This is a genomic window from Roseibium limicola, from assembly GCF_017313085.1.
In the GTDB taxonomy this organism is placed as follows: Bacteria; Pseudomonadota; Alphaproteobacteria; order Rhizobiales; family Stappiaceae; genus Roseibium; species Roseibium limicola.
The window spans coordinates 345,606-806,978 of record NZ_JAFLNF010000002.1; the positions used below are offsets into that span (position 1 = coordinate 345,606).

Here is a 461,373-nt window from a genome sequence, read left to right on the forward strand (position 1 = left end):
TGTGAACTCGGGTAAATCGACCCGCGAGCACAACATCGAAGACACCGCGCTGCAGACCAACCTGGAGGCGTCTGAAGAAGTCGCTCGCCAGCTGCGTCTGCGCGATCTGGCCGGTCTTGTCGTGATCGATTTCATCGACATGGAAGAGAACAAGAACAACCGCAATGTCGAGCGCAAGCTGAAGGAATGCCTGAAGAGCGACCGCGCTCGTATCCAGGTTGGCAGGATCTCGCATTTTGGCCTGATGGAAATGTCGCGTCAGCGCATCCGGACCGGCGTTCTGGAAAGCTCCACCACGCCTTGCCCGCATTGCTATGGCACCGGCATGATCCGTTCGGTGGAATCGGTTGCCCTGCATGTTCTGCGCTCTCTGGAAGACAATCTCCTGAAGGGCGCCACGCACAACCTGATCATCCGCACGTCAACGGAAGTTGCGCTCTACATCCTCAACCAGAAGCGGTCGAACCTGTTCGATCTGGAAACCCGCTTCGCAATCGAGGTCTCAGTTCAGGCTGACGAGATGGTCAACGGCCAGCTCTACGTCCTTGAACGCGCCGAATTGGTTGATCGCGAACGCAATCCTCAGCCAGTCGCACCGATTGTTCAGCCCGATACCGTCGAAATTGACGAGATCGAGGACGAAGTCGAATTGGAAGACAACCTTCCAGGCGGCGAAGAGCACGAAGACGAAGAAGTAGAGCAGACGGCCGAAACCGAAGAGAACTCTTCGCGTGGAGATCGTCGTCGCCGTCGTCGCCGCAAGCGTCGGCGCGGTGGTCAGGACAACCAGCAGGATGATGATCAGAACGGTCAGTCAGGTGATTCTGCCCAAAACGATGCGCAGGCGAACAAGCACGCCCAGAACGCCGACAGTTCTGACGAGGACACCGACAGCGGTGAAGACGAACAGTCCAACGACACTGACAGCAACAACGATGGCGAGCCGCGCCGCAAGCGTCGACGGGGACGTCGGGGTGGCCGTCGCAGCCGCCGCGGTGGTCCTGACGACAACGAATCGGAAAACAACGGCGATCAGTCTTTCGACAACGCTTCCGATGGGGATCAGGCGCAGCCTGTAGAACAAGTCGTGGCCCAGGCCGAGACCACTGCAGAAGAAACCCCGGCTGTCGCTGTGGACGAAACGCCAGCACCGACTGAAACCGAAGCAACAGCGCCTGTTGCTACCGAACCGGTTGCTGATGTCGCTGCTGAAGAAGCTGCTCCGATAGCGGAAGAATCGTCTGCTGCTACGGAAGCTCCCGCAGCTCGGGTGGAAGAGGCTCCTGTCGATACGCCGAAAGTCGAGGGAACTCCGGCACCGGCTGAAGAGACCCCAGAGCCCGAATCTGCACCGGAAAAGCCAGCCGCTCCGGTTGAGCCTGTGGTGACCCGCGAAGTGGGGGGCGATGCAGAAGAAACCGATGCGAACCGCCCGAAACGCGGTGGCTGGTGGCAGCGCCGCTCCTTCTTTTAAGGCGCATTGAGAGACACGAAAAAGGCGGCCAATTGGCCGCCTTTTTTATTGGAACAGCTAAAATACAAAAACTATTTCAACCAGTTCCCCAGATTCTCCAATGCAAGCGCCATGTTCTCATGCGTGCCAGCGAATGAGAATCGGGTGTGGCGGTCTCCGTTGGTCTGATCGAAGTCTGCCCCCGGCGTCGCGGCAACACCCGCCTCCGCCAGCATGGCCTTGGTGAATGCCAGCGAGTCGTTGGAAAAGCGACTGGTGTCGGCATAGATGTAAAAAGCCCCATCCACCGGTAGGAGGCGGTCAAAGCCAATCACCGGCAGGCCACTCAACAAAAGCTCGCGGTTCCGCGCGTAGCCGGCTTTCACCTGCTCAAGCTCATCCGTTGCATCGAGGGCCGCCTGAGCGGCAATCTGCGACAACTCCGGTGCCGAGATATAAAGGCTCTGCGCCAGCTTCTCGACGGGCCGCACCAACTCGTCCGGCAACACCATCCAGCCAATGCGCCACCCCGTCATGCAGAAGTACTTGGAGAAGGAGTTGATGACGATGGCCCGGTTCGACGTCCGCAGCGCGGTTTCCTGCGTCCCCTGATAGACCAGACCGTGATAAATCTCGTCGGAGACGAACCAGATGTCTTCAGCATCGCAATAACTCACCAAAGCCTGCAGCGCCTCGGGAGTCATCATCGTTCCAGTTGGATTGGCCGGGCTGGCGACCAGAACCCCGTGCACCGGTCCCGACTTGCGCGCTTCCTCCAGATGCTCGGGCGTCAGGCACCAGCGGCTTTCCACCCCCACTTCGATCTCTACCGGCACGAGACCCAGGGCCTTCAGAATATTCCGGTAGGCCGGATACCCAGGTGATGTCAGAACGATCCGGTCTCCGGGATTGAAGGCCGCCAGGAAAATCAGGTTGAACCCTGCCGACGACCCGGCAGTCACGGCAATCCGATCCGCGGGCACTTCGACGTTATAGGTCTCCTTGTAATGCTCCGCCAGGCGAGCGCGCAGGCCCGGCAGACCAAGCGCCTCTGTGTAGCCGATACGCCCGACCTCCAACGCCTTAATGGCTGCCTGTCGCGCCAGCAGCGGGGCTGGCGCGCCCGGTTGGCCGACCTCCATGTGAATGATCTCACGGCCTTGGGCTTCCAGTCTCCCGGCCTCTCCCAGAACCTCCATGGCAAGAAACGGATCCACCATACTCCGCGCCGACACACGCCCCGTTTTCTTCGTTCCGGTCGTTTCGTTCACGCTGAATTCCTCGTCATGCAATTGCCTTTGTCTCCTCTTAGCATCGCTCAAAAGTTATTGCACAGATGGCAACTTGACCTTTTCCCGGTCAGTCTTCTACCGTCACGGGATGATCGCACCTCTGGGAGAGAAACACTTGCGTTCCAATTCCACTGCGCACCGGTCATCCGGGGCCGCCGAACTGGCCCTTGCGGCACCGCTCCAACGCTTTGGCATGCTGGGAAAAGCCTGGCAAACAGGCCTGAAGAAGACCTTTGCCAGCTTGCTCTCAGCCACATTGCTCGTGCCTTTCACTCTGCCCCTGACGGGCAACGAGGCCCAGGCACAGCGCGGCCGAATCCCGCTGGTGCGAGACGCAGAAACTGAAGACCTTCTGAAGGACTATGCCGCCCCGATCTTCAAGGTCGCCGGCATCGGCAATTCCCCCGCAGAAATCATTCTGGTCAACGACAAGAGCTTCAACGCCTTTGTTCCCGATAGCCGCCGCATGTTCATCAACATAGGCGTGATTCTGGAAGCCGAGGATCCTGGCGAAGTGATTGGCGTGATCGCCCATGAAACCGGCCACATTGCCGGGCGCCATCTGGTCCGCCTGCGGCAGGCTGCCGCCAATGCCCAGATCATGTCGGTCATCGGCATGGTGCTGGGCGCAGGGGCTGCCGTTGCCGGTGCCGCTTCAGGCTCCGGCCAGGCAGCTCAGGCAGCCGGTGTGGCTGCCCTCGGCTCGCCTCAGCTGGGTCAGCGTTCGCTTTTGTCCTATCAACGCGGCGAGGAAGCCTCTGCCGACCGGGCGGCGCTGCGCTATCTCAACGCCACCAAGCAAAGCGCCAAGGGCATGCTGACGGTCTTCGAACGCTTTGCCGAGCAGCAGGTCTTTTCCGCCCGGTTTGCCGACCCTTATGCAGTGTCGCACCCAATGGCCAACGAGCGCTACCGCAACCTGGCTGTCGATGCGCAGAAGAGCGCCTACTACGACAAGCCGACGTCAGCTGCCCTCAAGGCCCGGCACGATATGGTGCGGGCCAAGCTGATGGCCTTTGCCAGTCACCCCAATGAGGTCGCCCGCAAGTACCCCCGCTCAGACACCAGCATGCCGGCACAATATGCCCGCGCTGTTGCGGCGATGAAGGCCCGGTCACGCAAGGCCGTCGACATGATCGATGCACTGATCCGCAATCAGCCGAGCAATCCGCACTTTCAGGAACTCAAAGGGCAGGCCTTCATGGAAATGGGCCGCCCCAAGCAGGCTGTCCAACCGTTCCGGCGCGCAGTCGCGCTGCATCCCAATGAAGGCCAGTTTCTCATCTGGCTTGGCTATGCGCTCGTGGCGTCGAATGACAATGGTGCGTTGCCAGAAGCAGAAAGAATGCTCAAGGCGGGCCTGCAGCGGGATCCGAACTCCGGCATCGGCTATAGCCAGCTTGCCATTGCCCACGCCCGCCAGGGTGACACGGCACAAGCCGATGTGGCGACCGCAAAGGGCCTTATGGTGCAGGGCGACTTCGACGCTGCCAAGCGCTACGCCAAACGAGCTCAACAGAATTTGAAGCGCGGCACCCCTGCCTGGCTTCAAGCAGATGATATTGTGTCCTATAGACCACCTCAGTCCTTGCAGCGCCGTCGCTGATACGCGCGCTCACCCAATCACGCCCTCTCACCGGCCAATCAGCGCCGGTAGTGTCGGCACAGGAGCCTTTAATGTCCGATTTCCTGCCCCTGATCCCTCGCCATTTCAAGGCGACGCTCACGGCGACTGCCTTCGCAGTTGGTCTGTTCACCGCAAGCGTTGCTCCGTCCTCCGCTGAGGAGTTGAACCGGGAGCAAGTTGAAACCATCGTAAAGGAATACCTTCTCAACAATCCGGAGGTCATCCGTGATGCCATGAGCGAGTTGGAGCGCCGTGAACAGCTGGCCGAGCAACAAGCCCGCGAAAGCGCTTTGACGGACAGCGCCGACGCCCTGTTCAACTCCAAGCATCAAGTCGTCCTCGGCAACCCGCAAGGCGACGTCACACTGGTTGAGTTTTTTGACTACAACTGTGGCTACTGCAAGCGCGCCTATTCCGATATGGCACGTCTTATCGAGGAAGATTCCAACCTGCGGGTCGTCCTGAAAGAATTCCCCGTTCTGGGCCAAGGGTCTGCAGAAGCAGCTCAAATTGCCGTTGCCGTCAACGAACTGGCACCGGAAAAATACGCTGACTTCCATCAGGCATTGCTGCTGCAGCGCGGCCAGGCGAATCATGCCAGCGCGCTGAAAGCCGCCACGGATCTGGGCCTGAGCGAAGAGGATATCGGCAAGGTTGTCACCGGCCCGATCCCACGCGCGACCATCGAAGAAGTCTACGGCCTCGCTGACCGTCTCGGTCTGACGGGAACTCCCTCTTATGTGGTTGGAAACCAGGTGGTTCCCGGCGCTATCGGCTATGATGCGCTGAAGACGCAGATCGCGGAAATGCGAAATTAAGGGCAAACGGCCTGTTTGCGGCGAAAAACGCCTTATCGGCAACCGGTTCGGGCTTTTACTTGCCTCAATCAGTGCCTATAAGGGCCAATCAAGGTCCCGGCTCATGTTGGGGCCCCACTTGTTCAAGCTCACTTGGTACGAGCAAACGATGGGCGCTATGGAGATGCCAACGCACGAGGCTCGTGACCTGACGGTTGTACCGCCGTCGTCCGCCTCTCAAGGAAGTTTCTACTCCATTCGCGGGACGCAACCAGGCGCCCAATCCACTCCCAGCGCAGCCAATAGCGCTCCCTAATTCTCAGGCGATTTACGAAAGCTCAGCCCTATGTCGAAAGATAAGAAGTTTGATACGGACCTGATCCGCGACCTCGCGCTGCTTCTCGATGAGACCAATCTGACCGAGATCGAACTGGAACAGAACGATTTCCGGATCCGCGTAGCACGCCAGTTCTCCGTTGAAGCTCCGGTACAGGTTGCCGCTCCTGCGGCCCCGGCTGCGCCAGCCGCACCGTCAGCCCCGGCCGCAGCGCCCGCAGCCGCTCCGCAGGCGTCTGGCTCCGCCATCACCTCTCCGATGGTCGGCACCGCCTACATGTCAGCTGAGCCAGGTGCCAAGCCCTACGTTCAGGTCGGGGACAAGGTGTCTGAAGGCCAGACGATCTTGATCATCGAAGCCATGAAGACCATGAACCATATCCCGGCAACCAAGACCGGCACGGTTAAGCAGATCCTCGTGGAAGACGCCCAGCCGGTGGAATTCGGCGAGCCGCTCATCATCGTCGAATAAGGACCGGATGCCCATGTTTTCCAAGATCCTCATTGCCAACCGCGGTGAGATTGCTTTGCGCATCCTGCGCGCCTGCAAAGAGCTCGGCATTTCCACAGTGGCGGTTCACTCCACTGCCGATGCCAACGCCATGCATGTGCGCCTGGCAGACGAAAGCGTCTGTATCGGCCCCCCGGCCGCTCGCGACAGCTATCTCAATATTCCGCAAATCCTGGCCGCCTGTGAAATCACTGGCGCCGATGCGGTTCACCCCGGCTATGGCTTCCTTTCCGAGAACGCCCGCTTTGCGGAAATTCTGGAAGCGCATAACATCGTCTTCATCGGCCCTACCTCTGATCACATCAAGATCATGGGCGACAAGATCCAGGCCAAGCAAACCGCCAAAGACCTGGGCATTCCGGTCGTTCCGGGCTCAGATGGTGCCGTGACACCAGCCGACGATGCGCACGCAATTGCAGCGAAAATCGGCTATCCGGTTCTGGTCAAGGCTGCGTCGGGCGGCGGCGGCCGTGGCATGAAGGTCGCGAAGACCGAAGCGGATCTGGACAATGCCATGTCCACCGCGCGCTCCGAAGCCAAGGCAGCCTTCGGCGACGATGCGCTCTACATGGAAAAGTATCTCGGCAAGCCGCGCCATATCGAGATCCAAGTTCTTGGTGACGGCAAAGGCAATGCCGTCCATCTGGGCGAACGTGACTGCTCCTTGCAGCGTCGCCACCAGAAGGTTCTCGAAGAAGCCCCTTCCCCGTGCCTCAACACCGAGCAGCGCGAGAAGATCGGTGAGATTGTCGCCAATGCCATGCGCAAGCTGAAGTATCGCGGCGTCGGAACGGTCGAGTTCCTGTATGAGAACGGTGAATTCTTTTTCATCGAAATGAACACCCGTCTTCAGGTCGAACATCCGGTTACCGAAATGATCACCGGCATCGATCTGGTCAACGAGCAGATCCGCATCGCCGCTGGTGGCTCTCTGGAAATGACCCAGGAAGACATCCGCTTCGAAGGCCATGCCATCGAATGCCGGATCAATGCGGAAGATCCGCGCACCTTCATGCCGTCGCCGGGCACAATCACCTATTATCATCCGCCTGGCGGCCTTGGTGTGCGCGTCGACAGTGGTGTCTATCAGGGCTACAAGATCCCGCCCTATTACGACAGCCTGATCGGCAAGCTCATCGTGCACGGGCGCAATCGCGTCGAATGCCTGATGCGTCTGCGTCGTTGCCTGGATGAATTCGTTGTCGATGAAATCAAGTGTACCATTCCGCTGTTCCGCGATCTGGTCGACAATCAGGACATCGCCAACGGTCAGTATGACATCCATTGGCTTGAAAACTATCTGGCGGAAGCGCCGGAAAGCTGACGCCTGGAAAGGCCAAGAACGACAAGCGCCATGGCCGAACACAGCGACGACATTGTCCTGGAAATAACCCCGCAGGTTTTGCTTAAAGCCTATGCCTGCGGGCTCTTCCCGATGGCGGAATCTGCAGAAGATGCCGGGCTGTTCTGGCTGGAGCCGGAACATCGCGGCCTTCTGCCTCTGCACAACTTCCATCTGCCCAAACGCCTCAGGCGGACCCTGCGATCCGACAAGTTCGAGATTCGCATCTCGACGGATTTCAACGCGGTCATAGATGGTTGTGCAGGCGGAGGCCCAGACCGGCCCAAAACCTGGATCAACCGGGAGATCCGCCGCCTCTACAGCGAGCTGTTCGACCTCGGCTATTGCCACACGGTCGAGGCCTGGCTCGACAATGAGCTTGTCGGCGGTCTTTACGGCGTCTCGCTCAACGGGGCATTCTTTGGTGAAAGCATGTTCACCCGTGCGACTGACGCCTCAAAGGTCTGCTTTGCCCACCTGGTCGCTCGTCTGATTGCCGGCGGCTACAGTCTGCTCGACACCCAATTCGTCACCTCGCATCTCGCCCGCTTTGGCACTCTGGAAGTCAATCGGGATGCCTATAATGACGAATTGGCCAAGGCCCTCGCGCTTGATGGCAACTTCTACAATTTGAACGTCGAAGCGCGCGGCCAGGATGTTCTGGATATTCTCGACGCTGTCGACACCGCGTCCAGCTGAATAGACCCAAAAAAACCTCAGGTTACAGACATAAAAGACCCGCGACCTCCGAAGGGAGATGCGCGGGTCTTTCCGTTTTCTGAAACTCTTACGGCTTGGGAACCGGCACCCCGACTTCGCCGGTTTCAACTTCACCGGCCAGTGGATCAAGGCCGTCTTCGGCGCCTTCCCTGACCGGCGGTCCGTCATAGCCATCGGGCGGCGGGACCGAAGAGGCCATCTTGCAGTCCGTCAACCAGACATCATAGACCGCGTGTTCGACCGCATGCAGACCGGGACTTGCAGCATACATCCAGCCGGAAAAGATCCGCCGGACTTCGTTGTTCAAGGTGATCTCGTCAACCTGAACGAAGGCCGTGGTTTCGGGGTTTTCCGTCGCCGGGCGAGTGTGGCAAACTTGCGGCGTCAGCTGCAGCGCCCCAAACTGGACGGTCTCACCCATATAGACATCAAAGGATGTGATACGGGCGGTGATCTTGTCGAGCCCGGAGAAAACCGCGACCGGGTTCTCAATCAGGCCTGGATCAGCTGCAGCATCACTTGACGGGTTTGCCTGTGCGTCGTTGTTCTGCTGGCTCAGGTTCGGGTCCTGTCCGCCCTGCAACGGCTCATCAAGCGGCGGTAGAGGCTCTAGATCCTGCGCAGGGTCAACCGACTGCCATTGAGCCAGAGCCCCCCCTGTAACGGCGACAAGAAGACCGAGAGCACATGCTCCGGCCAGCGCCTGCTGCCCAACACCTGGAAACTTCAACACCTGCCGCATCCGGTTTCTCTTTGTCCGATTCCTGTCTGTGGATCCGAGCGGTAGCATCGGAATAAGGCCCGGAAAAGACAAGTATCTTTTCCGGGCCTCTGATCTTGCACGTAGCAGTCCTTAACCGAGTTCCGCCAGTGTCCGGAAGGCCACTTCAACCTTTTCCAGTCGTTCGGCAAACTCGGCCATCTTCTCGCGCTCGCCGTCGACCACCTCATCCGGGGCCTTTGCAACGAACTTCGGATTGTTGAGCTTCTTCTCGATCCGCGAGATCTCGCCCTTGAGCTTGTCCATCTCCTTGGAAAGACGCGCCCGCTCTGCATCCAGATCTACCAGACCGGCCAACGGCAGGCAGACAGTCGCCTCACCGACAATAATCTGTGCGGAGCCCTTGGGAGCAGCATCCCCCAGCTCGATGCTTTCCGCCCGCGCCAGGCGTTCAATCGCCCCGCGGTGGGTGTCGAGACGAGCCTGGGTATCAGCGCTTGCGCCAATAATTACCACGGGCACTTTCGCACCGGCAGGTACGTTCATTTCCGAACGCACTGAACGGATCTGCGAGATCAGCTCGACCAGCCAGTTGATTTCACCCGCAGCCGCAGCGTCCTCCAATCCACCCGTCGGCCAGGCCGTGTGCATCAGAAGCTTGTCGGCTTTAACACCACCATCTCCCAGACGCTCCCACAGCTCTTCCGTCAGGAACGGCATGAACGGGTGCAGAATTTTCAGGATCTCATCCATAGACCAGGCCGCAGCAGCCCGAATCTCGATCTTGGTGGCTTCATCTTCACCGTTGAAGATCGGCTTGGCCAGTTCCAGAAACCAGTCGCAATAGTTGTTCCAGACAAACCGGTAAGCCGCATTTGCCGCATCATTAAAGCGATAGGTTTCCAGCGCCTTCGTCACTTCATCCGCACAGCGGACAGTCTCGGTGACAATCCAACGCGCCAGTGTGTGCTGAGTGGTCGATGGATCAAAACCCTCGACCCGGGCACAACCATTCATTTCTGCAAAGCGTGCAGCATTCCACAGCTTGGTTGCAAAGTTGCGGTAGCCAGCCACGCGCGAGGTTGCCAGCTTGATGTCGCGCCCCTGTGCTGCCATGGCAGCCAGCGTGAAGCGCAGGGCATCGGCCCCGTATTCTTCCACCAGCGAGAGCGGATCAATGACGTTGCCCTTGGACTTCGACATTTTCTGGCCGCGCTCGTCACGCACGAGGGCATGAATGTAGATGTCCTTGAACGGCTCAACCTTCATGAAGTGCTTGGACATCATCATCATCCGCGCAACCCAGAAGAAAATGATGTCGAAACCCGTGATCAGAACCGTGGTGGGGAAGTAGGTTTCCAGTTCCTTGGTTTGATCCGGCCACCCCATGGTGGAGAATGGCCAAAGCGCAGACGAGAACCATGTATCAAGCACGTCTTCGTCACGCTTCAGCTCGACACTCTTGCCATAATGATCCAACGCCAGCTTCTCGGCTTCGGCAACGTCATGGGCAACGAAGATCTCTCCGTCCGGACCGAACCAGGCCGGGATCTGATGACCCCACCAGAGCTGACGCGAAATGCACCAAGGCTCGATGTTTTCCATCCAGTCGAAGTAGGTCTTCTCCCAGTTTTTCGGAACGAAGCGTGTGCGGTCTTCTTTCACCGACGCAATGGCAGGTTCTGCCAGGGTCTTTGCATCGGCAAACCACTGGTCGGTCAGCATCGGCTCGATGACGACCTGGCTGCGGTCGCCAAATGGCTGCATGATCTTCTTGTTCTCGACGAAAGGCTGCTCGGTGCCTTCTTCGTCAGTCACAGTGACCGCAAGACCTTCGGCATTGATCGCTGCAATGATCTTTTCGCGCGCTTCATACCGGTCGAGGCCGCGATAGTCATCCGGAACCAGATTGATTGCATCGACATCGGCTTCGCTGGGAAGCTCACCGCTATCGACGATCTTCTTGGCCATTTCGGCGCATTCAGCATAGGCCGGGCCGTCGGATCGCATTGAAGCGACCAGATCCATCAGCCGGTAGAGCGGAATGTTGTTGCGGCGGGCAACCTGATAGTCGTTGAAGTCATGTGCGCCGGTGATTTTCACCGCACCAGAGCCGAAATCCTTGTCCGGATATTCATCCGTGATGATCGGGATCAGACGGCGATGCTCCTTCGGCCCAACCGGGATCTCGCAAAGCTGGCCGACGATCGACTGATAGCGCTCATCATCAGGATGAACGGCAACCGCGCCATCGCCCAGCATGGTTTCCGGACGCGTTGTCGCGATGGCGATATAATCCCGCGTTTCGCGCAGAATGACAGTGCCGTCTTCGTCCTTCTCGACATATTCATATGTAACGCCGCCTGCCAGCGGATACTTGAAATGCCACATGTGGCCGTCGACTTCCTTGTTCTCCACTTCGAGATCGGAAATCGCGGTTTCAAACTTGGGGTCCCAGTTGACCAACCGCTTGCCGCGGTAGATCAAGCCATCGCGGTAGAGCTGGACAAACACCTGGCGCACAGATTCCGACAGACCTTCGTCCATGGTGAAGCGCTCACGGCTCCAGTCACAGGATGTCCCGAGACGCTTGAGCTGGTTGAAGATTATCCCGCCGGATTCCTTCTTCCAGTCCCAGATTTTCTGAACAAAGGCTTCACGGCCGAGTTCACGGCGACCAGGTTCCTTGTTTGCAGCAAGTTGCCGCTCAACGACCATCTGGGTCGCAATGCCCGCATGATCCATGCCCGGTTGCCAGAGGACGTTCTTACCCCGCATGCGCTCGAAGCGAACCAGAATATCCTGCAGCGTGTTGTTAAGCGCGTGTCCCATATGCAGCGAACCGGTTACGTTCGGTGGCGGGATCACGATGGAATAGGCGTCCTGCCCCTCCCTCGCGCCTGCTCCGGCCTTGAAGGCCTCCGCCTTTTCCCAGGTTTCATAAATGCGCGGCTCAACGCTTGCCGCATCGTATGTCTTGTCAAGCATATGGGGTACTCGAAGATGAATGTTCGTGCCGCCGTGTAAATCGGATGCGGCAAGGTGAGTCAACAAAAGAAGCCGGAAAGCCTTGCTACAAGCGCGCTATCGACAGCCTCAAACGAAAACGCCGCCCTGAAAGGCGGCGCCATGGGCCCGGTGGCCCGAACCGTATCACCCTTATCGGCGCCGGGTGACCCGATCGATTTCCTTCTTTACCAGTTCTTCCACCATACCCGGCAGGTTCTGATCAAGCCAGCCTTTGAGCATTGGACGCAGCATTTCGCGCACCAGCTCTTCCATCGTCTGCGGCTGGTTGCCGACAAACAGATTAGAGAGATTGTCAAAGGCAGCGTGAACCGCATCGTTGGTGTTGTCAGAGGTCAGCGGGTCGTCATTGTCCACATCTGGCAGATCGTCAGGAACAGGAGACGTCTGCACCGACGCCTGAGGCCGTGAGGCAGCCTTGGCCGCAGGCTTTGCGGCGGTAGGTGTAGGGGCAGGTTCAGGAGCCGGTTCTTCTGGCAGATCAAAACTCGAGAAATCGAGATCGTCCTCAGCTTCAGCAGGCGACGGTGTTCCCTCGACAAAGGCGATGTCCTCATCACCGACCATTTCGATATCGACCGAGTCCACTGCGCCATCGTCTTCCAGGATGGCAAAATCTTCTGTCAGCTCCAGAACGTCGTCATCGCTTTCCGCTTCGGCGACTTCCGCCATCGCGGCGGCCATATCGTCGTCAGCGGACTGTTCGTCTTCAACTCCGCCTATATCGGAATCATCCATGTCGAAGAGCTTGTCCAGGTCGTCCTGGTTCATCTCGGATGCGTCGCCCATATCGCTAGCCGCCTCGCTTTCGGTGCTTTCCGTCGAACCGGCGCTGCTCTCTGGAGCGCCTTCTGCAGTTTGCTCATCCTCGTCGGAGATGATCCGGCGGATGGAGGCCAATATTTCCTCCATGGACGGTTCGTCCGCCTGATTAGCTTGCGCCATGACATCCCCCGTACTGATCGGCAACGCTTAGAGAATCACTTCGCACAAGCGTGAATGATTCGTTAACCAGGATTATAGAGGCGCATAGACGCAAGGGAAAAGGCAAGCAGATGGATCCACTTGTCTTTTCCCCGGCAACCTTGCATAGGCGAAGGGTATTCACAGGTCGCTAACGACCAGCGCAAAACACTGTTTGCGGTGAAGAGAGGTTTACTCGCGCTGAAGCGCGTCCTCTCAACGACCGTCCGGCGTGCGCAGTCCGAACCATTTATCGCGGACTTTCGCGTAATTGGCCTTCGGATCATAACGGCGCACATTGAGGTTCAGGTTGTCGACATCGAGCTTACCAACTGCAGCCAGAAGCTGATAACCGCTAACGATGCGGTTGCGCTGCGCAGTCACCAGATTGACCCGTTGATTGACCAGCTCCCGTTGGGCATCAAGCACATCCAAGGTGGTCCGCTGACCGACGCGCTGCTCTTCAAGCACGCCATCCAAAGCCAGCTGCTGCGCTTCAACAGCCGCCTGAGCCGCACTGATCGAAGCTTCCGCAGCTTGATAATTGCCCCAGGCCGAAATCACGTTGGCCCGAACACGATCCCGCGTGACATCAAGCTGCAAACGGGTTTGGCCGAGTTCCTGTTTGACCTGCCTAACAGCAGAATATTCAGCACCACCTTGGTAGATCGGAATGGATACCCGGCCGTAAATGGCAGCCGATGTGCTGCGATCAACATTGGCCGAAGGCTGCCAGTTCTGCGTGAGGGAGCCCTCGACGGAAACCGTCGGCAGCAAGGCCCCCTCGGCTGTTTTCACCGCGTAAATCCCAGCATCGACCATGTGCTGCGCCTGCCGGATCAGAGGCTGCAGCTTGTCACTGGCCGCGATGGCAGCATCCAATGTTTCTGGGACAAGAATCCCGACGGAAGTGCTTGCGGTCAGATTATTGGCTTCGATACCGACGATCTGGCGATAGATCGCCCGACTGGCATTGAGGTTGGCAAGAGACGCATTCAGACTGGCCTGTGCTTCAGAGCGCCGGGCATCGGCCTGGGACACATCCGTACGCGTGCCTTCCCCAACATCAAACCGGTCACGCGCTGCACGAACCTGCTCAACAAGGAAGTTCGTGTCGCTTCGCGAAAGAGAAACCAGAGCAGTATCGCGGATCACATCAACATAGGCCTGTGCTGCGGCCAGGAGGACATCCTGTTCAGTCGCGCTCAAGCTTTCCCGCTGCGCCAATACAACCGCTTCGGCCTGCTTGGTTGAATTCACCGTGCGAAAACCACGAAACAGAGCCTGGGTGAGTGTCAGCGAAAGTGAAGAATTGTTGCGATAGCTGTCGAAATTGTCGGTGCGCGAACGGACACTCCCGATGCTGGCAGTTGCGCTGACGGTTGGGCGCCAACCAGACAGGGCTTGAGGCACATTCTCATCAACGCCGCGCAATTGGGCGCGCGCCGCATTCAACGAGGGATTATTGCTGTAGGCGAGACCGAGAGCCTCCTGAATGCTTTCTGCCTGAACAGGGCTAAAGGCCACAGTCGTCAAGAGAGCCGCAATTCCAAAGGAAAATGCCTTCGATTTCATTCTTTTACGCATTACTTACCCCTGCCATGTCATCCGCAACGCGGCCAACCACGTGTAAACTGGACAGTACCGCCACGCAATGACACACACACTAATAGATTACTAATTCCCGACCTGCGACCATTGAGCAACAGTTATTTGACAACCTTTGCTGCGAGACTTCTCTGGACCAATGATTTCAAAATTGGAATTCAGCGGGCCGATCAAACCCCGGCAGCGGACCGACGGAAGCGTTGAAGGCAAACCGACCGGAAGCCTTGCCACCAGCTTTTTGATAAAGCTGCACGGTACCTGCTCCACCCAGGCCTTCGACAACAACCAGACGCCCCCCATCCTTGAGCTGGGACATCAAGGGAGCGGGAAGCTCCTCGACGGCACCATCAACGAAGATCACATCGTACGGGCCTTCGCTTGCAAGTCCCTCAGACAACTTGCCCTCGACGACAGAGGCATTCTCGATGCCAAGCTCGACAATCGCTTCAGACGCCTGACGCGCCAGTGCCTCGTCTTCCTCGACAGCCACCACCGAAGCCGCCAAGTGCGACAACACTACGGTCGAGTAGCCAGACCCTGCGCCAATAACCAAAACCACGTCGTCAGGCCTGACAGCTGCCAACTGGACCATTTTCCCCATCACGTGAGGTTTGATCAGAACGCGCAAGCCGGAAGCATCAATTGCGATCTCCCGATCGATATAGGCAACAGCAGCCTTTGAAGCGGGAACAAACCGCTCGCGTGGCACAGCTTCCACCGCATCCAGAACACGATGATCGGTCACGTCATTGGTGCGCAGCTGGCAATCCACCATCTTGCGGCGGGACTGGGCAAAATCAGTCATTGGACCCTCTTTTCCGAATTCGGCCTCTCTGACCCGGTTCCTTACAAAGGACAGCGCCTTGTGACAAGCGCTTGATTGCCGCACGAGACACGCCTGGCACGCTTTACCCGCCGCACAGGAACAGGTCAAAACCGGCACGCAATGAATATGACGCTACGACATCGGAACATTAACGCAAACGCAGTCTGCAACCAGCAAATTTCATCCACACCTTAAGGCTAATTCGACAAATAGACCATTGAGGTTTTCGGAAGGCTCTGGTAATCACCACCGCCATTGGTTGACGTGATAATCACCACCACGTCAGCGTTTAGATTGAAGGCCTCTTGGCGGAGTGGTGACGCAGCGGATTGCAAATCCGTGTACGCCGGTTCGATTCCGGCAGAGGCCTCCATTTTCTTCTCTGAATTGCAGCAGCCGCGACTTGCACGCGAGAGTGCGACGCGCGTCGACCATGGCGCGAAGCAAACCAGAGGTCTTCCCCCGCCGCTCCGCTACGGCCCCTCAGGGAAGCTCGGCTCCGGCAACAGACCAGGGCTCCTGAACACCTTCCTCGACCCAGGTTTTCACGGCTGGATGCGCCATCACCGCCTCCATATAGGCCTTGCTGCGCCCCTTGACCGGTAAGCCGTAGGTCGAAATCCGGAAGACCACCGGTGCATACATGGCATCTGCGGCCGAGAAATCACCAAACAGGTAAGGTCCAGAGCTGGCCTCAAGGCACATTGTCCAGATCGCTTCAATCCTTGCGATGTCTGCCAGCACTTCTTGTCCGACGGAGAGCGTTTCCGGCGCCCGCCGCAGGTTCATAGGACAGGCAGACCGTAGCGCAGAAAACCCTGTGGCCATTTCAGTGGAAACAGCACGGGCATAAGCGCGCTCAGTCACTTTCCTCGGCCATATTTCCGCGTCCGGAAACAGCTCCGCGACATACTCGATAATCGCGAGGCTTTCCCAGACTTCCAGCTGCCCGTCTTTCAGACATGGAACCTTGCCAGAGTTGGAGACCGCCTTGATGTTGGGGTTTCCAGCCTCGAAATCAAAGGGGATCAGCTCTTCGCGAAACGGAACCCCAGCCGCCTTCAAGGCCACCCAGGCCCGCATGGACCAGGACGAATAATTCTTGTTTCCGATGTAAAGCAGCAGATCGGTCATGCGTGCATTCCTCCCACAGTGATCCCCTTTGGGATCGTCCACCTGACGAAAAAAACGGAGATCGGTGCCGGATCGCCACACCTTGTCCAGGCAGAGCCTGTAACCCTAGGCCATCCCCCCTCCAAAAACCAATGAACAGCCATCACGTCTCCATCACGCTTGCTGATGGTTGGTGTCACCACTCCGGCATCTGTCAGAACTGCCATAACGCTCTGCGTGGTGGCTCGCCTTCAACTGCAGGCAGACAAACAAACTCGCCCCAGCGTCCTGTTGCGCCTATACACGCGCCCTGCTCCTGCTTTATGTCTCAGCTATGCGAAATGTAGGGAACTGAAGCATGCGTCACGGTGGGGATTTGGGCGAAGCGATCGAAGCTTTCGGCGGGAAGACTGAGGAATGGCTCGACCTATCGACCGGCATCAACCCTCACGCCTACCCATATGACGCACTCCTCACAGCCGAGGACTGGGCCCGGCTGCCGTCGGCTTCCCGACAGACTGACCTGCTGCAGGCAGCACGCACTGCCTATGCAGTGCCGAAGCCCCTGTCCCTTGTGGCTGCTCCCGGCACCCAGGTCCTGATCTCCCTACTGCCCGATTGCCTGCCTGCCGGTCATGTTCACATTCTGGGCCCGACCTACGCCAGCCATGCCCATGCCTGGACCCGGGCCGGGCATGATCTGACAGAAGCAAATACGTTCGAGGGCCTTCTGCAGGGTTTGAAGACCTCGCCAGGGCATGTCGTGCTCGTCAATCCGAACAACCCGGATGGCCGCAAGTTCAAGCCCGCGGCGGTGCTGGCGTTGGCTCAACACCTCCGGACCACCGGTCATGTGCTGATCATCGACGAAGCCTTCTCCGACTGCCTGCCTGAACTCAGCCTGCTTCCCCACCTGACACGAGAACATAATGTCCTCGTGTTACGTTCATTCGGCAAATTCTACGGGTTGGCCGGGCTGCGGCTAGGCTTCCTCGCAGGACCTGCCAACTTCTGCGGTGCCCTGGTGATGAAACTCGACAGCTGGGCCATCAGTGGTCCAGCTGTGGCTATTGGCACGAAGGCTCTCTCCGACACGAGCTGGCGCCAGGCCATGCAGGTCCAGCTGTCGAAAGAGATGGACAGCCTGATGTCGGTCCTGAGCAGCAATGGCCTCGACATCATCGGCCATACGCCGCTCTTCGTTCTGACAGAAACTGCCAATGCCACCGCCCTGCACCAGGCGCTGGCGCGCCAACGGATCTGGACCCGTCGTTTCGACCACTCCCCAACCCGGTTAAGGTTTGGACTGCCAAATTCTATGGACGGCCTTCTCAGGCTGGCAAGAACGCTTGCAGGCCTCCTACCGCTTCCCTGAACCACCTTAGCGACCCTGTTTTTGCGATCTGGAACTGATGCTGATCTGGTCTGACACCTTGCTGCTTCTTCTTGCCGCCCTCGTCCTGGACGCTGTCGTCGGTGATCCGGATTGGCTTTGGCGTAAACTTCCCCACCCTGTCGTGTGGATCGGCAAACTGATCGAGACGCTGGACCGACGGTGGAACCTCAAGACCCACAAGAGCGCACAGCGAAAGAAAGCCGGCCTTATCCTTCTGCTGGTCATGCTGGTCGGCAGTCTGGTCGTCGGCTCAGCTCTGCATCAACTGGCAGCCTCCCTGCCCTACGGCGAGCTGATCATTGTTCTGGCCGCAGCAATCCTACTCGCGCAAAACAGCCTCTACCGCCATGTAGCAGCGGTCCGCAACGCCCTGCGGGACGATGGCCTGGCCGGGGGGCGCAATGCAGTCTCGATGATTGTCGGGCGCGATCCTGAAAAGCTGGACACAGCGGGCGTGTCGCGCGCCGCCATTGAGTCAGCGGCGGAAAACCTGTCGGACGGCATCGTCGCTCCGGTCTTCTGGTTTGCTGTGCTTGGGCTGCCTGGCCTGATCGCCTATAAGGCAGTCAACACCGCCGACAGCATGATCGGCCACAAGACCGCCAACTATCTGGACTTCGGCTGGGCCGCCGCGAGGTTTGACGACCTTATAAACCTGCCGGCCTCACGCCTGACCGGGCTGATGATCGCAGTTGCGGCGCCGCTGGTTGGCGGCTCGCCACGGGCTGCTCTCCGGACCGTCCAACACGATGCGAAACGCCACAGGTCTCCCAATGCCGGATGGCCGGAAGCAGCGATGGCCGGCAGTCTGGGCATCGCGCTCGCTGGCCCCCGCGTCTACGCAGATTATGAAGTCCGTGACCCCTACATGAACCCGCAAGGACGCAAGAATGCCACTGCGAGCGATGTCAGCAAGGCATTGACCCTGTTGCGGGGCGTTTTCGCGCTTCAATTTCTGGCAGTGGCCGGATTGACCTTGGTTTTCATGACTTAAGGGGCAAAGAGCAGCTGACCCATTGCTTAGAAGTCGAAGATCGTTTCCGTCCTGCTCTTGGCGATTTGAAACAGCTGCTCAGCATCCATGCAAGTCTCGAGGTGAGCTGCCAATTCGTCCAGAACCTGATCGATCTGGACATTATACGCCAAACTGCTTTCTCCCCCCAACTCTGCCAGGAAAGCCTTGCGCAAAGGATCCGCTCCGAACAGCCCGTGCACATAAGTGCCGCTGACGAGGCCATCCGCAGAAACAGCTCCCTCCGCCCGCTCGCCTTGCAGTCGGACGAAAGGACGCTGCGTATCCGGACCAGCTGTTCGTCCAATATGGATTTCGTAACCCGTGAGGGCCGCGCTGCTGGCCACATGCTGGCCGGCGACGACCGTAAGCGCTTTCTCCGGCGTGAGAACCGTATCTACATCGAGGAACCCCAGACCACGCACGCTCCCAGAAGCCCCTTCGATACCGTCTGGATCAGAAACGGTTTGCCCCAGCATCTGGTAGCCGCCACAGACCCCCAGAATGCGTCCGCCGCGTCGATGATGCGCCTTCAGATCAATGTCCCAGCCCTGCTCGTGGAAAAAGGCGAGATCGGCCATGGTCGACTTCGATCCGGGCAGAAGGACCAGGTCCGCATCCCCCGGCAAGGCCTGCCCCGCATGGATCAACTCCAGGGTGACCCCGTCTTCAAGACGCAGGGGGTCCAGATCATCGAAATTGGCAATGCGCGAGGGAACCGGCACGATAATTTTCACCGGCCCGTTGCCACGCCCGTTTGCGAGTCCGAGCGCATCCTCGGCCGGCAACTTCCAGGCATCAGTAAACCATGGCACCACCCCGAGACCACGCCAGCCGGTTCGTGATTCAATCTCCAGCATGCCGTCTTCAAACAGGCTCGGGTCGCCGCGAAAACGATTGATGAAAAAGCCCTCAATGCGGATCCGCTCGGCAGCTTCAAGAACAGTATGGGTACCGACAAGTGAGGCAATAACTCCGCCACGGTCGATGTCGCCGCAGAGGATCACCGGTAGGTTGACCGCTTCGGCAAACCCCATATTGGCAATATCGCCAGACCGCAGATTGATCTCCGCCGGACTTCCGGCCCCTTCGACCAGCACCAGATCGCAATCGGATTCAATTTCTGAGAAACTCTCAATAACCCTCGGAAGCAATTCAGCTTTGTGCTGACCATACTCCCGCGCCTTCATCGTCCCAAAACGCTTGCCCTGCACGATAACCTGCGAACCTGTCTCACTTTCCGGCTTGAGCAGGATCGGGTTCATGTGAATCGACAGAGGTTGCCGAGCCGCCATGGCCTGTAATGCCTGCGCCCGACCGATTTCCCCACCATCCACCGTGACAGCCGCGTTGTTCGACATGTTCTGCGGCTTGAACGGCATGACCTTGAGGCCGCGATTGGCAAACAGCCGGCACAGCCCGGCCACGATCAAGCTCTTGCCAACATTCGAGCCGGTGCCCTGGATCATCAGGGCGGGAGTTTTTGCCAACGTCATCATTTGGTGCTTTCGGTCACATCAAGGCCCGTCTCCAGTCCCAGGGGCAGAAATTCCTTTGGGACTGGCAAGCGCGCCAGATGCAACTCCAACATCAGTCGGATCGTCGGGCGCACGGCAAACAGAACCGAGCCAACGACGAACAACCACGTTCCGGCGTAGGTCAGGCTCTCATAGAAAAAGAAAACGCTGCCGATAATGAACATGACGGCAGCAAGGAACTCCACCAGCGTGCGCGCCAGTTCATAGCGGCGCACGACCTCAGTATGGGTATGACTGGCCGTGCGCAGCCGTTGATTAAAGGGCTTCATGAATTAAGTCCAACTTCGGAAGGTGACAGAATGGGAAGCAGTGCTCTTAGAATTCAATGCCTTCCTGTGGCTTCACACCAGAGCGGAAAGGATGCTTTATCTGGGTCATGTCCGTCACCAGATCAGCAATCTCGATCAGCTCTTCCTTGGCGTTGCGCCCGGTGATGACCACATGGACATCTTCCGGCTTTTCATCGCGCAGGAACGCGACGATTTCCTCGATGGGGATGTAATCATAGCGCAGCACAATATTCAGTTCGTCGCATAGCACCAGTCGGTGTTCGCCGCTCGTGATCATCTCTTTGGCAGCCTCCCAGGCCTGACGGGCTGCTGCAATGTCTCGCTGGCGATCCTGGGTTTCCCAAGTAAAGCCCTCACCCATGCGTTTGACGGTGACCAGATCGGAGAAGCGATCCAGCGCCATGCGCTCGCCGGTTTCCAGCCGTCCCTTGACGAACTGCACGACGCCAACGGAATGACCATGACCGAGCGAGCGGAACACCATGCCGAAGCCGGCGGTGGACTTGCCCTTGCCCTTGCCTGTGTGGACGATAAGCAGACCCTTTTCGATGGTCTTGGTCGCCATGATCTTGTCGCGAGCGGCTTTCTTCTTGCGCATTTTCTCTGCATGACGGGCGTCGAGTTCTTCCTCGGACAGGTCCTGGGTCTTGTCGCTCACGGGGTTTCCTTTCGGTCTGATGCGCTCAAGCTGTCCAGCAGAGCATGCGTACTGTTCTTGCGCGGCGTCCATAGGCCCCGCGTCAGGGCCTCGGCAAAGCGCGCCAGAATCTCATGATAGGCGGCGGGATTCGCCTCCTGCAAAAACTCTCTCACCTCACTGCGCTCGATATAGGCTTCGAACAGCTGGTCAAAGTGATGATCGCCAACGGCCCGTGTGGTTGCCGAAAAGGCGAAGAGATAATCAAGCGTCGCGGCAATCTCGAAGGCGCCCTTATAGCCATGACGCATAACCCCGGCGATCCACTTCGGATTGGCGGCACGTCCACGCACCACCCGGCCGATTTCTTCCGACAGCGATCGGACCACCGGCCGCTCGGGCCGCGAGTGGTCATTGTGGTAGATCTTCGGTGCTTCCCCCTTCAGGGTTTCGACCGTGGCCGCCAGCCCACCTTCAAACTGATAATAGTCATCGCTGTCGAGCAGATCATGTTCCCGGTTGTCCTGATTGTGCAACACCGCGTCCACGGCACTCAAGCGGCTTTCCAGTTCACCACGAGCCCCGACACCTTCGGCGCCATTGCCATAGGCATAGCCCCCCCATTGCAGAAAACTCTCGGCAAAATCGGCGCGCTCATCCCAGATACCCTCGTCAATCAGCGCCTGCAGACCTGCGCCGTAAGCACCAGGCTTTGAGCCGAAGACCCGAAATCCGGCGCGCCTACGTGACTCTGCGTCTTCATACCCTTGAGCAAGATACTTCTCACGATCCTTGAGGACCCGCGCTGCAAGTGGGTTCGCCTCCTCCGGCTCATTCAAGTCTGCCACCGCCCGCACGGCACTGTCGAACAGGTCGATTTGATGCGGGAAAGCATCGCGGAAGAAACCCGAAACCCGAAGCGTCACATCGATGCGGGGTCGCCCCAGCTGCGACAGGCTGATGGTCTCAAAGCCGGTGACCCGGCCCGATCCGGCCTGCCAGACCGGACGCGCGCCGATCAGGGCCATTGCCTGGGCAATGTCATCGCCACCAGTGCGCATGTTGGCCGTCCCCCAACAGGTCAGGACAAGGGCCGTCGGCCACTCGCCTTCTTCCTGAAAATAACGTTCCGCGACCAGATCGGCAGACTGTTGCCCTAATCGCCAGGCAGTTTCCGTTGGCACCGCACGCACATCGACGGAATAGAAATTACGACCTGTCGGCAGAACATCCGGGCGGCCTCGGCTTGGCGCACCAGACGGCCCCGGCGCCACAAAGCCACCGGCCAATGCCGTGAGGACGGCTTCAGTCTCCGCCGGGCCGGATCCGATCACGGCAGGCCGAAGAACCTCATTGATTTGGCTCACCACCGCTCGCGTCGCATCCCAGCCCTCAGGCAATGGAGTACGGCCCGCAACGAGCTTCTGCGCCAACAGCTCAATCCGCTCAACCGTATCGCCATTGGAGCGCCAAGGGGCATCGGACTGCTCAAGCAGAAGCTGCGGCTTTTCACCCATCCAACTCGCTGAAAAATCACAATCGAGAGGGTCGAAAACAACGGCAGAACCACCTCCGCCAATCTCGTCATCGCCCAAGGAGGGCGCCGCTGCGTTCGCCACGACAGGCGTAGAAGAAGAATTCATATCCCGAGCAATCGCCCGCTGCAGGCTCTCCTGCTCCGCAGCACTGCCACGCGGCACACGCGCCAAAGCAACAAGCAGGTCCGTCAGAAGGTTTCCACTGGGGCTTTCGCCCAGAATATGCAGTCCGTCACGGATCTGCAGCTCTTTCAGATCACAAAGATGCGCATCGAGACGCGCCAGTCGGGTCGCTTCATCCATTTCTGGTGTGATGCCGATGTCCTGATCCAATCCGTGACGAGAGGCAACATCGAGGATATCGCGTGTCAAAGCTTTCAACCGGCGCGGATCGACACCGCTGGCCAGATAATACTCATCCAGCAACGCTTCCAGTTCTTCGCCCACCCCATGAGATTCTGCCCGCGTCAGCGGAGGCGTCAGATGGTCGACGATGACCGCAGCCGTTCGCCGTTTGGCCTGCGCCCCCTCTCCCGGATCATTGACAATGAATGGGTAGATGTTCGGCATCGGTCCAAGCACGGCTTCCGGCATGCACGCTTCGGAAAGTGCCAACGCTTTGCCCGGCAGCCATTCCAGATTTCCGTGCTTGCCCAGATGCACCACCGCATGGGCGCCGAATTGCTCCCGCAACCAGACGTAAAACGCGAAATAATGATGCGGCGGCACCAGGTTCGGATCGTGATAGGTTTCCTTGGGATCGATGTTATAGCCGCGCGCAGGCTGGATCCCGACCACCTGATTGTCGAACCTGTGCAATGCCAACCGGAAACCCCCGTCAACCACATGCGGATCCTGGGCCGGAGCGCCCCAGCGCTCAACAACCTGGCGTCGAACCGCTCCGGGCAACTTGCCGAATTCGGCTGCGTACAAATCAAGCGATAGAGACTGATAACTGTCGCGCTCACTGCGCCCGTCCAGAGCATTCGTGACGCCAGCGCTCAAACGGTCCATCAGCTCTTTGGAGGAGGCTGGCGCTTCGCCGATATCATATCCTGCCCGTCCCATCGCTTGCAGCAACCGGGCACAGGATTCCGGCGTATCCAACCCAACGCCATTCGCCAACCGGCCATCCTTGTTGGGATAATTTGCCAGGATCAACGCGCTGCGCTTGGCCTCTGGAGCAATACGGCCCAGCTGTGCCCAGTTGGCCGCAAGTTGCGCGACAAAGCGGATCCGATCGGGCACCGGCGTGAAGCGCACCGGCGTCGACTGGGTTGCCGGGTCGAAGCTGCCTTCTTCCTTGAACGAGACGGCACGGGTCGTCAGCCGGCCATCGAGTTCTGGCAGCACCACATGCATCGCAAGATCGCGGATAGACAGGCCTTGATCGCTCTCCTGCCAGCCCTCAGAAGAGGAAGAAGAGAAGATCACCTGCAGCACTGGCTTTTGCCATTGATCGAGCGGCGTCGGCTGGTGGGCGACACCTGCCTTGGAGACAGCAAAGGCCGTGGCATTGAGAACAACGTCCGGCTGCGCGCCTTCTAACAGGCTTTCCAGCACCGCAATGCTTTCCGCTTCCTTCAATGAGGACACATAAAGCGGCACCGCATTGACACCTGCCTGATCCAGCGCCTGCACGAGGGCTTCGACCGGCTCGGTCTGCGCGCCCTGAACCAAAGCCCGGTAAAACACCAGAGCAGCAACCGGTCGATCGACAGCAGGCCAACTTGCCTTCAGATCATGCAGCCCACTACCCTTCACGTCAGGCGCATAGAGCCCCGCCCGCGGCAAGGGCAGCGGCGACAGCGGCTCTTCTCCGCGCCCCAGAAGATGCGCACAGAAGCTCAGAAAGTTGCGATAATTTTCGGTGCCGCCCTCGACGCAATAGCGCCACAGACGACGCACCACAGCGGTAGGCTCGGTCGAGCGTTCCGCAAGCGCCTCGTCCCAGGTGTCGTCACCGGGCAGAAACACCAGCCGCAGTCCGTTTGCTCGTGCTTCCTCCTCAAACCGCTCGACGCCATAGCGCCAGTAATCAACGCCACCAAGCAACCGGACGATCACCAATGTGGACCCGGCAACCGTCTTTTCTGCATACATGTCGACGGAATAGGGGTGGCTGAGCGCGAGCGTGCTGGCGAGCCGTAGCTCAGGCGCTTTACCACCAAGCGACGCCCGGGCAGCCGCAAAGGCACCCAGCTCGGTGTCTGCCGCAGACAAAAAGAGCACCTCGGCCGGATCCTGCCCCAGGTCGACAGCCTCCTCGCCGTTGTCAATCGCCCGCGTCTGGCTTGCCAGAATATGCAATGAAGTCCCCTTGCGCCAAAGTCCACTGTCGTCCGGCCAGCCCGGCCCGAGGTTGTGCCCTCAGATCATCCGCGCCAAAACGGGCTGCCTTTTATGGCGCCAACATGGTGGTTGTTATTCGGCAGCCTGAACCTGTTTGGAGAGGAGCGCCTTTACGCCTTCCAGATCCAACCCCTTCAGACCAATGACCACAAGGTGTCCCGCCTTCTCGGCACCAACCGCAAACCAGGTCTCGACCCGTGGCCCAACAGCCTGAACCATGGCTGGCGCCTTCTTGCCGTCGATGACCACCGGTCCCTTGATACGCAAAACACCGGTCTTACCCATCGCTTGCAGAACAAGAGCCTCGGCATCTTTCAGGCTGGCGAAACTCGCCACCGGAATGACGTGGCTTTCAAAATCATCATGATGATGATGATCATGGTGGTGATGATCATCGTGCGCCTCATGATCATCGTGGTGGCTGCGGTCATCATCATGATGGTGATGATGATGCTCGTGGCGGCCGGTCATATCATCTTCCGCTGCCGACTGGCGACCAAGCAGAACTTCAATTGGCAAGGAGCCTTTTTCGGCTGCCACGATGGCAACACCCGCACGCAGGTCTGCAGAAATCTTCGTCTGTACTTTGGCCAAATCTTCCGGCGACACCAGATCGGCCTTGTTCAGAACAAGCAGGTCTGCACAGCGCAGCTGATCCTGAAACAGTTCCTCCACCGGACTATCATGGTCCAGAGCATCATCTGCAGCGCGCTGGGCGTCCAGAGCGGCTTCATCCAGAGCAATGCGCCCTTCCGCCAATGCAGCCGCATCCAGAACCGTGACCACACCGTCGACGGTCACCCTGGATTTGACACTCGGCCAAGAGAAGGCACGGACAAGCGGCTGTGGCAGTGCGAGACCGGAGGTTTCAATGACAATGTGTTCCGGCGGGATTTCGCGGGACAGCAGCATTTCCATGGTCGGCAGGAAGTCCTCGGCCACGGTACAGCAGATGCAGCCATTGGTCAGTTCAACCACCTCATCCGCAGCACACTCCGGGTCGGCGCAGCCGTTGACCAATGACCCATCAAAGCCCATGTCGCCGAATTCATTGACAATCAACGCAATGCGCTTGCCCTGGGCGTTCTGCAACAGCGAACGGATAAGCGTTGTCTTTCCGGCCCCAAGAAACCCGGTGATGATGGTTGCCGGAATTTTTCCGGCGGAATGCGCAGAAGTGGTCATGACAATTGATCCATATAAGAAGAGGGTTTCAGCTGAAGCGGCAGTCCGGCAGCAACAAAGATGACCTTGTCGCAGACCTCGGCCATGCGTTGGTTGAGACGGCCCTGAGCATCGCGAAAGCTGCGCGACAGCGCATCTGCAGGCACAAGACCCATGCCAATTTCATTGGAGACAAAGATGACGCGTCCCTGGAGAGCGCCAGCGGTGGCATACAGGCAGTCAATCTCTGCCGGAAGATCGCGCTCATGGAAGACCAGGTTGTTCAGCCACAGTGTCAGGCAGTCGACCAAAATGATTGAATCTGCCGCAGCCATATCCTCAAGGGCGCTGGAAAGATCGAGCTGCTCCTCGACCGTTTGCCAATCGCGACCACGGGTCTGCAGATGCAGAGCGATCCGCTCTTCGGTTTCCGTGTCGATCCTTGGACTTGTCGCCAGATAGATCTTGCGCAGGCCGCTGTCGCGGGCGAGCTTCTCCGCAAAGGCGCTCTTGCCGGACCGCGCGCCGCCTAGCACAAGCGATGCACCGCTCATAGACTGGCCTGCCAGCAGAAAGCGGCAGCAAAGATGCTGGGCCGAATGCCGGTCCCAATGATAAAATCCAAAACAACCTCCTGGCCGTCCACCCGACAGCACGTTCAACATGGGTTTCCTGTCGGGCCGGTCTCCTGGCTCGCGGTTCGAACGGTGTTTCTGAGTGCCTTCCCGCTGGCGATGCGTGGCTGCGATGCAGACATGCGCCAACAGTGACGTGTGGTTCAGAAACCCCTCACCGCTTACAGTTGCGGGGGCAGCTCCGGCTTTCAATGCGCGTCTTGATCTAAAGATGACATTGGGACCGGATTCCCGTTTCAGCCTGCCGCCGAATTTACACGCGACGTCAGACACCTGACATCCAAGGTTCTACTCGGGTTGGGCAGATGCGGCAACCATCTGCTTGCATCGTACGGCACGGGGGCTCGGCGGAAGGCGCCCGCCATGGCAAGACCTTGCCACTTGTATCTCGTGGCGGCACTTTGAGGGACCGCATTTCAATCCCGTCTGGTCAGCATAAGCTTATGATTTAAAGGCGATTATCCACATCGAGAAGGGCTTTTCCAAAGTTTCTTTTAAAAATCGGCAGTCGGGACTTGGCAAACGGGCAAAGCGTTTGATATACGCATGTCCATCGCCGGGGCCGGTCACCTACCGACCTCGACATGGTGATCCCCGATAGCTCAGTTGGTAGAGCATTCGACTGTTAATCGAATTGTCGCAGGTTCGAGCCCTGCTCGGGGAGCCATCATCTTCAGGCTCCGCCCCTTTTTCTCAGGCAAGAGCTTTTGTCCAAAGAGCATGCCTCTTTAGACTGATAATCCCCGATAGCTCAGTTGGTAGAGCATTCGACTGTTAATCGAATTGTCGCAGGTTCGAGCCCTGCTCGGGGAGCCATCACCTCTTGGTTTCTTTCAGCTACAAACTCATAAGCCGCTAACGGAACAGCGTGTTTCGCGCGTTGGGCTTGCTGAACTCAATAATTTTGAGACACATCCAAGCCTTTTTTGCGCAGCACACGAGCTCTAAACGAAAGTAATGGTGCCGGTGGCACTTGCGATTTCAGACGGGGCCAAATCAATCACAATCCCTTGTCGATACTTGAACTTGCACTCAGCAAAAACACCCGGATCTTCTGATCCGTCAGACGCAGATGCGAGTTCTTGCACCAGCTTCCGTGTACGGCACCCCTACCCAGAAACACATGCCAAATTACGCATAACCACTGATTTCGTTAGGGAAGTTTCGAACGACAAGCAAAAAAACTGTCTCAAACAAGAACGGTAAGCATACCCCTGTTGCTTTTACCAAGTTGCCAGAATCACCGGTTTCGGACCACGATGATTCATGACTTGGGTGCCAACCTTGCATAATTGTTCTCCCCAACGGGGTTGTTCAACTCAAGTCGAACTAGGCAGGAAAACCGCCTTCGGGCTGTGAGAATTCCGAACAAGGAATCCATGTCCCGATCAGGTGGCGCACAAAATTCAACGTGCCTGCGAATGATGCCGGGATGCCCATTTGGGTAAATGCATGTGGCCCCATCCTAAAGCAGTGGCCCGGCAATGCACCGAGTAAATAAAGCGCGAGGCCCACCTCGCGCTTTATTTGTATCTGCACTGATGTTCAGAATTCAGCTTGCTTCAGTGCCCGGCAACTTGGGGAAGGACAAAAGGCATCTCTCGGCCCGGTGTTTCACCTACAGGCAGAACACACTCATAGAGACTTGAGACAAGGTCGCTGGTGATTACCTGCTGTACCGAGCCTTCTGCTCGCGCCTCACCCTGCTTCAATGCCAGAACGTGATCTGCGAACATCGCCGTTAGGTTAAGATCGTGCATCACGGCAACGACGCCGCCCCCGCCTTCAGCAAACGATCTGGCAAACCGCATCACCCAGAGTTGGTGCTTGATATCCAGACTGGAAACAGGCTCATCCAGAAACAGCCACCGTGGGCCCTCGGGGCCGACAGGCGCACCGACCTGACACAGAACCCGCGCAAGCTGCACCCGCTGCTGCTCGCCCCCCGAAAGTTGCTGGTAGGAGCGCCCACTGAAGCCATTCAGATCCACCGCCGCCAAGGCATCTTCCACCGAATAGGATCCGCCCTCATTGCCGCGCACCCGACGCCCCAGCGAGACGACCTCGTGAACCGTCAATGGAAAGGCAACAGACGTGTGTTGCGGCAGGACGGCTCGGCAGAGCGACAACTCACGTCGGTTTTCTTCACTCACCAGCCGCCCGGCAAGTCGGATCGAGCCATGATAGCCAAGCTCTCCGATGATCGCCTTCAGAAGCGTGCTCTTGCCCGATCCATTGGGTCCGATAATCGCGCTGAACCTGCCAGCTTCGGCCTTAAACCCGACCTGGCGTAGGATCTCCTTGCGGCCGATCACTACGCAAACCCCCTCGACGTCCAGTCTAGATGCCGAAATTGGATGAGGACCGCCGGGAATATTCGTCGAAGAAGCCATGTTAGACACCTGCCATCAGTCCCTTGCGACGCAAGAGAATCCAGAGGAAGAACGGCGCCCCGACCAAAGCCGTGACGATACCAATCGGCAATTCTGCCGGCGCCACGATCACACGGGCAATCGCGTCCGCCAAGAGCAGCAAGGACGCGCCCAACAGCACACAGCCAGGCAGCAGATAGCGATGATCTGGCCCGATCACCAACCGCAATAGATGCGGCACCACAATCCCCACGAAGCCGATCCCACCGCTGACAGCCACACATGCGCCGGTGGCCAGGGCAACACAGATGATGGACAGGGTTTTCAGGCGCTCGACGTGGATACCCATGTGGCCAGCCGCAGCCTCGCCAAGAAACAGGCTGTTTAGTCCTGGAGCCATGAGCAGCGCGCCAAGACTTGCAACCCCCACAAACGGAAGGGCAGCTGCAACCTTGCCCCAGGTCGCTCCCGCGAGCGAACCCAACTGCCAGAAATTCAGATCGCGCAATTGCTGGTCATCTGCCAGAAAGATCAACACACCCACCATGGCCAAAGCGAGCGCCGACAAGGCGATACCGGCCAGTAGAAGTGTTGCGACAGACGTCTGCCCCTCCGTCCGCCCAAGGGAATAGAGACAGAAGGTCGTCGCAAGGCTGCCAACAAAGGCAGCAACCGGAAGGGCATAGATCCCCAGGTGGAGCGTTACTGGCGCCAGCACACTACTGCCCAGGACAATCATCGCAGCCGCCCCGAGACTGGCGCCAGCAGAAACCCCAACGACCCCAGGGTCTGCAAGAGGATTTCGAAAAAGCCCCTGCATCACCGCCCCGGCGATGGCCAGACCGCCGCCAACGATGACCCCTAGCACCATGCGCGGCAGCCGAATGACCTCGATCACCAGTTGGTCCCGTGCACTCAGCTCATGTTGCCCCGCAACCGCTTGCAGATACTCCCAGAGGCGGATGTCCACCGCCCCACTGGTCATGGACAACCAGATACAGACCAGAAGGAAACCGCAAAGCAGCAGCAAAACCAGAAGCGCCCGATTACGCCGGTCCCCCTCCACGCCTGTCCGGCTCCAACGCACACGCAGCGAAACATCGGCAACACTCATTTTGCAGAACCGGCTCCGACGAGTTCGGACACTTCGGCGCTCAGCTCCGTTACGGCACTTGCTGTGCGAGGTCCGAATCCAAGCAGGTAGAGACCGTTCATCGCGATGATACGCTCATTCTTGCCGGCAGGCGTCGCGCCCAGGGCGGGATGGGTCAAAACGGTATCCTTGCGGGCGGAATGATCGCCTGCGCCACTCATCATCAGGATCACATCCGGGGCTGCTTCCGTCACCGCTTCATTGCTCAGCGGCTTGTAGCCGGAGAAGCCTGACACCGCGTTGGTCAGATGCGCCATTTTTAGGACACCGTCAGCCGCTGTGCCTTCGCCAGAGGCAAGCACGTTGCCGCCCTGCAGTGACAAGACGAAAAGCACCTTAGTGTCGCCAGGCCGCGCCGCAGCTTCCGCTTCGGCGGCAGCAAGCTCCTGCTTCAGCTGTTCGATCAGTACGTCAGCCTTGTCCTGTGCCCCCATCGCTTGCCCGACCACTTCGATCTTGTCGAGAATGCCTTGAGCGCTGTAGGCCTCAGGCACCAAAACGATCGGAACTCCGGCTTCTGCCAGCACCGTCATGGTTTCCGGCGGCCCACTTCCTTCAAGCGCCACGATTGCATCCATCCCCGTTGACAACACGCCTTCCGGGCTAAGCGCGCGGATGTAGCCAACATCAGGAAGCGCCAAGGCTTGCTGCGGATAGAGACTGGTGGAATCGCGGGCAACAAGCCGGTCTTCCAATCCAAGCGCATAGATGATTTCGGTCACAGAGCCGCCGATCGCAACGACCTTGTGTGCCTGTGACACGTCCGCCACTGTTTGTGCGGGCGCTGCAGAAGATTGAGCAAGAGCAGGCGCTTCGGCGGCAAAAGCCAGCCCGAGAACCAGAACCGCGGTCGATGCCGCATGCGTGAAGGCAGTTTTCATCATGGTGTCCCAATGGCCACGAATAAAGCGTACGCCAACAAAATTTAGCGCCGAACATTATCCGGAATGATAGAATTAAACGATGGCTAAACATCGGAAAAAACACGCGAAAACGGCCAGAGATTACCTCTCGCCTCCTCCGCGTCACCGGTGTCATGGCTGGCTCGTCGATCAGAGCTTTACTTGACTATAACATTCATATTTTATAATTGTCACGCGCACAGCGGTGGAAAATCAATTTCGCCCAACACATCAGGTGTCTAGCCAGCGGCGTTTGCAGGGGATCAACTCCGGTTTAGCCTGCGTTGCAGCCAGAAAAAGGGAAGTATTCTAATGCCAAATTCCATTCGCCAGACCCTGGCCCGAGCGTTTGCTCCCAACCGCCATATGGGCTTCGCATTTGCCCTTTCGCTGACCTACGCGCTCGCCGCGCCCAGTATGGTACATGCGCAAGAAGAGGCCGGTTTGTCGCTGGAATTGAACCGTGCAGCCCAGACCAAGACAGGCTGCATGCTGACCTTCGTCGCCACAAACAAAGCCAAGGCAAGCCTGAACGGCGTGGCCTATGAGCTCGTCTTGTTCAACAAGGACGGCCTGGTGGAGCAGATGACAGCTTTCGATTTTGGAGCTCTTCCGAATGGCAAGACAGTCGTTCGCCAGTTCGAGCTGCCCAATCGCCAGTGCGAAAGCCTGGGTCAGATCCTGATCAATGGCGCATCGCGCTGTGATGTCGCTGATCCGCAGCCTGGCCTGGAAGATATCTGCATAAGCGCACTTCAGCCGAAAACCCGTGCGGACATCGACTTCCTGAAATAATGCTGTCGGAACTTGCGTCTCGGGTGCCAGTGCAATCTTGCGAATGCACAGACCTGTCGCAAAAACGGTAGCAACATATCACCCCTGGCCCCCGGCGCGCTTTTCTGACCTCCTGCGCCAAGGGTTGGGGGTGCCTCAAGCGGATTTTCCTGCAAGCCAGCGACAGTCCGCCCTTACCAATTCAGAAGTCAGGTCACATCAAGACAGAATGGTGAATCCGCCGCCGCCGGCATAGGCCGCATCGCAGGCCTTCATCGCCACCTGAAAAGCTTCTTGAGCTGTCGACATATCGTCTGTCAGGCGAACCACGCCGATTGAAATCGGATTCGTCCCATCCTCGGTTTTGCACTCTTGAATGGAACGCAGCTCAGTCAAAGTGCGACGCGAGACAGCCTTCACCACGCGCCGGCTGTTCTGTACCTGTGGGAAAATCACCAGAAACTCACCACTGTCCAGCCGCGCGACCTTGTCCATCCCCCGGACTTTTCCAAGGATATTCTGGGTGACAGCCCGGAGCATCCTGCGATCCTTCGCAGAGTGTTCGACCGCGGCTGAGGCCTTTGTCCGACCAACCCGCACAATAGACAGAACCCCGTGGCCCTCGGTCTCGTGGATCGTCCGAAGCGTTTCATCAAGCGAACGCATGGCCCAGGCCTGATCATGCAGTCCTGTTTCATCATCCAGCCCAGCATTGCCTGCCGATGTGCTGCCATCATCGTCGCCCGCCAAAAGAACGCTGTGGGTTCCAATCCAGCCGCCACCGGGCAAGGGCGAGTGATTTGACTTCAGAATCCGCCCATTGGCCATACGGAACCGCGAGTGAACCACCTCGCCCCGGTTCAACCGAGCAATCAGCCCATCCACATGTGCCTTCACATCGCCCTGGAAATTGCCGCGTGCCTTCGCCACTTCAATCAGGTCAAACAGCGAGATCCCGCGCCGGGCTTCGCCATGCTGCTTGTTGAAATATTCGACATACTTGTCGTTCCAGGTCTGAAGTCGCCCTTCCCGGTCGAACACGCTGACGGCAAGATTGATGTTCTCGAAAGTATGCTCAAGCTCTTCGCTTTTCTCGCGCGCCAGCTTTTCCTTCGCCTGCAGCTCCTCTGCCGCATTTCGGCTCTCGGTGATATCTTCAACGAACGTCAGAATATTACCGCCGGGAAGGGCTCTGCCAGAGACACGGAAGATGGTTCCATCGGCGAACTTCCGCTCGAACGGTGCACCGTCGATAAGCCGCAGTCTCTCGGTTGACCGCGCAACCTCCTCCGCGAGGTTTTCCTCTCCCGAGCCCATATGCTTGAACGCATTATGCAGCATGTCGGAAAGCGAAACGGTCTCGCCGACCTCGCCGTCCTGAAAATGCAGAAGCTTCATCCATTTGCTGTTGAAATAGGTCACCTCCATATCGGCGGTGATCAGAGCAACAGCCGCTGGGAAATAGTCAAAGATCGCCTTCAGAACGGAGGCTTTTTCCTTGAGTTCGGTAACGTCAGCAAAAAAATCGGCTCGGTAACTGGAAGGAGTGATCTGGCTGGTGGACTGAATCCATCGGCCGTCGCTCAACCTCTCCAGACGCGTAGGCTCGCCCATGAAAAAACCATTGCGCCACTCTTCAATCCATGAGTCGCGCGCCGGTGTGGCGCTTGGCGCGTCAGGAAACTGCCCTGACACGAGTGCATCTGTCATGAGTTGATGGAACGTCTGGCCGCGACATTTCTTGATCCCTACTCCGGAGAGAACCCCAAAGCGGTAAGCCGCGTTGGCCATGTAAAGTTTGTCGTCCTGATCGTAGATCGCAAAACCTGAGGGAACAGCTTCAAACACCTCGTTCAACATGTCCTCGGTGTGCTTCTGCTGGGTGACATCATTGATTGAAATGACGACGCCAACAAGCTCGCCGCTCTCATCGTTGATCAACGGTTCTGAATGGCATTTCAGCCACTTGCGCTGACGACTGACACCAATCCGTGACAGAGAATTCCACTTCATGCTCTCACGACCAGAGAGGAGCCTTTCAACCAGCTCGTCTCCCCCGATGGCGCTCAGGCCATCTTCTTCGGCAAGCGAGTAATCCGGGGCGAATTCAGTCGCAATGCTGGCAAGATGGCTCAATCCCTCGTAGAGGGTTTCAACCTCAAGTATCGTTTCCGCCGCTGCATTGTACCATCGCAGAACCCCCTCCCGGTCCGCCACCAGAATGCCTTCGGTCAAGGCATCCAGCGTCGAACGATAGAGCCGCTCGGCCGTGGCAACCTCAGACTCCATCTGTACCTGGGAAGTGATATCGGTCACTGCTCCAACCAGGCGCGGGCGCTTCCGACCAGGCTCGAAGATCGGCTGACAAACCGAATAAACCCAGACATCGCGTCCCATCGCAGTGGTAATCTGCAATTTCAGCTCCCAACCGGAGCCGCTGCGTAAGGCTTCTTTAAAAGCAGATTCCAGTAAAGGCTGACAGTCTGGATTACACAGCTGAAACCACTCCTGCAGCTTCAGCGTCGTCCCTTCCGGCAAGTCGTGAATACGGCAAGTCTGCGGAGTCCAACGAACTTCCCGCGTCTCGCCGTCAATCTCCCACCCCCCCATGCCCGCTAGTTCATTGAACTGGTTGAAGAAGTCCCTGAGATCAACCTCCTGCTCCAACTGCTGTTCGAGTCCACTCACTTGAGTGGAATGCTCCAGCAACGTGACAGCTGCAGCGAGGAGTGAAGTCAAGGCATTCCGCGCGCCATGCTCTTCCGGGGGCGTGTCGCCGATCAGCAGAAGCATTCCAGAAAGCACTGGTGCACCAAGCACCCAAACCACCAGCGGTTCCAGATCATCATTCATCAGAGGAAGAGAGATCTCGATCAAGTCTCTGGGGTCAGAGCTTGCAGGCTCCAGCTGGTCCTGCAGCCAGATCGCCAAATTCTGATCGACGTCCAGCTCAGGCGCAGCGCCTGCCTTCCCCAGACATTCCAGCCGCTCGTTTTGCAGAAGATAAAAGCCGGCGAACCGACCTCCCGTCAAAGCAACAGTCGGGGCCAGGAGATTTGACAGACCATCTGGTGAACTAATCTGCCCAGCAGCATCAAGTGGCAGATCCGGATAACCGGGAAGTTTGGGATCGGCAAAAGCCACGGTCACGGAACACGCCTTATGCTTGAGTTGATCGACGCATAGGGTAACTCGACAAGTCCTAACCAGTAGTTTTCAATATAAACAAAATAAATATGTAAATACTATCAAATATAAAATTTACAGTGTTAGAAAATACAATATAAATTCACATTTTTGGCCGCACGCTCTTGCTCCAACATCCGCAAAAGCGCCTTCAAGAACATAAGGCCTAACAAAACGTTTCCAGGATAACGCCGAATTGTGTTCGATGTTACACTCTTTCTTCCAAAATCCGCGATAGAATTGTGTTTCAATAATGGCGATACTATGTCGTCGAGTGCCCCGGAATGACCTAAAGGAAAAACAGTAAATTTGAGATTTTACTCTGAAGGGGGGAACAGGAGCCCGCCTTCCGCGTTTAGTTAACAACGGGGCCCAACAGGAAGCGTAGGAGCTTCAGGAGGCGGAATGATGCTTTGGACAAAACCCAATACTGCTGGCCACACGCCGGACATCACTGCCGAGCGCTTTGCATTGGCTGAGCGAGCCAAAAGCCTCACGGCGCAGGCCGCCCTCACTACGCTTCTTGCACTGTCTTCTCTCGGCCTTGCCGAGACCGTCAGGGCGGAAAACCGCCTTGAGCTCCCGGAAGAGACCATCCTCCTCGAAGACGACCGACTTGCCGTCACCGTCGCCTCCGCTTCACAGCAGGAGCTGGACCCGCTCGACAGCGAATATAATATCTGGGTTGGTCAGATTGACATCAACGACCGATCCGCCATCTGGGTCGAGTTGATCGATGGCTATGGTGAGGTCATTTACGACAGCGAAGTCGGGCCGAATGAAACACACCTTCTCCCCGACGGTCGGGCGATTGTTGTCCGCTCTGTCGATCCAGCAACTCGAATTGCCAAAATTGATGAAAGTCGACTGGTATCTGACGCTGCCATGATGGTAACCCGACGTGTCATCGAGGACGAGACTGTCGGCGCCACCTCGGTGGAATTCATCGAGGCCAAGCCACAAGCTTCCGCACCAGAGACAGATCACAGCCCGATGATGCAGTTGGCAACCTTCGGTGGCGCTGCATGGCACCTGGTCACAAATTGGTTTGGTGGCGCTGTACAGCAGGTTCAGGTCGCCTGGAATTGGCTGATCGATACCCTTCACGCCTGATGCTCCAAATCCCCCGCGATCATCGGCCAAGAGGCCGGGCGCCAGCTGCGCCCGGCCTCTTTCCTGTTGTGAGACCAGACCCGCAAACTTCGCGTGAAACAATCATGCGAAACGGCAATATTTCAAAAAATTCAAAGCCTTTTGGAACTTTAAGTGATCTGCGACCGTAGCTGAGACGTAATTTGAACCAATCCTGCGGAGGCATTCTCCAAAGGTCGTCCATAATAACGATAAGGGCACAAAATGCGGATTGCGGTCATCGGCTCCGGTATCTCGGGAAACAGCGCAGCATCAGTCCTGAGCGAGAAACACGACGTCATTCTCTATGAAAAGCGAGAGCGTACAGGTGGTCATAGCGCCACTGTCGACATCGATTACGATGGCACGCCGATTTCCGTCGACACCGGCTTTATCGTCTACAATGAACTCAACTACCCCAACCTGACGAAGATGTTCGCGCACCTTGGCGTGGAGACAGAAGAAAGCGATATGAGCTTTGCCTTGTCTGCAGACAACCGGCGCCATGAATGGTCGGGACAGTCACTGAATACGGTCTTTGCCCAGCGCCGCAATCTGATGAGCCCGAGTTTCCTGATGATGCTTCGGCAGATCTTCCGCTTCAATAAGGAAAGCGTGCGCGATCTCGACGCCGGCCTGCTGCGCGGCCTGTCGCTCGGCAACTACCTCAACGCCAACCGATATGGCCGGACCTTCACCGACCGCTATCTGCTTCCTATGGGAGCGGCGATCTGGTCAACGCCCCTCGCCGACATGGCAGACTATCCTGCGGAAAACTTTGTCTCCTTTTTCAAGAACCACCGCTTGGTGAATTTTGACCGCCCCATTTGGCGCACCGTTTCCGGCGGAAGCCGGCAGTATGTCGGCAAGCTTCTCGCTCCCCTGGGAGACAACATTCGCCATGGGGCGATGGTCACAGGCGTCGAGCGCTTTCCGGACAGGGTCGTGGTGACTGACGTGAACGGTGGTTCCGACACCTTCGACCACGTAGTCATCGCCGGGCACTCCGATCAGGCCCTTGCCATGCTGACCACACCCAGTCAGGACGAACATGCAATCCTTTCGGCCATCCGCTACCGGCCAAACACGGTCTATCTGCACCGGGATCTCTCGCTGATGCCGCGCAATCGCAAGGTCTGGGCCTCCTGGAACTATCTTGCTGGTCAGGACGCCTTCACTCAGGCCCAGGTCACCGTCAGCTACTGGATGAACCGCCTCCAGAACATTCCCGAGGACAAGCCGCTGTTCGTTACCCTGAACCCGGTTGAGGCGCCGTCGGAAGAGCTCACCTTCGGACGCTTTGTCTATGACCACCCGCAATTCAATCAAGCTGCCATTGACGCGCAGACCGCACTGGATACCATTCAGGGTCGTCAGCGGACATGGTTCTGCGGGGCGTGGACCGGGCATGGCTTCCATGAGGACGGCTTGAAGTCCGGTTTGGCCGTTGCCCGGGCGCTGGGCTGTGAGGCCCCATGGGAGCAGTCTCGGGACAAGGAACTCGCTCTCCAGGCCGCCGAGTAGGATGAGAGGACAATCCTCATGTCAGGTCGCTCCCCAACCAGAATGAGTGCTAACGATTCGTCGCCCGCAGCCGCCGCCAGCCTGTATGTTGGCCCGGTCATGCACCAACGCATGAAGCCGAAGCAAAACCGTTTCTCTTACTCCGTCTTCTCCCTGCTGATCGATCTCGACCGTCTCGACGAGGCGGATGGCCAGTCGCGGCTGTTCTCCATCGAACGTTTCAATCTCGTCAGCTTTTACCAGAAGGACCACGGCCCCCGGGACGGCGCAAACCTTCGCGCCTATGTGGACCAGGCTCTGGGTGACAAAGGCGTGTCCCGACCTCACCAGGTTCTCCTTCTCGCCTATCCGCGCGTTTGCGGGCATGCCTTCAATCCACTGGCTGTCTACTTCGCTTATGACAAAGACCACACGCTGACCGGCGTCATCTACGAAGTGCGCAACACCTTTGGCGATCTCCACTCCTATGTGTTGCCAGTCACCAAAGACCAACTGAACGATGCCGGCCTGCGGCAGGAGCAGGACAAGCAGTTCTATGTCTCACCCTTCGTCGACATGGAACAACACTACAGCTTTCGACTGATGCCGCCGGGCAAGGCGGTCAGGGTCCGCATTCTTGAAGAAGACGCCGAAGGCCCTCTCCTCGCAGCCATGTTTCATGGCACCCGGACCGCGCTGACCAGCGCCAATCTGGCCCGGCTCTGTGCGCACATCCCGTTCCTGGGCCTGAAGGTCGTCGCAGCCATTCATTGGCAGGCCTTTAAAATTTGGCGCATGGGTGTACGATTTCACAAGAAGCCGGAAGCGGCGGTCCCGACTGGAGAGGACAGGACCGTCACACAAACATCGAGAGCTGCTTGAAACCAAAGCCAGATCTCGCCGTATCTTAATGTAAGCGCCCAGGCGCCTTCTCGTTTCTATGAAAAGCATTTCGGGGGAATTGCCATGTCCGACGGTATCCGCGTTTCCAAGTCCAGTTTGAAGCAAGCCTGCTCGGGCCTTCCCCGCTTCGCTCAGCTGGGTTTTCGAATTCTCACAGGTCTTCAGTATGGTTCCCTGCGTGTTACAACGCCGGACGAGCGCGTTTTCATCTTCGAGGGCAATGAACCAGGCCCCCAGGGTGAGGTAGAGGTCACCGACTGGCGCTTTGCCAAGATGGTTGTTCAGGGCGGAGACGTCGGTGTGGGGGAAGCCTTCATTGCCGGCTATTGGTCTTCTCCCGATATCACCACCTTCCTGGAACTATTTTGCATCAACCGCGAGGCAGCGAGTGAGGTGCTGAACGGCAAACCCATTGCACGCTTTCTCCTGTCCCTGCGCCATTGGCTCAATGCCAACACGAAGTCGGGCTCGAGGCGGAACATTTCGGCCCACTACGATCTGGGAAACGCCTTCTACAAGGAATGGCTGGATCCCTCGATGACCTATTCCTCCGCCATCTTCGACCCCAGCGTGAACGACCTGGAGAGCGCCCAGCGACTCAAGTACACGTCGTTGGCACGCGAAACCGACATTCAAGCCGGACATGAGGTCTTGGAGATCGGGTGTGGATGGGGCGGCTTTGCCGAATTCGTCGGAAAGGAAATTGGCGCCAAGGTGCGTGCCCTGACCATTTCGCGCGAACAATACGACTATGCGCGGGAAAGGATCCATAACGCCGGTCTTTCAGAGAAGGTCGACGTCGTCTTTCAGGACTACCGGGACGAGACGGGAAAATTCGACCGTATCGCTTCTATCGAAATGTTCGAGGCGGTTGGAGAGCGCTATTGGCCCACCTATTTCGGCCAACTCGCAAATTGCTTGAAGTCCGGCGGCAAGGCCGGTTTGCAGATCATCACCATTCAGGACCGGATGTTTGAAGACTACCGCCGCTCTGGCGATTTTATTCAACGCCACGTCTTTCCGGGCGGCATGCTGCCCCCCCCTGGCAAGCTGAATGATATCAGCAAGTCCCTGGGGCTCGATCTGGCGAACCAGAAAATCTTTGGCCAGGACTACGCCCGAACGCTGGAAGAATGGCGCGCCCGGTTCCGTGAAGCCTGGCCACGCATTGTGCCGCTTGGATTCGACGAGCGGTTCAAGCGCCTTTGGGAGTTCTATCTCCACTACTGCGAGGCAGGCTTCCGCTCTGGCAACATCGATGTGCGTCAGATGGTCTACGTCAAGACGGCCTAGTCGCGCCCGACCTTTGGTTTCTTGTCCCATCCTGTGCTTTTGGCAATCAGTCGGAAGTACCAGGAGTGGGGCAGAATTCGCATCACCTTGAGCTGACGTACAAAGCCTCTCGGGAAGAATATCTCGAAGGCCTTCTTGTCCTTGAGACCACGGGCAATTTCTTCCGCCGCTTCTTCAGGCTGGATCAGCTGCGGCATATCGAAAGGGTTGTCGGCCGTTGCAGGTGTATCCACAAAGCCTGGATTGATAACCTGTATGCGAATGTTGGCCCGGTCCAAATCAAACTTCAGCGCCTCCGCCATATTGATCAGCCCTGCCTTGGTCGCTCCATAGGCCGCAGACGTGGGCAAGCCTCTGTATCCGGCAACAGAGGCGACAATGGCGATCTGTCCCCGTCCACGAGCCTTCATCGCGTCGATGCTCGGCAAAAGAACATTGACGGTACCGCTGAGGTTTACATCGAAGCTTTTCTGCCATTCATCCGGATTTCCAGACAATCCGTCCTGGGGGAAATAGACGCCCGCATTCGGCACCAGTAATGCCAGCGGACCGGCTTCGGTCTCGATCCTGAGCGCCAGCTCACGCATCGCGTCCCGATCGGTTACATCTCCCGGGTAGGCGTGAATTTTCCCTCGGGTCGACATCCCAAGGATTTCGAGCTTGCGCAGCTTTTCAACCGACCGTGCTGTTGCTGCAATCGTCCACCCCTCATCGGCAAGCCGCAAGGCCAGCGCCCTGCCAATGCCACTGCTGGCGCCGGTGATCCAGGCAATTCCAGTGTCCGGGGTCGCAACGAATTCGCAAGTCATACCAGTCTCCTTAAGCGTTCCCTCTGTCATACGCAGATCGGGAGCACTCCGGATTGGTATTGGTCTCAAGCTTCAGCGGTTTTCAGGATCAGGCCAGCATGCTCAGCGCATGAAAGGCGCAAACAGGCGGCCAATAGGCCCGGTGAGCCGCAGACTGCCCTCGGTCACGGTAAAGCAGATGCAGTCTTCGCCCTCATCGGCAATTGGCTTGTGATCGATCTCATGATCGGCGAAGGCAATGTCACCTGTTTCAAAGTGACCATCATCATCGCTGTAGCCCCCCTTGAGAATGAGCGTCAGCTCGGTTCCCGAGTGAGTATGCGATGGCATGGCCTTGCCCGCACGTACCCAGAGAAGGGACGTCATGCAGCCATCAAACTCACCAAGCTTGCATTCCTTCACACCCGGAAGCAGCGTTTTCCAGGGCAGGTCCGACTTTCCAGGCATTTTCCCCTGCTCCAGCAATGGACGCAGAGACAGCGGCACCCAGTCGTCTCCGGTTTGTGCTGAGACACGAATGTTCTCAATTTTCTCAGGCTCGAGAGAGAATATAGACGCCAAAAGGCCTTCCCGGTCAGACAAGGCGACAGGGGGACTTTCATCGACCCCCAAACCGGCAAGCGCCTCCAGACTGGAGACGTAATCCCGATGGGTATCTTTCAGCTCCAGATGGGCGCCAACCAATGCTTGAGCAGGCGACGCGAGCGTGCCCGCAGCATATCCTGCCAGCAGTTCATCCAGGCCAGTGACGTTCTTTTCCATGCAGACGCTCATAACGCTTCCGTATTCGGAAATAACAATGCTGTTTCCTCATACGGCGCTTTCGGGGCAGCGGATCACTCGGAGGGTCTAAAGCAGGAACCCCTGTTCCAATAACCCGGCCAGAAAATAGAACGAAACGGCCCGAGATTTCAACTCACGCGAACCTCAGGCAGTTGCGTCCCTTTTCGCAGCGCGATATGGCACCTACATGCTATATCAACAATCCACCGCGACCTTGCACATTGAAGCAGGAACTTTCTGAAATGACCGCCAGCACTTCCGTCGTCGACGCAATCGGCAACACCCCGCTTATCCGCCTGAACGGCCTTTCAGAGGAAACCGGCTGCGAAATCTTCGGCAAGGCGGAGTTCATGAACCCAGGGCAGTCGGTCAAGGACCGCCCTGCCCGGCAGATGATCCTCGAAGCGGAAGCCCGTGGTGATCTGAAGCCCGGCGGCGTGATCGTCGAGGGGACAGCCGGCAACACCGGCATCGGTCTGGCGCTGGTTGCAAGCGCGCGCGGCTATCGCACCGTAATCGTGATTCCCGAGACCCAGACACAGGAAAAGAAGGACATGCTTCGCATGTGCGGCGCGGAGCTGATTGAAGTTCCCGCCAAGCCCTTCAAGGACCCTAACAACTATCAGCATGTCGCCCGTCGTCTGGCCGAACACTTGGCCAAGAGCGAGCCGAATGGCGCCATCTTTGCTGACCAGTGGAACAATCTGGACAACCGCAAGGCGCATTACACCACCACGGGTCCGGAAATCCTGGATCAGACAGACGGCCAGATCGACGGCTTTATTTGCGCAGTCGGGTCCGGCGGCACGCTTGCTGGTGTCTCTAGCTTCTTGCGCGAGAACAAACCGGCCATCAAGATCGGCTGTGCCGATCCGTTTGGTGCTGGCATGTTTCATCTGTTCAAGGACGGCGAAGCCAAGGCGACAGACGGCGGTTCGATTGCCGAAGGCATTGGCCTTGGACGCTCCACGCCTATCGTTGCCGACATCAAGGTCGACTTCCCCTATTCCATCCCGGATGAAGAAGCCCTGCCGCTGGTCTTTGATCTGGCGGAAAAGGAAGGCCTGCTTCTGGGGGGCTCTTCCGCCATCAATCTGGCAGGCGCCCGCCGGATGGCAAAAGATCTCGGACCGGGCCACACCATCGTGACCATTCTGTGCGATCATGGAACCCGCAGCCAGTCCAAGCTTTATAACATCGACTTCCTGCGTTCCAAGAACCTACCTGTTCCGGGTTGGCTGGAGCGCTCCACAAACTTGACCGCGCCTTTCGTGTGAGCCGGGGTCTACCGCAAAAGGGGACCCCATGGAGCCTGCCGGCGACGGTCAAGCGATTATCCAGACTGCCCAGACGATTGCGTCCGACACACTGGGCCTGGAGACAATCGCAGCAAATATCGGTCTTTTCGCCGCTGTCGCAGTCGTGTTTTACGCGGCTGCGGCAGTCTGCGCCGTTCGGGAAATCTTGAAAAGTCGAACCCCGCAAGGCTCCATCGCCTGGCTTCTGTCACTGTTTTTCCTGCCTTATCTGACCGTTCCGGCCTATTTGATCTTCGGCTGGCGGTCGTTTGAATCCTATTCCCGCATCCGCCACAAACTGGGCCGTGACAACCGCTCGCAGCGGGCGCGCAATCTCAGGCTTACCGACGAGGTGGAAACCCGCGCCTGGCCGGTCCTCTCGGCAGTGGCCGGACTGCCTTTTCTGGCTGGCAATAAATGTGATCTCCTGATCAATGGCGAACAAACCTTTCCCTCCCTCTGGAAAGGGTTGGAGGATGCCGAGCACACAATCCTCGTGCAGTATTTCACCGTGGAGGACGACAAGACCGGCAACGAGTTGGCCCGGCGGCTGATCGACAAGGCGAAGTCCGGCGTTCTGGTCTACTTCCTATACGATGACATCGGCTCATCCAACCTGAAGCGCAGTTATCTCACCCGGCTCAGTGACGCTGGCGTGCATGTCTCGGGCTTCAATCAACGGCACAAGTTTCTCCGCATGCTCGGCCCCATGCGGCTGAACTACCGCAATCACCGCAAGGTGGTGGTAACGGATTTTCAGCACGCCTGGGTCGGTGGCCTGAATGTTGCTGACGCCTACCAGGGCTATTCCAAGACCTACGGATATTGGCGCGACACCCACGTGAAGGTGTCCGGTCCCGCGGCTCTGGCCTGCGCGCTCTCATTTGCCGAGGATTGGAAGTGGGCGCATGGCGGCGATATCGAGTTGGCAAAACTCGATGCAATCACCAAGCCGGGCGACGAGCCTGTGCTGGTGATGCCGACAGGCCCGGCGGAAGAACTTGAGGAATGCGCGATTGCATTTGCCGAGGCCGCCGCCCGTGCAACCAAGCGCTTGTGGATTTCCACGCCCTATTTCGTCCCCTCACTCGACATGCAAACTGCCCTTTATGCCGCTTCAATGCGCGGCGTGGACGTGCGCATTCTGTTGCCGACTCGGGCCGATCACCGCGTTGTCTGGCTGGCAAGCCATGCTCATGCCGACGATATGGTGGACAGAGGCGTGAAGGTCTATCGCTATCCGAAGGGCTTCCTACACCAGAAAATCGTGCTGGTGGACGACGAATTGGCTTCTGTTGGAACGGTCAATTTCGACAATCGCTCCTTCTCCATCAATTTCGAAATTACCCTGTGGTTCACCCATCAGCGGATGGTCAAAAAAGTCGCCGACATGCTGGCGAACGATTTTTCGGTCTCCGATCCAATCGAACCATCTTCCCTGAAAAAAAGATCCTTCGCTTTTCGGGTGGTGGCGCGAGGGGCAAAACTGTTATCACCGGTTCTCTGAACACTCCCAGACCGCAGATTGCGCGGCCTTGTTGCACCGGATGCCGACCATGACTTTCTTGCCCGACCTTTCCGTTCTTGCTGCCTTCACACTGGCCATCGCGGTCCTGACGATCACGCCAGGCCCTGATATGACCCTCTTCATGGGAAAAACCCTGACGCAAGGTCGAAAGGCAGGAGCCGCTGCCGTGCTGGGCGCGACCTCCGGCATTGTCGTGCATTCGCTTTTTGCCGCCTTGGGCATTTCTGCTCTTCTGGCAACATCTGCCACTGCCTTCGCCGTGCTCAAATATGTCGGTGCGGCCTATTTGATCTATCTCGCGGTTCAAGCTGTTCGTAAAGGCTCCGCGCTGACCCTCGAAACGGCAAAAATCAAACAGGAATCCATGAGCCGTATCTGGCTGCAGGGGCTGACGATCAATCTGCTGAACCCGAAGATCGTACTGTTTTTCGTGACGTTTCTTCCGCAGTTTATTTCTGCAACTGATCCGCATGCCCCCGGCAAGCTGATGTTCCTCGGTTTCTTCTTCATTCTGCTCGCCACGCCAGTCTGCCTGCTGATGGTCTATTTTGCCTCGCAGTTCGCCGGGTTCATGAGAGGGTCCCCCCGTGCCATGAAGGCCTTTGATTGGACCTTCGCCGGTGTCATGGGAGCCTTTGCCCTGAAACTGCTCGCAGCCCGCGCTGCAAGCTCCTGAGAAGACTGCAGGAATAGTCGAAACCGCCTTGGCAGCGGCTTGACCGGCACTCGTCATTGGATACTCTCCCGGTCAAAGTTCAATGAAGGGAGCCTGTCATGTCCACACCGCTGTTTCGCGAAAATGCCTACCTGAAGTCCTGCGACGCGACGGTGCTGAAGGTGACGGAGCGCGGCGGCGTTGTTCTGGATCAGACCGTGTTTTATGCCACCGGCGGCGGGCAGCCGGGCGATTCAGGCAAGTTTATTCTCGACGATGGCAGTGAAATCACCATCGCCACCGCGGTCTATGGCGAGGACAAGACCCAGATCGTCCATGTTGCGGCAGAGGGTCAAACGCTCCCCACCGCCGGCAGCAAGGTCACTGCAGTGCTCGACTGGGAGCGCCGCCTCAAGTTGATGCGCGTTCACACCGCCTTGCATCTGCTCTCCGTCGCGCTGCCCTATCCCGTTACAGGCGGACAGATCGGCGAAGGCGACGGCCGGCTCGACTTCGACATGGGCGACGCACCGCTGGACAAGGAGGCGGTCGCCGAAAAGCTCAACGCTCTCGCAGCCGGCAACCACGACATCACCACTGAATGGATCACAGACGCTGAGCTGGACGCCAACCCCGGTCTCGTCAAGACCATGTCCGTCAAGCCACCACGCGGCTCCGGAAAAGTGCGCCTTGTACGCATCGGCGGTGACGTTGATCTACAGCCCTGCGGCGGAACCCATGTGGCCAACACCTCCGAGATTGGCGTGCTTGAACTGGGCAAGTCGGAGAAGAAGGGCAAGCAGAACCGTCGGGTTCGGATCAAACTGGCCTGAAGATGATTTCGCCCTTGCGATGTAACAACCGGAGAACAGCCGATGAAGTTAGAGGGAAGCTGCCAGTGCGGCGCCATCCACTTTTCGCTTGAGAGCAAAACGCCCGTTCCCTACATGCGCTGCTACTGCTCGATCTGCCGCAAGACCGGCGGCGGAGGCGGCTGCGCCATCAACCTGGGTGGGGAAGCAGACACGCTGGTGTGCGACGATCCACATGCCGCCAAGGCCTCCTATCATGCCAAGATGGACGACGGCGAAAGCCAGGCAGAGCGGCATTTTTGCAGCCGCTGCGGCACATCGCTCTGGCTGTGGGATCCACGCTGGCCGGAGCTGATCCACCCTTTGGCCTCTGCCATCGACACAAGATTGCTGACACCGCCGGAAACCGTGCACATCATGCTGGCCTCCAAGCCCGACTGGGTGGTTGTTCCCTCGGGCCCCGGCCACCTGCATTTTGATGCATACCCCGAGCTATCCATAGCGGACTGGCACAAATCAAAAGACCTTTACGACCCCAAGGACTGAGACGCCAACATGACGAAGAGCCCCCTCGTATCCACAGACTGGCTTGCCCAGAACCTCTCCAATCCGGACCTGCTTGTCGTCGATGGCTCCTGGTATCTGCCGCAGATGAACCGTGACGCGAAGGCCGAGTACGAGGCAGCGCATATTCCCGGTGCCATTCGCTTTGACATCGACGAGATCAGCGATCCCTCCAGCGGATTGCCGCATACCTTGCCCCAGCCGCATGTCTTTGCCTCCAAGATGCGCAAGCTCGGCATCGGCGATGGTCAGGTCATCGTTGTCTACGATGGACAAGGCTTCTTCTCCGCTCCGCGCGTCTGGTGGATGTTCAAGGTGATGGGGGTCACAGAGGTCTTCATTCTCGATGGCGGCATGAAAAAATGGACTGCTGAGAACCGCTCTACACAGGATGGCACACCACCCATCCGCCCGGAACGGCATTTCACCGCCCGTCTCGACAATGCGGCTCTGGCAGACAGAGACGATGTCACGGCCACCATTGCCAAGAGCGGCGCCAAGGGTAACGCCCAGATCATCGACGCCCGCGCTGCCAGTCGTTTCACCGGAGAGCAGCCAGAACCACGTGAAGGCATGCGCTCCGGTCACATGCCCGGCGCCTTCAACCTGCCGTTCAACCTGCTCACCAACGAGGACGGCACCTTCAAATCTCCCGCAGACTTAGCCAAAGCCTTTGAGACAGCAGGCATCGACGTGCAGAAACCGGTGATCACCAGCTGCGGTTCAGGCGTCACCGCAGCAGTCCTCACGCTTGGCCTCACGATTCTCGGTGCGCGGCAAACTCGGCTGTATGATGGTTCATGGGCTGAATGGGGCGCACGCCAAGACACCGAGATCGTCACCGGAACCGAATAATTCAGCTCGACGTTGAAAGGATCTTTTGAACCGAACGGCTTCTCGGACATTTGCTCATTACGACGCCAAAAGGCGCCCTAGGAGGAAATGTTTATGTCCCGGATCAAAAAGCACCGTAGCAGCCGATCACTGAGAGCGCTCATGAGAGCGCTAACCGCCACCACAGTTTTGACTGCCGCTCCTCTTGCTCTGACAGGCCCCCTTACCCTGGCCCAGGCGCAAGAGGTGGTCGATTGCGCAGCAACCCCTGCGGCAGAGGCCTGTGCCAATGTAACCCCGCCACAGGAAGCGCCAGCGCCAGCTGCAGAGCAGCCAGCTGAGCAGCCTGAAGCCGCTCCCGCCAAGGCGCCAGCAGCTGAAGCCCCCGCTGCGGCAGCAGAACAATCTGCTCCGGCGGAAGAGGCGGCACCTGCAACCGAGCCGGAAACCCCTCCTGCTCCAGAAGCGCCTGAGCCAGCTGCAGAACAAACGCCAGCCCCAACTGCCGAACCATCAACTGAGGCACCGGCAGCAGAAGCAGCCCAAGAACCGGCTCCAGCTGCAGCACTCCCCCCTGCAACCGAGCAGACAGAAACTGCGCCAGCAGAAAAGCCGAAAGCGGAAGCCGCCGAAGAAGCCGATGTCGCTCCGGCTGCCAAGCCGACAGAGCAGAACGCTCAACGCAAGGCCGAACCAGCGCCAGCGGCCAAACCGGAAGCTGATGCTGCTGCAAAGCCTGCAGAAAAGCCGCGCCGCGAAGCCAAACCGGAAGCTGCCGCGCAACCCAAAGCCGATGCACAGCCTGCCGCCCAAACCCCTGCGGCTCCGGCGCCGGCTGCCTCGTCAAATGACCAGGCAGCAGAGCGCAAGGCTGAACCAGCGAATGACAACGCGAGTGAGACCTCTACGGATCGTGCCCGCCAGCAGCAGGCAAATGACAATCGCGATGACAGCCGCCGGGGAGATAACCGGGACGGTAAACGCCGTGCAGACAATGATGACCGCCGAAAGGACGGGCGCGACAGCCGTGACGACGACCGTCGCCGGAATGACCGTGATGGAAAGCGAGACAAGGACCAGGGCAATACACTGGAATTCACGCTTCCCATCCCCAACATGGATGCGCGTATCGTCATTGGAACCGGTGCAAACGCTCGAGTGGAGCACGACGACAATCGCCGTCTAGAAACCCGCGACAGCCGGCGCACCGTCGAACGGCTGAAGAATGGCAACAAGCGCACCGTGATCGATCGTCCAAATGGGTCGCAGGTCATCACAGAGACCGATCGTGACGGCAACATCATTCGCCGGCTGCGCGTGCGTCCGAACGGCGACCGTTTCGTGTTGATCGACAACACGCAGATCAAACGCCGGGAACGCCGCAACGACCGTGTCGAACTTCCGCCGCTTCGGATGGAGGTCCCGCGCGAGCGTTACATTGTCGATGACCGTCGCCCCAATCGGCAATCCTACGAACGCGCTCTGACGGCGGCCCCTGTCGAGCAGGTGGAACGCGCCTATAGCCTGAATGAAATTCGCGACAACGAGCGGCTGCGTGCCAAGTTACGTCGGATTGATCTGGCCGTGAATTTTGCCACTGGCTCCGCCGGCATTCCTGAAAGCCAATACGACACGCTGGAACGTCTTGGTGATGCGATTGCAGCTCGTCTGGAGCAAAATCCGGACGATGTCTTCCTGATTGAAGGCCACACGGATGCTGTCGGAGACGATATCTCCAACCTGCGTCTGTCGGATGCACGAGCGGAGTCGGTGGCGCTTGCTCTGACGGATTATTTCAACATTCCGCCGGAAAACATTGTCATTCAGGGCTACGGCGAGCAGTATCTGAAGGTCCAGACCCAGGCGGCTTCAGTCGAAAACCGCCGTGTTTCGATCCGACGGATCACCCCCTTGCTGCGAGGTGAAAGCAACCAGTAAGGCAAAGGTCACACAGACCTGACGATAGGAAGGGCCGGTTTCACACCGGCCCTTTTCGTTGGGAAAATCGCTCAGGCGCCGAACTGATCATTGGAATACAGGTCGAGCGACCAGTTTAAAAACAGCGGCAATGGTGTCCAAACCCCTGTCGTCACCCCGGCAGACCGCAACATCGCCGCAGTCCAGGTGTTACAGCCCATCAGCACGTTGAACCCACCCACGGCCGGGTAGAACACGTCATGCGCACCATAAGGAGGCACTTCCAAGGGTTTTGGCTCCAAAGCCGAAAGCCCCCGGAAGCTCTTGCGGATTTCAACCAGAAGCCTGTTGAACCCTGGCCCATCCAGCCTGATTTCCCGAACAGATGGCTGCGTTGGACGGATCACCCCGGCGCGTTCCACATGCATGACCGAGCGATCAAGTGTCAGGGAAGATAAAACCGGCCCCAGCTTGACGTCGGTCCATGTCGGTGTCTGCGTGTAAAACGCCTCTCCGCCCCAGCCAACGACCAGCCACTCCACTCCGGGGTAATCCAGTCCCAGCCCATTGTCGGAAACAAAGCCGAACGTCTGCAGCACCGCATCTGTCATCGGCAGGGCGATATCCGTATGGATTGGATTCGACAGCAGCAGGATTGTCTGCCCTTCTGTCCTCTCGCCCCCAAGAGACGCCCCAGGCCTGACACCCGCCAACGAAAAAGGCCTCGGAACAATCGTCCCGAGGCCCAATGCTGTTGCGATCACGAGGATCGTTCCAATCGTGCCCCATGCCAGCCGGCGGATAAATCCGAAAGCCTTGCGCATGAAACCGCTTTCCTTAGTGATGCAGAATCTGGCTAAGGAAGAGCTGAGTGCGCTCATGCTGAGGATTGGTGAAGAACTCTTCCGGCTCGTTCTGCTCCACGATCTGGCCTGCGTCCATGAAGATCACCCGGTTGGCGACCTTGCGAGCAAAGCCCATTTCGTGGGTCACGCAGAGCATCGTCATGCCTTCTTCGGCAAGACCGACCATCACGTCGAGCACTTCCTTGATCATTTCCGGATCGAGCGCCGAAGTCGGCTCATCGAACAACATGATCTTCGGGCTCATGCAGAGCGAGCGGGCAATCGCCACACGCTGCTGTTGACCACCGGAAAGCTGACCCGGGTATTTCAGGGCCTGCTCGGGGATCTTGACCCGCTCCAGATAATGCATGGCAACTTCTTCAGCCTGCTTCTTCGGCATCTTGCGAACCCAGATCGGCGCCAGGGTGCAGTTTTCCAGGATTGTCAGATGCGGAAACAGATTGAAGTGCTGGAAGCACATGCCGACTTCACGACGGATCTCATCGATCTTTTTCAGGTCGTTTGTCAGCTCATTGCCATCCACGATGATCTGACCGGCCTGGTGTTCTTCCAAACGGTTGATGCAGCGGATCATGGTGGACTTGCCGGAACCCGACGGTCCACAGATGACGATACGCTCGCCATTCATGACCTTCAGGTTGATGTCACGCAGCACGTGGAAATCCCCGTACCACTTGTTCATTTGTTTGATTTCGACAGCCACTTCGGTGTCAGAAATCGTCATCCGCGAGCGATCGGGCGTCAGCTCTTCAGCGGTATTGGACATGGGTTTCACTCCATAATGACTTGAGAGGAGGAGGAAGCGAACTGATCCGCTCCCCCTTCGGGCTGACAGCCCCTATCGTTTGTGACCGGTATGCAGCTTGTTCTCGATGAAGATCGAGTACCGCGACATGCTGAAACAGAAGACCCAGAACACGAGAGCTGCGAACAGATAGCCCGTATGTCCCTGAACCGGCGTCGACCAGGTCGGATCCGAGAAGGACGACTGAATCTGACCCAGAAGATCGAACATGCCGACGATCAGCACCAGCGTCGTGTCCTTGAACAGACCGATGAAGGTGTTGACGATGCCAGGAATGACCAGCTTCAGCGCTTGCGGCAGGATGATGAGATACATCATCGGCCAGAACCGCAAACCAAGTGCCATCGCGCCTTCATACTGTCCCTTCGGGATAGCCTGAAGACCACCGCGCACCACTTCCGCCATATAGGCAGCGGAGAAGAGCGTCACACCAACAAGCACGCGCAGCAGCTTGTCGAAGGTCACACCCTCAGGCAAGAACAACGGCAACATCACCGAGGACATGAACAGCACGGTGATCAGTGGAACACCCCGCCAGAACTCGATGAAGACCACAGACACGAACTTGATGATCGGCATTTTCGACCGGCGACCAAGGGCGAACGCCACCCCCAGCGGCAGAGAGGCCGTGATGCCGGTCACCGCGATGACCAGGGTCACCAGCAGCCCACCCCATTGCGCCGTTTCGACAATTGGCAAAATTTCCTCATCACCGATCACCAGACCGGTCAGCAGAAAATAGGCAACGATCGGGAAGACAACCAGCAACAGGAGCGCGTTGGTCCCTTTGAAGGGAACTGCCGGAATCATCATTGGCACCAGCAGCAAGGCGAACAACGCATAGACCACATTGACACGCCAGATCTCTTCGGTCGGATAACGGCCGTAGATGAACTGGGGCAGATAATCGCCCACATAAGCCCAGCAGGCACCAATGTGGCCCCCATCCTGAGCCAGACAGGCAGTCCGGTCCTCTCCCACCCAGACAGCGTCGATCAAAGCGAACTGAATGAGTGGTGCCAGCAAGGAATAAGCAATCAGGATCCCGACGACCGTCAGAATCGTATTGCCAATGGAGGAGAAAAGGTTCAAGCGCATCCAACCGATAACGCCAGAGGTAGAGACGGGCGCAGGAAGCTGCGGCGCCTCTACAGTGCGAACCTGGAACACTTCAGCATTTGCCATGAGACGCTCCTATCGCTCTACGAGCGCCATGCGCTGATTGTACCAATTCATGAAGCTCGACGTCAGCAGGCTCAGGGACAGATAGACTGCCATCCAGATACCGATGATCTCGATTGCCTGACCGGTCTGGTTGAGCACCGTTCCCCCAACGGACACCAGGTCCGGGAAGGCGATGGCCACGGCAAGCGAAGAGTTCTTCGTCAGGTTCAGATACTGGCTGGTCAGCGGCGGAATGATCACCCGCATGGCCTGGGGAATGACAACAAGACGCAGCGTATGGCCTGGACGGATACCAAGCGCGGAGGCTGCTTCCGTTTGCCCATGGCTGACGGCCTGAATGCCCGCACGCACGATCTCGGCAATAAACGAAGCCGTATAGATCGCCAGCGCAAGAGTCAGTGCCAGAAACTCGGGAATCACGTTGAAACCGGTACCGAGCTCGAAACCACGGCTGAACACAGGCCCTGTTTCATTGAATATCGGAAGATCGAAGTGCATTGGCATGCCTGTCAGCAGATAGGCAAGCATTGGCAACCCGATCAGCAGACCAAGTGACGACCAGAAAACCGGGAACTGCCGCCCGGTTGCTTCCTGTCGCTTCCTTGCCCACCGACTAAGAACGACCATACCGATGATCGCAGCAATAACCGCATATCCGATCGCGCCGGAACCTGGCTCGAAGACCGGTTTTGGACCGCGAAGACCGGCGATGTTCAAATGGAAGGTGTCGAACAGAAAAGACCACTTGTCCCGCTTGCCTGGCACAGCGCGCAGCACGGCGAAATACCAAAAGAAGATCTGCAGCAGCAGTGGAATGTTTCGAACCAGCTCAATGTAGCAATAGGCGATCTTGGAGATCACCCAATTGTTGGAGAGCCGTGCAATCCCGACGACAAAACCGATGATTGTCGCAAGAAAGATACCGATGACTGCGACAAGCAGTGTGTTGAAAAAACCGACCAGCAGGGCTTGCCCGTAACTGGAGGTCTCCGAATAGTCTACCAACGCCTGAATGATACCGAAGCCGGCGGTGTTTTCCATAAATCCGAAGCCGGATGCAATGTTCTGACGTTCCAGATTGGCCATCGTATTGGAAACGATCTGCCAACCCAAGAAGACGAGAACCAGCACCAGGAGAACCTGGTAAAACAAGCCGCGCACTTGCGGGTCATTCATGAGCGAAGCACGCGCCGGCTTGACAGCCGCATCCTGCGTTTCGCTTGACATATACCCTTACCCCAAGTTGCCCGCCGTCCTGATCAACCCCTTGATGGACATTGGCGGAAATCCACATGCAGTCCTCTCAAGTCCCGAATTGAGAAGAATCGCAGAAGATCAAGATTTCTTTGAACGTTTTTGGTGACCTCGACAGCAGGCTTCTGGCTTGTTTACGCCGTTTTACATCTGCGCCGAATGGTACTCCCGGGACCAGAAGCCCCGGGAGTCAAAGGTCGTCGTCTCACGACGGATCACTAAATGAAATTAGCGAACCGGCGGAGCGTAGAGGAATCCGCCCTGGGACCACAGAGCGTTTACGCCGCGTGCGATGCCGAGCGGAGTGTCCGGGCCGACGTTGGCGTCGAAGGACTCACCGTAGTTACCAACAGCCTTGACGATGCTGTAACCGAAGTCGTTGGACAGGCCGATCGGCTCGCCGTACGCACCTTCAACGCCGAGGAGGCGTTTGATGGACGGGTTGTCGGAAGACTTCATGTCGTCGACGTTGGCCATTGTCACGCCGAGCTCTTCAGCGTTGATCATGACATTGAGGGTCCACTTGGCAATGTTGAACCATTCATCATCACCCTGACGGACGACTGGACCGAGCGGCTCCTTGGAGATGATTTCCGGCAGAACCATGTGGTCGCCTGGGTTGGTCAGTTTCAGACGCTGAGCGTAGAGACCGGACGCATCCGTGGTGTAAACATCACAACGACCAGCGTCGTATGCCTGTACAACTTCATCAGCCTTTTCGAAGGCGACGATTTCGTACGGCATGTTGTTGGCGCGGAAGTAGTCGGCAACGTTCAGTTCAGTGGTTGTACCGGTGTTGGTACAAACAGACGCACCGGACATTTCCAAAGCGGACGTAACGCCAAGGTCCTTGCGGACCATGAAGCCCTGGCCATCGTAGTAGTTCACGCCAGCAAAGTTCAGACCAAGCTGAGTGTCGCGTGTCATCGTCCAAGTCGTGTTACGCGACAGAACGTCGATTTCGCCAGAGCTCAGAGCGGTGAAACGCTCTTTGGCGGACAGCGGTGTGAACTTGACAGCGGAGCCGTCGCCGAACACAGCAGCAGCCATCGCCTTACAGAAATCAACGTCGATACCGGACCAAGTTCCCTCGGCGTCGGGATTCGAGAAGCCTGGCAGGCCCTGGCTCACACCACACTGGATGAAGCCTTTGGCCTTAACGTCCTCAAGGGTCGTTGCGTGAGCGGCCGTCGCGGCGACTCCCATTGCAGCGCCGAGAACAAGCGGAAGGATTTTTATAGACATGGATATGCAGCCTTTTTTTACCCATACTTTTTTACTTTTTTGTCAGGCTGCGAGAGATGTTGAAAATGGCAAGAAACCTCTCACCTCTTTCAAACGATTAGCAAGTTGATACACATGTGAAACACATGCCCCCAACTAATCGCCCTCCGAGCATCTATCAACACGCCCAACACCTGCATTCGATGGCATTTGACGCATGTGGTCAAGAGGCAGCAGTCTCCAGACCATTAAAAACCCCAACCCGAATCTCAGAATGGTTAGCTTCGGAATGCACAGAAGGTGAACATGACTAAAAACAAGTCCTCAGACGCTGAAAAAACAATCACACCGGGGGCAGATACACTTCTGACGCATGGGGCCAATACCCCCAGCGATTTCTACGGATTCGTGAATCCGCCAGTGGTCCACGCCTCCACAGTGCTATTCCCCAATGTAAAATCCATGGGGGACGGTTCCCAAAAATACACGTATGGCCGCCGCGGCACCCCCACCAGCGACGCCTTGGAGAGTGCCATCTCCAAGCTTGAAGGCGCCGCAGGAACGAAGCTCGCGACATCCGGTCTGAACGCCATCGCCCTCGCCTTGCTCAGCTGCCTGAAGGCTGGCGACCATGTTCTCATTGCCGACACCTGTTATGGTCCGACGCGAGAATTTGCTGACAATCTGCTGCCGCGCTACGGCATTTCCGTCAGCTACTTCGACCCGATGGTCGGCGCCGAGATCGCTGATCAGTTCCTCGACACCACCAAAGCTGTGTTTCTGGAATCCCCCGGCTCACTGACCATGGAGCTGATCGATCTGGACCCGGTGATAGCCGCAGCCAAAGCCAAGGGCGCCAAGGTTCTGATGGACAACACCTGGGCGACACCGCTGCACTATCAGCCGCTCAAACACGGTGTGGATTACTCCATCCATGCAGCGACCAAATACATCGTCGGCCACTCAGACGTGATGATCGGCACGGTTGCCGCCAATGCTAAAAGCTATCCGGATCTGGAAAAGACCCACGGCTGGCTCGGCCTGCATGTCGCACCGGACGACATCTATCTGGCCCTGCGTGGTCTCAGGACACTGTCGGTGCGGCTGGAACGCCATGAACGCAATGCGCTTGCCGTCGCCCAATGGCTGCAGGAGCGCCCGCAAGTTGACGATGTGCTCTATCCCGCCCTCCCTGGCAGCAAGAGCCACAATCTTTGGAAGTCCTGCTTCACCGGCGCCAGCGGTCTCTTTACTTTCGCCTTTGGTCCGGATGTTACCAATGCGCAGAGGACACTGTTCCTCGACCGTCTGGAGCTCTTCGGACTTGGCTTCTCGTGGGGTGGCTTTGAGAGCCTGGCGATCCCGGTCAACCTCAAAGACATCCGCACAGCCTCAAACAACCATCCTCAGGGCCGCTTGATGGTGCGCCTCCACGTTGGTCTGGAAGACCCGCAGGATCTGATCGCAGATCTGCAGAACGGCTTTGCCGCGGCTTTCGAAGGCTAAAAGACGCGCACTGCGGAAGTTGCATGAAAAAAGGCCGGATGGTCGCCCCATCCGGCCTTTTGAATTGTAGCGCTCGGAGCCAACTAGATTGTCGGGTCTCGTCGCTTTTCCTTGAAGATCAGCCAAAGGTTGCGGAAATAGATCACCAGTCCCAGCCCCTGCCCGAGGATGAGGATCGGCTCCTTGCGGATCAACCCGTAAACCAGAAGCATGACGCCCCCGGCAATGGAGAAGAACCAGAAGGCAATCGGCACGATCGACTTGCCGACCTTTTCCGAGGCCAACCACTGCACCACAAACCGCATCATGAACATGGCCTGGGCAAGCAAGCCGAAGATCAGCCAGAAATCGAAATTCTGGATGAAGACCGTGTAGATATAATCGATCACGAAATCCATGGGATGTCCGTTCGTTTCCTTGCTGAGAAAGCTCTCACTTATCGCCAGGCCTAGTCGGCCAGCGAAGAGACCTGTGGCAGATTCTTGCGCCGGCGCAGCAGCCACCACACCCCGATCAGATCCAGCGCACCGATCATCGCCCGGTCGAAAATACCGTATTTCGACTGACCATGACGCCGTTGGCGATCCAGAACGTCCACATGGGTGACGCCAAAGCCCTCGCGGATGACGAGTGCCGGCAAGAACCGGTGCCAGCCATCAAAATACGGAAGCTGCAGAAACACCTCCCGCTTCAACACCTTCAGTCCACATCCGCTGTCGCGGGTGTTATCCTTGAGGATGGCCCCACGCAGCTTGTTGGCAAACCGTGACGCGAGCCGCTTGGCCTGGCTGGCCTTGCGCCCAACGCGCTGCCCGGCACCGAGTGCCACCGTGGGACCAGCTGCAGCCAGCGCATCAAGCAGCTGAGGAATATAGGCCGGGTTGTTCTCGCCATCGCCGTCGATGGTTGCAACGACCGCGCCGCGTGCATTCAAGACGCCTGTGCGCACCGCACAACTTTGGCCGCAGGCCGTGGCATGACGGAACGGCCGCAGCCAGGCGTGGCTATCACGGTAGTTCTGCAGAACCCTGTCGGTTCCATCCGATGACCCGTCGTCGATGACGATGACCTCAAAACGCCGGCCAGTCAGGGCCGTTTCTATCTCGTCCAGCAAGATAGGCAGGTTTTCCGCCTCATCCTTTGCTGGCACGACAACTGTGACCTCAAGCTCGTTCTGCACGGCCTGGGAGGGAGTATTGATCATTTGAGTGTGCTTTCGTCCTGCGCCTGCAAAGCCGGCTCTGTGACCGGCTCCGAGCGATCTGCCCTCAAACCTGCCGCAGGGTTCACTGCCCTGCGTCCGCTGAATAGCGATCTCAGAGCACGAAATCCAGCCTTTGCGGAAATCTGGGATAATATCGGTTCAATGGCCCCGGCTTCTGAAAACCTGAAGCCGATCCTCCGCCGCGCCAGAAAGCGAGCGGTAAAATAGGTGAATGCGACCCCCAGCAGCATCCCTGCGACCACGTCTGAGGGGTAGTGTGCTCCAACCATGATCCGACTGAAAGCCGCCCAGAAAGCGACTGCCGCAATCAGCCATCGCCAGGCCGGGAAGATCAGCGCAAGGGCTGCTGCAATCGCCCCGACTGTTGTCGAATGACCGGAAGGAAAGCTGGTATAGGCACCGTGGAAAATGAAAGGGTCAAAGGCGACAGGCCCGACCTCATCATAAAGTTTCGGTCTGGCGCGACCAAAACACCACTTCAGGACAATTGCCAGGATCCCGGATGCGGCCACCGTGAAGAACAGAAACCCGGCATAGGTCCAGACTGTTGCTACCACCATCCGCGAGCGAAACGACCACTTACCGACATCGCACGCCAGAAGCCCGAGACACACAAGACCACTGGTCCAGAGAATCCAGTGCGATTTGCCGACATCCGTAAAGGCGGAAAAAGTCGCGCGGTAGGCGCCCGGCAAGGTCTCCAGCCACGGGTGGATCGGGATATCGAAGAGAACAATAGCCAACCCCACCGTCAGCAGAGCCACGGCAAAGATATCCTGCGGCCGGCGCCCCGGCAGCAACGGCTGATGTGCGCTCGGTGTTCTAAACCGGCGACCGGAGACAATCCGGCACACCTGAATGAAATTGGCCTTCATGCGTCGGCCGGCGCAGGTAAGCTTTTGCCTGAGAGAGGTCAGGGCCACTGTCCTTGCATCCAATTAGTTCATGGTCGGCGTGTCTTCGACAGGCAACGCTTCGGGATCGCCAGAAACCGGTTCAGGCAGGCCGTAAAGTCCGATGTCCAGCCGATCGCCACCATTGATGTTGAGGCCCTGTACCCTGTCAAGCAACACCGGCACAAGACCGTTTTTCCCGGCTTCCTGCAGAAACCGCTCCTCAAACTGGCTTTCTACAGCAGACAGGCGGCATGCTCGCGCAGTTCCAGCTTCTCCATCGGGCCTGGTTGCTGCGAGAAAATCAGCGTTTTCCTTCGGGCCAATCAATTGTGTATCGGTCCCTTGCAGAAAAATGAAACTTGGCTCGTTGAACCCGCTGGAAGCAACCTGAGGTGAGGCACAGGAAGACGCTTCAGAGATGGCCGTTACCAGTCTTGGTGACACCCAGATGGTCTGCAGGGCAGGCCCGACGAAGCCCCAAAAACCAATGGCGACAAGCAGCGAGGAGCCAACGGCCGCCGGGATGGCTGCCAACGGTGTATCCAGGCGAAGTTTACGCGCGGCCATCACGGCCAGAACCGCCGCCAATCCGATGATGACCACGCCGGGTGGGGACGGCCAGTCCCCCAGATAGGCCGGCCCGCCCAGAGATGCCGCCAGCAGCGCCAGCGCAGGTAGAGCCAGCAACACCATGGCAACCCACTTGAGACCACGCCCGGCAAGCGATCCGGCACGGCTTCCCGCTCCGTCGATCAGGGCCGCGGCAACCGGCACGACGAGCGCCGGCAGTAAAGGTATGGTGTAATGGGGCAGTTTGGTCGCGACCAGTTCAAACACCACCCAGGAGGGGATGAACCAGGCAACACAATACCGAACCAACGGGCTGCTTTTCTCGCGCCAGATCGTTCCGGCTGAGAGCAATGCGAAGGCAGGAAGCGGCCAGAACACCGCAAACATCACCGCCAAATGGGTGAACGGCGGAGCTCCATGGCCTTCTTGTCCCTGCCCGACCTTTCCAAGAAGGTCTTTGCCGATGGCTTCTTGAAAGAACGACCCATCGGTGGCCACCGTAATCGCGATGAACCAGGGCAGAACGATCACGGCAAGCCAGAGGACGCCAAAGAGCGGCATGGCACGCTTGAACCAGGCAGCTTTGCGGTCAAGCAACATCAACGCCAGCACCGTCAGGCCAACCACCATCGGCGCCACAGGCCCCTTGACCAGAACACCGAGACCGAGAGCGGTCCAGAAGAGAAAAGCCAGACCAAAATAGGAACGGTTGTCAGGTTTTAGCCAGAGCCGCGCCAACGCCCCCTGCGCCAGAACAATTGCCGCAAACAGGGCTGCATCAGTCTTGGCCAACCGGGCCTCGACACCGACGATGATGGCTACAGCCACGAACAGCCCGGCCACCAGAGCAACGGACGGACTGGCAAAGGCTCGCGCAAACCAGTAGGTCAACTGAACCACCAGTAAGGCAGCAATCAAAGAAGGCAGACGGTAAACCCATATAGGGGCCGTCGCGTCATGGCCCGTCAGTTTGGCAGCAGCCACCTGTGCCCAATAGATGCCGACAGGCTTCTTGTGCCGCGCCTGATCCTGAAACCGGATATCGATATAATCACCGCTTTCCAGCATCTGCTTGGAAGCCTGGCTGAACCTTGGCTCATCCCGATCCAACGGTGGAACAGTCCATTGGCCAGGAGCAAAGATTAGCAACGACAGGAGCAGCAGCAACAGCGGCGCGGAAAAGTCGTGAGCGAACAGCCGCATCCACCAGGGTTTCAGTGTAGTGCTCTCGCTGGAGCCACTAAAGCCGTTTTTCGCATCCGCGTTTGCGGCCTGCTCTGCGCTGGAATGACCCATGGGCACTTTCTGAGTTTCAGCTGCAGAATCGCTCGATCGGGAAGCCCCGGCATCGAGATCTGCTGGCGTGTCTGCGCCGGTCACTGTCTTTTTCCTTCGCCAAACGTTCACACAGCACGCGTAAACAACGTGTTTGCTGCTTCCCTCTACATGACCAGATGGAAAAGGGAAACAGCTGCTTGCTCTCCGTTCCTGCTGGGCTATCGTCGCAAGCTCCACCCTTCCTGATCATTGATCCTTGTTTTATCCGGTTCCCATGACACTTCTTGCACAAATTACGGACCTGCATCTGCGTCCGAGTGGCCTCACCTGCTACCGCGTCAGCGACACCAACATGCGCGCCGAACGTGCTGTACAGGCCCTCCTCGCACTCTCGCCTCGACCTGACGCCGTGCTCGTCAGTGGCGACCTGACCGACAAGGACGATCCGCGCGAATACGCCCAGGTCCGTCGCATCCTCGGAAAATTGCCGATGCCGGTTTACGTCATTCCCGGCAACCACGATGGATCCGACACCATGCGCCGCGAACTCGCCGAGTTTCCATGTGTTGGGGCCTCCTCAGGTTCAAAACTCTATTACACCGCCGAGATCGGCGACCTGCGTCTGATCGCCCTCGACACCCACGTTCCAGGACAGCCCCACGGTGAGCTTGGCGAGGAGCAGCTGGCCTGGCTATCAGATGAATTGAGCGCCTCTGACAAACCGACAGTGGTTGCCCTGCATCATCCGCCCATCCCCACAGGTCTCGGCCACATGGACCGAATCGGGTTGAAGGACACCGCCGCGCTGCAGAAGGTCCTGCGGCCTCATGGCCATATCGAGCGCATTGTCTGCGGCCATGTACATCGCCCGATCACCGCCAGTTTTGCAGGTAAGACGCTGACTATTGCTCCGAGCACCGCGCATCAGGTCGTTCTCGACCTTGACGGAAACGGTTCAGGATACTTCAACTTCGAGCCAGCCGCCTATTACCTCCATGCCTATATCGATGGCTTCGGTCTGGTGACCCACACTGCTTATGTGGAAAACTTTGAAGGGCCCTTCCCGTTTTGGGCCGACGAAGGCGTAAGCTGGCCAGGTTGAGACCGGCCACTTTCAGGAACGAAGAATGACTGCGATGGAACAGACCTTGAAAGCCCCCCCTGCGGCAGCTGGCCGCTCGGTCTTGTGCATGCGCGCACCGGTTATGGCGCTGTTGGCCAGCCTCCTGCTTTTGGCAGGCTGCGGTGCTCTTCCCGGCCGCGGCGAGCTGGAGGACGCCCCGACCTTCAGGTCTGTTCCAGTGGACGGCAATCAGGTTCTGGAAGAGCTCAATGGCTACCGCGCCCGCCATAACCTGCCTGCTCTCTCCTACGATCCGGTTTTGACACAGGTTTCGGCCGAAATGACCCGTCGCATCGCCGAACGCGACAGCATGGACACCTGGGCGCACAGCAGCTTTGGACTGGGGCAGCGTCTTGAAGCAGCCCGCTACGAAAATTATGCCGCAGCAGAGAATCTGGGAGCCGGCTACGCCGATTTGTCTGCCGCCTTTGCCGGCTGGCAGGGCTCAGCCGGGCACAACAAGAACCTTCTCAATCCTTATGTGACCAGAGTCGGCGTTGCCTCGATGGACAGATCAAATGGAAAGTGGCGCCACTTTTGGGTGATGACCCTGGCACGTCCCCGTTCTGACGGTCGCCCAACCCTCGCTCCCGGCTACGACTGACGCTGGTATTCACGTTCAGCAATCGTCGCAAAAAGAAAAAAGGCGGATCCGCAGATCCGCCTGAAAGTTATTTCCAGAGACCCCATAAGGGGAAACCGGCAATCGCCAGTGAGAACGCCCCTCCAAAAGTGGAGTATTATTCTCATATTTTAGGTACCCCATCTGGATCATCAAAGTCAACCAGTCCACGCGGCATTTTCTAAAGGACCATCGACACGCGCCACACAGTCTCGGTGCGACCACCCGAGACATCTGCACGAGATCAATTAGTTGTATCGTTATTAATTTCTATAATAAATTGCATCACATTTCCTGCGCGACAGACGGACGAAAATTTATCCGTTTCAGGGCGATTAGGATAACCCGACGTCGCGGACCCAAACTTAATTCATGGTAAATGGGATTTTTTCCGGAGTATTTGCGCTGCACCACAAAATTTTTTGAGACAAAATGCAACGCAATGCTTCAGAAGTGTTCAAAGGTGAGTAACCTGCTCTAGAATAGTTTTGCAAAATGGGCGATAGTTCTGACAAGTAAGGAAACATGGCACAGACAACGCGCGCGGCTCAAACGATCTTGCTCTCATCGTCTGCACCTTGTTTCCAGGCACTATGGTCGTCCATCTCCTCTCGCCCTTGCGTGAAGAGAGACAGCGCACCTGAACCTCGGTGACGTGCCATGGCGCCTAAAAACACAAAGCTTAGCCTGCCACCATCAATCTGCAGTGCAGGAAATGAGCGGCTTTTCGACACGTGTTCGGATTGAGAAAATCTCAGTCTGACAAGGATCCTGGATCGAGGAAAAGGCCTGGCTTTCAAACGTAGTTGAAACCAGCCGGACCACCCTCGAAATGACAAAATGGAATTTCCAATGTCCAAAGTTGATACGACTCAAGCTGAAGGCACGCGGGACGAAACCGGACTGAAGCAGGAAGCAGCAGAGCTCAAGGCCGAAGCGCAATCGACCGATATGCACGACGCGATCACCGAAGCAGAAAGCCTGCGACGGATGATCACCTTCACCAAGCGCGAAGCAGAGCGCAAGGACCGCACGTTCTGCGCCTACCTTCTGGATCTTGCGCTCAATGCGCTCGACGAGGATTCCGAGGAAATGAACTCCGCCTTGCGGGCCCGCATCATTCCGGCTCCTTTGGCGTCCACGTCCACTGAAAAGGGCGACGTTTCGAAGTGAACTTCAGCAGCCAGTCATGCTGAGCTGCTCAGACCCACCGGTTCGTCGGGTTCGCTGAGCAACATCAGGTCACTCGCCTGGCCCCAGGCGCAGCCGTCCACTTCCTGACAGGGTCACAGGACTGGATTATGGTGCCTGAACTGAAATAGTTGAGCCAGTCATTGCGGTCCACAGGACGCCAACTGATCAGCGCAAGGACAGGCAGAGTGGCATGTGCGCCTAACCAAGGCGGTCAGACAGCCAGCAAACAGGGCCCTCGCAACCGAGGCCTGACGCCATGCTCTCAGCGCCCCTACAGCAGCACCCTCAGCACACGCTTCAAAGCCACCATCAAGAGCAAGTTCAGAGCCAGCACGGGCGGCACAACACCTGAGAGCTGCACTTCCGCGACACCTTCCGGTGTCCGGTCTCACGACAAACGATATGAACTAGGCTTCAAAACAGGGATTGAAAAATGAGTTGCCCTTCGAGACCTAAAGCCTGAATCAGACACACTTAAATAGTTGAATTTAATAGAAAAAATATGGCGACCCCGGCAGGATTCGAACCTGCGACCATTCGCTTAGAAGGCGAGCGCTCTATCCAGCTGAGCTACGGGGCCATATTAAACATCGCATCCGGTCAGCCTGCCGGGGCTGAAAGCCGGATCCGGAAAGTTCAACCGGTCAGTGAGTCCAGGGAGAGACCCGGTTGAACTTGAAATTATCGGAGTAGGAAGCACCACGAACCACGCGCTCCTGGGTTTCTTCAACCCGGTGCGCGATCCCGTTGCGGCGTGCATAGGCAACAGCCTCTTCTTTCGTCTCGAAGGCCAACCTCACCTGAGACTTCATGTCGGAAGACGATGTGTAACCCATCAAAGGCTCCACAGAGCGCGCCGCTTCCGGTTCAAAATCCAGAATCCAGCGCTGCGTCTTGGCCTTGCCCGACTGCATCGCAGTTTTCGTGGGCCGATAGATCCGCGCAACCATGGTCCAAATCCCTAAAGCTCGGTCCTTCACTGCCATGCTCTCATGGCAATCTTCCATGAAAGCTTTTTCCTGTCTTTACCCGATATGTCAACCATCGATCACAGCCTCGCTGTCCTTGACCGGGCTTTTGAACATTAACCACGACGCGAAAAAGAGAGTGTCGCGGCTTTGCAACCAGAGATAAATCATGACATTCAATCTTGATGGCACGATAACCTGCTGCCACTGCCAAACAAGCGCCCGGGCAGACAAGTGTCGCAAGCCACCTTTCTGAAAGCAGGTCGGCTCGTATCCATCACTGTTTTGTCTGGCGACTGACGTTTCCGCTTTTTTTAAAGCACAGAATCGGACACCAGTTTTCGGAATGATCCTGGGTTGCCTGACGTCCGTTTGTCACCCTGTCCACGCACCACCGTGCCGAGGTGACTTTCACTGGAGTACACTATGTCGATGCCCCCCCATTTTCCGGCCTCCGCCTACCAGCATGAGCACTCTCAACCTGCGGCGGATCCTGCTCGTCTGCTGCTTGAACAGGTCGAAGAAAACAACCTGCGAGAAATGTGGGACATGGTTCTGATGCTGGATTATGAAGTTGCTAACGTTTATGAGCTCGACCGCGAGACTCAGGAAGAATTCTGCAGCATAATTACATTGCTTCTGAAGGCCTTCACCAAATAGAAAGCCCACCTCGTCAAAATCTGCTTGATGAGAATGGCATGGGCGGGCCTACGGATGAATGACAGGCACTCCCTGGATCAGATCCAGCCGCGTGCCCGTTCACGAGACTACCGTAGGAAGGAAGATCGTATTGTCGGTGAGCAGCAAAACAGTCTTCACAGAACTGGGCACCAAGGCTATCGACAAGGGCCTTGCTGATCCGCAGTTGTCGGCTTTCTACAACAGCATGATGTCCACATCCGGCGTGGTCTCCGAGAAGCTGCGCGAGCACATGCCCTATCTCAGTCTGTGCTCCGACAAGCTTGAGGGCTTCGGTCCTCCGCCGATTTTCTATGTAGGACGACGCTGCAGCCAGCGCACACTTTTCGGTGATGACTGGGCGACCCAGAACAAGGTTGAGCTGCGCACACCTGACGAGGAGCTGGAACGCGCTTCGGCTGAGGCCTATCAGTCAGCTCTGGCAGGGCTGCCCTACTATGGCTATGCGCGCACCACAGTGCTGTTGGGCGACAAGCCGGTGGATATCGCATATGAGCGACTGATCATCTCTCTGCGGCCATCACCGCAGTCTGACCGCCGCTTCTGCGCCTATTTCGGCGTCATTCAGGACCTTCAGAAACGATAGTCTTGGCGAGGATCTGCAAGTCATTGCGATTTGAATAGACCAGCCAGTCATCGGGGCGAATATGCTCCGGCGGCGTGATCCAATGCGTGCCGCGCGGTGCAAAACGGCGATAGCCAACGCGGATGCCGAAGCCCTTCATCGCATTGCGGGCGGCCATCAGCCCGTAGAGATAGTCCGGCGACCACTTCAGCACCGAAATCAGGAAACCAAGCTGCGTCAGGGCTTCTGCAAGTCCCTGACCACGAGCGTCTTTTCGCAGCCAGAGATTGCCGTGATAGACGATCCTTCCCCGCATGGAAAACGCGTCATGGGCATGATTGTCGCCCAGTTCCACATGTGACACCGGGTCAGAGAACATCCGCCGCTGCTGCTGCTGCCAGAGCTGCCCGAGACTACGGTCCCTGAGGTCTTCAAGCTTGGCAGCCTGGACACTGACCGGCTCCCCATCCTTGCCCCAGGCGCCGATCCAGAAGGCAGAAGTGCCGTGGAGGTCAAAAAAGCGGCTGGAGAAATCCTCCATGAGATAGCGATCTTCCGTCGCCCGTACGGTATCTTCAAACAGCGAGAAGTCACTGCTCTCGCGCAGGCTCAGTCCGGCTCTGTGGATCTGTCTGTGAAGAGCGGCAATAGCCCGCACGACTTCAAGTGTATCCTCCCCTAATGGATCGCTCTGCATGCCCCAACCCGAATCTTTAATTGATCAAACCTGATTTTGAGCAATTTTGGAGCGAAGGAAAAGCCCATACACGCTCGTTTAACCATTTAATAAAAAAGAAGAATTCTGTTTGCATTGCAAAAATTGCGTATGCATTCCCACAATCTAGAAGCGCAGTCCCCGCTACCACGCACCACAAAGCACTGTCGCCCTTGCGTCAATTTTCAAGGTGAAGTGCAGGCAGCCATCCCTGCGCACAAGAGATCAGCCAGCGTTTGAAGCGATGGCGCTACTTCCAACACTCCGACACAAGTCAGGCTGCACCTTTCCGACCAACAGCAAGAGACATCCGGAAATTGAACGAAAAAACGCCCCGAGCGCGACGACGCTCAAGGCTGAACTCTCAATGTACTTTGGGAAAAGTCAGATGCACTCAAGTGCTTGAATAATGGTCGGGGCAGCAAGATTCGAACTTGCGACCCTCTGGTCCCAAACCAGATGCGCTACCAGGCTGCGCTATGCCCCGATCCGTTATTTCAGCGGTGTAACCTTGTTGCCGCCCTCCGTCAAGGGCCTTGATTTCACGCTAAAAACCAAAGCAAGGGCATCAAAAAACCCAGCGTAAATCTATGTATTTCAAGGATTCTTCGGCACATTCATGGCCTCCGACACCAGTCGATCGCCTTCGGTTATCCCCAATTCCTCGCTCGTACCGGCCAACAATTCCAGAACATAGAGCGCATCGCCGTTGGATGGGACGATGTTTTCTGAAAATGGTACCGTGTGATCGGCGATCCGAATGATTTCGCCGTCCTCGTCAACGAAGATGATATCGAGTGAAAGCGGCGTATCCTTCATCCAGAAATAACGCTGACCTGCGGCCTCGAAGATGAAGAGCATGCCCTGATCGACTGCCATATCCTCGCGATGCATCAACCCCCTCGCCCGCTCGCTGTCTGTCCGAGCCACTTCGACCTGAAACGCGTGAACCATCTCGGGCGTATGAATGGAAAGCGCCACCCTCTCCGCTGTCTGAGCGCTGGCGACCGTTGCCGACACCAACAGAAGCGCCGCGGCAATGGCCGATCTGGCCACACCAGAGATGCCAGAAATTTCAGAGATTTTTTGAACACCGGGAAAAGACGTCATAAGGGTCAAACTGCTCTCCTTAAAACTTGAGTGAGGCGCGCGGACTGTCCGTTCTGTCGCGCAGCCTAAATGTCTCTGCGATTCTTATCAGATTTATGTGGCGCCAACCGAACAAGAAACAAGCACTGACCCACCATCTTTCCAAGCCGCCCCCCCCTGGCAATGCAACCAGCTGTAGGCACAATTCCACTGGTCGCAAAGCAGCCGCGAGAAGCCAGGCAGAAGGCACAAGCCCAGGGGCAGATACAAAAAAGGGCCGTCACCGGCCCAAAATCGCGCAATAGTTTGTTGCTGGCGAGCCCCCGGGGCGGAGAGCTGCCAAACAGCAGTACCCCCTGCACCGTTCGCTCTCAATGAGAGGAAGGAATATGCGTTCCCGCACCAATCGGTCGGATCTCCGCCGCCATACGCCCCTTGGGGCCATTGCCAAAGCGTACCATCACATCTTGACCTGGGCGTAGCTCCGTAATGCCGAAGCGACGCAACGTCTCCATGTGAATGAAAATATCCTCAGTGCCTTCGCCCTGCGTGAGAAAGCCGAAGCCCTTCACCCGGTTGAACCACTTGACCGTTGCTGTCTCGAAGCCCGTTTCCGGCACGACCTGCACATGGGTGCGAGAAGGTGGCAACTGTGAGGGATGTACAGCAGTTGATTCGTCCATGGAGAGAATACGGAATGCCTGAAGCCCTCGTGGTCTGTCCAGAACTTCACAGACGACTCGCGCGCCTTCATAGGCGGTCTGAAAACCATCTCGCCGGAGACACGTTACATGGAGGAGAATGTCACCTCCACCATTGTCAGGCACGATGAAGCCATAGCCTTTGGCAACATCAAACCATTTAATCGAACCCGCAATCTCGATCACATCAACGGCAACATCGTCCGCCGCTTCGATCATGCGGGGATCTGTAAGGGTTTTTGCCCCCATAGCCGATTGCCCCGTGTCTTGTCCGCATCTCCCAACCTGGAGACGCTCCCAAAGGGAAAAATCGCGACTCAGGCTGATTCCTAACAAAAGGATAACACCCGACATCGATGCGAGAAGAGAAATTGTCCGACAAACCACAAGGGATTTAACGCGCTAGGTCATTTTCTCACTGCCAGACACGCCAAGGGTCTCCGCAATAGGCGTGCGCAGACAAAAACTTGCATGCTGATCCAGAGGAGTCTGTTCACGGTTGAGAATGATCAACTCCGCCCCTGTTTGGACAGCAATTGCCGGTAATTGTGCTGCAGGATGCACCACAAGCGAAGAGCCAACCACCAAAAAGACCGAACTGCGACGCGCAGCTTCCGCAGCCTGCTGCAGGGGCTCCTCCGGCATGGCCTGTCCAAAACTGACGACCGCTGCCTTCAACAGGCCACCACACTCAGTACACACAGGCGTCCCGCCATTCTCCAACATCAGCGCGATCGACTCCAGCTCTTCCCTCCGTGAACAGACAAGGCATGTCGCATAGGTCGAGTTGCCGTGCAGCTCGACCAGCGCCTCCTCTGGCACACCGGAACGTTGGTGCATATTGTCGACGTTCTGAGTGATCAGCCGCCGCAGGCTTCCTGCTCGTGCCATGTCTGCTAACGCCAGATGCCCGGCATTGGGCTCTGCTGCATCAAAGATTGCCTTCATTTCAAATCGTCGCCGCCAGTCCTCCCTGCGCTTTGCCGGGTCGTGAACGAACTCATCGAACTGAATCGGCTTGATCTGGCTCCACAGTCCTCCGGGCGAGCGGAAATCCGGAATGCCGCTTGCTGTCGAGATACCCGCCCCGGTCATCACCACGAGATCTGCTCCAGCCTCGGCAAAAACATCATCCAGAACCGCTCGGGCACTGGTCAGATCCATTATCTCTGTCATATGCTTAAGCTCTCCTGACAGGGGAAACGGGTCAAAGAAGCGGTCTCGCCTCTGGCAATTTCCACAGCTTCCCCCACATGAGGCAGAGCTACAGATGCGGTCTCTGCCCATTTGAATAATATTAAGAACATCCCAACCGAGAGGAACCGTCCATGCGATATCTTCACACGATGGTGCGTGTCGCCAATATTGATGACTCCCTGGATTTCTATTGCAACAAGATGGGAATGCAGGAAGTCCGCCGAATGGATCACGAGGGTGGACGCTTCACCCTGATCTTCCTGGCAGGCTCCGAAGATGTAGCAAGCGGCAAGGCGGTCAGTGCACCGTTGCTGGAGCTGACCTACAACTGGGATCCGGAAGAATATTCCGGCGGCCGCAACTTCGGCCACCTCGCCTACGAAGTGGATAACATCTACGAATTCTGTGCCAACATTCAGGAGAAGGGCGTCACCATCAACCGCCCGCCACGCGATGGTCGCATGGCCTTCATCAAATCCCCGGATGGAATCTCCTTTGAAATCCTGCAAAAGGGCGATGCTTTGGCTCCGGCCGAACCTTGGCTGTCGATGGAAAACACCGGTTCCTGGTAACATCACACCACCCCTGATTAAGGGCCGAAATAGCTGGGGAGGCCGAGCGCCTCCCCTTTTTGACGCGCCCAAATTCGTCAAATCCCTCATGGGCTTGCTTGAGAGTTTTACACAGGCCACTCTGGGTTTGGAAATTTGTCACAAAAGGCTCTTGCAGGCTTTGCGAATTCTGCCTATAAGCCTCTCCACCGACGCAGACAGCGTCGACCGCGCGCCCATCGTCTAGCGGTCTAGGACGCCGCCCTTTCACGGCGGAAACACGGGTTCGATTCCCGTTGGGCGTACCACTTCTCTCGATCCTCGAGATCAGGCCTTTGTGCCAGAGAGAAGCGCTTCTCTGAAGCTTTGCAGTTTGACCTACTGCACACCTCCCCCAACATCCTTTGACACACCTACATTCGGTGAATTTGACCGGATCCCCTCTCCTCGCTTAAGTCTTGGTCCTCCAATTTCAGGATCATCCGGCGCTTTCCTGCCGGTCCCCAGCGACGAGTTCTCTTTCATGCCCGATTACAGCATCCGCTCTGCCACCGAAGACGACCTGACAATTCTGCTTTCCTGGGCCGCAGACGAAGGCTGGAACCCAGGTCTCGACGACAGAAGTGCTTTTCAGGCAGCTGACCCTTCCGGCTTTTATGTGGGCTGTATCGGTGGCACGCCGGTGACCTGCATATCCGCCGTCAAATACGGAACCGATTTCGGCTTCATCGGCTTTTACATCTGCCATCCAGACCACCGCGGCAATGGATATGGCTGGAAGTTGTGGCAACACGCAATGGCATCCCTGGACGAACGCACTGTCGGTCTGGACGGTGTGGTCGAGCAACAGGCCAACTATAAAGCATCCGGCTTTGAGTTCGCCCATCGCACCATCCGCCAGAGTGGCATCTCGATGGTCGACACTCCAATGGATCCCCGCCTGACAACCATCGGTCAGGGTTTGTTCCCGTCCATTCGGGACTATGATCTTCAAATCTTCCGCTTTCCCCGTGTCGACTTTCTGAAAAGCTGGCTCGATCCAATGGCTTCCAGCCGACGTGGGTTTGCCTTGGTCGATGACGGCGAGGTCAAGGGCTATGGCACACTTCGCCAATGCGCAGAAGGCTTCAAGATCGGTCCGCTCTTCGCCGACACAGCCGATATCGCCGATACACTGTTTCGCGCCCTCGCAGGCCAGGTCAAAGGCCAGGTCGTTTTTCTCGACACGCCTGAGCCCAATACCCACGCCGAGGAGCTGGCGGAGCGCTACGAGTTGTCCCCGGAGTTCGAGACAGCCCGTATGTACAAGGGCAAGAACCCGAATCTGCCCCTGGACCACATTTATGGCGTCACGAGTTTTGAACTGGGCTGATCTTTTTCACGCCGAAGCTGACCCAACCAAGGTCGACTATCCTCAGGCAGTCGCCATCTCATAGGCCAGAACAGCCGCTGCCAAGTCTTCCAGAGCCGCGCCGACGGATTTGAACAGGGTGACATCATTCTCACTCTGACGCCCCCTGGCCTGTCCCCGAGCCAGCTCAAACAGGTCCCCCGCGATGTCTTCGACCTTCAAGACACCGGAGGCAATCGGCTGAACGATGTCGCCGCCCTCCTTGGTAGCGCCGGCACGCGTGTCGACAAACACCTTCGCCATGCGGATCGCCTCATCATCACTTTCGCGCATGGTCGGCTTAAAGGCCCCGACGAGATCAATATGTACGCCCGGCTGCAGCCATGCGCCCTTGATCAGCGGCTCAACAGACAAAGTCGCGGCACTGACGATATCCGCAACGCGGACAGCCGATTCGAGATCATTCGTTCCGCTGACCTCTATGCCGTGGATTTGCGCAGCCCTATCGGCCATCGCCTCGGCCTTTGCCTTGCTGCGGCCCCAAATGGTAACCTTTGAAATCGGTCGAATGGCCTTATGTGCAGCGATGAGGTTTTCCGCGACGCGGCCAGTGCCGGCGATCACCAGATGCGACGCATCCTGGCGCGCAAGGTAGTTTGCTGCCAAGGCGGATGCGGCAGCCGTGCGTCGGGCCGTCAGCTCTCCCCCATCGATCAGCGCCAGCATCTCTCCGGTCTTGCCAGAGGACAGCAGCACCTGCGCGGAAATCGCCGGCAGGCCACGATCAGAATTTCCCGGCACCACATTGACGATCTTGACCGCAGAATACCTGCCGGGCAGCCAGGCAGGCATCAACAGCAACGTCGCAGGCGTTTCTCCGGGAACCTCCATGTCGTGATGATGGCGCACCGGCATTTCGCACCCTGTTCGGAACATCTCATCAAGCGCTACAATCAGCCGATCGAACGGCAGGGCATCCCGTGTCTGGCTTTGCGACAATTGCAGCATGGGGCGGTCTCCTCTTGAATTATCAATATGATGACTAGCACAAAAGGTGATGCTCACAACACATCGGTCGAAACAGGCAAAGCTTGCTTCTCTCGTTCAAGCCGGCGAGACACATAAAAAAACCGGCCCCCTTGAAGGAGGCCGGCTTCCAGACACTTTCGATGGTCCCTGGCTTAAATCGCCAGGTAATCCTGACGCAGCTCGGCGTTGTCGAGCACTTCCTGAGCAGAGCCGTCAAAAACCACCTCGCCCATGTCCAGGATCACTGCACGATCAGCCAGGTTCAGGGCCGCGATGGCGTTCTGCTCGACGATGATCGTCGTGATGCCGAGTTCCTTGACGCCCTGCAGGATGCGTTCAATTTCCTGAACGATCACAGGCGCCAGCCCTTCGTAGGGCTCATCCAGCAAAAGCAGCTTGATGTCACGCGCCAGAATTCGCGCAAGGGCCAGCATCTGCTGCTCCCCACCAGACATTGTCGTGCCTTCCTGGTTTCGCCGTTCGGCCAGACGTGGGAAGTGCTCGTAAATGCGCTCGATGGACCAGCCTTTCGGCTCGGCAATCTGCGACAGTTCAAGGTTTTCCTGGACCGTCAGTCCCTGAATAATGCGCCGATCTTCCGGTACCAGTCCGACACCGAGGCGCGCAGCCTGATAGCTTTTCATCTCATGCAGAGGCTGATGGTCGAGCCAGATCTCACCTCGGGTCAGATGCGGATTATCCATCCTTGCGATCGTCCGCAAGGTCGATGTCTTGCCCGCACCGTTTCGGCCGAGCAAGGCCATGATCTCGCCTTCACGGACGTCGAAATTCACACCCTGAACGATGTAGCTTTCGCCGTAATAGGCATGCAGATCCCAGGCAGAAAAGAAGGCCGGAGCTCCGCCCTTGGCCTTGACTGGCTGAAACTTCGGTGCGGTCTTGCCAGTGAGGGCATCTTTCGTGTCGCTCATAGATGCGCTCCTCCGAGGTAGGCTTCTTGTACGCGCGGGTCACCCTTGATGGCTTGAGGCGTGCCCTCTGCAATCACCGTACCCTGGGCCAGAACGGAGATCTTGTCTGCAAGCGAAAACACGACATGCATGTCATGTTCGATCACCACTTTGGTGATCCCACGCTCCTCCCCGATCCTTTGCAGGAGGTCGATGGTGTTGTTGGTATCAGCTCGTGACATACCGGCGGTCGGCTCATCAAGCAGCAGAAGCTTGGGGTCTTGAACCAGACACATAGCTAGCTCAAGACGTCGCTTGTCACCGCGTGACAGCGATCCGGCGATAATGTCCTTCTTCGAAGCAAGACCGAGATCTTCAAGCATGTGAAGCGCCTTGTCCCGCACTTCCGCGTCCGCATCGAGGCGCCGCCAGAACTGCAGCGAGAATTCCCCGTCGCGGCGTGCCATCGTCGGGATCATGACGTTTTCCAGAATGGTCAGCTCGCCGAAGATTTCGGGCGTCTGAAACACCCGAGACACGCCAGTCTGGTTGATTTCATGGGCCTTCAGACCAATCAGAGACGTCGTGCCGTTGAAGGTCACAGACCCCGTATCCGGAATAAGCCGACCAACGAAACAGTTCAGCAGTGTCGATTTGCCGGCGCCATTGGGGCCGATGATGGCGTGGACGGTTCCCGCTTCCACGCTTAGGTTCACATCGTGAAGGGCTTTCAAGCCGCCAAAGGCCTTGTTTACCCCTTCAACCTTGAGAATTTCCATATCTCTTGTCCTTATTCGGCCGGGGCTGTTTGGTGCTGGTGCTTTTTACGCGACCCACCTTTGACCATGCTTGTGATGCGTCCAACGCCTTCCATGATGCCACCAGGAAGCAGGATCACGATGATCATGAAGAGAACGCCAAGGGTCAGGTGCCAGCCTTCGCCGACGAACAGTCCTGAAATCGAGACAACCGGGCCCTGGAGGGCCTCCGGCAGGAAGCTGAAGATGTCCTGCAGGATATGCTCGTTGAACGCCGAGAAGATGTTCTCGAAATACTTGATGATTCCAGCTCCAAGGATCGGCCCGAGAAGCGTTCCGACACCACCGAGAATGGTCATCAGCACAACTTCACCAGACGCCGTCCACTGCATGCGCTCTGCACCAGCAAGCGGATCGGTGATGCACAGCAGCGCACCGGCCAGCCCGGCATACATGCCGGAGATGACAAACACGGCCAGTGTGTAGGGACGCGGGTTCAAACCGGTGTAGTTCATCCGGTTCTGGTTGGATTTCACGGCCCGCAGCATGGTGCCGAAGGGCGAACGGAAAATCCTCTGAGCCACCAGAAAACCGAGAATGAGGAACGTCGCGCAGAAGTAGAAGCCCGGATACCCCGACATCTCGATGCCAAAGAGTGTCGAGACCAGTGGCCCGCCGCTCTGAGCAGCCGTGTCGAAGATCCGTGGATCGGACTGAAGAACACGCAAACCTGTCTCACCATTGGTAATCGGTGTCAGCACCGAGTAAGCCAGATTGTAGGACATCTGAGCGAAGGCCAGCGTCAGGATCGAGAAGTAGATGCCTGAGCGACGTAGGGAGACGTAACCGATCAACCAGGCAAACAGACCTGAGGTTACGATGGCCATGGCCGCAGCCGGAACCGGGTTCATGCCAAGCAGCTTGAAACCCCAGACCGCCGTGTAGGAACCAACACCGAGAAATGCAGCGTGGCCAAAGGAGAGATACCCGGTCAGACCAAACAACAGATTGAACCCGGTGGCAAACAGGCCATAGATCGCAAACTTCTGCAGCAGATCAGGATATGCAGCTCCGATCGGCGCCAGCCAGATTGGCATGGTCAAGACCGCCGCCGCGAAGATGACGAAAACGGCAAGGTCGCGTGTAGGAGTAGGATTGGACGTCATAGTATTAGCTCTCCATCACGCCTTTGCGGCCCAGAAGCCCGCGCGGTCGCACGAGAAGGATGACCACAGCCACAAGGTAAATGATGATTTGATCGATACCGGGAAGGATCGCCTTGACCTCGTTCATCGAGGCAAAGGACTGCAGAATGCCGAGCAGAAAGCCAGCCGCAACAGCCCCCGGGAGGGAGCCCATGCCCCCAACCACCACGACGACGAAGGACAGCACCAGGAAGTCCATGCCGATGTGATAATCCGGCGGAAGGATTGGCGTGTACATGACCCCGGCCACCCCAGCGACGACCGCCGCAATGGCGAAGACGATGGTGAAACGTCGTTCGATGTTGATGCCCAGCAAGCCGACGGTTTCCCGATCGGCCATACCGGCACGAACCACCATGCCGAAGGTCGTGAATTGCAGGAAGGCAAAGACGGCAGCAATGACCAGCCCGGCGAAACCGAGATAAACCATGCGCCAGAAGGGATAAACAATCACCCCGGGGTCAAAACCCAGGAACGCCCCGACGTCCGCGGCACCACTGACGGCGCTCGGGGCGAGTTGGGGGATTGGGTTTGCGCCGTAGATCGACTTGATGATTTCCTGCAGCACAATCGCCAAACCGAAAGTCACCAGAATCTGATCCGCATGCGGCCGATTGTAGAAATGCTTGATCAGCCCGCGTTCCATGGCAAACCCAATGATCAGCATCACCGGAATCGCCAGCAGGATCGACATCGGAACCGAATAATTCAGAACCCAGGCGCCGAAATCGCCGAGATAAGCTTCCACATAGGGCGTGCGCACTTCCATGGGCGTGCCCCAAGCCGTGGTCTTGGTCGGATCGAGCACGACCTTTTCCAAGCTTAGAAACTTGTTGAAGGTGACGGCACAGAAAGCGCCGAGCATGAACAGCGCGCCATGGGCGAAATTGACGACCCCAAGAGTGCCGAAAATCAAGGTAAGGCCAAGAGCAATGAGCGCATAGGCGCCCCCTTTGTCGAGACCATTGAGAAGTTGAAGAAGAATTACGTCCATTATCGTTGCCGCGGTTGTCGGCCCCTGCTGAAGATCATCTCGCGATGATCGGGCCTGCCCTAGTCGGATGCGATGAAAATCGGGAGATGACCCTCATCAGGCTTGGCATGTTCTGGAAAACGGTTGTTCGGAGCCAACTGGCTCCGAACACCTGCTTGTATGAACCAACTGCGATCAGACGCCGTTGTTGTAGGCACCCAGCTCACCACCGAGCATGTCGGCCGGATATTCGACCTGTGCGCGCGGAGTAACTTCGACCACTTCCAGAAGATCGAATTGCGAGGACGGGTTTTCCTTACCCTTCACAACCAGCACATCCTTGAAGCACTGGTGATCGCCAGCGCGGTACAGGGTAGGTCCGTTGCCCAAGCCGTCGAACTCGAAGTCTTCCAGAGCCGCGCCTAGTGCGCTCGGCATGAAGGTTCCGGCCCGCTCTGCAGCATCCGCATAAAGCAAGGTCTGACAGTAACAGGTATGAGCGGCCTGACTTGGCGGGAAGCCGTACTTCTGACCGAAGGACTTGACGAAAGCCTGTGAGCCTTCATCCGTCAGAGACCAGTTCCAGGCGGTGGAACCGAAGATGCCCTTGATGGCATCGCCCGCACCCTGCGCCATCAGACGCGAGAACAGCGGCACGACAATTTCGAACTGCTTGCCATTGACCTGCTTGTCGCGAAGACCAAACTGAACGGCCTGCGTCAGCGAGTTCACCATGTCCTTGCCGTAATGGTTCAGCACCAGAACGTCAGCGCCAGAGTTCAGAACCGGTGTCAGGTACTGGGAGAAATCACCAGCGCCAACCGGCGTGCGAACTGCAGCAACCGTGTCCCAGCCGAACGGCTCGGTGTATTTCTGGATCGAGCCTTCCTGCGACCAACCCCAAGTGTAATCCGCAGTCAGGTGGTAAACCTTGCGGCCTTCACCCATAGCGTTTTTCAGCACGGGAGCCAGGGCAGCACCTGTCATTTCCGTGTTGAAGAAATGACGGAAGCCGTTGGCCCGGCGATCCTTGCCCGTGGTGTCGTTGGAGTGGGTCAGACCCGCCATGAAGATGACGCCAGCTTCCTGGCATAGAGACTGAACAGCAATCGCAACCCCGGAGGATGAACCACCCGTGATCATGATCGCACCGTCTTTTTCAATCATCCGCTTGGCGGATGCACGAGCAGCATCAGATTTTGTCTGCGTGTCGCCCGTTACGAATTCGACCTTCTTGCCAAGTACGCCGTTGCCCTTGAGCGCCTTCGACGTGAAGGTGTTGAGCATGCCGCCGTCACCTTCACCGTTGATATGCTCAACAGCCAGCTGATAGGCGCGCAGCTCATCCGCGCCTTCGTCGGCATAAGGACCGGACTGAGGAACGTTGAAGCCGAGGGTTACAGTCGAGCCGGTCGGCTCATTGAGGTAACCAGCGGACCATGCACTGCTGGTGAAGATCGTGGGGGTTGCCAGAGCAACGCCGCCTGCGGCTCCAGCGCGCAGAATGGAACGACGGCTCAGCGGTTTGCGAATTAACGTCATGCTTTCCTCCCGAAAGGCTAAAGGCGCCTTGATGAAACGGCTGCGCCTCCTCGCGCAGCAGGCTGCCGATCCGGCGGACGCCCCGGTCAATTCCGGAACGCCTCCTCCGCCGAAGCGCGAGCCTGACCTGGATCCTAGGGAAAGGACGAACTTCTTCGCAATACGACTATCGGATTGTTTTCAGACAAGAATAGTGGCCTGAACCCCATGATTATCTGCTTTAAAATCTGCATGCCGCACTGTCATCGCATCGCAACATCGGCCTAATTGCTTATCATTGCGCGGCTTTTCTCTCAGCTCTTCGCATCGCAGCAAGGGAAGCTGACAAGAGATCACTCAAGCTTCCGCGAGCGGATATTTCGATGTGCTTTCATCCATGTATGGTCCGAAATAGGCGGCCAGCAGGTCCTGAAACGTCCTTGGACCCAAGGCGACATGAGAAAGACGCCGTCAAAGCCGGTCTGACACACAGGGGGTGTTGCTGTGATTCTTGCACGGATGCGGCCGATTGCCTGCCATGCTAGAGAAAAGAAAAATTACGACCAGCGCCCGACCGGGCGGGAGGAATACCGACAATGCCCGACATCATTTCCAACCTCGCAGAGCTCGAAGCTCACTACGGCACACCGGGTGCTGCGTCGCTCGTCAAGGTGAGCAAGGAACTCACTGAAGAGTATCGGCAATTGATCGCTGCATCACCATTTTGCGCACTCGCGACAAGCGGCCCTGACGGTCTTGACTGTTCACCACGCGGCGACGCTGGAACCTGCCTTGAAATCGAGAGCAACACGACCCTGCTGATGCCTGATCGGCGCGGCAACAATCGCATCGATTCCCTGCGCAACATCATCCACGATCCGCGTATCGCACTCATGCTGCTGATCCCCGGCTCCGGTACCTGCGTCCGCATCAATGGCAAAGCCGAGATTTCCGTTGAGCCTAAGCTTCTGAACAAGCTCAGCCAGGAGGGAAAGCAGCCCCGCAGCGTGATCCGCATTCACATCGACGAGATCTACTTTCAGTGTGCCCGCGCGGTCATGCGTGCTGCTCTTTGGGATGAGAATGCCCGGACAGACCCCGAAACCCTCCCGACACCGGGAGAGATATTGGCGTCTCTGTCCGCCGGTGAAGTGGGCGGCGAAACATACGACAAGGAATGGCCAGAGCGCGCTGCATCCAGCATGTGGTGAGCCCACACACGTTGGCGATCAGGCAGTGAGCGCGGCAATGGCACTGACAGACTTGAGGTTTCTCGCCGTCGTCGGCACCCCGAGCAATCGGTCGATCCGGGACACCAACCGGGATCGGCCGATGCCATCAGGAGCACGCAGGTAAAACGCTCGATCTCCCAGATGAATCTGTTCGGTCGCGGCTCTCACCTTCTCTATCGGCTCAACAACATCAGAAGCGGGAATCCCCTCTGCAAAGAAGAAGACATGCACCAGGTTCTCATCAGCCTCCCCGGCCTGGAAAGGGCATGCGTTCAAAACATCAACAAACGCATCGGCAGAAAGAACGAGGATTTGAACAGCGAAACCGAACTCCCGCTCAAAAGCCTCTGAGAGCGTCGTTCCGATCCGTTCAGGGTTATGCTGAGAGCTGGCAAAGACAGCATTGCCGCTCTGGATATAAGTTTTAACGTCTGTGAATTCCAGCCGCTCGAACAGCCCACGTAACGCCTTCATCGGTACCTTGCGATGACCACCAACGTTGATCCCACGAAACAACGCAACCCAAATCGGCATGCTCTTTACCTCCTTCAGCAAAGCCGCCAGTGCCACAGACGGCTCGCAAAATTTGTCAATCAAAGCGATTTTGCACCAGTCGATGCTTCAGTACGCTTTGAAAGCGCCCCCAAGTTCCCATATGACTTGTGGACACACTCAGAACCAGGATCCATCATGACCGCAAACCCGCTTCTTGCCGACTGGACCACACCTTACGAGTTGCCGCCCTTCGGCGATATCTCACCGGACCACTTCCGGGAAGCCTTCGACAAGGGTATGGCGGACGGACGACAGGAAATCGATGCGATCGCCGACAATCCGGAAGCACCCTCGTTTGACAATACGATTGCCGAAATGGAGCGCAGCGGCGACTTGATCAGCCGGACTGCCCGCACCTTCTACAATCTGAGTGGTGCCCATACCAATCCTGATCTCCAGGCACTCGAGCGAGAAATGGCGCCCAAGCTTGCCAAGCACAGCTCCGAGACTTTCCAAAATGCCAAACTTTATGAGCGCATCGCCGACCTCTGGGCAAACAGAGACGGCCTTGGCCTTGATCAGGAAGAGGCCCGCGTTCTGGAACGCTACCATTCCATGTTCCAGCGGGCTGGCGCAGGCTTGGAGCCGGATCAGAAGGCGCGTATGGGAGAAATTTCACAGCGCCTTGCCACCCTTGGAACCCGGTTCTCGCAGAATGTCCTGAAAGACGAAGCCGATTACCAGCTCGTGCTTGAGACGGACGCAGACATCGCCGGACTGCCTGACTTCTTGCTGTCTGCAGCAGCAGAGGCGGCGACTGCACGCGGGCTCGAAGGCAAGTACGTCATCACCCTGTCTCGATCTTCCATTGAGCCGTTTCTGCAATTCTCAACCAACCGCGCGCGACGGGAAGAAGCATTCAAAGCCTGGACCGCACGCGGTGAGAACCCTGGCGAAACCGACAACCGCGCTCTGATCGCCGAGACAGTTGCCCTGCGTCAGGAGCGGGCCAAGCTGCTGGGGTTCGACAGTTTCGCCGCCTTCAAGCTGGACGACACCATGGCCAAGACACCCGAGGCGGTGCGTGAACTGCTGATGCGCGTCTGGGAACCGGCAGTCGCCCGCGCCAACGAAGAGGCTGACAAACTGCAAGCACTGGCGCACACAGAAGGCGACAACGGCGATCTGCAACCCTGGGATTGGCGATTTTATTCGGAAAAACTGCGGAAGGCAGAATTCGATCTCGATGATGCCGAGCTGAAGCCCTATCTTCAGCTGGACCAGGTCATTGCAGCTGCCTTTCACACAGCCAACCGACTGTTCGGACTAAGCTTTGAGGAAAAACAGGATCTGCCGATCTATCATCCGGATGTTCGGGTCTTTGAGGTTAAAAATGGCCAGGGTAAGCACTTAGGGCTGTTCATGGGCGACTATTTTGCGCGGCCATCAAAGCGCTCTGGCGCCTGGATGAGCGCCTTCCGCTCCCAGCATCGCTGCAAGGGTGAAGTCTCGCCCATCATCGTCAATGTGATGAACTTCTCGAAGGGAAAGAGCGGTGAAGCCTCGCTTCTCACCTTCGATGACGCACGCACCCTCTTCCACGAGTTCGGCCACGCGCTCCATGGCCTCTTGTCGAATGTGACCTACCCAATGATCTCGGGAACGTCCGTCGCGCGCGATTTTGTCGAGCTTCCCTCGCAACTTTACGAACACTGGTTGTCGGAGCCGGAAATTCTGTCCAATTTCGCTGTGCATTACAAAACCGGAAAACCGATGCCGGAGAGTCTCCTGAACAAGGTAAAAGCTGCCGAGAACTTCAATCAGGGCTTTGCCACGGTCGAATACACTGCCTGTGCCTTGATCGACCAGGATATCCACACACTCGACGATCCGGAAGGACTGGATGTCAGCGCCTTCGAACAAGAACGGTTGAAAGCCCTTGGCATGCCAAAGCCAATCGTCATGCGTCACCGCCTTCCGCATTTTGCCCATGCCTTCGCCGGCGACGGTTACTCGGCTGGCTATTACAGCTACATGTGGTCGGAAGTGATGGATGCAGATGCCTTCGCCGCTTTCAAGGAAACCGGAGATGTCTTCGATCCGCAGACAGCGCACAAGCTTCTGACCCATATTTATTCGGCTGGCGGGCTGCCCGACCCGGCAGAAACCTACCGTGCCTTCCGGGGGCGCGATCCAAAGATTAACGCGCTGCTGGAAAGCCGTGGCCTCGCGGCCTGAGTTGCATAAAGTTGGTCTCCGCGGCACTGAACGTCAGCCCTCTGACATCAGCGTCGCGGAGGTCCCGCTCGACATAGAAACAACCGTCGGGGCCGATACTAAACAACCAAGCTGGCCGTCTGCTGACACTGGCTGACCTTGATCCTCTGTCTTGAAACGAATGCCATGCCTTTGATCCCGACCTCCACGCCGTCTCATCCGACCGTCTTTCTGCTGCGTGCAGGACTCTTCCTGGGTGGAATTTCAGGGATGGGCGGTGTGATGCTGATGGCCGCTGCAGCTCACGTCGACACGACCGGACTGATGAACCAAGCTGGCGAAATGCTGATGTTCCATGCTCCGGCTTTGGCAGCAATGGGACTTCTCGCGCAGCTTCGCAGGGCGCCCATTGCAGCCCTGGCATTGACTGTGATGAGCATCGGACTGGCACTCTTCTGTGGCGATCTCGTGATGCGCGCCATGGCAGACCACCGGCTTTTTCCGATGGCCGCGCCTTCCGGCGGCATGGCATTGATCATTTCCTGGGCGCTGTTTGCGCTCGCAGGACTGTTTTGCCGACAACGCAGTTGAGACACAAGTTGAGCCAGGAAACGCACATCAAGACGGTCCCGAAGCGCGAACACTCTCAAATTTGGCTATAACTTAAAACATCACGGATTTCGGGGATATTGCATACGATGGCGATGAACGACGCGGCCCGTCTGACCACCGGCCAACCGAGCTATACTCCCCCCTACCCCTACCGGCACCCCGCCTCGCCCTCGATCATCGAGCTCTTGGGACTTGCGAGGAAAAATTTTCTCTCCATCTGGACGGAGCGTGATTTCACCCGACGCCTGGTGTCTCAACAGGTCCTGGCGCGCAAGCTGTTCCTTTGCAACATGCCGGATGTTGTTCAAGAGGCTTTCCAGGCCAATCACAAAGGATTGCAACGCAAGAGCCCGCAAATGCGCCATGCCTTGGCGCCGCTGCTGGGCGACGGACTGTTCATCAGCGATCAGGAGGTCTGGCGCAAGCGCCGCAAGATTGTCGCCCCGATCATTCATGGATCGCGCGTGCCCGGCTTTGCACCGATCATGGTGGAAACTATCGTCGAAAAGTCGCAGGAATGGGACGCCCTCGGCGAGGGTGCAGAAGTCGATGCCTTGTTGGACATGGCGCATCTGACTGCGGAGATCATCTGCCGCACCATTTTTGGCCGCACCCTCGGCAAGACCTACGCGGCAGATGTGGTTCAAGGCTTCACCGAATATCAAAAGCATATCGATCAGGTAGATGTGATGGCTATGCTTGGTCTGCCTGACTGGATCCCACGCTTTCAGGGCAGCAAAGTCCGCAAGGCCACAACTCAAATCCTGTCAGTTCTAGATGAAATCATCGACAGCTATCAGGCGCAGAAGGATCAGGGCGAAACTTCGGTAATCGGTGGTCTTCTCGAAGCCCGCGACGAAGATGGCAAGCCCTTGAGCCGCGCTGCCATTCGCTCCGAAGCCGCGGTGATCTTCATGGCTGGCCATGAGACGACAGCCAACACCCTGGCCTGGGCCTGGTTCCTGTTGTCACAGGCCCCGCACATTCGTGAAAAGCTTCACGCTGAACTGGACAGCGTTCTTGAAGGGCGTACCCCGGAATTCAAGGACGTCGCACAGTTGCCCTATACCAAAGCTGTGATTGAAGAGACACTAAGGCTTTATCCGCCTGTCCCCCTCCTGGCTCGCGAAGCTATCGAGGACGTGAACATCGGAGGCCGCCGCGTCCCGAAGGGATCGCTGCTACTTGTGGTGCCATGGCTACTCCACCGCAATCCGCTGCTCTGGGAGAGACCGGACGTCTTCGATCCCGGTCGTTTCCTGATCAAGGAAGGTCGCCCGAACAAATACGGCTATGTACCGTTCTCTATCGGACCACGCATTTGTGCCGGGCTCCAATTCGGACTGGTGGAATCCGTGCTTAGTCTTGCAACACTAGCCAGTCGGTTCGAGTTGAACCTGAAGCCTGGCACGGACGTGCAGCCCGTTTCCCGGCTTACTCTTCGGCCCGGAGAAACCCTTCCGATGCTTATTAGCCCGCGTCGTCGTGGATGAACCGATGGAGAACCGCGCCCCCCAATCCGACACTGCACGAGCGCCTTCCCAGCTGCAGAAACGCCGCACACACGACTTGCGCCTCTCAGACATTCCGTTTTCCGAGACATACCCGGCCGAGCCTCCGGTCCCTCCGATTGCGGAGATTTTCAGCTCGGACAAAGGCAAGCAGCACACAGCCCGGCTCTTCTGGATCAGTCATACGCTGCAGGGGCTGGCCAACACAGCCCTGTATCAGGTCCTGGCATCCCTGCGGCCAAGCATTGCCTCAACCATCGGCTCGCTGATTGCAGATCCCACCCGCTGGCGTTACCGCGACAGAATTTTTGCCCGACGCATCCGAGAAAACATCAGCAAGCTGCGTGCCTATGCTCATGAGCGCCGACTGACCGACACTGGGGTGGGCCACGATTTCTGCCCCTCAAACGACGATGAGGCCCACAAGAGCTGGTGGAGAAACATCAGCCGAACCCTGGCCGAATTTTCAGTCGTCAATCGATTGATATGGGATCGAAGTATCCGGGTCGTCGGCGAAGAGAACCTGATGAGCGCCCGAGCAAGTGGTCGCCCACTGGTTTTCACCTCGGTACATCTCGCCACCTGGGAAGTCGTGATCGCCGCCACGCACATCGGACCGCACGGACCTTCTATCGGACCATTTCAGCCGGAGCCGAACCGCTTCTCCAACCGGATTGTGTATCTTCAGCGGAAAGCGCGAAACCAGTATCTGTTCCCTCCGGGTCGCAAATCCGCCTTTCGCCTCAGCCGTCTGTTGCAGGCAGGAGCCGCGTCGATCATCATCTTTATCGACGAGGTTCGCCAGCATCAGATCCATTTTCCGTTCTTCGGGAGACCGGCCCCGAGCGCAGGCAACGGCGTTGTTGCCATCAAGCTGGCCAATAGTGCTGGCGGCTTGATCGTGCCGATCTATTTGCGCAGGACCAAAGGGGTTCGCTTCGAACTTGTCATCCTGCCAGCACTGTATCCTGACGCCCAGAGCTCCGGTCGTGAGACAGCCACCCTCGAAGGTGCTCAGACCGCGCAGCAAATTTACGACATCGCGGAAACCCTCACACGTTTGAACGACCTCTATGAGCCAATCATCCTTGAAAACGTCGAGCAGTGGTACATGCTGAGTGAGCTCAGACTATAGTAGGTCGACAACACCAAAAGTAAGCAGTAAACCTATTGCGATAAATAACATAGTAAGTATTTATTACGTATTTATCTTGTTGGAAATCATATTTTTTAAATACATCAAATAGTATACGTAAGCCATCGCCTTACAAACTGCCTTATACCATGGATATGAGCAGAGGTTAGAAGATGATTCTACCTAGTGTCAGGTTCCCGATTTTTCAGGAGGTTTGCTTGGCACCGGCAATGCTGGAAAATTTAAAAGAGCACAAGGCGGCGTCCCGAAAGCAGTACTTGCTTGCAAACGGGGTTCACCATTCGCTTATCGTGGGTATCGTGCTGACGATTGCAACCATGACCGGCCTGCTTTACTGGGCAGCCGAGCGCCAGAACAGGTCCCATGCCGACTTCACGTTGAAGCTGGTTAACGGCAATCTGAGTGCCATGAAACTGCGTATGGCCGATACCATAAGCGAAGTCATCAACTCGCCTCAGGTCCTCAGCAACCTCCGCAGCAACGATACGGAATGGCTTAACGGTGACCTGCGCGACAAACTCCTCAACTCGCCCGTAATTGACCTTGCCGGGATCGACATTGGCCACGATCAGCCGCGCGCACTTTGGTATGTGGATGGCGAGGGAAAGACAACGGGAACAGGTGATGATCTTCAACTATTCTGGGATCTCCGCCGAACATTGACCTCCGAGGTCAAATCCTTGTCCGGAATCTATACCGATTTCATCGAGTGGAGAGGGGCCGTCTTCATCATAGGCGCGGCTTATTTCAGCCAGCAGAACCTTGGTGGAGCGTTGGCGGCTGCCACTCCCATTTTCGTCCTCGGTCAGGAATTGAACAAGCGATCCTTGAAGTACCTCGAGGAGGAGCTGACGCTGAAAAACCTGACCTTCGCTCCTGTGCGGGACCCGGGCGCCAAATTGGCGGTGATCAGAGGTACGGGCGCGCTGATTAAATCTTCACTCGACCAGCCTCTGGCCTATCTGCATTGGCAGCCAGAGCGCCCTGGCGACGAATTCATCCATCGGGCAGCTATTCCTGTACTGATCGTCTTTCTCACCTTGAGTGCCGTCGGCCTCTGCGCCGCGCGCTTCGCAAAGCGCAGCTCCAGTCGACTGCTGGACCAGGAAAAATATGCATTCTGGCTCGCCCGCCATGACACTGTCACACGCCTGCCAAATCGCGAATCCCTGCTGGACCGCATGACTTCTTCAACTGTCCGCAGTGAATGCCAGGCCGGCCACGCCGCCATGATGCTGATCGATATCGCCGGATTGCGAGACATAAACAATGCGGTTGGTCAGGCAGGAGGCAACGAACTCATTCGCCAGGTCGCCGAGCGCCTGCAGCAAACATTGCCCCCGAATACCTATCTCGCGAGAACTGGCGGAGACGAGTTTGATGTACTTGTCCTTTCCAACTATCCAGATGATGACATCCGCTCTTGTGCGGAGATGGTGCAAAATGTTTTTTCGCCCGATTACACCGTGAGCGGACATATATTTCAGGTTCGCGCCGCAATCGGTTACGCCAGTTCCCACACCGACAAGTGCGGCATCACCGAATTGAAAAGGCGCTGCGATCTGGCCGTAATGGAAGCTAAACGCGTGCGCACCGGATCCCCGCTCCATTACAACCCGGATCTCGACACGATTCTCAACAACCACCGGGATCTGGAGGTTCCTCTCCGCCAGGCCATTGCCGATGGCGAAATTACCGTAGTCTACCAGCCAATCGTGTGTTCCAGGACTCGACGTCTTCTCCGGGTCGAAGCGCTTGCGCGCTGGTCTCCGGCGCATCTGGGACACCCGGTCAGTCCAGAGATCTTCATCTCACTGGCTGAGCAGGCAGGGCTGATTTCCGCGCTCGGCCAGAGCGTTCTCATAAAGGTTTGCCGCGACATGCAGATGTGGCCGGACCTTAAGGTCAGCGTCAACGCCTCCCCAAGGGAGTTGAGTGACCCACGGTTTGTCGCCCGTCTTATTCGCACCTGCCGCGACCACAATATCTTGCCGCAGCGTCTCGCCATCGAACTGACAGAAGGCGTACTCGTCACCCAGCCGGAAGTCAGTCGCATGCGCCTCAACGCGTTGCGAGCTGCTGGTTTTCGCGTATTCCTGGATGACTTCGGCGACGGGTTCTCATCGATCGGCTACCTGCGCAGACTTCCCTTCGATACATTGAAGATTGATCGAAGCTTCATTCGCGACATCACCAACAGCGAAGAAGCGCAAGCACTGATCGTATCCATCACCGGCCTGGCGAAGGCTCTTCATCTGAACGTGGTGGCGGAAGGTGTGGAAACCGAAGAACAGGCAAGCCTGCTGCAACTGACCGACGTCGAAAGCTATCAGGGTTTCCTCTTTGGCCACCCGATGACGTTTTTGGAGCTTCTTGCGCGCTATGGAGACGGTGTGGATGCCGAAAACCCCAAAGAGATTCGTCCTGACGAGCCCGAGACCGAGGCACTAAAGGCTACAGGCAGCGAAGGTGCCCGCACCTGACGTCGATGTTTGCCAAGCGAACCTCCAAGGCTCTTGCCTTTGAAGATGTCTGGACTGCCCGTGTGCGGAACCACAACGCGTCCCACCCGTTAGGTCCAGTATACTCATCCATGCTGCGAGACAGGACCAGGGCTAAAAAACCCGCCCCCTCCCGACCAGCGTCGTCTCGTCTTTCCATGGAACCACCGTCTGTGATTAAAATCGCCTCCTACAACATTCAAAAGGCCATCGGGATCGACGGGCGACGTCGTCCGGAGCGCACGATGAAAGTGTTAAAGGAACTCGACTGTCACGTCCTTGCTTTGCAGGAGGCGGACCGACGTTTCGGCGCGCGAACATCACCGCTTCAATCCGATCAGCTTGCCGACCTGAGCGGATACCGCCCGGTTCCGCTTTCACCCCACAACGGTGGTCTCGGCTGGCATGGCAACGCAATATTGGTGCGCCCTGACGTGGAAGTCGAGCATTACGCCTGCATCGACCTTCCCCGCCTGGAGCCACGTGGCGCGGTCATGGCACAATTGGTGATCAACGGACACCGCATAAGGGTTGCCGCTACCCATTTGAGCCTTGTCGGGCGGTATCGCCAACGACAGATCGAAAGACTGATGCAGATCCTTCATCCCGATGAAGATGCCCCGCCGACGGTTCTGGTTGGCGACCTGAATGAGTGGCGCGACGACGGCCGGCCGCTCAAGGCGTTTTCACCTCATTATACCATCACGACGCCGGGCAAGAGCTTTCCATCTCCGTTTCCCGTGGCAAGTCTGGACCGGATCATGACCAGCTGCGACCTGCGGGTTCTGAAGGCTGGTGTGCATAAGTCTGCGACTGCGCGTGTCGCGTCAGATCATCTCCCGGTCTGGGCGAACCTTCAGATTGAAGAGCGCTCAAACGCTTCCGCTTGACGGCTTTCAAAACTGCACTGACCTCCACCAAACGTTCGTACAGGTCTCGCCCCTCTCCGGGAAGATGACAAGGGCTTGCGCCAGCAACCTCAAAACACCTGTACCCTCTCGCCAAAGACTGTGATATTCTCTCAGTTGACAGAATGGGCGAGAGAAAAGTATAAAAATGCAGGATTTTACAGGAAGCTTTCGGCTTGCTGGACGTCTTATCGCGGCGGCCGATCCTGCGCTCGTCGAAATCGTCCTGCTGTCGATACAAGTCACCCTAAGCGCCCTCGTCGTTTCTGCATTGATCGGCCTCCCCCTTGGCGCAACCTTGGCAATCAGCCGGTTTCCCGGACGGCACGGCCTGGTGATCCTGTGCAACGCCTTGATGGGACTTCCCCCCGTGGTCGTCGGGTTGCTCGTCTATATGATGCTGTCCAATGCAGGCCCCCTGGGCGTGTTGCAGTTGCTTTACACCCCGACAGCCATGGTGATCGCCCAGACGGTACTCATCACACCGATTCTGATCGCCCTGACCCGTCAGGTCATTGCTGACCTCAATCACGAATATGCAGAGACGTTTCACTCTCTCGGCGTTCCCGCGCACACCGCCATTGCCGCGCTCCTCTGGGATGGGCGCTTTTCACTGCTGACAGTCCTGCTTGCCGGCTTCGGTCGTGCAATTGCAGAAGTTGGCGCAGTGATGATCGTCGGCGGTAACATCAACCATGTCACACGGGTCATGACCACTGCCATTGCCCTGGAGACCTCAAAGGGTGAGCTTGCACTGGCTTTGGCGCTGGGGCTCATTCTGCTCGCGATTGCGCTGGGTGTGAACGCCTTGACCTCGATGATCAATGCCCCGGACGGAAAGCGCTCCCATGTCAGAAGTGCTTGATTTCACGCCCCCAAGGCGCCCTTCACGCAACGCGCACCGGCTTGCGGCTTCGCCCATGCCGCTGCAGGTGCGAGGCTTGTCGCTTGAACTTGAGGGCAAAAGGTTGCTCGATCAGGTCGATCTCACCCTCCTGGACAATGGCATCACCGTCATTCTCGGGCCAAACGGCGCGGGTAAGACGTTGCTGCTCAAATGTCTGCATGGGCTCTGCCAACCGACGTCCGGCACTGTCTTGTGGCATGTTGACGGACTGGAGCGCCCCCCCGTTCTGGAGGTTCGCAAGGCTCAGGCCCTTGTCCAGCAAAAACCGGTTCTGCTACGGCGTTCCGTTCTGGCCAATCTGAAGTTCGCAGCCAAGTTGCGTTACTCCCCCATTCCACAGGGACTGCTGGAGAACGCACTCGCCCTGGCTCGCCTCGATCACCTGGCCTCCCACGCAGCACGCACCCTGTCTGGTGGCGAACAGCAGCGATTGGCCCTTGCCCGCGCCCTGATCCTCAAGCCCAAAGTCCTGTTTCTGGACGAGCCAGCTGCCAATCTTGATCCGGCATCCACTGTCCTGATCGAAGAAGCGATCCGCGCCGCACAGTCGGCTGGCACCAAGATCGTCCTGATCACCCACGGCCTGTCCCAGGCCCGTCGACTGGCAGACAACATTGTCTTCCTGCATCGAGGGCGCATTCTGGAGCATTCACCAGCCGACAAGTTCTTCAGCGAGCCGGCCACCGTCGAAGCCGAAGCCTATGTTCGCGGGGAGATCGTTCTTTAGTCACTCCCGACTGCAGCACGCGAAATTGTAGCCGGGACACCACCAAAAACACCTCACAACAACCGCCTTAGGGAGATCAACCTTATGAACTTTTTCAATCGTCTTTTGACTGCCGCCACCCTCGGCGCCGGCCTTGCGACTGCGGGTATTGCCGTCCCTCAGTCCCTTGCTGCCGATCAGTTCATCGTCGTTCAATCCACCACATCGACGCAGAACTCCGGCCTTCTGGATGCCATCCTGCCGCAGTTTTCTGAAACCTCCGGCATTGAAGTCCGGGTTGTGGCTGTCGGCACCGGTCAGGCGCTGAAGAATGCCGCCAACGGTGATGGCGATGTACTGCTGGTTCACGCCAAGCCGGCCGAAGAAAAGTTCATCGCAGACGGCAACGGCGTTGAGCGTTTCGACGTCATGTACAACGACTTTGTTATCGTCGGGCCGGAAGCCGATCCCGCTGGCATCAAGGGCATGAATGACGCCAAGGCTGCCCTGACCAAGATCGCCGAGAGCAAGGCTTCCTTCGCATCGCGCGGCGATGACAGCGGCACCCACAAGAAGGAAAAGGCACTGTGGCAGATGGCCGGCATCACTCCAACCGATGCGTCCGGGTCGTGGTACCGGGAAACAGGGTCTGGCATGGGCGCTACACTCAATGTTGCTGCCGGTATGGATGCCTACACGATAACCGACCGGGCCACCTGGCTAGCCTTTGAAAACAAGGCCAATCTGAAGGTCCTCACCGAAGGCGACGACAATCTTTTCAACCAGTATGGCGTCATTCTGGTCAATCCGGAAAAGCACCCGAACGTCAAAACCGAAGCTGGCCAGGCCTTCATCGATTGGCTCACCGGCGAAAACGGACAGAAGGCGATCGCCGCCTACAAGGTTGGTGGCGAACAGCTGTTCTTCCCCAACGCCCAGTCAAGCGCTTCCAACTAAGCGTCACGCAGGCTTGAAACGTAAAAGCGCCGCAGGGATCCCTGCGGCGCTTTTTTATTTTCTCTGCCAGATTCGAAGCGAGGTGACGTCAGCCCATGACCACACTGAGCACGGAATAAAGCACGGCGGACAAAACCGCGGAGGCGGGAACCGTGATGATCCAGGCAGCAACGATGGTTGAGAAATGCGCCCGTCGGACCAATTTGCGGCGAACCATCTCCTCGCGGTTGCGGTCTGGTCGGGACGGCTTCGGAGCCCGTCCCGTCTTTTGCATCATGTAAGCCTGGCGGCGTTTGGAATTGGCCGTGTACCACTCACGGAAGAACCCGACACCGAACACGGCACCTACCGCAATATGGGTAGATGATACCGGCAGCCCGAGCCCGGAAGCGACAATGACGGTCAAAGCCGCAGACAACGCCACACAGAAAGCCCGCATCGGGTTCAGCTTGGTGATCTGCCCCCCGACCATGGTTATGAGCTTCGGGCCGAAAAGCAGCAATCCGAAAGAGATGCCAAGCGCGCCTACCGCCATGACCCACAGCGGGATCTGCACGTCGCGCGCAACATCCCCCAGCCCTGCCGTATGCACGATCGCAGCCAGCGGACCAACCGCATTGGCAACGTCATTGGCCCCATGGGCAAAGGAGAGCAAAGTTGCCGAGGCAATCAGTGGCAGCTTGAAGAGCTTGCGGAGGGATTGGTTCTTGTTCTCCAGACCACGCGCCTGATAGGCGACCAGTGGACGGGCGATCAGATAGGCCAGGACAGCCACGACCAGCCCGATGATCATCGACATTTCCATGTCGATCTTGATGATCTTTTTCAGGCCCTTGGTCGCCAGATACGCAGAAAAGGCACCTGCCATCACAGCGACAAAAACCGGCACCCAGCGTTTGGCCGCAGCGATCTTGTCTACGCGATAGATGATGAGAACCTTGATTTGATACAGGAAAAAGGCAGCAATGATGCCGCCTAGCACGGGCGAGATAACCCAGCTGGCTGCGATTTGCGCCATAGTTCCCCAACTCACCGCAGCAAAGCCCGCAGCCGCAATGCCGGCCCCCATCACCCCGCCAACGATGGCATGTGTTGTGGAAACCGGAGCCCCGACCCAGGTCGCCAGATTGATCCATAGTGCCGAGGACATCAGCGCTGCCATCATCGCAACGGTGAAGACGGACGGATCGGCCACGGAAGCGGGATCGATGATCCCCTTGGAGATCGTGCTGACAACGTCGCCCCCCGCCAGCAAGGCCCCTGCACTCTCGGCTATGGCGGCAATCACCAGTGCCGTCATCATCGTCATCGCGCGCGACCCGACAGCCGGCCCGACGTTGTTTGCAACATCATTGGCGCCAATGTTCAATGCCATGTAGGCACCGATCACGGCGGCGACCACAATGACGAAAGCGCCCGGAGTTCCCGAGAAGATGGCCGTTGCAGCAAGGCCGCTGAAAACGATGAAGATTAGGCCGATGCCCGGCGCAACCAGTCTTTGGCTGAGATTTCCTGTCGCTTCCTCAACAAAACTGAACTTGTCCAGATCCTTGTCGAGAGTCGGCTTGCGATATTGATCCATGGCATCCAGCTCAGTTCGTTGTCGTGGCCGTCATACAACTGTCACACACGAGGAACCCCTCGCTTAACGAACCGACGGAAAAATGCAATGAGTAGGACTACGCTGAAGCCCTTTGCGCCTGCATTTCCTCTGAAAATCGGCTCAAAATAGGCTTTGCAGCGTCTTCTTCAATCAGATCAAGCGCCTCGCCGACGCTCAGCCAGCGGATCTCACGCTCGCCTGCTTCGGGGAAATTTTCCGTCATTTCGACAGCCTCGATGACATAAACCAGCACACTGGTGTCGACTTTCAAACCACCCCCAAAGCCCTTGTGCGACTGAAAGCTGTCAAACGGCTGCTTGTCGGTGACACGTCCAATCACTCCGGCTTCCTCGAAGGCTTCGATCAAGGCTGTACGGTGCCCCTTTTTCTTCATCATCGGCCAGCCCTTCGGCAAGATCCACCGACGGGTGTCTCGCGTCGTCAGCAACAGAACCTGCAGCTCATCGTCCATCCAGCGATAGCAAAGCGCCCCGATCTGCAGCCGATCAGGGATCGTGAAGAGGCTTTTGAATACGCGTTTCAGCTGACGTCCCTTTTTCTTCAGTGTTGGAAGGTCTTTCAAAAGAGACCTTCTGACGTTTTGCCACCAGGCATCCACCATGGTTTGCAACCTTGACAGCTACGCGACAATCTTCCCTAACGGAAGATATTGCCATTAGTCTTCCACAAGGACCTGAACGTGATCGGCTTTCCAAGCGCCCGGCCAGACTTCCGCGTCGCCGGATCTCAGCTCCCGAATGATAGTGACCGGCACGGTGGCGAAAAGCACCGGGCTTTCGCCTGCACATCCATCAGTCGTAGGGGTCTTGGAGCCAACTCCCGTAAAGCCAAGGGGTTCCTCGCACGGCACAAAAAGCGCCGCTCCGGAGACATTGGTGTGCATCTGCGTTGTACCGACGGAGGCACCAACAGCGCCGCACACACCGACCGCACACATCAGCTCGACCGCTCGTGCTTTGGCGCAATCGAAAACCCGGTGATAGCCCGACAGCTTCTCCGTCATCGAAGGGATAAGCAACAGCTCAATCTTATGTTCAGCCAGCATTACCGACAGCGCCGGCATTTCGACATCAAGGCAGATCAGTATGGCCGTCTTGATCCCTTCCCACTCGAACACGCGAATCGCTGGTCCCGGAACGAGATTCCAGGTGGTTTCATCCATTTCACCCGGAGTAAGGCTTAACTTGTCGTGCCGGATTTCCCGCCCGTCAGCTGCATAAAACACTGCCGTGTTGGTCAAGCCGCCTTCACAGACGATCGGCATGGAGCCAAGCAACAGGGAAACGCCAGTCTCTTCCGGCACAGGCTGCAGAAGAGCCCGAACCTCTTCGCCAACGCTCGCAAGAAACGCCATCTCTTCGGTCGGTTTCAGGCCTTCAGGTTTGAACGCCAGGCACGCCTCGATTGCAAACTCAGGCAGGACCAGCAGCTTTCCGCCCTCTTCCTTCACCTCCAGCATCTTGGATTTAACGTGGTTGGCAAACGCTTCCGCGGACCGGGGTGAAAAACCCAGGTTCATCGCCCACAGGGCAATTGGCACATCTGACATGGCTGGTATCTCGCTAAAAGAATGAAAGGAGCTGCGCAGTGGAATGACTGCGTCTGGAACCTCTGAGATTAGCGAAATGCGGAAAAGATAAAAGGGCTTAGCGACTTTGAAATGGTCAATCAGCCGCCTAAAATTCACTCATGTCAGGAAAACGAACCCGTCTTGAGCCAGACGATGGCCAGACTGAAAAAGGCTGCGCCAAGTACAAGTGGCACGGCGGCAATCGACCCTGCACTCTCCAGCGAGCTCACCCTGGCGCTTGAACGAACCTGACGCAAGCCGATCAAAGCTTTGTCGGTGTGTTCGTCCAGCTCCGCGAAAAGTGCCTTGAGCTCATCCTGAGCAGCCATATCGTTCCCCTCCGGTGATTCCTTCACCGAAGGCAAGGCTAGAAAAAACGCGTTTCGATATGGTTAATGCCTGTTAATTCCAACAGGGCCACTGAGCTCTCACTCAGACTTCTCGTCTCAAATTCGTACTTTTTGCGGGTCGGCAACATCCAGAATGCGCAGCTGCGCCTTGGGCTGGCCCTGCCAAGTGTCAATGGACAAGGTGCCGGCCACATGCAGACTGCGGCCCCGGTTGTCCAGCAGCATCTTGCCATGCGGCTTGTCTTCCGCCTTGAAACAGATGGCTTTCAAGGTTGAGCCATCGCCCGCGCCGAGGGTTACCCTCACATGGCCATTCCCAACCACATCGGCAAACTTGACCCGATGCGAGGGAAACACGAAGACCGGCTCCGCATGACCAGCGCCATAAGGCCCGGCCTTCTCCAGCAGTTGCAGAAAATCCACAGTGGCGCCCGTCGCCGTCAAGGCGCCATCAACCTTCAATTCCCGTTTGGACGAAGCCTCCTCAACGTCTGCGGCCAGTGTCTCGTTGAAGAAAGCCGTCAACTCTTCAAGCTTGGCACGTTCCACTGTAAGGCCTGCGGCCATCGCATGGCCGCCGCCCTTGATCAGAAGCTTCATGTCGACAGCCCGACGCACCACTTTGCCCAGATCTACGCCTTGAATGGAACGTCCAGATCCGGTTCCCTTGCCGTCTGCATCAAAGGCAATGGCAAAGGCCGGACGGCGATAGGCTTCTTTCAGCCGAGAGGCAATCAGGCCGACGATGCCAGGATGCCAATCTTCCGAACCAGTCAAAAGCACTGCTGGGTCGTCCTGATCGATGGAGACAAAGGCCTGCGCATCCGCCTGCAGCAACATCGTGGCTTCCATCGTCTGACGCTCCTGATTGAGCATGTCGAGACGTTCAGCGATGCCCCGGGCTTCATCCGGTTGGGCGCATGTCAACAGACGTGCACCGAGAGCTGCATCACCGATGCGACCTCCCGCATTGATGCGGGGCCCTAGAAGAAAACCAAGATGATAAGGCGCTGGCGGTCCATTCACCCGTGCCACATCAGCCAGCGCGGAAAGCCCCGGATTGGCCCGTCGCGACATTACATCCAGCCCGCGCATAACATAGGCCCGGTTCAACCCGATCAGCGGAACCACATCGCAGACCGTGCCAAGCGCCACCATATCAAGAAGGCTCATCAGGTCCGGCTGCTGGCGATTTTGAAAGACACCACGACGGCGCAGCTCGCGGTTCAGACCCACGAGGAACAGAAAGGTCACACCTACAGCCGCCAGATGCCCCTGCCCCGACAGATCATCCTGTCGATTTGGATTGACCAGAGACTGCACATGCGGAAGCTCTTCGCCAACCTGGTGATGATCGATGACCACCACGTCCAAACCGATGTGTTTTGCCGTCTCGAAGGCCTCGAAGGAGGTACTTCCGCAATCGACAGTAATGAGAAGTCGCGCCCCCCCTTCGTATAGAGACTCGATGGCCGGGCCGTTGGGGCCATAGCCTTCAATGATGCGATCCGGAATGTGGATCACCGGGGCAAGACCGACCCAACGCAGGTAAGTGGCAAGAACGGCGGAGGACGTCGCTCCGTCCACATCATAGTCGCCAAAGATGGCAACTGACGTGCCCGCCTGAACAGCATCGGCGATACGCACCACGGCCGCATCCATCGCAACCAGGCTGGAGGGGTCGGGCATCAAGGTTTTCAGCGACGGATTGAGAAAGTCCGCCGCCTGCTCAGCCACAACACCACGCGCCGCCATTACCCGCGCCAGCACATCCGGCAGACCGTCACGCTGCGCAATGGTCATGGCAGCCAGAGCCTGCGCCTCAGTGAGACGCTCTCGCCATGCGTTGTCATTGGCGGATCGGGCCACACCCAAAACCAGCCGACCCGCCTCCGCGGAGGATATGGGGAAAATCATGAGGTCCTCGAGACGGGAGCGCTTGGGAAGCGTCGCATTCGCTATAGTGTCCTCAAACGTACACGAGCACGACGGAGCAATGTCCGACGCGTCTTTCCTCGAAACTCAATCCAGGTGAAACTTGTCCAGCTGGCTATGCTTGGCCTTGATATAGCGCACCGTCCCGGTCGACGAACGCATCACCAACGTGTGGGTCGTGATGTCGGTCCGCCCGAACTTCACGCCCTGAAGCAGGTTGCCGTCCGTCACCCCTGTGGCTGCAAACAACACATCAGGACCGGCCATGTCTTCCAGCGTGTACTTCTTCTTGATGTCCTCAATGCCCATGCGATAGGCACGTTCCACCTGCTCCTCGCGGGTGATCACCAGACGCGTCTGCATCTGGCCACCAATGCACCGCAGCGCAGCCGCTGCCAGAACGCCTTCGGGGGCACCGCCGATACCAACATAGAGGTCAATCCCGGTTTCTTCCGGATCCGTGCAGTGAATGACGCCTGCCACATCCCCGTCGCCGATCAGTCGGATCGCCGCGCCGGTGGCACGAATATCCTCGATCAGTCGCGCATGACGCGGGCGGTCCAAGACACATGCGGTGATCTCGCGAACCTTGACGCCCTTCTCCTTGGCAATCGCAGCAATGTTTGCAGCAATCGGCGCGTCGAGATCGATCAGGCCAGCGGGATAACCCGGCCCAATCGCGATCTTGTCCATGTAGCTGTCCGGCGCATTCAGCAGGTCACCTTCAGGCGCAAGGGCGATAACGGCCAGAGAGTTCGGCAAGTTCTTGGCGCAAACAGTGGTGCCTTCCAGCGGGTCCAGCGCGATATCCACCTTTGGCCCATTCTTGTTGCCCACCGCCTCACCAATGTAGAGCATCGGTGCTTCGTCGCGCTCGCCTTCACCGATCACCACGGTACCGTCGATCGGCAAACGATTGAGCTCTCGGCGCATGGCATCCACAGCGGCCTGATCGGCAGCCATTTCGTCGCCGTGTCCGCGCAAACGAGCAGCCGATACCGCTGCTCTCTCCGCCACACGCACCAATTCCAGTGTCAGGATACGATCCAGAACGCTGGAAGCAGCTACATCATTCTTCGCCATAAACGTCTCCACACTCTTTGGGCCCGCTCCCGCCAGACCCAAAGGCTTAACTCAGTCGTTCGATTCGGATCATCTGCGGAACACCAGAAATAACACCCGTTTCGGCAATCTCGTCCAGCGCTTCCCGCACGGCGACTTCAGTCGTTTCATGGGTAATCAGAATAACCGACTTCGCATCTGCTCGGTCGGCGTCTCCGCGGTGACGCTGCACGATGGATTGCAGCGAGATATCCTTGTTCCCCATCGCCTTGGCGATTTCAGCAAAGGCTCCCGCCCGGTCCTGCACGGTGAAGCGGATATAATACCCACCTTCATGCAGACGCATGCGGGCGCGCGTATAATCTGCAAGATCCTTGGCCGGCATCCCCAGAACTGGCGTGACATCACCACGCGCAAGATCGGCGATATCGCTGACAACAGAAGAAGCGGTCGCATCGCCACCTGCACCGGGTCCGACCAGAACCAGTCCACCGACAAAATCACCATCGACCGCGACGGCATTCAGCACGCCGTCCACCTGGGCAATCGCCGACTGCTTCGGTACCATTGTCGGATGAACACGCTGTTCGATTCCGGTGTCTGTCTTCTGGGCCACACCCAGCAGCTTGATCCGGTACCCCAGCTCATCGGCGGCCTGAATGTCAGCCGTGGTGATGGACGTGATGCCTTCAAGATAGATATCGTCAGCGGAGATCTTCGTGCCAAAGGCCAGACTCGTCAGAACAGCCAACTTGTGGGCCGTGTCATTGCCTTCAATGTCGAATGTCGGATCGGCTTCTGCATATCCAAGTCGCTGGGCGTCGGCCAGACAATCCTCAAACGAGATACCTTCCTTCTCCATCCGGGTCAGGATGTAGTTGCAGGTACCGTTCATGATTCCGTAGATCCGCGTCACCGCGTTACCTGAAAGGCTTTCACGCAGCGTCTTGACGATCGGAATGCCGCCGGCAATCGCAGCCTCGTAGTTCAGGCACACACCATTGTCTTCCGCCAGCTCCGCCAGATCCACACCGTGCTTGGCGAGCAGCGCCTTGTTGGCGGTGACCACATGCTTTCCAGCAGACAAAGCGGCACGCACGCTGCTTTCTGCAGGGCCATTGTCGCCGCCGATCAGCTCAACGAAAACGTCGATCTCGTCGGATTGGGCCAGCTCAATCGGGTCCGTGAAGAACGTCAGACCGCTGAGATCAATTCCACGGTCGCGAGTGCGATCACGCGCACTGACAGCTGTCACCTCGACTGCACGACCGTTCTTGCGCGCCAACGCATCCCCATGCTCCCCCAGGAGCCGGATCACGGATGCGCCAACGGTACCCAGTCCCGCAACCCCAAGTCTCAAAGCATTTGCCATCTAAATTATTCCGATTGGTATTCTTGTCTTAGCGGGAGGCCTCGATCGGCACCACGTTGTGCAATGTTTCGTGCGCTGTTTCAAGGAAACGGCGCACGTTGCGCCCCGCCTGCCGAAGCCGCTGCTCGTTCTCCACCAGACCAATGCGGACGAAGTCGTCGCCGTACTCGCCAAATCCAATGCCCGGAGCTACAGCAACTTCCGCTTTTTCCAGCAAAAGCTTGGAAAATTCCAGACTGCCAAGGCTGCGGAATTTCTCCGGGATTGGCGCCCAGACAAACATGCTGGCTTCCGGCGCAGGAATATCCCATCCCGCACGGCTGAAGGATTCGATCACCACATCACGGCGTTTCTTGTAGATCGCCCGCGTTTCACGAATGCAATCGTCAGGCCCGTTGAGAGCCGCAGCGGCAGCTACCTGGATAGGCGTGAAGGCACCATAATCGAGATAGGACTTAACGCGAGCGAGGGCTGCTATCAGCCGTTCGTTGCCAACCGCAAATCCCATGCGCCAACCCGGCATTGAAAAGGTCTTGGACAGCGAAGTGAATTCCGCCGTCACTTCCATCGCACCCGGCACCTGCAGTACCGATGGCGGTGGGGTGTCGCCAAAGTAGATCTCGGAATAGGCAAGATCGGACAGAATAAAGATCTCATGCTTGCGCGCGAAGGCAACCACGTCCCGATAGAACTCGATATCGGCACAATAGGCAGTCGGGTTCGCCGGATAGCACAGGATGACCGCCAATGGCTTCGGCACAGAGTGAACCACTGCGCGTTCCAGCGCGTGGAAGAACTCCGGTCCCGGCTCGGCTGGAATTGAACGAATGGCAGCACCGGCCATCAGAAAGCCGAATGTGTGGATCGGATAACTCGGATTGGGGCTCAACACCACATCCCCAGGCGCGGTAATCGCCTGAGCCATGTTGGCGAAGCCCTCCTTGGATCCCAGCGTCGCCACGACCTGTGTCTCCGGGTTCAACTTAACGCCGAAGCGCCGGTCGTAATAGGCAGCCTGCGCCTTGCGCAGCCCCTGAATACCCTTCGAAGCCGAATAACGGTGCGAACGCGGGTCCTGAACCACTTCCGTCAGCTTGTCGACGATGTGCTTCGGTGTCGGCAGGTCCGGATTGCCCATGCCGAGATCAATGATATCCGCGCCCGCCGCTCGCGCCTTGGCTTTCAGTCGATTGACTTGCTCGAAGACATAAGGTGGCAGCCGCCGGGTCTTATGAAACTCTTCCATGGCGCGGGTCCTTCGCGATCCTGTTCCCGTTAAACACTTTGATGAAGCTCTGGCCCGTGGGGCGGGCAGTTAGAGCCAGCCCTTCAAGTCCGATGAAGGGCGTTGGTTGGCCTTTTAGCAGCAGGCATCGCCCACTGCACCCACCTTTGGAAATTTGGACAGGTATATTTTTGGCTTAGTCGGTCGCCAGACTTCCTGCCTCGATGTCTGCCAGCGCATCGGCACGTTCTGAAGCAGCCAACCGACGCAACGCATCCACACTGAGGCTTTGTTGCGACACGCCGCGCGTTCCATTGGCCAATCCCAATGCCTTCAGATAGGCAATAGTCGCCTCCTTCTGCGCCTCGGCTGACGTGACGACCGCGCCTGGCCTGAGAGAAACACTGCTAGCTCCGGAGGACGACAGAACTTTTGATCCAGGATCTGTCTGACCTTCATCGCGCGACGCCAGAGCCAGCGGTGTGTCAACATCATCCCCGCTTGCAATCACTGCGGTACTTGCTGAAGACGCATCGGCGACCGATGTGGACGCAGATGCATTCGGCTTCGAGACCACATCCAGAAGCGTAACATCAGGCCCGAGTGCACAGCCCCCCAGAGGCACAACGAACAATCCGAGAAACTGCAAAACCCTTAGTCTTTTCAAGGCAATTGATTCCAATGAGTATCAAATTGTTTAGATGCACTCTAATGACTGACGTGCGTTCGGAAAAGCCGCCACAGACCCGGACAATGCAATTATTCGACAGCATCTCACTTTTATCGCAGAACCCGGCCTGAATCCACCAAACCACGACGTGGTTTTCGCGCCACGGAAAATGCTTTCCTGCGCGTCTTGACAGGGCTTTCGCCAGATTTTGACAAATCCGCATTGCGTTTGCGCCCGAACCTGAGTGACACTTGTTCAAGTGCACAAACGGTACGGTCACTCTGGCCCTCCGGATTAATAAAGACGTTTGGAGGAAAGCCTGAGGCCATGGCTGACGAACGCCAAAACCAACTAATCAAATACATCGTCGACAATCCGGAAACCTTTGCGCAGAATCTTGCAAAGGCGCTTGAGCATGCCGGAAAGGCTCTGGCCGCCTACATTGGCCCACGCGAAAACGGTGACGTCAAATCCAACATTGCAACGGATGAGCTCACGTCGGTAGTCAAAACCCTTGCTCAGGTTGGTGATTATTGGGTCTCCGATCCGCAGCGCGCCATGGAAGCCCAAAACCGCCTTTGGGGCGGATACATCGACCTTTGGAATTCCTCCCTGAAGCGGATGATGGGTGAAGAAAATACGCCCGCAGTCGCCCCTGGCATGCGCGACAAGCGCTTCAAGGATCCGGACTGGGACGAAAATCAGTATTTCGATTTTCTCAAGCAGTTGTATCTGATCACCAGCACCTGGGCTAACGATATGGTGCGCGAGGCCGATGGGGTGGACGACCACACACGCCACAAGGCCGAGTTCTACATGGAGCAGATCACCAACGCGATCTCCCCGTCGAATTTTCTCCTTACCAATCCGGAATTGCTCCGGCTGACGGTGGAAAGCAACGGCCAGAATCTCGTGAAGGGCATGCAGCACCTGGCCGAAGACATTCAGGCTGGCCACGGTGACCTGAAGATCCGCCATACGGACATGACCAAGTTCGCACTCGGCAAGAACATGGCCCTGACCCCCGGCAAGGTGATTGCTCAGAACGACGTCTGCCAGGTCATTCAATACGATCCGGCCACCGACGAAGTTTTGAAACGCCCCTTGATGATCGTCCCGCCATGGATCAACAAATTCTATATTCTCGATCTCAACGAGGAAAAATCCTTCATAAAATGGGCGGTGGATCAGGGCCACACGGTGTTCGTCATATCTTGGGTAAACCCTGGCCCGAAGCAGGCTCAGAAGAGTTTCGAGCACTATATGAAGGAAGGCATTCTCAACACGCTGGATGTCATCAAGCGGACAACGAGACAAGAAGAAGTCAACGCAATCGGCTATTGCGTCGGCGGCACCCTGCTGTCCGTCACTCTCGCTTATATGGCCGCCAAGAAGGACGAGCGGATCAAGACGGCCACCTTTTTCACGACCCAGGTGGATTTCACCCACGCGGGCGACCTGAAGGTCTTCGTCGATGAGGAACAGCTCTCGATCCTGGAAAAGCAGATGGAGGCCACCGGCTTTCTCGATGGCTCCAAAATGGCCTCGGCCTTCAACATGCTGCGCCCGAACGAGCTGATCTGGCCGTATGTGATCAAGAATTACATGAAGGGTGAAGACCCCTTCCCCTTTGACCTGCTTTACTGGAATGCCGATAGCACGCGCATGCCAGCGGCAAATCACGTGTTCTATCTGCGCAATTGCTACCTTGATAACACGCTCGCCCGAGGCGAGATGAAGATGGACGGAGAGCGCCTGGATCTGGAAGACGTCACCATCCCGATCTACAATCTGGCGACCAAGGAAGACCATATTGCTCCACCGCAGTCCGTCTTCCTCGGCTCCACCTGCTTCGGCGGACCGGTGGAATTCGTCCTTTCCGGATCAGGTCACATCGCCGGCGTGGTCAACCCACCCTCAAGGAACAAGTATCAGTTCTGGACCGGCCGGCCACCACGCGGCACCTACGAAAACTGGTTGCACAAGGTGGAGGAACATCCAGGATCATGGTGGCCTCACTGGGATCAATGGATTCGCAAGCAGGACGACACCCGCGCCAAGGCGCGCAAACCCGGGGCCTATAGAGTGAAGATCCTCGAAGAGGCACCTGGATCCTACGTAAAAGAAAAGATCTAGCCGTCACCCGATAGCTATCGGCATTCAGAGCGTCAAAATCATTCACCCCGATAGGCTTGCGCACACGCATCCTTCGGGGTGAACCGCATTAAATGGTTGCCGGCATGTCTGCGTTTTGTATGCGGCCGGGAAAGGGTCTGGAAACCGGCTCTGCAATAACTCTGACGGCCTATAGGTTTTCCGCTATAATGCCGCATCGTAATTTTCCAGATGAGAGGTTTCATGCGTCAGGCACAGCCAAGGCTTCCGGCAGGACCCGGCCCAGCCCCGATGTCAGCCGGTAAGATTGGTGTACTTGGCATGGACAACGCAACCTGGCGGCGGCATGCCTCGCCTTGGAGCGTCTATACCAGAATGGCAACGCTGCCCCTGCTCGTTGCAGCCATCTGGAGCCACTCGACGCTTGGACTTGGTCCATCGCTGGCTTTGACCTTGGGCGTGATGATCTGGCTGTGGACCAACCCGCGACTTTTCCCTGCCCCCAAGAATACCAACACTTGGGCTTCCCGCGCCACTTTTGGTGAGCGGATCTGGCTCAATCGCGCCAAGGTTCCGATCCCCTCAAGTGAAGAGACCACGGCGATCGTGCTGTCGCTTGTGACCGGCGTTGGTTTTATGGCGACGATTTTTGGCGCCGTCTTCAACGATCTGCTGATAACCCTGCCAGGCCTGCTGATCACATACACCGGAAAACTGGTGTTTCTGCAGCGTATGGTCGGGCTCTATGAAACGATGCGCGATGCCCATCCGCTTTATCGGTTCTGGACGACCTATCCTGACAACGACAACCGTCGCCAGGACATTGCGTCCGCCAATTGAACCTCGCCAGCCTTACGATTGGTCGCTCGCTGCTGTAGCCTGTTTCTTTTCTGCCAGTAGCCCGAAGTAATGCTGAGCCACGCTCGCACCAGCAATCGAGGTGATATCCGCATGATCATATGCCGGAGCGACTTCCACCACGTCTCCGCCAACGAAGTTCACCTCCCCGAGTCGGCGCAAGATCATCAGCGCTTCGCGTGATGTCAGGCCGCCGGAGACGGGCGTTCCGGTACCAGGCGCGAAGGCTGGATCCAGGCAATCAATGTCGAAAGTCATATAGGCCTTGGCATCGCCAACCCTGTCCTTGATCAGCTCCACCGCACCTGGAATACCGATCAGCTCCATGTCTTCGCCGTAAAGGATCTCCAGACCACAATCATCCGGTGCATGGGTCCGGATGCCAATCTGAATCGACTTGTCCGGATCAATCAGTCCCTCTCGGACCGCCCTGCCAACAAAGGTGCCATGGTCGATACGGTCGCCCTGATCATCCCAGGTATCCTGATGCGCATCGAACTGCACCAGCGCCAGAGGGCCGTGTTTGGCAACATGCGCCTTTAGCAGCGGATAGGTCACGAAGTGGTCCCCGCCGATGGAAAAAAGATGCACCCCGGCGTCAAGAATCTCACGCGCTTGCGCCTCGATACATCCGGGAATGTCAGCGTTTTTACCATAGTCGAACGCGCAGTCGCCGTAGTCCACAACGGACAACTGCTCGAAAGGGTCGGCCAGGAACGGGTATTGCGGATCCCCATCAAAAATTGCCGATGCGCGACGCACGCCCTGGGGTCCGAAGCGCGCACCCGGTCGGTTGGAAACCGAAGCGTCGAACGGAATGCCCCAGACCGCTGCATCGACCCCCGTCAGATCACGGCTGTAGCGGCGACGCATGAAGGAGAGAACACCGCTGTAGGTCGGTTCATGGGCACCACCGGTGATGGAGGATCCAAAAACAGCATTGTCGGTAGGGCGAGGACGATTGACGTTCATGAAACGTTGCCTTCGTGAAACACGCCGTCGACCGGCGGAAAAGAGGAACCCAACAGGTAGCCAAACCCGGCTGCCGGCTCAAGGGGAACCGCACCGCGCGCGGGAACTTTGCACGTCTTGCCGCCTGAAACTGATCTGAATTGGTCAACCTTGCGTAAAATCAAAGCTTAAAGCAATGTTCAAGAGGCCCCCATGAACCGAAGACATTTTATCGTTGGTACCGGATTACTGGCCTCTGCCGCAGGAATGGCCATGTCTGGTAACAGCGCAACCGCGAGTGCTGTAGGCATCCGTGAAGGGCGATTGCTGCAGATCGACGGCAGGACTGTTCACGCGGTGCAAGAAGGCTCTGGTCCCGATGTCATTCTCATTCATGGTGCCAGCGGCAATCTGCGAGACATGACGTTTTCACTCGCCCCTCGCCTCGCTCGCACCTTCCGGGTAACTGCTTTCGATCGCCCCGGCCTTGGGTTTTCCGAACCACTTCACAGAGAAGCCGAAACGCCCATTGAACAGGCGCAACATCTGGCAAAGGCCGCAAGTCAGCTCGGGATCAGCAAAGCCGTTATTGTCGGCCACAGTTACGGCGGCGCGGTCGCTTTGGCCTGGGGCCTGGAACGACCAGATCAGGCAGCCGCCCTGGTTTCCCTGGCAGGCGCTGCAATGCCCTGGCCCGGTGACCTCGGCGCCTGGTACGGCTTTGCCGGCAGCACGATAGGCGGGGGCCTGTTGGTTCCCGTCTTGTCGCGCCTGACACCGGACAGCTTTGTCGACAACGCTGTGAAGGACGTGTTCGCGCCCGACGCTGTGCCCGATGGCTATGCCGCGTTTCTTGGACGCGATCTGGCACTGAACTCGAAAATCCTAGTGAAAAATGCACGACAGGTCGGCTCCCTCAAGCCGCAGCTGGCAGAAATGCAGGTGAGATATCCAGCTCTCGATATGCCACTGGAAATCGTGCATGGCATCGAGGATGACACGGTGCCTCTCGATGTGCACTCGATCCCGCTATCGAAAGCAGCTCCCCACGCCCGCTTGCTCAAGCTGCCCGGCCATGGGCACATGATCCACCATGCAGCTGAAGACGATGTGGCAGCAGCTATCACCAGCGCCGCAGGACGTGCCGGACTTCGAGGCTGATTGCCTTTCTGCACGACGATCCTCAACCTGCATGAGGACTAAGTGGTAATGGGAAGATACCAGTCGTCCCAACGCGACAGGTGCGGCAGAACACGCCGATAGCCATTCGATGTCAGCAACGCGTGAAGCCCTTCCCGCGTGGCGGTAAAATTGTGCTCAACCGTGATGCAATTGAACCGATAGGTCTGAAAGTCAAAGGCCGACAGGATCTCCAGTTCACTGCCTTCCGTATCAACGGACAAATAATCAATCTGAGCAGGGGCTTCAAATTTCCGAAGAAGATCCAGAAGCGAGATCGTGTTGACCGGATAGGTCTGAGCATTTCGACGCTGTTTGGCATGCGCATCGCTGCCGGAGAACTCCGAGAGCGTGGAAAGCTCCCCCCAGTTCGCCATGGTGAATTCCAAGGTTTCTCCGGTGGCTTTCCACACGCAGTCGGTCTCAATGTGGCAGCGACGGTTCTTCCGCAAGTCTTCGTGCCAGACCTTTGCCGGTTCGGCCACAATGCCATTCCATTGGAATGCAGTTTCCAGAACGTAGGAGTTGGAAAGTTTCCGGCCGTTCGTCGCACCGAACTCGACAAAATATCCGCCCCGTTTGAAATCATTGACCAGCAGCGCGAACACGTCCTGCTGAAGCTGTGCCGTGCTGGCAATATCGGTATGGCGGCTCAAAGCCAAGTCTAGAAGTGCCGCGCCATCATCGATGACGCCATCCTTCTCCAGTTGCGATTGCCGCGTGTCAATGCAGATGTTCAGCGGAGTCAATCGCTTGTTGAGCGACTTCAAAAGTCGTTTGCCTATCCTGGATGCCATTATTGCCTTTCACTATCGCTCAAATTATTTGAAGGCTTCCGGCATCAAAGCGCCGGAAGGTGGGCGACCGCAGAAACGCAATGGGTCGACGCCCATGCGCAGCACTCAAATCAGGTGCGCCCAAGTCAGATCCGGAGGCATGGCAAGTCCAGCCCATTAGAGAAGATGGCCCCATTCAAACCAATGGACAAACGAAAAAGGGCCCGCCGAAGCGAGCCCTTTTCCAATCCGATTTCCGAACAGTTCGGCGAAGCGATTAACGCTTGGAGAACTGGAAGGAACGACGTGCCTTGGCACGGCCGAACTTTTTACGTTCAACAACACGGCTATCGCGTGTGATGAAGCCATTCTTCTTCAGGATGGCGCGCAGATCCGGCTCGTAATATGTCAGAGCCTTGGAGATGCCGTGACGAACAGCACCAGCCTGGCCGGACAAACCACCACCAACAACGGTCGCAACAATGTCAAACTGGCCATCACGCTCGGTCAGGACGATCGGCTGACGCAGGATCATCTGCAGAACCGGACGAGCAAAATACTCGGTGTAGTCCTTGCCGTTGACGGTGATCTTGCCGGAGCCCGGCTTGATCCAAACGCGAGCAATCGCGTCTTTCCGCTTGCCGGTTGCATATGCACGGCCCTGTGCGTCCAGCTTCTGGACATGCACCGGAGCTGCCGGAGCTGCGTCAACCACGCCGCCCAGTTCTTCCAGGGAGTTCAGATCAGCCATTAGTCAGCCCTCTTCGCATTTTTCTCGTTGAGGCTCTTGACGTCGACCAGTTCAGGGGTCTGAGCTTCATGCGGATGTTCGGAACCTGAATAGATGCGCAGGTTCTTCAGCTGCTGGTTGGACAGCGGGCCGCCCGGCATCATACGCTGAACGGCCTTTTCGAGGACGCGCTCAGGGAAACGGCCTTCGAGGATCGCACGTGCTGTACGCTCCTTGATGCCGCCCGGATGACCGGTGTGCCAGTAGTACTTCTTGTTTTCGTACTTCTTACCGGTCAGAACCACTTTGTCGGCATTGATCACGATGATGTTGTCACCGGTGTCGACATGGGGCGTGTAGGTCGGCAGATGCTTGCCACGCAGATGGTTGGCGATGTAGGCGGCCAGGCGGCCGACAACCATGCCTTCAGCGTCGATCAAGATCCACTTTTTTACGACCTCAGCCGGCTTGGCAGAGAAGGTCTTCATAAGATCGATCCATAATTGGGGTCGTTAAACAAAAAAGCCCGAGAGCTGCCGGAAGACCGGCGCTGACGGACTCTCATTCGTCGGCGCAGCTTATACGTCAGGTCTGATAGCCGGTCAAGCACGTTCATTCGTTTGATGCATCAAAAAACCAAGCAAAAACAGCAGCTTATAAAAACGGTATCATATTACCGCTATTTTAGGCCCTTTAAATCACCTTGGAGGCAGAGAATAGGTCGCTGTAGCGTGAGCGCAGAGATCATCTTCCCCAACCGAACGAATTCCGCACTCGACAACAGCCAGTCGTTTTCCGAGTTTCAACAGGCTGCACGTCGCCAGAAGGTCTCCCTCAGCCGGCTTCTTGAGGAAGTTGATATTGAGGTTGGTTGTCACCGCCAGGGCAACCGGCCCCACGTGGGCGAGAATGGCAGTATAGGCAGCAAGATCTGCAAGCGTCATCATTGCCGGTCCGGACACAGTTCCTCCAGGGCGCAGGTGCATCTTTCCCACCCGCAATCGCATCACCGCTTGACCGTCAGAGACCTCCTCGACTGAAAACGCTTCTCCCAGTGCATTTATTTGCGGAAATTCGACCCGCAAAAACTCCCGAATCTCTTCGACTGTCATCACCGTCTGCATATTTCCTCCCAGGCAGCCAGAAATACTCAAAAGACTTACGTAAACGGAAGGTGGAGCAATAACAAGAGATCTGCTTGACCTCGACAGCAAGAATAACGCCCGCGGCCGAGGCCCTCGCCTCGCCGCGCTTTCACCGATATAAACCCAAACAACAGCGCCATCGCCGAAGACAGGCTCGCAAGCGGCCACGAAAAAGATTGCCGAAAGGAAACACCATGTCCGACCTCGCCCAAACCAACGTCAGCAAGCCCCTTCTCGGAACTCTGCTGCACGAAGGCGTCTATCGCATCGTGATGCAACGCCCAGAGAAAATGAACGCACTCTCCCGCGACATGATGAGCGCCCTTTCGGCAGAGCTCAGCCATGCTGCAGAAGATCCGGAAGTCCGCGTCATTCTTCTGGGTGCTGAAGGCAAAGTGTTTTGCGCAGGTCATGATCTGAAGGAACTGACCCTTGCGCGCGGAGACACAGACGGCGGCAAAGCCACCTATCAGGCGATCATGCGCCAGTGCTCTGACTTGATGCAGCAGATCGTGCGTTTGCCCAAGCCGGTGATTGCCGTGGTCACCGGCGTCGCGACCGCAGCAGGCTGCCAGCTTGTCGCTTCTTGCGATCTGGCCATGGCGACTGATACGGCGACGTTCTGCACGCCCGGGGTCAACATCGGCCTCTTCTGCTCAACACCAATGGTTGCCCTGTCACGCAACGCAAGCCCGAAGCAGGCCATGGAAATGCTGCTGACCGGCGAATCCATCGACGCTTCGACCGCCAAGGACTTCGGCTTGATCAACCGCATCATCCCCCGCGACTATCTGGATCAGGTGGTGCAGAAATACGCTGAAGCCATTGCTTCCAAATCAGCGCATACACTCAAGGTCGGCAAGGAAGCTTTCTACCGCCAGCTGGAAATGCCTCTGGATCAGGCTTATGACTTTGCCGCTGATGTCATGGTGGAAAACATGATGGCCAAGGACGCGGAAGAGGGCATCAGTGCCTTCTTGCAGAAGCGCAAGCCGGAATGGAGCGACAGCTAAGGCCAATCGGCACGCGCCGCCGGAGGCTTCAGGGATCGAGGAAGAACTGCTGCCGCCGTTGCTGCCAGATCTTTTCCCCGATCATGCAGTCATAAGCCGGTCTGGCAGTGTATTGTACTGTCATGACCGGCCTGCCCTCAGATCGGGCATCCGGCATGAGCCCACCGATCTCCAGCACCAGCTTGCGCCGTACGGCTTCAGGAAACTGCTCCCAATCCGTGACCGGCACAACGAAGCTTGCCGGACCGCCCACCACACAGGCACGGTAATAAGCGTCCAACTCGGGAATGCTGAAACTTGAATAGAAGCCGTCGGAGGTGAGCAAAGGCAAACCATTGATGGCAATTCCCGCCTTGATGGCCTCGTCACGCGCCAATGTCACCGGCACGCCTTCATTGTTGGGACCATCACCGGAAATATCAATGACCCGGCGATCCGCCTGAAAAGGCAAGGCGTCCAGCAATCCTGAGCCATGCCGGATGGCACCGGAGATAGACGTCCTGCTGGCGGCCACGCTGCGCCCCGAGCCCAGTCTGTCTGCAAAGGCCTGAGCATCTCCGGCTGTCTCAATCAGGCTCCAGCCAATGATTTCTCGCGCATGACCACTGCCTGCCCATTCAAAGAACGTTAGAGCGATCCGACCATGGGCACCGAATTGAATTGCCTTGATGACTGCAGGGTCCGCAATCGCCGCAGCATAGCCGCGGCGCTGGATCAAGAGCTCCTCCGGTGACATGGAGCGGGATACATCCACCGCGAGCACCAAGGCAACATCGACAGGAATTGGCTCTGCTGAAAGATCATCAGCCCGAACGGGACTGAACAGCACCGAGACAACAGAGAGGCTTGCCAGGATCGCCAGCTTCAGAGAACCAAAGGAACCGCATCGCACCATCATGCGCACGAGAGTATCGCAAACGACTTTCTCCGTCAGCTATCAGGCTCTTTCAGTTAAGTGTGACTTCGGTAACAGTGCCGTGATCACGAGAGCGAACCGATGGGCCGAAAGCCGTCCTTGCAAGTCGCCACGCTTCGCGATTGGATATGCTCAGCCCTGCCAATGCGATGGATCCCATGAACCACGACAGCTATCCAGACTCCTATATCAAGGCCATCCTCGACGAGGTGAAGACCGTCGCCATGGTTGGTGCCAGCGGCAACACCGTGCGTCCTTCGTATTTCGTCCTGAAATATATGCTGTCGAAAGGCTATGAAGTCTGGCCGATCAATCCAGGTCATGCCGGCAAGGAAATCCTTGGTCAACTGACCTATGCCAGTCTGAACGATCTGCCTCAGCCCCCGGACATGGTTGATATTTTTCGAAATTCCGATGCTGCCGCAAAGGTCGTCGACGACATACTCGCCTCCAGTCGCCTGCCGAAAGTGATCTGGATGCAGCTCACGGTGCGCAACGAGGCCGCAGCCCAACGCGCCGAAGATGCGGGCATCAAGGTCGTCATGGATCGCTGCCCCAAGATCGAATATGGCCGACTGTCCGGTGAAATCGGCTGGGTCGGCGTCAATTCTCGCACCCTTTCCTCCAAGCGCCCGGCGCTCAAGTCCGGCTACCAGCACCGCGGACTGAAATCCGGTCATTGAGGGTCAGCGCGCTGCCCGGCAACAGGGAATTCCTCAAAGGGGTACACCTAACGCTCCCGACGCTCTTTACGCCCCGTCGCCCATCCGACAGTATGCGCAAAACAATCAGGGAGGAGGCTCACAATGAGCGAAAATATTCCAGGCTTTGCCACGCTGGCTATTCATGCAGGTGCCCAGCCGGATCCCGCGACCGGGGCCCGCGTCACGCCGATCTACCAGACCACATCCTTCGTCTTTGACGATGTGGACCACGCGGCGTCACTGTTCGGGCTCCAGGCCTTCGGTAACATCTACACGCGAATCACCAATCCGACGACCGCGGTGCTGGAAGAGCGCGTCGCAGCGCTTGAAGGCGGCACCGCAGCACTCGCGGTTGCCTCCGGTCATTCCGCCCAGCTGCTTGCCTTCCACACGCTGATGCAGCCGGGTGACAACATTGTCGCCGCCAACAAGCTCTATGGCGGATCGATCAACCAGCTCAACCACTCGTTCAAAAGCTTCGGCTGGGGCGTGAAATGGGTTGATCCGACCGACATGACCTCCATCGAAGAGGCGATTGACGAAAATACCAAGGCCATCTTCATCGAGAGCCTGGCCAATCCAGGTGGTGTCGTAACCGACGTTGCCAAGATTTCGGCCATTGCCCGCAAGCACGCTGTGCCGCTGGTCGTCGACAACACAATGGCAACGCCGTATCTCTATCGCCCGATCGAGCATGGGGCAGACATTGTCCTGCACTCCCTGACCAAGTTCATGGGCGGCCACGGCAACTCCATGGGTGGCGTCATCGTCGATGGCGGCAGTTTCGATTGGTCGGCCAGTGGTCGTTATCCGCTGCTCTCCACACCACGTCCGGAATATGACGGCATTGTCCTGCATGAGACCTTCGGCAATTTCGCCTTTGCCATCGCGTGTCGGGTGCTCGGTCTTCGGGATCTTGGCCCGGCAATTTCGCCGATGAACGCCTTCATGATTCTCACCGGCATCGAAACCCTGCCGCTCCGCATGCAGCGGCACTGCGACAATGCTCTTGCCGTTGCTCAGTACCTGAAAGGCCACGACAAAATCGCCTGGGTGTCCTATGCGGGACTGGAAGGCGATGCCTATCATGAACTGCAGCAGACCTACATGCCCAAGGGTGGCGGTGCCGTCTTCACCTTCGGTCTGAAGGGTGGCTATGACGCCGGCGTTTCGCTCGTCTCCAACGTCCAGCTGTTCTCGCATCTGGCCAACATTGGCGACACCCGCAGCCTGATCATCCATCCGGCATCGACCACGCACCGTCAGCTGACAGACGAGCAAAAGACCGCCGCCGGTGCAGGTCCGGATGTCGTGCGTCTTTCGGTTGGTCTGGAAGATGCAGTGGATATCATCGCGGATCTGGAACAGGCGCTCGCGGCGCACTGAGCCGGCGAAAATTTACGCATCGAACGACGAAAGGCCCGCAAGCGCGGGCCTTTTTTCTTGGGACAGATGGCTGCCAATTTTTCAGCGCACGAGCACACTAATTCCTGCTAGAGACCAAGCTTGCCACGCGTGCGCATGCCGCTCCTGTCAGGCGACATTCTCCGCCATAAGGTCCTCACGCCCCCGAAACCGCGCGGTCGATTCGTCCACGACATAAGACAGGCAAGCCGGGTAAGGAGCGCGCGCCAGCTCAGCGACGGCGGTGATTACCTTGTCGGCCTTGGCATCACTCATCAGCACAGACAGATTTAGTCGCGTCCACCCGGGTTTCATCATTTCATCGCCCGCCAGTATGGCCTTACGCAACCTGTCGGATTCTATGTCCCCGATCCCCAACAGCCGATGCGCGTAAGGCCCAGCACAGGCACAGCCTCCCCGTGCCTGAACACCAAAAAGATCAGACAGCATCCGTGTCACCAACTGAGGGTGCAAAAAGCCTTCGCCGCGCGGATCCCGGATGCGGAACGAGAAAATCGGCAGGCTGTCCTTCGTCTCAGGGTCGCCCAAAATTTCCAGACCCGACACTGATGTCCAAGCCCGGAGCGCCTTAAACTTCAATTCTTCATGCCTGCGATCGAGGAACACCTGCCCGAGCGCCTCCTTGACCAGAAACACCAGAGCAGCGCGGATGTCGCCAACCACATTTGGCGTTCCCGCTTCCTCCCGTACTTCGACCCGCTCAGAATAATCGTGCCGCGATGGAGAGACGAAGCGAACCGTGCCTCCCCCCGGCAGGCTTGGACAGTCAACGAGCACAACCGCCCGCTTCACGATCAATATGCCCGACGCCCCAGGACCACCTGGAAACTTGTGCGGGGAAACCACCACCGCATCCAGCCCGCCCCCGCAGGACATGTCGATGGGGAGATACGGCCCGCCTCCGGCAAAGTCCCAGACACTCAGGGCCCCATGCGTCTTGAGCAGCTGATTGACCCTGGCAACATCCGTTTTCAGGCCGGTCACGTTCGACAGGGCCGAGAACGCCCCGGTGATCTGCCTCCCAGGCGTTGCGGCGCTGAGATGACGCTGCAAGTCGTGAAGATCAGGTCCGCCACCTGGGGCTTCGCCAATCTCGATCACCTGTGCCGCACTTTCGCGCCAGGGCAGTATGTTGGAATGATGCTCATAAGGACCGATCAACACCAGCGGCGGTTCAGCCTCGGCCCGACGCTTGAGGTCGAGAAGATGCACCAGCCGATTGAGACCCGCCGTCGCCCCGCTCCCGCAGAAAATTGTCGCATAGCCCTCCCCCGCTCCACAGAGCCGCGAGATTTCCGCTCGCGCCGCACCGCGCAACCGGGTCATGAAAGATCCGCAGTAAGAAGCTTCGGTGTGGCTGTTGGCGTAAAACGGCAACACCTGCTCGAGAACAAAGCGCTCGACCTGCATCAACGCCCGTCCCGAGGCCACATAGTCGGCATAGATCATTTCCCGAGTGCCGAAACCTCCGTCGATCTGCTGCCCCTCCCCGATAACCCCGGCCGCGAGCCTGTCAACCAGCCCCTCACCAGAAAGCGATGCCCTGAAGGCAGACAAGAGGGCTTGCGGGCTCGCCGTGGTCATTCGATCTCTCCAATAGGACTGAAGAGATCATATGACATTCAAAATGAGAAGTTCTTCACATAATTTATGGAAACAAGGACACATCTTGTGTCATACAAACGGCATGTCTTACAAAATCGATACGTTTGATCGCAAAATTCTGAAAGTCCTGCAGCAGGAAGCAAGCCTCTCCCAACGCGAGATCGCCGAGCGGGTCGGCCTGTCGCAGAACGCCTGCTGGCGGCGTTTGAAGGTGCTGGAAGAATCTGGCGTGATCAAGGGTCACACGGTCCGGCTGGATCCGGAAGAATTGGGGCTCGGACTGACGGTCTTCATCATGGTGCGCACCCGTCACCACGCACGGGAGTGGCTGGATCTGTTCCGCAAGGAAGTCACGGCAATCCCAAACGTCATCGACTTCTTTCGACTTGCCGGTGACTATGACTACATGCTGAAAATCATGGCTGAAGACATGAATGCATTCGACCGGATTTACCAGAAGCTGATCGACAAGGTGGAGTTGGAGACCGTCACCTCTTACATCACCATGGAAGCCATTGCCGACAATCGGGATCTGCCACTCTAGACAAGCGGTAAGCCCTGCAAATCAGGCTCAGTCGTCGAGATCCATCTCCGACCCCAAAGCTTCGACCAGCGACTGTTTTGAGAAAGGCTTGCTCAGCAGCGGCACGTCTTCAAAGTTGTTCTTGTCCATCAGAGACGTATCATCGTAACCGCTGGCAAAGATGAACGGCACCTGCATTTTCAGCAGCAATTCAGCCACCGGGAAGCTGGTTTCCTTGCCAAGATTGATATCCAGGATTGCCAGGTCGAACTCATTTGCCTCGATCGCATTGAGAGCCGAGCTGACATTGTTCGCCAGGATGATTTCCTTGAAGCCGATTTCCCGCAGCATATCTTCGCCATCCATGGCGATGATCACATTGTCTTCCACCAGCAGGACCTTGGACTTTCGCGCCCCTACAGAAATGACTTTCGGCGACGGCAGGTCCTCTATGGACAGTTTCGGTGATTCGCTGGCATCTCCAAGCTCGCAATAGGCTGCGGGCAGCTTGAAAGAGGCGCGAACGCCTTCTGCAGGGTAGTTGATTTGCGATTCACCCTGGAGCTCATGCGGAACAGAATGCTCAATGATGGTGGATCCAAACCCACGGCGTCTCGGCGGAGTTACAGCGGGTCCATTGCTTTCGAGCCACGCGATCGAGACGGCCCCATCGGTTTCCAGCACCCACGATATCCGAAGCTTGCCTTCAGGCACCGACAAGGCCCCGTACTTTGCCGCATTGGTGACCATCTCGTGCATCACCAGGGCGACGGTGGAGAACGCCTGCGGTGCCAGCATGACGTTGACGCCGACAAGCTCCACCTGAAGATCAAGGGTGTCCGAATAAGCCCGGACCTCATTTTCCAGAAGATCGCGCAGAGCACCCGGTGCCCAATTCGCCTGGGTTATCTGGTCGTGCGCCCGTGCCAGCGCCTTGATACGACCGTTGACCGTACTCGTAAAATGATCCAGGTCGCGGGCGTTGTGCCGCGACTGGGAGATAACCCCCTGGATCAATGTGAGGATATTGCGGACCCGGTGGTTCAGCTCTGCAATCAGTGTGTCCTGACGCTGATTGGCCTGCTGATGCAGCCGATCGTTGGCATCGACGGATCTGAGAATGACCTCCAGCAGCGTGGTCCGGATAATTTCGGTGATCTTGAGATCCGACTTGCTCCAGTGCTCAGCCTGACCAGTGACGTTCTCTTTCCATGCTTCGAAGCTTTTGCGCGGCGTCAGTCTGGCTCCATTCGGACCATATTCAACCGACTTTTCCGGGTTGCCCCCCCAGGTCACCGACTGAACAACTTCACCGCGGAAGAACAGCAGGTAGTCGCGGGGACGGCGCGAAACGGGGATGGCCAGAACGCCTGGAATTCTAAGCGTAAAATCGCTTTCCCCCAGCAAAGAAGAAAGCTTGTGACTTGAGAATACCTTGCTGGCTGCTGATCGGTTGAGCAGCTTGCGCAACGAGGTGACTTCCTCGGAGCTCGCCGAGAGACCGATGCTTGCATAATTTTCATCAATCAGAATACCGACGCCATCACAGCCGACCACATCCATGAAGGGTTCCAGATAGCCCTTCAGGTTGTCAAACACAGACCCCTCCACGCTGATCCCGGCCATGATCCGATCGTGGAGCTCACGTGCCTGAGCCTCGACCGCAAGCAATTCGTCTTGCTCGCGCTTGGCCACCTCGCGGGAGAACATCTGCGAAAACAGCTCAGCAGCCGTTCGTCGGTCAAAGCGGATCAGCTTGGGCTCATAATGATGGCAGGCAAACAGGCCCCACAATTTCCCGTCGACAATGATGGAGATAGACAGCGACGCCTGCACCCCCATGTTGCGCAGGTACTCCAGGTGGATTTCGGAAACCGAGCGAGAGACACTCAATGATAGATCCAGCGGCCTGCCGTCATAGCGAAACTCAGGAACAAGCTTGGAAACCTCGCCGTTCACATCGGCAATGATACGAAAGTGATTGCGTAGATACAGCGCCCGCGCCTGCGGCGGAATATCATATGCCGGGTAGCGGAGCCCCAGAAAGCTGTCGACCTGCGGCGCACGCGCCTCCGCAACCACTTCGCCAGACCCATCCGGCAAAAACCGATAGACCATGACCCGGTCAAAATCGGTCACAAACCGAACCTGTCGCGCGGCCTGCTGCAAAAACTTCGAAAAAGTCCCGCCTTCCACGAGCCTGTTCATCATGGATCGAACGACCGACATGGCCTCCATGCGGCCTGACGCATCCGACAGTTCGATTTCGATGATGATCAGGTCTTCTGATTTGTGCAGCGCTATATCGAAGCTGCGGCCGTCGCCAAACACGTCAACGCCGAACAGCCGTTCACTGGCGTCAGTGAACTGCAGCCATTGCAGACGCGATCGGATCTCGTGCAGACAATCGCTGGCGAAGAGATCCGCAGCCGGCATACCAAGCAGATCATCAACTGTTTGATCGACGAATTTCGGGACATTCTCGCTGACATGCGACAACAGCCAATCATTGGAAAAAGCAAACAGGCATCCGAAAGCCTGGACTCCCCCGAGCTGGTGGATAGGCTCGCGTTCACAACTTTCCAAATCAACAGTCTGCATTAAACTCGACTACCCTGACGCTTCCTTCAGATACCCATTGTATCCGATCAACCTGGGGGACGGTCAAAGGCGTGGTGCCGACATCTATTGCTTCAAAACTGCAGCTTAACGATGCAGTTCACAAGACAACGGAAAAACGAACCGCCCCTTTGGTCCGATATCCGCTCGTCCCGACGTCATAGAATATCGCCTGAGGTCAACCGGGTTTCAAATTAATTATCGTCTGAGCGCCTCTTAGCCTGTAGAAAATAATCCAAAAGCACGTAAAAGTTGAGATTCCAACCCTAACAATATGAAATATATAAGAGAAAATACGTACCACCCGGCAATCTAAGGCCGATGCGCACATCAATATTGCGACAAAAACGCCTGAAACGCTTTCTCGGCCCCGCGAACCATTCCGTTGCGATCCTGCAAAGACTGATCTGCCTCCGTTAGCGCAATGACAAAGTCGGGCCAAAACCTGCAGGTGGCTGATTCGGACAAAAATGCCGAGGCACGGGTATGATCAGATGCGCGAACCAGCATGCGAGCCCCGAGGCGTGATCCCTCGATCACATACAGGCCGCCCCAAATTTCCGCCTGACTATCGAAGGAAAACCCTGCCTGAACAGCTTCGTTGGCAGTAGTATCGCCAATTCCCAGACCGTTGAGATCGTTTTCAAGCAAGTCTGTACGTTTGCGGCTTTCCCAATCGCTCAGAACTGTGGCCGCGTCGGCCCGGTCCAGCGCCGCTTCAATTTGCGAGAAGCCCTTATGGAAAAAGGCTATAAGCGATGCAACACCAACCGTTGTCTCAAGGTCGTTATGCTCCGCCTGAACGTCAACAAGATCATGCAGAGCACGTGTCGCCCGGGAGAGATGGAAGCGGATGTCATCATCCGAAGCGCAATGTTTCGTCATGGAGCATATCCCGAAGCCGATGTGGCAAGCGTCTAGGGAGTTGACAGCCTTGTAGCTGCCGGAGGCAAGAGCCAACAATAAAGCCTACACCCCAGCATCAGCAAGAGTGTCTGAAACGACTGGGAACAGTCTGCCTCACGCCAGCCACTGCGAGTTCACTCTTCAACTCAAAGTCAGCGCAGTTTCCTTGACCGTTTCCATCGCCACAAAGGTAGAGGTGGAAGACACATGTGGCAGCGAGGAAATCTTTTCACTCATGACACGGCGGTATTCGGCAATATCGCGAGTACGAACCTTCAACAGATAGTCGTATCCACCGGCAATCATGTGGCACTCTTCGATCTCGGGCACCTTGACGACGGCTGCGTTAAAAGCCCGCAAGGCTGCCTCCCGAGTATCAAGCAGACGCGTCTCGACAAAAGCCACATGACTACAGCCAAGTTTCGATGGTGAAAGCGAAGCCCTATAGTTCAAAATGACGCCTTCCGTTTCAAGCCGCCGAACCCGCGCCAGCACCGGTGTTTTGGACAGTCCGACTTGCTCTGCCAGACTGGTCATGGAAACTCTGCCGTCTACCGCCAGAATATTCAGAATCGCCTGGTCGATACGATCCAGTTCCACGGCTTCACTTGAACTGTCATTGGGCATTATTTTGGTCGCTTAAACTTTAATAATCTTATTTTCAGACGAACCGCTTGGTTCAACCGAGATATGATAGCGAAAATGCTATTGGAGGCAATGATGCTTGCAGCTCACGATCAGCTCGACCTAATCGAGAACCTAAAACTTCAGGATGAAACAACCCTCCTTCGCCGTCTGGCACAGGAAGCTGATCTGGGCCCTGACGACCGAAATCGGATCGTCACTGCTGCCGCCGACCTGGTGCGCAGAATCCGGACCAACGACAGCCTCGGGCTGATGGAAGTGTTCCTCGCCGAGTACGGTCTGTCGACTGAGGAAGGCATCGCCCTGATGTGCCTTGCCGAAGCGCTGCTGCGTGTTCCCGATGCACAGACGGTCGATGATCTGATTGAAGACAAGATCGTTCCCTACAACTGGTTCAGGCATCATGGTCACTCAAAGTCGGCTCTGGTCAATACCTCCACGATCGGATTGGCTCTGACCAGCAAGGTTTTGAACGGGCAAAAACCGGGTCTCGGCGGAATTGTACGTGGTGCTGTCAAACGTCTGGGCGAACCGGTCATCCGCACCGCCGTCGCGCAAGGCATGCGGGAAATGGGTCGCCAGTTCGTTCTTGGCGAAACAATCAAGAAGGCAATGGAACGTGCCGCGCGGCAGGAAGCCAAGGGCTTCACCTATTCCTACGACATGCTCGGCGAAGCCGCCATGACGGCCAAGGACGCCGCTGCCTACCTCGGCAGCTACGCCACCACAATCAAATCGCTCACGCCAGCTTGCAAAAAGCCTGACATGCGCGACAATCCCGGCGTCTCCGTCAAACTGTCGGCGCTTCACCCGCGCTACGAAGTGGCAAAGGAAGAGCGCGTTCTCTCCGAATTGGTACCGGTCCTGCGGGATCTGGCAGTCCAGGCCAAGGCCGCCAACATGAACCTCACCATCGATGCCGAGGAAGCCGATCGGCTGGTGCTGTCGTTGCAGGTAATCGAGCGCGTTCTGGAAGATGAGGCTCTGGCTGGATGGAACGGCTTCGGCGTCGTCGTCCAGGCTTATTCGCGTCGCGCTGGTGCGGTCATCGACTGGCTGCATCACACCGCCCAGCGTCTGGATCGCCAGATTACGGTGCGGCTCGTTAAGGGCGCATACTGGGATGCGGAGATCAAGCACTCCCAGGTCGAAGGCCTGCCGGACTTCCCCGTCTTCACTCGCAAGCCGTTCTCCGATGTCAGCTACATCGCAAACGCCCGCAAACTGCTGAGCATGACTGACCGGATCTACCCGCAATTTGCCACGCACAACGCCCACACAATGGCCGCAGTTCTGGAAATGGCAACCGGTGTAGACAAGCATAGCTTCGAATTCCAGCGCCTCCATGGTATGGGCGAAAAGCTGCACGAGATGGTGATGAAGGAGAACGGAACGCGTTGCCGCATCTACGCCCCCGTCGGCGCCCACCGCGACCTCCTCGCCTATCTGGTGCGCCGCCTGCTTGAGAATGGAGCCAACTCCTCCTTCGTCAATCAGATCGTTGACGAGCGCATTCCACCTGAGAAAGTCGTCTCCTGCCCCTTCGACGATGCAGAAGCCCTGGACTTCCAGCCCAACCCGATCCTGGTCACTGGGCCTAACCTGTTCGGCAAGGCGCGACGCAATTCGAAAGGCCTTGACCTCAAGAGCCGGACCGAGTTGGCCCGACTGGATCAACAGCGCCACCTCGAAACGCCTCTGACCGTCCAGTCGCTGATCGATGGGAACGTCTCCACCGACGAGGAAATCCCCGCGGTCAATCCGGCCAACGGCGAAATCATCGGCAAGATCTACACGGCAACACCGGCGGACATCGAGACGGCGCTCGCCGCCGCACATCCCTGGGCTGTGCCGGTTTCCGAGCGCGCTGATATTCTTCTGGCCGCCGCTGACCTTTACGAGGAAGCCGCCGCAACCTTCTTCTCGCTGCTGGCAACGGAAGCCGGAAAGACCATTGCCGATTGCGTCGGCGAGCTGCGGGAAGCCGTCGACTTCCTCAGATATTATGCCCGCAACGCGGTCGTAACCAACCCGATCGCCCCCATGGGCATCTTCACCTGCATCAGCCCCTGGAACTTTCCCCTGGCGATCTTCACAGGCCAGATCGCGGCCGCATTGGCCACGGGGAATGGCGTTCTTGCCAAACCGGCTGAACAGACCCCACTGATTGCCGCCCACGCGGTCAAGCTGCTGCATCGTGCCGGGGTTCCACTCAATGCGTTGCAGTTGGTCATTGGCGCAGGTCCCAAAGTTGGCGCTGCCCTGACCAGCGACCCACGTGTTGCCGGGGTCTCCTTCACCGGATCCACCGCAACAGCCAAGCGTATCCGCAAGGCGATGGCAGAACACATGGCACCAGATGCCCCGCTGATTGCCGAAACCGGCGGAATCAACGCCATGATCGTCGACAGCACTGCCCTGCCCGAACAGGCCGCACGTGATGTGACGGCCTCCGCCTTTCAGTCCGCTGGACAACGCTGTTCAGCCCTGCGCTGCCTCTATGTGCAGGAAGACATCGCCCCCGCCTTCCTCGAAATGCTGAAAGGCGTGATGGACGAGCAGCTGCTCGGAGATCCCTGGCATCTGGAGACCGACATCGGCCCGGTGATCGATGCCGCCGCCAAGAAAACCATCGATGACCACATTGCCAAAGCCGCAGCAGAAGGTCGGCTTCTGAAGCAGGTCAATGTTCCCTCCCGCGGTACATTCGTCGGTCCGGCCCTGATCCGCATCAACGGCATCGAGGATCTGCAGCAGGAAATCTTCGGTCCAGTTCTGCACGTTGCCACCTACAAGGCGGACGATCTGGACAAGGTCATCGCCAACATCAACGGCAGCGGCTATGGCCTGACCTTCGGTCTCCACACACGCATCACCTCACGCGTTGAAACCGTTAGCGCACAGGTTGATGTCGGCAACGTCTACGTCAACCGCAACCAGATCGGCGCAATTGTGGGCAGTCAGCCCTTCGGTGGCGAAGGACTTTCAGGCACGGGGCCCAAAGCCGGTGGGCCGCATTACCTGTCCCGCTTCCACTCTCATCCGCTGGAGGCCTCGCTGGCCGCCACCACCGATGACGTGACACAGCCCGTCGATCTTGCTGAACTGCAGGCATTGATCCTCGCCTCCAACACGGATCGGTCTGCGGTCACGGAGGAACTGCCGGGGCCAACAGGTGAAACCAACCGCTTGTCCCGCATTCCCCGCCCACCGATCCTCTGTCTTGGACCAGGCGATGCCGCAGCCAACCGTCAACGTGACATTGTCGCCGCGATGGGAGGGAACGCGGTTGCCGCCGGTCAATCGCCAAAGCCCGAGGACCTCGCAAAACTTTCCGGGTACACCGGTCTGATCTGGTGGGGCGATGCAGAGACCGCACGGGCCTATGCGCGCGCCCTGTCGGAGCTCGACGGACCTATCTTGCCTCTCATCGGCGGCATGCCGGATGTCGGCCACGTCTTCTATGAAAGACATGTCTGCATCGACACAACGGCAGCCGGAGGCAATGCAGCCCTTCTGGCCCAGTCAGCCCAGATTGCCGGAAAGGCCTGATCGACGGCCTGAGCCTAGCAACTACGACCGCCGCTTCTCACTCGTGGAAGCGGCGGTCGTTTACCTTTTGCGACCAAAAATGCCCACGGTCCCGAGCAAACTCTAAAACTTGACTGGTAGTTTCCGCTTTTTTCCGCTAGAGCGCAGGAACCAAGAGAGCAACTGCCCGCATGCCGAGCAGCTGTCGTGTTCAACCCTGCGCCCCGATCAGTCATCGCTCATGACCTTTCATCCCAACATGGACAGCCGAATTCAGGGTGTAACCCTGTTGGAGGATCTATGCTGCAGAGCCTGGCCTGGCTTGATCGCAGATGTCTGGAGCGTTGACTGCGCGATGGACGCAGCCGGCCAATATGTTTCCCGAGCACCACGCCTTTTCGTTCTGCTGGAGAGTTCCAAAGATCTCACTGTTCGTCTTCAGACCGCTTCCGATGCGGAGGAGGCTCATGTGATGACTGCGGAAAATCCGATCTGCTTCATTCCAGCGGAATTGCCTGTCTGGTCTCGCATCACCCCGGCAGGGCGGATGCGGCACCTGGACCTGCATCTGGACAGCGCTGCACTGTCCGAGCGCTTTGGTGGGCGCCTTGATCGTGAAGCTCTGGCAACCGCTGACTTTCACATCACAGACCCCCGCCTGCTGCAACTGTCCCGCCTGATCGCGGAAGAGACCATAAATCCGAGTGGACTCGATGATCTCTACGGCGAAAGTCTGGTCACCAGCCTGATCACTGTTTTGGCCAAGATCCAACCAGCCGATGATGCAGCTCGTGGCAAGCTGCCTCCGCGCCATCTACGCAAGGTGATGGATTACATCGCCACAAACTACGCCCGAAATATTGCCTTGAAGGAACTCGCGGATCTTGTCGGGCTGTCCCCCTCCTACTTTTCGGAGGCCTTCAAGCGGTCCACCGGCCTGCCCCCACATCGCTGGCAAATGGCCAAGCGGGTGGAAGAGGCAAAGCGGATGCTGAAGGAGAAAGACATGAGCCCTACAGAGGCGGCAATCGCTGCCGGCTTTTCTGATCAGGCGCATTTCACCCGTGTTTTCCGTCGCTTCGAGGGCACCACGCCAGCTGCCTGGAGACGCTCGAAATCCTAGCTGTGAGGTGGGGTAAAGGCCAAAACATCCGGGTTTTGTTCAAGGAACCGGAATTTCAAACAATCGCGAAACATTAACATGAGTTAATCACTCCGAATTACCAACAGCTGCGACAAGGCTGTACCTTCCCCAGTCGCAGCTATTCTCCAAAAAAATCGGGGCTAATGACTATGACAAGGGGCATCTTTGCTGCCGTGCTGATGGGCAGCACCGCGCTCACCGCTTCCACTGCCTGGGGGCAAAGTGCGAATGTGGCGCTCGAGCAGGTAACGGTTGACACGCTCAACCAGACCACTGCAACCGGCGAAGTCGAAGGCTATGTGGCCGACGCAACGCTGACCGGCAGCAAGACAGCAACACCGCTGAACGAAGTGCCGCAGTCCGTTTCCGTCATCGGCGAAGAAGAATTTACCGACCGCGGAGCAACCAAGGCCGATGAAGCCCTGCGCTACACCGCCGGCGTCTTCACCCAACCCTTCGGTTATGACAGCGACACCAATTGGATCTTCATCCGTGGTTTCCAGGCAACCGCAGATGGCGCCTATCTGGATGGCCTGCAGAACTACAGCTACGCTTTCGGCGGCCTCTTCGTGGACAGCTTCCTGCTCGAGCGGATCGAAGTTCTGAAGGGAGCCTCCTCGGTCCTCTATGGCGGCTCCAATCCGGGCGGTATTGTCAACTACGTCTCCAAAAAGCCAACAGGCGAGCGCATTCGCTACGTCGAGACCGGCATCAATGACGCTGGCACAGGCTACTTCGGCTTCGACATTGGCGACAGCTACAAGGACGAGTTCGACTTCCGCGTGCTTGGCAGGTTGCAGGGCGGCGATGGCTACTCGGATTTTGAAGACGGCGTTCGCGGCACCATCAGCCCGAGCCTGACACTGCATCTGAACGATGCCACCAAGCTGACGTTGCTCGCCAATTTCACCGGCATTGATGAAACCCACAACGGCGGCGCCTTCCTGCCCTACGAGGGTACCGTTGTTGACGCCTCTTTCGGCCGTATTGACCGCGACGCCAACTTCACCGAGCCGGGACTGGACTACTACAAGCGTGACCAGGCTTCCATCGGCTACGAGTTCGAGCATGAGTTCAACGCCGACTGGACCTTCCGCCAGAATGCCCGTTACACTCATGCGGATGTTTCCGAGCACAGCATTTACGGCAACGGCTACGAAGCCGGATCCAGCACACGTCTGAGCCGCATCAACTTCGAGCATGATTCCGAAGTCAGCACTTTCCTCGTCGACAACCAGATTGAAGGCAAGGTCCTGACTGGCCCGATCGAGCACCGCGTGTTGGGTGGCATCGACTACAAATACTACAATCTGAACCAGGTTCAGGCTTCCGCCCTGTTCGGCACCACCACGTCGATCGATGTGGTCAACCCGGTCTACGGCGCTACGCAGACCTTGCCGGTCAGCTACACCAACCAGGACCTGTTCCAGAAACAGCTCGGCTTCTACGCTCAGGATCAGTTGCGCTTCGGTGACGGCTGGATTGTCACCCTGAATGGGCGCCATGACAGTGTCTGGACCAACACCCAGGATGGACCGACGTTCTACTCCCCGACCCAGGACAACCGGAACGAAAGCTTCGACAGTGCCTTCTCCGGTCGTGCAGGTCTGGCCTATGAGTTCAACAATGGTCTGACGCCTTACGCCAGCATTGCAAGCTTCTTCAACCCGCAGATCGGCACAACCCAGTTCGGCAACATGTTCGAACCGGAAACCGGCACCCAGTATGAAGTCGGAATCAAATACCAGCCGACATTCATGGATGCCTTGCTGACGGTCTCCGCATTCGACCTCACCCGTCAGAATGTCCTGACCACGGATCCAACCAACGCCTTCGCGCAAATCCAGACCGGTGAGATCCGCTCGCGCGGGATCGAGATCGAAGCCAAAGGCAAGATCACCCAGAACCTGATGGCAACTGCCGCCTTCACAGCCTACGACCTTGAAATCACCAAGGACACCAACGCTGCGATCGTCGGAAACACGCCTTACATTGTTCCGGAAATCATGGGCTCTGTCTGGCTTGAGTACGGTTTTGATGAAGCCATCTTCAACGGTGCGCTCGACGGTCTCTCGGTTGGCGCAGGTCTACGTTATGTCGGTGAAAGCTGGGCAGACCAGGCAAACACCCTCAAGGTTCCGGATGTCACCCTGGTCGACGCGCATGTCGGCTACGGCAAGGACAACTGGGGTGTCGACCTGAACGTCAACAACGTGTTTGACGAGACCTATGTCGCGTCCTGCCAGACCTCCACCGCTTGCGCTTATGGCGAAGGCCGTGTGATCAAGCTGAAGCTGCACGCAACCTGGTAAGACCCAGGGGGAAAGAACAAGGGACGACCATGACCTCAGCCAACGGCAACGCTGCCGGACAGCCAAAGGACACGCCCCTGTTCCACCTGCAGGGCATTCGGTTTCAACGTCAGGGGCGGGACATCATCCCGCCCTTGGATCTTTCTCTTCAGCGCGGCAAGGTCTACGGCCTGATCGGGCTGAACGGCTCCGGCAAGTCGACGCTGCTCAATCTGCTGGCCCGCCAGCTTGCTCCCTCCTCCGGCTCCCTGCTGTTTGAAGGCAAGTCGCTGGAAGGATACGGCGATAAAGAGCTTGCCCGTCGACTGGCTTACATGCCGCAATTCACCCCACCAGCTGATGGCATGACCGTGACGGACCTCGTCGCGCTTGGACGGTTCGCCTGGCACGGCACTTTGGGGCGCTTTTCAAAGTCCGACGACGAAATGGTTCACTCCGCCCTTGCGGCAACCGGCTTGCTGACTTACGCGTCTCGCCCGGTTGACAGCCTTTCTGGTGGCGAACGCCAGCGCGCCTGGCTGGCCATGATGGTGGCGCAGGACACCGGCTGTCTTCTCCTCGATGAACCGACGTCCGCCCTCGATATTCCCCACCAGGTCGAAATGCTGCAGCTCGTCCGCCGCCTGTCTCGCGAACGGGGCTTGAGCGCGATTGTCGTGCTGCATGACATCAACATGGCAGCGCGTCTGGCCGATCAGCTTATCGCTCTGGAACAAGGCCGAGTAATTGCTGCCGGCCCACCGGAGGACGTGATGCGCGAGGATGTTCTCGCCCGCATCTACGGTCTGGATATGGGCATCTTCAATCATCCCGACACCGGCGCGCCCATCGGCTTTGTCAAATGAGACACCCTGTAGCGCCCCTCAGCCGCAGAAGAATACTGCAAGCCATGGCCGCAAGCTTGCCGCTTGGCCTGTGGTCCTCCGCTGGCCTTGCTGCCGACAGGCCAAAGCGTATCGCTGTTGTTGACTGGGCACTTCTGGAAACAGTTTTGGCGCTTGGCCTGACGCCTTTGGCTGCCACCGAGTTGCGGCAATACCGCCGCCTGTCTCTTGGCAAGACCTTGCCACAATCGACGGTCGATCTTGGACTGCGTGGCGCACCCAACTACGAACTCCTTCTGACTTCCAACCCCGACCTCATCCTGATTTCCCAGTTTTATGAGGGCATGCGCGGTCTGTTGGAGAAAATTGCCCCAGTAGCCTCCGTCACAACCTATGAGCCCGGCAGCCCAGCGCTGACACTCGCCAAGAAGGCAACGCAAAGCCTCGGCGAGATCCTTTTTCTGGAAACCGAAGCCGAGAAGCTGGTGGCGGCAACAGATAAAACCCTGCAAGCCTACCGTGAGCAGCTAAATTCCCTCGGCGGTCGTCCGGTCTATGCCATCAATCTGGGTGACAGCCGCCATTTCCGGGCGTTTGGTTCCGACAGTCTCATCGGCGGGGTGGTCGCAGGCCTCGGACTGCAAAATGCCTGGGATGGCCAGACCAGTTATTCCGCTTCCGCACCCGTTCCTCTAACCGCGCTTGCCAAGCATCCGGAGGCAGCACTTGTCATCGTCGGACCTGTCGCCAGTGATATCGTTGAGGGTATCCAGAGAAGCCGCCTTTGGTCGGCATTGCCGATGGTCCGTGAGAACCGAACGGTCTGGCTGGGCGCTCACAATCATTTCGGCGCATTGCCGACTGCCATTGCAATTGCAAGTGAAATGGCACAGGGCCTGAAAAGGCTGGCCCATGGCTAACCTCGCTTCAACCTCACCCACGACGACACCAACCGTTCCCCGCCCCCCTCTGTCAGGACTAGGCATTTTGCCCGTTTCGCTTTTGGGTCTGGCACTGCTGTTTGCTACGGTACGTGTGATGTTGGGCTCGCCGGCCTCACCGGAACAATGCGACCTCGCCTGTCGACTGGACACTGTTGCATTTTCCTATTCGCTGCTTCCGCGCATTCTCATGGGCTTCCTCGCAGGCGGAGCTCTCGGCCTGTCCGGCGTTCTGCTGCAACGTGTTCTACGCAACCCTCTTGCTGAACCAGCCACGCTGGGCATCACGGCCGGGGCGCAATTCGCCCTCGCCCTTGCCACTTTGCATGTCCCTGTCTTGCTGGTGTTTGGCCGTGAGGGCGCAGCCCTGCTCGGGGGCCTGATCGCCGTTTCCCTGCTGCTCGCTCTGACCTGGCGTCGTGGGCTCGACCCGATCGCCGTTGTTCTCGCCGGCATGATGATTTCACTGATGTCCGCAGCCGCCACAGCCACATTGATCATCTTCAACGGCGACTATGTCTTTTCGCTCTTCGTCTGGGGTGGTGGATCTTTGGTCCAGCAGGATTGGTACCCGGCACAGGTGATCGCCGCAGTCTTCGTTCTGACTGCCATGGCTTCCGCTTTGCTTCTGCGACCGCTGGCCATTCTCGGCCTTGATGACAAAAGCGCCCGCAGTCTCGGTTTGGCAGTGACGTCCATGCGGCTCGGCGTCCTCGGGCTCGCCACGCTCCTGGCCTCAATCGTCACCGCCCACTTGGGGATCATCGCCTTTATCGGCCTCGCTGGACCGGCCTTTGCAAGGCTAGGCGCCCAGCGCACTATGGGCCAGCATATTGCGGCCGCGCTGGTGATTTCTGCGGCCCTTCTGTCGCTGACCGACAGCATTCTGGCGCTGACCATCGGGCTCGACTACGACCGGGTGCCCGCCGGTGCTGTCACCGCTTTGCTTGGTGGGCCCTTGCTTCTGTGGCTTCTGCCCCGTCTCTCCATGCTGCAACCAGGTGAAAAACCGACAAGTGCCGCGCAAGCCGCCCCGGCCATCCATGCCCCCGGAAAGATCTTACTTGGGTTGGCCATTGGCCTGGCCCTGATCTGCGTCATCGGTCTGTGTGTCGGAAGAGGCCCCGATGGCTGGCATTTCAGCCTTGGTTCTCAGCTTGCCGACATGCTGCCGTGGCGCCTTCCGCGTTTGATTGCAGCACTGAGTGCCGGCGCCCTTTTGGCCGGGGCCGGATTGATCCTGCAAAAGCTGACCGGAAATGCGCTCGCCAGTCCTGAAGTTCTCGGCATTGGCGCATCCAGCGGCGTCGGTCTCTGTCTGCTTCTACTGGTTGCTCCCTTTGCCTCCCCACCGCTGAAACTGCTCTGCGCCAGCGTTGGCGCATTCATCGGGCTCGGCGTGATCCTGCTGCTGTCCCGACGCAATGGTTTTAACCGAGAGCGATTGCTCCTGGCCGGCGTCGCAATCGGAGCCTTTGCCAGCGCCATCCTGTCTGCCGTCATCGCGATGGGAACACCGGTCTCCTTTCAGCTCGTCGTCTGGCTCAGTGGAGCAACCAATGACATCACCCTTTCCGGTGCCCTCGCCATCGCAGCCGGAGTTGTCGTTCTGGTCCCGCCGCTGATACTTGTCGCCCGATGGCTGGATCTGCTCTCACTGGGCGACATGACCGCCCGCGCAGCCGGACTATCGTTGGCACCGGCTCGTGGCGTCCTGATCGTACTGGCAGCCTTGATGAGCGCACTGGCGACACTGACAGTCGGCCCGTTGAGCTTTCTCGGCCTTGTGGCACCTCATCTGGCGCGTCTGCTCGGGCTCTCCCGCGGTCGTGGCCATATTCTCGCCAGTCTGGCGCTTGGCGCAGCCCTGCTTGGTCTATCCGACTGGCTCGCCCGTATGCTGGCCTTTCCCTACCAGTTGCCATTGGGCCTGTTCGCCAGCCTGTTGAGTGGGCCATACTTGATATGGCTTTTGTGCAACGGAAGAGGGAATTCGCGTTAGCCGCAATCGACCGCTCGCCACCGCAGCCCTATAAGCAATTCACCTTACCCAACCCAGTTCAGGACCTCATGCTCAAGCGTTTCGCCGCCTATTACGCGCCCTATAAGAACCTGTTCTATCTGGACTTCGGCTGTGCCGTTCTCGCCGGGTTGCTGGAACTCACGTTCCCGGTGGCGGTAAAGGTCTTTGTCGATGACTTTTTGCCTTCGGGGAACTGGCAGTTCATCGTGTTGGCAGCGATAGGCCTGCTGGTGCTGTATCTGGCAAACACCGCCCTGACGGCAATTGTCGTCTATTGGGGCCACATGCTTGGCATCAACATTGAAACCGACATGCGCCGCAAGGCATTCCAGCATCTGCAGAAGCTCTCCTTCCGCTTCTACGACAATCAAAAGACCGGGCATCTGCTTGCACGCGTCACCAAGGATCTGGAAGAAATCGGCGAAGTGGCCCATCACGGTCCGGAGGACCTGTTCATTGCGGTCATGACTTTTATCGGCGCGTTCATGCTGATGCTTTGGGTCAACGTGCATCTGGCCCTTCTGACCGCTCTGATCGTACCGGCCGTCGCCTTTGTCACCAGCCGCTATGGCAGCCGCATGACAACCAACTGGCGCGCCCTTTATGCTCGCGTTGGCGACTTCAATGTCCGGGTAGAGGAAAATGTCGGCGGCATGCGACTGGTTCAGGCCTTTGCCAATGAGGAGCACGAACGCGAACTCTTCGCGCTCGACAACGCCAACTACCGCAAGACCAAGCTTGAAGCCTACAAGATCATGGCCGCCTCCACCTCGCTCAACTACATGAGCATGCGTCTGGTGCAGCTGGTCATCATGTTGGCCGGCAGTTATCTCGTCATTATAGAACATCTGACGTACGGCGGCTTCGTCGGCTTCCTGTTGCTGGTAACCGTGTTCTTCCGGCCCATCGAAAAGATCAACTCAGTCATCGAGACCTACCCGAAGGGTATCGCCGGTTTCCGCCGCTATCTCGACCTGATGGAAACCCAGCCAGACATCGCAGACCGGCCCGATGCACAAGCCGTCTCGCATCTGACCGGCGCAATCAGATACGACAACGTCGGCTTCGGCTATTCCGAGTCGCGAACCGTTCTTAATGGCGTCGACCTGACGATCCAGCCGGGCGAGACAGTGGCCTTCGTCGGCCCATCTGGCGCTGGCAAGACAACCTTCTGCTCGCTCCTGCCGCGCTTCTATGAAGTCTCCGACGGTGCCATCAGCATCGACGGCATCGACATTCGCGACATGACCATGTCGTCCCTGCGCCGACAGATAGGCATCGTTCAACAGGACGTCTTCCTTTTTGGCGGTTCACTGCGTGAAAACGTTGCCTATGGCCGGATTGGCGCCAGTGATGAGGAGATCCTGCAGGCCATAGAAAGTGCCCGTCTGACCTCCGTCTTGCAGGAAATGCCCGAAGGTCTGGACACAGTCATCGGCGAGCGAGGGGTGAAACTCTCCGGCGGTCAGAAACAACGCATGGCCATCGCGCGTATCTTCCTGAAAGACCCGTCAATCCTGATCCTGGATGAGGCCACCTCCGCACTGGACACCCAAACCGAACGGGAAATTCAGGCAAGTCTGGATGACCTGTCCCGCGAACGGACAACATTGATCATCGCCCATCGTCTGGCGACCATCAAAAAGGCAGACCGGATCGTCGTGGTGGATCAGGGCCAGATTCTCGAACAAGGCTCCCATTCGGAGCTGCTGGCAAAGAATGGCCGCTATCGCCAGATGCATGACGTGCAGTTTCTCCATCTGACACCGGAAGCCGCGCAGTAGGACAGCACGACACTGACATGAAAACCGCTCCTTCCACGAGCGGTTTTCACTGCCTGCCCCCGTAGAACTTCAACTCCTCAACCCTTGGCGTCAACGTCTAAGAACCGTCTGTAAACCGGTCTGAAAAATAACTAGACGACCGGTCTATTTCCAAGTTACACCGCCGCCATGAAGCAGGACCAGAAATCAGAGGCGACCCGACGGAAAATCCTCCAGGCAGGACAATCGCTCGTGCTTGCAAAGGGGTATTCAGCCGTCGGCCTGAAGCAGATCCTTGACGCAAGCGGCGTCCCCAAGGGATCCTTCTATTATTACTTCAGCTCCAAAGAAGCATTTGGCTGCGCAATGCTGGAGGCCTATCTCCATGACTACCTTACCGCCTTTGACAGGGTGACAGCGCAGGGGAGCCCTGCCCGCCCCGCAAGTGAACGGATGATGGCCTATTTCGCCGCCGCGATCCCTGAGGATCTGTCTGTCTCCATGGCCAACCGTTGCCTTGTGGTGAAGCTCTCTGCAGAGATCAGCGACCTGTCAGAGGACATGCGCGCCATCCTTGTTACAGGCGTCGACACCCTGCTCGCCAGACTGAAGGATCTTCTGAACCAGGGCACTGCGGATGGATCCATTAAGCTGGAGCTATCGCCGCAAGAAACGGCCCCATTGCTCTACGGACAATGGGTTGGCGCAGCCATCCTTGCCAAATTGTCTCGGAGCCCGGCACCGCTGAGAGCCGTTTTAGCTGACACGCGCCGACGCTACATGCTTCCACTAACTGCCGTTGGCTAGGCTCTCCGACCTGACTGACGATCGAAGAGCTGGGCCAGCCAACCTCCTCCCTAAAGGACAAAATCCATGAAAACCATTGCCTATGTCACATTCGGCGAGCCCGAAGCCGTTCTCTATGTCTCAGACACTGACAAGCCGTCTGCCGCTGCCGGTGAAGTCCTTCTGCGTATGGTCCTGTCCCCCATCCACAACCATGACCTTTGGACCACGCGCGGGAAATACGGCTATAAGCCCGACCTTCCCGCTCAGGGCGGCACGGAAGCCTTGGGAATTGTCGAGGCTGTCGGTGAAGGCGTCGACACCGAGTTGATCGGCAAGCGCGTTGTCGCAGCTGGCGTTCAAGCTTCGTGGAGCGCGTATTTCACCGCCAAGGCTGAAGCCATCGTCCCGCTGCCGGATCAGATCTCCGATGAGGTCGGCTGCCAGCTCATCGCCATGCCGTTCTCCGCACTGGCGCTGCTAGAGTTCCTCGATGTCCAGAAAGGCGACTGGGTCATCCAGACCGCCTCCAACGGAACAGTTGGCAAGGTTTTCGCAGATCTTGCCAAAGCTCGTGGCATCAACACACTCAACCTGGTGCGCCGCGCAGAGGCTGTGAGCGAATTGCAAGACCTCGGATTTGCCAATGTCTTATCGACGAGCGAAGACGGCTGGCAAAACAAGGCGCGCACCATCATTGGTGATACAGGCGCCCGTGCCGCCGTGGATTCTGTTGGGGGGCCAGTTGTCGAAGACATTGCCGAACTGCTCGGTGTCGATGGCCTGTTGGTCGTCTTCGGATCCGGCGCCGGTGTACCGCTGCAGTTGTCCGCCATGACGATGATTTCCAAACACCTGGTGGTCAAAGGCTTCTGGGGCTCGCGCGTCATCGGCGACATGCCGGCAGATGAGAAACGGCGACTGATCGTCGAGCTTGTGACCCTGGCCGCAAAGAACGAGTTGCGCCTGTCCGCCGGCGGTATCTTTCCGCTTGAGGATATCAAGTCTGCCGTCGAAGCCAGCCTGACCGCCGGCAAGTCCGGCAAAATCCTGCTGCGTCCATGAGATTGCGATAACCAAACCCACCTCAACCATCCCTGCGCCCATCAAAAGGCGTAGGGACGAATTGCCCTTGGCGCAAACAGAGCCAGATCTTTGGAAACTCTGTAAATCGCCTCTCATATTTCTTGAGTTTTTAGTTCATAATAAGTACCTCCCTGTCTCACCCTGCAAGCATGCACAAGGCACGCTTGCCTTTCCGGAGGTAAAATTTGGTGTTGCGCTCTCTTGTTCTCGGCTCTCTTGCCATGACCGTCGGTCTCGGACTTTCCCCAGTCCAGGCTGATGAAATCACGATCACCGATATCGCCGGTCGTGAAGTCACGCTTGATGCCCCTGTCGACCGGATCATCCTCGGCGAAGGTCGCCAGATCTATCTGCTGGGCGTTCTCAATCCGGATGACCCCTTCAAGAATGTGGTGGGTTGGCGCCAGGACTTCTCCCAGGCTGATCCGGACAGCTATGCCCGCTACGAGACAAAGTTCCCTCATCTGAGAGACCTGCCAACGTTTGGCGGATTCAAGGACGGTACATTCGATGTAGAACAGGCCGCAGCCCTGCGGCCCGACGTCATTTTGATGAATATCGAAGCCAGGCCTGCAACCGAAGATGCCGGTTACGACGACAAGCTCGCCGCCCTCGACATCCCGATCGTCTATGTCGATTTCCGCGAAAAACCACTGGAGCACACCACGCCGTCCATGCGCATCATGGGCCAGCTTCTTTCCGAAGAAGCCCGTGCCGAAGAGTTCATCGCCTTCTCTGAAGAACAGCTGGGGCGTGTCACCAAAGCCGTTGAATCTTCAGTGAGCGAACGGCCCACTGTGTTTGTCGACCGCGCAGGTGGCTATTCCGACGATTGCTGCATGAGCTTTGGCGACGGCAACTTCGGCAAATATGTCGAGCTGGCCGGCGGCACGAACATCGCCAAGGACATCATCCCGGCCACCTTCGGCACACTGAACCCGGAACAGATCATCGCCTCCAACCCGGACCATGTCGTCGTCACCGGGGGGAATTGGGATGCCTATGTTCCCGGTGGCAACTGGGTCGGCATGGGGCCCGGGTCAGATATGAAAGCAGCGCAGAAGAAGCTTCTCAACCTGACCAAGCGCACAGCCATGACCGGCATTTCTGCTGTTGAAACCGGCAACTTCCATGCAATCTGGCACCAGTTCTACAACAGCCCCTACTACTTTGTGTCCGTGCAGAAAATGGCCAAATGGCTGCACCCTGAGCTGTTTGCCGGCCTTGATCCGGAAGCGACCATGAAAGAGCTCCACAGCCGTTTCCTACCCGTGGATTACGAACCGGGATACTGGGTCTCGCTCAATGGAAACTGAAGTGCGCCCGCTGGACGCAAAAGTCGAAGGGCGCGGTTTTTACCGCGCCCTGGTGCTGCGTCGGCAAATCATCCTGGCACTTTTGACCGCAGCCCTCTGCCTGAGCGTTTGCGTTGACCTCGCGATCGGGCCCGCGCGCTACAGTCTGGGGGAGGTCGTCACCGCCCTTGTCTCACCGAGCATCGTATCCGACCAGATCCGTGTCATTTTGTGGGACATCCGCATGCCGGTCGCCCTGATGGCAATTGTTGTTGGTGCCAGTCTTTCGGTTGCAGGCGCTCAGATGCAGACAATCCTGAGCAACCCGTTGGCAAGCCCGTTCACACTCGGAATTTCCGCTGGCGCCAGCTTTGGCGCAGCCCTCGCCCTGGCGTTCGGCATTGTGCTGTTCCCCCCGGCAATTGACTACGTGATCCCGATCAACGCCTTTGTCATGGCCATGCTGACCTCGTTCCTCATTCATGCCCTGAGCATGCGGCGCGGCGTTACCATCGAAACAATCGTGCTGCTCGGCATCGCCATGGTCTTCATTTTCAATTCGCTGATGGCGCTGATCCAGTTCTTTGCCAGCCAGCAGGCCGTGTCCGCCGTAGTGTTCTGGACCATGGGCAGCCTGACCAAAGCCACCTGGCCGAAATTCTGGATCACCACCACCGTCCTGATTGTCGTGCTGCCGCTGCTCACCCGCCACGGTTGGGCGCTCACCGCCATGCGCCTGGGCGACGCCAAGGCCCAAAGCATGGGTGTCAACCCGAAGCGCATTCGCCTCGAAGTCCTGGTGCTTGTATCCCTGCTGGCAGCTATTGCCGTTGCCTTCGTCGGCACCATCGGCTTCATCGGACTTGTCGGACCCCATATTGCCCGCCTTCTGGTCGGCGAAGATCAGCGTTTCTTCTTGCCCGGAGCCGCCATCTGCGGTGCTTTGATCCTCTCCGTCGGCTCTGTGCTTTCCAAGATCATCATCCCGGGCACAATCATCCCGATCGGGATTGTCACCTCTCTCGTTGGCATTCCGTTCTTCCTGTATTTGATCCTCAATCGAAGGTCCCAGCCATGGTGAGCCTGCGTCTGGAAAAACTCTCGGCAGCTTATGGTCAAACAACCATCTTGGAAAATGTTTCCACAGACACGCTGATGGGCGGCCAGCTGGTCGCACTCCTCGGGCCGAATGCCGCGGGAAAATCAACTCTGTTCCGCCGCATTCTCGGTCACCTCAAAGGGGCTGGCACCGTGCATCTGGAAGGCCACAGCAAGGACAGGCCGATTTGCCACATGCCACAGGACACCGGCGTCTCTGCCGCCTTGAGTGTCTACGAAGCTGTGCTTCTGTCCCGCATGCAGGGCCGAAGCCTACGCGTTGCCGATGAAGACCTGGCTCAAGTGGAAAACACGCTACAGTACATCGGCATATCGGCCTTGGCCCAGCGAAACATTGCCGACCTCAGCGGTGGACAACGCCAACTCGTGAGCGCCGCCCAGGCCATTGTTCAGGAGCCTGAGATCCTCTTGCTCGACGAGCCGACATCAGCACTTGACCTGCATCGTCAAATCGATCTGCTGCGCATCCTCAGAAATCTCGCGGACGAGCACAAGATCCTGATCATCCTGGCAATGCACGATCTCGGCCATGCCCTGCGCTTCACGGATCAGGCAATTGTTCTCAACAAGGGCACGGTGGCTGCAGCTGGCCTGACGAATGAGATCCTCAAGCCACAGCTGCTGCGCGACGTCTATCAGGTGGAAGCACGCATAGAGCCGTGCCAGAGAGGCCGCCTGCAAATCATCATCGACGACGTCGCCTGACGCGCGACAAGCCCCCATCTGACCCGAGCTTGAAATGCATCAAATGACGCCCTGCTGCACAAGCGGCTGAGAAAGGAAGACTTTTGATGTGGATAGGGCAAAAACGTCTTGATCTCCAAACCCAATACTCGTAAATCAGCCTTGTTGGAGAGGTGGCCGAGTGGTCGAAGGCGCTCCCCTGCTAAGGGAGTAGGCGGGTGACCGTCTCGAGGGTTCGAATCCCTTCCTCTCCTCCACCTTCCCCTTTAAACTCAACACCTTTTCTCATGTTGTCGATTTGTGCCCCTGCAGTTTCTTGCAGGAACATTCCGTGAACCAGTTTCGAGAATCCAGTAATCTCGTACAAAATCCAAACAATTTTGTTTTTCAGGTGTTCCGTTTGAGCATGACTCGCTGCGTCCACTACGTCGGCTTTCGGGATGAACCGGATAATCCGGCAAGACGCGATTAGCAAAGCGCTAACGGCAAAGAGCCTCACATAGCCAAAACGCGTCCAACGCCGTTCGATGTGTCCCAGCAACTCTCTTTGGCATAACCCCAAAAATGTGTTAATCGCCAATCAAACAGCGACAGGAATACACCAGTGAACGAATTGAGCGTAGCGGATGCAAAGAACCGCATTTATGAATCCCTTCAGGCGGACAATACGGACATTGACCTGCATATCGCAGCTCTCAAGGCAGCGCTGAAGCGGGAAGGCGCGAAAGAGACTGACCTAGATCCTTCCAGATTGGTCCAGAACAATCGTTCCGGCCGAAAACTACTGCAGGCTTACTTTCGCCAGCGCGGCGTGATGGTCAAGTTTATGTCTTCGTGACGCGACCCCTGAACTAATCGGTTAATAGCCTGGTCGTCGTCGCGCTGCAGGCTTGGGCTCTGCCAACCAATCGAATAGGTCAACTTGCAGATGAGAACTTAGGGTGCTTCCGCAAGCTAAGGCTGACCACAATTGCCATCAGTCCAAGACCGACAATCAGAATGGCAGCACTGACCGGCCGCTCGATAAAGACCAGCGGGTCACCACGGGACAAGAGCAGCGTTCGACGTAAGTTCGTTTCCATCAAAGGCCCCAGCACCAATCCCAACAACAGCGGCGCCGGTGAGAAACGCCAACGCTGCATTAAAAAGCCGACCAGCCCGAAAAAGCCTGCAAGATAGATATCGACAACCGAATTTCGGATGGAATACACGCCTATGCAAATGAAGGTGAGAATCGCGGGATAAAGATAGCGGTAGGGAATAGTCAGGATCTTCACCCACAAGCCAATTAGCGGAAGATTCAGGACAAGCAGCAGTATGTTACCTATCAAGAAACTGACCGTCAGCCCCCAGAAAAGTTCCGGCTGATCAACCACAAGCCGCGGTCCAGGCACGACGCCATGAATGATTAATGCACCAAGTACGATCGCTACAATGGCGTCACCAGGAATTCCAAGACTGAGCGTCGGAATAAAAGCCGCCTGCGCGGCAGCATTGTTGGCTGCTTCCGGCGCCACCACCCCTTCGATGGCCCCCTGCCCGAAGCGCTCCGGCGTTCTGCTCACCTTTTTTTCCATCGCATAAGCCACGAAGGTGGAAAGCGCAGCCCCAGTGCCAGGAAGAATGCCGAGAAGCGCCCCAATCCCACTTCCACGCAACGCCGGCAGAATGGACTTTCGCCAATCATCGCGCGTCGGCAGCATTGACCGCCAGTCGACCTTGACACGACGAACTTCCCCCTGACCAATCCTTCCCGCGTTATTGATCACTTCAGCGATACCAAAGAGCCCTGTCGTAATCACCACCAGATTGATCCCGTCACTGAGGGCAGGAAATCCGAAGGTAAAACGCCAAGTGCCACTGTTCACATCCGTACCGGCAACTCCGATCAAAAGACCGAGTACGACAGATGTGGTGGAGCGCAGCGGAGAACCATCACCCACCAGCGCTGCGGCCATTAGCCCAACAACCATCAACGAAAAATATTCAGCCGATCCAAAACTCAATGCGACACGTGCCAAAGCCGGCGCGAAGGTCGCCAACATCAAGATGCCGACCACCCCACCGAAAAAGGAGGCAATCGTAGTAATAAAGAGCGCAACCCCAGCACGCCCCTGACATGCCATTGGATAGCCATCCAAACAAGTCACTGCCGCTCCCGCAGTCCCTGGAAGGTTTAACAAAATCGATGCAGTCGAACCGCCATACATGGACCCGTAATAGATACCTGCCAGCATGATGATGGCTTCAGTCGGCTCTGCATAGAAGGTGAGTGGAAGCAACATTCCGACAGTCGCGAGCGGGCCAATCCCGGGAAGTACGCCGATCGCCATGCCAAGTGTCACTCCAAGAGTGCAATAAGCAAGTGCCGAGAAAGAAAACGCGACCGAGAGCCCGAGGGCAAGGTTGGAGAATAGCTCCATTCCTAAATCACCAGAACTTGAAGCGGCAACCGCAGAAACATGATGAAGACAAGGCTGCAAACTGCAGCAAGTCCGACCGCCAGAAGAAGCGTTGCCCGCAGGGACAGTTCCCCATCCGCCTGGCCTGTCAGAAAGACCCCGAACACGATGGCAGGCACAAAGCCAATCCACTCAAGGACAAAACCAAACGCCACAACTCCAGCGGTAACGAAGATCAACCCTCTGAAAGGGATGCTTTTGCGCGACACAAAGCAACTGACAGCGCTGGTGCTGCCTCGCTCAACCGGCCGCCAATCTTTGATGAAAATGAGAAGCCCGAGAACAATCATTAAGCCCCCAAGCGCAGCCGGAAAAACTGCGGGCCCAATTTGCCTCAGACTACCGGGATCATAGGACAAGGCCTCTACTATCGCACCTGCTCCTAGGGCCACGACCGTCGCGCCGGCTAAAAGCCCGTCGACAGATCTCTTCGCCTTCTCCGTCATGTAAACCTCCTCGGGCCACCTCAGGTAGCCTTCCAGCCGTCCGATGAGTGCCTCCCACATCAGGAAAGCGAATGCGGATCTATTTCTGCTTGAAACTCCAGATCAAACAGTCATATATTTACAAATATAAATTATTAGAGATATGAGAATGGCATCACTCAAGAAAGTCAAGTCCGCCGAACGGACGCTCGATCTGTTGGAAGTTCTTGCCGACGCACCAATGCCATTAAACACATCCGCATTGGCAGAAGCACTCGACATCCCCAAAAGCAGCCTGTTTCACCTTTTAGGAACGCTGGAGGACCGTGGCTACATCGCACCCAAAAAGCGAGGGTATGTCCTCGGACCAAAGCTCGGCGAACTCGCGGCAACCCTGAACACCCGATCTGATATCACGAGCCTTTTTCGCCCACTCCTGAACGAGCTCAGTGCCACCATCAATGAGACGTGCAGCCTTAACATTCGCAAGGATGATACGGTTGAAGTTGTCGCAACAGTCGCCGGTCGCCACGCCCTTTCTTATACAATGCAGCTTGGAGACGTGGCACCGCTGTACGCCGTCTCTGCCGGAAAGGCGATCTTGGCTAAGTGTCTAGATCATGAGATCGAGGCCTATTTGGAGCGGCTAACCTTCGAAAAGTTTACGCCGCAAACCATCCACTCACCTGAACGGCTCTGGAGAGATATCGAACGAAGCCGTTCGGAAGGCTTTGGCTACGTCGAGGAAGAGTTCACTCCCGGCATCGTGGGCCTTGCCATCGCCCTCCCACAGTTACCCGGAGACCCCAGTCAGGCAGCTCTCAATATCGCCATACCCAGCGCACGTTTCGATGCGCAAAAGCTCACCCAGATTCGCCAGGAACTCCGGATATTGGCAAGCAAGGCAAGCGGTCTGGCGGGCCAATCCTCCATTTGAAACACGCCGAACTCTAACTCTTACAATGCCCGGCCCAACCGCCGGGCTTTTCGTGTTTGGCACTGACGAAGGATCAACCTCATAGACTTCCCTTCTCAATCATGATTTACTTATAGAAAATAATTTATATATGTAAAATAAAGCAAGCAATCAAAAAGTAGAAGCATAACCTTAACAAGGGGAAACGGCCGGCCAAATCATTGAAAAGGCCGTCCGAAGGGAACATCAAGGAGGAAGCATCATGAACAAGATTAACTTGGTAGGCGCCGCCATTGGCGGCCTTCTCATGACAGCGCCGGCAGTCGCCGCCAACGATTGGCCGACGCGGCCAGTCAGCGTCATCGTCGCCTATGGCGCAGGTGGCGGCACTGACACGCTATCGCGTATCGTTGTCGAACCGTTATCAGAAGTCATTGGCCAACCGGTCGTGGTTGAAAATCGCCCCGGTGCAGGCGGCACTATGGGAGCAGATGCTGTCGCCAATGCAAAGCCTGACGGCTACACGCTGTACATGATGGCCAACGGTCATACGGTAGCGGGTGCGATGTACGCAAATCTTCCATATGACGCAGCCAATGACTTCCAAGGAATTTCTGAGGTTGCCTCAATGCCATTGATCGTGGTTGCACGGCCCGATTTCGAAGCCAATACCTTTGAGGAGTTGGTGGCACTTGCCTTGGAAAAGCCAGGCGAACTGAACTTCGCCTCCGTTGGCGTGGGGTCATCGCAGCATTTTACCGGTGCACTGATGGCGGAATCTGCCGGGCTGGATATTGTTCACATACCTTACCAGAAGACACCTGAGGCTCTCGCTGCCGTGCTCTCTGGTGAAGTCGATATCCTCATCGAGGTGCTTGCCCCTATGCTTGGGCAGGTAAAGGCCGGAGACGTAAAGGCCTTGGGTCTGACCAGCGCCAAGCGTCATCCGCAACTTCCTGATCTCGCGACGGTCTCCGAAGCTGGCGTTGAAGGTTTTGACGTCTCCACATGGTATGGCTTTGCTATGCCCAAGGGAGCCGACGTTGCACTTGTCGAGAAAATCGCCAAGTCGGTCGCCCAGGCTCTGGAGAGCGAGTCATTGATCAACAAGCTCGGTGAAAGCGGCTTCATCGTAAAGGCAACCACCCCCGACGCCTTTACGATGAAGATCGGCTCTGAAATCACGCGTTGGCAAGCTGTGCGGGAAAAGGCCGGAATTCCCCAGCGATGAAAGATAGGTCCGCGCCTGAGCGCAGGCCCCAGGTCCTCGCTCAGGCGCTATGCCAATTTTCATATTATAATACAAGTACTTGAGAGAACATCATGACAGAAAAGCTAAAGGTCATGGCGATTTGCGGCAGCCTGCGTAAGGGATCGCTCAATCAGATGGTCGCCAACACACTGCAGGAGTTGGCTCCAGCAGATATGACGCTTGTTCAGGCGCCATCGATCGCCGATATTCCGCTCTATAACGCAGATCTGCAAAATGATGATGGTTTCCCGGTCACTGTTGATGCACTCGCGGCAGCGATCGAAGAAGCTGACGCCATCATTTTCGTTTCTCCAGAATATAACTATTCTGTCCCGGGCGTTCTAAAAAACGCCATCGACTGGGTTTCTCGCCTACCCAACCATCCGTTCAAGCAAAAGCCCATCGCCCTGCAATCAGCGGCAGCAGGAATGTTAGGCGGCGCCCGCATGCAATATCATCTTCGCCAGATCCTGGTATTTTTGGAGGCCGATGTTTTCAATAAACCGGAAGTATTCATCACATTCGGAAAAACCAAGGTTGATGAAGCCTCGGGCCGTTTGACGGACGAAGCTGCACGCGAAGTCATTTCCGCACAACTTGCAGCGTTTGGCCACTACATCCAGAGGGTACAGTCATGACCACAGGCGACACTTTCGAAGGCACTGAGGCTCAGATGAAAAATCAAATGGCGGCCGCCTTTTCCCCTGAACTCCTTGACCGTCTGACCATCCGCGACTTAGTGGAAAGCTGGGCTGTATGGCGAGATGCGAATGATTGGAAGCGGTTTCGCACTGTTTGGCATGACGATGGCATCATGCAAGCCACTTGGACCCAGGGAACTGCCGATGAGTTCATTGCCATGAGCAAAGCTGGCTTTGCGAAAGGCGTTCGTATTCTCCATTTTCTCGGGGGCAACACCATCGACCTCAAAGGCGCACGAGCCATCTCCCAAACCAAGATGACTATCGCCCAGCGCGCCAAGGTTGAAGGCGTGTTATGCGATGTCGTTTGCACAGGGCGCTTTTACGATTTCTTCGAAAAGCGCTCCGGAAGATGGGGCTTGGTGCTACGCCAGCCAATTTATGAAAAGGACCGGCTCGATCCCGTTGCCCCTGATGAAACTCCAAAACTGGATCCGCATCTTCTCGCATCTTTCCCTGAAGGCTACCGTCACCTGGCTTATTTGCAATCCGGACTCGGCTACAAAGTAAAGACCGATATGCCTGGACTTGTCGGGCCGGAAGTAGAAGCGCTTTACCGACGCGGCGCTGGCTGGTTGGACGGTGGTTCGCAATGGTAAAGCAGTAGAGCTGAAGGTGCGTCTCGTCCTCAGACCACTTCGGGCAACCAACCTATCGACCTGGCTGCTCTATGGAGGGCAGCGTTCAGCATTGAAGCGTTCATAGGTATTTTTCGGGAATATCAAGCGAGTCTTGGCGTAAGGGAACTGTGCCGCAAGCACGGCGTCAGCGACGCGGCTTTTTACAAGTGCGTGCCGAGTTTTGAGAGATGGCAATGTCAGAGGCGAAGAAGCTTAAGGGTGTTCGAGGCAGAGGTCTCCAAACCCAAGAAGTTTCTGGCCGAGAAGATCATAGATGCATCCACGTTACAGGAGATGCTGGCAACGTATGCCAGTTCTATGGCGGCGATGCATTCTTGTTTGTATCTGCGAGCACCAACCCAGTCGAGAAATGTCTGGCGGCAGTCGCCGACATGTCATTGTTGGGCATCCACTTTGCCCACGAGTTAGAGCAGTTGGTCGTGATGCGAGGTTAACTTTACATGCTGATCAGCGACGACGGGACGGAGCTGACCACCTGCACGATGCTGAGGTGGCAAGAAGGCGGTAAAGTCGAGTAACACGACATCCCAACGGCAAGCCAAAGCAGAATGGCTTCGATGCATCGTTCCATGGCCGGATGGCACAACGACATCAATCATTATCGCCGGCATTTCAGCCGAACTGATCTGACACCACGGCAATATGCTAACCGGTGATAAGAAGGTCAAAAGCTGAACAGTGCTAACTTATAGAAGCGAACTCCTGGGGGGAGTAGGTTAGCGGGAACGCCTTGACTGCGCTCTGGTTAATGGTGAGAAGGTTGTACTAATCCAAAACCAATGCGCGCTTAACCTGCCACGGAATGGGCCTGGTCTTGCAGCGTCGAACAGTCCAGTTGTTTCCCCGAGGAGAGCTTCATGAAATTTCGTTTTCCGATCGTGATCATCGACGAGGACTTCCGCTCGGAGAACGCTTCCGGTCTGGGTATTCGTGCGATGGCCGAGGCCATCGAGAGCGAGGGCTTTGAAGTTCTCGGCGCCACAAGCTATGGCGACCTCTCTCAATTCGCCCAACAGCAGTCGCGCGCCAGCGCCTTTGTTCTGTCGATCGACGACGAGGAATTCAGCCCCGGTCCGGATCTGGATCCGGCGGTCGTCAACCTGCGCAACTTCATCCAGGAAGTACGCCGCAAGAACGCCGACGTCCCGATCTATGTCTATGGCGAAACTAAGACCAGCCGGCATCTGCCCAATGACATTTTGCGTGAGCTGCACGGCTTCATACACATGTTCGAGGACACGCCCGAGTTCGTGGCCCGTCATATCATCCGCGAGGCCAAGAGCTATCTGGAGGGCATTCAGCCGCCGTTCTTCAAAGCTCTGCTCGATTATGCCGAGGATGGGTCCTACTCTTGGCACTGCCCCGGTCATTCCGGCGGTGTGGCGTTCCTGAAAAGCCCGATCGGTCAGATGTATCACCAGTTTTATGGTGAAAACATGTTGCGCTCCGACGTCTGCAACGCAGTCGAAGAGCTTGGACAGTTGCTTGACCACAATGGGGCCATCGGCGCCTCGGAACGCAACGCCGCGCGCATCTTCAATGCCGACCACTGCTTCTTCGTCACCAACGGCACCTCGACCTCCAACAAGATGGTCTGGCACCACACGGTTGCCCCGGGTGACGTCGTCGTCGTCGACCGCAATTGCCACAAGTCGATCCTGCATTCGATCATCATGACAGGGGCCGTTCCGGTCTTCCTGAAGCCGACGCGCAATCACCACGGCATCATCGGGCCTATCCCGCAAAGCGAATTCGAAATCGACAGCATCAAGGCCAAGATCAGAGCGAATCCGCTGCTTGACGGCGTTGATGCCGACACTGTCAAGCCACGCATCATGACCCTGACCCAGTCGACCTATGACGGCGTTCTCTACAACACAGAGACCATCAAGGACCTGCTCGATGGCTACGTGGAGAACCTGCATTTCGACGAGGCGTGGCTGCCGCATGCCGCCTTCCACCCATTCTACGGCAGCTACCATGCCATGGGCCGGAAACGAGCGCGGCCCATGCATTCGGTCACCTACGCCACCCAGTCCATCCATAAGCTGCTGGCCGGCATCAGCCAGGCAAGCCACGTTCTGGTGCAGGACAGCCAGGACACCAAGCTGGACCGTCACCTCTTCAACGAAGCCTATCTGATGCACACCAGCACCAGTCCGCAATATTCCATCATTGCCAGTTGCGATGTCGCAGCTGCCATGATGGAACCACCCAGCGGCACAGCTCTGGTGGAGGAAAGCATCGCCGAGGCGCTCGATTTCCGTCGTGCGATGCGCAAGGTCGACGCAGAATTCGGCGATGACGACTGGTGGTTCCAGGTCTGGGGGCCGGAAGAGCTGGAAGACGAAGGCATCGGTCAGAACAAGGACTGGGTACTGCGCCGGACGGATGCAGAGGGCGTGCAGAAAGCCGACGGCACTGACAGCTGGCATGGCTTTGGCGACATGGCGCCGGGCTTCAACATGCTGGACCCGATCAAGGCAACCCTAATCACCCCCGGCCTGAACCTCGACGGGCGCTTCGAGGACACTGGCATTCCCGCCTCGATCGTCACCAAATATCTGGCGGAACACGGCGTTGTGGTCGAGAAGACCGGGCTCTACAGCTTCTTCATCATGTTCACCATCGGCATTACCAAAGGCCGCTGGAACACGCTGCTGACCGCCCTGCAGCAGTTCAAGGATGACTACGCCAAGAACCAACCGATGTGGCGGACCATGCCGGAGTTCTGCGCCAAGCATCCGCGCTACGAAGGAATGGGCCTGCGCGATCTCTGCCAGCACGTCCACACGCTCTATGCCAAATATGACGTCGCTATCCTGTCGACCGACATGTATCTCAGCGATCACACGCCGGCGATGAAGCCCAGTGATGCCTTTGCCCATATTGCCCAGCGCACCACCCAGCGCGTGCCGATTGACGAGCTGGAAGGCCGCATCACCACCAGTCTGGTGACACCGTATCCACCCGGCATCCCGCTGTTGATCCCCGGCGAAGTCTTCAACACAAAGATCGTTGAGTATCTGAAATTCAACCGCGAGTTCGCTCGCGAATGCCCCGGCTTTGAAACAGACATTCATGGGCTGGTCCAGGAAACCGGGCCCGACGGTCAGCTGGCCTATTTTGCCGATTGCGTGGCATCATGAGCACCAAAACAAGCCAAGTCTGACTTCAGAATGCTCCAACAGCCTTTCGCCCATGACCAGATATCAAAAGGGCGAAAGGCTGATCTTGCCTGGCAGATTTGCACCGCGAGGGGGATCACCCTTACGCAACGCCATTGACCGAGACCCTTTACGCTGGTGCGCAAGCTGAAATACAAATTGACACGCCCAAAAAAGCGATCACAAGTCATGGCAAGCGCTGAGTCATTTTCGCGCACCCAAACGAGGCTTTACAGTGTCCGTAGATAGTCTGACCAGCTGGCTGCTTGAGCGGCCAGAAATTGAAACCGTTTTTGCATGTGTATGCGATCTCAATGGCACGATGCGCGGCAAGCGCCTGCCGGTGGAGCAGGCTGCAAAAATCCTTGGCGGTGGTCTGCGCATGCCACTGTCGATCCTCAATGTCGACATCTGGGGCGAGGACATCGAGGGCAACGAGCTGGTTTTTGAAACCGGCGATTCCGACGGCATCTGCGAATTCACAGGACGACCAATCGTTCTGATCAATTGGACCAACCGGCCGTCTGCCTTGGCCATGTTGTGGATGCGTGAAGAAGACGGCACGCCGTTTGCCGGCGACCCGCGCCGCGCACTTGCCCAGATTGTCGAGCGCTTCAAGGCCCGTGGACTGACCCCTGTTGTCGCGACGGAACTGGAGTTCTATCTCTACGACCCGAGTGGCACACAGCCACAGCCGCCCCGTTCGCCGATCACCGACAAGCGGCTTGGATCGGACGGCGCCCTGTCCCTGGACGAGCTGCAGCATTTCGACGAGTTTCTCGACGACGTCTACGATGCCTGTGCCGAACAGGGCATTCCGGCTGACGCCGCGATTTCAGAAAACGGCGCCGGCCAGTTCGAAATCAATATGATGCATGTGAACGACGCCTTGAAAGCGGCAGATGATGCTGTGCTTTTCAAGCGTCTGGTACGCGGAATCGCCCGCAAACATGGCCTTGCGGCAACCTTTATGGCCAAGCCCTACGGTGAGCGCTCCGGCAGTGGCTTTCACGTGCATTTTTCACTGGTCAATGAAGCCGGTGAAAATCTGTTCGACAATGGCGGCGACGAAGGCACGTCGCTGATGCTCAACGCTGTGGCCGGTCTGCTTGCCACCATGCAGGAAAACACTCTGACATTCGCGCCGCACGAAAACTCCTACCGCCGCCTCCTGCCTGGCGCGCATGCACCGACCAGCGTTGCCTGGGGCTATGAAAACCGCACGGCTGCCATCCGTATTCCAGGAGGCAGCAACAAGGCGCGGCGGATCGAACATCGCGTTGCAGGCGCAGATGCCAACCCCTATCTGGTGCTATCCAGCATTCTGGGTGGTGCTCTCCTTGGCATCGAGAAAGAGATGGAGCCGGAAGCCCCGATCAGTGGCGACGCCTACAGCATGAAGCTGGATCACCTTCCGCTCGACTGGGCGACGGCAATTCAGGCGTTTCGCCGTGGCGCGCTGGTGCAGAACATCTATTCCAAGCGACTTCAAACCATGCTTGTTGAAAGCAAGATGCAGGAATTGCAACGGTTTGCTCGCCAGGTCACCGATTTCGAATATGACACCTATCTAGAGGTCGTATGATGGGCTCTCAGGATTTTGCAACGAACGGCAATACCGCGCACACCGGCAGCTACTACGCAGCAAGTGCCAATCCGTCCCCTGACCGGCCGTCCCTGAAGGGCGATCACAGCATCGACATCTGCATTGTCGGCGCCGGATACAGTGGCCTGTCAACCGGTTTGCACCTCGTGGAAAAAGGTTACAAAGTCGCGATCATTGAAGCCGCGCGCGTCGGCTGGGGCGCGTCTGGCCGCAATGGTGGACAGCTGGTCAATGGCCTGAACGCCAGCCTTCAGACCATCAGGAAGCGCTACGGGGAAGACACCGCCAACTTCGTCGCCGGCCTGGTGCAGGAAGGCGGAGAGATCATCCGCGAGCGCATCAAGACCTATGACATTCAGTGCGATCTCAAGGAAGGCAACGTCTTCACCGCCTACACTGGCGCGCATATGCGCGAGCTGGAAGAGCGGCTGAACCTCTGGGCCAGCTACGGCATCGAAAACCAGGAAATGCTCGACAAGGAGCAGCTCCGCAAACACGTCAATTCCGAAGTCTATGCCGGCGGCGTCATCGACCATTCCGGCGGTCACATGCACCCGCTCAACCTGGCGCTTGGCGAGGCAGCGGCTTTCGAAAAGCTCGGCGGGCTGATCTATGAAAACTCCCCCGTCGTTCATGTCGATACGGAAGTCCCGAGCCCTCTGGTCAAGACCGCCAAGGGCTCGATCACCTGCAAGACATTGGTGCTCTGCGGCAACGCCTACCTCGGCCATGTGGTCCCCACGCTGACCGCCCGCGTCATGCCGGTATCGACCCAGATCATGGCGACCGAGCCGCTGGGTGAAGAGCGCGCACGCGAGCTGATGCCGACAGATGTCTGCGTCGAAGATGTACGCTACATTCTCGATTACTACCGCATGTCAGCCGACAAGCGCATGCTGTTCGGCGGCGGGCTCGTCTATGGCGGCACGGATCCCAGCGACATCAAGGCCAAGCTGCGTCCCAACATGGAGAATGTCTTTCCGCAACTGAAGGGCGCGAAGATTGATTACGCCTGGAGCGGAAATTTCGCTCTATCGTTCAGCCGCGTCCCGCAGATGGGCCGGATCGGCGCCAACACCTATTTCGCCCATGGCTACAGCGGCCACGGTGTCACCGGTTCGCACACCTTCGGCCGTATTCTGTCGGAGGCCATCGACGGCGACAAATCCAGGTTCGACGTCTTCGAAAATGTCCCGTGGTTCCCCTTCCCCGGCGGCCGAATGTTCCGGGTACCTTATTCGATGGTCGGATCATGGTGGTACGCCCTCCGGGACCGATTGGGCGTCTAGGCTTCGGGTCCATAACCAATAGCAGACAGGCCTGACGAGTGACGATCCTGCGGAATCCTTGATCCTGCAGAACTTTCCCTCAGTGACGTTCATGCCCTTGCAAAAGGATGGGGAAATACAGTTCTTCCAATTGAGTGATTTGCGATGCGGGATGTTGGGCATAGAACCACGCGCCTCCAAGGTTCTGCGGATACGCCCACTATCCTGACCTTTGTGACCATTTAGTACGTCATTTGCCGCAGCAAGCGGCAAAACTGCATTTGTCCCAGTACAGTCCGAGACATTGGTCCCGCTCAAGTGAAAGGCGACTGGCCGTCTCAAATGATCACTCAGGGCGCGAATCTTGGTTCCCGAACCACCACGAGGTTGCCACTGAAATCAAGATTGCGGCATGGGCTTTAGCTCCCCTTTTTCCTCCATGTGCGACCCGATGGACTTAAACCCATCATGACCTTCCAGAGCGAGACCGCCATTTCAAGAAAAGGGTATCGAAAACCGTTGTCCAGCCCCTTTCTCCGCCCATCGAACAAACCGGTTTTAGATAGTCATCTTATGGGGCGAAACCCTCTCGACTATTTAGGGATCAACAGCGACTCTGATTAAACGCGATGATCAACTCCAATAAAAAAGCGACGATGGAATTCATCGCCGCTTTTAAAAATACTCAGTGTTGGTCGTACCGGCAGTCTGGCGGGCTGTCCTCAATGAGTGGACAGCCATTCGCGGGCAACACGCTGCGCTTCAGCAATTTCTTCCCGGCTCATTTCACCGGACAGTTCCTTGCGATATCGGGCTGCATCCGAGTTGCCCTTCAGTGCTGCGATGTTGAACCACTTGTGGGCACTGACCAGATCGGCACTGCCATGACGACCGCAAGCACTGTCCAGTCCCATCTGGAACAAGATGTCGGCTGTCGCGCTTGTTTCGCCCATGATGGCCATATCTGCTGAATGAATTTCAAAACGAGCCATGATGCTCTCCCGTGTTTCTCATTGAGTAATCGCCTGTTGGCTACTTCCTTGAAACGCCGCGAAGCACCTAAGCAACGGAAAAATTCCTGCCGCGTTTCTTGACCTTATCTTTCGGCACCTCGGTTAAAAGCCTCGTTAAAATTTTAACTTAACGGGAGACAAACAAGAAACTAAGGAAAACTGAACTTCATCTCTTGTTAAACAAGAAAGTCGGATTCCTTCAACGTCGGCAAAGCCGAATGATTCAAAGTCTAATCTCCGCATAAACACTTAGGTTACCAAGAATAGTGTTCTCAAAGAATCCGCAGCGATAACCACCGAACAAGGCCGAGAGAAATTGCAGGGAAGTCTCATCAAAAAATTCTGACGACCTTCCCTTAGGAGACGGCTTTCGGAAACTGCCACGCAGCGCTAGGCTCACCTTTCCGTTAAGGGAAGGCTTCTGGGAGGAAATCGACATGCCCCTTGTTTCAGACAAACACTTCATTACACATGCCAGCTCGGCATCTTTTGGCACCCGCGTGCAGAAAGCAGTGCAACTGAGCGTCCTGGCCACCGGCCTGCTGTTGGGCTTGGGGGGCGCCAGCAGCTATGCTGCCGACCCTGCCGGTGAGTGGGTTCGGCCAAGCGGGTCCTCCAAAATCCGCATCTCCAGTTGCGGCAGTTCGCTCTGCGGTAAGATCATATGGGTTCGGGATCCCCGCAATGACGTCCACAATCCAGACCCCACCAAGCGTGACAAATCCCTTGTCGGGCTTCTAACCGTTCATTCCATGAAGCCGACAAAGAAGACGGATGAATGGGCCGGCAAGGTCTACAACGCCGAAGATGGCAAGACCTACAAGGGCGTGATGACGATGCCCTCACCCAACAAGCTGAAGCTGGAAGGCTGCGTCCTCGGTGGATTGATCTGCAAGGGCGAGACCTGGAACCGCATCAAATAAGCGTGACGCCTGGACCTACACGGGCCTGATCCGCGGGAGGGGGATTGTAACATCCCCCTCCAGTCGCCACCTCAAAACTCCTTCACCTGCCAGAAAGGAGGCATGTGTTTGATCGGATCGTTTCAGAATACGTCCGCACGCAGGCTGTCAGCGAAACTCCGCAGTCTCTTCAGCAAGCCCCTCGGGCTTTTGGCGCTCAGTATGATCGCCTTCGCTGCCGCCTCAGCAGTCAACGCTGCGCCAAATATTGACGGCCGCTGGCGAACGCCAGATAAAGCTGTGATCGACATTACTGCCTGTGGCAGCAGCCCATGCGGCAAGCTCATCAGCTTTCGTCCTCTCGACGGCCAGAAGATGGACACCGCGCGCGACATTCGCCACCGTGACACGTCCAAGCGCAGTCGCAAGCTCGTCGGGCTCACCGTTCTTTGGCAGCTGGCGCCGCACGGCAATCTGTGGCGGGGGCGAATCTATGACCCACGGCGGGGTTTCAGCGCAGCGGCAACCCTTCGCCTCCTCTCTCCAGACCAGATGGAAGTCACCGGATGCGTCAGGGCCGTTTTGAAGATCTGTAAAAACGAAACATGGATCAAGCTGAAATGACCAGGTCAAAGGTCATCGCTCTCTAAAGCAACTTCTTGAACCCAAGGTGGCTTTGCTCAAAGCCCAATCGATCATAGAACCGATGCGCGTCAATGCGAACCTTGTTGGATGTCAGTTGCAGAATACAGGCATTTGCGGCCCGGGCCAGTTCTTCGGCATGCGCCATCATCTGCCCGCCAATACCCATACCTCGACTGTCCGCCCGGGTGTGCACGCTCTCCACTTCAGCCCTTGGCCGGCCGTTGTAGGCCAGCCCTTTCAGAAAGTGGATCTGATAAGTGCCCAGCACCGTGCCTTCAGCGTCGAGCGCCACAAAGACTTCCATTTCAGGTGCAGCCAGCATGGCCGCAAAGCTGTCTCGATAGGCATCTTTATCAAGACTGTCGCGACCCACCCTTGCGCCCGCTGCCCCGGCAGCCAGGAGCTCGAGAATCGCCAGCAAATGTTCAGGCCGCGCCTTGACGATTGATATTGAGCTACGCAGACACCCCTTTGACGGCCGCATTCTCACTCACTCCTGATTTGCTGAGCTTTTCGCCCGGCATGACATGTTTATTCGCGGAAAGAATATTTCTTAGCTCCTTATTCAATCTCGCGGGTGAAGATGCAGCTAGACTTTGCAATCAAATAAGCCATGATTCTAAGTTCTAGTCGTGCGCTCCTGATGCAGGAAGATGATGAGACCGTGGGCAGCGGAAAGATCTCGGAAGCGACCCTCCCAAGGCTGATGGTGAGAGAATGGCGGACACAGTTTTCCTGAGAAAAGTGGCGAGCATGTCGATTGACGGCATCTACGTCTATGATCTCGATCTGCAGACCAACGTCTATATCAATGAGCGATACCTGGAAATCACAGGCTATCGCATTGACGACCTCAACGCGATGTCATCCGAAGAATTTGGCGAACTGTTTCATCCCAGCGAACGCGAAGCCGTTTTCAACCATATCGACGAAGTGGTCAACAACGCCGAAGGGCGGGCAATCGAAATCCGGTATCGATTTCGTCACAAGGAAGGTCATTGGATCTGGTGCCAGTCCCGCGATGCGGTGTTCACCCGAAACGCAGCTGGGCGCTGCACCCAGTTCATGGGCAGCTTCATAGATATCACCGACCTGATGGAGCGCGAGATGCGCGCCCGTGACCTCGGCATCATGATGGCTACAATGCTGGAAAACGCCAACACGGCCTGCCTTGTCCTGGATCTCGAAAATCAACTCCATGTCTTCAACGCAGCAGCTCAGAGGCTGTTTGATGCTCCCGCGATAGAGCTTCCCGCCCCCTTCAACTTGGAGCCTGTCTTTGCTGAACGCGAAAACCTGGGAGAGGTCGAAGACCCTCTTAAGCAAGCGCGCGAAGGGAAGTTCCACGATAATGAGCTTTATGCGCTTTACCCGGGCGGCGACAAGCCGCTGAAATATGTGCAACTCACCAGCATTCCGCTAGACGGAACTGACGGCAACCGTTTCCTAATCGCTATGCGTGACATCACCAGTGAGGAAGCGACCCGTCAGCAACGGGAACGCTCAGAGCGTCTGGACGCGCTCGGCCAGCTAACCGGTGGGATCGCCCATGACTTCAATAATGTCCTGGCCTCCATTCTTCCTTCTGTCCAGGTTGCCCACAGGCTGACAGACGATCCACAGATGCTGAAATTGCTCGGCATCATCGAAAGCTCGACCCAACGCGGTGCCCAGCTCGCCTGGCGCCTCCTTGCCTTTGCACGCCGTCAACCAATGACCGAAAGCGACGTGCGCGTTAGCGAGCTTTTGGAGAGTCTGAAAGAACTGGCAGAAAGCACAGTCGGCCGACAAGTCGAACTGCTTTGGGAAAAGGCTCCGGAGGACCTCCACGTCCACTGCGATGCAGCCCAACTGGAAAATGCCCTACTCAACCTCATCCTGAACGCCCGCGACGCTATTCTGGAAACGGGAAAAGGCAGCCAAATAACTGTTGCCTACCGCCTCTGCGATGCACTCAGCCACCCGGGGAAACTCGTCGAATTCTCCGTGACAGATGATGGTCCCGGCATGACCGAAGCCGTACAGGCGCGCGCCTTCGACCCCTTTTTCACCACCCGCTCCAACACCTCCGGAACAGGTCTGGGACTGTCGACGGTCTATGGCTTTGCCAAACAGGCGGAAGGCAACGTCAAACTGTATTCGCAGAAAAATACCGGAACATCTGTGCGCCTGACATTGCCAGCCATCAGCGATAGCGGCACGCAGGTTTCAAGCGACAAGCTCGAAGACAGGCAGGACTGGATCAAGGGCCACAACGCCAAGGTTCTGGTGGTGGAGGACGAGCCAGACCTGCTCCAGTCCGTAGTGGAGTCTCTCCGCCTGATGGAATATGTTCCTGTACCAGCTCTCAATGGCGAGCTGGCTCTGGCGGAAATGGCCAAGCATCAGGACATCGCGCTGATGCTGACGGACATCATGATGCCAGGAGGGATGAACGGCTTCGAACTGGCGCTGGCAGCCCGCGAAATTCAGCCAGATCTGAAGATTGTCTACATGTCCGGCTATACTGGCTTCGTCAATGATGCGCGCCGCCATCCGGATGGCGACTTCCTGCAAAAACCTTGCGATATGAATTCCCTGTCCCAGACCTTGCACCAGGCCTTGCTGGACCGAGAGAACCTCCTGGCTCGACTATGAGCAAAGAGCCGCCTGAGGCGGCAGGCGCTTGACACCCCACCAGGTTGTTCGCCACCCCCGTGGCTTTAACAAATGCGGCCAGGCGCCGGTCAAATACAGTGCAGGACCGCCCTCACCCTGCGCTCCGACATCAAGATGACCAAACACCTCACTGAAACGCTCTTCCGCTGAAGTTTCGGGGCTTGTCTCGCCTTCTTCCCAGACAAGCAGGCATGTGCGCTCACCGCTTTTTGGAACCGGGGCCCAAAGCGACGCCGCCCATTCGGAATCCCGCACGACGGCCTTGGGAAAAAGCACCCGCAGGTTCCCTGCAGTGTAATCATCGGTTCCGATAAGAATTCCGTCCTCGGCGCCCATGGCAGCCAGAGGTTTCTGCAGATCCGCATAGGGCTTCATCTGGCGACACTTGCCACCGCAAGAGATCCGGTCCGGCGCCAGCAACCCTGGCACCCGAGCGATAAAGGCAATCGCCACCACAGCCAGAATGACCGCTGCAAAGCGGCGGCAGGAAGGCCCAAACGCTCCCCTCCAGTCAAACCGTTGAAGATCGGCGAACAGAACGATCGGCAACAGCAAGAGCAACGGATGCATATGCCGCTCTTTCACATAGGTTGCACCGCTAATCACAATCAGAACGGCAGTCAGCCCGATCACTACCAGAACCGTACGACCCAACAAACGGGCGACACCTCCCAGTGGTGCACGGACCTGACCGTCTGCCTCGGTAGGCCTAAAAATCTGCCTGTAACGACGCCAGAAAACCAGCACCACGGCGGGCAGCAAGGGAACGGAGAACCCGACAAGCGACACACCTAGAAATCCAAGGCCCTTGCTGGCTCTCAAAAGATGGGAGACCTGCTGCCCCGTAACCCCCATCGTGTCCGCAGCTGACGCAATCAGCGTCTGGCCTCCGGAAACCATCCAGTAGAGATACGGCGCATAGACGACAACGGCGACAGTCAACGACAGGAGCAGGTACGCAGGCCGCAAACGACGTCGGAATTCAGCAAGGCTGATAGCAGCCAGGAGCAATCCCAGAAGAAACAACGGAAAGGAATGCTTGGCGAGAAGCCCTGCCCCGACCGCCAGCCCAAAGGCCGCATAGGCAACACGCTTGTCCCGTTCCAACGCCCAGACAAACGTCAGAGCCGTCGCCGAACATGCCGTGACCAGGATCACCGTGTGAGTGACCCCTTCATGCAGGTTCCAGCCGAATTGAAAGAACAGGGAATAGGAAAACGTGCATAGGGCCGCCAGTCGGGCGTCCCCAAGTGTACGCCGCGCCAGCAGAAACAGAAACAGGGCACTGAGCGAAATGAGGCCATACTTCAGCAGCAGAAACGACCAGATGGTCGGGCCGGTGAGCTGCTGAACGCTCCAGAGCAACCACTCATAAAGCGGTGGCTGACGAAGTACGTAGCCCGGCTGCAAAGTCTGCACGAGAACATTTTCGAACATATCGTCCGTGCCGAGAACCGGCGACGCCAGCGCTCTCAACAGAAGGTGCGCGCCCCCCCAAGCGACGACCACCAACCAGACACCAAGCGGCGTTGCATAGGCTGGCCTCGCTCTAGTTGCGAAGTGTTGAGGTGAAGCATTCATGCTTAAAGTCACTTATAGATTCTTTGGTCCTTCGCAAGTGCCCGGTCTTCAAAACGCTCACGAAGAAACAAAAAGAGGCATACGTTTGCACGCCGTTTTTTCAGCAGGAAACTCAGGTGCGTGTCAAAATGCCCGCAGCTGTGGCCGCTCTGTCTGAAGCTACGTCTAGGAGAACTCGTTCGGCTTTTCATTCAACCTCTTGCGCAGCACAAAAACATTGCCCCACTGCAGCAGATCCATGTTGCCGGTCTTCACCCCAATCTAGCAAGGGCGAGCACAGATAGGAGAGCGTCAGAAACAGGAAGCCGGCCAGGCCAACGCCACGCTGATGCCCCCTTCCAGCACCAGCCAGGTATTCTGGGTTTCGATCGATTTCGAGAAATCAAAGATCATTCGATTACAGCGAGCGAACAGACACAAAAAAGCCCCGCGGTCATCCACAGGGCTTTCGTGTTCGCATTCGGCAAAGGCCGCTTGGACCAAACCGGCTTATTCGATACCGATCTTCTGCTTCAGCATGTCGCTGACCGCCTGAGGATTGGCCTTGCCCTTCGAAGCTTTCATCACCTGCCCAACAAACCAGCCCAACAGGCCCGGCTTTTCCTTGGCCTGCTCAGCTTTCGGACCGTTGGCTGCCAGGATCTCGTCGACGATTGCCTCAATAGCCCCCAGATCCGTGACCTGCTTCATGCCGCGATCCTCAACGACCTGCTCCGGATCACCACCTTCGGTCCAGATGATCTCGAACAGATCCTTGGCGATCTTGCCGGAAATCACATTTGCCTTGATCAGGTCGATGATCTTGCCAAGCTGATCGGCGGAGATCGGCGACTGCTCAAGCGGCAGGCCTTCCTTGTTCAGGCGACCGAACAGTTCGTTGATCAGCCAGTTCGCAGCAAGCTTTGCATCGCGGCCATCAGCGATCTTTTCAAAGAAATCGGCGGACTTCTTTTCCGCAACCAAAATGTCGGCGTCATAAGGCGACAGACCGAAATCGGTGATGAAGCGGTTCTTCTTCTCATCCGGTAGTTCCGGCAAATCCTTCGCCATTTCGTCGACAAAGGCTTGCGTGAACTCCAGCGGCAGAAGATCAGGATCCGGGAAATAGCGGTAATCGTGCGCTTCTTCCTTTGAGCGCATCGAACGGGTCTCGCCCTTCACCGAGTCGAACAGACGGGTTTCCTGATCGATGGATCCACCATCTTCCAGGATCGCCATTTGGCGTCGAGCTTCATATTCGATGGCCTGACCAACGAAGCGGATCGAGTTGACGTTCTTGATCTCGCAGCGCGTACCGAAGCCCTCCCCCGGACGACGCACCGAGACATTGACGTCCGCACGCATCGAGCCTTGATCCATGTTGCCGTCGCAGGTCCCGAGATACCGCAGGATGATCCGCAGCTTCGTCAGATAGGCCTTGGCTTCGTCAGATGAGCGGATATCCGGCTTGGAAACGATCTCCATCAGCGCAACGCCAGAACGGTTCAGGTCGACGAAGGACATCGAGGGATGCTGGTCATGTAGGGACTTGCCCGCATCCTGCTCCAGATGCAGTCGCTCGACGCCAACTTCCACACGCTCGTCCGGCATGTCGAGGATGACGATACCTTCGCCGACAATCGGCTGCTGAAACTGAGAAATCTGATAGCCCTGAGGCAAATCCGGATAGAAATAGTTCTTCCGATCGAAAACGGACTTCAGGTTGATCGCCGCCTTCAGACCGAGACCGGTGCGGATCGCCTGACGCACGCACTCCTCGTTGATGACGGGCAGCATGCCAGGCATGGCCGCATCGACAAGGCTCACATTGTCGTTCGGATCCTTGCCGAATTCGGTCGACGCGCCTGAGAAAAGTTTGGCCTCGGAGGTGACCTGAGCGTGCACTTCCATGCCAATCACGATTTCCCAGTCGCCAGTCGCCCCTTTGAGGAATTTCTTCGGATCGGGGGTGCGTGCCTCGACAATCGTCGTCATGCGTCTAAAATCCTGTTCTTATTTGGTCCGGAAACCGCAAAGCCAGTTAAATGGCCAGATGGAGGGTGTCCAGCCCATAGAATGTCTCAGGCCCTTGCCTAATCGGGAATTCTGGATCTCGCAAGAGTTTCGTGACCTTTCGACGGCTCTTGCGCACAAGACCCGCCACTTCACTGCAGAAAACACCGCGCCACGATTTTAGACCTACTATTTCTCCGCTATCATCCCTGAACTTAATCCCGTCAGACACTTTTTGCGAGATGAACCGATGATCAACGGCCGATGCGACTGCGGCAAAGTTATGTTTGAGGTGCAAGCTGTTAGGGAGACGGTTACGGTCTGCCATTGCAGTCAATGCCGGCGCACAAGCGGTCATCTTTGGGCCAGCACACACGCTCCGTTCAAGGACCTGAAATTTACTGCTGACACCGGCCTTGAATGGTACCAATCATCCGACTTTGCCAAACGCGGTTTTTGCAAATTCTGTGGTTCAAGCCTGTTTTACCGCATGAACGATGAAGACGGCATTGGTATCGCCGCCGGCAGTCTGGACCTGCCAACCGGCCTAGAGCTCGGCAAACACATCTTCGTCAAAGACAAGGGCGACTACTACCAGATCACCGACAAAGTGCCACAAATCGAAAGATACTAAAGCTAAAAACCATCAGGTTTCCGGCGGGTTTTGCGCTTTTCCTGTCTTGAGGATGAAGCCGATCAAAACCGCCACGGCCTGATACAGCTCCATCGGAATTTCCTCGTCGATCTCGATCTGTTGCAGCGCCTGGGCCATGATCGGGTCTTCCTCGATCGGTACACCGGCCTCGCGGGCCAGATCTTCAATTCTCTCGGCGACATGCCCGCGCCCCTTCGCCGTCACGATGGGCGCACTCTGCTTGTCGTAGGAAAGCGCTATCGCAAGTTTGTCAGCGGTTTTCTTCGGCTCTTTGCTCATGACTGCTTGTTCACCCTCGCACCGGCTCGAGCTTTTGACGCAGCCGGCAGGCCACGGATGAATCGAAGCTCCTGCAGATCCATGCCGGCATTCGCAAAAGTCGCCTCCAGCTGGGTCCGTTCCGCGAAAAGGCTGTCATACGTATCTGGCCGCTCCAGCCAGAGGGAGATGTAGGTACCGTCCTTGCGCAGCGCGACCGAAGCTTCCACCGTGCCGGTCTGGATGGTGTCGACGGCAAAGCGAAGCCGCCAGGCATTTCCGGCATCGTCTCCCTCATCTTGCGCATCCCGGTCCCGTCCAATCTGCATCTGCATGATCGCCGTCTCCTGCCCCAGTGTCAGGGGAAGCTCCATGACCACATCCATCGGCGTTCTGCTGGTCATCTGGGTGCTGTCATCGCTCAAGAGCCCACGTGTCACCATCTGGGTCGCCCGGATGCGAGCCAACGCACTGTCGGCTTCCTTCGCCAGCCCTTCCAGCGCTTGCTTGCTCAGATCAGAGTGTTGTGCGGCTGTGCCGCCCGCAGCTCCCGCCTTGGAGCCGCCTTGCACCCCACCGGTGATATTGGCAATCAACTGCTGCAGGCTCTGCTGGATCTGCCCTTTTGGCAGGGCAGTCAGACTGGGCAACACAGGCTGTGACAGGGGGCGCGGGGCTTTGGTCTCGATACCCTCGTCCTGAAGAAGATTTTTAAGCTGCATGAGAAGCGACTTCACATCTCCGCCTCCCCCGCCTGTGGCAGCTGCCTGCCCGGTGTTGGACGCAAGACCAGTTTGTCCGACAGCTTTCTGCAAATCTTCTCCTGTGACGCTGCCAGCTTCAGATCCGCCAAGCCTAAGGCCAAGCAACTGCTGCAAGACCTGTCGTACGGGTGGCGATACATTGACCGCTCCTTGAGAAACAGCGACCTGAAGGGCAGCAGCCTGGGCAAAGACACCAGACAGGGAGCTTTGCTGCTTGGTCAGCCCCTCAGCCAATTTGTCTGCGTTTGCCTGCAACTGGGGAGGAATAACAGAACTCTGAATTGCACTGCCTTGGGGGCTGCTCGTTAAAGTCGACGCAGATCCACCTGAGCCCATGGCTCCGGCTTGGCCAGAAGGCAAACTCGCTGTCCCCGACTGTCCTTGCCCACTCAGGAGTGAGCCTGAAGCATAGGCGTTTAATGTTTGCGGTGAGATCGGCGCACCACCAGCCGGAGAGTAAACAGTTTGTCCGCCCACAGGCCCGGTTGCTCCCGGCTGCATCCCAGGCGCTGAAGTTGTAGCGCTCGCGTTCGCCAGACCTGGAGCTCCTGGCTGGATCGGCGAGGCGGCGCCACCACCGACCTGACCCGTCGTCGTAGCGGGTATAGCCGCCCCTGATGGCACCTGTGTTTGACCGACGTTAGACAGGGCCGGCTGCGGAGCCGCACCACCTGAAGACGGCAAAGGACTTGTCGCCGCAGACTGGGGAAGCGGTGCAGCAACATTGCCTGAGATAGACCTTGGATGTCCGGTTGATGCTTGAAGGCCGCCAGGCCCCTGCGGGTCCACCGCCTTCCCGGCTGTTATGGGGTGCGCAGCACTTCCGGCACCCGCCCCACCAGCGGCCAACGGCGATGATGATTGCTGAGTAAGCTGTCCCGTGGTTTGACCTTCTGTCGGAGCGCCTGGAAGAGTTCCCGCTTGCTGCGTGGCTGCAGCAGGATTGCCGGCAACACTGGGTGTGCCAGCTCCGCCAGAAGGCAACGCAGTCGTTGCGGCTGGAACCTGCCCGCTCACCGTGCTGCCGACGCTGCCTTGTACCGCAGCCCCCGCCGCTTGCGCGGACGGAGCTGCCTCTGCCGGGGGGAGGCCTGAAGGCGGTACGGCAGGTCCTGCAGCTTGCGTTGCTGAGCTGATCGCACTGGTTTGTGATGCAAGAGCAGAAGCGCCAGGGCCCGGCGCAGCCGTTCCGACGTTTGGCAAAGACTGCGGCGCGCCCTGAGGCGGCGCTTGGGCCTGCGTTGTTTGAGCAGCAACGCGCGCACCTTGTGGAGCAGACGTTGGATCACCTTGTGCAACTTTCCCTCCAGTTGGCGCAGAAGGTTGCTGCTGCGCTGGCACCTGAACGAGTGTCCCAACCGCATTGCCAGCAGGCGCTTGCGTTCCGGTCGCGACGGGTTGAGCGGCCGGTGTGGCCTGAGGCGTCTGAGAGGATTGAGGCGCTTGCGAATTCTGCCCCACATGAGCAGGTTCAGGTCGTTGCGTTGCAAGGGCAGCAACAAGTTGTCGGGTCAGAGCTTCTGGCGACCCAAGCGCAGAAGGGTGAACCAGCGGCGCCGAAAGGGTTTGATTTCCACCCTGGGCAGTCGTGCCGCCAGGTCTCGGTGGAAGAGGCTGCGAGGCATTAGCAGAAGCTTGCGACGCCTGACCTGCGTTAGTAGGCCCAGGACGCGGCTGGGTCGTTGGCACCTGCTCCGCAGTCTGTGTCTTCGGCAAGAGCTGAATTTGCGGCGCGGCATTCCGCGCTCCATTGCCGGACGCTCCTTCAGAAACCTTGATCGTCACTTCGGTCCCCACGGGGAGCGGTGTCGAGGAGCGCACATCCAGAGTCTGTTTCCCGGCCGTCAACGTCAAAACGTTATTGGGGCGCACAGCGGTAACCTTCGCCGCCACATCCGTGCCCGGCGTCAACTTCATCTGTGTATCCGGGCTGCCGCTCGCCTGTGAGGCTGCGACCGCAACAACAGGTCCGACCAACTTCAACTCCCGGGAAATCCGTAACGTCTCCCACAGTCTAGCAAAGATTCGCGTCGAGAAGTGAGAACTGCTTTCCGAGGTCGTTAAGGCAAATCAAATCAGCCGCAAAACGCAACGCTTTTGACCTCCCTCAACGCACACACAGCCCGTTTCGAGCAGTGTGCTTGGCGGAGGGCTCAGATTGGATCAAACCGAACTGCAGCGGAGTACATCTTTATGGGATGGATCGACAGGATGAATGAACGTGCCGCCCTCATGGGCCGCATGTTGGAAACCATCGACGCCATGGACCCGGAACAACAGGGGCACAGTCTTGCAAGGGGCCTGAGAACAGCATCGGGCAACTGCATGAACTGCAAGAACGCCGAAGCCTGTGCCAGGTGGCTGGACGAGCACCCGGAGGGAACCGGAATGGCGCCGGAAATATGTCTCAACCGAACGCTGTTTGCGTCCTGGAAAAAGAACTAGCTGCGGTGGCCTCAGGCCCGTTTGGCAGCGGCAATCCTGTAGGCGATCAACGCGACGATCACCGCTCCGATGAACCGGAACGGGAACATGGCAAGGGCACCCGCATCATGCGGTATAATTGTCGGAAGACCGATCAGGCCCCAGGCAGTTTCCACCAACAAGGACAGCGTCGCTCCGGCAAAGCCGGCCAGAGCAATCTTGGCCGGCTGATCGGCGTGCCAGCCCATATATGCTCCCGCCAATAGCGAAAGCGGGTTGAGCAGCCCTGCCAGGGTGAAAAGGTCGATCCAAGTGTCTGATAGCATCATCATGCGACCTCTTTAACCGGGCTCAAAACCAAAGGCGAGCCACTTTCCGACATTTGACCTGGATTTTTCAACGAAGTAAGTATTTACTTTGGAAGGCTGAAATATAGGCTGGAAATATAGAGACATACGAATACCCGAAAGGCCTACAAAACTGTGATTTCAAGAATATATTTCTCTAAAACCACGCATACTACAGTGTATTTCTCATGAAATCAGACTTGAATATCAAAACCCTTCTGGCCGAAGAAAAGCGCCTGGGACTGAACTGCAATTACTGCGGCAGGTTTCGATATCTCAACCATGGCCGCTTTGCGCCTTCTACCCCTGTTGAAGCCATCGCGAAAACCCTGACCTGCGCACGCTGCGGTTCGGAAGATGTCGAAACATTCGCCGTCACCCGCACGAGTGAAAAGGGCTATTGGCCTGCCGAGCGCAGCTGATCAGAAAGACAAAGGCCGCCCGTACCCAAAAAGAGCAAGAGCGGCTTTATTCATATTCTGCCAGGTCAACCGATGCGGTTTCAGGCAAGAGCCGGATTTAACGGGGAAGGCTCAGCGGCTGCTGTCGTTCCCTCACCGGTCCAGACCTCGCCGGAAAGGCGCCGATACAGCTGCACCGCAGGGTCTCCGTCGACTTCGATTGGAGTGAGAAACACTCCGGCCTGCGTCATCTTCTGCCCAATGAACAGCGAACCGCTCATCCATACCAGCAGTGGCGCCACTGCGAGGGGAATTGCCACCGGCATCAGCCAAGGCAGCAAGTCCGGCGAGGCTTCATAACAATATGCAAGAGCCGCAATCCCACCGAAAGCCATCCACCAGCTTGCCTTGAAGCTGGCAAGGAAGCTCAGCCCGCCATCTTCTCGCGCGCTCGCCGGCCAGCCGCCGTCGGCGCCCATCATGACCTGCAAAACAGATCGCGTCTGAAACATCATATGCACAGGTGCGAAAAGCGACGTCAGAAACAACTCTATAATCGCACTCAACGTTACCCGCAGGATCGAGCCGAATCGCTTCGCCTGACCCTGCAGGATCACCCTCACAAGCAAGCTTGCTTTCGGCACAATCAACAAGACGACAACCCCGAAGAGCAGCGCCAGAGCCTTGGACGTCTCCGGATGTGGAAAGATTGGAAAAGGCACCCGCTCGTCAAAGTAGACTGGAGCCATGGCGAAGAGCGGGGCCGCCAGCGTGGACAGCAAAAACAGCAACCACACCGGAGATCCAAGATAAGAAAAGATCCCCTGCACGATCATCGCCCGGCTCCACAGCTTCAGCCGAGGCGCTGTCAGAACGCGTGCGTGTTGCAGGTTCCCCTGGCACCAGCGTCGGTCACGCTTGGCGTATTCGATCAGATTGGGCGGCGCTTCTTCGTAAGACCCAGTCAGATCCGGATCAAGACGCACCAGCCAACCGTCGCGGGCCAAGAGGGCCGCTTCAACCGTATCGTGACTAAGAACATGACCACCGAACGGTGGACGGCCTTTCAGCGGCTGCATGCCACAAGATCGGGCAAAAGCTTCCACTCGGATCAGCGCATTATGCCCCCAGAAGGGTCCTGCCGTGCCCTGAAGGGCAGCAACGCCGCGCGCAAAGCTTGGACCATAAAGAAACGACGAAAACTGCAGAAGGCGTCCAAACAGCGTTTTCATGCCGATCGTCTGCGGTAGGCTCTGCAGCAAGCCCATCTGCGGTTCGGCCGCCATCCGGCGTACCATCTCGATGATCGTTTCGCCACGCATCAGACTGTCGGCATCCAGAACCAGCATGAAATCATAGCCGCCGCCAGACCGACGAACGAAATCGGCGATATTACCCGCCTTGCGACCACTGTTCTTCTCACGATGACGATAGTAGAGCGGCAGCAGATCTCCGACGCGTTGCTGCAACCGGGCAAAGGCCGCCTGCTCCGCGACCACGGCTTCAGGCCGAGTGGAATCAGACAACAGGAAAACCTCAAATCCGCTCGCGGAGTCACTGTCTGTGAGCTGGCGGATCATGGTTTCCAGCCGCGCCATCACCGGCTCGGCACTTTCATTATAGACCGGCATCAGGATCGCGGTGCGGCAGGCGGAAATATCCTCAGTCCGACGTCTGGGGTCTGGATCAAACAGGACGCCGAGCACAGCTGTGCAGGTGCCCCATGCCAGCCAGAACCCGGCGATTGCGATCAGGGCAACGCGCGGAACATCCAGCCAGTCATAACCGTCAGATTGAACGATCGATCCGAACATGACCACCGCCGCAACAGTCAGCGTGGCGGTCAGAAGCAAAGCCCCCGCCCGACGGAAATGAACCCGGTAAGGTCCTTCCTTGCCCGCCTCAGGCACTGCCTGCGTTCGCTCGTTGCGTTCGAATGATCGAAACCGAAATCTCATGAAGCTGCCTGACCTCAGTGCTCAAGCGATGCCGAGCCCTGCTCGACCCTGACGGGTAAAACATGGGACGGCGCACCGAACACGCCGCTCAGCGCCTGACGGAACCAGGAAACAGAAACCGTCTTATGCAAGGGTATCGCTGCCAGGTCATGATCCGGCATAGTAAGTGGAAAATTGGGAAGTCCCGGGAGACCCTCGGAATGAGCCGGGGTCACGAGTGGGGCGATATCGCTCAAGTGTTCGCGGTCCATTGATACATCCATCTTTCAGTGAGAATTTTATCGTTCAGCTTCAAGACCAGGTGCATTTCAACAGGCTGATCAGCGTTGTTTCGTTGCACGTCAAATACATAACGCCATCCCCCCCCTTCGAGTTTCTGGAGGTGGTCAGTTTTTTGTTCGCCGTTCTGAATCGAAAGTATCGCACTCAGGGGTTCCTCGGCGCCGATCTTCGCCAGCTGCTCACCGGCAAACTCGACCACGAACTTGCGAACGGTCGCCTTTGTCTCAGCCAGTCCAGAAGCGCCACCATGGCCGGTGCGGGTAGCCACCACTTGCGCCTTTTCCGTTCCCGGCTCCGGCTCAGCGCCCCAGGTCATGCGGTAGGCAAAGCGGAATGAAGACCCGGCTTCGGCCTTCGCCTCCGGCACCCAGAAGGCAACGATATTATCGTGAACTTCCAGCTGCGACGGGATTTCGGCCAGCATCACGCTGCCCTGCCCCCAATCACCCATCGGTTCGATCCACAGCGAGGGCCGCTTGTGGTAAAGCGCCTCAGTATCCTGATAGTCATCAAACTTGCGGTCCCGCTGCAGAAGGCCAAACCCTTGTGGGTTGCTTTCGCCAAGGAACGACAGACCGAGATTGGACGGATTGCGCAGCGGACGCCAAAGGCGCTCGCCGTCCTCCCGCAGGATCAGCAATCCATCGCTATCGTGAACTTCTGGCCGATAATCATCAAAGCCAGTCCGGTCGTTTTCGCCGAACAGATACATGGATGTCAGCGGAGCAATGCCCAGACGCTCAATATCATTCCGCACGAAAAGCCGTGCATCGACTTCTACCTGCGTATTGATATCGGGCAGGATTCGGAACTGGAATGCGCCCGTCACGCTCGGACTATCGAGCTCTGCCCACAGCAGCATCTCCTGCTGGCCTTCTTCAGGGCGCCGCAGATAGAACCGGCTGAAGCGTGGAAATTCCTCGGCTCCGCCAGCTGCTGTGTTCACTGCCAACCCACGTGCAGACAGACCATATGTGTTGCCCTTGCCCAGCGCGCGGAAATAACTTGCGCCGAGAAAGACAATCAGCTCGTCCAGATTATCTGGCGTGTTGAGCGGATAAAGCAGACGAATGCCGGCTGCACCCGGCAGCTCCATCTTTTCCAGTCCCTTGTCAGACAAAGCACCAAGGTACTCAAAATCTGCTCCGGAGAACGTCACTGGCTTGGCATGGCCGTCGATGATCTCGAACACCTCCACCGGCTCCTTGAAGAGCCAGCCCGGATGGAACGCCTGAAGCTGATAGTCCGCAGCGGTGTTGCTCCAGAGCGAGCGGTCACGGCGGAATTTGATCAGGCGATGATGATCATAGTCGAGGTTTGCAAGCGCTTCCGGCAGAGGCTTGTCATAGGGTGCGTAGGGTTCGCCTGCCCGTGCCTGCATCGTCTCCACCAAAGCCTCGAAGGTGAACGACGGAAGTTCGGTTGCAACTGCCCCGGCAGCATCAGAGGCATCAGTTTCCGAAGCCGCATGAGCAGCCAGGGGATGAAACGCACCATTCGGGAGCAGGCTCCAGAAACCGGCAGCTGTCGAAGCAAGGAATAAACGGCGACTGATCACGTGCGAAATCTTCTTTCAAATCTGGCTTGGTAGCCGAAGGGGACGGACACGATTTGCAATCTCTGCAGCATCGAAAATGGCGTGACGAGGGTCAAAACACGATCGCTGGCACACAGAACACAAATCGGTCATCGTGCCGACAAACCTCCCAACGCGGGAGATTTGCATGAGTTCCCTGCGAGTTACCGTCTTGCAGCAATTTTGATCGGAGATCCGTGGCTTTCCTCGGACCGAACCGTGGCAAAAGATAGAAATATTTTTCTGATGGTTAATACATCAGATCGACTTCTCAATAAAATTACGCAATTGTGCCAGTGACATAAGCTGCAAAGCATTCCGAAATCCGCTCAAACGTATCTCCAGTCATCCAGAGAAAAACGGTGACCTGACCAGGTTAGCCGGATTTCATGAGTTTGCGATGCGGAATATTTTGGCGAGCAGCCTATAGCTGCCCTACCACCAAATCGGCCAATGCGAGCGAGCCGGTCAGTCCGGGGGACTCGATGCCATACAAGGCAACCAATCCCTCACGACCATGCGAACGCGGTCCGTCTATCCGGAAATCCGCAGCTGCCTCGCCAGGTCCGGAGATCTTGGGACGCACACCGGAATAGTCATCGGTCAATGCGCCATCTACCAGATCAGGCCAATAACGTCGGATCGCGGCATAAAACGCACCGCCCCGCGCCGGATCGACCCGGTAGTCAAGCGCGCCATATTCGGCACTCTCAAGCCATTCCACATCCGGGCCAAACCGCGCCTGATGCTGCAGGTCGAGGGTCAGATGTACGCCCAGCCCACCGGGCTCGGGCACTGGATAGATCAGCCGAGAAAACGGCGCCTTGCCCGACAACTTGAAATAGCTGCCTTTGGCAAAATAGCCATGCGGTGGGACGATGTCCGGCAGACAAGCCGCCAGTCCAGGGGCGCCATGACCAGCAGCAATGACGACTTCTTTAGCCGAAATTGCAAAACCCTCATCACCGGCAGTCGTCAGCTGATAGCCCTCGCCCGGCAACGCGGTGATGCTTGCAACCTCCGTATTCAGCACCACCTGCCCACCGTTGGCTTCCAGTTCCCCCTGCAGAGCAAGCATATAGCCATGAGTGTCAATGATGCCGGTCGAGGGTGACAAAAGCGCTGCTTCACAGGAAAGAGCCGGTTCCAGCGCCAATGCTTCTTCGCCAGACAGAAAACGCAGATCATCCACTCCGTTCGCTGCTGCCTTCTGGCGAATGCCTTCCAGTTCGGCGACCTGAGCCTGCGAGCTGGCGACAATCAGCTTGCCTATCCGCTCATGCCCTACGCCGTGGGCCTCGCAGAAATCATAAAGCATCGCCTTGCCGGCGACGCAGGCGCGCGCCTTCAAGCTGTCTTTCGGATAATAGATCCCGGCGTGAATGACTTCCGAATTACGGGCCGACGTTTCCGAGCCGATCAGCTCATGCCGCTCCAGAACCATCACCTCACGGCCAGACAGTGCCAGCGCCCGGGCAATGGCCAGCCCGACGACGCCGGCGCCGATCACAAGGGTTTCGATGTCATGCATGCGAGGCTCTGAGGTTTTAGGTGTGTGCCGATAGTGAAGACATCAATACCGGGGATCCGCCACCCCTGCGCAGGCAGGAATGAGGCAGTTGCTTGCAGGCCGTGTCGATCCCCGGCACATGGCCGAGGATCACAGATAAACCATCAGGCCTTTTGGCTCAGCCCCACCAGGCCGTTGGCTCAAAGGAACCGGCAGCTTCCTCGATGACGGAACCGAGCTGAAACAGCGTGCTTTCGTCGAACGGCTTGCCGATCAACTGCAGCCCAAGCGGCAATCCGTCACTGGACAGCCCCGCAGGCACGGAAATGCCTGGAAGGCCCGCCATGTTGACTGTGACTGTAAAGACGTCCTGCAGGTACATCTTGACCGGATCGGAATGCATTTCCTTGTCGCCGATGGCGAAGGCGGCTGAAGGTGTCGCAGGTGTAAGGATCGCGTCCACACCATTGGCCCAGGCGAGATCGAAATCCCGCTTGATGAGGCTGCGGACTTTCTGAGCCTTCAGATAGTAGGCATCGTAATAGCCGGCAGACAGAACATAGGTTCCGGTCAGAATACGGCGTCTCACCTCTTCGCCGAAGCCTTCAGCGCGGGTGCGTTCATACATATCCGCAATGTCCTTGCCCGGAACCCGCAGACCGTAGCGCACACCATCGTAGCGGGCGAGGTTAGAAGACGCCTCGGCCGGTGCCACGATATAATAGGCTGGCAGAGCATATTTGGTGTGCGGCAGGGTGATATCGACGATCTCGGCACCGGCATCCTTCAGCCACTGGATGCCCTTCTGCCAAAGTGCATCAACCTCTTCGGACATTCCATCGACACGGTATTCCGCCGGAATGCCGATCTTCAGTCCCTTGACCGACTTGCCAATGGCCGCTTCGTAATCCGGCACCTCGATATCGACCGAGGTCGTGTCCTTAGCGTCAACCGAAGCCATCGACTTCAGCAGAATTGCGCTGTCCCGCACGGTCTGTGTAATCGGGCCAGCCTGATCGAGAGACGAGGCGAAGGCAATCGTGCCCCAACGCGAACAGCGGCCATAGGTTGGCTTGATGCCGACAGTCCCTGTCAACGCGGCAGGCTGACGGATGGAGCCGCCGGTGTCGGTTGCCGTCGCGCCCATGCACATGCGCGCTGCCACGGCCGCAGCAGAGCCACCAGAAGACCCCCCTGGAACCAATCCTTCGTTAGAGCCGGACTTGCGCCACGGGTTGATGACGTTGCCATAGTAGGACGTCTCGTTGGAAGAGCCCATCGCGAACTCATCCATGTTGAGCTTGCCCAACATGACTGCGCCATCGGCCCACAGGTTGGCAGTCACAGTGCTCTCGTAGCGCGGCTTGAAACCATCGAGAATATGCGAACAGGCCTGAGTGTGCACGCCTTGGGTGGCGAACAGGTCCTTGATGCCCAGTGGAATGCCTTCCAGCGCGCCGCCTTCTCTCTTGGAAAGCTTCTCGTCAGACGCCTTTGCCATCTCCCGCGCCTTGTCTGCGGTGACCGCGACATAAGCGTTGATCGAGGCATTGGCCGCTTCGATGTTGGAGAGGAAAGCCTCGGTCAGCTCGCTTGAGGTAATGTCCTTGGACTTCAGCTTGTCGCGGGCATCCGCGATGGTCAGATTGGTGAGTTCACTCATGAGATCAGATTCTTTCGATCGGCCGTCGTGGCCCGAATTGAGGTCTCGCCCATCAGTTGAAAGACGGGCAGGGCACAGACAAAGGCTTATTCGACGACCTTCGGCACCATGAAGAAGTTGTCTTCCGACATCGGCGCATTGGCGGTGATATCATCCGCCTTGCCGCCATCCGTCACGCCGTCCGCGCGCTTCTTCATGGTCTGCTCAACCACCGAGGTCAGCGGTTCGACGCCGGAAACATCAACTTCATCGAGCTGCTCGACGAATCCGAGAATGGCATTGAGTTCTCCGGTCATGCGCTCAGCCTGAGCGTCATCGATCTTGATGCGGGCCAGACCGGCCACGCGCTTTACCGTTGCGGTATCGACGGACATGTTTTCTTCCTGTCGTTGAATGCGTCTATCGGGCCGGAGTCGACCCCTAGTTACACCGGTTTTTCACCGAACGGCCTCTCAGACAAGCTCCAAGCTTGTCGAGGAACAACATTTCCGCAATTATCGGTACCACTGATAACCGGATAATATCGCTGTGCCCGTATCTCCTCGTTCCACTCGCCAAGCCGACGCACCGGTCAAAAGTTACGAACCCCAGGAACGTGGCCGCCCGCAAGACCCTGAATTGACACGCAGAATACTTGATTCAACCTTGCAGGAAATCGCCTCAACCTCTTACGAAAAAACGACTATCTCGAACATCTCCCGGCGTTCACAAACCAGCAAGCAGGCCATATACCGACGTTGGAAGGACAAGGCACGTCTGGTCGCGGATGCCTTGAAAGCCGGGCTTGCCGCTTCCCCCCCAGCTCCACCCCAGCGCGGTAGCGTGGCGCAGGACCTGAAAGTCTGTCTCACCCATCTGGTTGAGGCCATGCAGGAAACGCCGCTTGGCGAGGCTCTGCGTTCGGTTATCCCACTCCGCGACGATGCGCATTTGCGAGCCGTTTTGGCAGAGGCAGAAGACGAGCGCCGTCTGCATATGCGGCAGATTCTCATTGCCACGCCGTTCGAAACCGACATGGAAACCCGCATCGACTTGCTGCTGGGGCTTATCTATTTTCGGCTTCTGACGCGCGGCATCCGGATTGAAGCTCGCGATATCGACTCAGCCATCCAGCTGGTCCTCGGCTTGACGCCCCCCAAGGATCCGCCTCGCGCGTCTGTGCCAGAGCCGTGATAAGGCTTGATTGGTATTTTTTGCTAAGTGAAAGCACTATCAAGATCGACCCGCCCGACGTCACGCGGCGGACTTTTGAAATCAAACCACTTGGGAACCTCGAGAGATGAAGAACTTCAAGCTTGGCACACTCGCCCTCGCCCTCGCAGTGTTTGCCACGCCGCTCGCCTTCCCCGGCATGACAGCAGCCCAGGCTGATGAAATCACCACCTTCGTAAAGGACGGCGCAGCCATCGGCGGCACCGATCCGGTTGCCTATTTCACCGAAGGCAAGCCGGTTGCAGGCTCCACCGACTTCACGGCTGAGTATGATGGCGTGACCTGGAAGTTTGCATCCGCTGAAAATCGCGACACCTTCAAGGCCAACCCCGCCAAATACGCTCCTCAATACGGCGGCTATTGCGCCTTCGGTGCGTCCATGGGCTTCAAGATCCCTGTCATTCCGGATGCATGGAAGATCGTAAACGGCAAGCTCTACCTCAACAATTCCCGCCCTGTTCAGAAGCGCTTCGAGGCCAATACCAGCGAGCTGATCAGCAACGCAGACCTCAACTGGGAAATCATCAAGGGCGAAAAGCCGGAAGACCTGAAAGAGCCAATCATTCGGTAACAAGATTGCGCCGGGCGCCCAGCCCGAACCTGCCAAACAAGAGGGCTGGGAAATAGGTCGCAAGCGTCATCCTCGGCCATGTGCCGAGGATCCAGTCTTCCCCAACTCAAGAAAGCCTGGATGCTTGGGACCCGCCCGAGCATGACGGCAGTAACACCGCGCCTTGAGATTGCCGCTCCCGCTTCCAATTAAAAAGCCCGCCACATGGCGAGCTTTTTGCGTTCTGCAGATGAACCCACGTCAGGCTTCGAATGTCACACCCGGAACAGGCACATTCACCCGGTTCCCTTGATCTCCCAACTCGGCAATGAAGAGATCTGCGGTCTGGTCGACAATTGGAAACGATCCGAAGTGGCAAGGTAGGATCGTCTCAAACTCAAAGAACCGTCGGCAGGCGAGTGCCGCAATCTTTCCGCCCATGGTGAACCGATCGCCGATGGGGACAACACCGATTTTAGGCGCATAGATCTCATTGATCAGCCCCATGTCGGAGAAGATATCCGTGTCGCCCATATGGTAGAAAGTCTTTTCCCCCGGCGCATCAATGATGATCCCGTGGGGATTTCCCAGATAGGTGATGCCGCCATCAGAGCTGGTGGACGACGAATGATGCGCCACCGTCAGCGCAACCTTGAACGCGCCAAGGTCGACAAACCCGCCCGAGTTCATCGGATTGAGGTTTTCCACGCCCTTGGACGACGCCCAGCCACAGATTTCCGCATTCGCCGTCAGAAGCGCTCCGGTCTTCTTCAGAATATCGATACTGTCGCCAATGTGGTCGTCGTGGCCGTGGGTCAGGATCACATGGGTGACACCCTCGGTCACCATGTCAACGCTGAGGTCGCCCGGAAAACTTGGGTTTCCGGTCAGAAACGGATCGATCAGGATTGAAGCGTCCTTCAGTTCGATCTTGTAGGCAGCGTGGCCGTACCAGGTAATTTTCATGAAGAAGTCTCCTGTAATTTTATGAGCTGAGATGTACGACCCGCACAGTGGAGCAGGCCACCTCCAGCTTTCCCTGCCTTACATAAGCGCCTCTGATGCGGATCAAAGGCCTGAGACGGAAAAACCAGCTCGGAACTGTTTAGACCTTGCGGAGGCCGGACGAACTTGATGAAATTGAACCAATCGACTTCCCCAAACACGTGGAAGCACGCAGCCGTAAAACCCGCAAGCCTTCCTTCAAGTTCGCAAAGACCATCGCACCCATCATGCCCGCATCCGAAAACGCCGCCACCTGCCCGCCAAAACGTCTTCAATCGGCTGTCATCGCCGATACGCTTGAAGCAGAAATCATTGCAGGAACATTGGCTTCCGGATCGAAGCTTGACGAACAGGCACTGGCCGACAGGTTCGGCGCCTCGCGCACGCCGGTCCGCGAAGCGCTACAGTTGCTTGCCAGCCGATCGCTGGCCGAGCGGGTTCCATTTCGCGGCGTGATCGTCACGCAGATCACGCGGGAGCGAATCGACATGCTGTTTGAGACAATGGGAGAGATCGAAGCCACCTGCGGACGCTTTGCCGCCGAACGGATGACCATGAGCGAACGCGCCGCGCTGGAAGAACTGCATCAGTCGATGGGGGACATGGCCAACCTGGGCTCCCAGGAAGACTATGAAACCGCCAACACCATTTTCCACACCCGGATTTTTGAAGGCGCTCACAATGCGGAACTTCTGGAGGTGGCCAACGGCCTTCGCTTGAAACTCGCCCCCTTCCGCAAATCCCAGCTTAAGGCCGCCGAGCGCATGAAGCGTTCCAACGAAGAGCATGAGGCCATCGTTGGGGCAATTCTAGAGCGCAATCCCCGTGCCACGGAAAAGGCGCTCCGCCGCCACCTGCTCAGCGCGGCCAAGGCGGTTCTCAACAGCATGAAATAAAGAGCGGCTTGTCTCGAGCCCGCCTTGTCTCCCTAGAAAACGGAAAACCGCCCTCACAAGTGAGAGCGGCTTCCCTTCCATTGAGCGATGAGCGTGGGCTGCTTTACCACCCAATGGCATTCGGCAGCCAGGTCGCCAGTGCCGGGAAACAGAACACCAGTGCCAGACCAATGAGCTGCAGACCGATAAAGGGAATGACCCCCTTGTAAATATCACTGGTCTTCAGCTCAGGCGGCGCCACCCCCTTCAGGAAGAACAGTGCCCAGCCGAACGGCGGCGTCAGGAACGACGTCTGCAGATTGACCGCAACCAGGATCGCCACCCAGGCCATGTCCACGCCAGCCGATTGGAAAATCGGTATGAACAATGGCAGGGCGATATAGGAAATCTCGATCCATTCCAGGAAGAAACCCAGCACGAACAAGATCAGCATCAGAAACAGAAGTTGGCCATTCAGCCCGCCCGGCACCATCGCAAAGGCATCCTGAACAAGCCGTTCTCCACCCAGTCCCCGGAACGCCAGACCGAATGGCTGTGACATTACCAGAATGAAGAACACCATGGCCGAAGTGACGAAGGCAGATTTGACCGCATCTTTCAAAACCGAGAGGTTCAAGCGACCATAGAGGGCGGCCAGAACCAGAGATCCGAAAGCGCCCATGGAAGCAGCTTCGGTTGGAGCAGCAATCCCGCCAATAATCGATCCGAGAACCAGGAAGATCAGCGACAGAGGTGGCACCACCACCTTCAACAGCTTCAGGGCAATGTCACCGCCGCTATAAAGTGCCCGCTCTTCCGGCGGGAACGCTGGAACCATCTTTGGGGCAAACACGCCAAGTCCGAGGATGAACAAAACGAACAGTCCCGACAGAATCAAGCCCGGAATCAGGGCTGCGGCAAACAGCGTGCCGACGCTCTCGCCCATGATATCAGCGAGCAGGATCAGCACCAGGCTGGGGGGAATGATCTGCCCTAGCGTGCCGGAAGCGCAGATCACACCACTGGCAATCGCCTTGTTGTAACCCCGGTTGAGAAACGGACCCAGCGCGATGAGACCCATGGTGACGACGGTGGCACCGACAACGCCCGAGGCCGCCCCCATCAGCACGCCGACGAGCACAATTGCCAGCGCCATGCCACCGCGCAAGCCGCCCATCGCCAGACCGATGACGTCCAGAAGGTCCTCGGCGATCTTCGATTTCTCCAACATGATGCCCATGAAGATGAAAAGCGGAAGCGCCAGAAGCGTGTAGTTGGTTACCACCCCGAACATGCGCGCGGGGATAAGATTGAAGAGCACCGGCCCGAAGCCGATGTAGCCAAACACGAAGCCCGTTACAGCAAGGCAGATTGCCACGGGGACCCCGCCGAGCAACAGCAGGAAGAATGCGCCGATCATCATCAGCGGTAGAATTTCAGCAAAAGGCATAGTCTGTTGTCTTTAGTGTTGGCCAGCTTCATCAGGTGAGCCGACAATCAGGCGCAGTGCGCCAAGCGTCATGGCCAATGCCTGGAGGGCGAGCAGAGTGAAGGCTGCCGGAATGGCGGCTTTCAGGATGTAGCGCAGGGGCAACCCACCCGGATCGGGAGAGCCTTCCATGATGGCATAGCTGCTCTGGACGTATTTGACTGAGAGGTAGACCACATAGATGGCAACCAGCGTCAAAGCCGCATTTGAGAAGAAATCGACAACCGCCTTGGTCTTACCTGAAAAGCGCGCATAGAAAATGTCGACACGAACCTCACCACCCTGATTGAGGCCGTAGGACATGCCAAACAGAGCTGCCACGGCCATCAGGTGCCATTCCAGCTCCTGCAATGCCACGCTGGAAAACGAAAACAGGTAACGCGCCAGCACGTTGAAGGCGACAAGAAGCACAAGCGCCAGCCCGGACCAGGCTGCCACATTGCCAACGATGCGGACGACGCAAGATGCGCCGCCCTCCATCTGTTTGAGAAAGCTCATCATCTACAGATCAGCCGAGCAGGTTGTGGTACGGCTTCTCGGAAATGGAAGCCCACAGGTCATGCTCTTTCTTGAAGGCGAAGAAGGCATCATGCACCTTCTTTGTGGCCGGGTCGGCAGCCGCGCCATCGGCGAGAACCTGGTCCGTGACTTCCTTCAACTTGGCAACAACTTCCTTCGGCAGAACGTCGGCCTTGACGTCGAAGTTCTCAACCAGATCCACCATAGCGGCCGCATTGTTGGCTTCACACCAGGTGTGACTTTCCAGATTGCAGGCCATTGCAGCAGAAGACACGATTGCCTGGAGGTCAGCCGGCAGGGTGTCCCAAGCAGCCTTGTTGATCAGCAGCTCGGTCGCATTGGACGGCTCATGCCAGCCGGTGGTGTAATAGTACTTGGCAGCGTTCTGAAGTCCGAGACGACGGTCCTGATAAGGTCCGACGAATTCCGCAGCATCGATCACGCCGCGTTCCAGTGCCGGGAAGATTTCCCCGCCCGGAAGCAGCTTCACATCGACACCAAGTTCGGAATAGACCTTCCCGGCAAGACCAGGAATACGCATCTTCAGATTGTTGAAATCATCGACCGACCTGATCGGATTACGGAACCAGCCGGTCATCTGCACGCCGGTGTTGCCCATGGGAAGGGCCTTCATGCCAAGCGGCGCATAAAGCTCGTCCCACAGGGCCTGTCCGCCACCATGATAGAGCCATGCGTTCATGCCCTGGAAGTTCAAGCCAAATGGAACCGTGGTGAAATACTGAGCGGCCGGGATCTTGCCCGCCCAGAAATATGCATTGGCAGCATTCATCTCGACCGTACCGGAACGAACGGCATCAAAGCCTTCCATCGCAGGGATCAATTCGCCTGCCGCAAAGTGTTGGATCTTCAGGCGACCACCGGACATGGCCTCGACCTTTTTGCAAAAGTCGGTCGGGCTGCCTGGACCTTCAACGTAGAAGGGAGAACCCGGACCATAGGCGTTGGTCATCTTCCAGGAGAAGGTGTCAGCGGCACGGGCGATGGAGGGAGCTGCGAGGGGAGCAACAGCAGCGGCAACGAGACCGCCTTTCAGAAACTTGCGACGTTCCATGGAACCTAATCCTTCATGTTCGGGGGTCGCCTGGGAGGAAGCGACCAAACTGGCGCTAGGCGCGCTCGACCCTATAGATACAAGAAGGATGCCAGTTTTTAAGTTTTAATCTTTTCAAATACTTAAATGTTTCAACCTTGCATTTTTGTATACAATAACTAAATTTTTTTCATTATTGCATACCTATTTTGCACTGCAACCATAAGCACTGCACAGGTTGTAGGCAGATACACCTTCCTTGCCGGACCTACCGGCATTAAATGCTTTTGCACCTAACGCCCGCAGCTGCTGGCTTTTGACGAAAACTCCTGCTAAAGCGCGAATATGGCCATAGATCCGACGCTTTCCATTGATGAATTCCTGATTGCTGCAAAGGCAGGCACCCGACTGATCGGGCTCGACCTGGGCACCAAGACCATCGGGCTGGCTCTCTCAGATCTAGGCCGTGGCATTGCCTCGCCGATGGAAACCATCTGGCGCAAGAAATTTACCCTTGATGCGGAATTGCTACTGAAAATCTGTCGGGAGCAGGAAGTCGGCGGCATGGTTCTTGGACTGCCCCTCAACATGAACGGCACCGAAGGCCCGCGCGTTCAGGCCACCCGAGCCTTTGTCCGCAATCTCGCCCCCAAGACCGATCTGCCAATCACATTATGGGATGAACGTCTTTCGACTGCAGCCGTCACGCGCACATTGATCGAAGCCGATTCAAGCCGCGCCCGCCGTGCAGAGGTCGTCGATAAAATGGCCGCCGCCTTCATCCTGCAAGGGTTTCTCGACCGTCTGAGCAACATGCAGGGCCCCAGAGGAAGTGGCCGGGTCTTCTTCGGCGACTGACGCCCCCCGCCTTCAAGCCTTTCCACGTAACCTGAATTTGATCATCGCGCTCGTTGCACCAGCAGGAGAAACGTCGCCAAACCTGTGTCTTCGGAATGGGGTTTGGAACAAATGTCTCAAGCGAAAGACCATCTCGGTGAGGCGCTGACCTTGCTGGCCAGTGGACCTCAGGGCTAGTAGTGACCATCGACGCATTAAATCCCGTTCGGATAGCCCCTTATGTTGACCACGCTCCTCGCCCTTTTGCCCATTATCCTGATCACCGCACTGGGCTATTTGCTGGAGCGAACTGGATTGATCTCGAAGGATCAGTGGCGCGGTATCGAGCGGCTGGCCTATTTCCTCTTGTTTCCGGCGATTCTGTTCAAATCCATTGCCATGGTGGACTTCGCCTCGGTGCCCGCACTGGAAATGGGACTGGCGTTGCTCTGCGCGATTTTGGTGATGATCGCCCTCGTCCTGCTGCTGCGCCCGGTCATGCAGACAAAATTCGAGATCAACGGCCCGCGATTCACATCCATCTTCCAAGGCGCTGTGCGCTGGAATGGCTTCCTGGCTCTTGCCATGGCCGACAGTCTGATGGGTCCGGAAGGCGTGGCATTGCTCGCGGTTGCGATGGTCGTGATGATACCGGTCCTGAACGTTTCCTCGATCCTTGTGCTGTCGCGGTGGGGCAAAAGTGCTGAAAAGCCCAGCGCGGCGAAGGTCGCGCGGGATCTCTATACCAACCCATTCAATATCGCCATTGCTGTCGGCGTTGTCTTCAACGTGCTGTCGATCCCGATTCCAGGCTTCGCCGAACAGACCCTCAACATGCTCGGCGCCGCCTCCCTGCCCGTCGGTATCATCTGCGTCGGCGCAGGCCTTGACCTCAACGCCCTGCGCCGCCCAGGTCCAGCCCTGACCCTAGGCGCCTTCATCCGCCTGTTGATCAGCCCGCTTGTCGGCGCAACCTTCGCTTACTTGTTCGGCGTCACCGGCAACGCTCACACCGCGATCATCATTGCCTGCTCAGTGCCCTCTGCCAGCAACGCCTTCCTGCTGGCCAGACTGATGGGCGGCGACACCAAGCTCATGGCTGAAATTCTGACCCTTCAAACGCTGGCCGCCATCGTCACGATTCCATTGGCTCTCGCCTTGCTGAACTGAGATTGGGAACCCCATCCCGATTTTTTGAGTGGATGGAGCCCGCGCCAATTCAATAGAACTTGTCCACAAGTCGGAATGTGCCTATAGCCTTGGTCTCGATGAGCTCAACAGACCCCCATCGAGACAGTCCCTTCCCTCACCGGCATTTGCTAGGCATCGAAGGACTGCAACCCCACGAAATTCTCGGTCTTCTGGACCGGGCCGAAGAGGCCGTCGAAATCAGCCGCAAGGTTGAGAAGATCAAACCGGTGCTGCGTGGGCGCACCCAGATCAACCTCTTCTTCGAAAACTCCACCCGCACCCAGTCGTCCTTTGAACTTGCAGGAAAGCGGCTTGGCGCGGATGTGATGAACATGGCCGTCAGCCAGTCGTCGGTAAAAAAGGGCGAAACCCTGATTGACACCGCAGCCACGCTGAATGCCATGCATCCGGATTTGCTGGTGGTCCGCCACCATGCCGCGGGCGCCGTACAGTTGCTCGCCAGCAAGGTCGGTTGTTCGGTGGTCAATGCCGGTGACGGCCCGCACGAGCATCCAACACAAGCCCTGCTCGATGCCCTGACGATCCGCCGCCACAAAGGCAAGATCGCCAGGCTGACCGTCGCGATTTGTGGCGACATTACCCATTCTCGCGTGGCCCGCTCCAACATCATCCTGCTCAACGCGCTCGGCGCAAGGGTTCGGGTCATAGCCCCGTCCACATTGTTGCCCTCCGGTATTGAAAAGATGGGTGTGGAGGTCTTCCGCGACATGCGCGAAGGGCTGAAAGGCGCCGACATCGTGATGATGCTGCGGCTCCAGCGCGAGCGAATGAATGGTGCCTTCATCCCCTCGGTGCGCGAGTATTATCGCTACTACGGGCTTGATCAGGAAAAGCTGTCTTACGCCAATGAAGACGCACTGGTCATGCATCCGGGGCCAATGAACCGAGGGGTCGAGATCGATCCCGCAGTGGCTGACGGACCGCAGAGCCTGATCCGCGAACAGGTAGAAATGGGGGTTGCCGTGCGCATGGCCGTGCTGGAAGCCCTGGCCGCCCATCTGCCTACCAGCTGAGGACAAGACCCGTGGCTCAAGACACTTCCAAACCCCTGGTGCTTTCCAACGCAAGGGTGATTGATCCGGCGCGCAATCTCGATGCGCCGGGCGCCGTCATCATCGTTGACGGCACCATTCTCGCGGCCGGACCGGAAGCCGCAAATCAGGGCGCTCCGGAGGGTGCCGAGATCCTCGATTGCAATGGCGCCGTCGTTGCCCCCGGCCTGATCGACATGTGCGTATCCGTTGGCGAACCGGGTGCGGAACACCGCGAAACGTTTGCCAGCGCGTCTCTGGCAGCAGCCAGCGGCGGCATCACGACCATTTGCACTATGCCGGAAACCGATCCGGTGATCGACGACCCGGCCTTGGTCGACTTCATCCTGCGCCGCGCTCGCGACACGGCCATTGTCAACGTCAAGCCGATGGCAGCCCTCACCAAGGGATTGCGCGGTGAGGACATGACGGAAATCGGGTTGTTGCAGGAAGCCGGTGCAATCGCCTTCTCCAACGGCCACAAGTCCGTGCGTAATCCGCAGATCCTGCGACGCATCATGACCTACACGCGGGATTTCGACGCGCTGATTGTCCACCACACCGAAGATGCGGATCTGGCGGGCGGCTCGATGAATGCCGGCCTGAACGCCTCCTGGAAGGGCCTGAGCGGGGTCCCGCGCGAAGCCGAAATCATTGCGCTGGAGCGTGACCTTCGCCTCGTAGGCATGGCGAAGAGCCGTTACCATGCCAACCTCCTCTCTACTGCGGAAAGCGCCAAAGTACTGCAAATCGGCAAGGACCGTGGACTGGACGTGACAGCAGGTGTCTCGATCAATCATCTGACCCAGAACGAAAACGACATTGGCTCCTACCGGACCTTCTTCAAAATGTCCCCGCCCCTGCGTGACGAGGACGACCGCCAGGCAATGATCCAGGCGTTGAAAGACAATGTCATCGACGTGATCGTCTCCAATCACGACCCACAGGACGTCGAGACAAAGCGTCACCCCTGGGCAGAAGCCGAAGATGGCGCCATTGGTCTGGAAACGCTGCTGGCAGCCGCTTTGCGGCTCTATCACAATGAAGACCTCGACCTACTGTCACTGCTGGCAAAGATGACCCTCAATCCGGCCAAGCGCCTTGGTTTGAACACCGGACGTCTGACAGTAGGTGCTCCAGCGGATGTGATCGTCTTCGATCCGGAGCTGCCGTGGGTGCTTGAGAAGGCAGCGATCAAGTCAAGATCAAAGAATTCGCCGTTCGAGGATGCTCGCTTCTCAGGTCGCGTTCTGCGTACCATTGTTGCAGGCAAGACCGTCTACACCTACGATTGAGAAATAGCCGGACAGGTCCGATTCTGATCAGAACTCAGACCCAACGTCCGACAGGACTGATGAACTATCGTCGCGGGAGGCGTCGCTTTGCCTGAAGTTGCTGGATGGGGTCTTTCCATTCCCCTGACCCTTGCAGTGGCCTTGTTCGGCTATCTGATGGGGTCGGTGCCCTACGGGTTGATCATCACCCGGCTCGCTGGTCATGGCGACATTCGCGAGATTGGTTCCGGTAACATCGGCACCACGAATGTATTGAGGACCGGCAGCAAGAAGTTGGCGGCACTCACTCTGCTGGGAGACGCGCTCAAGGGCACGGCAGCAGTCCTCCTTGTCGGCGTCCTCTTTGGCCGGAACGCAGCGCTTCTGGCTGGTTTTGCCGCTTTCCTTGGCCACCTTTATCCAGTCTGGCTGAAGTTCAAGGGCGGCAAGGGGGTCGCCACCTATCTGGGTATCCTGCTGGGCCTCGCTTGGCCAGTTGGCCTGACATTTGCCGTAATATGGATCGCCACGGCAGCTCTCTTCCGGTTTTCGTCACTGTCGGCGCTTGCGGCAAGTCTTTCTGCGCCTCTCTTGCTGCTGGCACTCGGCGATACGCTCACCGGGTCTGTCTTTGCGGTTCTCTGCGCGCTACTATGGGCCAAGCATCACGAGAACATCGGCCGGCTTTTGTCCGGCCAGGAGAGCAAGATCGGCCAAAGATCATCAACCGCGCCGCCACCTGAAGATCCGGCACCGCCGGTCGGCCAGGACTGACAATGCCAGGGGCGTCACACCAAAACGCCCTGAAGTTAAACGAGGTCCAGCGCCTCGCCTGGCTCCGGCTGATCCGATCGGAAAACGTCGGTCCAGCAACCTTCCGCGACCTGCTCAATCACTTTGGCTCCGCCGAAACAGCCCTCGATGCCCTGCCTGGGCTATCGCGGCGCGGCGGCAAGACCACAATTCGCATCTGCCCCCTGCAGGACGCCGAAGCCGAACTGGACGCCCATCACCGGGCAGGCGCCAGGCTTGTCGCACTCGGCGAACCTGACTACCCTCCGCACCTGCGCCATATCGATGGCCCACCGCCCCTGCTGTCGGTCGCAGGTGGCACAGAACTGTGCCGACCGCTCAGCGTCGCCGTGGTGGGTGCACGCAACGCCTCGCTGGCAGGACAGAAACTGGCGCGCCAGATTTCATCCGAACTCTCCGAGGAAGGTTACCTCGTCGTCTCCGGCTTGGCCCGCGGCATCGATGCAGCCGCTCATAAAGCCTCCCTTCAGGGCGGCACAACCGCCGTCTTCGCCGGTGGAATCAACGTCCTCTACCCGCCCGAGAACCGCGACCTTGCCCAAGAGATCGTCTCAAGAGATAGCAACCTGATCACCGAGATGCCTTTCAGCTGGAAACCGCGAGGGCGGGACTTCCCTCGACGCAACCGTCTGATTTCCGGCATGGCTCTCGGGGTTGTCGTCATAGAGGCTGCCAAAGGCTCCGGGTCCCTGCACACCGCCCGCTTCGCCCTGGAACAGAATCGGGAAATCTTTGCTGTTCCCGGATCACCGCTCGATCCGCGTTCGGAGGGCGCCAACGGACTGATCCGCCAGGGCGCCATGCTGATCCGCAATTCCAGAGATGTACTGGAAGCTCTGGCTGGTCGAAACGAGCCAGACCTGCCCTTTGAAGAGCCAGGCCCGGATGACAGCGGCTCCTTTGTCGGTGCTCCAGAGCTGCCTGGCGCAACTGAGCGAGACCGTCTGATCCTTGCATTGGGGCCAACGCCTGTCGCAATCGATGAGTTGATACAGTTTACCGGACTATCCCCCCGAAGCGTCCATATCGTACTGCTGGAATTGGAGCTCGCGGGACGTCTGGAACGTCACGGCGGTCAGAAGGTTACCCTGTTATACTGACCGCCTGCATTGGCGTTCACGCGAGATCCATTCAACAAAGAATATGCAACACAGACAGGCTTCAACCTTGGTGAAACTGGCTATTTCTCGTTGTTAATCGACCGGCTTCGAGAGACCCTCCTTGACCGGAAGCCCACAAAAGTCCATTTGACAGGCGGCCTCGGATCCGTGATCGTCGCCAATTCAAATCAGAATTTACCTACGGATGAGCGCGTCGCCCGTCGTCTCGCGATCTCCGTCAAAACGCTTTGGGTACGAATGAACATCGTCATTGTGGAATCCCCGGCCAAGGCCAAGACCATCAACAAATACCTCGGTTCCGACTACCAGGTATTGGCCTCCTATGGCCATGTGCGCGATCTGCCGCCGAAGGATGGTTCGGTCAACCCGGACGATGACTTCGCCATGACCTGGCAGGTGGATACCAAGTCCCAAAAGCGGCTCAATGAGATTGCCAGCGCAGTAAAAGACGCCGACCGCCTCATTCTCGCGACTGACCCTGATAGAGAGGGAGAAGCGATTTCATGGCACGTTCTGGAAGTTCTGCATAAGAAAAAAGTTCTCAAGGACAAGCCGGTCGAACGCGTAGTCTTCAATGCGATCACCAAAAAGGCGATCCTCGAGGCAATGCAGAACCCGCGTCAGCTCGACACGCCGTTGGTCGATGCCTATCTGGCCCGCCGCGCGCTCGATTATCTCGTTGGCTTCACCTTGTCGCCGGTGCTCTGGCGCAAGCTGCCGGGAGCCCGCTCAGCCGGTCGTGTTCAGTCCGTGGCGCTGCGTCTGATCTGCGACCGGGAAATGGAGATTGAGGTCTTCAACCCGCAGGAATACTGGTCGATCCTCGCCAATCTGAAGACCCCTTCGGATGCGACTTTCCAGGCCGGCATCACCGGTTTTGAAGGCAAAAAGCTCGGACGCCATTCCATCACCAATGAGGAACAGGCCACCGAAATCCGCACCATGCTGGAAAGCGCCAGCTACAATGTGTCGATGGTCACATCCAAGCCGGCCAAGCGGAACCCAGCGCCTCCCTTCACCACCTCGACGCTGCAACAGGAAGCCAGCCGAAAGCTCGGTTTCTCCGCATCGCGCACCATGCAAGTGGCGCAGCGACTGTATGAAGGCATCTCCATCGGCGGGGAAACCACTGGCCTGATCACTTATATGCGTACCGATGGTGTGCAGATCGCCGGTGAAGCAATGTCCGACGCCCGTAACGTCATCGGACAGGACTACGGCGACAACTATGTGCCGGAGAAGCCACGCTTCTATTCCACCAAGGCGAAGAATGCGCAGGAGGCTCACGAAGCTATTCGTCCGACCGACATGTTCCGTCGTCCGAAGGACGCCGCCCGCTTCCTCGACAGCGATCAGGCGCGACTTTACGAGCTGGTGTGGAAGCGTACCATGGCCTCCCAGATGGAAAGTGCCGTACTGGAACGCACCACCATCGATATCGACGCCAAGACCGGAACGAAGGCTGCCACCCTGCGCGCCACCGGCTCTGTCGTGCGCTTTGACGGTTTTCTGGCGCTCTATCAGGAAGGTCGCGACGACGACGACGAGGAAGCATCCGGCCGTCTGCCCGCCGTCGATGATGGCGCGGTCCTGAACCTTGCGCCAACCGGCACGGACGCCAAGCCAGTGGAAGCGGCACAGCACTTCACGGCACCGCCCCCACGTTTCACGGAAGCAAGTCTGGTGAAGAGAATGGAAGAACTCGGCATTGGCCGTCCTTCCACCTATGCCTCGACCCTGCAGACCCTGCGCGACCGCGAGTATGTCGAACTGGAAAAGAAGCAGCTCGTCCCTCAGGACAAGGGCCGCATTGTGACCGCCTTCCTCCAGAGTTTCTTCAACCGCTATGTGGAGTTCGACTTCACTGCCAGCCTAGAGGAACAGCTCGACAAGGTCTCCGCTGGCGAAATGTCCTGGCAGGAAGTTCTCCGTGGCTTCTGGCGTGATTTCTCCGGCGCAGTCACCGAGATCAAGGATCTGCGGGTTTCCGAAGTTCTCGATGCGTTGAACGACCTTCTGGCGCCGCACATCTTCCCCGAAAAGGAAGACGGCACCGCACCGCGCGCCTGCCCTTCCTGCGACGACGGCCAGCTGTCGCTGAAGGTTTCACGCTTTGGCGCCTTCATCGGCTGCTCCAACTATCCCGATTGCAGCTATACACGCCAGCTCTCAAAATCGGGCGATGGTGATGCAGACGGGGCGGCAGACGGCCCGAAGGTCCTGGGACAAGATCCTGAAAGCGGATTGGACGTCAGCCTGCGCACCGGTCGCTTTGGCCCCTATGTGCAGCTTGGCGAGGAAGCCAAGCCCAAGCGCTCCTCACTGCCGAAAGGTTGGTCGACTGCGGATCTTGACCTCGAGAAGGCATTGCAGCTGCTGTCGCTGCCACGTGAAGTCGGCCCGCATCCTGAAGACAACAAAATGATCACCGCCGGCATCGGCCGGTATGGACCATTCGTCCTGCATGAAGGCACTTATGCCAACCTGACGTCGCCGGACGAAGTCTTTTCCGTCGGCATCAACCGTGCGGTTGATGCCCTCGCCGAAAAACGTGCCAAGGGCGGGGGTGGGCGCGGCGCCGCAGCCAAGCCGCTGAAGGAACTCGGCGACCATCCGGAAGAAGGCGGCCCGATCAACGTTTACGACGGTCGCTATGGCCCTTATGTCAAACACGGCAAGATCAATGCGACCCTGCCCAAGGAAACCGACCCGCAGGCCGTTACTCTTGAGCAGGCTCTGGAGTTGATCGCGGCCAAGGCTTCCAAGGGCGGAACCAAGAAAAAGGCTGCTGCGAAGAAGCCCGCGACCAAGAAGGCCACCACCAAAAAGGCGGCCGCCAAGGACGGGGCCGAGGCAGCTGAGAAAAAACCGGCAGCAAAGAAGACCGCTGCCAAGAAGCCGGCTGCTAAAAAAGCCGCGCCGAAGAAATCCACACCAACGAAAACCGCAGCCGACGACGCTGCGGCGGATGACGCCTCTTGACCACAAGACGCTCGGGCCCACCAAAGCCCAAACGGCCAGCCGTCGCCAGACGCAAGGCCGCCGCCAAGACCACCGGCGATTTTCCCTCACGCGACGACATTCTCGCGTTTGTAGCGGAGAATCCCGGCAAGGCGGGAAAGCGCGAAATCGCTCGACACTTTGGCATTACCGGCGCAGGCCGTATTCAGCTGAAGAAGATGCTCAAGGACCTGGCTGGCGAAGGCCTTGTGGCCAAGCGTCAGAAGCGCCTCATCCGTCCTGGCGACCTCCCGCCGGTCTTCGTTGTGGCCCTGGTGGCACGTGACGAGGATGGCGAGCTTCTGGGTGAACCTGAGGACTGGGATCCGGAAAGCGGCCCGACACCTAAGGTTCTGATCCTGACGACCAAGGGCAAGGGACCGCAGCCCGGCCTTGGCGACAGGGCGTTGATTCGGCTGACCGATGCAGAGACCGGGTTCGAGGCCCAGTATGCGGCCCGCATCATCAAGGTTCTGGAGAAGAGCCACGGAGCCATCCTCGGTATCTTCCGCCTGCGTGAAGGCAATAAATGGCCCTATCTGGAGCCGATTGACCGGAAGTCCCGTGAAATGGACGTGGATCCGGCTGATCTCAAGGGCGCCAGGGATGGCGACCTTGTCAGCGTGACAGTGACGAAGTCAGGTCGCTACGGCGCGCCGCGTGCAGAGATCATCGAGCGTTTCGGCGCCCCCGGCTCTGAAAAAGCCATCTCGGAAATCGCCCTGCATTCCCATGGCATCCGCCATGAGTTTCCACGCGAGGTCATAGCCGAAGCCGAGGCGGCCCAACCGGTCACCCTGGGCAAGCGTGAAGATTGGCGCAAGATACCGCTTGTTACCATCGATCCGCCGGATGCCAAGGACCACGACGACGCAGTGTTTGCGGAGCCAGATGAGGATCCGGCCAACGAAGGCGGACAAGTGGTCTATGTGGCGATTGCCGATGTTGCCCATTACATTCGTCCGGGTTCCGCTCTGGATCGCGAAGCCCATCTGCGTGGCAACTCCGTCTATTTCCCAGACCGTGTCATCCCGATGTTGCCGGAGCGAATCTCCAATGACCTCTGCTCCCTGCGAGAAAAGGAAGATCGTCCGGCGATGGCCGTCCGCATGGTCTTTGACAAGACAGGCCGCAAGACCGGACATACCTTTCACCGGGTGCTTATGCGCTCGGCTGCAAAGTTGTCCTATCTGCAGGCGCAAAAAGCCATCGACGGCGTTCTGGACGACAAGACCGAAACCCTCGTCGACGGCGTTCTGAAGCCCATCTGGGCCGCCTATGCGGTGCTGAAACTGGGCCGCGATGCACGAGAACCGCTTGAGCTGGATCTGCCGGAACGCAAGATCGCCCTGAAGGAAGACGGTAGCGTCGATCACGTTTACGTTCCGGAACGTCTTGATGCCCACAAGCTCATCGAAGAGTTCATGATTCAGGCCAATGTGGCCGCAGCCGAAACGCTGGAGAAGAAGAAGACCGCCCTTCTCTACCGGATTCATGATGCTTCGACGCCGGAAAAGCTGGAGCACCTCAAGGAGTTCCTCTCCACCATCAACATGAAGTTGCCATCCACTGGCGGGCTGCGTCCGTCCGTCTTCAACGGCATTCTCGCCAAGGTGAAGGACGGTCCCCAGTCGCAGCTGATCAACGAAGTGATCCTGCGCTCCCAGGCGCAGGCGGAATACAATCCGCAGAACATCGGACACTTCGGCCTGAACCTGCGCCGCTATGCCCATTTCACCTCCCCGATCCGCCGCTATGCCGATCTGATCGTCCACCGCGGACTGGTCGCAGCTCACGGACTGGGGGACGATGGGCTGCCTGAAGGCATTGAAGCAAAGCTTGAAGCAATCGGTGCTGAAATTTCGGCAGCTGAACGCAAGGCCATGCTGGCGGAACGCGACACCATCGATCGTCTCATCGCCCTGTGGATGGCCGAACAGATCGGCGCGACCTTCAAGGGGCGCATTGCAGGCGTTGTGAAGTCCGGCATGTTCATTCGCCTGAATGACACCGGTGCAGACGGCTTTGTTCCTGCCTCCACCATCGGCCTGGACTACTACAGGTATGACGAAGGGTCGCATTCGCTCATAGGTGACAAATCCGGTGAAACCTATCAGCTTGGTGACATAGTCGACGTCAAACTGGTAGAAGCCGCTCCCTTTGCTGGCGCGCTGCGTTTCGAAGTCCTCACGCCGGGCCGAAAGGGATCTGGTGGTTCGGGCGGCGCTCAACGTCGTGGCCGGGCCTCTCCGGAGCGTACCCCAGGCCGCAGCGGTTCCCGCTCCGGTCCCAAAGGTGGTACGACACCAGGGCCCAAGCGACCCGGCACCAGCGGCGGTGGCAAGAGCGGCTCTAAACCCTCCCGTGCCGCACGCAAGGCCAGAGCGTCGACCAGGGAGAACTCTGGAAACGAGAGCTGATGAGCGTACACATCAAAAACCACGGCGGGACCTACCCGACCGCTCAGCCTTCAGCAGAAGACAGAGCCTCATTGCCCAAACGCAAGGTTCTTCAGTCGATGGTACGGGGCAGCGTGAATCGTTGCCCCAATTGCCATGAAGGCCAGCTCTTTCGGGGCTATCTGACGGTCGAACATGCTTGCTCGGTATGCGGTGAAGAATTTCATCATCACCGGGCGGATGACGCTCCCCCCTATTTCACCATCACAGTGGTCGGACATATCATCATTCCCGCCATGCTGGCCGTCGAGATGACCTATCGTCCCGACCTGTGGGTCCACATGGTGTTGTGGCTGCCGCTTACCCTGCTGCTCTCGCTGGGCTTCCTGCGCCCCATCAAGGGGGCATTGATCGGTCTGCAGTGGGCTCTCTTCATGCATGGCTTCGATCCTCACTCCGGTGAAGACCTGCCAATTCCTGACCCAGCGGACACGCTTCAATGACCTCAGCTTCGGTTGCTTCAGCAACAATGACGCCCGACAACGAACAAGCCGAGCGCCACCCCTACAAACGTCCCAAGGACGCTGCCACACTTCTGATTCTCGACAGGACAGAACCAACGCCAAAGGTTCTGATGGGGCGCCGGCATCAGGACCACGTCTTCATGCCGGGGAAATTCGTGTTTCCCGGCGGTCGCGTTGACCCGACCGATTCGCGCACGCCCGTTGTCGGTGACTACCATCCAGGCGTGACCGCAAAGCTCAGCCTTGATCTGAAAGGCCCAAAGTCAAAAGCGCGCGTTCGCGCCCTTGGTATCGCAGCCATTCGCGAAACCTACGAAGAGGCTGGCCTGTTCATCGGCGACCGGCATGATGGCCCTCGGCCTTTGAAACTGGGAAAGGGATTCGAAGCATTTTCCGAACTCGATATCGTACCGAATCTGTCGCCCATCCGCTTCATCGGCCGCGCCATCACACCACCGAACCGGTCACGCCGCTTCGACACACGCTTCCTTGCCGTTGACGCGGGCGCTGTGGCCCATCGGCTGGCTTCTGGCACCGGACCTACCGGAGAGCTGGAAGAACTCGCCTGGCTACCGCTCGACGACGCCATGCAGCTGGACAGCCTACCCTCGATCACCAGACAGATTCTGATGGACCTCAACGAGCGTCTTGTCGAGGATTCACAGCTGTCGCCGGAGACCCCGGTGCCCTTCTATTTCTTCAGGAACGGTCGCTTCGAACGCCGTCTTCTGTGAATAGCTGGGCAATCCAAACAAGCTTTGCCGCTTATTTCGACCTCAGCCGCGACAATGCTTGACTTTGCGGTGACGATGAGTAGTTTGCGCGCTGATTTAGTGAAATCCCGCGGGCAAGTTTACCGCCAGTGAAAACCTGGCCAAAAGCACTGTTTGCCCCTTCAAAGAAAAAACAGGATCGAAGGCTATGGCCAAGGCGACCACTATCAAGATCAAGCTTCTGTCGACTGCCGACACAGGCTTCTTCTATGTGACCAAAAAGAACTCCCGTACCATGACCGAAAAGATGTCCGTACGTAAGTACGACCCGGTTGCTAAAAAGCACGTGGAATTCAAGGAAGCCAAGATCAAGTAAGATCTTCGGTTCTTCCGATTTCATTTTAAAAAAAACCCGCCGAATTCGGCGGGTTTTTTATTTGTCTGAAAATCCCGTATGGGGCGGCGCTTACGCCGCCGCCACGTCTTTCAGGAACACTTCCACTTCCTCGCGCAGCGTCTCCGTGCGCTGGTTCAGCTCGCCAGAAGCGCTGAGAACCATATCGGCGGAATTGGAGGTCTGGGCAACGCTACCGGTGAGCTGCTGGATGTTGGCGGAGACCGATTGAGTGCCCTGTGCAGCACGCTGGATGTTCTGGGAGATCTCGTTCGTCGCCCCACCCTGCTCTTCCACCGCAGCTGCGATGGTTGCCGTGTACTGGTTCACTTCATCCATGATGTCAGTGATTTCCGCAATCGCCTGAACGGACTGTTTGGTCGCGTCCTGAATGGCTGAAATCTGGGCACTGATTTCTTCAGTTGCCTTCGACGTCTGGGTCGCCAGTTCCTTCACCTCGGCTGCAACAACCGCGAAGCCCTTGCCAGCTTCTCCGGCGCGCGCAGCCTCAATGGTGGCGTTCAGGGCGAGAAGGTTGGTCTGCTCGGCAATTGCCTGGATCAGCGTAACGACTTCGCCAATCTTGGACGCAGAGGCTGCAAGGCCTTCGACCTTCTCATTGGTGTGGCGAGTGCCCTGGGTTGCCCGATCAACCACTTCGGTTGTCTGCGCGACCTGGCGAGAAATCTCACCGATGGAGGCTGCCAGCTCTTCCGCAGCGCCGGCAACAGCCTGTGCATTCCCGGTCGCCGCATCAGATTCCACCAGAGTTGCCTCGGCGCCCTGTGTGCTCTGCTGAGCAATGCCGCTCAGCGACCGCGCAGTGTCTTCCAGCCCGCCAGCCGTTTCGCTGACCGAGCGAAGAAGCTCTGTCGCGCGCTGATGGAACTTGGAGATCATGTCCTGCACGCGTTGCTGCCTGTTCAAAGCATGGGCTTCATTATCAGCCTGCTGACCGCTCAGTGTCCGGCGCTCAAACTGCTTTTCACGGAGCGTCTCAACCGCACGGGCGATGACACCAATCTGATCCGACCTGCCAGTGTGCTCGACCTCATCGTCCAGGCGATCTTCTGAAATACCGACCGCCGAAGCGGCAAGGCTCGACAGCGGACGCAGCAGGCGCGTGGTCACGAAAAGCGCAAGAGCAATGGCAATCAGTACGACAGGCAGAGTGAGAAGCATGAAGTTCGTCATCAGCTCGGTGACATTCGCATGGATCGCGGCCTGCTCCACACCGGCATACAGAATGCCGACAATTGAATTGGAAGCCGAATAGATCGGAGCGTAGATCGTGTAATAGTCAGTGCCGAGGATTGTTGCACTGCCCTTGAAGGTTTCGCCCTTCATCACGACAGGATAAACGGCGCCCTTCTGGCCCAGCGGCGTTCCGACTGCCCGGTTTCCGTCAGGCTTCACGATGTTCGTAGTCTTGCGCCAGAAATCGCGGGTCTCTTCATCCCAGAGGAAGATCGTTGCGGTTTCCCCTGTCATCGCGCCGACACTGTCGATCAGCTCGTGACTGGAAAACTCCGGCAGCGCATCCATCGTGATACGTGAGACATTGCCGTCAGCAGCCCACTCAACGGACATGCCGTCGATGTAACCGCTGAGGTAGGTGGCCGCCACACGAAGGCTGGTGTTCTGCTTTGAGACAGCCTGCTCTTCAGCCTGTCGAGATGCGACATTGTAAACAATGCCGCCAATAGCCAGCATCGCCAGTGCCATAAAACAGCCGATGGCCAGTGCCATGGCTTGGGTGATGCGCATTTTTCCAAGCAACGAGAACATTCTGATTTCCCCGGTTCAATTTGAGGACAAGCAGACATGCATTGGATTAACTCAGAGTAAAAACCTTGGTTAACCCAGCAGATATGTCAGAAAAACGCATAACGACATCAACTATTATCAAAACCAAATCACTAACGCGTAGGGAAAGAACAAAAATACACAAAAACAACAAAGTCAAAAAATTATCGATAATTTACATGACAAATACACTCACATTTTAACTTAAGGGATCAAGAAACAATCTTGAGTAGGCGCAATATCTCTACGTAATACCCCGATAGAATTCCTTAGGGGCAAGACCGTCAAGGCATTTGTGGTACTCTGGAAGGAGTGGCCGGCGGGCGACAAGTATACGAGGAGGCCACTCTTCGACTTGCTGCCACGCCGGCCGGCCCCACGGACCCAGGAGATGCGGCGGACCTGAGTTGCACCGTAGGGATTAGAACCGTTTGCGCCAATCGGTCGGATCGCTGGCTCACAACCCTGAAAGACCAGGGTGTCCGTGAGTGAAACCTGATCCAAATCCGCCTTGGAAGCCGGCAGACAGTCTCTTGGCAGCGCGTGTTTACGCAGCTGCACACTACTGAAAGGGCATTAGAAATCAACAATGATAAGGGGTACAGACAAACTGGTCTGCATTCTTAGTAAACCGCTAACCTTAATGCCCATGGCGACCTGCGCAGCCCCGAGACATTTTACAGGTCGCAGGGCTTGTCAGCCTTCGCCAAGATAGGATCTCACCGTGTCGAGAAATTTGGTCACGGAAATGGGTTTCGACAGATAAGCCTCGCAGCCACCCTGGCGGATCCGTTCTTCGTCACCCTTCATTGCAAAAGCGGTTACCGCTATCACCGGGATCATGCTGATCTCGTCGTCTTCCTTGATCCATTTGGTCACCTCCAGACCGGACACTTCCGGCAGCTGGATATCCATCAGAACCAGGTCAGGCCGGTGTTGGCGCACAAGCTCGAGCGCTTCGATCCCCGTGCGCGTCTGCAAGGTGCTGTAGCCGTGTGCTTCGAGTAGATCATGAAACAGTTTCATGTTCAGCTCGTTATCTTCCACGATAAGCACAGTCTTTGACATTATTAGGCCCTTCAATCCGGCATGCAGCCGGGTAATGTCTGATAAACGATACGCCACATCTTGAAGCTGTGGCGTAGGTCCCCTCTCCGCTGTTAGTAAATGTTCTAACCCGGAATCGTTTCAGAAAGGCAAAAATTCGCGATGCATTCGGCCACTGGACGTACAATCAACGTTGATGAGGCACAAGAAATTGCCACCAACGCCCTTATTCATATTTCTCAGGACCCTGATTTGGTCGGACGCTTCCTGGCCGTGTCGGGAATCGGTCCGGAATCAATCCGCGACGCGGCAGAAGAACCGGGTTTTCTTGCCGGTGTGCTTGAGTTTCTGATGGGTGACGAGGCTTTACTGCTGACCTTCTGCGAGAACCATGGCGTCCGGCCCACGATGATTGCCGCATCGCGCTTTGCTCTTGTCGGACACCCGGACGATTATGCCTGAGCCCCATCCCGTCCTTCCCGAAACACTTTCCCAGATCCGCCAGATCCCCGCATCGGACCGGCCACTCGTGGTCTGTGACGTCGATGAGGTCATCCTCCACCTGATTCGGCCGATGGAGGCCTATTTCGCTGATCTCGGCTTGGTCTTCATGCAGCGCGTCTACAAGCTGACCGGCAACATCGCCCGCCGCGGCGAGAATGTGCCGATAGCAGCAGACGAAGTGCGGAGGCATATACACACCTTCTTCGACGCTTTCGTGCATGCTCAGGAGGTGGTGCAAGGAGCGCCCCAGGCGCTGCGACAGCTCGCGCGCAACATGGACATCATCCTGCTGACAAACCTGCCGGGCACCCACAACCGGGCTGCCCGCGAAACACTTTTGAAGAGCGCCGACATCGACTACCCGATGATTACCAACTCCGGTCCGAAAGGCGGTGCCGTGGCAGCCCTTTCGGCTGGCCGTCAGAGTCCAATTGTCTTCATCGACGACAGCACCGTGAACCAGGCTTCGGTGCACGCCAGCCTGCCAACGGCAAAACTGATCCAGTTCATCGCCGACGACAGTTTTCGCACAGCCCATCTCCCCGCCGATCACATCGATCTGCTAAGCGGCGATTGGGCTGAGACAACCGCATTCATCGAGGCTATCATGGCGCAGTCGGCACGGGACAGGGACTGACCCTGGTTCTGTCCACCTCCCCTGGGTAATTCAGCTGGCAGATCTCCGTTCGTGACCCTCGTTTCGTCCGCCCCTTCTGTATCAGAGACCAGTCCACAGGCTCTATGCCGGGACTGTTGCCAACGCGTGCGCCCGCGCCGCCAGCGTTGCCCCTCCTGCGGAAGCTCGCGCCTGCTCCAGCATCCTGAGCTTTTTTCACTCACCATCGCCCATGTCGATTGCGACGCGTTTTATGCCTCTGTCGAAAAGCGCGACAATCCGGACCTCATAGACCAGCCAGTCATTGTCGGCGGCGGTCAGCGCGGCGTCGTCTCCACCTGCTGCTATATCGCCCGCATCTACGGCGTGCGCTCGGCCATGCCGATGTTCAAGGCGCTCGAGGCCTGTCCCGACGCTGTTGTCGTCAAACCGAACATGGAGAAATACGCCGAAGTCGGTCAGAATATCCGCGAGAGAATGCGTGCCCTGACGCCGCTGGTTGAGCCAATCTCCATCGATGAAGCTTTTCTTGATCTCACCGGAACGGAGCAGCTGCACCATGCCAGCGCAGCCGAAACCCTGGTGCGATTTGCCCGCGCCATAGAAGAGGACTTGAAGATAACCGTATCGGTCGGCCTGGCCGCCAACAAGTTCCTGGCAAAACTGGCCTCTGACCTGGACAAACCGCGCGGCTTTTCGGTGATCGGGGCCGCCGAAGCCAAAACCTACCTGGCGGATATGCCCGTCGGCAAGATCTGGGGCGTTGGCAAAGTGTTGCGCGACACGCTCGCCCGCGACGGACTGACGACAATTGGTCAGTTGCAGCTGATGGATCCCACCGATCTGGCCCGGCGCTACGGTGCCATGGGGATCCGACTGGCAACGCTTTCTCATGGCCGCGATGACCGCAAGGTCACACCGGAACGGCCAACGAAGAGCGTCTCCGCCGAGACCACTTTCAACTCCGACATCTCTCGTCTGGAGGTTCTGCGGCCAATCCTTCTGGATCTGAGTGAAAAGGTCTCACGCCGCATGAAGGCAGCCGATCATGCAGGCCGGACTGTCACGCTCAAACTGAAGACCGCTGACTTCAAGACCATCACACGCTCACGTCAGCTCGCCGACCCAACCCAGCTCGCCGACCGCCTGTTTCGCGCCGGCGATAATCTTCTGGAGCGGGAAGTCGATGGTCAACGACGTTTCCGCCTCATCGGCATAGGCCTGTCAGATCTGTCCAGCCCGGACAATGCCGACCCGCAAGATCTCGTCGACCAGGATGCAGACCGCCGCAAGAATGCCGAACTGGCAATGGACCGGGTCCGCGAGAAATACGGCAAGACCGCCGTCGAACGCGGCCTCAGTCACCAATCGCGAAAAGAGCGCGACAAACTGCGAGAAGATCAGCCCGAGGGCCAAGCCTCTTCGGTCAACAAGCGCCGCCCCGAGTAAACGTAGCTTTCGCCCACTATGCAACACGCCAAACCTCAGTCCGCGCAGCCGCTGGGCCCGTCGTGCATTACAAAATCAGACAGCGTGCCCTGCAGCACAAAATCCCCATAGTCAAGCTTGAGGCTTCGGCTGACGCCATTCTCATAAAGCTGGAAAGACATTTGATAGGCCGGCAATTGCTCTCCGACGCCGGCGTTCTCAGGATCGAAGTAAGCGATCGACACAGGCCAATGCCGTCCCTGCGGAACAGCTTCCACCCCCTTGGCGGAAGCATCATCAGCCGGAATTGGCGTGTCCAGCGAGTGACCGATGATTGTCGTCGTGGCAAACACCTTGTCTCCGCTTTCAGACCCATCGAACACATCGGCCAGCACCAACACATCGCCGGATCTGGCCGCCTCAATGACACGCACCAGATGCTGAGTGGGAAACAAAACCGATGTTTTGAGATCAAGCGTGCGCTGCGTGGGCTTGCTGAGCTGAACGACCTTCTTTCCGGCCTCCTGCTTGGCAATGCCCTTGCTTTCCTCCATCAGCTTTTGCGCGACATAAGCCTGACTGATGAACTCCAGCTGGTCGCCATCCGCACTCTCATAGGATGTGCTGCGCAAATCCGTCACTTGCCCCAGGCCTTGCGTGTCCTGAAATTCGGTCACGAAGCGGAAGCTGGTGGAATAGCCATCGCAGACGCTGCCAGCGAAGTCATAGACCATCCGGCCGCGCACATTGCCGATGCCGGCTCCATCATCGGATTCCACCAGGCGCAGATTGTAGATGGCACGATGCGGCAGAAGCACGACCGCTGTGGACTGGCCAGCTTCACTTTGCCCCGGCGAAGCCCCCACCTCGACGGCTCCTGCCAAAGCGGGGAGAAGCGCAACGCAAGCAGCTGTCGCTGAAAGGAGGCCCAGAAAGCGGAGACTCACAGAAGAGCCGGTTGGCGCAAGCACCTCCGCTCGCTGCATCCACGCGGTCGTCGCCTGCATACTGATCTCCCACTCACAAACGCTGCCCGCCAGAACGATACTGTCCAGCTTGATGCTTTCAGTCTAAAGCCTTCACCCAGCCCCCGCCAGCTCTTAGCGGTCCGCACTGGTGGACAATTCGCTTCACGCGTGTTTTCGCTGCGGTCGCCCTTGCCCTTGCCCCGGTCTCCCCTCTAAAAACGAACGGAATTCACCCTTTCTGCATGGAGTTTCAGACACGTGACCAGCGATCAAGACACCGGAACCATCGATGCCCGCCTGGCCAAACTGGGTGTGGAATTACCGTCTCCGGCAGCCCCTGCGGCGAACTATGTTCCCTACATCCGCTCCGGCAACCAGCTGCTCATCTCAGGTCAGCTTCCAATGGGCCCCGATGGCCTGGAGCATGTGGGAAAACTTGGCGGCAATGCATCGCTGAAGGATGGCAAATCGGCAGCCCGTCTGTGTGCGATCAATCTGTTGGCGCAGGCCAAGGCCGCTGTCGGCGATCTGGCCAAGGTTCGCCTGATCAAACTCGTCGGCTTCGTCAATTCCACCGATGACTTCACCCAGCAACCACAGGTGATCAACGGCGCCTCCGATTTCATGGTTGAGGTTCTGGGCGACAAAGGCCGCCATGCCCGATCCGCCGTCTCCGCCGCCTCACTGCCTTTTGGTGTCGCCGTCGAGATTGAGGCCATCTTTGAAGTCTCTGACGACTGACAATCGATGACCCAGGTGTAGGAGCCTGCCGGTATGCTACCGATTTTGGGGGATGACCGGCGGGCCGAACGGCGACATGGCGTCAGCGTCAAAAGCCCGTCATATAATTCACGTTCAGTTGCCGAACTTTTTCGCGCAAAGCACCGCCCCAAGGGTCCACTGATGTCCATGCTGCAAGAAATTTTCGCTCACCCGATCGCCCACCGCGGCCTCCATGACAAGAGCCGAGAACTCATCGAGAACACCCCCTCAGCGGTGTCTGCTGCCATCGAACAGGGCTTCGGTGTTGAGGTCGATCTGCAGGAAACGGCAGACGGCCAAGCACTTGTCCATCACGACTATGTCCTCGACCGGCTTGTCGATGGGACCGGGCAGGTCAACCGGTGGACCGCGTCTGAGCTGACCGGGCTTGCCATGAAGCAAGGTGGCGACAAGCTGTGGATGCTGCAGGATCTGCTGGATCTGACTGCCGGCCGCGCTCCACTCGTCATAGAGATCAAGTCGAGGCGCGCCCGCGACGCTCAGGCCGACTTCGTCCGAGGCATTCTCGACACTCTTGTCCAATACAAAGGGCCGGTCTGCATCAAGTCGTTTGATCCCGACATGCTGTCAGTTGCCCGCGCGCACCGGCCCGAAATCCTGCGTGGGATCGTTTCCTTTGGCTTTCATGATGAATACGCCAAGACCAATTACACCCGTATGGATCGCTTTATCCTTCGCAATCTGCTTCACACCCCGCGCACTGCGCCGCATTTCATTTCCTATGGAATTCAGGATCTGCCAGCCTTTGGGCCTTCAATCATGAAAAAACTCAAAGGCACCCCCATCATGAGCTGGACCGTGCGAACCCAGCAGGATCGGGAGCGTGCTGCGCTTTTTGCCGACCAGATCGTCTTCGAAGGCTTTGTTCCCCCGGCAGGATAAGAAGCTTCCCTCTTGCAGCGCAACAGCTGACCTCTAAATTGGGGAAGTGTTGCCCCGCCAACTGACTGCAACAGGGACCTTTCATGTCACCAGCCGATGACACTGGCACTTCCGACTCCGTGCGCGTTTCGAATGAGGAAACGCCTCAGGAGGCCACCCTCAGCTTGTTGTCCAGTCTGGACGACATTTCGCCTGAGGTTTGGGACAGTATTGCCAACCCAGGCTGGCACATGGCCGCCGACGGCTCTTTGGAATCCCGCCCGACGCTTGATTCACTTTCTCAGGAAACTGACTTCAACCCTTTCCTTTCACACGCTTTTCTCCAGTCACTTGAAGAAAGCGGCTGCGTCAGCGGCAGCACCGGATGGGCCCCTCATCACGTCATACTGCAGCAGGGTAACGAGGTCCTGGGAGCTGTTCCTGCCTATCTCAAAAGCCATAGCCAGGGAGAGTATGTCTTCGATCACGGCTGGGCGGAGGCCTTCTACCGTGCCGGCGGCGAATATTACCCCAAGCTACAGATTTCAGTACCCTTCACCCCGGCGACAGGGCGCCGGTTTCTGATCTCTCCGGCCATCTCCCGGAAAGCCGGCATTCGCGCTCTGGCCGGTGGGCTGGTCGAAGTCTGCCGCTTGTCCGGCGCCTCGTCCGTCCACGCGACATTTCTGACTCAGCCCGAATGGCAAACGTTGGGCGAACTGGGCTACCTGCAGCGCACCGACAGCCAGTTCCACTTCGAAAACACCGGGTACGGCACTTTCGATGACTTCCTGCAGCAACTCAATTCCCGCAAGCGCAAAGATATCCGCAAGGAGCGGCGAACCGCCCTTGAAAACAACATCCAGATTGAATGGCTCACTGGTTCTGATCTGACCGAAGACCACTGGGATGCGTTCTACGAATTTTACCTGGACACTGGCAGCAGGAAGTGGGGAACGCCGTACCTCAACCGAAAATTTTTCTCGCTGATCAATCAGCGTATGGCCGGTCGGATCCTGTTGATCATGGCCAAGCGCGAAGGCCGATATATTGCCGGCGCACTGAATTTCATCGGCTCGGACACCTTGTTTGGTCGCAACTGGGGCTGCAATGAACAGCACCCCTTCCTGCATTTTGAGGTCTGCTATTATCAGGCGATCGACTTCGCCCTCGCCCACGGACTGAAGCGCGTCGAGGCCGGGGCACAGGGGGCTCACAAGCTGGCACGCGGCTATCTGCCCACCCTCACCCGCTCAGCCCACTGGATTGCTCACGAGGGCCTGAGCGACGCCGTCGCACACTTTCTCGAGCAGGAACGCGAGGCCGTCGGACTGGAAGCCGAAGCGCTTGGCGAACACGCTCCTTTCAGAAAGGCATAAGCATCCGTCTGCCAGTTTCCTGATAGCTCACCTACGGACCTTGAGATGATTCGAGCGCAGTCCTTCCGGATATGCCCGCGTGGATGCATCAGCCTAAATCACGTCCAACGTGTAAAAATATTCGGATTGTAGAAGCTAGAAACCATTTGCATCCGCTACGGCAAGATCTTGATTTCGCACCACGAACGCGCAGGGTATTTAGGTATTTTTTACCATGTTCGACGAGCTTGAGCGCAACTTAATCGTGCAGAGGCTTCCCGAATGTTCTCCCTTAAGCGCCGCAAATCCGAAGTCGATCCCATGGTCCAGGAACTCGAAGACCTCCGTCGCTTCAAGCGGGAAGTCTCCGGCTTGCTGAACTCCCTGCCGTTTGGCCTGGTGATGACCGATAGCAAGCACCATGTCGTCTTCGCCAATGCCAAGTGGAGCAAGACTTTCGGGAACGTTCTGGAGACGATGGCCGCACCGGTTCATATCAGGGACCTGTACCGTACCTGCCTCGGCAATACGCCCAGTGCGAGCGATCCGGACGCGGCTGCAGAAGAACGCTACCAGACCTTCACCACCAAATTCGGTGAGAACTATCTGGAAAATCCGAACGGTGAATATCACAAGGTCTATCGCGGCATGGTTCCAGACACCGGGATCATCGGGTTCGGCATGAATGTCAGCGACATGCGCGACCGCCAAACCGCCCTTGAAGTTGCCCTCGGACAGTATCAGGAAGACATCAAGACCGGCATTACGGATGTCGGCGAGCAGCTTCAGACTGTCTCAGGCCTGCTCAGCAGCGCATCGAGCAACATGGAAGAGAGTGTTGGAAACGGCATGGAACTCGCCTCGGCGATCTTCTCCGCAACCGAAGAACTCTCTTCCTCCATCAGTGATCTGACCCAGCGTATGCAGACCACCGCCGAACAATGCAGCAGCGCCAGTGGCACGGTGAAGAACACCGAAGGTCGCATTCGTGAGTTGAGCCATGCGGTTGAACGCATCGAGACATTCGCCAGCACCATTCAGGCCATCGCCGACCAGACCAACCTGCTGGCTCTGAACGCCACCATCGAAGCAGCGCGCGCCGGTGAATCCGGAAAAGGCTTTGCAGTTGTCGCCGCCGAGGTGAAGTCCCTGTCGGAGCAAACCGCGCGCGCAACCGCAGAAATTGCCGTCCAGATCGAAGACGTACGCCGGGTCACGCGCGAAACGGAAACGGCCATCTCAGATATTGCCACATCGATGGGCGGCGTCGTTGAACTCACCGAAGATGCCGCCTCCGCCATTCAGGAACAGGCTTCAGCCGTACATCAGGTGACCGGCCACATGGGGCAACTGCACTCTGTAACGGCGCGGAACAAGGAAATTTCGGAGCATATCTCCGGCGCAGCCGACAGCGTGACCCATGGCTCGACGGACCTCATCAGTCTGGTGGACAAGGTTGTCGATCGGAAATTTGACATCTGATACCGCGGAGACGCCGTTGACTGGCAACAACGGACATGGGCCGCAGCCTTGGGAGCAAGTTCATCGGAAACCGACTTGCCCCTGCCCCGCCCTTGTCGATAGTGTCGCCTCAGAATAAACCAGTTGGGAAGCGCCGCATGACCACCTCCTCCTACGACGATCAGAACATCTTCGCCAAGATTTTGCGTGGCGATCTGCCAAGCCACAAGCTCTACGAAGATGACAGCACACTGGCGATCATGGACATCATGCCGCGCGGCGACGGCCACTGCCTGGTGTTGCCGAAGGCCCCCTCGCGCAATCTGCTGGAAATGGACCCAGCCGCACTGTCGGCAACAATGGCAACTGTCCAGAAGCTGGCGAACGCAGTCAAACAGGCCTTCGAAGCGGATGGTGTGACACTGGAACAATATACCGGAGCAGCAGCTGGCCAGACGGTGTTCCACACGCATTTCCATATCATCCCGCGGATCGAAGGTGTCGCACTCAAGCCTCACGCCGGAAAAATGGCCGACAATGATATACTTTCCGAGCACGCAAGGAAAATCCGAGCCGCTCTTTCCTGAGGACGGGTGTCTGCATCACCCTACAATCCGAGCAACAACCAGCCGCCGATAAGGATGACTTCGCCGGTCAGCACCCCGACGATCACCCGTTTGCCAAGCAGCATATAGGCGATGAACCCGCCGACCCCTGCGAGGATCCGCAGCCACATGGGAGTGACTTCCAGAACACCGGTCGGAAATAGAATGAGTTTGGAGATCACGCCGGCCACCAGTGCCGTTGCAACAGATCGCACCCAGATCAACAACTCGCCGTCTTCACGCAGCTTTCCACCTGCGAAGACGCCAATCCAGCGCCAGATGTCGGTGGCAATCCAACCTGCGACAATGATCATCACGTAGGGCCACCACCAGGTGTCGGCCATGGCCGCCTCAAATCCCAAAGTCACGACAGCCCCCGCCGTTGGAAACGTGTTCCCAGATACGCCAATGTTCCACCGACAAGACCAGTCCACAGCAGATCAAGACCGGGGAAATAAAGATAGAAAAAAGGCCCGAGCAAAATTCCGATGACCATTGCTGCCTTGTCTGAAGACAATTTCGATGCGCCCCACAGCGAGCAGACGAAATAGATCGGGGTCAGGATGAACAGGCCACCGGCTACCGGCTTCGGCAGGTCATCAAGAAGAAGATAGGCCGCGCCCGTAACACAGGTGACACAAAAGGTGAGACTTGAGGAGAAACCTGCAAAAAACGGCAGCCGCGCATCGCGGGGCAGCTTCGGCAGGTTGTGCATGGCATAAACCCATGCTGTCACAGCAACAAAGTGAGAGATGTAAAGCAGCTGCCAGGTCTTGGTTTTGCCCGGCACCCTGACCATCGGCATCATGGCCATGGTCATTGGCATCAGACGCACAGACGCCAGCGCCACTGCGATGGCAGCAGGGACAATGCCAAGCCCTGTCGAGATGGCACCTGTCAGCACCACAATCGAAGGCAGCGCCCAGACCAATCCGGCCATAACCAGCGTTTCGGTCAACGTCAGACCCGAGCCCCGCGCCAACCCGGCATAGCCGATGAAGGCCGCCATGAGAATGACCGCCGGCAGAGAAACCATCGACCTGGCTCCGCGCAGCATCCAAACATAGGCCGGAAGTCCGGAGTGCTCATCGTCGGGAGACAGCTGTTCAGAATCGCTCGCCATTGTCGCGGCTTACCCTGCAGAAATTAGGAAGGTCTCCTTACGTATTCTTCCTGAGCCAGCCTGTCAAATGGCAGGTGATCTGGATGGCTTGTAAGTTGAAGACAATTTCACACGCCCAATGCCACGCTGACTTTCCCGCCTTACACGACCCGTCTGCGCTGGGGTGGAAACATGAAAAAGGCGGCAGGACCGAAGTCGAGCCGCCTTGATTCACATTGTTATAAATCGCAGGCAAAGCCCTGGAACGACTCATCAATCCGCCAGCGGCACCTTCGGAACATGGCTCTTTTTCGGCGTTGAACCGCCATCAGAAGACCCACCCTTGTCACTCGAACCGCTGCCTTTTGAAGACCGCTTGACTGCCGCCTTCGTCGAAGCAGGCTTGCGCTTCCGCTTTGGCTTGGCAGCAGCTTCCGCCTTTGGCTTGACCGGCGCAACAGCCCGCTCTTCAACCGTTTCCAAAAGCAGACCGGCCTCATCTTCAGACACCGTCACCTTGACTGTGCCGCCCTTCATCAACTTGCCGAACAACACTTCATCAGCCAATGGCCGCTTGATGTGCTCCTGAATGACCCGCCCAAGAGGACGGGCGCCCATCCTGTCGTCGTAGCCCTTCTCGGCAAGCCACTCGGTCGCGGCTTCAGTCAGTTCAAAAGTAACATTCCGGTCCGCCAGCTGGGCTTCCAGCTGCATGACGAACTTCTCGACAACTTTGTAGACCACGTCTCGTGGCAGGTTGGCGAAAGGAATGATTGCATCCAGACGGTTGCGGAACTCTGGCGTGAACAGCTTGTTGATCGCCTCGGCATCCTCGCCGGACCGCTTGACCTGACTGAACCCGACAGGGGCCTTGGCAAGGTCAGCCGCCCCAGCGTTGGTCGTCATGATCAGGATGACATTGCGGAAATCAACCTGCTTGCCGGTATGATCGGTCAGCTTGCCGTGGTCCATCACCTGCAACAGGATGTTAAAGAGGTCCGGGTGGGCCTTTTCGATTTCATCCAGAAGCAACACGCAATGCGGATGCTGGTCGATCCCGTCGGTCAGTAGACCGCCCTGATCGAAGCCAACGTAGCCCGGAGGCGCGCCGATCAGGCGAGACACCGTATGCCGTTCCATATACTCCGACATGTCGAAACGGATCAGCTCCACCCCAAGCGAAGATGCCAGCTGGCGCGCCACTTCGGTTTTGCCAACACCGGTCGGACCAGAGAACAGATAGCTGCCGATCGGCTTGTCCGGCTCGCGCAATCCCGCACGGGACAGCTTGATCGCCGAAGAAAGCGTCTCGATCGCGTCATCCTGTCCGTAGACAACACGCTTCAGATCAGCCCCAAGAGAGGACAGAACTTCCGCGTCGTCTTTGGAAACAGACTTCGGCGGGATCCGCGCCATCGTGGCGATGGTATTCTCAATTTCCTTCACGCCAATGGTCTTGCGACGACGGCTTTCAGGGATCAGCATTTGCGAGGCGCCGGTCTCATCCAGCACATCAATGGCCTTATCCGGCAATTTGCGGTCAGCGATATACTTCGCCGACAGTTCCACTGCCGTCTTGATGGCATCATGAGTGTAGCGGACTTTGTGGAATTCCTCGAAGTACGGCTTCAGGCCCTTCAGAATATCGATGGCATCCGGAATAGACGGCTCATTCACATCAATCTTCTGGAAGCGACGGACAAGCGCCCGGTCCTTCTCGAAGAACTGGCGATATTCCTTGTATGTGGTGGAGCCGAGGCAACGGATCGCGCCAGAGGCCAGAGCAGGCTTCAACAGATTGGAGGCATCCATTGCGCCACCCGATGTCGCGCCGGCCCCAATGACAGTATGAATTTCATCGATGAACATGACCGCATTCGGATAGTCCTCGATTTCCTTCATGACCTGCTTCAGTCGCTCTTCGAAATCGCCACGATAGCGGGTTCCCGCTAGCAGCGCGCCCATGTCGAGCGAGAAGATCGTTGCGTCCTTCAGGACCTCCGGCACATCGCCCATAACAATTCGATGGGCCAGGCCCTCAGCAATGGCAGTCTTGCCGACGCCAGGGTCACCGACGAACAACGGGTTGTTCTTCGATCGGCGGCACAGGATCTGGATAGTTCGTGAAATCTCGCTTGCACGACCGATCAACGGATCGATCTTGCCCTTGCCGGCCTTCTCGTTGAGATTGACGCAATAGGCTTCAAGCGCATCGGTCTTGGCCTTCGGCTTTGGTTCGCCGGGATTGCCTTGAACGATCTCTTCCTCTTCCACCCCTTCAACCGGACGTTCTTCGGAAAGACCCGGCCGTTTGGCAATGCCGTGGGAAATGTAGTTGACCGCATCGTAGCGGGTCATGTCCTGGTCCTGTAGGAAGTAAGCCGCATGGCTTTCCCGCTCGGCGAAGATCGCAACCAGCACATTGGCACCGGTCACTTCCTCACGGCCGGAAGACTGGACATGGATAACAGCACGCTGGATCACTCGCTGGAAACCGGCTGTCGGCTTGGAATCTTCATCCCCTTCCGTCACCAGGTTTTCGAGCTCTGTCTCGATGTAATCGAGCAGACTGCGCCGGATGGCATCCATGTCCACATTGCAGGCACGCATGACCGCGGCGGCATCCTGGTCATCCAGGAGAGCAAGCAGCAGATGCTCTAGCGTTGCATATTCCTGCTGTCGCTCATTGGCGAAGGCAAGGGCCTGATGCAGTGCTTTTTCGAGACTGCGAGAAAATGACGGCACGAGTGAAATCCCTCATTTTTTTTCCATTACACACTGCAGCGGGTGCTGGTGCTTTCGAGCGAAGTCCATGACCTGGGTCACTTTGGTCTCCGCCACCTCGTAGGAGTAAATCCCACACTCTCCGACGCCATGATGATGAACATGCAACATGACACGGGTAGCTTCCTCCCTATTCTTCTGGAAGAAGCTTTCCACGACATGAATCACGAATTCCATGGGCGTATAGTCGTCATTCAGCAGCAAAACCCGATATACATTCGGTCGCTTTGCAACTGTTTTAGGCTTGGTTACGACAACGGTGCCCGTACCGTGGTCACCATCTTCAAAATCAGCCCCGCCTGACATGTATGAGCCCAATGTCCTCTATCAATCTCTTGGCAGCAGTCTAACAACCGCAGCAGCCCAGCGAAAGCCTCAACGAGCCGATCACCAGTTTTTAACCACCCTGCCTTTTGGCGACACCGTAAAGTTTGACAGGTGTCGGCAGTGCCAGACGCAAATGGAGATAGCGGCAAATCGTGAAACGCCGCCGAACCAGACCGGATGGCCTGACTTTCAATACAGTATGTGGGAACCTCACCGCGGAAGGTAAAGGGCCCGAATGAAATCTATTGCCACTCCCCGACAGACATGTGCGCCAGTTTACGCCAGCTAAAGAACAACCCCCGCAGGCAATCCCTGCTCCAACCGGCCCAAGCTCGACCAGGACCGCCCACAAACGACAACGCCGCGCCAGGGTTCCCCCGGGCGCGGCGTGCAAAAACTCAAATGCGCAATAGACTGCTAGAAGCCTGACAGGCCAGCAGTCGACACGACTTACTTTCCGACTTTGGCCATAACGGCTTCAAAAGGCTTATAGGCGTCTTTTGACAGCTCGGTGTACATTTCACCCAGCTTGGTCATTTCGCCCATCATGCTTTCGTAGGAGCTCTTGACGAACTCAGACTGAGTCTCAAAGGCGCTCTCAACAGACTTGGAAGATACCATCTTCTCAACGATCGCGGAGCTCTCTTCGAAAGACTTTTTCTGGTAATCGACAACTTCAGCCGCGATGGCCTGGACACCCTTGGTCATGGCGCCGAAGCTTTCCATGGCAAGATCCATATTGTCTTTGCCCATTTTCTGGATTTCGTCGAAATTATTCAGCATTGAAACTGCCCTCAACAACTTATGACGGAGGTAGGCCCTCGGCGATCAAGCGGAACCCCCCGGCCATACTCCATGAAGCCTCTTGGCAGCAGAGCAAAAATGTTGGCTCGGCAGCTGTCCCGCAACTGCAGGGGCACAATGATGCAGCGCACAATAAAAGTCAATCTTGATTTCGCATCGCAGAAATAAATTCCGTAACGGAAATATTGGGGAAAACGGAGAGTTACGGATCGCACAGCACGCGTCTGCTCACCATTTTAGGCCTGCTCGCACACCCCCATCATTCACCCCGAAAGAAGACAGACCAAAGCAATGAAATGCAATATTTCAAAAATTTCAAATCAAAAATAAACTATACAGAAAAATACAGCGCCGTTATCGAAAAATTAAGCATGAAATTCTGATAAAAACAAATAAAAATATTAAAATTCAGAAAACTTACTAAAAAACGACTTTATAAAGACATCAGTTAATACATTTACGATACATTAATACTAATTTTTACCAAATATTTTTTCCAATTTGACGCCCCGTTCTTTACCAGTTCGTAACCGCGTTTGCATGAAATCACTACACGTGCTCATTCGGCAACGCAGCCTTGCGGACCATCGCAAGACGATTGACGTTGTCACCCGGCCACCTCGAAGAAAGCAAGTCAGAGTTAGGTATGCGTTCCTTTCGCAAAATGATCCGAGTCAGACAGGCGCTCCAGGCCCTCGCCGTCACCACCCTGCTGGCTGTCGCCGCAGCGCCGGCGCACGCCAATTCCAAATACGCCGGAATTGTCGTCGACGCCAAAACCGGCAAGACCCTTTATTCTTCCGCGGCAGATGCCCGGCGATATCCGGCAAGCTTGACCAAAATAATGACACTCTACATCGTGTTCGAAGAGCTGGAGGCCAAACGCCTCACGCTTTCCAGCCCGTTGAAGGTATCTAAATACGCGTCCGGTCGTCCGCCCTCTAAGCTCGGACTGAAGCCGGGCTCCACTATCAAGGTGAAGGACGCCATTCTGGCGCTTGTCACCAAGTCGGCGAACGACGTGGCGACTGTCATTTCGGAAAACATCGGTGGCTCGGAAAAGGAATTCGCCAAGCGGATGACCCGGACGGCCCATCAGATCGGCATGAGCAAGACTCAATTCCGCAACCCGCATGGTCTGCCGAATTCCAGCCAGTACACCACAGCACGCGACATGTCGCTTCTGGGGCGTTCGATCCAGGAACGCTTCCCGAGCTACTACAAATACTTCCAGACCCGCGTCTTCACCTATCGTGGCAACCGCTATGGCAACCACAACAAGCTGCTGGGTCGTGTAGAAGGCGTTGACGGCATCAAGACCGGTTACATCCGCGCCTCCGGCTTCAACCTGGTCACTTCTGTCAAGCGTGATAATCGCCACATCGTGGCTGTCGTCATGGGCGGACGCACCGGCCGCTCCCGCGATGCCTACATGAAGAAGCTGATCGCGGAATACATGCCAAAGGCCAGCACAGGCGCCCGGACAGCACCACAGCTGGTCGCTCGGACGACCGTGCCTGCCGATATTCCTCTTCCGACCCTGAAGCCGTCGACCGGCGTCGAAGCCACAAACGGCGCCATGGTGCTTGCCATGGTTGAACCCAAGGCGGCTGCTGCCGACCCGACCTTGCTCGTCAGTGGCACCGTGCCGCTTCCGCCCAAGGCCGTGAAATCGCGGATGGCCAACAGCTTTGCTGCAGCCGGCCTGCCGCCCGCATCCATCCCGAACGCCAATCCCGCACACACAGGAGCAGTTCCTGCCGCTGCGACCGTCACCAGCGTTCACGTAACAGGCACGATGCCGGTAGCCGCACCGGCCCCAGCCCCCGTGCCTGTGGTTGTCGCCAGCCTCGCTCCGGCACCAGCCCCTGCCCGTGAAATGACAGACGACAGCGGCACCTCCGACATGGTGGCCACCAATAACTCCGTCGACACCGGCCCGACCTGGCAGATCCAGATCGCCGCGGCGGAAAGTGAAAGTGGCGCCATCAAGATGTTGAAAAAGGCCAAGGCCGCTGAAGGCCCTGCCCTGCGCGGCACCGTTCCGGTGACCGAAGAAGTCGCAACCAAGGGGCAGACGCTGTACCGCGCCCGCTTCGCTGGCTTTGCCAACAAATCTGCTGCTTGGGGTGCATGTAAAAGCCTCAAGCGCTCCAAGTTCGCGTGCTACGCGATCTATCAGTAACGCTCGTTAAAGCCACCTATCAGTCTTGCGTAATGGTGACATCAATGTCTTCTGAGAAGCCTATCCTTAGCCTCGTTGAGTTTCGCAGCCAGGAAAGCGGTCCCACCTCTGTCGGGATGCAGCAACTTCATCAACCTGCGATGCGCGGCTCTAACTTCCGGGTCCCCGGCGTCGGGCGAAAGCCCCAAGACCTCGTAGGCCTCCTCATCTGTCATGGAGCCAGAGCTCGCAGAGCTTCTCTGCCGCTCTGTTCCATCCGCCTGGAAGTCTACTCTCCATCCGGGAAACCGGCGGTCGAGGTAAGCTTCGACTAAGGCCTGACTCTGTTCGTCTGCGGCACTTTTCTGCCACAGGCGCTCCAGTTCGGCATCCGACAAGCTGTCGAGGGATCGCCCTGTGAACTCTCCCGCCAGCACCTGCCCGCTCATGTCGCCGGTGTCATGGTCCAGCCTCATCTCGAGCAGGGCCGTTCGCACCTGCGAGAATTGCCCAGACGACGGCTTCGACCGCGCCTGACCGCCAAACAAGCCGGAGAACCCGAGAAGGGACAGTCCGGCACCTGCGGCAGGCAAAGCCAGAACGATCCGCCCTGTCACCGCAAGCAGTCCGGCCAGGGCCAGCAGAACGACCCCGGCAAAGGTCTTCAGATTGCGCGCCAGATCTGCCGGGTTGGCATGGACAAACCGCTTGCCTGCAAACAGCAAAAGCCCAAGCAACAAAAAACCGGCTAGCAGATAGTGCATTCTCGCTCCAACTCACATTTCCACATCACTGTCGCGCTATGGCCGACTAGCGTTGCATTCTCTCAAGTAGAAGTCTGGCCCCTCGGTCGCCCTCTCCCTGCAGTTTGACCAGTGCGTCGCGCCCTCCCGAGGCGTAGACCGCAACAGCCTTCAACAGATCGGCCAGGCGGCCTGCCGCGCCGCTTGTGAAAGCACAATGCGCGCCGCCGCTCAACCGGGCAATTTCCGCGAAGGCTTCAGTCGCAGCCGGATCGTTGCCTTCCTGAAACAGGAAAATTGGCACTCTGTGCAGGCCGAGCTCGCCGGCCCGCGCGCACAGCTGGTCGACATTTTCCTCCATGCAATCACCGACATAGACCAGTGCCGACACCTTGCCCTTCGCCGTTTCGTCGAGCGCGCTTTTCAAGACCTTGGCAATTTGCGTCCGCCCGCCCTGGCAAGAGATTCGCCGCATGACGGCCGCCAGTTCGGTGCCTTTCTCCATCCAGCGCGAAGCACGGCATTCTCCGAAACCGCGAAAATAAACCAGCTTTACCGCCAGGCCAGAGACCTGGTCCGCAACGTGAAACATTTCAGATTGAATGTGGAGCGCCTGATCCCAGGTCGCCTGACGACTCATCGTCGCATCAAGCGCAAAGATCAGCCGACCACCAGGGGACCTTGTCGAGACTGTCACTGACGGTTGGTGACCAGATCCGGACACAGGAACCCGAGCGGCTGTCTGCAAGAATGCCGAGACCTGATCGGCAGAGGAAACATCCACCTGCACCTCCGGCTTTGGCGCACTGACTGACCTGTTGGGCTCCTTGGAGCTCTTGCTCATAACCACATCTCCTTTCCCTAGATGTCGGGAAGGAAAGCGGTTTTGGCAAGTCACTGTCTGGCAACAATCGGAAAAGATCTGCAGATCACGCGTCTCAACGCCGCAACCCAAGCCCTCAGAGCAGACATAACTCGGTCAGCTCCCGGCGCATCTCTTCCGGCATGGAAGCCGCTTCACGCCCCCCTGTGACATCCTTTGGCGCATCTTCCGACTTCAGATACCGCCATCCCTGGAAGGGGCGTTTCGGTTGATATTGGGTCAGAATGAGCCGAGGTTCGAGTACGAGGTCGCAGCGTTTGACACCGGCAGCATCGGTGAAGGGGCGTATGTCGAGAAGATGCTGGCGCACCTGGATCCGTCCCTTGATAACCCAATAGAGCGAGCCGCCATCGAGCAATTCTTCACGGCGCGTCGGCACCATGCGGGTCGTATGGGTATGTTCATGCGATTCGCCGGAAAGCGTCTTCTGCTCCAGCCGGAAATCGATCCAGGCCTGCAGGCTTTCCACGCTGTCGGCACCAACACAGAGCTTCAACAGGTTCAAGGTCATGCCAATTGAGGTAATGCACTGGCCCTGCGGGTCAATCGCAACCCCGGTTCAGAGAAGCCTTATACACAGGCTAAATATGAAAAAGGCGGGATCCCGGTTTCCGAGATCCACGCCTTTTAGGTCCGTTTCTGAAAGATCGAGACTGTCGCCCGATGCTTTGCCCCTCCGTTTTCGGAGGGCGGCACGTCTGAAATGTCAGCCCAACTGGGCGTCTCATTCCTTAGCCTGCGATGGCCACTGCCTGTTGCGCGTTCTCTACGTCGTTGAAGAGAACAAGCAATGCGAAGGCACTTCCCAGAGCCACAACCGTCCACACGGTTGCTGCCCAGCAGGACTTCGGTGCATTTTCGTCCATGAAACCCCTTAGATATCTCTTCAGACAGCCCCGCTCTGGCGCGGTGCAATATGTCCTGATTGAGGCAAGCACTTAACGGATCCCTAACGTGCTCGCAAGTGCAAAAAAATGGGTTCAGATCTGCACAAATTGCAGAACTGTGACAAAACGAAACGTCGCCAGAGACTTAAGGCCTGTGTGAGCCATTCCGGATACTGGCGGCAATCAACGCCACCTGATAAAACAGGCAGGAAGATCAGCGCTCGAGCACCGGAAAAACTGACTAGTTGGTCATATCAAGGCATTCAGAGCGACTAGATAAAAAGCAGAAACCAAAAGAATTTAAACGGGATAACCATCGATGACATCGCTGAGCCTTCTGGACTGCATCGCCATCTCCTGGTTCATCGTCGTGTGGTTTGGCTTCAATTATCTGATCGACTCCAGCCCCATGCGCAAAAAGTCCCTTTCCAAGGCGATGGAGGTTTATCGGCGCACCTGGTTCCTGACGCTATCGCGCCGCAGCGTCCGGATCATGGATACTGCCATCCTCTCTGGGCTGCAGCAGGGAACGGCGTTTTTCGCTTCAACGTCCCTGCTTGCCATCGGCGGCAGTTTCGCGCTGCTGGATTCAACCGACACCATCCTGCAAGTCGCAGGGGACCTCTCCATTCCGGTGGAACAGAGCCGCGCTCTCTGGGAGGTGAAGGTACTGGGACTGATGCTGATTCTGGCCTACAGCTTCTTTAAGTTCGGCTGGGCCTATCGGTTGTTCAACTACTGCAGCATCATCATGGGCGCCATCCCGGACGTCGGGACAGCCTCCGATGATGTGATCACCAAGATCGCCAATCAGGCTGGAGATATGAACATCATTGCCGGCAAGCATTTCAACCGCGGCCAACGCGCACTGTTCTTCGCAATCGCGTTTCTCGGCTGGTTTGCCGGGCCCCAGTTCTTCATGGTCACCACCGGGCTGGTGATGCTGGTTCTCGTTCGCCGTCAGTTCGCTTCGCGGTCACGCGATGCCGTGCTTTCCGGGCACCAGGTACTGGCGTCATTGGAAACCAGCGACGGCGCAAAGACCGAGACCGGGTCATCAAATCCCTTCACCTGATAGCGCCCATACAGCCCTGCACGACAGCCCATGAGGTCGGCGATGGTGTCCGAAACCAGAATGTCCGCGTCGAGATCCTTCGCCAGCTCCGCAATGCGCGCCGCCAGATTGACCGTTGGGCCAATCACCGTGAAATCGAGCCGGTTCTCGCTTCCGACATTACCAAAGAACACATCCCCTGCGTGCAGCGCGATACCCACCCGCATGTCCGGCGTTTCCACACAGCAATTATTGGTATTGATGTCCTGGATGGCCGCTGTGGTTTCCCGCGCCGCCTTGAGGGCCCGCATCGCCGCTTCCTGAGGATCAGTACCATCGCCATAAGGAAAGATGGCCATGACCTCATCCCCGATGTACTTCAGCACCTCTCCGCCGTGAGCCTCCACAGCATCGGTCATCGCGCCGAAGTAGTGATTGAGAAAAGCGATCAACTTGTCGGGCGGCAACTCGTTCGACAGCTTGGTAAAGCCGCGCAGATCGGCGAAGCTGACAACAGCCGAAATCCACTCGCCTTCGCCACGCTTGATCGTTCCGTGCAGCACCCGATTGCCGGCACGTGGGCCGACATACGTATCCAGAAGCGTTTGAGCCGTGCGGCGCAGGGTGCTCATCTCACACACAAGTGCCAGAGGCCGGATGATGGAATCAAACACCGCCAGATGGGTGCTTGAAAAGCCGCCTGGGGCCTTGGTCGCATAGGAAATCGACTTGATCGACCCATCGGAGAACGGCATCGGCAACACGATGTAGTCCGTGTAGCCCTCCTTTCGCAGGTCCGGGATGATACCGAACTCACCGTCTTCCTTTTGCGCGGTAATCCGGCGACGAACGGAGAGACCTTCCTCGTAAACGATCTTCAGGGGAGAGTTGTGATAGCTCTCGTCCAGCTGTTCGTTCTGCATGTAGCGGCGCAATTCATGCGTTCCGTCACTGGTCCAGACCGCGGCTTCGGCGCGCACGCTCGGATGCAGGATCATGATTCCTGTGGTGGCCCTGTCGACCGGAACGTTGCCCGCGCGCAAGCGCTCGGCCAACGATTCAATCAAAGCCAGCGTGTCCTGTTTTCCCAGCGCTTCGCCGTAAAGCCACTGGACAACTTCTGCAGAAATGAGGGGCGCCTCAAGCACCATAGTCTTTATCCCGTTCGATCAATCCGCCTTTTATATGGTTCATTTTTGCTGTTTCACAACTCGCAGAATTGACGTTGCGGACGCGGGACGGCTCTGCTTATTTCGCATAGCTCCTGCAAATGCAGGAGATCTAAGGCGCCGGAAACAAGTCACTGCTGCGCCCCGTCAGCCAATAGATTGTCAGGCCCAGCCATTCGCGAAAAGCTGTATCGAACCGCAGAAGGCCGTTCGAAACACCTGAAAACAAATAGCTTTCTCCGCCTTCCGCAATCACCCGATAGTCGACGGGATAGGCGATGAGACGCTCGTGCCCTGCCTGTCGAAACACGCCCATGGCGCGCGGCATGTGATAGGCAGAGGTCACCAGCAGCCAGTTCCCATCTGAGCGCCCTCCAATCAATCTTTTGGTGAACACTGCGTTCTCATGGGTGTTGCGTGATGCGCCTTCCAGAAGAACGCGTGCGTCGTCGATACCGAAATCCCTGAAGAGCCTCCGAGCGCCATCTGCTTCACTGACGTCCCCCGGCACCAGGTCCCCCTGACCTCCCGAATGCACAATAACTGCCTGCGGAAACAGACGCGACAGATAGGGAACAATCGTCATGCGCTCCGCCGCCTCATTCAGCGCAACATCACGACGCCCCTCTGAAGCGCTGGTGTCCATCGCTCCACCAAGAACGATGATCCCGGCGATGTTCTCGGGCAAAGCCGTCAACTCCGGCAACGGAAAACGTTGTTCCAGCGGCGCCATCAGCCAGTTTGCCGCGGGAGACAGGCCAATGAACAGAAGCAGCGCCAGTGCCAGCCCCGCCAGCCAACGCCCGGCCCTCGCCCAACGCGTCCAGGTCACCAACCAGCCGACCACGGCACTGGCGAGCAGAAAATTGCTCGGCTGAACAAAAAAGAAGCCGATTTTCGACACGATAAAAAACATCGCCCTTGCCAATCCTATCGCGTTTGCGGGAGAGCTAGCCCACCTCCTGAATGGAAAGGCCAGCCCATGCTTCACCCCTTCTACCTGATCGTGGATGACCCACAATGGATAAGCCGACTGGCACCAGCCGGACTGAAGCTTGTCCAGCTGCGGATCAAGAACAAAAGCGGCGATGCCTTGATGCAAAGCTTGCGGCAAGGCCTGACAGTGGCACGCAACGAAGGCATCACACTTGTGATCAACGATCACTGGCAGCTGGCTATCGACTTGAAGGCCGAATGGTTGCACCTGGGGCAGGAAGATCTGGAAGACGCAGACCTGAAAGCGCTGCGCCGCGCCGGCGTCCGCATCGGCATCTCGACTCACACCTTAGACGAGCTGGATCGGGCATTGTCCTTCGAGCCTGATTACATTGCCATCGGCCCGGTTTTCCCAGCACGGGGCAAACAGGTGGATTATCCTTCTCTCGGGGCTTCAGGCATTGCAAAGTGGCGACAGAAGGTAACCTGTCCGCTGGTTGCAATCGGCGGAATTCGCCTGGAACAGGCAACCGAGCTTCGGGCAGCCGGCGCCGACAGTCTCTGCGTAATCACCGACGTTCTGGCCGACGTTGATCCGGCGGCCCGTTGCCGCGCCTGGATCAATGCCACCCTTTGAAATAACTAGACTTTCCGAGTGATCGCCCAGTTCGTGACACATATCACATGTCAAAATCACCGACAGAGCAAGACTGCCTCGACAACCTGAAACTCGCTAAGCGAAGAGGGACATCGACATGACGCTATATCTCGACCTGGGCGGCCGACCGGCACTTCGCCATGCAACAACCCGCCTGTTGACCCGCCTGCAACTGGACCCACTGTTCGCCGAAACCACGCTGTCTCATCAGAATGACCTGCAGGAAGACCTGATCGAGTTCCTGTGTTTTATATTCGAAGGTGCGCCAGTTTATGAAGGCCGGACAGCGAACAAAATGCTCGGCCCCTATTGCGCCTGTGATCAAACTTTCGACCATCTGGTCGACCACATCGTGACGGTTCTGATCGGCTCAACCGGAGCCTCTCCGCTGGAGACGACGATTCGCGCACGCTTTGACCGGCTCCGACCAATTCTCCTCAAGCCAGACAGCGATGACAGCGGCTCCCCCTCGCCACTTTTCTCGGCACACGTGCCTCATTCCGAGTGCGTTCCAGCCTGAGGACGCGCGGCTTAGGTCCACCTGGCAAAGAAAAACGGCGCGGAAATCTCCGCGCCGTTCGAATCATCTATCGGTGGCCTGAAGCCTGTGGCCAACCGCGCTTTTTAAGACAGCTCGCCTACATTCGTGATGACCTTGCCAACGAGACCGTATTCGATCCCCTCTTCCGGGCTCATCCAGTAGTCACGATCCGTATCCTTCTCGATGCGCTCGATCGGCTGACCGGTTGCATCGGCGAAGATCTGGTTCAGGCGATCACGCATCTTGATGATCTCCTTCGCCTGGATCTCGATGTCTGTCGCCATTCCGCCGGCACCACCGGACGGTTGATGCAACAGGAAGCGAGTGTTCGGCGTGCAGTAGCGCATTTCCTTAGGTACGGAAACGTAGATCAGCGCTCCAGCGGAAGCGACCCAGCCCATGCCTAGAATACGGACTTCCGGTGCGATGAACTTGATCGCATCGTGGATCATGTCGCCGGACTCCACATGGCCACCCGGCGAAGAGACGATCACGGTGATCGGATCGCTGGAGACCTGCGCCAGCGCCAGAAGGCGCGCACAGACGTCCTTGGCCATCTCTTGAGAGACAGGACCGGTGATCAAGACAGTACGAGCGTCAAAAAGATGCTTGTCCACCTGGATCGACTGCTGGCTCTTGGCCTTGTCCTCGTCTTCGTCCTCAAGTCGGGCTGGCACGGCGGAAGAATAATTTTTCATGCGCAGGATAGGCTCCATTGAAGAAATGCCGGTGCGGATCACCGGCTGGTTCTTTCCCATATGTAGGATATCGGGAAGCTTGTCGCAAATTCCAAGCGCGTTGATAGCCTGAAAACAGTTATCAGTTTGGCAATATGGGAAGAACATGTGGACGGAAAGGATCCGTTACGACCCCTTCCCTCCCTTCCAAGGGCACTTTTCAGCAATCGAAGACGGTCAGGCGAGCCTGAGAAGACCCATTGGCGCGGCGCTCACGGGTTCCTTCTCAGACCGCTCACCGTTGTAAAAGCCAATCTCGATCCGACCCCGGCCCTTTCGCTTTGCCTGGTACAGAGCTGAATCAGCCGCCCGGATGAACGGGTGCAGTTCCAGGTTCGGACAATTGGACAACACCAGCCCCCCACTGACACCTAGGCGGATTGTCTTGCCCTCAAACTCCAGCGGCTGTGTCGCCACCGTATCGCTCAATGACTGGACGATGCAGTCCGCCGTGGTGCGGTCGAGGTTTTGCATGATTACAGCGAACTCCTCTCCGCCGATCCTGCCAATCACCGCCGAAGGACCGAAATACTGAGTTGCAATGCGACCGAAGTGCATCAGAGCAGCATCGCCACCCTGATGGCCATATGTATCGTTGATCTGCTTGAAATAATCGAGATCGAGCACCATCACCCCGATGCTGTCCTCGCTCCGCTCGTTCAGAGTTTCTGTGCCGCGCTCAAAGAAACCACGACGCGTAAGCAGGCCCGTCAGGGGATCGCGTGAAACCTCTGCCTTCAGTTCTTGAATGTAGCCTTCCCAGTAAATGGCAGTGGCAATGATTGCCGCACCGAAACAGAAGAACAGCATCGCCACAAGCGTGATGTTCAGCAGCGCATCGCCTTCAAGAAGGAAACCAGCTGTCGGGTCGATCCAGGTGGTCCCGACCCTTGAAACATGGCTGATACCGCAAACAAAGAAACTACAGGAAATCACAGCCCTCAAAAGTTTCGAGGCCCCTTTGACCTGAAGGAACTCATAGCCGATGGCAAACAGAAAGAAGCCAGTCACCAGCGAGAAGACAACAACCCGGTTGGACTGACTGTCATAGAGACCGTCGAAGAACGAGAACACCAGCCAGATCACCATAGGCAGGGCCATGACAATTGGCTCATAATTCTTGCGGGCGCAGGCACGCGCCCCCCCCCAACTCAAACCAAGGGACGCCATCAACAGAAGGTGCGCGAGAAATTGCGACATGAAGGGCGCCAGATCAGCTCCCGACATCCACATGAACATGGCCGGTACCCGCAAGGTCATGCTGGATGACCACAGCAGCAGCGCCATATTGGAGCGCTCACCGAGCCAGATCAGGAAGAGCCCGACGGCAATGACGGCGAATACTCCAGCCAGCACTACCAGCAGTGTGTAATTGTCCAAGCCAGTCATGACCGTGTCCCACAAGCGTTAAAGTGTCAAATTGAATGTGAGCATTCGGGATAGGCAACAGACTTTGCGCAGGTCCTAAAAGCACCCCGCGCATTTGAACTAAATTGGACTTGAAAAATTCAGGATCTATTTAGGATGACGACGCGATGCCCGTCAGAATTTCCATGGCTAAATCTGCCAGGTTTGCAGGTACCAGAATGTGGTCGTGATAGTATCCGGCGATCATGTTTGCCGGCACGCCACCTGTCGCAAGTGCAGCAGAGACAGCGGCCGTAAGTCCAACAGATTCAAGGGAAGAATGGACTTGGAGCGTTATCCGGCGCTGAGGGGAGGCAGTGTCAAAGCCTGCTTTTGAAGCGACCTCAACCGGCAGGATCAGCGTGAGACCCTCAGCTTCTCGAATTGTGGCGAAAGCCACCAGATCATCGCTTAAATCAGCTCCTTCCGGCGGACAAGAAACGTATACGTACGATACCGGATCCAGTGCCGGTGAGAGGGTTTCCAGCATTTTGTTAAGGTCTATCTCGCCACTCACGTGATCCAAAACTCCGCATGATTGGGGGGCACTTCTCCAATTTTCGTCTGCAGGATCGCCCCGTTTATCGCCCGCCCGCAAGCGCAAAAGAGGGAATTGCACCGGTCAAGTCCCGCGTGCTCGATAGCGAAGAGCTCACTTGATCAAAAGATCACTCAGCTCACGCCTTGTTGCCAGCACGTTGAGGTCCACATCTCCCTCAATCCCGGAAATGCTTCCTCGTGCGTGATACTGCCAGAAGACCCAGTTGGGGGCATAGAACGGGGACTGCCAGAGCGACCTGACCCAGATCGGTCGATTGACCCCGGCGTCTTTCAGATAGCTGAGGTAAAAGTCCTCGGGCGCATACAGCACCAGCTTTGCCTGCAGTCTCAGTTCAACGTTCTGCACGAATGCAGCGATTTCGCGGCGCACGTCGGCGGCTTCCGGCGCCGGGCAATCCGAGCCCTCCGTCAGTTCCAGATCGAGGGCTGGTGGCAACATCGGCCCGTTATGCGGCAGATGTGCGAGAAAGTTCTCCGCCTGCTCCTCTCCCGACGAGCAGAATGAGAAATAATGATAGGCGCCCACCGCAAGACCCGAGGCATTCGCCCCCTGCCAATTGCGCAGGAAGGCAGGGTCGGAGAAGTCCTTCCCCTCTGTCGCCTTGATATAGACGAAAGCCACATCATCCGAGGCCACACGCGACCAGTTGATCGGTCCATTGTGATGAGAAACATCAATCCCGCGAAAGGCGAAGTCTGCCCGATCCGGTTCCCAGGTCATGAAGAATATCGCAGCTCCCACTATGATAAGCACCGCGCCAACAATGCAGTAAAACAGCACTCTCAAACCAGTAGATAAGAAACTCATTAGCGCTCCGGCCCGCAGTTCGTCTCGGCTGCCTCAGGTAAAGTTCGACCACAGCGGCGGAGAGGCAAGTTCCAGGACATTGCCGTCGGTGTCATTGAAATAAAGACTTTTCCCGCCCTGCGGCCAGGTCACCTCACTGATGATCTCGATCCCTTGACTGCCAAGATAGTTCCGCCACGGCTCATAGTCGGCGCCAACGATGTGAAAGGCAAAATGAGCCGGACCTTGCGCGTGATGCCCAGGCACCACCCCACCGGGCGTCGGTACATCCTCGGCAGTGGCACCACGCAGAAACACCAGAAGGGTCTGCGCCGGCCCGGCGTCGTAGGCGCTGAGTCTGTCACCTCCGATCATGCGCTCGAGCCCCAAAACACCGGCATAAAATCCATGGGCAGCTTCCATGTCGTCAACATAGACGGCGGTTTCCAGAATACCGGAAATGGCGGGGGCATGAGACAAGGCGAATGACCTTAAGCGTTGAGGAGCCACAGTTGCGAAATCGTAGACGCAAAAAAGGCAGCCCGCAAAGGCCGCCTTCTTTTTAACCGATCAACCGGCGCAGGCTGTTCTTTTCCCCTCCGCTCAAAAACATCTCGCGAGCGGGACAAGGTCGGACCACACCATCCGAACCTGGACCAAGGCTTAGACGACGACGGTCAGATCAACGTCGATGTTGTTGCGCGTGGCATTGGAATACGGGCAAACCTGATGCGCTTTTTCCACCAGGTCCTGCGCCTTGGCCTTGTCCATGCCCGGAAGCGAAACTTCAAGCGCAACGCTCAGGCCGAAACCACCTTCATCGCGCGGGCCGATACCGACTTCCGAGGTGATGCTTGCATCGGAGGGAAGCGAAGTCTTCTCCTGCCCGGCAACCACCTTCAGCGCGCCGAGGAAGCAGGCTGCATAACCGGAGGCAAACAGCTGCTCAGGATTATTGCCTTCCTTGCCGTCGCCACCAAGCTCCTTCGGTGTGGACAATTTGACCTTGAAGCTTCCGTCCAGCGTCTGTGCCGTGCCGTCACGGCCACCAGTCGCCTTGGCTTTTGTCGTGTACATCACTTTAACACCCATGGAATTTCTCCTTTGTTTCTTTGGTTTTAGTCCTTCGGGCAGCAGGTCTATGCCTCCAGGAATTTTAGATCGTGTACGATTTATTCTTCTGCGATATAATTTCTCGCGTCTTTTGTCAATCTCTTGCGAACGGGCCAGCAGAGAGGTAAACCGGCTACATGGTAGAAAAGGATCAAATGTCCCTGCTCGACGTCATGGGCACCATGGCTGAGAGCACGAAGGTCGCAGCGGAAACGCGCCCCAAGAGCAAGCAAGTCCGACGCGCTAAACTTGCACATCCCGCTCAGGCGGCTGATGTGCCTGAAGAAACGCCCCAGCAGGCGCCTGCAGAGAGAACGGACGAACACCAAGAGAGTTCCTCCACTGCGTCACCCACGGTAGACCCCACCCCCATTCTGCCAAAAGCAGAAGCAGCCGCCGCTGGACAGACGAAGAAGCCCAAACCAGGCAAGGCGCCTTCAGCTGCGAAAAAAGCTGAAGGCGGATCTCTAGAGACAGAAAAAGCGTCGAAGGCTTTCTCAGGACCCGACATGTCTGCGGCCGACGAGTTGATGGACGCCCTCTCCCTCGACCGCTTCCTCTGCTTCTCGCTGTATTCGGCAAACCATGCGATGAACCGGGTCTATCGGCCCTTGCTTCAGCAGCTGGGCCTCACCTATCCACAGTATTTGGCGATGGTGGTTCTATGGGAAAAGAACGATCAGCTTGTCGGCGACATCGGGTCGCGGCTGCATCTGGAATCCAACACCATTACCCCCCTGCTGAAGCGTCTTGAAAGCCTCGGACTGATCAGCCGGGAGCGCAGCCTCAAGGATGAGCGCCAGGTGCGGGTGAAACTGACCCGCAAGGGCCATGCTCTGAAGCAGAAGACAAAGGGCTTCGCCGGCTGCATTCTGGATGCCAGCGGTATTTCGCTTGAGGACCTTAGTGCGCTTCAGGAGAAGATTTCCGTGCTACGCAACAACATGCTGAAAGCCCAGGAAAAAAGCGACACCGCCTGAGGCGTGTCGCTTTAGGCCCGAACTCGACGCAATACTTTTAAAACGGCAGGCCGAACCACAGCGCAGCGATGCTGAGGAACGCAAAGAAGCCGACAACATCTGTCACGGTCGTCACAAAGACGCTCGACGCAATCGCCGGGTCAACCTTCAGCCTGTCCAGCGCAACAGGAATGAGAAGGCCTGACAATCCGGCAAACAGCATGTTGATGACGATCGCCCCACCAATGACCACACCTAACCCCAGATCCTGGAACCACAGCCACGCCGTCAATCCAATCAGGATGGCCAGAGCAACACCGTTCAACAGCCCTACCAGAACTTCCCTGCGCAGAACCCGGATCATGTTTCGGGTACCCAGTTCCTGAGTGGCAATCCCGCGCACGGCAACCGTCATTGTCTGGGTTCCGGCATTGCCGCCCATGGAAGCAACGATCGGCATCAACACCGCCAGCGCCACCATCGCCTCAATCGTCTGATCGAACAGGCCAATCACCGCAGAGGCCAGCACGGCCGTTCCCAGGTTGACCACAAGCCATGTCAGACGGGAGCGCGCCGTGGTCAGAACGCTATCGGAAATTTCTTCGTCCCCAACGCCCCCCAGAGCACGCATGTCCTCTTCGGCCTCTTCCTGGATGACATCAACAATGTCATCGACAGTCAGGATACCGACAAGACGGTCGGTTTCATCGACAACGGCAGAGGAAACCAGGTTGTAGCGCTCAAACCGGCGCGCAACCTCTTCCTGATCCTCGGTGGCCAGAACCGCATGACGGGTTTCGTCCATCACCGAGGTGACTTTCTGATCGCGTTTGGTGCGCAGGATCTTGTCCAGCGCCACAGCCCCCAGCAGCTTGAAGGCCGGATCCACGACGTAAATTTCATAAAAGCTGTCAGGCAGGTCCTGAGCTTCACGCATGTAGTCAATCGTCTGGCCGACCGTCCAGAATTGCGCTACGGCGATAAACTCACTTTGCATACGACGGCCGGCGCTGGACTCCGGATAGTCCAGGGCCTTTTGCAACTGGGCACGGTCTGCATATGGCAGACCACCAAGGATCTCGGCCTGATCCTCTTCATCCAGATCTTCCAGGATGTAGACAGCATCATCGCTGTCAAGTTCACCCAGCGCCTCCGCAATCTCCGAATTCGGCAGGGCTTCCAGAAGCTTGATGCGGACGGCTTCGTCCGTCTCGGTCAGCGCCGTGTAATCGAACTCATCACCGAGAAGCCGAACAAAATCCGCCCGGGCATCTTCGGCCAGCGTTTCAATAAGATCGCCGGTATCTGCTTCGTGCAGGTTGGCAGCGAGAAGGATAAGCTCGGCGGAATCCTCTGCCTCGATGGCAGCTTCAATGGCCGCAATGAAGTCGGAGTCCAAGCGTCCGTCTTCATCCCGCACAGGCAGGGCGATCGGCTCAATCGCATCTTCAGCGATCGGATCAAGATTTACCATTCAGCCCCCGCCCTCATTCATCGCAACGGACTTGCAAATCGCACCCGCTCGCACGCCCCAGCAGTATCCATACCCGAGACAATTTGCCATCATTTTGGCAGCCTGCATCCACAAGCTTCCCCAGGCCAACGGGTCTAGCCTACCCGAAGTTCCATAAAGACCCAGCTGTATTTTCACGTAACGTTCGGAAATAAAAGGCAGATGAGTTAAATGCGTCAAGCTCAACGCTGGCAGGATTTTACCCCGACCTGCTTTCGGACATCCCCCAGATAACGCCGCGCAGCAGCAGGCAACACGCGCTCATCCTCAGACACACACCGAACCCGAATGCCCAGAACCAGCCGCGCCGGGCGCTGCTGCGATGCGCAGATACCGCCCGCCCTCAGAACCTTGCGCTCAAGGGCGAAAAGTTGCTGACACGTCAGGCCTCCAAGGCTCGAAGACGGCTTGCGCATGGCCAGCTGCAAGGCAACTGGGTCGGCCACAACCGGGCCGCACATCAGCAGCATGACCAAGCCAAGAACAACACCCTTGGTCACTTGCCGCATGAGTTCAGTGCCCGGTGCTGCTTGAAAAGACATTCACCACAACAACACCTAGAATGATCAGTCCAAGCCCGATTAGAGCCGCCAGGTCCAGGCTTTGCCGAAACAGAAGCACACCAACCAGACTGATCAGTACGATCCCCAGACCGCTCCAGACCGCATAGGCAATCCCCACGGGAAGCACCTTCAGGCTGATCGACAGGAGGTAGAATGACACGCCGTAGCACAGTGTCATGGCCAGCACAGGGCCGGACTTTGTAAACTGCTGAGAGGCCTGCAGAAACGAAGTTCCTGCCACCTCAAGAGCGATCGCGATGGCCAAAGCACCGTAGCTGTAAAACAGCGGACTCATACGTGTCTCCCTGACAGCGATTTTCCAGCCCCCGCCCTAGCTGGTCGCACCCAGAAGAGCAAGTCACACTCGTCCGAAGGGTCTCACAACCTGTCACAACAAGTCACTCAACGGATCCATGAGGAACGCCCCAGCTCCGCATCAGGACATCATAAAGGGAATTGGATTGAGGCGAATTCACTATGGGATTTAAGTCGAGCCATCGCTCAGCGCTGCCGACCTATTCCACAAAGCTATTGGCTCCCAAAGAACGGCCCACGACAACCATTTCGGTGGTTCGCACAGGTCTGCTAAAATTGCCATTATCCGGATGCTGTGCTCAGGGGACGGACGCAGTAGTCCGTTGCAAAAACCGTCATCGAGTTCCAGCGACCGGAAGGCTACACCGGCTCAACGGGCCGTCCGACGCGGCATCGTCTTGCTCACGCTGCAAACCTCCCTCCGCTTGCCAGCATATGGCCAGACCCCACGTGTTCCACGCGCAATCGATCAAACAACCAAGAGCCGCACCGACCACCTGCCGTTCTTCCTCCGGCTGGAAGGGAATCTACAAATCAGTTCATCCTCTGTCGCGATTGACGAGACCGCTTGCGCACGAGATTAACGGATGGGTTTGGGGTGCAGCACAAAGCGGGGACGCATGGCACCTGTCAGCGAGTGCGTGCGGTTCTACGCTCGTCAAAGATGAACAAGTAAGCAGTGGGCCTCAATTCGTAAGGTTCAAATCAAGCAGACGCGTAAAGAAATTCTGAGCCTTTTCGTTCGCTGGTTTGTCCTTTGCCTTCCGAACAGGCAGAAACTCCAGAACGATTTGCTGATTTGTCCGCTCGCCAATAAAACAGCTGCGAATTCGATAGTGACGCTTGAGGCCGATGTGACTTTCGACCTGCCACACACGTCCTGCATCCCAGCCCACACTTTCGAGCACTTCTGTAAGATCACGCACATCGGCGGCGCTCATCAACTTGTCAGACAGTCGCTCCGTCCCAATCTGAGTGGCCGACAGGCCAAGCTCACCCCGACCTGCCTTGTTGGCATATATGATCCGTCTTGAACCAAGATCCGCGACCAGTATTGGCGTCGGAACGGCATCCAAGACATTGGTAGCGTCAATGCCTTCTGGCTGTCTGTTGGCCTCCCCAACAAAGATACAGCCGCCGTGCGGATGGCTCAGTTCCAGAGGATGAAGCCTGAATTGGAGCTCTTGTGCCTGACCAGCTGCTTGCGGCAGTTGCATGGAGCCTTGAATTTCCTTTTTGTTTTCCAATAGATCAGAAAAGGATACAACAAGCCTCTTTCCCAGGTGATTTGGAATTGTACGAACGTCACGCCCGATGATGTGCTTTGCATTCTTAATTGCAAAACTACGCAAGAAGGCCTGATTGGCAAATCGAATGACGCCCTTGCTGTCTGTCATCAAAACCGCTGTAGGGGACGAGACAAAAACGTGGGACAGGCCTTTCAAGAAGTTGGGCAACTCAAAAGCGCTAGGGCTATTAGCCCGACATTCTTTCATCAGCCCAACGACCAGGGGAGCCTTCTTGTCGGAGACCAGGGCAGCAACCAGCTCAAACGAAGCAGTGCCGGCTTCCGTCTTCATCGTGACCTGAATGGGCGATGAGAGGCCGTTCTGAACAGCGTCGGAGATCAGCTGCATAAACCGTTTTCTGTCCGGTTGGGCGTAGAATTGCAAGGCTTGTTGGATCGTGAACTTGGCCACTCGATAGCCACGAACGCTGGTCACGTCAGTTCGCTGCCAGCAGAGTTCCTGGGCAATGGGATCATATGCCCAATAAGAGACGCCGAGCGTTGACAGAATCGCACTGGTTTCCGGATTGGGAACCAGCTGCCGCATGGAACGGAGCAGAATGTTGATATCGGAACTCATATTATCGGGCTCTTAATCGACGTGAAATCTCTTCAGGCCAATTGAGCATTCCAGACTTGAAGGAAGAGTGAATTGGATCAACTAAACTTAAGAGTTACAATAAAATAATCAGATATTTTTTGGATTTTTTGAAGTAAAAACAAAAATAAGTATTTATACTTCCGAGTAAATGCATACACTCCAGATAAGCTCTTCCGCAACTGAAATTCTAGACTAACAAGTAATCTTGCGGGCTTCACAGGAATGGCCATTGTATCGCAAGATCCAGACTGCTCGGGCGCCAGCACCCGGCTGCGTTTGGCTTGGTCGCGGGCCTATGAGCTTTTTCTGAGGTTTGCCGCTCAATGCCCCCCCCCCCGACCCGCCGAAGCCCGGGGTGGGCATGACCGGCCCGACACCTGCTAGCTGCTGAGGTCCAGGTCACACTGACGGCAAGTATTGAGCGGCAGCCGGTATCCCGGAACGCAGCAAGGTGACAAGTTCGGCACGTCCTGAAGGTTCGAGGGTGTAGAAATGCCATCGCTTTGACGACCGTTTCTGCCGTGTCCATCGCTTCCAAACAGGCCGGCAACTCCTCAACCGGCCCATGACCCAGCAGACCGCTGGCGGACTTCCATACGAACCCCAGCGCCAGCGCCCGTTATTAGGAAGCCTTGCAGCGGGCAGTCGCCGGATCAACGCCCCCCTTCCCCGCCGCCCAGAAGAGACGCCCATTATAGCGTATCCGCTTCTTCCATGACATCCCGCCGCAGCCGGGCCACATCAAGCGATTTGGTTCTCAGGGATGTTTCTATGGATGTGCGTTTGTCCAATGACCGAACCCGCAACGCAACCCGTCGCCGGTAATACCAAGTACCGGAGGAATGGCACTTCAGGAAACGGTCCCGATCACGCAAACCCAACATCAACACGCACGTGGGGTAAATTGTGGGGTAAAAATCGCCATTTAGACAATAAAAAAACCGGCTCAAAGCCGGTTTCTTTATTAAGTCAAAGACTTACATCTCTCACTGATGGTGCGGTCGAGAAGACTCGAACTTCCACGGGTTTTACCCCACAGCGACCTCAACGCTGCGCGTCTACCAATTCCGCCACGACCGCCTGGATCAGTGAAGAGAAGCGCCGCTTGCTCGCGGCGTGGGGCTCCATTTAGCAAAGGGGGTACTACTGCGCAAGAGCGCAATTTCGAATAATTCACAGGGCCAACAAAAAGACACGAAGAAAACCGTAAAACCCTAGGAATACCGTCACTTCCCCGCCCGTGGATAACTTTTCAAAGAGGCCCTTCCGTGCGCATTGGCCGAACATCCGGACTGCGAAGCATCACTTCGGTAATCGAGATACCGATGCGCTCGCCCAGAAGCACGACCTGTCCGCGCGCCACAAGCGTTTTATTGGCATAAACCAGCACATCATCATCCTCGGAGACATCCAGGTCGATCACAGCCCCACGCCCCATACGCAGGAGCTGATGCACCGGCATTTCCGAGGCGCCGAGCACAACGGAAATATCGACATTGATTTCATCAAAGGTGGCCATCGGTTCCGCTCACTAGTATGACTGCCGCAAGGCCCTGCCTGATCGCTTCCCGCAAAGAAGGAATCGACCGGCGGACGGCTTCTTAACCATAAGCCTTACCATGGCCGACGAGCCAAAGAAATCGCCAGCGACCTTAAGCCCTATGAGCGTTCCACAAAGAGACGACCTGCTTCCAGACTTTCTGCCCCGGGAAAGCTCCCCCCCTGTCGAATGGGTCATTTCAGACGATCTGGTGCCATACGAAACGGCGATTGCCGAAATGGACCGCATCGTTGCCGGCATTGCTGCGGGCGAGCTGAACGAGCGCGTCTGGCTGCTGGAGCACCCGCCCCTTTACACCGCCGGCACCAGTGCACAGGACAGCGACCTGGTCGCGCCTGACCGGTTCCCCGTCCACAAGACCGGGCGTGGTGGCCAGCACACCTACCATGGCCCCGGCCAGCGGGTTGCCTATGTCATGCTGAACCTGAAGCGCCGGGAACCAGACGTGCGCGCCTTTGTAGCTGCGCTGGAAGCCTGGATCATCAACAGCCTGTGGTCCTATCACATTCGCGGTGAGCGCCGGGAAGACAGGGTTGGCGTGTGGGTGCGTCGTCCGGACCGGGGAGCAACCGTGGAAGACAAGGTCGCCGCCATCGGCATTCGCCTGCGCAAATGGGTGACGTTCCATGGTATCAGCTTCAACGTTGAGCCGGAACTGGAGCATTTTTCCGGCATCGTGCCCTGCGGCATCTCCGAGCATGGCGTCACCAGCCTGGTCGATCTGGGCATTCCAGTATCCATGGCCGAGAACGACAGTGTTCTGCGGGCCGAATTCGAAAAGATCTTCGGCCCGACAGTGTGATCAGCCGATAACCGGTTCACGCAGCGGCTTGAGGTATCATCGCCGACGATCGGTGAGGAAATACAGGATCGCCATGCAAGGCAAGGCCACACCCAGCGTGGCCGCCCCCTGCCACCCATGCGCCTCGTAAAGCCAAACACCAAGCGATGACCCGATGGCGCCACCAATAAAGAAGGTCGCCATGTAGATGCCGTTCATCCGGGCACGACGCGCCGGATCAAGTCCGAAAATCGCCCGCTGTCCGACGACCATGGTCGTGGTGACACCAAAATCCAGAACAATCGCCCCAATCGTCAACAGGCTCAACTGCAGCGCGCCGCCGCTCTCGCCAAGCCAGGACATGAGAAAACCGGATGCAACCGCCATCATTCCGAAGACGGTCGCCGGTCCGCCAAGATCCCGGTCTGCCAGTCGTCCAGCAATCGGCGAAGCAATCGCACCGGCAACACCAGCCAGCGCAAACAGACCGATCGCCCCCTGCCCCAGGCCGAACGCCGGACCGGCAAGAACCAGTGGCACAACTGTCCAGAAAACGGTGAATGCTGAAAACTGACACGCCTGATACAGAGCTCTGCGACGCACCACCGGTTCGCTTTTGAAGAGCATCAGCATCGAGCCGATAAGTTGGCCGTAGCTTTCGCGCGATTGGGGGCGCCGCAATGGCAGCCGTGCGTGCAGGACGAAAGCCAGAACCAACATGATTGCGGCGGAGAGAAAATAGACCACATGCCAGGACGACACGCGGGTGATGAAACTGGCGACCGGCCGCGCCATCATGATGCCGACCATCAAGCCAGACATGACATTGCCCACGACCTGTCCACGTTTTGCATCGCTCGCCAACCCCGCCGCGAACGGTACGATGAGCTGAACCGAGGTCGAGGCAATGCCGACCGCAAAGGCGGCCCCGAGAAAAAGATGAGGCGTTTGCGAAAGCCCCGCAACAACCAGCGCGACGATGACCATCGCAACAAGGGTTACAATGAGACGCCGGTTTTCCAGCAGATCGCCGAGCGGCACGATGAACAACAGACCGAGCACGTAGCCGATCTGGGTCAGCGTCACGATTAGCCCCGCAGCTTTATCCGGAAGGCCGATGTCAGCAGCAATCGGGCCTGCAAGCGGTTGGCCAAAGTAAAGATTTGCGGCAACCAGACCGCAAGACGCGGCCATAAGAAAGGTCAGCCCCGGCGTCATCGCCGGAGTGGAAGTAGTATCAGACGACATTTCAAAAGCTCCGGGGTGAAGAACACCCGAAAGAGGAAGAACGGCAGACCGGGAGGCAGTCGGCCAGTCCAGATTGCAGGAGGTGCAAGGAGGCAGGAATTAAGAGGGAAGGGCCTGGCCGGATCAGGTCACCAGCCGGAGAGCCTGTTGAACCACCGACGACACGGCCTTGCGGTCGATGCCGGTCTTGCCCACAAGACGAAGTCCCAGCAGCATGCACCACAAAAGACTAGCCGTCGCAGGCGGGTCGAGGTCGGCACGCATGGATCCGTCTCTGGACCCTTCAACGATGGTCGCCTCAAGAGCCGCTTCGACCTCAGCCAACGCTGACAACACAAGGCCGCGCGATACCTCGTCGAGACCCGACAGCTCAGCCGTGCTCAGAACAACAAGACACCCCCGTTTACCGGCATCGCCACTGCATTTCTCGCCATAAGCCTCCAGAAGCAGGGTCAGCTTGTCGACGCCCCTGCCCTGATGAGCCGCCACATCAGCCAGAAGTGCCTTGCGGTGCTGTCCGTAGTGCTCCAGCGCCTGGCGGAAGATGTCATTCTTGTCGGTAAAGCACTTGTAGAGGCTTCCTGCCGTCAATCCGGTGGCTGGCTTGAGATCGGAAATTGCCGTTCCGTTCAACCCGCGTTCGGAAAACACAGGGATTGCCCGATCAAGCACTTGATCCAGATCGAAGCTGCGGGGGCGTCCCGCAGTTTTGCGGCTCGGCGGCTCAAGCGACATAAGATCATCCGATGCTGAGACATTCATTTTCGAACGCCGATATTAGGAAATGATCATTCCCTAATATGATCATCGTAGCCGTTTGGCAAGAGATACAGGCGCAAGATCAGACCGTCGGCTTGCGCTCAAAGGTTTCATGCTCTTCTGGCTCAAGAACGGGCGAGGTCTGAATGTCGTCGACATTTGCCCAGCGCGGACCGCTTCTGGCTTGCTCCAACATCTCTTCCACGGCATCTTGCGATCCGCAGAACAACGCCTCCACCAGGCCATCCTTTCGGTTGCGGACCCACCCGGTCAGACCGTGTTTCCGCGCTTCGTCAGCGCACCAGTCACGATAACCGACGCCCTGAACCCGTCCGGAAATGCGCGCCAGAACGCTGAGACGTCCCATTTCGTCACTCATGGACAAGTTCCTTTCATCTGCATCAACGCAGAACACCCAGGCTTCAGGATTCTGTAAGAAGCAGCCCTTTCGCCTGACGCTTGCGCTCATCGTGCATGACATAAAGCGACGCTGCAACGATCAGCAAGGCTCCGGGCCAGAAAGCCCCGGTGGGAGCAAAACCAAAGGCCAGAAAGCCAAAAGCCACATTCAGCGGCAGCTTCAGATGATCAAACGGCTGAACGTACGCCGCATCCGCCTTGGAATAGGCCAGTGTCAGGAAATAATTGGCACAGACAGTGAAAAGCCCCGCCGCCGCGATGGCAACATATCCTGTCGGAGAAGAGGGAAACGCCAGCCCCTCCGTCATGGCAAAGGCCAGGTTGACCGGTGTCAGCAGCAACAAAAGATAAGCAGTGACCGTCTCAGGCTTCTCACGGATCGACAGCTTCTTGGTGATCAGCGACGCAGCGCCCCAGAAAGCTGCTGCGCCCAGCGGCAGGAGAACGGCAGGCTGCCAACCTTGCGCCCAGGGCTCCAGAATGACGGCAACTCCGCCAAAACCGACGAGCGTCGCCCCCAGCCGTGCAACACCGACCTCTTCCTTCAAGAACACCCGCGCACCCAGGATGACAAAGAATGGTGAGCTCATCACCAGGGCAATGGCTTGCCAGATTTCAACCTGGGCCAAACCCGCTCCCCACAACTGGACCCCCACCACGGCAAAGACGATGCGAAGCAAATGCAGCCCCATCTGGGAGGTCGCCATACTGCTGAGCCCATGACGAAGAAGCCAGGGCACTCCGCACAGCAATGCAGCACCATATTGCCAGAACACGACGGAGGACGACGGCATGCCGAGTTTCATCGTCGCCGTCTGCAAGGCCACGTTGACGGCCGCAAAGGACGCTCCGGCCAAAACCATGAGAACGGCAGCCAGAACCGGGAAGGTGGAAGAAGGTGTATGCGTCGCCAAGATCAGTGTTCCATTTGCAACTGATCGGGGCACAGGCACAGCCTCAAGCGGATACACCGATGTAACGGGTGTCCTGCAAGGCTGCAGACTTCTCTCATATCCGGACTATCACCGTCGGCTCTGGCATCTCACCAGATCTGCTGACCCGTCGACAGGCCTCCACCAGAAGGCCCTTCAAACGGCGCTCGCGGGCTCCGGGTTGCCCCGATACCGCCGGTGGGGAATTGCACCCCGCCCCGAGAAGTTTTCAGTATTACTGAATTTCATGTAACTGCTTCTGCCGCCCCAGGCAAGTCCCAAGCAAATTTCTGGCAAACCTAGTCGCCACAAACCCTGTTGCGACCGCTGTCTTTGGCGATATAGAGCGCCTTGTCGGCCCTGCGAATGGTCTCGCTGACAGGCTCGTCCGCACGGTGCTCCGCAAGGCCGATGCTGACGGTCATTGGCACGAGCTTGCCCTCGTAAATGAACTCATGTTCATCAACAAGCCGGCGAATATACTCCCCGCATTTCAGGGATTGCTCGAGATCTTGACCATGGATGAGGCAATAGAATTCCTCGCCCCCGGCCCGAGCCACGATATCGCCTGTCTTGGCCCCTGCCCGCAAAAAATCAGAGAGCTGACACAAGACCTCATCGCCACAGGCATGACCGTGGGAATCATTGACCTGCTTGAAGTGGTCCACATCCAGAACAAGAGTACAGAAAGGAATGCCGCTGGTAACGTGTTGCCTTTCCGCATGATGTGCCAGTTCGAAAAACTTGCGGCGGTTAAAGGCGCCAGTCAAAGGATCACACTCGGCTGCCGTCTTCAGCTTCTTTTCCAGCTCCGATCGATCTGTGACATCCAGCATGGCGCCAGCCAGCCCAACCACACGGCGGGACTGGGTATCAACCGTCGCCGCCTTGTGGAAGGTCACCTTGCGGCGCCCGGTGGTGGCGCAATTCACCTCAGCATCATAGATCTGCGTGCCCCCCTCCTGCATCAGCGCCTCATCCGCGTCATGATAGACACGCGCCAGCTCCGGCGGGGAAATCTCGAACACCGATTTCCCGATGATCGCCTGTGCGGACAAACCAAGAAACGCCTCAAACGCCTTGTTACACCAGGTGTAGATGCCTTCCCGGTTCTTGAAGAAGATCGGGGTCGGAAGATTGTCCAGCGCCAACTGGCCGGCAGCGCGCGTCAATTCCGCCTCACGCACTCGCATCTCCAACCGGTCCAATTTGGCGGCGAACCGCTCCCCCTTCAAAAGCGCCGTGGAAATGGCTCCTTCATCGGGATGCAGCAGAGCATCATCAGCGCCCGCATCAAGAGCCTCAACGACGCGACCGGCATCGCCATCTCCAAAGATCAGCGCAATCAGGTGACAATCGTCGCCAAGCAGAAGCCGTGCATCGCGGACCCGGTTGCCGATCTCATGGGCATGCGCCTCCACCAAGCAAAGTCGCCAAGGCATGAAGTCGGAGAGCAATGACGGATCAACCCGGCGAAACTGATAGCTGGAAATACCCTCAAAGCTGGGCCGGGAGACATGGCTGAAGAAGCCAACGACACGATCGAAAATGCCAGACTGAACACCGGCGTCTACTGCAACAGCTCTGACCAAAGCAGGTCTCCCAAAATCAGGATAAATCAATAAATCAACGTATGCGGCAAATACTGCGTTGCCGTTGACTACCCGGAAAAGTGCTAAGGGATCTGAAAGATTTCATAGTAGGAAGGCGGTTTAGTCGCCCCAGGTGCGCAAATAGCTGCCGAGATCCGCCGGCCTGTCGAAAATACCGGCTGGGTTCTCCGCTGCCAGCTCCGCACGCGAGCCATATCCCCACATGACGCCCAGCGCTTCCACGTGGTTCGCATTCGCGCCAATCAGATCATGCTTCCGGTCGCCAATCATCACGCAGCTTTCCGCAGACAGCCCCTCCTGCTCCAATACGTAGGCGATGAGTTCGGTCTTGGCCGAGCGGGTTCCGTCGAGCTCGGATCCATGGACATGATTGAAAAACGGCAGTAGCCCAAAATGCTCGACGATGGTGCCGGCATAGGCATGCGGCTTTGATGTCGCCACATACAGCTTCACTCCGGCGCCATGCAGATCGCGCACGACCGTGTCGATCCCTTCAATCAGCACGTTTTCAAACAGCCCGGTCTTGCGATAGCGCTCCCGGTAAAAGGCAACCGCCTGATCCTGCACAAACCGGTCCGTCGTCCCCAACAGCTTCTCAAAGCTCTCCCACAGCGGCGGCCCGATGCACCAGCGCAGCTCTTCAGCCGCAGGAACGTGTACCTGCATCTTCTCAAGTGCGTATTGGATCGACCGGGTAATGCCCTCGAAAGGATCGGTCAGGGTACCGTCCAGATCGAACAGCGCAGCAGACAGGCTCATGAAAATACCAACTTGGGCAGGGCCGCAATGAGACGGATATGAACGGGCTCAACAAGTGCCGAAGAACGGGAATCCGCTCAATCGAACTCCATGATGATCGCATCCACGGCAAGACTGTCACCCGGTGTAGCCTTGATGGCTGTCACCGTGCAATCCCGCTCCGCCCGTAAGACGTTCTCCATCTTCATGGCCTCAACGACAGCGAGCTGCTCGCCGGCCTTGACCTCTTGGCCTTCTTCAACCGCGATTGACACCACCAGTCCCGGCATCGGGCACAGCAGCATTTTCGAGGTGTCCGGCGGCAGCTTCTCCGGCATCAGGGCATCCAGTTCGGCAATGCGTGGCGTCATGACACGGGCCCGAACCGAGTAGCCCTGCCAGTCGAGACGAAGCCCACCCTCTGCCGGGCGAACCTGCACCACAACGCTACGCTTGCCGACAGTCCCTTGCCACAACGCGTCCCCCGGACGCCAGTCGGAGCGCAGCGTGATCGGTGTCTTGTCGTCGACTGCAATGTCGATCTCGATCGGGGATCCCGGATAGCCCTCCAGCAGCGCGACAGGCACATAGGACTTGTCCAGTTTGACCACCCACTTTTCACGCACCGCCCCAGAATGCGCCCGCAGCCGCCCCGGCAAGTGATCGAGACGTTCGCGTTGAATAGCGCCGATCGACAGAGCAACAGCAGCCAGAACGGCGCGCGCTTCATCGTCGGGAACCGGCGGCTGAAAGCCATCAGGATATTCATCGGCAATAAAGTTTGTGGTCAGCGTGCCGGCCTGCCACCGCGGATGGCCCATCAGGGCCGTCAGGAACGGCACATTGTGCTGGATGCCATCGACATAAAACGCGTCCAGCGCCTGGCTCATCGCCGCAATGGCACTGGCCCTGTCAGGGCCATGGGTCACCAGCTTTGCCACCATCGGGTCGTAGAACATCGAGATCTCGTCTCCCTCCACGACACCGGTGTCATTGCGAACCGTGATCCCGTCGACCGAGCTTTCCTGCGGCGGACGATAGCGCACCAGACGACCGATCGAAGGGAGGAAGTTGCGGTATGGATCCTCGGCATAGATACGGCTTTCCACTGCCCAGCCCGTCAGCGTCACATCGGCCTGGGCCATCGCCAGCTTTTCGCCGTAAGCCACCCGGATCATCTGCTCGACCAGATCAACGCCCGTGATCAGCTCCGTCACAGGGTGTTCCACCTGCAAACGGGTGTTCATTTCGAGAAAATAGAATTGCTTGTCCTGACCAACGACAAACTCGACCGTTCCGGCACTATCGTAATCCACGGCCTTGGCCAGAGCCACCGCCTGCTCGCCCATTGCCTTGCGGGTCGCCTCATCCAGCAAGGGAGACGGCGCCTCCTCGATGACTTTCTGGTTGCGCCGCTGGATGGAGCACTCCCGCTCGCCCAGATAAATCGCGTTTCCGTGCTTGTCGCCCAGCACCTGGATCTCAATGTGACGTGGGCTCTCGATGAATTTCTCGATAAAAACCCGGTCATCCCCGAACGATGAGGCTGCCTCGGATTTGGACCGGTCAAAGCCATCCCGCGTTTCATCGGCATTCCAGGCAATGCGCATGCCCTTGCCCCCGCCGCCGGCAGAGGCCTTGATCATCACCGGATAGCCAATTTCCTCGGCGATCTGCACAGCATGATCCGTCGTTTCGATAACCCCGATATAGCCCGGAACCGTGCTGACATTGGCCCGGTTGGCGAATTTCTTCGATTCGATCTTGTCGCCCATCGCTTCGATGGCGTGCGGGTTCGGGCCGATAAAAACGATCCCCGCCTTGTCCAGTGCTTCGGCAAAACTGGCCCGCTCCGACAAAAAGCCATAGCCGGGATGGACAGCCTCGGCCCCAGTGGCCTTGCAGGCTTCAATGATCTTGTCTGCCACCAAATAGGATTGCGCCGCAGCCGCCGGCCCGATGGCGACGGCCTCGTCGGCAAGCTCGACATGGAGCGCCTGACGATCAGCCTCGGAATAGACGGCCACCGTCTTGATTCCCATCTGACGGGCCGTCTTGATGACCCGGCAGGCGATTTCGCCACGGTTTGCAATCAATATCTTGGAAAACATCGGCGCTCCGCCCTGAGTTACTTTTGCTTGATCTGATTTTGTAGGCGTGTGCACACGCCGGTGCAATAAGGCCAAAGAACGATGCGCTAAGCTTTTCGACAAACTTGGCATTTTCAAATGCCCATCTTGCGCTCGAAAGCACTCCGGCATGGCCTCCCGCCCCGCCAGGCTTCGGCGCGAAAAGGTCGGAACTGGCAAGATCGGTCTGGATTTTACCAGCAAGCCTCTCTAAACCCCCAGCCAGGTTCTCCCGCCATTGTTCGTGGCACCCTCAGCCTGCGAGTTTTCACACCCATGGACGCAATCCATCTCAACGACCTGGCGTTTTTCGCATACCACGGCGTCTTCGATGAAGAAGCACGGCTGGGCCAGCGTTTTCTCGTCGACCTGACCTGCTGGCTCGATTTGTCCCTGCCCGGCCAGACGGACGCCTATGAAGACACGGTCTGCTACGCCAGTCTGGTCAAGGCGGCGGAAGCGGCCGTGACCGGAAACCGCGTCCAATTGCTCGAAAAGCTTGCACAGATCATCGCCGACGCGATCTTCGATGCTGATGAACGCATTGCACGCGTCAGCATCAAAGTGCGTAAGCCCGGCGCGCCGCTGCCCATTGCCGTTGGCACTGTCAGCGTTGAAATCACCCGAGACCGACCCGCCATTTCCTGATGCGACGCAACCTGCCGTACGTCCTGCCGTTAGCCTTGTAACATCCTCAAACGGTCCCAAATGTTCCTTTGAGGATTGCAGATGCAGCCAGGAGATGAAGACGATGACAGCAACAGACTTCACCCGATCGTTTGAGCGCCGCCCGTCCCCCAACACCTTGAGTCGCAAAGCCATGGGTCTGGCGCTGGCCAGCTGCGCCCTGCTTGTCGGTACCGGCAGCGCCTACGCCCGCCCGGACCTGCGGCAATTGACCTGCGCTCAAGCGCAAAACATGGTGCGGGACAATGGTCAGGTCGTCTTCACCACCAGCAACACGACCTACTCGATGTTTGTATCCAACCGCCGTTATTGTGACGCCAGGCAGTCGGTCCGCACGCAGTTCGGCCCGACTGCAGACAATCCGCGTTGTCCGGTCGCTTATGAGTGCTTTGAACCGCTGTTCCGGCGCGGCGATATTTTCGACTGACAAGCTGACCGCCAGTCAGACGAAGGCATACCCCACTTTAAAGGGGGATATTATCGTGCTTTTTCCATGGGTTTATCTGCGTTTTTGAACGCAACATGTTAAGCGCACGTGATACCCGGCGGCGGGTGGAATGTGGACGAATGACTTCGTCGATATAGCCACGCTCCGCCGCAACGAAGGGATTGGCGAAGCGGTCCTCATAATCCTTGGTGCGCTGGGCGATCTTGTCCTTGTCCGCCAGTTCCGAGCGATACAGAATTTCAACAGCCCCCTTGGCTCCCATCACCGCAATTTCAGCTGACGGCCAAGCGTAATTGATATCACCGCGAATGTGCTTGGAACTCATCACGTCATAAGCCCCGCCATAGGCCTTGCGGGTGATGACGGTGACCTTCGGAACGGTTGCTTCGGCATAGGCGAACAGCAACTTCGCCCCATGCTTGATCAGCCCGCCGTATTCCTGCGCTGTTCCCGGTAGAAAGCCCGGAACGTCGACGAAGGTCACAAGCGGAATTCCAAAACAATCGCAGAAGCGGACGAAGCGCGCTGCCTTCCGGCTGGCGTCACTGTCCAGAACCCCGGCCAGCACCATGGGCTGATTGGCGACAACCCCCACCGTGCGACCTTCGATACGGCCCAGTCCGATCACGATGTTGCCGGCAAAATTCGGCTGGATCTCGAAGAAGTCGGCCTCATCCACCGTCTTCAGGATCAGTTCCTTGATGTCGTAAGGCTTGTTCGGATTGTCGGGAATGAGGCTGTCGAGGCTGTTATCGATGCGCGTCGGATCATCATAGTTGGCGATTTCCGGCAGGTCTGCCTGATTGTTCATCGGCAGGAAATCGATCAGCCGGCGCACCTCCTGCAAAGCCAGCACGTCGTTGTCGAAGGCCTTGTCCGCGATCGAGGACTTGGTGGTGTGGATTGAGGCCCCGCCCAGCTCCTCCGCCGTCACCGTTTCGTTGGTTACGGTCTTCACCACATCCGGACCGGTGACGAACATGTAGGAGGTGTCGCGCACCATGAAGATGAAGTCGGTCATGGCCGGCGAATACACATCCCCGCCGGCACAGGGGCCCATGATGACGGAAATCTGCGGGATGACCCCCGAGGCCAGAACATTCCGCTGGAACACCTCACCATATCCGCCCAGCGCCGCGACGCCTTCCTGGATACGCGCACCGCCCGCATCGAACAGCCCGATGATCGGCGCCCGGTTTTGCAGAGCCATGTCCTGGATCTTGATGATCTTTTGCGCATGGGTTTCGGACAGCGATCCGCCGAAGACGGTGAAGTCCTTGGAAAACACATAAACCGTTCGGCCGTTGACCGTGCCCCAGCCCGTCACCACGCCGTCGCCCGGAATGTGGTTTTCATCCATCCCGAAGTCGGTGCAGCGATGTGACTTGAACATGTCGAATTCTTCGAAGGACCCCTCATCCAGAAGCAGCTCGATCCGCTCACGCGCTGTCAGCTTGCCCTTGGCATGCTGTGAATCGATGCGCCGCTGACCACCGCCCAGGTAAGCGATCTCGCGACGAGCTTCCAATTCGGCAAGGACTTCCTTCATTGCGTTTCCCTTTAGACTTCATCTCTTGGAGAATTTCCTAGCATGGCCGCCCGAACTCGCAAAGTGGACAAAAGAGGGGGCGTTACTTCCATGCTAAAATGAGCTTCATCATTGAAACGAAAGAATAAAAAAATGGAACCCTTACGGAACGTGCTCATTTATTTAGCATAGTAGCCTCCAGATTACGCTTGGAGGGACTGATTAAATTTGCCATGCTTGCCTAACAAGATGGCAACGATCAAAGGGGAGGCAATGTCCGAAGAACGGTCATTTTTCAACGAGATGCTGGACGAAGAGGGCAACCCTCGTGCGCCCTATGCCATGATGGCGGACTGGCTTGACTCCAAGCCGCCGAACTATCTGAAGCGTAAATCACGTGAAGCTGAAACGATTTTTCGGCGGCTCGGCATCACATTCGCGGTGTATGGCGCTCAGAAGGCAACCGAGCGCTTGATCCCGTTTGATCCAATCCCCCGGGTGATCTCCGCCGCCGAATGGCGCCGTCTTTCCGCCGGCATCGATCAGCGTGTCCGCGCGCTCAACGCCTTCCTCCACGACATCTACCATCGCCAGGAAATCATTCGGGCGGGACGCATCCCTGCCGAATTGATCCTCCAGAACGAGGCCTTCCTGCCCGAAATGGTCGGCTTCACTCCGGCCCGCAAAGTCTATGCACACATAATCGGCACTGATCTTGTGCGCGTCTCGGAAGATGAGTTTTACGTTCTCGAAGACAACACCCGCACCCCCTCTGGCGTCTCCTACATGCTGGAAAATCGGGAAACCATGATGCGGCTGTTCCCGGACCTCTTCCAGAGGCACCGTGTCGCCGACGTCGAGCAATATCCTGAGCACTTGCGCGCCACGTTGGAAAGCGTCGGTCCCGATCAGTCCAAGTCGGATCAGACAATTGTTGTGCTGACACCCGGGATCTACAACTCTGCCTATTTTGAACACGCCTTCCTTGCCGACAGCATGGGCGTGGAGCTGGTGGAAGGACGCGATCTCTTCGTCGACAATGGCCGTGTTTACATGCGTACAACGCGTGCTCCGCGTCCGGTGGACGTCATTTATCGTCGTATCGATGACGCATTCCTCGATCCCCTCACCTTCAATCCCGACAGCTTCCTCGGCGTACCGGGTCTGTTCGATGCATATCGCGCCGGCAACGTCACGATCTGCAACGCGCCGGGCACCGGGATTGCCGATGACAAGGCAATCTACGCCTACGTCCCTGAGATCATCGAGTTCTACACAGGCCAAAAGCCGATCCTCAACAATGTCCCGACATGGCATTGCTCGCGCTCGGATGATCTGGCCTATGTTCTCGACAACCTCCAGGACATCGTCGTCAAGGAAGTTCATGGTTCCGGCGGCTACGGCATGTTGATCGGCCCCACAGCCTCGAAGCGCGAGATCTCGGAGTTCCGAAAGATCCTGATATCCAACCCCTCCAACTACATCGCCCAGCCGACCTTGGCTCTCTCCGCCTGCCCAACCCATGTATCGTCCGGAGTTGCGCCCCGTCATGTTGACTTGCGTCCCTATGTTCTCATCGGGGATCAGGTTCGTATCACCCCCGGCGGATTGACACGCGTGGCCCTCAAGAAGGGCTCACTGGTGGTCAATTCCAGTCAGGGCGGCGGGACAAAAGACACTTGGGTGCTGGAGGATTAAGCCATGCTAGGACGGACTGCAGCATCACTTTTCTGGATGTCCCGCTTTCAGGAGCGCGCGCAAAATTCCGCGAAGCTTCTGGAGGTGGCCTACCGCACCGACATGATGCCCTCGAATCGCTCGAAAGATGCCGGCGACTGGCGCTTTGCCCTGATCGCCTCCGGTTCTGAATTCGGCTATTCGGAAAAGATCGGCGAGCTCACACCGCGCGGCGTGATCAACTACATGGTCTTCGACCGGGACAACCCGTCATCGGTACGCGTGTGCCTGGAGAATGCCCGCAACAACGGGCGAGCGGTGCGCACGGGGATCACTGCCGAACTCTGGGAAAGCCTCAACACGACGTATCTCGAGTTCTCGGATGTGAACCCGCTGTCGATCACTCAGGACAAACTCCCAGAATTCCTTTCGTGGATCAGCCAGCGCTCACACCTGTTCCGCGGAGCGCTTCTCAATACGCTGTTGCGCGACGACGGCTATTACTTTTCCCAGCTTGGCAATTTCGTGGAGCGGGCAGACAACACGGCGCGTATTCTCGATACCCAGTATTGGGTGCTGCTGCCGGACAATGACGTCATCGGTGACGGCTCTCTGGAACGCCAGCAATGGTCAGGCATTCTGCGGGCCCTGTCCGGACTGCGCAGCTATCGCTTCGCCTATCCGGATGCCAAGCTGAAAGCGACGAATATCGCGGAGTTTCTGATCCTCCGGAAGGAAATGCCCCGGTCCCTCGCCTATTGCTGCGACTGGATTGACGACACGGCCGATGACCTCGCCCAGTTCTATGGCGAACGATTGCCAAGTCTCGATATGGCTGCTGCCAACTGGACGGCAATGCGCGCCACCACGATAGAGGATGTCTATCGTCGCGGTCTGCACGATTTCCTGCTCGACTTCATCTCGAAGAACAACAGCTTCGCGATGCAATTGTCAGAAGATTACAACTTCGCCTGAGCCGAACGCGAAACGACCTGACGGCAGTCGATTTTCGGCTCTCGTCAGGGCCCAACAAACAAAAACGCCGGATGGAAACCAATGTTGCTGACTGTCAAACACACCACCTTCTACCGATATGACAGCCCGCTGGCCAACGCCATGCAGCAACTCCGTCTGACGCCCAGTGACGGGCCGACCCAGAAAGTCATCGACTGGCGAGTCGATGCCACAGGCATCGACCGGGCGACCTGCTACACGGATGCCTTCGGCAACTGGGTTCAGATGGTTTCTTCCTCCGATGTGATCGAAGAGGTCCAGATCACTGCGACTGGCACTGTCGAAACCGTCGACAAGGCCGGCGTTCTGGGAATGGAAGAAAGTACGACACCTGAGCGGGTTTTCACCCGCATAACGCCACAGACGCAATCCAACCAGGCGATCCAGCGCCTCGCGGCACAGGCTTCCGGTGAGGATCAGGTTGCAGGCTTTCACGCCCTGATGCACGCGATCCACGACAAGGTGGAGTACAAGGTCGGCGTCACCGAGACCCACGCGACGGCAGCGTCGGCCCTGTCGGCTGGCGAAGGCGTTTGTCAGGACCACGCCCACATCTTCATCGCCTGCGCACGCTCTCTCGGCGTCCCTGCACGCTATGTTTCCGGCTACCTGCTGCTGGAAGACGATGACACCTCCGAGGCCCACCACGCTTGGGCAGAAGTGTACCTGACCGGCATTGGGTGGGTCGGTTTTGATGTTTCCAACGAAATATGTCCCACAGACCGCTATATCCGCTTGACCACGGGCCTGGATTCGCGTTCCGCTGCTCCGATACGAGGGATCCGTTTCGGCGGACTGGAGGAAAACCTGAGGGTCGAGGTCGAGGTTGCCCAAGGCGCGAGCCAGCAGCAGCAGTAAATCGCTCCTCAGCAGCCAAATTTCCAGTCGCAACCGTTAAAGTGATTGCCAGGTTTTCTGTATATCGTGGCAATCTACATGTAACGCATTCCCGCTATGATATGTCCTGGTAAAACAGGTACCGTTGGCATTCTCGCACGTCGCTGATCCGGATTTCCCGGCCAGCCGGTTGCGAGGCAGGAAAGCGCCGCTGTCCGGCGATCGATGGAACACAGACAATGACCTATTGCGTTGGCCTCAAACTGGACCGCGGGCTTGTTTTGGCTGCCGACACCCGAACGAATGCCGGACTGGACAATATTGCAACTTTCAAGAAGCTGCATGTCTGGGAAAAGGCAGAAGATCGGATGATCACGCTGCTGTCAGCCGGCAATCTCGCCGTGACTCAGGCGGTTGTTTCATTGCTGAGCGAGCACATCAACTCCGCCCCTGAAGGGCGTCCGACGTTGATGAGCGTCGACACCATGTTCCAGGCCGCCCGCCTGATCGGCAGCGCCGTACGGGAAGTCCAGGCCATCGACGGCGAGTCCTTGAACGCTTCGGCGGAAAACTTCTTCGTCACCTTCATTCTGGGGGGCCAGATCAAGGGCGAAGAGCCACGGCTTTTCCAGATCTATTCCGCCGGCAACTTCATCGAAGTCGGCAACGACACCCCTTACGTCCAGATTGGCGAGCACAAATACGGCAAGCCGATCCTCGACCGGGTGGCGCAATCCGACATGCGCCTTGGTGAAGGCGCCAAGATGGTCCTCCTGTCGTTCGACAGCACCCTGCGTTCCAACCTCTCCGTTGGCATGCCGATCGATCTGCTCGTCTACAACAAGGACAGCTTCAGCTCCGAGCGCCAGGTCCGCATCGAGCAGGATGACCCCTATTTCCAGAAAATGTCTCAGACCTGGTCCAACAGCTTGCGCGATGCCTTTACGGATGTGGAACCATTCGACATCTGAGTGCAGTTGGCGTCTTGTCAGAAAACTGTGACGGCTGACGATTAGAAACGCAGGACCATGAGCCTGCCGGAAAGATCCACGATGAGTTCTGCGTCTTCTTCAGCCGCCCCTGCCGACAGTCAGGGACCGGTTCCCCTTGCCTGGCACCGTGAACCCGACAATGAGCCGCTCGCCGAAAATGAAGCTGTTCTGCGCGCCATCCGGCAAATGGTGAAGGAAGGTCAGCATCGCTCCGAACTCGTCGAGCTGCTCAAGCTCTGGGATCCGATCGACGTCATGCAGATGCTGGTTCGGCTGCGCCTGAAGCAAGCGCGCAAGTTGTTCCAATGGCTGCCGGCCAACCCTTCCATCAAGGTGATTGCCGCCCTGCGCCCGGAATTCCGCTCGCTGTTGATGGAAGAATCCACGCTGGAGCAATTTCGCGACATTCTCGCCGCCCTCGATCCCGAAGACGCGACCGAGATGCTCAACGGCTTTCCCGACGATATCGCCGAAGAACTGGCGCAGCGCCTGCCCGACATCGAAGACATCGCCTACCGCGCTGCTTTTGCCGATGATAGCGCCGGTCGGATCATGGCGCGAAAGTTCGTCGCCTTGCCGCAGAGCTGCACCGTGGATGACGCTGTCGCCCAGATCCGGGCCGAGGCCGAGCGCATCCGCAAGGTCTTCACCCTCTATGTGCTCGACGACGAAGGACGCCTTGTCGGCTCCGTCGAACTGGGCCGACTGCTGTTGGCACCTGAAGGGGCGACACTCCAGAACGTCATGAGCAGCGACTTCATTGCTGTCACACCGGAAACCGATCAGGAAGACGTGCTGCGTCTCGCCCGCAAGCGGGACATGCGCACCGTGCCGGTGATGGACGCAGCAGGTCACCTCGTCGGCCGCGTAACACCAAAACAGCTGACGCGGATCGCCGCCGAGGAGGCCAGCGAAGATCTGCTTTTGATGAGCGGTGTGTCCGGCGAATCGAAAACCAATGATTCAGTCTGGCGGATCGTGAGAGGTCGCCTGCCCTGGCTGCTGGCCGGACTGATCGGTGCAACTGTGGCTGCCAGCGTCGTCGGTTCCTTCGAAGATCAGCTGGCGCGGGCAGCCATTCTGGCGGCCTTCATCCCCGTCACCATGTCGATGGCGGGCAATGCAGGGCTTCAAGCCTCCGCCGTCGCGGTTCAGGGCATTGCCAGCGGCACACTCTGGTCAGGCGACATCGGCTTCCGGCTGTTGCGGGAACTAGGCGCTGCGTTGATCAACGGCCTGATTGCAGCCGTGATCCTGGCATGTCTGACGATTGCCGCCTCTCTCGTCATTCCGATCCACGCGCCCTACAATCTTGCGCTGGCGACTTCCATGTCGCTGCTCTGCGTCACGACAATTGCTGCCATGGTCGGCGCGACCATTCCAATCGCGCTCGACAAGCTGGGGGTTGATCCCGCCATGGCCACAGGCGTCTTCATCACCTCGTCAAACGACGTGCTTGGCGTTCTGGTGTTTTTCGGGATGGCGACAGCGTTTTATCTCGGCTGACGGATCAGGCCGTCAGCACCAGGATTGCAGCGTCGAATTCGGATTTCTTGTAGGCCCGCAATTCAGCGGCATCGGCATCCTGTCCCCAAAGCTCGATGTTGAAATCTTCATCTACATGAGCCGCTTTCCAAGCCTGATCCGGTTGCAGTTGACCTTCTGCAACGGCCAGCGCCAATAGCGCAGAACCGGTCAGAGTGACCGCCGTATGGAAGGCCGCCAGCTGGATCGGGGTAAACTTGTCCAGACAGGCACGATAGGCACGTAGCAAGTCCTGCGGCTGTTCCCGGTGGATCAGACCGGCGACAAGCGTGAACTTGCCACCCAGCAGGTCTTCCGCCCAGGCAACGACCGGGTCCCACTCGGCCATTTGGCGATCAACCAGCTTTTGCGGCGTGTCGGCGCGGTAGCACACCAGATCCGTGCCGCAATATTTGGCTGCATCATCCGCGACTTCTGCAAACCGGGGCGTCACTGCATCCAGAGCCGAATTGACAATACGTGTCAGCGGCATCTTGCCCGGATCGATCACCTTGACCTGCGCATGCCATTCTGCGGCGAGCGCCTTGGCGAGGCTTTCCTGGGCAAGCACCAGCGGAACACGACCCGGCGTTTTAACCGCGCGGCCATCCAGATGAATGGCAAAGCCGCCCTCAACAGACGCATAGGTTGCCTCCTTGTAGAAGCGCTTCGGCAACTCCCGCTTGGAAAGTTTGCGCGCCAGATCCTCGGGGGTGGTCTTGTCAAAAGGTGTCAGTTCATCCCGCATCAGGCAGGTTCCTTGTCGAAGTCGAGAAGGCGATTCAGGCCTTCATAAAGGTCATTGAAGTGGCCGGCCACCCAGTCGGCACCTGCAGCCTCCAGCCGCTCGCGGCTGTGATATCCCCAGGTCACACCAAGCGCATGCACGCCCGCGGATTTGGCCATCTCCATATCGAAACTTGTGTCGCCGATCATTACCGTCGCTTTCGCAGAGGATCCGGTTTCGGCCATCGCCCGCAGCACCATATCCGGATGCGGCTTGGACGGCGATGTGTCTGCCGTTTGCACCGTGACGAAAAGATCATGCATCTCGTGCACCTTCACCATGTGATCCACCCCGCGCCGCGCCTTGCCGGTCGCGACGCCAAGCAGCACATCGTCACGTGCCTTCAGGCGATCCAGAAGCTCGCGTGCTCCGGGATAGAGCGGGTCGAAATCCAGGCCTTCTTTTCTACGGGCCACTTTTGACGCCCGATAGGCATTCGACATCAGCTCTACATGGTGAGCATTTTCCGGACCCACCAGCGTCAGGAAGGCGCGCTCCAGCGACAATCCGACAATCGACAGGGCTTCCGAGCGGGTCGGCATCGGCAAGTCAGCGGCCTGAAACCCCACCTGAAGCCCATGCAGGATCGTGTCCTGACTGTCGACCAACGTGCCATCGCAATCGAAAATAACCAGATAGGGAGCGCTCAACGGGGCCTCTCAAAGGTTCGGGAGTTCAAGCCCCCGCATGTGCCGCCTTTTTGCCGAGCGGTCAAGACCGACAAACCCGGCAAGCCACTCCGGAGCTGGCGGGCGGCCTCATGCAATCTCTGCACTCGACAAGCCTGTCAGGACTATCTATTCAAGCGTGACCTGTTGCCCCTTGCCGGAGACCGATTTGTCCAAGGCCATCCTGCTTATATTGCTCGCCCTCTCAGCCATTCAGCTGATCAGACCTCTGGGCTGGCCTGGCCTTAAAAAGCGATCCGACTTCTGGAAGCTTGCCCTTGGCGGCCTGATCTTACTGGTCTTTTCCATCAGCCTGATTGCTCTGTTCGACTAAAGGCCGGTTTCCGACGCACAGTCAGACACAGAAAAGCAGCGCCAACGAAGGCCCTGCTTTTCTTTTTTATCGCACTCGGCATTTCAGAAGCGCAAATCAACGCTTGCGGGGCGGACCTTCGTCCTGCGGATCGTCGTTTTCCGGATCATAGTCCGACGCATTAAAGCCGAGCAGGTTCCAGGTCTGCTGCATGTGCGGCGGCAGCGGCGCTGAAACATCGATGACGCCATGGCCTGACGGGTGCGGAATGACAATCCGCCGCGCCAGCAAATGCAGACGGTTCTGGATGCCGCCTGGCAACTCCCAGTTCTCAATGTTGAAATACTTGTCGTCGCCGATGATCGGATGACCGATATGAGCAGTGTGCGCGCGCAGCTGGTGCGTACGGCCGGTCACCGGCTTCAGCGTTACCCAGGACAGCTTCTGGGCCGACTGCTCAAACACATTGTAGAGCGACACGGCATGCTGAGCATCATCGCCGCCCTGACGCACGACCTGCATCGCCTCCAGCTCTTCCGAACGTGCCAGGAAGGTCGAAATACGGCCCTGACGCGGCTTCGGCACGCCGGCAACCATGGCCCAGTAGACCTTCTGGGTGTTGCGATGGCGGAAGGCCTTGGTCAGCTCCTGGGCCGCCTTGCGGGTCCGTGCCACAAGAATGATCCCGGAGGTTTCGCGGTCAAGCCGATGCACGAGGCGCGGCTTGTCACCCTTCTGGTCGGTGAAGGCTTCCAGCATGCCATCCAGATGACGCTTGAGACCCGAACCGCCCTGCACCGCCAGCCCGGCCGGCTTGTTGAGCACCATCACGTGAGCGTCTTCAAACAGCATCATTTCCTCGATGGCCTGACGGTCATCGTCGATCAGCTTGGTCGAGCGTGGTTTGGCATTGCGCTGGTCATTGGCCTGCAATTCGACGCCCAAAGGCGGAATACGCACAACTTGACCCTTGGCAACGCGGGTGCTGCTTTCCGCCCGTTTGCCGTCGAGGCGCACCTGACCGGTGCGCAGCAGCTTCTGCAGCCGGCCAAAGCCAAGCCCCGGGTAGTGAGCCTTGAACCAACGGTCGAGGCGCATGCCCGCTTCGTCGGCGGTCACTGTCTTTTGTTCAATTGCGGACATATCTGTTTCTTTGCACAAGGCACCGCGCGGCTGTGGAGCGCGCAGGCAGGCGGAGCATCTGGCTGCCACCGTGAAAATTCGTGGCCCCGCGTATAGGCTTTATACGGCGAATTTGAAAGCCCCCCGCCCTCAAATCGCAAAGAATAAAGCCAACTCGCCTCAAGACCGTCCGACCCGCTCCCGCAGCGGCATCTTAGCTGAGGATCTGTCGCATCAGCATCAGCCCGGCAAACACCGCTGCGATCGACAGCGCCACGGACAGCGCCACATAGGCCAGCGCGAGCACCGTGTCACCGCGTTCCCACAGGAAGACCGTGTCGAGAGAGAACGACGAGAACGTTGTGAACCCGCCCAGCAAACCAGTGGCAAAGAAATACCTCAGATCTTGCAGGCCGCCCATATCCGTCTTGGCCATCCACCCGATGAACAGCCCCATCACCAGAGATCCAACGACGTTGACCCCCAGGGTTCCAAATGGAAATCCGCCGCCGAGAAGCCGCAGAGCGACAAGCCCGAAGAGATGACGCCCACCGGCCCCAATGCCGCCGCCGAGCATGACAAGAAGAAGATGTTTCATGGTTTTGGGTCGTCGCCGGTGGGTTGATTGCGGATCAAGATTTAAAAGCACATGGCCGGAAAGGCTTACTCGCCCGGTTGCACGGCCTGGTCCTTGCTTTCCGTGCCCATAGCCTCGAACCGCTTCACTTCCGCGTCGTAGTTCGGAGCGATGGTCCCGCAGACCCGGTCCCAGAACGAGAAGAAGTTGGCGTAGTTATAACGGAACTTCGAATGATGCTGATCGTGGAATGTCACGCAGACCATCGGCGACGGGATGCGCGACAACGGCGATGCGTAGAACTCGAAGCCTGAATGACCAATTGTGCCATTGAAATGATCCCAGAGCCGATGTGCCACCAGAACCACTGCCGGGATGGGCAGGAAGATCACCGCAAACAGATAGTAGCTCTGCATGACGAAAGCATCGAGCAGGTCATCCGAGTATGTGCTCCAGACCGTCGGTGCGACGGACTTGTGATGCTCGGCATGGAACCTGTAGAGCCACTTGGTGTGCATCAGCCTGTGCCCCCAGTAGAACCAGGTATCGAAGGCGAAGACAGACACCACAAACATCAGGATGACCGACCACCAGCTCAGCTCCAGCGGATCCACAAGGGTCCAGCCCTTCAGCGACAGGAACACACCGCCGGCCAGACAGCCTGCCGTCACCGTCAGCGAATAGACACTCTGACGGATTTCCTTCCACATGCGCTTTTCGCCCCGACGCTTCGGTTGAATCCGCCGGTCCGGATGGCGATTCTGGATCTGAACCAGCACCCAGCCCGTGGCGAAATACAGGAAGACGTTGACGCCATAGCAGATCGCGTAGATCGGCAGAAACTCAAGCACAACTTCAAGAATTTGATTCAACATATTGAATCCCATCGGTGTTCAAATCTGATTTCATGGCGCCTTGTTCACGCTGCCGGGCGTTGTACCCGTGTCTCGCGGGCTGTCGGGATCTCACCAGTCGTCTCGATCGTCTCAACAATACCATCATATCGCGGATGCACCGTCCCCATCAGCCGGTCCCAAAGCGACAGGAAGTTTCCAAAGTTATAGTGGAACTGGGAATGATGCAGATCATGATAGGTCGTGCAAAGCAGCGGGAACGGCGCCCGCGACGAACGTCCAGCGAAATACTCAAACCCCGAATGCCCGACCATGCCGGAAATCTGGTCGAACAGCCGCAAGGCAAAGATCGAAAGCGCGGGCACTGGCAGCACCAACCAGACGACAAGATAGAAGCCATGCTCGATCAGCGTGTCGACGGTGGTCGCACTGTCGTTGCTCCACACGGTCGGAGCCACAGACGCATGGTGTGGCTGGTGAAACTTGTAAAACGCCGGATGGTGCAGCAGGCGATGGCCCCAGTAGAACCAGGCATCGAACACCACAAAGCAGACGGCGAACATCAGCGGGAATGACCACCAGCTGAGTTCCAGCGGCGCAAACAGAACCCAGCCCTGAGTCTGGGCAAAATAGCCGGCCGAGAGCAAAAACGAAGAGGTCGCCAGCGCATGCAGCGAGGCAAGGATTTCCGCCCGCGCCCGCTTCATCCCGTCGCGTTCCTTCTGGATCCGCCGGTCCGGATTGCGCGCATTGATTTCGTTCATCACCAGTCCGGTGGCAAAATACACCACCAGCGATGCGGCATAGACCACCACAAAGACAATTAGGAACTCACCAAGGAGATCAAAAAACGCTGACATGAGGTGTCCGAACCTTACCTGTTCCATGGCGCCGTCCAGCTCAAACACTGGCTCACACGTGGAATCGCTCGTCCCCTCCCTCCAGGATCATAATGGCGTGGCCGGTATTGACACAAGCGGCGTTGCCTATCCGATATCGGAGCAACCTATTCTTGGGATCTAGTGGGTGACGACTTGCTGTTCGCGTTTCAAGCACAAATTGCCCAAAATGCCCAGTGCGATCATGACATTTGACAAGAGAACGAGGCAATAAGCCGCGGCAGAGCCTTTGCCCCTTCCGACAAGCGGGCCCCTAGCTGCCGATTTTCAGGCCCTGGCGGATCCGGGCGGTCAGCAGCGGGTCGGCGGACAGCACCGGTTCCTCTTCCTCCAGGATGGCCAGAAACAGATTTTCCAGATGCTGGGCAAGCACGGGATCCTCTGAAACGGAAGGTTGCCCAGCCGCCGACACAACGATCTTCACCAGTCGCTCGGCTGCATTCAGCCGCCCCCAGAGATAATCATGCTCGCGCCACTCCCGGTTGAAGAAAGCGCCGAAGCTGTTGAGCGACGCCCCCTTGAGCTGCACCTCCTCATCGTTAAAGGTCTGACAATCCCGCGGCGAGATCCGGTCCACGAGGATCTCGCTGACTTCGGAAAAGTCATTGCTTTGCAGAACAGGAAAGATCGTCAGATCGTAAAAGGCAAAGCCGATATATGCCCGCAACAGCTCACGCCACAGGGACGTGGGCAGAAGGCCAGCAGCTGTCTCAGCAAACAGAAGATCAACCCGGCGGTCATTCTCACGCAGCGCCTGCACAGTCTCCACCCGCTTGAGCACCTCGCGAACCTTGTCGCGCCGGGCATCTCCCGCCGCTTCAGGCATCTTCTGCGCCTGGCGCAGCAGCTCCGCAATGCTGTCGCCAGAGCCGCCAGAGTCGCCAGTGCTGCTGATGCCGCTTGTAAAAGTTTCCAGCTCCCAGGCGCCCAGCATGCGGTCAATTTCCTCGTAAAGCAGCCGCTTCAGATGGTCCAGGTGCTCCGTCAATCCGGCAACGGAACGAACATCCTCGCGGTCGTAGAAGCTGTTCAACCGCCGGATGGCAAAGCGCAAGCGTCGGATCCGATAGTCCACATCATGAGCAATCAGAAAGTTGGCCGGCATCGCGGATCCACGTGCCGAAGCTGCCTCCCCGGAGTTCGCCTCCCGCTCCACCAGATGCCCAAGCTCTTGCACCAGCCAGTCAGGCGTGGCGGTCTCCGCCGACTGTCCCAGAAACCCTGACATAAGGGTTTCCAACCGGTCACTCACCGCGTGAAGTTTCAGCGCCTGATACGTCAGATAAGCATAGCCCGCCTGCTCGTGAGCCGCAGCATTGGCTTGCGTCCGATAACGGGTTAGCCGGTCGGCGCGCACCTTCCCCCACCCCGGCAGGATCTTGCGCACGGTACGTTCCACCACCGGGTCTGCAGCAACGATGGTTTGCGCCAGCCAGCGGCCACGTCTGTTGTGACCTTCGATTTCCTTCAAATCGTCCCCCACCGGCTCATTGCGCGGAATATGCGCCAGAGAAGCCAGAATCACCTTGAAGAAACCCGGCATCTGGGAGGACGCATTCGGGTCTTCATCGGGCGCGGCCTTGGGAACAGGGTCAACATAAACCAGCCGCCGCGCCACCTCTCGCGCCGCTGGGCGGGAGCGGATCTGCTCAATCACCGGCGCCAGCGGCTTGTTCATGACCACGCTGCCGTCAACGAAGTAGCGACGCTTGGCGCCATCGCCAGAAAGCCCCATTGCGTTGTTCAGAAACAGGTCGCGTTTGGGCCAGCCTTCCTTGCGGCCGGCCAGAACCCGGTCCATTTCCCCCACAGAAGCAGGCGGAAAAGCCCCCGGAAAAGACGACGTCGCACGCGCGGAAAACACCAGCTCAGGCACATTGTCAGGCGCCAACTGGCTTTGCAGAACCTTCGGAGTGCGATGACGGGTTCGGAACTTCAACACCCTGCGATGGTCCCATTCTTCCACAAAAGCAGGGTCATCGGTGCGGATCCGGCGGATCTGCCCGGCGTAATCGGTCAGCGTAACAAAAAGGTCCAGGCTTTGGCCGACCGGTATCAGGCTCGCGCCGTCACAATAGGCCTTGTCCATCTCCTCGCAGGCATCCAGCATCCAGCCGATATAACGTGAGCCGGAGAACGGCGGCTGAAACCAACGCGACTGCATCAGGATGCGCAATTTTTCTTGGGTTTCCGGCTCCTGGATACCCTTCTTCAAACGGGCAGAGATCAACCGGTCCAAAACCGGTGACAGGCTGGACTTGAGATAGCGGCTGATGCCTGCCTGGGGACGGGCGAGTTCGGTTACATCGGCATATTTCAGCCACAGGTCGCGATGCCCTTCCAGCGGCAGGTCATGCGCCAGCGCCCGCGCCAACATGATGCCATTGACCCCGCCTGCAGACGCGCCGGCGATTACATCGGTGACCACCCGCACATTCACGTTCCGTCCGAGATGCCCCAGTAGCGCGCCCCAGGCTTGCTCCGGTCCGGAAACGGCACGTGCAGTGCTGCCGGCCGTGTCGTTTAGCAGACCACGTTCATCCCGTCGCGCCGACGCGCGCACCAGATTGAGAACCTCGCGACTGACCCCGTGCATATAGATGGCCAGCGAAACGCCGCCATAAAACACCAGGGCCAATCGAAGCTCGATTTCTTTCATGAAGGATCAACTCCCCACCTGGCAGGCTCAGGTCAAGAACACCTGCCCTGCACCCGACACGATCTCTCCATGTCGCAGCCTATTCTGCAGGACTTAACGGAAAGCGAGGCCAGAACGTTGCGGCGCAGCAGTGCTCGAGAGGGCAGAAAGATCAGCCGTTCCGTTCTTTCCGCAACTTTGCAAAATACTCAAGCCGCTTGCGCAGATCGCGCTCAAAGCCCCGCTCTGGCGGATCGTAGTAAACCTGACGCCCCATGGCATCGGGAAAATAGTCCTGGCCGGAAAAACCGTCGGGGGCATCGTGATCATACTGATAGCCATCGCCGTAGCCTTCCGACTTCATCAGCTTGGTCGGGGCATTGAGAATATGCTTCGGCGGCAACAGCGAACCATGCTGTTTGGCTGCCCGCAAGGCCGCCTTATAGGCCACATAAACGCCGTTTGATTTGGGCGCCGTCGCCAGATAGACCACGGTCTGCGCCAGTGCCAACTCGCCCTCCGGCGAGCCCAGCATCTGATAGGCATCGCGTGAGGCATTGGCCTGCACCAACGCATGAGGATCGGCCAGACCGATGTCTTCCACCGCCATGCGGATCAGCCGGCGGGCGAGATAAAGCGGATCTTCTCCGCCATCCAGCATACGACAGAACCAGTAGAGGGCAGCATCCGCATCGGACCCGCGCACCGACTTGTGCAAGGCCGAGATCAGATTGTAATGGCCGTCCTGCCCTTTGTCGTAAACCGGAGCGCGCCGCTGAACGATTTGTTGCAATCGCTCCGCATCGAACTCCTCGCCCGCGTCAGCGGCCCTCCAGACGTCTTCTGCAAGGGTCAGCGCTGCACGACCATCGCCATCGGCCATGCGGATCAGCACGGCACGCGCCTCGTCGGTCAACGGCAAAGGCTTGTCTTCTTCCTCCTCGGCGCGGGCAAGCAGCTTGCCAAGCGACCCGAGCGAGTGAGAATGAAACGTCATGACATGGGAGCGGGACAAAAGCGCGGCATTCAGCTCAAACGAGGGGTTTTCCGTCGTCGCTCCGACCAGTGTGATCGTGCCGTTTTCCATCACCGGCAGAAAACCATCCTGCTGAGCCCGATTGAAACGGTGGATCTCGTCAACGAACAGCAGCGTGCCCCGGCCCGACATCCGTCGCGCCCGAGCCGCCTCGAAAACCTTCTTCAGATCCGCAACACCGGTAAAGATCGCCGAGACCTGCTCAAACGCCAGATCCGTCTCATGCGCCAGCAATCGCGCAACTGTGGTCTTGCCGGTTCCCGGCGGTCCCCAGAAAATCAGGGAGCCAAGGCTGCGGGTGCGCAGCATGCGGGTCAACGTGCCTTCCGGCCCGATCAGGTGATCTTGACCAACCACATCCGTGAGAGTTGACGGCCGCAACCGGTCCGCAAGAGGGCGCGGACCGGAATTGGCTAGTCCGGAAGCTTCAAACAAATCGCTCATGCTGTGTTTATAGGCCCTCAGCCCCTCAGCACGATACGGTTTATCTTGCCACCACGCTCGATATCCAGCGCCCAGAGACGCTGAGAACGGTTGGAGATATTCTCAAGATCGCGCGTGCTCTCAACGCCGACTTCATTGACTGCCCGGATGATATCGCCAACCTTCAAGCCGACACGGGCTGCCGTGCTGCCACGTTCCACCTTGCTGATCACGACACCCTCGAAGGTTTCGGTCAGCCGCAACTCCTCAGAAACCGCGGGCGACAGGTTCATCACCGTTGTTCCGGCGAAGGGCGAGTAGCCCTTGATCACCCGCATGTCGCGCGCCGTGGTTTCCGGCGCTGCCTCCATGCTGATTTCCAGATGACGCTCCTTGCTGCCACGCACGATGGTGAAATCGGTTGTGCCGCCCATCGGACGTGTGGCGAAACGATAGCCAAAGCTGTTGGGATCCGTCACTTCCTTTCCGTCAACGGCCACCACCAGATCGGAAACTTCCAGACCTGACCGGTCTGCCGGTGAGCCCGGATAAACTTTCGTCACCAGAACCCCCTTCGGCCGATCGAGACTCAGGGCTTCTGCGATTTCCGCGTTCACCAGCTGAACGGATGCGCCAAGCCACGGACGCTTGACGCGGTCGCCATGACCAGCTGCCGACGCCACGAACTGCGCCATCTGCGCTGGAATGGCAAAGCCGATGCCATTCGAACCGCCAGAGCGCGAATAAATGGCGGAGTTGATCCCCACCAGACGGCCCTGCATGTCGACCAGAGCGCCGCCTGAATTGCCTGGATTGATCGCAGCGTCCGTCTGGATGAAAAACTGGTAGTCGGTCACGCCAACCTGGGTCCGCGCCAACGCAGAGACAATACCCTGTGTAACTGTCTGCCCAACACCAAATGGATTGCCAAGCGCCAGAACGATATCACCGACCTCAAGACTGTCCGCTGGCGCAAATGGCACCGACTCGAATGGCCCGTCATTGACGATTTTCAGCACCGCCAAATCAGTGCGTTCGTCTTTCAGCACGATCTCCGCGTCAAACTCGCGCCGATCCGCCAGCGCAACTCGGACCTCATCAGCATTTTCAATCACGTGGTAGTTGGTAATGACCGTACCGTCTTCGGAAATGATGACGCCGGAACCAAGCGAAGATTCAACCCGTTCCTGTGGCTGCCCCATGCCCTGCCCCAGCTCACCGAAGAATCGCTTGAAGAAGGGGTCGTTGAACAAGGGCGAGACACGGCGCTGCCGCACAACCTTGCGGTTGGCGTAAACGTTGACGACCGCAGGTGAGACCGACTTCACGACCGGCGCAAACGACAGCTGAACCTCTGCTGCAGAGCTTGGTATCTGCCGTGGCTCCTGAGCCTTGGCCTCCGTAAGCCCTCCGGCACTGCCGAGGGCGCCAAACACGCATCCCGCGATCAGGGCGAAGACCGCACCTTTACGACGCCACAGAGGCTCCACACGCCTTGTCACTTCCATTGAAACCAGTTCCTCTTTGCAGCCCGCCCCATCGCGGATGACCTTGGTTAGGCCTGAGATAGGGTGAGATCATGGCAAACCCAAGTGCATCGCATCCAAATGAAAGATCGTTAATCCTTCTGCCGCAAAAGAAAATGGCCGCCGGCTGAGAACAACCGGCGGCCATGGAATGCGATTGTTGGTTCTGTCCTTAAGCCGAACGGACCTGACCCAGGAAGGTGCGAACCTGCTGATCGAGATTGTTGGTCTGCTCTGTCAGGTCTTCCACCGAGATCGAGAAGCTGTTGGCAGCTTCGCGTGTCTGCGCAGAAATCTGACTGACGTTGGAAATGTCTTCCGACACATTGGACGTTCCAACGGCGGCACGCTGGGTGTTTTCGGCAATCCCGCGCGTCGCATAACTCTGCTCCGTCACAGCGGCCGACACATCGGTGACCGACTGGGAGATTTCGCCAATAGTCTGCTGAATGTCACCAATGGCGCCGACAGCCTCATCCGTCGCATTGCGGATCGCCGAGATCTGCAGCTGGATTTCTTCCGTCGCCTTGCCTGTCTGGGAGGCAAGCTCCTTGACCTCGGAGGCAACGACCGCAAACCCACGCCCAGCTTCTCCGGCTCGCGCCGCCTCGATGGTCGCATTCAAGGCCAGAAGGTTGGTCTGGTCTGCAATATCGGAGATCAAGGTGATGACCTCACCAATACGGTTGGCAGCCTCAGCCAGCGATTTCACCGTTTCATTGGTCGATTCGGCACGGATCGTAGCCGTTTTCGCCACGCTTGCAGACCGCTCGATCAGCGAGGAGATTTCCTCGATTGAACTGGACAGTTGATCAGAGGCAGAGGCAATCGACTGCACTTCCGTCATGGCCTCGGCCGAGACCTTGGCAGCACGGCTAGAAGTCTCGCCCGAGTCTTCCATCATCTGTCGCATCTCGCCGGCAGATTCCCGCAGAGAGGCAGCAGAGCGCGCAACATTCTCGACGACCTGACCGACCGTTGCTTCAAAGTCCCCGGCAAGTGAGGCCAGCATCTTCTGACGCTGTTCAGCAGAAGACCGCGCAGCAAGCGCTTCTTCTTCAGCCCGCTGCTCCTGCTCTTCCTCAGCGTTCTGCCGAATTTTCAAAACCGCGCGGCCAATGTCGCCAATTTCATCGCGGCGCTTTGCCGACTTGATCTCGGTCGTACGCGTACCGGAAGCGATCGCTTCAAGCGCATTGACCAGACCGGCCAGAGGCACCGTGATGGAGCGTGAGAAGACCAAGGCGATCACGGCGGCAATCGCCACGGTGATCAAAGTAGTGATGATCATGGCGTCACGCATTTCAGTCACGCTGGCCATCGCCTCATTCACAGAGCGCTCGGCCACCACAGCCCAGGTTCTATCGCCGACTTTCATCGGCACTGCGGACGTCAGACGATCGATGCCGTCAGCTCCAGTTACGCTACCCTGTGTGAAGGCGCCGGCCAAAGCCCCCTGCACCGCTGCACCGGAGGCCATCTTGTTCAATGCTGTCGGTTCGCTGGCAAGTGGTTGATTGGTGATCATCCGACCGGCATCATCGACGATGTAGGCCTGACCCGTCTCGCCAAGGCCCTTGCGGTCATTGGTGACACTTTCGAGGAAGGCACTGTTGATTCGAACAACAATGACACCGCCAAGCTCTTCACCGGAAAAACTCGTCACATAGGCCGGAGCAGCAATGAACATGGATGGCTCGCCGCCGGCAGGTGCATAGGCCTCGAAGGAGGACTGGAACTGCGCACCCTTTTCAGCCACGATCGCTTTGGCGAAAACTTCGCCCAGACCGGTGCCTTTCAGCGTGTCCGAGTTGGCGTTGTCCAGAAAATCTGCGGACTTGGTAACGCTGTAAATCACCAGGCCATCTGTGTTGATAGCGAAAATATCGGCGTAATGGTTGTTCTTCCAGGACGAATAGAAGCTGTTGTGCATGTCGGTGTGCCGCCATGCATACATCGTCTTGCTGTCCTTGCCGGTCAGTTCGGCGCGCGCACTGGCGTCGGCACCTTCTGGACGGAAGTAACTGTCAAGCGCTTCCCTGTCCTTGTCCAGACTGCCCAGGGACGAGTTCAGATCCGTGAACGCCAAATTGGCAGCGGCCCCGGAAGAGGTCGTCGCAAGGTCGCCTGAAAGGCTGTTCATACGAAGATCCAGCAAGCCTTCCCGGGCGCCGGCGATCATTGCCAACTCGCTGTTCGCCGCCTTTTCGAGGCCAGAGCGCGCGTTCATGTAGCCACCGATTCCAACTGCAACGCAGGCCGTGAAGGCAACAGCAACAGTCAGAGCCGGAACAATGACCGACAACTTCGTGAATTTATGGATGATCCCGGTCTTGGTTGAAGCAACCTTCGACATTATTCCCCCCAGAGGCAGCCGATAATATTTTTCTACCTATGAGGGAGGGAAGTTAAGAATGGGATAATCAGGATAAATACGGAGGGACCGGACATTGATTTTCCTTACAGCCACTCTCGGAAGACCTCAGTGCTCTGACCTTCCGTTAGATCCGAAACAGGCACTCAGCCCCCTCCGAACTGGCATCAATTAAGGCCGACCATATCGGTTTCTGTAGCCCTGCGCCGAGCCTCACGGAGCCCGGCAAAAACGAAAAAAGGCAGGCCCATGGGCCTGCCTCTTCTCAATAGTCAATCGTCGGAAGATTAAGCTGCGTTTTCAGCAGCTTCTTCAGCTTCAACGCGGGCACGATCTTCCGCACCACGTGCTGCCGGGTCGCGATCAACGAGTTCGATCACAGCCAGAGGAGCATTGTCGCCGTAGCGGTAGCCAGCCTTCAGAACGCGGCTGTAGCCACCCTGACGATCCTGATAACGGTCGCCGAGAGTTTCAAACAGCTTGCGTACCATGGCAACGTCGCGGATCTGCGAAATTGCCTGACGACGAGCGTGCAGGTCGCCGCGCTTGCCAAGCGTAATCAGCTTGTCAATGATCGGCTTCATTTCTTTAGCTTTAGGCAGCGTAGTCACGATCTGCTCGTGCTTGATCAGCGACGCTGCCATGTTAGCGAACATAGCCTTACGGTGGCTAGAGGTCCGGTTGAGCTTGCGGCCGGAATTACCGTGGCGCATGGCCCTCTCCTTTTTCAAATCGGCGCGGAAGGTTTCCTTGAGGGACCCGTCCGCCCGGTTGCTCTCTAAAAGGGACTAAAAGCCCCTTAATACTGATGGTCTTCGTACCGCTTGGCGAGGTCTTCGATGTTCTCAGGCGGCCAGTTGGCGACTTCCATGCCAAGATGGAGACCCATCTGGGCGAGAACTTCTTTGATCTCGTTCAGCGACTTGCGGCCGAAATTCGGCGTGCGCAGCATTTCCGCTTCGGTCTTCTGGATCAGATCGCCAATATACACGATATTGTCGTTCTTCAGGCAGTTGGCGGAGCGGACGGACAGTTCCAGTTCGTCGACCTTCTTAAGAAGCGCCGGGTTGAAGGCCAGTTCCGGGACAGTGTCCTCGGGGACTTCGCGCTGAGGCTCTTCGAAGTTGACGAAGATGGAAAGCTGATCCTGAAGGATGCGCGCAGCGAATGCGACTGCGTCATCCGGCTTCACAGAACCGTCAGTTTCAACGGTCAGTGTCAGTTTGTCATAGTCAAGAACCTGACCTTCACGGGTGTTTTCCACCTTGTAGGACACTTTCTTGACCGGAGAGTAAAGGCTGTCTACCGGAATGAGACCGATAGGAGCATCTTCCGGCCGGTTACGGTCAGCGGCGACGTAGCCTTTGCCCGTGTTGACCGTAAACTCCATACGGATTTCCGCGCCCTCATCGAGCGTGCAGAGAACCAGTTCCGGGTTTAGCACTTCGACATCGCCAACAGTCTGGATATCACCAGCGGTAACGAGGCCAGGGCCCTGCTTGCGCACGACCATGCGCTTCGGACCTTCGCCTTCCATGCGCAGAGCGATCTCTTTGACGTTCAGGATGATGTCAGTGACATCTTCGCGAACACCAGGGATAGAAGAGAACTCATGAAGCACACCGTCGATTTGCACAGCAGTCACTGCAGCGCCCTGGAGGGACGACAACAGAATGCGGCGCAGCGCGTTGCCGAGCGTCAGACCATAACCGCGCTCAAGCGGCTCGGCGACAACAGTCGCCAGGAAGCGCGAGTCATCACCCGGCTTCACTTCGAGCTTGGTCGGCTTGATCAGTTCTTGCCAGTTCTTTTGAATGGTCACTTTTTGCCCCTTCGGCGATCCCGCTCAGCACAGCTAGCACCGAGCCATTCTTTGCCATTGGAGAAACAGAAGCCTAAGACACGAAGTCTTAGACGCGGCGACGCTTACGCGGACGGCAACCGTTGTGCGGAATCGTCGTCACGTCACGGATGGACGTGATCAGGAAACCCGCAGCCTGCAGTGCGCGCAGAGCAGATTCACGCCCTGAACCTGGACCACGAACTTCAACTTCAAGAGTCCGCATACCGTGATCAGCAGCCTTTTTAGCCGCATCTTCAGCAGCGACCTGAGCCGCGTACGGAGTGGACTTACGGGACCCCTTGAAACCAAGAGCACCAGCGGAAGACCAGGAAATCGTATTTCCCTGAGCATCAGTAATGGTGATCATGGTGTTGTTGAAGGTCGAGTTTACATGTGCCACGCCGGAAGAGATGTTCTTCCGTTCGCGACGACGCACTCGCGTCGTTTCTTTAGCCATTCTTAATCCTTACATTGATCTCGTCACTGCCGTAATACCGGCAGCTCCACCGACAATCGTCAGGGCTTACTTCTTCTTGCCTGCGATCGCCTTAGCCGGCCCCTTACGAGTACGGGCGTTCGTATGCGTACGCTGACCACGAACCGGCAGGCCACGACGGTGACGCAGGCCACGGTAGCAACCAAGGTCCATCAGACGCTTGATGTTCATTGCAGTCTCACGACGCAGGTCACCTTCAACGATGTAATCAGCGTCGATGGCTTCACGAATCTGCAGGACTTCAGCGTCCGAAAGTTCGTTGACCCGGCGTTCCGGCGCGATGTTCGCCTTTGCGACGATTTCCTGCGCGAACTTGGAACCGATGCCGTGAATATACTGAAGCGCGATAACAACGCGCTTGTTAGTCGGAATGTTAACGCCAGCAATACGTGCCACGTTTCATCTCCATTTTGGCATAGTCATAAAGACCATGCGGGTGCTTGTTATAATCCTCGCGTCCGGTGGAGCCCGGCCCTTGCGAGGTACTTTTTATTGTGCCGGCGCAACTATTGCACCGAGCAGTCGCACAACACAGACCGGATATCCGCCTGCCCTGCACCCAATACCAAGAATCAGCAACCGACCCTCAGCACAGAAGGAGCCGTACCGGTAAAACCGGAACGGCGCCAAACTTTTTAAGCTAGAGCGCGCTCTTTAACGGCTCTAAACATTCTCGTCAAGGTTAGCCAGAACAGATTCAACATCCGAGCTGACTTGATCAATTGACTGCATGCCATCGACGACAGCAAGAAGACCGGCTTTCTCGTAATAAGGAATTACGACAGCCGTATCCTGATTGTAGGCCTCAAGACGACCTTTGAAGACTTCCGGATCATCATCCTTGCGGACCGGTTGACCCGCAGAAGCCGCATCGGCGGCCCGTTTCATGATTCGATCCACGAGCTTGGTCTGATCAACCCGCAGTTCAATCACGGTATCGAGCGCCAGGCCCTTGTTCTTCAACATGTCGGCAAGTGCATCGGCCTGACCGACCGTCCGCGGAAAGCCATCCAGGATGAAACCCTTCTGAGCGTCCGCTTCGTCGATCCGCTCGCGGATGATCCCAACAACCACGTCGTCAGGCACCAGCTTGCCGTTGTCTACCAACTCCTTGGCGGCCAATCCCACCGGCGTCCCAGCAGCCATGGCTGCACGCAACATGTCACCGGTAGAAAGCTGGGGGATGCCATATTTGGCTACCAGGCGTCCAGCCTGTGTCCCCTTCCCCGCCCCAGGCGGACCCACCAAAATCAGTCTCATCGCCGTTTCCCCCTCAGCTTTGATTTTTTCACCAGTCCCTCATACTGGTGAGCGAGCAGATGACCCTGGATCTGCGAAACAGTATCCATGGTTACACTGACGACGATCAACAGCGAGGTCCCCCCGAAATAAAACGGAACGCCGGTGGCCGAAATGAGGAATTCGGGTAATAGACAAACGAGCGTTATGTAGATCGCACCCACAACGGTGATGCGCGTCAACACGTAATCGATGTACTGCGCCGTCCGTTCACCTGGACGAATTCCCGGAATAAACCCACCGTGACGCTTCAGATTATCTGCAGTCTCCGTCGGATTGAAAACAATCGCGGTATAGAAGAAGCAGAAGAAAATGATCATCGCCGCATAGGCCAGCATATAGAGCGGCTGCCCATGGCCCAGAAGCGCGGTGATGGTCGAGACCCACTCATTCGTGGCCGCATCAGCCGAAAAGCCCGCGATGGTAGCCGGAACCAGCAACAGCGACGACGCAAAGATCGGCGGAATGACACCAGCGGTGTTGAGCTTCAGCGGCAAGAAGGACGTATTGCCTTCAAACATCCGGTTGCCCTGCTGACGCTTCGGATACTGGATCAAAAGCCGGCGTTGAGCCCGTTCCATGAAGACAATCAACGCGATCGTCAGAACAGCCAGAATAATCACCGCCAGGATGATCCAGGTGGCAAGCGCGCCCTGACGACCAAGTTCCAGCGTGGAAACGATCGCACTCGGGAGGCCCGCTACAATGCCGGCAAAAATGATCAGCGAAATACCGTTGCCGATGCCGCGTGAAGTGATCTGCTCACCCAGCCACATCAGGAACATGGTACCGCCCACCAGGGTCAGAACCGTCGAGGCACGGAAGAACCAGCCCGGATCGGACACCACATTAGAGGCGCCTTCAAGCCCGACAGCAATTCCGTAGGCCTGGAAGGCCCCGAGAATCACAGTCCCGTATCGGGTGTATTGGTTGATAACCTTACGACCCTGCTCTCCGTCTTTCTTCAACTGCTCCAGCGACGGAACAACCGTCGTCATGAGCTGCATGATGATCGAGGCGGAGATATACGGCATGATGCCGAGTGCGAAGATAGCCATCCGCTGCACCGCGCCACCGGAGAACATGTTGAACATGCCAATGATACCGGACTGAGCCTGATTAAAGGCCTGCGCGAACGCTTCCGGATTAATACCCGGCAGCGGGATGTAAGTCCCCAGTCGATAAACCAAAAGCGCCCCTAGTGTGAACCAGATGCGCTTCTTGAGTTCGTCAGCTTTGGCGAAAGCTGAAAAATTGAGATTAGACGCCAGTTGCTCGGCGGCCGATGCCATGCCCTACTCCGACGGAATAAACCGAATAAATGGGAAAGCCCAGGCCGTTAGGCCTGAGCTCCCTTAACAACAACTTTGCCGCCGGCCTTTTCAACTGCTGCAGCAGCAGTCTTGGAGGCACCGGCAACTTCGAAGGTGACTGCGACTTTGAGTTCGCCGTCAGCGACCAGACGGACGCCATCCTTCACGCGCTTGACAATACCAGCAGCCTTTAGCGCCTCGACCGAAACGGTCTCGGAAGCGTTCAGCTTGCCTGCATCGATTGCGGTCTGAACACGACCCAGGGAGACAGTGTTGTACTCCTTGGCAAAGATGTTCGTGAAACCGCGCTTCGGAAGACGGCGATGCAGAGGCATCTGGCCACCTTCGAAGCCCTTGATAGCGACGCCGGAGCGGGACTTCTGACCTTTGACACCACGGCCACCGGTCTTGCCCTTGCCAGAACCGATACCACGGCCAACGCGGGTGCGGTTCTTGACGGCACCTTCGTTGTCATGAAGTTCGTTGAGCTTCATCATACTTCTCCCGCCTCGCCTTATGCGTCTTCGACGACACGGACGAGATGCTGGACCTTATTGATCATGCCGCGCACTTCAGGTGTGTCCTTCAGTGTGGAGCGACGGTGCATCTTGTTCAGGCCGAGACCGATAAGCGTCGCGCGCTGGTCCTGAGGACGGCGCAGCGGGCTTGCGATCTGTTCGACCGTAACAGTCTTTTCGGTGTTCGCCATGGAACTAACCCTCATTCAACTGGGCACGGAGGCCGCCGAGTTCAAGCCTCGGCGGCTGCCGGAGCCGCTTCTTCGTTGTTATCACGACGTCGCGACTGCAGCACAGAGACCTTGAGGCCTCGGCGTGCCGCGACCGAACGCGGGCTGTCTTCACGGGCCAGTGCATCGAAAGTGGCACGAACCATGTTATACGGGTTCGAGGAACCAAGAGACTTGGCAACCACGTCCTGTACACCCAGGGTTTCGAAAACCGCACGCATCGGACCACCAGCAATGATACCTGTACCGGCCGGAGCCGCACGCAGGATCACCTTGCCAGCACCGTGACGGCCTTCCACATCATGATGCAGAGTACGGCCTTCACGCAGTGGCACGCGGATCATTGTCCGTTTAGCGGCTTCAGTTGCCTTGCGGATGGCTTCTGGCACTTCACGTGCCTTGCCATGACCGAAGCCAACGCGGCCTTTCTGATCGCCCACAACCACCAACGCAGCGAAGCCGAAGCGACGGCCACCCTTGACCACCTTGGCAACGCGGTTGATGTGAACGAGCTTGTCGACGAATTCGCTGTCGCGGTCATCGCGATCGCGATTATCTTGTCTCGCCATTTTATTCTTCCGTTCTTAAGAGCGCCAACGGGCGCTGGTCAGAATTCAAGCCCACCGTCGCGGGCAGCATCGGCAAGCGCTTTGACGCGCCCATGATACTGATACCCACCACGGTCGAACACGACCTGCTTGATGCCAGCGGCCAAAGCGCGCTCAGCCACAAGCTTACCGACAGCAACTGCAGCAGCAGTGTCGGCGCCCGTCTTCAGGCCGCCCTTGGTATCCTGCTCGATCGTCGAGGCGGAAACGAGGGTGAAACCCTTCGCATCGTCAATGATCTGGGCATAGATCTGCTTGGACGAGCGGAATACAGAAAGGCGCGGACGTCCGTTCGCGACTTTCTTGAGAGAACGGCGCACGCGATCGCGGCGGCGTTCGAAAGCAATTTTGCTATTCGCCATGATCCAGGTCCGTTATTTCTTCTTGCCTTCTTTACGGACGATAAACTCGCCCGCATAACGAACGCCTTTGCCCTTATAGGGCTCCGGCGGGCGGAAATCGCGGATTTCTGCCGCAACCTGACCGACTGACTGCTTGTCAATCCCGGAGATCGTGATCTCCGTCGGCTTCGGACACTTGATGTCAATGCCTTCCGGAATCGGAAAGAGAACATCGTGGGAGAAACCCAACGCAAGCTGAAGATTTTGACCCTGAATCTGGGCACGGTAACCAACACCTGTGATTTCCAGCTTCTTTTCGAAGCCGGCATGCACACCAGTGATGATGTTTTCCACCATCGTCCGGCTCATGCCCCACATGGAGCGAGCGGTCTTGGTAGTACCACGGGGATCGATCTTTATCCCCTCTTCAGTCATTTCGGCCAAAACAAACTCGTTAAGGACGAAGGAGAGTTCACCCTTCGGACCCTTAACGGAGACTGTCTGACCGTTGATCGTTGCCGTTACCCCGCTAGGCACGGGGACTGGCTTTTTGCCAATACGAGACATCTGACCAACCTTAGTCGATATGAATTAAAGTGAAATCTGATGCCGCATCAGAAGACGCGGCACAGAACCTCACCACCTACGTTTTCTTCCCGCGCCTGATGATCACACATGACGCCACGCGGAGTCGAAAGAATCGACACGCCCAGGCCATTGGACACATGCGGGATGTTCTTCACCGACGAATACACCCGACGGCCAGGCTTGGAAACCCGCTCAATCGTGCGGATCACCGGCTCACCGTCAAAGTACTTCAACTCGATCTCCAACTCGGACTTGCCGCCCTCGTATTCGACCGTGGTGAAGCCACGGATGTACCCTTCCTTGGCGAGCACTTCAAGTACGTGCGCGCGCAATTTGGAATTTGGTGAAGATACTTTGCCCTTACGCCGCATTTGTGCGTTACGAATACGGGTGAGCATATCCCCCAACGGATCAGAAATTGCCATCGGAGTTTCTCCTTACCAGCTGGACTTGACCAGGCCCGGGATCTTACCCAGCGAGCCAAGTTCACGAAGCGCAATACGCGACATCTTCAGCTTGCGGTAAAAACCGCGCGGGCGACCCGTTACTTCGCACCGGTTACGAACCCGGTTCGGAGCAGAGTTCCGCGGCAGTTTGGCCAGCTCAAGGCGTGCATTGAACTGCTCTTCCGGGCTCACCGAAGAATCCTTCGCTTTTGCCTTTAGGGCAGCGCGCTTTTCAGCGTACTTTTTAACAAGCTTCTTACGACGCTCGTTTTTTTCGACCGCGCTCTTCTTCGCCATCGTGGTTCCTCGTTCCTTTCCCGTATCTCGGCTTATTTACCGAACGGGAAGTTGAACGCGCGCAGCAGTTCGCGCGCCTCGTCATCGGTCGTAGCAGTGGTACAGACGATCACGTCCATACCCCAGATCTGATCGACCTTATCGTATTCGATTTCCGGGAACACGATATGTTCCTTGATACCCATGGCATAGTTGCCGCGGCCATCAAAGGACTTCGCGTTCAGACCGCGGAAATCACGTACGCGCGGCAGCGCGATTGTGATCAGACGGTCCAGGAATTCGTACATCTGCTGGCGACGCAGGGTAACCTTTGCACCAAGCGGCATCCCTTCACGGACCTTGAAGGTCGCGATGGACTTCTTGGCCTTGGTGATTACTGGCTTTTGGCCGGCAATCGCCATCAGGTCATCAGCAGCAATGCGCGCTTTTTTGGAATCGGCAACTGCTTCGCCAATCCCAATGTTCAGAACGACCTTTTCCAGACCAGGAACCTGCATTGGGTTCGAGTACTGGAACTTCTCCTGAAGCTGCTTGCGCACAACGTCATCGTAGTGCGTCTTCAGACGCGGAACATAGCTGGTATCAGCCATCGATCAGGTCTCCCGAACGCTTGGCCACGCGGACCTTTGTACCATCTTCCTGCACTTTAAAGCCGACGCGTGTTGCCTTGCCGTCCTTAGGATCGGCCAGAGCAAGGTTGGAGAGCTGGATCGGTGCTTCTTTAGCAACGATGCCGGCTTCCTGGGTCTGCGTCTGCTTCTGGTGACGACGAACGACATTAACGCCGCGCACAAGCGCTTTGTTATCCGTTGGCATTACCTGCAGGATCTCACCGGTCTTGCCCTTGTCACGACCGGTCAATACGACGACTGTGTCGCCTTTTTTAATCTTCGCAGCCATCAGAGCACCTCCGGCGCGAGAGAAATGATTTTCATATGGTTCTTTGCGCGAAGTTCGCGCGGGACCGGACCGAAAATACGGGTTCCGACCGGTTCCTTGTTGTTGTTGATCAGGACCGCCGCATTGCGGTCGAACCGGATCACGCTGCCGTCGGCACGTCGAATATCCTTCGCCGTACGCACAACGACTGCCTTCATCACGTCGCCCTTTTTAACGCGACCCCGCGGAATAGCTTCCTTGATGCTGACGACAATGATGTCTCCAACAGAAGCATATTTACGCTTGGAGCCGCCGAGCACTTTGATGCACATGACACGACGGGCGCCGGAATTATCCGCCACGTCGAGGTTTGTTTGCATCTGAATCATGACTGGCTGCCTTATTCTCTTATCGGCGCACCGGTCACGGGCGCCTGATGATGCTCTTTAACGGAGAGCGTGGTCACTCAGCGACCACGGTCCAACGCTTGTTCTTGGAGATCGGAGCACATTCCTCAATTGAGACAATGTCGCCAACCTGGCACTTGTTGTCTGAATCGTGTGCGCGGTACTTTTTGGTCCGGCGCACAGTCTTCTTCAGCAGCGGGTGTGTGAAACGACGCTCCACATTAACCGTCACCGTCTTGTCATTCGCGCTGCTGACCACGGTGCCCTGCAGGATACGCTTCGGCATGGGTCTCTCCTTACGCGCTTGCCACGCGCTTGTCGCGCATGATCGTCTGGATACGGGCAATGTCACGGCGAATTTGCCGAACGCGCCCAGTGTTTTCGAGCTGACCCGTTGCCCTCTGGAAGCGCAGATTGAACTGCTCCTTCTTGAGGGTTTCGAGCTCCGTGCGGAGCTCGTCGAGGGTCTTTGCTCTTACGTCAGTAGCCTTCATGGCTTTTCTCCTCGACTGCCTTATTCCGCAATTCGCTGAACGAACCGGCACTTGATCGGCAGTTTGGCTGCTGCCAGACGCATTGCTTCACGAGCAACATCCTCTGACACGCCATCGATTTCGAACATCACCCGGCCTGGCTTGACGCGGCAAGCCCAGTAGTCGGGAGAACCCTTACCTTTACCCATTCGGACTTCGGCCGGCTTCGAGGAAACCGGGAGGTCCGGGAAGATGCGGATCCAGACACGACCCGCACGCTTCATGTGGCGGGTCATGGCACGACGGGCTGCTTCGATCTGACGAGCGGTTACCCGCTCCGGCTCAATCGCCTTCAGACCGTAGGCTCCGAAGTTGAGGTCTGTCCCCCCCTTCGCGAGCCCATGGATGCGGCCCTTGTGCTGCTTGCGGAACTTAGTTCGCTTCGGTTGCAGCATCTTTCTCTCTCGTCCTTCGTGTTACGCGAGCAGCAGGCAGCCTAATCAGGCTGCGCGCTCACGGCCCCGATCCCGGCGTCCGCCGCGATCACCCTGGTTAGAATCCGAACCCGCTGTTGCGCGGCGTTCAGACGCCATCGGGTCGTGCTCGAGGATTTCACCCTTGAAGATCCAGACCTTCACGCCACACACGCCGTAAGCGGTGTGAGCAGAAGCGACGCCGTAGTCGATGTCTGCACGCAGGGTGTGCAGCGGCACGCGACCTTCGCGGTACCATTCAACGCGGGCAATTTCTGCCCCGCCCAGACGGCCACCGCAGTTGATGCGGATGCCCTGAGCGCCCAATCGCATTGCCGACTGAACGGAACGCTTCATGGCGCGACGGAAAGCCACACGGCGTTCCAGCTGCTGTGCGATAGATGCGGCCACAAGGCTCGCATCGATTTCCGGCTTGCGCACTTCAACAATGTTGAGGTGAACTTCCGAAGAGGTGATCTCACTGATCTTCTTGCGAAGACGCTCGATGTCTGCACCCTTCTTGCCGATAACCACACCCGGACGACCCGAATGAATGGACACACGACACTTACGGTGCGGACGCTCAATCACGACCTTAGAAACAGCTGCCTGCTTCAATTCCTTCAGAAGGAATTCCCGGATGCGGAAATCTTCATGAAGAAGATCGCCATATTCGCCTTTGCTGGCGAACCAGCGGGAATCCCACGTCCGGTTGATCCCGAGGCGCATGCCGATCGGATTTACTTTATGTCCCATCAGGCAGTCTCCTCGACTTCACGCACTACGATGGTCAAGTTCGAGAACGGCTTTTCAATGCGGCCGACCCGACCGCGAGCCCGCGGCTGGAACCGCTTGATCACGAAAGCTTTACCGACATGAGCTTCGGCAACCACCAGGTTGTCGATGTCCATATCATGGTTGTTTTCCGCATTTGCAATCGCAGACATCAGAGTCTTCTTGACGTCTTGTGCGATACGCTTGCGGGAGAAAGTCAGGTCCGCCAGTGCGGCTCCGACTTTCTTGCCGCGGATAGCAGCCGCAACGAGATTCAGCTTGCGCGGCGATACGCGCAGCATGCGGGTCAATGCCCGGGCCTCGTTGTCAGCGAGCGTCCGCTCACGCTTCGGCTTGCCCATCGTTACTTCCTCTTCGCCTTCTTGTCGGCGCCGTGTCCGTAGTAGGTCCGTGTCGGCGAGAACTCGCCGAACTTATGACCAATCATCTCTTCAGACACCTGCACCGGAACGTGCTTTTGACCGTTGTAGATGCCGAAGGTGAGGCCGACAAACTGCGGCAGGATCGTCGAACGGCGGCTCCAGGTCTTGATGACCTCGTTGCGGCCGGATTCACGAACCTTTTCCGCTTTAGTCAGCAGATACCCGTCGACAAACGGACCTTTCCAGATCGAACGTGCCACGATCCTTGCCCTTTACTTTTTGCGCGCGTGGCGGCTGCGGACGATATACTTATCAGTCTGCTTGTTGCTGCGCGTGCGCTTACCTTTGGTCGGCTTGCCCCAAGGGGTAACCGGATGACGACCGCCTGAGGTCCGACCTTCACCACCACCGTGCGGGTGATCGACCGGGTTCATGGCCACACCACGGGTGTGCGGGCGAATGCCCAGCCAACGAGAACGGCCGGCCTTACCGAGGTTTGTGTTGCCGTGGTCCGGGTTCGACACGGCACCGATAGAGGCCATGCAGGTTCCCAGAACCTTACGCTGTTCACCGGACATAAGACGCAGAACTGTGTAGCCCTGGTCACGACCGACGATCTGAACGAAAGCTCCAGCAGAACGAGCAACCTGCGCGCCCTTACCCGGCTTAAGTTCAATGTTGTGTACGATGGTGCCGACCGGAATGGAAGACAGTGGCATCGCATTTCCTGGTTTCACGTCAACAGACTGACCAGCGATGACTTTGTCACCAACTGATAGACGCTGCGGTGCCAGGATGTAGCTCAATTCACCATCTTCATAGCGGATCAGAGCGATGAATGCGGTCCGATTCGGATCGTATTCAAGACGTTCGACCGTAGCCGAAACATCGAACTTGCGGCGCTTGAAGTCCACCAGGCGATAGGAGCGCTTGTGACCACCCCCACGGTTCGGGGACGTCAGGCGACCAGTGTTGTTACGACCGCCAGACTTCGAAAGGCCTTCTGTCAAAGTCTTGACAGGCTTACCCTTGTACAGGCTGGAACGATCGACCTGAACGAGCTGGCGACGGCCAGGAGACGTCGGGTTAAAAGTCTTAAGTGCCATTTATCTGTCCCCGTCCCTTAGAGCCCGGTGGTCACATCAATCGAGTGACCTTCTTCGAGCGTGATGACGGCCTTCTTGAAATCAGACTGGCGACCAATACGACCCTTGAACCGCTTAACCTTGCCCTTGCGGACCAGGGTGTTTACGGCCGTAACCTTCACACCGAAAAGCGCCTCGATGGCGGCCTTGATTTCAGGCTTGGTAGCGTCGTTGGCCACCTTGAAGACAACCTTGTTCTGTTCGGAAGCAAGGGTAGCCTTCTCGGTGATCACCGGGCCGACGATTTTGTCGTAATGAGGAAGGTTGCTCATTTGAAGCGCTCCTCAAGTGCAGACACCGCAGCCTTGGTCAACACAAGGGTGTGAGCCCGCATGATGTCGTAGACGTTGATGCCCTGTACCGGCAGAATATCCACATTCGGGATATTGCGAGTTGCCAGAGCGAAGTTCTGGTCAAGCTCGGCGCCGTCGATGATCAAGGCACTGTTCAGACCCAAAGACACGAACTGTGCCTTCAGAGCCTTTGTCTTGGCTTCGGCTGCCTTGGCATCTTCAACGATGACGATGCTGTTGGCTTTCGCCTTGGCGGACAGAACGTGCTTCAGTCCGAGGACACGCACCTTCTTCGGCAATTCATGAGCGTGGTCGCGAACGACTGGCCCGAATGCCTTACCACCACCGCGAAACTGCGGAGCCTTGCGGTTACCGTGACGCGCGCCGCCTGAACCTTTCTGGCGGACAAATTTCTTCGTCGTGCCAGAAACTTCAGAGCGTCCCAGGGACTTGTGAGTCCCTGCCTGACGCTTGGCGAGCTGCCAGCGTACAACGCGGTGGATCAGATCGGTGCGCGGATCGAGACCAAAGATCTCATCAGACACCGTGATCGAACCGGCCGCCCCACCTTCGAGGGTCTTGACCTGGAGTTCCATCACTCACTCTCCTTCCCAGCGGCCGCAGTCGCTGCTTCCGAAGCGCGGAATGCACCCGGAACCGGAGCACCCTCCGGCAGCGCCTTCTTGATCGCGTCGCGGACCTGGATCCAACCGCCCTTGGCGCCTGGTACAGAACCCTCGACCATGATCAGGCCGCGTTCAACATCGGTACGCACAACCTTGAGGTTCTGCGTGGTCACACGGACATCGCCCATGTGGCCGGCCATCTTCTTGCCCTTGAACACACGGCCCGGATCCTGGCACTGACCAGTAGAACCGTGCGCACGGTGGGACACCGAGTTACCATGAGAAGCACGACCACCACCGAAGTTGTGGCGCTTCATGGCACCCGCGAAACCTTTACCGATGGAAGACCCGGTGACATCAACGAACTGACCGTCGATGAAATGGTCAGCAGTGATTTCTGCACCCACTTCGATCAGGTTGTCGGACGACACACGGAACTCAACCAGCTGACGCTTCGGTTCCACCTTGGCTATCGCGAAATGTCCGCGTTCAGCCTTGGGCGTGTTTTTGACTTTAGCTAGACCAGCGCCGAGTTGCAGCGCAGTGTAGCCGTTCTTTTCTTCAGTACGGTGGGCAACCACCTGACACTTTTCCAGTCGCAGTACAGTGACCGGTACATGTTCGCCCGCATCATTGTAGATACGAGTCATGCCCACTTTCTGAGCGATCACTCCAGAACGCATAGACGTGTTCCCTTCGATCCGCCTCAGAGCTTAATCTCGACGTCAACACCAGCGGCGAGGTCGAGCTTCATGAGCGCGTCCACGGTCTGGGGCGTCGGATCAACGATGTCGAGGAGGCGCTTATGCGTACGCATCTCGAACTGATCGCGGCTTTTCTTATCGATATGCGGTCCGCGAAGCACTGTGTACTTCTCGATCCGCGTCGGCAGCGGTACGGGTCCCCGTACCTGTGCACCGGTCCGCTTCGCCGTGTTCACGATCTCCTTAGTGGAGGCATCGAGAATACGGTGGTCGAATGCCTTGAGGCGAATCCGGATATTCTGACCGTTCATTTTCGAGTTCCCGTTAAGACAGGTGGGCCTGCGTGTTAAACGCTAACTGCAGGCCCTACCGTCAACTTAAGCGATGATGGAAGCGACGACGCCGGCACCGACGGTGCGGCCACCTTCGCGAATAGCGAAGCGCAGGCCATCTTCCATAGCGATCGGCACGATCAGTTCCACTTCGACCGACACGTTGTCGCCCGGCATCACCATCTCAGTACCTTCAGGCAGAGACACCACACCGGTCACATCCGTTGTACGGAAGTAGAACTGCGGGCGGTAGTTGGTGAAGAACGGAGTATGACGGCCGCCTTCTTCCTTGGTGAGGATATAAGCCTCAGCCTTGAACTTCGTGTGCGGGGTAACTGAACCCGGCTTGCAAAGAACCTGACCACGCTCAACGTCTTCACGGGCAACGCCGCGAATAAGAGCGCCGATGTTGTCGCCCGCCTGGCCGCTGTCGAGCAGCTTGCGGAACATTTCAACACCCGTAACTGTTGTCTTGGTGGTGTCCTTGATGCCGATGATTTCGACTTCTTCACCAACCTTGACGATCCCGCGCTCAACGCGGCCCGTAACAACCGTACCACGACCGGAGATCGAGAACACGTCCTCGATTGGCATCAGGAACGGCATGTCAACCGGACGATCAGGCGTCGGGATGTAAGCATCAACTTCGTTCATCAGCTGACGGATCGCGTCACGGCCGATGGCCGCATCGCGGTTTTCAACCGCAGCAAGAGCAGAGCCCTTGACGATCGGAATGTCGTCGCCCGGATACTCATAGGAGGACAGAAGTTCGCGAACTTCCATTTCCACCAGCTCGAGAAGCTCTTCGTCGTCTACCTGGTCGACCTTGTTCAGGAACACCACCAGAGCCGGAACGCCAACCTGGCGAGCAAGCAGGATGTGTTCGCGGGTCTGCGGCATCGGGCCGTCAGCTGCGGAACACACCAGGATCGCGCCATCCATCTGGGCAGCACCGGTGATCATGTTCTTGACGTAATCGGCGTGACCCGGGCAGTCAACGTGCGCATAGTGACGCGCTTCGGTTTCATATTCCACGTGAGCCGTGGAAATCGTGATGCCGCGAGCACGCTCTTCAGGAGCGCCGTCAATGTCAGCATAAGCTTTTGCCGTAGCGCCACCGGTTTCGGCAAGCGTCATGGTGATTGCAGCTGTCAGAGTCGTCTTGCCGTGGTCAACGTGGCCAATCGTGCCAATGTTGACGTGCGGCTTGTTACGCTCAAATTTTTCTTTCGCCATCGGATTACTCCGCTTTCTCTAAATTCTTTTCACTTAAGAGGTGGGGTTCAGGCAAACTTTGCCTGAACCTCTTCAGCGACAGCCTGAGGCACCTGCTCGTAGTGATCGAACACCATCGAGTACTGTGCGCGGCCCTGGGACATGGAACGCAGATTGTTCACGTAACCAAACATGTTGGCCAGCGGAACCATTGCAGTGATCACGGTAACAATTCCGCGGTTCTCGGTGCCAGCAATCTGGCCACGACGGGAATTCAGATCACCAATCACGTCACCCATGTAGTCTTCCGGGGTAACGACTTCGACCTTCATGATCGGCTCAAGCAGCTTCGGACCAGCCTTCTGGATACCTTCACGGAAGCCGGCACGACCGGCGATCTCGAAGGCGAGGACCGAGGAGTCGACATCATGGTAGGCACCATCCGTCAAGGTGACCTTGACGTCGAGGATCGGGAAGCCAGCCAGCGGACCGGACGACATCACGCTCTCGATACCCTTGGTAACACCAGGAATGTATTCCTTAGGAATGTTACCGCCGACAATCTTACTCTCGAAGACATAACCTGCGTTAGGTTCTGACGGCTCAAGAGTAAACTTGATGCGCGCAAACTGACCCGAACCACCGGACTGCTTCTTGTGGGTATAATCCACATCGGCAGACTTGGTAATCGTTTCACGGTAGGCCACCTGAGGCGCACCGATGTTCGCTTCGACCTTGAATTCACGCTTCATGCGATCAACAAGGATGTCGAGGTGAAGTTCGCCCATGCCAGCAATGATGGTCTGACCGGATTCTTCGTCCGACTTGACGCGGAATGAAGGATCTTCAGCTGCCAGCTTGTTCAAAGCCTGGCCCATCTTTTCCTGATCAGCCTTGGTTTTAGGCTCAACAGCAATTTCGATAACCGGCTCAGGGAATTCCATACGCTCCAGAATAACCGGCTTCAGCGGATCACAGAGAGTGTCCCCTGTCGTGGTATCCTTGAGACCTGCGATCGCAACGATATCGCCTGCATAGGCAACGTCGATGTCTTCACGGCTGTTGGAATGCATCTGCAACAGACGACCGACGCGCTCACGCTTGTCTTTGACTGTGTTGAGAACCGAAGTTCCCTTATGCAGAACACCTGAATAGAGGCGACAGAAGGTCAGCGAACCGACGAACGGATCGTTGGCGATCTTGAAGGCAAGCATGCCAAGCGGCTCTTCATCAGAAGCATGACGCTCGATTTCAGCTTCAGTCTTTGCATCGATACCCTTGATCGCCGGAACGTCCAGCGGGCTCGGAAGGTAGTCGACAACCGCATCAAGAAGTGGCTGAACGCCCTTGTTCTTGAAAGCAGAACCACAAAGAACCGGAACAAAATCGTTGTTGATCGTACCCTTACGGATCAGCTTCATCAGCTGCTCGGTGTCAGGCATTTCGCCTTCCAGGTAAGCTTCCGTAGCAGCCTCATCGACTTCAACGGCAGTTTCGATCATCAGTTCACGGAATTCATTGGCCTTGTCGACCAATTCAGCCGGAATTTCGACTTCGTCCCACTGAGCGCCGAGACTTTCGTCGCGCCAGATGAGAGCCTTCATCTTGATCAGATCGACCAGGCCGACGAATTCGCTTTCAGCACCAACCGGGATCTGGAGAACGATCGAATTGCCGCCGAGGCGGGTCTTGATCATTTCCACACAACGGAAGAAGTCAGCGCCGAGCTTGTCCATCTTGTTGACGAAGATCATCCGCGGGACGTGATACTTGTCGGCCTGACGCCAAACAGTTTCAGTCTGCGGCTCCACACCGGCGTTGGCATCAAGAAGAGCGACCGCACCATCGAGAACACGCAGGGAACGTTCAACTTCAATCGTGAAGTCAACGTGACCTGGAGTATCAATGATGTTCAGGCGCTTCTCGTTCCAGAATGCAGTGGTTGCAGCGGACGTGATCGTAATACCACGCTCCTGCTCCTGCTCCATCCAATCCATGGTGGCTGCGCCATCATGGACTTCGCCAATCTTGTGGCTCTTGCCAGTATAGTAAAGAATCCGCTCGGTCGTGGTCGTCTTGCCAGCATCAATGTGAGCCATGATGCCGAAGTTACGGTAGTCCTCGATTTTATGCGTGCGCGACATAGCGTCAGCCCTTCGAAGTCTAAATTACCAGCGATAGTGCGAGAACGCGCGGTTGGCATCAGCCATACGGTGCGTATCTTCGCGCTTCTTAACTGCTGTGCCACGGTTGTTTGCCGCATCGAGCATCTCGCCGGACAAACGATCCACCATGGTGGTTTCGTTGCGGTTGCGAGCTGCCGTGATGAGCCAGCGGATTGCCAGAGCCTGGCGACGGTCTGTACGGACCTCGACAGGAACCTGGTAAGTGGCACCACCAACGCGGCGGGAACGCACTTCTACCGAAGGCATCACGTTTTCAAGAGCAGCGTGGAACACCTCGATCGGGTTTTCGCGCGTCTTGTTTTCGATCACGTCAAAAGCGCCATAGACGATACGTTCGGCTGTGGACTTCTTACCGTGGAACATCACCGCGTTCATGAACTTGGTGACAACCATATCCCCGAACTTTGGGTCCGGGTTAATTTCGCGTTTCTCAGCGCGGTGACGACGAGACATCTATCGTACCTCTTATTTCGGACGCTTGGCGCCGTACTTGGAGCGGCGCTGCTTGCGGTCCTTGACCCCCTGGGTATCGAGCACACCACGAATGATGTGATAACGAACACCAGGCAAATCCTTTACGCGGCCGCCACGGATCATAACAACCGAGTGTTCCTGAAGGTTGTGACCTTCACCCGGAATGTAACCAATCACTTCGTAACCGTTCGTCAGGCGGATCTTAGCCACCTTACGCAAAGCCGAGTTCGGCTTTTTCGGCGTCGTCGTGTAGACGCGGGTGCAAACACCACGCTTCTGAGGGCAGGCCTCCATGGCCGGCACCTTGTTCCGCTTAGGCGGATCTTTCCGCGGCTTGCGGATCAGCTGGTTGATGGTCGGCATATTGTGCCCTTTACCTCTTCCATCCAAAAAAATCGTAACGATTGTGTTTGCTGATTCTGCACATGCAGAATCGCGCCCGCACGCTCTTTGAAGAGCGGCCGGCGCTGCGAACCCAGAGGACCACGGTGTATCCGCGGTCATGCAATCGACGCTATATTCGCCTATTTGAACCCGGCAGCGTTTAAGGGCTATTTGTCTTGCGCTTGGATGCGCTGAGACGGTAGCGGACCTTACCGCCTGCCTTCGGGATGGCCGGAAACTACTCACATGCCCTGCTTCCGTCAAGCCCTTAATTCCGATTTTGCAAAAAGCCGCAAAACGGCGGAATCCCAAGAGCCGGCTTATGTTTCCTTCATTATTTTTGAAAGAAAATTGCGTATCCGCGGGGGTTTTATCTTTGTTCATTCAACAGCGCAACACCAGGCGCCTGCTGAAAGTGAATCGGTGGTTAAGGAGATGATTCAGACCGGCGCAGAATCGACACCTCCGTCCCGTCCCTGACTGCAACGCTGCCATGCAACGTCGCTGATTCCGTTCGCACCCCTCACGGATTCGCAATGGCCCTGGCGGATTCGCCAAGGCCAACCAAAACCTGGCGTTTGTCCCCTCACCTGCCACCCGCGGCTGACTCACAAGCAAGGCCAAGCCTCGGCCCATAGACTTAGCTTCGGACCGGACCAGACAGAATAGCAAAACACAAAAAAAGCCGGGCAGTGCCGCCCGGCTTGCTGATTATCCTGCCTGAAACCGCAACCGACCTCAGCCGAAGCGGATCACCGACACATTGCCAGCAAGGGCGTCGGCATAGGCTGCTTCATAGATGTCTTCATCCGGCTCCCCGTCCATCACGCCGATCTGGTCCAACTCTGCCTCGGCAAACCCTTGCTCCGACAAGGCGTTCAGCGTCTTGCGAACCGCATCATCATCATCTGCGGCCCGCAGAAGGATATGTACCGGAATGGAGTCGTCCGGCTGTCCATCCTCACCTTCCCACACACGACCGACAAGTACATAGACCGTCGGCTGAATTGTGTCGTCGTTGTCGTTTACCATCTTCACCTGCTCCTTCGCACTGAAGCCCGTCTCTTGCGGTTTGTTCCTATAAGAAAGGCCGCCCGATTGGGGCGGCCTTTCATGATGTCTTTCGCAAACGCGGAGATTATTCCGCTGCGCCGCTCAGATCTTCCAGAAGACCTTCTGCCGCACTGGCGGAAGAAGTCTGCCGCTGCGCATCCTGGATCAGGTCGTCGCGATGGCTGGCGATCTTGCGGATACGCTTCATCACACCGCCGGTACCGGCCGGGATCAAACGTCCTACAATCACGTTCTCCTTCAGGCCGACCAGTGGATCCACCTTGCCGTTGACGGCAGCGTCGGTAAGGACGCGGGTGGTTTCCTGGAACGACGCGGCAGAGAAGAAGGACCGGGTCTGCAAGCTTGCCTTGGTAATACCCAGGAGAACCGGGGTGCCCTTGGCAGGTTCGCGAGCTTCGTCGATCGCCTTCTGGTTGGCTTCCTCGAACTCCAGCCGGTCGATCTGTTCGCCCGGGAAGAATTCGGTGTCGCCCTGCTCGGTGATCTCGATCTTTTGCAGCATCTGGCGAACAATCACCTCGATGTGCTTATCGTTGATCGTCACACCCTGCAGTCGGTACACTTCCTGGATTTCATTGACGAGGTAGGCAGCCAGTGCCTCTACGCCCTTGACGGCCAGAATGTCATGCGGTGCCGGGTTCCCGTCGAGAACATACTCACCCTTTTCAATGGCATCGCCTTCCTGAAGGTGGAAGTGCTTGCCTTTCGGGATGAGGTATTCGACGGGCTCCAGCCCCTCTTCCGACGGGTCAATGATGACACGGCGCTTGTTCTTGTAATCTCGGCCAAACCGGATCGTACCGGTAAGTTCCGCGATGATCGCATGATCCTTCGGACGACGTGCCTCGAACAACTCGGCTACACGCGGCAGACCACCGGTGATGTCCTTGGTCTTGGCGCTTTCGAGCGGCAGACGAGCCAGAACGTCACCAGCCTTGACCTTCGATCCGGGCTGAACCGACAGGATCGAGTCAACCGACAGAAGCAGGCGGGCATCACTGCCACGAGACGTCTTGGAGATCTCGCCCTTGTCGTCCTTCACAACGATGGCAGGCTTCAGATCCTGGCTACGCTGGTTGGAACGCCAGTCGATGACGACACGCTTGGTGATACCTGTCGCTTCATCGGCCGTTTCCTGAACGGACATGCCATCCACGAGATCTTCAAAGTCGACGACGCCATCGACGTCGGACAGCATCGGACGGGTGTAGGGATCCCACTCCGCAATCCGCTGGCCGCGCTTGACGCTGTCGCCTTCGTCCACATGCAGCTTGGAGCCATAGGTGATCCGGTGCACGGCGCGCTCATTGCCGTCGCTGTCGGTGACAACGATGGACATGTTGCGGACCATGGCAATCAGATTGCCTTCCGTGTCACGGGAGACACCACGGTTACGCATGGTGATCGTGCCGTCGACATTGGACTCGATGAACGAGCTATCCACCACCTGTGCCGTACCGCCAATGTGGAACGTACGCATGGTCAGCTGAGTGCCCGGCTCACCGATTGACTGAGCGGCAATAACGCCGACCGCTTCACCCAGGTTAACCGGGGTCCCGCGGGCAAGGTCACGACCGTAACAGGTGCCACAGACACCCGTTTCGGTTTCACAGGTCAGAACCGAACGGATCTTGATCTGCTGAACCTTGGCTTCTTCAATCAGGTCGACGTCCTTCTCATCGATCAGCGTGCCCTTCGGAACGATGATCTCGCCAGTGGCGTGATTGTAGACGTCTTCCGCTGTCGTACGACCCAGAACGCGCATGCCGAGGTTGGCAATGACGTTACCCGCATCGACGATCGGAGCCACTGTGATGCCGCGTTCGCTGCCGCAGTCGGGTTCCAGAATGATGGAATCCTGTGCAACGTCAACGAGACGACGGGTCAGGTACCCGGAGTTCGCAGTCTTCAACGCCGTATCAGCAAGACCCTTACGGGCGCCGTGGGTGGAGTTGAAGTACTCGAGAACCGAGAGACCTTCCTTGAAGTTCGAGATGATCGGGTTCTCGATGATCTCACCGGACGGCTTGGCCATAAGACCGCGCATACCAGCCAGCTGCTTCATCTGCTGGGGCGAACCACGCGCACCGGAGTGCGACATCATGTAGACCGAGTTCATCGGCTTTTGACGACCGGTTTCCTCGTCCATCTGGACCGCCTTAATGCGGGCCATCATCTCATCAGCGACCTTATCGGTGCACTTCGCCCAGGCATCAACGACCTTGTTGTACTTCTCACCCTGGGTGATCAGACCGTCGTTGTACTGCTGCTCGTACTCGGTGACCATGGCAGACGTATCGGCAACCAGGTTGACCTTGTTTTCCGGGATCTGCATGTCGTCCATGCCGAAGGAAATACCAGCGTTACAGGCGTTGCGGAAACCAAGCTGCATAATGCGGTCACAGAAGATGACGGTCTCTTTCTGACCACAGGCACGGTAAACCGTGTCGATCATTTTCGAGACGTCCTTCTTCGTCATCAGCTTGTTACAAGCGTCAAACGGCACTTCATGGTGCTTTGGCAGCAGCTCGGCGATAAGCATCCGGCCCGGCGTGGTCTCGAAGATCTCGCTGGTTGGATTGCCTTCCGCATCCACGGACCGGAAACGGCCGCGGATTTTGGTATGCATGGTGATGACCTTATTGGCCAGCGCATGATGGATTTCACCGATATCGGAGAAAGCCATGCCTTCGCCCGGCTCCTTCTCTGCCATGATCGACAGATAGTAGAGGCCGAGAACAATATCCTGCGACGGCACGATGATCGGGCCACCGTTAGCCGGGTGCAGAATGTTGTTCGTGGACATCATCAGCGTACGCGCTTCAAGCTGGGCTTCCAGCGAAAGCGGCACGTGAACAGCCATCTGGTCACCATCGAAGTCGGCGTTAAAGGCCGAACAGACGAGCGGATGCAGCTGGATAGCCTTGCCTTCGATCAGGATCGGTTCGAACGCCTGAATGCCAAGACGGTGAAGCGTCGGCGCACGGTTCAGCAGAACCGGGTGCTCACGGATCACTTCGTCGAGAATATCCCAGACCTCCGGACGTTCCTTTTCCACCAGCTTCTTCGCCTGCTTCACCGTGGAGGAGAAGCCCTTGGCGTCAAGGCGGGAGTAGATGAACGGCTTGAACAGCTCGAGCGCCATTTTCTTCGGCAGGCCACACTGGTGCAGCTTGAGTTCCGGACCCACGGTGATAACCGAACGGCCGGAGTAATCAACGCGCTTACCCAGAAGGTTCTGACGGAAGCGACCCTGCTTACCCTTCAGCATGTCGGAGAGGGACTTCAGCGGACGCTTGTTGGCACCCGTGATGACCCGGCCACGACGGCCGTTATCGAACAGAGCATCGACAGATTCCTGCAGCATGCGCTTTTCGTTCCGGATGATGATATCCGGCGCACGCAGCTCGATCAGACGCTTCAAACGGTTGTTCCGGTTGATCACGCGGCGATACAGATCGTTCAGATCCGACGTCGCGAAGCGGCCACCGTCCAGCGGAACCAGCGGACGCAGGTCCGGCGGGATCACAGGAACGATGGTCATGATCATCCACTCGGGCTTGTTGCCCGATTCCATGAACGCTTCGATGACCTTCAGACGCTTGGCCAGCTTCTTCGGCTTCAACTCTGTTGTCGCTTCCGCAATCTCGACGCGCAGCTGCTCGCTGATGCGTTCCAGATCCAGGCTCATCAAAATCTCGCGGATGGCTTCCGCGCCGATCATGCCGGTGAAGCTATCTTCGCCATACTCATCCTGAGCGGCGATATAATCTTCTTCCGACAACAGCTGGTGCAACTTCAGTGGCGTCAGGCCCGGCTCGAGAACCACATAGTTCTCAAAGTACAGAACCCGCTCCAGATCCTTCAGCGTCATGTCGAGCAGCAGACCAATGCGGCTCGGCAGGGACTTCAGGAACCAGATGTGCGCAACCGGAGCAGCAAGCTCGATGTGACCCATACGCTCGCGGCGAACGCGGCTCAGGGTAACTTCAACGCCACACTTTTCACAGATGACGCCCTTGTACTTCATGCGCTTGTACTTGCCGCAAAGACATTCGTAGTCCTTGATCGGGCCGAAGATACGGGCACAGAAGAGACCGTCACGCTCTGGCTTGAACGTACGGTAGTTGATCGTTTCCGGCTTTTTAATTTCGCCGAAAGACCAGGACATGATCTTTTCCGGGCTCGCAAGCGAGATCCGGATGCTGTCGAAGGTCTGCGTCGGAGCCTGTTGATTAAACAGGTTCATGACCTCATGATTCATGGTCTATCTCCTTCGATGCACGGGTAGCGAGGAGGGTCTCCTCGCCAGCCCGGCATTGCAAGTCAAAATTCGGTCGGTTGCCCGCGAGGTTACTCGGCAGCGTCGGCTGCCTGCTCTATCTCGTCCGGGTTTTCTTCGGCACGTTGAAGCTCAACGTTGAGGCCGAGAGACCGCATTTCCTTCACGAGAACGTTGAAGCTCTCCGGGATACCCGCCTCGAAGGTGTCATCACCGCGCACGATGGCCTCATAGACCTTCGTACGACCGGCAACGTCATCCGACTTGACCGTCAGCATCTCCTGCAGCGTGTAGGCTGCACCGTAAGCTTCAAGCGCCCAGACCTCCATTTCCCCGAAGCGCTGGCCACCGAACTGCGCCTTACCACCCAGCGGCTGCTGGGTAACGAGCGAGTACGGCCCAATGGAACGGGCGTGGATCTTGTCGTCCACCAGGTGGTGGAGCTTCAACATGTAGATGTAGCCTACGGTCACCTGACGGTCGAACTCTTCACCGGTACGGCCATCAAACAACGTCGACTGACCGGACGGCTTGTAGCCAGCGATGTTGAGTGCGTCGACGACATCCGGCTCGCGTGCCCCGTCAAAGACCGGGGTTGCGATGGAAACGCCCTTCTTGAGCTGTTCGGCAAGGCGAACGACACCTTCGTCGTCGTAATCCTTGACGTTATCGCCCTTCAGGTTGTCACCGTAGATCTCGACGACCTTGCCACGGAGCTGCTCCATCTCACCGGACTTCTTGTACTCTTCGTACAATTCTCCGATGCGCTCGCCCATGCCGCGGCAGGCCCAACCCAGATGGGTTTCAAGGATCTGACCAACGTTCATGCGCGACGGAACGCCGAGCGGGTTCAACACGATGTCCACGTGAGTGCCGTCCTCAAGGAAAGGCATGTCCTCACATGGGTTGATCTTGGAAACCACACCCTTGTTACCGTGACGGCCAGCCATCTTGTCGCCCGGCTGAAGCTTGCGCTTCACGGCAACGAAGACCTTGACCATCTTCATGACGCCTGGCGGCAGTTCGTCACCGCGCTGCAGCTTCTCGACCTTGTCGATGAAGCGCTGTTCGAGACGCTTGCGGCTGTCGTCATACTGGGCCCGCAGAGCTTCGATTTCCGACATGAACTTGTCGTCGTCGACCGCAAACTGCCACCACTGTGAGCGCGGGTATTCGTTCAGGACATCGCCATCAAGGTCGCTGTCCTTCTTGAAGCCCTTCGGACCGCTGATCGCGGACTTGCCCAGAAGCATTTCTGCAAGACGGCCATAGACGTTACGATCCAGGATAGCCTGCTCATCGTCGCGGTCCTTGGCCAGGCGTTCGATCTCTTCACGCTCGATAGCCATGGCGCGTTCGTCTTTTTCAACGCCGTGGCGGTTGAAGACGCGAACTTCCACAACAGTACCGGCAACACCCGGCGGCAAGCGCAGGGAGGTGTCGCGAACATCAGAGGCCTTTTCACCGAAGATGGCGCGCAGGAGCTTTTCTTCCGGCGTCATCGGGCTTTCGCCCTTCGGTGTGATCTTGCCGACCAGAATGTCACCCGGATGCACTTCCGCACCGATGTAGACGATACCAGCTTCATCAAGGTTCTTCAGCGCTTCTTCCGAAACGTTCGGAATGTCGCGGGTGATTTCTTCCGGACCAAGCTTCGTATCACGCGCCATCACTTCGAACTCTTCGAGGTGGATGGAGGTGAACACGTCGTCAGACACGATCCGCTCGGAAAGCAGGATGGAATCCTCGAAGTTGTAGCCATTCCAAGGCATGAAGGCCACGAGGACATTCTTGCCAAGTGCCAGATCGCCAAGATCAGTCGACGGCCCATCGGCGATGATATCGCCCTTGGAAATCACGTCACCGACCCGAACCAGCGGACGCTGGTTGATACAGGTGTTCTGGTTGGAACGCTGGAACTTCATCAGACGGTAGATGTCGACGCCGGACTTGCCGCCTTCAAGATCTTCCGTCGCACGAAGGACGATACGGGTCGCATCAACCTGGTCAACAACACCTGAGCGACGCGCGTTGATCGCAGCTCCGGAATCGCGAGCCACGATTGCTTCCATGCCGGTACCAACAAACGGCGCTTCTGCGCGCACCAGTGGTACAGCCTGACGCATCATGTTCGAGCCCATCAAAGCTCGGTTCGCATCATCGTTTTCCAGGAACGGGATCAGCGACGCTGCAACCGAAACCAGCTGCTTCGGCGAAACGTCCATCAGATCCACCTTTTCAGATGGAACCATCTCGTTTTCACCGGCGTGACGACAGGTGATCAGTTCTTCCGTGAAACGGCCGCTCTCGTCGTAAGTCGCATTCGACTGTGCAACGTAGTGCTTGGCCTCTTCCATGGCAGAGAGATAGACAACATCGCTGGACACGACGCCGTCCTTCACCTTGCGGTACGGACTTTCGATGAAGCCGTACTTGTTCACGCGCGCAAAGGTCGCGAGCGAGTTGATCAGGCCAATGTTCGGGCCTTCCGGAGTCTCAATCGGACATATACGACCATAGTGGGTCGGATGCACGTCGCGGACTTCGAAGCCGGCACGCTCACGGGTCAAACCACCAGGCCCGAGAGCCGAAAGACGGCGCTTGTGCGTCACTTCGGACAGCGGGTTGGTCTGATCCATAAACTGCGACAGCTGCGAAGAACCGAAGAACTCGCGAACCGCGGCAGCTGCAGGCTTGGCGTTGATCAGATCCTGCGGCATCACAGTGTCGATCTCAACGGAGCTCATACGCTCCTTGATCGCACGTTCCATACGCAGCAGACCGACGCGATACTGGTTTTCCATCAGTTCGCCAACGGAGCGAACACGACGATTACCCAGGTTATCAATGTCATCGATCTCACCCTTGCCGTCACGCAGATCAAGAAGAACTGTGATGACAGACAGGATGTCGTCCTTGCGCAGAACACGCACGGTGTCTTCGCACTGCAGATCAAGGCGCATGTTCATCTTAACGCGGCCAACAGCCGAGAGATCGTAGCGCTCTGAATCAAAGAACAGCGAGTTGAACATCGCTTCAGCGGTGTCGATGGTGGGCGGCTCACCCGGACGCATGACGCGGTAGATGTCGAACAGCGCGTCTTCACGCGACTCGTTCTTGTCCGCTGCCAGCGTGTTGCGGATGTACGCACCGGTATTGATGTGATCGATATCCAGGATCGTCAGATCATGATAGCCGCGCTCGACCAGCTCTTCCAGCGTCTTGCCCGTGATCTCGTCACCGGCTTCGGCATAGACTTCGCCCGATTGCACTTCAACAATGTCTTCAGCCAGATACTGACCGTGCAGATCTTCGTCGGAAACCTTGAGCGCCTTGACGCCCTTCTCTTCCAGCTGACGGATCGTGCGCGCAGTGATCTTACGGCCGTTCTCGATCACGACTTCGCCGCTGTCGGCGTCAATCATGTCGTAGGAGGCCTTGGTGCCCTTCAGACGCTGACCGTCGAACGGAACCCGCCAGGAGCCGTCCTTGTCGCGCTTGTATTCGATCTGCTTGTAGAACGTGTTCAGGATCTCTTCGTTGTCGAGGCCAAGGGCCATCAGCAGCGAAGTCACCGGAATCTTGCGGCGACGATCGATACGAGCGTGGACAATGTCCTTCGCGTCGAATTCGATATCGAGCCAGGATCCACGGTAAGGGATCACGCGTGCAGCAAACAGCAGCTTGCCGGACGAATGGGTCTTGCCCTTGTCGTGATCGAAGAAGACGCCCGGAGACCGGTGCATCTGCGAAACGATAACGCGTTCGGTGCCGTTGACGATGAAGGTGCCGTTTTCTGTCATGAACGGCATGTCGCCCATGTAGACGTCCTGCTCCTTGATGTCCTTGACGGACTTGGCGCCGGTGTCTTCATCGACATCAAACACGATGAGGCGCAGGGTGACCTTCAGCGGAGCCGCAAAGGTCATGCCACGTTGACGGCACTCATCGACGTCGTATTTAGGCTGTTCAAACTCGTAAGACACGAATTCCAGCAGGGAGGTGCCTGCAAAATCGGAGATCGGGAAAACCGACTTAAAGACGGCTTCCAATCCATCGACGTGGCGACCGCCACCAGGCATTTCATCTACCTGGAGAAACTGGTCATAGGACGCCTTCTGAACCTCAATGAGGTTCGGCATCTCTGCCACATCGCGGATGGATCCATAATATTTACGGATCTTTTTGCGACCGTTGAACGTTTGGGTCATTGTCGCTCCTCGTATCGGCCGGGTAACGGCTGTCCGCAACGCCCCTTATCCAATCGGGCCACCGGCCCAGGCGCTTCGGAAAACCGTCCCCCTTGATCAACCCGCTTTCGGAAAGCGCAAGTCGATCGGACTTTGGGGTCTAGGTCACCATGTCTGCGCCTTACACAACGCAGGATGCCCTAGTGGGACGTATGCCCCGGAAACGGGAGAACCCGCCGGGGCAAAGTGCGACCCCGGAAAACCGGGGCCGCTTCAAAAGGGCTCGAAAGCCCCTTTCAATTACTTCAGCTCTACAGAAGCACCAGCTTCTTCGAGCTTCTTCTTCAGTTCTTCAGCTTCGTCCTTGGACACAGCTTCCTTGACCGGCTTAGGAGCGCCTTCTACGAGCTCCTTAGCTTCCTTGAGGCCCAGGCCAGTGATAGCGCGGACTTCCTTGATCACGTTGATCTTCTTCTCGCCTGCAGAAGTCAGGACAACGTCGAATTCGGTCTTTTCTTCAGCAGCAGCTTCACCAGCGCCACCAGCAGCAGCAGCAACAGCAACCGGAGCAGAAGCGGAAACGCCCCACTTTTCTTCCAGAAGCTTGGACAGTTCAGCTGCTTCCATGACGGTCAGAGCAGACAGTTCTTCAACGAGCTTATCGAGATCAGCCATTTTTCAGTACCTTAAAAGTTCGAACCAATATTGGTTACAGAGACAGTGTAGTTAGGTCGCCTTATGCGGCCTCGTCCTTCTTGGCGTACGCGCCGAAGACGCGGGCGAGCTGCCCGGCCGGTGCGTTGACAACCTGCGCAATACGCGATGCCGGAGTCTGAATCATGCCAACCAGCTTTGCACGCAGCTCGTCGAGCGACGGCATGGAAGCCAGAGACTTGACCCCTTCCGGGTTCAGGTTGGTGGTGCCCAGAGCACCGCCGAGGATTACGAGCTTGTCGTGTGCCTTGGCGAAATCAGCAATTGCCTTGGGGGCTGCGACCGGATCGTCCGAATAGGCGATCAGTGTCGGGCCAACAAACAGGTCACTGATGTGATCTAGGTCCGTGCCTTGAAGGGCAAGTTTCACAAGGCGGTTCTTTGCCACTTTGACAGTTCCGCCGGCATCACGAACAGACGCGCGAAGCGCAGTCATCTGTGCAACCGAAAGACCTGCATAGTGCGCAACCACTACGACGCTGGTGTTACCCAGCTCGTCGTTGAGTGTGGTCACGAACTCGTGCTTTTCCGCTCTTTCCACTTGCCTTCTCCATTTGGCGGCGTTGCCGCCGCCGGTTTGCCTTTGCCGCGGTGCGAAACGGTCCCGAACCGGGAACGCGCAACACTGCGACGCTCAGGGTCCTGTCCCCTCACCTCGCACCTGAAGACCAAGTACGCAGCAAGGCTTGGTTCGAACCGGATTTCCTCAAGAGAGGCGTTATCTGGTTCTCACCCATCTATGCAGGCCCAAATTGACTTAAACCGGTTACCCGGCACCTGCAGTCTCGGACAGGGAGCTCGGCGGTTTCCCGCCGAACCATCCCCACCGGTTGCCCGGCAGGGAATTCTTGAAATCGAGGAGGATCAGAATCGATCCCCGTCGTTAAATATTACTCAGCCGACAAACTGGCAAGGTCGACCTTGACGCCTGGGCCCATCGTCGAGCTCAAAGCCATGCGTGTCAGGTAGGTTCCCTTGGCGCCGGTTGGGCGAGCCTTGGAAACAGCATCGACCAAAGCCTTGATGTTTTCCTGCAGAGCTTCAGGGGCAAAGGAAACCTTGCCAACGCCTGCATGAATGATACCGGCCTTTTCAACGCGGAACTGAACAGCGCCGCCCTTGGCGTCGTTGACAGCAGATGCCACGTCCGGGGTCACTGTACCGACCTTCGGGTTCGGCATCATGCCGCGCGGGCCGAGAACCTTACCAAGACGACCGACAAGCGGCATCATGTCAGGCGTTGCAATGCAGCGATCGAAATCGATCTTGCCGGCCTGAACTTCAGCAACCAGCTCTTCTGCACCAACGATGTCTGCACCGGCTGCCTTGGCTTCGTCAGCCTTGTCACCACGTGCGAACACGGCAACACGAACACTCTTGCCAGTACCGTTCGGCAGAACGCAGACGCCACGAACCATCTGATCGGCATGACGCGGGTCAACACCAAGGTTCAGAGCCAGTTCAACGGTCTCATCGAACTTTGCAGTTCCACGAGCCTTGATCAGGGCGATTGCTTCGTTCAGGGCATAGGTCGCGTCACGATCGATGCCTTCGCGCGCTGCGCGGATACGCTTTCCAACTTTAGCCATGATCTTACTCCGTGACCTCGACGCCCATGGAACGGGCGGAACCTTCGACCATCAGCATTGCTGCTTCGATGTTGGTCGCGTTCAGATCCTTCATCTTGGCTTCGGCGATTTCACGAACCTGAGCCTTGCTGACGGATGCGATGGTGCCACGACCCGGGGTCTTGGAACCGGACTTGATCTTGGCTGCCTTCTTCAGGAAGAAGCTGACCGGAGCGGTCTTGACTTCAAACGTGAAGGACTTGTCAGAAAAGTAAGTGATCACAGTCGGGCACGGAGCGCCCTTCTCAACATCCTGGGTCTGCGCATTGAATGCCTTACAGAATTCCATGATGTTCAGACCGCGCTGACCGAGAGCGGGACCGATAGGGGGGGACGGCGTAGCCGAGCCTGCTGGTACCTGAAGCTTCAGGTAGCCTGTAATTTTCTTCGCCATGATAATCTCCAATTAAACGCTGCGTGTTTCGCAGCAGGGTCAGGAGTTGGTGGTCTGACCTTAACAAGCTCGTCCGGCGATGAACGGCTCAGTCTGCCACCGACTTCTCAACTCGCGCCGCCCATGCCCCTGACGGGCCATACGACGAAAACGCGAGAACGCCACCCATCCAGAGGACAGGCAGCGCATCATCTGATCAGGTCTTGTCGACCTGACCGAATTCCAATTCAACCGGCGTTGCCCGGCCGAAGATGGACACCGCCACCTTCAAGCGTGCACGCTCGTCATCGACTTCTTCCACAAGACCGGAGAAGGATGCGAACGGACCATCGGACACCCGGACCTGCTCGCCAACTTCAAAGCTGACGGACGGCTTCGGACGCTCGACGCCTTCCTGCACCTGGTGCAGAATGCGCATGGCTTCCTTTTCGGGAATAGCCGTCGGCTTTTGATCCTGACCCAGGAACCCGGTTACACGCGGGGTATCCTTGATCAGGTGAAACGCCTCATTGGTCATTTCCATCTTCACCAGCACATAGCCGGGGAAGAACTTGCGCTCTGCGTCAACCTTGCGGCCGCGGCGCACCTCAACAACCTTTTCCATCGGGACGAGGATTTCTTCGAACAGATCGGACAAGCCGTTCCGTTCAGCCTTCTCGCGAATGGTGTCGGCCACCTTCTTCTCGAAATTCGAATAGGCATGCACAATGTACCAGCGCTTGGCCATAACCCTCTAATCCGCTTCTTTTTGTTCTAGTCGACCTGCTCGAAAGGAAACCAGGCGATTACCCGCCAAGCCCGAGGAGCAGCCCAATCCCCCAGCCCAGCACCTGATCGGCGAGCAGGAAGAAAATGGAGGCAATGACAACCATGACGAAAACCATCACGGTGGTGATTGCCGTTTCACGGCGGGTAGGCCAAGTGACTTTCGACACTTCGGAACGTACCTGCTGCGCAAACGTAAAGGGATTGGGTTTTGCCATTCCAAGTCCGGTCTGTTAAACACGAGTGGGCGCGCAGAAAGCTCCGCGCGCCTCACCCAAGGAACTTCTTTAAGCTCTCGGGAGCCAATGATCAAGAGCAAAATGGCAGGGGCAGCAGGGTTCGAACCCGCGACCTACGGTTTTGGAGACCGTCGCTCTACCAACTGAGCTATACCCCTTCAAAGGGAACCGGCGAACCGGTTCTACTCTTGAGCCCTCCCCCTCCCCGGAATAACCGGACTTTCAGGGGCAGGAGTGATCGCCGGACATGTGGCCCGGCGATCGAATTTACGAAGCCCGATCAGGCGATGATGGAAGCGACGACGCCGGCACCGACGGTGCGGCCACCTTCGCGAATAGCGAAGCGCAGGCCATCTTCCATAGCGATCGGCACGATCAGTTCCACTTCGACCGACACGTTGTCGCCCGGCATCACCATCTCAGTACCTTCAGGCAGAGACACCACACCGGTCACATCCGTTGTACGGAAGTAGAACTGCGGGCGGTAGTTGGTGAAGAACGGAGTATGACGGCCGCCTTCTTCCTTGGTGAGGATATAAGCCTCAGCCTTGAACTTCGTGTGCGGGGTAACTGAACCCGGCTTGCAAAGAACCTGACCACGCTCAACGTCTTCACGGGCAACGCCGCGAATAAGAGCGCCGATGTTGTCGCCCGCCTGGCCGCTGTCGAGCAGCTTGCGGAACATTTCAACACCCGTAACTGTTGTCTTGGTGGTGTCCTTGATGCCGATGATTTCGACTTCTTCACCAACCTTGACGATCCCGCGCTCAACGCGGCCCGTAACAACCGTACCACGACCGGAGATCGAGAACACGTCCTCGATTGGCATCAGGAACGGCATGTCAACCGGACGATCAGGCGTCGGGATGTAAGCATCAACTTCGTTCATCAGCTGACGGATCGCGTCACGGCCGATGGCCGCATCGCGGTTTTCAACCGCAGCAAGAGCAGAGCCCTTGACGATCGGAATGTCGTCGCCCGGATACTCATAGGAGGACAGAAGTTCGCGAACTTCCATTTCCACCAGCTCGAGAAGCTCTTCGTCGTCTACCTGGTCGACCTTGTTCAGGAACACCACCAGAGCCGGAACGCCAACCTGGCGAGCAAGCAGGATGTGTTCGCGGGTCTGCGGCATCGGGCCGTCAGCTGCGGAACACACCAGGATCGCGCCATCCATCTGGGCAGCACCGGTGATCATGTTCTTGACGTAATCGGCGTGACCCGGGCAGTCAACGTGCGCATAGTGACGCGCTTCGGTTTCATATTCCACGTGAGCCGTGGAAATCGTGATGCCGCGAGCACGCTCTTCAGGAGCGCCGTCAATGTCAGCATAAGCTTTTGCCGTAGCGCCACCGGTTTCGGCAAGCGTCATGGTGATTGCAGCTGTCAGAGTCGTCTTGCCGTGGTCAACGTGGCCAATCGTGCCAATGTTGACGTGCGGCTTGTTACGCTCAAATTTTTCCTTGGCCATCGCGTCGCTCTCTATCCAATACGCGGTTCAGTCGATAAAGGCTCGAGGTGGGACACTTTCCGGCACTTGGAAAAGATCCAAGAGCAACGAATTGCTTCCCGTATAAACTGTTCGAGACTTGAAAGGATGGATTTTTGCTTCCAGCCCAACACTTCGATCAGCCCCATGGTGGAGCGGGTGAAGGGAATCGAACCCTCGTCGTCAGCTTGGAAGGCTGCTGCTCTACCATTGAGCTACACCCGCGCAACAACACAAGAAAGACGATGGTGGAGGAGGTTGGATTCGAACCAACGTAGGCATAGCCAGCGGATTTACAGTCCGCCCCCTTTAGCCACTCGGGCACTCCTCCATCTCGTCCTACCTCACGCCGAAGCGGTCAGGATGGCTTACCGAAGAGCTCGTCCGTTAAGGGCGAGCAATCCCGTTGCGGCGTGTTATGCAGATGGCGACTGTCGGTGTCAACGCCGATTTTCACGCAAGCTGTCAAAAAGTTTGCATAACCGGTTTGAAACCCGCACTCACCGCTGTTTTTTCATTCAGAGACGCCCTGGAAAAATCGCATTTCTTCGCTGATTTCCGCCACTTAAGCCACATTCAGGTCACTTCTTCACATACCCGACCTGACCGCTTGTGGACAAATTTCACAGGGGCTTTTCGCTCGCGCTTGCATGCTTTTCATAAATGTTATTCAGCCCAAAGACCTGAATCACACACCCCTACCGCCAGCGTTTTGGCGTCCGGCCTTCACTCGGCCACAGGGCAGTAGCAGCCTCAAGCAGAGGCGCGCCCGTCGGTTCTTTTCAATTGCACCGGCTGGCGCTGGGGATTATTGGAAGGGCCATGACCGACAAGCCGACAAGATCCAGCGGGCGCCCAGGCGCGCGCAAGAACAAATCCTTCGTCAAACCAGGCCCGCGCCGCCCCGGCGTGCAGCCCGAAGGACCTGTTCTCCTATATGGGCTTCACACTGTGGAAGCCGCCTTTGGCAACCAGGCCCGCACGCGCATCAAGCTTTATGCGTCGGAAAATGCCGTCAACCGCCTGCAAGAGCGCAACGTGAAGATCGACGTCCCCGTCGAGATGAAGTCGCCGCGCGAGCTGGACCGCATGGTCAGCAAGGACGCCGTGCACCAGGGCATGATCCTGGAAGCCGAGCCCCTGCCCGCCTATGGCGCGGAAGAGCTGTCCGGCGCCCGGCTGGTTCTGGCGCTCGACCAGGTCACCGATCCGCACAACGTCGGCGCCATCATGCGCTCCGCCGTTGCCCTCGGTGCGGACGCCATCGTGACAACCGAGCGCCACGCCCCCGAAGAAGGCTCCGTGCTGGCCAAATCCGCCAGCGGCGCCCTCGACATGATCAAGCATGTGCGGGTGAAGAACATGTCGCGCTTTGTCGACGAGATGAACGACCAGGGCTTTACCTGCATCGCCCTGGACAGCGACGGCCCGGCCTCGCTGGAAGACACTGACTTTGGCGACAAGACGGTTCTGATGCTCGGCGCCGAAGGCAAGGGCGTGCGCCAGGGCGTGCGCAACGCCTGCGGAAACCTGGCCCGCCTCGACATGCCTGGCGAAATCCGCTCGCTCAACGTGTCGAACGCCGCCGTTCTGTCTCTCTATATAGCGCGCCAGAAACTCGGTCTGTAAGTCAGCCGGATCACGGAATACGCGCAAAGATCAAAAGATTGCCGTGCGGATCATGAAGGTGGAATTCCTTCATGTTCCACGGCCTGACGGCAAAGTCGCTCAACCGCGGCACTTGCTTGTTGTGAAATTCTTCAAACAGCGCGTCGATGCCACCGCCACGAATATAGCAGCTGCTGTTTTCGCAAAACTCCGCCCGGTCGGTCAGCCAGAAGTGCAGCTCCATGGTCTCGCGCCGCAGGATCACCCGCGTCGGGCTTTCATAGATCACCCTGAACGCCAGAACATCCCGGTAGAAATCCCGTGTCACGGCCAGGTCCAGAGATGGCAGGACCGGAATGCACTCCACTGCGTTTTCGTCACTCATCTGCTGCGCTCCTCTTATCAAGAAAAGACCGCGCGATTAAATCACGCGCGATCTTCTCAAAAACTGACAATCAAAGAACCGAGTCAAACCCTTCGAACTGCGGATGACCCGCATACATGCCCTTGTTGTTGCCGGCGTTCTTATGCGCGTTGCGGAACTGCTCGGACTTGGTCCAGGCAACAAAGTCTTCCTTGTTGGCCCACACGGTGTGAGAGGCATAGAGCACGGTTTCGCCGTCTTCGGCTTCCGGCCCCTTCAGCAGGTTGAAGCTCTTGAACCCGGCCATTTCGTTCAGCTGGGAATCCCGGCTTCTCCAGACGGTTTCAAAATCGGCCTCATGGCCCTTGTTGACGCGAAAACGGTTCATGGCGACAAACATGGTGTCCCCTCCTTGTTGAATGGTGGCATCTCCCGGCATGGCAGTGCCGCTGAAGACAGGCACCCGACCCGACGCAACGCAACGTGGATTTTCCCGAGATCGGGACGCGCCCGGCGTCGCCCGCCGGATCAGATGAATGTTGAATTCAATATTCAACTATTTAGACAGGTGCAAGTGCGAAGTTCGGCGCCCGCGGCCATTCAATGCCCCCTTGAAAATTTCAGCCTCCCACCAGAAAAGCTTCATGTTTTCCACAAGGTGGCAGCAAAAACGGGCGTCCAAATCGGCTTTCGCTGGATAACCCGAAAATTCTTCAAAAAATTTTGCATTTAGGGCTGGCATCCCCGAAACAATCTGCTAGAAGCCTTCCCAGCAGCGCCGGTATAGCTCAGCTGGTAGAGCACCTGATTTGTAATCAGGGGGTCACGGGTTCGAATCCTGTTGCCGGCACCACTGCTCCTTGGCAGTGGTGCTTTTCGCGAAAAGCCCGTTCGATCAAGATCGAACACACGCGCTGCATTTTTTCCGAATTTTTGATCTGCTTTTAGTGCGCCGTCCACATTGCTCGTGGGCATGTTGTAGCGCGTCCAATACCATTCAACCTGGCAACCTTCACTCCATAGATCTAACCTCTGGGTGTTGCCATTTGTCCTTGCCGGCGCTGCGATAGTCCACCGGCGACTGACCATAGACGCGTTGGAATTCCCGGTAGAAATTTGACCGCCTGACCGCTCGGCCACACGCGCGACGCTCTCCTCGCCGTTGACCAGAAGGTCTGCCGCATAGGCGAGCCGAAACCCGTTGACGTGTTGCTACTGGCCGGCACCCGCTACGACGCATTGACCCTGAAGCGCTTCTGCGACCTCAACCTGGAGGAGCCGGCCTGCACGATCTTGGCCGATTGGAAAATTGCCCGCACACCCCAAAGACTAATCAGCACCAGAATCCCCTTTAATTGCAGTATTGCAATAAGGGTGAACTAACTGCGCATTCTGAATACTTCCAGCACCACCATGCGAAACTGGATGGATATGGTCATATGAAACTGATTTGATAACGTGCAAATACCCTTTGCAAATCGAGCAGCGCGGAGCACTAACTATGGCCGCCTGAAGGTAGGCAGCAGACTTTACGTCGTTGGTAAAACCCTTCGGGGCGTCAATGATCTGCAAATTGCCGGCAGCACCTTCGAGACCCAGAGCCAGCAGAATCTCGTTATCCGAGACTTCTTTTTCTTCCCGATACACTTCAACGAGGTACCTAAATAATTTCGCAACGCGATCAACCCGCTGAGCACTATTTACGTTTGCTAAGCCTTGATTGATCAACGACTTTCTTTCGAGAAAGGTTTTTTCTAATTTTTCTCTCGAAGATGTAAATTTCTTGAACCAATCTTTGTCATTGTTTCTAAGCGCATCGGCAATAACCCTGATGATACCGAGGAAAAGAAAGCGGCTGTGCTTCCCTCTCTCAGTGTAGAAATAAACCGCAGGATGCAGGCCTAAGCTTCCAGGAGCATTTCCTGAAACACGATTAGCCACCCTAAGGCTTCTCTTCAATAAGCTAATCGTCTCCGAGCCGTCTGGATCTTCAGACACCATCTGTAATTGTTTTCTGGTGTCTGGATTACCATCTACAAGTGCAAAAAGGTCGATTAGCGATTTCAACGCATCTACAGGGGAGCTAGCTCCACCTACAGGAAGATCGAGCGTTTTAATGGGCTCATCGACAAAGGGCTGGAAGTATATTTCGTTCTGCCTAGAAGATAGATATTCTATTTCTTTCTGGACTTCTATTTCAAATTTAGACCAATATTTATGACCGGTTCCAGACCGCACTATAGATCGAGCAGCGATTGCGTAAGATTTTTGCCGATTTTTGAGCAATAGTTCTTCCGTCTTATCTAAAACCGTACCTTGTGAATTAATTTTGAAAAAAGAAGTTTCAGCTACTTCCTGATTGCCTTGGACCCACTGAACATGCAGAGAACGAGAAAAAATTATTGAGTGAATTCGAGCTTTTTCTGCATTAGATTCCAAATCAGCCTCGGTAAGAGCAAGATAGTCGGCGTATCGGCCAACCTCTTTCTCGACGGCCTTTCGCGTTTTATCCGCTATTTTTCTCTGTTCTTCTTGAACGCTTTGAGAAAAGAAAGAATTGGAAAACGATCCCGCTCCGTAGTCGTTTTCTACCCAAGCCTTAAGCGCACTGAGTCTATGCGCCCCATCGATTACAAATACAAAAGATTCTGACTTCCATAGTATTAGTGCAGGGATTAGTTCACCGGAAACAAAGCTTCTAATTAGATTCACAACTTGACTTGTCGTCCAATGATTGGTTTCACGCTGAAAATCCGGTTTTCTAAGAAATTTTGCAGTAGGGCTCGCTCCTGTTATTTCTGAGAGCTTAAGTGTGTTCCCAAGCTCAACCGAAATGGATTCTGACTGTAGAGCAAAGTCCGCCCGCCTAATCATGGCATCCAGCACTACACGGTTCGCCATTCTATCTCCCAATTTTGCTCTGGTGCCCAATTCAGTCCACGGTAAAGTAAACGTCAGTTTCAATGCTTATCTGAAAGTTCAACATGATTTCGCCGACCTACAATCGAGAGCCGGGCGACATACAGAATTGTAGTGCCTAGCCCGCAAATTAGTCAAAGTTGCAATCCACCACCAAAAAAATTTGTTTTCCTTTTCCGAATTCAATCTTTTTCTTAGTTACCCTGCGCCAGCAAGAATCCAACAGCCATCAGAGCGCCGGCTGCACATTCAAACTTCACAGCAAATAAAAGCCCGGGACAGCGGTGGGTTTGGCGTGGGGCTCGCTGGTCCACCTCCTCCCAAAAAACTCAGATCTCGCCGGAAACAGACCGGGTCTGAAAAAGCTTCCAGGCGAAGGTTGCCAAGAACAGGGCGGTCATCAGCAGGATGGCCGTTGGCGCCGGGGCGCTGTCGAGGAAGAAGCTGAGGTAGATCCCGCCAGTCAGGGACAGCACGGTGACACCGACTGCGACCATCATCATCTGCGCAAAGCGCCGGGTGATGAGAAAGGCGATGGCGCCGGGCCCGATCAGCAGACCGACGGCGAGGATCAGACCAACCGCCTTCAGCGTGCCGACGATGGTCAGCGACAGCACGCACAGCAGCCCGTAGTGCAGCCATTTGACCCGCAGGCCGATGGCCTTGGCCTGCGCCGGATCAAAGGCGTGCAGCAGCAGATCCTTCCAGAACACCAGCAGCAGCCCGGTAACCACCAGCGAGATCAGCCCGGCGGTCAACAGATCGGCCGAGCCGACGCCGAGCATGTTGCCGAACAGGATGTGGTCGAGGTGAACGTTGGAGGTGATTTTGGTGTAGAGCACCAGGCCAAAGCCGAACATGCCCGAAAACACCACCCCCATCACCGTGTCCTGCTTCACCCGGCTGTTTTCCTTTAGGTAACCGGTGAGCAGCGCGCAGGTCATGCCGGCGCCAAACGCCCCGATCAACAGCGGAATGTTGAGGATATAGGCCAGCACCACCCCGGGCAGCACCGCATGGCTGATGGCATCGCCCATCAGCGACCAGCCCTTCAACACCAGAAAGCACGACAGCATGGCCGTCGGCGGTGCCAGCAGCAGCGCCACCAGAAAGGCGTTCTGCATGAAGGGAAACTGGAAGGGAAACAGCAGCTCCTGCATCACATGCCCTCCGAAAGGCTGGCAGCGTCTGCCGGTTCCTGCAAGGCCCGCGCCGCGCGGCGTTTCGCGGCCAGCAGCCCATGCTTGGGCGCGACCACAAACACCACCAGAAAGATCAGCGTTTGCAGGCTGATGATCAGCCCGCCGGTGGCGCCGTCGACGAAATACGACAGGTAAGCCCCGAGGAAGCTGGTGGCCGCGCCGATGAAGACGCTGACCATCAAGAGGCGCGGAAACCGGTCGCACAGCAGATAGGCGGTGGCGCCCGGCGTCACCACCATGGCGATGACCAGAAACGCCCCGACAGTCTGCAGCGCCGCGACACAACAGGCCGACAGCAGCACGAAGAACAGGAATTTCAGGCGACCGGGGTTGAGACCGATGGAGCGGGCGTGGTTCTCGTCAAAGAACGCCACCATCAGGTCCTTCCACTTCAGCAGCAGCACGATCAGCGACACGGTGCCGATGATCACCAGCTGCAGCGTGTCCTCCGGCGTGATCGCCAGAATGTTGCCGAGAATGATCGTCTGCACATCCACCTGAACCGGCGAAACGGAGACCATGAACAGGCCGAGACCGAAGAAGCCGGTGAAGATCAACCCGATCACCGCATCTTCCTTCAGGCCGGTGCGCTGGTTGAGAAACAGCATGGAGGCCGCCGCCAGACCACCGGACAGAAAGGCGCCAAGCGCAAACGGCAGCCCCAGCATATAGGCCCCGGCCACACCGGGCACGATGGAATGGCTGAGCGCATCACCGATCAGCGACCAACCCTTCAGCATCAGATAGGCGGAGAGAAAGGCACAGACGCCGCCGACCAGCGCGCTGACGAAAATGGCGTTGGTCATGTAGCCATAGGAGAAAGGAACCAGCAGCTCGCTCATGCCTGCCCCTTTTCCGCAAGGGTCTCATCGGCATCAGTTGGCAGCTCAGGCGGCGGCGGATTGGCGGTGCGCGCCTGCTCGTCGTACATGACAAACGGCCGCTCATCGTCGGTGATGATGGTCACCGAGCGGGCGTCATCATCGTCGTGAAGATCCGCCCCGCCCAGCACGAAGTGCCGCAGCACACCGCCGAAGGCTTTTTCCAGATTGGCGCGCGTGAAGATCTCCGAGGTCGGCCCGAAAGCCAGAACCGTGCCTTTGACCAGTATCGTCTGGTCACAGAACTCCGGCACAGATCCGAGGTTGTGGGTGGAGACCAGCATCACCTTGCCCTCGTCGCGCAACTCGCGCAGCAGGGTGACAATGGCTTCCTCGGTCTGAACGTCGACGCCGGTAAACGGCTCGTCCAGCAGGATCACCTCGCCTTCCTGCGCCAGGGCCCGGGCCAGAAACACCCGCTTGCGTTGCCCGCCGGACAGCTCACCGATCTGCCGCTTGGCATAATCCAGCATGTTGACCCGCGACAGCGCCGCATGGACGGCAGCCTTGTCCTTGGCCGAGGGAATCCGCAAGAAACCCATGTGACCATAGCGGCCCATCATCACCACGTCTTCCACCAGCACCGGAAAGCTCCAGTCGACCTCCTCGGCCTGGGGTACATAAGCAACGATGCCCGCCTTCAGCGCCTTGGAAACGCTCAAGCCCAGTATCGAGATTTCACCGCCGGTCAGCGGCAGAAACCCCATCAGGGATTTGAAAAGAGTGGATTTGCCCGCGCCATTGACCCCGACGAGCGCGGCAATCGCCCCCTTCGGCACGGCAAAGGAGGCATGGCGCAGGGCCGTTACGCCGTTGCGATAGGAAACCGTTACGTCTCGTGCCCAGACCCCGGCCGAGCTGCAATCAACATCAGAAAGTTGCGTCAAAATTCGCGTCCTTCGAGGGCCTGCCGGCGCCTCATCATGTGAGGGACGCCGGCCCTCTCCGGCCAGCGCCAAAGAAGACTCAAGATCAGTCGGTGCCGGTCAGGCCATGGACCACTGTTTTGGTGGTCACCGTCAAAAGGTCCAGATAGGTCGGCACCGGACCGTCCGGGCCTGACAGCGAATCCACGTAAAGCTCGCCGCCGTAATTCGCCCCGGTTTCGCGGGCCACCTGCTTGGCCGGATCCGTGTTCACCGTGCTTTCGCAAAAGACCGCCGGGATCTTGTTGTCACGAACAGCGTCGATGACCTTGCGCACTTGCTGCGGTGTGCCGGTCTGATCCGCATTGATCGGCCACAGATACAGTTCCTTCAGGTCCAGATCTCGTGCCAGATAGGAAAAGGCTCCTTCGCAGGAGACCAGCCAACGCTGCTCCTCGGGCACCTGCCTTACCAATTCGGTCAAAGGCTGGAGGGCATCCGAAATCCGTTGCTTGTAGGCAACGGCATTGGCCTCATAGGTCGCGGCATTGTCCGGATCATATTGGACCAGCGCCGCCGTGATATTATCGACGTAGATCTGTGCGCTGGTGGGCGACATCCAGGCATGCGGGTTTGGTTTGCCTTCATAGCTCCCCTCTCCGATCGGGATCGGCGTCACACCGTCCGACAGCACAACAGAGGGAATATCGCCAATGTTCGACAGAAACTGCTCGAACCACAGCTCCAGGCTCATGCCGTTCCAGACAACCAGGTCTGCATCATGGGCGCGGATCAGATCGCGCGGGGTCGGCTCATAGCGGTGGATCTCCGCTCCGGGCTTGGTGATGCTTTCAACCTCGGCGGCATCGCCGGCGACTTCGCGCACCATATCGGCGATCACCGTGAAGGTTGTCACCACCTTCAGCTTGTCTGCGGCCGCAGCCGGCAGCATCAACACAGGTGAAAGCAGCGCCGTTGCGGAGACGGCAAGCACCATCCCCGGCACAGCCGCTTTACGGATCATCGAACGAATACGGGACATGATACGCCTACTCACCTTTAAAATATTCTCTACAATTGATAATGCGAATGATTTGCAACAAGTCAATGCTCAATTTGCCTGAATATCAAGATGCGGTGCCAAAGGCCGCTGCAGATCAAGCCTTACTCCGAGCGCGAAACCCTCGACAGTTCTACGGAGGAAGCAGTAAAAATCGCCAAAACAGGCCACTTTCTCGCAGAAAACACACCTGTCGATTCAACCTGAGTTAACGCCACGCACCTACCTTGGTCCTCCACTCCCGCATGAGCACGTCCGGGCGAAAGAAGGTAAGAAACATGGCTCCTACTCCTCGCCCCACCACAGTCTGGGGCTGCCTCGGCCTTGCAACTGCACTGGTCTGCACCGCAGGCGCATCCCCTGCTGTTGCCAATGCAGCCAGAGACCGGGAGTTCCCGCAAAGGTTCGATGTGAGCCAGCGGCAGAACGGAGCCAACCTCATTGGCAAGGATCTTTTCAACCCTGCCTGGCCGATCCGCCAACTCTCCGGCCAGCCCGCTCCGGGCCCAACCGCCCCTGCCACCACACAGCTTGCCCAGGATCTGCCTGGCATGGCGACAAGCTTCAGTGCCAAAGGCGCGGTGATCATCGACAGCGAAGTGCATCCCTGGCCCTCGATTGGCCGGGTCAATCGCTCAGGCTACAGCTCTACCTCCATGTGCACGGGCACTCTGATCCGCCCCGATGTCGTGCTGACCGCGGCTCACTGCCTGTTCGACCGCGTCACCGGCCGGGCCTTCACCCCCGATGACGTGGTGTTCCTCGCCGGCGTCCGGCGGGAAGCATATTCGGAAAGCCTCCCGGCGAAATGCTTCAAGGTCGATCCGGATTATGATCCGACGATCACCCCGCAACTGCAAACTCTCTACAATGACGTCGCCTTGATCATCCTGGCCGATCGCTCGGATCTGCCGCTGGTCCAACAGGTCACCGCAGCTTCGGCGCAAGAGCCGCCTGTCGGCGAACAGCTGGTTTCCGTCGGCTATCACCGCGACCGCAGGTTTCTGCCGACCGCCGACCCTTCCTGCAAGGTCATTGGTGCCGTCGAGGGCAGCTGGGTTACCGATTGCCTGACAAAGCAGGGCGCCTCTGGCGGCCCGGTCTTTCTGCGCAAGGGCGACGATCTGCAGATCACCGCGATCATGTCGGCGAAGGCTGGCGACCAAGCCTCTGTCGTCGTGCCGCGTTACCGTTGGGAACCCTTGCTTCAACACGCCACCTGCGATGGCGCCTCCTCCGCTGCAAGCTCGGCTCTTCCGGGCACCCTGGCCCCCCAGCCGCTGTCCTCTACGGCAGCCAATCCAGACCCGACGTTCGAACTCCGCCCTGCACTTGACTGACACCTGACCAAATTACCCTTGGCCAATTGGGGGGTGCTGCTGTTAAGTACTTGTCGTTGCTATCTGCTTGTATCGTTTGATCGGTTCAAGACTGAGCCATAGCATCCGACAAAAAGGGACAGATGACAGACCCATGAGCGATCTGGAAACGCCTGCACGCCGTGCGGAGACGACCCAAAAGCTCGCCTTCGTGGCAAGCGATACGGCAGAAGCCAATGAGGCCCTGACAGAACTGACGGACCTCTACGGCAATGCCGCCATGCAGGATGCCGACGTGATCGTCGCCCTGGGTGGCGATGGCCTGATGCTGCAGACGCTTCATGCCTATTTGGGATCAGGCACACCGATCTACGGCATGAACCGCGGCTCCGTCGGTTTCCTGATGAACGAATACCGCGCCGAAGGTCTGCGCGAGCGCCTGACCACAGCGGAGATCACCCCCATCCACCCGCTGGTGATGGAAGTCGTGGATCACACCGGCCACGTCCATCATGCCAAAGCCATCAATGAAGTCTCGCTGCTGCGCCAGACGTCCCAGGCTGCTCGCCTGAAGATCTCCGTCGACGGGCGCGTGCGGCTGGACGAACTTGTCTGTGACGGCTGCCTCGTGGCGACCCCTGCCGGCAGCACCGCTTATAATCTCTCCGCCCATGGCCCAATCCTGCCGCTTCATGCGCCGCTGCTGGCCCTGACGCCGATCAGTGCTTTCCGGCCTCGCCGTTGGCGTGGCGCCCTCCTCCCCAACCGGGTGAAGGTCGACATCGAGGTTCTCGAACCGCGCAAGCGCCCGGTCAGTGCCTCTGCCGATCATGCCGAAATCCGCGATGTCGCCAGGCTGTCTCTCTATGAGGAAGGTAGCATCGACGGTCTGGTCATGTTTGATTCCGACCATGGATGGGACGAACGCATTCTGACCGAGATGTTCCGCTATTAGTATTTCATGATCGACAGGCGCCACCTCCACCAGATGGAAAGCGCCCTGTCAGTGTGAACGAAGTGTTAACGAGCACGGCGCATAGTACAAACAGTGGCAATGGCAGTTTTAGCATGGATGCCAAAGCCCCTCTTCCCACCTTCCAAGGGATTTCCGGACGATGACCACCTCTGACAGCGACCTCAGCGATGCGGAGTTCATCACACCTCCAGACGAATGGCGGAAAAAGGTTCGTGTCATGGGCAAACGGGAAGCTGCGAAATTCGATCCGGTCAAGGCCGCTGAACAAGCAATCGCCCGCCTGGCTCAAAATTTTCCGAGCTGGATGGAGGCGGAAGCCAAGACCCTGGCCGCATCTCATGAAATCGTTCTGCGCGAAGGTTTGACCCAGGAAACTCTCGATCCGCTCTACCAGTCGACCCATAACATCAAGGGACAGGCCCTGACGCTTGGGTTCCCGCTGGTTGGCGCCGTTGCCGGAAATCTCTGCCGTCTGATCGAGACGATTCCTTCAGTCGACGAAATTCCGTTGCCGCTTTTGAGCAAGCACGTCGAATCGATCCGCGCCATGGTCAGCGAGAACGCTCGGGACGAGGCCAATGAAACCGGGGCCACATTGCTGGCCACACTGCGCACCGTCACCGACGAGGTCCTTGCCAACTATCCCTCGCTGGATGAGCAAGGTTGAGGCAGAAAACCCGCAACAAATGAAACAGGCCGGGACTGCAACAGCCCGGCCTTTTGCTTGTCTAAACCCACCCGCGTGAGAAGAAAATCAGGCGGCTGACGCCTGCCCGATCTGAGCTTGCATGGTTTTCTTCAAATAGGCCCGCGCTTCAAGCCGCGAGACATCCAGCGCAAAACCGCGCAGGAAGCTCAAAATATCACCGTTTTCGCCCAGTGCTTCGTCCTGTAATTCGGCCAACAGGATTTCCGTCAGATTTCGGGCTTCCGTCAGCCCAAGGTCACGGGTGAAATCCGCCCGTTCCGACCGCAGCACGGCAACAGCCAACTGAAATGTCTGATGCGAGCGCACAGGCAGGCCAGCCTTGCGCAACAAGGCCTGCATCGCCGCCCCGCGAACGCCCGAGAGGACCTGCGAAACCCGGCCGACCGGGACCTTCGAAAGCGCCGACATGGCCTGCGCAAAGAACCTCAGCCGCCCGCAACACACCGCCCTTAACAACAGCCGGGTGGTCAGACGTCCGCTCTGGCGCAGATGGTCAATCAACAGGGTCAGGTCAGACGAGGACACCATTTCCACCGATTGCAACACAATACGGTCGGAGGTTTCCTCGACCACCCCGTCGGGAAGATCCTCCGGACGGGTCAATGTCTCGCCAAAGCATCCGGTCATCGTTTCCAGCATCTGCCGCATCAACAGATCGTAGCGGTGAGCCAGCGTGATGTCGGATCTGTCCAGCAGCAGATGACGCACGCCGTGGTCATGGCCGAACCGCTCAACCAGCCGCCGCAATGTGCGCGGCACGAAATGCGCACCCCGATTTCCCAAAAGACACTCGCACGCCTCCGCAGAGGCAATCTCTGCAATCGCAGCAGCCAGAGCGGCTGACACCTGCGGGCGCGATGCAACGGCACACTGACGGCGCTCGCCTTCATCACCAAGTACAACGATCAGATCGCCATCCCCCAGAAGCGGCGAATTCTGCAGCATCTCGACGGCAACATCATCCTCTCCCTGCAGCAACCCGAAGAGAACCGCCCGAGGTGTGGAATCGCTATGGGCGAACTCCGCGCACAGGGCCCGACGCACAGCCGAACAGCGATCATCCACCAGCAGAATCAACGCTGAGCGCGCCGCATCCCGATCCCTTTCATTCAGATCGGATTCGATCCAGGCACGCGCCAGTGCCGACGCGGCCTGAACGCGAGAAAGGTCATCGGCAGTTTGAAGCCAGGTCAGGAGGTGCGGAATAAGCATGGCGACGCAAATAGGTTCCCTTGTTCTTGAAAACAAAGGTCGCATCAAACCCTTAACGATCAGTTCACCATAAAAATGACGAGCACTTTTGAGCAGTTCCCACACTCAGACAGCCCTGACGTGTCAGCCCAAATCGCCAGCCTGAAGTCAGACTGGCGGCAACAAGTCTTTCTTGTCCTTGCCGGACGCGTAGCTGAGGAACTTGGTCAGATCCAGTGGCCCCTGCTGGTAAAGCTCTTGCACGGCGGCGGTAGAAGCCACCTGGGAGTTCGCCGCGAATTCCTGCGCAGCCACCTTCGACGCAGACGCGCTGAGGCGGGTAAAGAGCGGCGCTTCCTCAGAAGCCGAATAGGCCGAGGCGAAGCTATGACCAAGCTGGCTTGTCGATGTGCTGACCGAATTGCGGAACAGGGCCTCGAACGGATTGCTGCTCTGCGCCGCCTGGAAAGCCGAAATCACCCGCTGGGTGGTTTCATCCTGTGAAGCACCACCGCCCGTCTCAGTGCCGGACGCCATGCGTACAGGAACGAAAGCCGCAGCGGTTGTCGAGCCGGAATCATTGCCACTGGCAGCATCGGCAATCATCGTGACAGCGTCGTGCTTGGAGGTGATGGCCGCGTAGACCTCGGCGTTCGAGCGTGAAGAACCATCACGATTGTAGAAAATCGCCTTGTTGGCCCGCGCCTGTGTCGGAAAAAGCTGATCCGCAGCCTGAGTGCCATTTTCAGAGGCAGCATTGATCAGTCGGCTGGCACCGGTCGCCCCGAGAAAATGTGCCATGTAAAGCTCGCCTTCACTCGGCGAGCGGCCAAGCTTGGACGTCAGCGTTTCGGCGTTTTTCTGGGTCAGCGCCCCGGCCATCAGGGAGGATATTTCGGGATCCTTGCGCAGCGCCAGAATTTCCTGACGCGCTTGCGGATCATTCACCACATATTTGCCACGGCTGGTGCGGCTGATCTGGTCGGCATATTGCCCGAGCCCAAGTTCCGCACCCGATTCCTTCATCGTCTCGAGCCATGTGCCTTCGACAAATTGGAAGAGCCCGGTTGCACTTGAGGTCTTGGCCTTTGCAGTGGTGTCCATCGACGATTCACGCATCGCCGTTTTGACCAGGTAGTCAAAGGACGCCCCTGTGTCTGCACTTGCCGTTTGAAAAGCTTGCTCGATCCGAGACGCGATCGAGGCAGAGTCTGCGACGCGCATGTCCCTACTCCTCGATGGAACCATTACTGATTGGTTAATGTCGCGCCCAAATGGTTAACAAAATCTTAACAGAGGCTGCGCTACAGGCTTTTCGACAGATCGCTTTCAAAAATTCGGTCAAACTACGGAATTTTAACAAGGTTCAGAGCTGCAAGAGGAAGATTGACCTGGCCTGTCTCCCCCTTGCCAGTCAGCTGTGAATTGCAATTTGCAAGTCTGATTCCCGGTTCAGGAATTCGGTCGCGTCAGCTGGAAAACCTCTGCCACAGCCGCATAGTCCAGGTATCCCAGACGGGCCAGCGGATTGACCTTGGTCACGTCAAAACGCCCATCGACAATCGCCTCTTCAGCGATGTGGATGCCGACAACCTGCCCGAACACCACCCAGGAGTTGGTTTCAACGCCCTCAAGCGACACCATGCGCTGGGTCGACAGATGCCTGCACTCAAGCGCTGCATAGGCTCGGGCCACCCGCGGCACACCGACCACGCGTCCCTCCGCCATATCCAGACCAGCCCGTTCAAACTCCGATTCACCATGGGGCAATGGTGCGGAAGAGGCATTCATTTCCGCCGCCAGATCCTGACTGACAAAGTTGCAGACGAACTCGCCCGTCGCATCGATGTTGGTGACGCTGTCCTTGTAGCCAGTGGATGAGAACATCACCATCGGCGGCGTATCGCCAATCGCATTGAAGAACGAATAGGGCGCCAGATTGAAGCGTCCCTCCGCATCCTTGCTGGAGATCCAGCCAATGGGACGAGGCGACACAATCGCCTTGAAGGGATTGTGCGGCAGGCCATGATCGTTTGCAGAAGTCTCGTAAAACATATTGGGGGCTTACCCTTCTTTCCATTCACTGACGATATCATCGAGGTTCGGACGCGGGCGCTCGAACGGCGCCTGGGTCGGCGTGCCGATATAGACGAACCCGGCAAAGCGTTCGCCCTCTTGCGCGCCCAGGTAGGCCGCTGCGTCGTCGTCAAAGCAGACCCATTCGCTCAGCCACTGCGAGGCAAAACCGCAAGCTGCTGCCGCACTGACCAGGTTCATGCAGGACGCCCCGACAGAGAGCTCCTGCTCCCATACGGGGATCTTTGGATGCAGTGCGGCCTTCGATACGACGCCCACCACCACGGGTGCGCGCGTGAAGCGGGACAACTCGACCTCCCGCTGGGCCTCGGACCCGGCCGTGCCCTTGGCTTCGGCAATTTCCAGCAGCTTCTGGCCGATGACCTGACGCGCGTCACCGCGGTAGATGATGAAACGCCACGGCGCCAGCTTGCCATGATCAGGCACCCGCGCGGCCGCTGTCAGCATGTCGTTCAGATCAGCATCGCCGGGCCCCGGCTCGCACATGGTCACGCAAGGATGGGAACGCCGGGCAAGCAGAAAGTCGAGAACCGCCTGTCGGCGCGGAGCAAACTCGGACATGAAAAGTGACACCTCTTCTGGGGCATGGTCTGGAGTACGGAATCGGCCTAAAGGACTAATCCAATGCGGAGACTTGTCAACTTCGCCAGTTTGGTCTTGAATTCGCCGAATTTTCCGGCACACAAGACCTGACGAATTCGAATGCCGCTCCGGACGGCATCTTCACAGAACGAGTGCTGATGACCTGCCACTTCGTAAATTGGAAATCCCAGACGGCCCGGCACCAGCAGGGCATCAGGCACCAATGTGCGAGTGTCCATCTCTCCCCGGCCTTGCGGCCCGCTTCCCGTCTGATGACAACGCTCTCGCTCACCGCCGTGCTGCTGAGCGCACTCTCTCCCGCTCAGATGCAGGCGCAGGCCCAAACTCTGGCCGAAGCACAGCCCCAAACCCAGATGTTGGCCACACCACCTCTGCCAAGGGCCAAGCCAACGGCCGAGGCCCGCAGCGTTGCCATTGAAAACCCGATTGAGAACCTTCTCGATCGCCAGCCTAAGCCACTCTTTTCCAACACCTTGATCCCTTATGCCCCTGCTGTCAGGACATCGCCCGGCGGCCGGCTGGAAGTGGAGCAAGGCGCACTGTATCTGACGGCCAAACTGACGGAAGACAGCCCACCGCTTCCCAGTGGCGTGATCTGGCGGATCTACAGCGAGACCACCAACGCCGATGGGCGGCTGGAACTGGTCGCCTCGGCCGAGGGCGGCGATGCAGAGTTCCGGCTGGACCCCGGCGCCTATCTGATCCACACCGCCTATGGCTATGCGACACGCACCAACCGGATCGTCATCGGACGAGAAGCCAAGCCCAAGGAAGTCATTCTCAACGCTGGCGGCATGCAGCTCAGTGGCACAGCCGAGGATGAAGCCCCGCTGACCTCTGCCCCGCTCAGCTTCGACATCTACGGCTCCGACTTCAACGAGCGTGGCGAACGCAATGTGATTGCGGAAAACGTCCGCCCGGGTAAAATCATCCGTCTCGGCGCCGACACCTACCACGTGGTTTCCCACTATGGCGACATCAACGCCGTTGTGCGCGCAGACGTTCAGGTGCTGCCGGGCAAGTTGACAGAGGCCCGTGTCTATCACCTGGCCGCCGACATCACCCTGAAGCTCGTCAATGCTCCCGGTGGCGAGGCCATCGCCAACACATCCTGGTCCATCTTGAACACCGGTGGGGATGTGGTGGTAGAAGCCTCTGGTGCCTTCCCGGACTTCGTCCTGGCAGCTGGCGATTATGAAGTGATCGCCCGCAACAACGGTCAGATCTACCGCAGCGACTTCTCAGTCGAGTCCGGCAACAATCGGGAAGTCGAAGTCATCGCAGTCGGCGATCAGGCAGCTCTGGCGAACTGACGCCGCCTCCTCCGGAAACGCAGCTCTTCATTTCGACAGCCTGGAGAAGCCACCGCTAGATCGGTGCTACAGATGCGGGTCCTTGCCGGACAAGCGCATCACCTGCCCTTGCAGATAGTCCATGATTTCCTTCTGGTCCCGGAATCCAGCGAGCGTTTCGAACGGGATCGGCGTTCCGGCGCGCGTGGCAATCGCCGATCCAAGAATTCTTCTGAATTCACGCACCAGCAACGACAGTCGCAAGGTCAGGGAGAATCGCGACACAAGGTGAAACAACCACGAGTTCTGGCCTTCGAAATAGATCGGCAGAACAGTGGCCTTGGAGGAGCGGATCATTTTTGCGGTGAAGGTTTTCCACGGCAATTCCTCTGCCTTGCCAAACGGCTTGCGCGCGGTCGCAACACCACCACCGGGGAAGATCACCACGGTGCCGCCCTCACTCAGAAGCTTCAGGGCTTCCTTGCGGGTCTGCATGTTGGTCTTCACCGCGTCCTTGGTTTCCTCGAAGTCGACAGGCAGCGAGAACGGCCGCACTTCAGGCACCTTCAACAGCTCGGTGTTGATCAATATCTTGAAGGGGCGGCCGAGCTGCTCCGCCAAGGCAAGGATCGCAAGGCCATCGCCGATGCCATAAGGGTGATTGGCGATGATGACCAGCGGCCCTTCGGGCAGGTCCGCAGGCGGCCATTGCTCGGCCTCCAGCGACAGGTTGAGATTGATCAGGCTGAGAAGATCGCTCCAGATCGTCGGCGACGTTCCCACCGTCGACGTCTTCCACACCTCGTAGACATCAAGCAGCCTGCGGCGCCCCGACAGACCTTCAATGGTTCGGATGACCAGCCTCTTTACCAGGGGATGGTCCGGATTGGCGTAGCTGAACTCGGCCTGGTCCACGGCGATCTCACATTTTTGGAAAGCTTTTGGTACACTCTAAACCCAAGCGATACCTGCAACATCATTGCTGTTTCATGACAAAAACATTTTTACCGGCAGAAACCAATACTGCGAAGGCGTCCCTCCACTTGTCGTGAACAGTGTATTAGCCGGCACTGCAAATGACCGGCTCCCCAATCCCTCCCCCACCAGCGTCATCCTCGGCCTTGTGCCGAGGATCCAGTCTGCTTTGCCACCAATTGAGCCTCACCCAGCCGCGTCGCGCATTCTGGATCCTCGGGACGCGCCCGAGGATGACGGAGGCTTGTCGGGCAACCCATTCCCCACCCCCCGCCATCCCAACCAGCGTCATCCCATGGCGCGACCATGGGATCCATGCCGATACATTGCGACAGGCGACAGATCTCCTGAGAAGTAGCGAAACGGCATGGATTGCCGGATCAAGTCCAGCAATGACGGAAAGAATAGCAGGGATGCGGAGTGAGCCGCGACAGCAAGCGGCAGCCTCTCGCGTCTCTCTGGCCTCTGCCCGAGGGCGACGGAAGCCGGGCAGCACAACGCACTTACCACCCAACCAGCGTCATCCCATGGCGCGACCATGGGATCCATGCCGTGCCGCCCTCGAACTCGCACGGCTTCTGCTTGGGGTGATGTCACGGCATGGATTGCCGGATCAAGTCCGGCAATGACGGAGAGCTGTAGGGATACAGAGTGTGCCGCGACAGCAAGCGTCGAGTGTTCTGGATCCTCGGAACACGCCAGAGGATGATGGCGTTAGGTCGGTGGAAGCGCAGGACGCTGCATTGAGGGCCGCTCCGTTCCTCAGGACTTGCCGTAGACGTCCTTGGGATCATAGACCGGGGCCTGATCCGGGGCGGCCAGAACGACCTCACCGTCTTCGGTCTTTTCAATGCGGCGGTAGAAGCAGGAGTGGTAGCCGACGTGACAGGTGGCGCCGTTGCCTTCGACCTTGACCTTCAGCCAGATGGCGTCCTGATCGCAGTCGGTGCGGATCTCAACGATCTTTTGAACCTGGCCAGACGTGCCGCCTTTTTTCCAGTATTCCTGGCGCGAGCGGCTCCAGTACCAGGCTTCGCCGCTGTCGATGGTGCGCTTCAGCGCTTCGGCGTTCATATAGCCGACCATCAGCAGTTCGCCGCTGTCGGCCTCAGTCACCACGGCGGCAATCAAGCCGTTTTCGTCGAATTTCGGCTGCAGAACCCGGCCGCCTTCAAGTTCGGCCTTGCTACCGCGTTGTGAAAAAATGCTGTCGGTCACGGAAGATCCCCTTGGGCCGGATCCGGCGCGCCGGTCGGGCCAAAAGAGGCCGACCCTTAGCCGCGCACCAGAGACATGAACTTGGCCTGCTCGGCCGCATCGTTCTGAAATACGCCGGTGAACTGGGTGGTTATGGTGGAAACGCCCGGCTTCTGCACACCGCGCATCGTCATGCACTGGTGCTCGGCTTCCATCATCACCGCCAATCCGCGTGGCGCGAGATGATCGTCAATGGCGGATGCGACCTGTGCCGTCAAGTTTTCCTGCGTTTGCAAACGCTTGGAGAAAATATCGACGACACGCGCCAGTTTCGACAGGCCCACGACCCCATCTGAAGGGTAATAAGCGATGTGGGCCGTGCCGACGAAAGGCAGCATGTGATGTTCGCAATGGGAATGGAACGGGATGCCGCGCACCAGAACAATATCGGTGTAGCCGCCGACATCTTCAAACGTCCGGGTGAGATGTTCGGTCGGATCCTCGAAATAGCCGGAAAACAGCTCTTCATAAGCCTTGGCGACGCGCTTTGGCGTGTCCAACAGGCCTTCGCGATCCGGATCCTCGCCAGCCCAGGCGAGCAAGGTCTTGACGGCGGCTTCTGCTTCTTCGCGGCGGGGCCGCTTGAGTTCTGTGGCCTGCTTGCGCACTGGCGGATTTTTCCCGGTTTTCAATACGGCGTCCATGGTGAACCTCGTCGCCTTTTCCTGATCCATCTTGATGGTGCCTGATCGTTTCTGAAAGTCTGTTGATCGGCTCCGCGCCCCCCAGAGGTCTGTCATCAGCCGACCCTCGGAATTACGCAGTCACCCGGTGCCCGGATCATCGGAGTTAAGACTTTGTCTCTTGCGTGTTGCTGCGGAAATAGCCGGTTCCAGAGTTTGCCGCAAGGCACAGGTTTTTCACCAGAGTGCCGGATCAGGGATAAACGTTCCCTTCACGCAAAGCCGTGCTGCGGTTTATAACCCGGACCCGGGCTGTCAAAGCAGTGTCTCCCTGCTTATATAGGATGAAAAGGGGTCGTCCCAAGACCCGCGATCAAAAGCCAGTGAGACGCGCCTGCCATGCTCGATGATATCTACAACGCCAAGATCCTGGAATTTGCCGGGAATATTCCTCACCTCGGCCGGCTTGAAGCGCCCCAGGCCAGCGCCACGGCCATCTCCAAGCTGTGCGGATCCAAGGTGATCGTCGATCTGTCATTGGAGGATGGTCGGGTCAGTGCCTTCGCTCATGATGTGAAAGCCTGCGCCCTGGGACAGGCCTCGGCCTCGCTGATGGCCCGCCATGTGGTCGGTGCGACGGCCGATGAGCTGCGTGAGCTGAAGGCGACGATGTATGCCATGCTGAAGGACGATGGTCCGGCGCCGGAGGGCAAGTTCGAGGAGTTCAGGTTTCTCGCTCCGGTGAAAGACTACAAGGCGCGTCATGCGTCGACGCTTCTGGCTTTCGATGCTGTTGTTGATTGCCTCGACCAGATCGCTGCAAGAGCGGCTGAGCCTGCCGCATCCGTCCCGGGCTGACGTCGATGTGCGGGGCAGAGAACGATCCAGCGGGCGAGGAGAAAATGACCACGGTCAATTCTGTTTTTCCTAAAATGACCACGGTCAGTTTCCCTGCCCGGATCGGCCTTGCTCTGATATGGATCTACCGCCATTCGCTGTCGCTGGTGATGGGGCGCGGCTGCCGCTATGCGCCGACCTGTTCCGATTACACCGCCCAGGCCCTGATCCGTTTCGGGCTGTGGGCTGGCGGCTGGATCGGTCTGGCGCGGATCCTCCGGTGCAATCCCTGGGGCGCCTCCGGATTTGATCCCATCCCCGATACCCTTCCTGCAGATGCCCGCTGGTATCTGCCCTGGCGCTACGGCCAATGGCGCGGCGACCACATCGATGCCGCCACACGGCTGGATTAGGTTTTAAGTGGTCTCTGCTGCTTGGCACCCCGGTTTCCCGCCTGCGCGACAAAGACAGGCGGGAGGGCCATGGAATCCGTCCCCACGGTTGCCCCCTTCAGCCAAATCCCTTAAAGCTCCCTGCATCTTCCAACTGACGACACGCTTACCTGCTTATGTTTGCAGGAGTGAGCCGGAGAGAAACACATGTTACAATTGACCTTCCCCGACAATTCCGTGCGCGAAATCGAAGCTGGTACAACCGGTTACGATGTTGCTGCAGGCATTTCCAAGTCCCTGGCCAAGAAGGCCGTGGCGATGGCGCTCGACGGGGAGCTGAAAGACCTTTCCGATCCGATCCAGGCCGATGCGCGAATCGAGATCGTCACCCGTGACGACCCGCGTGCGCTGGAACTGATCCGCCACGATGCCGCTCACGTGATGGCAGAGGCTGTCCAGACGTTGTGGCCGGGCACCCAGGTGACCATCGGTCCGGTGATCGAGAACGGTTTCTACTATGATTTCAAGCGCGTCCATCCCGACACGCACGAAGACTGGCCGTTCACACCGGATGATCTGCCGGTCATCGAAAAGAAGATGCGTGAGATCATCGGGCGCGGGGATGCCTTCACCAAGGAAATCTGGTCCCGCGACGAAACCAAGGCCTATTTTGCTGCCAAGGGTGAGGACTACAAGGTCGAGCTCGTCGATGCGATCCCGGCCGACCAGTCCCTGAAGATCTACAAGCAGGGCGACTGGCTGGATCTTTGCCGTGGCCCGCATATGGTCAACACGCGGCAAATCGGCAATGATTTCAAGCTGATGAAGGTGGCTGGCGCCTATTGGCGCGGCGACAGCAACAACGAGATGCTGACCCGCATCTATGGCACTGCCTGGTCATCGGAAAAAGAGCTGAAGGGCTATCTCCACATGCTGGAGGAAGCCGAAAAGCGCGATCACCGCAAGCTTGGCCGGGAAATGGATCTGTTCCATTTCCAGGAAGAAGGCCCGGGCGTCGTGTTCTGGCATGCCAAGGGCTGGAGCCTGTTCCAGAAGCTGACCGCCTACATGCGTCGCCGTCTCGATGGCGACTATGACGAAGTCAACGCACCGCAGGTGCTCGACACCTCACTGTGGGAAACCTCGGGCCACTGGGGCTGGTACAAGGAGAACATGTTCTCCGTTCAGTGCGCCGACACGGAATCCGAAGACACCCGCGTTTTTGCCCTGAAGCCGATGAACTGCCCCGGCCACGTGCAGATCTTCAAGCATGGGCTGAAGTCCTATCGCGATCTGCCGCTGCGCCTGTCGGAGTTCGGCACGGTTCACCGCTATGAGCCATCGGGGGCGATGCACGGGCTGATGCGTGTGCGCGGCTTCACCCAGGATGATGCGCATATCTTCTGCACCGAAGAGCAAATGGCCGAAGAGTGTTTGAAGATCAATGATTTGATCCTCTCCGTCTATGAGCACTTCGGGTTCCAGGAAGTGGTGGTGAAGCTCTCCACCCGGCCTGAAAAGCGTGTTGGCTCCGACGATTTGTGGGATCATGCCGAACGGGTCATGGGCGACGTTCTGAAGCAGATCGAAGAACGCTCGGGCGGCCGCGTCAAGACCGACATTCTGCCGGGCGAAGGTGCGTTCTACGGACCAAAGTTCGAATACACCCTGAAGGATGCCATCGGTCGTGAATGGCAGTGCGGCACCACTCAGGTCGACTTCAACCTGCCGGAACGTTTCGGTGCGTTCTACGTCGACAACAACGGCGAGAAGAAAACGCCGGTGATGATCCACCGGGCGATCTGCGGCTCGATGGAGCGGTTCCTCGGCATTCTGATCGAGAACTTCGCCGGTCACTTCCCGCTGTGGCTGACGCCGCATCAGGTGGTTGTCGCGACGATCACCTCGGAAGCGGACGGGTATGGACAGGAAGTCGCCGACAAGCTGAAGGCCGCCGGCCTTTCGGTCACCACCGATTTCCGCAACGAAAAGATCAACTACAAGGTTCGCGAACATTCGCTGGCCAAGGTTCCGGTGATCGTCGTGTGCGGCAAGCGGGAGGCCGAAGAGCGGACCGTCAACGTGCGGCGTCTCGGCTCCAAGGACCAGACGCCGATGAGCCTGGATGAAGCCCTCCACGCCTTCGTCGAAGAAGCGATCCCGCCGGACATGAAGTAAGGCGTATCCGCCTGACTGGCTTATTGAAAACCCGGCCCTTGTGGCTGGGTTTTTTTGTTTCGGGGATGGCGGCATTTTGCGATTTGGCATCGACCTCACCCGCTCCGTCATTGCCGGACTTGATCCGGCAATCCATGCCGTGACATCGGCCTCAAACAGAGGCCGTGCGATTTCGAAACGGCACGGCATGGATCCCATGGTCGCGCCATGGGAGCACGCTGGTGGGGGTGGGGAATGGGTTGCCCGACACAGCCTCCGTCATCCTGGGGCACGTCCCGAGGATCCAGAATGCTCGACGCGGCTGGGTGAGGCACAATTGATGGCAAAGCAGACTTGATCCTCGGCACAAGGCCGAGGATCACGCTGGTTGGTGTGGTGAGTGCGTTGTGCTGCCCGGCTTCCGTCGCTCTTGGGCAGAGGCCAGAGAGACGCGAGAAGCTGACGCTTGCTGTCGCGGCTCACTCAGCATCCCTGCCATCCTCTCCGTCATTGCCGGACTTGATCCGGCAATCCATGCAGTGACATCGGCCTCAAACAGAGGCCGTGCGATTTCGAAACGGCACGGCATGGATCCCATGGTCGCGCCATGGGAGGACGCTGGTGGGGGGTGGGGAATGGGTTGCCCGACACAGCCTCCGTCATCCTCGGGCCTGTCCCGAGGATCCAGAACGCTTGACGCGGCTGGGTGAGGCTCAATTGATGGCAAGGCAGACTGGATCCTCGGCACAAGGCCGAGGATGACGCTGGTTGGTGTGGTGAGTGCGTTGTGCTGCCCGGCTTCCGTCGCTCTTGGGCAGAGGCCAGAGAGACGCGAGAAGCTGACGCTTGCTGTCGCGGCTCACTCAGCATCCCTGCCATCCTCTCCGTCATTGCCGGACTTGATCCGGCAATCCATGCAGTGACATCGGCCTCAAACAGAGGCCGTGCGATTTCGAAACGGCACGGCATGGATCCCATGGTCGCGCCATGGGAGGACGCTGGTGGGGGGTGGGGAATGGGTTGCCCGACACAGCCTCCGTCATCCTCGGGCCTGTCCCGAGGATCCAGAACGCTTGACGCGGCTGGGTGAGGCTCAATTGATGGCAAGGCAGACTGGATCCTCGGCACAAGGCCGAGGATGACGCTGGTGGGTTGCGTAGGAGGAATTAAGCTCAGGGCGTCGAGATGTAGCTGCGCATCTGTTCGGCTTCCAGTTCCACTTGAGCAATCTTGTGCTTGACCACATCGCCGATGGAAATCACGCCAACCGCCACCTGGTCCTGATCAACCACGGGAACGTGACGGAAGCGGCCTTCGCTCATTTTCGACATGACCGAATTGACGCTGTCGCCTTCCGTACAGGTGATCACCGATTTCGTCATCACCTGGCCGACCGGCAAGTCGAGGGCGCTGGACCCTTGCTGCCCGACAGCCTTGACGACATCGCGCTCGGAAATGATGCCTTCGATGCGGCCATCGGGATCGGTAATCAGGATGGCACCAATCTTCTTGTCTCCCAACACCTTGCAGATGTTGACAAGCAGAGTTTCGGCGTTTTCCGCGATTACGCCGCGGCCCTTGCCTTTCAAAATGGATGCAACGGACATGGCTCTCCCTCCTCTGTCAGTTCAGATCCTCAACGTGCCGGCAAAGCCGGCCGAACGGGTATCATGACAAATTCCGGCCTCCGCGAAAAACGAATAATGCCGTTAGGTTAGCATTTTACGTGAAGGAACCGGATCCAGCAGCGGGAACAGCAACAGCCCGGCAATGAAGCCGCCGATATGCGCTTCCCAGGCGATCGAGCCCGCCCCGCCACCAAAAGGAATGCTGGCCAGACCAAACACCAGGTTCAGGCCGAACCAGACGCCGATAAAACCCATCACCTGACGGTTGGAAAAACTGTCCCGCAATGAAACAGCCGGGACAAGATAGGCCCCTGCATCCTGTCTGCGAATGGCACCAAGGGGGCCGCCACGCTGAAAGACAAAACGGATGGCCGCCGCCATATAGCCGGAAATTGCGGCCGAGGCTCCAATCATCGGAGTGGATTCGCCCGCATGGGTGACAAGATGCGTCGCCGCGCCGGCTGCCGTGCACAGCACACTGAGCAGCAGAAACCGCCCCGTGCCGAAGCGCCGCGCCACCGCCGACCCGAAAATCGCCATCCAGAGCAGATTGAAGACAATGTGGGTGGTGCCGCCGTGCAGCAGACCATAGGTGACAAAAGCCCAGATGTCCGCCGCCACACCGCCCGGGGCTTGCCCGGAAAACAGCAGACTTGGATCATATCGGACCGGCCAGAAGGCGAAATACAACAGCACCTGACCACTCATCTCCGCTGAGAGAAAGTAACTTCTCACCACATGAATGACCACCATCACACCCGCCAGAGCCACGATCACGCCGGGCAGATTGAATGCTGGCTGGCGTGGCGGTTGACCTGAGCCAAACTCGGGTTCGGAGCCGGATGGGAACGGATGGGGCTGCTGGTTCATTGTCTGTGCTTCTTTTCCATTTGGACTTGGGAGTCTTTGAAAGCTCCGCCCCTGAAATCACCGCGACGCCTGCAAGGCCTTGGTCTTTGATGGGCCTGCAATCTCTGGAGGCTTGATGTACGTCATCCCCACCGCAGGACAAGGGACAATCGCGTTCTTCCCGGGAGACGTCTCCCCGTCAGGGCCTCAGCGCCGCGCCATGGCCGCGCGAGAAATCGCATCCTCAAACCGGAAAGCCTTACCAGAAACGCCCGCTGCGCTTGATCGCAACGGGCGTTCGGCGGTCGCGTCCCCACGCGAAACAAAATCTTCCAGACAAAGGTACTAGCCAAGTGATCCCCCGATCACAAGGCCACCCCGGCCAGAGCAGCAGGCTCCGTCTGAAAGGCTTAACACTTCATGAAACTGCATGACCACAGCGGCGCCCGCAAGCATTTACTGACGATTAACCTTACTTGGCCGGCCCTCGGCAAAAATTTCCCCATACCCGGCGCAGTTGGCACGCCGCCTGCAACTCTCCCCTTGAGAAGACAACCAAGGGACTGATCGTCCCGATGTGGGACACACCAACCGAACATATGGTTCAAATTGGCAAGCTCCCGGGACACAATGAGGCGTAGATACAATGAAGAACGGCGTAACACAGACCCTCTACAGCTACTGGGATGATCTGCGTGGCCCACGGCCGGCTCCAAACCGCTCCGAGGTCGATCCCGGCCGTATCCGCGCCCTGCTTGGCGATACATTCATTCTGGAAACCAGCTCGCCACAGGTTGCCCGTTACCGTCTGGCGGGAACCCGGCTGTGCTCGGCCCATTGCCGCGAGCTGAAAGGCCGCAACTTCCTGCGCGGCTGGTCCGACAAGGACCGTGAAGCGCTGGAAAGCCTGCTGACCGCAATCACCGAAGATGCCGCCGCCGCCGTCATCGGCATCAATGGCGTCACCGAGCGCGAACAGATCCTGACGATGGAAATGGTTTTGCTGCCGCTGAACGTGCCCGGCGAAGGCCGCACCCGCATCCTCGGTGCCTGCACCCCGATGGAACGTCCCTACTGGCTCGGTCTGCATCCGATCCTGAAACAGTCCATCACCAGCCTGCGCCTGGTATGGCCGGACGAGCGTCCGTCGTTCCTGCGTCAGAACCAGAACAGCCATCAGATCAACCCGATTCTGCCACGCTTCCAGGCCGAACACATGCCGATGCCGGTTCCGCCCTCAGCACTTGCATTCGGTGCGGAACGTCAGGTCGGCCACCTGACTGTCTACCCCGGCGGAAAATCCTGAAAACCAGAGGTTGCCCTTACTGATCGTTAACCCGTCCTGCCCTAGTTTATCGCTTCAAAGAATTAAAGTGCATTTTGGCGCTGGCAAACGGGTGAGATGGCATGGACGCCGGATTGGCAACGGCTACTGTAGGATCGAGACCGCCGCTTCAAGCGACGGATCAGCGCCGTCACCAGCGGGTTGCTGTCAATATTCTTGGCCGCTTCATGCTTGAAGATCGACGTGAATATCCGTGTCAGGTGATCGACATGTCCCCTGGTGGCATGGCGATGATCACTCCGGTTTCCGGTCAGGTCGGCGAACGCGTTGTCGCCTACCTTGATCACCTGAGCCGGGTGGAAGGCAAGATCTCGCGGGTTTTCGAAGGCGGCTTCGCTGTCGAACTGCGCAACACTGTGCGCAAGCGCGACAAGATCGCCAACATCCTGACGTGGCTGGCCAACCGCGACGAACTGAACCTGCCGGAAGATCGTCGTCACGATCGTTTCGTGCCGAAGAACCCGATGACGCGGATCGTCCTGCCCGATGGCTCCGAACATATGTGCCGGATCATCGATGTGTCGCTCTCCGGGGCTGCTATCGCCACCGACATCGAGCCGGAAATGGGCGACAGCATCGCCCTCGGCAAGATGCGCGCCCGTGTCGTTCGCCGCATCGAAGGCGGGATTGCGGTGGAATTCGCCGCCATCCAGAACCGCGAACTTCTCGAACACCACATTTCATCGACCGGCGGCTGACGTATTCACGTCCCCGCCAGCATCGAGAGAAAAATTAGCCGCCAGCGCAAGCCGGCGGCTTTTTTGTCAGATTTCGATACAGATCTTGCCGAAATGCGATCCGGCGGCCTCATATTTGAAGGCTTCTGCGGTGTCTTCGAGCCGATAGGTCTTGTCGATCACCGGTCGCATGTCCAGCCGGTCCAGCGCCCGGACAAAATCCAGCTGCTCCTGCCGTGATCCGACGATCAGACCCTGAAGCCTTTGCTGCTTGCGCATCAGATTGACTGTCGGAACCTCGCCGGAAATTCCAGTCAGCACGCCGATCAGCGCAATGTGCCCACCAATCCGGCAGGCGGTGATCGACTGAGCCAGAGTGGCGGGACCTCCCACCTCAATGACATGATCTACACCCCGTCCGCCGGTCAGCTCCAGAACCATTGCACCCCACTCCGGCGACTTGGCGTAGTTGATGACGTGATCCGCGCCGAGCGCCTTGGCCCGCTCCAGCTTTTCATCCGACGATGACGTGATGATCACCTCGGCGCCCATCGCCTTGGCCAGCTGCAGAGCGAAGATCGAAACGCCACCGGTCCCCAGCGCCAGCACCGTGTCGCCAGCTTTCAGTCCGCCATCGACAACCAGTGCACGCCAGGCCGTCAGCCCCGCCGTTGTCAGGGACGCAGCTTCGGCGTGAGAATAGCCCTGCGGTGCCGGAGTCACCCAGGTGGTGGGCACGACAACCGTCTCGCGCGCATAGCCGTCGATGCCATCCCCCGGGGTGCGGCTGAAGTTATCCGTGACGGGGCCACCGGTCTGCCAATCCGGAAAAAAACATGACACGACATGATCACCGACGGCAAAGTCGCTGACCCCTGCCCCGACGGCTTCCACGACACCGGCGCCGTCAGACAGTGGTATCCGGCCGTCCTCATTGGGGATCCGACCGCTTACCACGCCGAGATCATGAAAGTTCAGCGAGCTGGCGAAGATCCGGATACGAAGTTCGCCAGCCCCGGGCTGACCGGGATCGGCCATCTCGCAAAGTCGCAGTGTCTCGAGGCCGACGGGGGCGGACAGTCTAAGTCCTCTCATGCTTCAACATCTCCTGCTGGTTATTTTGCCTGAGCGATATATCGCCCCAACCAGGTCACCTGCAAGCCGACACGCCTGCCAACTGTTCCTACCCGCGGTTTCTCAGCATTTGCCAATTCTGACAGGCCCCGCGCACCTACAGCCGGAAACCACGGCCGTATCGGCCTGCAAGTATTCGTCGGCCAGAACTTTTTTCAAAAAATTTTCAGCGTCCAGGAGCCGCTTTTTGCTTGTGCATCTCTTGAGATCCATTCTTCCGATCAACTTTCCACGATCACAACGAAACCCAATTAAACGCAGAAAAAACAGCTAGATAAGCCCTATCCGAGACAACTTTAATTAATTTTGATCCGCATTTTATGTGAAGTTGATTCAAATGTATTTCAAGTTTGAATCAAGTATTATTATGATTTTATCTGCGTGATTATCAGCTAATAAAAAGCAGAATGTCATTGTTTGCTCAACCTAAAGGGGATGGGTTAGCAATGAATATTAGAAATACTCTGTTGAACTCCGCGTTGCTTGCAGCAACTTTGATGATGACCTCAGCTGCTGGGGCAGCACCGAGCCGGTTCATGGCCATGGGATCAGCCGTCAAGGCGCCAGTCGGGCACATACAATTCTGTCGGGACAACCCCCGCGACTGTCAGGGCAAGGAAGCTCCGGTCGTGGTGAAACTCACCGAAGCGCGCTGGAATGAGCTGATTGCGCTGAACCAGCGGGTAAACCGCGGCATCCGCCCGGTGACGGACAGCCAGCTCTTCGGACAGGAAGAGTATTGGACCTATCCGACCAACGGTGCCGGAGACTGTGAGGAATATGTTCTTGAGAAGAGGCGCGTCTTGATCGCAGCCGGATGGCCGAAGAGCGCATTGCTCATCACCGTTGCCAAGGACATGCAGAACGCAGGACATGCGGTGCTTACGGTCCGGACGGACCAGGGCGACATGATCCTGGACAACCAGATCGAGGCGGTTTTGCCGTGGTATTCCACGCCCTACCGCTACATCAAACGCCAGTCCACCACCCAGCCAGCCCGGTGGACCGGTATTTCCGACAAGCGCGTCACCACGGTGGGCAGCCTCGGAAACTAGACTTTAGTTTGGATGGTTTTGCCTGTTCGCAGGCATACGGGAAGATCCGGTCGCGTCCCCACCCTCCCCATCCCTACCACGACCGGATCCAGGGAGTCGGCTCGCCCCCGCAAGCCGACTCCCGCCCTTTTCTTCAAGACGGGATGCCGCATCCGATCTTCAGGTCGATGTGGTGAGGTGCTAGCCCCTGACACTTGGGGGCTATTGGTTTACGCGGTCAGTCAGCAACAGGCGCAAGACCCGCCTTGAACCGGCGCCAATTACGCACATAGCCATCCGCAGATTTTCGCAAGCCTTCAATCGCCGCCGCATCCAGAGTGCGTGCCACCTTGCCCGGCATGCCGACGACGAGTGAGTTGTCGGGAATGACCTTGCCTTCCGGGATAAGCGCATTCGCACCGATCAGGCAGTTCTCACCGATCACCGCCCCGTTCAGAACGGTCGCGCCCATTCCGACAAGCGAATTGGCGCCAATGGTGCAGCCATGCAGGATCGCCTTGTGGCCGATGGTGCAGCCGGCTCCGATGGTCAGTGGAAATCCGATATCCGTGTGACAGACGCAACCGTCTTGAATGTTGGATCGCTCGCCGATCAGGATCAGCTCGTTGTCGCCGCGCAGAATCGCGCCGAACCAGATACTGGCCTCGCGCTCCAGACGCACACTGCCAATGACCGTGGCATCCGGTGCAATCCAGCTTTCCGTTTCATCCGCAAATTCCGGAACCCGGTCTTCCAGCCGATAAAGCGTCATCATGTCCTCCCAGTAGATTGGCGCCTGACCGGTCTACCGATCGCTCAATGGAAGATCAGAAGGTTTGGGCCAGGCCGAGGGCAAAGTGCATCACGACGATGCCCGAGCACAAGCTCCACATCCCCGCAATCGTGGAAGACGCGACCAGCCAGCCCAACGGGCGACCTTCCAGTCGGCGGCCGCGGATGGCATTGCGCATGATGATGAACGGGCCTGCAAAAATGCACAGACCGACACCGGCAATTGCCCCCAGAATTGTTCCGACATCAATGTTGAAGTGGGGGGGCGTGTTGGTCAGAAGCTGATACAAGCTGCCCAGCAAGCCGGCAGCCACAAACCCTGCAGACCCAATATACAATGCAATCACCAGCTCGAATAACACAGCCAACCCTCTTACTAACTCTTTCCAGCCGAAGCTGAGTTAAGAAACTGTTAGGATAGATTGCAAGCACCGTGCCGACTTTTGATTCGGCAAAACATGGCAGAAACCCTGAGACTCATGCTGATTTCGGCTCACATGCCCCATCCCGTTCCGGCACATCTGTGCCAGACAGGGACGTATGAGCAGCGTCGCGAGCGCCAGCAAGGCACAGCTCTGTATCAAAAGGACATGCGTCCTTGATCCCCTACGAGCTTCCTCAGGCCAGTGGCTTTCGCCCCATCTACTTCACAGTGATTATCGCACTTCTGGCTTTGACAGCCTTTGTGCACCTGTTTCTGCTGGCTGCACACTGGAGCGGATACTGGCGCGGCAACATGTACTGGTCGGAAGCCCCGAAGATCCTGAGTGTGTCCCTCGACGGATATGAGTTGAAGGTTCCGGCCGATCTTCTGAAGGGCCCGGCACACCGCCTGTCACAGCTCACAGGCGATCTGTATCTCTCCAACCTGCGCATGTCCGCCGTATGGCCATCGATGCTTGGCGCGCGAGCACGCACGGCCGGCAACTCAGGCCGGCGTGACCAGAAAAAGCTGCTCGACATCGACGTGCGCATCGGCGCCCCCTCAGAGACCATGAGCGATCAGCTGGAAAGCATTTTCAAGAAGCTGGCGAGGGGCCAACCCAAGGCAGGGCCAGGAGGCCTGACCCGGCTGCGGCTGTCTGCCGATGGTGCGGCAGAAGGCGACTATGTGTTTTACGAAAATGGGCGCATCACCAGCTTCATTGCACGCTGCAAGATCCGCAAGAATGCAGCCGATGTCTGCCGCAGAGAGCTGACCTGGGGACCGCTGCTGATCAATTACCGCTTCGACCCATCCCTGCTGAGCAACTGGGGAAGCCTGGAACGGCGGATCCTGACGCTGATTGGCTCTCTCGCCAGCTGAACCCTGCTGTCACGACAGAAAGCGACGCAAACAAAAACCCCGGAGCCAGAACCGGCACCGGGGTTTTCAAAATGGCATTGATGCGGCTGAGCTTAAAACTCTTCGACATCAAACTCCAGAATGGCCATCTGGAAGTTCCAGCTCAGATCATCATCCTCGTCATCGCGGAACAACACGCCGATGAACTCATCGCCGATGTAAACCTCAGCGCTGTCGTCCTTGATCGGACGCGCCTTCACCTTGATGGTGTCGAGCGAGAATTTGGACCGCAGGAAGGCTTCAAGCTTGCGGATTTCTTCAGGTTTCAAGGGAACGCTCCTGCAAATTTCGATTGTCTGTGTGTATTCGTTGCGGCGACCCTTACACCATCAAGCGGTCGTCACAACAGGTCTCATCAGCTTTCCCCGTCTTCCTTTTCAGGTTTCGACGGCGTGGACGGATTGAGACCAGCAAGAAGCTGGTTCATGCTGCGGGCGGGTTCAGAGCACCCGGCCTGACCGACGATCCGCGCCGGAACCCCGGCAACGGTCGAGTTCGGCGGAACGTCTTTAAGCACAACCGAACCGGCAGCAATGCGTGAGCAATGTCCGATTTCCAGGTTGCCGAGCACCTTGGCACCCGCCCCGATCAGCACGCCGTTGCGGATCTTCGGATGACGGTCGCCCTGTTCCTTGCCCGTGCCCCCCAGGGTGACGCCCTGCAGGATTGAGACATCGTCGCCGATCACGGCCGTCATGCCCACGACGAGCGCCGTGCCATGATCGATGAAGATGCCACGTCCGACCGGCACAGCCGGGTGAATGTCGATCTGAAACACCTCAGAAGCCCGCGACTGTAGATACAGCGCGAAGTCCTGCCGCCCCTGACGCCACAACCAGTTGGCCAGACGGTGGGTCTGCAGAGCGTGGAAGCCCTTGAAGTAGAGCACCGGCTCCAGCAGACGCTCACACGCCGGATCGCGGTCATAGACGGCCACCACATCAACCCGGAAGATCTCTCCAAGCTCAGGCTCACTCGCCAAGGCTTCCAGATAGGTCTGGCGGATCAACGAGGCAGAAACCACGTCCCGGCCCAGCCTGTCGCCCAGTCGATGGACCAGCGCCTCTTCCAGCGTCTTGTGATTGAGAACCGTCTCATAGACGAAAGAGGACAGCGCCGGCTCGCTGATGACCATGGCCTCGGCCTCATCGCGCAGCTGACGCCAGACCGGATCATGCAATGCCAGATTATCCGCGTTCTGCCGCGGGCTCGGATTGGACATGCTGTCACTCCTGCTTTCGCTTCCACGGGGAAGCGTCAAAACGGACCTTAAGATAGGCACTCCTGCCGCGTTTCCCAAGGCAAACTTGTAAACACTGTGTGAGCCTGCTTTCTTGAGCTTAAGAAAGTCCTGAAAGAAAGCCAACTCACCGTGATCGCCCCCTCATCGCCCCAAAGCGCTCGCGCAACGGTTCAGCCCCACAAGGAAGGCACCTTGGGCTGGCTGGTAATCGACAATCCGTCCCGGCGCAATGCCCTAAACCTGACGATGTGGACGCAACTGGCGCAGGCTGCACAGCAGTTGGACCAGGACAGCTCGATCCGTGCGGTCGTTGTCTGTGGCGCTGCCGACCCGGATGGAGCAGGTGATTTTTCCGCCGGAGCGGATATTTCCGAGTTCGAGGCAACACGCTCCTCTGCCGACAGCGCCAAGGCCTATGACGCTGCGAACCTCGCCGCCTTCGCTGCCCTGCGCAGCCTTTCCAAGCCGACCGTCGCACTGATCCGTGGCAACTGCCTCGGTGGCGGTCTTGGTCTGGCACTGGCCTGTGACATCCGCATTGCCGCTAGTACCGCCCGCTTCTGCCTGCCCCCGGCCAAACTGGGACTGGCCTATCCGGTCGAAGCAATCGCTGATGTGGTTGCTGCCATCGGGCCAGCATGGACCAAGCGGCTGATCTTCACCGGTGAGCGGATCGACGCTGCCCGTGCGCTGCAGATCGGGCTGGTGCAGGACGTGCACCCGGAGGCGGATCTGGTCGACGCCCTTGCAGCACTGACCAACCAGATCATCGCCAATGCGCCGCTGTCTCAGGCGGCTGGCAAACTTGCAGTCGCAGCCAGTCTGGCAGGCACGTCTCCAGAGCTGCTGGCAACAGCGCATTCGGCGGCGCGGGCCTGTTATGAAAGCCGCGACTTCGCCGAAGGCCGAACCGCTTTTCTGCAGAAACGCAAACCGGATTTCAACGGCGACTGAGAAGACGCCAACCGGAATCAGTCCCTCAAGGACCATGGACAACCTGCTGACTTGATTCAGGGATTTCACCTGATCGACACCCTGAAGGCTCCCGCTCCGCTGTGAATCACTCTCTGAGGCAGCCACCTCCAAGACACTGATCGCGCACACAAAAACCGCCCCGAAAGCTCGGAGCGGTTTTAAGCAGATACGACGAGGTTTTAGCCGGCGGTTTTCTCCAGGAATTCCAGCACACCCGCCTTGTAGACCTTGTCGCCAACCGCAACCATGTGGTCCCGGTCCGGAATATCCAGCACCTGAGCATTGGGGATCAGATCCGCCAATGCCTGGGCCGAACCTGCAATGTCATCCTTGGTGCCAACGGCAACCAGCACCGGTCGCTCGATGCGGCTGACGTCTTCCTCGGAAATCTTCTGCCGCGACGAGCGCATGCAGGCAGCCAGCGCCAGACGGTCGGATTTCGTCTGATCGGCAAAGGCACGAAAGGCGCGGCCCGTCCGGTCTTCCACATCCTTGATGCTGTCAGCCTCCAGCGCTGCGGCGATCGGCTCCGGATCGCCAACACCGCCGACCATGCCGTAGCCCAGACCGCCGAAGACCACACGACGGACCTTCTCGGGATGATTGAGCGTCAGGAAGGCGGAGATACGCGCGCCCATCGAGTACCCCATGACATCGACGCTCGCCAGACCGAGATGCTCGATCAGGTTGAAGGCATCCTCCGCCATCACCGGTGCGCCATAGTCGTCCGGATTGTAGAACTTGGTGCTGTCGCCATGGCCACGATTGTCGAGGGTGATCACCCGAAACCCGGCTTTGGTCAGCGTGCGGACCCAACCCGGATAGTCCCAATTGACGAACTTGTTGGAGGCGAACCCGTGGATCAGCAGGATCGGATCGCCTTCACCCTGATCGGTGTAGGCGATTTCGACCCCATTCTTTTCAAATGTCGGCATTGTCAGCTTCAAGATGTGAGGTGAATAAAACAGGAAAGCCCAGTCTACGCGGATCGCCGCAGCTGGGAAACCCGCCACGGCAAACTATCCCGCGCCCTTTGTCCCGTCCACAGAGCGGCCCGAGACGACCGGCCGCACGCTTTTCCCCTACACAACGGTGCGTCGAATAGGTATGGTCCGGCGCAAATCGATGGCACCTCTTGAATGGATTGAACAGATGGCGGATCAAATCGTCCCGCATTTCCAAAACAACAGCGGTCATGATTCCGTGGCCATCGGCGCCCGCGAATTCATGTGCATTGGCGCCAACCCGCCCTTCGATCACCCGCATGTCTTCCTGGACCTCGGCGACGAATATGAAATCGTCTGCCCCTATTGCTCGACCCTCTACAAGTTCGATGCAACGCTGAAGGCCAACGAGACCTCGCCGACCGATTGCGTCTGGACGCCAGACAACATCACCTCCGCCGCCTGATTCCCGGTCCCGGACGCCCCGGGGCCTCCCGGCTTTTCTCTTTCGACAGGTTGACCCCGGATGTCTGAGCCGATTGTCATCGTCGGGGCCGGTATCGGCGGATTGAGCTGCGCCCTGGCGCTGGCACACCGCGGTCATGCCGTGCGTGTGATGGAACGCGCCACCCAGCTCGAAGAAATCGGGGCCGGTCTGCAGCTTTCCCCCAACGCCTGTCACTGCCTGCGGCAAATCGGCACTCTGGAACAGGTTGAAAGCGCGGCGACCGCCCCAAACAACATTCATGTGCGCAGCGGGCGCTCCGGTCGGACCGTCACCCGCCTGCCGCTCAATCCGTATCTTCCGGGTCTTTATGGCGCGCCCTATCTGGTCGTCCACCGGGCCGACCTGCAATCCGCGCTTCTTGCCGCCTGCCTCAATCACCCCTCGGTCGACATTCACTACGGTCACGCTTTTGCCAGCCGTGAGCCGCGTTCAGAAGGCCTGGAGCGCGCCAGCTTCACAACCAGCTCCGGCACAGTGGCCTTCGACACGCCCCTGCTGATTGGCGCCGACGGCGTCTGGTCTGCGGTGCGTAAAACAATCCCCGGCGCCGCAGAGGTCGCGTTTTCCGGACGCACAGCCTACCGCGCCACCCTGCCCGCTGACCAGATCCCCGCGGCTGAAATGCAGGACACCGGGCTGTGGCTCGGGTCCGAGGCCCATCTGGTGCATTATCCGCTGCAAAACGGCACGGCCTTCAATCTCGTCGCCCTCATCAAGGAAGACTGGAACGAGGAGACCTGGTCCGCTCCGGTGTCCCGACAGACGTTTCTCAAGACTTTCAAGCGCTGGTCGCCGGCAGCCCGCACTCTGCTGGAAAAACCGGACACATGGCTGAAGTGGGCGCTTTGCGGCGTTGAAGCCCGCGCGCCTTGGGGCGTCGACCGCACGCTGCTGATGGGGGATGCCGCCCACGGCATGTTGCCCTTCGCGGCCCAGGGCGCTGCCATGGCCATCGAGGACGGAGCCGTTCTGGCCCATCTCGCCACCCGCCACCTGGATGCCCCCGACACCCTGCGTCAGTCGTATGAGACGGCCCGCCAGGAGCGCGTGGCAAAGGTGCAGGCGCTGGCCCGCAGCAACGGCGAAATCTATCATCTGTCCGGCCCGCTGGCTCTGGCACGCGACACCTTCATGCGGGTGGCCGGTGCCAAAAACCTGCTGCGGCGTCAGGACTGGATCTATCGCTGGCAGCCGCCTGCCCTGTGATCGACAGGCGAATCGGAACCCTCTCCCGGATTTCTGCGGTCTTTTTCCCCGCATAACTTGAGCCTTGCCTCAGCTTGGGCTAAAGCCAACCACCATTCAAATGTGGCCCAGGATCGACACGGGAGCGCTTGGCCGATGGCAGATGCGTCGCAAGAACCAGTTACCGCCGGCTTTGTCGTCATTGGCGACGAAATTCTTTCCGGGCGAACCAAAGACAAGAACATCGGCTTTCTGGCCGAGTATCTCACCGCTCTCGGCGTTGACCTTGTAGAAGTGCGGATCGTGCCGGATGTGCGCGAGCGCATCGTCGAAGCCGTCAACGCACTGCGGGCACAATACACCTATGTCTTCACCTCCGGCGGCATTGGTCCGACCCACGATGACATCACCGCCGACAGCATCGCCGCCGCCTTTGGCGTCTCCATCGACGTCGACCCGCGTGCCCGCGCAATCCTGGAAGAGCATTACGGCAGCCCCGAGCTTCTGACCCCGGCCCGCCTGCGCATGGCACGCATTCCCGCAGGCGCCGATCTGATCGAGAACGCCGTTTCCAAGGCACCCGGCTTCCGGCTTGAGAATGTCCACGTCATGGCCGGCGTGCCCTCCATCATGCAGGCCATGGTCGATGCCATCGCGCCAACTCTGAAGACCGGCGCCAAGATGCTGTCACGCACGCTGGATGCAGACCTGCCGGAAAGCCGGCTGGCAGAACAGCTCGGCCGCATTCAGGACGCCAACCCGCAGACGCTGATTGGCTCCTACCCAAGGTCCACCGATGGCCGCTTCACAACGCAGATTGTCGTTCGCTCGCGCAGTGAACACGACTTGAATACCGCGGCGGATGCCGTGGTAACCGCTATTCGGGACGCTCAGGCGCGCACGTGATGCATCGCCGGGCCTCCCTGCCCGAAAAAGATTGAAAGGCACAGACATGGAAAATCCAGAACAGAACAAGGCGTTTCCCGTTTCCTGGGACATGTTCCACCGCGATGCCCGGGCGCTGGCCTGGCGCTTGTCCAGCCAGGGCGAATGGAAGGCCATCGTCTGCATCACCCGCGGCGGGCTGGTTCCAGCCGCGATCGTGGCACGTGAGTTGGGCATCCGCACCATCGAGACCGTCTGCATTGCCTCCTACCACGACTATGAGAACCAGGGTCAACTGCAGGTGATCAAGCCGGTCGATCCGAAAGTGGTTGATCTGGAAGGCGGCGAAGGCAAGGGCGTTCTGGTCATCGATGATCTTGTCGACACCGGCAAGACGGCTCAGGTCGTGCGGGAAATGCTGCCCAAGGCGCATTTCGCCACGGTCTATGCCAAGCCAATGGGTGTGCCGATGATCGACACCTTCATCACTGAAGTGTCTCAAGACACCTGGATCTACTTCCCCTGGGATATGGGATGGCAGTTCCAGCCGCCGCTTTCCAAGGAAACCCGCGGCTAATCTCCCCGATTGGTGGCTTCGCGGCCACAGTGCCACAGCAAGGGCTTCACGAAGTGCGTGTTCTCACGCACCTGTGAGGCCCTTGCCACGTTTAAGGCGCAATTTCGGATTTTACGGGACTCCAATAAGTTGACTTGGAACGGTGACGTATTTGGAGCGTTGGTCCTTCGAACCCGTTTCTTGTCTATGAACCCGTTTCTTGTCTATCAAGACATTGCTGGCATTCTGATCGCAGCGTCCGGCTCAGCAGTATTTCCTTACCAAGGCTCGTGAATGTCCCTCTCCCGTCGTAGTTTCATTGTTTCGGCCAGCGCCGCCCTTCTGGCTGGTTGCGCCTCCAACTCACGCCCCATGCCGCAGGCAATGGCGCCCACACCCGGCACCCTCCGCCGCATCGATCCGGCCTATGTGCAGATGTACTCTGCGCTGCCGCAGGAACGCTTCCCGATCCCAGCCGTCGACCTGCAAAAGATCGATCCGGTCTATTACCGCCAAATTGTCGATTATCCGACATCCGAGCCCGCCGGTACCATCGTCGTCGATACGCCCAACCGGTTCCTCTATCTGACAATGGAACACGGCAAGGCCATGCGCTACGGCGTCGGCATTGGTCGTGACGGCTTCACCTGGAGTGGCGAGGCGCGGATCGCCTACAAGCGTGAATGGCCGACCTGGACACCGCCGTCCGAAATGATCGACCGCCAGCCGGAGCTGGAAAAATACCGCAATGGCATGCCGCCAGCGCTGGACAACCCGCTCGGTGCCCGTGCGCTCTACATCTTCCAGAACGGCAAGGACACGCTCTACCGGCTGCATGGCACCTCGGAAGACTGGTCCATCGGCAAGGCCGTCTCCTCAGGCTGTGTCCGCCTGCTACACCATGACGTCATTGACCTCTACAACCGGGTCCCCAAAGGCACCCGCATTGTCGTCCGCCAGGCCAGCATGCCCGGCGTCTCCTGATCCAGAAAGGCAGGCCTCCGAGCCTGCCTTTTTAGTCTGGGACGACCGTAAAATCGAACGCACGCCGCAGTCCCGGCCTCGAGCCGGAACGGCAGAGAAATGCGACTTTGGCGCTCATGTGACGAGGGTCTTGCAATCTCAATGAGCCCACCTCTCGGGCTCACCGGTCCCGGCTCTGCGCTTTGACTTGGCCGGGATGACGATGGCGGGCGTTTAAGACGACAAACTCACCCTCGTACCCCACCTCGCCTGCGTCATTCCGCACGCAGCGCGAGCGAAGATGCGGAACCGGGGATCCATGTACCCCCTCACTCCCCCCTCTCCGCCGTCATCCTCGGGCCTGACCCGAGGATCCATGCCGTTCCGTTTCCACGCACTCAGGCTGTACCGAGACGTGAGGAAGCGGCATGGATGCCATGGCCGGGACATTGCATGACGCAAGGGGCGGGGGAATTTCGAGAAGGTGGTGACCACCTTGGAAAGACGGGCGTCTAGATCAGCAACTCTACCGGCCGGTCAGCGTCGATGCTGTCGAGTGTGATGCTGCAGCCGATGGCATAGACCTCGACGCCCGCTGCCTTGGCAAGCCGGAAGGCCTCGGCATAGGTGGGGTCGATGTCGCCAGCCAGCGACAGGCGGTCACAATCGGGCCGTTGCACCAGGAACACCATCGCTGCCCGATGGCCCTCAGCCACCATGTCGCCCAGTTCCGCCAGATGCTTGGCACCGCGTGCAGTCACACTGTCGGGAAATTCCGCCAGTCCCGGCTGACGCATCAGATGAACGTTCTTGACCTCCACATAGGTCAGGCTGCCGTCTTCTGCCTGCAGCAGAATGTCGATACGCGAGTTCTTGCCGTATTTGACCTCGCGTCGCAGGCTGGCAAAACCTGCCAGCCGAGGAATGCGACCAGTCACCAGCGCCTCTTCCACCAACCCGTTCGGATGTGCGGTGTTAATGCCCACCAGCGCACCATCGGCCTCCATGATTTCCCAGGAATAGGCCAGCTTGCGCTTCGGATTGTCCGACTTGGACAACCAGACACGGGCGCCCGGCTGCTTCAGACCCAGCATCGACCCCGGATTGGCGCAATGCGCCGTGATCTCGGATCCGTCGGCATCGAGCACCACATCCGCCAGAAACCGCTTGTAACGCTTGACCAGACGGCCACTTTCCAACGGCACAGAAAATTTCATCGCACAAACCCCAGCCGTGATCGATCGCGCGGCAGAACCACCCGCATCAAAAAGAACAAATCATAAACACTGAAGGTGGTTTAGCGCGACCAGAAATCCGGGTCAAGCAGCACCAGAACGGTAAACAGTTCCAACCGGCCAAGCAGCATCGCAAACGACAGCAGCCACTTGGCCCCGTCTGGGAGTGGCGCGAAATTGCCAGCAGGCCCAATCACCGGCCCAAGACCCGGACCGACGTTGCCGACAGATGTCGCCGCAGCCGATACCGCCGTCACCAGGTCCAGTCCGAAGAACGACAAGGCCAGGGTGATGACCCCAACCGACCCCAGATAGACCACGAGGAAGGCCAGAACGGAAAATGACAGCTCCGGCGTCAGACGAGTACCGCCATATTCTTCCGACATCACCCGGTTTGGCCGGACCATGCGGCGCAGATGCGCCCGCACCGTGCCGAAGAACACCAGAAAACGGAAGATCTTGATGCCGCCTGTCGTCGAGCCCGTACACCCTCCGACGAATTTCAGCAGCAACGCAATGCCGATCACCGGGGCGCCCCACTGGGTGTAGTCTCCCAGAGCGTAGCCGGTGCCAGTCACAATCGACACCACATTGAAGGTGGCCTTCAGCAGCGCTTCATCGAAGGGGAAGTTCATTTCCACCCCGAGATAGACCGTCAGCACGAGCGAGACGATGGCCAGAAAGCCGATCAGCGCGCGCACTTGCGGGTCGCGCCACAGCAGCAGCGGTTGTCCCCGCAGCGCCTGGATGATCAACACGAACGGCAAGGAGCCAATGATCATGAACACCACGGCAACCCAGCCCGAGGCGGGATTGGTGAAATAGCCGAAGGACTGATCATGGGTGGAATAGCCGCCGGTGGCAATCGTCGTCAGCGCGTGATTGAACGCATCGAAGAGATCCAGCCCCGTGGCGATGTAACAGATGATGCAAAGCACGGTGAGGAACAGATAAGCCAGCCCCAGCAGGCGGATCAGCTCGACCGAGCGCGAAACGATCTTCTCGGAGCGATCCGAATTCTCGCTCTGGAACAGCTGCATTCCGCCAATGCGCAGGAAGGGCAAAAGCACGATGGCCATAACGATGATGCCGACGCCGCCCATCCACTGCATGATCGACCGCCACACCAACAGGCCGGGCGGCAGATTGTCCAGTCCGGACAGAACCGTCGAGCCGGTCGTGGTGAACCCGGACACAGCCTCGAAAACCGCATCCGCATAGCCAACCCCGAGCCAGAGAAACGGCAGGGCACCGAAGGCTGGCAACGTCGCCCAGGACAGGGTGGTCAAAATGAAGGTCTGGCGGGTATCAAGCCCCTCGGACAGCGAACCGCCCATGGCAATGGACAAGAGCAGCCCGACCATTCCGGTCAGCAACGAGGAGAAGACAAAGGTCTGCCAATCAGCGTTTTTGGCGGCAACATCGACAATAGCGGGAATCAGCATGGCCGTAGCCAGGCCGACATACAGAAACCCCAAGACGTTGAGAACAGGTCGAAGAGAGATCAATCGGTCTTTTCCCGCCAGCTCGGCTTTTCTTGTCACGCCTTCCAGGTCAGGCCACCCCGGCCTTGCGGAAGTCATGGCCCCACAGTCACTTCAACTGGCACCCGCCGTCAAAGCTGTCCTTCCCTACACTGGAAGCATGGCTTTGCCAATGTTTTCAGGGTCAGGCGAACGCCGCAACGCCGCTCAGTCGCGGACTGTTCACAGGGATCGACACAGAGCGCCAAGAAAGGCCGCATCCGCCTTCACGGCCTGCGCCGCCACGAGAAATCTTCTCAGACAGCTCAAAGGGCGGTAGCGCCGGAAAAAACCCGCTTAAGCAGCCCAAAAGGGCGGTAGCGCAAGAAAAACCCGCTCAAGTAGCCCAAAGGGCGGTAGCGCAAAGGGCGGTAGCGCAGGAAATATGGTGCGGGCAGCCGGACTTGAACCGGCACGACCTAGGGTCGAGGGATTTTAAGTCCCTTGCGTCTACCAATTTCGCCATGCCCGCATTGGTACGCTTTTTTTCTCGGTAGCCGCTGGGGGCGTTTGACGCAAGCCGCAATCGTTGCTTTCGAAAAGCTTTTCACTGCGCGCAGGCTTCCGCTCTAGATTTCTGAGCCTCAAGCGGATATTTCAGGCTGAAATCCTGTGCTACAGTTTCTCCGAAGGTGGATGCGCGCGAAGCTGTCCGTTTCGCGCCAATCTTTCAAGACATTGCCGAGCATCAGACAGCCAGAACTTCAAAGCCGAGCAGAAGCCCCTATGGTCACCTACATCGATGCCACCACAGCCCCCATGAAGAACACCGGACAGGTCCGTCTTTATGGTCCCGAGGATTTTGAGGGCATGCGCAAGGCATCGCAACTGACCGCGCGGTGCCTGGATGAGCTGGCAGCGATGGTCAAGCCAGGATTGACCACACAGGCCATTGACGACTTCGTCTTCGAGTTTGGCGAGGCCCATGGCGCCCTGCCCGCCACGCTGAACTACCGTGGCTATACCAAGAACACCTGCACCTCGATCAACCATGTGGTCTGTCACGGCATTCCCAACGACAAGCCGCTGAAGGATGGCGACATCGTCAACATCGATGTCACATATATTCTCGATGGTTGGCACGGCGACAGCTCGCGCATGTATCCTGTGGGCACGGTCAACCGCAAATCCGAGCGGCTGATGGAGGTCACCTACAATTCCCTGATGCTGGGCATCGAGGCGGCCAAGCCCGGCAACACCACAGGCGACATCGGCCACGCCATCCAGACCTATGTCGAGAGCCACCGCTATTCCGTTGTCCGGGATTTCTGCGGCCATGGCGTCGGCAAGTTGTTCCACGACGCGCCCAACATCCTGCATTACGGCCGCCCCGGTGAAGGGGTGGAGCTGAAGCCGGGCATGATCTTCACCATCGAGCCGATGGTGAACACCGGCCGGCCGCAGGTTAAAGTGCTCAATGACGGCTGGACCGCCGTGACCCGTGACCGGTCGCTGTCTGCCCAGTACGAACATTCCATCGGCATCACCGCCGATGGCTGCGATATTTTCACCCAGTCGCCTGCGGGGCTGCACACCCCGGGGCTGACGATCGACTGAACGGGCCAAACGGAAAAGAGCAAAGCCCCAAGGCCCGTGGCCAACGGGAGGGCGCATGGAGAACGAGCAGCCGGGTTTCAATGACAAGGCCCTTGCCAAGGATCCAGCGAAGGATCCGGCAACCGGAGACCCCAACGACCACATCGGTCATCGGCAACGTTTAAAACAACGTTTCCGACAAAGCGGGGGCTCGTCCCTGCAGGATTACGAACTTCTCGAGCTGCTACTGTTTTCCGCCCTGCCACGTCAGGACACCAAACCCATCGCCAAGGCGCTGCTGAAGAGGTTCGGCAGCTTTGCCTCGGTGATTGGAGCGCCACGGGCTCGACTGAAGGAAATCACCGGCGTTGGCGACAGCGTGGTCGACACCCTGAAGGTGACACAGGTCGCCGCACAGCGGCTGATCATACGCGAGGTCGACGAGCGCGAACCGCTCTCCTCCTGGTCGAAGGTGATGGACTACATCCACATCGCCATGGCGCATGAGACAGTGGAAGAGTTCCGCATCCTGTTTCTCGACAAGCGCAACGGCCTGATCGCCGACGAGGTGCAGCAAAAAGGCACCATCGATCACACACCCGTCTACCCCCGCGAAGTCATTCGCCGGGCGCTCGAGCTTTCCGCCAGCGCCATGATTCTGGTGCACAATCACCCCTCGGGCGATCCGACCCCATCACGCGCTGACATTCAGATGACACGGCAAATAGCGGAAATCGCGAAGCCTCTGGGCGTCGAGGTCCATGACCACATCATCGTCGGGCGCCAGGGCCAGGTCAGCTTCAAGGGCCTGCAGCTATTGTAAATTCAACTGATAAGTAATTTACCCAACGTCACTTACAGATAACCTACAAAAAATCGCCCAACCGACTGGACTTAAACGGAATTAACCAAGTAACTCCTGAATTTCTTAACTCCCCAGGTGCGAGATTGCACTCTGTGGAGGAATGCGGAATGAAGTCGGAAATCGAGCCATCAAGCAGGCGAATCGCGAATGTGATCATCGTCCCGATGATTGTTGTGGTCGTTTTGGCCGTCGCCGGTGTCTTCGCTGTTTTGCTCTGGTCTGCAAGTGTGTCCAACGAAACCGCCAAGCAAAGCAAGCAACAGCTCGTCACTGGCACCATGAACGTGCTGTTGATGGAGCATGCGAGACGTCAGCAGGAATCGGCCCTTTCCGACAGGACCTACATCCGCGCCGCCAAGGGCATCGAGCAAAAGCAGTGGCTGCAGTACAACATCGGACAGCGGCTCTATGACAGCGACAGTTTTCAAAAAAGCCTGATCCTCGACCACGCCTATCAGCCCTTGATGCAATTCAATGCTGAAGGGGACACCGCCTTTTACACTCCGCATGTGAAGAACCAGATTTTCGGCTCCGTTGCCCGTGTCCGCGCCCGCACCATCCTGGAGTTTTACGAGGACAACCACCGCAGTCCGGTTTCGTCGCCGTCCCAGCACTTCGACCAGCGTTTCATCTTCGACACCGGCTACGCAGAAATGGACGGTGAGCTGTTCCTGTATTCGGCAGCCGCGATCCGTCCCGAGACAGCCGCATTCCCGGCCCCAAAGGCGTCACCTGCCGTTCTGATCTCCTTCCGCAGGTTCGACAGGGATCTTGCCGGAACAGTGGCGCGGCTGACCGGCGTGGAGAATCTGCGGCTGACGTTCAGCCAGTCACCTGAACCGGAACAGGCCTCGATTGAAATCCGCAACGTGACGGGACGCTCGATCGCCCATATCACCTGGAAGGGAGAACGCCCGGGCACAGCCCTGCTGGAGCGTCTCGCCCCGGTTCTGCTGATTCTGGCGCTTGCCATCATCGGCCTGACCATCGGTGTGATCGACTTCACCCGGCAGACCACGCAGAAGCTCGAAACCAACCAGGCAACGGCGCTCTACAACTCTCGCCACGACACCCTGTCCGGCCTGCCGAACCGCGATGAATTTTTCGACTTGTTACGCGTCGCCCTCTTGGAAGAGACCCCGGAAGCGACGCAGACGGCCGTGGTCTATATAGATCTGGACCGCTTCAAGGACATCAACGACACGCTCGGTCATGCCGCCGGTGACACGGTGATCTGCGCCGTAGCAAACCGACTTTCCTCCGTTCTGCCCGAGAAGGGCGTTCTGGCCCGTATCAGCGGCGACGAGTTCGCCATGTTCCTGCCTGGCTGCGATGATCCCGAACGCGTGGAAATGGTCCTCGCACGCTTCCAGGACTGCCTGACACGCCCGGTGACGGCCGAGCACACAGAGATCCATGTCAGTCTGTCAATGGGGGCCGCCCTTGCTCCGCAGGACGGAAACAGCCCCGGCGAGCTGATGCGCAAGGCCGACATCGCCCTTTACGATGCCAAGGCGTCAGGCCGCAGCCGCTGGTCGTTCTTCTCGTCATCGATGCAAGAACAGGTGCTGGCGAAGGATAAGCTGTCTCGAGAACTGCGCCACGCCATCGACAATGATTTGCTCGATGTGGCCTATCAGCCGCAGATCAGCCATGACGGTCGGCAGGTGACCTCCCTGGAAGCTCTGGCACGCTGGCGCCATCCGGAAATGGGAGCCATCTCACCGGTTCGCTTCATCCCATTGGCCGAAGAAACCGGACTGATCAACGATCTCGGCATGTGGATCCTGCGCCGCGCCTGTCGCGATGCAGACCAGTGGCCTCACCTGACCATCGCGGTCAATGTGTCCCCCTCCCAGTTCAAGCACCCCCGCTTTGTCGAACAGGTTCTGGAAACTCTGGAAACCTTCTCGATCCCGCCACAGCGGCTTGAGATCGAGGTGACGGAGAGCGTTTTTGCAAGCGACGAACACGCGATTCTCACCGCCATGAAACGCTTGAAGGATCTGGGGGTCAAAATCGCCCTCGATGACTTCGGCTCCGGCTATTCCAGTTTGAGCTACCTGAGAAAATTCCCCTTTGACACATTGAAGATCGACCGCTGCTTTCTCACAGCCTTCGACGATGGGGCCGAGGCACGCGCCATCGTCAAGACCATCATCGCCCTGGGCAAGGCGCTTGGTATGGAAATCGTCGGCGAAGGTGTGGAAACGATCGAGCAGCTGGACTTCCTGCTGGAAAACGGCTGCGACAGAATTCAGGGCTATTTCATAGCCGTGCCTTTGACACGGCCGCGCCTCAAGGAGTTTCTCGTCGTGCATGCCGAGGACATCGCCGCACAGAAGCATACGGCCTCAAACGCGCAGATCAGCCCAAAGGTACACAAGCTGCTGGGCTAGCTTTCACACGGTGAGATCCCTGCCTCGAATTCCCGGCTGAAGGCAAGAAAACGCTGGAACACGTCCTTGCCCGACAGACCCACGGGTTGATCCGGCGCCGCAGGCACAGCCATCTTTTCAAGGCCAAAGCTGCCGAACCGCTGACGGATCATCTCCTCCAGCCACAGTTCCTGTTGAGCGGCCCGCAACCGGCCGACGCCCTCCACCACCTGCAGATGATGTCTGTGCCCCTCCAGAGACTGCAACAGCATGTCCAGTCCGGTCCCCTCAGTGGAGGAAATCTCGACCACAGGCACAGTCCAGGTTTTTGCCGGATCGCGCTCCGTTGACGCGCGCTTGGAGAGCGAAAGTGCGCCGTTGATATCGGCCGCCGTCCGACGTGCTGCCGGACCCAAATCCGCCTTGGTCACGGCAATCACCTGAGGCAATTCCATGATGCCGGCTTTCATGAACTGCAAACTGTCCCCCGCCCCCGGCTGCATGCACAGGCACAGGGTGTCGCAGGCCGTCGCCACCTCGCCTTCCGACTGGCCGGTGCCGACGGATTCGAGGATCACCACGTCGAAGGCTGCGCGCAGCAGGGTGACAACGGCGAGCGCATGCTCCGACAAGCCTCCCAACCGGCGGCCAGCGGCCATCGAACGCACAAAGACGTCGGCGTCGTCAGGATCTGTCTGAAGGCGTGTCCGGTCGCCCAGCAAGGCACCGCCGGTGACGCGCGAAGAGGGATCAATTGCCAGAACCGCCACCCGTTGCCCACGCTCGCGGATCCGATGGATCAAGGCCCGCGTCAGAGTGGACTTGCCAACGCCCGGCGGACCAGTCAGTCCAAGTACATGCCCCCCATCAAGGCCCAGAAGACTGTCCAGGTATCCCGCAACAGTCGCTTCCTGACCGGCCGTCTCCAGCCGGGTGATCAGGCGAGAAAGTGCCCGTTTCGATAACACGCGAAGGGCGGCCGGATCGTAGAACTCATCCATGACCGCCCTCCTCATATTTCGCGCGCTTGCCATCACGGCTGAAGCAATCAGGCCTTTTTCAAGGCCGCCTGAGCGGCTGCCAGCCGGGCAATCGGCACCCGGAAGGGCGAGCAGGATACATAGTCGAGGCCGACGCTCTCACAGAAGTGGATCGACGCCGGATCACCGCCGTGTTCCCCACAGATGCCGAGCTTGATATCTGGCCGTGTGCTGCGTCCGCGCTCAGAACCGATCTTCACCAGCTCGCCAACGCCCTCCTGATCGAGCGACACAAACGGATCCTGTTCAATCAAGCCCTTGCTCTGATACGTGCCGAGGAAAGATGACGCATCATCACGGGAAATACCGAAGGTGGTCTGGGTCAGATCGTTGGTGCCGAAAGAGAAGAACTCCGCCGACTTGGCGATTTCAGCCGCCTGCAGCGCTGCACGCGGCAACTCCACCATGGTGCCGACCTGATAATCGACCTTGGTGCCGGTTTCCGCCATCACGGCATCTGCCGTCTTGACGATGACATCACGCACCAGATCAAGCTCACCCTTGAGCCCGACCAGCGGCACCATGATTTCCGGCACGACCGGAGAACCAGTCTCCTTGCCAGCCGCAATCGCCGCCTCAAAGATGGCTCGCGCCTGCATTTCGGCGATTTCCGGATAGGACACCAGCAGACGGCAGCCACGATGACCAAGCATCGGATTGAACTCTTCCAGAGCCAGCGCCCGCTCGCGCAGGGCATCCAGCGGCACGTTCATGGCAAGGGCCACGTCATTCAGCTCTGCAGGGGTCTTGGGCAGGAATTCATGCAACGGCGGATCGAGCAGTCGGACAGTGACCGGCAGCCCCTGCATGATAACGAAAAGCTCGGTAAAGTCCTTGCGCTGGATCGGCAACAGCTTCGACAGGGCGGAGCGACGGCCCTTCTCCGTCTCGGCGAGGATCATCTCGCGCACGGCGAGAATCCGTTCACCTTCGAAGAACATATGCTCCGTGCGGCAAAGCCCGATGCCTTCGGCGCCGAAGTTGAGCGCGACCTTGGCGTCTTGCGGGGTTTCCGCGTTGGTACGCACCTTCATCCGCCGCACTTTGTCAGCCCAGCTCATCAAGATGCCGAAGTCGCCGGACAGCGTCGGCTGCTGCATCGCCACCTGGCCGGACAGCACCTGGCCACTTGCACCATCGATGGTGATGATGTCGCCTTCCCGAAATGTCTTGCCGGCACAGGTCACGATGCCCTGACGGTAGTCAATCCGCAGCGTACCGGCGCCCGAAACACAAGGCTTTCCCATGCCACGTGCCACGACGGCGGCGTGCGAAGTCATGCCACCACGGCTGGTCAGAATGCCTTCCGCCGCATGCATGCCGTGAATGTCTTCCGGGCTGGTTTCCACCCGCACCAGAACCACCTTCTGACCGGCAGCCTTTGCAGCTTCGGCAGCATCAGACGAGAACACGATGGCGCCGGAAGCCGCGCCAGGCGACGCAGGAAGTCCGGTCGCGAAGATATCGCGCTCCGCACTCGGGTCGATGGTCGGATGCAACAACTGATCCAGTGCCGCAGGCTCCACCCGCATCACGGCTTCTTCTTCGCCGAGCAGTCCCTCGGCAACCATGTCGACGGCAATCTTCAGGGCAGCCTTCGCCGTGCGCTTGCCGGCACGGGTCTGCAACATCCAGAGCTTGCCTTTTTCAATGGTGAATTCCAGGTCCTGCATGTCGCGGTAATGCGCTTCCAGCTTGTCGCAGATCGTCTGGAACTCGGCGAAAGCTTCCGGCATCAAATGCTCAAGCGACGGGTTTTCAGAGCCCGCCTCGATCCGCGCAACTTCTGTAATGTCCTGTGGCGTACGAATGCCGGCAACCACATCCTCACCCTGGGCATTCACCAGAAACTCGCCATAGAGACGCTTGTCGCCCGTGGAGGGGTTGCGGGTAAAGGCAACACCGGTCGCCGATGTCTCCCCCATGTTGCCGAACACCATTGCCTGAACGTTGACGGCTGTGCCCCAGCTTGAGGGAATGTCTTGCAGGCGACGGTAGGTCTTGGCCCGGGTCGTCTGCCAGGAGCCGAAGACGGCGCCGATCGCGCCCCACAGCTGTTCATGCGGATCCTGCGGGAAAGGCTTTTCCAGCTCCTTCTCGACCAGCGCCTTGAACGTCTCGACAATGCCGATCCACTCGTCCGGTGTAATTTCCGTGTCGAGGGAATACCCCTTGGAGGCCTTGTGATCCTCCAGCACTTCCTCGAAATCATGATGGTCCATGCCCATCACCACATCCGAGTACATCTGAATGAACCGCCGGTAGCTGTCCCAGGCAAATCGCGGATCGCCGGAGCTTTCGGCAATCGCCTTCACCGTGATGTCGTTGAGGCCAAGGTTCAGCACCGTGTCCATCATTCCGGGCATGGAGACGCGGGCCCCCGAACGCACCGAGAGCAGCAGCGGATTGGTGGTGTCGCCAAACCGGCGTCCGGTTGCGTCTCCAACAGCAGCAAGCGCCGCCTCGACATCCCCTGCCAGGCTGTCCGGATAGGACTGACCATGGTCATAATAATAGGTGCAAACTTCCGTGGTGATCGTAAAGCCTGGGGGAACCGGAAGTCCGAGATTGCTCATCTCGGCCAGATTCGCGCCTTTGCCACCCAACAGGTTCTTCATGGTTGCAGCACCGTCAGCACTGCCATTGCCGAACCTGTAGACCCACTTGGTCATCTATCGTCTCCGCTTGTCGCCGCCCGTCAATTCGGACGTGCCTATCAGTTTGCACTGCACATTCCTGCTATGGCGAACCTGAGGAAACAAGTCTTTTTTCGTCGTATACGCTCTTGTACAGGTGCTTATCGGGGCACGGAGAGTCCCAGCTTTCAACGCCTTAAATCAATTTATGTCCGGCTTTTGCATTTTCCCGCTTTTCCTTGCCGGGCGGCCTTAAACAAGCCATTGTCACCGCAATACTGGACGTGAGCTGTCTAAAAGTGGCCGAAAGTGCCGCTGGACTTTGAAAATTTGTGCGACATCCCGTCGAGAAACGTGACAATTCCAGGACTTGTCACTGTACTGCGTAGGCAGATCTGCCAGAATCGCACGCGACGGGCCCCGCATCAGAATGTGAGGTGATATGGACGACCTGTGCCGAGCGACCCGGTCCTTTTTCCGCAAGACTGCATCCCTGAAAACTCTTGCCACCGCCGGCTTTCTGCTCGCCGCCGTGAGCCCCGCTGCACTGGCCCAGACCACAGCCTCCGATACGGCCACTCTGGCCCAGGAAGGCACGCCGCTCGACCTTCCGTTGACCTTGTCCGGCAGTTATCTGTCTGCCCTTCTGGCAACCGAAGCCCAGGATTATTCGCGCGCCGCCGCCTTTTACGAGGAAGCGCTGGCCGCCGACCCGCACAATCAGGTCCTGCTTCTGCGCACCTTTCTGTTCAAGCTGGCGAATGGCGACATCCGCGAAGCCCTGAACTATGCACAGGATCTGCAAGACACCTCACCGAATGACTATATCCTCCTGCTGGCGCGGCTGACCCAGGGTGCCGATGCCCTGCTGAGCCAGCGCTATGAGGAAGCCGATGCCCTGCTGCAGACGGAAGGCACCGACGCCATGAGCGTCCTGGCCCTGGGGATTTCCAAGGCCTGGGCGGAGTTTGGCACTGGCAACACCAAGGCCGGACTGACAACTCTGGATGAGCTGGAAGGACCCGACTGGTTCACCGCTTTCACTGCAACCCATCAGGCGTTGCTGGCCTTTGCCGCCGGTGACGTTGAAACCGCGCGCACCCACATCGAGGAAGCCCACGCAGCCGACAAGGGCGCCATCCGGGTGGTCGACACCTATGCGCGCATTGTCGATGCCGCTGGCGACAAGGCCAAAGCGCTGGAAGTTCTCGATGAATACAACAAGCTTCTGCACGGTCATCCGCTTCTGGATGCAACCCGCAAGGCCATCGAAAGCGGCACCAACAAGGGCCCGCGCATAGCCACTGCCGCCCAGGGCATGGCCGAAATCCTTTACGGGCTCGGCTCGGAGATCGGGCGCGATACAGCCAGCGACCTGTCGTCAGCACTGCTGCAGCTGGCACTCTACCTCGATCCGGAAGCAGCCTTCTCTGCCGTCGCCCTGGCCAGCCAGTATGAGCGCCGAGGCCAGCCGGCCCGTGCCATCGAAGCCCTCAAGCGCGTGCCGGACGGCTCACCTCTGAAGCGTCAGGCGGAAATTCAGATCGGTCTGAATTTCAACCACATGGACAAGGTGGACGAAGCCCGCGCCCATCTCAGCGCCCTGATTGCCGCAAACCCCAATGACATCGACCCGATGATGTCATTGGGCAACATCCTGCGCGCCCACAAGCTCTACGAAGCCTCTGAGCAAGCCTATGATCAGGCCATCGGGACATTGTCCTCGATCTCGCAGAATGACTGGAGCCTGTTTTATTTCCGCGGCATCTGCCGCGAGCGTCTGGACAAATGGGACGCCGCAGAAGCCGACTTCCGCAAGGCACTGGAGCTGTTCCCCGAGCAGCCACATGTGCTGAACTATCTCGGTTACTCCCTTGTCGACAAGGGGATGAAGCTTGATGAAGCGCTCAACATGATCGAGACGGCTGCCAAGCTGCGCCCGAAGGACGGTTACATCATCGACAGCCTCGGCTGGGTCTACTACAAGCTCGGCCGCTATGAAGATGCCGTGGAAGAACTGGAGAGAGCCGTCGCAGTGACTCCGGCAGATCCGGTGATCAACGACCATCTGGGTGACGCCTATTGGAAAGTCGACCGCAAGCTGGAAGCCCGGTTCCAATGGAGCCATGCCCGCGATCTTGATCCGGAGCCGGACGAGCTGCCGAAGATCCTGGAAAAGATCGCCAATGGACTGCAGCCAGCCTCCGGCCCGGATGAAGCCAAGGCTGAAACCAGCCCCAACGGCGGCTGACCCTTTCGGCGGGCGGCACGGCACATATGACATTGGACACGACTGAAACGACATCAGGCGCGGAGGAATTCGCGCCCGCAAAGGTCAATCTGGCCCTGCACATCACCGGCCAGCGCGCCGATGGCTACCACCTGCTTGACAGTCTGGTGGTTTTTCCCAGGATCGGCGACCGGCTGACAGCCTCAAAGCATCAGACAGCTGTTTCGCCCATGGATCAGCCATCCGCGACAGCCACTGACGCGCGCAAAGCACTCCATCTGACGCTCGAAGGCCCGTTTGGTTCTGAATTGCAGCAGACAGACAGCGCCGACAATCTGGTCATCCGCGCCTTTCAGGCCTATTGCACCGCCGTCTCCTGCAATCTGCCTGACGTTTGCCTGCGCTTGCAGAAAAACCTGCCGGTCGCCTCCGGCATCGGCGGCGGGTCGGCAGATGCTGCCGCAGCCCTTCGACTGGCCGCCCGACTGACCGGACGAAGCCTGCCGTCTCGCGACCTGCAGAAGATGGCACTCACCCTCGGCGCCGACGTACCCGTCTGCCTGACCGCCACCCCCATGCGCATGTCCGGCATCGGTGAGATACTGTCGCTCCTGCCCCCACTGCCCGCCATGGGGATGGTGCTGATCAATCCGGGTGTCGGCGTTTCCACACCCGCGATCTTCAAGGCGCTCGACCGACGTGACAATCCGCCCTTGCCGAAACTCCCCCCACGTTTTGCCGACCTGGACGGCCTGATGGCCTATCTGCAGCAGACCCGCAACGACATGCAGGAGGCAGCCGAACAGCTCTGTCCGGCGATTGCTGATGTGGTCGCCGCCCTCAACGCCCAACCGCAAACCCTGCTCGCCCGCATGTCTGGCTCCGGCGCCACCTGCTTTGCCCTTACCCGCCCCGGCACCGAAACCACCCTGGCAACCGACCTCCGGCAGGCCCATCCCTCCTGGTGGATCACCTCCGGGTTGCTCGGCTGAGGCTAGGCTCTCCGCCCAAACCGTCCCGAACGCGCCCACGCCTTGGCCCCGGGTTGGGGCAAGGCAAAGGTCTTCGCCCCCTGCACACACCCCAACGTCTCCCTCTCCTCCGTCATTCTCGTGCCTGACCCGAGGATACATGCCGTTCCATCGCCACGCACTCAGGCTGTGCCGAGACGTGAGGTAACGGCATGGATGCCATGGTCAAGCCATGGCATGACGCAGGTGAGGAAGCCCGGTGCCGGGAAATCTAACGAAGAAACACGCCTCCGCTGTCCCGGCCTTGAGCCGGGACCTAACACACGCATCATATCTGCGCTTTGGCAGTGAAAGCAGATCCCGGATCTTGGTCCGGGACGGCAGAGACGTCGGCAAACCTCAGGCATCCCGCCCCAAGCCCCCCCTCCGTCATCCTCGGGCTTGACCCGAGGATCCATGCCGTTCCGTTTCCACGCACTCAGGCTGTGCCGAGACGCGAGGTAACGGCATGGATGCCATGCTGGTCTTCCGTTTGGGCCATGGCGTGACGCTGGGTGGGGCATATGAAGTGCCAGCGAACTTGAGAACTGCAAGCGGTAGCGCTGCTGTCCTCTGCACCGCTAAAATCGCCCACCTCTCGGGCTCACCGATCCCGGCTCTGCGCTTGGGCTTGGCCGGGATGACGATGGCGGGCGTTTAAGACGACAAACTCACCCTCGCACCCCACCTCTCCTGCGTCATTCCGCACGCAGCGCGAGCGAAGATGCGGAACCGGTGAGCCCGCATATTCCCTTGTGTGGCACGGCGAACCTCAAGCCCCCCCTCCGTCATCCTCGGGCTCGACCCGAGGATCCATGCCGCTCCGTTTCCACGCACTCAGGCTGTGTCGAGACGTGAGGAAGCGGCATGGATGCCATGGTCGGGCCAAGGCAGGGCGCGGGTGGGGAAAAGTAAAACAGCCGGAAGCCGCCACACGCAGCGCAAGCGGAGAGCCAGAAGCGGTGGGCGACGGGCCTAACCTGGGAAGCAGGCCCAAAAAGCAAAAAAGCCCGGCAAGGAACCGGGCTTTTAATCAGACGTGGCGTGAAGTCAGATGATCTAGCTGACGCGGGCAACGCAGAAGGCGACGGCGTCGGCCAGCGCGCCTTTGTGCGGGCCATCGGGCAGACCCTCCAGTGCAGCCAACGCACCGGCGCCGTAGGCTTTGGCACGCTCCACCGTCTCGGCAATGGCACCATGGCTCTTCAAGAGATCAATGGCGCGATCGAGATCACCGTCCTGAATGTCGCCGTCTTCCAGACAGCGTTTCCAGAAGCTTCGTTCCTCGTCGGTGCCGCGCGCAACCGCCAGCACGATCGGCAGGGTGATCTTGCCTTCGCGGAAATCGTCGCCGACGTCCTTGCCCAGGTCTGCAGCCGATCCGCCGTAGTCCAGAGCATCATCGACAAGCTGAAAGGCCAAACCGAGCTGCATGCCGTAATCTCGGGCAGCCGCCTTCATCTCAGCCGACTGGTCGGCAATCACCGGACCGACTTCCGCAGCCGCCGCAAACAGCGCTGCGGTCTTGGCTTCGATCACCCGCAGATAATCTTCCTCGGTGGTGGTGATGTCCTGCGCGGCGCCAAGCTGAAGCACCTCGCCCTCGGCGATGATAGCAGACGCCTCTGACAGGATACGCAGCGCTTCCAGCGATCCGACATCGACCATCATCTTGAAGGCCTGTCCGAGCAAATAGTCGCCGACCAGAACGCTGGCCTGGTTGCCCCACAGCTTGCGGGCCGCAAGCTTGCCCCGACGCATGTCGCTTTCGTCGACCACGTCATCATGCAGCAGCGTTGCCGTGTGCATGAATTCGACGCTGGCAGCCAGGGTCACATGCCCCTCACCGCGATAACCGAACATGTCGGCCATCGCGAGGGTGAGCATCGGCCGCAGCCGTTTGCCACCAGACGAGATGAGATGGGTTGCGATTTCCGGGATCAGCTCCACATTGGAGCCGGCCTTGGAGAGGATGATCTGATTCACCTGCTCCATGCCCCCAACCACGAGGTCGACCAGCGGCTGGATGGAGGGAGAAGACGATGGGTTTTCAGTCAAGCTTGCGGCGAGCGGCACCTGTGGCACTCCTTGTTCACTTTGGGCGGGACAATATGGCGGGAGGAGAGCCGGGGCAAGAGAGCAGGCGGTTGACAAGGCGTTGAAATGCGTCCAGCAGCTTTTTTCTCGACCTTTTCCCCCTGATTGACTGAATATGGGTCAATCAATGCCCCTCTTCCGCAAGGACACCCATGCGAGAAATCGTCCGAACCAACGACATCGTGCTTATTTCCCTTCTCGAATCCCTGTTCAAGGAAGCCGGGATCGAGCACCTCGTCGCCGACGGCAACATGAGCATTCTGGAAGGATCCATGTCGATGATCCCCCGCCGGGTGCTGGTGCTGGACGAGGATGAGGCAACGGCCCGCCGCCTGATCGTCGATGCAGGCCTAGAAAAGGAACTGCGCCCCGCAGGCGATGGCGGATGGTAAGCAGCGGGGAAGACCCCTTGCGCGCTCGGGGCAATGAACCAGCAACAGACAGTCTGGATGGTCCGACGACCTATGATGCGTTCCTCGGCGGTCAGGTGCATCTGCGCCAGCCCGCCAAGGGCCGTCACCGCGCCGGGATGGACGCCGTCTATCTGGCCGCAGCCCTGCCCGATCAAACCAGCGGCCATGTGGTCGATCTGGGGTCCGGCGTCGGCACCGCCGGCCTGTGTGCCGCAGCAAGACTGCAGACGATCCATGTCACTCTGGTGGATGTGGACCCGCTGGCGCTGGATCTGGCGCAGCAGAACCTCAATGACCCGGCCAACGCCGCCTTCGCGCAGCGGACCAAGGTGATGACTGCCGACATCACCGCCAAGGGCACCCTGCGCCATGCATCCGGTCTCACGCCCGGTCTGGCAGACCATGTCATCATGAACCCGCCGTATTATGAGAGCGACCGATTTCGCGCTTCGCCTCAGTTGGCCCGCGCCGGGGCGCATATGCTGGACGCACGGGGTCTGGATCCCTGGACACGAACGGCTTCCGATATCCTGGGCAAGGGCGGCTCACTGACAGTGATCTTCCGTGCCGATGGGCTGCAGGAGCTGTTGAACGCCATGGTTGGCCGCTTCGGGGCAATCGACATCATCCCGCTGCGCCCCCGCGCTGAGGCACCAGCGACCCGGGTGCTGGTGCGAGCGGTGCGCGGCAGTAAGGCACCGTTGCAGCTGCTTCCGGGTTTCGTCATCCATCAGGACAACGGTTCGGACTTTACCACACAGGCCCGCTCAGTCATGCGGGACGGCCAGGGGTTGGGACTGAGCCCCCGTCGCTAGGGGTGTTGGCCAAGCTCCAGCCCCACCTGCCTATCTGTTCAATTGAGCAGAAGTTCGCCCTGGAGATAACGGAAATCGCAGGGCTTCAGCAGCCTCTCGTGAGCAACGCGCACCGAATGAATCGGCCCTTCGATTTGCTTGTCCCAGAAGTGAAGGAACCGCGACAGTTCGGGAAAGTCCGGCGCTTTATCCTCCGTCTGCCACAAAAAGCTCTGCAGGAAGGCCGGATGATCAGGCATTCGGTAGAGAATTTCAGCAGTGAGCAGACCAAAGCCTTCGAGACGTTTCAAAAAGTCCGGACTTACGCGCATGAGAGCCTCGCTTTCTTCCAGACCTCAAGCCTAGAGGATTCGCTCAATTCGTCAATTTAGATAAATAAAGCAATTGTTTAGCAGCATATCCTGATGAGTGCTGCCAAGATTCCTCAAAACACGAGTGACTGATGGGCGCTGACCCCTGCCAGAACGCCAGCGGCAGACGCGAGTGTCGCGTTCTGCGGCCCGGCCACCATGTCTCCGGCAGCAAAGACACCCGGTACCGAGGTTTCCTTCAAGCTGTTCACCACCAGACCAGGCCCGCCCATTCCTTCTGTGGTTTCCAGCTCAAGAGCCTCCGTCAGCGGCGAGGAGATCTCGCTCTTGGGAGCAATGAAAAGTGCCTCCAGCTCAATCCGGCGTCCATCTTCAAGCGCAACCTGTTCGATCTGACCGTTGGCACCGACAAGCTTTCTGATCGGCGACATCTCGATGGTGACACCCGCTTGCTCCAGTGCCATAAGGTCTATCGGATCGAAGGCGATGCCCTGCTCGCGAAAGAAGGTGACCTTTCCCCAATCTGTCACCAGCCGGGCCTGATGCAGCGAGCCAGCCGTACGTCCCAGCACACCCAGCCGCTCACCACGGATTTCATAGCCATGACAATAGGGGCAGTGCAGCACCGATTTCCCCCAGAAATCGCCTATACCTGCAATATCAGGCAGTCGATCGCGAACGCCTGATGCAAGGATCAGCCGGCGTCCGGTAAAGGCTTGGTTATCCGCAAGGCCCACCTGAAAGCCATCCAGTTTCCCCGAAGCGCTTACTGCGGTTCCTTCGACAAATCGAACCGTAGGATAGGTGAGAAGCTGACTGCGTGCCTGGGCCAGCATGTCTGCGGGAGCCCAGCCGTCCATGCCGAAAAAGCCGTGAGAATGCGGCGAGAAGCGATTTCGCGGCTCGCCTGCATCAATCACCAGAACCTGGCGCCGGGCACGCGCCAATTGCATCGCTGCGGATAACCCGGCGAAGCTTCCGCCAATGACGACTACGTCGAATTTTGTCTCTGTCTGGCTCATGACGAACGTCCCACTTCACATCAAGTAACATCAATAGTTACTAAATAGGAGCAGCACTCTTCTCTCGCAACCTTTCTTGTTACAGAAATTCACATCCGTTAGGATCAACGGCAAATCAGACAGGACACCAGATGCGCCGAGACAGCCGCCTATCCCGCACACTTCACCTGCTCTTGCACATGGAGCGGTTTGCCCAGCCCGCCACCTCCGAACATCTGGCCGGCATGCTGCAGACCAATCCGGTGGTCGTGCGTCGCATGATGCAAGGATTGAAGGCGGCCGGGCTGGTGCAGGCCGCGCGCGGCCACGGCGGCGGCTGGACGCTCGGTCGGCCTTTGGTCGAGATCACGCTGCTCAACGTGCATGAAGCCCTGGGATCGACCGTCGTCTTCAACATCGGCCTGTCGGAAGACGATCCGAAGTGCCTGGTAGAACAAGCAGTTAAAGCCCGCCTTTCAGATGCGATGGAAGCGGCCGAGAAAGAACTTCTCGACCGTTTTGCCGGTATCACTCTGGCCGAGATCTCGCAGGATTTCGAAGAGCGGATGCAGGGCCTTGGTCTGGATGCCGCCCTTCCGCCCATCTGCCAGCCCCCCGCAGCCAAGGGCTGACACCACCTCGTCAAAGCAGATCAGCAAGCTTGCCCACCTCTCCCCCTTGAGCAAACGGCAGGCCTTCATCGGCCCAACCGGTGATGCCACCGATCATCAGCTTGACCGGACGACCGAGCGACGCCAGCTTGAACGCGGCCTTGTCGGCTCCATTGCAATGCGGTCCGGCGCAATAGACCACAAACAGCGTCTCCTTCGGCCATTCGGCCATCCGCGCCTCGGAGATCTCACGATGCGGCAGATGGATGGCCCCGGGAACATGGCGCCGCGCATAGGCTTGCGGAGTGCCGACACAATGCAGCAGGACGAATTCAGCCGTGCCGGATTTCAGCGCTGTCGCTACGTCATCGCAATCGGTTTCCACCGACAGGCGATTGCCGAAGTGAGCGATAGCCTGGTCGGAGGAGGCAGCGGGGTAGCGGGTTACTTCACTCATGATCGTCTCCGGATCTCTTTCACCTGACACCAATCTACCCAGCCGCGGCCCGCTTGACCTTTGGCATAATATCCACTTATCGTAAAAATCATGCCAAAACAGACCGTCTCCTATCCGCCCCCTTCGCCGCTCGTCGTTGCATTGGCCTATGACGGCTTGTGCATGTTCGAATTCGGCCTCGCGGTGGAGGTCTTCGGCCTGTCTCGTCCAGAAATGGGGAACGACTGGTATCGCTTTGCTGTCGCCTCTGCAGATGCAGGCGAATTGCACACGACAGCCGGCTTGCGGCTTTCCGTCGATGGAGGATTGGAACTGTTGGAACAGGCCGGCACCATCATTGTCCCTGGCTGGCGTTCGGCCGATGCGCCCGTCCCCAACGAGCTGAGAGACGCGCTGCGGGCGGCGCATCAACGCGGGGCGCGGCTTATGTCGATCTGTTCCGGCGTCTTCGTGCTGGCCGCAACAGGGCTGCTGCACGGCAAAAAGGTCACCACCCACTGGCGCTATACGGAGAAGCTGGCCGAGCGACACCCGGAGCTGACCATCGTGCCGAATGTGCTTTACGTCGATGAGGGCCAGATCCTGACCTCGGCAGGCAGCGCCGCCGGCATTGATCTCTGCCTCCACCTGATCCGGCGCGACAAGGGGGCGGAAGCTGCCAATTCCGTCGCGCGACGACTTGTTGTCGCCCCGCATCGCGATGGCGGTCAGGCGCAGTTTCACGCCGCCAGCGTTCCCCATCCCAGCGAGAGCAGTCGACTCAGTCCGGTATTCGATATTTTGCGCACCGAGCTGGGGCAGGCTCACACGGTGTCCAGTCTGGCGAAGCGCGCAGGCATGAGCGAGCGGACCTTTCTGCGGCGGTTTCAGGCGGCCACCGGCGTCACCCCCGCCCGTTGGCTGCTGCAAGAGCGCCTGCGCAGCGCCCGTGCCCTGCTGGAAGGCAGTCTGGACCCGGTCGAGACCATCGCCGAGACCTGCGGGTTCGGCAGTGCCACCAACCTGCGCCATCATTTTCGCCGCGAATTGCAGACAACGCCGACAGCTTACCGCGCCAGCTTTTCTGTACTGGAAGCCGTCTGAATACTCTGCAGATAGCTCAGAAAGTCCTCGATTTCCTCCGGCTCCAGAACAACCTCCGGCATGTCGGGATGGGCCGTCACGATACCTTCGGCCAGCGCTTCCGCCAGAGTCTCGATGGGATAAAGCTGCGACAGCTGGCGAAACTGCGGCGCTTGCGAGAGCGCGCTGTCCCCCGTGGTGCCAACCGCATGACATCCAGCACAGGCTTCTTCGGCAAAGGCCTGACCTTTCGCAGGATCTCCTGTGAATTTCTCCACGTCTGCCGCGCGCGCCCCGACAAGCGCAATAGAGGCAACTGTCGCTAAAGCAGCTGCCAGCATTCCGGCGGCCACAAACGACCGCAGACAGCGCCAGACCTGCTGCACCAAACGCCCGTTTTCGAACCGATAGACCACTTCAACCATCATCAATGCCTCCTCAGATGATCGGAAGATGGCAGATCGGCAAAGCCCAACATTAATTCAGATCAATTTCCGCTGATAAACTGTGTGATTTCCCGTCTCGCCCCGCTGCATCCTGTCTCCCACCCGGTTGCCAAGTCCGGCCAAGGCGCTAATCTCACAGGCCAGAGGAACGCCCCCAAACAGGCCCGTCTCAAGAGGCCAGACCCAGAGAGTTTCATGTCCGACCCACATGCCCCGGCAGCCCTTCCCAGCAGTATTGAGCAAACCCTTCAGCTTCTGACTGGCGCTGGCTACGTCGCCGACCGCGCCCTTGCCACCGTGCTGCACCTGTCCCTGCGCATGGGCAGACCACTGTTTCTGGAAGGCGAGGCCGGGGTCGGCAAGACAGAGATCGCCAAGGTGTTGTCTCAGACCCTGGGCCGCGATCTGATCCGGCTGCAGTGTTATGAGGGGCTGGATCTGGCTGCCGCCGTCTATGAATGGAACTACCCTGCCCAGATGGTGGAAATTCGCGTCTCGGAAGCGGCCGGCGATACCGATCACACCAGCCTGTCCAAATCAATCTTCGAGGACCGCTTTCTGATCAAACGACCGGTCCTTCAGGCTTTGGAACCCTCCTTGAAGGGACCTCCGGTTTTCCTGATCGATGAGCTGGATCGTGCCGACGAAGCGTTTGAGGCGTTTCTGCTGGAGGTGCTGTCCGAGTATCAGGTCACGATCCCGGAGCTGGGCACGATCAAGGCCGAAGAGCCGCCCATCGTTATCATCACCACCAACCGAACCCGCGAGATACATGACGCCTTGAAGCGCCGGTGTCTCTATCATTGGGTCGACTATCCGAATGCCGAGCGTGAACTGGAAATCGTCCGCACGAAAGTCCCGGGCGCTTCTGACGTGCTCACGGGCGAGATTGTCGCCTTCGTCCAGAAACTGCGCGCTGAAGACGACCTGTTCAAACAGCCCGGCGTCGCCGAAACCCTCGATTGGGCGACGGCCCTGTCGGAACTCAACGAAATTGCCCTCGACCCGGATATGGCCACGGATACCCTCGGCGTGCTGCTGAAATATCAGGATGACATCGAGCGCGTCCGCGGCTCCCGCCTGAAACAGATCATCGACGAGATACGCAAGGAAGACCCGAACAAGGCCCAGCCCATGCCGATGGTGTGACGCATGAGCTCTGATCAGGCCCACGACGGAAAACTGCTCGACAACATCGTGTTTTTCGCCCGCACCCTGCGCAAGGCCGGACTGCCGGTCGGCCCGGCCACGGTGGTGGATGCGGTGCGCGCAGTGGAGGTGGCGGGCCTGCGGAACCGCGAAGACCTCTATTGGACGCTGCATTCGGTCTTTGTCGCCAAGCGCGAGCATCGGGAGGTTTTCGACGAGGCCTTCCGCATCTATTGGCGGTCGCGCGGGCTGGTTGAAAAAATGATGGCAATCCTCTCGCCGATTGCCCCGCCGCGTGGCACACCCGAGCCGCCCAAGGCCGCCCAGACCCGCGTGTCTCAGGCCTTCGATGCCCGCCAGCAGGAAGCCAGCGAGAGCGTCAAACCGAAGATCGAGGTCGACGCCAGGTTCACGGTCTCCGGCCAGGAGAAACTGCAGAACAAGGACTTCGCCCAGATGACGGCGGAGGAGCTGGAAGCGGCACGCCGGGCCCTTGCGCGCCTGTCCCTGCCCCACGACCGACTGAAGCAGCGACGGCTGGTGCCTGCGGCCTCCGGCAAGATCGATCCGCGCCGCTCGATGAAGGCTTCGATGCGGGCGGGCGGCGACGTCATTGCGCTGCGCTATCGCACCCGCCAGGAAAAGCCACCGCCCTTGGTGGCGCTGTGTGACATTTCAGGCTCGATGAGCCAGTATTCCCGGCTGTTCCTGCATTTCCTCCATGCCATCACCGAGGAGCGCCGACAGGTTCACACCTTCCTGTTCGGCACACGCCTGAGCAATGTCACCCGGCACCTGAAGCAGAAAGACCCGGATGTGGCGCTCAACGCCTGCACATCGGATGTGCGCGACTGGTCGGGCGGCACCCGGATCGCCAGCGCCTTGCGGGATTTCAACGTCCACTGGTCGCGCCGGGTGCTGTCCGGCAATCCAACGGTCCTGCTGATCACCGATGGATTGGAACGCGATACGGATGAGGATCTGGCCCGCGAAATGGACCGGCTGCACCGCTCCTGCCGCAAACTGGTCTGGCTAAACCCGTTGCTGCGCTTTGACGGGTTTGAGGCCAAGGCCCGTGGCATTCGCGCCATGCTGCCGCATGTCGATGAATTCCGCTCTGCCCACTCGCTCAACGCGATTTCAGACCTTGTCGCAGCCCTGTCCTCGGACACGACCAATAAACAGCTCAAGCTGCCGAAAGACTGGCTGAAAAGCGCCTAGAAGAACCAGGTCCACAGCAGCGGCAGCAGGATTGCCGTGGCAAGCGCGTTCAGTCCCATGGCCAGGCCGGAAAATGCTCCGGCCAGCTCGCTGACCTGAAACGCCCGCGCCGTGCCGATGCCATGCGCCGCAGTCCCCATCGCAAGGCCGCGTGCGGCCATGTCCTTCACCCCAATCAGATTGAGCACCAGCGGCCCAAGAGCGGCGCCGATGATCCCGGTCAGGATAACAAGCACCGCCGTCAGCGACGGCAAGCCGCCGAATTGCTCTGAGATACCCATCGCCACCGGTGCCGTCACCGACTTGGGCGCAATCGAAATCAGGGTTTCGCGCGAGGCGCCCAGCAGCATCGCGATGCCGACCGCCGTGATCATCGCCGTCAAAGACCCCGCCAGCAGGCTGACGGCAATCGCCAAAGCCGATTTGCGCACCCGTTCGATCTGCCGATACAGCGGCAAAGCCAGTGCGACCGTCGCCGGCCCAAGCATGAAATGGACAAATTGCGCGCCCTCGAAATAAGTCGCATAGCTGGTGTCCGTCAGTAGCAGAATGCTGACCAGCACAATCACGGCAATAAGCACCGGATTCAAAAGCGGATGAAAGCCGGCCATGCGGTAGATCCAGAAACCGAGCTGATATGCGGCCAAGGTCAGGGTCAGCGCAAGCAGCGGGCTGGTCGCCAGATAGACCCAGACCTCACGGAGATCGCCGCCCATACTCAGCGCTCCCCGTCCGAATGGCCGGGCTTGGCAAGCGCCTGCATGATCAGCGCCGTCACCGCGATGGTGACAAGCGTGCTGCCGATCAGAGCTGCGCCAATCGCCAGCGCCTGCTCACCGATGAGGGCGACATGCAGCATGACGCCGACACCGGCGGGCACGAAAAGCAGAGAGAGATTGGCCAGCAGCGTATCGCCGACCTGAGCCAGCGCGTCGGGAATGCGCCCCTTCACCAAAAGCCCCGCCAACAACAGCACCATGCCGATCACCGGACCGGGCACCGGCAATCCGAGAGAGACCTTCAACAGCTCTCCAGCAAGCTGGCAGGCAAAAATAAGCGTGAGATAAAACAGCATGGCATACGATCTCTCGGGCGGAATTGCTTGCGCCAGAGTGAAACCGTCCTGCCGTCATGGCAAGTCAATGCAGGCGACCAGCCCTGAACTCAGTTGACAGCCAACACCGGCGTGCGGACGCTCACGCGCTGATACAGATCGGAAATATCGCGGTTGGACATGCGAATGCAGCCGTAGGAAACGGCACGGCCAATGCTGCCGGGACGATTGGTGCCGTGGATGGCGAAGTTGCCATTGGAAAGCGTCATGGCGGCAACGCCCATCGGATTGTTCGACGCGCCTCCCTTGATCAGCCTTGGAATATTCGGATGATCCCGGCGCACCTCATTTGAGGGCGACCAGTCCGGCTTGACGTATTTGGCCGTAATGAAAGCCTGTCCTGTCCAGGACTTGCCGCGTTTGCCAACCGCAACGGAATAGCGGATTGCCTTGCCACCACGCAAAACGAGATAGAGCTTCTTCTGGGAGTTTTTGATCAGGATCGTGCCGGGGCGAACGCTGCGGTCATTAAATCCGACGAGTTCGGCGGCCTGACCTGCGGACACTGCGAACAGGCCATAGAGCAGAGTGGCAATAAAGAAAAAGGCTTTCATGTCTACGCAGCCCTCACTGGGTAAGTGCGGACAATTTAAGACGAAAGCCTCATCAGAATATAGGCGGCGGCGCGCAAATCACGAATCAGAGTTAATCCGCCATCCGCTGCGCCGGCTGCTTGGGGAAAGCTGTATTTCGCTTTCAAGGCGCAGTGTCATGCAATGCCGAGAAAAGACAAAATGGCAAAGACAACAACAACCAGGCCGACCAGATAAATAATACCGTGCATTTTCATCTCCATATGTTCGGTTCACATTGGAAATGGCGGTAGGGCTGTAAGGTTCCCGTTCAAATCGGACAAAATAGCTCTGCAGATTTTTCACCCAGCCAGATGAGGGCTCCGGAATGTCAAAAGCCCCGCCCGGAGACCGGGCGAGGCCTTGTGAGTTTTTGTCTTTCAAGACAAAGGCTTGAGCAACTTACTTGTAGTCGTAGTTGCCGTCTTTCCACTCGTACCAGACATAACCCGGCAAGGTGACATCGCCCTTGTCATCAAAGGACAAGCTGCCAAGAACGGTTGAAAATTCGCCGTCGTTCAATGCTCCGACAAGCTCTTCATAGTCGGTTGAACCGGCCGTACTGGCGGCCTGGGCAAACGCCTGGATCGCTGCATAGGTGTAGAGCGCATAGCCCTCCGCCGTCTTGCCGGCATCTTCCAGAGCCTTCACCACCGGTGCCGCTTCAGCGTTTTTCCGCGGATCCGGAGAGAAGGTCATCAGGGTGCCTTCACCGGCAGGGCCGGTGATCGACCAATACTCATCCGTGACCAGCGCATCACCGGAGACGAGGATGGTCTCCATGCCCTGATCCACCATCTGGCGCTTGATGAGCCCCGCTTCGGTGTGATAGCCGCCGACATAAAGCACATCGACATTTTCAGACTTTAGCTTGGACACCAGGGCGGTGTAGTCCTTTTCACCCGCCGTGAAGGCTTCGTAGAGGACTTCGTCCTTGCCGGCTGCGTTCATGACTGCCTTGGTCGCATCGGCCAGACCCTTACCATAAGCGGTCTTGTCCTGGATGATGGCGATGTTCTTGTCTTTGAACTCGCTTGCCAGATATTCACCGGCGACCTGGCCCTGCTGGTCATCACGACCACAGACACGGTAGGTGCCCGGTCCCGGGCGCTCATCGGTAAACTTCGGGTTTGTCGAGGCCGGAGAGATCTGCACGATGCCTTCTTCAGCATAGACAGCACTGGCCGGAATGGATGAGCCGGAGCAGAAGTGACCGGCCATGAAGACCACGCCCTTGCCGACCATCTGGTTGGCAACAGCAACCGCCTGCTTCGGGTCGCAGGCATCGTCGCCGACTTCCAGAACCAGCATTTCACCGTTGACGCCGCCAGCAGCATTGATGTCGGCGACGGCCTGTTCGGCACCGGCCTTCATCTGCGCACCGAAGGAAGCGTACTGACCGGTCATCGGGCCAGCGGTCGCAATTACGATGTCTGCCAAAGCCGCACCGGACATGGTCATGCCCGTGACAGCTGCTACACCTGCCAAAAGATACTTCTTCATCATATTACTCCCCTGGTTCCAGCACTAATTCTGGACCACAGTTTGACGGAAAATGCCGCCTGGAAGCGCCTACCGCTTCCGATTTTGGCCCACAGGTCAGAGCTTGTTATATCTTTTGCCCTGACTGTTGGACCGGTTCCCCATTGGCGCTGGACGCACCTCTGGTATCTCTCTGATCAACTGTCCGCGTAGCGATCTTCCTGGCCGGCCTTGAGGCGCCAGGAGAACGGGCTCGTCTTTTCATAGAGCCAGACATATTGCGTAGTCATCTGCGTGGTTCGGGCGAGCCGCCATCCAAGCAAGGCAATCGCGCCGAGCACCACGTAATCGACCAGAAAATACTGTGCTGACAGCAAGGGCTCCTCAAACAGGGCGAAGCTCAAGAACCGCACGGCAAGCGTCAACAAGACGATGAACCAGGCAAGGACCGGAAGAGGTCGCCAGGTGATGGCCACAGCCCGTCCCGTGGCCCAGGCGGCTCCTCCGCCGAGGATCAGCACAAGAACGAGAAAAACCGAAAAACTGGACGCGTAGAGAACACCCATCATCAAACCTCCTAATGCGCCCCGCCTTCGAGATAGGCAGCCTTCACATCGTCGCGGGCCAGCAGTTCCTTGCCTGTGCCGGACATGGTGATCTTGCCGTTGACCATGACGTAGCCGCGATGGGCCAGCTTCAGGGCGTGATAGGCGTTCTGCTCCACCAGGAAGACCGTCAGACCGTCGCCTTGGTTCAGGTCCCGGATGGCATCGAAGATCTGCTTGACGATCAACGGTGCCAGACCCAGCGACGGCTCATCCAGCAGCAAGAGCCGCGGCTTCGACATCAGCGCGCGGGCAATGGCAAGCATCTGCTGCTCCCCACCCGAAAGCGTGCCCCCGCGCTGGTTCTGACGTTCCTTCAAACGCGGAAACAGATCGAAGACCCGCTGCAGACTGCCGTCCACGTCGGCGTTGCTCGCGGTTTCTGCCCCCATGATCAGGTTTTCCATGACGCTCATGCGCGGGAAGATCCGCCTTCCTTCGGGCGATTGGGCAATCGACTTGCGCATGATCTCGTGGGTCGGCAGACCGGTGATCTCCTCGCCATCGAAATACACCTGACCGGAGGTGGCCTTCGGCGACCCGCAGATCGTCATCATAAGCGTCGACTTTCCAGCCCCATTGGCGCCGATCAGCGTGACGATCTCACCGGAAGCGACGGAAAGATCCACGCCCCGGAGGGCGACAATCTTGCCATAATGCGTGACGACATCACGAACGTCGAGCAGGGGTTGAGAGGTACTCACAGGCCCACCTCCTCTTCCACTTCCTCAACTTCGTCATCTGGCACGCCGAGATAGGCGGCGATCACCTTCGGATCGCTTTTCACCTGATCCGGTGTTCCGTCAGAGATCTTCTCGCCGTAATCCAGAACCACCACGTGGTCGGAGATTTCCATCACGACGCTCATGTCATGCTCGATCAGCAAAATGGAAGTGTCGTGCTCGTTGCGAATGTCGTTCAGCAACATGTTGAGCTCGGCGCTTTCCCGCGGGTTCAAGCCCGCAGCCGGTTCGTCCAGACACAGAAGCTCTGGCCCCGAACACATGGCCCTGGCGATTTCCAGCCGGCGTTGATCGCCATAAGGCAGATCAGCAGCAGGTGCATCGGCCCGGTCGACCAGATTGGTTTTCTCCAGCCAGTAGCGGGCCTTTTCAACGGCCTGCTTTTCTGCCGACTTGAAGCCTGCCAGACCGAAGATGCCGCCGAACGTGAAGCCCGACGCCAACATCAAACGGTTGTGCTGAGCCACCATCAAGTTCTCCAGCAGGGTCATGCCGCCGAACAGCCGGATGTTCTGAAAGGTGCGTGCCACCTTGGCTTTTGCGGAAATCTTGAAATCCGCCATTTGCTCCAGCAGAAAATGCTCGCCGTTGGAGCGGTTCATGACGATGCGGCCTTCCGTCGGCTTGTAAAAGCCGGTGGCACAGTTGAAGACCGTGGTCTTTCCCGCGCCATTCGGGCCAATCAGAGCAGTGATATCGCCGCGCCCGACATTGAAGGAGAGGTCGCCGACGGCAACCAGACCGCCGAAGCGCATGGTCAGATGCTCGATGGCCAGCACCGGGTTTTCGTTCCACTGGGTCATCCGTGGCCCTCCTGAACGAGGTCGGCACTGATGACGCTGGCCTTGCCTCCGCTGAGCGCAATGGAGGGGCGGCGCACCGAAATCAGTCCGCGCGGACGCCACACCATGATGACAACCATCAGCAGACCGAAGACCAGCATGCGATACTCTTCCAGGCCACGAAAGAACTCGAATCCACCGATCATCACCACGGCAGCAATGACGACGCCGATCTGACTTCCCAGCCCGCCGAGCACGACGATGGCGAGGATGACGGCGGATTCGATGAAGGTGAAGCTTTCCGGCGAAATGAAGCCCTGCCGCGTGGCAAAGAACGACCCGGCAAAGCCGCCAAACATCGCCCCAAGCGCAAACGCCGTCAGCTTGGTGTTGGTGGTGTTGATGCCCAGCGAGCGGCAGGCGATCTCGTCTTCACGCAAGGCCTCCCAGGCCCGCCCGATCGGCAGTTTTCGCAGGCGCATGGTGACGAAGTTGGTGACCAGCGCCATGATCAGGATCAGATAGTAGAGAAAGATGATGCGATGGATGGAAGAGTATTCCAGCCCGAAGACATCGGCAAAACCTCCCTCCCCGCGCTCAAACTCGATGCCGAAGAACGACGGGCGCGGAATGCCGGTGATGCCGTCCGGACCGCCGGTGAACTCGTACCAGTTCAACAGCACCACACGGATGATCTCACCGAAGGCCAGCGTTACAATGGCCAGGTAATCGCCCCGCAACCGCAGCACGGGAAACCCCAGAATGATGCCCCAGAAGGCGGCCAGGATACCGGCAAGCGGCAGACAGACCCAGAAGGAGAAGCCGAAATACTGGGCCAGCAGCGCGTAGGAGTAAGCCCCGACCGCGTAGAAGGCGACGTAGCCGAGGTCCAGCAGACCGGCGAGCCCCACGACGATGTTCAGTCCCCAGCCCAGCATCACATAGGTGGTCACCAGAATCGCCAGATCGAGATACTGACGCGAGCCACGCGACCCCAGCCAATAGGTCAGCAGGAATGGCAGGACAACGGCCAGGACCAGGAAGATCGGCATGGCGTATTTGCCCAGCCCGACGACAGAGCTGGCCTTGGGAATGAAGCTGCCAAGGGTCCGGGTGACCGGCGTATCGGCTTTCCAGACGAACAGATTAAGCAGCAACCGACCGGCGAAGACAACGGCCACTGCGATGCCCACCGCGCCCCAGCGATAGGTAATGCCGAGCTGGCCACCCAGACCGGTTGCCACATCGGCCTGCATACCGATCATCAGCGAGAAAAGCGCCAGCGCGATCAGGCCACCGACAGCGGCATCCTTGGCACAGCTGACAAGAAAACTCTCTTGTGGTGCGGACATGGCTCAGACCTTCTCCACTTCCGGCTTGCCGAGCAGGCCTTCGGGCATGAAGATCAGCACGATGGCGAGGATCGAAAAGGCCGCCACGTCTTTGTATTCCACCGAGAAATAGCCGGACCAGAAGGTCTCGATCAGACCGATCAGCAGCCCACCGAGCATCGCGCCGGGCAGCGACCCGATGCCGCCGAGGACAGCAGCGGTGAAGGCTTTCACACCGGCCAGGAAGCCGATGTAGAAGTCGATCACCCCGTAATACAGCAGGAACAACAGGCCGGCGACGGCAGCAAGTGCTGCGCCCATGACGAAGGTCAGCGAAATCGTCCGGTCAACATTGATGCCGAGCAGTGACGCCATCTTGCGATCCTGCTCGCAGGCTCGCTGAGCCCGCCCGAGCGACGTCTTGTTGATCAGCAAGGTAAAGCCGATCATCAAGAGCGTGGTTACGACAATGATCAGGATTTGCGAATAGGACAGCTGCACGATGAAGCCATCGTCGCTGCCCTCTGTAAGAGTAAACCCACCGGGGATCAGCGGCTGCAGCGGCTTGTTGCGCGCGCCCTGTGAGATCTGAACGAAATTCTGCAGGGCGATAGACGCGCCAATCGCAGTGATCAAAGGGGCCAGCCGGAATGATCCGCGCAAGGGACGATAGGCGATCCGCTCAACGGTCCAGCCCCAGACAGACGTCAGCGCCATCGAGATGATCAGCACCCCGATCAGTGCGAGGATCAGCAGACCGATCGGCAGGCTGGCGGTAATTCCGAAAGCGACGATCAGGATCAGGGACAGAAACGACCCCACCATGAAGATATCGCCATGGGCAAAATTGATCATGCCGATGATCCCGTAGACCATCGTGTAACCAATGGCGATGAGCCCGTAGATTGAGCCCAGTGTGACCCCATTGATCAGCTGCTGGAGGAAATATTCCATCTTGCTGCAGTCCCCTGAGAGTGGCTTGTGCCATCTGTCTTGTCGTTATTGTGCCCAAAGTGTTAGCAAGCGAAATTCTCCAGCACAACTTCCCAATCTCGAGTCTTGGAAATTTTTTAACGCCAGAGATACACAGACATGCCTCATGTTTCAATAATCGCATCAGAATAGAAATATTTCCGCTTGACCGACATTTTCAGGAAAATTTTTGCACGGTAAACGTGTGCGCCGCACCCAAGACCGTCGCAGGCTGGAGATTGCACCGGCAAGCGCTATTCAGTAGATCATGAAGGAGAGAGGAGACCCGACCGACCGACAGCCGGAAAGTGTCGCAGGGATCACCGAATTCACCCTCGCGACTGCGCCGGCGTGATGACAAAAATGCGCCCGGGCCCAACTGATCCGGCAAGCGTCGACACCAAGGAGCGTCTCTTTCTTGACCAAAGAGCCAACACGTCCGAACGAACCCGACCAGGCAGCACTGCGCCCGCTCGACAGCGAGACCTTTCGAGAAGCCATGAGCCGGATTGCATCCGCCGTGCATCTGGTTACGACCGATGGCCCTTCAGGCCGCGTCGGCGCAACGATCTCCGCCATGTGTTCGGTCAGTGACGACCCGGCGAGCATTCTGATCTGCGTCAATCGGGACAGCCGCCTGCATGAGGCGCTGCTGGAAAACCGCTGCTATTGCCTCAATACCCTCGACCCGACTCATGAGCCGGTTTCCGACATTTTCGCCGGCCGTGGCGAACCCGACATGGAGCGGCGCTTTGACAATCTGCAGTGGATCAGCCTCGCGACGGGAAGCCCGGCCCTGGCCAATGCCAAGCTGAGTGTCGACTGCACCCTCGAGACAGTCACCGAGGCCGGAACCCATTCCATTTTCGTCGGACGCGTCGCAGATATTCGTCTGAACGAAGATGGTCATTCCCTGCTCTATGTCCGGCGCGGCTACCAGACCCTGCTGAAATAACTCGACGGCTGCAGCGCCCGCACGATAGGCTCCATGTCCCTTTGGCATCGTCGACTGCAAGTTCGGCGCAACCGTCGAGAGTTTTCATGCGACATGGACCGCGGAACCTGATCAGTGATGTGCCTGGCCTGCAGGTCGGCAATTCCGAGGATCGGGAGCTGAAGTCCGGCGCCACGGTCATTCTTCCCGACGAGCCTGCCGTCACCTCGGTCGCCATCCATGGTGGCGCGCCCGGCACCCGCGAAATAGCCCTTCTGGAGCCGGAACAGACTGTCTCCGCTGTCGATGCCATCGTGCTGGCCGGCGGCTCGGCTTTCGGCCTGGATGCCGGCGCCGGGGTTCAGGGGCGGCTTGCCGAAATGGGCCGTGGCTATGCGGTCGGTCCGGTACGGGTCCCCATCGTGCCCAGCGCAATCCTTTTCGATCTGCTGAACGGCGGCTCAAAGGACTGGGGCGGTGAACCGCCCTACCGCGACCTGGGACGCCTCGCCCTGGACAATGTCAGCCATGACTTTTCGCTGGGATCCTTTGGTGCGGGAACCGGCGCAACCACTGCCAATCTGAAGGGAGGGCTGGGCTCTGCCTCTCAGGTTCTCGACAGTGGAATAACCGTCGGAGCGCTGGTCGCCGTCAACGCGCTGGGCCGCGCCACCATGGGCGACAGCGCCCATTTCTGGGCCGCCCCATTTGAAATGAATGATGAATTCGGTGGTTTGGGCCTGCCAAACGGAATTCCGCCCGACACCGCAGCTGTGCGCACCAAACTGGACGGGCTGAAGTCTGGCGCCAACACCACAATTGCCACCGTCGCAACAGATGCCATTCTGACCAAGGCCGAAGCCAAGCGGCTGGCGGTGATGGCGCACGACGGTCTGGCACGTGCCCTCTGGCCGGCCCACACGCCACTGGATGGCGATCTGGTGTTTGCCATGTCCACCGGCAAGCGCGAGCTGCAGAACCCGATGAGCGATCTGGTACAGCTGGGCGCCGCGGCAGCCGCCTGTCTGGCCCGCGCCATCGCCAGAGGGATCTACCACGCAGAGCCAGCGCCCGGCGATCCGGTACCAACATGGAAGCAGAAATTTCAGAAAGACTAGTCTGCCCGCCAGTGACGGGCTGTCAGCACGCTTCTACCAGCCTCAGCCGGGAAGCGTGACGATGATGGCGCCCTTGTCTGTCGCAACCACCGTATGCTCGTACTGCACGACCGGTGCCGCCGGTTCGCTGTAGAGCGTCCAGCCATCCTCGCCGCTTTCGGCAAAAAGTCCACCCTTGGACAGAAACGGCTCGACAGTCAGCACCAGCCCCTTGTTGATCTTGCGTCGTTCGCTGCGGTCCGGCCACGTCGAGATCTCTTCCGGGTATTCATGCAGCGAACGTCCAACGCCGTGGCTGGCGAGATTGCGGATCAGCGTATAGCCCTGCTTGTCGGCAAAGGCGCCGATCGCATTGCCGATGCCCGCAAGCGGCTTGTCTGTTGCCACCTGGGCGATACCAATCTGGGTCGCACGCTTGCCCGCTCTGCACAGGCGCTCCTGCCAAGTCTGGGATGGCGGCATGCGGAAGGTGGCGCCGGTATCGGCAAAATAGCCGTCCTTGGAGGCAGACACATCAATATTGACGAGATCACCCCGCGCCAGCACGCGCTCGCCGGGAATGCCGTGAGCGATTTCCTCGTTAACGCTGATGCAGGTCGCGCCGGGAAAATCATAGGCGGATTGCGGTGCTGAAATTGCCCCTTCCCGCTCCAGAAACGCAGCACCGATCTCATCCAGCTCGCGGGTTGTCATGCCCGGCTCCAGCGCCTTTGCCATTGCTTCCATGGCATTGGCAACGATCTTGCCGATTTCCTTCAGGCCATCGAGTTCTTCTTCCTGGGTGACGGTCATGCGTTGCAGCTTTCGTAGACAGCGCCCACAGTCCTACGCATGTAGGCCCGTGCGACGCTTTCAGCCTCATAGAGGGCAATAGAGAATTGGAGCAAGGTTTCTTCGGTTTTTTCCAGTCAGTCAACCCGGCCGAGCTTGATCGAAACGTCGCTCTCGCCTGTCCGGATGAATCACCTCGCTTTGCCGCACGCTCGTGAAACTACTCCGCTGCCTCAAGAAAGGACCGGCCACCGGCTTCCCGCGACCCGTCTCGCCCCGAACCGTCATCATTGCAATCGATGCGCTTCAACAGATCGTCTCTACGGGTTGCAGCTTTGGTGAAGCCCGCTTCCTTGACGGCGCCATAGCCTCGGATCATGTCCGGAACCCGCGCCAACTCGACCAGCAATCCGTAGTCTGCCTTGCCCAACCGTGCCAGGATCAAATCCAGATCAGAGCGATACTGACGGATCAGAGCCCGCTCGGCCCGGCGTTCAGCCGTATAGCCGAAGGGATCGGCGAAAGTGCCACGCAACCCACGCAAACTGGCCATCACCTTGAAGACACCGAACACCCACGGCCCGAAGGCCATCTTGGCCGGGCGCCTGGTGCGCTTGTCCGTGCGCCTGGACAACAGAGGCGGCGCTAGATGGATCTTTATCCGGCTGGGATCGTCAAACCGCTCTTCCAGCGTCTTGCGGAAGGCCGGGTCTGAATAGAGCCGGGCCACCTCATACTCGTCCTTATAGGCCATCACCCGGTAGAGCTGGCGGGCCACCACCCGAGACAACCGTTGGCCTCCGGCAGGTTGGGCCGCATCGCTCTTCTGCAGGTCGTCCATCAGGCTGCGATAGACATCGGCATAGCCGCGCCCCTGATAGGCAATCAGCTCGGCTTCATACCGTGCAATTTCCTGCTCCAGCGTTTCAGGCGCCGCTGCCTTTTGTCCCGGCAGGGCCGACACCACAGCATCCCTGTTCACCGCCAGAACACGCCCCGCGCGGAAGGCGCGAATATTGGCGGAGACCGCCGTCCCGTTCAGTCGCGCAGCTTCTTCGATGGCCTCAGCGCTCAGCGGCAGCCCGCCGGCCTGATAAACCATGCCGACCAGCAACATGTTGACGAAGATCGCATCGCCAAGCAGGGCTTCGGCCACCTTGGCTGCGTCAACGGGCAGGAAAGTCCCCGCCCCCTCCGTCAGCACAGCGATCATCCGGGCTTCATCATAGGATTGGGTCTGACGCAAAACGAACTCGGCAGTTGGCGCCACATGGCTGTTGGCAACAATCAGCGTTTCGCCCCGATTCAGCAAAGCCAGCTGTTCGGCGTTGGTGGCCACCACCATGTCGGCTGCCATGAGCACATCGAGACTGGCCGGAGGAACCCGTGGTCCGTCGATCTCCGCATCCCCGGCGTTGAAGCGCAAATGCGATGTCACCGGGCCGCCCTTTTGCGCCAATCCAGTCATGTCGAGTGTCGCCGCCTGTACCGCGTCGAGATGGGCCGCCATCGCCAGAACGGCGCTGACTGTCGTCACCCCCATGCCGCCAACACCGGCAATCAACATGTTCCAGCTGCGCGTCAGGGTCGGCCGCGACGGCTCGGGCAGCTCCGCCGCCAGCGCATCGATATCAACGCTTGAGCGTGTCGCGCGGCGCGGTGATACACCTTCCAACTCAACGAAGGACGGGCAGAACCCCTTCAGGCACGACATGTCCATGTTGCAGCTGGATTGATTGATCACCCGCTTTTCGCCGAAAGGCGTGGCCAATGGTTCCACCGACAGGCAGTTCGACTGGGTCGAGCAATCACCGCAGCCTTCGCAGACGCGCTCATTGATGAAAAGCCGGCTTTGAGCAGCCGCCATCTTGCCGCGCTTGCGGCGTCGGCGCTTTTCCGTGGCGCACGTCTGATCGTAGACGATTACCGACACGCCACGGCCCTGCTGCAGCTCTTCCTGCAGGCTCATCAGCTCATCGCGATGGAACACCTCTGTGCCCGGCGCAAGATTGCTCCAGCCCCCGTAATGCTCAGGGTGCTCGCTGACGACCGTTATTCGGGCCACGCCTTCGGCTTCCAGCTGACGGGTGATCTGCGGCACACTCAGCGAGCCATCCACTGCCTGACCGCCGGTCATGGCAACCGCATCATTGTAGAGCAGCTTGTAGGTCATCGGCGCCTTGGCCGCGACCGCTTGCCGAATGGCCAGAATGCCGGAATGGAAATAGGTGCCGTCGCCCAGATTGGCGAACACATGCGTATCCTTTGAGAAGGTATGTTGCCCCACCCAGAGAATTCCCTCACCACCCATCTGGATCTGGCTTTCCCGTGTTCTGCCGGCCAGCTCCGTCATGGTGTGACAGCCAATGCCCGGCAGGGCCCGCGCCCCCTCCGGCACCCGCGTCGAGGTCGAATGTGGACAGCCGGAGCAGAAATAGGGAATGCGGGTCGCTCGCTCGGCATGTCCCTGGGCCCACATCTCCTGCCGGTTCATACGCTCCACCACCTGCTGCATTTCCGGTGTCACAACATCGTCAGGCAACCAGTCGATCAGCCCCTGCACCAGCTCGGCAACCGAAAGCTCCAGCACATCGGAGAGGAACGGCGAACCGTCAGGACGAACCTTGCCCCAGATGTCGGGACGTGACCCATCGCTCAGGTGGTAGCAGATCTCCTTGATCTGCGGCTCCATGAAAGCCCGCTTGTGCTCCACCACCAACAGACGCTCGGCACCTCGAACAAAACTCCGCAGGCCATCCGGCTCCAACGGCCAGGAGACCGCTACCTTGTAGATTGCAATGCCCAGCGCCTGAGCCTGTGTTTCGTCGATACCGATCAACTTCAGCGCCTGACGCAAGTCGCGGTAGGCCTTGCCGGTAGCCACCAGGCCGAAGCGAACACGCCCGCGCGCACCGAATGCGACACGATCCAGCCCGTTCTCCTTGACATAGGCGCGCGCCGCCGGAAGCCGCACTTCGCGCAACAACCGTTCAGTCTCCAGCCGATTGGCCAGCATCAGATCACGGTTGAGATCACCCGCGCTGCGCGGATCCGGCCCGGCAGGCAGTCGGAAGGAAAGCCGGTTCTCATCCGCATTGACAATGGCAGACGCATCCATCGTGTCCGCGACACAGATCAGCGCGCTCCACAGCCCGGCGTAGCGGGAAAGCGCCAGCCCGTGCTGACCATAATCGAGCACATCCTGAATATCGGAAGGATTGAAGATCGGAATTTCAGCATGCTGAAAATAGAATTCACTCTGGCCGGTCAGAATGGACGACTTGGCCAGGTGGTCGTCGCCCGCCAACGCCAGGACCCCACCGTTGACGTCGGTTCCAGCCGCATTGGCCTGTTTCAGCGCGTCGCCTGCCCGGTCCACACCTGGAGCCTTGCCGTACCAGAAGCCGAACACTCCATCCAGATCGCTGCCCTTGCCGTGCAAGCGTGTTTTCTGGGATCCCCAGACCGCCGTCGCGCCAAGCTCTTCGTTGACCGCCGGAAGCACATTGATCTGCAAGGGGTCAAGCAGCTTGGCAGCACGCTCCAGTTCGGTATCATATCCGCCAAGCGGTGAGCCACGATACCCGGAGATGAACCCTCCGGTCGTCAGCCCGGCTTTGCGATCCAGGCGCGCCCGCTCAAGCGCCAAACGCACCAATGCCTGAATGCCGGTCAAATACACCAGTCCTTGGCGAGCTGTGTATTTGTCCTCAAGTGAAACGCTGAACCCGGGTTCTCTCTGCTGGAAAACGTTCGGCTTCTGAATGGTCATAGCACTGGCCTCCTCTGTGCTGACCCCTCATTATTCCCACTGCCGTTCCGTTTGCTCGGCAGCTCACTCCCTGGAACCAATATGGTTCTGTTTTGAAAGAAATTCTGTGCTAACGTCCCGGCAGATCCACCAAATGACGTGAGAATTTTCCCCTTAACGCGCATGACAGATAAATTTCTTCTCGATCCTACGGACATTCGCGTTTTGCGCGTCCTGCAACGTGATGCTTCCCTCTCCATCGCTGAAGTCGCCAAGGAGGCCGGCATGAGCCAGACCCCGTGCTGGCGCCGCATCAAGCGACTGAAGGAACAAGGCGTCATCCGTCAAATCACGGCGATCATCGACCGTGAGAAGGTTGGCCTCGGTTTCGTGGCCTATTCCTTCGTCAAACTGACCGTTCCCAGCCGCGAAAATATGGAGACCTTCGACAAGTTGATCCACCATTGGCCGGAAGTCGTCATCTGCGAGAGGATTACCGGCGCGGTAGACTATCTGATCAAGGTCGTGACGGACGATATCAAGGCCTATGACAATTTCCTCAGACTGAAACTCTTGGACAACACCTTGGTGTCGGATGTTCAGTCTCGCATTGTGGTCAATACAGTCAAGGACACCTCAGCTCTTCCACTAAGAGAAAACTGACGAGCTCCCGACTGTGCAGACGCAACAACTACGACATCTAATATTTTTTGTAGAAGCCGGGATACGCAACTTTCAAGAGAAACGCAGCGGCAGAAGGGCATCGGCATCCCGCTTTGGGGGAGCCCCGGCCAGCCTGTCAGCAATCAGCCGGCTACACACAGGTCCCAGGGCCATGCCTGCACCGCAATAGCCGAAATTGTACCATAACCCACGGTGTTTGGACGACGGCCCGACAACCGGCAGCGAATCAGGCAGACAATCCCGACTTCCCATCAGTCCGGCCAGTGGCAAATCCTGCCCCAGCGGGAACACGTCAGAAGCCCGTTTACGCGCCCGATGCAGGATCTGCGGATTAGCCAGAGCATCTTCGCCGACGATCTCTATCCCCGTGGTCAGCCGGATCCCCTGCTCCATCGGAGTCAATGTAAAACCATGATCCATGTCGGTAACCGGCCGTGACAGGGTGACACCGGAGCCGGGCCTGAAATGCCGCCCATAGCCGCGCCCCAGCGCAATGGGAAACGACTCTTCGAATCTGGCCGCGAAAGCCGCCGTCGCCTGACCCAGCGCCGCCACGACCTGGGGCGCCCGCAGTTCTGTGCGCGGTGTCGCAAGGATCCAGCGGGAGCGCCTTTGCTCCAGCCGGCCGGCATCCCCGTTCAAATAGATCCCGCCGCCCTGGATAAACTCCCGCCACAGGGATTCCGTCAGGCCGCCGGGATTGGAAATGCTGTCGCATTCGGGCCAGTAGACCCCGAAGAACGCATCCGACCTCAGAGCAGGCTCCACCTCGTGCATTTCGCCACCGCGCAGCGTCTGGTAGTCGATGCCGTAAATCCGCGCATAGTGGCGCTCGCGCTCGGCCCGCGCCAGACTGGCTTCCGAACGATGCAAATGCAGCCAGCCGCTCTTGCGATAGAACCGCTCCGCATTGGCCAGCCGCGCCAACCGGCGATGCTCGGCCCGTGCCTGCGCCCGCAGCGGGGCCATGGCCCGCACATAGGACTGCAAGGCCTGTGGACCGGAGTGGGCCAGATACGACCGGATCCACGGCACCAGATGCAACAAAGTCGATACATCGAAGGAAAAGGCACAGGACTGCTTGAGCGCAATATCCAGCCAGACAGCAGCCCCCGAAGGGATTTGCGCCGGGCAGAAACCGTTGCCCGCTATAATGCCGGCGTTTGCCCCCGACGTGCCATCGCCCGGATGTGCCCGGTCAATCAGCGCGACAGATGCCCCATGCTGGCGTAGGTTGAGAGCCGTCGTGACCCCCACGATTCCCGCTCCCAGCACAATGACATCGACTTCGGCCAAATCCGCCTCTTGGAATGTTGCTTAATTTGCTCTTACCCTAATACCGTCTTGAAAACCAATCGCCCTGACAATTCCCTGTCTCCCCTCCCGGCAGGCCTTGCCCCGCCCAATCAGATTTCCGGTGATGTTTCTCCTTAAACTGCCCTTGATCGTCGTGGAGCGGCTCGGCCGCCACGCCCCCTTCGCCCTGTGGATCTCGCTCGCGCTGGGCATGGGGTTTCCCGGTCTTTCAGAACTGGTACGGCCGTTTCTGGGCAGCCTGGTTTTCCTGCTGCTCACCCTCGCCTTTCTGCGTGTGGATCCCGTCCCGGTCATCGCCCACCTGCGCCGACCGCTGCCGGTCATCCTCGCCTCCCTGTGGATGCTTCTGCTGTTGCCGTTGGCGGCAACTTTGCTGCTTCACTTGCTGCCGACAGGGCTCGTCACTCCCGACATCGCCCTCATCGTCTTTTTGATATGCGCCGCACCGCCCGTCATGTCGGCTCCCGGCTTCATTGCCATGATGGGATTGAATGCCTCTTTCGGCCTGGCCCTGCTGATCGTCACCATGATGCTGACGCCGTTGACTGCGCCGGTCTTTGCCGAGCTGATGACAGCAGGAGAAATGCAGATTGATGCCACTGCCTTGGCATTGCGACTGGCTGGGTATCTGGTCGGCTCACTGCTGCTGGCACGCACAGTCCGCGCCGTGATCGGCAAAGACCGCATTCAGGCCGGAGGCATGCGAATCGACGGACTGAATGTGTTGCTGCTGTTCTGCTTTGCGCTTGCAGCCATGGACGGGGTGGCTGACAGCTTCGCAGCCTCACCTCTCCTGAGTGCCTCGATTGCAGCGCTGACCTTCTTCGCCGCCTTCGTTCAGATCGGCATCACCCTTATTGTCTTCCGCAAACTCGGACGGCAGGACGCCTTCGCCCTCGCTCATTCGTCCGGCAGTCGCAACATGGGCCTGATGGTTGCCGGATTCGGCGGCCACATCCCCGAGCTGACCTGGTTGTGGTTCGCGCTCGGCCAGTTCCCCATCTACATGCTGCCGATGTTGCTGAAGCCTTTCGCCCGACGCTTTACCGCGCCCAAACAACCGCGTGACGCCGGGGCAGATACTCCGCTAGAGTGACCCCGCGTTGTCCCTCAGCCAAGTGGATCCGGATATGTCAGCCCGTTCAATTACCCGCCACACAGCGACCAGCCTGGTTTGGCGGGGGCTTGGCACATGGATGATCGCAACGCTGATGACATCCGCAGCCGCTTTGGCCGGAGATGTCGCGCAGGTGAACATCCTTGGCTTTTCGGCAAATGCCAAGCGCTTCGCCTTTGAGCAGTATGGTATTCAGGATGGCTCCGGCTCCCCTTATTCCGAGCTTTTCGTTCTGGATGTCAGTGAGGACCGCTGGGTATCTCCCTCGCCGATCCGCGAGCGACTGGAAGACGTGCCCGACCGGCCAGACCTGAAAGCGCTGCTTGCCCAAACCCGCGCAGCAGTCCTTCAGGAAGCGAGAGATATCGGACTTCTGGGCGGAATTGAACCTCTCGGACATACGGTCGGGCACAACCCGGTGACGGAACTCACGTCCGATGCCACTTTCATGCGTGTCATGCCGCGTCCCATCCTTCCGCCGTTCGACGCACCGCTCGAGTTTCGTCTCACCTCTTTTCCTGCCCCGAGTGCCGACTGTGCCAGCGACGGTGTCGAGACCACCGGCTTCACTCTGAGCCTGACACGCGAGGGGCAAACCCGCGAGCTGCATTCGGATACCAATATTCCCGACAGCCGTGGATGCCCTTTGCGCTATCGCATCGAACGAGTCGTAACCTATTACCCGGAAGACCGTGGCGATGCGGACGGATATTTCGCCGTTCTGGTTTTCTATGAAGCCCGGGGGTTCGAAGGCCCGGATGGGCGGTATCTGGCAATCACCGGCAAGATTTAGCCGTTTCTAAAGCTTGTAACCAATTAGCATGGGGGCAGACCCTTGCCCTTCGCGTCGTCAACGTGTAACCGCCCCGGTCAGAGGAAACGCGGCAACCATCACAGCATGATCCATGCGCGGGCGCCCACCAGACAGATCGCCGGAGACATCCATGAGCCGTGACATCCTGATTGCCCCTTCCGTCCTTGCGTCCGACTTCTCCAAGCTGGGTCAGGAAGTCCGTGATGTGATCGAGGCTGGCGCCGACTGGATCCACCTGGATGTAATGGACGGGCATTTCGTGCCCAACATCACCTTCGGGCCGGACATCATCAAGTCCATCCGCCCCCACACCCAAGCCACCTTCGACACCCATTTGATGATCGAGCCCTGCGATCCCTACCTCGAAGCCTTCGCCAAGGCCGGGTCGGATATCATCACGGTCCATGCAGAGGCAACGAAGCATCTCGACCGCTCGCTCCAGGCGATCCGCAACCTCGGCCTCCGCGCCGGCGTGTCGCTGAACCCTCACACGCCGGAAAGCGTGCTGGAATACGTCCTCGACCGGCTCGACCTGATCCTCATCATGACCGTCAATCCGGGCTTTGGCGGCCAGAAGTTCATCGAGGCGATGGTCGACAAGACCGAACGCATCAGGCAGATGATCGGCGACCGCCCGATCGACATCGAGATCGATGGCGGCGTGACACCGGAGACCGCGCCTCTTGTTGCCGCTGCAGGCGCCAATGTCCTCGTGGCCGGCTCTGCCGTTTTCAAGGGCGGTTCAGTCGACAGCTACCGCGCCAACATCTCCGCCATCCGCAAGGCCGCGCAAGAAGCTTAAGAGATCCCCATGACCGCGCGTCATGGCATGACTTGATCATGCCATCCATGCCGTGACCTCGCCCCAATGCATAGCCATGCGTCTGCCGACAACGAACGGCATGGATCCTCGGGTCAAGCCCGAGGATGACGGCAGAGGGTAACGGCGCGAGATCGATGGCCAATGGGATGACGGCAGAGAGGATGATGGCCAGGAGGACAGAAGCGGAGGCGGATGACCGACGAGAGGCTCAGGGGCCCAAAACTCTCCACCGCGTCATGGCATGACTTGATCATGCCATCCATGCCGTGACCTCGCCCCAATGCATAGCCATGCGTCTGCCGACAACGAACGGCATGGATCCTCGGGTCAAGCCCGAGGATCCATGCCGGAAAGGGTGTGCTACGCTGAAGGGATGCGGCACCTCGAGAGGCAAATCTGCGCCTTACGGCAGGTAGGTCAGGCTGGCGAGGGTTGGCTTGCCGTCCCAGAAGTTGAACTTCGCGACCACGCTCTTGTCGTACATCTCTTCATCCGAGGCATCGATGTACTGACACGCGACGAAAAGGTGGTCGTTGTTCTCGTCACCGATTTCATCGTCCCAGGCAGCCCCCCAGGAAAGCGGCGTGTCGCAATGTCCCAACCCGACGACCGCCGCAGCCAACCCCGCGGCTCCCGCAGGCGTGGCAAGGAACCGGTTGAAATCGACCACTCCCTCCGCCTGCGCAGGCGTGGCAGGCAACAACAGCATGGCGGCAGCGAGAGTGCTGGCAGCGAACGTCTTGAACATCGGCATGATAAAATACTTCCCCGGAATCGAGCAAAAATTGAACAGCTGCAAACCAGCACGCGGCGCCGCAACAACTGGTAAACTCCAAAAGCATTCGCTTTTCCCGTTTTCGCTGGCCGAATGCAGAAGAGATCGTCACCACAAACGCCCCTCTTTATTGTGAAACGTTGGACTTCCTGCTAGACCGCGCCTAATTCTTTCCTGAAATTACGAGGACCCGCGATGATCCCGCGCTATTCCCGCCCTGAAATGGTCGATATCTGGTCGCCTGAATCCAAGTTCCGTATCTGGTTCGAGATCGAGGCGCACGCCTGCGACGCGCTGGCTGAACTCGGTGTGATCCCGAAAGAGGCCGCCAAGACCATCTGGGAAAAGGGCGGCGCAGCCACCTTCGATGTCGCCCGTATCGACGAGATCGAAGCGGTCACCAAGCACGACGTCATCGCGTTCCTGACCCATCTGGCGGAAATTGTCGGTCCGGACGCGCGCTTTGTCCACCAGGGCATGACCTCCTCGGATGTTCTCGACACCTGCTTCAACGTGCAGCTGGTCAAGGCGACCGATCTGCTGCTGGAAGACATGGACAAGCTGCTGGCTGCAATCAAGCGCCGCGCTTTCGAGCACAAGGACACGGTCACCATCGGTCGGTCGCACGGCATCCATGCGGAGCCGGTCACCTTCGGCCTGAAAATGGCGGAAGCCTACGCCGAGTTCGACCGCTGCAAGACCCGCCTGCTGAATGCGCGTGAAGAAATCGCCACTTGCGCCATTTCCGGTGCCGTCGGCACCTTCGCCAACATTGACCCGCGCGTCGAGGAACATGTCGCCAAGGCGATGGGGCTGGCCGCCGAACCGGTGTCCACACAGGTCATCCCGCGCGACCGTCATGCGATGTATTTCGCCACGCTTGGCGTCATCGGCTCATCGATCGAGCGCGTTGCCACAGAAATCCGCCATCTGCAGCGCACGGAAGTTCTGGAAGCCGAGGAGTATTTCTCCAAGGGCCAGAAGGGCTCCTCCGCCATGCCACACAAGCGCAACCCGGTTCTGACCGAAAACCTGACCGGCCTGGCCCGTCTGGTGCGCATGGCTGTGACACCGGCAATGGAAAACGTTGCCCTGTGGCATGAGCGCGATATCTCGCACTCCTCCGTCGAGCGCATGATCGGCCCGGACACGACCGTCACACTCGACTTCGCCCTGGCACGCCTCACAGGCGTCATCGACAAGCTGATGGTCTATCCGGAGCGCATGATGGGCAACATGGACCGTCTCGGCGGTCTGGTACACTCCCAGCGCATCTTGCTGGCCCTGACCCAGGCTGGTTCCTCGCGTGAGGACGCCTACCGACTGGTTCAGCGCAACGCCATGAAGGTCTGGGACAGCTATCAGGTTTCCGGCGATTCCGAAGTCGACTTCCTGAGCGAGCTTCTGGCCGACGACGATGTACGCGAGTATCTCTCCGAAGACGAAATCAAGGATCGTTTCGACCTCGGCTATCATACCAAGAATGTCGACGTGATCTTCAAGCGGGTCTTCGGCGAAAGCTGACCTGCCTGCCCGGCCCCGACCGGTCCGAGCTAAACATTCAACGCTCTGTCTCACGTTGACCCAAATGCGGGAAGGCGGCTTGAGGCAGGGCGTTTTTTGTTTCTCTATGGCTTTAACGCCAAAGGAGCTCTGATGAAAATCGCCGTCGTCGCCGACATCCATGGCAACCTCCCCGCGCTGGAAGCCGTCATCGCCGACCTCAGCACGGAGAGGCCCGACCAAGTCGTCAATCTCGGCGACTGCGTCTCCGGGCCGCTGTGGCCGGACGAAACCGGCCGTCTGTTGATGCAACGAGACTGGCCGACCGTGCGCGGCAACCATGACCGGGTTGCAGTCGGTCCCAAGGTTCCCGCCAGCAACCGCACCGATCATTTCACCCAGGCGCATTTGTCTGAGGACGTGACTCAATGGCTGAGGCTCTTGCCGCAAGTGATTCAGCTCACAGAGGAAATCACGCTGTTTCACGCGACACCTGAGGTCGATGACCTCTACCTGACCGAGACCGTAATCGACGGTCGCGGCGTTTTGTCGTCAGTCGAAGAGATTGACAACCGGCTTGCCGGCGCCACGGCCGCACCACTCCTGCTCTGCGGCCATACGCACATCCCGCGTCTGCTGACACTGCCCCACGGCCAGACGATCTTCAATCCGGGAAGCGTTGGCTGTCCGGCTTACAGCGACGCCTTGCCCTCGCCCCATGTCATGGAAGCTGGAAGCCCGCATTGCCGCTACGGATTCCTTGAATTCAGTTCCACTGGATGGGTGTTCACCCACAAGTCAATCGCCTATGATTGGCATGCAGCGGAGAGCCGGGCCCGCACCTGCGAACGCCCAGATTGGGCCGACGCATTGAAGCATGGTGTCCTGCATTAAGGATAATTGGAACCAAAGCGCTAGCACATGCTTTACCCAGCAATAGAGATGCGGAGGACCACCCAATGCGAATTCATGACTATCTGATTGGCGGCATAGCCATTGCTGGTATTGCCCTGAGCACACTGACTGGTGCGAAGGCCGCGCCCCTGATGATCTCATCCCCAATCGTGGCTCAGGCTGCAGTTGACGGCAACCTTGTAACCAAGGTGCAGCATCGTCCGCGCTTCGAGCGTCACGGCAAGGATTATTGGTACAATGGTCATCGTGGCAGCCGCCGCCAGCACCGTGGATGGCGCGAGTATCGTGGCTGGTGGTTCCCGCCTGCTGCTTTTGCATTCAGCTTCGGCACAGCCCCGCAGCGCGCTGCTCCGCGGCACTACGACAAACCCCGCCGCAATGCGCCGCAGCGTTATGACCGTCCGCGCCACGACGCCCGTGGCGGTGGTCTCTCCCCCCGTCATTACCGCTGGTGCCAGAACCGCTACCGGTCCTATCGGGCTTCGGACAACACCTTCCAGCCTTACAATGGGCCACGTCGTCGTTGCCGTTCGCCCTTCTAGGGCTTGAGACAATACAGATCATGAGCACCGCCTCCGGGCGGTGTTTTTGTTTGTTCGCCGCTGCGCTTCCTGTTTGACAAGCGCCCGGATCCTCGCCATGAGGGTCTCCAGATGCGACAGCAATAGAGGATCCAGCCGTGAAAATCTCCGAAGCCGATATTCTTCTCATCCCCGGCTATGGCGACACACCAAAGGATCACTGGATGCGTCGCTGGCAGGGAAAGATGGCCACAGCCCAGGTTGTCGAGCAGAAGAGCTGGTTCAAGCCGGTGCTGAAACTCTGGCAGGACACCCTGTTGGCCAAGGTCGAACAAACGGAGCGTCCCGTCGTTCTCGTCGGACATTCCCTCGGCTGCCATCTGATTGCCCATGCCAGCCTGCACTGGCCGAAGGACAAGGTCGTCGGAGCCTATCTCGTCTGCCCTCCGAACCTGGAGAGAACGACAAATCATCCGGCGTTCGATGTTTCCAGCTTTTTGCCGATCCCGCATCACCCGATCAAGGCACGCACGCATGTCGTTGCCAGTCAGAACGACCCATATGGCGATTTCAAGCTGAGCGAAGAGTTTGCCCGGAAGTGGGGGGCAACCTTCCAGGATGCCGGTCAGGCCGGGCACGTCAACATGGAGTCCGGACATGGCCCGTGGCCGGAAGGCTTGTTGTCCTTCGCGCATTTCATGAAACGTCTGGGCAGCAGCGACGCCTAAGGCCGCTGCCGCGCCGTTTCAAACGTCAGCGACCTCAGCTTTCGCCGCAGGCATCCAGTGCAACACGCACGCTGTCGGCCACCAGCACCATGTCGATGCCATAGGCCATCAGCACAAAGCCCTGCGCCTTGGCGGCCAGCACGTCTCCTGGTGTCATGCAGAAGATGCCGGCGAACTTCCCCGCCTTCTTAGCTGCCTTCACGACACGGCTTGCTGCCTCCAGAGTGTCCGGGCTGGCCGGATTCAATTCCGCCCCGCTCGATAGCGCCAGCGACAGATCGCTCGGGCCGACGAAAACACCATCAATGCCTTCCACAGCGAGGATGTCATCCAGCTCATCAAGCGCCGGACGGGTCTCGATCATGGCAATCGCCAGCGTTTCACTGTTGGCCTGGGCCAGATAGTCATTGGGCGCCAGACCGGCCAGTTGAGCCGCGCGCAAGGGCCCCCAGCTGCGTTCTCCCACCGGCGGATATTTCGCCGCATCGGCAAAGGCCTTGGCGTCCGTTGCGGAATTGATCATCGGCGCGATGACGGCCTGCGCGCCCAGATCCAGATAACGCGAGGCATTTGTCAGATCACCGACGCCCATCCGGACAATCGGATGACTGCCCGCCAACGTCAGCGCGGCGATACCTTCGCGTGCTTCCGCCAGACCCATTTGCCCGTGCTGAAGATCGAGCGTCACAGCCTCATAGCCGGAACGGCCGATCTGCTCGGCAATACCCGGGCTCGACATCATGATCCAGCTGGTGACAACGGGCTTGCCTCCCTTGAGCTTATCGGCAAGTGATTTTTGTGAATTCGACACGACGTTCTCCCTTCCTCTTTTCCAATATGTGCCCACGCAGGTCAGAAACGGACAAGGTCATCTCGTGACAAAAAAGCCCCCCTGCGACACCTGTCGCAGGGGGGGCTTGGTCACTTGTCGGCCAGAACACGCATCCAGAGCCGAAAATTCGTTGAAGGCTCAGCCTCCGCGCTGCACCTGCTCCACAGCCGTGTGAAGAAGTTCTTCCATCGCATGGCGAATCTGGTGATCCGACTGCTCGACCTTCGCGGCATCAAAATCGGCGCGGATTTTGCGGAACACATCTTCCTCGCCTGGCTCTTCGAAATCCGAGCGGACGACTTCGCGGGCATATTCCTCGGCCTTGTCACCATTCAGGCTGAGCTTTTCAGCCGCCCAAAGACCCAGAAGCTTGTTGCGTCGTGCGACAGCTTTGAACTTCAATTCTTCGTCATGAGCGAACTTGTTTTCAAAGTCCTTCTCGCGATTATTGAAAGTACTCATGGTCAGTCTCTCCTGAATGTCGGCCACTCTCCGGCGCACCGCTAGTGCAGCAGGTGGGGAGGTTGGTGGAGTTATTCAATATCGGCGACACTAGACTAAATCAATGGAAGGCCAATGATGCTGATCAAACACATCTAAAATTCATCCGACATAAATTGGCACCAGGCTGCACATATCAAGGAGACCGCCGTGCTTTCGTCTGCCTTCAGTTGAGTTCCGCGCCTCCGAATTGGTCAACAGCTCCGGTCTTTTAGGCCAATTGCGCCCACACCGGGCTGCGCCAAAGAGCGGCCGACCATATCGGACATCGGGAGAACACGCGAAGCAAGATCTGCGCAAGATCACTTCAGATGGTAAGCTTAGGCAGCGGCTTTGGCACGGAATTCCACTCCAATTTCCTGACTATCGCGGCGAACCGTGATGCAGTTCCGTTCCTCTTCACCTTCCTGTTCCAAAACAAAATGATCCCCGACGAGCGACGTATTTTCGACAAAGATCCTCGCACCAGAAGGCGAAATGTCCCGAATAGAGGCTCCTAGCCTGGAACCGTTCGTACCAACGATCACACAATCCCTATAGACACGCTTGCGCGGATCGCGACGCCGATTTTCCATGCCGACAACCCAATCGTCGAGGCTTTCACAAACCGAGGCAACACTGCCCGATGCAGACCGCAGACGGGTATTGATTTCGTCTGTGAAAACACACTGTTGTTCAGTGGCGTCAGTTGTCGAAATGACGAGTTTCTGCACCTCGGAGATGGAACTTCGAATAGATTTCAATGCGTCATCGACAGAGCCGGCCACGGACTGCATTTCCGCGATTTCCGAAAAGATCTGAGTGGTGGCCTGTGAGGTTTGGTTTGCAAGCACCTTGACCTCATTTGCCACGACCGCGAAACCACGCCCCGCTTCGCCAGCGCGCGCAGCCTCGATGGTCGCATTCAGTGAGAGCAAGTTGATCTGATCCGCCACCTTGGAAATAAGCTGGACGACACCATCCATGGAGGCAGCCGCTGTGCGTAGCTTTTCAGTTGACTGCTCCGCCACTTCGGAGCGACCGCTCATGGCCTCGACTGCGGCACGGGCACTGTCCATGCCTTGCGAAATATCCTGTGCAGAAGAACTCACATACTGCGCAGAACTCGCAGTATGCTCAACAGTGCCAAGGGTTTCCTCCGCCGCATTGATAGCGATCTGACGCGCTTTCATATTCTGGGTGATGTCGGTTGCGAACTTTGTCACCTTCATGATGTTGCCGGAAGCGTCGAAGATGGGATTGTAGCTCGCCTGCAACCAGATCGGTTCTCCCGCCTTGTTATAGCGCTGATAGATCGCCGACATCGGATTTCCTTCCGCAAGGGTCTTCCAGAAATCGGCATACTCCTGAGACTTGCCATACTTCCCGTCGACGAACATCCGGTGGTGCTTGCCCTTGATCTCGTCGAGGCGATAGCCTGAAGTCTTCAGGAAGTTGTCGTTTGCATCTAGAATATAACCTTCCTTGGTGAAGGAGATCATCGCCTGGCTGCGACTGATGGCGGCAATCAAACCTGTGTGTTCGGCATTCTTGCGCTTCTCGTCGGTAATATCGGACGCAATTTTCACAACCTTGAAAGGCTGACCGGCCGCATCGAAGATTGGATTGTAGGTCGCGTGAATCCAAACTTCATTGCCGTCCTTGGCGAAACGCCTGAAGTCCCCGGCCTTGAATTGCCCTTCCCCGAGTTCCTTCCAGAAGGTCTTGTATTCCGGCGTGTCACGGTAGTCGGGCGCGACGAACATCGCATGATGCTTGCCCGTGACCTCGTCTGAAGTGTAGCCGAGCACATTCAGGAAGTTCTCATTCGCTTCGAGAATATTGCCTTTCAGATCGAAATGGATCACGGCCTGCGAGCGGTCTATCGCCTTCAGCTGCCCCTGAGCTTCAGCACTCCGCAATTTTGCCGCGGTGATGTCCGACGCAGTCTTCACGACCCGATAGACATTTCCCTTCGGATCAAAAACCGGGTTGTAAGATGCCTGTATCCAAACGACCTTCCCGGTCTTTGTGACCCGCATGAATTCATCGGATTTGAATTCACCGCGAGCGAGATCATGCCAGAACGACTGATACTCTGCACTTGCGGCATAGGACGGTTCCACAAACATGCGGTGATGCTTGCTTTTGATCTCTTCGAGGGAATACCCCATGACGGAGAGGAAGTTATCGTTGGCGTCCAGAATTGTGCCGTCCGGCTTGAACTGGATGATCGCCTGAGATCGGCCGAATGCCTCGATCACATCACGATCGCTACTCCGGAAAAGTGCCATTTGGAGAAGTCCCTACTCACATTGTGAACTGAGAGCTATCACCACATAAGTATTCAAATTCTTAATTGTCGGGTTTTCGCGTTTTCAAATAAAGACTTATATCAACTATGCTATCTGACCGCTAGGCACACACCACGCGGCTTCAGATCAAGAATACACCTAAGAAATTCACGTCATTTCGATTGGTTTTTCTTGCTCAAATCAGCCAATCAATACGCGGGGCACAGCAGGCCTGTTGGCCCACGGCTGATCAGCGACATCATTCTTCTCTGAAATCGATCCGCACTGGAAGCGAAGTGGATATTCATTAAAATCACCAACAACACCATGTCAGAGAATTTCGCTCAGTCCTTTGTCTCAGGGCAATCACCTGCTTGCGGAGCGTGTCACCGTTTTCCAAATCAACGTAAGATCAATGATGCGGATCAGACATATCTAAAATTCACCTGGCGTAAATCGGTCCCAGGCTACACCTTGCAAGGAGAACGTTGTGCTTTCGCCTGCCTTCAGTTAAGTTCCGCGCCGCCGAACAGGTCAGCAAGCTCCGGTCATTTAAACCAATTGCGCCCACATCGGGCTGCGCCGAAGAGCGGCCGACCATATCGGATATCGGGAGAACACACGAAGCAAGATCTGCGCAAGGTTGCTCTCGACCCAATGGATTTTTCAACCAGACACGGTACATGCTCATGAATCGCCGCCGCCGCATTTACGAAGGCAAGGCCAAGATTTTATACGAAGGCCCGGAACCAGGCACACTGATTCAGCACTTCAAAGACGACGCCACCGCTTTCAATGCCAAGAAGCACGAAATCATTGATGGCAAGGGCGTGCTGAACAACCGGATTTCCGAGTATATCTTCAACAATTTGAATGCCATGGGCATCCCAACCCATTTCATTCGCCGCATGAATATGCGCGAGCAGCTGATCCGCGAAGTCGAGATCATCCCGCTCGAAGTGGTCGTGCGCAACGTCGCTGCCGGTTCTATCGCCAAGCGCCTTGGTCTGGAGGAAGGCACCCAGCTGCCCCGCTCGATCATCGAGTTCTACTACAAGAACGATGAGCTGGAAGACCCGCTGGTGGCAGAAGAACACGTCACGGCCTTCGGCTGGGCCAACCCGCAGGAGCTCGACGACATCATGGCGCTGGCCATTCGGGTCAATGATTTCCTCTCCGGGCTGTTCCTCGGCGTCGGTATCCGGCTTGTCGATTTCAAGATCGAATGCGGCCGACTGTTCGAGGGCGACATGATGCGCATTGTCGTTGCCGACGAGATTTCCCCCGACAGCTGTCGTTTGTGGGATATCGAAACCAACGACAAACTGGACAAGGACCGCTTCCGCCGCGACATGGGCGGAATGCTGGAAGCCTATCAAGAAGTGGCCAAACGTCTCGGCATTCTCAATGAGAATGACCGCCAGAACCCCACCGGCCCGACGTTGGTACAGTAATTCGAAGACACCAAGCCCCCGGTCAACACGCCGGGGGCTTTTTGCATTTACCGAGAAACTCCAGCCCCGCCCCTTTCACCTGGCGCCGGGCTGGTGTAATGAGGCGCCAAATCATCCCGGCTGCTCTCTGCGGAGTTAAGGAAAATCATGAAGGCACGTGTGATCGTCACCCTGAAGAACGGCGTTCTCGACCCCCAGGGCAAAGCAATCGAAGGCGCTCTTGGCGGTTTGGGTTTTGACGACGTCGGATCTGTCCGTCAGGGCAAGGTCTTTGATGTTGAGCTGACAGGCTCCGACAAGGCTGCCGCAAAGGCGGAGCTCGAGCAGATGTGCGAGAAGTTGCTGGCCAACACGGTCATCGAAAACTACTCCATCGAAATCGAATAAGCTGAGGGGATCACAACGGATCACTGCCGACCGCCGAGCACACCGGTCGCTGGCACCAAGCCCCGTTCCCCCTCGCATTCTCATGGTCTTGGCCCGAGTGCCCATTTGGATAAAGCCACATGAAAACCGCCATTATCGTCTTTCCGGGATCCAACCGCGACCGCGACATGTTCCATGCTCTGGAGCTGATCACCGGAGCACGTCCTCAAGCGGTCTGGCACACGGAAACCAGTTTGCCTGACGCAGATCTCGTGATCGTGCCCGGCGGCTTCTCCTATGGGGACTACCTGCGCTCCGGCGCGATTGCCGCCCGTTCGCCGATCCTCAAGGATCTTGTGCGCAAGGCCGATGCCGGCGTGAATGTTCTGGGCGTCTGCAACGGCTTTCAGATCCTCACCGAAGCAGGTCTTCTGCCCGGCGCCTTGATGCGCAATGCCGGTATCAAGTTCGTCTGCAAGGAAGTGAAGCTTCAGACGGTCAATGATGGCACACGTTTCTCCTCTTCCTTCACCAAGGATCAGGTCTGGCGCTGCCCGGTGGCCCATCATGACGGCAATTACTTCGCCGAAGCAGATGAGCTGAAGACCATCGAGGACAATGGTCAGGTGATCTTCCGGTATGCCGACGGCACCAACCCGAACGGCTCGGTCAACGACATCGCCGGCCTTACCAACAAGGCAGGCAACGTGCTTGGCATGATGCCCCATCCGGAAAATCTGGTGGAAGAACTCAACGGCGGCACCGACGGACGGCTGCTGTTTGAAAGCCTGGTCAGTGCTGCTGCCTGATCCTCAGATTTGATCAGTGACAATTTATGAAAGTGGAGGCCTCGTGCCTCCATTTTTGTTTTTGGTCCCGGTCTTCGCCATTCCGCCCCGCAACCCAAAGAGATCCCCGAGTTCACTGGCTCCAACTCAGCGCTGCGCTTGTCCGGGAGGACGTTGGGGAGGCTGGGCTGTGTCGAAAACGCTCGGAGGCGCAGGCGTTCCCCCAAAACCCCAATTGGCGTCATCCCGCACGAAGATGCGGGACCGGTGAGCCACGACAGGGGGTTGCACATTTAGGGCCCTACGGGTCACATCCTTCTGCGATTCTTCAATGACGAAAGAGACCACATGCCGGATGACATTCTGACCCGCGAAACACGCGATGCCCTTGTCCGCACCATTCAGGCCTACTGCCAGGATGAGCTGGATATGGAGATGGGCAACATGGATGCCGGTTTTCTGCTTGACCACCTGAGCGAAACCATGGGAGCCGCCTATTACAACAAGGGACTGCAGGACGCCGGGTTGCTGTTCGCCAAAAAGGCGGAAGATATTGCAGACGAACTCTACGGTTTGGAAAAGCCATGGAGCGGGCGCAGCTGAATGCCCGCTCCATGGCTCTCTCAAGCAGCTCATTCCGCCCAGTAGCTCTGACCCATGCCGTCACGCGGTTCGCCCGCGGTAACACGCAACCGGCTCGGACTTTCCCCGAAACGTCGCGAGAAAGCACGTGAGAACGACGCGGAACTTGAGAAGCCGCAATTTCGCGCAACCGTCTTGACCGGCTCCCCCCGCTGCAGCGCGATCCGCGCCAGCGCGAGGCGCCAGTCGGAGAGATAGCCACCCGGCGTGACACCTAGAACCTCCCGGAACGTCACGGCGAACTGGGTGCGCGACATCCCGGCTTCATCCGCGAGATTCTCCAGGCTCCAGGGCTTGCTGGGGCCGTTGTGCATCGCCACCAGCGCATGTGCCAGCCGAGGATGCGCCAACCCGGCCATCAACCCGGCATTGGCACTGCCACGCTCGATCGCATGGCGCAGCAACCGGATCACCACCACTTCACACAACCGCAAAAAAACAGCCATGCCGCCACAACGCGGCGTCATCACTTCTTCTGCCAAGGGAAGAACCACACAGGCCAGATCCGGAGCTTCATCCAGACGGATGGACAGGGTCTCCGGCAGCGCCATGACCAGGTGCGGCCCAACACCGGCCAGCTCAACGCACGCCGCGACGAGCGTTATCTCTCCAGGCAGCGCCGAAGCAGCGATCTTCTCTGAGCCACGCAACTTCGCTGAGCGGTTCAGTCGATCGCGGGACAGCGGCTCGGGCGCCGTCGTTGGCGCGCCGTTTGGGGTATAGACCAAACGGATCCCGCCGTCGGCGTTGCTGAAGATGAGAAAATTCGGAGTGTCAGCCTCGACATCACGCGCCTCAACCAAGGTTGCATGCACACGCAGGTGACTGATCAGGGCAGAAAGCCGGTCAAACCTTTGAGAATGCCCCGAAGAGGCAATCGCGCTGTCATGGCTCCCCATATCCGAACTCCAAGTTAACTAATTGAGATAATTTATGCTCATTAGTTCTACATACTCACAGCATCAAATCAATACTGATAATTAAATATAGGTCATTCATCAATGCTGACTCCCCGTCAAACCGTCCCCGCCCTGCAGCTTCCGACCGTCGCCCATGGCGCCTTCGATCTAAGCGCCGAAACGCCGGACTTCGCCACGCTGGTGGTCTTCTATCGCGGCCTGCATTGCCCGATCTGCGCAACCTATCTAAAGGAACTGGTTCGCTTGCAAAGCGAGCTGGATAACCGCGGCGTCAACGTCATCGCTGTTTCCTCAGACGGCAAGGACCGCGCTGCCGAGATGGCCGAGAAGATCGGTGCCACAGATCTGCGTGTCGCATACGACCTGCCGCTCAGCGTGGCACGTGACTGGGGTCTTTACACCTCTGCAGGCCGTGGAAAGACCTCCATCGGCCTTGAAGAGCCTGAACTCTTCTCCGAGCCTGGCGTATTTCTGGTGCGCGCCAATGGCGAATTGTACTTCGCCTCCGTGCAGACCATGCCGTTCGTCCGTCCGCATTTCCAGGAAATGCTCGGCGCACTGGATTTCGTCCAGAAGGCAGACTACCCGGGCCGTGGTGAGTATACCGGCGAAGTGTAATCACTGATATGACATGAAAAAGCCTGACGCGAGCATTCCACTCGGGTCAGGCTTTTTTGTGCGTTTCTCCTGGCTTGTGAGCTGTCTGTCGGAAAAGCTGATCCGAAGTGGATGGCCCTGCCTCTGCCTGCATTCGGTCTGCAAATCCTACCAAGGCCGAAAGATGTCCGTGGCTCGCGAATCCCAGAAGGGGCGCAGGGCTTCCTCTTCTGCGGCCGACCGCGTCAGCCCCAAGTCCCGTAAGGCCTCATCCGACAACTTTGAAAGTTGCTTGCGCGTCCGACCAGTGTGGTACCAGGCGAGGCCCAGCGTCAAAAGAGCGCTCAACAGCTGCAGCACGCCGCTGCGCGGCAACCTCAGTCCCGAACGCCTCAAGGCTATTGTGTCAATTGAACCCATTACAATCTCCTTTTTTGGTACAATATCGCATCCAAGTGGGTGACATTGATATGAATTGACTCAGCGACAGTGACAAGATAGTTTATTGTCACCATGACAAATTGGATCCCTGAAATTCCCGCCGGCGCCGGCCCGCTCTACATGCGTCTTGCCGAAAAGATCGCCAGAGACATTCTGTCCGGTGCTCTCGCAGCCAAGACCAAGCTCCCGCCGCAGCGGGATCTGGCCTACGATCTCGGCGTCACTGTCGGCACGGTCGGCAGGGCCTATGCACTGGTGCGCAAGCGCGGTCTGGTCAGCGGCGAGGTTGGCCGCGGCACCTATGTGCTTGGCAGCGCCGAGCAAGACAATTCAGCCGCTCCTGAGCACACCGGCAAGATGCGGGCCCAACCCGCAGACAGCCGGTTTTCCGGCTTTGACCGAGAGGCTGACAAATGGCTGAACATCGAGCATCCAGCGCCTCTGCCTGACTACGGTTTCGGCAGCACGCGGGTCGCCAGTCCACCGGAAGGAATATTCCGACTCGACAGCACCTCTGCCCCGGATGTTGGACAAGGCCAGATCCTCGAAGAGCTTCTGCCCCGCATTGCAGCCGAAATGCCGAATGAAATCGCCAGCTATACCCGCACCGTACCCGACAGATGGTGCGAAGCCGGTCAGCGCTGGCTGTCGCGTGGAGGCTGGACCCCGGAAGCCGCTTCCATCGTGCCCACCTTTGGTGCTCAGGCGGCAATCATGTCGGCAATTTCAGCAGTCACAGCCCCCGGAGACCGGCTGGTCTTTGAGGAACTGACCTACAGTTCGGTGGCTCGGGGCGCACGCTTTTCCGGCCGTCAGTCGGTCCAGGTCACCAGCGACAAGGAAGGCCCCCTGCCCGACAGCCTGGACAGTGTCTGCAAACAGACCCACCCCAAGGCCATCTTCCTCATGCCGACCATGCATAATCCAACCCTGGCGACAATCTCCGAAGCCCGGCGTCTCGATCTGCTGGAAGTCATTCGTCGGCACAATCTCTGGATCATCGAAGATGAGGTTTACGGCGCCCTGCGGCCCAACACGCTGACGCCCTTCGCCAAATTGGCTCCAGAGCGCACTTTTCACGTCGGCTCGCTGTCGAAAGCGGTTGCAGCCGGCCTGCGTGGCGGCTGGATTTCCTGCCCACCTCAACAGACCCAGCGGCTTTTCACAGCCCACAAGATGCTGACTGGCGGCAGCTCGTTCCTGCTGTCGGAAGCCTCCAGCCGGCTTGTCAACTCCGGTCAGGCAGATCGTCTGCGCCAAGCCATCCTGCTGGAGATCCGCAACCGCTATGAGATTGCGTCAGACATCCTGCGTGGCTCGGACATGGTCATTGCCCCGGATTCACCTTTCATCTGGCTGAAGCTGCCCGAGCCCTGGCAACCCGGCACTTTCAAGGCCGCTGCCGCAGAGGCTGGTGTGCTGATTGATGACGAGGATGAATTCAGGACAGGACGTGCCAGCGAACTCCACTACCGGGTTCGCATTGCCACAACCAATCCCAAAACCTGCGGGGAACTGGCGGACGGCATGCAGCGTCTGAGCCGGATTCTGGCCGACAACGGCGCTTGTTACGACAGCGTTGCCTGACGTGAAGAGCGACTGAGGAAAAGCCTCAGAGTGAGCAAATGCCAAGGTGAAGGTGCTCGAATGGGTTCCATCTTGGCAGCTTTGAGCAAGAGACTCGCAACCAACGGCGAAAAATCACTCTCGCGCTCTGCAGATCATACCCAAGAAACCGCATTCCCCTCTCCCTTTCGTGCGATTGTTCTGATAAACGGAAGCCAAAATTGGCACAGGTGCCGCCTCGCACCGCAATGATCTGGACCGACATGATTCCCAACGACATCAAGATCACGCCCGAACTTATCGCCTCCCACGGCCTCAAGCCGGACGAATACGACCGTATTCTGGAGCTGATCGGCCGCGAGCCGAGCTTCACCGAACTCGGCATTTTCTCAGCGATGTGGAATGAGCATTGCTCGTACAAGTCGTCCAAGAAGTGGCTGAAGACCCTGCCCACCAAGGGCCCGCGCGTTCTGCAGGGGCCGGGTGAGAATGCTGGTGTGGTCGATATCGGCGACGGTCAGGCTGTTGTCTTCAAGATGGAAAGCCACAACCACCCGTCCTACATCGAGCCCTATCAGGGTGCTGCGACCGGCGTCGGCGGTATCTTGCGCGACGTCTTCACCATGGGCGCTCGCCCGGTTGCTGCCATGAACGCCCTGCGCTTCGGGTCTCCCGATCATCCGCGCACCCGCCATCTGGTTTCCGGCGTGGTGTCAGGCGTCGGCGGTTACGGCAACTCCTTCGGTGTGCCGACCGTCGGCGGTGAAGTCGAGTTCCATCCCAGCTACAACGGCAACTGTCTGGTCAATGCTTTTGCCGCAGGCTTGGCGGACTCCGACAAGATCTTCCTCGCCAAGGCCGAAGGCGTCGGCCTGCCCGTGGTCTACCTCGGCGCCAAGACCGGCCGTGACGGCGTTGGCGGTGCCACCATGGCGTCAGCCGAGTTCGATGACACCATCGAGGAAAAGCGCCCGACCGTTCAGGTCGGTGATCCCTTCACCGAGAAGTGCCTGCTGGAAGCCTGCCTGGAACTGATGGAGACCGGTGCGGTCATCGCCATTCAGGACATGGGGGCTGCGGGCCTGACCTGCTCTGCCGTCGAGATGGGCGCCAGTGGCGACCTCGGCATCGAGCTGGACCTCGACAAGGTGCCGGTGCGCGAAGAGCACATGACCGCCTATGAGATGATGCTGTCGGAAAGCCAGGAGCGCATGCTCATGGTTCTGCGTCCCGAAAAGGAAGATCAGGCCAAAGCCATCTTCACCAAATGGGGCCTGGACTTTGCTATCGTCGGCTTTACCACCGACACCCTGCGGTTCGTGGTGAAGCATCAGGGCGAGACGGTTGCCGATCTGCCGATCAAGAAGCTGGGCGATGAAGCCCCCGAGTACGACCGCCCCTGGGTGGAATGGGAAAAGCTTCCCGTACTCGATGCCGACGACATTGCAGAACCTGCAGACTACGCCGATGTACTGACCAAGCTGGTCGGCGGAGCCAATGGCGCATCGCGTCGTTGGGTCTACGAACAATACGACACGCTGATCCAGTCCAACACCGCAGCCGGTCCCGGCGGCGACAGCGGCGTGATCCGTGTCGATGGCACGCGAAAGGGCCTGACGTTCTCCGTCGACGTGACCCCGCGCTACTGCAAGGCCGACCCATTCGAGGGCGGCAAACAGGCTGTCGCGGAAGTCTGGCGCAACCTGACAGCCGTCGGCTCCGAGCCGCTGGCCGCCACAGACAACCTGAACTTCGGCAACCCGGAAAAGCCGGAAATAATGGGCCAGTTCGTCGGCTGCATCAAAGGCATCGGCGCGGCTTGCGAACAGCTGGAATTCCCGATCGTCTCCGGCAACGTCTCGCTCTATAACGAGACATATGGCGAAGCGATCCTGCCAACTCCAGCGATTGGCGGCGTCGGCCTTCTGCCGGATGTCACCGTGCGCGCCACCTCTGCCTTCAAGGCTGCAGGCGAGGCCATCGTGGTGATTGGCGGCGCGGGCACGCATCTGGGCTGCTCTCAGTACCTCTCCGAAATTCTCGGTCGGGAAGAAGGCGCTCCGCCGCCAGTCGATCTGGGCGCAGAAAAGCGTCGCGGCACATTCGTGCGACAGCTGATCGGCACAGGCCGCGTCACCAGCGTGCATGACATTTCTTCAGGCGGCCTCGGCGTTGCCCTGGCCGAGATGGCCATGTCCGGCAAGATCGGTGCGAAAGTCGCAATCGACGGTCCGGCCCACGCTGTTCTCTTTGGCGAAGACCAGGGGCGCTATGTTCTGACCGTCGACCCCGACCGTTTGGATGCTGTTTTGGAAGATGCCATCGACAACGGCATCGAGGCACACCACATTGGGTCAACAGGTGGTGAGGAATTGACTGTTGAGGGTGTCCTCACCATATCCGTTGCAAAGTTGAGCGCAGCACACGAAGATTGGTTCCCGACTTACATGGCCGCTTCCTGAAGCGACCAATTCACTGGAACCACATAAAAACACTGGGGAAGAGGACGCGACGCACATGCCGATGGACGCCAATGAAATTGAGACCCTGATCAAGGCTGCCTTGCCCGATGCAAAGGTGGAAATCCGCGATCTGGCCGGAGATGGCGATCATTACGCAGCCAATGTTGTCTCGGAATCGTTTCGGGGCATCAGCCGCGTCCAGCAACACCAGCTGATCTACAAGGCCCTGAAGGGCAACATGGGCGGAGAGCTGCACGCCCTTGCCCTGCAGACCAAGGCCCCCGATTAAGGCCTCTCTGAGGGTCAAGGAATATGGGCCAATGAATTGAGGGAATGAAACAAGCCGTCCTCCCTGCGGCCACCAGCCCGATGCCGCAACATCGGGCGCGACAAGTTCAAAAGGACGAATATCATGAGCATCCAGGACTGGATCAAGAACGAAGTTGAGACCAACGACGTCGTGCTTTTCATGAAGGGCACACCGAACTTCCCGCAGTGCGGGTTCTCTGGACAGGTCATTCAGATCCTCGATTACGTTGGCGTGCCTTACAAGGGCATCAATGTTCTCGAAGACGATGGCCTGCGCACCGGCATCAAGGAATTCACCAACTGGCCGACCATTCCTCAGCTCTACATCAAGGGCGAGTTCGTCGGCGGCTGCGACATCATCCGCGAAATGTTTCAGAATCAGGAACTTCAGGCTGCCTTCATCGAGAAGGGCATTGAGGTCAAACAGACCGCCTGATCTGCCTCGGCATATGTACTGAGAAAAGGGCGATCCCTCAGGGTCGCCCTTTTTCTTTGGCATAAGATAATGGCGTAAGTTTATCCCCGCCGCTTCCCCGAACGGAGCCCATCGGCAAATTCACTCGGAAAATTTTGCCGAATCATCTAACGTCGGGGAAGTTGAATGCCGGATGAGACCCAGTACCCCGCGTGCGTTTATCCCGCGTACCGTCATTCCAAAACAGGACGGACCACATAGTGGCCAGCCGATCAGTTTCGGTTGAGACACACGAAACAGGGACCGGGGCTCATGCAAACAATCACTGTCGCAGCACTCTTCATCGCCATCGCCGGCTTGTTCTATACTGTCTTTTTGGACAAGGCCGCGCCGGAACTCTCCCGCTTTGAATGTGAGAACATCACTCTGTTCGCCCCTCAGGGCCAAAAGTCAGCGACCGACCACTGTGCCACCTACGGCGGATTGGCGCAGGATTCGCAGCTGAAGGGAGAAGCGCTCGTCATTCTCGTTCGCAACCAGCCAGTCGGTGGTTTCGAAGGCCGCGAATACACCATCCGCTAGGGAACGGTCCGCTGGCGCAAACCTCGCCCTGTGCTGATCGCGCCAGCTACTCCGCAGCGAACAGATTTGCGGTCATGCCGAGGCTCGCCGCACAAGGCTCTTCGGCTTCCCCCACTCCAACACCGGTTCCGCTCTCCGTCGATCCTGGCCGCAGGTGCATGAAATCGTAGAGCGCCCGATCCATCAGATGCGAAGGCCGCGTATTGCCAAGAGCCCTCGCCATGATGCCCAGACGACCGGGAGAGGCCTTCTCCCAGCCCTGCAGCATCTGCTTCACTTCATCCCGCTGCAGCCCATCCTGAGAGCCGCACAGGTTGCACGGGATGATAGGGAACTCCATTCCACGGGCAAACTTGGCGATATCTGCCTCGGCACAATAGGCCAGAGGCCGCAAAACCAGCAGATCGCCATCGTCATTCACCAGCTTCGGCGGCATCGATGCCAGGCGTCCGCCGTGAAACAGGTTCATGAAAAAGGTTTCCAGAATATCTTCGCGGTGATGCCCAAGCACAATGGCTTCACAGCCCTGCTCCCGCGCAATCCGATACAAGATGCCACGGCGCAGACGTGAGCACAGCGAGCAGTAGGTTCGATGCGCCGGGATCTTGTCGGTCACGATGGAATAAGTGTCCTCGCGGACAATGACGTTCTCGATTTCGTTGTCGGCAAACCACTTCGGCAGGACCTCTGGCGGAAAGCCCGGCTGCGCCTGATCCAGATTGCAGGCGATCAAATCCACTTCCAGCAGACCGCGCCACTTCAACTCCATCAGGGTGACCAGCAGGCAATAGCTGTCCTTGCCGCCGGACAGACACACCAGCCACTTGGGTCGCGCAGTGCCGCTATCGACTACCGGCGCCATGCCATAATCGGTAATCGCTTCGCGGGTTTGGCGCAACAATCGCTTGCGCAGCTTCTTGAACTCGACACTCGATGGCCCCTTGCGGAAAATCGCAGGCACAGCGCCGGTGGCCTCCGGGCTCTTGCGTACCGCCTCTGCGGGGTGTTCGGTTTGCGCGTCCATGGCCAACAAAGTCCTCTCATCCGGCAGGGTCCCCTGTCCCATCCTGCTGCTGATACCGTATTGCCGGCGACGCTGCAATCGCGGCCAGCACAGGACACAAAACCAGCCCAAGCCGACGCCAAACAGACAGCGGGATCGGCAAACAAAAAAAGAGGCCACCCGAAGGCGGCCTCTGAATAAGGATCCGAAGATCGAAGGTCGTTCGCTTAACGCGAGTAGAATTCGACGACCAGGTTCGGTTCCATCTGCACCGGATACGGCACATCGGCAAAAGCCGGAACGCGAGAGTAGGTCGCAGTCATCTTGCTGTGATCAACGTCGAGGTAATCCGGCACGTCGCGTTCTGCGGACTGGACGGCTTCCAGAACCAGAGCGAGCTGCTTGGACTTTTCACGCACTTCAATCACGTCACCCGGGCGAACCTGGTAGGACGGGATGTTGACGCGCTTGCCATTGACGCGGATGTGGCCATGGTTGACGAACTGACGAGCAGCAAAAACTGTCGGCACGAACTTGGCGCGGTAGATCACGGCGTCCAGGCGGCGTTCCAGCAGACCGATCAAGTTTTCGCCGGTGTCGCCACGCATACGAGCGGCGTCAACGTAGATCTTGTGGAACTGCTTTTCGGAGACGTCACCGTAGTAACCCTTGAGCTTCTGCTTGGCGCGCAGCTGCACACCGAAATCAGAAAGCTTGCCCTTACGGCGCTGACCGTGCTGGCCTGGGCCATACTCACGCTTGTTGACCGGGCTCTTCGGACGACCCCAGATGTTTTCGCCCATCCGGCGGTCGAGCTTGTACTTAACGCTATGGCGCTTTGACATCGCGGTTTCCTTTGTAAACGCGTTCTTTTTTATGCAAGGAAACACGCCCTCCTCTATCCCGAAAATGTTTCGAGATCGACAGGGATCCAACTGACGGCGCCGGTCGGATGCCCACGGGTGCGTGTGCTCTCAAGACGCAAGCCTTGGAACCCGGCGGTAGGTATCCCCATCCTGGCAAAATGTCAACGGTTTCGCCGGATTTTCCAGGGATAGCCCGGGTCGTTCGACCAAAACGTCGGATCCAGCACAAGGAAAGAAACGAATTTCTCTTTCGGAAGTCTATGCCGCAAGTGCTTTGTTCTTTCGGCACCGCACAACGTAACTACGTCGCCATCGTAACTCTGAAATGGAGGAGAAGAATGACTTTTAGGGAAATTTAATAAAACAGCCCTTAGAATATACATGTTTTTACAGTGCCACTTCTATCGAATTTCACATTTATCGACACGACGGTTTGGAGTTAAGGACGTGGGAAGAGCCACCACCTTGGCGGATAGAGAGATCCATCATATGACCTTCGGCGGTCAGGACCTCACGCTGAAAAGAATCGTCGAGACTGTAACCTTCGCTTTTCAGCCGATTGTCGATTACGGAACGGGCGTCGTCTACGCTCATGAAGCGCTGTTGCGCACGATAGAACCCCTAGGCTTCAACACACCGACAGACGTCCTCGATGCAGCCTTCGAAAAGGGTTTTTTGCCCCAGCTAGAACCGGCGCTCCTCGACATTGCCCTCGCCAGCTACAATAAGATTCTGACGGCCAAGGGCACGAAGCTGTTTTTCAATCTGGATGGTCGCGGCCTGGGTCAAGACACGGACCCAAGGATGGAAATGGACGCTGTGACCCAGCGTCATGGTATTTTGGCCTCACAAATCTGCCTGGAACTGTCGGAACGCCATCATCAGACCTACGACGACATTACCGAACACGCCCTTCGCGATCTTCGTCGCCAAGGCTTCTTGTTGGCTCTCGACGACTTCGGCAAAGGCTCCTCCGAGCTGCGACTGCTGCATGATCTCGGACCCGACTACGTCAAGATTGATCGCTTTTTCCTGACCGGCATCGACATGGATGCCCGGCGTAAGCTGTTCGTCACCACCGTAACCAATCTCGCCCATGTGCTGGGCGTACGGGTGATTGCAGAGGGCGTCGAAACCGAACGCGAATACAAAGCCTGCCGCGATGCCGGCTGTGACCTGATCCAGGGCTTCTTCGTCGCGCACCCTTTCGCGCAGAAAAAAGATGCACGTCTCTTCTATGACCACATCCGCACACCGACGGTCGGCAGCAAGCGGAAAGAAGAAGAGCGCCGGATTCGCGCTGAGCTTCTGGATCTTCCGACGATCGGCCTCGATGCGTCGATGAGCGACCTGCTGGACATATTCATGAGCGATCAGGAGATCAGTGCCGTTCCGATTGTTGATTCCAATCGTGAGCCCCGCGGCCTGATCCATGAACGCGATCTAAAAGCCTATCTTTATGCTGGCGGCTCGGACGAGGACGATTACAAGGCAGCCCTCGACTTGCCGATTCGCAATTTCGTTCGCTCTTGTCCGATCACCGACATTGATTCCAATGCCGACATGCTGCTGGTCACCTTCGCGTCCTCGCTTAATTCTGACGGCCTGATCATTACGGAGAACTTCCGTTATGCCGGGTTCCTCTCCGCCACCTCGCTGCTGAAGATCATTCACGAGAAGCGGCTTGAGGAAGCCAAGGACCAAAACCCGCTATCGCGCATGCCGGGCAACGGGGCAATCACTCGTTTCATTGCGGACTGCGCTAACAAACGCTCCGGCGACCGCCACTACTGCTATTTCGATTTCGATAATTTCAAGCCGTTCAATGACACCTATGGCTACCGCCAGGGTGATCGCGCCATCATTCTCTTCAGTGAGCTGATGCAGCGCCACCTCTCAGCCAATGGAGCCTTCACCGGCCATGTCGGCGGCGATGACTTTTTCGCTGGCTTTGTTGAAGGTGATCAGACTGACATTGCCTGGCAGATGCTGACCCTCAAACGCGCCTTCAAGACCGATGTGGAAAGCTTCTACGACCCGGCACACCGCGAACAGGGCTTCATCGAGGCAACCGATCGCTTCGGCGGACTGCGTCAGTTTCCCCTCCTCGACTGCTCGATCTCCATCGTGACGGCACCGGACGGCTTTGTAACCCGTGCCGATGAAGTTCTGGAGGCGCTCGCCAAGCTGAAGCGCGAGGCCAAGAAATCCGATGACGGCCTCGTCGTCATGACAATGGGCGAGTAATCAGAAAAATTTGAGCGACTGTGGCCGCTTCAGACCGAAGCCCGACAGAAGCCGCGCCAGCTCCGGACTCACCTCTCCCGAGGTGAAAACCGCCTGATCGGCAAAATGCGCGTCGGCGTCAAACGGAACGTCCGGCACCACGCGTCGCAGTTGGCGCGCAATCGCCTCTGCCGGATCCAGCCAATCGACTGGCCAGGGCGCCAGTTTTCGAAACAGCCCGGCAAGAAAGGGATAGTGTGTGCAAGCCAGCACCACGATGTCCGTCTGTCCGTCATCCGACGTGACGAAACACGGGCTGATTTCCGCTCGCAAAACAGCTTCATCCACCACCTGACGTTTCAGGAATGCCTCGGCACAGATCGCCAGTTTTTCCGAGCCGACAAGCTTGACTGCGCAGCGATCGGCGAAGGAACGGATCAAATCACGCGTATAGGCCCGTCGCACGGTGCCCGGCGTTGCCAGAACACTGATCAGCCCGGACTGCGTTCGCTCGGCCGCTGGCTTTATCGCCGGAACGGTTCCGACAAACCGCGTGTCCGGAAACCGTACTCTGAGCGCAGCCCCGGCAAGAGTGAACGCCGTATTGCAGGCAATCACCACCGCTTCCGGGTCGTGAGCCTTGAGCAGCACCTCAAACAGCGACAGCAAACGCGTCAGCAGCGCGTCTTCCTCCCACGCGCCATAGGGAAAGCCAGCATCATCGGCGACATAAACGAAGCGTCGCTCGGGCAAAAGCAATCGGGCCTCGCGCAGAACGGTCAGTCCGCCGAGGCCACTGTCGAAAAAGAGAACCGGGCGGCTCACGCCTCTCCCGTGTCGCTGTCGACCACCATTCCCGCACTGCCGTCTTCGACCTCGTCCTTGCGTGGACGCGGTGTGCGCTTTTCCAGGGCAGCGATGACACCGCGAAGGGCACGCACTTCCTGATCGGTTAGCTCGGCCTTTTGAAAGATGTTGCGCAGCGTAAGCACCATATGCGGGCGACGCTCTGGCGGCCGGAAGAAGTTGGCCGTATCCAGTGCCCCTTCCAGGTGCTCGAACATGCGAATGACATCTTCTTTCGTGGCCGACGGATGCTCTTCTGTTGAAAGCCGGAAAGGCAAGGCATTCGAAGTCGCCGTCTTGCGCCACTCGTAAGCGCAGACCAGAACCGCCTGGGCAATATTGAGGGACGCAAAGTCCGGATCGACAGGCAAGGTCACGATTTCATCGGCCAGAGCCACTTCGTCATTGTTAAGGCCCCAGCGCTCGCGCCCGAATAGATACCCGGTCGCAGCACCGTTGGCGCCAATCGATACGACCTTTTCCGCTGCCTCATCAGGGCCGCGCACCGGCTTCGACACTTCGCGCGAGCGTGCAGTTGTCGCATAGACAAACGTCAGGTCGGCAATCGCCGCCTCGACGCTGTCAAACACCCGTACATTGTCGATCACATGATCAGCGCGACTGGCCGCAGCCCGCGCCTTCTCGCTCGGCCAACCATCGCGCGGGTTGACGATGCGCAGGTCGACGAGGCCAAAGTTGGCCATGGCACGCGCCGCCGTACCGATGTTCTCGCCCAGCTGTGGTTCACACAGAATGACCGCCGGCGGCTTGGCCGAGACCTGACGGGCTTCCTCAAGGATCTTTGCGTTCTTGCTCATGAGCGGGGATTTAACCGAAGCCTGGACGAATGAAAAGTCAAAAGCCGGAAAAGCGACAGTTGCGGTGCGATATGAAAGATTGTATACGTTTGCGCACAATACATAAAAGGGGCCTGTAGGCCCTACATCAGTCCGCACGCCGGGCATACCACAGGACCTCTCCGCCTCCCCGGAGGGCATCTCGAGACGGCAATTGCCCTCTATCAGTCTGCACCGTGCATACAGCAAGAAAACAGGGATCGAGCGAATGAGCCAGATCAACTTTACCAAAATCAAGGTCGCCAATCCGGTCGTCGAACTGGATGGCGACGAGATGACCCGCATCATGTGGCAGTTCATCAAGGACAAACTGATCCATCCCTACCTCGACATTGACCTGGAATACTACGACCTGTCGATGCAAAAGCGCGATGAGACCGACGATCAGATTACCGTCGATGCAGCCGAGGCAATCAAGAAGCACGGCGTCGGCGTGAAATGCGCCACGATCACGCCGGATGAAGCCCGCGTCGAGGAATTCGGTTTGAAGCGCATGTACCGCTCGCCGAACGGCACCATCCGCAACATCCTTGGCGGCGTCATCTTCCGCGAGCCGATCATCATGCAGAACGTGCCGCGCCTGGTGCCCGGCTGGACACAGCCGATCATCGTGGGACGTCACGCTTACGGCGATCAATATAAGGCTACCGATTTCCGCTTCCCCGGCAAGGGCAAGCTGTCCATCAAGTTTGTCGGCGAAGATGGTGCCGAGATCGAACATGAGGTCTTTGACGCTCCCTCCGCAGGCGTGGCCATGGCGATGTACAACCTCGATGCTTCGATCATCGATTTCGCCCGCGCCTCCCTCAACTACGCGCTGATGCGCAAGGTGCCCTGCTACCTGTCGACCAAGAACACCATTCTGAAAGCCTATGACGGACGCTTCAAGGATCTGTTCCAGGAGATCTTCGACGCCGAGTTCAAGGACAAATACGCCGAAGCCGGCCTGTGGTACGAGCACCGGCTGATCGACGACATGGTCGCCTCCGCCCTGAAGTGGTCTGGCGGTTATGTCTGGGCCTGCAAGAACTACGACGGCGACGTTCAATCTGACATCGTGGCGCAAGGGTTTGGCTCTCTCGGCTTGATGACTTCCGTGCTGATGTCTCCGGACGGAAAGACGGTCGAGGCGGAAGCCGCCCACGGCACCGTCACCCGCCATTACCGCATGCACCAGCAAGGCGAAGAAACCTCGACCAATCCGATCGCCTCGATCTTTGCCTGGACACGGGCGCTCGCCCACCGCGCCAAACTGGACAACAACGACGCGCTGGCCACCTTTGCCGGCACGCTGGAAAAGGTCTGCATCGACACAGTGGAAAGCGGCTTCATGACCAAGGATCTGGCGCTTCTCGTCGGTCCAGAGCAAGGCTGGTTGACCACCAACGGTTTCCTCGACAAGATCGACAGCAACCTGGCAAAGGCCATGTCGGCTTAAGCTGCAGGACGCCTTCGCGACATCGTAATCATGCAAAAGGCCCGGGACACGTTCTTCCGGGCCTTTTTATTGCGCTCAGGTTCCTGGCAGAAAGCATGTCGATCACCGGCCCTAGGTGTCGAAGAGTTCCTTTTCTTCCGGCTCATCTCGGCGCCGGGTCTCAGCCTGCGCCAGCTCCTCCTTGACCAGATCTCCCTCAGCTTGCAGCGCGGAACTCAATCGCTGATCTGCCTCTGCAAGGATCCTGCTGGCCAGCTCCGGTTTGCGGCCCATCAGGTCGGTCAGGGCGTCTGCTTCCAGCACCAGCAGCTCGCAATCGTGAAACGCCCGGATCGTCGCTGTCCGCGTGCGCCGATGGAGAAGCGCCATTTCGCCAAAATAGTTGCCCTCCCCCATATAGATGGTCTCATGGGGCAGCTCAATTTCCACTTCGCCGTCTGAGATGAAATACATGGCATCTGCTTCCGATTCCCGCGAAGCAATCGTGTCTCCAGCCCGAACCCTCTGTGCGCGCAACAGCTTGGCGACCTCTGCAATATCAGCGGCCGTCAGGTCTTCAAACAGCGGAACACGCGCCACCATCGACCAGGTGACGACGAAATCCCGGCTGTGGATCTCCCGCGAGAATGCCGAAGCGACAATCCCGACCGGCAATGCAATCAGTCCGTAGCCCATCAGCATCACCACACCGCCCACAAATTTACCAGCTCCACTCACCGGCACAACATCGCCATAGCCCACGGTCGTGACCGTGGCGATTGCCCACCAAAGCGCCACCGGAATGGATGAAAACACCTCAGGCTGGCCTGGATGCTCCACCAGAAACATCAAGGTTGCGGCCATCAGCACGACACCCAGAATAATCACCGTGGACCCGATCAACGCGTGACGCTCAGAGCCGATGGCAGATAGCAGCGAACGCAGCGCCGGCGAATAGCGCGCCAGCTTGAGGAACCGCAACAACCTTAGAATCACGATAACCGTAACGGCAGAGCTGGGCAGGAACAGCACCATCACCAGTGGCAGCGCGGCGAGCAGGTCAATGATTGCATCGGCCTGAAGCGCATAACGCAACCTGCTGCCCAACGGCCCGTAGCGGCGCAAGGGAGGGTGCAGATCCGCGACATACAGGCGGGCAAGGTATTCGACCAGGAACACAAAACCCGATGCCACCTGAATGACGTCGCCCACCTTGCCAATGAAAGGCTGGAACAGCGGCTCCGTGCCAAGCACAGCCAGCCCCACATTGATCACGATCAGCGCAATCAGAAGCGACCGCAAGACACGCGCGGCCGCGCGATGACGTCCGGTGTTTTCCAGAACGCTGAAAAGTGACGTTTTAAAACGACCCACGTGTCTACTTCCCGATAGCCAGCCTGTCTCCAGCTGACGTTCCCAAGGGAAGTGCGCAACTGAAACTGACACGACTGTAATGACAAAAGGCGTGAGGAAACATGTGCGAGATCAAATGATCGAAAATTTGAGGCGCCCTTAGCCAGCCTTCGTATTGACGGCGAAAGGCAGGCTTTTTGCACTGATCGACTTGGCAATCGAAGTCTCTGGCTTCGGCGCGACTGTGCGACAATAGCGGTCGCGACCGCTTTCCTTCGCTTCGCACAGCGCCTGATCCGCCTGTTCATAAAGCCGTTCGAACTCCAGCCCCGCATTCTGAGTATCGGCAACCCCGACGCTGACCGTAAACCGGTGAATGTGGCCCTTGTGCTCGCATTGAAGAATACTGGCGGCACGGCAGACCTGACTGGCCAGCATGTCCAGCTGAGGGCCCGACAAACCCTTGAGGTAAAGCGCGAATTCACCACTGCCAAGCCGGCCACACAGGGTGCTGTCCATGGCGAAGGACTTGAGGAAGTCTGCATAGCACGCAAGCACGGCATCCCCTGCATCATGCCCATGGCTGTCATTGATGCGCTTGAACCGATCAATGTCCATCAGCAGCAAGGTGCCTCCGTCCGGGTCGGCCACAAGTGCTGCGCGTAAAGCCTTCACGAATGCGGATCTGTTGAGAAGACCGGTCAGCCGGTCGTTGGTTTCCAATGCCTCGATGCGCCGTTCTGCTCGTTCCCGACCGATCACCGGCAGGCAATAAGCCGTCGCCATCATGGTCAGTACAAGCGCACTGGTCAGCGCCACCAACCAAATTGGAGACAACACGCTCCCAGCCGGATCAAGCGGTGCCCAAAAACAGAAGGGTATGGCCAGTATCGGAGCAAGACTCGCGGCCCGGAGAATACGGATGATCAGCCGCTCACCAGGCAGCCGCCCGGCTCTTGCCGCCCGTTTGCGCAAGACACGGGCAGAAGCCTTGGGTCCCGATAGTGCAAGCTTGTTCGGCATTGCCGCTATATCCCCGGCACGGCGGGTTTCAAGCGTCAGCACACTCAAGGCAAGGCACAATCCACCGGTGAAAAGCACCAGGGCATGCTCAAATGGCGCAACGGAAAACCAGCTGGGAAGCCCCTCAAGATAACCCGCCCCGACACGCAGGAAGACCGCCAGAACCGGCAAACACAGCGGCAGCCAGAGAAAGCTCCAGACCCGGCGTTCTTGAAAGGCACGAAAGCCGAACCAGAGGAACACCTGCCCCACCATCAGGCCGGCGGCAACCATCGTCTCTGGCGCCCATTCCGGCATTTCTGCTTCCAGGCCTCGTTCTGGTATGGATCCAGCCGCCATCAGAGCCGCTCCGACCGCCAATCCCGGCAGCCACAATCCCATGGCCCAATACCAGACGGCCCGGTTTCCGGGACGGCGCACAACGGCCAGCGCGCTCAATCCGATGAAGAACGCATAGACCAGGCCATTGGCTGCCAGAAGGTGGGATGGGAGGTTGGCTAAATCCAAGGCGGGCTCCAGCGAGACGGACGAATCCGATCTTCGACAGTCTCGGTACAAACAACAATGAGGCTGCCTTTAAGAGAAAGGCCTCGGCGGTCATCATGCCCGCCGAGGCCTTCACAAGCGTTAAGAACGCCAAAGCTTTCCCCGGTTTCACCGGGCAAGCCAATCGTTTAAAGACCTGAGAGATAGGCCTCAATGGCTGCAATAGCACCCTCGGCCTTGGCACCTTCCGGCCCCCCGGCCTGCGCCATGTCCGGGCGGCCACCGCCACCACGCCCCCCAAGAGCTTCGGAGCCGATCTTCACCAGATCCACTGCGCTGACCTTGTCCGTCAGATCCTTGGTCACCGCGGTCACAATCGCCGCCTTGCCATCATCAGCAACGCTGATCAGCACCACCACGCCCGATCCCAGCTGAGCCTTGGCGTCATCCGCCATGCCTTTCAGGTCACGCGGGTTTATGCCATCAACCTTGCGCGCCAACAGCTTGAAGACGCCCGCTGTCTTAACCGCATCGCCGCCTTCGGCACTGCCGCCCATCGCCAGCTTCTTCTTCGCCTCGTTGAGATCTTTCTCCAGCCGCTTGCGCTCTTCCACCAGCTGCGCCACGCGCAAAGTGACATCGCCGGCGCCGACTTTCAGGATCCCGGCCAGCTCGCGAACGCGCTTGTCCTGCTGGTCCAGATAGGCTCGCGCCTCGGCCCCTGTCAGCGCTTCAAGCCGGCGAACGCCAGCTGCGACAGCCCCTTCATTGACCAGGGTCACCAGGCCGATATCGCCTGTCCGGCGCACGTGAATACCGCCGCAGAGCTCGACAGAGTAGGTCTTCCCGGCCTTGTCGCCATGCAGCGCCTTGCCCATGGAGACCACACGCACTTCATCGCCATATTTTTCGCCGAAGAGCGCCATCGCGCCGCTTTCAATCGCTTCGTCGACCGCCATCAAGCGGGTATCCACCGGCGCATTTTGCAAAATGATTTCATTAGCGAGGTTTTCGACAACCTTCAGTTCGTCATCGCTTACGGTCTTGGGATGGGAAAAGTCGAAGCGCAGACGCTCCGGCGTCACCATCGATCCCTTCTGGGCCACGTGAGCGCCGAGAACTTCGCGCAGGGCTTCATGCAACAAATGCGTGGCGGAGTGGTTGGCACGGATCGCCCCGCGACGGCTGCCATCGACAGCCAACTCGACCGCCTGACCGGTTTCCAACTTGCCTTCTTCCACGCTGACCGCATGAATGAAAAGCCCCTCGGCCTTCTTCTGGGTGTCAGTCACGACAGCTTTCACGCCGTCTCCAACGATCGTGCCCGTGTCACCGACCTGACCACCGGACTCGCCATAAAATGGTGTCTGATTGACGATCACAAATCCGGTTTCGCCGGCAGAAATTGTTGCCGTTTCCTTGCCATCCCGGACGAGGGCGGAGACAACGCCTTCAACTTTCTCGGTGTCATAACCAAGAAACTCGGTCGCGCCCAACTTGTCCTTCAGGCCAAACCAGACGCCTTCCTCAGCCGCATCACCGGACCCTGACCAAGCCGCACGCGCTTCCTGTTTCTGGCGTTGCATGGCCTCGTCGAACCCCTTGGTATCCACGCCGATATTGCGGGCGCGCAAGGCATCTTGCGTGAGGTCAAGCGGGAACCCGAAGGTGTCATAGAGCTTGAACGCAGTTTCCCCGTCCAGCTCGCCGCCTTCCAGCAGATCGACCGTTGCGGTGTCAAGCAGGCCAAGACCGCGTTCCAATGTCTTGCGGAACCGGGTTTCTTCCAGCTTCAACGTTTCCGAAATGAGAGCTTCGGCGCGAACCAACTCCGGATAAGCCTGGCCCATTTCGCGGATCAGCGCCGGCACCAGTCGGTGCATCAGCGGCTCGGCAGCGCCCAGCAGATGCGCGTGACGCATGCCGCGACGCATGATCCGGCGCAGCACGTAACCGCGGCCTTCGTTGGACGGCAAGACGCCATCAGCAATCAAAAAGCTGGTGGAACGCAGATGGTCGGCGATCACCCGGTGACTGGACTGAGCCTTGCCTTCAGCCTCGACGCCAGTCGCATTGACGGAAGCTGCAATCAGCGCGCGGAACAGGTCGATGTCGTAATTGTCATGGACGCCCTGCATGACGGCGGCCACACGCTCCAGCCCCATACCTGTATCGATCGAAGGACGCGGCAGGTTGAGACGGCCCTCGGCCGTCTGCTCGAACTGCATGAAGACCAGGTTCCAGATCTCGATGAACCGATCGCCATCTTCTTCCGGCGAGCCCGGAGGTCCACCCCAGATGTGATCGCCGTGATCAAAAAAGATTTCGGAACACGGACCGCATGGACCGGTATCTCCCATGGACCAGAAATTGTCCGAGGTCGGAATGCGAATGATCTTGTCGTCGGAAATGCCGGCAATCTTCTTCCAAAGAACCGCAGCTTCCTCGTCCTCCGAATAGACGGTGACCAGCAACTTTTCCTTCGGCAGACCGAATTCCTTGGTGATCAGGTTCCAGGCCAGTTCGATGGCACGGTCCTTGAAGTAATCCCCGAAGGAGAAATTGCCGAGCATTTCAAAGAAGGTATGGTGGCGGGCGGTGTAGCCCACATTGTCCAGATCATTATGCTTGCCACCGGCCCGCACGACTTTCTGTGATGTTGTCGCCCGCACATAGTCGCGCTTTTCGACACCGGTAAACAGGTTCTTGAAGGGAACCATGCCGGCGTTGGTGAACATCAGGGTCGGATCATTGCGCGGCACAAGCGGTCCGGACTCGACGATCGTGTGATCGTTCTCGGCAAAATAGTCCAGAAACTTGCTTCGAATTTCATTCACGCCCGTCATGCGGTGTCTCGCCTCAATGCCTCGACGCCGGCGTCCCGCAGGACAGCTGGCCAGTCTGATTGGAATATCTGAGCTGGTCGGGACCTTGAGCCACACACCAGCGGAACCTGCCTTTTAGCTTTCCACAGGAAGCCTGTCCAGAACACCCGGCAAGCGAAGCGTTGCCGCTTCGGTTGTTTTTTACAGTGTGTTGCCTTCCAACGCGTTTTCTCCCGGACGAAGCACGCATCCGAACAGCCAAACCACGTACAAAACAGAAAAACCCCGCCATGGACAAAGCCACGGCAGGGTTTGCATCTCTGTCAAGGAAACTCAGGTCAACCACCTCGAATCTGGCCAACTCGAATGAGCCAGATCAGCAACGATCAATCCTCGTCGCCGTCTTCCCCGGCCCCTTCAGGATCAATGATCTTCTCGGCGATCAGCCCGGCATTCTGACGGATCAGCAATTCGATCTCTTCAGCAACTGCCGGATTGTCGCGCAGAAACTGCTTGGAGTTCTCACGCCCCTGACCCAGACGCTGGCTGTTGTAGGAGAACCATGCGCCGGATTTCTCAACGATGCCCCCCTTCACACCAAGGTCAATCAGTTCCCCCATCTTGGAGATGCCTTCGCCGTAGATGATGTCGAATTCGACCTGACGGAAAGGTGGAGCCAGCTTGTTTTTCACGACCTTGACGCGTGTCTGGTTACCGACAATCTCGTCCTTGTCCTTGATCGCGCCGATACGACGAATGTCGAGGCGGACCGAGGCGTAGAACTTCAGGGCATTTCCGCCCGTCGTGGTTTCCGGAGACCCGAACATCACACCGATCTTCATGCGGATCTGGTTGATGAAGATCACCATGCACTTCGACTTGGAAATCGAAGCGGTGAGCTTGCGAAGCGCCTGGCTCATCAGACGAGCCTGCAAGCCAGGCAGGCTGTCGCCCATCTCGCCTTCAAGTTCGGCCTTAGGGGTCAGCGCGGCAACGGAATCCACGACCAGCACATCAATTGCGCCGGAGCGCACCAACGTGTCGGCGATTTCCAGAGCCTGCTCACCTGTATCCGGCTGAGAAATCAACAAGTCGTCAATGTTGACGCCAAGCTTGCGGGCATAGATCGGATCGAGGGCATGTTCTGCATCGACAAAGGCACAGATGCCACCGGCCTTCTGAGCTTCCGAGACCGTATGCAAGGCAAGAGTGGTCTTGCCGGAGGATTCCGGTCCGTAGACTTCTACGACACGGCCCCGCGGCAAGCCGCCAATTCCGAGTGCGATGTCGAGACCGAGGGATCCGGTAGAGACTGACTGTATCTCAACAACCTGCCCCTGCCCCAGCTTCATGATGGAGCCCTTACCGAAGGCCCGTTCGATTTGAGAGAGCGCTGCATCGAGCGCCTTGGTCTTGTCCATCTGGCTGCTTTCTACGAGACGAAGTGTGCTTTGTGACATGTCTGAGGCTCCTTATTCCATGATGGACAAGCCGATTCAATTGATGGATTTGTACTCTCTTTGTTCCAGAAATGCAAATTTATAGAAGATACTGATTTTTATTGAATTTATTCAATACGTTCCATATATGTTCCATAAATTTGAAACCAGTCTTCCGCTACGTCATTTCTGAATGTTTCTGGGATCATCCACAGAATCACCAATATCGCCAACCAGGAAATCCAGAAAACGACCTCTCAAGCATCTGTTCTGATGCACTCTGGGAGGCGCTTGGTGCTTGCCCTGAAGGTGCCACGCTGCTACCCGTGCGCACTTCAAGTCTGTCTGCCACCACTGTCTGAAACCGGCCAGAAGCCTCAGACGGCGCCAATCCACCAGGCAGATGATGGTTCCGACGAGGGTCAAAATGACAAGCATTCCCATCGCCCCCGAAGGCCTTGCTCCGCGACCCGTGGTCTGCATCGGCGCCGTCCACTGGGACATGGTAGTCCATGCCTCCCGCCAAATCCTTCCGGACACCTCTACACCCGGTCGCCTGACCCAGGGTCCGGGAGGTGTCGCAACGAATGTGGCGCGGGCGGTAAAAAAACTCGGAGCGACAACCCATCTCATCGGCGCGGTCGGAGACGATCCGGCCGGTCGTGCGCTGGAGGACCTGCTGGCAGCTGAGCACATTTCAAGCCACTTGTTGCATCTCTCCGGCGCTATGACCGGACATTATCTGGCACTTCACAATCCCGATGGAAGCCTGCCCGCCGCCTGTATTGACGATCAATTGCTTGCCGCAATCGACCCGGCCGCCTTTGCCGCGAAAATGAAAGAATGCCAAGCGGACAGGCTCGCCAACATCTGCTTCCTTGATGCCAATCTCTCTGCCGCGCAAGCAGAAGCCATTCTTGGCACCATTGATCCGGAAACGATGGTCGCCGCCGATGCGGTTTCCGCCGCAAAAGCCCCGCGTCTCGCCCCTCACCTGCCGCATATCGGTCTGCTGTTTCTCAACAGGGCAGAAGCCATCGCCCTGACGGGGCTGCGCGAAGATGTCGACATCTCCAGTCTCATCAAGGCGCTGCACGACAAGGGAAGCCATGCCGTTGCCCTGACAGATGGCGCACACGGCCTCTGGCTGGGGGAGTCACGCGGCGAGATCCTGCATTTTTCGCCACCATCCGTTGCCGTCACCGATGTGACGGGCGCAGGCGACGCCTTGATCGCCGGCATGCTCTCCGCCCTCAATCGAGGCCATCCACTCGCGGCCTCCGGCACCTGCGGGCTTGCCGCCGCCGCCTTGACCCTTCAGGCAACGGGCGCCGCCCCGGACTCGCTTACGTGGGAAGCCGTCAGCCCCACCACATGAAACGGACTGCATAGAGACGGCACGAGGGCTCGGCACGCTGAGCGGTGACGCCTCTCGCAAGACACAGCAAAAATGGAAGAGACAACACGTGACCCATTCCACCCTTCTCCAGCCGACCGACGAAATCCACCAGGCCCTCGCCGATGGCAAGCCGGTCGTGGCACTGGAATCCACCATCATCACCCATGGCATGCCCTATCCCGACAATGTGGCAACGGCACGCCAGGTGGAAGCCGACATTCGCGAGCGTGGCGCAATCCCGGCCACCATCGCCGTGCTTGATGGCCGCATCCGCATCGGGTTGGATGACGCCGATCTGGAGCGCCTTGCCCAGGCGACAGACGTGATGAAGTGCTCCCGCGCAGATCTCGCCCTTGCCATTTCAACCGGGCGCCCAGGGGCAACCACTGTCGCGGCGACCATGATGGCAGCCGAACTTGCCGGCATCCGCGTGTTCGCCACTGGCGGCATCGGCGGCGTACACAAGGGCGCCGAAACCAGCTTCGACGTTTCCGCCGATCTGGACGAGCTCGGCCGCACACCCGTGTGCGTGGTCGCAGCCGGTGCCAAGGCCCTGCTGGACATTCCAAAGACACTGGAGGTTCTGGAAACCCGTGGCGTTCCGGTCGTCGCCTACGGAGCCGACGAACTGCCAGCCTTCTGGTCGCGTCAGTCCGGCATTGCCGCGCCCTTCCGTCTCGACACAGCAGAAGAGATCGCCAACCTGATCAAGACCCGCCAGCTCTTTGGCGGCCACGGCGGTGTGCTGATTGCCAACCCGGTGCCAACAGACGACCAGATCCCCCAGGCCGAAATGAACCAATACATCGATCAGGCCATCGCCATGGCAACAAAGAAGAAAGTCACCGGCAAGGAAGTGACGCCCTTCGTTCTCGGCGCCATCTATGAGCTGACCAAAGGTCGCAGCCTTGCCACCAACATCTCCCTGGTACGCAACAATGCCCGGCTGGCCGCCGATATTGCGAAGGCTCTTGCCTGACCGACACCCCGGCCCTGCAGGCGTGAAGAAGGGTGGCCTCGGCTGCCCTTTTTCAATTCAGCAAAAGAGCGGCAGAGAAGCGTTCCGCAACATGCATTGCGGCCAACAGTGACGTTACGTTATTGACGAATGTGTACAACCCTGCCCTACTTCCATGACCTGACTTAGGCAACCGCTGGCAGCTGTTCTCAACGTCAAAACAGTTGCATATTCATCACAGATTGACCTGATCTGGGCAATAAGTGCCAAACCAGGCAGGAAATTGACCAATTTGGGTCTAAGCCATCGAACCAATCAAATCATCAGTCGTTGAACCAGTGAAGCTTCGGAAACCCAACACGGTCAGATGTGTTTCGTCAGAATAAGAGAACAGGACAGACCAGCCGATTTGCCGGAAGCGCGCTTCTTGCAGTCCGAACGGCAAGGCGCTTGAAGATCCCGTTCCTTGAGACATCAGGATATTGAAATGAAAAAACTGATTGCCATCGCCCTGCTCTCCGGACTTGCAGCCTGTCAGAGCACTCCGCGCAGCTCTGCACCATTGCAGCCGAAGCTGCCAGCCCCCGCCGGATCGCAGACCGTGACAATCGCCGCATCTCCACAGGCTGTGCGTGACACTTTGGTCGCAAGCGCCCAGCAGAAAGGCACGCCCGTTATCCAGGACCAGCCGAACATGGTTGTGATGGAGCGCCGCATGACTGGGGAAAACCCGGCCCTCGATCAGGAATTCGGCCCTTCGGACAATGGCGACCGGGTCATCCGCATCCGTGTCCGCTTCACCGGAACCCCTTGTCGGACCCAGGCAGTGCAGGATCTTGCCATATTCAACAATGTTCGTACCGGGCTTGAGCAGAGCTTTGTCCTGCCGGGCAACCCCAACACCATGCAGAGCCTCCAGGGCCTCAAGCGTAGCGCCGAACGCGGCAGCGGCTGCCCGGCGGTTTAAGCCAATTCCGGCAAGGGAAAAGCTGGCCAGAGCGAAATTGCAAACAGCCGATCAAACACAAAAGCCCCGGTCAATGCGACCGGGGCTTTTGTGATTTCAATCCTTGGCAAGGAGATCAGACTGAATGGCTCAGCTGTTGAGCACGTCCTTCACCGTCGTTGCCAATTGCTTCAAAGTGAAAGGCTTCGGCAGGAAGAAGAATTTCTCTTCCGCCGGCAGGTTTTCTTCAAAAGCATCCTCCGCATAGCCGGAGACGAAGATGATCTTAAGATCCGGCTGGGTCTTGCGCAATTCGACAAGAAGCGTCGGGCCATCCATTTCCGGCATGACCACATCGGACACAACCAAATCGATCTTGCCACCAACTTCTTCCATCACTTCCAGAGCTTCCGTACCAGAACCGGCCTCGTGAACCGTGTAGCCGCGAGACGCCAGTGCCCGTGCGCCAAACGCCCGGACCGCCTCTTCGTCTTCCACCAGCAAGATGGACGCAGAGCCTGTGAGGTCGGCTGCCTTTTCCTTGGCCGCTTCTTCAACCGGCTTGACTTCCGGCTCGTCGGAGACCTCTGGGATATAGCGCGGCAGGAAAATGCGGAAGATCGTCCCCTCGTTCACTTCACTGGTGCAGAAGATGAAACCACCGGTCTGTTTTACGATCCCGTAGACCGTCGACAGGCCCAGGCCTGTGCCCTTGCCCACTTCCTTGGTGGAGAAGAACGGATCGAAGATCTTCGCCATCACCTCCGGTGGCATACCGTGACCGCTGTCCTCCACTTCGACCAGCGTATACTCGCCAGGCGGCATGCCGCGAGTGTTCTCGAACTGTGTCGATTCCTGCTCGGAAACGTTGAACGTACGGATCTTCAGCTGACCACCATCGGACATGGCGTCGCCCGCATTCACCGCCAGATTGACGATCACCTGCTCAAGCTGATTGAGGTCGGCCATGACCGGCCACAGGTCGCGACCGTGAACCACATTCAGATCAACCTTCTCGCCCAACAGACGATCCAGCAAGATCGACAGGTCGGCCAAAACGTCATTCAGCTCGAGCCGTTGCGGCCGCAGGGTCTGACGACGCGAGAACGCCAGCAGCTGACGCACCAGACCAGCGGCCCGGTTGGCGTTCTGCTTGATGTTCATGATGTCCTGGAACGACGGATCCGTCGGACGATGGCTGGCCAGCAGCAAATCGGAGAACCCGATGATTGCAGTCAGCACATTATTGAAGTCATGCGCCACGCCACCAGCAAGCTGGCCGATGGCCTGCATTTTCTGGCTCTGTGCAAATTGAGCTTCCAGCGCCCGCTGCTGGGTCGTTTCCAAAGCATAGACGATGGCAGCTTCATCGTCGCCCTCGCCTTCCTGAACCGCTGACACATAGAATGTCGCCGAGCGTGGATCCGTGCCTTCCTGCAAGGAAATATCGACCGGCAGAATCTCGCCGATGCCACGCGATGCGGCTGACAGCGCCCGGTCCAGCTCTTCCCGCCCGCTGTTGGCCACATAATCCAGAAGCTTGGTCGGCTGCTCGTCCCGATCCACAGCCCCGAACAGGCGTAGGAATGGCGCGTTGGTTCGCAAGACCCGGCCTTCGGTGTCGAGAGAGGCAATGGCCATCGGCGTGTTGTTGAAGAAGCGGGCGAAACGGACTTCTGCCGCGCGAAGAGCTTCAGAGGCCTCCTCGCCGCGGGACCGGTTCAGCACAAGTGTGCGGCTGTCGCCCGCATGGCCATTCTCACCGAAAGGCACCCGGTGGAGCAGGCGCACAGGCATGCCCTTGCCAGACTTGGTGACGAAATCGAGATCGAAGGTCTCGCTGCGAACGTCCCCTTCCTGTCCTTTGATGGAGCGTACAAGCTCGGCGCCGTCCCCCCGGATAATCTGGCTGAGTTCGAGATCACCGGCCTCGAACTGGGCCAGGTCATAGCCGAGCCAATCGGCAAGGGTCGCATTGATGTAGACGATCTTGCCCGCGCCATCGCAGGAGAAGAAGCCTGCCGGCGCATGGTCGAGGAAGTTGATGACCCGCTGCAATTCCTGGAAGGAGTTTTCCTGCTCGGCCCGGTCGCGCGTGATGTCCGACAGCTGCCAGACAGTCAGAACCCGGCCCTTTCCTTCTTCTTCATCGACCTTCAGCGGCCGAAGCCCGATCCGGTACCAGCGCGCAGGCCCTTCCTGCCGACCCAGCGGGTGCGGCATTCGGATTTCTTCCTTGGCACTCCGCCCATCACGCATGGCCTGCGTCAGGCGGTAGACACCATCGGCGGCGTCCGGATCACTTGAGAAAACGCGCTCGATCACCCGAACGTCGGCAGCCAGGTCCACGCCTGTCAGGTCTGCATAGGCCTGATTGGCAAAGACAAGACGCCCTTCCGGGTCCGTCACGATCACTCCGTCATCCAGAGAATTCAAAAAGGCAGAGGAAATGGCGTTGCCCGTGCTGCGGCTGCCAAGGCGCAGAAAGCCGATAGACCCGGCAAACAGGCAGAACACGCCAACCACGGCCAAGAGGCCGAGCAGCGCCAGAACGAGCGGTTGCGACTGTTCCTTGCCCAAAACGGCAAATACGGCAGCAGCTCCCACCAGCACCACGGCCAATCCGGTCAAGAGCCAGATATTACCGCTGCGCTCCGGCCGATCTATCATCGGGGAACCGGGCGTGCCGTCCACATCATTCATTCCGATAACTCCCTGGCCCGAATCGATCTTCGGGCGTTTACCAAGCATTCTTTGCAAGCTTGGCAAATTCAACCAAGATGGGCCTTAATTCGACCGCCAACTGGAGCGTTTCCGCATTTTAAAGACGAAGCCGATGATTTCAGCCACGGCTTTGTAATGTTCTTCCGGAATTTCGTCGTCAATCTCGACCGTTGCGTAAAGCGCACGCGCCAGCGGCGGGTTCTCGATCACCGGAATTTCATGTCCCTTGGCGACCTCACGAATTTTCAAGGCCGTGGCATCCACACCCTTCGCCAGGCATAATGGAGCGCTCATCCCCTCTTCGAACTTCAAGGCCACAGCATAGTGGGTCGGGTTTGTGACAACCACTGTGGCCTGAGGAACCGCAGCCATCATCCGCTTGCGACTTCGCTCCATGCGCAACTGACGGATCTTACCCTTGATGTGAGGGTCACCTTCCGTCTGTTTGTACTCTTCCTTGACCTCTTGCAGAGACATCTTCTGCTTCTCGAACCATTTGTGCTTCTGGTACATGAAGTCGAGCCCGGCGACGACTGTCATGACGGCCAAGACTGCAGCAAGGAGCTGAAGCACCAGCTGCCGCGCGCTTTCCAGCTGCAGGCTCACATCGGCGAAGATGATTGTCTCCATCTCATCGCCATGCGGCAACAGGACGACGCACATCAAGGTTCCGACAATCAGGATCTTGGCCAAGCCCTTGGCAAAGTTCACAAGGCTTTCCGAGGAAAACAATCGCTTGAACCCCGAGGCCGGCGACACTTTCGACAGTTTCGGAGTGATCGGCTCTGTGGTGAACAGAAGCTCATGCTGCACGAGATTGCCAGCCACAGCCATGAACACCAGAGACAGCAATGGAAAACCGACGATCATTGCGATGGATTCGCCCGTGTCACGCCACATCGCCCGCAGTGCAAAGCCATCCATCGGGATGTCCCCGGCGTGCTCAAGAAAGCCCTTCAGATACTGCCCGACAGACGTTGCCATGCTCGGTGCAAAAATACCGATCAGCACAATCGTCCCGGCCATTGTGAACCAGGTACTGACTTCCTGAGATTTGGCAACATCCCCCTTGTCATGCGACTCCTTGAGCCGTTTTTGGGTGGGGTCCTCGGTCTTCTCCGAGTCATCGGTATCGTCGGCCATTGTACTTCCTTAGCCGTTTGTGAAGACACCCAGCGCTTGTTGAAAGTGGTCCAGATAGAAAGTCATCATGGTACCGATAAGCACTAGAAAGAGGACCAGCCCGAGAGCGATGTTCACGGGCATGGCGATGAAAAAGATCTGCATCTGCGGCATCAGCTTGTTGAGCAAGCCGAGGCCGAAATAAAAGACGAGCCCGACCACAATGAATGGCGCACTCAAACGTGTAGCGATCGACAGCACCTCCGCCACGGTGGTCGTTGCCAGTTCAGCAAGATCCCCCACCGGCAGCCAGTCTCCTGGCGGAAACATCGAGAAGCTGTCATGCAGAGCCGCGATCACCAGGTAGTGGCTATCGGTCACGAACACCAGCGTGACCCCGAGAATCGCCATGTAGTTGGACAACAGCGCCCCCTGCTGTCCCTCATTGGTAATGTCCGTGCCAAGCGCGAAAGACAGGCCGGTCTGTCCCGCAATGATCACACCAGCAGTCTGCAACACCGCCGTGATCATCCTGGAAAGCAGTCCGATGGAAAATCCGATGGCGAACTCTCCCGCAACAAGTACCGCCAGATAAATCGTGTTCGACAACACGTTGGCCGGATAGGCCGCAGCGCCGACCGGATAGAGGATCATTGTCAACATCACCGCAACGGACAGGCGCATCCGCATCGGAATGGAGGATTCTCCCAACCCCGGCATCAACATGACCATCGTGCCGAGACGAGCGAACATCAACATGAAGACCGCAACGACTTCCGGCAGAAAGTTCAGGTTGAACGTCATCGCCCCCCGCCGTACCGCATCATGTCGGCGTTGCCAGAATCAGTTCGCCGATACGGTCCATGAACCCCGCGAGCAGCTGCCCCATGAATGGCAGCGTTAGCAGCAAGGTGAAAAAGATGGCCAGAATCTTTGGAACGAAGACCAGCGTCATCTCCTGGATTTGAGTCAACGCCTGAAACAGGGCAATGACAACGCCGACAACGAGACCAACAATCATTACCGGTCCGGCGACAAGGATCATCGTCCAAACGCCTTCCCTGGCCAGATCCAGCACTTCTCCGCCGGTCATTGTTGGTCTTCCCCGTTTCGAGATACGCACAGTTGAGGGACGTCGTTCCTCACGATGTGATCGTTAGATCTGCATCCGCATGATTTCTTCGTAAGCCGCGATCACCTTGTCGCGGACGGCAACCATGGTCTCAAGGGCAGTCTCTGTTTCCGCGATAGCAGTCACGACGTCGACCACATCTGTCTTACCTTCCATCATGCCGATGGCTTTGGCATCCATGGCCTGGCCCTTATCCACCACTCCTTCCACCGCGCTCGAGACCATGGCCCCGAAATCCGGTGCATCCACCTTCGGTGCAACGTCCTTGCCGATGTTGGCACTTTGTTGCTGCATCAGCCGTGCGGCCGATTGATAGGCATTGCTCGCTAGCGAGGGAGTAGACATGTTGTGGCGCCTCTATCTGGTGGAAGAGACAAGGCTCTCCCGTTCCCATAACCTCTCCCGAAGAGCAGACCCCTCGAACAGAGCCATGGGTTTTTATGTTTATTGCCGCTTTTTCAGTTCCGTTTGAGCGACACCTCCAGGCAATCAGGCCCGAAGAATGTCGATCGTTTTCTGCACCATCCGCCGGGTCGCCTCGACCACGTTCAGATTGGCCTCGTAAGACCTCTGTGCTTCCCGCATATCCACCGTCTCGATCAGAGTGTTGACGTTGGGGGTACGGATATAACCGTTCTCATCCGCTGCCGGGTGTCCCGGTTCGTAGCGAACTTCGAACGGGCTGGAATCTTCGGCGATGCGGCCAATTTCGACCTTCTCTCCGCCGATTTCCTTGTCAAAGTGACTTTTGAAGGTCGGGATCTTTCGCCGGTACGGTTCCTCGTTCGGCGTACGGCCGGTGGAATCAGCGTTGGCGATATTCTCCGCGATGATCCGCATCCGGCCATTCTGAGCCTTCAGGCCCGACGCCGATACGAACAGCGATTTCAAAAGATCCATTTTATCTCTCCGGCCTGCCTGATATCTGGCAGGCTTTCAGTGTCTATGGCTCCAGCGATTGACCAAAACCTGCTTGCCCCGCCTTAAGCGTTTTTCGACAAAGCTGTTTTGATCAACCCCAGGCCGCGCGAGTAGAGCGTGGTAGCCGCCTGGAAATCCATCTGGTTTTCCGTGACCTTCATCATCTGCTCTTCCAGCACGACATTGTTGCCGTTGGGCGTCACCTCGAACATGTCTTTCTCATCAACACCCACTCTGGAGTTTGCAGAAATCATGCCAGAAATGTGCCCGCTTTCGGTGGTCACCGTAGACAGGCCAAATTGCGTGCGCCCGATGTGATCGGAGAAACTGAATTCTTCAACTTCCCGAGCTGCATAGCCCGGAGTATCCGCATTGGCCACATTCTCGGCCAACACCCCCTGGCGCACCTGATGCCATTGCATTTTCGACTTGATCGCCTGGAACACAGGCAGGTCGGTCAGGGCCATTTGATTCACCATTGGTTAACAAACTAGGCAGACTTTGCCGATCTAAAGGTTAACAAACCGTTAACGCGTTAACGTCTAGCCTTGGAACTATCTGATTTGCCGAAAGATTACCTGTTTGCAATTTGCAAATTCACAACTTATCGCGCCTGCTACCCGGCAAGAAATTCCCGCTTCTGTTAACGTCTTCTCAAAGGAAGCAGATTCGGCCGGACATGACACGTCCAAACTCAAATCTGCCACTTTCCAACAAGACGGTTGCCACCCCTGCAAGCAGCAACCGCATGTCGGGCAAACGCGGTTCGTTCGGCGGTGCCAGACACTCAACACGGATGGGCCGGCTGACGCAGGACCAAGGGATCACATCCGATCCGTTTTTCGTCCTCGCACGGTGGGCACATTCGCGGCGCGGGAAGTAGTGAGGTAGGTATGGACACCTGGATCGTAAACACATTCGGATTGAGCGAAAGCCTGGCACGGGGCATCTCCGTCGGAGCATCGCTCCTGGTGGTGCTGATCTTGATCGCCCTGTTCGTCTTCATTCTCAAGCGACTGAGCGGGGCGCGCCTGTCGACCGGTCGTGGCCGCCAGCCTCGCATTGCCGTCATGGACGCAACCAATATCGACACCCGGCGCAGGCTTTTGCTGGTCCGTAGGGACAATGTCGAACACCTTATACTTGTCGGAGGTTCGAACGACCTCGTGATCGAACCCGGCATCATCCGCGGCGCACCGATCGGCCAGTCCACCCGGTCTCAGACATATGTTCAGGGACAAGCCCTTAGCTCTGCCCCGGTCGGCACCTCCGCTGGTTCCCACCTGTCCGACACGGGAATGCCGCCGCCTGCCTTCACCCCATCGTCTCATGTGGATGAGGCTTTTGACGCGGCCACACAAGTCGCCCCTCAAGCGGCAATCAGGGATACAGACAGCGATCTGTTCAGTACGCCGGAACGGCCCGCAGCCGTGCACACGCCATCGCCTGCATCTCGTCCTTCCCAGGCTTATGCGCCCGTTGCCGCACCAGACGCTCCCGTCGCTGAAGAGCAACCTGCACCGATCTCTGCGTCCCACCAGACAGCAACGAGATCCTCAGAAAGCGCAAAGTCAACACGTTCTGACACTGCGACAAGTCTGAAAGAACGTATTGCCAACCTGGCAGCCAAGCGGACCGCGAACGCGCCACTAAGTTCACCGGCAAGACGCGAAGTCGCGCCGACACGAGACAGTGCGCCAACGCAGCCCCTTCCGGCTCAGCCATTGGCAGCTGCACCCGTGGCCCAAGCGCCCCCCATGGTCGCAGCCCCTCCTGCGGCGGCAAGCGTCGCCGAAGCTTCAATGCCCCTGAGCGACCCTGAACAGGCGGCTGCGGCTCCGGCTCTGCTCGCTGCATCGCTGGCGCCGCCCATTGTCGTCTCTACGTCCTCGGTACAGTCTGACATGGCCCGGCCATCGCCAGCGGCTCCGAAAGTCGTTCCGGAGCCCTCCGTCGACAGCGTGGTGCCAGACCAGTCAGACGACAGCGGCAAAGTCGCCGCCTGGACCAAAACACTTGCCAGTCGGCCCACCTCAGGTGCGGCACGCGCTCCACAACCTCAACAGCGCATTACGCCCCCGTCCTCGGGACCTGCAGCAAATGCAAAGAGCCTCTACAAGACCTTTCTGGCCGAGAAGCAATCCGGCCCTGCTTCATTGCAAGCAACGCCGCAGACCACATCTCAGGCGACACCCAGCGCTCCCGATGTAAAATCCACGCCTTCTCGCCAGAACCACCGAGTGGAACCGGTCATCGTCCCGGCCGCCCAAAGTGGGGATAGCCATCCTGTGCAGACTTCTCCAGTGCCGACATCTGAAGAATCCGTTGCTGTGGAAGTCGCCACCGAACCGGTCTCAGCCGAGACACCAGCAATCACGTCGACCGTCGTTTCGGTCTCCACACCGATAGTCGCCTCTGTGATGGCACCGGTAGCGGGCTCTGTGGCACCACCGGTCGTCACCCCAGCGCCTGCAACGGTAAAGTCTTTTGCCAGTTCCGTGCTGGCTTCTACGGCTGCCCGCTCGAAGGCGCGCGCCGAGGAAGCAGAAAAGACCGCCCTTCAGGAAGCAGCGGCCGCAGATCAGTCCCCAGTGCCAGTAGATGACGAGGCGCCGCTGCCTGAAGCGATTTTCGCAACTCCGGAGAACGAGACAACGCCAGCAAGCACCTCTCAGATCTCGGATACAACGGTTGCTGATCCCGCCACGCGGTTTCAAGTCAGCACTGCCGTAACGATGACACAAGCAGACGGCCACGCCGATATCCCTGAACAGGCCTCAGCCAACCCAGACCCAAGCAACGAAGATATCCCCCCGATGACCGACCAGCGTCCCAACCCGATTGAGACCGAAATGGCCAAGGTTCTCGACGAATTGCACGGACAGAAAAACCCATGACGCCCATTTTCGGCCGCAGCCTTCTGCGGCTGACCGCGCTGACCTTCGTCGCCGCCCTGTTGCTGACAGCTGGCGGCCTGATGATGCCGGCCTTCGCACAGGACGTCACCATCGGGTTCGGCGAAGGCACAACCCTGACCGAGCGCGCCGTCCAGCTTGTCGCGCTGATGACGGTCTTTTCATTGGCTCCATCCATCCTTGTAATGGTCACGAGCTTCACCCGCATTGTGGTTGTGCTGTCGATGCTGCGGTCAGCCATTGGACTGCAAACCGCGCCGCCGAACACAGTGATGGTGTCTCTGGCGCTGTTCCTCAGCGCCTTCATCATGGCTCCAACCTTTCAGCAGGCTTACGATGAAGGCGTCCAGCCGCTGGTCGAAGGCACCATTGATTTCACCCAGGCCTATGAGCGGGTCTCTGATCCATTTCGGACCTTCATGCTGACCCAGGTCCGCGAAAAGGATCTCATGCTGTTTCAGGAGCTTTCCGGCAAAGACCTTCCCGACACGCCGGAAGACCTGCAGATGCAAATTCTGGTGCCCGCCTTCATGATCAGCGAGCTGCGCCGGGCCTTCGAAATCGGCTTCCTGCTCTACCTGCCATTCCTGATCATCGACCTGGTAATTGCATCGGTGCTGATGTCGATGGGGATGATGATGCTGCCACCCGTGGTGATCTCGCTCCCCTTCAAACTGATCTTCTTCGTGCTAGTCGACGGCTGGCATATGGTCGCCGGTTCACTCGTAAAGAGCTTCGGGCTGACCGGCTAGATTAACTTCCCCATCAGTGATGGCAGCAATCCACAATCAAAAAGCCCGCCTCGACCGATGTCGACAGCGGGCTTTTTGTTTGCTTGAAGCGCTAAGGGGTTGCCGACATCCAACTCTTAGCCGTTGTTCACATCCGGGCTCGGCTCTGTTGCCGCTTGCGGTTCTGCTTGCGGTTGGCCCGCATTGCGAGACGGTGTCATGTATTGGCGGCGATACTCTTCCATGAAGGTTTCCAGCTCGTCCGTGCCGGCCAGCTGATTGGCTACTTCCAGGAATTCCACACCCTGCGCCTGGACAGGACGTGTCACGACCTCAAAGGCCGATGCCTCCGGACTGTCAGCCATCTTGGTGATGTATTTGCTTTTCAAGCGATCCAGGCTCAACTGATCACCGGCCAACGAATAGGCGATCCCCGCCTTGAGCACATCACGGCGCTCGAGATCGTCCAGAGGAATAACATCCGACCAGCGCGAGCCATGCATCGCTTCCAGTTGCTCACCCGCTTCACGCCAACTCTGAGCAGCCCAGAAAGTGTCAGCCCGCAACCGGTCCACGTCGGTACCGCGCATGTTGCGCACCAGCTCAAGCGCCAGGTCCGGGCGACCACTGGCCGTCAAAGCCCTGGCTTCAACGATGTTGCGTTGGCGTTCCAGCGTGTTCGGCAGGCTAGATTGCCGTGTCTTATTGAGAACCCGCAGGGCTTCATCCGCCTTGCGATCCGCCAGATAGATGGCCGCAAGGTCGGCAGCGATCTGTGCCCGAGCTGATCCCTTCAGACGATTGTCCACCTGATGGCGCAACAGTTCAGCGGCCTGGTCCAGAAGATCCATTTCGACCAGACGTTTGGCCAGGCCACGCACCATTTCATCGCCTTGGCGTCCAATAGGTGTCAGTTCGCGGAAATCATAAAACAGAGCAAGGGCGCGCACTGGATCCATCTCGTCTGCCTTGCCATCGAGGAAAAGCGAGACGAACAGAGCATTCATTTCTTCCTGCAAAAGACGTGTCGTATCCGCATCCGGATTGGCCTGCACAGCGGATTTCATCGCCTCGAACCCCTCCCTGTAGCGGCCTTTTTCTGCATAGAGCTGGGCCAGGAAGCGCAGGGTCTTCAGTTCGATTTCATCGCCACGCCACGATGTGGCCAGACCAGCCAGCTGATCAATGGCTTCATCAATGGACAGCTCCCCATCCCTGTAGCGAATGCGCAAGGCCCGGTACTCGGCCTCTGCCGCGCGCGGACGGTCGCCAGACTTGGCAACATAATCGAAAGCGTTCAACGCTTCCTGCGACCTGCCGGAGGCATCGGCCACCCGCCCACGCAGAATGTCATACCGCGCCGCCTGAGCCGTTGAGACCTCCGAAGGCTCGATCTCGGCCAGAATACCGTTGGCGACGCCAAAATCATTGGCCTCGACCATCGTCATGGCAGCCGCAAGATTGAATTCGGTCTGGATCGGCGTTGGGTAGTTGCCGACCACTGCACGGCCCCGCGGAATTGCGATACGAGCGGACGTCCAGTTCTGCAATTCGGAATCGACGATGGTTTGCCAGACTGCCGCGTCAGGACTGTTCTTCAGGTCCGGCTGATTGAGATATTCAAAGGCTTCCTTCTCGCGCCCAGCCAATGTCAGAGCCGCCCCAAACATCATGTTAAAAGACGCGTCTTCAGCCAGAACCGGATCTTCTTCCAGCGCCAGTTGCATCAGTCCCAGAGATTCCTGCGCGAACTGGTGCGCCAGATAGAAGCGTGCCAGGTCCATGATCTCCTCGCGCCGACGCCCTTCGGGAGCCTTCGTAAGGCTGTCTTGCAGCGTGTTAAGCCGATCCCGGAACGTCATCGGGCCTTCCGTGCTGAGCGAGACGAACTCAACATAGCCCGACTCATTTGAATCGACCGCCGCGTTGAACGCACCGGTCCCGCGACGCAGATGGTTGTTGGAAAGCGCCAGCCCGCCATCCTTCTCAATGATCACATCGTCACCGAGGAGCTTCATCGTCACATCGTCGGTCTTCTTGACGATCGCCACGCCTTGTGCCGAGCTGAGAGCATCCAGATCGACAAACTTCTGTGCCTTCAACAAACCGCGAGGTGGACCATACCCTGTGACGACTCCAATCCGGTCGCCGACGAAAGGGTCCTCAAGCTCCCGGATGTTCTGCGGATCGCGATAGAGCACGCGCAGCACCGACCCGCCATCACCGCGCACATTGCGTTCAAGTTTCAGCGGAATGGACGGCTCAAGGATCATGTCGCCGATCACCAGGCTCCAGGCATTCCCATCCAGACCGACAGTCGCCAGAACCGGATCATTCAGGTCTAATCGAAGTATTTGGTAGCCTGGGCCTTCAGACACTGCAATTCGGTCAGCAGTACCAGCCAAAGCCGATTCCATGCCGCGTGTATCAATCGTCGCCTGAGTGTCGAAGACCATCCAGATACTGTCATTGCGCCGAAAGATCGCTGAGGAAACCGGCTCCAGAAATGGAAACACGACCCGGACCGTATTGCCGATCCGACGCGCTTCTGCGGACACAAAGTTTCGAACCTCATCGGCTGCATTCGCTGGCGGTTGTTCAGGAGATGGCCGCTCCTGCATCTGGGTTGTTGGTGCCTGTGCGCGCCAAGCCTCACTGCCTCCCTGCAAAGGCACGGCCGCCGGGACACCTGAATCCGTCATGGCAGGAGCCATTTCTGGCGCTTGCGCTGTCTCGACGCCCTGAGGCACTGCCTCCTCGGGCGCCTCGACAGCAACGGGTGCTTCCGCTGTATCTGCCGCTTCAGTCGGAGCTTGTTCCGGCTGGACCGGCACAGGCGGAATGGCAATTTCAACCGGTGGAACGGCTGCGTCGGTTTCCATCGGAGGAATGGCTGCCGTCAATTCCGTACCGCCGACAGGGTCTGGAATAGGCGTCGGTGCCACTGCAGCTTCGGAAATCTCCGTCAGCGGCAAGGCATCGGTCGTTGAACCTGCAAGATCCGCGGACTGCGACAAGGGATCGAGTGCATCACTCGGCTGGGCGAAGTCCTGAGGCGTCTGTCCATCACCTGGTGACACCGGCTGCGACGGTTTGGGAGCCGGTCTCCTGTCAAACTGCTGGGGGAGTACCGTTCCGAGCACAGCTGGATCAACCTCCGCAGAGGCGATCTGGACCGGTTGAACTGCGGCAGGCGCAATAGAGCTGCGCTGTTCCTGCTCCAGTTCGTCTCCACGAGGCGCCACGTTCTCGTTCATCTCCGGCTTGGGAGTGTTCTCGTCCCGAGCGCCGGGCGCTACGACCATATTTCGGCGATCAGGAGCAGGAGCGCCGTTCAGCTGCTCCTCAATGGCCTGATTGACCTCATCCTTCGGCGCTGAATTCGTGGAGGTCACATCGATGACGTAGGTCTGCTCCTCGCGGAAGGCCCGGATATCGGTATCCGGATCGATACGCATGAGAAACTTCAGCTTGCCCTGATCAAGAAAGGACGTTGCATCCACCACCCCCGGTGGCAGGTGGGCTCTCAACTCGGAAATATCCAGTTGAGCCGGATGGTTGAAAGACACCCGCACCAGGTCATCTTCCCGCACGAATGCTGTGTCGAAGGCGATGGACCAATCGAAAACAAGCCGGGTGAACGTCGGATGCACACCAATATGCAGATCGACCCTGGGGCCTTCCTTGGCTTGCAGACGGGCCTGTTCCAGCGCACGGACCTTGCGCATGGCCGCTTCAGCACGTTTGGCCAGATCACGCACCACATCGTCAGGCAAACCTGGCGGCAAGCCCTGCCAGTTCTTCGGCAGAATATCGATGAACAGCTTCTCACCCGCCTCGAGTGTGTTGATCTTGAACTGATCCTTCAAGGCAAATCGGATCGCACTTCCGTCCGGATCCCGGCGGGCGATGGCAACGTAGTCCTTGAGGATCAGCGGAACATTGTCGACATCGACATCGATCGGATCCTCAAACGCAATACGCAGCACCCCACCCGTCACGGCAGCATCATAAACCGGCAACAATGTGCGGTCCTTGAAGGTCAGAACCATCCGCCCATACCCCCCCTCTTCAGGAGTGGCGACCAGGGTCACAGGCTCAGGCGTTTGCGCCTGGGCTTTATCGGAAAACGGCAGGAGGCCTGTCAGGAAAAGGCAGGTAATGGCGATCAGCCATAGCGCAGGGATCGCCCAGCTAAACGCTGCACGTCCGGAGACAGAAAAGGCATCGCCTTTTCTTTTCGAATTCCAGAAGTGCTCCAGCACAATCGATCTCTGTTTCAAAGGGGCCACCATTGCCCCCTAGATTAGGTTAAGCGGTCTTAACGCGTCCTTACATCGACAGCCGAAATCCAAGGGTATACGTCAATTCGGTTGGATTTTTGGCAGTTCGGGAGACATTGGTGCCGCGGTGTTGTCTTGGCCAGCGCTATTGGCGATCGCCACGGTCAGACGTTCTGCCGTCTCAGGCGACATTCTGCCAAGGATATCGGCCATCTTGCGTGGCTTCATCTGCCGCACGACCCGGAGCATCACACTCAGGTCCAGTCGGTCGAAAATACGCGCAGCATCCTTCGGCTTCATGTTTTCATACATGGTCACCAAGGCAGCGATCTCGCCCTCTTCCTGCTTGCGCTTTTCCTCAACCTGCCCCTCGATACGTTGCTCGAGGCTCTTGAGTTCATTCACTCTTTTCTGGATACGCTCTTCAGTCGCCTGAAGCAGTTTCTCCCGCAGATCGAGCTGGTCTTCCTGCTGGTTCAACGTATCGCGACGCTTACCCAGGCTCTCGAGAACGGCGCGCTCTGCAGCAGATCCGCCAATCTCAAGCGAATCCGGAATGGCAGGTGGCATATCCGGTGCTGCTGCCGCGTCTGCAGCGCCCTCCGGCTCCATTGCCCCTCCAGCCGAGTCAGCATCGGCAGCCGTTTCCTGCGCAACGGCATGCAGCACCGGCGCAACACTCGAAACGTCAGCGCCCAGCACAAGACCAAGCACCTTAAGCGCCAAAAGGGCGCTCGCAGCAACGGCCAAACTGGGCAGCAGACGCAAATTCATGCAGCAGCGCCCCCGGTACGATTACGAAAGCGACCAAGTCGTTCAGTCGCTTCAGCTGCAGCGCTGCGAATATCGTTGGTGCTGACACGTCCCCGCGGTTGCGCAGGCTGCTCGGCATGACTATTTTGCGCATAGACCGGCTGAGGCTGATAGCCAGGTTGCGATCCCGCCTGCGGCTCCGCCATATGAGAATGCGGTACATGCCCAGGATGACCATGCACCTGCTGCCGACCGTTTTGCTGAGGCATGTATTGCTGTGGCATCTGCGAATGCGGCGCCATAGCACCAGGTTGTTGAGCATACTGCCCACCGTTAGGAGCTGCGCGCTGGTAGGGCGAAGCCACCTGGCCACCTACGTGGGCAGCAGCTTGTGCTGCAGAGCGTTCATCTGCAGCTGAGCGCGCTGCTTCGGCTATCTGGCTGATCCGGCTGAAAATTCTCTCCCCTTCCTCAACCTGAATGGCCAGGCTCGAAGAGAGCTTTTCTGCATCCTGCAGTCGGCAACCGAGGGTTTCATCCGCATCACGCGCCGTCGCCTTCAGGCTGAGAATGGCGCGCTCGGCGATTTCCGTCGCGGTCATCAACTCGGAGATTGTTGCCCGAAGAATTTCCTCGTCGGCCCGCAGGCGCTTCAGTCGCCGGTTGAGCACACCGCAATAGCCGATGGTCACAAGCAACAAGACGGCAACCAGCCCTTCAATGATCATTCCGAGTGGCAGGGAAGTCATGGTTGCTCCATTTCGCTTTGCATTGCGCGCTCGAAAGCGGCGAGAGTCATTTTCGGCTTTTTCAGATTACGTGACACACGAACGGCGATAGAATCTTCGATCTTTCCGATCGTGCCTTCCGTCAATGGAACGTTGCCGCATTTTATCTTCACTGGATCGCTTGGGTCGATGTCGAAAACCAATGTTTGCCCAACATCCAAGCTTAAAATCCGCCCCAGTGGCAGATGTGTCTCATAAAGAACCGCATCGACCTCGATTTCGGCAGCGCAAATCTCCGTTGCAAGGTGGCCCTCCCAGATCGGGTCGCGGCCGAACTTCTCCCCCATGAACATTTGCAGGAGCAGATCGCGAATCGGCTCCAGCGTTGCATAGGGCATCATGATCTCGACGGTGCCGCCGCGATCTTCCATATCGATCCGCAATTCAACGAGAATCGCCGCATTGGCGGGCCGTGAAATGGCCGCAAACCGTGGATTCGTTTCCAGTCGTTCCAGATTGAAATGTATCGGAGACAGCGGCGAGAAGGCTTGCTCCATGTCCTGCAGGATAAGCGCCACCATCTGCTGCACAAGATTGGTCTCGATGGTGGTGTAAGGCCGCCCTTCGACACGCACGGCAGAGGTTCCACGACCGCCGCCCAGAAGCACATCGATGATCGAATAGATCAGGCTGGATTCAACCGTCACCATGCCGAACCCATCCCATTCCTCGGCTTTGAAAACACCCAGGATGGCAGGAAGCGGAATAGAGTTCAGGTAGTCCCCGAACCGGACAGAACTGATAGAATCCAGCGACACTTCAACATTGTCGGAGGTGAAGTTGCGCAAGGAGGTCGTCGTCAGTCGAACAAGTCTGTCGAAGACGATTTCCAGCATCGGCAGGCGCTCATAAGACACCATTGCCGAGTTGATGAGCGCCCGAATACCGCTCTGGTCGCCGGCAATCGTGTCCTCAATATTGAACCCGAGGAGGTTGTCAATTTCCTCTTGGTTGAGAACACGGTCAGCGCCGCGTGTCGCGTTTTCAAGGTCAGGCTCGCTGTCATCGATCATTGCCGCCCATTGGGCAGCCATATCGTCACCGCTTCCGGCGCCCTGCTCTTCAAGAGCAGCACCCCAGGCAGCAGCCAGGTCATCGCCTTCGTCGCCCCCCGCTCCCTGTTCGGCAAGTGCGGCGCCCCAGGCGTCAGCCATGTCCTCTTCGCTCAGATCGTCGTCGTCGTCAGCCATGTCGAACCAATCATAATTCCAGTCAGATGCCGCAGAGTCGCGGGCCTACTGAACCAGAATCTCCTTGAACAGGACCCCGTCCACCCTAGCCGGGTAAACGGACACGTTGATGCGCCTGAGCAATTCTTCCTTCAGACGAAACAAACCGGCAGACCCTTCTAGGTCCGCTGGACGCAACTCACGCAGGTAAATTTGAAACGCATCCAGAATGCGTGGCAGATAGGGCTCGATCAGACCGATCATCGCCTTATCCTCAAGTTCAAGCGCGATACGCACCTTCAGGTATGTACTGCGACCGTCGGTCGCGAGATTAACAGTCATCTCGGGAAGGTCGTAGAAGACCACAGGCTTCTGAACTTCCTCAGTACCCTCTTCATTTTCAACGACACGCGGGGCGGCACTGTCACCCGACAGGAAGAAGTAAGCTCCACCACCGATGGCCAACAGGGCAACCAGCCCGATAGCCCCGAACAGGATCAGCTTCTTCTTGCCACCACCGGCGTCCGAGCCTTCTGCGTCTTCGTCAGCAGCAGTTTCGTCCGCCATGTTGTTCCCCGCTCTCAGCCCGTGAGATCGCCCCCCACGCGCATATAGTTACTAAAGAGTAAATGGTTAACGAGTCGTTACCAAATGGTTAACAACCGTAACCCGGCAAAAATTACCATCTGGTTAATATGTGCCGGAAAACCCTGCCGAGCGCACCCTGACAATTTTTCTTTTACCCAAGATTTTCAGCCATTTAGAAACTGGCACACCTTGTGCAATTGCATATTGCGAACTGTCGATCTGGGGAGATGGGCAGTTCTTCGGGGAGCATAAGGAAGTTTATTATGGAGAACGCGCAGCTCATAACCCTATCGCGCCAGACCGCGTTAAGGAATCAGCTGACCGTGGTCGCCAACAACATGGCGAACCTCAATACGTCTGGTTACAAGGCCCAGCGCCTTAATTTCGAAGAGTACCTGATGCCCGTCGCCGAAGCGACGGAGTTTCCTACTCCTGACGAAACCCTGTCCTACGTCCACGATTATGCCACGACCTTCAATTTCTCCGAAGGCGGCATTCGGACAACGGACAACCCATTCGACCTTGCGGTCGAGGGGGACGGTTTCTTTGCAGTGCAAATGGAAGACGGGACGGAAGCCTTTACTCGTAACGGCGCCTTTCATTTGGACGTTGGCGGCACACTGGTCACAGCAACCGGACGTCCGGTGCTGACCGAAGGTGGTCCAATCTCCTTCACCACTGAAGACGGTCAGGTAGAGATTGCCCGGGATGGCACGATCAGCTCCGAACTCGGAGCTCGAGGCCGCATCCGATTGGTCGATTTCGAAGACAAGCAGTCGCTCCTTCAGTTGGGAGAGAACCTCTACGTCGGCAATGAACCTCTTCCGATCCAGCCGATCCGCGGCGTGGTTCAAGGCGCTCTGGAAGAAGCCAACGTAGATGGGGTCGTCGAAATGACCCGCCTGATCGAGATCACCCGCGCCTATGAGAGCGTGACCAAGATGCAGTCCGACATGGATGAATTGCGCAAGACCGCAATCCAGACCCTCGGCACCCTCCAAGCCTAAATCCTGTAAGGATATGAGACCATGAAAGCACTGCATATCGCCGCGACAGGCATGAAGGCGCAGGAAACCAACGTCGAGGTCATCTCCAACAACGTCGCCAACATGCGGACCACTGGCTACAAGCGCCTGCGCGCCGACTTCCAGGATCTGCTTTACCAGAACATGCGCCGTGTCGGTTCCCAGACCTCTGCCGCAGGAACAATCGCACCAACCGGCGTCCAGGTTGGCTCCGGTGTCAAGACTGCGGCGACCTCGCGCATCATGTCTCAGGGAACCCTGGAACAAACGGACAAGGAACTGGACATCGCCATTCGCGGTGAAGGTTTCTTTCAGATCGAACTTCCTGACGGCACCACTGCATACACCCGAGACGGCTCTTTCGAACGAGATCCGAACGGCAACCTGGTGACGATTGACGGCTATACCGTTCAGCCGGGCATCAACATTCCAGAAGACGGCACCAACCTGTCCATCTCCGCCGACGGCACGGTCCAGGTGGCCGACGACAACGGCAACCAGGTGACACTCGGCCAGATGCAGCTTGCCCGCTTCGTCAACAAGTCCGGCCTGGAATCCATCGGAGACAACCTCTACCTGGAAACCGACGCCAGCGGCGCCGCCCAGACCGATGATCCGGGCAACAACAACTTCGGCGATCTGCAGCAAGGCTATGTCGAAGCCTCGAACGTCGAAGCTGTCACGGAAATTTCCGACCTGATTGCCGCCCAGCGGGCCTATGAGATGAATTCGAAGATCATCCAGGCAGCTGACGAGATGCTCTCCACAACCAGCAACATTCGCTGAGGAGTTGGACTGATGCTTCGCCTAATCGCCCTCGCCGCCTGCATGTTGGCCGCTCTTGCGGTGACGCCTGTCAAGGCCAAATCAGGTCCGGTGCTCCGATCCGAGATTTCGATCCTGGCGGAACTCGTCACCGTTGGCGATTTCTACCAGTCTGCAGGCGCCTACGCCTCCGTGCCGCTGTTTCAGGCCCCGGACATCGGTGTCACCGGATCCGTTCCGGCTGAAGATGTCGCCCGCCGCGCCCGCGCAGCAGGATTGACGGGGGCCGGAACCGACGGCCTGAGCGCCGTCACGGTTCACCGCCGTGCCGAGATTTTCGATGCGGAACGGCTGAAGCGACTGAGTGCAGCAGCCTTGGCGGAACGCGATGCCAGTCTGACAATAGCGGACCTGGATATCTCCTTCTTCCGTGACCCCGCACCGCTGCAGGCCGACCCTGCCGACATGGAACCTGTTCGGGTGGATCAGGTGTTGTGGTCCCGCAATGACGGGCGCTTCACCCTGACCTTCTCGGTAGCAGGCCCCCGCGGTCGCCAGCCCCTGACCCTTTCCGGCTACGCTCGTGAAATGGTCGAGGTCGCCGTCCTGGCCCGCCCGCTGTCACGCGGCAATATCTTGAAGGCGGAAGACCTGACTGTCGCGCGTCTGCCTATTCAGCAGGTTCCGGCTCGGTCGGTGGTCGATATTACGGAAGTTGTCGGCCTTGCAGCCCGCGTCAATATGCGGCCGAACAGCCCGCTGACCCGTACCAACTTTGAACGGCCGGTGCTTGTGACGCGCAATGAAAAGGTCACCCTGACCTTGCAGATGCCAGGCATGCGACTGACCACCCGAGGCCAGGCAATGGAGGACGGCTCCCAAGGCGATATCATCGACATCATGAACCTGGAATCCCGCCGGATCGTCACCGCCGAAGTCGTCTCTCGCGGTCAGGTCCGCATCCTGTCCCCCGCCGCACGCGTCGCCAGCCTTGAAGGAGCCGTCGAATGACCCTGCTGCACCTTTCCCTGCGCAATCGACGCTCCCGTCTCCATCAGTTTGCACGTGGCGCCTCGATGACCGCCCTGACCTTGCTTGCCGCCACATTGGCTGCCTGCGGCACGGCGGACAAGCTGGCCCAGGTCGGTCAGCAGCCACACCTGAATGCCATACAGGATCCACGCACGACCCCCGGCTATCGGCCGGTACAAATGCCGATGCCCGAGCCGCAAAGCGCTCACTACAGTCCGAACTCGCTGTGGCGCTCCGGTAACCGGGCCTTCTTTGAGGATCAACGCGCCAAACAGATCGGCGACATCCTGACGGTGGTCGTGACCATTTCTGACAGCGCCCAATTTGACAACCAGACTGACCGCTCACGCTCAGACAGCACCTCCGCAGGCGCCGGTGGCGCTCTCGGCACGGCACTCGATATCATCGGCCTGCCGGCAGGCGTATCCGCAAGCGATCTGGCCTCCATCGACAGCAGCTCAGCCTTCTCCGGCTCTGGCAGCGTCGACCGCGAAGAAAAGCTGGAAACGACCATTGCAGCAGTCGTCCTGCAGGTTCTCCCGAACGGCAATATGGTGATCGAAGGGCGGCAGGAAGTGCGCGTCAACAACGAGGTGCGTGAGCTGGTGGTCGCAGGTGTCGTCCGACCGGAAGACATCACCTCCGAAAACACAATCGCCAGCGAGAAGATCGCCGAAGCCCGCATCGGATATGGCGGCCGTGGTCAGCTGACAGATGTTCAGCAACCTCGCTATGGCAGTCAGGTCCTGGACATCATGCTGCCTTTCTGACCCCGGCCGTTTCCGCCAGGGTGCTCCCTCCCCTTTTCACAGTCCCCCTGTGGTCGGCCGGCGTTCTAGAAGCCGAACGACCACAGATAACGGGCACGATGTCTCGCTCCCCGAGCATCGTGCCCGTTTTCTTTGTCCCAGTTGCCGATCCAGAGTGGCAGTCCAAAAAGCCCGTCGCACAAACAAAAAAGGCTCACCCGCCAAGCGGATGAGCCTTGATTTTATTCGCCGAGATTGGCGAAGGTCATCAGTCGTCGCGATAAACTTTCTCGCGCCGCTCGTGAGCTTCCTGCGCCTCAATAGACAAAGTCGCGATAGGACGTGCTTCCAGACGGCGTACGGAGATCGGGTCTCCCGTTTCTTCGCAATAGCCGTATGTCTTGTCAGAGATACGCTCAAGCGCGTCATTGATCTTGGAGATCAACTTGCGTTGGCGATCCCTGGCACGCAGTTCAATAGACCGATCAGTTTCAGACGAGGCCCGGTCAGCGAAGTCCGGGTGATTCTGACTTTCTTCCTGAAGGTTCGCAAGGGTTTCCTTGCTTTCCCGAAGAATGTCATCCTTCCAGGCGAGCAACTTGTTCTTGAAGTACTCGCGCTGCCTTTCATTCATGAACGGCTCGTCGTCCGAGGGTCGATATGCAGACTCAAGTTCAACCGTCATCGATAGCTCCGGATTACCGTTAGGCCGGGCGCAATATATCCCCACGCACCGCAACCCACAACGGTCCATTTGGTAAAATTGACGCCAGTGAAAGTTTAGTTAATTCAATTGGATACATCGAAAAGCTTACATAGCCATCACAGTACTGCCCACCGCTGCGTCACCTTAATCGTAGAATCGGCCGAGTTTCGCCAGCTCTACCTTGGCCCGCAGTTCGATCTCTCGGAGCACGGCTTCGACCTTTTCGTCGCCGCTGTCGATCTCGTCCGACAGCCGGCTGCTAAGCCGCTCCAGCCGATCTTCCGAGACACGCCCCGCCAGCAGGTCGGCCTTCAGCTGATCAAGCGTATCGAGCAGATCGTGCCCGCGCTGTGTAGCCTGCCGCTTGCGGTTCGGTTCTTCTTCCACTTCCTGCAGAGCCAACAGGGCATCCATGCCATGAATGCCACTCGAACCAGACATCGCCCCGGCCTGAGAGGTTTCAGTTCCAGAATCCAGCGTGAACGCGCCGGAAGCGCCACCGGCCTTCTTCTTCGAGCCACGCCCCTGCACACCCGTTACCGGGGATTGTCCGTTGATCCGCATGAGCTCCATCCGTTTCTTGTCAGCTGCGTTGCCAGAACATCACCTGATGCACGCCCGCAGACGTCAGAATCTTCCCCATAGGGTAAATGAGTCCGGGGGGAATCGGCAATATTTGCCGAACGCTTCCACACCACTCATTCTTAAAAACGCAAGAAGAACGAAGTTATATTATAAAAATCAGTTACTTAATCAGAACTCTGAACCCTTTTCCAAACTGGCATGACCCTCGCATATTGCCAAGCGAAGCTCGAAGTTCATGTGCACGGCACTGCTTCGGTCCAGCCACTACGGAATTTAGGTATGAACACCGGCATGGTTTTTCGTTTCCTGACTGTTGTCCTCTGCGTGACCCTCCTCACGTCCGCCGCCCTTGCTGCGTCGCGGATCAAGGACATCGCTGACTTCGAGGGCATTCGTGAAAACCAGCTCATCGGCTACGGCCTCGTCGTCGGCCTGAACGGCACCGGGGACAGCCTCCGTAACACCCCCTTCACCCAGCAGAGCTTGCAGGCAATGCTGGAGCGACTGGGCGTCAACACCCGTGACGTTGACCTGAACACCAATACCGTCGCTGCCGTAATGGTAACAGCAAACTTGCCGCCTTTCGCCACACAAGGGACGCGGATCGACGTGAACGTCAGCGCCCTTGGCAATGCAGCCTCTCTTCAGGGCGGAACGCTTCTGGTCACCCCTCTCGTCGGCGCAGATGGGGAAGTCTACTCCATCGCCCAGGGCTCAGTCGCCGTCGCCGGGTTTTCCGCCCAGGCTGACGCAGCCTCCGTGGTTCGCGGCGTTCCAACCTCCGGACGCATCGCCAATGGCGGCTTGGTGGAACGCGAAGTTGAATTCAAGCTCGCGTCGCTGACCACCCTGCGTCTGGCTTTGCGCAACCCGGACCTGACCACATCCCGCCGCATCGCTTTGTCGATCAATGAACTGATCGGCATGCCGACCGCAGAACCGCTTGATCCAGGAACGGTGCGCATTGACCTGCCGCGCGAGTACAACGGCAACATTGTCGATCTGCTGACCGACATCGAACAGCTGATCGTCGAACCGGACCTGCCAGCCAAGGTCGTGATTGACGAAAACTCCGGCATCATCGTCATGGGGCAGGATGTGAAGGTCTCCACTGTGGCCGTTGCCCAGGGCAACCTCACCGTCACCATCGCGGAAACACCTCAGGTGTCTCAGCCCCTCCCCTTCGCCAACGGTCAGACCCAGGTGCTGCCCCGCTCCGATCTCATGATCAATGACGATGCGGATGCAAAGCTGGCAATCGTGCCTCAATCCGTGACGTTGAAACAGCTGGTCGATGGCCTGAACGCCCTCGGCATCGGCCCGCGCGACATGATCTCCATTCTTCAGGCCATCAAGGCTTCAGGTGCCCTCCAAGCCGAAATCGAGGTTCTGTGATCATGGTAGATACAGCAACCACCCTGACCGGCCAGTACGGACTGAACACCGCCAGCGCAGCGCTGAGCAGGGCTTCAATAAGCTCAGAAAAAACCGATGTGCGCGAAGCCGCCGAAGAGTTTGAGAGCGTTTTCCTGCGCACCATGCTGCAGAACATGTTCACCGGCCTCGATGAGGGCGGCACCTGGGGCAAAGGCCACGGCTCGGAAGCCTGGCAAGGAATGCTCATCGAAGAATACGCCAAGAACATCAGCCAAGCAGGCGGCGTCGGTCTGGCCGACTCTGTTGAACGTCAACTGCTGCAAATGCAGGAGAGCGCACAATGACCGTACAAAATCAGGCCCTCGACCTCCCCTTCTCGTTGGAGCGTCCGCAAAACCCGGCCGAGGCCAACAGCTTTTGCGAAGCGTTGGGAGACACGATGGAACATCTTCTTGAGCTGATCGAAACGGAAACCGGGCTCGTGCGCGCGGGCAAGTTGAAGGACGCTGGCACGTTGCAGCCCGAAAAAGCCCGTCTGATCCACGCCTATACCCGCGGCATGCTTTGCGCCAAGCAGCACGCCGTTGCACTCGGCAACCTGTCCCCCGCTGGATCGCACAACCTGCGCCGTCGGCACGCCGAATTTCAGCCTGTCCTGCGGATCAATCTGGCTGTCCTATCGGCTGCCCGTGATGTCACCAACACGATCGTCACGACCGTTGCCAAGGCGGTTGGCGCCCAGCAATCGACCACAACCTACGGACCGACCGGCCAGGCCCCTTCTATCTCCAAGAGTGCAAACGGTATTGCGATCAATCAGAGCCTTTGACAGTTCGGCTTTCTGCATAAAATGCCCCGCAACTGCAATGGAGCGCCTCACAGGGCGCTCTTTTTGGTTTTTCGGCCGGAAGAAGGCCTCACGTCATTACGCTGTCTTGCGAGAAGACGTTGCCAGCAAGGCGCATTAAATTGCCCCAAAGGCATCTTGAACCAACAGACATATAATACGCATTCAGTCTCGTAGGCCGCCCGCGCGACATCGGCCCACGGTTTCGGTCCACTTTCTGGCCAAAGAAACAGCGACAAACCTGTTGATGGCACCAGACACCCCATCGTCAACACCAGAGAAAGTCGAAAAATCGGCCATTTCACGTCGATCCGATCGATTTCCCTAGCAGCTGAATAAATCACAACCACCTGAATTTAAATGAACTTTCCAACAGACACTGATTCGAAATTGAGTTTGATTTAATTCGTAACCAATTGATTAAGTTTCGATTCATTCCCCTACGTTATTCTTGTCCGTATCGGGTCTTGAAACGAGCCACCCGGAGGAACGGATTATGGATACTGCATTAGTCCGGCCGCAAGTGCCGACCTATTCGGCCATCACGCCGGAAACGAGAGCCCCCGAAAGGGTGACGCCAGCCGCCAATACCGACCTGCCGGTCGAAAAGACCGTGTCACCGACGGATCAAGGCAATGAAAGCCGACGCGCGTCTGACAACCCGCGAACGCAAGAACCTCTCTCGGGACGATTGAATATCGAGCGACAAAACTTTATCGACCCCGAAAGCGAAAGCCTGATCTACCAGGCAAAGAACAGCGACACGGGTGAAGTGGTTCAGCAAATCCCAAGCGAAAGCCTTCGCCGGGTACGCGCTTACACCAGGTCAATCGCTGAACAAGCAGCCCCTCCCGCTTCACAGCGCGCAGCAACCACTGCCTGAAAACAATACATGGCATTTGCGGCAGATGAGCTCTGCCGCAACTGGACCAGGAACTAAAGCGGCAAAATCACCCAGCAACACATTCTGCTGAAGTCTGTGCGCGCCAGCCATTTGCCTGAGCACCCTTCCCGCACGACCTTGCCAATCCCCTGAATTTGCCCGAGTGACTTTGGCTGGCCGCATGAAGCGATGCGCCGAAGCCAAGCTTCAAGCAGAATGCTTCTTGACCGCACGCCACCAGAGCCGTGCCCTCGGAGCACCACGCCCAAGGCAAGCATCGCCTGATGCCCTGAGCTTCTGATTGACACTCCGCCAGGTAAGAAATTCTCCTTATCGGCACTGCAACGACCACAGCCAGCCTGACCACCCAACATTCTCAGAGCCCAAGAAGCCGCTTCCCCAGAGTTTTGCACCCCCTTCCCCAAGGGAGGATCCATGCCGAGCTCACCTGCGCGTTTACCAATAACGCCGACCTCATGCCAAATTTCATTGGCAAAATTACCCTTGTCTAAATCACTAGAAACAAAGCACCCAGACCCCAACAGCTCCTTCGCAATACCCCCCAGACTGCAATATGGTAAACAGTAAAAGAAGGCGAGTAAGACAAAATTTACTATGAGACTTAACCAATTACGTTTTCTAATATTTAATCTTAAGAACGAGTAACAAATAAAATTAAGATTCAATACAAATTTTAACAGCAGAGTTCGGTTGTCATTCAGGAAGAATGATTAGGGAAAACAGAAGGAACTCTGTGATGGGTGGCATTACTCTTTCAAGCGCAGTGCGCAATAACTTGAACTCTCTCCAAGCAACCTCTCAGCTGATGAGCTCGGTTCAGGAGAAACTGTCTACGGGCAAGAAGGTCAACTCGGCCCTCGACAACCCGAACTCCTTCTTCACCGCAAAGGGCCTGGAAAATCGCGCAAGCGATCTGTCCACCCTGCTGGACGACATGGGGCAGTCGATCCAGACACTGAAAGCGGCGGACAAGGGCATTGAAGCCATTTCCGATCTGGTCGATTCCGCCAAGGCGAAAGCGAACCAGGCTCAACAGACATCCAGTCAGTCCGAGCGTGCGCAATATGCCAAGGAATACAATGAGCTTCTGACGCAGATTGAAGATCTGGCAAAGGACAGCGGCTACGGCGGCAAGAACTTGCTTGGCGGCACCGGTAACGATCTGTCGGTGACCTTCAATGAGGACGGATCGTCCTCCCTGTCGATTTCGTCAGTCGATTACTCCGACACGACGTCTTCAACTGGGCTGAACCTGTCGGACTTGACGGAAGCAACTTCCGGCACCTCCACCATTGCCCTGAACACCACCGCAACGGGCAGCGCAGCCCTGACAGGTGGCAATCTGCTGACCGACGACGGTGACTTTGCTGCGGGTGACGTTCTCACCTTTACAGATGCCAACGGCACGGAAATCGGCACTCTGGAAGTCACCGATACGACCACCGTGGACGACCTGGAGGCCGCGATCGATGCCATTGACGGCGCAAGCGCGACCCTGGCAGCTGGCACGCTGACGACGACATCAGACTTCAAGCTGACCATCTCGTCTGACGGCGCCCTCGCCGACACGACAACCGATGGTACGGATTCGTCCTTTGCAACTGACAGCTCGATCGACTCGACCCTGAGCTCTCTGAAGAACGCCCAGGACACGCTTCGTGCCCAGGCCTCAACCTTCGGTACCAACCTCTCCATCGTCGAAAGTCGCCAGGACTTCACCAAGGCGATCATCAACACATTGGAGGAAGGCGCCGGAAAACTGACCCTTGCGGACACCAACGAGGAAGGCGCAAACCTGCTGGCACTGCAGACTCAGCAGACTTTGGCCTCAACATCCCTGTCTCTTGCCGCTCAGGCAGATCAGAATGTTCTTCGCCTCTTCTAAAATGACGCAATAGTAAAAACAAAGAGATGGCGGAAAATACCCCGCCATTTCTTTGGATGTTTTTAGATTAACTTAAGGTTAGATTGTTGCTAACCATGTTTATTAACAGCTGTTTACACTTGGAGATGCCATTTTCACCGTGCTGAACCCAGGAAGGGTTCTGTAACGCGTAATCCTAGAAAGGATCAAAAAATGGCTGATAGCATCAATCTCTCGAGCGCAGTGCGTTCGAACCTCAACGCCCTTCAGGCGACCTCCAAGATGATGACCTCGGTTCAGGAGAAACTCTCCACCGGTAAGCAGGTCAACTCGGCGCTCGACAACCCGAACTCTTTCTTCACTGCAAAGGGCTTGGAAAATCGCGCGAACGATTTGTCCTCTCTGCTGGATGACATGGGTCAGTCTGTTCAGACCTTGAAGGCCGCCGACAAAGGTATCGAGGCCATCAGCGACCTTGTCGATGCAGCCAAGGCAAAAGCCAACCAGGCTTCCCAGACATCCAGTCAGTCCGAACGCAGTCAGTATGCTTCAGAGTACAATGAACTCCTGACGCAGATCGAAGATCTGGCCAAGGACAGTGGATACAAGGGCAAGAACCTGCTCGGCGGTACCGGCAATGACTTGTCCGTGACCTTCAACGAAGATGGTTCGTCCTCACTTGCCATTTCCGCTGTCGACTTTACGGACACCACGTCTTCGACAGGCCTGAGCCTTTCTGACCTGACCGAAGCAACGTCCGGCACGTCCACGATCGCCCTGAACACTGCAGCAACCGGCAACGCCGCTCTTACCGGCGGCAACCTGTTGACCGATGATGCAGAATTCACGGCCGGGGATACTCTGACTTTCACCGACTCCAATGGCACCGAAATCGGCTCCTTTGAAATCACCGACACGACAACCGTCGATGACCTGGAAGCTGCGATTGATGACATTGATGGTGCAAGCGCAGATCTCTCTGCTGGCGTGCTGACCACGACGTCGGACTTTAAACTTTCGATCTCGTCTGACAACGCAGGCTTTAACAGCAACGCGGCCGTGACGACCGATGGAACGGATTCCTCTTTCGCCACGGACTCTGCGATCGAAGACACCCTGAGCGATCTGAAGAAAGCCCAGGATACGCTTCGCTCGCAGGCCTCGACCTTCGGTACCAACCTTTCAATCGTGCAAAGCCGTCAGGATTTCACGAACTCCATGATTAACACCCTGGAAGAAGGTGCCGGCAAGCTGACACTGGCAGACACCAACGAGGAAGGCGCCAACTTGCTGGCTCTTCAGACCCAGCAGTCTCTGGCCTCCACGTCCCTGTCACTGGCAGCCCAGGCCGACCAGAACGTCCTGCGTCTCTTCTAAGAAGAAGACCGTGGAAAGTAAGAATGAGCGGCGGGCGAAAGTCCGCCGCTTTTATTTCATCTGAAAGGAAGCATTAAGGTTAACTTGCACTAACCATGTTTCTTCACAAAGCATTTTCCTGAACCAATCATTTCTAGGATGTCAGACCCAGGAAGGGTCGAAGTAAAGAGTAGTCCTAGAAAGGTACTAAAATGGCCGATATTACTTTGTCCAGCGCTGTCCGCTCCAACCTGAACTCTCTTCAGGCGACATCACAGCTTATGAGCTCAGTGCAGGAAAAGCTGTCTACTGGCAGAAAAGTCAATTCTGCTCTCGATAACCCAAACTCTTTCTTCACTGCGAAGGGCTTGGAAAACCGTGCGAACGATTTGTCTTCCCTGCTGGATGACATGGGTCAGTCCGTTCAGACCTTGAAGGCCGCCGATAAAGGTATCGAGGCCATCAGCGACCTTGTCGATGCCGCCAAGGCGAAAGCCAACCAGGCTTCCCAGACTTCCAGTCAGTCCGAACGCTCCCAATATGCCAAGGAATACAACGAACTTCTGACGCAAATCGAGGATATCGCCAAGGACAGTGGCTACAAGGGAAAGAACCTTCTCGGCGGTAACGGAAACGACCTCTCCGTAACCTTTAACGAAGACGGCTCCTCCTCCCTATCGATCAGCGCCGTCGACTTTACCGACACGACGTCCTCCACAGGCTTGAGCCTGTCGGACCTGACGGAAGCAACCTCCGGCACCTCGACAATTGCCCTGAACACCACCGCGACGGGCAGTGCAGCCCTGACCGGCGGCAATCTGTTGACCGACGATGGTGACTTTGCTGCCGGAGACGTCCTCAGCTTCACCGACGCCAACGGTACGGAGATCAGCACCTTTGAAGTCACCGACACGACAACGGTCGACGATCTGGAAGCCGCGATTGACGCCATTGACGGCGCAAGTGCGACCTTGGCTGCCGGCGTGCTGACTACAACATCTGACTTCAAGCTGACCATCTCTTCTGATGGCGCCCTCGCCGATTCCACAACTGACGGCACGGATTCCTCCTTTGCCACCGACGCCAACATCGACAGCACTCTGTCCGCCCTTTCCAGCGCCCAGAACACGTTACGATCGCAGGCCTCCACGTTTGGTACGAACCTTTCCATCGTACAGAACCGCCAAGACTTCACGAATGATATCATCGATACACTGGAAGAAGGCGCCGGCAAGCTGACGCTGGCCGATACAAACGAGGAAGGCGCCAATCTCCTGGCGTTGCAGACCCAGCAGTCGCTGGCCTCCACCTCCCTGTCCCTTGCCGCTCAGGCAGATCAGAACGTGCTGCGTCTCTTCTAAGTCAGGCGTAAAGCTTCATCGGCAACTCAAGTTGCCAACTGCGAACGGCGGGCCCACGGGTCCGCCGTTTTTGTTTGTGCGCCAGTCAGCCGAGAGCTGCCTCACAACAAAAAACCGCGCCCTGCTTCCAGTATTAATCTGTCATTAACCCTATAATGCGACTGATTAACTATCGATTAGGGTTAACAGAAGATGATCCTGATCAACCTGCTCAGAAAGAGCAGTAGTGCATAGGACCCAGGAAAGGGACAATTACGATGGGTGACAACATTACCCTCTCGGCTGCCGTTCGGCAGAACCTACTTACACTTCAGTCGACAGCCGACCTTATGTCTGGCGTCCAGAACAAGCTGGCAACCGGTCTGAAGGTAAACTCAGCGCTCGACAATCCGAATTCCTTCTTTACGGCCTCCGGCCTGAATTCGCGCTCAAACGACCTCAGCAATCTTCTAGAAGACATGGGCCAGTCGCTGCAGACCATCCGTGCTGCTGACGAAGGCATTCAGACGATTACCGATCTGGTTGAATCCGCCAAGGCAAAAGCCAATCAGGCGCTTCAGACCCAGAGCCAGTTTGAACGTGCGAAGTTCGCAGCCCAGTATAACAATCTGCTCGAGCAGATTGAGGATGTCGCCAAGGATTCTTCTTATAAGGGCAAAAACCTGCTTGCAGGTGATGGCAACGATCTGACGACGATCTTCAACGAGGACGCCACGTCCAAGCTGAAAATCAGCGCAATCGATTACACCAACAGCGCGCTCTCCACCGGGCTGAACCTGTCTGACCTTGTTGAGGGTCAGGGCGGCGCTACGTCCTTCCAGCTGGAAGGTGGCAAGACCACCTATACCCTCACCGATGGCACATCGACGCTGAACACAAGTTCGCTTCTGACCGATTCAGCTGACATCATCTCTGGCGACGCGATTGAAGTGCGCAGCGCTGGCGGAACAGCACAGAGCAGCTTGACCGTCGATGGCACGACCACCGTTCAGGACATGATCGACTCCATCAACTCCACCCCCGGTGTCCGGGCAGAGTTTGATGAAGGCACCGGCGTTCTGACAGTCATTTCAAATGAAGACATGACACTGGTCGCGGACCAGACCGCCTCGGCGGTTCTGGCGACAGTCGCCGCGACAGCGTTCACCGCCCTGTCCACGACACTGGTCGACTCCGGCTCATTCAAAGCTGGCGACACACTGACACTGACAGACGGCAACAATTTCGAGCTCGGTTCGCTGGAAATCGACGAAGACACCACCGTCGATGATCTCACCAACTTTATCAGCGACTTCAATGGCGTTGATGCATCCTTCAATACCACGACTGGCAAGTTGGCCATTCAAAGTGAGACGGATCTGGCGCTGACGAGCGACAACGCCAACTTCAACGCAGAAAATTTCACGGCTGATGCAGATGGTGTGACGATCGAGGCACTCAGCGACAGCGGCTTCGCCATGGACAACGACATTAATCGTGTCGTCGACCGACTAAACAACGCCCTCTCCAACTTGAGATCGCAAGCGTCCGAGTTTGGCACCAACTTGTCGACCGTTGAGATCCGGCAAGACTACACCAAGTCGCTGATCAACACGCTTCAGGAAGGTGCCGGCAAGCTGACCCTGGCCGATACCAACGAGGAAGGTGCAAACTTGCTGGCCTTGCAGACACGCCAGCAGCTCGCGTCAACATCCCTGTCCTTCGCCTCTCAGGCTGATCAGACAGTTCTGTCGCTCTTCTAAAAAAACGACTCCCTTTCCAAACCTCGGGGCGGCCACAATCGTGTGCCGCCCTTTTCTTGTCGTCCTTTTCTCATCCACGAAACCTCTGGCCAAGCGGCACGAGCGAGCAGTGCTTGACGGGAGATTTGACGCCAAAGTTCCATGCTAAGCAGAAGTAACAAGTGTGGCAGTCGCAAGGCTGCGCATAGAGCTTCTGCGCGCAGGAACGTTCTGCAGGCTTTTCACTGTGATAAAAAGGAATCAGTTCGCGCCTTTCTGGTCACGCCAGTCGTAATCCTGGTTCAGAAATCTGAGATCGTTTACCTTTCAGACGTTTCCCTAAGGTCAAATTGAAAGAAATTTCCCTTTAAAAGTCGGCTACTTGGCAAAAATCTCTGAGTAACCGCGCTCAGAAAACCATTAACCCCTGACAAGCCTGTTTACTTTTCATTTACACTCTCCGCACTGTTAGGCGAAAGGCGCCTGACGCGTCGAACAAGCCGCCTGAAGCGGCCGACCAGAAATGCGGTGAGCCCCATGAGCGATATTGTTCTTACAAGTGCCGTTCGGGACAACTTGCTCTCGCTGAAGAACACAGCGAAGTTGCAGTCCACGACCCAGAATCGCCTCGCGACTGGCCTGAAGGTCAATTCGGCCCTCGATAATCCGAATTCATTCTTCACGGCCGCCGGCCTGAACGACCGAGCCAGTGATCTGTCCAATCTCCTGGACAACATGGGCCAGGCTGTCCAGACAATTCGAGCTGCCGATGACGGCCTCACCGCGATCACCAAACTGGTTGAATCGGCCAAGGCCCTTGCCAATCAGGCGCTTCAGAGTTCCAGCGAATATCAGCGTAAGATCAAGACCGAGCAGTACAACGATATTCTGCAACAGATCGAAGAACTTGCCCGCGACTCCGACTACAAGGGCAAAAACCTTCTGGCAGGCGCCGGCAACGAGCTCGAAGTAATTTTCAATGAGGACAGCACGTCCAACCTGACAATCAATCCTGTCGATTACACCGACACGACCCTTTCGACAGGCCTGTCGCTTTCGGATCTGGCAACAGGCGCAGGCGCCACAGCCTCCTTCACCGTTGCCGCAGGAACAACCTCGATCGAATTGACAGGGCTCCAAGCCTCTTCCGATCTGACGGCACTGGGGAACTGGGCAGATGGCGACATCGTGACAGTCACCGATGGCACAACCCCGACGACATTCGTCGTTGGCACCGACATCACGACTGTTCAGGATTATGTCAATGCGCTCAACGATATGCGCGGCATCAAGGCGACCTTCGACGAAGATACGGACACCGTCTCCATCGTCTCCGGACTGGACCCTGCCGTTACATTGAGTATCTCAAAAGACAACTCAGGCGGCGGTGCAGCGACAGATGGCGGCGCGACGGCAACAGCGACTCCGACATCCCTGGCCACGACCCCGATGACTGCCAATGCCACACTGACCTCCTCCGGAGGCTTCTCGGCAGAAGACATTCTTTATATTACCGATGGCAACAACTTCGAAGCTGCGTCGCTGGAAATTGACGATGAAACAACTGTCAGCGATCTGGTCAGCCTGTTGAAGTCGGTGAAGGGCCTCGACGCCACATTCGCCGGTGGCAGCATCAGCATGATTGGCGAAGTCTCCTGGAACATCTCAAGCTCCGGCAATGACTTCAACATCGATCAGTTCGCGACGACCAGTGGAACCGTAGGCTTGTTGGCCACAGACAGCGGCTTTGCCAATGACACCGACATCGAACGTGTCTTGCAGGCGATCAACAATGCCTTGGAAGAACTTCGGTCTGCGGCCGGCACGCTGGGAACCAGCTTGTCGACCGTACAGATCCGAACTGACTTTACGCAAGAACTGATCAATACTCTGGAAGTTGGTGCCGGCGAGCTCACGATCGCTGACATGAATGAGGAAGGGGCGAACATGCTGGCCCTTCAAACCCGCCAGCAGCTGTCATCCACAGCCCTCTCCCTCGCCAGCCAGGCGGAACAGAGCGTTCTTTCTCTCTTTGGGTAAGCTTGAGGGTTATATTGGTTAAATTACCAAGGTCCAGCGTTAACGTTTGCTCAATATTGCTGGTGGATACTTATATACGGAGGACTGAGCATGGCCCTCAAAGTTGAATTGAAACCGGGCGAACGGATCATCATTGGCGACAGTGTGATCACCAATGACAACCAACGGACCCGATTGTTTATCGAAGGCCAGGCCCCAATCCTTCGGGAGAAAGATATCCTTACGCCAGCAACGGCAAATACTCCGGCAAAACGAGTCTACCTGGCTGTTCAGCTGATGTATTTGTCTACCGACGTTGATCGGATCAAAGAAAACTACTTCACGCTGGTAAATGATATTGTGAAGGCCGCCCCGAGTACGATCCCGTATGTGACGAAGGTCAGCAACGCGATCATCAGTGGCGCTTTTTACAAGGCTCTCAAAGAAGCACGAAAGCTCATTGAGTACGAGAGGACGCTGATCGGTCATGTACAAGCAGGCAGCGCAGGCTTACCAGAAGACGAGCCAAGTGGCGGTGTCGCCGAGGGAACTGGAAGCGACCCTTCTGATGAAGGCCGCAGCACGGCTCCAGCTGATTAAAGACGAGTGGGAAACCTCCTCCTTTGCGGAGCAGGATGAAGCCTTGTCCTATAATCGCAAACTCTGGACGATCCTCGTCACCTCGGCAACGAGCAAACAGAGCGAACTCCCCCAGGACATCAAGGACAACCTCGCCTCGCTGGCGATGTTCGTCTTCAAACATACGATGTCGATTTTATCCGACCCCAAGCCGGAGAAATTGACCTCGCTGATCAGTATCAATCGGAACATCGCCGAAGGGCTGCGCGTGCGCCCCGAATAGGGCCGAACCAGCCCGCGAAAGCCGAAAGTCATCAATCCATGAAGAAGAGCCGGTCCCGCGCCACCCGCGGAACCGGCTCTTTTAGTTGGGCTGGATGTGTTTTTGTTCGAGACCGTCTTGGTTGGGGATCGTCGGTCTCCAGGCAAAGGGTTTTGGGTGGAAAGGCCGCGCTGAAATTCGATTAGATATAATCGGTAAGCGACAACTGATAGACGATGGATGAAGCCCTGTAAGATGCTTCGATGTTGGTTTTCAGCTGCAGGATTTCAGCTGCCAGCAATTCGTTATCAACCCCTTCGATCTCTTCGATCGTGCTGGTAAAACTCGATTTCTGGACCATGTGCCGATCGCTCGTCGCATCCACGGCACGATAAGCAATCGAGATATCGGTAGCGATATCGACAATCCCGGATTCGTCCGACGTTGTGGGAGCAAGAATGCCGCGTGTCGTCGCAGTCAGTGCGCCATAGTAAAGTTCGTCGGTCTCACCACCGCCAGAGAAGTCGGCGGCAATAAAGACCGACAGCGCCTTGATCAGATCGGTCAAACCTTCTTCGTTCGCCCTCACCCCGTAATTGACGTTGAGGTTGTCGTCGATAACCGCTGTCTTGTCGGTACGGGCGTTGGTGGTGGCGTCATTCTCGCCGATGTACCATTCAACAGTCGTGCCAGCCCCTGACATCGTAGCTGTCGCTGTGTCGAACGGCGGACCGTCCACACGCACGGGGTCCGCCCCGCCGAAGGTATCGAAGAAGCTGTCAGCCGCCCATTTATCCGACGCAGCCTTCAAGGTCGTCGCAGCCTCACGTTCCAGCGCCTCGTTGATCGCCGTTCGCAAATTGCCCGCCGTCTCTTCCAAATCCGCCCCAATAGCGAAAGCCCCCTCTTCCGTGTCGCTCGACGCTGCCGTGAACTCCAGGGTGATGCTTTCTGTATGATCAGGCGGCAAGGTGAAATCGATGCTGATGGTTTCGCCCAGCGTCGGCTGGCCGGTAAATTCCACCGACAGACTGTCCGGATCAGTGCCTGTCCCTGCCGGACCAGTTAAAGTCACATTGCTCAAGTTGGAAGTGGCCGACGCCAGGTCGAAGCCGAAGTCATGAGCCCCATCCTCAGTGATGGAAAAGGTTGAATCCGTTGGAACAGCACCGGCATAATTCGTGGCCAGAGCGGAGACATCGAGCCGACCGTTGTTATTGGCCCCCAGGTTGGCTTGCCCGAACTCATCCATCACCATGCGCAAACCATCAAGGCCGCCCGCACCGTCCAGGATGGCATCAATCGGCGAGACCGGGTCCTCTGACGCAACCCCACCGCCATAAAGATAATATCCGGCAACCTCCGTATTGAGGAGACTGGCAGCCTCATAAAGGAGTAACTCAGCCGTCGCTTGCGTGCGCGTCTGGCCATCGTTTTGAAGCTCAAAATCGTTGAGATCCATAGACGCCTTGCCGTCGATCCGGATGTCCTCCAGGCGATCAAGCGTCAGGTTCATCGTCTTGATGTGCAGATTGGCCTGAACAATCGTCTCTTCGTAGGCCTCGATGCGCTTGACCTTCTGTGTCAGCTCCAGATCCAGAAGTCTGGAATTGCCGACAGCGCCGTAAGTCGTGCCTTCCTTACCGGAAGCCAACTGAGATGTCTTTTCGTTCAGAGATTTCGACAGACTGGTGATCTGACGGGTCATGTAGTGACGGGAAGTTGAAATTGTATCAATCGCCATGACGCACCTACACCGTGTTCAACAAGACATCGAAGAGCTCATCCACCGCCTGCATGATCCGCGCGTTGGCGGCATAAGCGTTTTGTAGCTCGACCAGAAAAGCCAGCTCCTCGTCCATGTTCACCGAGTAGCTTTCCTCATAGCGAACAGCGAGATTGATCGTCAGTGTTTCCTGGGCCTGCGCATAGGCATTGGTATCGCTGGCCTGGTTGCCTTGATACGCGACCACCTGGTTGACGTAGGACAGAAGGGTCCCCTCATAGGGCGTCGCCGCGCTGCCGATACCCGCATCCGGGTCGAAGGCAATGGCTTTGCCGCTCAATTGACCAAGCAGATACTGCGGCCGTGAAGAGTCGTTCTGAGAATTGGCCGGTGAAGTCTGATAGGTCACCAGAAGCGAACTGTCGGCCAGCAATGCCGTGTTCACCGAAATGCCACTGGCGTAGCCAAGCCGCTCTCCACCTTTTTCCAGATGATCGGTAAACGTCTCCTGCCCGTCCCGCATGTCGACGAAGACCGAAAGGCCAAGCCCCTCATCCGTATTCCCCGTCGGCGTGATGTTTGCGGAGAGACTTTCCACGGTTGTGTTTGCCGCCGTGTCCCCCAGAATACGCAGATTATCGGAACCATCATTGCTGACAGCCAGATCTGTCGCCGCCAGTGCGGCCATGATCTGTGTGATCGTATCAGCCGGATCACCTGACGAAATGTCGACCCCGTAGACTGTATCCCCGGACCGGCTCGTCGCGGTGTCATCCAAAGGCAGCAAAGCCGGATCCGTGACCGCAACGAAGCTGACGTTTTGAGTATCCCCGGCTGAATCCACATATTCAAGCGCGATGGTGTTCCCGGCGCGCAAGCCCGAAACATCGAGCGTGTAGCCTTCTTCCACTCCGACAGTCGTCTCCTCCCCCTCGACTGTGACATTCGAGAAAGCGAGGGAAACTTCCGCCGCAAGGGTATCAAGCTGAGCCTGGGCCTCGACCAGGATTTCGTCCCGCACTTCCGCCAGAGCCTTGATCGACCCCGACGAAGAACTTGAGATCAGATCAAACCGCGTTCCACCGGGCGTCGTCACCATGATCGAATTCCCCTCAATCCCCGCCCGCAGGGTGGCTGAAGGTTCGAACGAAACGGTCGACGCCTGGTTGTTGGCCAACAGCTGGTTGCCGTTACGAGTGCGGATCAACAATGTTCCCGAATCTTCCTCGGTGACCACAACATCAAGCAAGCCTGAAAGCTGTTCCACATAGCGGTCGCGCTGGTCTTCCAGATCCGCAACCGACTGCTGGACATTCCTGGCTTCCAGGATGCGCGCATCGAGGTCCTCGATGCTGTTCAGGATCGAGTTCACGTCCTCTGCCTGTTCTTTCAATCCATTGTCGGCCGTCTCACGCATGGTATTGATCGTCTCGTAGGCCGAGTTCAACTGATAGGCCAAGGACTGCGCAGTCCCAATGACATCCTGCTGAGCTGCATAGGACGAAGGGTCATTGACAAGGGTGCTGAGCGCGTTGTTCAGGTCCGACATCAAGGAGTTCAGCCCCAATCCGTCTCCAAGCGTGCCGAACAGCTCATCCAGCCGCCCGGCTGCCGTCGCGATCTCGGTCGCATAGTTCGTCTCGGACAGGGATTTGAAGTAGGATTTCTGAACTGTCTCATCGACAGCCCGATTGATCGTGCTGGACAGGATGCCAGAGACATTGCCGGCACCATCGTAGAAGACGTTCGCCGCAATTGTCTTGGTGGAGTAGCCGACAGTCTCCGCATTGGCCACATTGGCCGCAGTAACGTCGAGCTGCTTCTGATTGTAATTCAGGCCGAAAAGCGCCGTATTCAATGCAGATGTCAAACTCATGATTGCGCCTCCTCAAACCTTCCTAGCTATCCTGGCAGGTCAGACGGCGGGACCAATTCCCGCCCTCTGGTTCAGTTCTTATCGGATCATGTTCAGCGCATCGTCGAGCATCTCATCCGAAGACGTGACAACCCGGGTGTTGGCCGAATAGGCCTGCTGCGTAACGATCAGCCGCGAAAATTCGGCAGCGATATCAGAGTTTGAAAGCTCGAGCGCATTTGCAATGATCGATCCGCCGCCGCTCATGTCCGCCTCACCCGAGGTCGGCGTGGCAGCAAAAGCCGCACCATCAATACGCTGCAGATTCTGTTCTGCACTGAAGGTCGCCAGAGGCACCTCGTACAAGGCACGAACCTGGGAGTTGGAGTAGGTCGCATTGATGCGGCCGGATTCATCCACGTAAATGCCGATCACCTCGCCGGCAGGGTAGCCGTTCTGATCAATATCGACTGAGGACGCCACTCCATTTGAGTCTGAATATTGGGTCAACGAGCCATTGGCGAAGGAAACACCGATGTTCGTTGCGGTCACATCTCCGACGGTAATCGTCGCTATGTCGAAACCGGTCCCAGCCGCATTGACCGTGCCGTTGGCACCTGCTGTCAGTGTCCCCATTTCACCAGTGGCATCGAACTCGGCGTTGCCGATCTCCAGCCAAGCCGGGTCATTGTCACCCGAGCTCATATAGAGGCTCCAGGTATCATTCGTTGCACCTGCAGCATTCGCCGTCTTGGCCCAGCGCACTTCCACGTTCAACGCGGTCCCATTCTCATTGTAGATCGTGACGGAGCCGCCCGTGATCGATCCATCGAGAAAGGTCTGCTCGTCGGCCGCAGCAATGTCGTCCGTCCCAACGGTTGCCGTATCGAGTAGCGCCGTATCCGGATCGGAGCCGTCATAATTTTCGGTTTGCGGCACTGTCGGCAGGTTTGCCTGATAGTTGATGGTATTTGTCGCTTCCGCGGCAATCGGCTGATCATCAATCTGGACAACAGAGACCGCATCACCGATGGCGTTGCCTGTGTCTGGATCCAGCTCATAACCCGTCAGATAATAGCCGGAGCTGTTGACGAAGTAGCCGTTCTCATCGATCTCGAAATCACCGGCTCGGGTATAATAGTTGGTGTCCGCAAAGGTTGTCGACCCATCGATCACATCATTGGCCTTGGTTACAACAAAGTAGCCTTCGCCGTTGATCGCCAGATAAGTATCGACATCATTGGCCGAAATATCACCCTGAACCGTGTTGGTTGCCCGCGACGTTGCATATGTGGTGCCAGAGACCTGCGCCGACTGCGTTGCACCGCCGCCCGACACCAGGTCGGAAAAGGTCGTGTCCAGCCGCTTGTACCCGGTCGTCTGGGAGTTTGCGACGTTACCAGAAAGGTTTTCCAGCGCCTGAGCCTGTGCCGACAGACCGGAGACCGCTGCGTTGATTGCCCCATAGATACCCATGCTACTTCCTCATCAAGCTCACGGGTCAATGCCCATGAAATTATTGGAACCAGCATCGCAATCACCGTGCCAACTGCCAGGCGTTTTTTCTTTTCCTTTCCTTTCAATAGCTTAGCATTTATATATAGTTAACTTGCATTAACCTTTTAAAACCCTAGGGAATTCGACAGGCAATTAATTCCTCCCTCAAGGTCATTTTTACCTGTCCTCTGCGGCAATATTCGACCTAAGCAGCATTTGACCGTCCATCGCGCATTCGGCTGGATGTACGCTTGCACCACCGCAATGACCCACATAGTCTTGACGCGAACAGCCGCCTTCTGACCCGCGAGACGCCCACGCCCGGCGCCGACAGCAGTTCTCCGGGCAAGCGGCACGCCAGAACATCCCAATTGAGACGAAAGAGCAGCCATGCGTTTTGAAGGAACCGATGCCTATGTGGCCACGGATGATCTGAGGATCGCAGTCAACGCAGCCATTGCTCTGGAGCGCCCACTGCTTGTCAAAGGCGAACCTGGCACCGGCAAAACGGTTCTGGCCCAGCAGGTGGCACAAGCCCTCGGCGCGCGCCTGATCGAGTGGCATGTCAAGTCCACCACCAAGGCCCAGCAGGGCCTCTATGAGTATGACGCCGTATCGAGGCTTCGCGACAGTCAGCTTGGCGACGAGCGGGTTCGCGACATCAACAATTACATTCGCAAGGGGAAACTTTGGGAAGCCTTCACCGCATCGGAACGACCGGTGCTGCTGATCGATGAGATCGACAAGGCCGATATCGAGTTTCCAAACGATCTGCTGCTCGAACTCGACCGGATGGAGTTCCACGTCTATGAAACAGGTGAGACCGTCGCGGCACGCCAGCGCCCCATCGTGATCATCACCTCAAACAACGAGAAAGATCTGCCGGACGCCTTTCTGCGCCGCTGCTTCTTCCACTTCATCAAGTTTCCGGACCGGGCAACGATGGAGGACATCGTCGATGTCCACTTTCCCGATCTGAAGTCTCGCCTGCTGCGGGAAGCCCTCACCCTTTTCTATGATGTACGCGATGTGCCGGGCCTGAAAAAGAAGCCCTCAACCTCCGAGCTAATCGACTGGCTAAAGCTGCTGATCAACGAGGACGTCGATCCGGACGTTCTGCGCAGTGCCGATCAGAAGTCTATCATCCCGCCACTCCATGGCGCCCTGCTGAAGAACGAGCAGGACGTGCATCTGTTCGAGAAGCTCGCCTTCATGGCCCGGCGAGACCGCTAGAAGATCAAAGCCCCATGCCATTCAATCGCCACCTTCTGAAGAAGCTCGTTCTCGGCAGCCCAACGCTGTTGACCCTTGTCTGCGCCGCAACCTTGTCTTTCGACCCGGCAGTGGCGGTTGCACAGGACATGCAAAGCCAGGAAAGCGTTGGCTGGCAGGCGGATGTCGATGGTATGCGGCACTTTTCCGGCCTGCGTTGTCCGGACGAGGTTGGCGCATTTTTCCGCACCAAGGTTCTGGCGTCCGACGGTGACCGCATGGCGGCCTGCATTTACACAGGCAATGACGGCATGTCGGCCGTTCTACGCCAGCACCTCGCAGGCACCGGTCAAGCCACCGCAACCAGCTTCCTGGAAAATTACAAAAACGCTGGTTTCCAGCGCGTCACCCTGAGCGGACCAGCCTCAGAAGGCATTTCCTTCAAGACGCGCCCCTGGACTGCTTCGGTCCTATGCGAGACACTTTGGTACTTCGACGGACCCAAAGCCGATTACACGCTCTGGATGGCCTATGGCCTCCCTTCGCAGGAGGCAGAGGTTGGCCCGGCACTGGACGCGTTTGTCCGGCTTCTGAATCGCCAAATCTAAGCGCGTCGGTTTGCATACCTATCCGTTGTCGGCCAGAGTGCATCTCCCGCGACAAACCAGACAACGAGCTCGCCCGTGCTGCGCCTTCTCCTTCTCCGCCATGCCAAATCCGACTGGAGCAATCCGGCACTGGATGATTTCGACCGCCCCCTGAACCGGCGCGGAGAAAAGGTGACGGAGGTCATGGCGGAATACATCAACGAAACCTGCCCACCGCCAGACCTCATTTTGTGTTCAACGTCGGTACGCACCCGGCAAACGCTGAAGGGCCTGCTCGACCACATTGCTGTCGACACGGACATCCAATTGCGCGGTGAGCTTTATGAAGACAGCGAAGAGGACTATCTCCCGCTGCTGCAGAACCTCGATTCTGTCGCAGAAACCGTCCTGCTGATCGGGCACAACCCCGCAACCGAAGACACCGCCTCTCGTCTTTATGGCACCGGTTCACAAGTGGCCTTCGCCGATCTCAGCGAAAAGTACCCAACCGGGGCCTTGACCGTACTCACATTCCCCATCTCCCGCTGGACGGATCTGCGTGAAGGCAGCGGCACGCTTGAACGTTTTATCAAACCGCGCGACCTGATGGATGCAACCGACTGATTGAAAGGGGCGTTCCCCTTCCCTACATCGGTTTCGGAGGATCGCACTTGCTCAGACCATTGAAAATCGCCGATGAAGCCCGCTTGGCCCTTGCCAATCTAACCGACGCTGCCTCGGACCTCACCGTCCCGAGCCTGCGTCTGGGGGTCACGGGCCTGGCACGAGCAGGCAAAACCGTCTTCCTGTCCGCACTCGTTCACAACCTGATGCATGGCGGAAGGTTACCCCTGTTTCAGGCAGCCGCCAGCGGCAGGCTTTCGCGCGCCACCCTTCAACCGCAACCTGACGATGCGGTGCCGCGCTTCGACTATGAGGCTCATATCGCGGCTCTGGTGAATGACCGCATCTGGCCCCAGTCCACCAGCCAGACCTCAGAGCTGCGTCTGACATTGGAATATGAGAGCGCCTCCTACCTGAGTCGAAAGCTCGGCCCCGGAAAACTGCATCTCGACCTGATCGATTATCCGGGTGAATGGCTGCTGGATCTGCCGCTTCTGCGTCAAACCTATGCCGAGTTCTCATCCAAGGCCGTGCGGCTGGCACGAGCCGATAACCGGGCCGCCATCGCCGCCCCCTTCTTTGCCGCACTCGCAGAGGTCGACCCTGAGAGCCCGGAGAGCGACACGCAGGCTCAGCGCCTCGCCGCCAGTTTCACCGAGTATCTCAGCGCTTGCAGAAGCGAGACGATGGCCCTGTCAATGCTGCCCCCTGGACGCTTTCTGATGCCAGGGGAGCTCGCCGGATCACCCGCTTTGACATTTGCGCCGATGGATTTCCCCACCGACGCGGCACCGGCGCGCACCGGCACGCTTCGCGCCATGATGGAGCGCCGCTTCGAAGCCTATAAGACCCATGTGGTTCGCCCCTTCTTCCGCGACCATTTCGCCCGGCTCGATCGGCAGATTGTTCTGGTCGACGTGCTGCATGCATTAAACGCAGGCCCCCATGCATTGGCAGATCTGCAGGAAGCCCTCAACGAAGTCCTGGTCAGCTTTCGCCCCGGACGTAAAAGCTGGCTCTCCTCGATCCTCTCCCGAAAAATTGACCGTATCCTGTTTGCCGCAACCAAGGCCGACCATCTGCACCGCGATGATCATGACCGACTGCAGGCCATCCTGCGCAAGCTCGTTGCCCGGGGAATGGATCATGCAGAATATAAAGGCGCTCAGGTCGACGTGTTGGCATTGGCGGCTGTTCGCGCAACGCGGGAAGGAACAGTCACGGAGGCGGGACAGGAGCTCCCGCTGATCCTCGGAACCCCGATGCCGGGTCAGATGATGAATGGCGAACAGCTGTCGGAGAACAAGGAAATAGGCCTATTTCCCGGTGACTTACCCAAAAATCCGGATTCACTTTTCGAAACGCTTGAATCCGTTTCTCAGGCCGGGAAATTCGCCACCAATTCGAGCGACCTCTACACACCTGACGACCACAGTTATCTCCGTTTCCGTCCGCCACGTCTGGAAAAGGGCAAGGACGGACTGACCTTGTCCCTGCCTCATATCCGCCTTGACCGCGCTATCGAGTTCCTGATCGGAGACCGCCTGACATGATCGACACGCCACGCTCCGATCCCGCACCCCGCCGCCCCGTTGCCTTTGCAGCTGATGACCGCCGGCTGAAGGTCAACGACCAGATCGACGACATGTTTCTGACCGCCGACGAAGCCGTTCAGGCTCCTCTGGCGGCGGAAGAGCACGTACCGCGCCTGCCAGCTAATGCCAGCCGGGCAAAGCCCCGCTTCTCATATGCAAAGTGGATCTCCCTCGGCCTGGGCGGACTGGTGTCCCTGGCCATCGGCTTATCGATTGATGCCCTGATCCGCGATCTGTTCACCAGAGCTGACTGGCTGGGCTGGACTGCAGTGGCCCTGGCAGGGCTAGCAGCTCTCGGCTTTCTGGGCTTGATCGTCCGCGAAATCATGGGCATCTGGCGTGTTGGGAAGATCGACAAGCTGCGCGATGAGCTATCCAGCGCCGCTGACGAGGACAACGCCAAGGCTGCTCGCTCCGGGCTCAAGCAACTCCAGCAGCTTTATGCCGACCGCCCTGAAACAGCCCGAGGCCGGAAGGCTCTTCAGGTACACCTTGGCGAAATCATCGACGGCCGCGACATGATCAAACTCGCAGAGCGTGATCTGCTCGCGCCTCTGGATCTGGAAGCCCGGCGCATTGTCATGAACAGCGCAAAGCGCGTATCACTGGTGACGGCAGTCAGCCCCCGAGCCGTGGTCGATCTGCTCGCCGTGCTGTTTGAAAACATGCGAACGATCCGTAGGCTCTCAATGCTCTATGGCGGTCGCCCGGGCACACTGGGGTTCCTGCGCCTTGCCCGGCAAGTAGTCACCCATCTGGCGTTGACCGGTGGAATGGCAGCCGGAGACAGTCTCGCCTCGCAGGTGCTGGGGCATGGACTGGCAGCCCGCCTGTCCGCCAGGCTCGGCGAAGGCGTCATCAATGGGCTGTTGACTGCCCGCATCGGCTTGGCCGCCATCGCTGTTTGTCGCCCAGCCCCCTTTGTTGCCACCAACGGCCCGAAGCTCGGCGACTTCATGGGAGAGCTGATCAAAAGCTCGGAGCAAGCCGCTTCAGCAGACCAGTCAGCGCGAAGCAGAAGTGGTCCAGCATCCTAAAGAAACAGCCCGGGCATAACGGCTTCCTTGGAAACAATCTCGACAGTTCTGGCCCGCCTGCTGTAGTCTCGACGCCATGTTCATTACCTTTTTCACCGAACTGAAAAGCGCTGGCGTACCCGTCTCCCTGCGCGAGTACCTGACGTTGATGGAAGCCCTCGAAAAGGACCTGGCCGAGCGACGGGTCGAGGATTTCTACTATTTGGCGCGCACCTGTCTGGTGAAGGACGAAAGCAATCTGGACCGCTTCGACCGGGTGTTCGGCCATGTCTTCAAGGGTCTCGACCTCCTGAGCGAGGTGGAGACCAGGGAACTGCCGGAAGAGTGGCTGCGCAAGCTGGCTGAGAAGCATCTTTCGGAAGAGGAAAAAGCCCAGATCGAAGCCCTCGGCGGTTTTGAAAAGCTGATGGAGACCCTACGCGAACGCCTGAAGGAACAGGAGAAGCGCCATCAGGGCGGCAACAAATGGATCGGCACCGGCGGCACATCACCTTTCGGCGCCTACGGCTATAACCCGGAAGGTGTCCGCATCGGCCAGAAAGAAAGCCGCCACAGGCGCGCCGTGAAGGTTTGGGACAAGCGCGAATTCAAGGATCTCGACGACAGCAACCAACTCGGCTCCCGCAACATTCAGGTAGCTCTGAAGCGCTTGCGGTCCTTTGCCCGCACGGGAGCCGCCGAAGAGCTCGACCTCGACCACACCATCCGTGCCACAGCGCACAAGGGCCTGCTGGACGTGAAGATGCGACCAGAGCGTCGCAATGCTGTGAAGGTTCTTCTGTTTTTCGACATCGGCGGCTCTATGGACGACCACATCCGGGTCTGCGAGGAACTGTTTTCAGCTGCTCGCACCGAGTTCAAGGTGATGGAGCACTTCTACTTTCACAACTGCCTGTATGAAAGCGTCTGGAAACAGAACAGCCGACGCCATTCTGACAAGATCCCAACCATGGATCTGCTGCACAAGTACCCAGCCGACTACAAGGTGATCTTCATCGGAGACGCTTCGATGAGCCCTTATGAAATCGCCTATCCCGGAGGCTCGGTCGAGCACTGGAACGCGGAAGCCGGAGCAACCTGGCTGGAGCGCGTCAAGGCTGTCTACAAGAACATCGTCTGGCTCAATCCCGCTCAGGAAGCCCATTGGCCCTACACCCACTCCATCAAAATGATCCAGCAGCTGATGGACGGACATATGTATCCTCTGACGGTTGAGGGCCTGACCGAGGCAATGAAGGACCTCGCACGCTGACCAGCAGCGCGCTCAGGTGAAGTAGCGACCTGGCGTGATCCCGAAAGCCTTCTTGAAGCTCGCCACGAAGGCGCTCGGTCCCTCATAGCCGAGTTCGTGTGACACCGCCGAAACATTCAGCCCCCCAGCGAGCAACTCCAATGCCTTGAAGAGCTTTACTTGACGGCACCATGCGCGATAGCTCAACCCCGTTTCGCGTTGCATGTTGCGCTCAAAAGAACGCTCCGACATGCCGCACCGCTTCGCCGCCTCAACCAGACGCGGTGGCTGATCTGGTGTGACGGTAATACTCTCGCACAAGGCCTTCAGGCGCCCATCTGAGGGAAGCGGAAGCTGCAACGGCGAAGCTGGAAGCAGCTTCAGTTGGTCCAGGATAACATCCGCCAGGCGAGCCTGTGGCCCTTCGAGGCTTGCTGTACGTGGATACGACATGAATGCAAGGATCAACTCACGCAACAACGTCGTCACCTGCATGACCCTTGGATCCTGCGGCAGCGGGGCCGTAACGCTAGGGCCGAAGTACATGTACCGAACGTCAGTCTCCGTCAGGTAGCGCGTCTGATGGTAGACGCCGCCTGGCAGCCAGACCGCCCGTTCTGGAGGCACAAAGAACGTGCCCGCCTCCGTGTCGATCGCTAGCGAGCCGCGCACCACATGAAAGAGCTGTGCTGTCGAATGATTGTGCCACTTGGTCAGTGTGCCCTTGTTGCCTGAATCCGCATACGCCAGCACCGCCACATCCGGTGCCTTGGAGGTGGTGACGAAGTGATCAGGATGGATCATTTGTTTGGCAACCGACACGACCAAGCCTCACTGAAATTTGGCGAATGAGCGACAAATGATGACAGAACCCCGCTAACACGCAAGCGCTCGGCCGGATTATCACAGGTTTCACCACCAACCATTGCGACCGATTGCCTGCCGATGAGCTATTTCTCCCGATCTGAAAGTCCGATGAGCGCCACTGGCTGGCGCTCCCCTGCCCTGCTGTTGATGGTCATGGCTGGCGCCATGCAGCTGTCCTTTGCGGCGTGGTGGAACCTGATGAACAATTTCGCGGTCCAGGAACTGACATTCACCGGACGTGAGATTGGCATGCAGCAGTCCATCCGCGAGATCCCGGGCCTGCTCAGTTTCGCAGCGATCTACCTGCTCTTCGTCATGCGCGAGCAGACGCTGGCCTATGTGTCGCTGGCCTTCCTCGGTGTCGGCGTGGCCATCACGGGATATTTCCCGACGACGCTGGGGTTTTATGCAACGACGCTGATCATGTCGATGGGCTTCCACTACTACGAGACGATGAACCAATCGCTTTCGCTGCAATGGTTGCCCAAGGCAACGGCAGCCGCCAGCATGGGCAAGATCATTTCTGTTGGGGCTTTTGCTCAGCTCATTGCCTACGGCCTGATTTTCATCGGCTGGAAGACCTTTGACCTCACGTTTACGGAGGTTTTCCTGATCGCTGGGATCCTGACGCTTGTCGTACTCGCCTGGGTAATGTGGGCTTTCCCGTCGTTCCGCGAAGGCGTGCCCCAGCACAAGAAGCTCATTCTGCGCCGCCGTTACTGGCTTTATTATGCCCTGACCTTCATGGCGGGCGCCCGGCGTCAGATCTTCACCGTCTTTGCCGGGTTCCTGATGGTGGAGCGCTTCGGCTACGACGTCCATGAAGTCGCAGGGCTGTTCCTCCTCAATGGCGTGTTCAACATGCTTCTTGCCCCAAAGATCGGTCGCCTCATCGTCCGCTTCGGCGAGCGCAAGGCACTGATGGTTGAGTACATCGGCCTGATTGCAGTCTTCCTGGCCTACGCATTCGTGACAAACCCGCACATTGCAGCCGGGCTTTACGTCGTCGATCACGCGTTCTTCGCTATTGCGATTGCCATGAAGACCTACTTCCAGAAGATCGCAGCTCCTGCAGACATCGCACCGACTGCCGGTGTTGCCTTCACGATCAATCATATTGCCGCGGTCTTCATCCCGATCGTTTTCGGGTTGATCTGGCTGTACTCCCCTGCTGCAGTCTTCCTGACTGGCGCCGCCATGGCGGTCGTCAGCCTGTTGCTCGCCTCGATCATTCCAAGTGATCCGGATGCGGGTAACGAGGTCGATCTGTGGTTCAAACCCGGCCCCTCGCTCCAACCAGCCGTGTAGCGACCAAGTTGATGACCACAAAAACAAAGGCTCGCCAGTTAGTTGGCGAGCCTTCTTGATTCAATCACAAACGCCGCTTTTGCAGAATCTGAAGACAACTGGACAGCATAGCAACCTGTCTGCGCCAGCGCCTGCTGACGCCTCGTTGAAAGCCTCAACAAGGCGTCAATGTAGTCAGCGCTTGGCAAGTACCCAGTAAACACCGCCACCAAGAGCAGCACCGATTACCCAGGCAAAGCCAGACAGTACGGAGAGAGCCGGCACCCAGACCGTTGCCACCGAGAACACACCAGCGAGAGCGAATGTGATCAACGCAGTCTTGTTCCAGCCATTGTCGTAGAAATACTCTCCCGACGGATCCGCCGAGAACAGGTTTTCCACGTCCAGCTTCCCGCCTTTGATCATGTAGTAGTCGACGATCATGATCCCGTAGACTGGTGCAAGAATTGCTCCCAAGGTATTGACGAAGTTGAAGATACCGATCTGACTGATGGTCGACACCCACAGCCCGCCAATGATCAGCGCAAAGCCGGAGGTGATCAGACCGCCAACGCGGAAACTGATCTTTGAGGGCATCAGATTGGCTAGATCGTAAGCCGGAGGAATAAAGTTCGCCACCAGGTTGATGCCGACAGTTGCCGCAAAGAACATGATTGCAGCGACGACGGTCAAGGCAACGGAATCAACCCGTTCGATGATCTCTGTCGGCTCCGTCAGGCTCTCTCCGAACACCACCACGGTGCCGGCGGTTACGATCAGCGCGATTAGCGAGAAAAAGGCGATATTCAGCGGCAGCCCGAGAAGGTTGCCCTTCTTCATTTCCGCTTCACTGCGCACGAAACGCGAAAAGTCGCCGTAGTTGATCACCACCGCCGCAAAATAGGCGATCATCGTGCCGACGACAGCCATGAAGGCGCCAAAGGTTGAGCCGTCGTAGTCGCTTGTGCCCTGAAAAATGTTGCCCATCTCGGTCAAAAGACCACCACCAGCTTTGTACCAGATGACGCCGGCCAGCAAGATCATCACGAGATAGACGAACGGACCAGCCCAGTTGAGAAACCGTGCAATCCAGTCGATGCCGTTCCAGAAAAGCCAGATCTGGAACGCCCAGACCAACAGGAACGCCACCCAGTCGATCCCCGTCATGCCCAGGAACATAGCAGCTCCCTCGCCCGGGTCTTCCACCAGGGCATGGATCAGCAGCGCGACCGCCGTCGAGGCAAAATAGGTCTGCGCGCCGTACCAGAAAATGGCTACGATTGCTCGCACAATGGCCGGGAAGTTGGCTCCGCGAACGCCCATGCTGGCGCGCGCCATAACCGGAAATGGAATGCCGTACTCAACGCTCGGCTTGCCCATCAGATTGACCAGCCACATCACGAAGAACCCGGCAATCAGGATCGCCGCGAAAACGCTCCAGCCGTTCAGCCCGTAGCTGAGAAACAGCGACGCCGCGAGCGTGTAGCCGAACAGCGACTGAACGTCATTCGCCCAGACGTTGAATATCTCGAACCAGCCCCATGTCCGCTTCGACATGGGTATTGGCGCGAGGTCCTCGTTGTAGAGGGATGGATCCCTCCCCTTGATTTCCAGATCATTAGCCATTGTTATGCCCCTCCTCGGCCCGGCAATTGAACGCCGCTTATTTTGTGAACGGCAAATTCCGTGCAAAATTACGTGCAGAAGTCAATCGAATTTTGGAGAGCGCGTAGATATGAAGATCGGATATGCTCGGGTGTCGTCTCGCTGGTATCAGGCAGAATTGCAGATTTCCGCGCTTAAAAGCGAAGGCTGTGATCGGATCTGGAAAGACACGACACGCGACGGGATGCTGAGCACTTCCGGTCTTGAAGACTTCATCGGCCAGCTTGCTCCCGGAACGACGGTCATTGCGACTCGGCTTTCAGCGGTCGCCCGATCTCTGCCCGATCTGCTCTATTTTCTGGAAAGTGTGACCCAAAAAGGCGCGAAGTTCCGATCGCTTGCCGAGCCCTGGTGCGACACGTCGGTCCGTTCACCGTCGGAGCTTTTGCAGATCCTGCGCGGCACAGTCGAATTCGATGTCGAATTGAAGGCTCTGGACGCGGCGACGATCGAAGACAGCCCGAGTGCGGTCGGGATAACGGTCGGTCGCCCCAACAAGCTCTCCGAAGGTGAGCGCATCAAGGCGATATCCCTCTTGCGCATCGGAAAGTCGGCCGCCGAAGTCGGACGACTTCTGGGTGTAAGTCGGTCGACCATCTCCCGACTCAAGACCTCACTCCGGGACTGAGATACAAAAAACGCTCCCGATGAACACAAAGGGAGCGTTTCAAACCGGTCAAATGACCGTCTTTCAGGGTCGTCCGATCAGGCTTGACGCTCAGGCACGTGAACGACGAGGCCGTCCAGCGCTGCAGTCATTTTGACCTGACAAGACAAACGCGATGTCGGCTTCACATCATAAGCGAAGTCGAGCATATCCTCTTCCATCGGATCCGGCTCTCCCACCTTATCCTTCCAGGCTTCGTCCACGTAAACATGGCAAGTTGCGCAAGCGCAGGCTCCACCACATTCCGCTTCAATCCCCTGGATCATGTTCTTGATGGCGTTTTCCATTACGGTCGAGCCTTCCGGCGCGTCGATCTCCGTGCTGGTTCCGTCGGCAGTGATATATGTAATCTTGGGCATGATCCGCGTCTGATCAGTAAGAGGAAAGACAGGCTCCCGACATAATCACTTCCCCGCAAAGGTCAAGCGCGGGGCGGGTGGCCACGGCGGAATTTAGAGGCACCAGAGACCCAAATACCACGCTATCGAGCAGCCAACGACCTAAACGCCGCGCGCCAGAACAGCCGAGATTTCCCTGTTCGCTTCCTCTACCTTGCTGCGCAACAGGTCAAGATCAAGGGCGCGGCCCGCCGCCAGTTCCGCTTCGATCTGTTGGCAGGTATCGCCGACATCCAGTGCACCGACCGAGCGGGCAGACCCTTTGAGCGTATGGATCAACTCGCCCTGAATTTCAGGAGCAGAAGTCCCGGCAAGCTGGTTCAACGCAGTCCCGGATTGCCGGCAAAACATGGAGAGAACCTCATGTTCCAGCTCTTCATTCCCGAATGTGGCAGCCGCCAGAACCGAACGGTCCAATGTTCTCGTCATTTCCATCCTCATGGGGGCCTGCAGAGGTTCGCGCCCGACCCAGCCTCATTATGGCAACGTGCGTCCCAAATTTGACTTGAGCGAGCCAGAACCCAAGTATCAGAAGATTCGCTTTGTAACTGCTGAAGCGTGACCCGGCGATCGCTCAGTTGCCAATGGCCCGGTTGGGTTAACCAATCCTTGCCCTGTCCCCAATAAAGTGAATTTTTGGTTAACGCCCATAAACACATTCAGCCGGCTCTTTACAGCGATCTCCCCTCAGGCTTGGAGGCAAATGCCATCGCGCCTGCTTAAAAAGTACTTCTGAAGTCACATGCGAGGACCGAACCAACCTAGCTGGAAACAGCCAGAAGCCCCTTCTCGGTCAGCCTACAGACCGACCATTCAGGCTTGATTGGATTGGAAAACCAAGGCTCTGCCCATCCCGCATCAATACAGGAACGGATCGTCCGTTGCGGAACGCCAGCCCCTTCATCATCAAAAAGCGGCAGCTTTCCACCTGGCTGCCTCACACCCATTTGCAACCATCGTCTTTGCGCTGACGATGGAACACGAGTTTTTTTCTTCGATTTTCCGGACGCACTGTTTGCGTCTTTTCGGCCAGCATCAGAGTTCGGTTTTGGCATCATCCATCCCCTCTAGAAGCCTAAAACGATTGCGGTTTGTTGTTCATTAGGAGAGAGTGTGCCATTAGGTTAACCGATGCGGCAAGGTGGGGAAAAGGCTGCGAGTCTCTCAATCGAGAGTCGTTGCAGTTGGTCGGCGGCGGCCCCCCTATCTTCCAGGCTGCGGGAAATGAGCGCCGGAAGCGGTCTACATTCTCTCGAAGCCGAGCGTTCGGCCGGGCCGTGTATTGGTCCGCCGAAGTGTAATGAGTACGGACGTGAGGCGATCAAACCATGGCAAATCCCCCGAAGGTGAAAGACCCAGCGGAAGCGGCACTGTCCGCTGTCGAAGAGGCTCTCAAACTCGATTTCGGAGGCCCCGACCTGGGCGACCCGGCTGAAGAGGCAAATACGGCGCAGGCAGCAGGCCAAGCAGCCGGAGCCGACAGCCACGTCGAGACCGACCGGTCGGAAGCACGTGCAGCGCGCGAAGAAGCGCGCGCCAACCGTCGCAAGGGCCGTGGCAGCAGGCCGCCGGCAGCCAATGACGATCGCCGCAATATCGGCAACCTCATCTATTCCCTTCAGCGTCGCCCGTCGTCAGCTCCATTCTGGGGTGCCCTGGCTCTCTCCCTTCTTTGGGGGGCTCTTGGCACGTCCCTGTTGATGAGCACCTTCGGCAGTCAGTTGGATGGCAGCTTTGCCGCCTTTACCAGCTCGCCGGAAATGATCCTCTCCTGCGTCGCCATCGTCGTGCCGATCATCTTCTTCTGGGTGATGGCCATGATGATCTGGCGGGCCCAGGAAATGCGCATCGTCGCGCGCGGCATGACCGAAGTCGCCCTGCGCCTGGCCGAGCCGGAAGATATGGCCAAAGAGGCGATCCTCAGTGTTGGCCAGGCCATCCGTCGCGAAGTGTCCGCCATGGGGGACGGCATTGAGCGCGCGATCGCCCGCGCCAGTGAACTGGAAGTGCTGGTTCACAACGAAGTCTCCTCCCTGGAACGCTCCTACAATGACAACGAGCTGAAGATTCGCTCGCTCATTGAAGAACTCGTCAGCCAGCGCGAAAGTATCGTGCTCAATGCTGATCGTGTCCGCGATACGATTTCCGGCGCGCACGAGAAGTTCTCGTCTCAGCTGTCAGCGACTTCCGAGGAGATCGGCGGCTCCGTTGACAAGGCAACCCAGCGCATGGTCGATGCGGTGGGTGATCGTGTGAGCGAGCTGACGACGACAGTCGACAGCCGGATCACCTTCCTCAACGAAAGC

The 461,373-nt window shown here is 57.9% G+C and carries 430 protein-coding genes, 13 tRNA genes and 2 riboswitches (2 of these 445 running past the window's edge); of the genes, 196 read left to right on the forward strand and 247 right to left on the reverse strand.

The features are described 5' to 3' along the window. Positions 1-1,474, forward strand: the 3' portion of a protein-coding gene (locus J0X15_RS05040; protein ID WP_206938689.1) for an Rne/Rng family ribonuclease. Its footprint begins 1,181 nt before the window's first position; only the last 1,474 of its 2,655 coding nucleotides appear in the window; its start codon lies off the left edge, out of view; the stop codon is at positions 1,472-1,474. A gap of 71 nt (positions 1,475-1,545) precedes the next feature. Here the strand turns inward: J0X15_RS05040 and J0X15_RS05045 are convergent, their stop codons facing one another. Then, positions 1,546-2,673 carry a pyridoxal phosphate-dependent aminotransferase gene (locus tag J0X15_RS05045; RefSeq protein ID WP_231710316.1) on the reverse strand — a complete coding sequence of 376 codons (1,128 nt, stop codon included), beginning with the start codon at positions 2,671-2,673 and terminating at the stop codon, positions 1,546-1,548. 187 nt (positions 2,674-2,860) lie between these two features. On the opposite strand from J0X15_RS05045, the gene J0X15_RS05050 reads away from it, so the two are divergent. The 5 genes from J0X15_RS05050 (at position 2,861) to aat (ending at position 8,057) form a co-directional block, all read left to right on the forward strand. Continuing rightward, positions 2,861-4,351: a M48 family metalloprotease gene (locus tag J0X15_RS05050; protein WP_231710297.1), complete on the forward strand. Its 1,491-nt coding sequence runs from the start codon at positions 2,861-2,863 to the stop codon at positions 4,349-4,351. Between the two features lie 71 nt (positions 4,352-4,422). Further along, positions 4,423-5,190 carry a DsbA family protein gene (locus J0X15_RS05055; RefSeq protein ID WP_206938691.1) on the forward strand — a complete coding sequence of 256 codons (768 nt, stop codon included), beginning with the start codon at positions 4,423-4,425 and terminating at the stop codon, positions 5,188-5,190. Between the two features lie 325 nt (positions 5,191-5,515). Further along, positions 5,516-5,977 carry an acetyl-CoA carboxylase biotin carboxyl carrier protein gene (gene accB / locus J0X15_RS05060; protein ID WP_206938693.1) on the forward strand — a complete coding sequence of 154 codons (462 nt, stop codon included), beginning with the start codon at positions 5,516-5,518 and terminating at the stop codon, positions 5,975-5,977. 7 nt (positions 5,978-5,984) lie between these two features. Continuing rightward, positions 5,985-7,340 (forward strand): acetyl-CoA carboxylase biotin carboxylase subunit, encoded by a 1,356-nt coding sequence (gene accC, locus J0X15_RS05065; protein WP_209015086.1) that lies wholly within the window; start codon positions 5,985-5,987, stop codon positions 7,338-7,340. Positions 7,341-7,370: 30 nt separating this feature from the next. Further along, positions 7,371-8,057: a leucyl/phenylalanyl-tRNA--protein transferase gene (gene aat / locus J0X15_RS05070; RefSeq protein WP_206938696.1), complete on the forward strand. Its 687-nt coding sequence runs from the start codon at positions 7,371-7,373 to the stop codon at positions 8,055-8,057. 88 nt (positions 8,058-8,145) lie between these two features. On the opposite strand, the gene J0X15_RS20335 is transcribed toward aat, so the two are convergent. The 5 genes from J0X15_RS20335 to J0X15_RS05095 form a co-directional block, all read right to left on the reverse strand. Then, a complete protein-coding gene (locus J0X15_RS20335) occupies positions 8,146-8,637 on the reverse strand; it encodes a DUF2155 domain-containing protein (RefSeq protein WP_206939272.1) in 492 nt (163 codons plus the stop codon). Between the two features lie 294 nt (positions 8,638-8,931). Next, entirely contained in the window at positions 8,932-11,787 is a 2,856-nt protein-coding gene (locus tag J0X15_RS05080; protein ID WP_206938700.1) for a valine--tRNA ligase, read from the reverse strand. A gap of 171 nt (positions 11,788-11,958) precedes the next feature. Further along, entirely contained in the window at positions 11,959-12,771 is an 813-nt protein-coding gene (locus J0X15_RS20260; RefSeq protein ID WP_206938701.1) for a DUF2497 domain-containing protein, read from the reverse strand. 234 nt (positions 12,772-13,005) lie between these two features. Beyond that, entirely contained in the window at positions 13,006-14,376 is a 1,371-nt protein-coding gene (locus tag J0X15_RS05090) for a TolC family outer membrane protein (protein ID WP_206938702.1), read from the reverse strand. 166 nt (positions 14,377-14,542) lie between these two features. Next, positions 14,543-15,202 carry a protein-L-isoaspartate O-methyltransferase family protein gene (locus J0X15_RS05095; RefSeq protein WP_206938704.1) on the reverse strand — a complete coding sequence of 220 codons (660 nt, stop codon included), beginning with the start codon at positions 15,200-15,202 and terminating at the stop codon, positions 14,543-14,545. Between the two features lie 320 nt (positions 15,203-15,522). Between J0X15_RS05095 and J0X15_RS05100 the strand changes: the two genes are divergently transcribed. After that, positions 15,523-15,596 (forward strand) — tRNA-Cys (locus J0X15_RS05100). Between the two features lie 110 nt (positions 15,597-15,706). On the opposite strand, the gene J0X15_RS05105 is transcribed toward J0X15_RS05100, so the two are convergent. Next, positions 15,707-16,357 carry a glutathione S-transferase family protein gene (locus tag J0X15_RS05105; RefSeq protein ID WP_206938706.1) on the reverse strand — a complete coding sequence of 217 codons (651 nt, stop codon included), beginning with the start codon at positions 16,355-16,357 and terminating at the stop codon, positions 15,707-15,709. 337 nt (positions 16,358-16,694) lie between these two features. On the opposite strand from J0X15_RS05105, the gene cobD reads away from it, so the two are divergent. Both cobD and cbiB read left to right on the forward strand, forming a co-directional pair. After that, complete coding sequence (cobD, locus tag J0X15_RS05110; protein ID WP_206938708.1) at positions 16,695-17,711, forward strand: threonine-phosphate decarboxylase CobD; 1,017 nt, start codon at positions 16,695-16,697, stop codon at positions 17,709-17,711. Positions 17,712-17,748: 37 nt separating this feature from the next. Next, on the forward strand, positions 17,749-18,726 hold the full coding sequence (gene cbiB, locus J0X15_RS05115) for an adenosylcobinamide-phosphate synthase CbiB (RefSeq protein ID WP_206938710.1): 978 nt from the start codon (positions 17,749-17,751) through the stop codon (positions 18,724-18,726). A gap of 26 nt (positions 18,727-18,752) precedes the next feature. On the opposite strand, the gene J0X15_RS05120 is transcribed toward cbiB, so the two are convergent. The 6 genes from J0X15_RS05120 to cobU all read right to left on the reverse strand — a co-directional run bounded on the left by J0X15_RS05120 (position 18,753) and on the right by cobU (position 26,817). Beyond that, complete coding sequence (locus J0X15_RS05120; protein WP_408015320.1) at positions 18,753-20,243, reverse strand: cobyric acid synthase; 1,491 nt, start codon at positions 20,241-20,243, stop codon at positions 18,753-18,755. Further along, positions 20,240-20,551, reverse strand: coding sequence for a YrhK family protein (locus tag J0X15_RS05125; RefSeq protein ID WP_206938712.1), 312 nt, complete (start codon positions 20,549-20,551; stop codon positions 20,240-20,242). The genes J0X15_RS05120 and J0X15_RS05125 overlap by 4 nt, the downstream gene beginning before the upstream one ends. Positions 20,552-20,597: 46 nt before the next feature. Next, the gene (gene cobO, locus J0X15_RS05130) at positions 20,598-21,230 is read right to left on the reverse strand and encodes a cob(I)yrinic acid a,c-diamide adenosyltransferase (protein ID WP_331461879.1); all 633 of its coding nucleotides are present in this window, start codon (positions 21,228-21,230) and stop codon (positions 20,598-20,600) included. Further along, positions 21,227-25,057 (reverse strand): cobaltochelatase subunit CobN, encoded by a 3,831-nt coding sequence (cobN, locus tag J0X15_RS05135; RefSeq protein ID WP_206938714.1) that lies wholly within the window; start codon positions 25,055-25,057, stop codon positions 21,227-21,229. The genes cobO and cobN overlap by 4 nt, the downstream gene beginning before the upstream one ends. A gap of 114 nt (positions 25,058-25,171) precedes the next feature. Further along, positions 25,172-26,284, reverse strand: a complete 1,113-nt coding sequence (cobW, locus tag J0X15_RS05140) for a cobalamin biosynthesis protein CobW (RefSeq protein ID WP_206938715.1) — start codon at positions 26,282-26,284, stop codon at positions 25,172-25,174. Then, positions 26,281-26,817: a bifunctional adenosylcobinamide kinase/adenosylcobinamide-phosphate guanylyltransferase gene (cobU, locus tag J0X15_RS05145; RefSeq protein ID WP_206938716.1), complete on the reverse strand. Its 537-nt coding sequence runs from the start codon at positions 26,815-26,817 to the stop codon at positions 26,281-26,283. The genes cobW and cobU overlap by 4 nt, the downstream gene beginning before the upstream one ends. Positions 26,818-26,924: 107 nt before the next feature. Then, positions 26,925-27,190, reverse strand: a riboswitch (cobalamin riboswitch). Between the two features lie 299 nt (positions 27,191-27,489). On the opposite strand from cobU, the gene J0X15_RS05150 reads away from it, so the two are divergent. Both J0X15_RS05150 and J0X15_RS05155 read left to right on the forward strand, forming a co-directional pair. Then, positions 27,490-27,565, forward strand: a tRNA-Asn gene (locus tag J0X15_RS05150). A gap of 73 nt (positions 27,566-27,638) precedes the next feature. After that, positions 27,639-27,714: transfer RNA gene (locus tag J0X15_RS05155), tRNA-Asn, on the forward strand. Between the two features lie 746 nt (positions 27,715-28,460). Here J0X15_RS05155 and J0X15_RS05160 read toward each other — a convergent pair. Genes J0X15_RS05160 through J0X15_RS05170 form a run of 3 tightly spaced genes read right to left on the reverse strand, consistent with a single transcriptional unit; the run spans position 28,461 to position 31,307 of the window. Further along, a complete protein-coding gene (locus J0X15_RS05160) occupies positions 28,461-29,291 on the reverse strand; it encodes a heme ABC transporter ATP-binding protein (protein ID WP_206938717.1) in 831 nt (276 codons plus the stop codon). A gap of 1 nt (position 29,292) precedes the next feature. Beyond that, positions 29,293-30,384 (reverse strand): FecCD family ABC transporter permease, encoded by a 1,092-nt coding sequence (locus J0X15_RS05165; RefSeq protein WP_206938718.1) that lies wholly within the window; start codon positions 30,382-30,384, stop codon positions 29,293-29,295. After that, on the reverse strand, positions 30,381-31,307 hold the full coding sequence (locus J0X15_RS05170) for a heme/hemin ABC transporter substrate-binding protein (protein WP_206938720.1): 927 nt from the start codon (positions 31,305-31,307) through the stop codon (positions 30,381-30,383). The genes J0X15_RS05165 and J0X15_RS05170 overlap by 4 nt, the downstream gene beginning before the upstream one ends. 330 nt (positions 31,308-31,637) lie before the next feature. Here J0X15_RS05170 and J0X15_RS05175 point away from each other — a divergent pair, with 330 nt between their 5' ends. After that, a complete protein-coding gene (locus J0X15_RS05175) occupies positions 31,638-32,120 on the forward strand; it encodes a hypothetical protein (protein WP_206938722.1) in 483 nt (160 codons plus the stop codon). Positions 32,121-32,318: 198 nt separating this feature from the next. Here J0X15_RS05175 and J0X15_RS05180 read toward each other — a convergent pair whose 3' ends face one another. After that, the gene (locus tag J0X15_RS05180) at positions 32,319-35,249 is read right to left on the reverse strand and encodes a PAS-domain containing protein (RefSeq protein ID WP_206938724.1); all 2,931 of its coding nucleotides are present in this window, start codon (positions 35,247-35,249) and stop codon (positions 32,319-32,321) included. 441 nt (positions 35,250-35,690) lie between these two features. Here J0X15_RS05180 and J0X15_RS05185 point away from each other — a divergent pair, with 441 nt between their 5' ends. From J0X15_RS05185 to J0X15_RS05200, 4 genes are all read left to right on the forward strand, one after another. Beyond that, a complete protein-coding gene (locus tag J0X15_RS05185) occupies positions 35,691-36,398 on the forward strand; it encodes a hypothetical protein (RefSeq protein ID WP_209015088.1) in 708 nt (235 codons plus the stop codon). 243 nt (positions 36,399-36,641) lie between these two features. Continuing rightward, positions 36,642-37,940: an NAD(P)/FAD-dependent oxidoreductase gene (locus J0X15_RS05190; RefSeq protein ID WP_206938726.1), complete on the forward strand. Its 1,299-nt coding sequence runs from the start codon at positions 36,642-36,644 to the stop codon at positions 37,938-37,940. Between the two features lie 42 nt (positions 37,941-37,982). Next, positions 37,983-38,801 (forward strand): DUF1365 domain-containing protein, encoded by an 819-nt coding sequence (locus J0X15_RS05195; RefSeq protein ID WP_206938728.1) that lies wholly within the window; start codon positions 37,983-37,985, stop codon positions 38,799-38,801. An 84-nt stretch (positions 38,802-38,885) separates the two neighbouring features. Continuing rightward, positions 38,886-40,115 carry an SAM-dependent methyltransferase gene (locus tag J0X15_RS05200; protein ID WP_206938730.1) on the forward strand — a complete coding sequence of 410 codons (1,230 nt, stop codon included), beginning with the start codon at positions 38,886-38,888 and terminating at the stop codon, positions 40,113-40,115. Here J0X15_RS05200 and J0X15_RS05205 read toward each other — a convergent pair. Both J0X15_RS05205 and J0X15_RS05210 read right to left on the reverse strand, forming a co-directional pair. After that, positions 40,112-40,924 carry an SDR family NAD(P)-dependent oxidoreductase gene (locus J0X15_RS05205; RefSeq protein WP_206938732.1) on the reverse strand — a complete coding sequence of 271 codons (813 nt, stop codon included), beginning with the start codon at positions 40,922-40,924 and terminating at the stop codon, positions 40,112-40,114. The two genes, J0X15_RS05200 and J0X15_RS05205, sit on opposite strands and share 4 nt — an antisense overlap. Before the next feature lie 102 nt (positions 40,925-41,026). Next, the gene (locus J0X15_RS05210; protein WP_206938734.1) at positions 41,027-41,686 is read right to left on the reverse strand and encodes a ChrR family anti-sigma-E factor; all 660 of its coding nucleotides are present in this window, start codon (positions 41,684-41,686) and stop codon (positions 41,027-41,029) included. Positions 41,687-41,949: 263 nt separating this feature from the next. On the opposite strand from J0X15_RS05210, the gene J0X15_RS05215 reads away from it, so the two are divergent. From J0X15_RS05215 to J0X15_RS05245, 7 genes are all read left to right on the forward strand, one after another. Then, positions 41,950-42,984 carry a cysteine synthase A gene (locus J0X15_RS05215; RefSeq protein ID WP_206938737.1) on the forward strand — a complete coding sequence of 345 codons (1,035 nt, stop codon included), beginning with the start codon at positions 41,950-41,952 and terminating at the stop codon, positions 42,982-42,984. Between the two features lie 28 nt (positions 42,985-43,012). Beyond that, on the forward strand, positions 43,013-44,512 hold the full coding sequence (gene cls, locus J0X15_RS05220) for a cardiolipin synthase (RefSeq protein WP_206938739.1): 1,500 nt from the start codon (positions 43,013-43,015) through the stop codon (positions 44,510-44,512). 49 nt (positions 44,513-44,561) lie between these two features. After that, positions 44,562-45,209: a LysE family translocator gene (locus J0X15_RS05225; RefSeq protein WP_206938741.1), complete on the forward strand. Its 648-nt coding sequence runs from the start codon at positions 44,562-44,564 to the stop codon at positions 45,207-45,209. Between the two features lie 98 nt (positions 45,210-45,307). Continuing rightward, positions 45,308-46,021 carry an alanyl-tRNA editing protein gene (locus J0X15_RS05230; RefSeq protein WP_206938743.1) on the forward strand — a complete coding sequence of 238 codons (714 nt, stop codon included), beginning with the start codon at positions 45,308-45,310 and terminating at the stop codon, positions 46,019-46,021. 42 nt (positions 46,022-46,063) lie between these two features. Further along, the gene (locus J0X15_RS05235) at positions 46,064-46,546 is read left to right on the forward strand and encodes a GFA family protein (protein ID WP_206938745.1); all 483 of its coding nucleotides are present in this window, start codon (positions 46,064-46,066) and stop codon (positions 46,544-46,546) included. 9 nt (positions 46,547-46,555) lie between these two features. Next, positions 46,556-47,419, forward strand: coding sequence for a 3-mercaptopyruvate sulfurtransferase (sseA, locus tag J0X15_RS05240; protein WP_206938747.1), 864 nt, complete (start codon positions 46,556-46,558; stop codon positions 47,417-47,419). Between the two features lie 141 nt (positions 47,420-47,560). Next, entirely contained in the window at positions 47,561-49,336 is a 1,776-nt protein-coding gene (locus tag J0X15_RS05245) for an OmpA family protein (RefSeq protein ID WP_206938749.1), read from the forward strand. A 71-nt stretch (positions 49,337-49,407) separates the two neighbouring features. On the opposite strand, the gene J0X15_RS05250 is transcribed toward J0X15_RS05245, so the two are convergent. The 5 genes from J0X15_RS05250 to J0X15_RS05270 all read right to left on the reverse strand — a co-directional run bounded on the left by J0X15_RS05250 (position 49,408) and on the right by J0X15_RS05270 (position 54,670). Then, the gene (locus J0X15_RS05250; protein ID WP_206938752.1) at positions 49,408-50,139 is read right to left on the reverse strand and encodes a TIGR02117 family protein; all 732 of its coding nucleotides are present in this window, start codon (positions 50,137-50,139) and stop codon (positions 49,408-49,410) included. Positions 50,140-50,152: 13 nt separating this feature from the next. Then, positions 50,153-50,947 carry an amino acid ABC transporter ATP-binding protein gene (locus J0X15_RS05255; protein WP_209015090.1) on the reverse strand — a complete coding sequence of 265 codons (795 nt, stop codon included), beginning with the start codon at positions 50,945-50,947 and terminating at the stop codon, positions 50,153-50,155. 72 nt (positions 50,948-51,019) lie between these two features. Further along, a complete protein-coding gene (locus J0X15_RS05260; RefSeq protein ID WP_206938753.1) occupies positions 51,020-52,171 on the reverse strand; it encodes an amino acid ABC transporter permease in 1,152 nt (383 codons plus the stop codon). 9 nt (positions 52,172-52,180) lie between these two features. Further along, the gene (locus J0X15_RS05265) at positions 52,181-53,398 is read right to left on the reverse strand and encodes an amino acid ABC transporter permease (protein ID WP_206938754.1); all 1,218 of its coding nucleotides are present in this window, start codon (positions 53,396-53,398) and stop codon (positions 52,181-52,183) included. A gap of 255 nt (positions 53,399-53,653) precedes the next feature. Continuing rightward, entirely contained in the window at positions 53,654-54,670 is a 1,017-nt protein-coding gene (locus tag J0X15_RS05270) for an amino acid ABC transporter substrate-binding protein (protein ID WP_209015091.1), read from the reverse strand. Between the two features lie 285 nt (positions 54,671-54,955). Here J0X15_RS05270 and metC point away from each other — a divergent pair, with 285 nt between their 5' ends. Beyond that, on the forward strand, positions 54,956-56,155 hold the full coding sequence (metC, locus tag J0X15_RS05275; protein ID WP_206938755.1) for a cystathionine beta-lyase: 1,200 nt from the start codon (positions 54,956-54,958) through the stop codon (positions 56,153-56,155). Between the two features lie 83 nt (positions 56,156-56,238). On the opposite strand, the gene J0X15_RS05280 is transcribed toward metC, so the two are convergent. The 4 genes from J0X15_RS05280 to J0X15_RS05295 all read right to left on the reverse strand — a co-directional run bounded on the left by J0X15_RS05280 (position 56,239) and on the right by J0X15_RS05295 (position 60,226). Next, positions 56,239-56,553, reverse strand: a complete 315-nt coding sequence (locus J0X15_RS05280) for a lipid-A-disaccharide synthase N-terminal domain-containing protein (protein WP_206938756.1) — start codon at positions 56,551-56,553, stop codon at positions 56,239-56,241. 50 nt (positions 56,554-56,603) lie between these two features. Continuing rightward, the gene (locus J0X15_RS05285; protein ID WP_206938757.1) at positions 56,604-57,359 is read right to left on the reverse strand and encodes a glycosyltransferase family 2 protein; all 756 of its coding nucleotides are present in this window, start codon (positions 57,357-57,359) and stop codon (positions 56,604-56,606) included. Beyond that, positions 57,356-58,255: a phosphatase PAP2 family protein gene (locus tag J0X15_RS05290; RefSeq protein ID WP_206938758.1), complete on the reverse strand. Its 900-nt coding sequence runs from the start codon at positions 58,253-58,255 to the stop codon at positions 57,356-57,358. The genes J0X15_RS05285 and J0X15_RS05290 overlap by 4 nt, the downstream gene beginning before the upstream one ends. Positions 58,256-58,318: 63 nt before the next feature. Beyond that, entirely contained in the window at positions 58,319-60,226 is a 1,908-nt protein-coding gene (locus J0X15_RS05295) for an ArnT family glycosyltransferase (protein WP_209015092.1), read from the reverse strand. Positions 60,227-60,398: 172 nt separating this feature from the next. Here J0X15_RS05295 and J0X15_RS05300 point away from each other — a divergent pair, with 172 nt between their 5' ends. The 3 genes from J0X15_RS05300 to J0X15_RS05310 all read left to right on the forward strand — a co-directional run bounded on the left by J0X15_RS05300 (position 60,399) and on the right by J0X15_RS05310 (position 63,042). Further along, entirely contained in the window at positions 60,399-61,226 is an 828-nt protein-coding gene (locus J0X15_RS05300; RefSeq protein WP_206938759.1) for a phosphodiesterase, read from the forward strand. Positions 61,227-61,251: 25 nt separating this feature from the next. Further along, positions 61,252-61,851: a CAP domain-containing protein gene (locus tag J0X15_RS05305; RefSeq protein WP_209015093.1), complete on the forward strand. Its 600-nt coding sequence runs from the start codon at positions 61,252-61,254 to the stop codon at positions 61,849-61,851. Between the two features lie 870 nt (positions 61,852-62,721). Then, positions 62,722-63,042 (forward strand): hypothetical protein, encoded by a 321-nt coding sequence (locus J0X15_RS05310; RefSeq protein ID WP_209015094.1) that lies wholly within the window; start codon positions 62,722-62,724, stop codon positions 63,040-63,042. 524 nt (positions 63,043-63,566) lie between these two features. Here J0X15_RS05310 and J0X15_RS05315 read toward each other — a convergent pair. Then, positions 63,567-63,643: transfer RNA gene (locus J0X15_RS05315), tRNA-Arg, on the reverse strand. A 64-nt stretch (positions 63,644-63,707) separates the two neighbouring features. After that, entirely contained in the window at positions 63,708-64,013 is a 306-nt protein-coding gene (locus tag J0X15_RS05320; protein ID WP_206939284.1) for an ETC complex I subunit, read from the reverse strand. Positions 64,014-64,457: 444 nt separating this feature from the next. Between J0X15_RS05320 and J0X15_RS05325 the strand changes: the two genes are divergently transcribed. Continuing rightward, positions 64,458-64,691: a hypothetical protein gene (locus tag J0X15_RS05325; RefSeq protein ID WP_206938760.1), complete on the forward strand. Its 234-nt coding sequence runs from the start codon at positions 64,458-64,460 to the stop codon at positions 64,689-64,691. 136 nt (positions 64,692-64,827) lie between these two features. Further along, the gene (locus J0X15_RS05330) at positions 64,828-65,316 is read left to right on the forward strand and encodes a hypothetical protein (RefSeq protein ID WP_209015095.1); all 489 of its coding nucleotides are present in this window, start codon (positions 64,828-64,830) and stop codon (positions 65,314-65,316) included. Here J0X15_RS05330 and J0X15_RS05335 read toward each other — a convergent pair. The 5 genes from J0X15_RS05335 to J0X15_RS05355 form a co-directional block, all read right to left on the reverse strand. After that, on the reverse strand, positions 65,291-65,992 hold the full coding sequence (locus tag J0X15_RS05335; protein WP_206938763.1) for a hypothetical protein: 702 nt from the start codon (positions 65,990-65,992) through the stop codon (positions 65,291-65,293). The genes J0X15_RS05330 and J0X15_RS05335 overlap by 26 nt on opposite strands. A 428-nt stretch (positions 65,993-66,420) precedes the next feature. Then, positions 66,421-66,497 (reverse strand) — tRNA-Pro (locus tag J0X15_RS05340). A 110-nt stretch (positions 66,498-66,607) separates the two neighbouring features. Next, positions 66,608-67,120, reverse strand: a complete 513-nt coding sequence (locus J0X15_RS05345) for a DUF192 domain-containing protein (RefSeq protein WP_206939285.1) — start codon at positions 67,118-67,120, stop codon at positions 66,608-66,610. A gap of 350 nt (positions 67,121-67,470) precedes the next feature. Then, positions 67,471-68,049 (reverse strand): cold-shock protein, encoded by a 579-nt coding sequence (locus J0X15_RS05350; protein ID WP_206938764.1) that lies wholly within the window; start codon positions 68,047-68,049, stop codon positions 67,471-67,473. A 153-nt stretch (positions 68,050-68,202) separates the two neighbouring features. After that, the gene (locus J0X15_RS05355; RefSeq protein WP_206938765.1) at positions 68,203-68,976 is read right to left on the reverse strand and encodes an SIR2 family NAD-dependent protein deacylase; all 774 of its coding nucleotides are present in this window, start codon (positions 68,974-68,976) and stop codon (positions 68,203-68,205) included. Positions 68,977-69,128: 152 nt separating this feature from the next. On the opposite strand from J0X15_RS05355, the gene J0X15_RS05360 reads away from it, so the two are divergent. The 3 genes from J0X15_RS05360 (at position 69,129) to J0X15_RS05370 (ending at position 70,920) form a co-directional block, all read left to right on the forward strand. Next, complete coding sequence (locus tag J0X15_RS05360; RefSeq protein WP_206938766.1) at positions 69,129-69,569, forward strand: VOC family protein; 441 nt, start codon at positions 69,129-69,131, stop codon at positions 69,567-69,569. Positions 69,570-69,780: 211 nt separating this feature from the next. Beyond that, positions 69,781-69,856: transfer RNA gene (locus tag J0X15_RS05365), tRNA-Glu, on the forward strand. A 215-nt stretch (positions 69,857-70,071) separates the two neighbouring features. Further along, positions 70,072-70,920 (forward strand): GNAT family N-acetyltransferase, encoded by an 849-nt coding sequence (locus tag J0X15_RS05370; protein ID WP_206938767.1) that lies wholly within the window; start codon positions 70,072-70,074, stop codon positions 70,918-70,920. Positions 70,921-70,962: 42 nt separating this feature from the next. Here J0X15_RS05370 and lhpI read toward each other — a convergent pair whose 3' ends face one another. The 6 genes from lhpI to J0X15_RS05400 all read right to left on the reverse strand — a co-directional run bounded on the left by lhpI (position 70,963) and on the right by J0X15_RS05400 (position 77,317). Then, a complete protein-coding gene (lhpI, locus tag J0X15_RS05375; RefSeq protein WP_206938768.1) occupies positions 70,963-71,907 on the reverse strand; it encodes a bifunctional Delta(1)-pyrroline-2-carboxylate/Delta(1)-piperideine-2-carboxylate reductase in 945 nt (314 codons plus the stop codon). A 173-nt stretch (positions 71,908-72,080) separates the two neighbouring features. Further along, entirely contained in the window at positions 72,081-72,860 is a 780-nt protein-coding gene (locus J0X15_RS05380; RefSeq protein WP_206938770.1) for an ABC transporter ATP-binding protein, read from the reverse strand. Beyond that, positions 72,857-73,618, reverse strand: a complete 762-nt coding sequence (locus J0X15_RS05385; protein WP_206938772.1) for an ABC transporter ATP-binding protein — start codon at positions 73,616-73,618, stop codon at positions 72,857-72,859. The genes J0X15_RS05380 and J0X15_RS05385 overlap by 4 nt, the downstream gene beginning before the upstream one ends. A gap of 11 nt (positions 73,619-73,629) precedes the next feature. Continuing rightward, complete coding sequence (locus J0X15_RS05390) at positions 73,630-74,763, reverse strand: branched-chain amino acid ABC transporter permease (protein ID WP_206938774.1); 1,134 nt, start codon at positions 74,761-74,763, stop codon at positions 73,630-73,632. Between the two features lie 4 nt (positions 74,764-74,767). Beyond that, entirely contained in the window at positions 74,768-75,796 is a 1,029-nt protein-coding gene (locus J0X15_RS05395; RefSeq protein ID WP_206938776.1) for a branched-chain amino acid ABC transporter permease, read from the reverse strand. A gap of 174 nt (positions 75,797-75,970) precedes the next feature. Further along, positions 75,971-77,317, reverse strand: a complete 1,347-nt coding sequence (locus J0X15_RS05400; protein WP_206938778.1) for a substrate-binding protein — start codon at positions 77,315-77,317, stop codon at positions 75,971-75,973. A gap of 575 nt (positions 77,318-77,892) precedes the next feature. Between J0X15_RS05400 and J0X15_RS05405 the strand changes: the two genes are divergently transcribed. Next, on the forward strand, positions 77,893-78,507 hold the full coding sequence (locus tag J0X15_RS05405) for a pyridoxamine 5'-phosphate oxidase family protein (RefSeq protein ID WP_206938779.1): 615 nt from the start codon (positions 77,893-77,895) through the stop codon (positions 78,505-78,507). 18 nt (positions 78,508-78,525) lie between these two features. Here J0X15_RS05405 and J0X15_RS05410 read toward each other — a convergent pair whose 3' ends face one another. After that, positions 78,526-79,098 carry a DUF1697 domain-containing protein gene (locus J0X15_RS05410; RefSeq protein ID WP_206938780.1) on the reverse strand — a complete coding sequence of 191 codons (573 nt, stop codon included), beginning with the start codon at positions 79,096-79,098 and terminating at the stop codon, positions 78,526-78,528. A gap of 120 nt (positions 79,099-79,218) precedes the next feature. Between J0X15_RS05410 and J0X15_RS05415 the strand changes: the two genes are divergently transcribed. The 9 genes from J0X15_RS05415 (at position 79,219) to J0X15_RS05455 (ending at position 90,498) form a co-directional block, all read left to right on the forward strand. Continuing rightward, the gene (locus J0X15_RS05415; protein WP_206938781.1) at positions 79,219-81,261 is read left to right on the forward strand and encodes a M3 family metallopeptidase; all 2,043 of its coding nucleotides are present in this window, start codon (positions 79,219-79,221) and stop codon (positions 81,259-81,261) included. Positions 81,262-81,426: 165 nt separating this feature from the next. Continuing rightward, the gene (locus J0X15_RS05420; protein ID WP_206938782.1) at positions 81,427-81,831 is read left to right on the forward strand and encodes a DUF423 domain-containing protein; all 405 of its coding nucleotides are present in this window, start codon (positions 81,427-81,429) and stop codon (positions 81,829-81,831) included. A gap of 107 nt (positions 81,832-81,938) precedes the next feature. Continuing rightward, a complete protein-coding gene (locus J0X15_RS05425) occupies positions 81,939-83,345 on the forward strand; it encodes a cytochrome P450 (RefSeq protein WP_206938783.1) in 1,407 nt (468 codons plus the stop codon). Positions 83,346-83,349: 4 nt separating this feature from the next. Then, positions 83,350-84,498 (forward strand): lysophospholipid acyltransferase family protein, encoded by a 1,149-nt coding sequence (locus tag J0X15_RS05430; RefSeq protein WP_206938784.1) that lies wholly within the window; start codon positions 83,350-83,352, stop codon positions 84,496-84,498. A 218-nt stretch (positions 84,499-84,716) separates the two neighbouring features. Next, a complete protein-coding gene (locus J0X15_RS05435) occupies positions 84,717-87,002 on the forward strand; it encodes a putative bifunctional diguanylate cyclase/phosphodiesterase (protein ID WP_206938785.1) in 2,286 nt (761 codons plus the stop codon). A 191-nt stretch (positions 87,003-87,193) separates the two neighbouring features. After that, positions 87,194-87,910 carry an endonuclease/exonuclease/phosphatase family protein gene (locus J0X15_RS05440; RefSeq protein ID WP_206938786.1) on the forward strand — a complete coding sequence of 239 codons (717 nt, stop codon included), beginning with the start codon at positions 87,194-87,196 and terminating at the stop codon, positions 87,908-87,910. A 166-nt stretch (positions 87,911-88,076) separates the two neighbouring features. After that, positions 88,077-88,793 carry an ABC transporter permease gene (locus tag J0X15_RS05445; RefSeq protein WP_206938787.1) on the forward strand — a complete coding sequence of 239 codons (717 nt, stop codon included), beginning with the start codon at positions 88,077-88,079 and terminating at the stop codon, positions 88,791-88,793. Then, positions 88,777-89,562 (forward strand): ATP-binding cassette domain-containing protein, encoded by a 786-nt coding sequence (locus J0X15_RS05450; RefSeq protein WP_206938788.1) that lies wholly within the window; start codon positions 88,777-88,779, stop codon positions 89,560-89,562. The genes J0X15_RS05445 and J0X15_RS05450 overlap by 17 nt, the downstream gene beginning before the upstream one ends. An 84-nt stretch (positions 89,563-89,646) precedes the next feature. Next, positions 89,647-90,498, forward strand: a complete 852-nt coding sequence (locus J0X15_RS05455) for a substrate-binding domain-containing protein (RefSeq protein ID WP_206938789.1) — start codon at positions 89,647-89,649, stop codon at positions 90,496-90,498. Between the two features lie 88 nt (positions 90,499-90,586). Here the strand turns inward: J0X15_RS05455 and J0X15_RS05460 are convergent, their stop codons facing one another. The 9 genes from J0X15_RS05460 to J0X15_RS05500 all read right to left on the reverse strand — a co-directional run bounded on the left by J0X15_RS05460 (position 90,587) and on the right by J0X15_RS05500 (position 100,303). Beyond that, positions 90,587-92,080, reverse strand: a complete 1,494-nt coding sequence (locus J0X15_RS05460) for an inorganic phosphate transporter (protein WP_206938790.1) — start codon at positions 92,078-92,080, stop codon at positions 90,587-90,589. A gap of 97 nt (positions 92,081-92,177) precedes the next feature. Further along, on the reverse strand, positions 92,178-92,684 hold the full coding sequence (locus J0X15_RS05465) for an NUDIX domain-containing protein (RefSeq protein WP_209015097.1): 507 nt from the start codon (positions 92,682-92,684) through the stop codon (positions 92,178-92,180). Between the two features lie 93 nt (positions 92,685-92,777). Beyond that, on the reverse strand, positions 92,778-93,671 hold the full coding sequence (locus tag J0X15_RS05470; RefSeq protein ID WP_206938792.1) for a nitrilase-related carbon-nitrogen hydrolase: 894 nt from the start codon (positions 93,669-93,671) through the stop codon (positions 92,778-92,780). A 143-nt stretch (positions 93,672-93,814) separates the two neighbouring features. Beyond that, entirely contained in the window at positions 93,815-94,021 is a 207-nt protein-coding gene (locus J0X15_RS05475; protein ID WP_206938793.1) for a hypothetical protein, read from the reverse strand. Between the two features lie 117 nt (positions 94,022-94,138). Further along, positions 94,139-95,959, reverse strand: a complete 1,821-nt coding sequence (gene recJ / locus J0X15_RS05480; protein WP_206938794.1) for a single-stranded-DNA-specific exonuclease RecJ — start codon at positions 95,957-95,959, stop codon at positions 94,139-94,141. 105 nt (positions 95,960-96,064) lie between these two features. Beyond that, positions 96,065-97,060, reverse strand: coding sequence for a class II fructose-bisphosphatase (glpX, locus tag J0X15_RS05485; RefSeq protein WP_206938795.1), 996 nt, complete (start codon positions 97,058-97,060; stop codon positions 96,065-96,067). Positions 97,061-97,106: 46 nt separating this feature from the next. Further along, on the reverse strand, positions 97,107-98,411 hold the full coding sequence (locus J0X15_RS05490; RefSeq protein WP_206938797.1) for a homoserine dehydrogenase: 1,305 nt from the start codon (positions 98,409-98,411) through the stop codon (positions 97,107-97,109). Positions 98,412-98,439: 28 nt separating this feature from the next. Next, positions 98,440-99,657: an LL-diaminopimelate aminotransferase gene (locus J0X15_RS05495; protein ID WP_206938798.1), complete on the reverse strand. Its 1,218-nt coding sequence runs from the start codon at positions 99,655-99,657 to the stop codon at positions 98,440-98,442. Between the two features lie 175 nt (positions 99,658-99,832). Then, positions 99,833-100,303, reverse strand: a complete 471-nt coding sequence (locus J0X15_RS05500) for a hypothetical protein (RefSeq protein WP_206938799.1) — start codon at positions 100,301-100,303, stop codon at positions 99,833-99,835. A gap of 330 nt (positions 100,304-100,633) precedes the next feature. Here J0X15_RS05500 and J0X15_RS05505 point away from each other — a divergent pair, with 330 nt between their 5' ends. Together J0X15_RS05505 and J0X15_RS05510 are read left to right on the forward strand one after the other, a co-directional pair. Then, the gene (locus tag J0X15_RS05505; protein ID WP_206938800.1) at positions 100,634-102,442 is read left to right on the forward strand and encodes a PHA/PHB synthase family protein; all 1,809 of its coding nucleotides are present in this window, start codon (positions 100,634-100,636) and stop codon (positions 102,440-102,442) included. Positions 102,443-102,664: 222 nt separating this feature from the next. Further along, positions 102,665-103,261 carry a DUF6653 family protein gene (locus J0X15_RS05510; protein ID WP_209015098.1) on the forward strand — a complete coding sequence of 199 codons (597 nt, stop codon included), beginning with the start codon at positions 102,665-102,667 and terminating at the stop codon, positions 103,259-103,261. Between the two features lie 12 nt (positions 103,262-103,273). On the opposite strand, the gene speB is transcribed toward J0X15_RS05510, so the two are convergent. Next, the gene (gene speB / locus J0X15_RS05515; RefSeq protein ID WP_206938801.1) at positions 103,274-104,251 is read right to left on the reverse strand and encodes an agmatinase; all 978 of its coding nucleotides are present in this window, start codon (positions 104,249-104,251) and stop codon (positions 103,274-103,276) included. Positions 104,252-104,443: 192 nt separating this feature from the next. Between speB and J0X15_RS05520 the strand changes: the two genes are divergently transcribed. Further along, on the forward strand, positions 104,444-105,391 hold the full coding sequence (locus tag J0X15_RS05520) for an alpha/beta fold hydrolase (RefSeq protein ID WP_209015099.1): 948 nt from the start codon (positions 104,444-104,446) through the stop codon (positions 105,389-105,391). A 38-nt stretch (positions 105,392-105,429) separates the two neighbouring features. On the opposite strand, the gene J0X15_RS05525 is transcribed toward J0X15_RS05520, so the two are convergent. The 4 genes from J0X15_RS05525 to J0X15_RS05540 form a co-directional block, all read right to left on the reverse strand. Next, positions 105,430-106,206, reverse strand: a complete 777-nt coding sequence (locus tag J0X15_RS05525) for an FkbM family methyltransferase (protein ID WP_206938802.1) — start codon at positions 106,204-106,206, stop codon at positions 105,430-105,432. A 256-nt stretch (positions 106,207-106,462) separates the two neighbouring features. After that, complete coding sequence (gene rpsI, locus J0X15_RS05530) at positions 106,463-106,936, reverse strand: 30S ribosomal protein S9 (protein ID WP_206938803.1); 474 nt, start codon at positions 106,934-106,936, stop codon at positions 106,463-106,465. Continuing rightward, on the reverse strand, positions 106,936-107,403 hold the full coding sequence (gene rplM, locus J0X15_RS05535; protein WP_206938804.1) for a 50S ribosomal protein L13: 468 nt from the start codon (positions 107,401-107,403) through the stop codon (positions 106,936-106,938). The genes rpsI and rplM overlap by 1 nt, the downstream gene beginning before the upstream one ends. Positions 107,404-107,613: 210 nt before the next feature. After that, entirely contained in the window at positions 107,614-108,069 is a 456-nt protein-coding gene (locus J0X15_RS05540; RefSeq protein WP_408015322.1) for a PaaI family thioesterase, read from the reverse strand. Between the two features lie 185 nt (positions 108,070-108,254). On the opposite strand from J0X15_RS05540, the gene J0X15_RS05545 reads away from it, so the two are divergent. Continuing rightward, positions 108,255-109,073 (forward strand): enoyl-CoA hydratase, encoded by an 819-nt coding sequence (locus tag J0X15_RS05545; RefSeq protein WP_206938807.1) that lies wholly within the window; start codon positions 108,255-108,257, stop codon positions 109,071-109,073. A gap of 28 nt (positions 109,074-109,101) precedes the next feature. Here J0X15_RS05545 and J0X15_RS05550 read toward each other — a convergent pair whose 3' ends face one another. Next, the gene (locus J0X15_RS05550) at positions 109,102-109,971 is read right to left on the reverse strand and encodes a DUF1194 domain-containing protein (protein ID WP_231710324.1); all 870 of its coding nucleotides are present in this window, start codon (positions 109,969-109,971) and stop codon (positions 109,102-109,104) included. A gap of 176 nt (positions 109,972-110,147) precedes the next feature. Between J0X15_RS05550 and J0X15_RS05555 the strand changes: the two genes are divergently transcribed. Together J0X15_RS05555 and J0X15_RS05560 are read left to right on the forward strand one after the other, a co-directional pair. Then, the gene (locus J0X15_RS05555; protein ID WP_206939290.1) at positions 110,148-110,672 is read left to right on the forward strand and encodes a CoA-binding protein; all 525 of its coding nucleotides are present in this window, start codon (positions 110,148-110,150) and stop codon (positions 110,670-110,672) included. Positions 110,673-110,795: 123 nt separating this feature from the next. Continuing rightward, complete coding sequence (locus tag J0X15_RS05560) at positions 110,796-112,079, forward strand: O-acetylhomoserine aminocarboxypropyltransferase (RefSeq protein ID WP_206938808.1); 1,284 nt, start codon at positions 110,796-110,798, stop codon at positions 112,077-112,079. 147 nt (positions 112,080-112,226) lie between these two features. Here the strand turns inward: J0X15_RS05560 and J0X15_RS05565 are convergent, their stop codons facing one another. After that, on the reverse strand, positions 112,227-113,702 hold the full coding sequence (locus J0X15_RS05565; protein WP_206938809.1) for an aminotransferase class V-fold PLP-dependent enzyme: 1,476 nt from the start codon (positions 113,700-113,702) through the stop codon (positions 112,227-112,229). Positions 113,703-113,805: 103 nt separating this feature from the next. Between J0X15_RS05565 and J0X15_RS05570 the strand changes: the two genes are divergently transcribed. Further along, positions 113,806-114,267 (forward strand): Lrp/AsnC family transcriptional regulator, encoded by a 462-nt coding sequence (locus J0X15_RS05570; protein ID WP_206938810.1) that lies wholly within the window; start codon positions 113,806-113,808, stop codon positions 114,265-114,267. Between the two features lie 27 nt (positions 114,268-114,294). Here J0X15_RS05570 and J0X15_RS05575 read toward each other — a convergent pair whose 3' ends face one another. From J0X15_RS05575 to J0X15_RS05585, 3 genes are all read right to left on the reverse strand, one after another. Continuing rightward, positions 114,295-116,847 carry an HWE histidine kinase domain-containing protein gene (locus J0X15_RS05575; protein ID WP_206938813.1) on the reverse strand — a complete coding sequence of 851 codons (2,553 nt, stop codon included), beginning with the start codon at positions 116,845-116,847 and terminating at the stop codon, positions 114,295-114,297. Between the two features lie 348 nt (positions 116,848-117,195). Continuing rightward, positions 117,196-117,750: a biliverdin-producing heme oxygenase gene (locus J0X15_RS05580; protein WP_206938815.1), complete on the reverse strand. Its 555-nt coding sequence runs from the start codon at positions 117,748-117,750 to the stop codon at positions 117,196-117,198. 162 nt (positions 117,751-117,912) lie between these two features. Continuing rightward, positions 117,913-118,398, reverse strand: a complete 486-nt coding sequence (locus tag J0X15_RS05585) for an Lrp/AsnC family transcriptional regulator (RefSeq protein ID WP_206938817.1) — start codon at positions 118,396-118,398, stop codon at positions 117,913-117,915. Between the two features lie 93 nt (positions 118,399-118,491). On the opposite strand from J0X15_RS05585, the gene putA reads away from it, so the two are divergent. The 14 genes from putA to J0X15_RS05655 all read left to right on the forward strand — a co-directional run bounded on the left by putA (position 118,492) and on the right by J0X15_RS05655 (position 136,762). Further along, on the forward strand, positions 118,492-121,968 hold the full coding sequence (gene putA, locus J0X15_RS05590) for a bifunctional proline dehydrogenase/L-glutamate gamma-semialdehyde dehydrogenase PutA (RefSeq protein ID WP_206939291.1): 3,477 nt from the start codon (positions 118,492-118,494) through the stop codon (positions 121,966-121,968). A gap of 220 nt (positions 121,969-122,188) precedes the next feature. Next, entirely contained in the window at positions 122,189-123,070 is an 882-nt protein-coding gene (locus J0X15_RS05595) for a helix-turn-helix domain-containing protein (protein ID WP_206938819.1), read from the forward strand. Positions 123,071-123,234: 164 nt separating this feature from the next. Then, positions 123,235-125,403, forward strand: a complete 2,169-nt coding sequence (locus tag J0X15_RS05600; RefSeq protein ID WP_206938821.1) for a TonB-dependent siderophore receptor — start codon at positions 123,235-123,237, stop codon at positions 125,401-125,403. Between the two features lie 29 nt (positions 125,404-125,432). Next, positions 125,433-126,248 (forward strand): ABC transporter ATP-binding protein, encoded by an 816-nt coding sequence (locus J0X15_RS05605; protein WP_206938823.1) that lies wholly within the window; start codon positions 125,433-125,435, stop codon positions 126,246-126,248. Between the two features lie 44 nt (positions 126,249-126,292). Beyond that, a complete protein-coding gene (locus J0X15_RS05610; protein ID WP_206938825.1) occupies positions 126,293-127,147 on the forward strand; it encodes an iron-siderophore ABC transporter substrate-binding protein in 855 nt (284 codons plus the stop codon). 67 nt (positions 127,148-127,214) lie between these two features. Continuing rightward, positions 127,215-129,170 carry a Fe(3+)-hydroxamate ABC transporter permease FhuB gene (fhuB, locus tag J0X15_RS05615; protein ID WP_206938827.1) on the forward strand — a complete coding sequence of 652 codons (1,956 nt, stop codon included), beginning with the start codon at positions 127,215-127,217 and terminating at the stop codon, positions 129,168-129,170. Between the two features lie 68 nt (positions 129,171-129,238). After that, the gene (locus tag J0X15_RS05620; RefSeq protein WP_206938829.1) at positions 129,239-130,975 is read left to right on the forward strand and encodes an ABC transporter ATP-binding protein; all 1,737 of its coding nucleotides are present in this window, start codon (positions 129,239-129,241) and stop codon (positions 130,973-130,975) included. Positions 130,976-131,143: 168 nt separating this feature from the next. Next, on the forward strand, positions 131,144-131,761 hold the full coding sequence (locus J0X15_RS05625) for a TetR/AcrR family transcriptional regulator (protein ID WP_206938830.1): 618 nt from the start codon (positions 131,144-131,146) through the stop codon (positions 131,759-131,761). Between the two features lie 66 nt (positions 131,762-131,827). Next, a complete protein-coding gene (locus tag J0X15_RS05630; protein ID WP_206938833.1) occupies positions 131,828-132,805 on the forward strand; it encodes a zinc-binding dehydrogenase in 978 nt (325 codons plus the stop codon). A 242-nt stretch (positions 132,806-133,047) separates the two neighbouring features. Beyond that, positions 133,048-134,142, forward strand: a complete 1,095-nt coding sequence (locus J0X15_RS05635) for an ABC transporter substrate-binding protein (RefSeq protein WP_209015145.1) — start codon at positions 133,048-133,050, stop codon at positions 134,140-134,142. Further along, entirely contained in the window at positions 134,132-135,202 is a 1,071-nt protein-coding gene (locus J0X15_RS05640; protein WP_206938837.1) for a FecCD family ABC transporter permease, read from the forward strand. Before J0X15_RS05635 ends, J0X15_RS05640 begins: the two co-directional genes overlap by 11 nt. Continuing rightward, a complete protein-coding gene (locus J0X15_RS05645; protein ID WP_209015102.1) occupies positions 135,196-135,945 on the forward strand; it encodes an ABC transporter ATP-binding protein in 750 nt (249 codons plus the stop codon). Before J0X15_RS05640 ends, J0X15_RS05645 begins: the two co-directional genes overlap by 7 nt. Before the next feature lie 146 nt (positions 135,946-136,091). Next, positions 136,092-136,181: transfer RNA gene (locus tag J0X15_RS05650), tRNA-Ser, on the forward strand. Between the two features lie 347 nt (positions 136,182-136,528). Further along, positions 136,529-136,762 (forward strand): hypothetical protein, encoded by a 234-nt coding sequence (locus tag J0X15_RS05655; protein WP_206938840.1) that lies wholly within the window; start codon positions 136,529-136,531, stop codon positions 136,760-136,762. 79 nt (positions 136,763-136,841) lie between these two features. Here J0X15_RS05655 and J0X15_RS05660 read toward each other — a convergent pair whose 3' ends face one another. Together J0X15_RS05660 and J0X15_RS05665 are read right to left on the reverse strand one after the other, a co-directional pair. Beyond that, the gene (locus tag J0X15_RS05660; protein ID WP_206938841.1) at positions 136,842-138,347 is read right to left on the reverse strand and encodes a tripartite tricarboxylate transporter permease; all 1,506 of its coding nucleotides are present in this window, start codon (positions 138,345-138,347) and stop codon (positions 136,842-136,844) included. Positions 138,348-138,349: 2 nt separating this feature from the next. Next, positions 138,350-138,892, reverse strand: a complete 543-nt coding sequence (locus J0X15_RS05665) for a tripartite tricarboxylate transporter TctB family protein (RefSeq protein WP_331461881.1) — start codon at positions 138,890-138,892, stop codon at positions 138,350-138,352. Between the two features lie 88 nt (positions 138,893-138,980). Between J0X15_RS05665 and J0X15_RS05670 the strand changes: the two genes are divergently transcribed. The 8 genes from J0X15_RS05670 (at position 138,981) to J0X15_RS05700 (ending at position 148,383) form a co-directional block, all read left to right on the forward strand. Further along, positions 138,981-139,748 carry an IclR family transcriptional regulator gene (locus tag J0X15_RS05670; protein WP_231710299.1) on the forward strand — a complete coding sequence of 256 codons (768 nt, stop codon included), beginning with the start codon at positions 138,981-138,983 and terminating at the stop codon, positions 139,746-139,748. A 241-nt stretch (positions 139,749-139,989) separates the two neighbouring features. Continuing rightward, positions 139,990-140,958 carry a Bug family tripartite tricarboxylate transporter substrate binding protein gene (locus tag J0X15_RS05675; RefSeq protein WP_206938844.1) on the forward strand — a complete coding sequence of 323 codons (969 nt, stop codon included), beginning with the start codon at positions 139,990-139,992 and terminating at the stop codon, positions 140,956-140,958. Positions 140,959-141,050: 92 nt separating this feature from the next. Further along, the gene (locus tag J0X15_RS05680; RefSeq protein WP_206938845.1) at positions 141,051-141,617 is read left to right on the forward strand and encodes an NADPH-dependent FMN reductase; all 567 of its coding nucleotides are present in this window, start codon (positions 141,051-141,053) and stop codon (positions 141,615-141,617) included. Positions 141,618-141,664: 47 nt separating this feature from the next. Then, positions 141,665-142,279: a nuclear transport factor 2 family protein gene (locus J0X15_RS05685; RefSeq protein WP_206939293.1), complete on the forward strand. Its 615-nt coding sequence runs from the start codon at positions 141,665-141,667 to the stop codon at positions 142,277-142,279. 90 nt (positions 142,280-142,369) lie between these two features. Beyond that, the gene (locus tag J0X15_RS20410; protein WP_408015331.1) at positions 142,370-142,729 is read left to right on the forward strand and encodes a hypothetical protein; all 360 of its coding nucleotides are present in this window, start codon (positions 142,370-142,372) and stop codon (positions 142,727-142,729) included. 449 nt (positions 142,730-143,178) lie between these two features. Further along, positions 143,179-145,470, forward strand: coding sequence for an arginine/lysine/ornithine decarboxylase (locus tag J0X15_RS05690; RefSeq protein WP_206938846.1), 2,292 nt, complete (start codon positions 143,179-143,181; stop codon positions 145,468-145,470). Positions 145,471-145,723: 253 nt separating this feature from the next. Further along, a complete protein-coding gene (locus J0X15_RS05695) occupies positions 145,724-147,073 on the forward strand; it encodes a glutamine synthetase family protein (protein WP_206938847.1) in 1,350 nt (449 codons plus the stop codon). After that, positions 147,070-148,383, forward strand: coding sequence for an NAD(P)/FAD-dependent oxidoreductase (locus tag J0X15_RS05700; protein ID WP_209015103.1), 1,314 nt, complete (start codon positions 147,070-147,072; stop codon positions 148,381-148,383). The genes J0X15_RS05695 and J0X15_RS05700 overlap by 4 nt, the downstream gene beginning before the upstream one ends. Positions 148,384-149,084: 701 nt before the next feature. Here J0X15_RS05700 and J0X15_RS05705 read toward each other — a convergent pair. Continuing rightward, entirely contained in the window at positions 149,085-149,354 is a 270-nt protein-coding gene (locus J0X15_RS05705) for a sel1 repeat family protein (protein WP_209015104.1), read from the reverse strand. Positions 149,355-149,812: 458 nt separating this feature from the next. Between J0X15_RS05705 and J0X15_RS05710 the strand changes: the two genes are divergently transcribed. Further along, the gene (locus J0X15_RS05710; RefSeq protein WP_206938848.1) at positions 149,813-150,298 is read left to right on the forward strand and encodes a DUF2147 domain-containing protein; all 486 of its coding nucleotides are present in this window, start codon (positions 149,813-149,815) and stop codon (positions 150,296-150,298) included. A 201-nt stretch (positions 150,299-150,499) separates the two neighbouring features. After that, entirely contained in the window at positions 150,500-150,901 is a 402-nt protein-coding gene (locus J0X15_RS05715; protein ID WP_209015105.1) for a DUF2147 domain-containing protein, read from the forward strand. A 22-nt stretch (positions 150,902-150,923) separates the two neighbouring features. Here the strand turns inward: J0X15_RS05715 and J0X15_RS05720 are convergent, their stop codons facing one another. Beyond that, positions 150,924-151,406, reverse strand: coding sequence for a GNAT family N-acetyltransferase (locus J0X15_RS05720; protein ID WP_206938851.1), 483 nt, complete (start codon positions 151,404-151,406; stop codon positions 150,924-150,926). A gap of 233 nt (positions 151,407-151,639) precedes the next feature. On the opposite strand from J0X15_RS05720, the gene J0X15_RS05725 reads away from it, so the two are divergent. Beyond that, on the forward strand, positions 151,640-153,559 hold the full coding sequence (locus tag J0X15_RS05725; RefSeq protein WP_206938852.1) for a hybrid sensor histidine kinase/response regulator: 1,920 nt from the start codon (positions 151,640-151,642) through the stop codon (positions 153,557-153,559). On the opposite strand, the gene J0X15_RS05730 is transcribed toward J0X15_RS05725, so the two are convergent. Further along, complete coding sequence (locus J0X15_RS05730) at positions 153,554-155,161, reverse strand: ArnT family glycosyltransferase (protein WP_206938853.1); 1,608 nt, start codon at positions 155,159-155,161, stop codon at positions 153,554-153,556. The genes J0X15_RS05725 and J0X15_RS05730 overlap by 6 nt on opposite strands. Before the next feature lie 489 nt (positions 155,162-155,650). Continuing rightward, the gene (gene gatB, locus J0X15_RS05735) at positions 155,651-157,135 is read right to left on the reverse strand and encodes an Asp-tRNA(Asn)/Glu-tRNA(Gln) amidotransferase subunit GatB (protein WP_206938854.1); all 1,485 of its coding nucleotides are present in this window, start codon (positions 157,133-157,135) and stop codon (positions 155,651-155,653) included. Positions 157,136-157,403: 268 nt separating this feature from the next. Between gatB and J0X15_RS05740 the strand changes: the two genes are divergently transcribed. Continuing rightward, positions 157,404-157,787 (forward strand): GFA family protein, encoded by a 384-nt coding sequence (locus tag J0X15_RS05740; RefSeq protein ID WP_206938855.1) that lies wholly within the window; start codon positions 157,404-157,406, stop codon positions 157,785-157,787. Between the two features lie 12 nt (positions 157,788-157,799). Here J0X15_RS05740 and J0X15_RS05745 read toward each other — a convergent pair whose 3' ends face one another. Both J0X15_RS05745 and fliK read right to left on the reverse strand, forming a co-directional pair. After that, on the reverse strand, positions 157,800-158,087 hold the full coding sequence (locus J0X15_RS05745) for an EscU/YscU/HrcU family type III secretion system export apparatus switch protein (protein WP_206938856.1): 288 nt from the start codon (positions 158,085-158,087) through the stop codon (positions 157,800-157,802). Further along, the gene (fliK, locus tag J0X15_RS05750; protein WP_206938857.1) at positions 158,084-159,064 is read right to left on the reverse strand and encodes a flagellar hook-length control protein FliK; all 981 of its coding nucleotides are present in this window, start codon (positions 159,062-159,064) and stop codon (positions 158,084-158,086) included. The genes J0X15_RS05745 and fliK overlap by 4 nt, the downstream gene beginning before the upstream one ends. A gap of 1,058 nt (positions 159,065-160,122) precedes the next feature. On the opposite strand from fliK, the gene J0X15_RS05755 reads away from it, so the two are divergent. Both J0X15_RS05755 and J0X15_RS05760 read left to right on the forward strand, forming a co-directional pair. Beyond that, positions 160,123-160,458, forward strand: a complete 336-nt coding sequence (locus J0X15_RS05755; RefSeq protein ID WP_206938858.1) for a hypothetical protein — start codon at positions 160,123-160,125, stop codon at positions 160,456-160,458. A 583-nt stretch (positions 160,459-161,041) separates the two neighbouring features. Next, a complete protein-coding gene (locus J0X15_RS05760; protein ID WP_209015106.1) occupies positions 161,042-161,275 on the forward strand; it encodes a DUF6455 family protein in 234 nt (77 codons plus the stop codon). Positions 161,276-161,286: 11 nt separating this feature from the next. Here J0X15_RS05760 and J0X15_RS05765 read toward each other — a convergent pair whose 3' ends face one another. Next, positions 161,287-161,586 carry a phosphatidylglycerophosphatase gene (locus J0X15_RS05765; RefSeq protein WP_206938860.1) on the reverse strand — a complete coding sequence of 100 codons (300 nt, stop codon included), beginning with the start codon at positions 161,584-161,586 and terminating at the stop codon, positions 161,287-161,289. A gap of 215 nt (positions 161,587-161,801) precedes the next feature. Here J0X15_RS05765 and J0X15_RS05770 point away from each other — a divergent pair, with 215 nt between their 5' ends. Next, on the forward strand, positions 161,802-162,023 hold the full coding sequence (locus J0X15_RS05770; protein ID WP_206938861.1) for a hypothetical protein: 222 nt from the start codon (positions 161,802-161,804) through the stop codon (positions 162,021-162,023). Positions 162,024-162,103: 80 nt separating this feature from the next. Here the strand turns inward: J0X15_RS05770 and mdoH are convergent, their stop codons facing one another. The 5 genes from mdoH to gatC form a co-directional block, all read right to left on the reverse strand. Next, positions 162,104-163,960 (reverse strand): glucans biosynthesis glucosyltransferase MdoH, encoded by a 1,857-nt coding sequence (gene mdoH, locus J0X15_RS05775; protein ID WP_206938862.1) that lies wholly within the window; start codon positions 163,958-163,960, stop codon positions 162,104-162,106. A gap of 232 nt (positions 163,961-164,192) precedes the next feature. Next, entirely contained in the window at positions 164,193-165,800 is a 1,608-nt protein-coding gene (locus J0X15_RS05780) for a glucan biosynthesis protein (RefSeq protein ID WP_206938863.1), read from the reverse strand. A gap of 442 nt (positions 165,801-166,242) precedes the next feature. Then, positions 166,243-167,349, reverse strand: a complete 1,107-nt coding sequence (locus J0X15_RS05785; RefSeq protein ID WP_206938864.1) for an NAD(P)/FAD-dependent oxidoreductase — start codon at positions 167,347-167,349, stop codon at positions 166,243-166,245. A gap of 157 nt (positions 167,350-167,506) precedes the next feature. Further along, positions 167,507-168,991 carry an Asp-tRNA(Asn)/Glu-tRNA(Gln) amidotransferase subunit GatA gene (gatA, locus tag J0X15_RS05790; protein WP_206938865.1) on the reverse strand — a complete coding sequence of 495 codons (1,485 nt, stop codon included), beginning with the start codon at positions 168,989-168,991 and terminating at the stop codon, positions 167,507-167,509. A gap of 86 nt (positions 168,992-169,077) precedes the next feature. Beyond that, positions 169,078-169,365: an Asp-tRNA(Asn)/Glu-tRNA(Gln) amidotransferase subunit GatC gene (gene gatC, locus J0X15_RS05795; protein WP_206938866.1), complete on the reverse strand. Its 288-nt coding sequence runs from the start codon at positions 169,363-169,365 to the stop codon at positions 169,078-169,080. Between the two features lie 244 nt (positions 169,366-169,609). Between gatC and J0X15_RS05800 the strand changes: the two genes are divergently transcribed. Together J0X15_RS05800 and J0X15_RS05805 are read left to right on the forward strand one after the other, a co-directional pair. Further along, entirely contained in the window at positions 169,610-170,164 is a 555-nt protein-coding gene (locus J0X15_RS05800; protein ID WP_206938868.1) for a TetR/AcrR family transcriptional regulator, read from the forward strand. Between the two features lie 106 nt (positions 170,165-170,270). Next, positions 170,271-170,774 (forward strand): YHS domain-containing (seleno)protein, encoded by a 504-nt coding sequence (locus J0X15_RS05805; RefSeq protein WP_206938870.1) that lies wholly within the window; start codon positions 170,271-170,273, stop codon positions 170,772-170,774. Positions 170,775-171,014: 240 nt separating this feature from the next. On the opposite strand, the gene J0X15_RS05810 is transcribed toward J0X15_RS05805, so the two are convergent. After that, positions 171,015-171,719, reverse strand: coding sequence for a metal-dependent hydrolase (locus J0X15_RS05810; RefSeq protein WP_206938872.1), 705 nt, complete (start codon positions 171,717-171,719; stop codon positions 171,015-171,017). 146 nt (positions 171,720-171,865) lie between these two features. Between J0X15_RS05810 and J0X15_RS05815 the strand changes: the two genes are divergently transcribed. Further along, a complete protein-coding gene (locus tag J0X15_RS05815) occupies positions 171,866-172,654 on the forward strand; it encodes a GntR family transcriptional regulator (RefSeq protein WP_231710300.1) in 789 nt (262 codons plus the stop codon). A gap of 103 nt (positions 172,655-172,757) precedes the next feature. On the opposite strand, the gene J0X15_RS05820 is transcribed toward J0X15_RS05815, so the two are convergent. From J0X15_RS05820 to J0X15_RS05830, 3 genes are read right to left on the reverse strand one after another with little or no spacing between them, the layout of a single operon-like run. Beyond that, positions 172,758-174,083, reverse strand: coding sequence for a TRAP transporter large permease (locus J0X15_RS05820; protein ID WP_206938874.1), 1,326 nt, complete (start codon positions 174,081-174,083; stop codon positions 172,758-172,760). A gap of 12 nt (positions 174,084-174,095) precedes the next feature. Next, positions 174,096-174,623: a TRAP transporter small permease subunit gene (locus J0X15_RS05825; RefSeq protein WP_206938876.1), complete on the reverse strand. Its 528-nt coding sequence runs from the start codon at positions 174,621-174,623 to the stop codon at positions 174,096-174,098. Between the two features lie 7 nt (positions 174,624-174,630). Further along, the gene (locus tag J0X15_RS05830; RefSeq protein WP_206938877.1) at positions 174,631-175,713 is read right to left on the reverse strand and encodes a TRAP transporter substrate-binding protein; all 1,083 of its coding nucleotides are present in this window, start codon (positions 175,711-175,713) and stop codon (positions 174,631-174,633) included. Positions 175,714-176,037: 324 nt separating this feature from the next. On the opposite strand from J0X15_RS05830, the gene ruvX reads away from it, so the two are divergent. From ruvX to rpmG, 11 genes are all read left to right on the forward strand, one after another. Beyond that, a complete protein-coding gene (gene ruvX, locus J0X15_RS05835) occupies positions 176,038-176,550 on the forward strand; it encodes a Holliday junction resolvase RuvX (protein WP_206938878.1) in 513 nt (170 codons plus the stop codon). Positions 176,551-176,769: 219 nt separating this feature from the next. Further along, positions 176,770-177,699 (forward strand): AEC family transporter, encoded by a 930-nt coding sequence (locus tag J0X15_RS05840; protein ID WP_206938879.1) that lies wholly within the window; start codon positions 176,770-176,772, stop codon positions 177,697-177,699. Positions 177,700-177,797: 98 nt separating this feature from the next. Beyond that, positions 177,798-178,754: an aspartate carbamoyltransferase catalytic subunit gene (locus J0X15_RS05845; RefSeq protein WP_206938880.1), complete on the forward strand. Its 957-nt coding sequence runs from the start codon at positions 177,798-177,800 to the stop codon at positions 178,752-178,754. A gap of 11 nt (positions 178,755-178,765) precedes the next feature. Beyond that, on the forward strand, positions 178,766-180,067 hold the full coding sequence (locus tag J0X15_RS05850) for a dihydroorotase (protein WP_206938881.1): 1,302 nt from the start codon (positions 178,766-178,768) through the stop codon (positions 180,065-180,067). A gap of 87 nt (positions 180,068-180,154) precedes the next feature. Next, positions 180,155-180,820, forward strand: a complete 666-nt coding sequence (plsY, locus tag J0X15_RS05855; protein WP_209015107.1) for a glycerol-3-phosphate 1-O-acyltransferase PlsY — start codon at positions 180,155-180,157, stop codon at positions 180,818-180,820. Between the two features lie 2 nt (positions 180,821-180,822). Next, on the forward strand, positions 180,823-181,959 hold the full coding sequence (gene dprA / locus J0X15_RS05860) for a DNA-processing protein DprA (RefSeq protein ID WP_206938886.1): 1,137 nt from the start codon (positions 180,823-180,825) through the stop codon (positions 181,957-181,959). Between the two features lie 258 nt (positions 181,960-182,217). Then, positions 182,218-184,962 (forward strand): type I DNA topoisomerase, encoded by a 2,745-nt coding sequence (topA, locus tag J0X15_RS05865; protein WP_206938887.1) that lies wholly within the window; start codon positions 182,218-182,220, stop codon positions 184,960-184,962. Next, positions 184,959-187,400 carry a ribonuclease R gene (gene rnr / locus J0X15_RS05870; RefSeq protein ID WP_206938888.1) on the forward strand — a complete coding sequence of 814 codons (2,442 nt, stop codon included), beginning with the start codon at positions 184,959-184,961 and terminating at the stop codon, positions 187,398-187,400. The genes topA and rnr overlap by 4 nt, the downstream gene beginning before the upstream one ends. Then, on the forward strand, positions 187,400-187,882 hold the full coding sequence (locus J0X15_RS05875) for a DUF983 domain-containing protein (protein ID WP_206938889.1): 483 nt from the start codon (positions 187,400-187,402) through the stop codon (positions 187,880-187,882). Before rnr ends, J0X15_RS05875 begins: the two co-directional genes overlap by 1 nt. Then, the gene (locus J0X15_RS05880; protein ID WP_209015108.1) at positions 187,879-188,637 is read left to right on the forward strand and encodes an NUDIX hydrolase; all 759 of its coding nucleotides are present in this window, start codon (positions 187,879-187,881) and stop codon (positions 188,635-188,637) included. Before J0X15_RS05875 ends, J0X15_RS05880 begins: the two co-directional genes overlap by 4 nt. Positions 188,638-188,824: 187 nt before the next feature. Continuing rightward, entirely contained in the window at positions 188,825-188,992 is a 168-nt protein-coding gene (gene rpmG / locus J0X15_RS05885; protein WP_206938890.1) for a 50S ribosomal protein L33, read from the forward strand. A gap of 90 nt (positions 188,993-189,082) precedes the next feature. Here rpmG and J0X15_RS05890 read toward each other — a convergent pair whose 3' ends face one another. Further along, entirely contained in the window at positions 189,083-190,798 is a 1,716-nt protein-coding gene (locus tag J0X15_RS05890) for a methyl-accepting chemotaxis protein (RefSeq protein ID WP_206938891.1), read from the reverse strand. A 714-nt stretch (positions 190,799-191,512) separates the two neighbouring features. Continuing rightward, a complete protein-coding gene (locus J0X15_RS05895; protein ID WP_206938892.1) occupies positions 191,513-191,884 on the reverse strand; it encodes a response regulator in 372 nt (123 codons plus the stop codon). A 141-nt stretch (positions 191,885-192,025) separates the two neighbouring features. On the opposite strand from J0X15_RS05895, the gene J0X15_RS05900 reads away from it, so the two are divergent. From J0X15_RS05900 to J0X15_RS05910, 3 genes are read left to right on the forward strand one after another with little or no spacing between them, the layout of a single operon-like run. Further along, on the forward strand, positions 192,026-192,325 hold the full coding sequence (locus J0X15_RS05900) for a DUF3572 domain-containing protein (RefSeq protein WP_206938893.1): 300 nt from the start codon (positions 192,026-192,028) through the stop codon (positions 192,323-192,325). Beyond that, positions 192,318-193,004 carry a hypothetical protein gene (locus J0X15_RS05905; protein WP_206938894.1) on the forward strand — a complete coding sequence of 229 codons (687 nt, stop codon included), beginning with the start codon at positions 192,318-192,320 and terminating at the stop codon, positions 193,002-193,004. The genes J0X15_RS05900 and J0X15_RS05905 overlap by 8 nt, the downstream gene beginning before the upstream one ends. Before the next feature lie 51 nt (positions 193,005-193,055). After that, on the forward strand, positions 193,056-194,432 hold the full coding sequence (locus J0X15_RS05910; RefSeq protein WP_206938896.1) for a DNA polymerase IV: 1,377 nt from the start codon (positions 193,056-193,058) through the stop codon (positions 194,430-194,432). A 35-nt stretch (positions 194,433-194,467) separates the two neighbouring features. On the opposite strand, the gene J0X15_RS05915 is transcribed toward J0X15_RS05910, so the two are convergent. Beyond that, complete coding sequence (locus J0X15_RS05915; protein WP_206938898.1) at positions 194,468-195,418, reverse strand: cell envelope integrity EipB family protein; 951 nt, start codon at positions 195,416-195,418, stop codon at positions 194,468-194,470. 219 nt (positions 195,419-195,637) lie between these two features. Here J0X15_RS05915 and J0X15_RS05920 point away from each other — a divergent pair, with 219 nt between their 5' ends. The 5 genes from J0X15_RS05920 to J0X15_RS05940 all read left to right on the forward strand — a co-directional run bounded on the left by J0X15_RS05920 (position 195,638) and on the right by J0X15_RS05940 (position 200,429). Next, positions 195,638-196,120, forward strand: coding sequence for a RidA family protein (locus tag J0X15_RS05920; RefSeq protein ID WP_206938900.1), 483 nt, complete (start codon positions 195,638-195,640; stop codon positions 196,118-196,120). Positions 196,121-196,282: 162 nt separating this feature from the next. Next, the gene (locus J0X15_RS05925) at positions 196,283-197,044 is read left to right on the forward strand and encodes a glycerophosphodiester phosphodiesterase family protein (RefSeq protein ID WP_206938902.1); all 762 of its coding nucleotides are present in this window, start codon (positions 196,283-196,285) and stop codon (positions 197,042-197,044) included. Positions 197,045-197,127: 83 nt separating this feature from the next. Next, positions 197,128-198,402: a GNAT family N-acetyltransferase gene (locus tag J0X15_RS05930; RefSeq protein WP_206938904.1), complete on the forward strand. Its 1,275-nt coding sequence runs from the start codon at positions 197,128-197,130 to the stop codon at positions 198,400-198,402. 261 nt (positions 198,403-198,663) lie between these two features. Then, positions 198,664-199,863: a methyl-accepting chemotaxis protein gene (locus J0X15_RS05935; protein WP_206938906.1), complete on the forward strand. Its 1,200-nt coding sequence runs from the start codon at positions 198,664-198,666 to the stop codon at positions 199,861-199,863. Between the two features lie 137 nt (positions 199,864-200,000). Further along, the gene (locus tag J0X15_RS05940) at positions 200,001-200,429 is read left to right on the forward strand and encodes an HIT family protein (protein WP_206938908.1); all 429 of its coding nucleotides are present in this window, start codon (positions 200,001-200,003) and stop codon (positions 200,427-200,429) included. 20 nt (positions 200,430-200,449) lie between these two features. On the opposite strand, the gene J0X15_RS05945 is transcribed toward J0X15_RS05940, so the two are convergent. The 5 genes from J0X15_RS05945 to J0X15_RS05965 form a co-directional block, all read right to left on the reverse strand. Beyond that, positions 200,450-200,815 (reverse strand): AzlD domain-containing protein, encoded by a 366-nt coding sequence (locus J0X15_RS05945; RefSeq protein WP_408015323.1) that lies wholly within the window; start codon positions 200,813-200,815, stop codon positions 200,450-200,452. Next, positions 200,812-201,570, reverse strand: a complete 759-nt coding sequence (locus J0X15_RS05950) for an AzlC family ABC transporter permease (protein WP_206938910.1) — start codon at positions 201,568-201,570, stop codon at positions 200,812-200,814. Before J0X15_RS05950 ends, J0X15_RS05945 begins: the two co-directional genes overlap by 4 nt. Positions 201,571-201,822: 252 nt before the next feature. After that, positions 201,823-204,294 carry an ATP-dependent Clp protease ATP-binding subunit ClpA gene (gene clpA / locus J0X15_RS05955; protein ID WP_206938912.1) on the reverse strand — a complete coding sequence of 824 codons (2,472 nt, stop codon included), beginning with the start codon at positions 204,292-204,294 and terminating at the stop codon, positions 201,823-201,825. Between the two features lie 12 nt (positions 204,295-204,306). Further along, positions 204,307-204,639, reverse strand: a complete 333-nt coding sequence (gene clpS, locus J0X15_RS05960; RefSeq protein ID WP_206938914.1) for an ATP-dependent Clp protease adapter ClpS — start codon at positions 204,637-204,639, stop codon at positions 204,307-204,309. A 471-nt stretch (positions 204,640-205,110) separates the two neighbouring features. Continuing rightward, positions 205,111-205,443: a phasin family protein gene (locus J0X15_RS05965; protein WP_206938915.1), complete on the reverse strand. Its 333-nt coding sequence runs from the start codon at positions 205,441-205,443 to the stop codon at positions 205,111-205,113. Between the two features lie 667 nt (positions 205,444-206,110). Between J0X15_RS05965 and J0X15_RS05970 the strand changes: the two genes are divergently transcribed. Then, entirely contained in the window at positions 206,111-207,649 is a 1,539-nt protein-coding gene (locus J0X15_RS05970; RefSeq protein ID WP_206938916.1) for a D-alanyl-D-alanine carboxypeptidase, read from the forward strand. A 41-nt stretch (positions 207,650-207,690) separates the two neighbouring features. On the opposite strand, the gene J0X15_RS05975 is transcribed toward J0X15_RS05970, so the two are convergent. From J0X15_RS05975 to J0X15_RS20265, 4 genes are all read right to left on the reverse strand, one after another. Next, a complete protein-coding gene (locus J0X15_RS05975) occupies positions 207,691-208,392 on the reverse strand; it encodes a DnaJ domain-containing protein (protein WP_206938917.1) in 702 nt (233 codons plus the stop codon). 46 nt (positions 208,393-208,438) lie between these two features. Next, positions 208,439-209,215, reverse strand: a complete 777-nt coding sequence (locus J0X15_RS05980) for a VWA domain-containing protein (protein ID WP_206938918.1) — start codon at positions 209,213-209,215, stop codon at positions 208,439-208,441. Positions 209,216-209,330: 115 nt separating this feature from the next. Next, on the reverse strand, positions 209,331-209,765 hold the full coding sequence (locus J0X15_RS05985; protein ID WP_206938919.1) for a DUF1489 family protein: 435 nt from the start codon (positions 209,763-209,765) through the stop codon (positions 209,331-209,333). A gap of 220 nt (positions 209,766-209,985) precedes the next feature. Next, a complete protein-coding gene (locus J0X15_RS20265) occupies positions 209,986-210,120 on the reverse strand; it encodes a hypothetical protein (protein ID WP_269439386.1) in 135 nt (44 codons plus the stop codon). Between the two features lie 340 nt (positions 210,121-210,460). On the opposite strand from J0X15_RS20265, the gene J0X15_RS05995 reads away from it, so the two are divergent. Further along, positions 210,461-211,216 carry a DUF599 domain-containing protein gene (locus tag J0X15_RS05995; RefSeq protein WP_206938920.1) on the forward strand — a complete coding sequence of 252 codons (756 nt, stop codon included), beginning with the start codon at positions 210,461-210,463 and terminating at the stop codon, positions 211,214-211,216. Here J0X15_RS05995 and J0X15_RS06000 read toward each other — a convergent pair. Both J0X15_RS06000 and J0X15_RS06005 read right to left on the reverse strand, forming a co-directional pair. After that, entirely contained in the window at positions 211,102-212,346 is a 1,245-nt protein-coding gene (locus tag J0X15_RS06000; protein ID WP_206938922.1) for an adenylate/guanylate cyclase domain-containing protein, read from the reverse strand. The genes J0X15_RS05995 and J0X15_RS06000 overlap by 115 nt on opposite strands. Positions 212,347-212,476: 130 nt before the next feature. Beyond that, positions 212,477-213,280: a YdcF family protein gene (locus tag J0X15_RS06005; RefSeq protein ID WP_206938924.1), complete on the reverse strand. Its 804-nt coding sequence runs from the start codon at positions 213,278-213,280 to the stop codon at positions 212,477-212,479. 66 nt (positions 213,281-213,346) lie between these two features. On the opposite strand from J0X15_RS06005, the gene thiE reads away from it, so the two are divergent. Both thiE and J0X15_RS06015 read left to right on the forward strand, forming a co-directional pair. Further along, positions 213,347-213,937: a thiamine phosphate synthase gene (gene thiE, locus J0X15_RS06010; RefSeq protein ID WP_206938926.1), complete on the forward strand. Its 591-nt coding sequence runs from the start codon at positions 213,347-213,349 to the stop codon at positions 213,935-213,937. Positions 213,938-214,055: 118 nt separating this feature from the next. Continuing rightward, positions 214,056-214,478, forward strand: coding sequence for a globin domain-containing protein (locus J0X15_RS06015; protein WP_206938928.1), 423 nt, complete (start codon positions 214,056-214,058; stop codon positions 214,476-214,478). A 104-nt stretch (positions 214,479-214,582) separates the two neighbouring features. Here J0X15_RS06015 and J0X15_RS06020 read toward each other — a convergent pair whose 3' ends face one another. From J0X15_RS06020 to J0X15_RS06045, 6 genes are all read right to left on the reverse strand, one after another. Next, positions 214,583-215,197, reverse strand: a complete 615-nt coding sequence (locus J0X15_RS06020) for an ATP-dependent Clp protease proteolytic subunit (protein WP_206939305.1) — start codon at positions 215,195-215,197, stop codon at positions 214,583-214,585. A 216-nt stretch (positions 215,198-215,413) separates the two neighbouring features. Then, entirely contained in the window at positions 215,414-216,625 is a 1,212-nt protein-coding gene (locus tag J0X15_RS06025; RefSeq protein WP_206938930.1) for a GGDEF domain-containing protein, read from the reverse strand. Positions 216,626-216,755: 130 nt separating this feature from the next. After that, a complete protein-coding gene (locus tag J0X15_RS06030; RefSeq protein WP_206938932.1) occupies positions 216,756-217,160 on the reverse strand; it encodes an ACT domain-containing protein in 405 nt (134 codons plus the stop codon). A gap of 135 nt (positions 217,161-217,295) precedes the next feature. Then, positions 217,296-217,925 carry a GH25 family lysozyme gene (locus tag J0X15_RS06035; RefSeq protein WP_209015109.1) on the reverse strand — a complete coding sequence of 210 codons (630 nt, stop codon included), beginning with the start codon at positions 217,923-217,925 and terminating at the stop codon, positions 217,296-217,298. Positions 217,926-218,045: 120 nt separating this feature from the next. Next, on the reverse strand, positions 218,046-218,471 hold the full coding sequence (locus J0X15_RS06040; protein ID WP_206938935.1) for a VOC family protein: 426 nt from the start codon (positions 218,469-218,471) through the stop codon (positions 218,046-218,048). 183 nt (positions 218,472-218,654) lie between these two features. After that, complete coding sequence (locus J0X15_RS06045) at positions 218,655-219,083, reverse strand: organic hydroperoxide resistance protein (RefSeq protein ID WP_206938936.1); 429 nt, start codon at positions 219,081-219,083, stop codon at positions 218,655-218,657. Positions 219,084-219,613: 530 nt separating this feature from the next. Here J0X15_RS06045 and J0X15_RS20415 point away from each other — a divergent pair. Beyond that, a complete protein-coding gene (locus J0X15_RS20415; protein WP_408015332.1) occupies positions 219,614-220,084 on the forward strand; it encodes a MarR family winged helix-turn-helix transcriptional regulator in 471 nt (156 codons plus the stop codon). A 37-nt stretch (positions 220,085-220,121) separates the two neighbouring features. Here J0X15_RS20415 and mgtE (J0X15_RS06055) read toward each other — a convergent pair whose 3' ends face one another. The 7 genes from mgtE (J0X15_RS06055) to J0X15_RS06080 form a co-directional block, all read right to left on the reverse strand. Further along, positions 220,122-221,537 (reverse strand): magnesium transporter, encoded by a 1,416-nt coding sequence (gene mgtE / locus J0X15_RS06055; RefSeq protein WP_206938938.1) that lies wholly within the window; start codon positions 221,535-221,537, stop codon positions 220,122-220,124. Between the two features lie 221 nt (positions 221,538-221,758). Further along, on the reverse strand, positions 221,759-222,118 hold the full coding sequence (locus J0X15_RS06060; protein ID WP_206938939.1) for a hypothetical protein: 360 nt from the start codon (positions 222,116-222,118) through the stop codon (positions 221,759-221,761). Continuing rightward, on the reverse strand, positions 222,090-222,434 hold the full coding sequence (locus J0X15_RS06065; protein ID WP_206938940.1) for a DMT family transporter: 345 nt from the start codon (positions 222,432-222,434) through the stop codon (positions 222,090-222,092). Before J0X15_RS06065 ends, J0X15_RS06060 begins: the two co-directional genes overlap by 29 nt. A gap of 706 nt (positions 222,435-223,140) precedes the next feature. Next, positions 223,141-224,322, reverse strand: a complete 1,182-nt coding sequence (locus J0X15_RS06070) for a PAS domain-containing protein (protein ID WP_206938941.1) — start codon at positions 224,320-224,322, stop codon at positions 223,141-223,143. Between the two features lie 713 nt (positions 224,323-225,035). Continuing rightward, positions 225,036-225,227 carry a DUF6538 domain-containing protein gene (locus tag J0X15_RS20420; protein WP_408015324.1) on the reverse strand — a complete coding sequence of 64 codons (192 nt, stop codon included), beginning with the start codon at positions 225,225-225,227 and terminating at the stop codon, positions 225,036-225,038. 109 nt (positions 225,228-225,336) lie between these two features. Then, positions 225,337-225,423: transfer RNA gene (locus tag J0X15_RS06075), tRNA-Leu, on the reverse strand. Between the two features lie 172 nt (positions 225,424-225,595). Next, positions 225,596-225,862: a FliM/FliN family flagellar motor switch protein gene (locus J0X15_RS06080; protein WP_206938943.1), complete on the reverse strand. Its 267-nt coding sequence runs from the start codon at positions 225,860-225,862 to the stop codon at positions 225,596-225,598. Between the two features lie 142 nt (positions 225,863-226,004). On the opposite strand from J0X15_RS06080, the gene lipB reads away from it, so the two are divergent. Beyond that, positions 226,005-226,706 (forward strand): lipoyl(octanoyl) transferase LipB, encoded by a 702-nt coding sequence (lipB, locus tag J0X15_RS06085; RefSeq protein ID WP_206938945.1) that lies wholly within the window; start codon positions 226,005-226,007, stop codon positions 226,704-226,706. 36 nt (positions 226,707-226,742) lie between these two features. On the opposite strand, the gene J0X15_RS06090 is transcribed toward lipB, so the two are convergent. From J0X15_RS06090 to J0X15_RS06120, 7 genes are all read right to left on the reverse strand, one after another. Further along, complete coding sequence (locus tag J0X15_RS06090) at positions 226,743-227,933, reverse strand: MFS transporter (RefSeq protein WP_206938947.1); 1,191 nt, start codon at positions 227,931-227,933, stop codon at positions 226,743-226,745. Between the two features lie 123 nt (positions 227,934-228,056). Then, the gene (locus J0X15_RS06095) at positions 228,057-228,668 is read right to left on the reverse strand and encodes a TetR/AcrR family transcriptional regulator (RefSeq protein ID WP_206938949.1); all 612 of its coding nucleotides are present in this window, start codon (positions 228,666-228,668) and stop codon (positions 228,057-228,059) included. A gap of 106 nt (positions 228,669-228,774) precedes the next feature. Continuing rightward, positions 228,775-229,071, reverse strand: coding sequence for an acylphosphatase (locus tag J0X15_RS06100; RefSeq protein WP_209015110.1), 297 nt, complete (start codon positions 229,069-229,071; stop codon positions 228,775-228,777). A gap of 43 nt (positions 229,072-229,114) precedes the next feature. After that, positions 229,115-230,026, reverse strand: a complete 912-nt coding sequence (locus J0X15_RS06105) for a DMT family transporter (RefSeq protein WP_231710301.1) — start codon at positions 230,024-230,026, stop codon at positions 229,115-229,117. 84 nt (positions 230,027-230,110) lie between these two features. Next, a riboswitch (FMN riboswitch) is annotated at positions 230,111-230,274 on the reverse strand. 69 nt (positions 230,275-230,343) lie between these two features. Beyond that, positions 230,344-231,636: a sensor domain-containing diguanylate cyclase gene (locus J0X15_RS06110; protein ID WP_206938951.1), complete on the reverse strand. Its 1,293-nt coding sequence runs from the start codon at positions 231,634-231,636 to the stop codon at positions 230,344-230,346. A gap of 120 nt (positions 231,637-231,756) precedes the next feature. Next, positions 231,757-232,416 (reverse strand): HAD family hydrolase, encoded by a 660-nt coding sequence (locus J0X15_RS06115; RefSeq protein ID WP_206938952.1) that lies wholly within the window; start codon positions 232,414-232,416, stop codon positions 231,757-231,759. 77 nt (positions 232,417-232,493) lie between these two features. After that, complete coding sequence (locus J0X15_RS06120; RefSeq protein ID WP_206938953.1) at positions 232,494-234,506, reverse strand: acetyl-CoA carboxylase biotin carboxylase subunit; 2,013 nt, start codon at positions 234,504-234,506, stop codon at positions 232,494-232,496. 294 nt (positions 234,507-234,800) lie between these two features. Between J0X15_RS06120 and folB the strand changes: the two genes are divergently transcribed. Further along, positions 234,801-235,172 (forward strand): dihydroneopterin aldolase, encoded by a 372-nt coding sequence (gene folB, locus J0X15_RS06125; RefSeq protein WP_206938955.1) that lies wholly within the window; start codon positions 234,801-234,803, stop codon positions 235,170-235,172. Positions 235,173-235,275: 103 nt separating this feature from the next. After that, positions 235,276-235,638, forward strand: coding sequence for a hypothetical protein (locus J0X15_RS06130; protein WP_209015111.1), 363 nt, complete (start codon positions 235,276-235,278; stop codon positions 235,636-235,638). A 37-nt stretch (positions 235,639-235,675) separates the two neighbouring features. On the opposite strand, the gene J0X15_RS06135 is transcribed toward J0X15_RS06130, so the two are convergent. Beyond that, positions 235,676-237,208 carry an acyl-CoA carboxylase subunit beta gene (locus J0X15_RS06135; protein ID WP_206938956.1) on the reverse strand — a complete coding sequence of 511 codons (1,533 nt, stop codon included), beginning with the start codon at positions 237,206-237,208 and terminating at the stop codon, positions 235,676-235,678. 252 nt (positions 237,209-237,460) lie between these two features. Here J0X15_RS06135 and J0X15_RS06140 point away from each other — a divergent pair, with 252 nt between their 5' ends. From J0X15_RS06140 to mgtE (J0X15_RS06160), 5 genes are all read left to right on the forward strand, one after another. Beyond that, the gene (locus tag J0X15_RS06140; RefSeq protein ID WP_206938957.1) at positions 237,461-238,885 is read left to right on the forward strand and encodes a circularly permuted type 2 ATP-grasp protein; all 1,425 of its coding nucleotides are present in this window, start codon (positions 237,461-237,463) and stop codon (positions 238,883-238,885) included. A gap of 3 nt (positions 238,886-238,888) precedes the next feature. Then, positions 238,889-239,839, forward strand: a complete 951-nt coding sequence (locus tag J0X15_RS06145; RefSeq protein WP_206938958.1) for an alpha-E domain-containing protein — start codon at positions 238,889-238,891, stop codon at positions 239,837-239,839. Between the two features lie 81 nt (positions 239,840-239,920). Beyond that, complete coding sequence (locus J0X15_RS06150; RefSeq protein WP_206938959.1) at positions 239,921-240,736, forward strand: transglutaminase family protein; 816 nt, start codon at positions 239,921-239,923, stop codon at positions 240,734-240,736. Between the two features lie 218 nt (positions 240,737-240,954). Next, positions 240,955-241,686, forward strand: coding sequence for a proteasome-type protease (locus J0X15_RS06155; RefSeq protein ID WP_206938960.1), 732 nt, complete (start codon positions 240,955-240,957; stop codon positions 241,684-241,686). An 81-nt stretch (positions 241,687-241,767) separates the two neighbouring features. Beyond that, positions 241,768-243,213 carry a magnesium transporter gene (gene mgtE, locus J0X15_RS06160; RefSeq protein ID WP_206938961.1) on the forward strand — a complete coding sequence of 482 codons (1,446 nt, stop codon included), beginning with the start codon at positions 241,768-241,770 and terminating at the stop codon, positions 243,211-243,213. 4 nt (positions 243,214-243,217) lie between these two features. Here mgtE (J0X15_RS06160) and J0X15_RS06165 read toward each other — a convergent pair whose 3' ends face one another. Both J0X15_RS06165 and J0X15_RS06170 read right to left on the reverse strand, forming a co-directional pair. Further along, positions 243,218-243,979 (reverse strand): ATP12 family chaperone protein, encoded by a 762-nt coding sequence (locus tag J0X15_RS06165; protein WP_206938962.1) that lies wholly within the window; start codon positions 243,977-243,979, stop codon positions 243,218-243,220. Continuing rightward, positions 243,979-244,668 (reverse strand): HAD-IA family hydrolase, encoded by a 690-nt coding sequence (locus J0X15_RS06170; RefSeq protein ID WP_206938964.1) that lies wholly within the window; start codon positions 244,666-244,668, stop codon positions 243,979-243,981. The genes J0X15_RS06165 and J0X15_RS06170 overlap by 1 nt, the downstream gene beginning before the upstream one ends. Before the next feature lie 187 nt (positions 244,669-244,855). Between J0X15_RS06170 and J0X15_RS06175 the strand changes: the two genes are divergently transcribed. Next, positions 244,856-245,020 carry a hypothetical protein gene (locus J0X15_RS06175; RefSeq protein ID WP_206938965.1) on the forward strand — a complete coding sequence of 55 codons (165 nt, stop codon included), beginning with the start codon at positions 244,856-244,858 and terminating at the stop codon, positions 245,018-245,020. A gap of 96 nt (positions 245,021-245,116) precedes the next feature. Here the strand turns inward: J0X15_RS06175 and J0X15_RS06180 are convergent, their stop codons facing one another. The 39 genes from J0X15_RS06180 to rpsL all read right to left on the reverse strand — a co-directional run bounded on the left by J0X15_RS06180 (position 245,117) and on the right by rpsL (position 275,154). Beyond that, on the reverse strand, positions 245,117-246,142 hold the full coding sequence (locus J0X15_RS06180) for an RluA family pseudouridine synthase (RefSeq protein ID WP_206938966.1): 1,026 nt from the start codon (positions 246,140-246,142) through the stop codon (positions 245,117-245,119). 193 nt (positions 246,143-246,335) lie between these two features. Further along, a complete protein-coding gene (crcB, locus tag J0X15_RS06185; RefSeq protein WP_206938967.1) occupies positions 246,336-246,719 on the reverse strand; it encodes a fluoride efflux transporter CrcB in 384 nt (127 codons plus the stop codon). A 65-nt stretch (positions 246,720-246,784) separates the two neighbouring features. Beyond that, a complete protein-coding gene (locus tag J0X15_RS06190) occupies positions 246,785-247,573 on the reverse strand; it encodes a sterol desaturase family protein (protein WP_206938968.1) in 789 nt (262 codons plus the stop codon). A 44-nt stretch (positions 247,574-247,617) separates the two neighbouring features. Beyond that, positions 247,618-248,412 (reverse strand): sterol desaturase family protein, encoded by a 795-nt coding sequence (locus J0X15_RS06195; protein ID WP_206938969.1) that lies wholly within the window; start codon positions 248,410-248,412, stop codon positions 247,618-247,620. 292 nt (positions 248,413-248,704) lie between these two features. Further along, positions 248,705-251,110 carry a patatin-like protein gene (locus J0X15_RS06200; protein ID WP_206938971.1) on the reverse strand — a complete coding sequence of 802 codons (2,406 nt, stop codon included), beginning with the start codon at positions 251,108-251,110 and terminating at the stop codon, positions 248,705-248,707. A gap of 151 nt (positions 251,111-251,261) precedes the next feature. Continuing rightward, positions 251,262-252,569 (reverse strand): replication-associated recombination protein A, encoded by a 1,308-nt coding sequence (locus J0X15_RS06205; protein WP_206938973.1) that lies wholly within the window; start codon positions 252,567-252,569, stop codon positions 251,262-251,264. A 17-nt stretch (positions 252,570-252,586) separates the two neighbouring features. Continuing rightward, complete coding sequence (locus tag J0X15_RS06210; protein ID WP_206938975.1) at positions 252,587-254,056, reverse strand: DegQ family serine endoprotease; 1,470 nt, start codon at positions 254,054-254,056, stop codon at positions 252,587-252,589. A 190-nt stretch (positions 254,057-254,246) separates the two neighbouring features. Beyond that, positions 254,247-256,430: a methyl-accepting chemotaxis protein gene (locus J0X15_RS06215; protein WP_206938977.1), complete on the reverse strand. Its 2,184-nt coding sequence runs from the start codon at positions 256,428-256,430 to the stop codon at positions 254,247-254,249. Positions 256,431-256,735: 305 nt separating this feature from the next. After that, positions 256,736-257,161: a 50S ribosomal protein L17 gene (rplQ, locus tag J0X15_RS06220; RefSeq protein ID WP_206938978.1), complete on the reverse strand. Its 426-nt coding sequence runs from the start codon at positions 257,159-257,161 to the stop codon at positions 256,736-256,738. 86 nt (positions 257,162-257,247) lie between these two features. Further along, positions 257,248-258,270, reverse strand: coding sequence for a DNA-directed RNA polymerase subunit alpha (locus J0X15_RS06225; protein ID WP_206938979.1), 1,023 nt, complete (start codon positions 258,268-258,270; stop codon positions 257,248-257,250). Between the two features lie 88 nt (positions 258,271-258,358). Continuing rightward, positions 258,359-258,748 carry a 30S ribosomal protein S11 gene (gene rpsK / locus J0X15_RS06230; RefSeq protein WP_206938980.1) on the reverse strand — a complete coding sequence of 130 codons (390 nt, stop codon included), beginning with the start codon at positions 258,746-258,748 and terminating at the stop codon, positions 258,359-258,361. A gap of 66 nt (positions 258,749-258,814) precedes the next feature. Further along, on the reverse strand, positions 258,815-259,183 hold the full coding sequence (gene rpsM, locus J0X15_RS06235) for a 30S ribosomal protein S13 (protein WP_206938981.1): 369 nt from the start codon (positions 259,181-259,183) through the stop codon (positions 258,815-258,817). A gap of 267 nt (positions 259,184-259,450) precedes the next feature. Next, positions 259,451-260,047, reverse strand: a complete 597-nt coding sequence (locus J0X15_RS06240) for an adenylate kinase (protein ID WP_206938982.1) — start codon at positions 260,045-260,047, stop codon at positions 259,451-259,453. Next, the gene (gene secY / locus J0X15_RS06245) at positions 260,044-261,378 is read right to left on the reverse strand and encodes a preprotein translocase subunit SecY (RefSeq protein ID WP_206938983.1); all 1,335 of its coding nucleotides are present in this window, start codon (positions 261,376-261,378) and stop codon (positions 260,044-260,046) included. Before secY ends, J0X15_RS06240 begins: the two co-directional genes overlap by 4 nt. Positions 261,379-261,425: 47 nt before the next feature. Then, complete coding sequence (gene rplO, locus J0X15_RS06250) at positions 261,426-261,893, reverse strand: 50S ribosomal protein L15 (RefSeq protein ID WP_206939311.1); 468 nt, start codon at positions 261,891-261,893, stop codon at positions 261,426-261,428. A gap of 20 nt (positions 261,894-261,913) precedes the next feature. Beyond that, positions 261,914-262,108 (reverse strand): 50S ribosomal protein L30, encoded by a 195-nt coding sequence (gene rpmD / locus J0X15_RS06255; protein WP_206938985.1) that lies wholly within the window; start codon positions 262,106-262,108, stop codon positions 261,914-261,916. 41 nt (positions 262,109-262,149) lie between these two features. Next, on the reverse strand, positions 262,150-262,716 hold the full coding sequence (gene rpsE / locus J0X15_RS06260; RefSeq protein WP_206938986.1) for a 30S ribosomal protein S5: 567 nt from the start codon (positions 262,714-262,716) through the stop codon (positions 262,150-262,152). 38 nt (positions 262,717-262,754) lie between these two features. Further along, complete coding sequence (rplR, locus tag J0X15_RS06265) at positions 262,755-263,117, reverse strand: 50S ribosomal protein L18 (protein WP_206938987.1); 363 nt, start codon at positions 263,115-263,117, stop codon at positions 262,755-262,757. 12 nt (positions 263,118-263,129) lie between these two features. After that, positions 263,130-263,663, reverse strand: a complete 534-nt coding sequence (gene rplF / locus J0X15_RS06270) for a 50S ribosomal protein L6 (protein ID WP_206938988.1) — start codon at positions 263,661-263,663, stop codon at positions 263,130-263,132. A gap of 47 nt (positions 263,664-263,710) precedes the next feature. Then, positions 263,711-264,109 carry a 30S ribosomal protein S8 gene (gene rpsH, locus J0X15_RS06275; RefSeq protein ID WP_206938989.1) on the reverse strand — a complete coding sequence of 133 codons (399 nt, stop codon included), beginning with the start codon at positions 264,107-264,109 and terminating at the stop codon, positions 263,711-263,713. Between the two features lie 12 nt (positions 264,110-264,121). Next, complete coding sequence (gene rpsN, locus J0X15_RS06280; protein WP_206938991.1) at positions 264,122-264,427, reverse strand: 30S ribosomal protein S14; 306 nt, start codon at positions 264,425-264,427, stop codon at positions 264,122-264,124. A 32-nt stretch (positions 264,428-264,459) separates the two neighbouring features. After that, positions 264,460-265,017, reverse strand: a complete 558-nt coding sequence (gene rplE, locus J0X15_RS06285; protein WP_206938992.1) for a 50S ribosomal protein L5 — start codon at positions 265,015-265,017, stop codon at positions 264,460-264,462. Next, positions 265,010-265,327 carry a 50S ribosomal protein L24 gene (rplX, locus tag J0X15_RS06290; RefSeq protein ID WP_206938993.1) on the reverse strand — a complete coding sequence of 106 codons (318 nt, stop codon included), beginning with the start codon at positions 265,325-265,327 and terminating at the stop codon, positions 265,010-265,012. The genes rplE and rplX overlap by 8 nt, the downstream gene beginning before the upstream one ends. Beyond that, positions 265,327-265,695 (reverse strand): 50S ribosomal protein L14, encoded by a 369-nt coding sequence (gene rplN, locus J0X15_RS06295; RefSeq protein WP_206938994.1) that lies wholly within the window; start codon positions 265,693-265,695, stop codon positions 265,327-265,329. The genes rplX and rplN overlap by 1 nt, the downstream gene beginning before the upstream one ends. 73 nt (positions 265,696-265,768) lie before the next feature. Continuing rightward, positions 265,769-265,999, reverse strand: a complete 231-nt coding sequence (gene rpsQ / locus J0X15_RS06300; RefSeq protein ID WP_206938996.1) for a 30S ribosomal protein S17 — start codon at positions 265,997-265,999, stop codon at positions 265,769-265,771. Positions 266,000-266,009: 10 nt separating this feature from the next. Next, a complete protein-coding gene (gene rpmC, locus J0X15_RS06305; protein ID WP_206938998.1) occupies positions 266,010-266,207 on the reverse strand; it encodes a 50S ribosomal protein L29 in 198 nt (65 codons plus the stop codon). A gap of 20 nt (positions 266,208-266,227) precedes the next feature. Then, entirely contained in the window at positions 266,228-266,641 is a 414-nt protein-coding gene (gene rplP / locus J0X15_RS06310; protein ID WP_206939000.1) for a 50S ribosomal protein L16, read from the reverse strand. 45 nt (positions 266,642-266,686) lie between these two features. Then, entirely contained in the window at positions 266,687-267,415 is a 729-nt protein-coding gene (gene rpsC, locus J0X15_RS06315) for a 30S ribosomal protein S3 (RefSeq protein ID WP_206939001.1), read from the reverse strand. Further along, positions 267,415-267,795, reverse strand: coding sequence for a 50S ribosomal protein L22 (rplV, locus tag J0X15_RS06320; RefSeq protein ID WP_206939005.1), 381 nt, complete (start codon positions 267,793-267,795; stop codon positions 267,415-267,417). Before rplV ends, rpsC begins: the two co-directional genes overlap by 1 nt. Positions 267,796-267,797: 2 nt before the next feature. Further along, positions 267,798-268,076, reverse strand: a complete 279-nt coding sequence (gene rpsS / locus J0X15_RS06325; protein ID WP_206939006.1) for a 30S ribosomal protein S19 — start codon at positions 268,074-268,076, stop codon at positions 267,798-267,800. Between the two features lie 12 nt (positions 268,077-268,088). After that, positions 268,089-268,922, reverse strand: coding sequence for a 50S ribosomal protein L2 (gene rplB / locus J0X15_RS06330; RefSeq protein WP_206939007.1), 834 nt, complete (start codon positions 268,920-268,922; stop codon positions 268,089-268,091). A 17-nt stretch (positions 268,923-268,939) separates the two neighbouring features. After that, on the reverse strand, positions 268,940-269,233 hold the full coding sequence (locus J0X15_RS06335) for a 50S ribosomal protein L23 (protein WP_206939009.1): 294 nt from the start codon (positions 269,231-269,233) through the stop codon (positions 268,940-268,942). Beyond that, on the reverse strand, positions 269,230-269,850 hold the full coding sequence (gene rplD, locus J0X15_RS06340) for a 50S ribosomal protein L4 (protein WP_206939010.1): 621 nt from the start codon (positions 269,848-269,850) through the stop codon (positions 269,230-269,232). Before rplD ends, J0X15_RS06335 begins: the two co-directional genes overlap by 4 nt. Further along, positions 269,850-270,563, reverse strand: coding sequence for a 50S ribosomal protein L3 (gene rplC, locus J0X15_RS06345; RefSeq protein WP_206939011.1), 714 nt, complete (start codon positions 270,561-270,563; stop codon positions 269,850-269,852). Before rplC ends, rplD begins: the two co-directional genes overlap by 1 nt. Before the next feature lie 23 nt (positions 270,564-270,586). Continuing rightward, complete coding sequence (gene rpsJ, locus J0X15_RS06350) at positions 270,587-270,895, reverse strand: 30S ribosomal protein S10 (protein ID WP_006936455.1); 309 nt, start codon at positions 270,893-270,895, stop codon at positions 270,587-270,589. 66 nt (positions 270,896-270,961) lie between these two features. Then, a complete protein-coding gene (gene tuf / locus J0X15_RS06355) occupies positions 270,962-272,152 on the reverse strand; it encodes an elongation factor Tu (RefSeq protein WP_206939012.1) in 1,191 nt (396 codons plus the stop codon). Between the two features lie 47 nt (positions 272,153-272,199). After that, positions 272,200-274,275, reverse strand: coding sequence for an elongation factor G (gene fusA / locus J0X15_RS06360; protein WP_206939013.1), 2,076 nt, complete (start codon positions 274,273-274,275; stop codon positions 272,200-272,202). Between the two features lie 24 nt (positions 274,276-274,299). After that, positions 274,300-274,770, reverse strand: a complete 471-nt coding sequence (gene rpsG / locus J0X15_RS06365) for a 30S ribosomal protein S7 (protein ID WP_206939014.1) — start codon at positions 274,768-274,770, stop codon at positions 274,300-274,302. A gap of 12 nt (positions 274,771-274,782) precedes the next feature. Beyond that, the gene (gene rpsL / locus J0X15_RS06370; protein ID WP_182164929.1) at positions 274,783-275,154 is read right to left on the reverse strand and encodes a 30S ribosomal protein S12; all 372 of its coding nucleotides are present in this window, start codon (positions 275,152-275,154) and stop codon (positions 274,783-274,785) included. A 267-nt stretch (positions 275,155-275,421) separates the two neighbouring features. Here rpsL and J0X15_RS06375 point away from each other — a divergent pair, with 267 nt between their 5' ends. Beyond that, positions 275,422-275,655, forward strand: a complete 234-nt coding sequence (locus J0X15_RS06375; RefSeq protein ID WP_206939015.1) for a hypothetical protein — start codon at positions 275,422-275,424, stop codon at positions 275,653-275,655. Between the two features lie 258 nt (positions 275,656-275,913). Here J0X15_RS06375 and J0X15_RS06380 read toward each other — a convergent pair whose 3' ends face one another. The 13 genes from J0X15_RS06380 to J0X15_RS06440 all read right to left on the reverse strand — a co-directional run bounded on the left by J0X15_RS06380 (position 275,914) and on the right by J0X15_RS06440 (position 290,281). Next, positions 275,914-276,207 (reverse strand): regulator, encoded by a 294-nt coding sequence (locus J0X15_RS06380; protein ID WP_206939016.1) that lies wholly within the window; start codon positions 276,205-276,207, stop codon positions 275,914-275,916. A 106-nt stretch (positions 276,208-276,313) separates the two neighbouring features. Continuing rightward, positions 276,314-280,513, reverse strand: a complete 4,200-nt coding sequence (gene rpoC / locus J0X15_RS06385; protein WP_206939018.1) for a DNA-directed RNA polymerase subunit beta' — start codon at positions 280,511-280,513, stop codon at positions 276,314-276,316. A gap of 89 nt (positions 280,514-280,602) precedes the next feature. Continuing rightward, entirely contained in the window at positions 280,603-284,742 is a 4,140-nt protein-coding gene (gene rpoB, locus J0X15_RS06390; RefSeq protein ID WP_206939021.1) for a DNA-directed RNA polymerase subunit beta, read from the reverse strand. 279 nt (positions 284,743-285,021) lie between these two features. After that, positions 285,022-285,396, reverse strand: a complete 375-nt coding sequence (gene rplL / locus J0X15_RS06395; RefSeq protein ID WP_206939023.1) for a 50S ribosomal protein L7/L12 — start codon at positions 285,394-285,396, stop codon at positions 285,022-285,024. Positions 285,397-285,457: 61 nt separating this feature from the next. Next, positions 285,458-285,976 (reverse strand): 50S ribosomal protein L10, encoded by a 519-nt coding sequence (rplJ, locus tag J0X15_RS06400; RefSeq protein ID WP_206939024.1) that lies wholly within the window; start codon positions 285,974-285,976, stop codon positions 285,458-285,460. A 349-nt stretch (positions 285,977-286,325) separates the two neighbouring features. After that, positions 286,326-287,024, reverse strand: coding sequence for a 50S ribosomal protein L1 (gene rplA / locus J0X15_RS06405; protein WP_206939026.1), 699 nt, complete (start codon positions 287,022-287,024; stop codon positions 286,326-286,328). A 4-nt stretch (positions 287,025-287,028) separates the two neighbouring features. Beyond that, entirely contained in the window at positions 287,029-287,457 is a 429-nt protein-coding gene (rplK, locus tag J0X15_RS06410) for a 50S ribosomal protein L11 (RefSeq protein WP_206939028.1), read from the reverse strand. A 196-nt stretch (positions 287,458-287,653) separates the two neighbouring features. Continuing rightward, on the reverse strand, positions 287,654-288,184 hold the full coding sequence (nusG, locus tag J0X15_RS06415; RefSeq protein WP_206939030.1) for a transcription termination/antitermination protein NusG: 531 nt from the start codon (positions 288,182-288,184) through the stop codon (positions 287,654-287,656). Positions 288,185-288,242: 58 nt separating this feature from the next. Then, positions 288,243-288,440 (reverse strand): preprotein translocase subunit SecE, encoded by a 198-nt coding sequence (gene secE / locus J0X15_RS06420; protein ID WP_206939032.1) that lies wholly within the window; start codon positions 288,438-288,440, stop codon positions 288,243-288,245. A gap of 103 nt (positions 288,441-288,543) precedes the next feature. Then, positions 288,544-288,619 (reverse strand) — tRNA-Trp (locus J0X15_RS06425). Positions 288,620-288,741: 122 nt separating this feature from the next. Then, entirely contained in the window at positions 288,742-289,932 is a 1,191-nt protein-coding gene (tuf, locus tag J0X15_RS06430; RefSeq protein WP_206939012.1) for an elongation factor Tu, read from the reverse strand. Positions 289,933-290,101: 169 nt separating this feature from the next. Beyond that, positions 290,102-290,175, reverse strand: a tRNA-Gly gene (locus tag J0X15_RS06435). Between the two features lie 21 nt (positions 290,176-290,196). Then, a tRNA-Tyr gene (locus J0X15_RS06440) sits at positions 290,197-290,281 on the reverse strand. A 491-nt stretch (positions 290,282-290,772) separates the two neighbouring features. Here J0X15_RS06440 and J0X15_RS06445 point away from each other — a divergent pair. Continuing rightward, on the forward strand, positions 290,773-291,579 hold the full coding sequence (locus J0X15_RS06445) for a TrmH family RNA methyltransferase (RefSeq protein ID WP_206939034.1): 807 nt from the start codon (positions 290,773-290,775) through the stop codon (positions 291,577-291,579). Between the two features lie 10 nt (positions 291,580-291,589). On the opposite strand, the gene J0X15_RS06450 is transcribed toward J0X15_RS06445, so the two are convergent. Continuing rightward, a complete protein-coding gene (locus J0X15_RS06450) occupies positions 291,590-291,943 on the reverse strand; it encodes a bleomycin resistance protein (RefSeq protein ID WP_206939036.1) in 354 nt (117 codons plus the stop codon). A gap of 70 nt (positions 291,944-292,013) precedes the next feature. Beyond that, entirely contained in the window at positions 292,014-292,322 is a 309-nt protein-coding gene (locus J0X15_RS06455; protein ID WP_206939038.1) for an antibiotic biosynthesis monooxygenase family protein, read from the reverse strand. Positions 292,323-292,699: 377 nt separating this feature from the next. Between J0X15_RS06455 and J0X15_RS06460 the strand changes: the two genes are divergently transcribed. Continuing rightward, positions 292,700-292,775, forward strand: a tRNA-Thr gene (locus tag J0X15_RS06460). Positions 292,776-293,251: 476 nt separating this feature from the next. Here the strand turns inward: J0X15_RS06460 and J0X15_RS06465 are convergent. From J0X15_RS06465 to J0X15_RS06485, 5 genes are all read right to left on the reverse strand, one after another. Next, positions 293,252-294,823 carry a GmrSD restriction endonuclease domain-containing protein gene (locus J0X15_RS06465; protein WP_206939040.1) on the reverse strand — a complete coding sequence of 524 codons (1,572 nt, stop codon included), beginning with the start codon at positions 294,821-294,823 and terminating at the stop codon, positions 293,252-293,254. A gap of 347 nt (positions 294,824-295,170) precedes the next feature. After that, a complete protein-coding gene (locus J0X15_RS06470; RefSeq protein WP_206939042.1) occupies positions 295,171-296,001 on the reverse strand; it encodes a metal ABC transporter permease in 831 nt (276 codons plus the stop codon). Then, a complete protein-coding gene (locus J0X15_RS06475; protein WP_206939043.1) occupies positions 296,001-296,885 on the reverse strand; it encodes a metal ABC transporter permease in 885 nt (294 codons plus the stop codon). Before J0X15_RS06475 ends, J0X15_RS06470 begins: the two co-directional genes overlap by 1 nt. Beyond that, positions 296,882-297,811 carry a manganese/iron ABC transporter ATP-binding protein gene (locus tag J0X15_RS06480; protein WP_206939046.1) on the reverse strand — a complete coding sequence of 310 codons (930 nt, stop codon included), beginning with the start codon at positions 297,809-297,811 and terminating at the stop codon, positions 296,882-296,884. Before J0X15_RS06480 ends, J0X15_RS06475 begins: the two co-directional genes overlap by 4 nt. Before the next feature lie 85 nt (positions 297,812-297,896). Beyond that, the gene (locus tag J0X15_RS06485; protein WP_408015325.1) at positions 297,897-298,832 is read right to left on the reverse strand and encodes a metal ABC transporter substrate-binding protein; all 936 of its coding nucleotides are present in this window, start codon (positions 298,830-298,832) and stop codon (positions 297,897-297,899) included. 296 nt (positions 298,833-299,128) lie between these two features. On the opposite strand from J0X15_RS06485, the gene J0X15_RS06490 reads away from it, so the two are divergent. From J0X15_RS06490 to J0X15_RS06500, 3 genes are all read left to right on the forward strand, one after another. After that, positions 299,129-300,190 (forward strand): trypsin-like serine peptidase, encoded by a 1,062-nt coding sequence (locus J0X15_RS06490; protein ID WP_206939048.1) that lies wholly within the window; start codon positions 299,129-299,131, stop codon positions 300,188-300,190. A gap of 133 nt (positions 300,191-300,323) precedes the next feature. After that, complete coding sequence (locus J0X15_RS06495; protein ID WP_206939050.1) at positions 300,324-301,124, forward strand: NAD kinase; 801 nt, start codon at positions 300,324-300,326, stop codon at positions 301,122-301,124. Positions 301,125-301,284: 160 nt separating this feature from the next. Next, positions 301,285-301,812 (forward strand): Hpt domain-containing protein, encoded by a 528-nt coding sequence (locus J0X15_RS06500; protein WP_206939053.1) that lies wholly within the window; start codon positions 301,285-301,287, stop codon positions 301,810-301,812. Positions 301,813-301,899: 87 nt separating this feature from the next. Here J0X15_RS06500 and J0X15_RS06505 read toward each other — a convergent pair whose 3' ends face one another. The 4 genes from J0X15_RS06505 to J0X15_RS06520 all read right to left on the reverse strand — a co-directional run bounded on the left by J0X15_RS06505 (position 301,900) and on the right by J0X15_RS06520 (position 305,703). Continuing rightward, complete coding sequence (locus J0X15_RS06505) at positions 301,900-303,066, reverse strand: DUF2336 domain-containing protein (protein WP_206939054.1); 1,167 nt, start codon at positions 303,064-303,066, stop codon at positions 301,900-301,902. Positions 303,067-303,213: 147 nt separating this feature from the next. Further along, positions 303,214-304,269: a lytic transglycosylase domain-containing protein gene (locus tag J0X15_RS06510; RefSeq protein ID WP_206939055.1), complete on the reverse strand. Its 1,056-nt coding sequence runs from the start codon at positions 304,267-304,269 to the stop codon at positions 303,214-303,216. 228 nt (positions 304,270-304,497) lie between these two features. Next, complete coding sequence (locus J0X15_RS06515; protein WP_206939056.1) at positions 304,498-305,100, reverse strand: flavin reductase family protein; 603 nt, start codon at positions 305,098-305,100, stop codon at positions 304,498-304,500. A gap of 9 nt (positions 305,101-305,109) precedes the next feature. Further along, a complete protein-coding gene (locus J0X15_RS06520; RefSeq protein WP_209015112.1) occupies positions 305,110-305,703 on the reverse strand; it encodes a nitroreductase family protein in 594 nt (197 codons plus the stop codon). Positions 305,704-305,882: 179 nt separating this feature from the next. On the opposite strand from J0X15_RS06520, the gene J0X15_RS06525 reads away from it, so the two are divergent. Then, positions 305,883-307,058: a hypothetical protein gene (locus tag J0X15_RS06525; RefSeq protein ID WP_206939057.1), complete on the forward strand. Its 1,176-nt coding sequence runs from the start codon at positions 305,883-305,885 to the stop codon at positions 307,056-307,058. A 66-nt stretch (positions 307,059-307,124) separates the two neighbouring features. Here the strand turns inward: J0X15_RS06525 and J0X15_RS06530 are convergent, their stop codons facing one another. From J0X15_RS06530 to folE, 3 genes are all read right to left on the reverse strand, one after another. Then, positions 307,125-307,952: a lysophospholipid acyltransferase family protein gene (locus tag J0X15_RS06530; protein WP_206939058.1), complete on the reverse strand. Its 828-nt coding sequence runs from the start codon at positions 307,950-307,952 to the stop codon at positions 307,125-307,127. An 822-nt stretch (positions 307,953-308,774) separates the two neighbouring features. After that, the gene (hisI, locus tag J0X15_RS06535; RefSeq protein ID WP_206939059.1) at positions 308,775-309,230 is read right to left on the reverse strand and encodes a phosphoribosyl-AMP cyclohydrolase; all 456 of its coding nucleotides are present in this window, start codon (positions 309,228-309,230) and stop codon (positions 308,775-308,777) included. A gap of 56 nt (positions 309,231-309,286) precedes the next feature. Next, positions 309,287-309,913 carry a GTP cyclohydrolase I FolE gene (folE, locus tag J0X15_RS06540; protein ID WP_206939314.1) on the reverse strand — a complete coding sequence of 209 codons (627 nt, stop codon included), beginning with the start codon at positions 309,911-309,913 and terminating at the stop codon, positions 309,287-309,289. 378 nt (positions 309,914-310,291) lie between these two features. Here folE and J0X15_RS06545 point away from each other — a divergent pair, with 378 nt between their 5' ends. The 3 genes from J0X15_RS06545 to thrS all read left to right on the forward strand — a co-directional run bounded on the left by J0X15_RS06545 (position 310,292) and on the right by thrS (position 313,299). Next, positions 310,292-310,750, forward strand: a complete 459-nt coding sequence (locus J0X15_RS06545) for an iron-sulfur cluster assembly scaffold protein (protein ID WP_206939060.1) — start codon at positions 310,292-310,294, stop codon at positions 310,748-310,750. A gap of 44 nt (positions 310,751-310,794) precedes the next feature. Next, on the forward strand, positions 310,795-311,142 hold the full coding sequence (yidD, locus tag J0X15_RS06550) for a membrane protein insertion efficiency factor YidD (protein ID WP_209015113.1): 348 nt from the start codon (positions 310,795-310,797) through the stop codon (positions 311,140-311,142). Between the two features lie 186 nt (positions 311,143-311,328). Next, entirely contained in the window at positions 311,329-313,299 is a 1,971-nt protein-coding gene (thrS, locus tag J0X15_RS06555; RefSeq protein WP_206939062.1) for a threonine--tRNA ligase, read from the forward strand. Positions 313,300-314,450: 1,151 nt separating this feature from the next. On the opposite strand, the gene J0X15_RS06560 is transcribed toward thrS, so the two are convergent. Both J0X15_RS06560 and J0X15_RS06565 read right to left on the reverse strand, forming a co-directional pair. Beyond that, positions 314,451-314,885 carry a CBS domain-containing protein gene (locus J0X15_RS06560; protein WP_206939063.1) on the reverse strand — a complete coding sequence of 145 codons (435 nt, stop codon included), beginning with the start codon at positions 314,883-314,885 and terminating at the stop codon, positions 314,451-314,453. A gap of 102 nt (positions 314,886-314,987) precedes the next feature. Further along, complete coding sequence (locus J0X15_RS06565) at positions 314,988-315,776, reverse strand: rhomboid family intramembrane serine protease (protein ID WP_206939064.1); 789 nt, start codon at positions 315,774-315,776, stop codon at positions 314,988-314,990. Between the two features lie 625 nt (positions 315,777-316,401). Between J0X15_RS06565 and J0X15_RS06570 the strand changes: the two genes are divergently transcribed. Together J0X15_RS06570 and J0X15_RS06575 are read left to right on the forward strand one after the other, a co-directional pair. Continuing rightward, positions 316,402-317,061 carry a PAS domain-containing protein gene (locus J0X15_RS06570; RefSeq protein WP_206939065.1) on the forward strand — a complete coding sequence of 220 codons (660 nt, stop codon included), beginning with the start codon at positions 316,402-316,404 and terminating at the stop codon, positions 317,059-317,061. A 101-nt stretch (positions 317,062-317,162) separates the two neighbouring features. Beyond that, positions 317,163-317,798, forward strand: coding sequence for a PilZ domain-containing protein (locus tag J0X15_RS06575; RefSeq protein WP_206939066.1), 636 nt, complete (start codon positions 317,163-317,165; stop codon positions 317,796-317,798). Between the two features lie 66 nt (positions 317,799-317,864). On the opposite strand, the gene J0X15_RS06580 is transcribed toward J0X15_RS06575, so the two are convergent. Next, the gene (locus J0X15_RS06580; protein ID WP_206939067.1) at positions 317,865-318,872 is read right to left on the reverse strand and encodes a zinc-dependent alcohol dehydrogenase family protein; all 1,008 of its coding nucleotides are present in this window, start codon (positions 318,870-318,872) and stop codon (positions 317,865-317,867) included. Positions 318,873-319,357: 485 nt separating this feature from the next. On the opposite strand from J0X15_RS06580, the gene J0X15_RS06585 reads away from it, so the two are divergent. Then, on the forward strand, positions 319,358-319,966 hold the full coding sequence (locus J0X15_RS06585) for a transglutaminase-like cysteine peptidase (RefSeq protein ID WP_209015114.1): 609 nt from the start codon (positions 319,358-319,360) through the stop codon (positions 319,964-319,966). 217 nt (positions 319,967-320,183) lie between these two features. Here the strand turns inward: J0X15_RS06585 and J0X15_RS06590 are convergent, their stop codons facing one another. Next, complete coding sequence (locus J0X15_RS06590) at positions 320,184-320,717, reverse strand: gamma carbonic anhydrase family protein (RefSeq protein ID WP_206939068.1); 534 nt, start codon at positions 320,715-320,717, stop codon at positions 320,184-320,186. 55 nt (positions 320,718-320,772) lie between these two features. Continuing rightward, a complete protein-coding gene (locus tag J0X15_RS06595) occupies positions 320,773-321,099 on the reverse strand; it encodes a DUF6949 family protein (protein ID WP_206939070.1) in 327 nt (108 codons plus the stop codon). A 236-nt stretch (positions 321,100-321,335) separates the two neighbouring features. Between J0X15_RS06595 and J0X15_RS06600 the strand changes: the two genes are divergently transcribed. Next, positions 321,336-322,043: a hypothetical protein gene (locus tag J0X15_RS06600; protein WP_206939072.1), complete on the forward strand. Its 708-nt coding sequence runs from the start codon at positions 321,336-321,338 to the stop codon at positions 322,041-322,043. Positions 322,044-322,135: 92 nt separating this feature from the next. Here J0X15_RS06600 and J0X15_RS06605 read toward each other — a convergent pair whose 3' ends face one another. Both J0X15_RS06605 and cysE read right to left on the reverse strand, forming a co-directional pair. Next, positions 322,136-322,351 (reverse strand): DUF3126 family protein, encoded by a 216-nt coding sequence (locus J0X15_RS06605; RefSeq protein ID WP_206939074.1) that lies wholly within the window; start codon positions 322,349-322,351, stop codon positions 322,136-322,138. Between the two features lie 86 nt (positions 322,352-322,437). Next, the gene (gene cysE / locus J0X15_RS06610; RefSeq protein WP_206939075.1) at positions 322,438-323,304 is read right to left on the reverse strand and encodes a serine O-acetyltransferase; all 867 of its coding nucleotides are present in this window, start codon (positions 323,302-323,304) and stop codon (positions 322,438-322,440) included. Positions 323,305-323,517: 213 nt separating this feature from the next. On the opposite strand from cysE, the gene J0X15_RS06615 reads away from it, so the two are divergent. After that, on the forward strand, positions 323,518-324,279 hold the full coding sequence (locus J0X15_RS06615) for an enoyl-CoA hydratase-related protein (protein WP_209015115.1): 762 nt from the start codon (positions 323,518-323,520) through the stop codon (positions 324,277-324,279). Between the two features lie 200 nt (positions 324,280-324,479). Here J0X15_RS06615 and J0X15_RS06620 read toward each other — a convergent pair whose 3' ends face one another. Further along, positions 324,480-325,235 carry an alpha/beta fold hydrolase gene (locus J0X15_RS06620; protein ID WP_206939317.1) on the reverse strand — a complete coding sequence of 252 codons (756 nt, stop codon included), beginning with the start codon at positions 325,233-325,235 and terminating at the stop codon, positions 324,480-324,482. 217 nt (positions 325,236-325,452) lie between these two features. Between J0X15_RS06620 and J0X15_RS06625 the strand changes: the two genes are divergently transcribed. The 5 genes from J0X15_RS06625 to J0X15_RS06645 all read left to right on the forward strand — a co-directional run bounded on the left by J0X15_RS06625 (position 325,453) and on the right by J0X15_RS06645 (position 329,362). Further along, positions 325,453-325,710 (forward strand): zinc-finger domain-containing protein, encoded by a 258-nt coding sequence (locus J0X15_RS06625; protein ID WP_206939077.1) that lies wholly within the window; start codon positions 325,453-325,455, stop codon positions 325,708-325,710. A gap of 60 nt (positions 325,711-325,770) precedes the next feature. After that, positions 325,771-326,958: an FAD-dependent monooxygenase gene (locus J0X15_RS06630; protein ID WP_206939078.1), complete on the forward strand. Its 1,188-nt coding sequence runs from the start codon at positions 325,771-325,773 to the stop codon at positions 326,956-326,958. A gap of 135 nt (positions 326,959-327,093) precedes the next feature. Beyond that, positions 327,094-327,843 (forward strand): competence/damage-inducible protein A, encoded by a 750-nt coding sequence (locus J0X15_RS06635; RefSeq protein WP_206939079.1) that lies wholly within the window; start codon positions 327,094-327,096, stop codon positions 327,841-327,843. Between the two features lie 46 nt (positions 327,844-327,889). Continuing rightward, complete coding sequence (gpt, locus tag J0X15_RS06640; RefSeq protein ID WP_206939080.1) at positions 327,890-328,399, forward strand: xanthine phosphoribosyltransferase; 510 nt, start codon at positions 327,890-327,892, stop codon at positions 328,397-328,399. Between the two features lie 273 nt (positions 328,400-328,672). Further along, positions 328,673-329,362: a L,D-transpeptidase gene (locus J0X15_RS06645; protein WP_206939081.1), complete on the forward strand. Its 690-nt coding sequence runs from the start codon at positions 328,673-328,675 to the stop codon at positions 329,360-329,362. A gap of 491 nt (positions 329,363-329,853) precedes the next feature. On the opposite strand, the gene sfsA is transcribed toward J0X15_RS06645, so the two are convergent. The 3 genes from sfsA to J0X15_RS06660 all read right to left on the reverse strand — a co-directional run bounded on the left by sfsA (position 329,854) and on the right by J0X15_RS06660 (position 332,571). Further along, the gene (gene sfsA, locus J0X15_RS06650) at positions 329,854-330,558 is read right to left on the reverse strand and encodes a DNA/RNA nuclease SfsA (RefSeq protein ID WP_206939082.1); all 705 of its coding nucleotides are present in this window, start codon (positions 330,556-330,558) and stop codon (positions 329,854-329,856) included. An 80-nt stretch (positions 330,559-330,638) separates the two neighbouring features. Then, positions 330,639-332,021, reverse strand: a complete 1,383-nt coding sequence (locus J0X15_RS06655) for a TrkH family potassium uptake protein (RefSeq protein ID WP_206939318.1) — start codon at positions 332,019-332,021, stop codon at positions 330,639-330,641. 464 nt (positions 332,022-332,485) lie between these two features. Next, positions 332,486-332,571: transfer RNA gene (locus tag J0X15_RS06660), tRNA-Leu, on the reverse strand. Positions 332,572-332,825: 254 nt separating this feature from the next. On the opposite strand from J0X15_RS06660, the gene map (J0X15_RS06665) reads away from it, so the two are divergent. The 3 genes from map (J0X15_RS06665) to J0X15_RS06675 all read left to right on the forward strand — a co-directional run bounded on the left by map (J0X15_RS06665) (position 332,826) and on the right by J0X15_RS06675 (position 336,899). Beyond that, a complete protein-coding gene (map, locus tag J0X15_RS06665; RefSeq protein WP_206939083.1) occupies positions 332,826-333,656 on the forward strand; it encodes a type I methionyl aminopeptidase in 831 nt (276 codons plus the stop codon). Between the two features lie 55 nt (positions 333,657-333,711). Next, positions 333,712-334,458: a RadC family protein gene (gene radC, locus J0X15_RS06670; RefSeq protein WP_206939084.1), complete on the forward strand. Its 747-nt coding sequence runs from the start codon at positions 333,712-333,714 to the stop codon at positions 334,456-334,458. 149 nt (positions 334,459-334,607) lie between these two features. Further along, positions 334,608-336,899, forward strand: coding sequence for a putative bifunctional diguanylate cyclase/phosphodiesterase (locus tag J0X15_RS06675; protein WP_206939085.1), 2,292 nt, complete (start codon positions 334,608-334,610; stop codon positions 336,897-336,899). On the opposite strand, the gene J0X15_RS06680 is transcribed toward J0X15_RS06675, so the two are convergent. Together J0X15_RS06680 and ppdK are read right to left on the reverse strand one after the other, a co-directional pair. Continuing rightward, the gene (locus J0X15_RS06680) at positions 336,896-337,879 is read right to left on the reverse strand and encodes an ArgK/MeaB family GTPase (RefSeq protein ID WP_209015117.1); all 984 of its coding nucleotides are present in this window, start codon (positions 337,877-337,879) and stop codon (positions 336,896-336,898) included. The genes J0X15_RS06675 and J0X15_RS06680 overlap by 4 nt on opposite strands. Positions 337,880-337,926: 47 nt before the next feature. Next, on the reverse strand, positions 337,927-340,590 hold the full coding sequence (gene ppdK / locus J0X15_RS06685) for a pyruvate, phosphate dikinase (RefSeq protein WP_206939087.1): 2,664 nt from the start codon (positions 340,588-340,590) through the stop codon (positions 337,927-337,929). A 406-nt stretch (positions 340,591-340,996) separates the two neighbouring features. Here ppdK and J0X15_RS06690 point away from each other — a divergent pair, with 406 nt between their 5' ends. Together J0X15_RS06690 and J0X15_RS06695 are read left to right on the forward strand one after the other, a co-directional pair. Further along, on the forward strand, positions 340,997-342,805 hold the full coding sequence (locus tag J0X15_RS06690) for a tetratricopeptide repeat protein (protein ID WP_206939088.1): 1,809 nt from the start codon (positions 340,997-340,999) through the stop codon (positions 342,803-342,805). 26 nt (positions 342,806-342,831) lie between these two features. Continuing rightward, the gene (locus tag J0X15_RS06695; protein ID WP_206939089.1) at positions 342,832-343,776 is read left to right on the forward strand and encodes a 4-(cytidine 5'-diphospho)-2-C-methyl-D-erythritol kinase; all 945 of its coding nucleotides are present in this window, start codon (positions 342,832-342,834) and stop codon (positions 343,774-343,776) included. A gap of 1,077 nt (positions 343,777-344,853) precedes the next feature. Here the strand turns inward: J0X15_RS06695 and J0X15_RS06700 are convergent. After that, positions 344,854-345,870, reverse strand: coding sequence for a polyprenyl synthetase family protein (locus J0X15_RS06700; protein ID WP_408015326.1), 1,017 nt, complete (start codon positions 345,868-345,870; stop codon positions 344,854-344,856). 173 nt (positions 345,871-346,043) lie between these two features. Here J0X15_RS06700 and J0X15_RS06705 point away from each other — a divergent pair, with 173 nt between their 5' ends. Both J0X15_RS06705 and J0X15_RS06710 read left to right on the forward strand, forming a co-directional pair. Then, entirely contained in the window at positions 346,044-346,283 is a 240-nt protein-coding gene (locus J0X15_RS06705; protein ID WP_206939090.1) for a putative signal transducing protein, read from the forward strand. After that, on the forward strand, positions 346,277-347,119 hold the full coding sequence (locus J0X15_RS06710) for a tRNA1(Val) (adenine(37)-N6)-methyltransferase (protein WP_206939092.1): 843 nt from the start codon (positions 346,277-346,279) through the stop codon (positions 347,117-347,119). Before J0X15_RS06705 ends, J0X15_RS06710 begins: the two co-directional genes overlap by 7 nt. Before the next feature lie 38 nt (positions 347,120-347,157). On the opposite strand, the gene J0X15_RS06715 is transcribed toward J0X15_RS06710, so the two are convergent. Further along, complete coding sequence (locus tag J0X15_RS06715) at positions 347,158-347,430, reverse strand: usg protein (RefSeq protein WP_206939094.1); 273 nt, start codon at positions 347,428-347,430, stop codon at positions 347,158-347,160. 113 nt (positions 347,431-347,543) lie between these two features. Further along, entirely contained in the window at positions 347,544-348,452 is a 909-nt protein-coding gene (locus J0X15_RS06720) for an NAD(P)/FAD-dependent oxidoreductase (protein ID WP_206939096.1), read from the reverse strand. 131 nt (positions 348,453-348,583) lie between these two features. Here J0X15_RS06720 and J0X15_RS06725 point away from each other — a divergent pair, with 131 nt between their 5' ends. Continuing rightward, a complete protein-coding gene (locus J0X15_RS06725) occupies positions 348,584-349,063 on the forward strand; it encodes an RrF2 family transcriptional regulator (RefSeq protein ID WP_206939098.1) in 480 nt (159 codons plus the stop codon). 10 nt (positions 349,064-349,073) lie between these two features. Here the strand turns inward: J0X15_RS06725 and J0X15_RS06730 are convergent, their stop codons facing one another. Next, positions 349,074-349,502, reverse strand: a complete 429-nt coding sequence (locus J0X15_RS06730) for a rhodanese-like domain-containing protein (RefSeq protein ID WP_408015333.1) — start codon at positions 349,500-349,502, stop codon at positions 349,074-349,076. A gap of 87 nt (positions 349,503-349,589) precedes the next feature. On the opposite strand from J0X15_RS06730, the gene ftrA reads away from it, so the two are divergent. Further along, entirely contained in the window at positions 349,590-350,582 is a 993-nt protein-coding gene (gene ftrA / locus J0X15_RS06735) for a transcriptional regulator FtrA (protein WP_206939101.1), read from the forward strand. Here the strand turns inward: ftrA and J0X15_RS06740 are convergent. Next, positions 350,546-350,989 carry a c-type cytochrome gene (locus J0X15_RS06740; protein WP_231710303.1) on the reverse strand — a complete coding sequence of 148 codons (444 nt, stop codon included), beginning with the start codon at positions 350,987-350,989 and terminating at the stop codon, positions 350,546-350,548. The genes ftrA and J0X15_RS06740 overlap by 37 nt on opposite strands. Positions 350,990-351,202: 213 nt before the next feature. Between J0X15_RS06740 and J0X15_RS06745 the strand changes: the two genes are divergently transcribed. Together J0X15_RS06745 and J0X15_RS06750 are read left to right on the forward strand one after the other, a co-directional pair. Continuing rightward, positions 351,203-352,156, forward strand: coding sequence for an AAA family ATPase (locus J0X15_RS06745; protein ID WP_206939102.1), 954 nt, complete (start codon positions 351,203-351,205; stop codon positions 352,154-352,156). A gap of 3 nt (positions 352,157-352,159) precedes the next feature. Then, positions 352,160-353,377: a vWA domain-containing protein gene (locus tag J0X15_RS06750; RefSeq protein WP_206939103.1), complete on the forward strand. Its 1,218-nt coding sequence runs from the start codon at positions 352,160-352,162 to the stop codon at positions 353,375-353,377. On the opposite strand, the gene J0X15_RS06755 is transcribed toward J0X15_RS06750, so the two are convergent. The 9 genes from J0X15_RS06755 to J0X15_RS06795 form a co-directional block, all read right to left on the reverse strand. Next, positions 353,374-354,093 carry an LrgB family protein gene (locus J0X15_RS06755; protein ID WP_206939104.1) on the reverse strand — a complete coding sequence of 240 codons (720 nt, stop codon included), beginning with the start codon at positions 354,091-354,093 and terminating at the stop codon, positions 353,374-353,376. The genes J0X15_RS06750 and J0X15_RS06755 overlap by 4 nt on opposite strands. Before the next feature lie 2 nt (positions 354,094-354,095). Next, positions 354,096-354,452: a CidA/LrgA family protein gene (locus tag J0X15_RS06760; RefSeq protein ID WP_206939105.1), complete on the reverse strand. Its 357-nt coding sequence runs from the start codon at positions 354,450-354,452 to the stop codon at positions 354,096-354,098. Positions 354,453-354,541: 89 nt separating this feature from the next. Then, positions 354,542-355,045: a L,D-transpeptidase gene (locus J0X15_RS06765; protein ID WP_206939106.1), complete on the reverse strand. Its 504-nt coding sequence runs from the start codon at positions 355,043-355,045 to the stop codon at positions 354,542-354,544. 420 nt (positions 355,046-355,465) lie between these two features. Next, positions 355,466-356,566 (reverse strand): branched-chain amino acid ABC transporter substrate-binding protein, encoded by a 1,101-nt coding sequence (locus tag J0X15_RS06770; RefSeq protein WP_206939321.1) that lies wholly within the window; start codon positions 356,564-356,566, stop codon positions 355,466-355,468. A 176-nt stretch (positions 356,567-356,742) separates the two neighbouring features. Further along, positions 356,743-357,111: a DUF6867 family protein gene (locus tag J0X15_RS06775; RefSeq protein WP_206939107.1), complete on the reverse strand. Its 369-nt coding sequence runs from the start codon at positions 357,109-357,111 to the stop codon at positions 356,743-356,745. An 11-nt stretch (positions 357,112-357,122) separates the two neighbouring features. Continuing rightward, entirely contained in the window at positions 357,123-357,854 is a 732-nt protein-coding gene (locus J0X15_RS06780; RefSeq protein ID WP_331461885.1) for an ABC transporter ATP-binding protein, read from the reverse strand. Then, entirely contained in the window at positions 357,851-358,696 is an 846-nt protein-coding gene (locus tag J0X15_RS06785) for an ABC transporter ATP-binding protein (protein WP_206939108.1), read from the reverse strand. The genes J0X15_RS06780 and J0X15_RS06785 overlap by 4 nt, the downstream gene beginning before the upstream one ends. Continuing rightward, positions 358,693-360,027: a high-affinity branched-chain amino acid ABC transporter permease LivM gene (livM, locus tag J0X15_RS06790; RefSeq protein WP_206939109.1), complete on the reverse strand. Its 1,335-nt coding sequence runs from the start codon at positions 360,025-360,027 to the stop codon at positions 358,693-358,695. Before livM ends, J0X15_RS06785 begins: the two co-directional genes overlap by 4 nt. 3 nt (positions 360,028-360,030) lie before the next feature. Continuing rightward, positions 360,031-360,960, reverse strand: coding sequence for an ABC transporter permease subunit (locus tag J0X15_RS06795; protein WP_206939111.1), 930 nt, complete (start codon positions 360,958-360,960; stop codon positions 360,031-360,033). A gap of 436 nt (positions 360,961-361,396) precedes the next feature. Between J0X15_RS06795 and J0X15_RS06800 the strand changes: the two genes are divergently transcribed. After that, complete coding sequence (locus tag J0X15_RS06800) at positions 361,397-361,933, forward strand: flavin reductase family protein (protein ID WP_209015119.1); 537 nt, start codon at positions 361,397-361,399, stop codon at positions 361,931-361,933. 86 nt (positions 361,934-362,019) lie between these two features. Next, complete coding sequence (locus J0X15_RS06805) at positions 362,020-363,030, forward strand: P1 family peptidase (protein ID WP_206939113.1); 1,011 nt, start codon at positions 362,020-362,022, stop codon at positions 363,028-363,030. Positions 363,031-363,072: 42 nt separating this feature from the next. Here the strand turns inward: J0X15_RS06805 and map (J0X15_RS06810) are convergent, their stop codons facing one another. Next, positions 363,073-363,822, reverse strand: a complete 750-nt coding sequence (gene map / locus J0X15_RS06810; RefSeq protein ID WP_206939115.1) for a type I methionyl aminopeptidase — start codon at positions 363,820-363,822, stop codon at positions 363,073-363,075. Positions 363,823-364,021: 199 nt separating this feature from the next. Further along, on the reverse strand, positions 364,022-367,573 hold the full coding sequence (locus J0X15_RS06815; RefSeq protein ID WP_206939117.1) for an indolepyruvate ferredoxin oxidoreductase family protein: 3,552 nt from the start codon (positions 367,571-367,573) through the stop codon (positions 364,022-364,024). A gap of 162 nt (positions 367,574-367,735) precedes the next feature. Between J0X15_RS06815 and J0X15_RS06820 the strand changes: the two genes are divergently transcribed. Further along, entirely contained in the window at positions 367,736-368,215 is a 480-nt protein-coding gene (locus tag J0X15_RS06820; RefSeq protein ID WP_206939119.1) for an Lrp/AsnC family transcriptional regulator, read from the forward strand. A gap of 72 nt (positions 368,216-368,287) precedes the next feature. Here J0X15_RS06820 and J0X15_RS06825 read toward each other — a convergent pair whose 3' ends face one another. Further along, the gene (locus J0X15_RS06825; RefSeq protein WP_206939122.1) at positions 368,288-369,532 is read right to left on the reverse strand and encodes an NAD(P)/FAD-dependent oxidoreductase; all 1,245 of its coding nucleotides are present in this window, start codon (positions 369,530-369,532) and stop codon (positions 368,288-368,290) included. A gap of 124 nt (positions 369,533-369,656) precedes the next feature. Here J0X15_RS06825 and J0X15_RS06830 point away from each other — a divergent pair, with 124 nt between their 5' ends. The 3 genes from J0X15_RS06830 to rpe all read left to right on the forward strand — a co-directional run bounded on the left by J0X15_RS06830 (position 369,657) and on the right by rpe (position 372,286). After that, positions 369,657-370,649: a sodium:proton symporter gene (locus J0X15_RS06830; RefSeq protein ID WP_206939123.1), complete on the forward strand. Its 993-nt coding sequence runs from the start codon at positions 369,657-369,659 to the stop codon at positions 370,647-370,649. A gap of 34 nt (positions 370,650-370,683) precedes the next feature. Continuing rightward, positions 370,684-371,463 (forward strand): DUF2259 domain-containing protein, encoded by a 780-nt coding sequence (locus tag J0X15_RS06835; protein WP_209015120.1) that lies wholly within the window; start codon positions 370,684-370,686, stop codon positions 371,461-371,463. 151 nt (positions 371,464-371,614) lie between these two features. Beyond that, on the forward strand, positions 371,615-372,286 hold the full coding sequence (gene rpe, locus J0X15_RS06840; RefSeq protein ID WP_206939125.1) for a ribulose-phosphate 3-epimerase: 672 nt from the start codon (positions 371,615-371,617) through the stop codon (positions 372,284-372,286). A gap of 424 nt (positions 372,287-372,710) precedes the next feature. On the opposite strand, the gene J0X15_RS06845 is transcribed toward rpe, so the two are convergent. After that, the gene (locus J0X15_RS06845; protein WP_206939126.1) at positions 372,711-373,061 is read right to left on the reverse strand and encodes a hypothetical protein; all 351 of its coding nucleotides are present in this window, start codon (positions 373,059-373,061) and stop codon (positions 372,711-372,713) included. A gap of 216 nt (positions 373,062-373,277) precedes the next feature. Here J0X15_RS06845 and purB point away from each other — a divergent pair, with 216 nt between their 5' ends. The 4 genes from purB (at position 373,278) to J0X15_RS06865 (ending at position 376,749) form a co-directional block, all read left to right on the forward strand. After that, positions 373,278-374,606: an adenylosuccinate lyase gene (purB, locus tag J0X15_RS06850; protein WP_206939127.1), complete on the forward strand. Its 1,329-nt coding sequence runs from the start codon at positions 373,278-373,280 to the stop codon at positions 374,604-374,606. 132 nt (positions 374,607-374,738) lie between these two features. Then, positions 374,739-375,479, forward strand: a complete 741-nt coding sequence (locus J0X15_RS06855) for a metallophosphoesterase family protein (RefSeq protein ID WP_206939128.1) — start codon at positions 374,739-374,741, stop codon at positions 375,477-375,479. A gap of 65 nt (positions 375,480-375,544) precedes the next feature. Continuing rightward, entirely contained in the window at positions 375,545-376,042 is a 498-nt protein-coding gene (locus tag J0X15_RS06860) for a BA14K family protein (RefSeq protein WP_206939129.1), read from the forward strand. Positions 376,043-376,179: 137 nt separating this feature from the next. After that, entirely contained in the window at positions 376,180-376,749 is a 570-nt protein-coding gene (locus tag J0X15_RS06865; protein ID WP_206939130.1) for an RBBP9/YdeN family alpha/beta hydrolase, read from the forward strand. Positions 376,750-376,783: 34 nt separating this feature from the next. Here the strand turns inward: J0X15_RS06865 and J0X15_RS06870 are convergent, their stop codons facing one another. From J0X15_RS06870 to J0X15_RS06880, 3 genes are all read right to left on the reverse strand, one after another. Beyond that, complete coding sequence (locus tag J0X15_RS06870) at positions 376,784-377,560, reverse strand: HpcH/HpaI aldolase family protein (protein WP_331461886.1); 777 nt, start codon at positions 377,558-377,560, stop codon at positions 376,784-376,786. Positions 377,561-377,719: 159 nt separating this feature from the next. Continuing rightward, a complete protein-coding gene (locus J0X15_RS06875) occupies positions 377,720-378,043 on the reverse strand; it encodes a DUF1476 domain-containing protein (RefSeq protein ID WP_206939131.1) in 324 nt (107 codons plus the stop codon). A 359-nt stretch (positions 378,044-378,402) separates the two neighbouring features. Continuing rightward, positions 378,403-380,355, reverse strand: a complete 1,953-nt coding sequence (locus J0X15_RS06880) for a PAS domain S-box protein (RefSeq protein ID WP_206939132.1) — start codon at positions 380,353-380,355, stop codon at positions 378,403-378,405. A 689-nt stretch (positions 380,356-381,044) separates the two neighbouring features. Here J0X15_RS06880 and purC point away from each other — a divergent pair. The 4 genes from purC to J0X15_RS06900 all read left to right on the forward strand — a co-directional run bounded on the left by purC (position 381,045) and on the right by J0X15_RS06900 (position 383,566). Continuing rightward, positions 381,045-381,809, forward strand: coding sequence for a phosphoribosylaminoimidazolesuccinocarboxamide synthase (gene purC / locus J0X15_RS06885; protein WP_206939328.1), 765 nt, complete (start codon positions 381,045-381,047; stop codon positions 381,807-381,809). 144 nt (positions 381,810-381,953) lie between these two features. Next, complete coding sequence (gene purS, locus J0X15_RS06890) at positions 381,954-382,196, forward strand: phosphoribosylformylglycinamidine synthase subunit PurS (protein ID WP_331461890.1); 243 nt, start codon at positions 381,954-381,956, stop codon at positions 382,194-382,196. Positions 382,197-382,315: 119 nt separating this feature from the next. Continuing rightward, positions 382,316-382,984: a phosphoribosylformylglycinamidine synthase subunit PurQ gene (gene purQ, locus J0X15_RS06895; protein ID WP_206939137.1), complete on the forward strand. Its 669-nt coding sequence runs from the start codon at positions 382,316-382,318 to the stop codon at positions 382,982-382,984. Positions 382,985-383,311: 327 nt separating this feature from the next. After that, the gene (locus J0X15_RS06900; RefSeq protein ID WP_206939139.1) at positions 383,312-383,566 is read left to right on the forward strand and encodes a DUF2164 domain-containing protein; all 255 of its coding nucleotides are present in this window, start codon (positions 383,312-383,314) and stop codon (positions 383,564-383,566) included. Between the two features lie 29 nt (positions 383,567-383,595). Here the strand turns inward: J0X15_RS06900 and J0X15_RS06905 are convergent, their stop codons facing one another. Then, positions 383,596-384,504 (reverse strand): helix-turn-helix transcriptional regulator, encoded by a 909-nt coding sequence (locus tag J0X15_RS06905; protein WP_206939141.1) that lies wholly within the window; start codon positions 384,502-384,504, stop codon positions 383,596-383,598. Between the two features lie 102 nt (positions 384,505-384,606). Here J0X15_RS06905 and J0X15_RS06910 point away from each other — a divergent pair, with 102 nt between their 5' ends. Continuing rightward, positions 384,607-385,143, forward strand: coding sequence for a peroxiredoxin-like family protein (locus J0X15_RS06910; RefSeq protein WP_206939143.1), 537 nt, complete (start codon positions 384,607-384,609; stop codon positions 385,141-385,143). Positions 385,144-385,290: 147 nt separating this feature from the next. Here J0X15_RS06910 and J0X15_RS06915 read toward each other — a convergent pair whose 3' ends face one another. Continuing rightward, positions 385,291-385,542, reverse strand: a complete 252-nt coding sequence (locus tag J0X15_RS06915; RefSeq protein ID WP_206939144.1) for a DUF1127 domain-containing protein — start codon at positions 385,540-385,542, stop codon at positions 385,291-385,293. A 93-nt stretch (positions 385,543-385,635) separates the two neighbouring features. On the opposite strand from J0X15_RS06915, the gene J0X15_RS06920 reads away from it, so the two are divergent. The 5 genes from J0X15_RS06920 to J0X15_RS06940 all read left to right on the forward strand — a co-directional run bounded on the left by J0X15_RS06920 (position 385,636) and on the right by J0X15_RS06940 (position 390,897). Further along, the gene (locus J0X15_RS06920; RefSeq protein WP_206939145.1) at positions 385,636-387,150 is read left to right on the forward strand and encodes an aminotransferase-like domain-containing protein; all 1,515 of its coding nucleotides are present in this window, start codon (positions 385,636-385,638) and stop codon (positions 387,148-387,150) included. Between the two features lie 242 nt (positions 387,151-387,392). Further along, entirely contained in the window at positions 387,393-389,591 is a 2,199-nt protein-coding gene (gene purL, locus J0X15_RS06925; RefSeq protein WP_206939329.1) for a phosphoribosylformylglycinamidine synthase subunit PurL, read from the forward strand. Positions 389,592-389,646: 55 nt separating this feature from the next. Continuing rightward, positions 389,647-389,880 carry a BolA family protein gene (locus J0X15_RS06930; RefSeq protein WP_206939147.1) on the forward strand — a complete coding sequence of 78 codons (234 nt, stop codon included), beginning with the start codon at positions 389,647-389,649 and terminating at the stop codon, positions 389,878-389,880. Positions 389,881-390,003: 123 nt separating this feature from the next. Then, on the forward strand, positions 390,004-390,336 hold the full coding sequence (gene grxD / locus J0X15_RS06935; RefSeq protein ID WP_206939150.1) for a Grx4 family monothiol glutaredoxin: 333 nt from the start codon (positions 390,004-390,006) through the stop codon (positions 390,334-390,336). 291 nt (positions 390,337-390,627) lie between these two features. Then, entirely contained in the window at positions 390,628-390,897 is a 270-nt protein-coding gene (locus J0X15_RS06940; RefSeq protein ID WP_206939152.1) for an antitermination protein, read from the forward strand. 46 nt (positions 390,898-390,943) lie between these two features. Here J0X15_RS06940 and ttcA read toward each other — a convergent pair whose 3' ends face one another. Both ttcA and rpsD read right to left on the reverse strand, forming a co-directional pair. Next, positions 390,944-391,921, reverse strand: coding sequence for a tRNA 2-thiocytidine(32) synthetase TtcA (gene ttcA / locus J0X15_RS06945; protein ID WP_206939154.1), 978 nt, complete (start codon positions 391,919-391,921; stop codon positions 390,944-390,946). Between the two features lie 206 nt (positions 391,922-392,127). Further along, positions 392,128-392,745 carry a 30S ribosomal protein S4 gene (gene rpsD, locus J0X15_RS06950; RefSeq protein ID WP_206939156.1) on the reverse strand — a complete coding sequence of 206 codons (618 nt, stop codon included), beginning with the start codon at positions 392,743-392,745 and terminating at the stop codon, positions 392,128-392,130. Positions 392,746-393,255: 510 nt separating this feature from the next. On the opposite strand from rpsD, the gene J0X15_RS06955 reads away from it, so the two are divergent. Continuing rightward, a complete protein-coding gene (locus J0X15_RS06955; protein ID WP_206939157.1) occupies positions 393,256-395,013 on the forward strand; it encodes a GGDEF domain-containing protein in 1,758 nt (585 codons plus the stop codon). On the opposite strand, the gene murI is transcribed toward J0X15_RS06955, so the two are convergent. Together murI and J0X15_RS06965 are read right to left on the reverse strand one after the other, a co-directional pair. Beyond that, on the reverse strand, positions 395,014-395,817 hold the full coding sequence (murI, locus tag J0X15_RS06960; RefSeq protein WP_206939158.1) for a glutamate racemase: 804 nt from the start codon (positions 395,815-395,817) through the stop codon (positions 395,014-395,016). Further along, the gene (locus J0X15_RS06965; protein WP_206939160.1) at positions 395,814-396,656 is read right to left on the reverse strand and encodes an RNA methyltransferase; all 843 of its coding nucleotides are present in this window, start codon (positions 396,654-396,656) and stop codon (positions 395,814-395,816) included. The genes murI and J0X15_RS06965 overlap by 4 nt, the downstream gene beginning before the upstream one ends. A 247-nt stretch (positions 396,657-396,903) precedes the next feature. On the opposite strand from J0X15_RS06965, the gene J0X15_RS06970 reads away from it, so the two are divergent. Continuing rightward, positions 396,904-398,133 carry an NADP-dependent isocitrate dehydrogenase gene (locus tag J0X15_RS06970; protein WP_206939162.1) on the forward strand — a complete coding sequence of 410 codons (1,230 nt, stop codon included), beginning with the start codon at positions 396,904-396,906 and terminating at the stop codon, positions 398,131-398,133. Positions 398,134-398,244: 111 nt separating this feature from the next. On the opposite strand, the gene J0X15_RS06975 is transcribed toward J0X15_RS06970, so the two are convergent. From J0X15_RS06975 to recA, 4 genes are all read right to left on the reverse strand, one after another. Then, a complete protein-coding gene (locus tag J0X15_RS06975; RefSeq protein ID WP_206939164.1) occupies positions 398,245-399,486 on the reverse strand; it encodes a cyclic nucleotide-gated ion channel in 1,242 nt (413 codons plus the stop codon). Positions 399,487-399,624: 138 nt separating this feature from the next. Next, on the reverse strand, positions 399,625-400,995 hold the full coding sequence (locus J0X15_RS06980; protein WP_206939167.1) for a GGDEF domain-containing protein: 1,371 nt from the start codon (positions 400,993-400,995) through the stop codon (positions 399,625-399,627). Positions 400,996-401,162: 167 nt separating this feature from the next. Next, a complete protein-coding gene (gene alaS / locus J0X15_RS06985) occupies positions 401,163-403,820 on the reverse strand; it encodes an alanine--tRNA ligase (protein WP_206939168.1) in 2,658 nt (885 codons plus the stop codon). Between the two features lie 365 nt (positions 403,821-404,185). After that, complete coding sequence (recA, locus tag J0X15_RS06990; RefSeq protein WP_206939169.1) at positions 404,186-405,259, reverse strand: recombinase RecA; 1,074 nt, start codon at positions 405,257-405,259, stop codon at positions 404,186-404,188. Positions 405,260-405,665: 406 nt separating this feature from the next. On the opposite strand from recA, the gene J0X15_RS06995 reads away from it, so the two are divergent. The 3 genes from J0X15_RS06995 (at position 405,666) to J0X15_RS07005 (ending at position 408,562) form a co-directional block, all read left to right on the forward strand. Further along, positions 405,666-406,616 carry a carbohydrate kinase family protein gene (locus J0X15_RS06995; protein ID WP_206939170.1) on the forward strand — a complete coding sequence of 317 codons (951 nt, stop codon included), beginning with the start codon at positions 405,666-405,668 and terminating at the stop codon, positions 406,614-406,616. An 88-nt stretch (positions 406,617-406,704) separates the two neighbouring features. After that, positions 406,705-407,616 carry a pseudouridine-5'-phosphate glycosidase gene (locus J0X15_RS07000; RefSeq protein WP_206939171.1) on the forward strand — a complete coding sequence of 304 codons (912 nt, stop codon included), beginning with the start codon at positions 406,705-406,707 and terminating at the stop codon, positions 407,614-407,616. A gap of 466 nt (positions 407,617-408,082) precedes the next feature. Then, on the forward strand, positions 408,083-408,562 hold the full coding sequence (locus tag J0X15_RS07005; RefSeq protein ID WP_206939172.1) for a hypothetical protein: 480 nt from the start codon (positions 408,083-408,085) through the stop codon (positions 408,560-408,562). Positions 408,563-408,691: 129 nt separating this feature from the next. Here J0X15_RS07005 and cckA read toward each other — a convergent pair whose 3' ends face one another. From cckA to flgB, 7 genes are all read right to left on the reverse strand, one after another. After that, positions 408,692-411,244 carry a cell cycle histidine kinase CckA gene (gene cckA, locus J0X15_RS07010; protein ID WP_206939173.1) on the reverse strand — a complete coding sequence of 851 codons (2,553 nt, stop codon included), beginning with the start codon at positions 411,242-411,244 and terminating at the stop codon, positions 408,692-408,694. A gap of 84 nt (positions 411,245-411,328) precedes the next feature. Further along, positions 411,329-412,408, reverse strand: a complete 1,080-nt coding sequence (flhB, locus tag J0X15_RS07015; RefSeq protein WP_206939174.1) for a flagellar biosynthesis protein FlhB — start codon at positions 412,406-412,408, stop codon at positions 411,329-411,331. Between the two features lie 9 nt (positions 412,409-412,417). Then, positions 412,418-413,191, reverse strand: a complete 774-nt coding sequence (gene fliR / locus J0X15_RS07020) for a flagellar biosynthetic protein FliR (protein WP_206939175.1) — start codon at positions 413,189-413,191, stop codon at positions 412,418-412,420. A 19-nt stretch (positions 413,192-413,210) separates the two neighbouring features. Then, positions 413,211-413,480 carry a flagellar biosynthesis protein FliQ gene (fliQ, locus tag J0X15_RS07025; RefSeq protein WP_206939177.1) on the reverse strand — a complete coding sequence of 90 codons (270 nt, stop codon included), beginning with the start codon at positions 413,478-413,480 and terminating at the stop codon, positions 413,211-413,213. Between the two features lie 63 nt (positions 413,481-413,543). Then, on the reverse strand, positions 413,544-413,864 hold the full coding sequence (locus tag J0X15_RS07030; RefSeq protein WP_206939178.1) for a flagellar hook-basal body complex protein FliE: 321 nt from the start codon (positions 413,862-413,864) through the stop codon (positions 413,544-413,546). 144 nt (positions 413,865-414,008) lie between these two features. Next, positions 414,009-414,419: a flagellar basal body rod protein FlgC gene (gene flgC / locus J0X15_RS07035; RefSeq protein ID WP_206939179.1), complete on the reverse strand. Its 411-nt coding sequence runs from the start codon at positions 414,417-414,419 to the stop codon at positions 414,009-414,011. Positions 414,420-414,502: 83 nt separating this feature from the next. Beyond that, positions 414,503-414,907: a flagellar basal body rod protein FlgB gene (flgB, locus tag J0X15_RS07040; RefSeq protein WP_206939180.1), complete on the reverse strand. Its 405-nt coding sequence runs from the start codon at positions 414,905-414,907 to the stop codon at positions 414,503-414,505. A gap of 426 nt (positions 414,908-415,333) precedes the next feature. Between flgB and J0X15_RS07045 the strand changes: the two genes are divergently transcribed. Both J0X15_RS07045 and fliP read left to right on the forward strand, forming a co-directional pair. Beyond that, positions 415,334-417,337 (forward strand): flagellar biosynthetic protein FliO, encoded by a 2,004-nt coding sequence (locus J0X15_RS07045; RefSeq protein ID WP_206939181.1) that lies wholly within the window; start codon positions 415,334-415,336, stop codon positions 417,335-417,337. After that, a complete protein-coding gene (gene fliP, locus J0X15_RS07050; protein ID WP_209015121.1) occupies positions 417,334-418,107 on the forward strand; it encodes a flagellar type III secretion system pore protein FliP in 774 nt (257 codons plus the stop codon). Before J0X15_RS07045 ends, fliP begins: the two co-directional genes overlap by 4 nt. Positions 418,108-418,223: 116 nt before the next feature. Here the strand turns inward: fliP and J0X15_RS07055 are convergent, their stop codons facing one another. The 5 genes from J0X15_RS07055 to J0X15_RS07075 form a co-directional block, all read right to left on the reverse strand. After that, positions 418,224-422,369, reverse strand: coding sequence for a hypothetical protein (locus J0X15_RS07055; RefSeq protein WP_209015122.1), 4,146 nt, complete (start codon positions 422,367-422,369; stop codon positions 418,224-418,226). Between the two features lie 81 nt (positions 422,370-422,450). Next, on the reverse strand, positions 422,451-423,143 hold the full coding sequence (locus J0X15_RS07060; RefSeq protein ID WP_206939182.1) for a MotE family protein: 693 nt from the start codon (positions 423,141-423,143) through the stop codon (positions 422,451-422,453). Continuing rightward, complete coding sequence (locus J0X15_RS07065; protein WP_206939183.1) at positions 423,140-423,871, reverse strand: DUF6468 domain-containing protein; 732 nt, start codon at positions 423,869-423,871, stop codon at positions 423,140-423,142. Before J0X15_RS07065 ends, J0X15_RS07060 begins: the two co-directional genes overlap by 4 nt. Then, on the reverse strand, positions 423,868-425,100 hold the full coding sequence (gene fliM / locus J0X15_RS07070) for a flagellar motor switch protein FliM (protein WP_206939184.1): 1,233 nt from the start codon (positions 425,098-425,100) through the stop codon (positions 423,868-423,870). Before fliM ends, J0X15_RS07065 begins: the two co-directional genes overlap by 4 nt. A 45-nt stretch (positions 425,101-425,145) precedes the next feature. Then, positions 425,146-425,646, reverse strand: a complete 501-nt coding sequence (locus J0X15_RS07075) for a flagellar basal body-associated FliL family protein (protein WP_206939185.1) — start codon at positions 425,644-425,646, stop codon at positions 425,146-425,148. A gap of 284 nt (positions 425,647-425,930) precedes the next feature. On the opposite strand from J0X15_RS07075, the gene flgF reads away from it, so the two are divergent. From flgF to flgH, 4 genes are all read left to right on the forward strand, one after another. Beyond that, positions 425,931-426,674 carry a flagellar basal-body rod protein FlgF gene (gene flgF, locus J0X15_RS07080; protein ID WP_206939187.1) on the forward strand — a complete coding sequence of 248 codons (744 nt, stop codon included), beginning with the start codon at positions 425,931-425,933 and terminating at the stop codon, positions 426,672-426,674. 21 nt (positions 426,675-426,695) lie between these two features. Continuing rightward, a complete protein-coding gene (flgG, locus tag J0X15_RS07085) occupies positions 426,696-427,478 on the forward strand; it encodes a flagellar basal-body rod protein FlgG (RefSeq protein WP_206939189.1) in 783 nt (260 codons plus the stop codon). Between the two features lie 12 nt (positions 427,479-427,490). Then, positions 427,491-428,468: a flagellar basal body P-ring formation chaperone FlgA gene (flgA, locus tag J0X15_RS07090; protein ID WP_209015123.1), complete on the forward strand. Its 978-nt coding sequence runs from the start codon at positions 427,491-427,493 to the stop codon at positions 428,466-428,468. Positions 428,469-428,533: 65 nt separating this feature from the next. Further along, positions 428,534-429,259: a flagellar basal body L-ring protein FlgH gene (flgH, locus tag J0X15_RS07095; RefSeq protein WP_206939334.1), complete on the forward strand. Its 726-nt coding sequence runs from the start codon at positions 428,534-428,536 to the stop codon at positions 429,257-429,259. Positions 429,260-429,506: 247 nt separating this feature from the next. Here flgH and dksA read toward each other — a convergent pair whose 3' ends face one another. After that, complete coding sequence (dksA, locus tag J0X15_RS07100; protein WP_206939193.1) at positions 429,507-429,923, reverse strand: RNA polymerase-binding protein DksA; 417 nt, start codon at positions 429,921-429,923, stop codon at positions 429,507-429,509. 165 nt (positions 429,924-430,088) lie between these two features. Then, positions 430,089-430,508 carry a flagellar assembly protein FliX gene (locus tag J0X15_RS07105; RefSeq protein WP_206939196.1) on the reverse strand — a complete coding sequence of 140 codons (420 nt, stop codon included), beginning with the start codon at positions 430,506-430,508 and terminating at the stop codon, positions 430,089-430,091. 312 nt (positions 430,509-430,820) lie between these two features. Here J0X15_RS07105 and J0X15_RS07110 point away from each other — a divergent pair, with 312 nt between their 5' ends. The 11 genes from J0X15_RS07110 to flaF all read left to right on the forward strand — a co-directional run bounded on the left by J0X15_RS07110 (position 430,821) and on the right by flaF (position 442,840). Further along, on the forward strand, positions 430,821-431,924 hold the full coding sequence (locus J0X15_RS07110) for a flagellar basal body P-ring protein FlgI (protein ID WP_206939198.1): 1,104 nt from the start codon (positions 430,821-430,823) through the stop codon (positions 431,922-431,924). A 2-nt stretch (positions 431,925-431,926) separates the two neighbouring features. Further along, positions 431,927-432,250 (forward strand): rod-binding protein, encoded by a 324-nt coding sequence (locus tag J0X15_RS07115; protein WP_206939200.1) that lies wholly within the window; start codon positions 431,927-431,929, stop codon positions 432,248-432,250. Continuing rightward, a complete protein-coding gene (locus tag J0X15_RS07120; RefSeq protein ID WP_209015125.1) occupies positions 432,247-432,735 on the forward strand; it encodes a hypothetical protein in 489 nt (162 codons plus the stop codon). Before J0X15_RS07115 ends, J0X15_RS07120 begins: the two co-directional genes overlap by 4 nt. A gap of 514 nt (positions 432,736-433,249) precedes the next feature. Continuing rightward, positions 433,250-433,636: a hypothetical protein gene (locus J0X15_RS07125; protein WP_209015126.1), complete on the forward strand. Its 387-nt coding sequence runs from the start codon at positions 433,250-433,252 to the stop codon at positions 433,634-433,636. Positions 433,637-434,393: 757 nt separating this feature from the next. Continuing rightward, on the forward strand, positions 434,394-435,542 hold the full coding sequence (locus tag J0X15_RS07130; protein WP_206939202.1) for a flagellin N-terminal helical domain-containing protein: 1,149 nt from the start codon (positions 434,394-434,396) through the stop codon (positions 435,540-435,542). Between the two features lie 192 nt (positions 435,543-435,734). Beyond that, a complete protein-coding gene (locus J0X15_RS07135) occupies positions 435,735-436,898 on the forward strand; it encodes a flagellin (RefSeq protein WP_206939204.1) in 1,164 nt (387 codons plus the stop codon). Positions 436,899-437,089: 191 nt separating this feature from the next. Beyond that, positions 437,090-438,238 (forward strand): flagellin, encoded by a 1,149-nt coding sequence (locus J0X15_RS07140; protein ID WP_206939206.1) that lies wholly within the window; start codon positions 437,090-437,092, stop codon positions 438,236-438,238. Positions 438,239-438,495: 257 nt separating this feature from the next. Further along, on the forward strand, positions 438,496-439,980 hold the full coding sequence (locus J0X15_RS07145; RefSeq protein ID WP_206939208.1) for a flagellin N-terminal helical domain-containing protein: 1,485 nt from the start codon (positions 438,496-438,498) through the stop codon (positions 439,978-439,980). Between the two features lie 516 nt (positions 439,981-440,496). Then, positions 440,497-441,999: a flagellin N-terminal helical domain-containing protein gene (locus J0X15_RS07150; protein ID WP_206939210.1), complete on the forward strand. Its 1,503-nt coding sequence runs from the start codon at positions 440,497-440,499 to the stop codon at positions 441,997-441,999. Between the two features lie 90 nt (positions 442,000-442,089). Further along, entirely contained in the window at positions 442,090-442,578 is a 489-nt protein-coding gene (flbT, locus tag J0X15_RS07155) for a flagellar biosynthesis repressor FlbT (RefSeq protein WP_206939211.1), read from the forward strand. Beyond that, the gene (flaF, locus tag J0X15_RS07160; protein WP_206939212.1) at positions 442,466-442,840 is read left to right on the forward strand and encodes a flagellar biosynthesis regulator FlaF; all 375 of its coding nucleotides are present in this window, start codon (positions 442,466-442,468) and stop codon (positions 442,838-442,840) included. The genes flbT and flaF overlap by 113 nt, the downstream gene beginning before the upstream one ends. A 181-nt stretch (positions 442,841-443,021) precedes the next feature. Here the strand turns inward: flaF and J0X15_RS07165 are convergent, their stop codons facing one another. The 3 genes from J0X15_RS07165 to J0X15_RS07175 all read right to left on the reverse strand — a co-directional run bounded on the left by J0X15_RS07165 (position 443,022) and on the right by J0X15_RS07175 (position 447,876). Further along, positions 443,022-444,563 (reverse strand): flagellar protein, encoded by a 1,542-nt coding sequence (locus tag J0X15_RS07165; RefSeq protein ID WP_206939213.1) that lies wholly within the window; start codon positions 444,561-444,563, stop codon positions 443,022-443,024. Between the two features lie 7 nt (positions 444,564-444,570). Further along, positions 444,571-446,421, reverse strand: a complete 1,851-nt coding sequence (flgK, locus tag J0X15_RS07170) for a flagellar hook-associated protein FlgK (protein ID WP_206939214.1) — start codon at positions 446,419-446,421, stop codon at positions 444,571-444,573. Between the two features lie 78 nt (positions 446,422-446,499). Continuing rightward, complete coding sequence (locus tag J0X15_RS07175) at positions 446,500-447,876, reverse strand: flagellar hook protein FlgE (protein ID WP_206939215.1); 1,377 nt, start codon at positions 447,874-447,876, stop codon at positions 446,500-446,502. A gap of 411 nt (positions 447,877-448,287) precedes the next feature. Here J0X15_RS07175 and J0X15_RS07180 point away from each other — a divergent pair, with 411 nt between their 5' ends. The 6 genes from J0X15_RS07180 (at position 448,288) to J0X15_RS07205 (ending at position 454,204) form a co-directional block, all read left to right on the forward strand. Then, a complete protein-coding gene (locus J0X15_RS07180) occupies positions 448,288-449,130 on the forward strand; it encodes an AAA family ATPase (RefSeq protein WP_206939216.1) in 843 nt (280 codons plus the stop codon). A 14-nt stretch (positions 449,131-449,144) separates the two neighbouring features. Next, entirely contained in the window at positions 449,145-449,717 is a 573-nt protein-coding gene (locus J0X15_RS07185) for a hypothetical protein (RefSeq protein WP_209015127.1), read from the forward strand. A 75-nt stretch (positions 449,718-449,792) separates the two neighbouring features. Further along, positions 449,793-450,320, forward strand: a complete 528-nt coding sequence (locus tag J0X15_RS07190) for a SixA phosphatase family protein (RefSeq protein WP_206939217.1) — start codon at positions 449,793-449,795, stop codon at positions 450,318-450,320. Between the two features lie 47 nt (positions 450,321-450,367). Further along, a complete protein-coding gene (locus J0X15_RS07195) occupies positions 450,368-451,873 on the forward strand; it encodes a YcjX family GTP-binding protein (RefSeq protein ID WP_206939219.1) in 1,506 nt (501 codons plus the stop codon). Continuing rightward, positions 451,870-452,952, forward strand: coding sequence for a YcjF family protein (locus J0X15_RS07200; protein WP_206939221.1), 1,083 nt, complete (start codon positions 451,870-451,872; stop codon positions 452,950-452,952). Before J0X15_RS07195 ends, J0X15_RS07200 begins: the two co-directional genes overlap by 4 nt. Before the next feature lie 76 nt (positions 452,953-453,028). After that, complete coding sequence (locus J0X15_RS07205) at positions 453,029-454,204, forward strand: vWA domain-containing protein (RefSeq protein ID WP_206939222.1); 1,176 nt, start codon at positions 453,029-453,031, stop codon at positions 454,202-454,204. 12 nt (positions 454,205-454,216) lie between these two features. On the opposite strand, the gene J0X15_RS07210 is transcribed toward J0X15_RS07205, so the two are convergent. Continuing rightward, positions 454,217-455,005 carry an AraC family transcriptional regulator gene (locus tag J0X15_RS07210; protein WP_209015128.1) on the reverse strand — a complete coding sequence of 263 codons (789 nt, stop codon included), beginning with the start codon at positions 455,003-455,005 and terminating at the stop codon, positions 454,217-454,219. A gap of 153 nt (positions 455,006-455,158) precedes the next feature. On the opposite strand from J0X15_RS07210, the gene J0X15_RS07215 reads away from it, so the two are divergent. Continuing rightward, on the forward strand, positions 455,159-456,358 hold the full coding sequence (locus J0X15_RS07215) for an MFS transporter (RefSeq protein WP_209015129.1): 1,200 nt from the start codon (positions 455,159-455,161) through the stop codon (positions 456,356-456,358). Positions 456,359-456,532: 174 nt separating this feature from the next. Here the strand turns inward: J0X15_RS07215 and J0X15_RS07220 are convergent, their stop codons facing one another. Further along, a complete protein-coding gene (locus J0X15_RS07220) occupies positions 456,533-457,963 on the reverse strand; it encodes an NCS1 family nucleobase:cation symporter-1 (RefSeq protein WP_206939224.1) in 1,431 nt (476 codons plus the stop codon). A gap of 109 nt (positions 457,964-458,072) precedes the next feature. Between J0X15_RS07220 and J0X15_RS07225 the strand changes: the two genes are divergently transcribed. After that, positions 458,073-458,630 carry a recombinase family protein gene (locus J0X15_RS07225; protein WP_206939225.1) on the forward strand — a complete coding sequence of 186 codons (558 nt, stop codon included), beginning with the start codon at positions 458,073-458,075 and terminating at the stop codon, positions 458,628-458,630. 77 nt (positions 458,631-458,707) lie between these two features. On the opposite strand, the gene J0X15_RS07230 is transcribed toward J0X15_RS07225, so the two are convergent. Then, positions 458,708-459,028, reverse strand: coding sequence for a 2Fe-2S iron-sulfur cluster-binding protein (locus tag J0X15_RS07230; RefSeq protein ID WP_206939226.1), 321 nt, complete (start codon positions 459,026-459,028; stop codon positions 458,708-458,710). 141 nt (positions 459,029-459,169) lie between these two features. Then, complete coding sequence (locus tag J0X15_RS07235) at positions 459,170-459,496, reverse strand: Hpt domain-containing protein (RefSeq protein ID WP_206939227.1); 327 nt, start codon at positions 459,494-459,496, stop codon at positions 459,170-459,172. A gap of 899 nt (positions 459,497-460,395) precedes the next feature. Between J0X15_RS07235 and J0X15_RS07240 the strand changes: the two genes are divergently transcribed. Continuing rightward, positions 460,396-461,373 carry the beginning of an apolipoprotein A-IV repeat region-like domain-containing protein gene (locus J0X15_RS07240; protein ID WP_206939229.1) on the forward strand. It continues 4,389 nt past the right edge of the window, so 978 of the gene's 5,367 nt are visible here — the first part of the coding sequence; it begins with the start codon at positions 460,396-460,398; its stop codon lies beyond the right edge, outside the window.

Bases quoted from the DNA above. Each gene is read 5' to 3' on its own strand.
- J0X15_RS05570 (WP_206938810.1), top strand. From the start codon at position 113,806: ATGTCTTACAAAATCGATACGTTTGATCGCAAAATTCTGAAAGTCCTG.
- J0X15_RS07220 (WP_206939224.1), bottom strand. From the start codon at position 457,963: ATGGCTAATGATCTGGAAATCAAGGGGAGGGATCCATCCCTCTACAAC.
- J0X15_RS05390 (WP_206938774.1), bottom strand. From the start codon at position 74,763: ATGACGTCCAATCCTACTCCTACACGCGACCTTGCCGTTTTCGTCATC.
- J0X15_RS05845 (WP_206938880.1), top strand. From the start codon at position 177,798: ATGAGCTCAACAGACCCCCATCGAGACAGTCCCTTCCCTCACCGGCAT.
- mgtE (WP_206938961.1), top strand. From the start codon at position 241,768: ATGAGTTCTGCGTCTTCTTCAGCCGCCCCTGCCGACAGTCAGGGACCG.
- flgA (WP_209015123.1), top strand. From the start codon at position 427,491: ATGCTTCGCCTAATCGCCCTCGCCGCCTGCATGTTGGCCGCTCTTGCG.
- tuf (WP_206939012.1), bottom strand. From the start codon at position 272,152: ATGGCGAAAGAAAAATTTGAGCGTAACAAGCCGCACGTCAACATTGGC.
- J0X15_RS05210 (WP_206938734.1), bottom strand. From the start codon at position 41,686: ATGGAAAAGAACGTCACTGGCCTGGATGAACTGCTGGCAGGATATGCT.
- J0X15_RS05545 (WP_206938807.1), top strand. From the start codon at position 108,255: ATGTCCGACCTCGCCCAAACCAACGTCAGCAAGCCCCTTCTCGGAACT.
- J0X15_RS05525 (WP_206938802.1), bottom strand. From the start codon at position 106,206: ATGGCATCCAGGATAGGCAAACGACTTTTGAAGTCGCTCAACAAGCGA.
- thrS (WP_206939062.1), top strand. From the start codon at position 311,329: ATGTTACAATTGACCTTCCCCGACAATTCCGTGCGCGAAATCGAAGCT.
- J0X15_RS07115 (WP_206939200.1), top strand. From the start codon at position 431,927: ATGGTAGATACAGCAACCACCCTGACCGGCCAGTACGGACTGAACACC.
- J0X15_RS05940 (WP_206938908.1), top strand. From the start codon at position 200,001: ATGACCACCTCCTCCTACGACGATCAGAACATCTTCGCCAAGATTTTG.
- livM (WP_206939109.1), bottom strand. From the start codon at position 360,027: ATGTCCGCACCACAAGAGAGTTTTCTTGTCAGCTGTGCCAAGGATGCC.
- J0X15_RS07175 (WP_206939215.1), bottom strand. From the start codon at position 447,876: ATGGGTATCTATGGGGCAATCAACGCAGCGGTCTCCGGTCTGTCGGCA.
- J0X15_RS05495 (WP_206938798.1), bottom strand. From the start codon at position 99,657: ATGGAAGAGTTTCATAAGACCCGGCGGCTGCCACCTTATGTCTTCGAG.
- J0X15_RS06195 (WP_206938969.1), bottom strand. From the start codon at position 248,412: ATGTCAGCGTTTTTTGATCTCCTTGGTGAGTTCCTAATTGTCTTTGTG.
- J0X15_RS05805 (WP_206938870.1), top strand. From the start codon at position 170,271: ATGAAGAACTTCAAGCTTGGCACACTCGCCCTCGCCCTCGCAGTGTTT.
- J0X15_RS06740 (WP_231710303.1), bottom strand. From the start codon at position 350,989: ATGATGGTTGAAGTGGTCTATCGGTTCGAAAACGGGCGTTTGGTGCAG.
- J0X15_RS06745 (WP_206939102.1), top strand. From the start codon at position 351,203: ATGTCCGACCCACATGCCCCGGCAGCCCTTCCCAGCAGTATTGAGCAA.
- map (WP_206939115.1), bottom strand. From the start codon at position 363,822: ATGACCGTCACCCAGGAAGAAGAACTCGATGGCCTGAAGGAAATCGGC.
- J0X15_RS06675 (WP_206939085.1), top strand. From the start codon at position 334,608: ATGAAGTCGGAAATCGAGCCATCAAGCAGGCGAATCGCGAATGTGATC.
- J0X15_RS06775 (WP_206939107.1), bottom strand. From the start codon at position 357,111: ATGGGTGTTCTCTACGCGTCCAGTTTTTCGGTTTTTCTCGTTCTTGTG.
- J0X15_RS06150 (WP_206938959.1), top strand. From the start codon at position 239,921: ATGTTGCTGACTGTCAAACACACCACCTTCTACCGATATGACAGCCCG.
- J0X15_RS06215 (WP_206938977.1), bottom strand. From the start codon at position 256,430: ATGTCGAAGGTTGCTTCAACCAAGACCGGGATCATCCATAAATTCACG.
- recA (WP_206939169.1), bottom strand. From the start codon at position 405,259: ATGTCACAAAGCACACTTCGTCTCGTAGAAAGCAGCCAGATGGACAAG.
- J0X15_RS06705 (WP_206939090.1), top strand. From the start codon at position 346,044: ATGCGAGAAATCGTCCGAACCAACGACATCGTGCTTATTTCCCTTCTC.
- rplM (WP_206938804.1), bottom strand. From the start codon at position 107,403: ATGAAGACCTTCTCTGCCAAGCCGGCTGAGGTCGTAAAAAAGTGGATC.
- J0X15_RS05895 (WP_206938892.1), bottom strand. From the start codon at position 191,884: ATGTCAAAGACTGTGCTTATCGTGGAAGATAACGAGCTGAACATGAAA.
- J0X15_RS06445 (WP_206939034.1), top strand. From the start codon at position 290,773: ATGACCGACAAGCCGACAAGATCCAGCGGGCGCCCAGGCGCGCGCAAG.
- J0X15_RS05310 (WP_209015094.1), top strand. From the start codon at position 62,722: ATGTCCAAAGTTGATACGACTCAAGCTGAAGGCACGCGGGACGAAACC.
- cckA (WP_206939173.1), bottom strand. From the start codon at position 411,244: ATGAATGATGTGGACGGCACGCCCGGTTCCCCGATGATAGATCGGCCG.
- flgF (WP_206939187.1), top strand. From the start codon at position 425,931: ATGGAGAACGCGCAGCTCATAACCCTATCGCGCCAGACCGCGTTAAGG.
- rpsH (WP_206938989.1), bottom strand. From the start codon at position 264,109: ATGGCAATTTCTGATCCGTTGGGGGATATGCTCACCCGTATTCGTAAC.
- J0X15_RS06455 (WP_206939038.1), bottom strand. From the start codon at position 292,322: ATGTTTGTCGCCATGAACCGTTTTCGCGTCAACAAGGGCCATGAGGCC.
- J0X15_RS07165 (WP_206939213.1), bottom strand. From the start codon at position 444,563: ATGGCGATTGATACAATTTCAACTTCCCGTCACTACATGACCCGTCAG.
- rplQ (WP_206938978.1), bottom strand. From the start codon at position 257,161: ATGCGCCACGGTAATTCCGGCCGCAAGCTCAACCGGACCTCTAGCCAC.
- rpsI (WP_206938803.1), bottom strand. From the start codon at position 106,936: ATGGCTGATCTGAACTCCCTGGAAGAACTGGGCGGCGTGGTTGACGCA.
- J0X15_RS05320 (WP_206939284.1), bottom strand. From the start codon at position 64,013: ATGGTTGCGCGGATCTATCGGCCCACGAAAACTGCGATGCAGTCGGGC.
- rplO (WP_206939311.1), bottom strand. From the start codon at position 261,893: ATGAAGCTCAACGAACTTCATGACAACGAAGGTGCCGTCAAGAACCGC.
- J0X15_RS05690 (WP_206938846.1), top strand. From the start codon at position 143,179: ATGAAATTTCGTTTTCCGATCGTGATCATCGACGAGGACTTCCGCTCG.
- yidD (WP_209015113.1), top strand. From the start codon at position 310,795: ATGACCACGGTCAATTCTGTTTTTCCTAAAATGACCACGGTCAGTTTC.
- purB (WP_206939127.1), top strand. From the start codon at position 373,278: ATGATCCCGCGCTATTCCCGCCCTGAAATGGTCGATATCTGGTCGCCT.
- rpsG (WP_206939014.1), bottom strand. From the start codon at position 274,770: ATGTCTCGTCGTCACCGCGCTGAGAAACGCGAAATTAACCCGGACCCA.
- J0X15_RS07230 (WP_206939226.1), bottom strand. From the start codon at position 459,028: ATGCCCAAGATTACATATATCACTGCCGACGGAACCAGCACGGAGATC.
- J0X15_RS06765 (WP_206939106.1), bottom strand. From the start codon at position 355,045: ATGAAAGCCTTTTTCTTTATTGCCACTCTGCTCTATGGCCTGTTCGCA.
- J0X15_RS06900 (WP_206939139.1), top strand. From the start codon at position 383,312: ATGCCGGATGACATTCTGACCCGCGAAACACGCGATGCCCTTGTCCGC.
- J0X15_RS05350 (WP_206938764.1), bottom strand. From the start codon at position 68,049: ATGGGGGCAAAAACCCTTACAGATCCCCGCATGATCGAAGCGGCGGAC.
- J0X15_RS06965 (WP_206939160.1), bottom strand. From the start codon at position 396,656: ATGAGCAAGAACGCAAAGATCCTTGAGGAAGCCCGTCAGGTCTCGGCC.
- J0X15_RS05160 (WP_206938717.1), bottom strand. From the start codon at position 29,291: ATGGCTTCTTCGACGAATATTCCCGGCGGTCCTCATCCAATTTCGGCA.
- J0X15_RS05425 (WP_206938783.1), top strand. From the start codon at position 81,939: ATGGCGATGAACGACGCGGCCCGTCTGACCACCGGCCAACCGAGCTAT.
- ftrA (WP_206939101.1), top strand. From the start codon at position 349,590: ATGCCAAAACAGACCGTCTCCTATCCGCCCCCTTCGCCGCTCGTCGTT.
- J0X15_RS06645 (WP_206939081.1), top strand. From the start codon at position 328,673: ATGTCCCTCTCCCGTCGTAGTTTCATTGTTTCGGCCAGCGCCGCCCTT.
- glpX (WP_206938795.1), bottom strand. From the start codon at position 97,060: ATGGCGAAGAATGATGTAGCTGCTTCCAGCGTTCTGGATCGTATCCTG.
- J0X15_RS05090 (WP_206938702.1), bottom strand. From the start codon at position 14,376: ATGCGTAAAAGAATGAAATCGAAGGCATTTTCCTTTGGAATTGCGGCT.
- J0X15_RS06575 (WP_206939066.1), top strand. From the start codon at position 317,163: ATGGACGCCGGATTGGCAACGGCTACTGTAGGATCGAGACCGCCGCTT.
- J0X15_RS07105 (WP_206939196.1), bottom strand. From the start codon at position 430,508: ATGCGGATCAACGGACAATCCCCGGTAACGGGTGTGCAGGGGCGTGGC.
- fliQ (WP_206939177.1), bottom strand. From the start codon at position 413,480: ATGACCGGCGGAGAAGTGCTGGATCTGGCCAGGGAAGGCGTTTGGACG.
- J0X15_RS05890 (WP_206938891.1), bottom strand. From the start codon at position 190,798: ATGTTCTCGTTGCTTGGAAAAATGCGCATCACCCAAGCCATGGCACTG.
- rplA (WP_206939026.1), bottom strand. From the start codon at position 287,024: ATGGCTAAAGTTGGAAAGCGTATCCGCGCAGCGCGCGAAGGCATCGAT.
- J0X15_RS06835 (WP_209015120.1), top strand. From the start codon at position 370,684: ATGTCAGCCCGTTCAATTACCCGCCACACAGCGACCAGCCTGGTTTGG.
- J0X15_RS05930 (WP_206938904.1), top strand. From the start codon at position 197,128: ATGTCACCAGCCGATGACACTGGCACTTCCGACTCCGTGCGCGTTTCG.
- topA (WP_206938887.1), top strand. From the start codon at position 182,218: ATGAACATCGTCATTGTGGAATCCCCGGCCAAGGCCAAGACCATCAAC.
- J0X15_RS06625 (WP_206939077.1), top strand. From the start codon at position 325,453: ATGGCGGATCAAATCGTCCCGCATTTCCAAAACAACAGCGGTCATGAT.
- J0X15_RS06000 (WP_206938922.1), bottom strand. From the start codon at position 212,346: ATGGTGCTTGAGGCGCCCCTCATTTCTGCAGAAGTTGTCCAGTGGCTT.
- J0X15_RS05905 (WP_206938894.1), top strand. From the start codon at position 192,318: ATGCCTGAGCCCCATCCCGTCCTTCCCGAAACACTTTCCCAGATCCGC.
- rplR (WP_206938987.1), bottom strand. From the start codon at position 263,117: ATGGCGAATAGCAAAATTGCTTTCGAACGCCGCCGCGATCGCGTGCGC.
- J0X15_RS07130 (WP_206939202.1), top strand. From the start codon at position 434,394: ATGGGTGGCATTACTCTTTCAAGCGCAGTGCGCAATAACTTGAACTCT.
- J0X15_RS06515 (WP_206939056.1), bottom strand. From the start codon at position 305,100: ATGTTTTACGAGACTTCTGCAAACGATCATGGCCTGCCGCACAATCCC.
- J0X15_RS06375 (WP_206939015.1), top strand. From the start codon at position 275,422: ATGCCCTGCTTCCGTCAAGCCCTTAATTCCGATTTTGCAAAAAGCCGC.
- J0X15_RS05875 (WP_206938889.1), top strand. From the start codon at position 187,400: ATGAGCGTACACATCAAAAACCACGGCGGGACCTACCCGACCGCTCAG.
- J0X15_RS07005 (WP_206939172.1), top strand. From the start codon at position 408,083: ATGAAAAAACTGATTGCCATCGCCCTGCTCTCCGGACTTGCAGCCTGT.
- J0X15_RS07060 (WP_206939182.1), bottom strand. From the start codon at position 423,143: ATGAATTTGCGTCTGCTGCCCAGTTTGGCCGTTGCTGCGAGCGCCCTT.
- flgB (WP_206939180.1), bottom strand. From the start codon at position 414,907: ATGGCCCTGACCGACCTGCCTGTGTTCCAGGCGATCAAGTCGAAAATG.
- gatB (WP_206938854.1), bottom strand. From the start codon at position 157,135: ATGACGACGATTGTCGAGGCACGCACCCCCGATCCGAAGAAATTCCTC.
- J0X15_RS06805 (WP_206939113.1), top strand. From the start codon at position 362,020: ATGCGACATGGACCGCGGAACCTGATCAGTGATGTGCCTGGCCTGCAG.
- J0X15_RS06930 (WP_206939147.1), top strand. From the start codon at position 389,647: ATGCCGATGGACGCCAATGAAATTGAGACCCTGATCAAGGCTGCCTTG.
- J0X15_RS05445 (WP_206938787.1), top strand. From the start codon at position 88,077: ATGCAGGATTTTACAGGAAGCTTTCGGCTTGCTGGACGTCTTATCGCG.
- J0X15_RS05120 (WP_408015320.1), bottom strand. From the start codon at position 20,243: ATGATGACGTTGGCAAAAACTCCCGCCCTGATGATCCAGGGCACCGGC.
- J0X15_RS20265 (WP_269439386.1), bottom strand. From the start codon at position 210,120: ATGGACGAAAATGCACCGAAGTCCTGCTGGGCAGCAACCGTGTGGACG.
- cbiB (WP_206938710.1), top strand. From the start codon at position 17,749: ATGCTGATCTGGTCTGACACCTTGCTGCTTCTTCTTGCCGCCCTCGTC.
- rpmG (WP_206938890.1), top strand. From the start codon at position 188,825: ATGGCCAAGGCGACCACTATCAAGATCAAGCTTCTGTCGACTGCCGAC.
- J0X15_RS05280 (WP_206938756.1), bottom strand. From the start codon at position 56,553: ATGGATTTCGTGATCGATTATATCTACACGGTCTTCATCCAGAATTTC.
- J0X15_RS06855 (WP_206939128.1), top strand. From the start codon at position 374,739: ATGAAAATCGCCGTCGTCGCCGACATCCATGGCAACCTCCCCGCGCTG.
- cobW (WP_206938715.1), bottom strand. From the start codon at position 26,284: ATGACCACTTCTGCGCATTCCGCCGGAAAAATTCCGGCAACCATCATC.
- J0X15_RS05470 (WP_206938792.1), bottom strand. From the start codon at position 93,671: ATGTCAGATGTGCCAATTGCCCTGTGGGCGATGAACCTGGGTTTTTCA.
- J0X15_RS05490 (WP_206938797.1), bottom strand. From the start codon at position 98,411: ATGGCAAATGCTTTGAGACTTGGGGTTGCGGGACTGGGTACCGTTGGC.
- rplV (WP_206939005.1), bottom strand. From the start codon at position 267,795: ATGGGCAAGCCGAAGCGTGAGCGGACGCTCGCTGACAACGAGGCCCGG.
- ruvX (WP_206938878.1), top strand. From the start codon at position 176,038: ATGGCCATAGATCCGACGCTTTCCATTGATGAATTCCTGATTGCTGCA.
- J0X15_RS06655 (WP_206939318.1), bottom strand. From the start codon at position 332,021: ATGCTGATTCCCGCTATTGTCGATGTTGCCGCCAAAAACGCTGATTGG.
- J0X15_RS05055 (WP_206938691.1), top strand. From the start codon at position 4,423: ATGTCCGATTTCCTGCCCCTGATCCCTCGCCATTTCAAGGCGACGCTC.
- J0X15_RS05190 (WP_206938726.1), top strand. From the start codon at position 36,642: ATGCGGATTGCGGTCATCGGCTCCGGTATCTCGGGAAACAGCGCAGCA.
- J0X15_RS05400 (WP_206938778.1), bottom strand. From the start codon at position 77,317: ATGACGTTAATTCGCAAACCGCTGAGCCGTCGTTCCATTCTGCGCGCT.
- rplX (WP_206938993.1), bottom strand. From the start codon at position 265,327: ATGGCTGCGAAGATTAAAAAAGGCGACACAGTCGTCGTATTGACCGGT.
- J0X15_RS05520 (WP_209015099.1), top strand. From the start codon at position 104,444: ATGAACCGAAGACATTTTATCGTTGGTACCGGATTACTGGCCTCTGCC.
- J0X15_RS06130 (WP_209015111.1), top strand. From the start codon at position 235,276: ATGACAGCAACAGACTTCACCCGATCGTTTGAGCGCCGCCCGTCCCCC.
- flgC (WP_206939179.1), bottom strand. From the start codon at position 414,419: ATGGATCTTTTGAAATCGCTGTTCGTATCGGCGTCGGGCCTGAAGGCT.
- J0X15_RS06620 (WP_206939317.1), bottom strand. From the start codon at position 325,235: ATGCCGACATTTGAAAAGAATGGGGTCGAAATCGCCTACACCGATCAG.
- J0X15_RS06585 (WP_209015114.1), top strand. From the start codon at position 319,358: ATGAATATTAGAAATACTCTGTTGAACTCCGCGTTGCTTGCAGCAACT.
- J0X15_RS05915 (WP_206938898.1), bottom strand. From the start codon at position 195,418: ATGCAGGCGACGACCGCGTGGATGCAGCGAGCGGAGGTGCTTGCGCCA.
- J0X15_RS05455 (WP_206938789.1), top strand. From the start codon at position 89,647: ATGAACTTTTTCAATCGTCTTTTGACTGCCGCCACCCTCGGCGCCGGC.
- J0X15_RS06025 (WP_206938930.1), bottom strand. From the start codon at position 216,625: ATGACTGGCTTGGACAATTACACACTGCTGGTAGTGCTGGCTGGAGTA.
- rpmD (WP_206938985.1), bottom strand. From the start codon at position 262,108: ATGGCGAACACCGAAAAGACTGTTACGGTCGAACAGATCGCAAGCCCG.
- J0X15_RS07140 (WP_206939206.1), top strand. From the start codon at position 437,090: ATGGCCGATATTACTTTGTCCAGCGCTGTCCGCTCCAACCTGAACTCT.
- J0X15_RS05550 (WP_231710324.1), bottom strand. From the start codon at position 109,971: ATGATGGTGCGATGCGGTTCCTTTGGTTCTCTGAAGCTGGCGATCCTG.
- J0X15_RS05505 (WP_206938800.1), top strand. From the start codon at position 100,634: ATGGCTGACGAACGCCAAAACCAACTAATCAAATACATCGTCGACAAT.
- J0X15_RS06145 (WP_206938958.1), top strand. From the start codon at position 238,889: ATGCTAGGACGGACTGCAGCATCACTTTTCTGGATGTCCCGCTTTCAG.
- accC (WP_209015086.1), top strand. From the start codon at position 5,985: ATGCCCATGTTTTCCAAGATCCTCATTGCCAACCGCGGTGAGATTGCT.
- J0X15_RS06545 (WP_206939060.1), top strand. From the start codon at position 310,292: ATGCTCGATGATATCTACAACGCCAAGATCCTGGAATTTGCCGGGAAT.
- J0X15_RS05270 (WP_209015091.1), bottom strand. From the start codon at position 54,670: ATGTCTATAAAAATCCTTCCGCTTGTTCTCGGCGCTGCAATGGGAGTC.
- J0X15_RS06785 (WP_206939108.1), bottom strand. From the start codon at position 358,696: ATGACCCAGTGGAACGAAAACCCGGTGCTGGCCATCGAGCATCTGACC.
- J0X15_RS05765 (WP_206938860.1), bottom strand. From the start codon at position 161,586: ATGATGATGCTATCAGACACTTGGATCGACCTTTTCACCCTGGCAGGG.
- J0X15_RS05610 (WP_206938825.1), top strand. From the start codon at position 126,293: ATGGCCGCAAGCTTGCCGCTTGGCCTGTGGTCCTCCGCTGGCCTTGCT.
- J0X15_RS05725 (WP_206938852.1), top strand. From the start codon at position 151,640: ATGGCGGACACAGTTTTCCTGAGAAAAGTGGCGAGCATGTCGATTGAC.
- J0X15_RS05900 (WP_206938893.1), top strand. From the start codon at position 192,026: ATGCATTCGGCCACTGGACGTACAATCAACGTTGATGAGGCACAAGAA.
- J0X15_RS05510 (WP_209015098.1), top strand. From the start codon at position 102,665: ATGCGTCAGGCACAGCCAAGGCTTCCGGCAGGACCCGGCCCAGCCCCG.
- J0X15_RS05605 (WP_206938823.1), top strand. From the start codon at position 125,433: ATGACCTCAGCCAACGGCAACGCTGCCGGACAGCCAAAGGACACGCCC.
- gatC (WP_206938866.1), bottom strand. From the start codon at position 169,365: ATGTCCGTCGATACCGCAACGGTAAAGCGCGTGGCCGGTCTGGCCCGC.
- mgtE (WP_206938938.1), bottom strand. From the start codon at position 221,537: ATGGTAAATCTTGATCCGATCGCTGAAGATGCGATTGAGCCGATCGCC.
- J0X15_RS06520 (WP_209015112.1), bottom strand. From the start codon at position 305,703: ATGTCCGAGTTTGCTCCGCGCCGACAGGCGGTTCTCGACTTTCTGCTT.
- J0X15_RS05980 (WP_206938918.1), bottom strand. From the start codon at position 209,215: ATGAGCAAGAGCTCCAAGGAGCCCAACAGGTCAGTCAGTGCGCCAAAG.
- J0X15_RS05820 (WP_206938874.1), bottom strand. From the start codon at position 174,083: ATGCCTTTTGCTGAAATTCTACCGCTGATGATGATCGGCGCATTCTTC.
- J0X15_RS06505 (WP_206939054.1), bottom strand. From the start codon at position 303,066: ATGCTTATTCCGCACCTCCTGACCTGGCTTCAAACTGCCGATGACCTT.
- rplK (WP_206939028.1), bottom strand. From the start codon at position 287,457: ATGGCGAAGAAAATTACAGGCTACCTGAAGCTTCAGGTACCAGCAGGC.
- J0X15_RS05565 (WP_206938809.1), bottom strand. From the start codon at position 113,702: ATGACCACGGCGAGCCCGCAAGCCCTCTTGTCTGCCTTCAGGGCATCG.
- J0X15_RS06720 (WP_206939096.1), bottom strand. From the start codon at position 348,452: ATGAGCCAGACAGAGACAAAATTCGACGTAGTCGTCATTGGCGGAAGC.
- J0X15_RS05355 (WP_206938765.1), bottom strand. From the start codon at position 68,976: ATGACAGAGATAATGGATCTGACCAGTGCCCGAGCGGTTCTGGATGAT.
- nusG (WP_206939030.1), bottom strand. From the start codon at position 288,184: ATGGCCAAGCGCTGGTACATTGTGCATGCCTATTCGAATTTCGAGAAG.
- folB (WP_206938955.1), top strand. From the start codon at position 234,801: ATGGACGCAATCCATCTCAACGACCTGGCGTTTTTCGCATACCACGGC.
- J0X15_RS06005 (WP_206938924.1), bottom strand. From the start codon at position 213,280: ATGTTTTTTATCGTGTCGAAAATCGGCTTCTTTTTTGTTCAGCCGAGC.
- J0X15_RS06635 (WP_206939079.1), top strand. From the start codon at position 327,094: ATGGCAGATGCGTCGCAAGAACCAGTTACCGCCGGCTTTGTCGTCATT.
- lipB (WP_206938945.1), top strand. From the start codon at position 226,005: ATGAGCGTTCCACAAAGAGACGACCTGCTTCCAGACTTTCTGCCCCGG.
- J0X15_RS05985 (WP_206938919.1), bottom strand. From the start codon at position 209,765: ATGACCTTGAACCTGTTGAAGCTCTGTGTTGGTGCCGACAGCGTGGAA.
- J0X15_RS05595 (WP_206938819.1), top strand. From the start codon at position 122,189: ATGACCTTTCATCCCAACATGGACAGCCGAATTCAGGGTGTAACCCTG.
- cobU (WP_206938716.1), bottom strand. From the start codon at position 26,817: ATGAGCGGTGCATCGCTTGTGCTAGGCGGCGCGCGGTCCGGCAAGAGC.
- J0X15_RS05285 (WP_206938757.1), bottom strand. From the start codon at position 57,359: ATGATCAATACTCCCTCCCAGGCCGTGCAGAACGAGCTTGAGGTCACA.
- grxD (WP_206939150.1), top strand. From the start codon at position 390,004: ATGAGCATCCAGGACTGGATCAAGAACGAAGTTGAGACCAACGACGTC.
- J0X15_RS05555 (WP_206939290.1), top strand. From the start codon at position 110,148: ATGAACCACGACAGCTATCCAGACTCCTATATCAAGGCCATCCTCGAC.
- secE (WP_206939032.1), bottom strand. From the start codon at position 288,440: ATGGCAAAACCCAATCCCTTTACGTTTGCGCAGCAGGTACGTTCCGAA.
- J0X15_RS06760 (WP_206939105.1), bottom strand. From the start codon at position 354,452: ATGCTGTTTTATCTCACGCTTATTTTTGCCTGCCAGCTTGCTGGAGAG.
- fusA (WP_206939013.1), bottom strand. From the start codon at position 274,275: ATGTCGCGCACGCATAAAATCGAGGACTACCGTAACTTCGGCATCATG.
- J0X15_RS05395 (WP_206938776.1), bottom strand. From the start codon at position 75,796: ATGGACGTAATTCTTCTTCAACTTCTCAATGGTCTCGACAAAGGGGGC.
- fliM (WP_206939184.1), bottom strand. From the start codon at position 425,100: ATGGCTGACGACGACGACGATCTGAGCGAAGAGGACATGGCTGACGCC.
- J0X15_RS06240 (WP_206938982.1), bottom strand. From the start codon at position 260,047: ATGAGACTGATTTTGGTGGGTCCGCCTGGGGCGGGGAAGGGGACACAG.
- gatA (WP_206938865.1), bottom strand. From the start codon at position 168,991: ATGAGTGAACTCACCAATCTGACCATCGCGGATGCCCGCGACAAGCTG.
- dprA (WP_206938886.1), top strand. From the start codon at position 180,823: ATGCCAGGGGCGTCACACCAAAACGCCCTGAAGTTAAACGAGGTCCAG.
- J0X15_RS05785 (WP_206938864.1), bottom strand. From the start codon at position 167,349: ATGCATGACATCGAAACCCTTGTGATCGGCGCCGGCGTCGTCGGGCTG.
- J0X15_RS05125 (WP_206938712.1), bottom strand. From the start codon at position 20,551: ATGAAGCCCTTTAATCAACGGCTGCGCACGGCCAGTCATACCCATACT.
- rpsK (WP_206938980.1), bottom strand. From the start codon at position 258,748: ATGGCTAAAGAAACGACGCGAGTGCGTCGTCGCGAACGGAAGAACATC.
- J0X15_RS05680 (WP_206938845.1), top strand. From the start codon at position 141,051: ATGACAGAAAAGCTAAAGGTCATGGCGATTTGCGGCAGCCTGCGTAAG.
- purQ (WP_206939137.1), top strand. From the start codon at position 382,316: ATGAAAACCGCCATTATCGTCTTTCCGGGATCCAACCGCGACCGCGAC.
- J0X15_RS05380 (WP_206938770.1), bottom strand. From the start codon at position 72,860: ATGAGCGACACGAAAGATGCCCTCACTGGCAAGACCGCACCGAAGTTT.
- recJ (WP_206938794.1), bottom strand. From the start codon at position 95,959: ATGATTTTCCCCATATCCTCCGCGGAGGCGGGTCGGCTGGTTTTGGGT.
- rplE (WP_206938992.1), bottom strand. From the start codon at position 265,017: ATGGCTGATACCAGCTATGTTCCGCGTCTGAAGACGCACTACGATGAC.
- J0X15_RS06525 (WP_206939057.1), top strand. From the start codon at position 305,883: ATGACCTGCCACTTCGTAAATTGGAAATCCCAGACGGCCCGGCACCAG.
- fliR (WP_206939175.1), bottom strand. From the start codon at position 413,191: ATGACGTTCAACCTGAACTTTCTGCCGGAAGTCGTTGCGGTCTTCATG.
- J0X15_RS06755 (WP_206939104.1), bottom strand. From the start codon at position 354,093: ATGGGCGGCGATCTCCGTGAGGTCTGGGTCTATCTGGCGACCAGCCCG.
- J0X15_RS06955 (WP_206939157.1), top strand. From the start codon at position 393,256: ATGACCTTCGGCGGTCAGGACCTCACGCTGAAAAGAATCGTCGAGACT.
- J0X15_RS20415 (WP_408015332.1), top strand. From the start codon at position 219,614: ATGTCTGCGGCCGACGAGTTGATGGACGCCCTCTCCCTCGACCGCTTC.
- J0X15_RS05630 (WP_206938833.1), top strand. From the start codon at position 131,828: ATGAAAACCATTGCCTATGTCACATTCGGCGAGCCCGAAGCCGTTCTC.
- J0X15_RS06470 (WP_206939042.1), bottom strand. From the start codon at position 296,001: ATGCAGGAGCTGCTGTTTCCCTTCCAGTTTCCCTTCATGCAGAACGCC.
- purC (WP_206939328.1), top strand. From the start codon at position 381,045: ATGAATCGCCGCCGCCGCATTTACGAAGGCAAGGCCAAGATTTTATAC.
- cobD (WP_206938708.1), top strand. From the start codon at position 16,695: ATGCGTCACGGTGGGGATTTGGGCGAAGCGATCGAAGCTTTCGGCGGG.
- J0X15_RS05255 (WP_209015090.1), bottom strand. From the start codon at position 50,947: ATGTCCAATACCGCTGAAGAGCTGACGCCCGATCGCTCGCGGATGACG.
- J0X15_RS05995 (WP_206938920.1), top strand. From the start codon at position 210,461: ATGACATCGCTGAGCCTTCTGGACTGCATCGCCATCTCCTGGTTCATC.
- J0X15_RS05840 (WP_206938879.1), top strand. From the start codon at position 176,770: ATGTTGACCACGCTCCTCGCCCTTTTGCCCATTATCCTGATCACCGCA.
- J0X15_RS05460 (WP_206938790.1), bottom strand. From the start codon at position 92,080: ATGGATCAATATCGCAAGCCGACTCTCGACAAGGATCTGGACAAGTTC.
- J0X15_RS06165 (WP_206938962.1), bottom strand. From the start codon at position 243,979: ATGCGGGATGAACTGACACCTTTTGACAAGACCACCCCCGAGGATCTG.
- J0X15_RS05195 (WP_206938728.1), top strand. From the start codon at position 37,983: ATGAGTGCTAACGATTCGTCGCCCGCAGCCGCCGCCAGCCTGTATGTT.
- J0X15_RS05335 (WP_206938763.1), bottom strand. From the start codon at position 65,992: ATGCAGAGCGATCCATTAGGGGAGGATACACTTGAAGTCGTGCGGGCT.
- J0X15_RS05370 (WP_206938767.1), top strand. From the start codon at position 70,072: ATGCCCGATTACAGCATCCGCTCTGCCACCGAAGACGACCTGACAATT.
- thiE (WP_206938926.1), top strand. From the start codon at position 213,347: ATGCTTCACCCCTTCTACCTGATCGTGGATGACCCACAATGGATAAGC.
- alaS (WP_206939168.1), bottom strand. From the start codon at position 403,820: ATGACGGGCGTGAATGAAATTCGAAGCAAGTTTCTGGACTATTTTGCC.
- J0X15_RS07075 (WP_206939185.1), bottom strand. From the start codon at position 425,646: ATGGCGGACGAAACTGCTGCTGACGAAGACGCAGAAGGCTCGGACGCC.
- J0X15_RS06510 (WP_206939055.1), bottom strand. From the start codon at position 304,269: ATGCGCGTCGCAGACTCTGCCTCGATCGCGTCTCGGATCGAGCAAGCT.
- rplP (WP_206939000.1), bottom strand. From the start codon at position 266,641: ATGCTGCAACCGAAGCGAACTAAGTTCCGCAAGCAGCACAAGGGCCGC.
- J0X15_RS06710 (WP_206939092.1), top strand. From the start codon at position 346,277: ATGGTAAGCAGCGGGGAAGACCCCTTGCGCGCTCGGGGCAATGAACCA.
- cysE (WP_206939075.1), bottom strand. From the start codon at position 323,304: ATGTCCAATCCGAGCCCGCGGCAGAACGCGGATAATCTGGCATTGCAT.
- mdoH (WP_206938862.1), bottom strand. From the start codon at position 163,960: ATGAGATTTCGGTTTCGATCATTCGAACGCAACGAGCGAACGCAGGCA.
- rpsD (WP_206939156.1), bottom strand. From the start codon at position 392,745: ATGTCAAAGCGCCATAGCGTTAAGTACAAGCTCGACCGCCGGATGGGC.
- J0X15_RS05620 (WP_206938829.1), top strand. From the start codon at position 129,239: ATGCTCAAGCGTTTCGCCGCCTATTACGCGCCCTATAAGAACCTGTTC.
- rplF (WP_206938988.1), bottom strand. From the start codon at position 263,663: ATGTCTCGTATTGGCAAAAAGCCAGTCCCCGTGCCTAGCGGGGTAACG.
- J0X15_RS06450 (WP_206939036.1), bottom strand. From the start codon at position 291,943: ATGAGTGACGAAAACGCAGTGGAGTGCATTCCGGTCCTGCCATCTCTG.
- J0X15_RS06860 (WP_206939129.1), top strand. From the start codon at position 375,545: ATGCGAATTCATGACTATCTGATTGGCGGCATAGCCATTGCTGGTATT.
- J0X15_RS05430 (WP_206938784.1), top strand. From the start codon at position 83,350: ATGGAGAACCGCGCCCCCCAATCCGACACTGCACGAGCGCCTTCCCAG.
- J0X15_RS05600 (WP_206938821.1), top strand. From the start codon at position 123,235: ATGACTATGACAAGGGGCATCTTTGCTGCCGTGCTGATGGGCAGCACC.
- gpt (WP_206939080.1), top strand. From the start codon at position 327,890: ATGGAAAATCCAGAACAGAACAAGGCGTTTCCCGTTTCCTGGGACATG.
- flgG (WP_206939189.1), top strand. From the start codon at position 426,696: ATGAAAGCACTGCATATCGCCGCGACAGGCATGAAGGCGCAGGAAACC.
- J0X15_RS05205 (WP_206938732.1), bottom strand. From the start codon at position 40,924: ATGACTTGCGAATTCGTTGCGACCCCGGACACTGGAATTGCCTGGATC.
- J0X15_RS05225 (WP_206938741.1), top strand. From the start codon at position 44,562: ATGACTTTCTTGCCCGACCTTTCCGTTCTTGCTGCCTTCACACTGGCC.
- J0X15_RS06920 (WP_206939145.1), top strand. From the start codon at position 385,636: ATGACAAATTGGATCCCTGAAATTCCCGCCGGCGCCGGCCCGCTCTAC.
- J0X15_RS05720 (WP_206938851.1), bottom strand. From the start codon at position 151,406: ATGCGGCCGTCAAAGGGGTGTCTGCGTAGCTCAATATCAATCGTCAAG.
- rpoB (WP_206939021.1), bottom strand. From the start codon at position 284,742: ATGACCCAAACGTTCAACGGTCGCAAAAAGATCCGTAAATATTATGGA.
- J0X15_RS06120 (WP_206938953.1), bottom strand. From the start codon at position 234,506: ATGTTTTCCAAGATATTGATTGCAAACCGTGGCGAAATCGCCTGCCGG.
- J0X15_RS06910 (WP_206939143.1), top strand. From the start codon at position 384,607: ATGCTGACTCCCCGTCAAACCGTCCCCGCCCTGCAGCTTCCGACCGTC.
- sseA (WP_206938747.1), top strand. From the start codon at position 46,556: ATGACGAAGAGCCCCCTCGTATCCACAGACTGGCTTGCCCAGAACCTC.
- J0X15_RS05415 (WP_206938781.1), top strand. From the start codon at position 79,219: ATGACCGCAAACCCGCTTCTTGCCGACTGGACCACACCTTACGAGTTG.
- J0X15_RS06570 (WP_206939065.1), top strand. From the start codon at position 316,402: ATGAAGAACGGCGTAACACAGACCCTCTACAGCTACTGGGATGATCTG.
- fliP (WP_209015121.1), top strand. From the start codon at position 417,334: ATGACGCCCATTTTCGGCCGCAGCCTTCTGCGGCTGACCGCGCTGACC.
- J0X15_RS06190 (WP_206938968.1), bottom strand. From the start codon at position 247,573: ATGTTGAATCAAATTCTTGAAGTTGTGCTTGAGTTTCTGCCGATCTAC.
- J0X15_RS05675 (WP_206938844.1), top strand. From the start codon at position 139,990: ATGAACAAGATTAACTTGGTAGGCGCCGCCATTGGCGGCCTTCTCATG.
- J0X15_RS06880 (WP_206939132.1), bottom strand. From the start codon at position 380,355: ATGGCACTTTTCCGGAGTAGCGATCGTGATGTGATCGAGGCATTCGGC.
- J0X15_RS05760 (WP_209015106.1), top strand. From the start codon at position 161,042: ATGAATGAACGTGCCGCCCTCATGGGCCGCATGTTGGAAACCATCGAC.
- J0X15_RS05175 (WP_206938722.1), top strand. From the start codon at position 31,638: ATGCCAAATTCCATTCGCCAGACCCTGGCCCGAGCGTTTGCTCCCAAC.
- J0X15_RS06485 (WP_408015325.1), bottom strand. From the start codon at position 298,832: ATGTCCCGTATTCGTTCGATGATCCGTAAAGCGGCTGTGCCGGGGATG.
- J0X15_RS05715 (WP_209015105.1), top strand. From the start codon at position 150,500: ATGATCGCCTTCGCTGCCGCCTCAGCAGTCAACGCTGCGCCAAATATT.
- rpoC (WP_206939018.1), bottom strand. From the start codon at position 280,513: ATGAATCATGAGGTCATGAACCTGTTTAATCAACAGGCTCCGACGCAG.
- J0X15_RS05830 (WP_206938877.1), bottom strand. From the start codon at position 175,713: ATGGAACGTCGCAAGTTTCTGAAAGGCGGTCTCGTTGCCGCTGCTGTT.
- J0X15_RS05685 (WP_206939293.1), top strand. From the start codon at position 141,665: ATGGCGGCCGCCTTTTCCCCTGAACTCCTTGACCGTCTGACCATCCGC.
- J0X15_RS05245 (WP_206938749.1), top strand. From the start codon at position 47,561: ATGAGAGCGCTAACCGCCACCACAGTTTTGACTGCCGCTCCTCTTGCT.
- rpsJ (WP_006936455.1), bottom strand. From the start codon at position 270,895: ATGAACGGTCAGAATATCCGGATTCGCCTCAAGGCATTCGACCACCGT.
- J0X15_RS05810 (WP_206938872.1), bottom strand. From the start codon at position 171,719: ATGAAAATTACCTGGTACGGCCACGCTGCCTACAAGATCGAACTGAAG.
- J0X15_RS05625 (WP_206938830.1), top strand. From the start codon at position 131,144: ATGAAGCAGGACCAGAAATCAGAGGCGACCCGACGGAAAATCCTCCAG.
- J0X15_RS05305 (WP_209015093.1), top strand. From the start codon at position 61,252: ATGACTGCGATGGAACAGACCTTGAAAGCCCCCCCTGCGGCAGCTGGC.
- rplB (WP_206939007.1), bottom strand. From the start codon at position 268,922: ATGGCACTTAAGACTTTTAACCCGACGTCTCCTGGCCGTCGCCAGCTC.
- J0X15_RS05250 (WP_206938752.1), bottom strand. From the start codon at position 50,139: ATGCGCAAGGCTTTCGGATTTATCCGCCGGCTGGCATGGGGCACGATT.
- J0X15_RS06015 (WP_206938928.1), top strand. From the start codon at position 214,056: ATGACGCTATATCTCGACCTGGGCGGCCGACCGGCACTTCGCCATGCA.
- J0X15_RS06995 (WP_206939170.1), top strand. From the start codon at position 405,666: ATGACAAGCATTCCCATCGCCCCCGAAGGCCTTGCTCCGCGACCCGTG.
- J0X15_RS05290 (WP_206938758.1), bottom strand. From the start codon at position 58,255: ATGAAGGCCAATTTCATTCAGGTGTGCCGGATTGTCTCCGGTCGCCGG.
- map (WP_206939083.1), top strand. From the start codon at position 332,826: ATGGTCACCTACATCGATGCCACCACAGCCCCCATGAAGAACACCGGA.
- J0X15_RS06815 (WP_206939117.1), bottom strand. From the start codon at position 367,573: ATGACCATTCAGAAGCCGAACGTTTTCCAGCAGAGAGAACCCGGGTTC.
- flaF (WP_206939212.1), top strand. From the start codon at position 442,466: ATGTACAAGCAGGCAGCGCAGGCTTACCAGAAGACGAGCCAAGTGGCG.
- purL (WP_206939329.1), top strand. From the start codon at position 387,393: ATGATTCCCAACGACATCAAGATCACGCCCGAACTTATCGCCTCCCAC.
- J0X15_RS06795 (WP_206939111.1), bottom strand. From the start codon at position 360,960: ATGGAATATTTCCTCCAGCAGCTGATCAATGGGGTCACACTGGGCTCA.
- cls (WP_206938739.1), top strand. From the start codon at position 43,013: ATGGAGCCTGCCGGCGACGGTCAAGCGATTATCCAGACTGCCCAGACG.
- J0X15_RS07215 (WP_209015129.1), top strand. From the start codon at position 455,159: ATGAGCGCCACTGGCTGGCGCTCCCCTGCCCTGCTGTTGATGGTCATG.
- J0X15_RS06970 (WP_206939162.1), top strand. From the start codon at position 396,904: ATGAGCCAGATCAACTTTACCAAAATCAAGGTCGCCAATCCGGTCGTC.
- J0X15_RS05880 (WP_209015108.1), top strand. From the start codon at position 187,879: ATGACCTCAGCTTCGGTTGCTTCAGCAACAATGACGCCCGACAACGAA.
- J0X15_RS06380 (WP_206939016.1), bottom strand. From the start codon at position 276,207: ATGGTAAACGACAACGACGACACAATTCAGCCGACGGTCTATGTACTT.
- J0X15_RS06045 (WP_206938936.1), bottom strand. From the start codon at position 219,083: ATGGGTGTTAAAGTGATGTACACGACAAAAGCCAAGGCGACTGGTGGC.
- J0X15_RS05260 (WP_206938753.1), bottom strand. From the start codon at position 52,171: ATGGCAAATGCTGAAGTGTTCCAGGTTCGCACTGTAGAGGCGCCGCAG.
- J0X15_RS05580 (WP_206938815.1), bottom strand. From the start codon at position 117,750: ATGACGAAACATTGCGCTTCGGATGATGACATCCGCTTCCATCTCTCC.
- J0X15_RS06725 (WP_206939098.1), top strand. From the start codon at position 348,584: ATGCGCCGAGACAGCCGCCTATCCCGCACACTTCACCTGCTCTTGCAC.
- J0X15_RS06750 (WP_206939103.1), top strand. From the start codon at position 352,160: ATGAGCTCTGATCAGGCCCACGACGGAAAACTGCTCGACAACATCGTG.
- J0X15_RS05585 (WP_206938817.1), bottom strand. From the start codon at position 118,398: ATGCCCAATGACAGTTCAAGTGAAGCCGTGGAACTGGATCGTATCGAC.
- J0X15_RS07030 (WP_206939178.1), bottom strand. From the start codon at position 413,864: ATGTCTACTCCCTCGCTAGCGAGCAATGCCTATCAATCGGCCGCACGG.
- radC (WP_206939084.1), top strand. From the start codon at position 333,712: ATGGAGAACGAGCAGCCGGGTTTCAATGACAAGGCCCTTGCCAAGGAT.
- J0X15_RS05745 (WP_206938856.1), bottom strand. From the start codon at position 158,087: ATGAGCAAAGAGCCGAAGAAAACCGCTGACAAACTTGCGATAGCGCTT.
- J0X15_RS06830 (WP_206939123.1), top strand. From the start codon at position 369,657: ATGTTTCTCCTTAAACTGCCCTTGATCGTCGTGGAGCGGCTCGGCCGC.
- J0X15_RS05420 (WP_206938782.1), top strand. From the start codon at position 81,427: ATGCCTTTGATCCCGACCTCCACGCCGTCTCATCCGACCGTCTTTCTG.
- J0X15_RS05450 (WP_206938788.1), top strand. From the start codon at position 88,777: ATGTCAGAAGTGCTTGATTTCACGCCCCCAAGGCGCCCTTCACGCAAC.
- J0X15_RS05080 (WP_206938700.1), bottom strand. From the start codon at position 11,787: ATGCTTGACAAGACATACGATGCGGCAAGCGTTGAGCCGCGCATTTAT.
- J0X15_RS07235 (WP_206939227.1), bottom strand. From the start codon at position 459,496: ATGACGAGAACATTGGACCGTTCGGTTCTGGCGGCTGCCACATTCGGG.
- flbT (WP_206939211.1), top strand. From the start codon at position 442,090: ATGGCCCTCAAAGTTGAATTGAAACCGGGCGAACGGATCATCATTGGC.
- J0X15_RS07225 (WP_206939225.1), top strand. From the start codon at position 458,073: ATGAAGATCGGATATGCTCGGGTGTCGTCTCGCTGGTATCAGGCAGAA.
- crcB (WP_206938967.1), bottom strand. From the start codon at position 246,719: ATGAAACATCTTCTTCTTGTCATGCTCGGCGGCGGCATTGGGGCCGGT.
- J0X15_RS06905 (WP_206939141.1), bottom strand. From the start codon at position 384,504: ATGGGGAGCCATGACAGCGCGATTGCCTCTTCGGGGCATTCTCAAAGG.
- J0X15_RS07200 (WP_206939221.1), top strand. From the start codon at position 451,870: ATGATCGACACGCCACGCTCCGATCCCGCACCCCGCCGCCCCGTTGCC.
- J0X15_RS07135 (WP_206939204.1), top strand. From the start codon at position 435,735: ATGGCTGATAGCATCAATCTCTCGAGCGCAGTGCGTTCGAACCTCAAC.
- J0X15_RS06490 (WP_206939048.1), top strand. From the start codon at position 299,129: ATGGCTCCTACTCCTCGCCCCACCACAGTCTGGGGCTGCCTCGGCCTT.
- J0X15_RS06565 (WP_206939064.1), bottom strand. From the start codon at position 315,776: ATGAACCAGCAGCCCCATCCGTTCCCATCCGGCTCCGAACCCGAGTTT.
- J0X15_RS05825 (WP_206938876.1), bottom strand. From the start codon at position 174,623: ATGATGAGCTTTCTCAAACAGATGGAGGGCGGCGCATCTTGCGTCGTC.
- J0X15_RS06465 (WP_206939040.1), bottom strand. From the start codon at position 294,823: ATGGCGAACCGTGTAGTGCTGGATGCCATGATTAGGCGGGCGGACTTT.
- J0X15_RS06180 (WP_206938966.1), bottom strand. From the start codon at position 246,142: ATGTCCGCAATTGAACAAAAGACAGTGACCGCCGACGAAGCGGGCATG.
- J0X15_RS06035 (WP_209015109.1), bottom strand. From the start codon at position 217,925: ATGACCTGGGAACCGGATCGGGCAGACTTCGCCTTTCGCGGGATTGAT.
- J0X15_RS05710 (WP_206938848.1), top strand. From the start codon at position 149,813: ATGCCCCTTGTTTCAGACAAACACTTCATTACACATGCCAGCTCGGCA.
- J0X15_RS05660 (WP_206938841.1), bottom strand. From the start codon at position 138,347: ATGGAGCTATTCTCCAACCTTGCCCTCGGGCTCTCGGTCGCGTTTTCT.
- putA (WP_206939291.1), top strand. From the start codon at position 118,492: ATGCTTGCAGCTCACGATCAGCTCGACCTAATCGAGAACCTAAAACTT.
- J0X15_RS05740 (WP_206938855.1), top strand. From the start codon at position 157,404: ATGATCAACGGCCGATGCGACTGCGGCAAAGTTATGTTTGAGGTGCAA.
- J0X15_RS06335 (WP_206939009.1), bottom strand. From the start codon at position 269,233: ATGAGCAACCTTCCTCATTACGACAAAATCGTCGGCCCGGTGATCACC.
- J0X15_RS05575 (WP_206938813.1), bottom strand. From the start codon at position 116,847: ATGCAGACTGTTGATTTGGAAAGTTGTGAACGCGAGCCTATCCACCAG.
- J0X15_RS05185 (WP_209015088.1), top strand. From the start codon at position 35,691: ATGATGCTTTGGACAAAACCCAATACTGCTGGCCACACGCCGGACATC.
- rpsL (WP_182164929.1), bottom strand. From the start codon at position 275,154: ATGCCGACCATCAACCAGCTGATCCGCAAGCCGCGGAAAGATCCGCCT.
- J0X15_RS06560 (WP_206939063.1), bottom strand. From the start codon at position 314,885: ATGTCCGTTGCATCCATTTTGAAAGGCAAGGGCCGCGGCGTAATCGCG.
- lhpI (WP_206938768.1), bottom strand. From the start codon at position 71,907: ATGCTGCAATTGTCGCAAAGCCAGACACGGGATGCCCTGCCGTTCGAT.
- J0X15_RS06680 (WP_209015117.1), bottom strand. From the start codon at position 337,879: ATGGATGAGTTCTACGATCCGGCCGCCCTTCGCGTGTTATCGAAACGG.
- flhB (WP_206939174.1), bottom strand. From the start codon at position 412,408: ATGGCCGACGATACCGATGACTCGGAGAAGACCGAGGACCCCACCCAA.
- J0X15_RS07045 (WP_206939181.1), top strand. From the start codon at position 415,334: ATGGACACCTGGATCGTAAACACATTCGGATTGAGCGAAAGCCTGGCA.
- J0X15_RS05970 (WP_206938916.1), top strand. From the start codon at position 206,111: ATGCGTTCCTTTCGCAAAATGATCCGAGTCAGACAGGCGCTCCAGGCC.
- J0X15_RS06770 (WP_206939321.1), bottom strand. From the start codon at position 356,566: ATGAAGAAGTATCTTTTGGCAGGTGTAGCAGCTGTCACGGGCATGACC.
- rplL (WP_206939023.1), bottom strand. From the start codon at position 285,396: ATGGCTGATCTCGATAAGCTCGTTGAAGAACTGTCTGCTCTGACCGTC.
- J0X15_RS07145 (WP_206939208.1), top strand. From the start codon at position 438,496: ATGGGTGACAACATTACCCTCTCGGCTGCCGTTCGGCAGAACCTACTT.
- J0X15_RS06095 (WP_206938949.1), bottom strand. From the start codon at position 228,668: ATGTCGCTTGAGCCGCCGAGCCGCAAAACTGCGGGACGCCCCCGCAGC.
- J0X15_RS06065 (WP_206938940.1), bottom strand. From the start codon at position 222,434: ATGAGTCCGCTGTTTTACAGCTACGGTGCTTTGGCCATCGCGATCGCT.
- J0X15_RS06080 (WP_206938943.1), bottom strand. From the start codon at position 225,862: ATGGCCACCTTTGATGAAATCAATGTCGATATTTCCGTTGTGCTCGGC.
- J0X15_RS05215 (WP_206938737.1), top strand. From the start codon at position 41,950: ATGACCGCCAGCACTTCCGTCGTCGACGCAATCGGCAACACCCCGCTT.
- J0X15_RS05645 (WP_209015102.1), top strand. From the start codon at position 135,196: ATGGTGAGCCTGCGTCTGGAAAAACTCTCGGCAGCTTATGGTCAAACA.
- J0X15_RS06200 (WP_206938971.1), bottom strand. From the start codon at position 251,110: ATGAAAGAAATCGAGCTTCGATTGGCCCTGGTGTTTTATGGCGGCGTT.
- J0X15_RS05165 (WP_206938718.1), bottom strand. From the start codon at position 30,384: ATGAGTGTTGCCGATGTTTCGCTGCGTGTGCGTTGGAGCCGGACAGGC.
- J0X15_RS05095 (WP_206938704.1), bottom strand. From the start codon at position 15,202: ATGACTGATTTTGCCCAGTCCCGCCGCAAGATGGTGGATTGCCAGCTG.
- J0X15_RS05385 (WP_206938772.1), bottom strand. From the start codon at position 73,618: ATGGAAATTCTCAAGGTTGAAGGGGTAAACAAGGCCTTTGGCGGCTTG.
- J0X15_RS05965 (WP_206938915.1), bottom strand. From the start codon at position 205,443: ATGCTGAATAATTTCGACGAAATCCAGAAAATGGGCAAAGACAATATG.
- clpS (WP_206938914.1), bottom strand. From the start codon at position 204,639: ATGTCAGGCGGGGCTGATTTTGAAGATGGTGACCACGGTACGGGCACC.
- J0X15_RS06070 (WP_206938941.1), bottom strand. From the start codon at position 224,322: ATGAGTTCCGATATCAACATTCTGCTCCGTTCCATGCGGCAGCTGGTT.
- secY (WP_206938983.1), bottom strand. From the start codon at position 261,378: ATGGCATCGGCCGCCGAGCAACTGGCGTCTAATCTCAATTTTTCAGCT.
- J0X15_RS07150 (WP_206939210.1), top strand. From the start codon at position 440,497: ATGAGCGATATTGTTCTTACAAGTGCCGTTCGGGACAACTTGCTCTCG.
- J0X15_RS07125 (WP_209015126.1), top strand. From the start codon at position 433,250: ATGGATACTGCATTAGTCCGGCCGCAAGTGCCGACCTATTCGGCCATC.
- J0X15_RS05560 (WP_206938808.1), top strand. From the start codon at position 110,796: ATGAGCGAAAATATTCCAGGCTTTGCCACGCTGGCTATTCATGCAGGT.
- J0X15_RS07065 (WP_206939183.1), bottom strand. From the start codon at position 423,871: ATGACTTCCCTGCCACTCGGAATGATCATTGAAGGGCTGGTTGCCGTC.
- speB (WP_206938801.1), bottom strand. From the start codon at position 104,251: ATGAACGTCAATCGTCCTCGCCCTACCGACAATGCTGTTTTTGGATCC.
- J0X15_RS06205 (WP_206938973.1), bottom strand. From the start codon at position 252,569: ATGAGCGATTTGTTTGAAGCTTCCGGACTAGCCAATTCCGGTCCGCGC.
- ppdK (WP_206939087.1), bottom strand. From the start codon at position 340,590: ATGACCAAGTGGGTCTACAGGTTCGGCAATGGCAGTGCTGACGGTGCT.
- J0X15_RS06210 (WP_206938975.1), bottom strand. From the start codon at position 254,056: ATGGAAGTGACAAGGCGTGTGGAGCCTCTGTGGCGTCGTAAAGGTGCG.
- rpsE (WP_206938986.1), bottom strand. From the start codon at position 262,716: ATGGCGAGACAAGATAATCGCGATCGCGATGACCGCGACAGCGAATTC.
- tuf (WP_206939012.1), bottom strand. From the start codon at position 289,932: ATGGCCAAGGAAAAATTTGAGCGTAACAAGCCGCACGTCAACATTGGC.
- J0X15_RS06940 (WP_206939152.1), top strand. From the start codon at position 390,628: ATGCAAACAATCACTGTCGCAGCACTCTTCATCGCCATCGCCGGCTTG.
- rpsN (WP_206938991.1), bottom strand. From the start codon at position 264,427: ATGGCGAAGAAGAGCGCGGTCGAAAAAAACGAGCGTCGTAAGAAGCTT.
- J0X15_RS06820 (WP_206939119.1), top strand. From the start codon at position 367,736: ATGACAGATAAATTTCTTCTCGATCCTACGGACATTCGCGTTTTGCGC.
- J0X15_RS06115 (WP_206938952.1), bottom strand. From the start codon at position 232,416: ATGAGCCTGTCTGCTGCGCTGTTCGATCTGGACGGTACCCTGACCGAT.
- J0X15_RS05475 (WP_206938793.1), bottom strand. From the start codon at position 94,021: ATGGCTGCTCAGGATGAGCTCAAGGCACTTTTCGCGGAGCTGGACGAA.
- rplC (WP_206939011.1), bottom strand. From the start codon at position 270,563: ATGCGTTCTGGAGTGATCGCTCAGAAAGTGGGCATGACTCGTATCTAC.
- J0X15_RS20420 (WP_408015324.1), bottom strand. From the start codon at position 225,227: ATGTTGGGTTTGCGTGATCGGGACCGTTTCCTGAAGTGCCATTCCTCC.
- J0X15_RS05730 (WP_206938853.1), bottom strand. From the start codon at position 155,161: ATGAATGCTTCACCTCAACACTTCGCAACTAGAGCGAGGCCAGCCTAT.
- J0X15_RS06580 (WP_206939067.1), bottom strand. From the start codon at position 318,872: ATGAGAGGACTTAGACTGTCCGCCCCCGTCGGCCTCGAGACACTGCGA.
- rpe (WP_206939125.1), top strand. From the start codon at position 371,615: ATGAGCCGTGACATCCTGATTGCCCCTTCCGTCCTTGCGTCCGACTTC.
- J0X15_RS06060 (WP_206938939.1), bottom strand. From the start codon at position 222,118: ATGTCTTTTCAAGCAGCACCGGGCACTGAACTCATGCGGCAAGTGACC.
- J0X15_RS06155 (WP_206938960.1), top strand. From the start codon at position 240,955: ATGACCTATTGCGTTGGCCTCAAACTGGACCGCGGGCTTGTTTTGGCT.
- J0X15_RS05705 (WP_209015104.1), bottom strand. From the start codon at position 149,354: ATGGCTCGTTTTGAAATTCATTCAGCAGATATGGCCATCATGGGCGAA.
- J0X15_RS06715 (WP_206939094.1), bottom strand. From the start codon at position 347,430: ATGCGCGTAAGTCCGGACTTTTTGAAACGTCTCGAAGGCTTTGGTCTG.
- accB (WP_206938693.1), top strand. From the start codon at position 5,516: ATGTCGAAAGATAAGAAGTTTGATACGGACCTGATCCGCGACCTCGCG.
- rplD (WP_206939010.1), bottom strand. From the start codon at position 269,850: ATGGAACTCCAGGTCAAGACCCTCGAAGGTGGGGCGGCCGGTTCGATC.
- J0X15_RS06690 (WP_206939088.1), top strand. From the start codon at position 340,997: ATGGACGACCTGTGCCGAGCGACCCGGTCCTTTTTCCGCAAGACTGCA.
- J0X15_RS05700 (WP_209015103.1), top strand. From the start codon at position 147,070: ATGATGGGCTCTCAGGATTTTGCAACGAACGGCAATACCGCGCACACC.
- J0X15_RS06100 (WP_209015110.1), bottom strand. From the start codon at position 229,071: ATGAGTGACGAAATGGGACGTCTCAGCGTTCTGGCGCGCATTTCCGGA.
- J0X15_RS05935 (WP_206938906.1), top strand. From the start codon at position 198,664: ATGTTCTCCCTTAAGCGCCGCAAATCCGAAGTCGATCCCATGGTCCAG.
- J0X15_RS06140 (WP_206938957.1), top strand. From the start codon at position 237,461: ATGTCCGAAGAACGGTCATTTTTCAACGAGATGCTGGACGAAGAGGGC.
- J0X15_RS05325 (WP_206938760.1), top strand. From the start codon at position 64,458: ATGTCGATGCCCCCCCATTTTCCGGCCTCCGCCTACCAGCATGAGCAC.
- flgK (WP_206939214.1), bottom strand. From the start codon at position 446,421: ATGAGTTTGACATCTGCATTGAATACGGCGCTTTTCGGCCTGAATTAC.
- J0X15_RS06845 (WP_206939126.1), bottom strand. From the start codon at position 373,061: ATGCCGATGTTCAAGACGTTCGCTGCCAGCACTCTCGCTGCCGCCATG.
- J0X15_RS06590 (WP_206939068.1), bottom strand. From the start codon at position 320,717: ATGACGCTTTATCGGCTGGAAGACCGGGTTCCGGAATTTGCGGATGAA.
- J0X15_RS06090 (WP_206938947.1), bottom strand. From the start codon at position 227,933: ATGTCGTCTGATACTACTTCCACTCCGGCGATGACGCCGGGGCTGACC.
- J0X15_RS05170 (WP_206938720.1), bottom strand. From the start codon at position 31,307: ATGATGAAAACTGCCTTCACGCATGCGGCATCGACCGCGGTTCTGGTT.
- J0X15_RS07205 (WP_206939222.1), top strand. From the start codon at position 453,029: ATGTTCATTACCTTTTTCACCGAACTGAAAAGCGCTGGCGTACCCGTC.
- J0X15_RS07110 (WP_206939198.1), top strand. From the start codon at position 430,821: ATGGTTTTTCGTTTCCTGACTGTTGTCCTCTGCGTGACCCTCCTCACG.
- rplN (WP_206938994.1), bottom strand. From the start codon at position 265,695: ATGATTCAGATGCAAACAAACCTCGACGTGGCGGATAATTCCGGCGCC.
- J0X15_RS05405 (WP_206938779.1), top strand. From the start codon at position 77,893: ATGCCCGACATCATTTCCAACCTCGCAGAGCTCGAAGCTCACTACGGC.
- J0X15_RS06695 (WP_206939089.1), top strand. From the start codon at position 342,832: ATGACATTGGACACGACTGAAACGACATCAGGCGCGGAGGAATTCGCG.
- J0X15_RS06020 (WP_206939305.1), bottom strand. From the start codon at position 215,197: ATGAAAAATTATTCTTCCGCCGTGCCAGCCCGACTTGAGGACGAAGAC.
- J0X15_RS05265 (WP_206938754.1), bottom strand. From the start codon at position 53,398: ATGTCAAGCGAAACGCAGGATGCGGCTGTCAAGCCGGCGCGTGCTTCG.
- J0X15_RS05300 (WP_206938759.1), top strand. From the start codon at position 60,399: ATGACACTTCTTGCACAAATTACGGACCTGCATCTGCGTCCGAGTGGC.
- J0X15_RS05360 (WP_206938766.1), top strand. From the start codon at position 69,129: ATGCGATATCTTCACACGATGGTGCGTGTCGCCAATATTGATGACTCC.
- J0X15_RS06630 (WP_206939078.1), top strand. From the start codon at position 325,771: ATGTCTGAGCCGATTGTCATCGTCGGGGCCGGTATCGGCGGATTGAGC.
- J0X15_RS07185 (WP_209015127.1), top strand. From the start codon at position 449,145: ATGCCATTCAATCGCCACCTTCTGAAGAAGCTCGTTCTCGGCAGCCCA.
- J0X15_RS05670 (WP_231710299.1), top strand. From the start codon at position 138,981: ATGGCATCACTCAAGAAAGTCAAGTCCGCCGAACGGACGCTCGATCTG.
- J0X15_RS05640 (WP_206938837.1), top strand. From the start codon at position 134,132: ATGGAAACTGAAGTGCGCCCGCTGGACGCAAAAGTCGAAGGGCGCGGT.
- J0X15_RS05975 (WP_206938917.1), bottom strand. From the start codon at position 208,392: ATGCACTATCTGCTAGCCGGTTTTTTGTTGCTTGGGCTTTTGCTGTTT.
- dksA (WP_206939193.1), bottom strand. From the start codon at position 429,923: ATGACGGTTGAACTTGAGTCTGCATATCGACCCTCGGACGACGAGCCG.
- J0X15_RS06500 (WP_206939053.1), top strand. From the start codon at position 301,285: ATGACCACCTCTGACAGCGACCTCAGCGATGCGGAGTTCATCACACCT.
- J0X15_RS06875 (WP_206939131.1), bottom strand. From the start codon at position 378,043: ATGAGTACTTTCAATAATCGCGAGAAGGACTTTGAAAACAAGTTCGCT.
- J0X15_RS06475 (WP_206939043.1), bottom strand. From the start codon at position 296,885: ATGAGCGAGCTGCTGGTTCCTTTCTCCTATGGCTACATGACCAACGCC.
- J0X15_RS05345 (WP_206939285.1), bottom strand. From the start codon at position 67,120: ATGACGTCTTTTCCCGGTGTTCAAAAAATCTCTGAAATTTCTGGCATC.
- J0X15_RS05235 (WP_206938745.1), top strand. From the start codon at position 46,064: ATGAAGTTAGAGGGAAGCTGCCAGTGCGGCGCCATCCACTTTTCGCTT.
- J0X15_RS05635 (WP_209015145.1), top strand. From the start codon at position 133,048: ATGACCGTCGGTCTCGGACTTTCCCCAGTCCAGGCTGATGAAATCACG.
- J0X15_RS05200 (WP_206938730.1), top strand. From the start codon at position 38,886: ATGTCCGACGGTATCCGCGTTTCCAAGTCCAGTTTGAAGCAAGCCTGC.
- sfsA (WP_206939082.1), bottom strand. From the start codon at position 330,558: ATGAAATTTTCTGTGCCGTTGGAAAGTGGCCGTCTGGTCAAGCGTTAC.
- J0X15_RS07120 (WP_209015125.1), top strand. From the start codon at position 432,247: ATGACCGTACAAAATCAGGCCCTCGACCTCCCCTTCTCGTTGGAGCGT.
- J0X15_RS05950 (WP_206938910.1), bottom strand. From the start codon at position 201,570: ATGGCGAGCGATTCTGAACAGCTGTCTCCCGACGATGAGCACTCCGGA.
- folE (WP_206939314.1), bottom strand. From the start codon at position 309,913: ATGGACGCCGTATTGAAAACCGGGAAAAATCCGCCAGTGCGCAAGCAG.
- J0X15_RS06495 (WP_206939050.1), top strand. From the start codon at position 300,324: ATGAGCGATCTGGAAACGCCTGCACGCCGTGCGGAGACGACCCAAAAG.
- J0X15_RS05045 (WP_231710316.1), bottom strand. From the start codon at position 2,673: ATGGTGGATCCGTTTCTTGCCATGGAGGTTCTGGGAGAGGCCGGGAGA.
- rpsQ (WP_206938996.1), bottom strand. From the start codon at position 265,999: ATGCCGAAGCGTATCCTGCAGGGCACCGTGGTCAGCAGCGCGAATGAC.
- J0X15_RS05230 (WP_206938743.1), top strand. From the start codon at position 45,308: ATGTCCACACCGCTGTTTCGCGAAAATGCCTACCTGAAGTCCTGCGAC.
- metC (WP_206938755.1), top strand. From the start codon at position 54,956: ATGACTAAAAACAAGTCCTCAGACGCTGAAAAAACAATCACACCGGGG.
- J0X15_RS05105 (WP_206938706.1), bottom strand. From the start codon at position 16,357: ATGACCGATCTGCTGCTTTACATCGGAAACAAGAATTATTCGTCCTGG.
- rpmC (WP_206938998.1), bottom strand. From the start codon at position 266,207: ATGAAGGCTACTGACGTAAGAGCAAAGACCCTCGACGAGCTCCGCACG.
- J0X15_RS05925 (WP_206938902.1), top strand. From the start codon at position 196,283: ATGTCCATGCTGCAAGAAATTTTCGCTCACCCGATCGCCCACCGCGGC.
- ttcA (WP_206939154.1), bottom strand. From the start codon at position 391,921: ATGGACGCGCAAACCGAACACCCCGCAGAGGCGGTACGCAAGAGCCCG.
- J0X15_RS06135 (WP_206938956.1), bottom strand. From the start codon at position 237,208: ATGAAGGAAGTCCTTGCCGAATTGGAAGCTCGTCGCGAGATCGCTTAC.
- J0X15_RS20260 (WP_206938701.1), bottom strand. From the start codon at position 12,771: ATGGCGCAAGCTAATCAGGCGGACGAACCGTCCATGGAGGAAATATTG.
- J0X15_RS07180 (WP_206939216.1), top strand. From the start codon at position 448,288: ATGCGTTTTGAAGGAACCGATGCCTATGTGGCCACGGATGATCTGAGG.
- J0X15_RS06915 (WP_206939144.1), bottom strand. From the start codon at position 385,542: ATGGGTTCAATTGACACAATAGCCTTGAGGCGTTCGGGACTGAGGTTG.
- flgH (WP_206939334.1), top strand. From the start codon at position 428,534: ATGACCGCCCTGACCTTGCTTGCCGCCACATTGGCTGCCTGCGGCACG.
- J0X15_RS05665 (WP_331461881.1), bottom strand. From the start codon at position 138,892: ATGTGGGAGGCACTCATCGGACGGCTGGAAGGCTACCTGAGGTGGCCC.
- rpsC (WP_206939001.1), bottom strand. From the start codon at position 267,415: ATGGGACATAAAGTAAATCCGATCGGCATGCGCCTCGGGATCAACCGG.
- aat (WP_206938696.1), top strand. From the start codon at position 7,371: ATGGCCGAACACAGCGACGACATTGTCCTGGAAATAACCCCGCAGGTT.